Source organism: Ehrlichia japonica, from assembly GCF_000632845.1.
GTDB lineage: Bacteria > Pseudomonadota > Alphaproteobacteria > Rickettsiales > Anaplasmataceae > Ehrlichia > Ehrlichia japonica.
In genome coordinates this window covers 57672-519044 of the sequence record NZ_CP007474.1, presented here as the reverse complement: position 1 = coordinate 519044, position 461373 = coordinate 57672, and the positions used below count along the sequence as shown (strand labels likewise).

At 29.8% G+C, this 461373-nt stretch carries 365 protein-coding genes, 7 tRNA genes, 2 rRNA genes, 2 other RNA genes and 3 pseudogenes (2 of these 379 running past the window's edge); 144 read left to right on the top strand and 235 right to left on the bottom strand.

Annotation, left to right across the window (positions count from 1 at the left end; genetic code table 11):
- The 19 genes from dnaQ to EHF_RS02010 all read right to left on the bottom strand — a co-directional run.
- Positions 1-319: the 5' portion of a DNA polymerase III subunit epsilon gene (dnaQ, locus tag EHF_RS02090; protein ID WP_044194648.1), read on the bottom strand. The gene continues 410 nt to the left of window position 1, outside the view; the window shows 319 of its 729 coding nt (coding positions 1-319); its start codon is at positions 317-319; its stop codon lies beyond the left edge, outside the window.
- A 272-nt stretch (positions 320-591) separates the two neighbouring features.
- Complete coding sequence (locus tag EHF_RS02085) at positions 592-2058, bottom strand: hypothetical protein (RefSeq protein WP_052349272.1); 1467 nt, start codon at positions 2056-2058, stop codon at positions 592-594.
- A 492-nt stretch (positions 2059-2550) separates the two neighbouring features.
- Positions 2551-4560, bottom strand: a complete 2010-nt coding sequence (locus tag EHF_RS02080; RefSeq protein WP_044194643.1) for a hypothetical protein — start codon at positions 4558-4560, stop codon at positions 2551-2553.
- A gap of 857 nt (positions 4561-5417) precedes the next feature.
- Complete coding sequence (locus EHF_RS04865) at positions 5418-5660, bottom strand: hypothetical protein (RefSeq protein WP_232228973.1); 243 nt, start codon at positions 5658-5660, stop codon at positions 5418-5420.
- Positions 5647-5964, bottom strand: coding sequence for a hypothetical protein (locus tag EHF_RS04860; RefSeq protein ID WP_232228972.1), 318 nt, complete (start codon positions 5962-5964; stop codon positions 5647-5649). The genes EHF_RS04865 and EHF_RS04860 overlap by 14 nt, the downstream gene beginning before the upstream one ends.
- Positions 5965-6234: 270 nt before the next feature.
- Positions 6235-6555 (bottom strand): hypothetical protein, encoded by a 321-nt coding sequence (locus tag EHF_RS04855; protein ID WP_232228971.1) that lies wholly within the window; start codon positions 6553-6555, stop codon positions 6235-6237.
- 496 nt (positions 6556-7051) lie between these two features.
- Entirely contained in the window at positions 7052-7807 is a 756-nt protein-coding gene (locus tag EHF_RS02070; protein WP_044194640.1) for a cytochrome c1, read from the bottom strand.
- Between the two features lie 2 nt (positions 7808-7809).
- The gene (locus EHF_RS02065; RefSeq protein WP_044194637.1) at positions 7810-9036 is read right to left on the bottom strand and encodes a cytochrome b/b6; all 1227 of its coding nucleotides are present in this window, start codon (positions 9034-9036) and stop codon (positions 7810-7812) included.
- 29 nt (positions 9037-9065) lie between these two features.
- Positions 9066-9629, bottom strand: coding sequence for a ubiquinol-cytochrome c reductase iron-sulfur subunit (gene petA, locus EHF_RS02060; protein WP_044194634.1), 564 nt, complete (start codon positions 9627-9629; stop codon positions 9066-9068).
- A gap of 521 nt (positions 9630-10150) precedes the next feature.
- Entirely contained in the window at positions 10151-11029 is an 879-nt protein-coding gene (locus tag EHF_RS02055; protein WP_044194632.1) for a hypothetical protein, read from the bottom strand.
- Positions 11030-11116: 87 nt separating this feature from the next.
- Complete coding sequence (locus EHF_RS02050; RefSeq protein WP_044194628.1) at positions 11117-11920, bottom strand: metal ABC transporter permease; 804 nt, start codon at positions 11918-11920, stop codon at positions 11117-11119.
- Between the two features lie 6 nt (positions 11921-11926).
- On the bottom strand, positions 11927-12289 hold the full coding sequence (locus EHF_RS02045; RefSeq protein ID WP_044194626.1) for an Mth938-like domain-containing protein: 363 nt from the start codon (positions 12287-12289) through the stop codon (positions 11927-11929).
- Between the two features lie 328 nt (positions 12290-12617).
- Entirely contained in the window at positions 12618-13484 is an 867-nt protein-coding gene (tsf, locus tag EHF_RS02040) for a translation elongation factor Ts (protein WP_044194624.1), read from the bottom strand.
- On the bottom strand, positions 13474-14340 hold the full coding sequence (gene rpsB / locus EHF_RS02035; protein WP_044194621.1) for a 30S ribosomal protein S2: 867 nt from the start codon (positions 14338-14340) through the stop codon (positions 13474-13476). Before rpsB ends, tsf begins: the two co-directional genes overlap by 11 nt.
- A 335-nt stretch (positions 14341-14675) precedes the next feature.
- Positions 14676-15254: a Maf family nucleotide pyrophosphatase gene (locus EHF_RS02030; RefSeq protein ID WP_044194619.1), complete on the bottom strand. Its 579-nt coding sequence runs from the start codon at positions 15252-15254 to the stop codon at positions 14676-14678.
- The gene (gene infA / locus EHF_RS02025; protein WP_044194617.1) at positions 15247-15495 is read right to left on the bottom strand and encodes a translation initiation factor IF-1; all 249 of its coding nucleotides are present in this window, start codon (positions 15493-15495) and stop codon (positions 15247-15249) included. The genes EHF_RS02030 and infA overlap by 8 nt, the downstream gene beginning before the upstream one ends.
- A gap of 154 nt (positions 15496-15649) precedes the next feature.
- Entirely contained in the window at positions 15650-16723 is a 1074-nt protein-coding gene (locus tag EHF_RS02020) for an efflux RND transporter periplasmic adaptor subunit (RefSeq protein WP_044194614.1), read from the bottom strand.
- 34 nt (positions 16724-16757) lie between these two features.
- Positions 16758-18155, bottom strand: a complete 1398-nt coding sequence (gene lpdA / locus EHF_RS02015; protein WP_044194612.1) for a dihydrolipoyl dehydrogenase — start codon at positions 18153-18155, stop codon at positions 16758-16760.
- A 22-nt stretch (positions 18156-18177) separates the two neighbouring features.
- Positions 18178-19278, bottom strand: coding sequence for a PQQ-binding-like beta-propeller repeat protein (locus EHF_RS02010; RefSeq protein WP_232228970.1), 1101 nt, complete (start codon positions 19276-19278; stop codon positions 18178-18180).
- 792 nt (positions 19279-20070) lie between these two features.
- Here EHF_RS02010 and gpmI point away from each other — a divergent pair.
- A complete protein-coding gene (gene gpmI, locus EHF_RS02005) occupies positions 20071-21576 on the top strand; it encodes a 2,3-bisphosphoglycerate-independent phosphoglycerate mutase (protein WP_044194605.1) in 1506 nt (501 codons plus the stop codon).
- 72 nt (positions 21577-21648) lie between these two features.
- Here gpmI and der read toward each other — a convergent pair whose 3' ends face one another.
- Positions 21649-22977, bottom strand: coding sequence for a ribosome biogenesis GTPase Der (gene der, locus EHF_RS02000; RefSeq protein ID WP_044194602.1), 1329 nt, complete (start codon positions 22975-22977; stop codon positions 21649-21651).
- Between the two features lie 249 nt (positions 22978-23226).
- Between der and carA the strand changes: the two genes are divergently transcribed.
- From carA to EHF_RS01980, 4 genes are all read left to right on the top strand, one after another.
- Complete coding sequence (gene carA, locus EHF_RS01995) at positions 23227-24351, top strand: glutamine-hydrolyzing carbamoyl-phosphate synthase small subunit (protein ID WP_044194599.1); 1125 nt, start codon at positions 23227-23229, stop codon at positions 24349-24351.
- 408 nt (positions 24352-24759) lie between these two features.
- The gene (ispH, locus tag EHF_RS01990; RefSeq protein WP_044194596.1) at positions 24760-25719 is read left to right on the top strand and encodes a 4-hydroxy-3-methylbut-2-enyl diphosphate reductase; all 960 of its coding nucleotides are present in this window, start codon (positions 24760-24762) and stop codon (positions 25717-25719) included.
- Positions 25720-25864: 145 nt separating this feature from the next.
- The gene (gene dut, locus EHF_RS01985) at positions 25865-26332 is read left to right on the top strand and encodes a dUTP diphosphatase (RefSeq protein WP_044194594.1); all 468 of its coding nucleotides are present in this window, start codon (positions 25865-25867) and stop codon (positions 26330-26332) included.
- A gap of 518 nt (positions 26333-26850) precedes the next feature.
- Positions 26851-27450, top strand: coding sequence for a DUF2460 domain-containing protein (locus tag EHF_RS01980; RefSeq protein WP_044194591.1), 600 nt, complete (start codon positions 26851-26853; stop codon positions 27448-27450).
- A 146-nt stretch (positions 27451-27596) separates the two neighbouring features.
- On the opposite strand, the gene EHF_RS01975 is transcribed toward EHF_RS01980, so the two are convergent.
- From EHF_RS01975 to EHF_RS01945, 7 genes are all read right to left on the bottom strand, one after another.
- Complete coding sequence (locus tag EHF_RS01975; RefSeq protein ID WP_044194589.1) at positions 27597-33425, bottom strand: type IV secretion system protein; 5829 nt, start codon at positions 33423-33425, stop codon at positions 27597-27599.
- Positions 33426-33461: 36 nt separating this feature from the next.
- Positions 33462-37691: a type IV secretion system protein gene (locus tag EHF_RS01970; protein ID WP_044194587.1), complete on the bottom strand. Its 4230-nt coding sequence runs from the start codon at positions 37689-37691 to the stop codon at positions 33462-33464.
- 3 nt (positions 37692-37694) lie between these two features.
- Entirely contained in the window at positions 37695-40517 is a 2823-nt protein-coding gene (locus EHF_RS01965; protein WP_232228969.1) for a TrbL/VirB6 family protein, read from the bottom strand.
- Positions 40518-40645: 128 nt separating this feature from the next.
- Complete coding sequence (locus EHF_RS01960) at positions 40646-43057, bottom strand: TrbL/VirB6 family protein (RefSeq protein ID WP_044194585.1); 2412 nt, start codon at positions 43055-43057, stop codon at positions 40646-40648.
- Positions 43058-43095: 38 nt separating this feature from the next.
- Positions 43096-45498 carry a VirB4 family type IV secretion/conjugal transfer ATPase gene (locus EHF_RS01955; RefSeq protein WP_044194583.1) on the bottom strand — a complete coding sequence of 801 codons (2403 nt, stop codon included), beginning with the start codon at positions 45496-45498 and terminating at the stop codon, positions 43096-43098.
- Positions 45498-45791: a type IV secretion system protein VirB3 gene (locus EHF_RS01950; RefSeq protein WP_084475730.1), complete on the bottom strand. Its 294-nt coding sequence runs from the start codon at positions 45789-45791 to the stop codon at positions 45498-45500. The genes EHF_RS01955 and EHF_RS01950 overlap by 1 nt, the downstream gene beginning before the upstream one ends.
- A 485-nt stretch (positions 45792-46276) precedes the next feature.
- Positions 46277-46894: a superoxide dismutase gene (locus tag EHF_RS01945; RefSeq protein WP_044195846.1), complete on the bottom strand. Its 618-nt coding sequence runs from the start codon at positions 46892-46894 to the stop codon at positions 46277-46279.
- Between the two features lie 233 nt (positions 46895-47127).
- On the opposite strand from EHF_RS01945, the gene EHF_RS01940 reads away from it, so the two are divergent.
- The gene (locus EHF_RS01940) at positions 47128-48396 is read left to right on the top strand and encodes a PstA family ABC transporter permease (RefSeq protein WP_044194578.1); all 1269 of its coding nucleotides are present in this window, start codon (positions 47128-47130) and stop codon (positions 48394-48396) included.
- A gap of 147 nt (positions 48397-48543) precedes the next feature.
- Here the strand turns inward: EHF_RS01940 and EHF_RS01935 are convergent.
- The 5 genes from EHF_RS01935 to EHF_RS01915 all read right to left on the bottom strand — a co-directional run bounded on the left by EHF_RS01935 (position 48544) and on the right by EHF_RS01915 (position 58140).
- Positions 48544-48616 (bottom strand) — tRNA-Arg (locus EHF_RS01935).
- Positions 48617-49066: 450 nt separating this feature from the next.
- Positions 49067-49966: a lipoyl synthase gene (gene lipA, locus EHF_RS01930; RefSeq protein ID WP_044194577.1), complete on the bottom strand. Its 900-nt coding sequence runs from the start codon at positions 49964-49966 to the stop codon at positions 49067-49069.
- A 429-nt stretch (positions 49967-50395) separates the two neighbouring features.
- Positions 50396-51727, bottom strand: coding sequence for a hypothetical protein (locus EHF_RS01925; protein WP_232228968.1), 1332 nt, complete (start codon positions 51725-51727; stop codon positions 50396-50398).
- Positions 51728-51786: 59 nt separating this feature from the next.
- Positions 51787-55947 carry a hypothetical protein gene (locus EHF_RS01920; protein WP_044194571.1) on the bottom strand — a complete coding sequence of 1387 codons (4161 nt, stop codon included), beginning with the start codon at positions 55945-55947 and terminating at the stop codon, positions 51787-51789.
- 222 nt (positions 55948-56169) lie between these two features.
- Positions 56170-58140 (bottom strand): acetyl-CoA carboxylase biotin carboxylase subunit, encoded by a 1971-nt coding sequence (locus EHF_RS01915; protein WP_044194568.1) that lies wholly within the window; start codon positions 58138-58140, stop codon positions 56170-56172.
- 161 nt (positions 58141-58301) lie between these two features.
- Here EHF_RS01915 and EHF_RS01910 point away from each other — a divergent pair, with 161 nt between their 5' ends.
- Both EHF_RS01910 and lysA read left to right on the top strand, forming a co-directional pair.
- A complete protein-coding gene (locus EHF_RS01910) occupies positions 58302-59270 on the top strand; it encodes an RluA family pseudouridine synthase (protein ID WP_044194566.1) in 969 nt (322 codons plus the stop codon).
- A gap of 692 nt (positions 59271-59962) precedes the next feature.
- Positions 59963-61234 (top strand): diaminopimelate decarboxylase, encoded by a 1272-nt coding sequence (gene lysA / locus EHF_RS01905; protein WP_044194563.1) that lies wholly within the window; start codon positions 59963-59965, stop codon positions 61232-61234.
- A gap of 1182 nt (positions 61235-62416) precedes the next feature.
- Here lysA and rpmB read toward each other — a convergent pair.
- The 3 genes from rpmB to EHF_RS01890 form a co-directional block, all read right to left on the bottom strand.
- Positions 62417-62719 (bottom strand): 50S ribosomal protein L28, encoded by a 303-nt coding sequence (rpmB, locus tag EHF_RS01900; RefSeq protein ID WP_044194561.1) that lies wholly within the window; start codon positions 62717-62719, stop codon positions 62417-62419.
- Positions 62720-63035: 316 nt separating this feature from the next.
- Positions 63036-65009 carry a replication restart helicase PriA gene (gene priA, locus EHF_RS01895; RefSeq protein ID WP_044194558.1) on the bottom strand — a complete coding sequence of 658 codons (1974 nt, stop codon included), beginning with the start codon at positions 65007-65009 and terminating at the stop codon, positions 63036-63038.
- Positions 65010-65445: 436 nt separating this feature from the next.
- Complete coding sequence (locus EHF_RS01890; protein ID WP_232228967.1) at positions 65446-66408, bottom strand: gamma-glutamyl-gamma-aminobutyrate hydrolase family protein; 963 nt, start codon at positions 66406-66408, stop codon at positions 65446-65448.
- 295 nt (positions 66409-66703) lie between these two features.
- Here EHF_RS01890 and EHF_RS01885 point away from each other — a divergent pair, with 295 nt between their 5' ends.
- A complete protein-coding gene (locus tag EHF_RS01885) occupies positions 66704-67393 on the top strand; it encodes a uroporphyrinogen-III synthase (protein ID WP_044194553.1) in 690 nt (229 codons plus the stop codon).
- A gap of 347 nt (positions 67394-67740) precedes the next feature.
- Here the strand turns inward: EHF_RS01885 and EHF_RS01880 are convergent, their stop codons facing one another.
- The 17 genes from EHF_RS01880 to EHF_RS01800 all read right to left on the bottom strand — a co-directional run bounded on the left by EHF_RS01880 (position 67741) and on the right by EHF_RS01800 (position 87379).
- Entirely contained in the window at positions 67741-69462 is a 1722-nt protein-coding gene (locus tag EHF_RS01880; protein WP_044194550.1) for an aminopeptidase P family protein, read from the bottom strand.
- A gap of 814 nt (positions 69463-70276) precedes the next feature.
- Entirely contained in the window at positions 70277-70798 is a 522-nt protein-coding gene (locus EHF_RS01875) for a retropepsin-like aspartic protease family protein (RefSeq protein WP_044194548.1), read from the bottom strand.
- 83 nt (positions 70799-70881) lie between these two features.
- Positions 70882-71709, bottom strand: a complete 828-nt coding sequence (locus EHF_RS01870) for a 3'-5' exonuclease (protein ID WP_044194545.1) — start codon at positions 71707-71709, stop codon at positions 70882-70884.
- Positions 71699-72589, bottom strand: a complete 891-nt coding sequence (gene era, locus EHF_RS01865) for a GTPase Era (protein WP_044194542.1) — start codon at positions 72587-72589, stop codon at positions 71699-71701. The genes EHF_RS01870 and era overlap by 11 nt, the downstream gene beginning before the upstream one ends.
- Before the next feature lie 572 nt (positions 72590-73161).
- A complete protein-coding gene (gene ffh, locus EHF_RS01855) occupies positions 73162-74493 on the bottom strand; it encodes a signal recognition particle protein (RefSeq protein ID WP_044194536.1) in 1332 nt (443 codons plus the stop codon).
- Positions 74478-76067, bottom strand: a complete 1590-nt coding sequence (locus EHF_RS01850; RefSeq protein ID WP_044194533.1) for a proton-conducting transporter transmembrane domain-containing protein — start codon at positions 76065-76067, stop codon at positions 74478-74480. Before EHF_RS01850 ends, ffh begins: the two co-directional genes overlap by 16 nt.
- A gap of 624 nt (positions 76068-76691) precedes the next feature.
- Positions 76692-77156 (bottom strand): type II toxin-antitoxin system RatA family toxin, encoded by a 465-nt coding sequence (locus tag EHF_RS01845; protein ID WP_044194530.1) that lies wholly within the window; start codon positions 77154-77156, stop codon positions 76692-76694.
- A gap of 35 nt (positions 77157-77191) precedes the next feature.
- Positions 77192-77349, bottom strand: a non-coding RNA gene (gene ssrS, locus EHF_RS04575) — 6S RNA.
- A gap of 76 nt (positions 77350-77425) precedes the next feature.
- The gene (dnaK, locus tag EHF_RS01840) at positions 77426-79327 is read right to left on the bottom strand and encodes a molecular chaperone DnaK (protein WP_044194527.1); all 1902 of its coding nucleotides are present in this window, start codon (positions 79325-79327) and stop codon (positions 77426-77428) included.
- Positions 79328-79420: 93 nt separating this feature from the next.
- The gene (locus tag EHF_RS01835; RefSeq protein ID WP_044194524.1) at positions 79421-81265 is read right to left on the bottom strand and encodes an Rne/Rng family ribonuclease; all 1845 of its coding nucleotides are present in this window, start codon (positions 81263-81265) and stop codon (positions 79421-79423) included.
- Between the two features lie 131 nt (positions 81266-81396).
- A complete protein-coding gene (locus EHF_RS01830; protein ID WP_044194522.1) occupies positions 81397-81732 on the bottom strand; it encodes a cation:proton antiporter subunit C in 336 nt (111 codons plus the stop codon).
- A 49-nt stretch (positions 81733-81781) separates the two neighbouring features.
- The gene (locus EHF_RS01825; RefSeq protein ID WP_044194519.1) at positions 81782-82201 is read right to left on the bottom strand and encodes a Na(+)/H(+) antiporter subunit B; all 420 of its coding nucleotides are present in this window, start codon (positions 82199-82201) and stop codon (positions 81782-81784) included.
- Complete coding sequence (locus tag EHF_RS01820; RefSeq protein WP_044194516.1) at positions 82194-82739, bottom strand: DUF4040 domain-containing protein; 546 nt, start codon at positions 82737-82739, stop codon at positions 82194-82196. The genes EHF_RS01825 and EHF_RS01820 overlap by 8 nt, the downstream gene beginning before the upstream one ends.
- Positions 82729-83028: a monovalent cation/H(+) antiporter subunit G gene (locus tag EHF_RS01815; protein WP_044194513.1), complete on the bottom strand. Its 300-nt coding sequence runs from the start codon at positions 83026-83028 to the stop codon at positions 82729-82731. Before EHF_RS01815 ends, EHF_RS01820 begins: the two co-directional genes overlap by 11 nt.
- Positions 83025-83294: a monovalent cation/H+ antiporter complex subunit F gene (locus tag EHF_RS01810; RefSeq protein WP_044195843.1), complete on the bottom strand. Its 270-nt coding sequence runs from the start codon at positions 83292-83294 to the stop codon at positions 83025-83027. The genes EHF_RS01815 and EHF_RS01810 overlap by 4 nt, the downstream gene beginning before the upstream one ends.
- Before the next feature lie 562 nt (positions 83295-83856).
- Complete coding sequence (gene tkt / locus EHF_RS01805; protein ID WP_044194510.1) at positions 83857-85848, bottom strand: transketolase; 1992 nt, start codon at positions 85846-85848, stop codon at positions 83857-83859.
- A 55-nt stretch (positions 85849-85903) separates the two neighbouring features.
- A complete protein-coding gene (locus EHF_RS01800) occupies positions 85904-87379 on the bottom strand; it encodes a gluzincin family metallopeptidase (RefSeq protein WP_044194508.1) in 1476 nt (491 codons plus the stop codon).
- 772 nt (positions 87380-88151) lie between these two features.
- Between EHF_RS01800 and EHF_RS01795 the strand changes: the two genes are divergently transcribed.
- Entirely contained in the window at positions 88152-88649 is a 498-nt protein-coding gene (locus EHF_RS01795) for an OmpA family protein (protein WP_044194506.1), read from the top strand.
- Between the two features lie 382 nt (positions 88650-89031).
- On the top strand, positions 89032-90333 hold the full coding sequence (locus EHF_RS01790; RefSeq protein ID WP_044194503.1) for an adenylosuccinate synthase: 1302 nt from the start codon (positions 89032-89034) through the stop codon (positions 90331-90333).
- Between the two features lie 692 nt (positions 90334-91025).
- Here the strand turns inward: EHF_RS01790 and ruvX are convergent.
- The 3 genes from ruvX to EHF_RS01775 form a co-directional block, all read right to left on the bottom strand.
- Positions 91026-91496, bottom strand: a complete 471-nt coding sequence (gene ruvX / locus EHF_RS01785; RefSeq protein ID WP_044194500.1) for a Holliday junction resolvase RuvX — start codon at positions 91494-91496, stop codon at positions 91026-91028.
- Positions 91497-91837: 341 nt separating this feature from the next.
- On the bottom strand, positions 91838-93625 hold the full coding sequence (locus EHF_RS01780) for a ribonucleoside-diphosphate reductase subunit alpha (protein WP_044195841.1): 1788 nt from the start codon (positions 93623-93625) through the stop codon (positions 91838-91840).
- Between the two features lie 236 nt (positions 93626-93861).
- A tRNA-Glu gene (locus EHF_RS01775) sits at positions 93862-93934 on the bottom strand.
- A 259-nt stretch (positions 93935-94193) separates the two neighbouring features.
- Here EHF_RS01775 and EHF_RS01770 point away from each other — a divergent pair.
- Together EHF_RS01770 and EHF_RS01765 are read left to right on the top strand one after the other, a co-directional pair.
- Complete coding sequence (locus tag EHF_RS01770) at positions 94194-95021, top strand: polyprenyl synthetase family protein (RefSeq protein ID WP_232228966.1); 828 nt, start codon at positions 94194-94196, stop codon at positions 95019-95021.
- A 3-nt stretch (positions 95022-95024) separates the two neighbouring features.
- The gene (locus tag EHF_RS01765; protein WP_044194498.1) at positions 95025-95930 is read left to right on the top strand and encodes a hypothetical protein; all 906 of its coding nucleotides are present in this window, start codon (positions 95025-95027) and stop codon (positions 95928-95930) included.
- A 1128-nt stretch (positions 95931-97058) separates the two neighbouring features.
- Here the strand turns inward: EHF_RS01765 and EHF_RS01760 are convergent.
- The 3 genes from EHF_RS01760 to EHF_RS01750 all read right to left on the bottom strand — a co-directional run bounded on the left by EHF_RS01760 (position 97059) and on the right by EHF_RS01750 (position 101372).
- Positions 97059-98123, bottom strand: a complete 1065-nt coding sequence (locus EHF_RS01760; protein ID WP_044194495.1) for an FAD-dependent oxidoreductase — start codon at positions 98121-98123, stop codon at positions 97059-97061.
- Between the two features lie 652 nt (positions 98124-98775).
- Positions 98776-100200 (bottom strand): replicative DNA helicase, encoded by a 1425-nt coding sequence (locus tag EHF_RS01755; protein ID WP_044195835.1) that lies wholly within the window; start codon positions 100198-100200, stop codon positions 98776-98778.
- Between the two features lie 746 nt (positions 100201-100946).
- Positions 100947-101372 carry a hypothetical protein gene (locus EHF_RS01750; RefSeq protein WP_044194493.1) on the bottom strand — a complete coding sequence of 142 codons (426 nt, stop codon included), beginning with the start codon at positions 101370-101372 and terminating at the stop codon, positions 100947-100949.
- A gap of 155 nt (positions 101373-101527) precedes the next feature.
- On the opposite strand from EHF_RS01750, the gene EHF_RS01745 reads away from it, so the two are divergent.
- A complete protein-coding gene (locus EHF_RS01745; protein WP_044194490.1) occupies positions 101528-101950 on the top strand; it encodes a nucleoside deaminase in 423 nt (140 codons plus the stop codon).
- Between the two features lie 198 nt (positions 101951-102148).
- On the opposite strand, the gene EHF_RS01740 is transcribed toward EHF_RS01745, so the two are convergent.
- From EHF_RS01740 to rpmF, 3 genes are read right to left on the bottom strand one after another with little or no spacing between them, the layout of a single operon-like run.
- A complete protein-coding gene (locus tag EHF_RS01740) occupies positions 102149-103108 on the bottom strand; it encodes a beta-ketoacyl-ACP synthase III (protein WP_044194487.1) in 960 nt (319 codons plus the stop codon).
- Positions 103109-103117: 9 nt separating this feature from the next.
- On the bottom strand, positions 103118-104131 hold the full coding sequence (gene plsX / locus EHF_RS01735; RefSeq protein WP_044194484.1) for a phosphate acyltransferase PlsX: 1014 nt from the start codon (positions 104129-104131) through the stop codon (positions 103118-103120).
- Between the two features lie 29 nt (positions 104132-104160).
- Positions 104161-104346, bottom strand: coding sequence for a 50S ribosomal protein L32 (gene rpmF, locus EHF_RS01730; protein ID WP_044194481.1), 186 nt, complete (start codon positions 104344-104346; stop codon positions 104161-104163).
- A 143-nt stretch (positions 104347-104489) separates the two neighbouring features.
- On the opposite strand from rpmF, the gene tgt reads away from it, so the two are divergent.
- Complete coding sequence (gene tgt, locus EHF_RS01725; RefSeq protein ID WP_044194478.1) at positions 104490-105680, top strand: tRNA guanosine(34) transglycosylase Tgt; 1191 nt, start codon at positions 104490-104492, stop codon at positions 105678-105680.
- Between the two features lie 730 nt (positions 105681-106410).
- Here the strand turns inward: tgt and pstB are convergent.
- Genes pstB through ubiA form a run of 4 tightly spaced genes read right to left on the bottom strand, consistent with a single transcriptional unit; the run spans position 106411 to position 109387 of the window.
- Positions 106411-107172, bottom strand: coding sequence for a phosphate ABC transporter ATP-binding protein PstB (gene pstB, locus EHF_RS01720; RefSeq protein ID WP_044194476.1), 762 nt, complete (start codon positions 107170-107172; stop codon positions 106411-106413).
- 18 nt (positions 107173-107190) lie between these two features.
- Positions 107191-107994 carry a 4-hydroxy-tetrahydrodipicolinate reductase gene (gene dapB / locus EHF_RS01715; RefSeq protein ID WP_044194473.1) on the bottom strand — a complete coding sequence of 268 codons (804 nt, stop codon included), beginning with the start codon at positions 107992-107994 and terminating at the stop codon, positions 107191-107193.
- On the bottom strand, positions 107991-108485 hold the full coding sequence (locus tag EHF_RS01710; protein WP_044194470.1) for a flavin reductase family protein: 495 nt from the start codon (positions 108483-108485) through the stop codon (positions 107991-107993). The genes dapB and EHF_RS01710 overlap by 4 nt, the downstream gene beginning before the upstream one ends.
- A gap of 47 nt (positions 108486-108532) precedes the next feature.
- Positions 108533-109387, bottom strand: coding sequence for a 4-hydroxybenzoate octaprenyltransferase (gene ubiA / locus EHF_RS01705; RefSeq protein WP_232228965.1), 855 nt, complete (start codon positions 109385-109387; stop codon positions 108533-108535).
- 311 nt (positions 109388-109698) lie between these two features.
- On the opposite strand from ubiA, the gene rpmH reads away from it, so the two are divergent.
- From rpmH to EHF_RS01695, 3 genes are all read left to right on the top strand, one after another.
- Positions 109699-109833 (top strand): 50S ribosomal protein L34, encoded by a 135-nt coding sequence (gene rpmH, locus EHF_RS04570; protein ID WP_011304695.1) that lies wholly within the window; start codon positions 109699-109701, stop codon positions 109831-109833.
- Positions 109824-110183 carry a ribonuclease P protein component gene (gene rnpA, locus EHF_RS01700; RefSeq protein ID WP_044194457.1) on the top strand — a complete coding sequence of 120 codons (360 nt, stop codon included), beginning with the start codon at positions 109824-109826 and terminating at the stop codon, positions 110181-110183. Before rpmH ends, rnpA begins: the two co-directional genes overlap by 10 nt.
- Before the next feature lie 65 nt (positions 110184-110248).
- On the top strand, positions 110249-111568 hold the full coding sequence (locus EHF_RS01695) for an alanine/glycine:cation symporter family protein (protein ID WP_044194453.1): 1320 nt from the start codon (positions 110249-110251) through the stop codon (positions 111566-111568).
- 733 nt (positions 111569-112301) lie between these two features.
- Here the strand turns inward: EHF_RS01695 and EHF_RS01690 are convergent.
- The 31 genes from EHF_RS01690 to EHF_RS01540 form a co-directional block, all read right to left on the bottom strand.
- Entirely contained in the window at positions 112302-114320 is a 2019-nt protein-coding gene (locus EHF_RS01690; protein ID WP_044194450.1) for a ComEC/Rec2 family competence protein, read from the bottom strand.
- Positions 114321-114923: 603 nt separating this feature from the next.
- Positions 114924-117290: a phenylalanine--tRNA ligase subunit beta gene (gene pheT / locus EHF_RS01685; protein WP_044194448.1), complete on the bottom strand. Its 2367-nt coding sequence runs from the start codon at positions 117288-117290 to the stop codon at positions 114924-114926.
- A 49-nt stretch (positions 117291-117339) separates the two neighbouring features.
- Positions 117340-117744 (bottom strand): 50S ribosomal protein L17, encoded by a 405-nt coding sequence (gene rplQ, locus EHF_RS01680; RefSeq protein WP_044194444.1) that lies wholly within the window; start codon positions 117742-117744, stop codon positions 117340-117342.
- Positions 117745-117753: 9 nt separating this feature from the next.
- The gene (locus EHF_RS01675; RefSeq protein WP_044195833.1) at positions 117754-118824 is read right to left on the bottom strand and encodes a DNA-directed RNA polymerase subunit alpha; all 1071 of its coding nucleotides are present in this window, start codon (positions 118822-118824) and stop codon (positions 117754-117756) included.
- 77 nt (positions 118825-118901) lie between these two features.
- Positions 118902-119282: a 30S ribosomal protein S11 gene (gene rpsK, locus EHF_RS01670; RefSeq protein WP_044194441.1), complete on the bottom strand. Its 381-nt coding sequence runs from the start codon at positions 119280-119282 to the stop codon at positions 118902-118904.
- Between the two features lie 11 nt (positions 119283-119293).
- Complete coding sequence (rpsM, locus tag EHF_RS01665; protein ID WP_044195830.1) at positions 119294-119665, bottom strand: 30S ribosomal protein S13; 372 nt, start codon at positions 119663-119665, stop codon at positions 119294-119296.
- Positions 119666-119723: 58 nt separating this feature from the next.
- The gene (locus EHF_RS01660; protein WP_044194439.1) at positions 119724-120389 is read right to left on the bottom strand and encodes an adenylate kinase family protein; all 666 of its coding nucleotides are present in this window, start codon (positions 120387-120389) and stop codon (positions 119724-119726) included.
- A complete protein-coding gene (gene secY / locus EHF_RS01655; RefSeq protein WP_044195828.1) occupies positions 120374-121672 on the bottom strand; it encodes a preprotein translocase subunit SecY in 1299 nt (432 codons plus the stop codon). The genes EHF_RS01660 and secY overlap by 16 nt, the downstream gene beginning before the upstream one ends.
- A gap of 42 nt (positions 121673-121714) precedes the next feature.
- A complete protein-coding gene (rplO, locus tag EHF_RS01650; RefSeq protein WP_052349270.1) occupies positions 121715-122182 on the bottom strand; it encodes a 50S ribosomal protein L15 in 468 nt (155 codons plus the stop codon).
- Positions 122183-122185: 3 nt separating this feature from the next.
- Positions 122186-122710, bottom strand: a complete 525-nt coding sequence (gene rpsE, locus EHF_RS01645) for a 30S ribosomal protein S5 (protein ID WP_044194436.1) — start codon at positions 122708-122710, stop codon at positions 122186-122188.
- A gap of 17 nt (positions 122711-122727) precedes the next feature.
- Positions 122728-123090, bottom strand: coding sequence for a 50S ribosomal protein L18 (gene rplR / locus EHF_RS01640; RefSeq protein WP_052349269.1), 363 nt, complete (start codon positions 123088-123090; stop codon positions 122728-122730).
- Between the two features lie 21 nt (positions 123091-123111).
- Positions 123112-123648: a 50S ribosomal protein L6 gene (gene rplF / locus EHF_RS01635; RefSeq protein ID WP_044194431.1), complete on the bottom strand. Its 537-nt coding sequence runs from the start codon at positions 123646-123648 to the stop codon at positions 123112-123114.
- An 11-nt stretch (positions 123649-123659) separates the two neighbouring features.
- Positions 123660-124058, bottom strand: coding sequence for a 30S ribosomal protein S8 (rpsH, locus tag EHF_RS01630; RefSeq protein ID WP_044194424.1), 399 nt, complete (start codon positions 124056-124058; stop codon positions 123660-123662).
- 21 nt (positions 124059-124079) lie between these two features.
- On the bottom strand, positions 124080-124385 hold the full coding sequence (gene rpsN / locus EHF_RS01625; RefSeq protein WP_044194423.1) for a 30S ribosomal protein S14: 306 nt from the start codon (positions 124383-124385) through the stop codon (positions 124080-124082).
- 9 nt (positions 124386-124394) lie between these two features.
- Positions 124395-124928 carry a 50S ribosomal protein L5 gene (gene rplE, locus EHF_RS01620; protein WP_044194421.1) on the bottom strand — a complete coding sequence of 178 codons (534 nt, stop codon included), beginning with the start codon at positions 124926-124928 and terminating at the stop codon, positions 124395-124397.
- Between the two features lie 11 nt (positions 124929-124939).
- The gene (gene rplX, locus EHF_RS01615; RefSeq protein ID WP_044194419.1) at positions 124940-125269 is read right to left on the bottom strand and encodes a 50S ribosomal protein L24; all 330 of its coding nucleotides are present in this window, start codon (positions 125267-125269) and stop codon (positions 124940-124942) included.
- Between the two features lies 1 nt (position 125270).
- A complete protein-coding gene (gene rplN / locus EHF_RS01610; protein ID WP_044194416.1) occupies positions 125271-125630 on the bottom strand; it encodes a 50S ribosomal protein L14 in 360 nt (119 codons plus the stop codon).
- Between the two features lie 13 nt (positions 125631-125643).
- Positions 125644-125895, bottom strand: coding sequence for a 30S ribosomal protein S17 (gene rpsQ / locus EHF_RS01605; protein ID WP_044194414.1), 252 nt, complete (start codon positions 125893-125895; stop codon positions 125644-125646).
- Positions 125864-126067 (bottom strand): 50S ribosomal protein L29, encoded by a 204-nt coding sequence (gene rpmC, locus EHF_RS01600; RefSeq protein WP_044194411.1) that lies wholly within the window; start codon positions 126065-126067, stop codon positions 125864-125866. The genes rpsQ and rpmC overlap by 32 nt, the downstream gene beginning before the upstream one ends.
- 12 nt (positions 126068-126079) lie before the next feature.
- Positions 126080-126490: a 50S ribosomal protein L16 gene (gene rplP / locus EHF_RS01595; RefSeq protein ID WP_044194408.1), complete on the bottom strand. Its 411-nt coding sequence runs from the start codon at positions 126488-126490 to the stop codon at positions 126080-126082.
- A gap of 16 nt (positions 126491-126506) precedes the next feature.
- Entirely contained in the window at positions 126507-127142 is a 636-nt protein-coding gene (gene rpsC / locus EHF_RS01590) for a 30S ribosomal protein S3 (RefSeq protein ID WP_044194407.1), read from the bottom strand.
- Positions 127143-127145: 3 nt separating this feature from the next.
- Positions 127146-127493, bottom strand: coding sequence for a 50S ribosomal protein L22 (rplV, locus tag EHF_RS01585; protein WP_044194406.1), 348 nt, complete (start codon positions 127491-127493; stop codon positions 127146-127148).
- 14 nt (positions 127494-127507) lie between these two features.
- Entirely contained in the window at positions 127508-127789 is a 282-nt protein-coding gene (gene rpsS, locus EHF_RS01580; protein ID WP_024072228.1) for a 30S ribosomal protein S19, read from the bottom strand.
- Positions 127790-127792: 3 nt separating this feature from the next.
- Positions 127793-128623 (bottom strand): 50S ribosomal protein L2, encoded by an 831-nt coding sequence (gene rplB, locus EHF_RS01575; RefSeq protein WP_044194403.1) that lies wholly within the window; start codon positions 128621-128623, stop codon positions 127793-127795.
- Positions 128624-128630: 7 nt separating this feature from the next.
- Positions 128631-128921 carry a 50S ribosomal protein L23 gene (locus EHF_RS01570; protein WP_044194400.1) on the bottom strand — a complete coding sequence of 97 codons (291 nt, stop codon included), beginning with the start codon at positions 128919-128921 and terminating at the stop codon, positions 128631-128633.
- Complete coding sequence (gene rplD, locus EHF_RS01565) at positions 128918-129535, bottom strand: 50S ribosomal protein L4 (protein ID WP_044195822.1); 618 nt, start codon at positions 129533-129535, stop codon at positions 128918-128920. The genes EHF_RS01570 and rplD overlap by 4 nt, the downstream gene beginning before the upstream one ends.
- Before the next feature lie 7 nt (positions 129536-129542).
- Positions 129543-130238, bottom strand: a complete 696-nt coding sequence (gene rplC / locus EHF_RS01560; RefSeq protein WP_044194397.1) for a 50S ribosomal protein L3 — start codon at positions 130236-130238, stop codon at positions 129543-129545.
- The gene (gene rpsJ / locus EHF_RS01555) at positions 130231-130557 is read right to left on the bottom strand and encodes a 30S ribosomal protein S10 (protein ID WP_044194395.1); all 327 of its coding nucleotides are present in this window, start codon (positions 130555-130557) and stop codon (positions 130231-130233) included. Before rpsJ ends, rplC begins: the two co-directional genes overlap by 8 nt.
- Positions 130558-130564: 7 nt before the next feature.
- The gene (gene tuf / locus EHF_RS01550) at positions 130565-131752 is read right to left on the bottom strand and encodes an elongation factor Tu (protein ID WP_044194392.1); all 1188 of its coding nucleotides are present in this window, start codon (positions 131750-131752) and stop codon (positions 130565-130567) included.
- A gap of 42 nt (positions 131753-131794) precedes the next feature.
- Positions 131795-131865, bottom strand: a tRNA-Gly gene (locus EHF_RS01545).
- 7 nt (positions 131866-131872) lie between these two features.
- Positions 131873-131955: transfer RNA gene (locus EHF_RS01540), tRNA-Tyr, on the bottom strand.
- A gap of 156 nt (positions 131956-132111) precedes the next feature.
- On the opposite strand from EHF_RS01540, the gene rlmB reads away from it, so the two are divergent.
- From rlmB to hemH, 9 genes are all read left to right on the top strand, one after another.
- Positions 132112-132870, top strand: a complete 759-nt coding sequence (gene rlmB / locus EHF_RS01535) for a 23S rRNA (guanosine(2251)-2'-O)-methyltransferase RlmB (protein WP_044194389.1) — start codon at positions 132112-132114, stop codon at positions 132868-132870.
- Positions 132851-133495, top strand: coding sequence for a (d)CMP kinase (gene cmk, locus EHF_RS01530; protein ID WP_044194386.1), 645 nt, complete (start codon positions 132851-132853; stop codon positions 133493-133495). Before rlmB ends, cmk begins: the two co-directional genes overlap by 20 nt.
- A 65-nt stretch (positions 133496-133560) precedes the next feature.
- Positions 133561-135264: a 30S ribosomal protein S1 gene (locus EHF_RS01525; RefSeq protein ID WP_044194384.1), complete on the top strand. Its 1704-nt coding sequence runs from the start codon at positions 133561-133563 to the stop codon at positions 135262-135264.
- Positions 135265-135277: 13 nt separating this feature from the next.
- Positions 135278-136144, top strand: coding sequence for a signal peptide peptidase SppA (sppA, locus tag EHF_RS01520; protein WP_044194381.1), 867 nt, complete (start codon positions 135278-135280; stop codon positions 136142-136144).
- Between the two features lie 5 nt (positions 136145-136149).
- Positions 136150-136413 carry an HU family DNA-binding protein gene (locus EHF_RS01515; protein WP_044194379.1) on the top strand — a complete coding sequence of 88 codons (264 nt, stop codon included), beginning with the start codon at positions 136150-136152 and terminating at the stop codon, positions 136411-136413.
- A 36-nt stretch (positions 136414-136449) separates the two neighbouring features.
- The gene (locus EHF_RS01510; RefSeq protein WP_044194375.1) at positions 136450-136731 is read left to right on the top strand and encodes a DUF4164 domain-containing protein; all 282 of its coding nucleotides are present in this window, start codon (positions 136450-136452) and stop codon (positions 136729-136731) included.
- 4 nt (positions 136732-136735) lie between these two features.
- Positions 136736-137104 (top strand): cell division protein ZapA, encoded by a 369-nt coding sequence (locus EHF_RS01505; protein ID WP_044194373.1) that lies wholly within the window; start codon positions 136736-136738, stop codon positions 137102-137104.
- Between the two features lie 156 nt (positions 137105-137260).
- Entirely contained in the window at positions 137261-138229 is a 969-nt protein-coding gene (locus EHF_RS01500; RefSeq protein ID WP_044194370.1) for a hypothetical protein, read from the top strand.
- A gap of 168 nt (positions 138230-138397) precedes the next feature.
- Positions 138398-139387 (top strand): ferrochelatase, encoded by a 990-nt coding sequence (hemH, locus tag EHF_RS01495; RefSeq protein ID WP_373276880.1) that lies wholly within the window; start codon positions 138398-138400, stop codon positions 139385-139387.
- 388 nt (positions 139388-139775) lie between these two features.
- Here hemH and zapE read toward each other — a convergent pair whose 3' ends face one another.
- From zapE to EHF_RS01470, 5 genes are all read right to left on the bottom strand, one after another.
- On the bottom strand, positions 139776-140831 hold the full coding sequence (gene zapE, locus EHF_RS01490; RefSeq protein ID WP_044195819.1) for a cell division protein ZapE: 1056 nt from the start codon (positions 140829-140831) through the stop codon (positions 139776-139778).
- A 405-nt stretch (positions 140832-141236) separates the two neighbouring features.
- Positions 141237-141578 carry a hypothetical protein gene (locus tag EHF_RS01485; protein ID WP_044194365.1) on the bottom strand — a complete coding sequence of 114 codons (342 nt, stop codon included), beginning with the start codon at positions 141576-141578 and terminating at the stop codon, positions 141237-141239.
- Between the two features lie 447 nt (positions 141579-142025).
- Positions 142026-142883: an SPFH domain-containing protein gene (locus EHF_RS01480; RefSeq protein ID WP_044195818.1), complete on the bottom strand. Its 858-nt coding sequence runs from the start codon at positions 142881-142883 to the stop codon at positions 142026-142028.
- Positions 142884-143480: 597 nt separating this feature from the next.
- Positions 143481-143822, bottom strand: coding sequence for an ankyrin repeat domain-containing protein (locus tag EHF_RS01475; protein ID WP_232228963.1), 342 nt, complete (start codon positions 143820-143822; stop codon positions 143481-143483).
- Between the two features lie 110 nt (positions 143823-143932).
- Positions 143933-144433, bottom strand: a complete 501-nt coding sequence (locus EHF_RS01470) for a hypothetical protein (protein WP_156928258.1) — start codon at positions 144431-144433, stop codon at positions 143933-143935.
- Between the two features lie 104 nt (positions 144434-144537).
- Between EHF_RS01470 and EHF_RS01465 the strand changes: the two genes are divergently transcribed.
- Positions 144538-147111 (top strand): UvrD-helicase domain-containing protein, encoded by a 2574-nt coding sequence (locus tag EHF_RS01465; RefSeq protein WP_044194362.1) that lies wholly within the window; start codon positions 144538-144540, stop codon positions 147109-147111.
- 841 nt (positions 147112-147952) lie between these two features.
- Here EHF_RS01465 and EHF_RS01460 read toward each other — a convergent pair.
- Together EHF_RS01460 and EHF_RS01455 are read right to left on the bottom strand one after the other, a co-directional pair.
- Positions 147953-148927, bottom strand: a complete 975-nt coding sequence (locus EHF_RS01460; protein ID WP_044194359.1) for a quinone oxidoreductase family protein — start codon at positions 148925-148927, stop codon at positions 147953-147955.
- An 827-nt stretch (positions 148928-149754) separates the two neighbouring features.
- On the bottom strand, positions 149755-151518 hold the full coding sequence (locus tag EHF_RS01455) for a type I secretion system permease/ATPase (protein WP_044194358.1): 1764 nt from the start codon (positions 151516-151518) through the stop codon (positions 149755-149757).
- A 355-nt stretch (positions 151519-151873) separates the two neighbouring features.
- On the opposite strand from EHF_RS01455, the gene folP (EHF_RS01450) reads away from it, so the two are divergent.
- Together folP (EHF_RS01450) and folP (EHF_RS01445) are read left to right on the top strand one after the other, a co-directional pair.
- Positions 151874-152716 (top strand): dihydropteroate synthase, encoded by an 843-nt coding sequence (folP, locus tag EHF_RS01450; RefSeq protein ID WP_044194354.1) that lies wholly within the window; start codon positions 151874-151876, stop codon positions 152714-152716.
- 157 nt (positions 152717-152873) lie between these two features.
- On the top strand, positions 152874-153725 hold the full coding sequence (gene folP, locus EHF_RS01445; protein WP_044194352.1) for a dihydropteroate synthase: 852 nt from the start codon (positions 152874-152876) through the stop codon (positions 153723-153725).
- Positions 153726-154129: 404 nt separating this feature from the next.
- Here folP (EHF_RS01445) and EHF_RS01440 read toward each other — a convergent pair whose 3' ends face one another.
- Positions 154130-155191, bottom strand: a complete 1062-nt coding sequence (locus EHF_RS01440; protein ID WP_044194350.1) for a hypothetical protein — start codon at positions 155189-155191, stop codon at positions 154130-154132.
- A 649-nt stretch (positions 155192-155840) separates the two neighbouring features.
- On the opposite strand from EHF_RS01440, the gene carB reads away from it, so the two are divergent.
- Entirely contained in the window at positions 155841-159074 is a 3234-nt protein-coding gene (gene carB / locus EHF_RS01435) for a carbamoyl-phosphate synthase large subunit (protein WP_044194343.1), read from the top strand.
- A gap of 654 nt (positions 159075-159728) precedes the next feature.
- On the opposite strand, the gene eplA is transcribed toward carB, so the two are convergent.
- Both eplA and fumC read right to left on the bottom strand, forming a co-directional pair.
- Positions 159729-160109 (bottom strand): adhesin EplA, encoded by a 381-nt coding sequence (gene eplA, locus EHF_RS01430; protein WP_308416970.1) that lies wholly within the window; start codon positions 160107-160109, stop codon positions 159729-159731.
- Positions 160110-160143: 34 nt separating this feature from the next.
- On the bottom strand, positions 160144-161529 hold the full coding sequence (fumC, locus tag EHF_RS01425) for a class II fumarate hydratase (protein ID WP_044194338.1): 1386 nt from the start codon (positions 161527-161529) through the stop codon (positions 160144-160146).
- Positions 161530-161895: 366 nt separating this feature from the next.
- On the opposite strand from fumC, the gene EHF_RS01420 reads away from it, so the two are divergent.
- Positions 161896-162534, top strand: coding sequence for a phosphopantothenoylcysteine decarboxylase domain-containing protein (locus EHF_RS01420; RefSeq protein ID WP_044194336.1), 639 nt, complete (start codon positions 161896-161898; stop codon positions 162532-162534).
- 629 nt (positions 162535-163163) lie between these two features.
- The gene (locus tag EHF_RS01415) at positions 163164-164507 is read left to right on the top strand and encodes a dihydroorotase (protein WP_044194333.1); all 1344 of its coding nucleotides are present in this window, start codon (positions 163164-163166) and stop codon (positions 164505-164507) included.
- Positions 164508-164908: 401 nt separating this feature from the next.
- On the opposite strand, the gene lipB is transcribed toward EHF_RS01415, so the two are convergent.
- The 3 genes from lipB to EHF_RS01400 all read right to left on the bottom strand — a co-directional run bounded on the left by lipB (position 164909) and on the right by EHF_RS01400 (position 168130).
- Positions 164909-165553 carry a lipoyl(octanoyl) transferase LipB gene (lipB, locus tag EHF_RS01410; RefSeq protein WP_044194330.1) on the bottom strand — a complete coding sequence of 215 codons (645 nt, stop codon included), beginning with the start codon at positions 165551-165553 and terminating at the stop codon, positions 164909-164911.
- 275 nt (positions 165554-165828) lie between these two features.
- Positions 165829-166455: a phosphoribosylglycinamide formyltransferase gene (gene purN, locus EHF_RS01405; protein ID WP_044194327.1), complete on the bottom strand. Its 627-nt coding sequence runs from the start codon at positions 166453-166455 to the stop codon at positions 165829-165831.
- A 172-nt stretch (positions 166456-166627) separates the two neighbouring features.
- Positions 166628-168130, bottom strand: coding sequence for a leucyl aminopeptidase (locus EHF_RS01400; RefSeq protein ID WP_044194325.1), 1503 nt, complete (start codon positions 168128-168130; stop codon positions 166628-166630).
- A gap of 468 nt (positions 168131-168598) precedes the next feature.
- Here EHF_RS01400 and EHF_RS01395 point away from each other — a divergent pair, with 468 nt between their 5' ends.
- Complete coding sequence (locus tag EHF_RS01395) at positions 168599-169210, top strand: dioxygenase family protein (RefSeq protein WP_232228962.1); 612 nt, start codon at positions 168599-168601, stop codon at positions 169208-169210.
- Between the two features lie 442 nt (positions 169211-169652).
- Here EHF_RS01395 and clpB read toward each other — a convergent pair whose 3' ends face one another.
- Positions 169653-172241 carry an ATP-dependent chaperone ClpB gene (clpB, locus tag EHF_RS01390; protein WP_044194320.1) on the bottom strand — a complete coding sequence of 863 codons (2589 nt, stop codon included), beginning with the start codon at positions 172239-172241 and terminating at the stop codon, positions 169653-169655.
- Between the two features lie 375 nt (positions 172242-172616).
- Here clpB and EHF_RS01385 point away from each other — a divergent pair, with 375 nt between their 5' ends.
- Positions 172617-173345 (top strand): SDR family NAD(P)-dependent oxidoreductase, encoded by a 729-nt coding sequence (locus tag EHF_RS01385; RefSeq protein WP_044194317.1) that lies wholly within the window; start codon positions 172617-172619, stop codon positions 173343-173345.
- Between the two features lie 780 nt (positions 173346-174125).
- Here the strand turns inward: EHF_RS01385 and groL are convergent.
- Entirely contained in the window at positions 174126-175778 is a 1653-nt protein-coding gene (gene groL / locus EHF_RS01380; protein WP_044194315.1) for a chaperonin GroEL, read from the bottom strand.
- 102 nt (positions 175779-175880) lie between these two features.
- Positions 175881-176165: a co-chaperone GroES gene (locus EHF_RS01375; protein WP_044194312.1), complete on the bottom strand. Its 285-nt coding sequence runs from the start codon at positions 176163-176165 to the stop codon at positions 175881-175883.
- 267 nt (positions 176166-176432) lie between these two features.
- Here EHF_RS01375 and radC point away from each other — a divergent pair, with 267 nt between their 5' ends.
- The gene (radC, locus tag EHF_RS01370) at positions 176433-177125 is read left to right on the top strand and encodes a RadC family protein (RefSeq protein ID WP_044194308.1); all 693 of its coding nucleotides are present in this window, start codon (positions 176433-176435) and stop codon (positions 177123-177125) included.
- Positions 177126-177670: 545 nt separating this feature from the next.
- On the opposite strand, the gene EHF_RS01365 is transcribed toward radC, so the two are convergent.
- Complete coding sequence (locus tag EHF_RS01365; RefSeq protein ID WP_044194306.1) at positions 177671-178468, bottom strand: phosphoribosylformylglycinamidine synthase subunit PurQ; 798 nt, start codon at positions 178466-178468, stop codon at positions 177671-177673.
- A gap of 712 nt (positions 178469-179180) precedes the next feature.
- Here EHF_RS01365 and mnmG point away from each other — a divergent pair.
- Positions 179181-181058, top strand: a complete 1878-nt coding sequence (mnmG, locus tag EHF_RS01360; protein ID WP_044194304.1) for a tRNA uridine-5-carboxymethylaminomethyl(34) synthesis enzyme MnmG — start codon at positions 179181-179183, stop codon at positions 181056-181058.
- Positions 181059-181573: 515 nt separating this feature from the next.
- Here mnmG and glpX read toward each other — a convergent pair.
- A complete protein-coding gene (gene glpX / locus EHF_RS01355) occupies positions 181574-182497 on the bottom strand; it encodes a class II fructose-bisphosphatase (protein WP_044194302.1) in 924 nt (307 codons plus the stop codon).
- A 319-nt stretch (positions 182498-182816) separates the two neighbouring features.
- Here glpX and EHF_RS01350 point away from each other — a divergent pair, with 319 nt between their 5' ends.
- From EHF_RS01350 to folK, 7 genes are all read left to right on the top strand, one after another.
- Complete coding sequence (locus EHF_RS01350; protein WP_044194298.1) at positions 182817-183428, top strand: murein hydrolase activator EnvC family protein; 612 nt, start codon at positions 182817-182819, stop codon at positions 183426-183428.
- Positions 183429-183794: 366 nt separating this feature from the next.
- Positions 183795-184250 carry a PAS domain-containing protein gene (locus EHF_RS01345; RefSeq protein ID WP_044194295.1) on the top strand — a complete coding sequence of 152 codons (456 nt, stop codon included), beginning with the start codon at positions 183795-183797 and terminating at the stop codon, positions 184248-184250.
- A gap of 151 nt (positions 184251-184401) precedes the next feature.
- On the top strand, positions 184402-184623 hold the full coding sequence (locus tag EHF_RS01340; RefSeq protein ID WP_044194292.1) for a hypothetical protein: 222 nt from the start codon (positions 184402-184404) through the stop codon (positions 184621-184623).
- Positions 184620-185600, top strand: a complete 981-nt coding sequence (bioB, locus tag EHF_RS01335; RefSeq protein WP_044194289.1) for a biotin synthase BioB — start codon at positions 184620-184622, stop codon at positions 185598-185600. Before EHF_RS01340 ends, bioB begins: the two co-directional genes overlap by 4 nt.
- Positions 185601-186388: 788 nt before the next feature.
- Positions 186389-186725: RNase P RNA component class A (rnpB, locus tag EHF_RS04540), an RNA gene on the top strand.
- Between the two features lie 843 nt (positions 186726-187568).
- A complete protein-coding gene (locus EHF_RS01330) occupies positions 187569-190607 on the top strand; it encodes a phosphoribosylformylglycinamidine synthase subunit PurL (RefSeq protein ID WP_044194286.1) in 3039 nt (1012 codons plus the stop codon).
- Positions 190608-191230: 623 nt separating this feature from the next.
- Entirely contained in the window at positions 191231-191761 is a 531-nt protein-coding gene (gene folK, locus EHF_RS01325) for a 2-amino-4-hydroxy-6-hydroxymethyldihydropteridine diphosphokinase (RefSeq protein ID WP_044194284.1), read from the top strand.
- 1306 nt (positions 191762-193067) lie between these two features.
- Here the strand turns inward: folK and EHF_RS01320 are convergent.
- A complete protein-coding gene (locus tag EHF_RS01320) occupies positions 193068-193679 on the bottom strand; it encodes a hypothetical protein (protein ID WP_044195813.1) in 612 nt (203 codons plus the stop codon).
- Positions 193680-193740: 61 nt separating this feature from the next.
- Positions 193741-195048 carry a M48 family metalloprotease gene (locus EHF_RS01315; protein WP_044194281.1) on the bottom strand — a complete coding sequence of 436 codons (1308 nt, stop codon included), beginning with the start codon at positions 195046-195048 and terminating at the stop codon, positions 193741-193743.
- Positions 195049-195259: 211 nt separating this feature from the next.
- Here EHF_RS01315 and rsfS point away from each other — a divergent pair, with 211 nt between their 5' ends.
- Entirely contained in the window at positions 195260-195622 is a 363-nt protein-coding gene (rsfS, locus tag EHF_RS01310; RefSeq protein ID WP_044194279.1) for a ribosome silencing factor, read from the top strand.
- A gap of 554 nt (positions 195623-196176) precedes the next feature.
- A complete protein-coding gene (locus EHF_RS01305; protein ID WP_044194277.1) occupies positions 196177-197061 on the top strand; it encodes a diguanylate cyclase domain-containing protein in 885 nt (294 codons plus the stop codon).
- Between the two features lie 214 nt (positions 197062-197275).
- On the opposite strand, the gene EHF_RS01300 is transcribed toward EHF_RS01305, so the two are convergent.
- On the bottom strand, positions 197276-197908 hold the full coding sequence (locus EHF_RS01300; protein ID WP_044194274.1) for a histidine phosphotransferase family protein: 633 nt from the start codon (positions 197906-197908) through the stop codon (positions 197276-197278).
- Between the two features lie 156 nt (positions 197909-198064).
- Here EHF_RS01300 and purM point away from each other — a divergent pair, with 156 nt between their 5' ends.
- The gene (gene purM / locus EHF_RS01295) at positions 198065-199099 is read left to right on the top strand and encodes a phosphoribosylformylglycinamidine cyclo-ligase (RefSeq protein ID WP_044194271.1); all 1035 of its coding nucleotides are present in this window, start codon (positions 198065-198067) and stop codon (positions 199097-199099) included.
- A 355-nt stretch (positions 199100-199454) separates the two neighbouring features.
- On the opposite strand, the gene EHF_RS01290 is transcribed toward purM, so the two are convergent.
- Positions 199455-200387: a tyrosine recombinase XerC gene (locus EHF_RS01290; protein WP_044194269.1), complete on the bottom strand. Its 933-nt coding sequence runs from the start codon at positions 200385-200387 to the stop codon at positions 199455-199457.
- A 237-nt stretch (positions 200388-200624) separates the two neighbouring features.
- Here EHF_RS01290 and EHF_RS01285 point away from each other — a divergent pair, with 237 nt between their 5' ends.
- On the top strand, positions 200625-201605 hold the full coding sequence (locus EHF_RS01285) for an NAD(P)H-dependent glycerol-3-phosphate dehydrogenase (RefSeq protein WP_044194266.1): 981 nt from the start codon (positions 200625-200627) through the stop codon (positions 201603-201605).
- Between the two features lie 340 nt (positions 201606-201945).
- On the opposite strand, the gene EHF_RS01280 is transcribed toward EHF_RS01285, so the two are convergent.
- The 4 genes from EHF_RS01280 to EHF_RS01260 all read right to left on the bottom strand — a co-directional run bounded on the left by EHF_RS01280 (position 201946) and on the right by EHF_RS01260 (position 206881).
- Positions 201946-203361 carry a sigma-54-dependent transcriptional regulator gene (locus EHF_RS01280; protein WP_044194264.1) on the bottom strand — a complete coding sequence of 472 codons (1416 nt, stop codon included), beginning with the start codon at positions 203359-203361 and terminating at the stop codon, positions 201946-201948.
- 271 nt (positions 203362-203632) lie between these two features.
- Positions 203633-204460, bottom strand: a complete 828-nt coding sequence (locus EHF_RS01275) for a cell division protein FtsQ/DivIB (RefSeq protein ID WP_044195811.1) — start codon at positions 204458-204460, stop codon at positions 203633-203635.
- 552 nt (positions 204461-205012) lie between these two features.
- A complete protein-coding gene (gene gshB, locus EHF_RS01270) occupies positions 205013-205954 on the bottom strand; it encodes a glutathione synthase (RefSeq protein WP_044194260.1) in 942 nt (313 codons plus the stop codon).
- 336 nt (positions 205955-206290) lie between these two features.
- Positions 206291-206881: a BON domain-containing protein gene (locus EHF_RS01260; RefSeq protein ID WP_044194254.1), complete on the bottom strand. Its 591-nt coding sequence runs from the start codon at positions 206879-206881 to the stop codon at positions 206291-206293.
- 414 nt (positions 206882-207295) lie between these two features.
- Between EHF_RS01260 and aspS the strand changes: the two genes are divergently transcribed.
- The 8 genes from aspS to EHF_RS01220 all read left to right on the top strand — a co-directional run bounded on the left by aspS (position 207296) and on the right by EHF_RS01220 (position 218551).
- Positions 207296-209068 carry an aspartate--tRNA ligase gene (gene aspS / locus EHF_RS01255; RefSeq protein ID WP_044194252.1) on the top strand — a complete coding sequence of 591 codons (1773 nt, stop codon included), beginning with the start codon at positions 207296-207298 and terminating at the stop codon, positions 209066-209068.
- Between the two features lie 642 nt (positions 209069-209710).
- Positions 209711-210346 (top strand): HAD family hydrolase, encoded by a 636-nt coding sequence (locus tag EHF_RS01250; RefSeq protein WP_232228960.1) that lies wholly within the window; start codon positions 209711-209713, stop codon positions 210344-210346.
- On the top strand, positions 210343-210846 hold the full coding sequence (locus EHF_RS01245) for an RDD family protein (RefSeq protein ID WP_044194250.1): 504 nt from the start codon (positions 210343-210345) through the stop codon (positions 210844-210846). The genes EHF_RS01250 and EHF_RS01245 overlap by 4 nt, the downstream gene beginning before the upstream one ends.
- Positions 210847-211253: 407 nt before the next feature.
- Positions 211254-213881, top strand: coding sequence for a pyruvate, phosphate dikinase (gene ppdK, locus EHF_RS01240; protein WP_044194247.1), 2628 nt, complete (start codon positions 211254-211256; stop codon positions 213879-213881).
- Positions 213882-214509: 628 nt separating this feature from the next.
- Complete coding sequence (locus EHF_RS01235) at positions 214510-215193, top strand: hypothetical protein (RefSeq protein WP_044194244.1); 684 nt, start codon at positions 214510-214512, stop codon at positions 215191-215193.
- Between the two features lie 257 nt (positions 215194-215450).
- Positions 215451-216935 (top strand): proton-conducting transporter transmembrane domain-containing protein, encoded by a 1485-nt coding sequence (locus EHF_RS01230; protein ID WP_044194241.1) that lies wholly within the window; start codon positions 215451-215453, stop codon positions 216933-216935.
- A 303-nt stretch (positions 216936-217238) separates the two neighbouring features.
- Positions 217239-217757: a c-type cytochrome gene (locus EHF_RS01225; protein ID WP_044194237.1), complete on the top strand. Its 519-nt coding sequence runs from the start codon at positions 217239-217241 to the stop codon at positions 217755-217757.
- A gap of 14 nt (positions 217758-217771) precedes the next feature.
- Positions 217772-218551 carry an alpha/beta hydrolase gene (locus EHF_RS01220; protein ID WP_044194235.1) on the top strand — a complete coding sequence of 260 codons (780 nt, stop codon included), beginning with the start codon at positions 217772-217774 and terminating at the stop codon, positions 218549-218551.
- An 825-nt stretch (positions 218552-219376) separates the two neighbouring features.
- Here the strand turns inward: EHF_RS01220 and EHF_RS01215 are convergent.
- The 3 genes from EHF_RS01215 to gmk all read right to left on the bottom strand — a co-directional run bounded on the left by EHF_RS01215 (position 219377) and on the right by gmk (position 221447).
- Positions 219377-219449, bottom strand: a tRNA-Val gene (locus EHF_RS01215).
- A gap of 48 nt (positions 219450-219497) precedes the next feature.
- A complete protein-coding gene (gene folD / locus EHF_RS01210; RefSeq protein WP_044195805.1) occupies positions 219498-220394 on the bottom strand; it encodes a bifunctional methylenetetrahydrofolate dehydrogenase/methenyltetrahydrofolate cyclohydrolase FolD in 897 nt (298 codons plus the stop codon).
- A gap of 423 nt (positions 220395-220817) precedes the next feature.
- Positions 220818-221447, bottom strand: a complete 630-nt coding sequence (gene gmk, locus EHF_RS01205) for a guanylate kinase (protein WP_044194233.1) — start codon at positions 221445-221447, stop codon at positions 220818-220820.
- A gap of 449 nt (positions 221448-221896) precedes the next feature.
- Here gmk and ccmC point away from each other — a divergent pair, with 449 nt between their 5' ends.
- The 3 genes from ccmC to ruvB all read left to right on the top strand — a co-directional run bounded on the left by ccmC (position 221897) and on the right by ruvB (position 224769).
- The gene (gene ccmC, locus EHF_RS01200) at positions 221897-222601 is read left to right on the top strand and encodes a heme ABC transporter permease CcmC (RefSeq protein WP_044194230.1); all 705 of its coding nucleotides are present in this window, start codon (positions 221897-221899) and stop codon (positions 222599-222601) included.
- Positions 222602-222609: 8 nt separating this feature from the next.
- Complete coding sequence (gene ruvA, locus EHF_RS01195; RefSeq protein ID WP_044195801.1) at positions 222610-223182, top strand: Holliday junction branch migration protein RuvA; 573 nt, start codon at positions 222610-222612, stop codon at positions 223180-223182.
- A gap of 597 nt (positions 223183-223779) precedes the next feature.
- Positions 223780-224769 carry a Holliday junction branch migration DNA helicase RuvB gene (gene ruvB, locus EHF_RS01190; protein ID WP_044194228.1) on the top strand — a complete coding sequence of 330 codons (990 nt, stop codon included), beginning with the start codon at positions 223780-223782 and terminating at the stop codon, positions 224767-224769.
- A 366-nt stretch (positions 224770-225135) separates the two neighbouring features.
- Here the strand turns inward: ruvB and EHF_RS01185 are convergent, their stop codons facing one another.
- From EHF_RS01185 to EHF_RS01130, 12 genes are all read right to left on the bottom strand, one after another.
- Positions 225136-226347 carry a multidrug effflux MFS transporter gene (locus EHF_RS01185; RefSeq protein WP_044194226.1) on the bottom strand — a complete coding sequence of 404 codons (1212 nt, stop codon included), beginning with the start codon at positions 226345-226347 and terminating at the stop codon, positions 225136-225138.
- A 327-nt stretch (positions 226348-226674) separates the two neighbouring features.
- On the bottom strand, positions 226675-227529 hold the full coding sequence (gene thyX, locus EHF_RS01180) for an FAD-dependent thymidylate synthase (RefSeq protein ID WP_044195798.1): 855 nt from the start codon (positions 227527-227529) through the stop codon (positions 226675-226677).
- A gap of 668 nt (positions 227530-228197) precedes the next feature.
- Positions 228198-228974, bottom strand: coding sequence for a succinate dehydrogenase iron-sulfur subunit (locus EHF_RS01175; protein WP_044194223.1), 777 nt, complete (start codon positions 228972-228974; stop codon positions 228198-228200).
- Between the two features lie 36 nt (positions 228975-229010).
- Positions 229011-230807, bottom strand: coding sequence for a succinate dehydrogenase flavoprotein subunit (gene sdhA / locus EHF_RS01170; protein ID WP_044194221.1), 1797 nt, complete (start codon positions 230805-230807; stop codon positions 229011-229013).
- Positions 230808-231724: 917 nt separating this feature from the next.
- On the bottom strand, positions 231725-233467 hold the full coding sequence (locus EHF_RS01165; protein ID WP_044194219.1) for an ABC transporter ATP-binding protein: 1743 nt from the start codon (positions 233465-233467) through the stop codon (positions 231725-231727).
- A 2-nt stretch (positions 233468-233469) separates the two neighbouring features.
- Complete coding sequence (gene cyaY, locus EHF_RS01160; protein WP_044195795.1) at positions 233470-233799, bottom strand: iron donor protein CyaY; 330 nt, start codon at positions 233797-233799, stop codon at positions 233470-233472.
- Between the two features lie 186 nt (positions 233800-233985).
- Positions 233986-235251, bottom strand: coding sequence for a serine hydroxymethyltransferase (gene glyA, locus EHF_RS01155; protein ID WP_044194216.1), 1266 nt, complete (start codon positions 235249-235251; stop codon positions 233986-233988).
- A gap of 114 nt (positions 235252-235365) precedes the next feature.
- Complete coding sequence (gene rplI / locus EHF_RS01150) at positions 235366-235959, bottom strand: 50S ribosomal protein L9 (RefSeq protein ID WP_044194213.1); 594 nt, start codon at positions 235957-235959, stop codon at positions 235366-235368.
- A gap of 19 nt (positions 235960-235978) precedes the next feature.
- A complete protein-coding gene (gene rpsR, locus EHF_RS01145; protein ID WP_044194211.1) occupies positions 235979-236266 on the bottom strand; it encodes a 30S ribosomal protein S18 in 288 nt (95 codons plus the stop codon).
- 13 nt (positions 236267-236279) lie between these two features.
- The gene (rpsF, locus tag EHF_RS01140; protein ID WP_044194208.1) at positions 236280-236609 is read right to left on the bottom strand and encodes a 30S ribosomal protein S6; all 330 of its coding nucleotides are present in this window, start codon (positions 236607-236609) and stop codon (positions 236280-236282) included.
- A gap of 137 nt (positions 236610-236746) precedes the next feature.
- Positions 236747-237355, bottom strand: a complete 609-nt coding sequence (locus tag EHF_RS01135; RefSeq protein ID WP_044194205.1) for a CvpA family protein — start codon at positions 237353-237355, stop codon at positions 236747-236749.
- Entirely contained in the window at positions 237349-240009 is a 2661-nt protein-coding gene (locus EHF_RS01130) for a TRAP transporter permease (protein WP_044195794.1), read from the bottom strand. Before EHF_RS01130 ends, EHF_RS01135 begins: the two co-directional genes overlap by 7 nt.
- A gap of 468 nt (positions 240010-240477) precedes the next feature.
- On the opposite strand from EHF_RS01130, the gene radA reads away from it, so the two are divergent.
- The 5 genes from radA to ligA all read left to right on the top strand — a co-directional run bounded on the left by radA (position 240478) and on the right by ligA (position 245185).
- On the top strand, positions 240478-241830 hold the full coding sequence (radA, locus tag EHF_RS01125; protein WP_044194203.1) for a DNA repair protein RadA: 1353 nt from the start codon (positions 240478-240480) through the stop codon (positions 241828-241830).
- The gene (locus EHF_RS01120; protein WP_044194201.1) at positions 241827-242324 is read left to right on the top strand and encodes a DsbE family thiol:disulfide interchange protein; all 498 of its coding nucleotides are present in this window, start codon (positions 241827-241829) and stop codon (positions 242322-242324) included. The genes radA and EHF_RS01120 overlap by 4 nt, the downstream gene beginning before the upstream one ends.
- A gap of 243 nt (positions 242325-242567) precedes the next feature.
- Positions 242568-242789 (top strand): BolA/IbaG family iron-sulfur metabolism protein, encoded by a 222-nt coding sequence (locus tag EHF_RS01115; RefSeq protein WP_044194197.1) that lies wholly within the window; start codon positions 242568-242570, stop codon positions 242787-242789.
- Positions 242790-242795: 6 nt separating this feature from the next.
- Positions 242796-243128: a Grx4 family monothiol glutaredoxin gene (gene grxD / locus EHF_RS01110; protein ID WP_044194195.1), complete on the top strand. Its 333-nt coding sequence runs from the start codon at positions 242796-242798 to the stop codon at positions 243126-243128.
- 26 nt (positions 243129-243154) lie between these two features.
- Complete coding sequence (ligA, locus tag EHF_RS01105; RefSeq protein WP_044194192.1) at positions 243155-245185, top strand: NAD-dependent DNA ligase LigA; 2031 nt, start codon at positions 243155-243157, stop codon at positions 245183-245185.
- A 546-nt stretch (positions 245186-245731) separates the two neighbouring features.
- On the opposite strand, the gene EHF_RS01100 is transcribed toward ligA, so the two are convergent.
- The 3 genes from EHF_RS01100 to EHF_RS01090 all read right to left on the bottom strand — a co-directional run bounded on the left by EHF_RS01100 (position 245732) and on the right by EHF_RS01090 (position 249742).
- Positions 245732-246895 (bottom strand): ribonuclease D, encoded by a 1164-nt coding sequence (locus tag EHF_RS01100; RefSeq protein ID WP_044194190.1) that lies wholly within the window; start codon positions 246893-246895, stop codon positions 245732-245734.
- 244 nt (positions 246896-247139) lie between these two features.
- Complete coding sequence (locus tag EHF_RS01095; protein WP_044194188.1) at positions 247140-249281, bottom strand: sensor histidine kinase NtrY-like; 2142 nt, start codon at positions 249279-249281, stop codon at positions 247140-247142.
- Between the two features lie 197 nt (positions 249282-249478).
- Positions 249479-249742, bottom strand: coding sequence for a cold-shock protein (locus EHF_RS01090; protein WP_044194186.1), 264 nt, complete (start codon positions 249740-249742; stop codon positions 249479-249481).
- Between the two features lie 297 nt (positions 249743-250039).
- Between EHF_RS01090 and EHF_RS01085 the strand changes: the two genes are divergently transcribed.
- The 3 genes from EHF_RS01085 (at position 250040) to ccmA (ending at position 252741) form a co-directional block, all read left to right on the top strand.
- The gene (locus EHF_RS01085) at positions 250040-250855 is read left to right on the top strand and encodes an SDR family oxidoreductase (protein WP_044194185.1); all 816 of its coding nucleotides are present in this window, start codon (positions 250040-250042) and stop codon (positions 250853-250855) included.
- Between the two features lie 408 nt (positions 250856-251263).
- Complete coding sequence (gene dcd, locus EHF_RS01080) at positions 251264-251827, top strand: dCTP deaminase (protein ID WP_044195790.1); 564 nt, start codon at positions 251264-251266, stop codon at positions 251825-251827.
- Positions 251828-252087: 260 nt separating this feature from the next.
- A complete protein-coding gene (gene ccmA, locus EHF_RS01075; protein ID WP_044194183.1) occupies positions 252088-252741 on the top strand; it encodes a heme ABC exporter ATP-binding protein CcmA in 654 nt (217 codons plus the stop codon).
- A 335-nt stretch (positions 252742-253076) separates the two neighbouring features.
- On the opposite strand, the gene EHF_RS01070 is transcribed toward ccmA, so the two are convergent.
- Positions 253077-254111 carry a COX15/CtaA family protein gene (locus EHF_RS01070; RefSeq protein WP_044194181.1) on the bottom strand — a complete coding sequence of 345 codons (1035 nt, stop codon included), beginning with the start codon at positions 254109-254111 and terminating at the stop codon, positions 253077-253079.
- Positions 254112-254425: 314 nt separating this feature from the next.
- On the opposite strand from EHF_RS01070, the gene EHF_RS01065 reads away from it, so the two are divergent.
- Positions 254426-255169, top strand: a complete 744-nt coding sequence (locus tag EHF_RS01065) for a DsbA family protein (RefSeq protein WP_052349266.1) — start codon at positions 254426-254428, stop codon at positions 255167-255169.
- 43 nt (positions 255170-255212) lie between these two features.
- On the opposite strand, the gene EHF_RS01060 is transcribed toward EHF_RS01065, so the two are convergent.
- On the bottom strand, positions 255213-258542 hold the full coding sequence (locus EHF_RS01060) for a hypothetical protein (RefSeq protein ID WP_044194179.1): 3330 nt from the start codon (positions 258540-258542) through the stop codon (positions 255213-255215).
- A gap of 230 nt (positions 258543-258772) precedes the next feature.
- Positions 258773-260014: a histidine--tRNA ligase gene (gene hisS, locus EHF_RS01055; RefSeq protein ID WP_044194177.1), complete on the bottom strand. Its 1242-nt coding sequence runs from the start codon at positions 260012-260014 to the stop codon at positions 258773-258775.
- A 192-nt stretch (positions 260015-260206) separates the two neighbouring features.
- Here hisS and purC point away from each other — a divergent pair, with 192 nt between their 5' ends.
- Positions 260207-260935: a phosphoribosylaminoimidazolesuccinocarboxamide synthase gene (gene purC, locus EHF_RS01050; RefSeq protein WP_044194175.1), complete on the top strand. Its 729-nt coding sequence runs from the start codon at positions 260207-260209 to the stop codon at positions 260933-260935.
- Positions 260936-261740: 805 nt separating this feature from the next.
- Here purC and EHF_RS01045 read toward each other — a convergent pair.
- From EHF_RS01045 to EHF_RS01020, 6 genes are all read right to left on the bottom strand, one after another.
- Positions 261741-262043 (bottom strand): hypothetical protein, encoded by a 303-nt coding sequence (locus EHF_RS01045; RefSeq protein WP_156928257.1) that lies wholly within the window; start codon positions 262041-262043, stop codon positions 261741-261743.
- A 154-nt stretch (positions 262044-262197) separates the two neighbouring features.
- Positions 262198-262485, bottom strand: a complete 288-nt coding sequence (locus EHF_RS01040) for a hypothetical protein (protein WP_044194172.1) — start codon at positions 262483-262485, stop codon at positions 262198-262200.
- Between the two features lie 47 nt (positions 262486-262532).
- Positions 262533-266048 (bottom strand): hypothetical protein, encoded by a 3516-nt coding sequence (locus EHF_RS01035; RefSeq protein WP_044194170.1) that lies wholly within the window; start codon positions 266046-266048, stop codon positions 262533-262535.
- A 779-nt stretch (positions 266049-266827) separates the two neighbouring features.
- Positions 266828-267493 carry a hypothetical protein gene (locus tag EHF_RS01030; RefSeq protein WP_044194169.1) on the bottom strand — a complete coding sequence of 222 codons (666 nt, stop codon included), beginning with the start codon at positions 267491-267493 and terminating at the stop codon, positions 266828-266830.
- A gap of 573 nt (positions 267494-268066) precedes the next feature.
- On the bottom strand, positions 268067-268462 hold the full coding sequence (locus tag EHF_RS01025) for a hypothetical protein (RefSeq protein WP_044194166.1): 396 nt from the start codon (positions 268460-268462) through the stop codon (positions 268067-268069).
- A 1422-nt stretch (positions 268463-269884) separates the two neighbouring features.
- Positions 269885-270253 (bottom strand): hypothetical protein, encoded by a 369-nt coding sequence (locus tag EHF_RS01020; RefSeq protein WP_044195786.1) that lies wholly within the window; start codon positions 270251-270253, stop codon positions 269885-269887.
- A gap of 90 nt (positions 270254-270343) precedes the next feature.
- On the opposite strand from EHF_RS01020, the gene EHF_RS01015 reads away from it, so the two are divergent.
- Positions 270344-270910, top strand: coding sequence for a DNA-3-methyladenine glycosylase (locus EHF_RS01015; protein WP_044194165.1), 567 nt, complete (start codon positions 270344-270346; stop codon positions 270908-270910).
- Positions 270911-271093: 183 nt separating this feature from the next.
- Here EHF_RS01015 and EHF_RS04700 read toward each other — a convergent pair whose 3' ends face one another.
- The 11 genes from EHF_RS04700 to EHF_RS00975 form a co-directional block, all read right to left on the bottom strand.
- On the bottom strand, positions 271094-271288 hold the full coding sequence (locus tag EHF_RS04700) for a hypothetical protein (protein ID WP_156928256.1): 195 nt from the start codon (positions 271286-271288) through the stop codon (positions 271094-271096).
- Positions 271248-271784 carry a hypothetical protein gene (locus EHF_RS01010; protein ID WP_156928255.1) on the bottom strand — a complete coding sequence of 179 codons (537 nt, stop codon included), beginning with the start codon at positions 271782-271784 and terminating at the stop codon, positions 271248-271250. Before EHF_RS01010 ends, EHF_RS04700 begins: the two co-directional genes overlap by 41 nt.
- A 381-nt stretch (positions 271785-272165) precedes the next feature.
- On the bottom strand, positions 272166-272858 hold the full coding sequence (locus tag EHF_RS01005) for a hypothetical protein (protein WP_156928254.1): 693 nt from the start codon (positions 272856-272858) through the stop codon (positions 272166-272168).
- 96 nt (positions 272859-272954) lie between these two features.
- Positions 272955-273098, bottom strand: a complete 144-nt coding sequence (locus EHF_RS04695; RefSeq protein ID WP_156928253.1) for a hypothetical protein — start codon at positions 273096-273098, stop codon at positions 272955-272957.
- Positions 273058-273726, bottom strand: a complete 669-nt coding sequence (locus EHF_RS01000; protein ID WP_044194159.1) for a hypothetical protein — start codon at positions 273724-273726, stop codon at positions 273058-273060. Before EHF_RS01000 ends, EHF_RS04695 begins: the two co-directional genes overlap by 41 nt.
- Positions 273727-273784: 58 nt before the next feature.
- A complete protein-coding gene (locus EHF_RS00995; protein ID WP_044194157.1) occupies positions 273785-273973 on the bottom strand; it encodes a hypothetical protein in 189 nt (62 codons plus the stop codon).
- A gap of 53 nt (positions 273974-274026) precedes the next feature.
- Positions 274027-274182 (bottom strand): hypothetical protein, encoded by a 156-nt coding sequence (locus tag EHF_RS04690; RefSeq protein ID WP_156928252.1) that lies wholly within the window; start codon positions 274180-274182, stop codon positions 274027-274029.
- 1343 nt (positions 274183-275525) lie between these two features.
- On the bottom strand, positions 275526-276287 hold the full coding sequence (locus tag EHF_RS00990; protein ID WP_044194154.1) for a hypothetical protein: 762 nt from the start codon (positions 276285-276287) through the stop codon (positions 275526-275528).
- Between the two features lie 2024 nt (positions 276288-278311).
- Positions 278312-278917: a hypothetical protein gene (locus EHF_RS00985; RefSeq protein ID WP_156928251.1), complete on the bottom strand. Its 606-nt coding sequence runs from the start codon at positions 278915-278917 to the stop codon at positions 278312-278314.
- Positions 278918-280367: 1450 nt separating this feature from the next.
- Positions 280368-281393, bottom strand: a complete 1026-nt coding sequence (locus EHF_RS00980; RefSeq protein ID WP_044194150.1) for a hypothetical protein — start codon at positions 281391-281393, stop codon at positions 280368-280370.
- 329 nt (positions 281394-281722) lie between these two features.
- Entirely contained in the window at positions 281723-282379 is a 657-nt protein-coding gene (locus tag EHF_RS00975) for a phosphatidate cytidylyltransferase (RefSeq protein WP_044194148.1), read from the bottom strand.
- 400 nt (positions 282380-282779) lie between these two features.
- Here EHF_RS00975 and EHF_RS04685 point away from each other — a divergent pair, with 400 nt between their 5' ends.
- Entirely contained in the window at positions 282780-282929 is a 150-nt protein-coding gene (locus EHF_RS04685) for a hypothetical protein (protein ID WP_156928250.1), read from the top strand.
- A 77-nt stretch (positions 282930-283006) separates the two neighbouring features.
- On the opposite strand, the gene frr is transcribed toward EHF_RS04685, so the two are convergent.
- The 4 genes from frr to rnhA form a co-directional block, all read right to left on the bottom strand.
- Positions 283007-283564, bottom strand: coding sequence for a ribosome recycling factor (gene frr / locus EHF_RS00970; RefSeq protein WP_044194146.1), 558 nt, complete (start codon positions 283562-283564; stop codon positions 283007-283009).
- Positions 283565-283586: 22 nt separating this feature from the next.
- Positions 283587-284321 carry a UMP kinase gene (gene pyrH, locus EHF_RS00965; protein ID WP_044194144.1) on the bottom strand — a complete coding sequence of 245 codons (735 nt, stop codon included), beginning with the start codon at positions 284319-284321 and terminating at the stop codon, positions 283587-283589.
- A 634-nt stretch (positions 284322-284955) separates the two neighbouring features.
- Entirely contained in the window at positions 284956-287943 is a 2988-nt protein-coding gene (locus EHF_RS00960; protein WP_232228958.1) for a YhdP family protein, read from the bottom strand.
- Between the two features lie 97 nt (positions 287944-288040).
- Positions 288041-288487, bottom strand: a complete 447-nt coding sequence (gene rnhA, locus EHF_RS00955) for a ribonuclease HI (protein ID WP_044194142.1) — start codon at positions 288485-288487, stop codon at positions 288041-288043.
- 1716 nt (positions 288488-290203) lie between these two features.
- On the opposite strand from rnhA, the gene EHF_RS00950 reads away from it, so the two are divergent.
- From EHF_RS00950 to EHF_RS04840, 4 genes are all read left to right on the top strand, one after another.
- A complete protein-coding gene (locus EHF_RS00950) occupies positions 290204-290617 on the top strand; it encodes a hypothetical protein (RefSeq protein WP_044194140.1) in 414 nt (137 codons plus the stop codon).
- 347 nt (positions 290618-290964) lie between these two features.
- Positions 290965-291480 (top strand): helicase-related protein, encoded by a 516-nt coding sequence (locus EHF_RS04850; protein ID WP_044194138.1) that lies wholly within the window; start codon positions 290965-290967, stop codon positions 291478-291480.
- Positions 291453-291674, top strand: coding sequence for a hypothetical protein (locus EHF_RS04845; protein WP_044194136.1), 222 nt, complete (start codon positions 291453-291455; stop codon positions 291672-291674). Before EHF_RS04850 ends, EHF_RS04845 begins: the two co-directional genes overlap by 28 nt.
- Complete coding sequence (locus EHF_RS04840) at positions 291662-291862, top strand: TRCF domain-containing protein (RefSeq protein ID WP_308416971.1); 201 nt, start codon at positions 291662-291664, stop codon at positions 291860-291862. Before EHF_RS04845 ends, EHF_RS04840 begins: the two co-directional genes overlap by 13 nt.
- A gap of 181 nt (positions 291863-292043) precedes the next feature.
- On the opposite strand, the gene EHF_RS00935 is transcribed toward EHF_RS04840, so the two are convergent.
- The gene (locus EHF_RS00935) at positions 292044-292478 is read right to left on the bottom strand and encodes a hypothetical protein (RefSeq protein WP_044194135.1); all 435 of its coding nucleotides are present in this window, start codon (positions 292476-292478) and stop codon (positions 292044-292046) included.
- A gap of 1282 nt (positions 292479-293760) precedes the next feature.
- Positions 293761-294138 (bottom strand): hypothetical protein, encoded by a 378-nt coding sequence (locus tag EHF_RS00930; protein WP_044194133.1) that lies wholly within the window; start codon positions 294136-294138, stop codon positions 293761-293763.
- A gap of 236 nt (positions 294139-294374) precedes the next feature.
- On the opposite strand from EHF_RS00930, the gene EHF_RS00925 reads away from it, so the two are divergent.
- Positions 294375-294983, top strand: a complete 609-nt coding sequence (locus EHF_RS00925) for a riboflavin synthase (protein WP_044194132.1) — start codon at positions 294375-294377, stop codon at positions 294981-294983.
- 507 nt (positions 294984-295490) lie between these two features.
- On the opposite strand, the gene EHF_RS00920 is transcribed toward EHF_RS00925, so the two are convergent.
- Positions 295491-296894 (bottom strand): NAD(P)H-dependent flavin oxidoreductase, encoded by a 1404-nt coding sequence (locus EHF_RS00920; protein ID WP_044194130.1) that lies wholly within the window; start codon positions 296892-296894, stop codon positions 295491-295493.
- Between the two features lie 632 nt (positions 296895-297526).
- On the opposite strand from EHF_RS00920, the gene EHF_RS00915 reads away from it, so the two are divergent.
- Positions 297527-298792, top strand: coding sequence for a M16 family metallopeptidase (locus EHF_RS00915; RefSeq protein ID WP_044194128.1), 1266 nt, complete (start codon positions 297527-297529; stop codon positions 298790-298792).
- Between the two features lie 152 nt (positions 298793-298944).
- Here EHF_RS00915 and EHF_RS00910 read toward each other — a convergent pair whose 3' ends face one another.
- Together EHF_RS00910 and secB are read right to left on the bottom strand one after the other, a co-directional pair.
- Positions 298945-299658: a DsbA family protein gene (locus EHF_RS00910; RefSeq protein WP_044194127.1), complete on the bottom strand. Its 714-nt coding sequence runs from the start codon at positions 299656-299658 to the stop codon at positions 298945-298947.
- Between the two features lie 76 nt (positions 299659-299734).
- A complete protein-coding gene (gene secB, locus EHF_RS00905; protein WP_044195781.1) occupies positions 299735-300253 on the bottom strand; it encodes a protein-export chaperone SecB in 519 nt (172 codons plus the stop codon).
- A 120-nt stretch (positions 300254-300373) separates the two neighbouring features.
- On the opposite strand from secB, the gene EHF_RS00900 reads away from it, so the two are divergent.
- Complete coding sequence (locus tag EHF_RS00900) at positions 300374-301012, top strand: Tim44/TimA family putative adaptor protein (protein ID WP_044194126.1); 639 nt, start codon at positions 300374-300376, stop codon at positions 301010-301012.
- 500 nt (positions 301013-301512) lie between these two features.
- Here the strand turns inward: EHF_RS00900 and EHF_RS00895 are convergent, their stop codons facing one another.
- From EHF_RS00895 to EHF_RS00885, 3 genes are all read right to left on the bottom strand, one after another.
- On the bottom strand, positions 301513-302739 hold the full coding sequence (locus tag EHF_RS00895) for an MFS transporter (protein ID WP_232228957.1): 1227 nt from the start codon (positions 302737-302739) through the stop codon (positions 301513-301515).
- A gap of 79 nt (positions 302740-302818) precedes the next feature.
- Positions 302819-303427, bottom strand: coding sequence for a dTMP kinase (gene tmk, locus EHF_RS00890; protein WP_044194124.1), 609 nt, complete (start codon positions 303425-303427; stop codon positions 302819-302821).
- 260 nt (positions 303428-303687) lie between these two features.
- Positions 303688-304659 carry an ACP S-malonyltransferase gene (locus tag EHF_RS00885; protein WP_044194123.1) on the bottom strand — a complete coding sequence of 324 codons (972 nt, stop codon included), beginning with the start codon at positions 304657-304659 and terminating at the stop codon, positions 303688-303690.
- Positions 304660-304826: 167 nt separating this feature from the next.
- Here EHF_RS00885 and rpmE point away from each other — a divergent pair, with 167 nt between their 5' ends.
- From rpmE to guaB, 3 genes are all read left to right on the top strand, one after another.
- Complete coding sequence (rpmE, locus tag EHF_RS00880; RefSeq protein ID WP_044195778.1) at positions 304827-305054, top strand: 50S ribosomal protein L31; 228 nt, start codon at positions 304827-304829, stop codon at positions 305052-305054.
- Between the two features lie 45 nt (positions 305055-305099).
- Complete coding sequence (locus EHF_RS00875) at positions 305100-305891, top strand: NAD kinase (protein WP_044194122.1); 792 nt, start codon at positions 305100-305102, stop codon at positions 305889-305891.
- 79 nt (positions 305892-305970) lie between these two features.
- Entirely contained in the window at positions 305971-307428 is a 1458-nt protein-coding gene (guaB, locus tag EHF_RS00870; protein ID WP_044194121.1) for an IMP dehydrogenase, read from the top strand.
- Between the two features lie 343 nt (positions 307429-307771).
- Here the strand turns inward: guaB and rrf are convergent.
- Positions 307772-307887, bottom strand: a 5S ribosomal RNA gene (rrf, locus tag EHF_RS00865).
- 71 nt (positions 307888-307958) lie between these two features.
- A 23S ribosomal RNA gene (locus tag EHF_RS00860) occupies positions 307959-310752 on the bottom strand.
- 268 nt (positions 310753-311020) lie between these two features.
- On the opposite strand from EHF_RS00860, the gene EHF_RS00855 reads away from it, so the two are divergent.
- The 4 genes from EHF_RS00855 (at position 311021) to trxA (ending at position 314889) form a co-directional block, all read left to right on the top strand.
- On the top strand, positions 311021-311875 hold the full coding sequence (locus tag EHF_RS00855; protein ID WP_044194120.1) for an alpha/beta fold hydrolase: 855 nt from the start codon (positions 311021-311023) through the stop codon (positions 311873-311875).
- A gap of 221 nt (positions 311876-312096) precedes the next feature.
- Positions 312097-313080 (top strand): pyruvate dehydrogenase (acetyl-transferring) E1 component subunit alpha, encoded by a 984-nt coding sequence (gene pdhA / locus EHF_RS00850; RefSeq protein WP_044194119.1) that lies wholly within the window; start codon positions 312097-312099, stop codon positions 313078-313080.
- Between the two features lie 373 nt (positions 313081-313453).
- Complete coding sequence (gene virB9 / locus EHF_RS00845) at positions 313454-314233, top strand: P-type conjugative transfer protein VirB9 (RefSeq protein WP_044194118.1); 780 nt, start codon at positions 313454-313456, stop codon at positions 314231-314233.
- 332 nt (positions 314234-314565) lie between these two features.
- On the top strand, positions 314566-314889 hold the full coding sequence (trxA, locus tag EHF_RS00840) for a thioredoxin (RefSeq protein ID WP_044194117.1): 324 nt from the start codon (positions 314566-314568) through the stop codon (positions 314887-314889).
- Positions 314890-315834: 945 nt separating this feature from the next.
- On the opposite strand, the gene mtaB is transcribed toward trxA, so the two are convergent.
- Together mtaB and xseB are read right to left on the bottom strand one after the other, a co-directional pair.
- The gene (mtaB, locus tag EHF_RS00835; RefSeq protein ID WP_044194116.1) at positions 315835-317070 is read right to left on the bottom strand and encodes a tRNA (N(6)-L-threonylcarbamoyladenosine(37)-C(2))-methylthiotransferase MtaB; all 1236 of its coding nucleotides are present in this window, start codon (positions 317068-317070) and stop codon (positions 315835-315837) included.
- Between the two features lie 902 nt (positions 317071-317972).
- The gene (xseB, locus tag EHF_RS00830; RefSeq protein WP_044194115.1) at positions 317973-318161 is read right to left on the bottom strand and encodes an exodeoxyribonuclease VII small subunit; all 189 of its coding nucleotides are present in this window, start codon (positions 318159-318161) and stop codon (positions 317973-317975) included.
- A 66-nt stretch (positions 318162-318227) separates the two neighbouring features.
- Here xseB and EHF_RS00825 point away from each other — a divergent pair, with 66 nt between their 5' ends.
- Positions 318228-318521 carry an ETC complex I subunit gene (locus EHF_RS00825; RefSeq protein ID WP_044194114.1) on the top strand — a complete coding sequence of 98 codons (294 nt, stop codon included), beginning with the start codon at positions 318228-318230 and terminating at the stop codon, positions 318519-318521.
- 528 nt (positions 318522-319049) lie between these two features.
- Positions 319050-319967 (top strand): AEC family transporter, encoded by a 918-nt coding sequence (locus tag EHF_RS00820; protein ID WP_044194113.1) that lies wholly within the window; start codon positions 319050-319052, stop codon positions 319965-319967.
- Between the two features lie 278 nt (positions 319968-320245).
- Here EHF_RS00820 and rsmD read toward each other — a convergent pair whose 3' ends face one another.
- The 4 genes from rsmD to gltX all read right to left on the bottom strand — a co-directional run bounded on the left by rsmD (position 320246) and on the right by gltX (position 324451).
- Positions 320246-320797, bottom strand: coding sequence for a 16S rRNA (guanine(966)-N(2))-methyltransferase RsmD (rsmD, locus tag EHF_RS00815; RefSeq protein WP_044194111.1), 552 nt, complete (start codon positions 320795-320797; stop codon positions 320246-320248).
- A 5-nt stretch (positions 320798-320802) separates the two neighbouring features.
- A complete protein-coding gene (locus tag EHF_RS00810; protein WP_044195775.1) occupies positions 320803-321981 on the bottom strand; it encodes a SurA N-terminal domain-containing protein in 1179 nt (392 codons plus the stop codon).
- Positions 321982-322320: 339 nt separating this feature from the next.
- Positions 322321-322393, bottom strand: a tRNA-His gene (locus tag EHF_RS00805).
- A gap of 720 nt (positions 322394-323113) precedes the next feature.
- Positions 323114-324451, bottom strand: a complete 1338-nt coding sequence (gene gltX / locus EHF_RS00800) for a glutamate--tRNA ligase (protein WP_198015098.1) — start codon at positions 324449-324451, stop codon at positions 323114-323116.
- 341 nt (positions 324452-324792) lie between these two features.
- Here gltX and EHF_RS04910 point away from each other — a divergent pair, with 341 nt between their 5' ends.
- Complete coding sequence (locus EHF_RS04910) at positions 324793-325155, top strand: Erum7620/ECH_0207 family putative T1SS effector (RefSeq protein WP_084475725.1); 363 nt, start codon at positions 324793-324795, stop codon at positions 325153-325155.
- 709 nt (positions 325156-325864) lie between these two features.
- On the opposite strand, the gene EHF_RS00795 is transcribed toward EHF_RS04910, so the two are convergent.
- The gene (locus EHF_RS00795) at positions 325865-326650 is read right to left on the bottom strand and encodes a thiazole synthase (protein ID WP_044194107.1); all 786 of its coding nucleotides are present in this window, start codon (positions 326648-326650) and stop codon (positions 325865-325867) included.
- A gap of 136 nt (positions 326651-326786) precedes the next feature.
- On the bottom strand, positions 326787-327011 hold the full coding sequence (gene thiS / locus EHF_RS00790; RefSeq protein ID WP_232228956.1) for a sulfur carrier protein ThiS: 225 nt from the start codon (positions 327009-327011) through the stop codon (positions 326787-326789).
- A 258-nt stretch (positions 327012-327269) separates the two neighbouring features.
- Here thiS and EHF_RS00785 point away from each other — a divergent pair, with 258 nt between their 5' ends.
- Positions 327270-328676, top strand: a complete 1407-nt coding sequence (locus tag EHF_RS00785; RefSeq protein ID WP_044194105.1) for a hypothetical protein — start codon at positions 327270-327272, stop codon at positions 328674-328676.
- A 704-nt stretch (positions 328677-329380) separates the two neighbouring features.
- On the opposite strand, the gene EHF_RS00780 is transcribed toward EHF_RS00785, so the two are convergent.
- The gene (locus EHF_RS00780; protein WP_044195768.1) at positions 329381-329941 is read right to left on the bottom strand and encodes a NifU family protein; all 561 of its coding nucleotides are present in this window, start codon (positions 329939-329941) and stop codon (positions 329381-329383) included.
- Positions 329942-330014: 73 nt separating this feature from the next.
- Between EHF_RS00780 and EHF_RS00775 the strand changes: the two genes are divergently transcribed.
- Positions 330015-330374: a J domain-containing protein gene (locus tag EHF_RS00775; protein ID WP_232228955.1), complete on the top strand. Its 360-nt coding sequence runs from the start codon at positions 330015-330017 to the stop codon at positions 330372-330374.
- Here the strand turns inward: EHF_RS00775 and EHF_RS00770 are convergent.
- From EHF_RS00770 to rho, 3 genes are all read right to left on the bottom strand, one after another.
- Positions 330366-330602, bottom strand: a complete 237-nt coding sequence (locus EHF_RS00770; RefSeq protein ID WP_044194103.1) for a hypothetical protein — start codon at positions 330600-330602, stop codon at positions 330366-330368. The genes EHF_RS00775 and EHF_RS00770 overlap by 9 nt on opposite strands.
- Positions 330603-330725 carry a hypothetical protein gene (locus EHF_RS04870; protein WP_269493460.1) on the bottom strand — a complete coding sequence of 41 codons (123 nt, stop codon included), beginning with the start codon at positions 330723-330725 and terminating at the stop codon, positions 330603-330605.
- 331 nt (positions 330726-331056) lie between these two features.
- Entirely contained in the window at positions 331057-332445 is a 1389-nt protein-coding gene (gene rho / locus EHF_RS00765; protein ID WP_044194101.1) for a transcription termination factor Rho, read from the bottom strand.
- Between the two features lie 888 nt (positions 332446-333333).
- Here rho and hslV point away from each other — a divergent pair.
- From hslV to ubiE, 3 genes are read left to right on the top strand one after another with little or no spacing between them, the layout of a single operon-like run.
- Positions 333334-333903, top strand: coding sequence for an ATP-dependent protease subunit HslV (hslV, locus tag EHF_RS00760; RefSeq protein ID WP_044194099.1), 570 nt, complete (start codon positions 333334-333336; stop codon positions 333901-333903).
- A gap of 1 nt (position 333904) precedes the next feature.
- On the top strand, positions 333905-335383 hold the full coding sequence (gene hslU, locus EHF_RS00755) for an ATP-dependent protease ATPase subunit HslU (RefSeq protein ID WP_044194098.1): 1479 nt from the start codon (positions 333905-333907) through the stop codon (positions 335381-335383).
- A gap of 3 nt (positions 335384-335386) precedes the next feature.
- Positions 335387-336079 carry a bifunctional demethylmenaquinone methyltransferase/2-methoxy-6-polyprenyl-1,4-benzoquinol methylase UbiE gene (gene ubiE, locus EHF_RS00750; protein ID WP_044194096.1) on the top strand — a complete coding sequence of 231 codons (693 nt, stop codon included), beginning with the start codon at positions 335387-335389 and terminating at the stop codon, positions 336077-336079.
- A 790-nt stretch (positions 336080-336869) separates the two neighbouring features.
- Here the strand turns inward: ubiE and metG are convergent.
- A complete protein-coding gene (gene metG / locus EHF_RS00745) occupies positions 336870-338390 on the bottom strand; it encodes a methionine--tRNA ligase (RefSeq protein WP_044194094.1) in 1521 nt (506 codons plus the stop codon).
- 645 nt (positions 338391-339035) lie between these two features.
- Between metG and EHF_RS00740 the strand changes: the two genes are divergently transcribed.
- The 4 genes from EHF_RS00740 to cyoE all read left to right on the top strand — a co-directional run bounded on the left by EHF_RS00740 (position 339036) and on the right by cyoE (position 344099).
- Positions 339036-340289, top strand: coding sequence for an aspartate kinase (locus EHF_RS00740; RefSeq protein WP_044194092.1), 1254 nt, complete (start codon positions 339036-339038; stop codon positions 340287-340289).
- 581 nt (positions 340290-340870) lie between these two features.
- The gene (gene coxB, locus EHF_RS00735; RefSeq protein ID WP_044194090.1) at positions 340871-341644 is read left to right on the top strand and encodes a cytochrome c oxidase subunit II; all 774 of its coding nucleotides are present in this window, start codon (positions 340871-340873) and stop codon (positions 341642-341644) included.
- Positions 341645-341652: 8 nt separating this feature from the next.
- Entirely contained in the window at positions 341653-343209 is a 1557-nt protein-coding gene (ctaD, locus tag EHF_RS00730; RefSeq protein ID WP_044194088.1) for a cytochrome c oxidase subunit I, read from the top strand.
- A 2-nt stretch (positions 343210-343211) separates the two neighbouring features.
- Complete coding sequence (gene cyoE, locus EHF_RS00725) at positions 343212-344099, top strand: heme o synthase (protein ID WP_044194086.1); 888 nt, start codon at positions 343212-343214, stop codon at positions 344097-344099.
- Between the two features lie 104 nt (positions 344100-344203).
- Here the strand turns inward: cyoE and EHF_RS00720 are convergent, their stop codons facing one another.
- The gene (locus tag EHF_RS00720; RefSeq protein WP_232228954.1) at positions 344204-344908 is read right to left on the bottom strand and encodes an outer membrane protein assembly factor BamD; all 705 of its coding nucleotides are present in this window, start codon (positions 344906-344908) and stop codon (positions 344204-344206) included.
- A gap of 242 nt (positions 344909-345150) precedes the next feature.
- On the opposite strand from EHF_RS00720, the gene purD reads away from it, so the two are divergent.
- Both purD and yajC read left to right on the top strand, forming a co-directional pair.
- Positions 345151-346416 (top strand): phosphoribosylamine--glycine ligase, encoded by a 1266-nt coding sequence (purD, locus tag EHF_RS00715; protein WP_044194082.1) that lies wholly within the window; start codon positions 345151-345153, stop codon positions 346414-346416.
- Between the two features lie 717 nt (positions 346417-347133).
- The gene (gene yajC / locus EHF_RS00710; RefSeq protein ID WP_044194080.1) at positions 347134-347505 is read left to right on the top strand and encodes a preprotein translocase subunit YajC; all 372 of its coding nucleotides are present in this window, start codon (positions 347134-347136) and stop codon (positions 347503-347505) included.
- Between the two features lie 178 nt (positions 347506-347683).
- Here the strand turns inward: yajC and dnaN are convergent, their stop codons facing one another.
- The 8 genes from dnaN to rplM all read right to left on the bottom strand — a co-directional run bounded on the left by dnaN (position 347684) and on the right by rplM (position 355493).
- Complete coding sequence (gene dnaN / locus EHF_RS00705) at positions 347684-348811, bottom strand: DNA polymerase III subunit beta (RefSeq protein WP_044194078.1); 1128 nt, start codon at positions 348809-348811, stop codon at positions 347684-347686.
- A gap of 397 nt (positions 348812-349208) precedes the next feature.
- A complete protein-coding gene (locus tag EHF_RS00700; RefSeq protein ID WP_044195764.1) occupies positions 349209-349823 on the bottom strand; it encodes a ribonuclease D in 615 nt (204 codons plus the stop codon).
- An 85-nt stretch (positions 349824-349908) separates the two neighbouring features.
- Positions 349909-350709, bottom strand: a complete 801-nt coding sequence (locus EHF_RS00695) for a response regulator transcription factor (RefSeq protein WP_044194077.1) — start codon at positions 350707-350709, stop codon at positions 349909-349911.
- Positions 350710-351091: 382 nt separating this feature from the next.
- Positions 351092-351727, bottom strand: coding sequence for an ECH_1013 family putative transcriptional regulator (locus EHF_RS00690; protein ID WP_044194075.1), 636 nt, complete (start codon positions 351725-351727; stop codon positions 351092-351094).
- Positions 351728-352378: 651 nt separating this feature from the next.
- On the bottom strand, positions 352379-352897 hold the full coding sequence (gene ppa, locus EHF_RS00685; RefSeq protein WP_044194073.1) for an inorganic diphosphatase: 519 nt from the start codon (positions 352895-352897) through the stop codon (positions 352379-352381).
- 624 nt (positions 352898-353521) lie between these two features.
- Complete coding sequence (gene argC / locus EHF_RS00680; RefSeq protein WP_044194070.1) at positions 353522-354562, bottom strand: N-acetyl-gamma-glutamyl-phosphate reductase; 1041 nt, start codon at positions 354560-354562, stop codon at positions 353522-353524.
- 8 nt (positions 354563-354570) lie between these two features.
- Positions 354571-355029: a 30S ribosomal protein S9 gene (gene rpsI, locus EHF_RS00675; RefSeq protein ID WP_052349265.1), complete on the bottom strand. Its 459-nt coding sequence runs from the start codon at positions 355027-355029 to the stop codon at positions 354571-354573.
- Positions 355029-355493 carry a 50S ribosomal protein L13 gene (gene rplM, locus EHF_RS00670; RefSeq protein WP_044195758.1) on the bottom strand — a complete coding sequence of 155 codons (465 nt, stop codon included), beginning with the start codon at positions 355491-355493 and terminating at the stop codon, positions 355029-355031. The genes rpsI and rplM overlap by 1 nt, the downstream gene beginning before the upstream one ends.
- A gap of 582 nt (positions 355494-356075) precedes the next feature.
- Between rplM and EHF_RS00665 the strand changes: the two genes are divergently transcribed.
- Both EHF_RS00665 and EHF_RS00660 read left to right on the top strand, forming a co-directional pair.
- The gene (locus tag EHF_RS00665; protein WP_232228953.1) at positions 356076-357350 is read left to right on the top strand and encodes a TolC family protein; all 1275 of its coding nucleotides are present in this window, start codon (positions 356076-356078) and stop codon (positions 357348-357350) included.
- Positions 357343-358077, top strand: a complete 735-nt coding sequence (locus tag EHF_RS00660) for a DUF2497 domain-containing protein (protein WP_044194066.1) — start codon at positions 357343-357345, stop codon at positions 358075-358077. The genes EHF_RS00665 and EHF_RS00660 overlap by 8 nt, the downstream gene beginning before the upstream one ends.
- An 806-nt stretch (positions 358078-358883) precedes the next feature.
- Here EHF_RS00660 and EHF_RS00655 read toward each other — a convergent pair.
- Positions 358884-359945, bottom strand: a complete 1062-nt coding sequence (locus EHF_RS00655; protein WP_044195756.1) for an Mrp/NBP35 family ATP-binding protein — start codon at positions 359943-359945, stop codon at positions 358884-358886.
- Between the two features lie 115 nt (positions 359946-360060).
- On the opposite strand from EHF_RS00655, the gene prs reads away from it, so the two are divergent.
- On the top strand, positions 360061-361017 hold the full coding sequence (gene prs / locus EHF_RS00650; RefSeq protein ID WP_044194064.1) for a ribose-phosphate diphosphokinase: 957 nt from the start codon (positions 360061-360063) through the stop codon (positions 361015-361017).
- 14 nt (positions 361018-361031) lie between these two features.
- A complete protein-coding gene (gatC, locus tag EHF_RS00645) occupies positions 361032-361382 on the top strand; it encodes an Asp-tRNA(Asn)/Glu-tRNA(Gln) amidotransferase subunit GatC (RefSeq protein WP_044194062.1) in 351 nt (116 codons plus the stop codon).
- A 482-nt stretch (positions 361383-361864) separates the two neighbouring features.
- Here the strand turns inward: gatC and acnA are convergent, their stop codons facing one another.
- Both acnA and apaG read right to left on the bottom strand, forming a co-directional pair.
- Positions 361865-364498, bottom strand: a complete 2634-nt coding sequence (gene acnA, locus EHF_RS00640) for an aconitate hydratase AcnA (protein ID WP_044194060.1) — start codon at positions 364496-364498, stop codon at positions 361865-361867.
- A 558-nt stretch (positions 364499-365056) separates the two neighbouring features.
- A complete protein-coding gene (apaG, locus tag EHF_RS00635; protein ID WP_044194058.1) occupies positions 365057-365461 on the bottom strand; it encodes a Co2+/Mg2+ efflux protein ApaG in 405 nt (134 codons plus the stop codon).
- A gap of 293 nt (positions 365462-365754) precedes the next feature.
- On the opposite strand from apaG, the gene EHF_RS00630 reads away from it, so the two are divergent.
- Positions 365755-366837 carry a 5-(carboxyamino)imidazole ribonucleotide synthase gene (locus tag EHF_RS00630; protein WP_044194056.1) on the top strand — a complete coding sequence of 361 codons (1083 nt, stop codon included), beginning with the start codon at positions 365755-365757 and terminating at the stop codon, positions 366835-366837.
- Between the two features lie 234 nt (positions 366838-367071).
- On the opposite strand, the gene EHF_RS04680 is transcribed toward EHF_RS00630, so the two are convergent.
- From EHF_RS04680 to EHF_RS00585, 11 genes are all read right to left on the bottom strand, one after another.
- Positions 367072-367215: a hypothetical protein gene (locus tag EHF_RS04680; RefSeq protein WP_156928249.1), complete on the bottom strand. Its 144-nt coding sequence runs from the start codon at positions 367213-367215 to the stop codon at positions 367072-367074.
- 68 nt (positions 367216-367283) lie between these two features.
- Entirely contained in the window at positions 367284-367439 is a 156-nt protein-coding gene (locus EHF_RS04675) for a hypothetical protein (protein ID WP_156928248.1), read from the bottom strand.
- A gap of 68 nt (positions 367440-367507) precedes the next feature.
- Entirely contained in the window at positions 367508-369685 is a 2178-nt protein-coding gene (locus EHF_RS00625; protein WP_232228951.1) for a hypothetical protein, read from the bottom strand.
- A gap of 514 nt (positions 369686-370199) precedes the next feature.
- Complete coding sequence (locus EHF_RS00620; protein WP_232228950.1) at positions 370200-373835, bottom strand: hypothetical protein; 3636 nt, start codon at positions 373833-373835, stop codon at positions 370200-370202.
- Between the two features lie 986 nt (positions 373836-374821).
- Positions 374822-380575: an entry-triggering protein EtpE gene (etpE, locus tag EHF_RS00615; protein WP_084475723.1), complete on the bottom strand. Its 5754-nt coding sequence runs from the start codon at positions 380573-380575 to the stop codon at positions 374822-374824.
- Between the two features lie 868 nt (positions 380576-381443).
- Positions 381444-383825 (bottom strand): VirB4 family type IV secretion/conjugal transfer ATPase, encoded by a 2382-nt coding sequence (locus tag EHF_RS00610; RefSeq protein WP_044194052.1) that lies wholly within the window; start codon positions 383823-383825, stop codon positions 381444-381446.
- A gap of 927 nt (positions 383826-384752) precedes the next feature.
- Positions 384753-385100 (bottom strand): TrbC/VirB2 family protein, encoded by a 348-nt coding sequence (locus EHF_RS00605; RefSeq protein WP_044194050.1) that lies wholly within the window; start codon positions 385098-385100, stop codon positions 384753-384755.
- A gap of 60 nt (positions 385101-385160) precedes the next feature.
- Positions 385161-385508: a TrbC/VirB2 family protein gene (locus EHF_RS00600; RefSeq protein ID WP_044194048.1), complete on the bottom strand. Its 348-nt coding sequence runs from the start codon at positions 385506-385508 to the stop codon at positions 385161-385163.
- Between the two features lie 57 nt (positions 385509-385565).
- Entirely contained in the window at positions 385566-385922 is a 357-nt protein-coding gene (locus tag EHF_RS00595) for a TrbC/VirB2 family protein (protein ID WP_044195746.1), read from the bottom strand.
- 61 nt (positions 385923-385983) lie between these two features.
- Positions 385984-386340: a TrbC/VirB2 family protein gene (locus EHF_RS00590; protein WP_044194047.1), complete on the bottom strand. Its 357-nt coding sequence runs from the start codon at positions 386338-386340 to the stop codon at positions 385984-385986.
- Between the two features lie 1656 nt (positions 386341-387996).
- On the bottom strand, positions 387997-388368 hold the full coding sequence (locus EHF_RS00585) for a TrbC/VirB2 family protein (protein WP_044194045.1): 372 nt from the start codon (positions 388366-388368) through the stop codon (positions 387997-387999).
- 804 nt (positions 388369-389172) lie between these two features.
- Here EHF_RS00585 and hflK point away from each other — a divergent pair.
- From hflK to EHF_RS00540, 9 genes are all read left to right on the top strand, one after another.
- Entirely contained in the window at positions 389173-390246 is a 1074-nt protein-coding gene (gene hflK, locus EHF_RS00580) for an FtsH protease activity modulator HflK (RefSeq protein WP_044194043.1), read from the top strand.
- Between the two features lie 3 nt (positions 390247-390249).
- Positions 390250-391122 carry a protease modulator HflC gene (gene hflC, locus EHF_RS00575; RefSeq protein ID WP_044194041.1) on the top strand — a complete coding sequence of 291 codons (873 nt, stop codon included), beginning with the start codon at positions 390250-390252 and terminating at the stop codon, positions 391120-391122.
- 3 nt (positions 391123-391125) lie between these two features.
- Positions 391126-392544, top strand: a complete 1419-nt coding sequence (locus EHF_RS00570) for a Do family serine endopeptidase (RefSeq protein WP_044194039.1) — start codon at positions 391126-391128, stop codon at positions 392542-392544.
- 94 nt (positions 392545-392638) lie between these two features.
- The gene (locus EHF_RS00565) at positions 392639-393127 is read left to right on the top strand and encodes an outer membrane lipoprotein carrier protein LolA (RefSeq protein ID WP_232228949.1); all 489 of its coding nucleotides are present in this window, start codon (positions 392639-392641) and stop codon (positions 393125-393127) included.
- A 10-nt stretch (positions 393128-393137) separates the two neighbouring features.
- Positions 393138-393818 (top strand): ribonuclease III, encoded by a 681-nt coding sequence (rnc, locus tag EHF_RS00560; protein WP_044194033.1) that lies wholly within the window; start codon positions 393138-393140, stop codon positions 393816-393818.
- The gene (locus EHF_RS00555) at positions 393815-394339 is read left to right on the top strand and encodes a cytochrome c oxidase assembly protein (protein WP_044194031.1); all 525 of its coding nucleotides are present in this window, start codon (positions 393815-393817) and stop codon (positions 394337-394339) included. Before rnc ends, EHF_RS00555 begins: the two co-directional genes overlap by 4 nt.
- Positions 394340-395666: 1327 nt before the next feature.
- Entirely contained in the window at positions 395667-396986 is a 1320-nt protein-coding gene (locus EHF_RS00550) for a M16 family metallopeptidase (RefSeq protein WP_044194029.1), read from the top strand.
- 2 nt (positions 396987-396988) lie between these two features.
- On the top strand, positions 396989-398344 hold the full coding sequence (locus tag EHF_RS00545; RefSeq protein WP_044194027.1) for a M16 family metallopeptidase: 1356 nt from the start codon (positions 396989-396991) through the stop codon (positions 398342-398344).
- A gap of 512 nt (positions 398345-398856) precedes the next feature.
- Positions 398857-399513, top strand: a complete 657-nt coding sequence (locus tag EHF_RS00540) for a hypothetical protein (protein WP_044194025.1) — start codon at positions 398857-398859, stop codon at positions 399511-399513.
- Positions 399514-399628: 115 nt separating this feature from the next.
- Here the strand turns inward: EHF_RS00540 and lspA are convergent, their stop codons facing one another.
- Together lspA and EHF_RS00530 are read right to left on the bottom strand one after the other, a co-directional pair.
- The gene (gene lspA / locus EHF_RS00535) at positions 399629-400081 is read right to left on the bottom strand and encodes a signal peptidase II (RefSeq protein WP_044194024.1); all 453 of its coding nucleotides are present in this window, start codon (positions 400079-400081) and stop codon (positions 399629-399631) included.
- A gap of 139 nt (positions 400082-400220) precedes the next feature.
- Positions 400221-401144: a bifunctional riboflavin kinase/FAD synthetase gene (locus EHF_RS00530; protein ID WP_044194022.1), complete on the bottom strand. Its 924-nt coding sequence runs from the start codon at positions 401142-401144 to the stop codon at positions 400221-400223.
- A gap of 85 nt (positions 401145-401229) precedes the next feature.
- On the opposite strand from EHF_RS00530, the gene grxC reads away from it, so the two are divergent.
- Positions 401230-401481: a glutaredoxin 3 gene (gene grxC, locus EHF_RS00525; RefSeq protein ID WP_373276879.1), complete on the top strand. Its 252-nt coding sequence runs from the start codon at positions 401230-401232 to the stop codon at positions 401479-401481.
- 582 nt (positions 401482-402063) lie between these two features.
- On the opposite strand, the gene prmC is transcribed toward grxC, so the two are convergent.
- The 4 genes from prmC to EHF_RS00505 all read right to left on the bottom strand — a co-directional run bounded on the left by prmC (position 402064) and on the right by EHF_RS00505 (position 407049).
- Positions 402064-402906 carry a peptide chain release factor N(5)-glutamine methyltransferase gene (gene prmC / locus EHF_RS00520; RefSeq protein ID WP_044194017.1) on the bottom strand — a complete coding sequence of 281 codons (843 nt, stop codon included), beginning with the start codon at positions 402904-402906 and terminating at the stop codon, positions 402064-402066.
- Positions 402907-402912: 6 nt separating this feature from the next.
- Positions 402913-403713: a type I methionyl aminopeptidase gene (map, locus tag EHF_RS00515; protein WP_084475748.1), complete on the bottom strand. Its 801-nt coding sequence runs from the start codon at positions 403711-403713 to the stop codon at positions 402913-402915.
- A 303-nt stretch (positions 403714-404016) separates the two neighbouring features.
- On the bottom strand, positions 404017-405219 hold the full coding sequence (gene odhB / locus EHF_RS00510) for a 2-oxoglutarate dehydrogenase complex dihydrolipoyllysine-residue succinyltransferase (protein WP_044194013.1): 1203 nt from the start codon (positions 405217-405219) through the stop codon (positions 404017-404019).
- Between the two features lie 1314 nt (positions 405220-406533).
- Entirely contained in the window at positions 406534-407049 is a 516-nt protein-coding gene (locus EHF_RS00505; protein WP_044194011.1) for a gamma carbonic anhydrase family protein, read from the bottom strand.
- A 265-nt stretch (positions 407050-407314) separates the two neighbouring features.
- Here EHF_RS00505 and EHF_RS00500 point away from each other — a divergent pair, with 265 nt between their 5' ends.
- Positions 407315-408514, top strand: coding sequence for a D-alanyl-D-alanine carboxypeptidase family protein (locus EHF_RS00500; protein WP_232228948.1), 1200 nt, complete (start codon positions 407315-407317; stop codon positions 408512-408514).
- A 406-nt stretch (positions 408515-408920) separates the two neighbouring features.
- On the opposite strand, the gene EHF_RS00495 is transcribed toward EHF_RS00500, so the two are convergent.
- Complete coding sequence (locus tag EHF_RS00495) at positions 408921-410138, bottom strand: protein-disulfide reductase DsbD family protein (RefSeq protein ID WP_044194009.1); 1218 nt, start codon at positions 410136-410138, stop codon at positions 408921-408923.
- Between the two features lie 302 nt (positions 410139-410440).
- Complete coding sequence (locus tag EHF_RS00490; RefSeq protein ID WP_232228947.1) at positions 410441-410656, bottom strand: FAD assembly factor SdhE; 216 nt, start codon at positions 410654-410656, stop codon at positions 410441-410443.
- Positions 410657-410916: 260 nt separating this feature from the next.
- Here EHF_RS00490 and rseP point away from each other — a divergent pair, with 260 nt between their 5' ends.
- The 7 genes and pseudogenes from rseP to EHF_RS04830 all read left to right on the top strand — a co-directional run.
- Positions 410917-411984 (top strand): RIP metalloprotease RseP, encoded by a 1068-nt coding sequence (gene rseP / locus EHF_RS00485; RefSeq protein WP_232228946.1) that lies wholly within the window; start codon positions 410917-410919, stop codon positions 411982-411984.
- Positions 411985-411988: 4 nt separating this feature from the next.
- Entirely contained in the window at positions 411989-414316 is a 2328-nt protein-coding gene (bamA, locus tag EHF_RS00480) for an outer membrane protein assembly factor BamA (RefSeq protein WP_044194003.1), read from the top strand.
- Between the two features lie 15 nt (positions 414317-414331).
- Positions 414332-414880 carry an OmpH/Skp family outer membrane protein gene (locus tag EHF_RS00475; RefSeq protein ID WP_044194001.1) on the top strand — a complete coding sequence of 183 codons (549 nt, stop codon included), beginning with the start codon at positions 414332-414334 and terminating at the stop codon, positions 414878-414880.
- 21 nt (positions 414881-414901) lie between these two features.
- Positions 414902-415348: a 3-hydroxyacyl-ACP dehydratase FabZ gene (gene fabZ, locus EHF_RS00470; RefSeq protein WP_044193999.1), complete on the top strand. Its 447-nt coding sequence runs from the start codon at positions 414902-414904 to the stop codon at positions 415346-415348.
- Positions 415349-415380: 32 nt separating this feature from the next.
- Positions 415381-416895: a bifunctional phosphoribosylaminoimidazolecarboxamide formyltransferase/IMP cyclohydrolase gene (gene purH / locus EHF_RS00465; protein ID WP_044193997.1), complete on the top strand. Its 1515-nt coding sequence runs from the start codon at positions 415381-415383 to the stop codon at positions 416893-416895.
- A 23-nt stretch (positions 416896-416918) separates the two neighbouring features.
- Positions 416919-417092 (top strand): annotated as a pseudogene (locus tag EHF_RS04835) (bifunctional phosphoribosylaminoimidazolecarboxamide formyltransferase/IMP cyclohydrolase); the annotation flags it as partial.
- Between the two features lie 23 nt (positions 417093-417115).
- Positions 417116-417289, top strand: a pseudogene (locus tag EHF_RS04830) (bifunctional phosphoribosylaminoimidazolecarboxamide formyltransferase/IMP cyclohydrolase); the annotation flags it as partial.
- Positions 417290-417302: 13 nt separating this feature from the next.
- On the opposite strand, the gene EHF_RS04905 reads toward EHF_RS04830, so the two are convergent.
- Positions 417303-417452 carry a hypothetical protein gene (locus EHF_RS04905; RefSeq protein ID WP_198015095.1) on the bottom strand — a complete coding sequence of 50 codons (150 nt, stop codon included), beginning with the start codon at positions 417450-417452 and terminating at the stop codon, positions 417303-417305.
- Between the two features lie 57 nt (positions 417453-417509).
- Here EHF_RS04905 and EHF_RS04820 point away from each other — a divergent pair.
- Positions 417510-417683 (top strand): annotated as a pseudogene (locus EHF_RS04820) (bifunctional phosphoribosylaminoimidazolecarboxamide formyltransferase/IMP cyclohydrolase); the annotation flags it as partial.
- A 331-nt stretch (positions 417684-418014) separates the two neighbouring features.
- Here EHF_RS04820 and pgsA read toward each other — a convergent pair.
- On the bottom strand, positions 418015-418560 hold the full coding sequence (gene pgsA / locus EHF_RS00460) for a CDP-diacylglycerol--glycerol-3-phosphate 3-phosphatidyltransferase (protein ID WP_198015093.1): 546 nt from the start codon (positions 418558-418560) through the stop codon (positions 418015-418017).
- A gap of 283 nt (positions 418561-418843) precedes the next feature.
- Between pgsA and EHF_RS00455 the strand changes: the two genes are divergently transcribed.
- On the top strand, positions 418844-420151 hold the full coding sequence (locus EHF_RS00455) for a cbb3-type cytochrome c oxidase subunit I (protein WP_044193994.1): 1308 nt from the start codon (positions 418844-418846) through the stop codon (positions 420149-420151).
- Between the two features lie 420 nt (positions 420152-420571).
- Here EHF_RS00455 and EHF_RS00450 read toward each other — a convergent pair whose 3' ends face one another.
- A complete protein-coding gene (locus EHF_RS00450) occupies positions 420572-421204 on the bottom strand; it encodes an SURF1 family protein (protein WP_044193993.1) in 633 nt (210 codons plus the stop codon).
- A 506-nt stretch (positions 421205-421710) separates the two neighbouring features.
- Here EHF_RS00450 and EHF_RS00445 point away from each other — a divergent pair.
- Entirely contained in the window at positions 421711-423561 is a 1851-nt protein-coding gene (locus EHF_RS00445) for a pentapeptide repeat-containing protein (RefSeq protein WP_044193992.1), read from the top strand.
- Between the two features lie 486 nt (positions 423562-424047).
- Here EHF_RS00445 and EHF_RS00440 read toward each other — a convergent pair whose 3' ends face one another.
- Positions 424048-425310: an iron-containing alcohol dehydrogenase gene (locus EHF_RS00440; RefSeq protein WP_044193991.1), complete on the bottom strand. Its 1263-nt coding sequence runs from the start codon at positions 425308-425310 to the stop codon at positions 424048-424050.
- 690 nt (positions 425311-426000) lie between these two features.
- On the opposite strand from EHF_RS00440, the gene EHF_RS00435 reads away from it, so the two are divergent.
- The 4 genes from EHF_RS00435 to EHF_RS00420 all read left to right on the top strand — a co-directional run bounded on the left by EHF_RS00435 (position 426001) and on the right by EHF_RS00420 (position 428020).
- Positions 426001-426732 carry a F0F1 ATP synthase subunit A gene (locus EHF_RS00435; protein ID WP_044193990.1) on the top strand — a complete coding sequence of 244 codons (732 nt, stop codon included), beginning with the start codon at positions 426001-426003 and terminating at the stop codon, positions 426730-426732.
- 69 nt (positions 426733-426801) lie between these two features.
- Positions 426802-427023, top strand: coding sequence for a F0F1 ATP synthase subunit C (locus EHF_RS00430; RefSeq protein ID WP_006011614.1), 222 nt, complete (start codon positions 426802-426804; stop codon positions 427021-427023).
- An 8-nt stretch (positions 427024-427031) separates the two neighbouring features.
- A complete protein-coding gene (locus EHF_RS00425) occupies positions 427032-427535 on the top strand; it encodes a F0F1 ATP synthase subunit B family protein (protein WP_044193989.1) in 504 nt (167 codons plus the stop codon).
- Positions 427532-428020 carry an ATP synthase subunit B family protein gene (locus EHF_RS00420; RefSeq protein WP_044193988.1) on the top strand — a complete coding sequence of 163 codons (489 nt, stop codon included), beginning with the start codon at positions 427532-427534 and terminating at the stop codon, positions 428018-428020. The genes EHF_RS00425 and EHF_RS00420 overlap by 4 nt, the downstream gene beginning before the upstream one ends.
- Here EHF_RS00420 and ftsA read toward each other — a convergent pair.
- Together ftsA and EHF_RS00410 are read right to left on the bottom strand one after the other, a co-directional pair.
- Positions 428012-429259 carry a cell division protein FtsA gene (ftsA, locus tag EHF_RS00415; RefSeq protein ID WP_044193986.1) on the bottom strand — a complete coding sequence of 416 codons (1248 nt, stop codon included), beginning with the start codon at positions 429257-429259 and terminating at the stop codon, positions 428012-428014. The two genes, EHF_RS00420 and ftsA, sit on opposite strands and share 9 nt — an antisense overlap.
- A gap of 240 nt (positions 429260-429499) precedes the next feature.
- Positions 429500-430933 carry a TrkH family potassium uptake protein gene (locus tag EHF_RS00410; protein ID WP_232228945.1) on the bottom strand — a complete coding sequence of 478 codons (1434 nt, stop codon included), beginning with the start codon at positions 430931-430933 and terminating at the stop codon, positions 429500-429502.
- Between the two features lie 1004 nt (positions 430934-431937).
- On the opposite strand from EHF_RS00410, the gene EHF_RS00405 reads away from it, so the two are divergent.
- The 4 genes from EHF_RS00405 to EHF_RS00390 all read left to right on the top strand — a co-directional run bounded on the left by EHF_RS00405 (position 431938) and on the right by EHF_RS00390 (position 435443).
- A tRNA-Ser gene (locus EHF_RS00405) sits at positions 431938-432028 on the top strand.
- A 24-nt stretch (positions 432029-432052) separates the two neighbouring features.
- Complete coding sequence (gene tilS / locus EHF_RS00400) at positions 432053-433357, top strand: tRNA lysidine(34) synthetase TilS (RefSeq protein ID WP_052349289.1); 1305 nt, start codon at positions 432053-432055, stop codon at positions 433355-433357.
- Positions 433354-435189 carry an ATP-dependent zinc metalloprotease FtsH gene (ftsH, locus tag EHF_RS00395; RefSeq protein ID WP_044193982.1) on the top strand — a complete coding sequence of 612 codons (1836 nt, stop codon included), beginning with the start codon at positions 433354-433356 and terminating at the stop codon, positions 435187-435189. The genes tilS and ftsH overlap by 4 nt, the downstream gene beginning before the upstream one ends.
- Before the next feature lie 20 nt (positions 435190-435209).
- Positions 435210-435443: a hypothetical protein gene (locus tag EHF_RS00390; RefSeq protein WP_044193980.1), complete on the top strand. Its 234-nt coding sequence runs from the start codon at positions 435210-435212 to the stop codon at positions 435441-435443.
- 1010 nt (positions 435444-436453) lie between these two features.
- Here the strand turns inward: EHF_RS00390 and EHF_RS04650 are convergent.
- Entirely contained in the window at positions 436454-436621 is a 168-nt protein-coding gene (locus EHF_RS04650; protein WP_156928247.1) for a hypothetical protein, read from the bottom strand.
- 221 nt (positions 436622-436842) lie between these two features.
- Positions 436843-437628 (bottom strand): prolipoprotein diacylglyceryl transferase, encoded by a 786-nt coding sequence (gene lgt, locus EHF_RS00385; protein ID WP_044193978.1) that lies wholly within the window; start codon positions 437626-437628, stop codon positions 436843-436845.
- Between the two features lie 558 nt (positions 437629-438186).
- Between lgt and EHF_RS00380 the strand changes: the two genes are divergently transcribed.
- Positions 438187-439146 (top strand): hypothetical protein, encoded by a 960-nt coding sequence (locus tag EHF_RS00380; protein ID WP_044193977.1) that lies wholly within the window; start codon positions 438187-438189, stop codon positions 439144-439146.
- A 197-nt stretch (positions 439147-439343) separates the two neighbouring features.
- On the opposite strand, the gene EHF_RS00375 is transcribed toward EHF_RS00380, so the two are convergent.
- From EHF_RS00375 to bioD, 7 genes are all read right to left on the bottom strand, one after another.
- Positions 439344-440954 carry a hypothetical protein gene (locus tag EHF_RS00375; RefSeq protein ID WP_232228944.1) on the bottom strand — a complete coding sequence of 537 codons (1611 nt, stop codon included), beginning with the start codon at positions 440952-440954 and terminating at the stop codon, positions 439344-439346.
- 277 nt (positions 440955-441231) lie between these two features.
- On the bottom strand, positions 441232-441393 hold the full coding sequence (locus tag EHF_RS04550; RefSeq protein ID WP_084475722.1) for a zinc-finger domain-containing protein: 162 nt from the start codon (positions 441391-441393) through the stop codon (positions 441232-441234).
- 25 nt (positions 441394-441418) lie between these two features.
- Positions 441419-442936, bottom strand: coding sequence for a protein translocase subunit SecD (gene secD, locus EHF_RS00370; protein ID WP_044193975.1), 1518 nt, complete (start codon positions 442934-442936; stop codon positions 441419-441421).
- Between the two features lie 347 nt (positions 442937-443283).
- Entirely contained in the window at positions 443284-444066 is a 783-nt protein-coding gene (locus tag EHF_RS00365; protein ID WP_044193973.1) for a HesA/MoeB/ThiF family protein, read from the bottom strand.
- 3 nt (positions 444067-444069) lie between these two features.
- Positions 444070-444666: an orotate phosphoribosyltransferase gene (gene pyrE / locus EHF_RS00360; RefSeq protein ID WP_044193972.1), complete on the bottom strand. Its 597-nt coding sequence runs from the start codon at positions 444664-444666 to the stop codon at positions 444070-444072.
- Positions 444667-444678: 12 nt separating this feature from the next.
- Positions 444679-445752, bottom strand: a complete 1074-nt coding sequence (gene recA, locus EHF_RS00355; protein ID WP_044193970.1) for a recombinase RecA — start codon at positions 445750-445752, stop codon at positions 444679-444681.
- 502 nt (positions 445753-446254) lie between these two features.
- Positions 446255-446935 (bottom strand): dethiobiotin synthase, encoded by a 681-nt coding sequence (bioD, locus tag EHF_RS00350; protein ID WP_044193969.1) that lies wholly within the window; start codon positions 446933-446935, stop codon positions 446255-446257.
- A gap of 88 nt (positions 446936-447023) precedes the next feature.
- Here bioD and ftsY point away from each other — a divergent pair, with 88 nt between their 5' ends.
- The gene (gene ftsY, locus EHF_RS00345) at positions 447024-447983 is read left to right on the top strand and encodes a signal recognition particle-docking protein FtsY (RefSeq protein WP_044193967.1); all 960 of its coding nucleotides are present in this window, start codon (positions 447024-447026) and stop codon (positions 447981-447983) included.
- A gap of 314 nt (positions 447984-448297) precedes the next feature.
- Here the strand turns inward: ftsY and icd are convergent, their stop codons facing one another.
- Positions 448298-449746 carry an isocitrate dehydrogenase gene (icd, locus tag EHF_RS00340; RefSeq protein ID WP_044193965.1) on the bottom strand — a complete coding sequence of 483 codons (1449 nt, stop codon included), beginning with the start codon at positions 449744-449746 and terminating at the stop codon, positions 448298-448300.
- A 332-nt stretch (positions 449747-450078) separates the two neighbouring features.
- Between icd and recJ the strand changes: the two genes are divergently transcribed.
- Positions 450079-451836, top strand: a complete 1758-nt coding sequence (gene recJ / locus EHF_RS00335) for a single-stranded-DNA-specific exonuclease RecJ (protein ID WP_044193962.1) — start codon at positions 450079-450081, stop codon at positions 451834-451836.
- A 782-nt stretch (positions 451837-452618) separates the two neighbouring features.
- On the top strand, positions 452619-453812 hold the full coding sequence (locus tag EHF_RS00330; RefSeq protein WP_044193959.1) for a CCA tRNA nucleotidyltransferase: 1194 nt from the start codon (positions 452619-452621) through the stop codon (positions 453810-453812).
- 577 nt (positions 453813-454389) lie between these two features.
- Here EHF_RS00330 and ndk read toward each other — a convergent pair.
- Positions 454390-454818, bottom strand: a complete 429-nt coding sequence (ndk, locus tag EHF_RS00325) for a nucleoside-diphosphate kinase (RefSeq protein ID WP_044195735.1) — start codon at positions 454816-454818, stop codon at positions 454390-454392.
- Positions 454819-455077: 259 nt separating this feature from the next.
- Here ndk and EHF_RS00320 point away from each other — a divergent pair, with 259 nt between their 5' ends.
- From EHF_RS00320 to EHF_RS00290, 7 genes are all read left to right on the top strand, one after another.
- Positions 455078-455707, top strand: coding sequence for a helix-turn-helix domain-containing protein (locus EHF_RS00320; protein WP_044193957.1), 630 nt, complete (start codon positions 455078-455080; stop codon positions 455705-455707).
- A 291-nt stretch (positions 455708-455998) separates the two neighbouring features.
- Positions 455999-456850 carry a P44/Msp2 family outer membrane protein gene (locus EHF_RS00315; protein WP_044193955.1) on the top strand — a complete coding sequence of 284 codons (852 nt, stop codon included), beginning with the start codon at positions 455999-456001 and terminating at the stop codon, positions 456848-456850.
- A 498-nt stretch (positions 456851-457348) separates the two neighbouring features.
- Positions 457349-458173, top strand: a complete 825-nt coding sequence (locus EHF_RS00310) for a P44/Msp2 family outer membrane protein (RefSeq protein ID WP_044193954.1) — start codon at positions 457349-457351, stop codon at positions 458171-458173.
- Positions 458174-458280: 107 nt separating this feature from the next.
- Positions 458281-458781 carry a hypothetical protein gene (locus EHF_RS00305; protein WP_044193952.1) on the top strand — a complete coding sequence of 167 codons (501 nt, stop codon included), beginning with the start codon at positions 458281-458283 and terminating at the stop codon, positions 458779-458781.
- A gap of 9 nt (positions 458782-458790) precedes the next feature.
- Positions 458791-459630: a P44/Msp2 family outer membrane protein gene (locus tag EHF_RS00300; RefSeq protein WP_044193951.1), complete on the top strand. Its 840-nt coding sequence runs from the start codon at positions 458791-458793 to the stop codon at positions 459628-459630.
- A gap of 16 nt (positions 459631-459646) precedes the next feature.
- Entirely contained in the window at positions 459647-460522 is an 876-nt protein-coding gene (locus EHF_RS00295; protein WP_044193949.1) for a P44/Msp2 family outer membrane protein, read from the top strand.
- A gap of 17 nt (positions 460523-460539) precedes the next feature.
- Positions 460540-461373: the 5' portion of a P44/Msp2 family outer membrane protein gene (locus tag EHF_RS00290; RefSeq protein ID WP_044193947.1), read on the top strand. The gene runs 3 nt beyond the window's last position; the window shows 834 of its 837 coding nt (coding positions 1-834); it begins with the start codon at positions 460540-460542; its stop codon lies off the right edge, out of view.

Here is a 461373-nt window from a genome sequence, read left to right as displayed (position 1 = left end):
CCATCTTGATAAATTTAATATCAAAACCAGCATTATGAATAACTAATACACTATTATCAATAAATTCTAAAAACTCATCTGCTATTTCTGAGAATCTAGGTTTATCCTTTAACATATCAATAGTAATACCATGAATTTTTGTTGCATAATAAGGGATATCACGTTCAGGATTAATATACTTATGAAATATCTTACCAGTAAATACACGATCTACTAATTCTACACACCCTATTTCTATTATTCTATCTCCCCCATCTGAATCTAATCCTGTTGTTTCAGTATCTAATACTACTTCCCTAACCCCTTTATAATATGACATGTATTTTCTACTATCCTTGATACATTAAAAAACACTTTCGTATACACAATATACACATATAAAAAACATCAATAATATCAATTAATAACATGCATATAAATAATTAAATTAAAAATACACTCAAAGATAATACTAACTATAAACAAAATAAATTCATATTCTAATAAAAAAGACAGTAGTATGTATTTAATCAGGTAATAATTTAATGCATACTACATACAAGTAAATTATAGTAATTTTATCACACAAAAATACAATAAAATTTTAATATTTTAAAATTCATATTTAACACCCAATGATAGTACACTACCATTACCTGATTTTTTTAAAACTTTATTCTCTACATTAAAATAATGATAATTTCCAAAAACTTTATATTGTCCTTTATAATTACTATCTATAGATAAATTATAATCAACACCTAAACTATAATCATAAAAATCAGTATCAACTTTATTACTTTTAAAACAAGATGTACTTATTGAAGCTTTATTATAAATAAATTTTATACCAATGTTCCAATAATAAGTATAATAGCTATCAGAAGCAGAATAAGTAGTATTAATATAACCAGACCTTCCTAAATATCCATAAGAACCTGCAACTACAACATTACGATAAGCAATAGATGTACCAATAGCAAAAGCTGCTAACTCTTCAACAGATGGATACTTATTATATGATTTTAACTTATTAATATTACTGTACCCATGCTCTCCTACAACAGATGCTTGAACATCAATATCATTAAAAGAATGAATATAAGATAATCCAGCACTTACAATATTTTCATAACATGCTTGTAGAAAATCTGTTTTAGATGGCACAATACCTTCTATATTAACATCTTGAGTCGTTTGTTTTTTCAATGCCTTAAGAAAAACATTAATTATTTCTTCAGAAGTACTTTGTTTGTTTATGGAATCTAAATCTACACCGTGCATTATAGGTGGTAATTCTAATTGTTTAATAGTATAAGAACTCACATGCTCAAATAAATTAGTATCATAACCTATTGGAGAATAACTAATACCAAATCTTACACCTATATAATTTGGAGACTGATAAGATATCCTAAATGGTAAATTATTAATAAAATCTTTGTCTTTAACGGAAATGATATTATGACTACTTCTATTAAATATACTCTCACTATATAATCCAGGAAATAGTTGACATTGCATCTTCTCATTGAGATTTGATAACCCCGTATATTGCAACCAAGCAATACTGTTATCTCCAGCTCCTATGCTAGAAGCATCCACCTTCATTATAGATTCAACCCCTTCTTGATATCCAAATGATAGATTTCCATAACGAGATTCAACAAATAACTGTGCTCCCCTATTATAGGCTTTCACTGAAGGCATAAAATTGTCAATTTTTATAGCAGGTACTGCTAATTGAAAATTACCACCATAATAAATTCCAAGATCAGAATTACTATTTATAGATTTTATATTTAAAACACCATCTAATTTTACTCCATGATCTTGTATTTTTTCAAAATCATTTGCAAACCAAGTGTAAGATAATATTTTCCCCCCAAGATCAATTTTGTGACAATTTTCAATTGACTTATGCAAATTTTCTTGTTTCACATATTCATTACTTTTTACAAAGTTTATTGATTTTTTACGATTTCCATGATTTCCATTCACATCATCTACTGAAAAAGCATCAACATTATACAAAAGCAAAAAAGAAACAAAAGCAGTAGCAAACGAAAACTGTTTCATAAAAATTACCAAAATTAATCTAATAAATAAATATATTAACAATACTTAATCAAGTATAATATGCAATGTCAAGAAATAATCTTTAATATTATTAATAAATTTTATTAAAACATAGCGATATATAAATTTTTTCATTAAAAATTAAGATAAATTTATAAAAATAATCAAGATAACAATAAAAAGAATATAATTCTATTGAAAGTAGAAAAAAGAATACTAAAAGAATAAATCTTGAATAGAATAAAAAAGACAACAATTCATAACTTTATGAAAATAACTTAGACTTGTATTTCCGAGAATTAATGTAATATAGGGCTTAACATTCACTATATAGCACTCAACAACAGAAACAAATAGTGTATAAAAACTCAAGAGTACAAATATTATCCAGATATAACTTAGGTACATATTTAAAAAGATAAATGTTGTAAAACCCCATATTAACTGATTACTTAGCAGATTATAGATTATAAAATGTAATAATATAAGTGTTTAAAACTCTAGTTTAGCACCCACTAAAAATATATTACCTGATCCATTCTTTTTGTTTTTCGCAACACTTCGCGTAACAATACCCTTCCCAGTATTGGTTGCTGATCCTTCTGTTCCAGTAGCTTGAGGAGTTTCTGTACCATCATCATAAGTAACACTATCAATAATAGAGACTTCTGAAAACTTATAATGGTGATAATTTCCAAATAATTTACATTTCATTTTACTTCGTTCTTTTAATAAATTATATTCAAAACCTAAGCTAATATCCTGTAATATATTATCACTCCTGTTGCTTTTAAAATATGCAACACTAACATAAGAAGACTTATATTGATATCCCAAAGCCATATCCCAATAATAAGTGCTAGATCTTTCATACATTGGATAGGACGTCTCGGTGTTGCCTGCACTATTGTGTGCAATATAATGTTTTACAAAACCAGATTGCCCTAAATAACCATAAGCAGCAGCAAAATTAACATTCTTATAACTCAATATAGAGCCAATAGATACTCCTTGTAGATTATAGCTCTCCGGATAAATATTATAGTGATTTTTTGTATTAAAATATAACCTAGGACGAGCATATTCACCTACAACAGAAGTACTAAATTTAAGATTATTATTAAAATCATAATCATAAGCTATACTACCACTTAATATATGCTCATATTTTGCACCAAAAAATATCTCATCTTCTGTATTTTTAAGTCTTTGAATCACACTAGATTTATTACCCTTTATGTCCTTAGGTGTAATAGAAATTTTACCATCTTGACTAACTGATAAATTTCCAACCCCTTCTAAATCTGATAACTTAATAGTTAAATCTTTGAGCTCAATATTAGATGCAGGAATTTCCATCTCTACAACACTTCCTTCAATACCAAAGTAAAAAGTTGAATCATCAGTATCTATGAGTGCAGTACCGTCCTGTTGTAAAATAAGTTTCCCTTCACATGGTATATATCCGTCAAGACTCGATTTTCCTTCTGTATTTTTGTCTTTGTTATTAAATTTCACCTTAAGATTTGGAACTGTGTTTTTGTCTTGCTTTAAAGTTAAAGTACCTGTCAAATTAGCTGTTTTTAATTTTTCAACCAATGTACTCAAATCTACAGTACCAGGTGATGGCATTGTTACATCAAAATCAGGAATTTTATTAATCACATCAATTACATTAGTAGTATATAACTTAAGCACCCTACCAAAATGCTCAAACTTATACCCTAGAGGAGAATAACTCACCCCAAACCTTAATCCCATAAAATTAGGAGATTGATAAGACATTCTAAAAGGCAGATTATTAATAAAATCCTTATCACTATCTATAGTATGTACCATGTTATCATTATTTCTAAAGATATTTTCACTATACAATCCAGCAGAAAAAAGAAATGGATACATTGAATATCCTAAAGCATTTTTTCTTTCAAATAATGCACCCCTTATATGTTGTGTCCAACTATTACTCTCATCTCCAGCAATTATATTAGAAGAATCTAATTTCATTATAGATTCCACACCTTCCTGATAACCTGCTGAAAAATCACCGTAAGGAGTAGAAGCAAATATTCTAGACCCTCTATTTAAAGCAGCTTTTCTTTCAAAATCTTTTCCTTTAACACTAGGCATAGATACTTGAAAATCCGCACCATACTTAATACCAGAATCATTTGATTTTATTTCAGCTCCTAAACGTAATATAGCATCGTAATTCATACCCCAATCATCTATATCACCAGATATATCAGAAAGATTTCTATATTTATCAGACGAAGACCACATATAAGATATAGCCTGCCCACTTACTAGAGCACGGCCTACCTTTAATAAACGATTATACTCTTTATTCTCATCCTTTGTTTTTAAAATATCTTTTTCATTCATACTATAAATCTGTTTTTTCTCTATATTAATATCACTTAGTATATCTACTGAAAATGAAACATTTCCGTACAATACAAGAAAGGAAGCTAAAGCAGATGCTACCAAAGTAATTTTCATAATAAAACCATCCAATACCAGATTAAATTCAGATGTTAACCACCAAATAATAATAAGTCAAAATATTTTATACAACTTTGAGTAAAATTCTATTTAAAATTGAAAATAATATTATTAATAATTATAATATTTAATAAACAAACTTAATTTATATATAAAAAAAAAGCAATAATTAACAAATTTTATTTAACAATAAATATAAAATAATAGTAAACAGTTACAGACAATGTAGCATCTACCTAATATCGCCTTATGCTAACACACGAATAGTTTATAATAAGGAATATCTGTTGTGTGAAATATTGGATATAATAGAAAAGTTTAATTGGAAAATATATTATAAATGTTCATAATTTAGTACATATTACCATACAAAATGCTTAGATTTTTTTAATAAAGTAAAGCTATATCAACAACAAGCAAATACAGAACTTTATTTTATGTATTCAAGAAACATGTTATTATATTTTATCACTAATTAAAGTATAAAATTAAAAAAATTATAGCTTTCATACAATAATTATCATATTTTAAGATGAAAGTTTAAAATTCCAACTTTGTACCTACCAGCAATACACTACCTTTACTGTTTCTAATAGTATTATAATCATACTCAAATTGGTTGAAAGTATAATAATGATAATTAGCAAACAAGCTATTTCTAAACCCATTATATCTCAAGATATTATATTCAGTTCCCACACTTATATCATTTATTATTACCAATCCTATTACTCGTAAAGTAAATAAGACTCAAGCTTAAAGGCCCATCTTTATAAGCAATACCTATATCCCAATAGTAATCAATATCTTTCAATAATATACAATAGGGCCTACAGTAAATATTTACAGTACATCTAGCATAAGGAATTCCAGAACCCATTAAAATTTCCATAAGATCCTGCAAACTCTATTCTTTTATAGCTAATATTCCACCCAACAGATATTCCTTTTAATTTATGATGTTTAAAATATACATTATAGCGTTCCATAGAATCAGAAAAAACATCTTCTCTACCATATTCCCCTATAATGGAAGTACTAAATTTAAAATTTTTAAAGTCATAAGTATAAGAAATACCACTACTAACAACATGCACATACCTTGTGCCCAATAAGAATTAAAGGTAAAGCATAGTTTTCTACATATTTAATTACATTACTGGAATTTATCTGTGACATTTCAGATAATTCCCTATCATATCCAAAAGGAGAGTAACTTATCCCGAATCTTAATCCCATAAAATTTTGTGATTGGTAAGATAACCTAAATGGCAAATTATTAATAAAAGTTCCAACAATAATACCAGTTACTATGTAATCACTATTACGAAAAAAACTTTCACTATATAATTCAGAATAAAAATTTAAACAATATACAAAATAACCTGAGGCATCCTTCATATCATACAGAATATTTCTTAAATGTTTTGCCCATATATTATAATTATCACCAGCAATTATACTAAAAGCATTTAATTTTATAATGGATTCTACACCTTCCTGATATCCAACTGAAAAATCACCATAAGGAGTCTTAGCAAATATTTTTGATTCCCTATTAAATGCAGAATTATTACCAAAACTTTTTCCTGCAACATGTGGAATATGTATTTGAGAATATACTCCATATATAATTCCATATTTATCTGGTTTCGAATCAATTCCAATTATTCAACATACCATCATGTTTAGCACCAATATTATCAACATTTCCTCCTCTATATCTACATTAAAACGCTTACTCTTTATAGTTCTTCCTGAATTCTTACTACCACCACCTGAATACCAACCATAAGAAACCATATTGCCAGCAATTTTAATATGCCCACCCTTTGCTTCCACCTTATTATTAATTCCTGAGAATGAATTTTTAGCATTACTTATATTATGATTACCTACAAAAATACTATCTAATACTTCATCAGAAAAAGCATTATGAGAACACATTATTAATAGAAAGGTTAAAGCAGAAATTAGCAAAAGATTTTTCACAAATACACACATTAGTTACACACACTACACTAATTATATCATTAAAACAATAATAATATTATTATATATCATATATATTCATTGAATAGTATTATCGATAGCAAAATTATATTAATCATCCTAAAAAATAAAAAAATATATGATATATTTATGTTGAAACATAAATATGTTTTATATAATGCAATTCTAATGTGAAGGAATTTATAAATTCTATAAAACTTTAATATTAATACACTAAGAAATTAGTGTAACATGATTTATAGAATACCAGAACCTTATCTAAGGATACGCTTCAATGTCTTCTACATTAAAAATAAAATAGAATACAAATTAAAAATGAAATTTCCTGCTATATTGAGTTAAGGCACCTAGTTCAGTAACGAGATTACTACTATTTATAACATAAAACTTAACATATATTTAAAAATAAACATGCCAACCCATAATGTTAGATTCTAAAAAAAGACTGAATTATAAGAAAACGTTATAAGTACAATTACTTCTTATAAAGACTTTCCCACAATCTCTTATTTATAAATATCACAAAAACTGTAAGTATTAATAAAAAGCTAATAACTTTAATACCTAGTTTTTTACGCATTTCCATTTCAGGCTCAGCTGCCCATTGTAGAAAATTCACAACATCATACGCCATATTTTCCACTTTAGAATCTGTACCATCTGTATATTGAACTAAATTATCAGAAAGTGGCGGAGCCATGGCTATTTTCCCAGTACTAAAATAAGGATTTGTATATAATCCACCTTCATCAGACTCATGGCTTTCGTAACCAGTTAATAAAGAATATACATAATTGGCACCATTATGCCTTGCTTTAATTATTAAAGACAAATCAGGTGGAAATGCACCTCTATTAGCAGCTACAGCAGCCTCCTTATTAGGAAAAGGAGATACAAAATAATCTGATTGAATTCCTGGACGTTCAAACATCTCACCAATATCATTTGGACCATCTATAACCTGATACGATGCAGCAATAGTTTTCACCTCATCTTCAGAAAATCCTACATCACGTAAATTACGAAATGCTATTCTCTTCATAGAATGACAAGATGAACACACTTCTCTATATACCTGATAACCACGTTGTATAGATTGCTTATCAAATGAACCTAATATACCATCAAATTTCCAATTAATCTTCTTAGGAGATAGATGTTTAAACTCTTCTGCTATACATATAAATGGCACACAAATAAAACAAATTATAAGAAGAAACCGCACTAACATAATTATTTCATCTCCGGTACTGTATCACTTATTGTTTTTGGAATTACAGTCGGTTTTTCGTATTTAGACAATATAGGCAATACGATTAAAAAATATGAAAAATAATATAATGTAGATAACCTACTAAGTGTTATAAATGGCTCTCTAACTTCTTGTCCACCAAGCCAAGTTAAAAAACAAAAATTTATTATAAACACAAAATAAAAAATCCTAAAAATTGGACGGTAACTACCACTTTTAACTTTACACCTATCTAATACAGGTAATAAAAACCACACTGCTATAGAACTAATCATAGTAACTACCCCCAATAATTTATTAGGAATAGAACGTAACATAGCATAAAAAGGCAAAAAGTACCATTCAGGAACTATATGAGCAGGTGTGACCATAGGATCAGCTTCAATATAATTATCTGGATGCCCTAAATAATTCGGAATATAAAATACAAACAAAAATAAAAGTATAAAAAATATGCCAAATGTTATACAATCCTTAACAATAAAGTAAGGATAAATAGGAATAGTATCTCTATTAGATTTTACTTCTATTCCACTTGGATTACCTGATCCAAACCTGTGCAATGCTACAACATGTAATGAAGCAAGCATTACTATAATAAAAGGTAATAAATAATGCAATGCAAAAAATCTATTTAATGTAGGATTATCAACAGAAAAACCACCCCATAACCACTGTACAATATCCTGACCAACTAAAGGTATAACAGAAAACAAGTTAGTAATTACAGTTGCACCCCAAAAACTCATCTGTCCCCACGGTAATACATATCCCATAAATGCAGTTGCCATCATTGCAAAAAAGATAAAAATCCCAACAAACCACACTAACTCTCTAGGACTTTTATAAGAACCATAGTATAAACCACGTAATATGTGTATATATACAACTATAAAAAAGAACGAGGCACCTACAGCATGAGTATACCTTATTAACCAACCATAATTAACATCTCGCATTATTCTTTCCACGCTATAAAATGCATGTGCAACATGCGGTGTATAATGCATTGCTAAAAATATCCCTGTTATAATTTGTAATATTAAAGCAATACCAGCAAGTGAACCAAAATTCCATGCATAATTTAGATTTTTAGGAACCTGATATGAAGCCAACCCTTTTAAAAAAGCACCAACTGGCATCCTATATTCTATCCAAGCCAGAACACCTTTTCCTTCGGGATTTTTCATATTATCATGTCCAGACATTAACTAATACCTCTTACCTTAATATTTATTTATGCAGCATCAACCCCTTTTGCCCCTATAATAATAACGTCTTTACCAGAAAAATAGTAATCAGGCACAGGAAGATTAAGTGGAGCAGGGCCGCTAATAATCCTTCCAGATGTATCATACTTAGAACCATGACAAGGACAATACCACCCTTTTTTTCCATCATCTACTTCTACAGGAACACATCCTAAATGTGTACAAATACCCACCATTACTAACCACTCTTCCCTTCCCTGATGGGTACGCTCTTGATCAGACTGCGGATCCCGCAAGCTATCTATTTTTACAGCTTTTGCTTCTTCTATCTCTTGTATAGTGCGCCTACGTATAAAAACAGGCTTACCTTGCCATTTTACAACTTTAGTTTTTCCTTCTTTAATATCTGATAAATTTACTTCAACAGTAGCCTGTGCTACCACTTCTGCAGATGGACTTAAAAACTTTATTAAGGAATACACCGATGAAAATAACCCAATACCTACCATAGATAAAGTAGTTAAGCCTAAAAAATCCCGCCTTTTAACTTTTGCTTTAAATACAGAGTATTTATTTTCATCGTGACTCATAACTATCCTTCAATATTACAATGATGATACAAAATACATAACACCGAACTAATATTATAAAAGTAATACCCAGTTACACAAGTATATTTTGTTAATCAACCAGTTATTTTATATAGGAACGCTATACCACTCCTTAATCTTTATATATAAAAATAGATGACCCATTACCAAAATACTTACAACTATGCAAGAGATTACTTCATAACTAATTTAAACAGATATCATTCACATATCACAACAAATTTATACAATATATTATGATAAAAAGCAAAGTGTCAATAACAATTAAATCCCACCTCCCTTACTACTAATAACATTTACATAAATTTGATTTTTGATTATTACTTAATAATATAGCATATTATATTTTTAGTATATTTACTTAAACAAAATATTAAATTAAAAACCTAATTTTACAAATATTTATATATCTTAATAAAAAATTATATTATAATTTAAAATATACAGAAATTTGTTATCATAAATATTCCTACTTACATAATCAAGCTGAGTAATATAAATTAAATTCTATCTAAAATATTTAGTATTTTATCTCTACTATCTTCTAATGTACGAAGGTGATTTACATTTTGCCATTTTTTAACAGCAATCCTATTATACTTTGATATATCTTTTAACAAAATATCATATAATTTCTTTTTTGTTTTCAATTCAGCACTTAAAGTATTAATGATATTTTTATCACCTTCCTCAATAGGTTTATAATTTTCTTTAATGTAATAAACAGTTGACTGATCTACTATAAATGTGAAAAAAAATAATGATACTAAAGTATAATACATAAATAATTCAGTCGATCCAAACTTTTCATTAAGAGAACTATAAAAAGACTGATATAAAAATATCAACAATGCTATACCAAAGATAATAAATTTTGTTATTTTGCACAAAAAATCAATATCATAATATGCTTTATCGGTTGGTAGTAAGTATTCTTGTTTTATATCAATACAAATTTTAGTATCAGAACATAAATCACTAAAATACCACTCTATTTCCCTTTTCATAATATTAAGCTGTATTTCTAAATTAGTGATATCAATCCTTAAAGAGTAAATTTTCTTATTTTGTTCTCTAAATTTGGAATGACATTTACCTTTTTTTCTCAACACTAAATTAGCAATACAAAACATTACTAAAGCACTAGCTAACAACATTGCACATATTTTAATTTTAATAAATGTTAATGAATTTTCATTATTACCATATATTTTAAAAAAAGCAGTAATTCCAACGCTTAATAACAAAATTATAGATATAGAAATGCAATTGCCCTTTTTATTACAACGTTGCATTAACATATTAATACTAAATATTAATAATAGAGAACCTATTACTAAACCAGTAGTACGTATTATTAAGCTTTTGAAAGATGGCATAGTATATCCCAATTATTATATATTATATTAATTTAAGCATAATATCTTTAAAATAACTAGAATAATATTTAAAATTATATATAAATATTAATTTATAAATTTATTTACACAATACATAAATAATAGAAATACAAATGATACCATGATAATCAAAGGACCAGGAAAAATATCAAACTTTTCAGACAACAAAAGTCCTATTATACCAGAAAATATAGAAACAATTGTAGAAATTATTATCATTTGTAATGGCGTTTTTGATACTAATCTTGCTGTTGCAGCAGGAATCACTAAAAAAGCAGTAATTAATAATATCCCTACCAATTGAGCTGCAAAAGCAATAAAAACAGATAGTATTACTAAAAATTCTAATTTTATAAAACCTATATTTACACCTTCCGACGCAGATAAATCATTACTTATTGATATAATTAACCAATATTTCCACCTATATATAACGAGAATAATAATTACTAATGCTACTAAAGCCATTATTATAAGATCTTTACTAGTTAACATTAGTACATCCCCAAACAATGAATGTATAATATTATTACTTGCAGCTGGGAAAAAAGATAATAATATCATTCCCAAAGACATAATTACATTAGTAACAATGTTTAAAATCGTATCTATAGAATAAATTCTATTTATGCTATAAGACAACAGCAATGCAAAAATAATAGAAATACATAAAATTCCACTAGATGTACTAATATCTAGTAAAACAGCTAAAGCTACACCTAAAATAGATGAATGAGAAATACTATCACCTAAATATGAAAGATTTTTCCATATCATAAATGATCCTAATGACCCTGTAACCAAGCTCACAATTAGTATGGCAATTATACCATTAATAAAAAAATATTCATTAATAATTTCAAAAAACATAAGAACTTATAACGATATTAACGCTGCACAAACATTTCTACCTTCATACAATAAAATATTATATGTACGACAAACTGCTCCTGTAGACATATGTTCAAGATTAAAACCACGCTTTAAAAAATTGTCTTTTACTTCATTAGGTAAAAATATATGATCTTTACCAGTACCAATCAACACTATATCTAAAGTTTCATCTAATAATTCAATTATATTTTCTAAGTTAGAAATATTAAGATTTAAATAAGAAATAATTTTATTTGGAAAAATTATGTGAGACCCCAAATAGATATTATCATTTATAAAAAACTTACCTTTACCATAGCCAGTAATCACATTTTGATTAGCATAAATAATAGGCGTAACATCCATAATCTCTCATTTAATAATTATACTTATCTACAAATTAATATTTTTAATAAAAAACTATCATACCAACTTTAACATATACTCGCAATATACAAAAACACGTGTATAGTTCTGCTATGACATATAGATTTCAATTGTACATGAAATACACGCATAATGCTAATCTATTTAAGATAAAACAAAATATAGCTATCACAAATATTACATAAAACATTGCATAACCAATTACTATACAGTCATATAGGTATAATCTATTATACAAGCCATAAACCATTGGTACCCACATTATGCCTTAAAATTTTTTAAACAAATACTATTCTTAATAGTATCATTATTTATTAATGACAAATAGCTTATATCCTATAAGATTAATATTTGTAGCCAACTCTGACTCTTTTCTTTTTATTAATTCGGAAATTGTTAATTGATTATCCATTACAAAGATTTGTTCTAACAAAACAACATCTTGATAAAACTTAGCTATTCTACCATCTATTATTTTTTCTGCTACTGATATTGGCTTGTTTAATTGATCAACCTGCTTCTTTATAATCTCACGTTCTTTATCTAAAATATCTTTATCTAAAACATCTATAGACAATGCCTCTGGTCTTGCAGCAACAATATGCATAGCTATTTGCTTTGCAAGCACATTTAATTTTTCACTATCACCAGTAGATTCTAAAGCAACTATTGCTCCTATTTTACCAAGATTATCAATTACAGGATTATGTATATACCCACTAACAACACCACTACCCACAGATAAATACCCTATCTTATTTAAATGAATATTTTCTCCTATTACTGCAATATTACTCATTATTTCATCACGAATATTAGTACCACTAATATATTCATACTTTAAAAAATCTTCTATATTTTCAATAGCATACTGATTAGCTAAAGAAACAAGATTTAATACCAATTTCTGAAATTTTTCATTACGAGCAACAAAATCAGTCTCCGAATTTACTTCTAAAATTGCACCTTGATTTCCATTAACATGAATTGCTATTAAACCATCTGACACATCTTTATTAGATTTTTTATACGCTTTTGCAATACCCTGTTCTCTAAGGTAATCTTTTGCTTTTTCTATATCACCAGCACAAGAACTCAATGCCTCCTTGCAATCACCAACACCAGCACCTGTCAAATTACGCAATTCTTTTACTGCATTAATATCAATCTTCATTATTACTTCCTCCTATAAGATCTTCTTCTTTAAGATTTTCAATATTATCAATAGCACCACTACTTTTATTATTCTTATTATCTCGATTACTTGTTTTCAAAAGATCTTCTCTTCTCTCTACTGAAAAATCCTTAATACCATCAACACTAATACCAGACTTAGCTAAATCAGAACGTATCGCCTCTAATATAGTATCTGACACAATCTTACAAAAGAAATCAATTGAACGTACTGCATCATCATTTCCAGGAATTGGATAATCTATACCAGTAGGATCTGAATTAGTATCCAACACTGCTATAATAGGAATATTTAATTTATTAGCTTCTTTAATTGCAATATGTTCCTTATTTGTATCAATTATAAACAAGGCATGAGGCAATCCACCCATATTACAAATACCACCTATAGACCTATCAAGTTTTGCTCTTTTCTTCTCAAAAAGTAATAATTCCTTCTTTGTAAACTGATTATCAACATTTTCTATTAATTTTTCATATTCTTTCAGTTTTTTTATTGATAGAGAGATAGTTTCCCAATTTGTTAACATACCTCCTAACCATCTATTATTTATATAATATTGTCCACAACGTATTGCTTCATCAGCAATAATAGCAGAGGCTTGGACTTTAGTTCCTATAAATAATACCCTCCCCCTCTTAAGAACTATATCATATATGGCTTTTAATGCATTCCTAAGCAAAACTACAGTATTCTGCAAATTGATAATGTGAATATCATTATGTACTCCATATATATATGGAGCCATCCTAGGATTCCACCTACTTGCCTTATGACCAAAGTGAACACCAGATTCTACTAAATCTCGCATTGTAAATTGTGGCAAATTAACCATTTTTTTCTCCTAATTCCATAACAGTTACTCCTCCACGACAATAACCTGTCAAGTATATAACAGGACCATTATGTTACGTCATGTGTGAAATGCAATTTCAATAAATAATCCAATAAATATATCTATAATGCATTAACAAATACTTCTATAATAAATTATTTTTTAAAATGCTTACCATGTTAGCAACTGCCACAACTCTTAGCAAGGAATTTATTATTAATAACAGCACTATTATTGTATATAATAGAAAAATACTTAAGCAAGTACACTCCCAAACACTAACTTACTAATATGTAGCTATAGCTCTACTATATCAACAGTTATAACTAAGAAATTTATATACTAAAATATTGATTCAAAACCGAATAAGTTTCATACAATGGTAACCCTATAACAGCAGAGTATGATCCATTAATTGACAATACAAACTTACCAGCATCAGTCTGTATACTACACCCACCTGACTTTCCTTCCCATTGTCTGGACATTATATAACAATTTATTTCTTGTACAGATAAACGCTTAAACTTTACTATTGCCACCACACTTCTACAATGCAATTTATCATGGGGAGTATACAAACAAATAGTTGTATAAACTCTATGCCTACGTCCTGATATTAATCTCATACATTCAAGAGCTTGTTCTTCTGTCTCTGCTTTTGGTAATACCCTCCTACCACAACATACGACAGTATCTGCGCTCAATACAAACTTATCAGGATATAATACCTTTACTTTTGTACCTTTTTCTTTAGCTATACGTATTGAATAAGCTTTAGGTAATTCCTTCTTTAAGATCACCTCATTTATACCAGGAGACACCACCTGCCCAGGGATTACACCAATTTGTTCCAGTAAAGACAACCTTTGCTTTGAAGAAGAAGCTAACACCAAATTATCAAACTTAAGCATCTACAATCTTTAATCGTCTAATAATTCTACCTTTCCCTACTTCGCCTTTATTAATACCATAGGTACTGATTTCAACCAACACCTTATCATGCATTAATATACGTATTTTACTTTTCCTTATCTTCCCTGAAGCATGCGCTATAATTTCATAATTATCATTAAGCCTGACCATAAAAGTTGCACCACGCAACAACTTAACTACAATACCCTCAGCTTCAATTATACCTTCTTTTGTTACCACTATATTTTATAAAACAATGAACTCCCTACATTGTAGAATACACAATACCAACCTGCAACATAATTTTTATAATACTAAAAAAATCAGACTCACTTATTAAAATTACTTAAACTTCTTGATTTTATAAGACTCTAATTAAATTCAGTTCAATTTTTTATGACTTATGTTCAATATGCGTATTATCTTTCACATATTCGTGACCTAAAGTGATTAATTTAATAGTATCAGGAGAATTTGTAATCCAAATATCCCCGTTGTATTCACTATCAATAACTTCAACAGGTATAAATTTTACTTTTTCATCAACAATTACTTTAATGCCCAAATCTCCATTATCTTGCAGATCTAAAGCAGAAGGTGAAATTCTATGAGCTCGATAATTCCCCACAGGAATCTTTATAGAATAAACAGCCCCTTGCGTAAAAATCTTTAAATCATCATTATCCAATATCATTTCCACTCGATAAGTTCTTGTATTACGATTTATTATTTTACTGATAAAAACAATAGGAGCATATATTTCTTCATTTTGTGCAATTAAGATCTTACAAATATCACCCACTTTTAATCTATTTAAATACTTCTCTGGAACATAAGTAATCACTCTTATTTTATCAAAGTTAACTAATTGCACAATTGATGATCCACCAGCAAACACCAAATCACCAATTTGCACATTCATTTTATCTACAAATCCAGAAAAAGGAGCCTTTATCTCTGTATTATATAAATTAATTTGTGCTTTTTTTACATCTGCTTTAGCTGATTCTAAAGCAGTAAAAGATAATGCATCATTTATCTCAGATCTGTATCCATGTTCATTTAAAGACTGAGAAGCTTTATATTCAAGTTCTCTTTGCTTTAATAGAGCTTTAGCCTGTTCTAATTGTTCTTGTTTTTCATATTTTTCTATTTTTACTAAAATATTTCCTTCTGTTACATAATCCCCATCCTTTACCAAGACATCTGATACCTTACCAGCAACTTCTGGCATAATATTAACATAACGAAAAGCTTCGACTTCACCTATCAAGGATAAGTACACTACTCTATCTTGAGCATTAGATTCTACTACTTTAATGTTAACAGGACGATTATGAAAAACATCTTGTTCTATCTGCTGATCATATTTCTTAAAAATTCTACTATTAACCCAAATAATAGCTAACAATAGAATAAAAAACGCTACTTTATACTCTAACTTTAACCTTAATAGCCTATGTAACATAATACCTGAACCTCATGCTAAAATGATAAGCTAATCATTTTAAAAACACTGCTTCACATGCATCTTTAAATGCTTCATTAACATCTGGATGTGAATGACAAATGCGGAATATATCTTCTGATGATGCTCTATAAGCCATAGCAACAGCAGATTCATTAATCATAGTATCAGCATATGCACCAATAATATGAACACCTAAAATCGCATCATTTTCTTTAGAAGCCAATACCTTTACAAATCCTACTGCATTATCTGTAATTTTTGATCTACTATTTGCAGCAAAGTTAGACTTACCAACAGTATAACTATAATTAATATTCTTTAAACTCTCTTCTGTTTTACCAATAGATGCAACAGCAGGATGCGTATATATTACAGATGGAATAATCTCATAATCCACATGTGGAACATGCCCAGAAATTAATTCTGCAACAGCAATGCCTTCTTCTTCTGCCTTATGAGCAAGCATTACTCCACCAATAACATCACCAATAGCAAATATGCCTGGTATATTTGTCTCATACTTACTATTAACTTTAATAAATCCCCTAGCATCACACTCTATAGAATTATTATCAATCAATCCATTCGTATATGGAATGCGTCCAATAGATACAAGAACCTTATCTACTTCTATTATTTCAGAGCTACCATCTTTTATAGACTCAAGATGCACAGCTAAACTATTTCCTTTTTTATCAATTGAAGTAACTTTAGTTGATAATTTAAAATTGATCCCCTGTTTTTTTAAACTTGCAAGCAAAGCTTTACTAATATCACCATCCATACTAGGAGCAATTTTATCAAAAAATTCAACAACAGTCACCTCAGATCCAAATCTACTCCATACAGATGACATTTCTAAACCTATAGCTCCAGCCCCTATAACTACCAACTTCTTTGGTGGCTCTTTAAAAGATAAAGCTGCAGTAGACGATACTATTCTTTCTTCATCAATATCAATACCAGGAAAATTTGCAACATCAGATCCAGTAGCAATAACTACATGTTTACTCATTATTTTCTGCTCACCATTGTCACCAACTACAGCAACAACAAAATCATTAGAATTTACAGATTGTATTTTACCAATACCATACAAATAATCAATTTTATAACTAGAAAACAAATAACTAATCCCATTTCCTAACTCAGTAATATTTTTATCTTTAAAAGACATAATTTTGTCTAAGTCAAAACTTAAATTATCAAATGTTATCCCAACTTTAGCTAAATTATTTTTTAAATGATAATATTCATGAGAAAAATGCAACAAAGCTTTAGAAGGAATACATCCTATCCTTAAACATGTACCCCCTAAAATTTTATTTTTATCTATACATGCAACTTTTAATCCAAGTTGAGCTCCTCTAATTGCACATTTATAACCACCAGGTCCACCACCGATAACCACCATATCATAATTTCGCATACTCATATCCTTATACTATCACTTAACGAAAAACAATTATCTTATCTTTATTTGTTACAACATAAATTGAAGAATCTCCCAATATTGGAATATAATAAGCTGATGGCAATACATAATTTACTAATTTTAAAGCTCCAGATCTACAATCTATTAATATTACACAGCCATCATTCCCTATAACTAAAATTTCATCATTCATTATTACAGGAGAACTCCATTGATTTTTCGATTTCCCATGTTGTAATAAATCATACTGCCATAAAAAATCTCCCGTATCGATACTCATTAAGACAAGTTTATTATCAATAACAGCTGCTATATTACCTTCCTCAATTTGAGAAATACCTTGAATTTTTAAATTTTTTGACCACCTAGTGTTACCAGATTCAATATCAATATTTGATATGCTATGTAATTTATCAACGGCAATTACAGTATTATTTGCCGCTTGTAAAGAAACTCCATTATTAAAAGCAACATTAGCATGTGATATATTGCTTTCCCATATCTTTAAACCATTCAAAGAATTAAACGCAGCAATCTTTCCATTAGAAAAAGAGAATACTATTATATCACCATATGATGCTGAAGATAGTGAGCTATAGCTTTTTACCTCAGGAAGTGATTCCTGGTTACTTGATAACAATGAGCCATCAGATACATTAAAAAAGTATAAATAATTATCTATAGTAACAATCATCAGATGATTATCAATAACAACAGGAGATCCAGCAATCACACTTCTTAACTCTTTTTGCCATTTTATTTCTCCAGTTTCAAAATCAATACCGTAGACATTATCATCTACAATATAGAATATTAAATTTTCAGAATATAATATACTTGCTCTATATAGGTTAGTATGTTTTGTAACCTGTAGCTCCCAATAACATTTTTTAACATCCTTACTATTTACAGAACGCAAAACACCATCTTTACCTAAAAATATAATCCTATTATTAACAAATACAGGAGTAACATTCCTATACATTCTTAAAGAAATTGTATCTCTGTTTATCAACCCACTAGATCTATTAATATCATTCACATGATTACTATCAGAATTATTATCTGGTACCTCATAGAGATTATGTCCTTCCAATATTTCATCTGCAAATAACATCTCCGGACAAAAGAAAATAAAAAGAAAGAAGAATACAATACTGGATTTTATCATTTACATATCAAAAAATTATTACATTACTAAACTAACTATATTACTTGTAAAAAGAAATCAACTACTTTTACATCATTATAACGATTAACATTTTTTCAAATTGTCAAACCTTATATAAAGGTATCATACATTTTTTTACTAAGATTAATTTTATATTTTTAACCACAATATAGTATAATCATAGGCTACATTGTATTTTCATGTATTAAAAATTTCTAATCCAAAACAACAAATAAAATAAGTATATCAGATAATTAAAGTTAATTCTTCAATATATAATTTATTATATAAATTACAACTTCATCAAATCATTAATATAACAAATGTTAAACTGGCCATACAATAACAAAGTCATGTTTTAATATCTCAACAATGTATTCAATGCTCTATTCTTTAACACTTCAAATTCTTCAATAAGTATACATTATATACATAAATTTATACTGTAACTTTAAACCATATGTTAAATTTACAAAGTTATTGTCTTAGCATCTTTACAATACTACATTACACAGTACTTTTTACTTTTTTAAAGATACATTATAATAAAATCTATACTGTAGTATGTATTAAATTAAATATCATAGATTTTTAGATAGTAAACTAGGGTTCTTTTAAGAATTACTCTAATACTAAGGTAGATTATTAAAACTACTAGCTACTTACTATTTAAAAATATATCTACTATATGTCGACAACTATGATATAAAAGTATAATAGTAAATTTTCATTGAACATATGATCAACCATTCTGTAATTTTGTGCATATTAGACGGATGGGGTAATAGTGAAAATAACAAGTTCAATGCTATTGCTCAATCTTACAAGCCTTGCTGGGATAATATAATTTCACAATATCCAAAAAGTCACTTAATTACTCATGGATTAGATGTAGGGCTTCCAGATGGACAAATAGGCAATTCAGAAGTTGGACATGTTAACTTAGGAAGCGGCAGAATTGTGTTACAAGACCTATGTAAAATAAACAATGAAATAAAACACATAAAAAACAATCATCATCTATTAAAATTTATCAATAAAATAAAGAAAAACAATGGCATATGCCATGTAGCTGGTCTATTATCTGATGGTGGTGTACATTCCCTTCATACACACATGTTGGACATTATTAAAGCATTATCTGATTTTCAAATACAAGTCGCAATTCATATATTTTTAGATGGACGTGATACCCCTCCAATATCAGCAATTAAATACATCAACATCTTATGTAAGCATATCAAATACTTAAATAATGTAAACATTGCAACAATAAGTGGCCGCTATTATTCTATGGATCGCGATAATAAATTGGATCGTACAGCAAAAGCATATAATGCTATGGCATTTGGAAATGCTAAACGTTATGAAAATCCATTGTTAGCTGTTCAAGACAGTTATAATGCTGGTATTACAGATGAATTCATATTGCCATGTGTAATCGGTGATTATAATAAGATGAATCCACACGATGGGTTTATCATGACAAACTTTAGAAGTGATAGAGTAATACAAATCATAAAAATGATCATAGGAGATATCAAAACTGATAATCACATCACATTAGAAAACACAATAGGCATGGTAAAATATTCGGATAGTATTAATATACCATGCTTATTTCCAAGTAATAATATCACAAATACATTAGGAGAAGTTATAGCAAATCATCAATTACATCAACTAAGAATTGCAGAAACAGAAAAGTATGCACATGTTACCTTTTTTTTTAATGGTGGAAAAGAGGATATGTTTAAAAATGAAGACAGAATAATAATACCATCACCTTCTGTAGCTACATATAATTTAATGCCAGAAATGTCCGCAAAAGAAGTTACTGACACAGTTATTGAAAAAATAAAACTACAAAAATATTCCTTAATCATTTTAAATTATGCAAATGCTGACATGGTCGGACATACTGGAAATATAGAGGCAACAAAACAAGCCATAACTACTTTAGACCAATGCTTAAGTAAAATACTAAACTGTATACAAAGTACCAATTATGTACTAGTAATTACCGCTGATCACGGGAATGCAGAAGAAATGTTCGATGTAAAAAATAATATGCCATATACAGCACATACATTAAATCCTGTACCATTCATAATCTGTAATTATAGTAAACAAATTAGATTAAGAAATGGAAGATTATGTGATGTAGCACCGACAATCTTAGAAATCCTCAATATAGAGAAACCAAAAGAAATGACAGGTGTTTCATTGATTGAATATATTTAAAGATTTAATAATAAAACTTGAACTAATTAACACGTCACACTAGTTAAATATATTTAATTGAAAAAATTGCCTTTAAGTCTTAGAAAAATTATTACAATATGGATTCTTATTTTTCTTTAAATTCAACCTTATTGGAATTCCATTGATAGAAAAGTGTTTTCTTAAATTACTTATTAAATACTGCTTATACGTTAAATCAATAGCATGAGAACCATTAACAATTATAACAAAAGTTGGAGGCATTACTTTAACTTGTGTAATATATTTAAGCTTAACTACCTTTCCATTACATAATGGAGGTCTATGGTGTTCTACAGCTAATTTTAACCATTTATTCAGCATAGGAGTACTAATACGCATTGTCAGATATTTGTATAATTCTATGCTTTTATCTATTACTTTATTACAATTAATATTTTTAAGTGCAGAAACCTCGATAATTGGAACTTCAAAATTTAATTTATTATAATTACAAATATCCTTTAACAAATCAGATCTATTTTTTTCAGCAACCATATCCCACTTATTTAAAGCAACAATGATAGCTTTACCTTTTTGTATTGCAAGCTCGGCAATTGATAAATCTTGTTGTTCTATACCATAAGCAGAATCTATCATTAAAATTACAATATCCGATCTATTAATTGATTCAATAGTCTTTTGAACAGAAGTTACTTCTATACTTTCAGTTACCTTTGCTTTTTTACGCATACCAGCAGTATCAATCAATGTCAATCTTTGACCTTTATATACATACTCTATGTCTATAGAATCTCTAGTTGTTCCAGGTTCATGGCTTACAATCATTCTACTTTCACCAAGCAATCTATTAACAAAAGTTGACTTACCAGCATTTGGCTTTCCAACAATAGAAAGCCTAATATTACGTGAATTTAATTTATCTAAATCATGCACTTCAACAAATGGCAACAATGCTTCATATAAATCAATCAAACCCAAATTATGTTCTGCAGAAATATAAACCGGACCTATAAAATTAAAATATTCTAAATAATCTACTTTGTAACACCTTTTTTGACTTTCACATTTATTCGCAATCAATATCACTGGTTTCTTAGTATTCTTTTTTAAATATTTTGCAAATTCCACATTTTTATCATCATGCTCAATCCTTGCATCAACAATAAAAAATACAACATCAGATCTTTCTATAGCTAATTTTACTTGATCAAACACCAGTGCAGATAATTTTATTGTATTATCTACTCCACCTGTATCAATAATTTTAAATTTTAACCCACATAAATCAGCATTCCCCTCTCTCCTATCTCTTGTTAAGTTAGGAATATTACTAACAATTGCAGATTTTTGATTAGTTAATCTATTAAAAATAGTAGATTTTCCAACATTAGGTAACCCAACTATAGCTATTCTTAACATAAAAAATTTTACACTTTATATAATACATTATACAAATCACATACTACTCAAAACAAGTCACTGAATATATGTAACAATATTACTATTGATGGCTATGTATAACATATTATTAAATCTACAGAAACCAACATTTGTAGACAATACGTAAAAATGTATATTCAACAAATCTCATAAAAGTAAATTATATAGTTAACTTTCAAAGAATTTGCTATATAATTTTCAAGATTTGTTAGCTTTATTATGTAAACAATGTCTCAATTAAAAAGTCATTACAATTCTGTTCTTGTATTATCAGATGGAAAACATTTTTTTGGAAAATCAATAGGAAAAAAAATACCCGCTATTGGAGAAGTCTGCTTTACTACCTCAATAACAGGGTATCAGCATACCATAACTGATCCATCATTTGCAGGCCAAATAATTACATTCACTTTTCCTCACATTGGCAATGTTGGAATAAATTATAAAGATTTTGAAGACCATAAGATACTAGCCCATGGAATTGTAGTTAAAACAATATCAGAAGGCTCTCATTTAAGATCTTATGCAAATTTAGAACTTTGGATGACAGAAAATAACTTAACTGGAATATCCAAAATTGATACTAGAGCATTAACATGTCATTTGCGTAGGCATGGCTCACAAAATGGAATAATATATCACTTTGATGATATTAACTCAGTAAACTTAACAGAGTTACAAAACAAAGCTTCTCAATATAATTACACAAATCACTGCGCATCTATACCATTTGTAAATAATTACAAAACAACAGATAATATAACACCACTTTATAATATAGTAGTGATTAATTTTGGTGTAAAATTAAGTATATTAGACGCCTTATCTAAACTAGGATGTAAAATTCATTTAATTTCAGGAAATGAAGATAATTTACCTGAAAAGATACTATCCATAAAACCACAAGGTGTAGTCTTATCAAATGGTCCAGGAGATCCATCTGCAATTCCTGAAAGTACTATAAAACAAATAAAAACTATCATTGAATATAAAATACCAATACTAGGTATATGTTTAGGACATCAACTTATTTCATTAGCTTTAGGAGCAAAAATTACCAAAATGTTATTCGGACACAGAGGAAGTAACCACCCAGTTTATAATAAAATAAATGATAACATAGAAATTACAAGTCAGAATCATGGATTTACTGTTAAAGAAGATTCTTTACCTACAAACGTTAACGTAACTCACAGATCATTATTTGATAATACAATAGAAGGTATCCAAGTAGATAACTATCCTATAATTTCAGTACAATATCATCCAGAAGGAAGCCCTGGACCTAATGATGGAAGCTACATATTTAATCATTTTATTAATCTAATGAGGGAAAATAATAAAATATCTTGATAATATAGTGTTAAATTACAGGAAATTTCCTGCTGCATAAACACCTATAAAATATATATACTCAATCTAATAATAAGATTGAATTTATCAAAGTTCTACATCTTAGCCATATGGACAAGCAAAACATTACTTTAATCTTAAAATTTTCCATTTTAAATATAGTAGATATGACAACTAATAATATTATAGTTTAACAGGATTATTTTGCTATAATTAAGTAAGATTTGACTATTAACTTATCTATTTACACTGAAAACATCGATAATCTTATTTAAATTACTAAAAAGTTCTGATTTTACATATCTAACATCAGCAACTGAATTATATACATTGCTGTACTTACTATGCTTCGTGTATTGCAATATTTTGTTGTAAATATATAATTAGCAAATAAAACTAGGAATGTAAATGCATCAGGATTTAAAAAAAAATGTAGAAGTTATTCTTGCTAATCCAAGGGGGTTTTGTGCAGGAGTTTCGAGAGCAATAAAAATCGTAGAATTAGCTGTAAGATACCACAATAAAAATAGAAAAGTTTATGTATTACACGAAATTGTACACAATAAATATATAATTGATTCTTTAAAAGAAATGGGTGTAATTTTTATAGATACACTAGATCAAGCTGAAGATGGTTCAATATTAATATACAGTGCCCACGGCATTTCAAAAAAAATAGAGTATCTTGGACAACTACGTAATTTAGAGATTATTGATGCAACATGTCCACTAGTAAGTAAAGTACATAAAGAAGTACAGGTTTACGATACTGAAGGGTATCAAGTAATTTTAATAGGTCATAAAGGACATCGCGAAGTTGAAGGTACTATAGGACAAATTACTAGTCCCGTACTACTAGTACAAAATTTATCTGATATTGATAACATAGAAGTAATAAATCCAAACAAGCTTGCATACGTCACACAAACAACCTTAAGTGTAGATGATACAAGAGCAATAATTGACAAACTAAAACAAAAATTTCCCTATATTAAAGGGCCAGATTTAAAAGACATATGCTATGCTACTCAAAATAGGCAGATTGCTGTAAAACAATTATCAGAGTTAGTAGATATTGTATTCATATTAGGAAGCAAAAATAGTTCTAATTCAAATCGTCTAAAAGAGTTAGCTGAATTAAAAACCCCTTCTTTTTTAATAGATTCTTATAAGGAAATTGACTTAGACCTCTTAAAAGATGTAACAAAAATTGGGATAACTGCAGGAGCATCAGCTCCAGAAATATTAATCAAAGAAGTAATAGATTTACTTAGACAACACATGAATATCACGTTATCAGATCTAGAGGTCATACGAGAAAATATTACTTTTAACATACCAAAACAACTAAGAGGATATAAACAATAACATATTTTTACCTTAAAAGATAAAACTTATTATAATTTCAAGCAAAATAAGAAAAGTTACTCTATTTATTACATATATTCATCATAGACTTGGCAACAAATTTGTTGAATAATATAATATAATTATAATTGCAGGAAAAAAGTTCATGGAACGCTCTATTAGTACAGATATTTCAATTAAGATTATTCAGTTAACTAATAATGATCTTCCTCTTCCATCTTACTCAACAGATAATAGTTCTGGTATGGATTTGTATTCAGCAATCGTATCAGATGTCGTATTAGAACCAGGCCATAGAACTTGTATTAATACTGGTATTGCAATTTCTATCCCTAATGGATATGAGGCTCAAATTAGACCAAGATCTGGACTCGCACTTAAATTTGGGATCACCGTACTCAATACTCCAGGAACTATAGATGCTGATTACCGTGGAGAAATTAAAGTTATTTTAATTAACCTTGGAAGTGAAGCATATACAATAAAATATAGAGATAGAATAGCACAAATGATAATAGCACCAGTAACTCGTGCTTCATGGAATCTTGTTAAAAATTTCGATAATGATATAACAGAACGTGGAATTGAAGGATTTGGGTCAACCGGTATATAAGTATTATTATTTGATTACATGAATTTCAATATGTGTATATAATTTTCTATACTTTAACTGTTGTGGAAAAAATTCATAAAGCATATTATGCTATACATTTTCACTAAGCTCATCAACTGAATAACAACAATTTTTATATTACTATAAACCTAATACGTTATACTACACTTTGTATTATAAACCATTATATGAATCATAGTAATCCAGCATTGTGTCGGAAGTACTACAAATGACAACTACAACTTGTACTAAAACTCTTATTGAATATTAAAATAATAGTATAACACAGCACTAAGGATTTGGCTCGACTGGCATATAAGTATTATATTATTTATTTTATTACATAAATCCAATATCCATCTTTATACTTAATGTCCTATGATTATACAAAAAGTGTATTCCCAACATCCAAATAAACACAGGACTTAACAATTTAAATTATCTAGCATTAAAATTAGTACAAAAATACTTCACACTAACAACACTATAAAGTACATTTCATACAATTAGTAATAACAATGACATTTCACGAAATAAGATTTCCAGAAGATATTTCTTATGGATCAACTGGTGGTCCAGAATTTTCAACAAATATTATTGAAACAAATAATAGAAGTGAGTATCGCAAAATTAATATATCACACCCACGCAACAAATATAATGTAATGCATAATATTAAATCAAAAGATCAATTACTTAGACTTATTAATTTTTTCTACATTCATAAGGGCAAAGCTATTGGATTCCGTTTTAAAGATTGGTCAGATTACAAAGCAAAAAAACAACCACTTGGCATAGGAAATAATCAGCAAAAAATTTTTCAAATAATAAAAACATATAGTATTGATCAATATTCATACATACGCACGATTACAAAACCAGTTATTAATACAGTAAAAATTTATTATAATAATACTGTAAAAGCTGATGGGTTTTCTGTAAATTTTTCCAATGGTCAAATAGAATTCGGTACTCCACCTCACAATGGTATAAAAATATATGCAGATTATGAATTTGATGTACCTGTAAGATTTGATTCAGATTACTTACCATGCTCTATAGATAATTACAAAGAGTATAATTGTAATAACATTGCACTCATAGAAATAAAAGTTTAGTTTTAAATAATATTAGTATAAATCTTTATATAAAAACACTTCATACTGCCCTATAGCATTTTATAAACTTAATGAATAAATAAAAATTTTTTCAGTAGTATATTTATTACCTCAAACACTATACCAACTCTCTCATAAGATCGAAATTATCCCTGAATTAATAAGCTCTTAATAGTAGATTCTGCTTCTTTAATACTTGCTTCAATCTCTTTTATTTCACCAGGATCAGTAAGATGTCTTTTTCTATCTTTCAATGATGCTATAATTGTTTCAAGTTGCTTTATCATTAATAAAATATCTTGTTTTGATAATTTACGCTTTTGTTTACCACTTTTAGAATCTTCAAATATTTTATCAATAGATAACCAGAATTTCGCTGATAAGTCGTTTGTACATTGATTTAATATCACATTCAAAGATTTCTTTAAAGATTTTGGATTAACAACTGTTTTAGCTGATTTTGCTTTATCAGAATTATCAGCTTTACTTTTGCCAGATTCTTTTTTCTTTCTTTTAACAACACCTATATCTTTAATATCCAACTTATCTGAGATACTTTTATTTACCACAACATCTTTATCTTTCTTTAATGACACAGCATTAGGTTGTATATTAGGTTGTACATGTTGTTGTAAATCTTCAATTATAACATTCCCTTCACTAGCAGTAACTACATTAATCAATCCTTCAACATTGGATACATCATCATTACTGCTAAATTCACCATCACCACTTTCATAAACTCCTTCACTATCAGATTGATCAGATACATCATCAGTTTCTTTAATTTTAAGCTCTTCATCATTTACACCATCTGTCTCATCATCAACTTCACTTACTTCTCCTAAGTCTTTAGAATCCTCAGAAACTGTTTCTTCAGCATGATCAGCAGTCTCATCAGATTTAATATCAGCACTATCATAAATACCTTGATCTAAACTGCCTTCTTGTGTTAGAACACCATCTTTATCTACTAATTCACTATCATAAGATACATCATCACACATTTTTCCATCATCGATTTGCTCTGAAACAGAACTATCATACGGTTCAACCAATAATGCAGATGACCCTTCTATATCTGGCTGTTGCAATCTTTCTTTATCATCTTCCTCTTGTTTAAAAATACTGTTATCATCTACTTCTTCTTTCTTACCAGCTAATTCACCTTCTTCTTCACTTCCCATACTAAATTGTTGTAGAGTCTCATCAGATTTAATATCAGCACTATCCAAATCTCTTTTTAAATCACCTATATCTAGAACATTATAGTCTAAACTCAAATTACTAGCGTCTTTAGAAGTATCTTCTTCTACTCCTTGTTCAGTGGCATTATCCATCAACACTGACGAATCTGCTTCATTATGCTTTTCAATTCCTGAACTTAACTCACTTTTCTCTTCCGGATTCAAGCCTACACTTTGCTCATCATGTAAATTCTTCATAAGCATTGAATTACTTTCCTCTGAAGCAGCTTCAGACGATAAACTGTCACTATCATAAAATGAAGTACTTGTTTCAGTATCATTATACATTTGTGTCATATCACCTAATTCTGTATTACCCGTAATACCTGAAGTTTCACTCGATGCCGTTCCTAACTCTTTTAACTCTATACCTTCCTCTAACGATGCACCATGTTGTGATATATTTGAATCTGTAAACGCTTTAACTCTATCTTTGATATCATCTTCTGAACCTTGTTCTGAGATTTCTGATCTTGCGCTACTCACAGGAGATATAACATCTAAAGCATCACCTACTTCAGTATCATTATACATTTGTGTCATATCACCTAATTCTGTATTACCCGTAATACCTGAAGTTTCACTCGATGCCGTTCCTAACTCTTTTAACTCTATACCTTCTTCTAACGATGCACCATATTGTGATATATTTGAATCTGTAAACGCTTTAACTCTATCTTTGATATCATCTTCTGAACCTTGTTCTGAGATTTCTGATCTTGCGCTACTCACAGGAGATATAACATCTAAAGCATCACCTACTTCAGTATCATTATACATTTGTGTCATATCACCTAATTCTGTATTACCCGTAATACCTGAAGTTTCACTCGATGCCGTTCCTAACTCTTTTAACTCTATACCTTCTTCTAACGATGCACCATATTGTGATATATTTGAATCTGTAAACGCTTTAACTCTATCTTTGATATCATCTTCTGAACCTTGTTCTGAGATTTCTGATCTTGCGCTACTCACAGGAGATATAACATCTAAAGCATCACCTACTTCAGTATCATTATACATTTGTGTCATATCACCTAATTCTGTATTACCCGTAATACCTGAAGTTTCACTCGATGCCGTTCCTAACTCTTTTAACTCTATACCTTCTTCTAACGATGCACCATATTGTGATATATTTGAATCTGTAAACGCTTTAACTCTATCTTTGATATCATCTTCTGAACCTTGTTCTGAGATTTCTGATCTTGCGCTACCCACAGGAGATACAATATCCAAAGAAGTACTTGTTTCAGTATCATTATACATTTGTGTCATATCACCTAATTCTGTATTACCCGTAATACCTGAAGTTTCACTCGATGCCGTTCCTAACTCTTTTAACTCTATACCTTCTTCTAACGATGCACCATGTTGTGATATATTTGAATCTGTAAACGCTTTAACTCTATCTTTGATATCATCTTCTGAACCTTGTTCTGAGATTTCTGATCTTGCGCTACCCACAGGAGATACAACATCCAAAGAAGTACTTGTTTCAGTATCATTATACATTTGTATAATATCGTATAATTCTGTATTACCTGTAATACTTGAAGTTTCACTTGCTGAAGAAGTACGCAGCACAGATAAATTTTCAGGAAGTAAATCCTGAGGATGATTTATAGGATCACGAGAATTAGCATACCTTTGTGTGACATCATCAAATTTATCATCTAAATGTTGACGTAAAGCATTATCAATCTTATCAAGATCATACTTAATATTCTGTAATGCAGTATCATCTCTAGTATTACCAAGCATTGTTTTAAGTTGTTCTCTTGCTTCAAGTGCATCTTCTAAATTTTCTTTATTTACACATACATTTCCATGCTCATCTAATAATGTACTACTATATTTGCTATGTGATTCTTCCTTAGCAAAAGGATTTCTATCATCATCTTCTCCTTTCTTATTAGGTATATAAGGACTTGGTTTATATTTCTCAGGTCCTAATATATGTGCTTTTAAGCTGTCTAAAGCAGCTTTACGATCCTCAATTGCATTATGAATTAATCCACCTTCTCTATTCCCTAATGTCTTTCCAGCAATATGACCGCCTAAGTATTTCATCGCATCTAATGGAGAAAATCCTAAATGAGCACCTATAAAAGCTCGAGCATAATTTAATGTCTTAAAATTATTACTAAAATTTCTATCATACTCATTATACGAAGAGGTCAATACATTAGTAGAACTAGCAGTAAATTTAACAGCTTTACCTAAATAAGGAACACCCTGTAACGCATTCAAAGGCATACGAGCAGCTTTAGTAACATAATTACCTGCTACAAATTTAAAGCTATCTATACCTTGATCAATTTTTTCAATTACACCACCTATGACTGGAATTCCAGAAAAAATCCTTATGAAACCACCTTCATACATACTAGCAATAGTTTGAGACATCATGCTACCGCCAGCTAGAGATACTGCTACACTTTGAATAAAGGCACGCATTTGCCATATTAACAATGCAGCTAAGAATAAAGAACCAACTTCTGTCCATAATATCAAATATCCAGCTCTAATTCTTAAAATTAAATTATAATCGTATTGTTTATTTAACTCTCCTTGAGGAGTAGGATCTTGAACAGCACCTGCTATAACATCATTAACAATACTATTAATTACTTGAGATTTAAAATCCTCATCTTTATATTTATCTAACTCACTTTTGTTATTAAGCTTATCTTGATTTCTTCTATCTTGTATAATTTGTAAAACTTTACTTTTACTAACTGCACTTATAACTTTCTTTTTCTCCAAAACATCTAACTCATCCTCTATATCTTTTATCAATCTAGCAGCTACATATCCTTTTTTAGAAGTAAGTAATGCGTTAATATAATAAGATAATTGTCTAAATGGGCTATTTTCAGACACGTTAACACCAAATGGATTCCCATCAGTCTTAGTATCTGGATCAAGAAAAGGATAATCTAGATATCTAAAATCCTTATATTTACGATCAGGAGGAACATCAATATATGCACCTCCACCAGTAAATTGATACCTCGCATTACCAGAAGGCTTCCTATCCATAAAAATGTCAGTACTTAGCGGAAAACCAATAATTTTTGGGTCATAAGTTTGCCCTGGAGTCCATCCAAAAACACCACGATCAAATATACATAGAGTTTTTTTACCCAACAAACATATTTTTACCTTTAGCCACTCATTATAACACGTTGTAAACCCAAAAATGCGGTAATAATAATTCATAATAAGCGCACCAAATAAGGAAATCAGAGTGAATATCAATATTGCCTGCATTGCAAAGCTTATACATTGTGTTAACCACCCATCAAATAGGTGCTTGAACTGAGAAAAAAGAATACCTAATAATAACAATGGAAATAATCCAATTAAAAATGTAATACCAACAAATGCTGTTAGATATATAACAAACCCATACACACATAAAGCAATGTAAAGGAATACGGCAATAATGATTACACATACAGCAAATATTGAAGAAAAATCAGCAATGATTAATGCTCTAATCTTTATTTTCCAAATAACTGGAGAAAATATTTTATTTACTATCATGTCATCCAGAAAAGCCAAAGGTTCATTAGGATTATAAGAACTTGTATGACTATTAATTATTGCAATAATTTGATCTATACCATGAATAAATAGACTAAGTAAATGATTATAAAAGAACTCCCAACTACTTGGAGAAATCAATAATATTATTAATGATACTTTTAATATTCTAACAATAATATCACCAAATGGACTCTGCACCATACCAAAGATATAAGCCAAGGCCCCAAATACTAAAAACAAAGTCAATAAACTAAAAACAAAATTCCTAAATACTGGATTTCCAACTATATGCTTAAAAAGCTTCTCACCTGCTTTATCCAATTCACCTCTTACCTGTTTGCGAACCCATTCAAAAACAGAAAACTGCGTTTCTGTTTTTACACCTTCAATAAATGTTATCGCATATCCCCCAACATTATCATAATAATGTTTATCTAATATTTTTACATATATTTTCCATCCTGGCTCCAATGTTATTTTTTGACAAAGGGAATTCATAATCGGTTTATTCTTAGTAGAATAAACATCACTACCAGCTAATTCCAACGGCTTGTACCCTATGTGCATCATAGGAGAAACTGGATATTTCATATGATTTAACGTTTCATTTGGCTCAGGATCATTTGGTCTCTTAAACAATAAATATGCACCGTATCCATTCTTAAACCAACAAGGAGGTCCATACGCACCTCTTTCTAAATCATCTTTAACTCCAGAAATTAATTCACATGATACTTTACATTCAGCATGACCATCAGGAACAAAGGTTTTTTCTATCTTATTGTAAGGTCCACAAATTCTTTCAACAGGTAATATCTCATCATAACGATCTGATTCCTCATCACCCAAAGCTACATCATTATCAACATTAGTTACCCATGCAGTCCACATTCCATCAACTCTTAATGTAATTGGACGACCATCTGTCACATATCCAGTATATTTCCATCGTACTACTTGATCATTTTTTACAAGATTTCCTAATGATTTATCATCAGAAATAAAATCTTCCGAATTTGGATCAAAATATGCTGAAACAGAAGCTGTTTTAGTTTCAGAGAACACATCAGCTGGTATACATCTAGGAACTGGATGATAATTAGATTCACATGCAGTTATTACTAAGAATAACAATAATTTTATAAAATTCTTTTTAATAAAATTACACATATTTACTCTTTATCGTTACCACTTACCTTCAAAGTCTTATTCTTGCTGATCTTTTTTATTAAGCTTTCTAACAATTCCTCTTTTATACGACTCTTCTTCAACTTTAATTGCTGATTCGTGACCTGCAATTTTTTCTGCAACACTAGAATGTTCATCCATATAAAATCTTTTCCGTTGAGGACCGTCTAAAAAGTTAATATCTTTTTTTCCTCTTTTTGTATTACTAACATCATCATCATCACCGTAAGATTCAACAATAACAGAAGCTTTTCCTCCCTCTCCTTGTGTGTCAGAATCATTATTTTCAGCCGTACCATCATTACCATCAGTAGAACTATCTACATTACTTAAATTTTGATCATTAATACCATATTTACTACTACTAGCAGAAATATCATCTGCATTCTTAGGTTCATCAGTATCTTTTGAAGTTATATTCGAAATATCATCACTAACAGCACTATGTAATTCATTGGTATCTCCACCATTGTCAGTAGTACCATGCGTAGTCATACCTGAAACATCATCAGCATTATCATCATCTAATTCCTTTCTTTCATTGGTATCTCCACTATCGTCAGTAGTATCATGCGTAGTCATACCTGAAACATCATCAGCATTACCATCATCTAATTCCTTTCTTTCATTGGTATCTCCACTATCGTCAGTAGTATCATGCGTAGTCATGCCTGAAACATCATCAGCATTACCATCATCTAATTCCTTTCTTTCATTGGTATCTCCACCATTGTCAGTAGTACCATGCGTAGTCATGCCTGAAACATTATCAGCATTACCATCATCTAATTCCCTTTTCTCATCATTGACATCTCCACTATCGTCAGTAGTATCATGCGTAGTCATGCCTGAAACATCATCAGCATTATCATCATCTAATTCCCTTCCTTCATTGGTGTCTCCACCATTGTCAGTAGTATCAACAGTAGTACTTTCACTTCTAGAAACAAGTGAATTACCATCCAAGTTATTACTAGCACCGTGCACTTCATCATAACTTAAACGTACATCAAGCACTACATCATCATTTGAAGACGATATATAACTATCTAACTGTCCATCATGGCCCTGCATTCTACTATCTTCCTTCACATTACTACCTGACTGAGACTGTTGAGAAATATCAGTAGGTTTATTTGAAGCATCATTATCAGTCTGCACATCACTATGATCTTTTTCAGTTAAATCAGAACCATGATCACCACTCCTTTCCACAGATTCCCCAATATTTTCAGGATTAACATTACTTCTACTAACAATATTAATATCTGATTTACCAGTAGATCTACGATTCCGCATCGCATCTTTAATTATACTTTGAGTTTCTTGATCAAGTCCTACTATAGAAGCTAAAGATTGAGTAGCAGCATGTATACTCGCACCAAGACCAGCAACACTCCCAGATATAGAATGAGCAATCGTTTCAGACATACTTTTAAAACCTCTCATAGCATTTGCAACAATAAGCAACATCAAAGCTGATGCAATACTAAATGGTAATCCGAACAATCCACGACCTCCCTGAACATATGCTTCCCTTATTGATTCAGTAATAGATAACGCAGGTAAATATCCAATAGGTAATAATACATATATTAGACAAATATCAGGTGGAGCACCTTCTTCAACAGCACCAATAGGAAAATCAAAACCTAAGTAGCATTGATTACAAACAGTAAATCCTGCAACACTATGTAACACAGTTAACATAACTTGATTCAAAAATGCAAGTGCAGCAAATAAAATTATAGGCTGTAACGAAAAATTTACTAACATCTTGATCCATGCATCAAAAAGTGTCTTTGTAAGCTGAAAGAAAATAAAAGTTATAAAGATAGGTGCTAATGTTGCTAAAAAAGCTATAGCAACAATAGTAAATAAATATGCTATAACCGCTTCAATAATGCATATAAAAAATACAATACAAGCCCATAAAATTATAATAAACATCAGCCACCCTATAGGCCCTGTAAGTATTAATGTGGCTAATCTAATCCATACTTCTCCTGTCAATAATATTCCTATAGTAGGATCTAAAAACGCAAATGAATTATCTCCATCTAATTCACCATTAAATGCAGCTATAAGGTCACTTACTCCTTGAACAAATATTGAAAAGAAATGATCACTGAAAAATTCCCAACTACCCTGGCTTATCAAACCAACAACAATTGCAATCTTAGCAATACGTACTACTAAATCATGCTTAGTACATTTTATAACACCTATCATATACCCTAATACAGTAAAAATTATATATAAAGTACATAATGCTTGTAATGCTCTCCATAATGATCCTGCACTGGTTTGATTAGTATATATACTCTGTACTGCACCTTTTGATTTGTTTGCATGTATTATATCTATAGCTTGAGAGATACTATCAACCTTTACATCCTTAGGTAATCCATATAAAATTCTTAAAAGAGAATCTCTAATCATAACAAATGCTTTAGAGAAATTTGGATTCCATACTTTTACAAAAAAATCAGCAAAGTACTTATTTTCTGATTTTATTGCTGGTAAACTGCTATAATCAAATTGATCTTCATAACCTCTAACATCTATACCTAAATAAATCTTTCCTGATTTTTTTTCAGAACCATCTCCATTAATCATATAAATTCCTGTTCCAGATTTCTGATCTTTAGGATCAGGTACAAATAATTCAACAGTACCTTTATCACCAGGAAATATAGTTGGAGCATTATCTCCTATATACATATATAATTTTTTCCCATACATAAAATTACATATGCGTTCTACATGAATATTATATCCACCAGAATATAAATTATATTTTAGTTCTTGACCTAATATTAAAAATCTTAATATCATATGATCATCAAATTCATATGTATAATTAAAATCAGACTTCACACTATTTGATTCAATACTATTTTGAAAAGATTGAGAAAAACAATTATAACCATAAATTCCTTGTGGTAAACAATAATAGTGTTGGCTAGAGCTAGTAAAATTTTTCTTAACTCCAGGTTTTGGTGTTATATCAAAATAAGCGCTCAATCCTTGTATTATTTTTTTGGAATCAGTATTCTGAGTAATATCTTCTAATTTCACATTGTGTATCTCATCTAATGTAGCTTTTGTATCACCTTTACTATTGTTGTCAGTAATACAATTTCCATCTGCATCATAATTTGATATTGTAGCAATCTTTTTATCAGCAATAAGTTTTGATTTAGAGTTACATATAGTACCACAAACACAATTTATATCATATGTTGTAAAATTATTAATAATATCTATAATTTCTTTAATTGTATCTAATGTAATATCCTTTTTTATATTACCTTGATCTTGTTGTTTTTTATAATACTCGAGTTGAGAAGTACTTGCAGTATCGACATGACCTATGATTCCCTTTTCGTTTAATTCTTTAATAATTGCACAATGTTTCTTTAATATGTCAACATTAACCTTCTGATTTTTTATTACTCTAGCATCATAAACAAAAGGAGCTTTAATCCAATTCTTTTCTTCATCTTTACTATAAAAAATCTTATTTCCATAAGGAGTAGTCGTATTATCTACTAATGCTGAAACTTCAGTACCTTGCAAACGAGGTATTGCACCAAGTGTCCCACTAGATACTTTACACTCTTCTCCTACCTTTATATAAAATTCAGACACACCATTTTTACAAATATTTTCAGTTGAAATAGCTGTACTGCAGTTGTCATCTTGAAAAATTTCATCATCAGAATAATATATGATACCATGTTCTTTCAATGCATCAGGAGTACAGTCTGTCACTTTCATTTTTCTAGGGATTAAACTAACTCTAAACATATCTCCTTTACTCATGTAAAAAGCACTAATACTGCGTGGATTAACTGAGATATTATGGGTTACAGATTTAGAATCTGCAGGTTTAACACTTTCACAGACATTTTCCAAATTTTGATAAATCGACTCATCTGGATAATCAACATTATAAACAACTTGAGCACAAGTACTTGCTGGAACAAGTATATCTTTTGGATTCAGAGAATCCTTAGGACACATATTTAAAACTCCAGTAATCGTTAACTTCACTGGAGGCTGATCTCTACTAACTCTCAATCCGGTATCAATCCAATTAGGTTGCAATACATTCGATACCTTTTTTACTGTTGGAGTAACTTCTACAACAACTGAATTACCACTAATACCTTTACTACCTTCAATACAACCAACTCCACATCCTGTAATAAAAAATAGTAATAATATTATAAATTTTTTCATATTCTACCCATCGAAACTAGATGGAGGATTTTCCGGAATTGAAACACCACCACGTGATGGCCTGCTAGTAGAGTCATCATTCAAAGGCAACTGAAATCCAAGAGAATCACGTCGACGTTCACCATCATTATCCTGATTATTCATATTATTCATTTGTGCATATCTTGCCCTTTGCATACGACTATTTTGATCCATACCAATAATTCCCAAAGCACTCTCCTTAGCATTTTCAGCTACCATTGACAAATTAGCAAATGAACCAAAAATTGATGTACACATTTCTCCAGAAGAGCCAACAAAATGCTTTGTTGCATTAACCATTATTACAAATATTAATATATTAACAATAGGCATTGGTAATCCTATAAATATTAGTGTATCACTATTTACTGAATCTCTTAGATTATCATTAAAGGCTGATACAGGAGAAAATCCTAAAGGAAGTAAAAATTCAAGTAGACAAAAACTTATTGTCGTGATTCCTATGTCAAATTCAGGTCGAAGTACACATACATCACATAATTCAAAATTAAACATAGCATATATTATACTATCTATAACTTCAGTCAAAAGAGCAAAAGAAGCAAATATTATTACCGGTTGCATAGCTGTCTGTACTAAAGATTTAATCCATGCATCAAAAATTGCTTTAGTACGCTTAAATAAAATACAAATTATAAAAAAAGGTGCAATACTAAGCAATAATCCTATAAGGATAATAGATATCAAATAAGTAACAACTGCAGTTGCTATAGTTAAAAATAAAACTATTAATCCCCAGAAAATTAGAGCTACGCTTATCCATCCCACTGGACCAGTAAATAATAATGATAAAATCTGTAACCAAGTTTCAGATAAAGAAAATCTATATAACATTAAATCTAAAAATTCAAAATTAGTACTATTAATAGAATCTTGACCTGTCATTATGGCAATCAATTGTATTGGTGCTTCAGTGAATAATTTAAACAAATGATCATTAAAAAATTCCCAACTATTAGGACCAATCACATAAATTACTATACCAATTTTTAGTGTTATAGCTAATAACTCAAAAATAGAAGCCTTAGAAAATCCAACAAAATAAAATAATGCATTTATTAAGATGTATAATACCAATAATGAATTCACTATTTGAATAAAATGTATGTTTTCCTTAATAGTATTATAGATTACATTAACACCTCCAGAATTAGTAGATGATGTACCATATAATCCACGCTCCAATGAATTTTTTAACTGCTCTACTATATATGAAATCACATTAGGTATTTTCTTTTTCGCAGTTACTGTAATATTAAAATATCCTGTATTATTATCATATCCATCCCCATTATCTTTTACACCAAAATATAACTCACCAGCTACATCATCATCTGTTAATTGAACTGTTGTACTTTCATTATCTATAAAATTAAGCTTTTTTGTACCTCCGTCTCCTGGTTTTACTTTAGGTGGACCTTTAGATATAACATAATACAAACTATCTTTAACGTGATTACTACAATCCTTAGTCACTTCAATTTGATATTTACCAATCAATTCTAAATTATTTCCTACACGCAATTCTAAATAAAGGTCTTTATCTAAATTTTTATTAAAAGAATACCAATGATTAGTTAAAAGACCAATATCAGAAGAGTTGTTATCTTCTTGCCACTTTTTAATTGCATCATCAATAGTAATAAAATCTGTTATACCTGAATCATGTTTTAAATATACAAAAGGCAAAACAGTACTATATTGCCCCCCCACTTCGTTTAAATCACACATGCTATCTCTTGTAATAAAGCATTTACCTAACATGGTATTCTTCTCTACAACAAAACAATTTTTATCTATTTTTTCGTTTTTGTAATCAGGAATACCGCATATATTTCCGCATATCATATTAACAGTATATGCATCATATAGTTTTTGATATTTTTTTCTCGCCATTTTCTGACGTGCTGCAAAAAGTTCTTTCTGCTTCAATATCAGTTGCTCGTTCTCATCACTTTTTGCTGTTTTTATAATTTTATTCAGATATCCATCCAGCTCACCAGATGTAAAACAAAGATCGAAATAATTATCGTCATTTCCAGATGATTTAGCAGAATTTGCTTTATCTTTTAGATTCTTAGTCCTGCGCCTCAGATCTGCATATGTTGATTTATCCAAATGATATAAGATTTTAAGTGGAAAATTAATCCAGGTTTTTCCTTCGTCTATAGACTTAGGATCTTTTAAATACATAAGATTATTCATTTGTTGCAAACCGTAATTATCAATAGAAATATGATACTCTGCACCCAAATAATCTTTCATGCATCGATCAGTATTTTGAACATAAACTCTGGGGTCTTTATTTTTACATATATCCTCATTTACAGTAAATTTAAATGCTGGCGATAAACTAAAATTCAGTTTTTCCCCTGCCATTATATTAGAAATTTTAATGGGAAATTTAGTACTAGTATTTCCATCAGATCTACTGTGAACAGCATTTTTATTATCAAAAGAGACCTGCAGAGTGTCTTTTGTATTATTACAAAAATTAACATTGACTGTATCAACTTTTATAGTAAGAGACTTTCTTCCTGCTAATATTAAATCTGATTTAACCCAAGTAACATGTTCTTTTTTTCCATTCTCTAATCCAGCTTCCACAGCACTCAAATATTCATCAAATAGTACACTTTGAGGTTTAATGCAACCATGATAGCCACAACTTGAAAGAAGAAAAATACTGATTATTAAAACTCTTTGAAACATAAAATCAGTTCTTCCACCTAAAAAACAACATAAAATATCTTGATAAAATTTCCATGAACAACTAAAATTCACTCTTAATAAAAATATTTACTTAATCTCTTTACTCCATAATTAATTAACACTAAAGGACAATACTAAGTTATTCTTACAAAGAGGAGTATTTCCTTATTATATTCCCCCTACAGAATCTTATAGAAATTTCATTCTCCTTTCTTAGAACTGCCTCCAGAAACTTCATCGTTACCCCCATCACCAGATTTTTGACGACCAGACAATTTATTAGATATAGCATCTTTGGCTTTTTGTCCCACACTACCCTGAGCTTTAGACGCAAAATTCATAGCAGAATTCATCATTGATTTTGGACTAAATGATGCACCAACATGACCAGCCCTTGGATCACCTGCAAGCTCAGCTGCTATATAAGTAATAGATGATAAGAAATGATAAAACAAAAAGCCTATTAATACCATCATCAACAATTTCATCCACAACATTTCAGCTTCATGCTTAAAATCAGGAGCATAAGCATTAAATCCAAAAAACGCAGGCTTTGTTAAAAATTGCACATTTCCAAACATGCATGCTAAATTATAATCATATTTTGAATCATCACATTGTTTTGGATCTTGCAACTTGAAAGTAATTCTTTTATTACTCAAAACCTGAACTTCCGTCCTAGTAAATTTAAGATCTTCAAAATACAAATTATCAAAGACAGTAAACAACAATGATAAAAAAGCAAAAAGTATTACAGGATACAATGTATAAACAATTAATTGTCTTACCCATCCATCAAAAAATCCCTTTGTAGCTTGAAATAACACCATAGGAATCATCAATGGAGAAATTAATATTAAAATAGTAAGTGCAATTAGTGATAACAAAAATATATAAACTAACCATATTACAATAAATATAAGCATTATTACTGCAAAAATCGCAATCAGACATAACATCAATTTCATATTAAACAGTGTGCTAGCAAAGAAAAGTCCTGCAGTTAAAAATAACCCAAGAACAACTGTTGCAGATCCTCCATTTAATTGCTGCCCTAAATAAAACAATAATTTACAATCTAACCTATCCCACGGAGCTATATACTTATATTTATCCTCATAATCCTGACCAGTATAATTGCATATAGTTTGTTCTCCACCTGCTTGCAATACTATATCTGATAATCCTATGGATAGCTTGACTATTTGATCATAGTAATGTGACATAGCAGGTCCTTGAGTGAAATACACAACTAATGCAAACTTAATTATTAGCATATATAATTCAGCTGGACTTTGTATTCCACCTAATACCGCTTTAATTGCAAATAATATTAAAGCTAATACCAAAACTGCCATGACTGCCTTTTTTAACTTATCCTGAGCAACTTTTAAAAAACCAACTTTTTGGCTGTTATTTCCACCACATTGACCAGTTAATATATTGTTCAGTGATCCTTTGATGCAAGAGACTATTATTGAAGTCATTGGAAATATAGATTTTACATGAGGACCAACTTCACCTCTACATGCAGGATCTATATAACAACTATAACATTTAGAATTATCATAACTTACAATCCTCTTATTATCACTTGACATAACTGGTACAGACTTTTCACACATTGCAACTGGTGGTCCACTAGGACGCATATGACAACCAACTTCAACTTGAGGCCACAAAGGAGCACCTGCAGCTTTAGTAGCATAGACACAGATTTTGTCTGCTTTTTCTACAGCTTGAAAAGTAATTGTATGCATCACTTTTTCTTGACCAGCTTGTAAGACCGCACACTCCACTTTTCCCTGCATAGCATACTTAGCGACTTTTATGTCTTGAGTAGCATAATCACCTTCCCTTGGATAATTTCCTGCTTTTAATAATTCAGTAACATCTTGTGATGAAGCTCTTACTGCCCTTTCAATCATAGAAATAGGATCAACACCACCTATTGGATTACGATAACAAACTTCTATATAATTAGAACTAGATATTCTATTTTTAGGCCAATAATATCCGTTTGCTCTTACAAATTTTTGAGATGCACATACAGGTTCATTTTGTTTAGCTTGAGCTAAATCAATATTATTCTTACTCTTTTTATCACCAGTTACAAGACATTTAAAATATTCTGCTTCTGAACTAAAATCACCATTTGCACAACTCTGATAACTTTTGGTAGGCTCTTGACACTCTTTATAATCACCTTCAGAATTACTACCTTCCTTTGTATCACGATTATCAAAACGCATAACTGGATGACGGACAAAAGACCAATTACAGGCAAAAAATGCAGCTCCTTTAGCAGCTGCCATAGCAATAAGTCCCACACCTGTAACAAACATTCCTAATGCCACAAACCAAGTTGCTGGATTAATAAAAAACATACTACCAATAATAAGAACAAATCCAGCAGTAAATCCAGTAATTCCAATATATTTCATATGCTGATTAACTTTAGAACACAAAGGATTACTGGCTAATGTGGTTCTATATATAGCTGTCTTTTCACTTTCAATCTCTGCTGCTAACGTAGATTTAGCATATATAAAATTAACATTAATCAAAAACAACATTAATATATATATTATACTCTTACTAACTTTTAGCATAATCAACTCTTTTATAAAGAACACTTAATTATTAAATGTTACACATGCTTCACTCTTTCATAAAATATAGGCAACCAAACATTTGGGTTATCTCCTACTTCTTTTATTAAATCATGTAACATTAATACCGTCTCTGCTCTGCCAGATAAAACACTTACTATATCCTCAAGTCCACTTAAATTAATCCTCGCAACTACTGCACCTACTCCTTGTTTTACTAGAAAGAACCTTGTACTAGGGTCTGTATGCTTTATTAAAGTATATTCTCTTTCAGTTAACATAAACACATTCCTATAAGCACTAGTAGCTTTTAAATTGGGCAAAAATATTTGAGTAGCAGTTTGTTGTACTAAAGTATCACTAATTGCACTTTTACTAGCATCTTCAACACTTTGAGTAGCAAAAATCACAAATGTATTTAATTTTCTTAAAACTTTTAACCAATCTTTTATCTTTGGAGCAAACACTGGATTATCTATCAATGCCCACGCTTCATCTAACACAATAATAGATGGAGTACCATCCAAAGAAATACTAATTCTATGAAATAAATACAACAATACAGGAGCAAGAGATACTGGATCTTTCAACAAATGACCCATTTCAAACCCAAAAACTCTTGACTTATTAAAATCTAATAAATCTTCTGCATTGTCAAATATTGCTGCATGAGATCCCTTACCATGCCACATAGATATAGCCCCTGCCAAAGTGTTAGGACCATCTAATCCTAAAAATGGCACTAAATTCGATAATACTCTATGTTCTTTTTTTAATTTAAAATTACCTTCTATAGCATCATTAATACGAGTTATATCTTCAGAAGTAAACTTATCATTAAATACTGATATTAAAGATTTTATCCATTCCATTAAAAATGTCCGATTATCTGGAGTATCATCAAGATGCAAAGGATTAAACCCAGTAGGATTTCTTGGTTCTATAACCATATAAACTCCATTTAGCGCCCTAATGAAAATTTCAGCACCATAATCTTTATCAAAAAAGAAAATTCTTGGTGAAAATTTCATAGCCTGAGCACATAAGAAATTCATTAATACCGTTTTCCCACCACCAGTAGGTCCTATAATTGCAGTATGACCAACATCACGAATATGAAAATTAAAAAAGAAAGGAGTCCCAGAAGTAGTATCAAATACTGTTACTGCCTCACCCCAATGATTATTAAATTTCTTCCCAATAGGATAATTATGCTGAGATGCAAAACCAGCCATATTTAATGTACTTATTATAGCTCTACGAACTGTATATTCGAAATTACCTGGCAACTGCGCCCAAAATGCTGGTTCTAGATTAACTTTCTCTCTAACCGGATATACACCACAATTGGATAACTCAGATTCTATTAGAGATAGTGCATTATCAAGAGTTTTTATACTCTTTTCTGTACATAAAATAGTAAGATGATGTTTTCCAAAAGCAATTTTACCACTCATTGCATCATCCAAAGCCTGACTTATTTCTACTACCTGTGATACTGCTTTATCTGCAGATTGTATCATACGATTTTGCTGAATCTGCATATTAGCAATAGCACTTTGTCTGTTAGTAAATTTAAAAGATTGTGTAATAATAAATTCATAAGGCAATTGTAGAAATGCATCTAACATGCCAGCAGATGTTGTTTGGCCATACTCTTTTAAACTAATTAACCCTGCATACTTAGATCCATTATGTGTAACTATTTGTATTGTTTTGTGTCCAAAATACAACCTATGCATAGGTAGATATTTTGATATATCCCCTGCATGAAATAACACACGTTGAAAAGATCCACAATTTACTATCTGTAACAAGAATTCCATAATTTCAGAAAATACCCCTTTTGATGTTTCTTTAACACTCAAAATTCTAGGCATATAATTACGCAAACTTGTCAAAACACGATTAGTTACTTCATCTAAATCTTCAGAGATAGCTTGTAAATCTTTTATCCATGATTCTTGTGATGCAACTTTTCCAAATTTACCAAAAATACCAGATAAAAATTCTATTCCTTTCTTCCCATTTTCTCTAACTATTGTAATATATAAATCATTAGTAAAAGATTGTTTTGTTGCATGCTTTTCTCTCCATTTCACATTTACATAATTTGCAAATGAACTAGATACCTTATCACTAGCAAATCCTTCTGAAAAAGCATTTCTTCTACGTCTAATTACATGAAAATATAAACCAAAAGACGCAGAAGATATGCTTCTTAACATTTGATTACGTATGGAATTCTGTATAGATAAATCTTCATCATCTGCAGTTTCAAAAGCATAGCCAGACAATTTAATAACCTTAAGCATCGACCCATCTTTTGTCATTAAGGTAGAAGAATTCCAATGTTCACTATAGGGAATAAAATTAGATTCATGATATTCCTTTTTGATTATTTTTCTTTTTTTTGTTTGCAATTTTTGAAACTTTAACATCACATTACATCATAAGAATTAGCATTATGATAAAACTTATTTAAACATTTACTACACTTCTTCATCTTAAGCATAAATAATTCCAAAAATAACGGCTCTTTCGACGAAGCTAAAAAACCTACTCCATGTATTCCTGGACCTAAAACAAATAATGCCCTAAAATCATTAGTATACATAAATATCATGATACAAATCATAAAATTTAACATTGCAAAGATATAACTAACACCAAAAAGCATAGTAGGCCTAGTTAATCCTTTAAATAATTGATCTGCTTTAACAGTACCTGTCATAATAAAACACCACCCAAATATATCCTAAACACTGACTGCAATTTCATATAATGTAGTGTTTAATTCTACTAATTAAACTTTCCATATAAGGGACACACATTCAACTATTAAAAGTATCAACAACAATTTAACAAACCATTAACCCTTAACATTTATTTTAGATGAGATAAAATATAAACAGCATTACCTCATTATATAAACTTAAGAATGACACCCTTTAATTTAAAACTAAAAGGTATCATTAACTAATATAAAACTGAGGTAAAACGTAAACAGTATTATCTCATTATATAAACTTAAGAATGACACCCTTTAATTTGAAGCTAAAAGGTATCATTAACTAATATAAAACAAGGTAATATCTATAATTTAAATAATCAATAAAATAATATTAAATATCTTAAAATTTATGAAATAGTAACCCATAAAGAATTAAAATCTTACATGTAATTCAAATTTATTATTTATCACTAATGAGAAATAAACTAAATCTCTAAAAATTTCTGAGCTGCAAAATCCCAATTAACCAAATGCTGTAAAAAAGCTTCTATGTAATTCTGACGTACATTAAAGTAATCTAAATAATAAGCATGTTCCCATACATCCATAGTTAATAAAGGATGTGTTCCAGGATATTGTGTAATAGGGGTATCACCATTGCTAGTACATAAAATCTTAAGTTTTTGTTCATTCATATCAAAAACTAACCATACCCATCCACTACCAAAATGACTTTTTCCAGCATTAATAAAAGCATTATTAAAATCATCCATACTGCCAAAGTCTTCATTTATTTTATCTAATAATTTTCCTGTAGGAAATCCTCCACCATTTTTCTTCATAGATTCCCAATAAAAATTATGATTCCATACTTGACCAGCATTATTAAATATAGATTTAGACCCTAAATCCCCAGATGTAGTTTTAATAATTTTGGGTAAATCTTCATTAGTACACTTACTAAAATCTGTACCTGCAACAAGAGTATTTAGAGTATTAACATAACCTTGATGATGTTTGTTATAATGGTAGCCTAATATTTCAAAACTCAAATATGGCATCAAATCACTCTGTTGATATGGAAGCTCTGGTAAAGTAAACATATGTCCTCTAGTTAAAATAAACACAATTAAAAAGAATACTAACCCTACATAAAATGTATGCAAAGTTAAAATGCACACAATTATATTACACTATACTTATTTAAGTACAGTAAAATTCAATCTTATACCAAATTAATATATTTACATTTTACATAAAAATACTTTTAATAAGAAAAAATCACAGATAGAATTAAAAACTATATATAATAGTAAAGTTTAACATTTATAATAACATGAACATACGAAAAAGATTAGGTAAGCTACTAAAGTATCGTAACATTACTTCCCGTATATCCTTAAAAAACAGGAAAGATCGTATTTTATCAATCCTATCAATGACTGCACTTACCACTTCTTTAGGTATACTTTTTATAATTTTAGGAAGCATCGTCAACAATGGATATAACGCATTAACAACAACAAAAGTTTTGCTACCAATAAAAATCACTAGTGATACTATAGAGCAACAGAACAAATTAACACTCAGAAGTAATTTGATAGATCTCATCCATCAATCTTTAGAAGAATCATTTTCAGATGTTATAGATTTTTCAAATCTTGATAATAAAAAAATTATTTATAGTATAATAAATGACACAGCACATTACAATTTAGCAGATTTTATATCCAAAAATCCAAAAATCACTAAATTTAACATGTGGTTTAAATCTTCCACTACATTCAATAAAATTATCAAAGGTAAAAATATAAACCATCCAGTATATAAAAAAATTATTACAAAATTACAGGACAATAACAGAATAAAAGTATCTTTTAATGATGCATTGTTTACAAAGTATAACTCTAGATCTCCTGAAAATACTGGTATAATTGGATCACTAATAGGATCTATGTTTACAATAATTATATGTTTAACATTTGCATTACCCATAGGTATTACATCAGGTATATGCTTAAGTGAGCTCATACCAAAAAATAAAATATCTTCTATCATTGAAGTTAGTATAACAAATCTTGCATCTGTACCGTCAATCATATTTGGCATTTTAGGACTAGCAATATATATTAATATCTTTAACATACCACGTTCATCAGCACTTATAGGTGGAATGACTTTATCTTTGATGATGCTACCAAATCTAGTAATAGCTACAAAACAAGCATTCACAGCAGTACCGTCATCTGTAAAAGATGCAGCTTTCTCATTAGGAACATCAAATATGCAGGTAATCTTACATCACTCATTTCCAATAGCATTACCTGGTATCATGCAAGGTGCTATTCTAAGTATAGCAAGAATTTTAGGTGAATCTTCTCCATTAATAATGATCGGGATGGTAGCATTCATAGTTGATATTCCAAAGAATTTTCTTGATCCGACAACTGTGTTACCTGTACAAATATATATGTGGGCAAGCAACCCACATATTGAATTTATTCAATTAGCTGCTATTGCCATAGTAGCCCTACTCTTAATGTTATTAATTTTAAATCTTATAGTAACTTTTATAAGAAAAAAATTCGATCATTTCATTTTTTAAATTGGCAAACTATAAATGACAATACATCCACAATTATAAACTAGCCTTCACAAAAGTATTATTAGTAAGGGGCATTCAAAAACAAAATATAATATAACAATACTGCCTCTCACATTAATATTTAATAACAACATGAAAAAAACAAAGTGCACTCAGCAGGATTTGAACCTGCGACCTTTACCTCCGGAGGGTAACGCTCTATCCACTGAGCTATAAGTGCAACATTAAAATAACTTATAAGATGTATCAAAAAATATCACAAGAGTTCATATAAAATAACATACTAAACGTATGCAATTATAAAATGGCTCAACTTTTTAAAAATATTAATAATATCTCACCCAAACCCTATAATAAGAATATATCAGATCTATACCACAATTCTACTAACCTACCCCTCTTACTTTCTAGTGATATAATAAAAATCTATTTCAATCAGCATAATATTTCATACCCTTAACCTAATAAAAAAAGCAATTTACTCCTAATATATACTACCATTTTTTCCTTAATTATATAAACTTCATCAAATAAGCTACATCTACTGATACTAATTTAATAAAAAACCTATAATCGTACCAAGACTCACAGTATCCTCATAAAGAAATTAATAAAAAAAATCTTATTGGTACTAGCACTAATAAAAAATATAAAATTTTATTATATATACCTAATTTGACTTACTTTCAGAATTAATTAACATAGCAGCACGATTCTCTTTTAATTTTTGAAAATCCTCTTCAGCATGATATGAAGACCTAACTAAAGGCCCTGAAGCAACCATTAAAAATCCCTTAGAGTATGCAACATACTTATAATGATCAAACTCTTCAGGAGTTACATACCTATCAATCACAGCATGTTTAGGAGTAGGTTGTAAATATTGACCAATTGTTATAAAATCAACATCCGCTGATCTCAAATCATTCATCACTTGGTATATTTCTTCTTTTGTTTCACCTAACCCTACCATTATTCCAGATTTAGTAAATATTTTAGGATTTTTATATTTAACTGTTTTAAGCAAGTAAAGAGAATGAAAATAACGTGCTCTTGGCCTGATCTTTGCGTATAATCTTGGTACAGTTTCTATATTATGATTGTATACATCAGGAGCTGCTTCAGCAACTTTGTCAATTGCACCATGTTTATTCAAAAAATCTGGAGTTAATATTTCAATAGTAACATTCTGATCTTTCTTTCGTATTTCTTCTATACATTCTACAAAATGTCCAGCCCCACCATCTGCCAAATCATCTCTATCTACAGATGTAATAACAACATGCTGAAGTTTAAGTGAACTGATAGCTATAGCCAAATTTTGAGGTTCATGAGGATCTAGCTTATCTGGAATTCCAGATGCAACATTACAAAATGCACATGCTCTAGTACACGTAGAACCCAAAATCATCACTGTTACATGTTTTTTATTCCAACACTCCCCAATATTAGGACAAGCTGCTTCTTCACATACAGTGTTTAATTTACGTAACTTCATCAAATTACGCATCTGATAAAAAGCATCTCCTGTAGGCATTTTGACTTTTAACCAATCAGGTTTACTTCTCATACAATAAAATTCAGAAACTCTCGTCTTTGAGTATAACTAACAGCAATACTGATGTCAAGAAAGTGTAATATTTACAGTTTATCAAGTGTATATCTGATGTTATTTTACATGAATACTATTATTAATTATAAAATTATCACATCATAAGAAAATTACCCAAAATTGCAGACTCAACTTAACTGAATTAAAATAGAAGTATTTATCCTCTCATATCAAATAACCACTTTTAACCACTTTGTAATACGATTGCAAATATACCTAATCATTAGAAATATTACCTACTTTAAACATCGAGTTGCATGACATGCATATTTCTAGATCACCACTATCACAAATTTTAAATTATAAAAAATCTTACTAATTATCACAATTAAAATACCAACAACTAAAACACAAATCACTATCAATAAATATATTCTACAAATGCAATTAACAACTACGAGACATTACAGTACTCTGAACACTATATTGCTCTACGCTTACACTGTCTAGATAACTATTATTATAAATCCCAGAATATGAAAATTTCAACTCACAATAATAATCCATAGATGACAAACGACCAGTAATGTGTTGAGAATTAGTAACAATATCATGAGTAAAATTCATATGTCTTGTATGAGCATGGATTACAGTATTCACAGGTTGTTTAACACAGTTAGAATTATCAAAGGCTCCTCTGGAGCTGGAGTGCTCAAAAGCATTCAACTTATTAACAGCTTGTTTAACAAGATTTACTATCTTCTGTAAAACCCTATCTATTGTATGCATTATGACAGTTACAGCAAGAAAACCTCCTTCTTGGTACCCGTACCCTAGCTGAGATAACGTATCTCTGACAAAAAAATACTGATCATGAAACTTATAAGATATTTCATTTATCTTGCCATAAAAAACATCTTGTGTATAACCATATACAAAGGCATTTGTAGGATTAGCTACAACAAGCATTTGAGAATTAATAGCCCCATAAAAAGCTTTCTCATCCTTCTTTTGTAGAAATAATCCGCCTACTTCTGATGACCTAATGTTTTGCTGAGTAGTAGAAATATCTTGTTGTAATCCAATAAGAGAGTTTATAAAACTCGCAATTAAAAAAAAGCGAAAAAGTAGCTTAGAACCTATACCAAATTGAATCATTTGAGCTCTTAGTTCTGTAAGAAGCATTAACCTTTTTTGTAATAATTCTCTTAGTTCAGGATCCAACTCATTTATTAATTCCTCTTGTAACTCTAAAATCTGCGTATCTAACAATTCTTTGAGGTCAAGAGATCGACCACTACGTAAAAACTTTTTTAAGAATTCTATAATGGATTCTAATATGAACCTTTTCTTTTTCCTTTTACGCCTCAAAGGATCAAGTTCATAATTAATATCTACACAGTCCTCACTTTCCTGACATAATTCACTAAAGAAACCTAATATTTTTTGTAATAAAGATTCCTCTATCTCAAAATTCTCAATTTTACTTGTAGGTATATCATGATCATATTCATGAACTTGTACAACTTCACTATATTCTCCAGTTTGCTCTATAATAAATTTATTAAACTCTCCTTCAAGCTCTAAAATAGATTCCTGAATTTCCAAGTCTTCTAACTTAATTCTACCAAGAGCCTTAAAATCACCTTCTTCATCAATATTAAATGCTAATGCCTCCACGTTATAAAGAATGTTACTAACTACATTATTATGATCTTCATTCTCTTTGCTGCATTCATTTAAGCTATCTGATTTTGTATCATAATTCTCATCATTCATCATAAAAACATACCATTAATATTCTAAGAAAATGGACTAATGGACTACTGAAATATAAATCAACGATCAATATCTAGTTTCAACATATGGTCTATCTTACCAAGAGATAACTCACCTCTTTGATCACTACAACTCATTTCTTGTACTAGATTCAACTTTTTCATATCAGTAAAACAATGACTATCAGATTCAGATATATACTTTACATTAAACAACATTGAATTCGATATCATATTCTCACGTAATATAAAATACTGAATATTGTATATCATTTTCTTTTTGAAACAGTTAATAACTTTCTGTATTCCCTTTATAAATAACCCTTCACACAAAATTTCTACAAATCCATTGATCAGTTGTGATATCCTTTTCTGAGCAAGATTTACTCTATGAAAAGAAGATGAATATATAGAATAATTAATATCTTGACAGTGCAAGCTACCTTGAACTGCTTGTACATTATTACATAATAGTCCTATGTCAAATTCAGAACACATAAACATCACATCTTTAAATAAAATACCTTTTTGATAGAACTCAACTAACAATAACCTTCCAAAGTCAGTGCAAGTAAAATACTCATATAATCCCTCTAACATTAGCATATCTAGTACATGATCTGTTATCTGCGTAACATAATTAGCAACACTAAGCAGAGTAATTGAATTTGTTAAACGAAGTAAATAATATAATATAAAAGATATAGCAATACTCTTTGGATCTTGAAAATATTCCATAAATTCACAAACAGATTTTTTAACACGAGAAATACAAGATATTATCCCTTTATCAATTTTAATATAATTAGCTAAATCTTTAACCTGATCTGAAGGTTTTTTTAATAATAAGCTATTAGAATTGAAAAAGTTATCAGCAAATACTTTCATGCTTGTTGTCTGACCATTAAGCATTTCATTATCATCTAATGATTGCAAAATATAATATATATCTCTTATATATGGAGAAAAATTACTATCAATATCAGTATCTATAAACTCCTTAGAAATTAATTTACCAAATTGCAGCTGTTTTCTATAATTTTCTAATCTTAACACACAATCATAAAGCATTACCGTAATACTATGATCTATCCTAGTATTTAAAAATACTGATTCTGATCTATCTTTGATGTTATAAACATCATGAACATCCAACATATGTATTGCCCATTTTAACGATGCAATTTTCGCATCCAGCAATTCTACTGTTATAGGATTACCCATGGTATTTAGTTTAGCAAATATATACTTTATATCTTCTCCATTATATATTTTAATACATGAATCCTTCTGGAAATATCTGGTCTGTAAATTAACAGCAGTAATCTTGTCGTAAAGTTGTGCTCTTTTTTGAAAATTATTTAAAATATTTAATCCGCCTGTACTATTAAAGTAGCTAATTTTTTCCGTATAATTATTCAATAAATAAGAAAATTCATATTTTAACTTGATATAATTGACATTATTTACCATATCTTGAGATAGCTGAGAGGTATGACATTCAAATTCTTTTAATAAAAACTCAGGTTTTGGCTTTCCACCACATAAAATTTGATCAATTTGTGACGACAATTCCTGTGTCATACTATTAATGCGTGATAATAGATCCTCATTGACCTTAGTTCTACCATATATCTGATCTAATGCTTCAATCAGACCACTATTAATATCACATTTCTGTTCATAAAATTCTCTTTGCTGCTTATAGCTTTTAGATTCTCTCTGTGCAAAAAACCAAATCTTGCTTAATAAAATAATACATAAATCTTTAAATCCATAAACTTTCAATGATTGATAAATATTGCTACACATTTTATAAACATATTCACCTACTAAACATATTAACTTCATAATAAATCTTATACATTCTGAGAACAGACCACATAAAAGAATAAAATCAAGTACTCTAACAACAATACCTGCCATATCTAAAATTAAAATTAACACCTTATCTACGACAGTATCCAATCCTGCTACTACAAATAATGTATCAAATATTCCCCGCATTCCATCAATAAGTTTACTAATAACAATACCAGGCAGAATATTAAAATGTGTCAGCACCCTACCAATAATTACACTTAATAGCATAATAACGAAAATAATACCAAAAAGTACATAAGCTATAAATTTATTAGACAGCAATGTCGTTTTCAACTTCTCAAAATTACCTGCTATATTATTGTCTTTACGGATTCTTTTCTTTAAAAACTTAGCTTCATAATAACTCTGAATAAATCTTTCTTTAGAATTACATAATTTGAGATCTTTTATAATTTTACTTGAAAATGATGTAACAGGAATTTTCTTATTTCTTGTATATAGCTTTTCCTTAACATTATTAACTACATAACCTGGTGTAGTACGATAACGATTAGGATTAACATAATAACGCCATAAAGAAGAAAATGGTATAAAATGTGATGCCTCGTATAAAATTTGTAATACCCTTAAAGATCTGCTAATTTTAATATCATAAATAAATTTTTTATCTGTATAATTACTTGTCACAATACACTGTAAAATACTAAAGAACCTGTTATCATTTAGCTCTTTATCCCACAACTCATTAGGAACATTTAAACAGTTTATGTCTATGTCTAAATAATTCATTAATGGATGTAATTTTAACTGGTATAAAAACCATTTATTGTTCTCTCCTTCTTTTATTATCCACTTCCCATTAACATATTCTATTGAATTAAGTAACTTAGAAAAATCTATAGATGATATCAGTTGCCCATTCTTTAGTAATTGTGTACTTAATATTGGGTGATTATTTATTATAAAACCAATTACCCTTTGGGTAAGGAAATTTTTGCCAACACTTTGTACTTTTACGTTATTGTTCATATATCTTACAATTTCTTTCAATAAAAGTACCATGCTATTCGCATATTTTGCTAATTCCGAAAGTTCTTTTTTTGTGAATTTTAATATTGCATTTCTGTCAACAATTTTCTTTTGCATAAAAAAATCATAAACAGTAAGCAGTCGATTAATATCATCATGTGTATCTTTACAAGTAACTTTAAAAAAAAATTCTAAATCTTCCAGCATTAAAACATCTTTGAATTTTTTCAAAAAATTAATTTCTGATTCTATAAGTGCAGTTAACCCCCTGAAATATTGTTGAGCATGTAAAATCCCCTTATTACCATTCATCTTAATAAAAAAATCAAGATTTGCTGTAATATTCAATTTCACATTTTGTAAACTAGATATAGCGTTTTCTATTGCTAACCTATCTGCTGGTAAATTATTTCCATATAATTTACAATATATATTATGTGCTTCCTCTAACCCTTTTTTACACAAATTAATACAATATAGTTTCTTATCTTGAAGAAACTTATACGCAATATAGCTAACCATATGATATAGCTGACGCTCTCTTAATAAATTTTCAATTTCTTTGATTATTACCTGATCACTTGCTAAGACATTTAACAGACCTTGAAATACATAGAATGGTATGATTAAGACATTTCCAAATTTTAGCTGTGATAGACAATCAAGAAAACTTTCTAAACATTTTTTCTGATCTAGTATTTTTAACAGTACACTATCATTAGATAGTTTAGTACTTTCTAAGTCCAGCATTTGCAATTTTTTATTCACTACTTTAAATAAAATGCTATCTTTATAATCTTTCGTATCAGACAGAAGAACACTACAGTTACCATGAGAACGTATATATAATTTATCTTTTAATAATTCTGGATTTGGAAAACATAAAGGCATTAGATCTCTTATACAATCTTCATTCATTCTTCCAGGACATCCTTCACTTCTAAATACATAATCTACTAATTGTGGAAAAAAATTATCTCCTCCACGCTGATCGTGTTGATAAGGGCCTTTTATAGTATTATAAATATCACAACAGTGTGTTTTCCAAAGATCTGTTGCTTCAAATACTAAGTACATCATCAATCTAACATTATATTCATTATCACCAACTGCTGAACGAAATGGATTACGAAATTTTGTCTTTAAATAAATCAAATCTGATTTTCTTATTGTAAATTTACAATTTACTAGATCTTCTTTTATAATATCAGAAGGTAAAAATTTTAAAATTTTCTTCTTTTCACTATCATTTTTATACATCACATAAATGTATAAAAAGTGATTTTCCATCCTTATGTTATCTTCTTGAATTACAGAACTAAGAAACTTAATTAATGATTGACCTTTATATGTGTCATTTAATAACATATATTACCTCAACACATTAGATAATGCAGGATATTATCTTAGAACATACTTAAGTCTTTCATTTAAATTTTTATAAGGTATAAAATCCATTCTTTGAAAGAAATGTATAGTCATATTTTAGCATAGTAATAATTTTTATCTACAAATTTATTAAAATTTATATCGATCCAAGACGTAATAATGCTCCATACAACAGAATAGATTTTTTAAAATAACCTCAATTTACTCAAATTCTATAATAACATCACCAGCAGCTATGCTGCTCCCTTCTGAGAATAATACAGATTTAACAACTGATTTTACATCTGAGTATATCACATTCTCCATTTTCATGGCTTCAATAATTAATAAAGGTTGCCCTAGTTGAACTTCTTCTCCTTGTTTAACATAAACTTTAATAATCATACCAGAAATAGGAGAACACACATCATTACAATGTAACTCCTCTGCACTGATTTGAGGCATTATAGGAAGTAGATCAGATACACAAGGTCTATATACTGCACATAAAGCACTCATAGCAGAATATCTAAGCTTATACTTATTAAATCTACTATCAACTTTTACATGAAATACTTCTTCATTATTAATTTGCACTTGTAATATTTTAAAATTCACATTCCATGTACCTGAAATTAAATATTCACGCTGATCATAAATTGCTAAAATTTTACCACTTTCATATTTAGCACTAATTAAATATTTCTGATCATTAATACCAACAATCAGCTCTTTACTTTCATGTAATTCAGCTCCATGCTTACCATATTCATCTTGAAAAAATATGCACAATGAAGTTAAAATAAAAAGCTTAATACAAGCCTCCGTTAAAGAATCCCCTTGAAACCCATCAAAATAAAATTGCTCAATAAACTTTGTATTAATATCTCCAGATATAAACGTAGGATGATGAAATACAGATAATAAAAAATCTATATTATTAGCAATACCACTGATAGAGAATTCATTTAAATATCGTTGCATAAAACTCACTGCTTCATCCCTATTTTTGCCATAAGTACAAACTTTAGCAATCATAGGATCATAAAACATACTAACTTCTGCCCCTTCAAATACCCCACTATCGATACGTAAATTATCATTAGGGACAGGAGCAGAATAATAAACAATTCTCCCACTAGAAGGTAAAAAATTCTTAGTAGGATCTTCCGCATAAATTCTAGCTTCTATTGCTGAACCAGTAAACTTCACATCTCGTTGAGTAAATCTTAATTTTTCACCATTAGCAATTCGAATCATTTCTTCTACAATATCAATACCAGTAACAAGCTCTGTAACAGGATGCTCAACCTGTAACCTAGTATTCATTTCTAAAAAATAAAATTGCCTATTTTGATCAACTATAAATTCAATAGTACCAGCAGAATAATACTCAACTTTTCTTGCTAAATTGACACATTGCTGATACATTTTTTTCCTTGTTTTTTCATCAAGAAATGGACTAGGTGTCTCTTCAATAACTTTTTGGTTATGTCGTTGTATAGAACACTCCCTTTCACCTAAACAAACAATATTCCCATGTTTATCAGCTATAATTTGTATTTCAATATGCCTTGGTAACTCTATATACTTTTCTATAAAAATTCTACCATCCCTAAAATTTTTTGCTGCCTCATTTGTTGCAGAATTAAAAGCCTGTTCCATTTCTTCACTTGATTTCACAATTCTCATACCTTTACCACCACCACCAGCAGTAGCTTTTATCATTACTGGAAATCCTATAGATTCAGCTATTTTTCTTGCTTCATCAACAGAGTCAACTATTCCCATATATCCAGGAATGATATTAACTTTTGCAGATTCAGCTATTTTTTTAGAAGTAATTTTATCAGCCATCATTCTTATCGAAGCAGCACTTGGCCCAATGAAAGCAATATTGTATTGCTCCAACTTTTCAGGGAAATTAGCATTCTCAGATAAAAATCCATATCCAGGATGTATAGCATCTACACCTGCATTATGTGCTACTTCACAAATTTTCTCCATATTTAAATAACTCTGATTCACTGGAGCAGGGCCAATATTTATTGCTTCTTCAGCAGATAAAACATGTAAGGAATATATATCTGCATCTGAATACACAGCAACACAAGATATTCCCATTTTACGAGCAGTCCTCATAACCCTACATGCAATTTCACCTCTGTTTGCTATTAATATTTTTTTTATCATTATCCTAAATACTCTTAGTTAAAAGGTAATCCCTTTATTTATATATAAAGATAGTCTAAAATTCTACTTATATACAACTATACTACAAGCAATATTTCACTGTTTTGACTATAATTAGTGATTACAGTATATTACCTAGACACAAATTATAAACTATAAACATGCTAGAGAAAAAAATTTTTATTAAAAGCGGAGATGAAAATAACAGATTAGATAAATTCATAGCAAGCAAATTAAATATATCTCGTAATCAAGTACAACAACTAATAAAAAATAATAAAATTTTTCTGTTTGACAGCATAATAAAAGATAACAATCATATAACAAAAGTAAATGATATTTATATTATAAATATACCTATAAAAGAAGTCAGTGATATAATCACTCCTAACCACTGCATACCAATTTCAGTGTTATATGAAGACCATGACATAATAATAATAAACAAAACCCCTGGAATAACTGTACATCCAGGAGCAGGAACAAGCAATAATACATTAGTCAACGCACTAGTTGCACACTATGGCAACAGTTTAAGTCATGTAGGGAAAGCAACAAGACCAGGAATAATTCATAGATTAGATAAGGACACTAGTGGACTAATGGTCATTGCAAAAAACGAAAAATCATACTATTTTTTATCTGATCTACTACTCAAAAAACAAATAAAAAAAGAATATTTAGCAGTAGTATGGGGATCACCTAATCCTCAGAATAACACTATAAAAAACTATATTTGTATGAAACCTAATAATAGACAAATGATGTCTGTTACAGATCTACCACATAAAGGAAAATTAGCTATAACTGAATATCAAACTCAAAAAAGCTTCAGTAATATAGCAAGTTTAATAAAATGTAGAATATATACAGGAAGAACACATCAAATACGTGTACATATGAGCTATATAGGAAACTCTATAATAGGTGATCAAAAATACGGCAAAAACAATAGCAAAAGTATAAAATATGCCAAACAAAGCACTATTATTAACACATTAAAACGACAAGCCCTTCACGCACATAAATTAGGGTTTATCCATCCTACAAAAAATACATATATAGAATTTCATTCTGATATTCCCAATGACATACAAATGCTAATCAACGAATTGGAACAATTGAGTTAGTCGATAGTCATTTCATAATTTTATAACACGTATAAATTTTTACACATTTTTATAGATCTTCATACCACCATAAGTATCAAGCATAAAAATTCTTATATTTCCCTTCAGTAATTACATAACAATTAAATTATAATTTAATAAATTAAGAACATAAAAAAATATGCTCAATCAAATATTTATAATTTAGTTCAAAATTACAGGTATTTTTATACGTATTACATATAGTTTACAAATTTACACGTATTATAACTATAAACTCCATAGTAACAATACTCAAAAAAATCAGATTTCACCCAACAAAGATATATACACTACTCTCAACTTTAGAATACCCTTATTTAACTAGTATTAGTTAGGAGATGTTCGATAAATTTAGATGCATTTGTAATATTATTCAGGTAAATATATATACTCATGTCAGTACGAGAAATGTCTTTCATAAACACTAATTTAGCGTGTTTCAATGCCATAGTTGTATTTAAGTATTACCATTATTCTTATCTTCCTACTTACACAACTGTATTAACAGCTTATAGTCATACTAAACAATATATACTATTTCTTATATATTACATAAGATTTACTACATCACTATTGTATTATCTCGTAGTACTATTTCTTTTATTATAAGTTTATGTTATAGATACCTATAAATATTATATAAATTTAATAATAAAAATTTGGAGCATCTCATGATTTTTCTTGCACATCCATTCTTCCATTATAAAAACAACGTATTTAATATAGAAAATGTCAACGTGTTGGATATTGCAAAAAACATCGGAACTCCTGTTTATTGCTATTCTCTAAACGCAATAAAAAATAACTACAAACAACTTCAAAAAAATCTACCTAACAATTCTATAATATGCTATGCAGTTAAGTCGAACTCTAACTTATCTATTTTAAGTTTATTAGGCTCACTTGGAGCAGGAGCAGATGTAGTTTCTGAGGGAGAAATACGTCGTGCCATTGCAGCTGGAATTTCACCAAATAAAATAGTATTTTCTGGTGTAGGAAAAACTGAGCAAGAAATAAATTTCGCACTAGATAACAGAATATTACAATTTAATATAGAATCTATTGAAGAACTATCTCTTATTAATACAATTGCATGTCAAAAAAATATAATTGCACCAGTATCTATCAGAATTAATCCAAATATTAATGCAGATACACACAATAAAATTACTACAGGATTAAACGTTAATAAATTTGGAATACCAGAAGAATTAATTGATCAAATCCTAAACAAAGACCTTATTGGCATCAGAATTATAGGAATATCTGTACACATAGGTTCACAAATTTCCAATCTACATATATTCCAAAATACAATTGATAGAATAAAAAAAATCATAAAAACATTCAAGCAACGTAATATTCAAATAATAAGAGCTGATCTTGGTGGTGGACTTGGAATACCATACAAAAGTTCTGATGTTTTTCCAACAATTCAAGAATATGGCAACTTACTAACACAGAACTTTGAAAATGAAAATTACCAAATCATATGTGAGCCTGGCAGAGCACTAGTAGGAAATACTGGTATATTAGTAACCAAAGTACTATACCGTAAAAATAATCAGGAAAAAAATCACATTATATTAGATGCAGGAATGAATGATCTAATACGTCCAGCACTATACGATGCTGAGCACACAATAATACCAGCAGTTTCTTCTTCAACATCAACACAATTGCAATCATACGACATAGTAGGTCCTATATGTGAATCTGATGATACTTTTGCGTATAATTACCACATAAATAACTTACAAAGGGGAGAAATAGTAGTAATATGCACAACTGGAGCTTATGGATCTTCAATGTCAAGCAACTATAATTCCAGATTACTAGTACCTGAAGTAATGGTTAACAACAGTAGCTATGACGTTATACGCCACCGTCAAACTTATGAAGATATGCTAAAAGACGAAATTATACTAGAATTTAATAAATAATACATTAAATATGTTTTTACAACCACAGTATATTTCTACTTATTAACCCACATAATGTCAGTGAAATATTAAAACTAGAGCTTATGAGTCTTCAATGTAAAACAACTATAATTCCAGATTACCACTAGTACCTGAAGTAATGGTTAACAACAGTAGCTATGACGTTATACGCCACCGTCAAACTTATAAAGATATGTTAAAAGACAAAGTTATACTAGAATTTAATAAATAATACATTAAATATGTTTTTACAGCCACAGTATATTTCTACTTATTAACCCACAATGTCAGTGAAATATTAAAACTGGAGCTTATGAGTCTTCAATGTAAAACAACTATAATTCCAGATTACCACTAGTACCTGAAGTAATGGTTAACAACAGTAGCTATGACGTTATACGCCACCGTCAAACTTATGAAGATATGCTAAAAGACGAAATTATACTAGAATTTAATAAATAATACATTAAATATGTTTTTACAGCCACAGTATATTTCTACTTATTAACCCACAATGTCAGTGAAATATTAAAACTGGAGCTTATGAGTCTTCAATGTAAAACAACTATAATTCCAGATTACCACTAGTACCTGAAGTAATGGTTAACAACAGTAGCTATGACGTTATACGCCACCGTCAAACTTATGAAGATATGCTAAAAGACGAAATTATACTAGAATTTAATAAATAATACATTAAATATGTTTTTACAGCCACAGTATATTTCTACTTATTAACCCACAATGTCAGTGAAATATTAAAACTGGAGCTTATGAGTCTTCAATGTCAAGCAACTATAATTCCAGATTACTAGTACCTGAAGTAATGGTTAACAATAGTAGCTATGACGTTATACGCCACCGTCAAACTTATAAAGATATGTTAAAAGACAAAGTTATACTAGATTTAATAAATAATATGCTATAGCACTAAATATGTTCTTGCAGCCAGTATATTCTTAGCTGTTAACATCGCCATATAACACTAGCAAAACATTAAAAACATAGCAACATTTATAATGTATAGATCAGAACTCACTTATAACTGCAATATGCTTTGCTAAGAATAGCTAATATTATCATAATATTCTACAATCATATTGTAAAAATAACACTAATCTAGTGTTATTTTGATAACATCTTATATCAAGGAAAAAAGAATTAGACAAAATTAAAAAAAAACTACAATGTAACTTTTACGCCTTTTGCTACAGCATTTTTTATAAGCTTTTTAATCTTTTGAGCTTTATCAGTCAATTTTCTAGATGATGTATTAAGCAAATATAGATCAAAACCACCTTTATAATTTACTGTTCTTAGAGTACGATTAGATATTTTAAACTTAAACTTCCTATTTAAAACATCACTTACTAAAGTAACATTATGTAAGTTGACTAAATAAGCCCTTTTAGTTTTACGATTAGAGTGCGATACCCTGTTTCCAAAAGACTTTCCTTGACCTGTAATATCACAAACCCTACTCATTTTACAAACCTAAAACACTAACTAATAGGCATTCATTATAACAATACAGTAACATTAGTCAAACACAAATTCTTCAGATTATTGAGGTTTAAAATAACTAAGCACTATGAGAATGCAACTAATTTGACCAAACCATAATATCACTTAATATGATAAAGCAACGTTCAATGCTCATTAAAAAGTAACTAATTGCAATAAAATAGACATACCCAATCAAAAACACAAAATTAACTACAATACAATAAGTATCATATATAATTATTAATCCTATAGCTATCTTAGTAATAATCTACATATTTACACGGTAAACACAAATCTACATAAAATTTACTGGATCAACATCTACGGTAATTTTTATTTTATTTGATTTAGTATAATACTCCTTATACTTAGCAAGTAGTTTTTGTATCATAACATTACTCTGTACTTTAATTAAAATTCTATACCTATACTGCATGTTTAAGAAACTTATAGGGGCAGGAGCTGGACCTAGAACAGTCAAGGTATTTGGAAGGCTTTTTACTATTTGTTTTGATATATTTACTACATGAATTTCATTCTTCCCGCTAATTATTATGCTTATCAATCTTGTATATGGTGGCATATTAGTTAATAACCTAGATTCTAGTTCTAAATTATAAAATAGTTCACGATTATAAGATGACAATGATTTTATCAAAGGACTATTAACATCATAAGTTTGTAAAATTACTTCACCGTTATCTGCAAATCGACCAGAACGCCCTGACACTTGATGTAATAACTGATAAGTTCTCTCTGTAGCACGTAAATCACTATTATTCAATCCTAAATCGGCGTCTATTACACCAACTAATGTCAACTTAGGAAAATTATGACCCTTTGCTATTACTTGAGTACCAATAATAATATTTACCTCACTACGCATAATTAAATCAATCATAACACTGATATCCTTACTACTAATATCACTGCTAATTACTGCAATTTTAGCATTCGGTATTAGTGCAACAATGTCTTCTGCCACTTTTTCTATACCTATTCCATATGATACAAGAGATGATTCGGAACAATTAGTACATACACTCTGCATCGCACAAGAATATCCGCAATAATGACACAATAATACATTTTTTCTTTTATGTTCTACAAGCCAAGTAGCACAGTTTTTACAATGTACTTTAAAACCACAAGTTTTACACAGTCTCAATTTTGCATATCCACGACGGTTTAAGAAAAGCATAACTTGATCTTGTCTTTGTAAAGCTTCCAATATTTTATTATAAAGCTTATCCGATAACCATGCATTAACCATCTTGCTTCTACATAAATCAACAATCCCTACTGATGGCAACTTAGCATTCCCAAATCTTTGCGTCAATTTCACATGATAATACTGAGACTTTAACACATTATTGATTGCCTCCAAAGATGGAGTAGCAGAAGATAAAATCACTGGTATATTCAGGCTTTTTGCCAATACAGTAGACATATCACGTGCATTATATAGGACTCCACATTCTTGTTTAAACGATGAGTCATGTTCTTCATCTACAATGATTATCTTAAGATTTTTATACGGTAAAAACAAAGCAGATCTTGCGCCTATTACAATTAAAGATTGGCCATGTGCTATGGATAACCAATATTCTCTACGATTCCTTAATGTTAAATTTGAATGCCATTCTACTGGGCAATAATTATCAAAATAACGCTTTATACGCTTTATTAATTGTAATGTTAATACTATCTCTGGAAGCAAAATTAATGCTTGTGCTGTACTATCCCTCTTTATTAATTCACGTATAACCTCACAATAAACTTCAGTCTTTCCAGAACCAGTTTCTCCATCTAGCAGTACAACTGAATAATCTGAAATTTTATTAATAATATTATTATATGCAACCCTTTGCTCATCTGATAACATAATTTCTACATCATTATATCTATCATTTTTCTTTACAGAAGATTCTAACTTATAAAAAGACTTAGAATTTATTACATTACTGAATACCATTTTCAATACTAAACCTGCTGGAACAATATTATAGTCGCCTACCCACTTGATAAAATTAAGAAATGCAGCATTAACTTTTGGTAAAGAATTTTTAGAAATTATAACTTTTAATTGCAATTTTTCTATACTACAACTTGAAGGTATTGTATCAGTCAGTTTCAATATAATACCTACCATAGTCCTAAAACCAAAAGGGACAAGAACATATTCACCAACAAAAAACAACTGATTTTCTGGAACAGCGTAATAAAATGTTTTATTAATCGGTACTGGAAGCAAAATTTCAGCTATCATGCTAAACGTTTTAATAACAGAGCTACTTTATTATAACAAAAGAATCAAAATTTACATCTTTACTTACAAATCTATCTACCAACCACACACTCAGCAAATACACAACTTGCTGGGTCTATTTTATCCAAAATCAATAACATTAAAAGATAGTTATTAACTCTCCTATATAGGCAATAAAATTGACTATTCTTAGGCTATATGCACTAATAAAATAAATAATAGATCACTACTATTATAAAATTACTATGGTATCAATTTATACAAGAAACATAAAATCTACACTCAAATCAGAACTATCCAAGATATAACTATTATCATCACTTACATTATATAAATAAGTAAAAACAATGTAAAAAACTATAGGGAAACAGATAAATTATAGTCTTTTTTCAAACATATACTCATCAATATAACCTATTTTTTATATATAATTTCTTCAATTCCGAAAAAGAAAATCTTTAATTATTGCATCTGCAAGTATAATTGATGCATCCCTACCTGTACTATCTCCAAATTTTCTTTCAGCATTTATCAGAAGATATTCTGGATGGAATTGAAAATAAATATTACCATATTTATCTTCAATTGCTTCTATAACACCATCTTCTGATACGGCAGCAATACTATACCCTAAATTATACATTTTCATTATATTTTCTACATCATTATCGATTGCCTCTGAATGTGCATCTGGAAAATATATAATTTGATTCTTATCTAACTTCAAATTAGCTACAATACCTGACAGCTTACTATTAGGAAAAATTTTGATTTGATGCAAATTAGCATCTACACTTCTAGGATCAGGCATTGAAATAGTATGTGATTCTACAGAAACATGAGAATTAATTATATTTTCTACTCTCGTAATTCTAATTCCATTTGCATACATTATGCCTTGCAAACCACCACAGACGCCAAGAAGATGTATACAATGATTCTTATCATAAACTACCCTAACAATAGCATTAGTAACTAGTTGCCTATCTAAAGACGGAGCAATTGGCATAGAACTAATATTATAATAGTTTCCTGGTATAAATATTCTGTTGATATTATGTTCTTCTATAAACCTTGCAACAACACTTTCTATAATGTATCGGGATACTCCGTAATGTGTTTTATGAGTTTCATTAATCCTTATTACCTCATCTTTAACTAACTGCATAATTATATTATAATCCATCAGAACCACACGAACCCCATAACTTTCAAGTAATTGTGTAATTCCCACAGCCGTTTTATATTCATTAGGATAGCTAACAAATTCAGTAGATAATAATCCAACTACAATATCTTTCCGATCATATCTCACACATTCAGCTACTACTGATACATATGGAGTAATTAATATAGTAAAAAATAGAATTACTATTACAGCATGTCTTATTCGATACATGAACTTCATATAATATTCTTTTATAACATAGTATAAAATTACTACTGATAATAATGATCAATAAATTTAAGTATAATTAATATCAAATTAACACAATGTAAAATAAAAAAAGTACATAGATAAAGTAAGTACTTAATACGACAGCTAGGTAAATTTTAGCATAAAATTAGGGTACTATGTAATTCATGTTTACTTATCAAGTTGTACCCAAACATATCTCTTAAATATAAATATTAAGTTGATTGTCTATATATACTGAGATATGTTTTTTTTAAACAAGTACACAGTACATTATATGAAATCTTTACTAGTTACTCGACCAAAAAAAGATTCTATAAAAATCAAAGAACATCTCAATAAATTAGGCTTCAATGTCTATATCGAACCAATGTTTTCAATAAAATATTTAATAGCTAAAATCAATGTAAAGGATTTTGATTTCATCATATCCACAAGTCAGCACAGCATAATTGCTTTAAGTAAAATTACTAAAAACCGAGATATAAATATTATTACTGTCGGTAACAATACTATGAATATTGCACAAGAATTAGGTTTTACATCCGTAAAATCACTCAATGGAAATATTAATGACGTTATATCTTATATAAGAAATCATAACCAAGCTAATATCCTATATATAAGAGGCAAAGAAGTTACATGCAATCTTAAAAAAAATTTCCATTATTATAAAAATTTTCAAGAAATTATACTATACAATACAATAGATAGAAAATACTTTAGTAACCGCTGTTACAATGCTTTGTTTCAAAACAAAATATTAGGTATATTACTTTATTCTTCCAGAACTGCTAAAATATTGATTGAATTAATCAAAAAACATAATATTCACGATAAAATAGGAGGCATTACTATATATGCTATGAGTAATAAAATTGCAGATATTGCAAAAACAGCTTGCTGGAAAACTATAAAAGTATCTGATCAATCTACTAACAAATCACTGTTATCATTAATTCAGTGATACAGTAGAAATAACTATCATGTTATAATTATCAAAAAACATAATCTACTTTTTGTAAATATTTTTTATATAAAACTAACACACCATTATATGCTTTCCTTGAAAAAACTATATTATTCAATGGTTACATGATATAATTAAACTAATATCTGATATATTATTATCACACTTACTGAAATCTCTAATTCTTTTATAAAAAAGATAGATTCCTCACATATTAAAGTAAACCATAAAATTCAGATATTTCAGTAAGATATAGCTATTACTTTATGTTAAACATTATAATTTATAACATACTCATAAGACATTTTAATATACAAAAAGTCATTATTATTAAATAAAACTACTTACCTTTTCAAACTTCTACATGCATAATATAACCAATCTTTAACTTCTTTATTTACATATGGAGCAACAGTATTGTATACAAAACTATGATACTGATCTATGTAATTAATTTCTTCTTCACTTAACATATCTGCATTTATTAATTTTAAATCTATTGGTACACATGTTAATTGTTTAAATCCTAAAAAACCATCAACATGCTTTTCAACATACATAAGATTTTCAATCCTTATTCCATATTCACCATTTTTATAGTACCCTGGCTCATTTGATAAGATCATATTTGGTTTTAATGCAATATTATTCTTATAAGAAATAGCACAAGGACCTTCATGAACTGATAGAAAACTCCCTACTCCATGACCTGTACCATGTTGGTAATCAAGCCCTGATTTCCACAAATACTGCCTAGCTAATATATCCAACATTCCACCAGTAATTCCTAAGGGGAAAACTGCCATTGCTAAAGCAATATGACCTTTTAAAACCAATGTAAAATTGGTAATCTGCTCAGATGTAGGTTCCCCTATAGCAATAGTACGCGTAATATCTGTTGTCCCATCAAGATATTGCCCTCCAGAATCTAACAAATACAATCCATTTTTACAAATTAACTTATTTGTCTTACTATTCGCTTTATAATGTATTATAGCTCCATTTTCTCCAAAACCAGAGATTGTAGCAAAACTTTCACCTTGAAACAAATCTTGCTCTTGCCTAAAACTTAACAATTTTGATTCAACATCCAATTCTGTAACTCTCCGATTATTACTTAACTGAATATTCAACCAATATAATAAATTAACTACAGCAACTCCATCTCTAATATGAGCGTTAATTACACCTTGTATTTCAACATCATTTTTCTCAGCTTTCATTAAAAGACAAGGATCTGAATCATACACTAATACATCTTGTTGTTGTAAAGATAAAAAGATGTTCATTGGTATAGTAGATGCATCTATAGCTATTGATTTTACAGATTTCAAAACATTAAATAAATCATCTGAAGAATATATACTAAGATGTTTATATTTAACATCTACCAAATGCACATTATCAACAAATAAATCAACTTTTCCATCTTTATATAATATTGCTCTAGATAACACTGATGGATTATAAAGAAACTTCTTATTACGTATATTTAGCATCCATGAAATAACATCGATATCTGTGATTAATATAGCATCTTTACCAGATAAATATTTTACAATTTCACAAGACTTTTTATAACTATCAATACCAGAATACTTCAAAGGATGCTGTACTATGTTATGTTCTACAGTAAGATCACGAATCCATAATTTATCAATCAAAATTTGATCTATTGACTTCAAAACAACACCACAATCCTCATACTTTCTTACTTGACTTAAAGTAAACAAAGAAGATTCATAAGCTATAACAGTATTAGATAAACAATTTTCTACACACCATTGCCAAGGAGTTAAACTACAAACATTATGTATTTGATAATAATTAAGGTCCAATTCCTGCGCTGCTTGTAATATATATCTACCATCGGTAAAAAAATTCTGCTTACCCTCCTTTGATATTATCAAAGTAGCATTTGAACCAGAAAAATCACATAACCATTTTATTCTCTGCTTATTAACAGGTACATACTCACATTGATACTCATCTGTATTCTGCAACAACAATACATCAATTCTATATTCTTTCATTAAACCAACTAATTGATTTAACCTACCTTCCATAAATTCCACACTTGATAATAAAAAATATATATTACTACATAACAAATAGCATAGCAGTCTTTTTTCCTAATCACAAACTTAGTACTAAAATAACCTTATACTTTAAAATAAAATAAATATCTCATTAATATCAAGACTTCATAATCAACAATGAATAAAACATAATAGGCAATAAACTTCGATCAGCTAATATACTTTTTTATAATAATGTACAGTAATTCTTAAAATCTCTATTTATCAACAAACAACACTTATAGAATTTACCTAATATATCAAGCTCATTTAGTATTACATACATACTATGAATAATAATCTTACTAAGTTCTAACTTATAAGTAGTAAAATATGATAATAACCATTTAAAAAATTATATACTCACTTAGACAAATTAATTGCTTAATATTTTTACAAATCTCTATATAAAATTAAATATGCTTTTATAGCCATAGTATATTTCTAGTTATTAACACCAGTCCATATAATACCAGTAAAATATTAAAACTGAAGCTCATGAATCTTCAATGTTAAACAACTATATTCCAGATTACCAGTACCACCTGAAGTAATGGTCAACAATAATAGTTATGCACTTATATGTCACCGTGTCAAATTTATGAAGATATGCTAAAAGACGAAGTTATACTAAATTTAATAAATAATACATCTATCTATTAGAAATATTTATCTAAATCCGTAAAACTAAAACAGTACAACTATCAATTAAAAAATCACATACTTTCGATAAATAAGGCATTTATATAACATTTTTTCACATTATTCTATGTGAAATCATTGATCAATCATATTAAACATTTTAATAAGAATTTAATGTTAATTTATCTCCACTCATATTGAAATGAAAATATTGTAAAAAACTCATTCCTAAAAGAGAAGTGCGCATCGGAGAAACATTAACACTAGCTTTTACATTATTAACAATAAATTTTCCTACCTGCATTTCAGATATTTCTACATATAAAGCTTTTACTGTACCATTAGCAGTATGATAAGTCTTCTTTCTATTTAAGTACTTTAGATGATTTTTCAATCTCTTTGCATCTTCCACTGACAAGACTATATCAGTAGCCCCAGTGTCAACTAAAAAATTAACTGGTATACCATGCACCATAGCTTCTATATAAAAATGACCATCTTTGGCTCTACGAAACTCAACTCCTCCTCCATCAACGTAACTAACGCTTGTGTTTTGAGTAACGTTATTTGGAAAAAATTTCTCAAAGTATTTTCTATTAGCAACATCACCTTTTATCCCGTCAAACAGTGTTACTAACACTATAAAACCTAACCAAAATAATACATACTTTACATTTCGCATAATGGATTCCAAAAAATTCACTAATATAATAACGATATACTAGTAAATATATAAATTAATTAACTAAATATATGGATCTATGCTTAAAGATAAAAATTTCCGCTACAAGATTTATCCCACTCGATTCTAAATTGTTTGAAATGTTCCTTTTCATTAGCATCTAAATACGATAATAAATCACTTATGCTATCATTATAATTTAGTGATGTAATTCTATCTTGATAATGCATCATCCTTAAGTATACTAAATAAGTATTTATTACATCTGTCTCACAGTAATCACGAATCTCAGATATTTTACCGTTATCATATAATTCAGCAACCCTTGACCCATCAATACCAAATTTACCAGGAAAATTCAATACTGAACATACCTCATTCATCTTTATTCTAGCAGAAGTACCAAAATCAGAAAGATAATCTAATAGATCACAATGCCAATCAATGCTATAACGTTGAAAATAATTATTCCACTTATCCCCAATTTTATACAAACACCCCGCCTGTATACCATGTACCATAGCTCTATATTTTAATACTGGGAAATCAAAAGTACGTCCATTAAAAGATACAAACCTTGGTCTCAAAGATGAAACATATTGAAAAAATCCCTTTAGCAAATCCTTTTCTGTAGACTCTACTTTTCCACCAGAACGTATCTCTTGTAAATGAAAGGATTCATATTCCCCTATTCTTTTAATATCTGCTTTTAGAAAACTAATAGCAACCACCTTATGAAAAGGTTGTCTTAAAAATGGATTCTTACCATCAGTAACTTCCAAATGGTAATTTATTAATGCTTCTCTTTTTTCATTTAGCTCAACCGTATCATCAAAATTACTCAAAAGATTACAACAAACATCTACATCTGGAACTGTTTCTATATCAAAAACTAATAAACTATTCAACATATCCTACACATTTATCTAAATAATTTAGCCAAAATTCTCTAACTTTTACAAATAAAAAAAGATGTATCTTCAAATTAAGAATTTCCTGAAGATCAGATCTAGATTCTATACTAATCTTCTTTATCATTTCTCCCTTTTTACCTAAAATTATAGTTCTATGACTATCTTTAGTTACATATATTACCTGCTTAACAATTAAGCTTCCATCTTCTTTTTCTTCTAATGCCTCAGTAACTACAGATAAAGAATAAGGTAATTCATGATGTAGAGACAAAAATAACTTTTCCCGTGTAATTTCAGCCATAAAAAACTTTAACGGCGCATCACTAATCTGATCTTCAGGATATAACCAAGGACCACTAGGCGAAATTTCACATAGGTAATCAATTAAACGACTTAATCCAATATTATGTAATGCTGATATAGTAAAAGTTTTACTAAAATTATGTAATAAATACATATGTTCTATAGCCTTATCAATTGATGACACAGATACCCTATCAATTTTATTTACTACTAGAATAGCGTTAATATTAGATTGCTTGATTCTACTAATAATCTTTTCAACATGCTTATTCAAATAATTTTTTACATCAAGTAACAGTATTATACTTTCAATACCTTTGAGAGACATCCAAGCATGTTTTACTATAAATTTTTCCAACTTTGTCTTTGGAGAAAAAATACCTGGTGTATCTATAAATATTAACTGAACATTTTCATTATTCAATACAGCATGCATTCTAACTCTAGTAGTCTGCACTTTTGGAGTTACTGCTGCAACTTTTTGTCCCACCAGCATGTTAATTAATGTCGATTTTCCTGCATTAGTTGTTCCAACTATAGCAGTCATAGAACACTTTTTATCTGTATGATCCATATTCCTTTGCTAATACTAAGTAACCAAATAGACAGTACATTCTTGTGTTTACAAGAAGACATAAAAAAGTAACACAATGTATATTTAAAACCCTTAAAACTATCGTGTAAAACTATAGGTAATACAATACTAATTACAGTAGATATCATAAAACCGAACTCTACATTACACATCAAAAACACATACTATGCAATAAAATTTTTTAATAATTTAAAAGCACATTTCAGTTATTACAATAAACTCACATAAATATCTTCTAACAAAATAATTAATAAATTTTGAAAATTAATTCATAACTTAATTATATGCTTTTCATCGTATAGACTACTGATAAAAAACCAGAGATTCCGATAAACCATGCAAATTACATACATATAAAAACATAACCACCTACTCAGAAATGATTTCAAAACATTTAAAAATAAGACCTTTACTACTCCACTATTATGTACAGTTTTCGTATATTTTAACTTGTTATAAAAAACGTAGAATTCATGAAACACAAAAGCTACATAGAACATAAAATTTTATCAAAATATTTTATAATGAAATATATACTAAAAAATTGGAAATTATTTCTCATTAAATAGATTCATAAAATTTGTACTTTTAAGCTTACTAAATTTACCCATCAAGTTACTCATTTGGTTAAATTGCTTTATTAACATATTAATAACGTTAATATGTACTCCAGAACCTTTTGCAATTCTAGCTTTACGTGCACCATTCAATATCTTAGGATTTTTTCTTTCTTGTTTTGTCATAGAATTAATAATTGCTATATATTGTTTCGATCTACTATCATTTGCAATTACAGAAACTTGACGTTTAATATCAGGACCAAAATTAGGAATAAATTTCAAAATATTAGCAATACCACCTAACTTATTTAAAGCCTTCAAATGGTGCACTAAATCATTTAGGTCAAATTCACCTTTCTGAGCTTTTCTTTGCATTTCATCTATAGCATGCTTACCTACAGCTTCTGTAGCCTTTTCTACTAAAGATACAACGTCACCCATATTTAATATTCGTTTAGCAATCCTATCTGGATAAAAATCATCCAAATCATTCAACTTCTCACCAGTAGCAATAAATTTAATAGGCTTACCAACCGACATCTTCATAGAAAGTGCAGCACCACCCCTAGCATCCCCATCAACACGGGTTAAAATTATACCTGTAATCCCACTGCTATCAAATGACTTAGCTACATTTACAGCATCTTGACCTATCATAGAATCAACAACCAAAATCACTTCACTAGGAGAGGTAAGATCTCTAATGGCTTGTAATTCTTCCATCATCACCTGATCAATATGCAATCTTCCTGCTGTATCTAAAATTAAAACATCAAAATCATTTTGTTGAACAATATCCACTGCTCTCTTTGCTATCTCAATAGGAGTTTGATTTTCAATAATAGGCAAAGTTTGAACATCTATCTGTTCTCCCAATATTTCCAATTGTTTTTGAGCTGCAGGACGATAGACGTCCAACGATACCATTAAGACTTCTTTCCCTTTATTTTTTAATTTTAACGCTAACTTAGCCGTAGTTGTAGTTTTACCAACACCTTGAAGCCCTATCATCATAATAACAGAAAAAGGCTTATTAGAGATATTTAACTCACACTTTTCAGATCCTAATATTTCAATCAAACAATCCTGGATCTTCTTTATTATCATTTGTGTCGGTAATACACCTTTTACAGTAGTTTCCCCAACTATTTTTTCCTTAACATTACTGATAAAATTCTTAACTACAACTAAAGAAACATCTGCTTCAAGCAAAGCGACTTTCACTTCTTCCATTGTAGCATCAAAGTCCTCAGAAGAAATAACATGCTTACTCTGCATCCTTTGAATTACATTAGTTAAACTACTAGTTAAAGATTCAAACATAAGTATACAACAACCATAATAATAATAAATAACATACCTAGCATTATTGTTAATCCTAAAGGATTAACACTTGATATACTCAAAATTTCCCGACTGCTCTTAGAACATAATAATACTCCCTTATCCAACACATGGTTTAACATCGCAACAAGAATATTATAAATGCATAACAAAAACTTGTTAACAAGCAATACTACACGCATAAACAATACTCTATAGACCCAATCAATGTCCATAATAAAATTAACTCTTCCCTTAAAAAGGGAGGGGAAACAACTAAAAAACACTATACTTCCAAATATTAATTTAAATTGCAATACAATACTATCCCACTTTCCAATACCTTCCCGCGCTAACAGGAAACTGAATACTATCCCGAACAATACACAAATTAATGCTAATATTGAGATTGATAGCTTAGATCCCACACAAACCTTTTTAACAACAGGACTTTCTGTAGATTTAGATATAAATATATACGAAAAAAACTTTATTCCAACGCTCATAAATAATAACATACTACATAGCAAGAATAATTTACCTATTAACACCTCTGTAGGATTCATATTATTTATCATGTGTATAATCTTAAACTTTACAACAAAACCAGCAGTACCAGGTAAAGACCCCATATTAGATATAGCAACTAGAGAACACATTGCTTCAATTGGCATTTTTTTGAATAATCCACCAATTTCACTAAGATTAAATCTTTGAGTACTATTTATCACAGAAGTAGCAACCATAAATAACAAACTCTGATAAATTATAGACAGAATTATCTGTAAAATAATTATATCACTAACACCATCATCATTATACCCATAAGAAAATCCTATCGTGGTGATAACTAATCCCATCTGTCCAACTAAATTATAGCAAAGTAAACGCTTAATATTATTTTCTAATATCGAAAAAATTATCCCATAAATAGATGTTGCTATACCCAAAAACAATAATATTTTTTCTCCATGAAAAAATAACATCAAAAGATATGCTGAAACTTTAGTAGTAAATACAGATAAAATGATAGTATCATTATTCAATGCTGTAGAATAAGTATCTGTTACCCAAGAAGATAAAGGAAAGCAAGCACAATTGATCAATAAACCTATTAGAAAAAACACTTTATAATTATCTTCACCACTAACTGATCCCAAAAATTGACCAGACGCTCCAGTAAGCAACATCACACCAGCTAAAAAATGAATAAATGAATAATGCATAAATACTCTTCTGTTAGTTCCATTAGAGCCAGAAGCAACTATTATTAATACACTTAATGTCATAACCTCAAATAACATGGCTACAGATAATAAACTCGTTGAAGAAATAGTGGCTATGCTGCTTAAGTAATATAGAAGATATAAAATTGTCTCACGTCTTTCTATATTCCAAATATATAAAAAAACTAGAACTATAATAATAGAAAATGTAGCAAATATTAACATACTACCAACATTATATTCAATCTCTATATCATATAAAGGTATCACTAACATGATGAATGCTAAAAAGATGAATTCAGGCATAAGTGATATAATAGAGTAGCGGTTAGTGGAATGTTTAGTCATAATAACTCAAATTATATAGTATTATTATTTCTCAACTATATATTAACTAATACTAAATCGCACTAAAAATAGCTATTAAACATTGGAAATATAAATATATTTCTTATTAGAACAACTGTATTTCTCTTCACAAAAAAGTAATAAAAAAATGCTATTGGATTGTATTATCCTGCAACTCAGAAATAATTGGAAATATCAAAAAAAAAAAAAAAAAAAAAAAAAAAAAGCTCACATATACAACTTTTTTTAATTATTAAAATTTTAACTAACTATATCGAAACAACAACCGCTCAATATTGATAATTGTGATATTTTTTTAGATATAGCAGGCAGAAAGATTACATGTTGGTCAGGTCAATAATGAGAAAGTTTAAAGTTATTAAAGATTCGATTTCTTATGACGAAGTAATTTTAGTTGTTAATCCTATTAAATATAATAATTCATTTCCTGTAAACAGCAAAATCTATCATTGATTATAATATCTATATTAAACAAATATATTCTTACTTACCCTTCAGGTTTAAAATAATTAATACAAAGATAGAACCATAACCTGACTAGAGTTATCTGTTTGTTAATACAAGTAACGACTTCTTTTGCTACTTGTAAAATATAATAATATATTACTCAGGTAACAATAAACTATTTGCCCTATTTTTAAAAGCAGTCATTATTCTCTTATATGCACTATCACAAACCAAATTAAATGCAGACTGTAACATAGGTACTTTAAAAGCACAATTTATATAAAACTGTACTAATGTTTGATTTTCCCCCCTTGGAATAAATGTCCATTGATTATGCAAAAATCTAAATAATCCCTCTACTGCTTCAACCTTTATCCACCCTTCTTGATTCATAGTAGGCTCCTTAAATATAACATTTGAAGTATACTGACCACTTAACCCTTTAAAATTAGCTAACAAATCAGCTATTATTATATTTTCCCTACGTTCTTTTATATAAACTGCTTTACACCATGGAAGAAAATCAGGGTATTTCTCAACATCTAATACTATATTGAATAAATCAACAGCAGAAAAATTGATAATATCGCTATCATTTAAGTTATATTCATTTCTAGACATAACAAGATTTCATAAGAAATATAAATCCCAAATGGGGAGAAACCGTTATTGCCGTCTATGCTCTGAATATCCTGAGATTTAAAGCTAAGGTGGGCACCATTTATTAATCTCCATTGACTAACAGTGACAGTTCCCTAAAAAATCAATTGAGCTCGAGGAATTAACTTAACTTCAACGTACAATACAGAAACCCCCATTGGAATCCTAACACAATATAATATATCTATCAACTCTATATTTTTATACAACTACAATAAGAACGATAAATCCTATTTTTTGTCTTTTTTATCAATCTCCTGATAATCAGAATCAACAACTTTAGAATCTTTTTCGTTACTTGCTGTAGTACTTTCAGCAGCTGAAGGATTATTAGCAGCATTAGAATATAAAGCTTCACCTAATTTCATTGATACTTTTACCAAATGATCAATCTTTTGCTGCAAAATATCTACATTTTCCATATCACTACTACTGAGACTATCTTTCACATCTCTAATAGCATTTTCAATTTCAAGCTTATCAGAACTTGTAATCTTATCTCCATGCTCATTCAAAGACTTCTCTGTAGAGTGTATTAAATTTTCACCATTATTTTTTAGCTCAATAAATTTTTTACGCTTTTCATCTTCCCCAGCTTTTTGTTCAGCTTCTTTTATCATTCTTTGAATTTCATCATCACTTAACCCACCTGAAGATTGAATTTTAATAGCTTGCTCTTTACCAGAAGCTTTATCTTTTGCTGAAACATGTACTATACCATTAGCATCTATGTCAAATGTAACTTCAATTTGAGGCATACCACGAGGAGCTGAAGGTATACCTTCCAAGCTAAACTGACCTAATAATTTATTATCAACTGCCATCTTTCTCTCACCCTGGTATACTTTAATAGTTACTGCAGTTTGACCATCCTCTGCTGTTGAAAATACTTGAGATTTCTTTGTAGGAATTGTAGTATTCCTTTCAATTAATGGAGTAAATACACCACCTAAAGTTTCTATACCTAAAGATAATGGAGTTACATCTAACAATAATACATCTCTAACATCACCAGCAAGAATACTTCCTTGTATAGCAGCACCTATTGCTACAACTTCATCTGGATTAACACCTTTATGAGGCTCTCTACCAAAAAATTCTTTTACTTTTTGTACTACTTTAGGCATTCTAGTCATACCACCAACTAATACAACTTCATCTATTTTATCTGCAGATATTCCAGCATCCTTAAGAGCTTTTTTACATGGTTCAATAGTTCTTTGAATTAGATCATCAACTAAATTTTCAAATTTAGCTCTAGTTAATTTTAAACTTAAATGCTTAGGTCCAGTACTATCACTAGAAATAAATGGCAGGTTTATATCAGTTTCCATGCGATTAGATAACTCTATCTTTGCCTTTTCTGATGCTTCTTTGATTCTTTGCACTGCCATAGAATCACCATGTAAATCTATACCTGTAGTCTTTCTAAAATCATCCATCAAATAGTTCATAATTGCATGGTCAAAATCTTCACCACCAAGCATTGTATCCCCATTTGTTGCCTTTACTTCAAAAACACCATCAGCAATTTCTAATATTGATACATCAAAAGTACCACCACCTAAATCATATACTGCTATTACTTTCTGCTTATCACTTTTATTTAATCCATATGCTAAAGCAGCAGCTGTAGGTTCATTGATTATTCTAATAACATCTAGCCCTGCTATCTTGCCAGCATCTTTTGTTGCTTGACGTTGTGCGTCATTAAAATATGCAGGTACTGTAATCACAGCTTTTTCAACCTTATGCCCAAGATGTCTTTCTGCTGTTTCTTTCATTTTTTCCAAAACAAATGCACCAATTTGACTAGGAGAATACTCTTTACCAAGTACTTTTATCCAAGCATCCCCATTTCTAGCAGATACTACATCATAAGATGACTTTATATCTTTTACATCTTGATATCTACGTCCTATAAGCCTTTTACTAGCATATATAGTATTCTTAGCATTTGTAGTAGCTTGACGTTTTGCTGGATCACCAACCAACCTTTCTGAATCAGTAAATGCAACTATTGAAGGCGTAGTTCTAGCTCCCTCACTATTTTCAATAGCCTTTGTATCACCCCCTTCCATAACCGCAACACAAGAATTTGTCGTACCTAAATCTATACCTATAACAGCCATAAATAGCCCCCTTACATAAAAATCAAAACTATAATCACAGATATAATAACCAAATCACAAGATTACAACCCTATTTAACACAAGTTCGTAAATTTATGAATTAAATTGTGAAAATATACGGCTTAACCATTTCTTTATCCACATATTTCCAGTAGGAGTGTTTTGTATTTCTTCTTTTAATTTATTATCTTCAGAAACCTTATAGTCAACAGTAAACACATTTACAACATCTTTACTTTGATTTAACATATCATCATTTTCAACACTAACATTAAAATCCGATGTGCTACTTGTATTCTGATTAACAGTCAACTTAATTGATACACTGAATTCTTCCTCAATCTCAGCAATATGTTGACGCTTATTGTTAAAAAAATATTCTACCATCTGTCCAGCAACAGAGATATTTATCAACTTATTACGATTCTTATTAGCACAATATCTAATATTACGTAATATATCTCCAGAAGAAGATTCTAGGGATCTAACTCTACCCACACCCTTGCAATGTAAACACTGTACTGTATTTGCTTCTAATATACTTTGCTTGACTCTTTGTCTCGATATTTCCATCAATCCAAATGCACTTATATAGCCAAACTGCACTTTTGCTTTATCATATTTAAAAGCTTCTTTAATTTCAGATTCTACTGATCTACAATAGCGATATTTTAACATATCAATGAAATCTATCACTATCAATCCAGATAATCCTCTTAGATTAACTTGTCTAGCAATTTCTTTAACAGCTTCCATATTTGTTTTATAAGCTGTTTCTTCAATACTGTCCTCACCTGTCATCTTACCAGAATTAACATCTATTGATACTAATGCTTCTGTTGGAGTAATAACCATATATCCTCCAGAAGGTAAATTAACTATATTTCCGTATAGCTCAGAAATTTGCGATTCAACTTTGTAATAAGAAAAAATAGGAACACTACCTTTATAAATTCTAAGACGCACCCTATTCCTAAACATAAATTTAACACATTCTTTTGCTAACTCATACGCATAGCTACCAGATACAATAATATCTTGTGTATTTTCATCACAATAATCTCGTAATGTTCTCTTTATTATATCACCTTCAACATATAATAATGATGGCATAGTAATACTTACATAACTATTCTGTATACTTCGCCAAGTTGATTGTAAATAAGACAAATCCTGCTCTATATCTCTTTGACTTTTATTAGACCCAGCAGTTCTAATAATCATACCAGATTCTTTTGGTAGTTTTATAGCACTCAGAAAATTCTTCAAAACCTTTCTATCATCAGCATCCTCAATACGACGAGATATACCACTGTTCTTATTACCAGAATTCGGCATAAATATACAATATCTACCAACCAGAGTAATAAAAGTCGAAAAAGTTGCCCCCTTGTTTCCACGCTCCTCTTTTACAATCTGTGCCATTAACTTCTGATCAAGCTTTATTACATCTTGTACCTTATACAATTTATAAAAAGGCAATTTAGATTTACCATTCTTCAAATTATCTTTTTTTAACAATGTCAACTTTTCATTATAATGGCTAACATCTCCTTGATCTTTACTATCACATATAACAGAATCATCTACAGATTTTATATCATCATCATTTTTTATATCATCGTTATTTTTTATATCAGAATCTTCATACAATACTTGATATAATTTTTCTTTCTCCCCTTCAGATATATTATAATAATTCAATGATATTTCAGAAAAAGGTAAAAACCCGTGCTTATTTGCTCCATATTCAATAAATACTGCCTGCAAAGATGGCTCTATACGTTTTACTACAGCACAATACACATTACCTTTCAAACACTTTTTACTCTTTGACTCTTGATCAAATTCTACAACTTGCCCATCACGTAATACTGCTACTCTAATTCCATCTTGATATACTGCATCAATTAATATCCTTTTACTATGATCTGACACTAGACTTATACCCAAAACTCACTTAATTATAGCCTTTAATTATAACAGTATAGACAAGATTTTAAAGATAAAAACACCTTATTATTATCCACACCTAAAAAACATAAATAAGTAAAATAAGAACTATTTGTTTATCTACGTATTTTTTCATCATTTATTGAAGAAAATGCCATTTTTATTTTTACAACTATTGATAAACCAACAGCAAAAATTGCAACCCCAACAACAATGGCTGTTAACATTAAAACACTAGGTAAAGGATTAGTATATAATACTGCACTATCACTTAAAATTGGTACAGCACCATCACTAACATAGCCCATAGAGATATAGAATAACAATACAGAAGTTTGAAATATATTTAATCCTATCAACTTCCTTACAAGATTTTTACTAGTAGCAGTAATATACAATCCTATAACCATTAACATTATAGACACAATGTAATTAAAATAACTAAAAATCATACACCGGAGTAAAAATACTTAAAATAAAATTATTAGAAATAATATGTATTCATTCTTTATAAGAAGATACAAAGTTAAAAAAAATAGTCAACATAGAACTACATACAGTCATGCCCACACCTAATTCTACAACAAATATCCCTAATTTCTGTCCCAATACTGGATCACTCATTAAAGTAGAATAAGATAGAAATTCACTACCAAGCAACATAGATACAACACCAGTACTTCCATATATCAAGATACCAATACCACCAATTAACTTCACAATATATGGTGATATTACTTTTGAGGTAACCTTCAATCCAAATAATATACCATGCAAGATAATTGCAGATGCAACAATAACCCCAGCCTGAAAACCACCACCTGGACTATAATCACCATGAAATTGAATATATAATCCATACAAGATTATAACAGGTATCATCAAGATAGATATTGTTCGCAAAACTGGATCTTTAAACATGATTATTATCCTTAGCCAGCAATAAAGAAATCCCCAAAGAAGCAGTGAATATTACAACTGTTTCACCAAAAGTATCATATCCACGAAAACTTGCTAAAATCGCAGTCACTATATTAGGAATCCCCATGTAGGAATAAGTATTTCTTACATAATAAGATGCAACATGATTATTTGCAAAAGAGTCAGCATTCCCAAAGGCAGGTAAATCAGGTATCACATACATCAAACTTACAAATACTCCTAGTGCAATAACTATAGGAAATATTTTTATATTATCATATATTCTCTCTTTATCTGCATCAATCAATGATAAAGCAACTAACATTAGTACAGTACTTACACCTGCTCCTACAGCAGCTTCTGTAATTGCAACATCTGGAGCATCCATCACTAAATGCAACAACGCCATCAAAAAGCTAAATATACACATCATTACTACATTAACAATAAGATTTTTAGATAACACTAAAGAAAATGACATAAACACTAGGAATAGGGATAACACAACATTCATAATAAAATTAATATTACTCAACATCACCTTTACCTTTTTTGTCTTTGTAATAAGCAGAACGTGCTAATGCATAAGATGCTGTAGTACCAGTAACCCATAACAAACAAATTAACAATAAAATCTTAATTGTAAAAATCGAAAACTCAGATCGCATGGCAAGTCCAATCAAAATTAAAGATGCTCCTAAAGAATCTGTGATACCTGCAGGATATAACTTTGTATAAAAATCAGGAAACCTTATTACTCCTACTACAGAAGTAATAATTAAAAATATTCCCAATCCTAGAATTATCATGCTTAAATATTCCATCATTTTTTTAGATCTCCAAAAGAACCATGAAGAAAAAACCTCATAAACCCAACAGTAGAGATAAAATTAACACATGCATACACCAAAGACACATCTATAAGTAATGAAAATGTACCATTTATGATTCCAATAACAATAATCAAAACCATAGAATACGTCCCAAACAAATTTGCAGCAAGTATTTTATCATATATAGTCCTACCAATGGATAGATATACTAACATCATTCCCATACAAAATAATAACACACAAACTGTAAGTACTAACATTTTCATCCAACGATAACAATGATAAAATCAATATATACAAATATTACCAATACACAAACATTTAAATCATAATAACCAAACCTTAAATTACTAAACATCACATTAAATTACTAAACATCACATTATTTACTTATTTGATAATAAATTAGACCATGCTATGAAATACACATAAGATACTATCTCCGCTAGTATATGATTACTACCTAGAGATTTAAAATTATAAATAATATTTATATCTTACCTCTCTTGTAAACACATATTTTTATTATTAAAAGATTTATATATCGAAATAATTAAACATTTTATGACAATATAAAAATATAATTAAAATTCACAATTTCAAAGATTTTCAAATCTAAAACTTATGAGGGGTAAATATCAATGCATAAACTAATAAAACTCTGCAAAAGTTCAACATTATAATTCAGCTCTAAAAAACACATATTAACTAATAACCAATTACAAGAAAATCTTAAATAGTTTTAACTTGGTGAAGCTTTTTGTAATATCTAAGAATTCTAAATTCGCAAATATTCAATAAAAATGAGTTATACAGCTATATCTAATCTGTATTAATCTTCAATTTATCCAGTATCTTACTTACTAAATTTTCTGCAGTGATTCCAAAGTGCTTATATAAATCCTTACATGGAGCAGATATACCAAAATTTTCTAAACCCACAAAAATACCATTTTCCCCTATGTATTTATGCCATCCAAAAGAACTTGCAGCTTCTACAGCAGCTTTGATACTTTTATTATTCAATAAATTGAAGATATATTTTTTATCTTGTCGCCCTAATAACTCCCAACAAGGAACAGATACTACTCTCGTATCTAACCCTTTATTCTTCAAAATATCAGATGCTTTTAACGCAACTTCCACCTCAGATCCAGTTGCAAAAATGGTAACATCTAAATCTTTTTCATATTCACGTATAATATATGCACCCTTACTAGATAAATTCTCTTCAATACATATACTACGAATACAGTTAACATCTTGCCTAGATAATATAAACACAGATGGAGAATTAGTTAATTTTAATGCAATTTCCCAACATTCTAGTACCTCAATAGCATCAGCTGGCCTAAAAACATATAAATTAGGGATTGATCGTAAAGATGATAAATGTTCTACAGGCTGATGAGTCGGACCATCTTCTCCTACTCCAATAGAGTCATGTGTCATAATATAAATAACCTGCTTTTTCATCAATGCAGACAATCTAATAGCTGGTCTACAATAATCGGAAAAAACCAAAAATGTTCCACCATAAGGAATTATCCCACCATGCAAGGCCATACCATTCATACATCCTGCCATAGCATGTTCCCTAATACCATAATGTAGATAAGACCCCTTAAAATTATTTCTGTTCATAACTGATACAAGCCGCGGCTTAGTATTATTAGAATTAGTAAGATCAGCAGAACCACCTATTAATTTACTTGTATTCTTCGCTATAATTTCCAATACTCTACCAGAAGTCTTACGAGTTGCTTCATTTAAATTTAAAGTATACAGTTCCTCTTTAAATTTTTTTAAACTCAACAAAACTGAATCAGAAACACCATCCTTTATTATATCTATAAAATCACTAGAAGTTTTACCGTATTTTGTAGATCTATCAAGCCACATGTTGTATTCAGCCTCTGATCTATTAGCAACATCCTTCCATAACTGCAAAATTTCTTCTGGTATATTAAATGGTTTGTAATGCCAACCTAATTTTTCTTTCATCAAAACTACTTCTTCTTCTGAAAATGGCCAACTATGTGCAGCACAAGTATTTTCTTTTGAAGACAAATTTTTTCCAATAATTGTCTTACAACAAATCAAAGAAGGTTTGTCAGATTTTCGAGCATCTTTAATGGAAGACTCAATTTGACTAAAATCATGTCCATCTATTTCGAAAACATCCCATCCATAAGACAAGAACCTAGCTTTAACATCATCTGAAACAGACAAAGAAGTTGGACCATCTATTGAAATACTATTGTCATCAAATAATACTATCAATTTACTCAATTGCAAATGCCCTGCCAAAGATGCTGCTTCATGACTAATGCCTTCCATAAGACAGCCATCACCAACCATAACGTAAGTGGCATGATTTATAATTTCATTACCAAACCTTTCAGATAATACCTTTTCCGCTATTGCCATACCTACTGCACACGCTAAACCTTGACCTAATGGACCAGTAGTAGCATCTACCCCAGGAGTACAACCATACTCTGGATGTCCTGGAGTTAAAGAATTAATTTGTCTAAATTTTTTTATTTCTTCTATATCCAAATACCCTAAAAAATATAAGATAGAATATAACAGCATAGATCCATGCCCATTCGACAACACAAATCTATCTCTATCAAACCAATCAGGATCTCTAGGATTAAATTTCAGAAACTTTGTAAACAATACTGTAGCAACGTCTGCCATGCCAAGAGGCATACCTGGATGCCCAGAAGTAGCTTTCTGTATAGCATCTACTGATAACACTCTAATGGCATTAGCCATATTTACCATATTACCATATTCGCTGTCCATATTCTACTCTTATTAAATTCACAACACACAACTTTAGTTAAACACATACAACGACTTACACATTCAAATATTTATCCGTAAGGTAATTTTTATAAAAAGCAACATTCAATTTCTCCCCTGTAATTTTCTTTAATAAATCCATACTACTGTACTTTGTACCATAATCACATATATTCTTATTCATCCATGAGGTAAATAATGAGAGATCTCCCTTTGCTACCTGTGATAAAACTTGAGAGTCATTACTTTCCATAGTAGAAAAAATCTGGGAAGCAATAATAGCAGAAATCATACAACAAGGGAAATATCCAAAAATCCCACTTACCCAATAATCATCCTGTAAAAACCCTTCTAAATCATTCTTTGGAGTAATGTTAAAATAGTATTTCATTCCTTGAACCCAAGCATCTGGCAAATCTTGCACTTGCAGAGAATCACTTATCATTTCCTTTTCTAAAGTATATCGTAACATGATATGAGCTAATAAAGTCACCTCATCAGACTTATGCATAAATAAACTAGGCCGCACTTCATTAAAATATAACTGAATATTTTCATAATGCCCAACCTTGCCCCTAAAAGAAAACTGCTTTTTCAAAATAGGAGATATAAGTTGTATAAACTCCTTACTCATCATCAAGTGGGTTGATGTCAATAACCCTAAAACTTCAGGTAAAATGTTGTTTAGATTCCATCCTACAGGTTGTTTATACCACCTCTCAGGTAAATTTAAAACATATAAAGCATACCCTATTTTTCTGAGCAAAGTCTTCAATCCAACTCTATAATTACTTTCATCATAATCAACTAAAAAAGACAGCTCATTTCCAAATGAATATCTATTACTTACATAATCCTGATCAATAATATTTATATTATCACCAATCATACCAAAACATGATAAAGTATCATACCCTAGAAGTATCTGCTTATCCTTATTAACACTTTTTGGATAACAAATCTTGTTGTGTTTTTGTTTATCACCTATTTCATTGATAAAATGGCGAAAAAAAGCTCCTATTTCAGTAAATATAGCATCCACCTTCCTTGTGTTTAATTTACTATCCTGTAATCCTAAAATAACATCATACTTAGAAATCTTTAAACTTTCAGCTTTAATAGAAACAACATCACCTACTAATCTTACAACGTTAGACAATAAGGCAATTACATCCTGTACGGAAGCATCACCATTACGAAACAATATCCAAGAATTTTTACACTTTACTCGCGCTTTGTAAAGATCTAATACCAATTCTATAGGAATAGCAGCATTATTCTTATGTATGAATTCAATATGATTTAAATTAGCAATTTCCCAATCATTTAATTTCGCCTTGTTAGCTACAGAGTGTTGTATCATGTCACCAATCATCTCATTACTGATAATTTCGTGCCTAATTTCTTTAAGGGTGCAAACATGCTCTATTCTATCACTAAAATTACCTTTATTAGTTTCTAAAACACTAATAATAGAATTAATACTTCCAATTTTATCAAAAACTTGCTCCAAAAATTTATAATGTTTCATATGTATAATATTCCGTAGGTTAAATTCATTTAGTTAGTTAATCAAAAATTCATTAAATAATATCAACGGGTATGCAAAAACTTTTCCAAAATATACTAAAGCATACAATGCATACTATATATATGCTACACTAGGAAAAATATTAACAACAAAAATACTGATACCTAAAAATCACATAATTCCAATAAATAGTTGACAATGATAATCAATATATTAGTGCAATATAACATAAAATATCAATATTTCTCTCTCTAAAAAATTTAAATAACTTTACTAAACGTAAGATAATAAATGGATTCCTCCATTAAACAACATTTTCACAAGCACTATGATATACATTACTAACTGCACTATATCAATAGTTATAAAAAAACTATTTAAACATTATATTACATGTCTTTACTCTACATAACTTGAACTAATAATTTTTGTTCGTTGATAGATTACAGATTTATCATAATCAAGTAGTAATAGATTTTTATAATCCAAATAACCAATTATTGGTCCTCATATAAAAACCACTAAAACTAACAATAGGTAACTAAAAATGTAAACCAAGAATTAGGCTTTTTTACAATATAATTGCACATAAAAATACTTACATATTTTATATTCTAACATTTATCTTGATTGACATTTAAATTATTAACTTCTAAACTAAAGCAAATTATCATATAAATCCAGTAATATAGCTACACTTTGATTTTTCTCTTGACTTAAGATAATTTTAAGTAATGATCATGATAATCTTGTTCAAAACAATTGAGGCACTATGAAATATAAGTTGGTATTCATAAAATTCATGCTACTATGCTTAATTCTCAGTAGCTGCAAAACTACTGATCATGCTCCTTTGGTGAATGTTGATCATGTGTTCTCTAATACGAAAGTTATTGAAAAGATATATTTCAGTTTTGGGAAGGCAACAATAGAGGATTCTGATAAAGTAATACTTGAAAAAGTTATACAAAAAGCACAGGAATACCCTGATACTAGTATTACTATTGTCGGACATACTGATACCAGAGGAACAGATGAATATAATTTAGAGTTAGGTAACCAAAGGGCAAATGCTGTTAAAGATTTTATTTTAGAGCATGATAGATCCTTAGAAGATAGAATTACTGTAACATCTAAAGGAAAATCTGAACCAGCAGTTTTAGTGTACTCTAATAACCCAGAAGAAGCTGAATATGCCCACACTAAAAATCGCAGAGTTGTGATAACACTTACTGATAATTTCACAGATAAAACTAAACCTGTTAAATAATGGGGTTCATATTTTAAAAAAATAGGTAGTAGTAAAGGTAAAAAATAATTGAAATGACCCTTTATAAATATCTGTCATTTCCACCATCAAATTCACAGGAAACACACACTTTCTATAGATACTTTTTTATATGTAGAAAGTAATGTATTTCTCTCTAAAAAAAATATTAATTAAGAAGCATTATTATCACCTTCCTCTCCTTATTAACCAAAGTATACGTATTTACTTAAGTTACTAATATATGACTCCCGAATATTGAAATTTAACAAATTTCTTGAAAATCAACATAAAAAATTATATAGGCAAAATACTTTGATTACTAAATTATTTGACACAATTTCTTTATTTTGTTAGTGTGACTTGGGATTTATACAGAAAAGCCATGGTGAATATAGTAGTTATAGGGTTACAATGGGGTGATGAAGGAAAAGGAAAAGTTGTAGACTGGCTATCTACTAATGCAGATGCTGTAGTTAGGTTTCAAGGAGGCAATAACGCAGGACATACTATAGTAATAAATGATAAAGTATATAAATTAAACCTTCTTCCATCTTCTGTTTTACAAAATGATAAGTTATCGATAATAGGGAATGGAGTAGTCTTAGACCCTTATGCACTTGTTTCTGAAATCGATAATTTGAAAAGTAGTGGTATCAACATTACTGCTCAAAATCTTGTAATATCAGAATCTTGTCCATTAGTGCTAAGTGTACATAAACAAGCAGACGTGTTCTTTGAACAACTTAGACAAGACACTATAGGAACCACAAATAAAGGAATTGGTCCATGCTATGCAGATAAAATTAGCAGGAGGGTTATTAGAGTATGTGACTTACTAGACACAAAAGACTTATTATACAATAAAGTAAATCATCTTCTAAGTTACCACAATTTACTAAGAAAAAATCTTAATACTCCACCTATACAAGCAGAGGATATCGTTAACGAGCTGTTAAATATTGCCCCAAAAATTTTACCATTTGTTCAACCAGTATGGAAAATACTATATAATTTAACACAACAAAACAAGGTTATAATTTTTGAAGGAGCACAAGGGACATTCCTAGATATTGATCACGGGACATACCCTTTCGTTACATCAAGTAATACTATAGCATCACAAGCATGGGTTGGATGCGGAATCAATCCATCCAACAAATCTCATATACTAGGATTAGTAAAAGCTTATACAACAAGAGTCGGCAATGGTCCATTTTTTACTGAGCAAAATAATGATATCGGAAAAATCATGTTTGAAACAGGAAAAGAATTAGGAACTGTAAGTAATAGACAAAGAAGGTGTGGATGGTTTGATGCAGTATTAGCACGACAAGCAATCATGTTATCTGGGGTATCAGGGTTGGTTATAACCAAACTTGATGTATTGGATCAATTCAGTGAAATAAAAATATGTGTAAAATATAAGTACGGAGACAAAATATACGATTATATTCCTGCTTCACATTATATACAAAGCAATCTAGAACCAATATATGAAACACTTCCTGGATGGCAAACAAGTACATTTGGTAGTATATCACATAAGGATTTACCACAAAACGCTATATCATATATAAAAAAAATAGAAGAAATTCTAAAAGTTCCTGTTCATTTAATTTCTACAGGTCCAGAAAGAAATTCCATGATCATACTTAATAGTGACTTTTTGCAGAGCACATTATGAAAAATACCTAAGCTCAACTTTATGATTACATTAAGCATAAAAAATGCTATATTTCTGCGATCATTAATACTTAAAAAATTGTATTAATTACTGTAACACTAAAAAAAGCTTTACTTTACAATGTACCCCTAAATAAAAAATCCAAAGCATGTAGCAAAAATATAGACAACAATAAATTTATATTGATGCAAATTTGATAGTTGTTTGATGAAAAAAAGCACATGATCAAAATCCTGTATGTTTAAGTAGCAACATTATTACCACTTTTTAAGTCATTGATTCCAAAACATAGCATAGAAATCTAACATTTCACATTATAGATAACTTACATCCGTAAAAATAGATAAAGGATCAAATAATCGAAACCCTGTATGTTTAAGTAGCAACATTATTACCACTTTTTAAGTTATTGATTTCAAAACATAGCATAGAAATCTAACATTTCACATTATAGATAACTTACATCCGTAAAAATAGATAAAGGATCAAATAATCGAAACCCTGTATGTTTAAGTAGCAACATTATTACCACTTTTTAAGTTATTGATTCCAAAACATAACATAGAAATCTAACATTTCACATTTTTTCACAATACATACACAATTAAAAAATAATGATTGAGAGACCAAATATTGATTTTTTCAATACACTCATCACCATATTAATACTACTTATAGATATTTTTCTATATCTACATTTGATAAATTTTTATCATATCAAGCACTTGTTGTAAAATTAACACAGCTGAGATTTTATCATCAATTGCTTGAGATTCCTTCCTCTTAATATTAGCTAACTTTGCTACTCTTGTAGCCATGGCAGTACTATATCTTTCATCATGTAAATAAACATCAATATTATACTTTGCTATAATTCGATTTGCAAACAGAACTACTTTCTGACATAACTCATTTTCTAACCCATTTAACTCAATTGGCCAACCTATAATTATTGAACCTACCCCATTTTCTACAAAAATACTATATAAACTACCTAAATCTTTCCTAGTACTTCTTCTCATATATACACTGTAGGGCATGGCTATTAAATTTGTTCTATCACTCAAAGCTATCCCTATTTTTTTTTCTCCAAAATCTAAACCCATTATCCTTTTTGTCTTGTCTATAACTTTAATAAATTCATCAATGTTTCTATACAACATACCACTTACATTAAAAATATTCTCCCCACAATCTCATATCTTTAGTATATATTACTTAAAATCATCATACTGTACCACAGCATAATATTTATAGCTAATACTTCACACATTATTGATTATACTACTTAAAAATAAGTCATATCTAAAACTTTTAGCATACATGTGTTCCTGAGAATGAACTTTAATAACAAAATTAATTCCTTAAACTGACACTATAAATACGAAATACTAATTTTTGCACTGATAATACATACTAATGTAATAAACACCTGATTAGTTCGAGGTATAGCATTAACAAATTTTAACTACAGTCACAAAGAGAGCATAACAAGAATGTCATACTACTGACAAGATAAACACTCATTATAATCAAAATTTGTAATCTGCTTATATTGTTCTACTGATTTTTCTAATGCCCCATGAGATACTTTATCTGCACGCTGGATTGATTTTGATCTACAATAATACAAACTTTTTAATCCCTTCCTCCAAGCAAGAAAATGTATTTTATGTAAATACCTTTTATGAACATTCGCAGGCAGAAAAATATTAACAGATTGTGCCTGACATATATACTCTGACCTATCACTTGTATGTTCTATTATCCACCTCTGATCAAGTTCATATGCAGTTTTAAATATTAATTTTTCTTCTTCAGTCAAAAAATCTAAATGTTGCACAGACCCCTCATTAGTTGAAATAGAAGACCATACTTGCTCATTATCTTTACCTTTTAGTCTTAACAATTTCTGTAAAAACTTATTTCGTACAATAAAAGAACCAGTTAAAGTTTTATGTATAAAAACATTTGCTGCATATGGTTCAATACCAGGAGAAGTATTACCAGCAATAATAGAAATCGACGCAGTAGGAGCAATAGATAACTTATTTACAAATCTTTCTATAATACCAGCATCTTGTGCATCAAGACAGGAACCTTTTTCCATCGCAATATTATAAGATGCAATATCAGCATGCTTTTTTATATGAGAAAATATTTTCTTATTCCATATTGTAGCTGCCACAGACTCAAACGGTATCATTTTACTTTGCAAAAACGAGTGAAATCCCATTACTCCAACACCTATACTACGTTCACGCATTGCTGAATATTTTGCTCTTTCCATTTCACTAGGAGCTTTCTCTATAAAATCAGTTAATACATTATCAAGAAATCTCATAACATCTTCAATAAACAACGAATTATCTTTCCATTGCTCATAATATTCAAGATTCAATGATGCAAGACAACATATAGCAGTACGTGACTTATTTAAATGATCATATCCAGTAGTAAGAGTTATTTCTGTACACAAATTAGACATCTTTATGTCTAAATTCAGTTTTTTATAAATTTCAGGTTTATTGTTATCAACCTGATCAATAAATAATATATATGGCTCCCCTGTTTCAACTCTTGTTGTTAAAATTTTTATCCAGATATCACGCGCTTTTACAGTAAAAAGCACTGATTGATCTTTAGGACTTATCAAATCCCATGGTTCATCATTTTCTACACATCTCATGAATTTATCTGATAATACAACCCCATGATGTATATTCAATGCTTTTCTATTAGGATCACCTCCTGTTGGTTTCCTTAAATCCAAAAATTCCTCAATTTCTGGATGCCAAACAGGTAAATATACAGCAGAACTACCTCGGCGTAATGATCCTTGACTAATTGCTAAGGTTAAAGCATTTTGTACTACGATAAACGGTATAATACCGGAAGTTTTACCACTACCACGTACTTTTTCACCTATAGAACGTAAATTTCCCCAATAACTTCCTATACCACCACCTTTCGATGCTAACCACACATTTTCATTCCATAAATTAACAATACCTCTTAAACTATCTTCTGTTTCATTTAAAAAACACGAAACTGGCAATCCTCTATTTGTACCACCATTACTTAATATAGGAGTAGCAGGCATAAACCATAATTGGCTCATATAATCATATAACCTTTGTGCATGCTCTGGATTATCTGAATAATATTCAGAAATCCTCACAAATAATTGCTGATAATCTTCATTTTCAAGTAAATACCTATCAGATAACACAGCCTTACCAAAAGCTGTAAGATTATTATCTCTTGCATAATCAACAATTACTGTCCTCATAATCTCTACCTCTTTTACCATTCAAACCTTATGTATACTATAAGAATTATTGCCCATACATACATATTGTATATATTTACTATATAAAACACAATATATAGAAATGAAAAACATCTATTAAAAAAATTACACTGTAAACTATCTAATAATTACTATGACTTAATACAATAAATACCTTCATTAGGGAAATAAGTGTGACGTATAAGTGTGTAAAATTATAAAGAAAAAAATAAAAGTGACTCCCACGGGAGTCGAACCCGCGTTACCACCGTGAAAGGGTGGGGTCCTGGACCACTAGACGAAGGAGTCATATTAGCTGATTATAAAATTGAATGTCAGCATAGTCAAACATTATTGTTAACAATCTACTCATTTCTAAATACATACATAACACATCCATCATATAAAATATTTATTAAAAATGATACCATTCTTACATAACACAACAAAATGCACATAATATTAAACATTCTAAATCTTTCCCCAGTAACTACTATAAATTACATTGCATATTATTTTTAGACTTTTATAATCTTCGATACAAAGGGAATAATGTTTAGAGGAAACCTTGTATCACGATATATCAGATTTAATAAAACACCACAGTAGCTTACTTATAAAAAAACTAGAAAGTATTTTACCAGAAAACAATCAAGATATATTATTAACCTCTATGAGGTACTCTATGTTTGCACCTGGCAAGCATATACGCCCTTTCCTTGTTAATGCTTCTGCACAAATATTCAACGTAAACATAGATAGGATTCTACCTGTCAGTGCAGCTGTAGAAATCATACATGTCTATTCATTAATACATGACGATTTACCAAGCATAGATAATGCAAACATACGTCGAGAACAAGCAAGTTCCCATAAAAAATTCAATGAAGCAATAGCAATATTAACTGGTGATGCATTATTAACTTTAGCATTTGAAATATTATCAACAATTGACGAATCACCTTTTATACGTTGTTGCATGATAAAAGCATTAGCTAAAGCTTTAGGCTACCATGGTATGATACAAGGACAAATACTTGATACAGAAACTACAGCAAAAGACATAAATGATATACAAGCTATACACGTGTTAAAAACAGCTCAGTTTTTTGCCGTGGCATGTGAATTAGGAGGAATATTAGGAAATGCATCAAATATTGAATTAAATGCTTTGACTAATTATGGATTAAATCTTGGACATGCTTTTCAAATAAAGGATGATGTTGCTGATGCAGACCAAGACAAATCCAAAAACAACATTCTTAATGTACTAAACAATGAAGATGCTAAAAACTATGCGAGTAGTCTAATAGATAAATCAATCGAATATTTAACTATTTTTTCACACAAAGCAGCTATTCTACACAGTTTAGCCAGGGTTATAAGAAATTTATAAAACATGAAAAAGATACTTTCTAGGTTATTATATATCTGTCTTACTCTAATAACTGTAATGTTGATAGGAAAGGCATTAACAATGCTATATACAAAAACAATATTCAACCATACAGATAACCCCAGCAAACTATACAAGATTAATGTTAAACACTCCCTAACACATACAATAGGATATCAATTATTAAGACCAATTATTGAATCTCGTATTGACTATTATATAAAAATAAATGGATTGGTTGATTACTTAGAACATATCAAGCATAAAATTATAAAACCAGATCTTTTCAAAATACATGATATTGTAGAAGGAAACGGTAAAAAAGTATTATGCGGACAAAACATTTCGGCAACAATACACAAGTTTGTATATGATCCAAACAACAAAAATACCTTTTCTCAAGCATTAAAAAATATTCCACAAGAAGTAACATTTAAACTAGGAGAGAGCATTATAAAAGAACTAAATTATACAATAGAAGGTATGAAAGAAGAAGGTCAGCGTATCATTATGCTAACAGATCAAGAAGGAAATTTTAAAGAACAGTACTATGTAAATTTAATATCTATTGACTCATCATATCCAGACGAGGCCAATGATATATTAATTTTTAACAATATTATTGAAAACTATGAAGGCACCGTCAATAAAATACGTTGCGGTGATAATGTAAGCGTGAGATACAGCATACGTGAATCAAATGGAAAAGTAATATTAGCAAATCAAGAATTAAAAGTAGATATTGGAAAAAATGAAGCTCCTCTTGCAATAGAATTAGGACTTATTAATATGAGATCAGATATGACACGATCTATCATTGTATCTCCTAAGCTTTTTACCAATTTTGAGAAATCCGAAAATTTTGATGAAAACAGTATCAAAATAATTGATATTAGTATTATTGAATGACATTTCTCATAAGCTATTGAAGTATATATACAATCAATTACAGCAATAAAATAACCGGAAAAATCAAATTCCTCTTGTAACTGATATTAGAATTATGATTTGTTAAAGAGATACGACATGTTCTATCATTGTATACCCTAAACTTTTTACTAATTTTGAAAAATCTGAAAATTTTGATGAAAACAGTATCAAAAATAATTGATATTAGTATTATTGAATAACATTTCTCATAAGCTATTGAAGTATATATACAATCAATTACAGCAATAAAATAACTGGAAAAATCAAATTCCTCTTGTAACTGATATTAGAATTATGATTTGTTAAAGAGATACGACATGTTCTATCATTGTATCTCCTAAACTTTTTACAAATCTTGAGAAATCCGAAAATTTTGATGAAAACAGTATCAAAAATAATTGATATTAGTATTATTGAATAACATTTCTCATAAGATATTGAAGTATATATACAATCAATTACAGCAATAAAATAACTGGAAAAATCAAATTCCTCTTGTAACTGATATTAGAATTATGATTTGTTAAAGAGATACGACATGTTCTATCATTGTATCTCCTAAACTTTTTACAAATTTTGAGAAATCCGAAAATTTTGATGAAAACAGTATCAAAAAATAATTGATATTAGTATTATTGAATGACATTTCTCATAAGCTATTGAAGTATATATACAATCAATTACAGCAATAAAATAACTGGTAAAAATCAAATTCCTCTTGTAACTGATATTAGAATTATGATTTGTTAATATGAAATAGAGATACGACATGTTCTATCATTGTATACCCTAAACTTTTTACTAATTTTGAAAAATCTGAAAATTTTGATCAAAACAGCATTAAAATAATTGGTATAAGCATTATTAAATGACATCTCTCACAAGCTATTAAATAGTCACATAACAAAACTATTTAAAAACAGAGAAATAAAGAATTCCAGCTTAGTCAGCAACATTTTCAATTCAAAAATTCTGCATTTATCAACATACTAAATTCCTACGCACCTAACAATATAATTCTACTCCTTTAAGACTAATAATTATATTCTCCTAACCCATATACATATGTAAAAAACTAAATTCCAACACTTATTATTATCCTGTACATTAGTTAATTATTTCAAAAATTGAAGAATTATTATTTAAATTCCCATTAAGGAATAATACTAATTCTTCTATTAAAGATGGAGCCAACAAATACCCATGACGATATAAACCATTAATCCTTATAAGATTATTCTGAACATATATTTTAGGTAAATTATCAAAAAATGCTGCTCTACAATTTCTTGACATATCTATAATTCTTGCTTCAGCAAAACCCCTATGTACCGAATAAGCTGCAGATAACAACTCTAATACAGATTGCACTGAAACCTCAGACATATCTGAACTTTCTATTTCAGTAGCCCCAACAACAAATTGAGAATTTTGCCTAGGAACTATATATATACTATATCTTGGATGCACCATTCTAACTGGTCTGTTTAAACTAACTTGTGGAGCATATAATAATAACACTTCACCCCTAACTCCTCTTAGATTAGGCAAATCATTTTTTGCTCCTATACCTCGACAATCAAAGACAAAATCAAATTTATATTCTTTGCCATTTTCTAGAAACACAACTTCATTTGCAAGTTCATTGACAACAACATGTTCATACCAAATCACATTATATTGTTCTAAAGTACACATTATATTATAAAAGAATTGGGCACTATCAATTTGAGCTTCTCCTGGTATATACAATCCATAAGGAAATGAGAGATCAGGTTCAAGCAGTTTTAAAGCATTCTCATCTATTATCTGTAAATTACTAAGGTGTGACTTTTCTTTTATAAACATCATCATTCTTTCAAGATCCGGCATGTCATTTCTATGAGCTACTATTACACTTCCAAGCATTTTAAAAGAAGTATTGCCTAATATACCACTGAGAATTTCCGGCCACAGATTTAATGATTTTATACCTAACTCAAAAACAACTTGTTCCATTTTTTCTGATTCTGAATATAAAGCAAGCATACCTGCAGCAATAGCACCACAACTTTGCCTGTCATTTTTACCAAACTTATCAAACAAAGTAACCTGCCAATTATCACGTAATAACCTTAATGCTAGTAATCTACCTACTAACCCTGCTCCTATAATCCCTGCTTTTTTACTCATGATAAAATTTAGATATAAATTAATTCGTAAAAAATAAATTTTCTAAATAACATATACACCACTACTCTAATATAATTGTCTATTTTAAATTGCTCTAATATAAATATAAAATTACTTTATTACAATTACATCAAACTAATGTTTATTTATAAAATTGCTCATGCCAATTATAAACAACTGATTTCTCATATATCTATAAACAAAGATACACACCATATCCTAAGTCAAATATCCAATATAAATTTTCCTAGTCTTAAAATTATCAAAAATTCATTAGTAATTCAAATATCTGTCCTTTGAAATATCTCATCATATACAGTTTATATAATTATTTATCGTGAATAAAATTCTTCATTTCCCAAACGCCAATATTGTATTAAATATTTCTACCATAATTAAAAAAATCCTTTTCTAAGAACATCCCACTACATATACAACTAACTATAATTTTTATAGTTAGACTTTTCATTATATACCAATGATGCAGCATATTAGGCATCTAAGATCAACATTGCAATATACTACTTTAAGCTTAACATTATAAAAGCAAATTTACTTATTCTATCCAGTACTTTTTACTTAGAAAATAACGGTACTGTTTACACCATAACCACATAGATTAAATACCGATAATAATACACAAATAAGCATTCTAAAAATTAAAATCCGCAGGATCATATCTTGCTGTATAATCTTTAAATCTACCTTTTTCCGCTTCAAAGAATAACTTAATATTACCAATTGGGCCATTACGCTGCTTTGAAATCAATATATCTGCAACATTACTTATTGAATTCATCCTCTCTTGCCATTCAACATGCTTAGCTGTACCTTCAGATGGTTGTTTTCTGAGCTCATAGTACTCTTCTCTATACAAAAACATTACAACATCAGCATCTTGCTCTATACTACCAGAATCTCTTAAGTCTGACAATTGAGGTTTCTTATCATCACGTTGTTCAACTAACCTTGATAACTGAGATAAAGCTACAACTGGTATATTTAATTCTTTTGCAATAGCTTTTAGTCCTTGTGTTACTTCCGATACTTCTTGAACCCTATTCTCTCCACTGCGCTTAGTCGTACCCTTAATTAATTGTAAATAATCTATAAAAACAGCTTCTAAATTATATAGTTGATGCATTCTTCTAATTCTAGTTCTCAAGCTACTTATAGATATACTAGATGAATCATCAATAATTAATGGTAAATTACACACTTTAGTACTTGCATCAAGTACTTTCTTGAGTTCTTCACCACTAATTTTTCCAGATAATGCTTTATAAGAACTCACATTTGATTCAATAGCTATAACCCTAGAAGCTAACTGCTCTGCTGACATTTCTAATGAAAAAAAGCCAACATGTTGGCCATTATATTGACTACTATTACTTAAAATTTTACATGCATTTAACGCCATATTTATTGCTAAAGCTGTCTTCCCCATAGATGGACGTGCAGCTAAAATAAGCAAATCAGATTTCTGCAATCCATTTAGCAGCTGATCTAAATCACGAAATCCTACAGATACACCTTGTAAAACTCCTTCATTACTTTTTGCAAACTCTATCCTTTTTTGAATATTCGCAACTAAAAGTGCAAATTGATGATAGGTTTTATCAGATTTTCCTTGATTACCAAGTAAAAATAACTTTTGTGCAGCATTCTCTATTTGATAAATCGCAGAGTTATCAACATCATAATCATACGCCCCACTAATTAAATCTTGCCCAAATGAAATAAGACATCTCCTCAAATAAGCATCAACAACTATATTTGCAACATTCTTAATATCAAAAATTACACTAGCTTTTGCTGCAATTTTTGCTAAATACTCAACCCCACCAGATTCAATTAAATCTTCATCATTATCAAAAAACATCTTCAAGCTAACTTCGTTAGCAACTAACCCACGCTTATTAATTTTTACTATTTGTTCAAAAATACGTCGATGTAGAGCATCAAAAAACACATCACTTGTTATTATATCTTCAACTGCATCACAAATTCTATTATCACGCAACATTGAACCTAATAATATCTGCTCAGCTTCAATATTACAAGGAAGCTCAGACATTAATTGACCAAAATTTTTATTAGTGTTTGACTTTAATTCCAAAATACCCTCTCAATAGTAATATCCCTACAATTTAAGATAAAAAATTAACTATTCGGCTATAATCTATTTACAACACCTTACAATTGCTAACAACTTAAAAAAAATTATCAGTATATTCTCGAATAACCGTTGAACACTAAGACTTCTTTCCGCATATACTTATTTATCAATAATAAGAATACAACAAACTCGGAATTACAATGATAATTTTATCCCATTAATAAAACTTGTCTGATTGTACTATCATTCCATAGATTCATGAATAAAAATTTTTTCACAACTTATTCTTTTATAAAATATATCAGAAAATTGTTATACCTGGTTCACTTAACATTAAAAAATGAATTTTACATTTTCGTAACATAACACATGCTACTTACCTTACATATGATACAACAAATTATTACATGAATTGACAACATCAACCTTTATTCGAAAATTCAATATTCTTATTTATTAGATTTACAATAAATTTTATGATTAAACACATTACATACAGTGCACAACAATCACTGCTATGCAATATGTAATTTATATCTAAAATTATTTTCTAGGTTTTATGCATAAAAAACTAAAATTCTCTTAAATTATAAGGAATCATAAATTTTATGTTCTGTTCAACATTATGATACAATAATAATGGCTCACAAGATGTAGATTTACCTAAATTATTTTAGATTTATGCAAAATAAAGTACCACATAACTATTTAGATCTTCCTCTATGCTTTCCTTGAGATAGAGACCTCATACTTATAAACATTTGCCAAAATCCTGTTTGCTCCTTATTAAATTTCAAACCAGCAAACTTTTGCAACTTCTCCGACATTACAAGCTTAGTCCACTGACCTATTGGTTGTATAACATTAATGACTTTAATATTACTTTTATATTCTACTTGGTCTTTAGCAAGAGCACTCTCTAACATTTGATGTTTAATAAGCTCTTTCTTTTTTTTTTCTATATACCTTTTACATTTTTCTTCATCTGTTAACTGATCTTCATAATCATTATCAATAAATATCTTTAAAATATTCTCATATATACAACTTCTACAGAAAATAAATAAGGTAACACAAACACCTAAGATACCCAAAGCTATAACTAAATAAATAAGAATATTAAAATACATAAAAATATATAAAAGTCCTACGCATGTATTATATCATAATTTTATCAAAATAGTAACCAGTCCCTTTATTTGAATATAAAATATTCATCAAATTTTTTCTATTATATAATACTAATTTTGAGTAAACAATAAAAACAGTGTTCGACTATACATATATGAAATTAGCAATTTCAAAAGCACAAGAAGATCTATCAGAAGTACCAGTAGGAGCAGTTATAGTACATAACAATAAAGTAATATCTTTCGCTAATAACTCAAACATACACAACATAGATCCAACTGCTCATGCAGAAATCTTGGCTATAAGAAAGGCATGTAAAATATTATCTACTCATATATTAAATCAATGTGATATATACGTGACTTTAGAACCATGCGCAATGTGCGCACAAGCAATATCATTTTCTAAGATACGTAGATTATACTTTGGAACTTATAATAAAAAATATGGAGCAATTGAAAATGGAGCTAGAGTTCTCCAATTTTGTCATCATATACCAGAAGTATATGGTGGAATATTAGAAGAGGAAAATATAAAACTCATAACAGATTTTTTTAAAAAACTAAGAAGACAGTAATTTACATATAACTTATTCTATTCAACAAAAAATATATAGTTATCTATTATACTATAAAAACATGTCATTTTACTATAAACAACTGATATAAATAATAATCAAATTAGCTATCATGTATTTTTCTTCTTGTTAATAAAATTTCTAAAAAGCAATAATACAAAACACATATACCAACGCTTTATAAGAAGCTTTATTAAATTAAATACGTATTAAACACGCACCCCAAGTAAAACCACCACCTATTGCTGCCAACACAGCAATATCCTGCTTTTTCAATCTTCCAGAATCCTTTGCATAAGATAATGCTAAAGGAATTGATGCTGCAGAAGTATTGCCATGTTGATCAACACTAACAACCATTTTCTCATAAGGTATCTTGAGTCTGCGTGCAACCAATTCAATAATACGAACATTAGCCTGATGCAAAATAAACCAATCAACATCACCTATTTCTAAACCATTTTGATTCAGAATTTCAAGTATAGAAGAACTCAATTTTTCAATTGCATGTTCAAATACAACGGTACCACTCATACATATCGTACCAGCAACACCATTATATGCAGTACCACCACTAGTATATAATAAATTACAGAAAGCTCCATCAGAATGTAAAACAGTTGACATAATACCATCATCCCTTTCAGAATTATTGCTTAAAACTACTGCACCTGCCCCATCACCAAATAAAACACATGTTGACCTATCTTGCCAATCTAAAATCCTAGACATAATTTCAGCTCCTATAACTAAAGCTGTATTTACCTGACCAGACTTAATAAAATTATCAGCAACAGATATTGCATATATAAACCCAGAACACACCGCTTGAATATCAAAAGCAAACGCTTTTTTACATTCTAACTTATTTTGAACTATAGTAGCACAACTGGGAAAAGTTCTATCTGGAGTAGTAGTAGCAACAATAATTAACCCAATTTCATCTTTATGAACACATGCGTCATTTAAAGCTGATCTTGCTGCACTCGCTGCCATATCTGAAGTCATTTCATTATCTTCAGCAATATGCCTTTGCTTTATGCCAGTTCTCTTTACTATCCACTCATCACTAGTTTCAACAGCTAAAGCAAGCTCATCATTTGTTAATATCTTCTTAGGCAAATATGAGCCTATCCCTAACAGAACAGATCTTTTCATAGGACAACATTAATTTAATTCATGAATAATTTTAGCATCGATATCATTACGCACAGCATTTACGGCTACCTTAATAGCATTAGCAAAAGCTACTTTATCAGCATTTCCATGACTTTTTACTACAACACCATTTAACCCTACTAACATAGCTCCATTATACATTTTAGGATTAAACCTCATGAAACCTTTTTTCATACTAGATTTCAACAACAATCCTGCAAATTTCGTTATCATAGAACTAGCAACTGATTTTTCAAAAATTGACTTAAAAGTATATGCAAGAGATTCAGTTACTTTTAATACAATATTTCCAGAAAATCCATCGGCAACTACAACATCAACCTTACTTTCCAGCATATCAATAGGTTCAATATACCCACAAAAATTTATTTTATTTTCAATTTGTTTTAATAATAAAAACGCTTCTCTTATAACACCTGTACCTTTAACTTCTTCTTGTCCAACATTTAGTAATGCTACTTTAGGTTTAGGAATATTCAATACAGCCTTTGCGAAAGCACTACCCATAATAGCAAATTGAAATAAAGAGCTCGAACTACAATCAATATTAGCCCCTAAATCTAAGAATACAAATTCTTCACCTCCTCTAGAAGGAAGCGCAGTACAAATAGCTGGACGGTCTATATTAGGCAGTGTTCCTAATAAAAAACGCGAAATAGCCATTAAAGCCCCTGTATTACCAGAAGACACAACTGCAGATGTTACATTATTTTTTATACTATCAATTGCACACCACATACTAGAAGATCTACGTTTTCTGAGAGCAAAAGATGGCTTATCATTCGCCAATACTACTTCCGGAGTATTAATAAACGAACTATAATTCTTAACATTTTTATATTTATCTAATATAGGTAAAACTTGGCTTTCCTGTCCATATATATTAAAAGAAACATTTCGGTCATCTAATAAATTTGTTAAAGCAAAATCTAATCCGCTTACTACTGCTTCAGGAGCAAAATCCCCACCCATAGCATCTACTGCAATTGATATTATGCTCATTTATATACTTCCCAAAAAAACTAAATTAACTACGCATTACTACTATCTACTTCTAATATCTGTTTCTCATTATAATATCCACCCAAACATATATGATGAGACAACTTGTATTCTCCTGTTGTCTTGTCAATCCCAATATTAGGAATTTTCAATCTACAGTGTGAACGGTGCATATTACGACGTGACTTTGACTTCTTTCTTTTTGGTACAGCCATTAATATAACTCCAAAATTAAAAACGTTAGCTTACATTATCATTGAAAACGTATAAATTAGCAAATATTTTTCAATTAACACCTAGCAAAAACTTAGAAAATAATTTAAATACTATCATTAAATATTGAATCTCTTAGTTATTTATGTATAAAAATTTTAACTTTAAAATTACACACCAACACAATAATGCACGACTAGGTACCATATTTACTCCTCATGGTGTAATCGATACCCCGGCTTTTATATTCTGTGCTACAAAAGCAGCTATAAAATCCGTTGATATATCAAAAATCAAAGAATCAAATACACAAATTATATTATCCAATACTTACCACTTAATGCTACAACCTGGTGAAGACATCATTGAAAAATTAGGAGGTTTACATAAAATCACCGGTTGGAATAAACCAATGCTTACAGATTCAGGTGGATATCAAATATTTAGCTTAGGATATGGTTCAGTATCAGATGAAATCAAGAGTGCAGGAAGAAATCATGCTTCAAGAACCTTAATTTCTATTAGTGAAGAAGGAGCTGTATTTAAATCTTATATAAATGGCAGTTTATATCATTTAACTCCAGAAAAATCTATACAGATTCAACAAAAACTAGGTGCAGATTTAATTGTTGTACTAGATGAATGTACTCCATTCCATGTCAGCTATGATTACACAAAAAAATCAATGAATATGAGTCATAGATGGGCTGTCAGATGTATTGATCAATTCAAAAAAAATAATGACAATTCTCAAGCATTATACGGAATAATTCAAGGTGGAGTTTATGAAGATCTCAGAATCAATAGCTGCAGTTTTATAAATGATATGCCATTCTTCGGACATGCAATTGGTGGATCACTAGGAGCATGTAAACAACAAATGTATGACATTGTTTCATTAACAACAAGCAACCTAGATAAAAATCGTCCTATTCATTTATTAGGAATAGGTAATATTGATGACATATTTCAAGGAGTAAAAGTAGGTATTGATACTTTTGACTGTGTATATCCAACAAGAATAGCTCGACATGGTGGAGCATTAGTAAAACCAAAGCACAGAACAGAACAGGCACGCAATAAAGAATATATAAATCTGAAAAATAAAAGATTTAAAGTAGATACAAACCCTATAGAACCAGAGTGCATATGTTTTACATGTTGTCACCATTCAAGAGGATATATACACCATCTCTTAAAAGCACAAGAATTATTAGCTTACAGCTTAATCAGCATACACAATATATATTTTATGAATAACTTAATGCAATCTATTAGAAAAGCAATACTAAATAATAGATTAGAAGAAGAACAAAATAAGTGGGTTATACAGTAAAAAGTTAATCTTAAAACAATTAACAAATTTTCCTAATCAACATCATGCTAAAATACTTGTAGTAATATGAAATTTAACAAGGGTTATAACAAATATTAGTAACATTATAAATAAACTTTTTAAGTAGCACTAGGAAAGTTTTGAACTACACCACGTTCTATTAAGGACTCAATTTAAACTCTCCTATCCTGATAATTCATTATTTATTGCAATCATACAATTATAAACCACATACAAACACAACTATTAGCTACTGCAATAATAATAACAATATAATGTTGCCATTATCTCAATACGGCAGTATATAGCTTGGTTATAAATAACTCCACCACACATAATAATTTTCTCACATATCTACCACTACACTAATTATCATATCACATCATATAATATGATAATATTATATACAGAAAAATCGATTTTTTGCATTTTACCTATTGTGAATCTTAACAAAATCTGCTTAGTCAGCTTATACTTTCACTATCCACTTATAGCTAAAAACTGCTAGTTTATCAAAAATTTTCACAAACATGATAACCCTAAACTTATATAACTATACAGCATAAATACTACTATAACCTACTATGCTATATCTTTGAACTTTGCTGCAGATTCTGAAAAATCTACCTAGCCAGTTTACACTTCACTATTCTTCAACAACCACAAATTACTATCATATCACATATTTTACAAGCATAATGAATCTAAATCTATTTGATATTAAGTACTATTACAACTGATCTACTATATATCTTTGAGTCTTACTTGACTGCGGATTTTGAAAAATCTCCTGAGTAGTATTGTACTCAACTATTTTTCCAGAATCAAAAACTGCTACTCTATCAGAGATCTTTTTAGCTTGTTTCATAGAATGAGTCACTACAATAATAGTAAAATTCTTTTTTAAGTTTTGAATCAAATTTTCAATCACATTTGTAGCCACAGGATCAAGAGCAGAACATGGTTCATCCATAAGCAACATCGTTGGCCTCACTGCAATAGCACGCGCTATACACAAGCGTTGCTGTTGCCCCCCTGATAATTCAAAAGCATTGTCTTTTAATCTATCACACAACTCTTCCCACAAACCAACACTTGTTAAACTTTTTTCTACAATTTCGTCTAACTTCTTTTTATTCTTAGCTAACCCGTGTAATTTCGGCCCATAGGCTACATTATCATATATAGACTTAGGAAAAGGATTAGGCTTTTGAAAAACCATACCAACTTTTGCACGAAGAAGAACTACGTTTGTGTTAACAGAGTAAACACCTATATCATCAACATTTAAACTACCTTTAATTTTACAATTCGATATAAAATCATTCATACGATTGAAACACCTTAAGAAAGTAGATTTTCCACATCCTGAAGGACCTATAAAAGCTGTAACTTCTCTTTTATATATATCCAAATTTATATCATATAAGATTTGGTTAGCATCGTACCATAAACTTAAATTTTTAGCTGAAGCATGAATCTGCTGTGACATATTAACCCTAATTAAAAACTACTCTATAGTAGCCATCATGTCTGACATTGTATATACACCAGGAGGTTGCTTTACTAACCACAATGCAGCTTTTAAAGCTCCTTTTGCATAAAGGTTCTTATTTAATGTTCTATGATTAAAATCTATCATCTCTTCATCACTCACAAACATAACTCTGTGGTCACTCAAATCAGCACCACCCCTAGATACAGCATATCCAATAGTATTAAGATCTTTTCTAGCTTCTTGTGGAGTACCCCCTACGTATTGAGCCATTTTAAATGGAACATTTCTTCCCTTAGCTGCAGCTCTTCCTAAAATTAAAGATGTACCAGATGGAGAGTCTTTCTTATATCTATGATGCATTTCCCAGATTTCAACATCATAATCAAATAGCTTTTTTGCAGCTTCTTCAACTAATCTTGCAAGTATATTAACACCAAAGCTTACATTTGTAGTCCATAAAAATGGTATATTCTTTATATAATCTTCAAAAACCATTTCTGTAACAGCTGGGCCAGTAGTACCACTTAAGAGAGGCTTTCTCTTATTTTCAGCCATTTGGATACATTCCAACAGTGTTATAGGATTAGTAAATTCCACAACAATATCTGAAACTTCAAAAAGATGCTCTAAAGAATCAGTAATTTTAGCACAACAATCACATCCTACAACTTCCCCTAAGATTTGTCCGACATGTGGATTACCTGGACGAACAAGACCTGCACTTACTTGAGCATAAGGACTTGCCGATATTTCATTAACTAATCGTCTGCCTTGCTTGCCCAAACAACCAACTATTCCTATGTTTACTTTTGTCATAACATGCCTCCTATAATCATATATTTACCTTTATAATACACTAGTGGCTTATCATTACTATTCAGCTTTGAACAACTTATAACCTCCCCAACTATAATCTTATGGTCTCCACCATCATATACATGTTTTTTAGCACAATATATATACGATATTACCCCATCAATAATTGGAATACCATCCATAACACTATAATTAAAATCTTTCCAACTTTTTACGTCAGACTCTGCAAAATCTTGAGATATACTTTTTTGTTTATCACTCAGTATATTAACAATAAACCTTGAACATGTATGAAATATTTCAAACCTAGAAGCAGACTTCTCAATTGAAAACAATACCATAGGTGGAACTAAAGAAACAGAATTAAACGAATTAACAGTAATTCCATGCATACTACCACTACGACTAACTGTAGTCACAACTGTTATACCAGTAACAAATTCACTTAAGCAAGACTTAATATAAGCCTTAGAAAAATCACCAACCTGCATTTATCTACATCACCCACCACACAACTACAGTACTACTTAAAAATCACTCAAAGTAGCCTACCAAGCACAGTACCTAGAAACAAAATTAATCCTACATATATATTCACTTTAAACATATACACACATTTTTCGGGGTTGTCAAAATCTGATTTTTTATACTGATAATAGAAAATTACGACAATAAGCAGAATTGCCATATAGAAGACAGGATGTAACACAGAAATTATACCAGCAGAAGTCCACATCGTAACAGTAATCATATATAATCGTCCAATCCACAACCTAACATCACTACCAAATTTTACTGCAGTAGATTGCACCCCTAACTTGATATCATATTCTTTATCTTGTAAAGCATATATGGTATCATAACCTATTGTCCAAAAAATACATCCTATATAAAGCAATACACAACTCAATGTTAAATGACCAACAGTCATAGTACATCCCATTAATACTCCAACATTAAAAACTACTCCAAGCACTAACTGCGGCCAAGGGAAACATCTTTTAGCTAACGGATATAAAATAATTAATACCATTGATATCACGCTAAGTTTAACAGTATACATATTAGTAAATACAAGCAATATGCCTGCACACAATAAAAGTATCATCAATATTTTTAATGCTTGAAAAACACTTAGACTATTATTTGCTAACGGTCTATTTTTTGTCCTTTTTACTTTCGCATCTATTTCCCTATCAAAAATATCATTAATGATGCATCCAGCTGATCTCATGATAAACGCTCCTAAAGAACATAAAAGCATATAACCACAAGCCCCTAATACACTATAAGATACTAAAGCTATACTGGCCAAACTAGGAAATATCAGCAATAAAATTACTTCTACGCTATGTAATCTTAACAACAACTGATATTCTCCAAAATTAGACATAATACTTTTTATTTTACACAACATATATTCTCTTAACATCAACTGAAATATAGAAAGCAGTAACTTGTGTAATTATATACATAATCACCACTTTAACAAAAAATAAAAAAAGACCATACGTTCATCTTAAATGATCCTTTTCTAATGAACTATGAATTTATAGCGGTAATTTTAGTATTCTATAGAACGACCTTAGCTAAGAGAAATTATTCTTTTATATAATAAAAATTACCAAACATCCTTCTTGACAAATACTATAACACCATATAGCCTTTAAAATGTAGTTTTAACACTTATTAGGAAATTCTAATATGAAAGGGACTTTTCAGCCTAGTAGAATTGTACGCAAACGTAGGCACGGCTTCAGATCAAGGATGTCAACTAAAATGGGAAGAAGGATTTTAAATCGCAGACGTGCTCAGGGTCGTCGTGTTTTATGCGCTTAAAAGGTATAGTTACAGTAAGAAAAAGAAAGTGTTTTCTATTTGCAAGGGATAATGGTACTTCTATAGGAGGTAGTGGGTTGTTTTTGCAAGCTGTTAAGGAGCCTAGTGGTGCTTTAGAAGGTGGATACGTTAGAGTTGGATTTACAGTAAGTAAGAAAGTTGGTAAAGCTGTTATACGTAATAAAATCAAAAGGCGTTTTCGTGTATTGGCACAAAGTATTCTTGTTAAGTATGCCATTAGAGGGTACTATTATATATTAATTGGTAATAGATACACACCAAAAGTAAGTTTCAAAGAAATGTCATTGAGGTTGATAAGTTATCTAAATGCTCCACATTTACACTCTTAAAAAATTTTAAATAATTAGTTTGGTGTCATAAAAATTTTTCTTGTTTTAGTTTGCATGAAGTAGCTATGAATATGTTAAATTTAGTGTTATCTTTTCCAGCAGTGTTTTTGCTGTTATTTACTGGTATTTATTTATCAATAAAATCCAAATTCTTACAAATTACAAAATTCCCAAGTGCAATATCATTAATCACAATGAAAAAATATCGTGATAAATCCTTTTCTATTGCTGCATTATGTACAATAATAGGCGGAAATTTAGGTGTTGGAAATATCTCAGGTACAGCAGTTGCATTAAAATCAGGAAATCCAGGATTTGCTTTATGGATGGTCATTGTAGTAATTCTATGTTCAATCATCAAATATGTAACTTGTTATATAAGTATAGAAACACGAGTAAAAATCAATAAGCAATACATTGGAGGGCCAGCTATATATTTTAAACATGCATTTAAAACAAGAAAAGCTGTGATATTTTTTACTATACTTATGCTTATATGTTCTATTACAATAGGTAATTTTGTTCAAGTTAACTCTCTATCAATACCAATGGAATTAATTAATAAACCTCCAATAATAGCAGGATTATTCATGTGTGTAGTATTCTTTGCTGTTACAATATTAAGACTGGAAATCATTACAGCATTAATTTCAAAACTTGTACCAACAATGGCTATAGCATATATAGCATTAGCATCTTTTGTACTATACAAGTTTAATGAAAATATTATACCTTCTATAAAATTAATTTTTTCTAATTTCCTCACATTTGAAAGTTTTAAATCAGGGATGATAGGGGCATTTATATTAGAAACATTCCATATAATTCAAGTAGGAACTCTTAGAGGTATATTTGCAACAGACATAGGACTAGGACTAGAAGGTATGGTTCACTCTTCTATAAATAGCAACAGTAAAGACTTCAATATACATCAAAGTTTTATTTCTTTAATCTCCCCATTTATAGTAGTCATTATTACATTGATCACAACTCTTGTTATACTTGTCACTAATACATGGCTTGGACCTCTTGAAAGTACCAATATGTGTATAGCTGCATTTAAATCTGCATTTAATTCAGAATATATAAATTATGTTATCATAGTAATAATGTTTTGCTTTTCATTTACAACTATTTTCACATGGTTTGTCTGTGCTAAAAGCACTCTATATTATCTCACAGATGGAAAAGACACTTTATGTATAAAAATTTGGAAAATTCTATATACTATAATAATACCAATAGGAGCACTAGGAACAGTGCAGCTTCTGTGGGACATAGCTGACATTTCTATATCACTGATATTAATTAGCAATACTGTTGCTATACTAGTACTGCTACCAAAATATAAGAATATATTTAAATGTAGCCTTAGCAAAGAATAATCAAAATTAGCTAATATAGAGTCCCAAGTTAAACCACTTTTATTGGATTAGTTTTTTGAAAATAACATCCTACTAACAAGTATAAGTTGAGAATAAATATTCTTATTAATATACCTGAACAGCATATTACTTATGTATTCCTATATACTATTACCAGATATTTCACCAATTTTTATCTTATTATTTGTGCATTAAATAACATAATAATTAACTATACACATAACTCATTAATACAGCTGTATCGTTAAAAACAATAAAATAACTTATTAACGTACCCCTACTAATAAATCAAGAACAAACACCTCTCATCTCATGTAGTGCTCTGAATATTACTTATGTATTCCATATCCTGCTATCAGATGTTTCACTAATTTTTATCTTATTATTTGTGCATTAAATAACATAATAATTAACTATACACATAACTCATTAATACAGCTGTATCGTTAAAAACAATAAAATAACTTATTTAACGTACCCTACTAATAAATCAAGAACAAAAACACCTCTCATGTGTGCTCTGAATATTACTTATGTATTCCATATCCTGCTATCAGATATTTCACTAATTTTTATCTTATTATTTGTGCATTAAATAACATAATAATTAACTATACACATAACTCATTAATACAGCTGTATCGTTAAAAACAATAAAATAACTTATTTAACGTACCCTACTAATAAATCAAGAACAAGCACCTCTCCTCTCATGTAGTGCTCTGAATATTACTTATGTATTCCATATCCTGCTACCAGATATCTTATCAATTTTTATCCTGCCATTTGTCACCCAAACAACACATGACTCCCTAGTATCACTATAATCAATATGTTGCGTTATGCATTCATCTGGATACATGAATTTCTTACCTTGTACAATCAAGTCTACATTTAGACAATTTTGCATTATATAATCAGCATTATAAGCAATCAAAACATTTTTTCCTAATTTGCTATACATACACCCTTCACCCTTCTTACAAGATAAGTATTTATTACTTCCAAAATAAGGCCTCAACATTTCTTCCTGACCATTTTGTCTTGCCCATGCCAAATTTATAAAACTTGTTAAATGAGCTTTTTGATTAATTGCATATAACTTACCATTCGACTCTTTAACTACAATATTGTGTTGATTCACCATAACATCAGGAGTTATATAGTTAATACCAATAAAAACACCTAATACAATCAGTATTAATCCACAGAATCTCATGCTTCCTTTCCATAAACATAAAAATAAAAATCCTAGAGTAATAACCAATATAGATACTGAAGAAAAAGCATGCAATAACACTATTAAGCCATTTATTTTAGAAATATATTGAGTTATATATATAAGTACCCTAACCGAACTTTCTACCATCCATGAAATACAGAACTCTAAATTAACAATACCCAATACAATATATAACAACCCTAATGGCATTATAAAGAATGTTGTAATTGGAATTGCAAGTAAATTAGCAAAAACACCTGCTATAGAAAAATAGTTAAAATGATATATTACATAAGGAAGTGTAGCTAAACTTGCAACTAATGAACTTAAAATAATTGATAAAAAATACTGTAGCATATTATTCATCATCACTAACCTTAAAAAAATATTACGACTAGCAACAAGAGCAAGTACAGCAGCAAAGGACATTTGAAAACTTGGACTTAGCAATGATTCAGGGTTAATTAATAATATAACAAATGATGCAATTGCTATAGAACACAAATTATTATGATTTCGATCAATTAAAACACCAATAAAAATACAACTCACCATAATAAAAGCACGTTGAGCTGAAACAGGTATTCCAGCAATCAACAAGTAAATTAGACTCACGATAATAGCTATAATAGCAGAGATTTTCTTTATGTCGTACCTTTCCGCAAATCTTGTAGACAATACTAATAAATTTCTTGATAAAGTAAAAAACAATCCAGCAATAAAAGATAAATGTAATCCAGAAATCGCAAAAAGATGAGCTATTCCTGTATTTCTAATAGCATCCATTATATCATCTTTAATACCCTCTTTTTTCCCTATTAATAACGCACTTAATATATTAGCACTATCTTCTGTTAAGCTTCGTAGAAGCATTTCATATATACCAAATCTTATAAGTTCTATATATTCTATAATTTGTCTATTTTCATTTTTTTTAAATAAATATACATTACTAATCGCAAAACCTACCGCACTTATATTTTTAAAATATGCTATACGAGAAAAATCATAAGAAAATGGAGATACAGCAGCTGATGGAGGATAAATAATTGCAGAAAATTGTACCATATCACCTATTACAATCCTACTATCCAGTTTAGTACGAACTTCCAATCTAATACATTTTATCTTGTATTTACTATTTTTGATATTACAAACAACCAATCTCTTATACGATTGTTTAGTACTTATTTCTTTTACTCTAGCAACAATATCCCTTACATATACCTGATGTCGTAATGTATCCCTAACAAAATAATGCGCCTTTATTTGAACACTAATAAATCCTAATACGACAAAGAAAATTGATAAAAATAAGACACTATACTTTTTTAAACAAATAAAAACCAAACTTACTAATAATAAACATACAAGATATATTAACAAATCATCCTGTGGTTCCCTATTCAAAGAAAAGTATGCTATTATGCCAACTCCTTGTAATACTGGTATCCAAATTACCAGCATATTTTTATTGTCATTAAGATTCTTACGTAACAATAATATTATTTTTTTTACAATTACATTCATTAATAATATATATTTTAATAAATATTAAAATATTAATGTATTTTATTTTATAAACAACTTAATATTTGCCACATATCCCATATACTGTGATTAAAAATATATTCTACCCATGTAATCTTGAACAAGTGTTATATATTTTTCTATAAAACTATACGCTAACAGTAAATTGGCTATTGTAAACAGGATATAGAAGGACCTATGAGTTTTTATTGTTTATGAATATATCACTCCAGACATTATAATAAGAATATTTATTTTAAGCTTGTACTTATTAGTATGGTATTGTTTTCAAAAACCAGCTTTTACATTTAATAACATGCACACACTAATTATCATGGATCATACAGTTATATTGATATTGAGATGTTACTTAAGTGATAAATATTAATAATTTTTCCCTATGATACTTGTATATTATTAAATAGCACATCTAAGAAGATGTAATCAAAGACTTTTTTAGCAATGCTAACAATTAGAAAAATATTCTTATACCATACTTAAAAAATTATATAATCTACTATACTTGTGCACCCCAGTGTAACATAAACAACATTCGTAAATATCAAATAAATGAATAGCAAAAAGACACACAATTTTCACAACTTAAAAAGATCTTAATACCCCACCAAGTTCCTGAGCTACAGCATTAATTATCAAATCAGACGCATCTTTTATTTCTTGATCATTTAATGTGTGATCAACAGGCTTGAAAGTAACTGATAATGCAACAGATAATTTATTATCACCTATATTATTTCCCTCATATAAATCAAAAACTGCAACATTATCTATTAAGGTACTATTACTATTTTTGGTAACATCTATTAAACGTTGTACACTTATATCTTTATTAATTAAAAAAGCAAAATCACGTTTTACACACTGATAACATGATTCTACAAATTCTTTACGTACTAAATCTACTTGAGGAATTTTATACAAAAATACCTCAAAACAAACTATTGGACGTTTTATTTCATATAAATGCATAATATCAGGATGTAGTTCTCCAAAATACCCTAACAAAATATTGTTAAAATATACATCTGCAGACTTCACAGGATGGAGATATGATCTGTCAGATTTTTTAAATTCTACAGCACTAGACTCAATATTTAATTCCTGTAATATACTAATAACATCAGATTTGACATCAAAAATATCAACAGATCTATCAAGTTTATAAAGATTGCGTGGGAAATTATTTCCATATCTGACGCCACCTACCACATAACTGTTATTACTACATACATTATTAATACTATAAATTTGACCTATCTCAAAAATAGCTATCTCGCTATTTCCATATGCTTGATTCTCAGAAACAACCTGAAGCAAATTCAATAAAATACTAGGACGCATTAAATTTAACTTATCACTAATGGGATTATCTATTAGCAATAATTCCGAATCATAACCTAACTTCTTAGCAAACGTTATATTTGTAAATGACCAAGTGATTACTTCCATCAACCCTTCAGCCAATAGCACTGATCTTAATCTATCATAACAGTTATCAGTAATATCAACATGAGAAATAGGTATAGGTTCTTCAACTATTTGATCATATCCATATAACCGAAGAACTTCTTCTATAACATCAGAATGATGCTTAATATCAGATCTCCATGAAGGAACTGTCACTTTCCAAACACATCCATTACTATTATCTATAATAAAGCCAAGCTTAATCAAAAAATCAGAAATTTGTTCTACTAAAATATCAACATTTCCCACTTTTCTTACAGATTCTAGAGGAAAATCTAATTCAATATCATTAACTAAATAATTTTCATCAGAAACAACATCAAAAGACTCCCCACCACAATATTCCAAGATCATTTTTGTAGCTAAATCTAGCCCAGTTTGCAAAAATTTAGGATCAAGAAATCTTTCAAAACGATAACTAGCGTCAGTAGATAATTTAATTTTTCTTGAAGATAGAACAATATCTACAGGATTAAACCATGCAGATTCTAAAAAAATATCCCTTGTATCTAATAAACAACTACTTAATTGAGAACCTATTATTCCAGCAATACCATGGACATTATTATCTAAGTCAACAGCTATAATATTTTCTGCACCTAAAATGTATTTTTTATTATTAAGAGCAGCAAATTCTACTTGATTTTCAGCTTTTTTAAAAATCAGTTTCTTCGTTATTTTACTTGCATCATATACATGAAGTGGCCTATTGAAAGACAGCATAATATAATTTGTTATGTCAACAACAAATGAAACTGAACTTATCCCACATGCTAACAAATAATCCTTTAACCACTTAGGACTTTCACGATTTTTTATTCCTTTAATATATCTTCCCTTGACTATTCCATCAACTTGTACACAAACCTCAATTGGGGAAGTATTAGAATCGGTAGAATTACTAATAACTTGATGATCTACACACCTCAATTCCCCTATACCAGCAGCAGCTAAATCACGAGCTATACCATATACTCCTAAACAATCTCCACGATTTGGAGTAATGTTAACTTCTATTACTGGATCACAAGGAAAAAAAGTATCTCCTACATTATAAGTGGATGGCAATTCAATTATTCCATCACTAGAATCATTATGGCCTATAATTCCTAATTCATCCTTAGAACATAGCATGCCATAACTTTCAACACCTCGCAGTTTTACCATATTAATCACATATTGATTTTTTGGCATTACACTACCAACATGTGCTAAGACAGATTTCATACCAGTTCTTACATTAGAAGCACCACACACAACCTGGAAAATTTCCTTTCCATCAAATACTTTACACACCCTTAACTTATCAGCTGCGTGATGAGGAATTACTTCTAATACCTCAGCAATTACAAAAGTTTTTAAATGATCACAATAATCTACACTATTTACTTCTATACCAATATCACTAAGCTTCTTAATTATTAAATCCAAAGAAACATTTGTATCAAGATATTGTCTCAACCATGAAAGTGTAAACCTCATAACCAATCACTTTAGATAAAAAACATGAGAATACTATAAAAATACAAAATTAAGAACTCTTATTATTACTTTCAACAGTTGCTACCTGTCTATCAACAAACTCTATAATTGCTATAGGTGCACTATCACTTTTACGGAATCCATTTTTTATAATTCTAGTATATCCACCATTTCTATTTCTATAGCGTACTGACAATACATCAATTAATTTATCAGCTGCATCAGGATTTTTAATTTTAGAAATTAATAACCTTTTTCCATAAACTAAATTTTTTTCTTTATAGACTTTACCAATGGTAATAAGCTTTTCTACATAAGGACGTATTTCCTTTGCTTTAGGTAAAGTAGTAGATATCCTTTCATGCTTAATTAAAGATATACACAAATTCAAAAGCATAGATACTCTATGAGCACTGGTACGAGAAAACTTTCTATGAGCAACACGATGCCTCATAATACAACCTCATTCTTCACTATATTGTTTACTTAAACTCTCAATGGATTCAGGAGGCCAATTCGCAATCTTCATTCCTAAATGCAAATTCATACTTGCTAAAAGCTCATTAATCTCATTAAGCGACTTTCTACCAAAATTTGGAGTTCTCAACATATCAGATTCAGTTTTTTGAACCAAATCTCCTATATAAGTAATATTATCATTTTTCAAACAATTATAAGATCTTACTGAAAGTTCTAATTCATCAACTTTACGCAATAAATTAGAATCATAAGGTAATGTATCTTTAGTATCAACTTTCTTATGAGGCTCATCAGTTTCATCAAAATTAATAAACGGTTGAAATTGATCTTGTAAAATTCTTGCAGCTAATGCCACTGCTTCATCAGGCAAAATAGATCCATCTGTCTCCACAGACATAATTAATTTATCATAATCTGTAAATTGGCCAATACGGCTACTTTCTACTTTAAAAGATGCCTTTTTTATAGGACTATAGAGAGCATTAGTAGCAATGAAATTTACTGGTATATCACCAAGCTTACTAATTGATCTACGCTTCACAGCTGGAACATAACCTTTTCCAGCATTAACATACATCTTTATATTAAAATCTACACCCTGATCTAAAGTGCAAATTAATAAATCTTTATTCAGTATCATACAATCATCAGTATCAGCTATCATCCCAGACCTTACCTCACATGGTCCCTTTACTTTAAGAGATAAAACCTTACTATTCATACCAGAAAGTTTTACTCTCATCATGCTAATATTCAAAAGAATATCTGTTACATCTTCCCTAACTCCAGAAATCGAAGTAAATTCGTGCAAAACATTTTCTATCTCAACCCCATAAACAGCAAAGCCACGTAAAGAGGACACCATGACTCTTCTTAAAGCATTACCTAAAGTTAAAGCAAAACCACTCTCAAGAGGTTCAATAATTAAATCTGCCTTGTTCGGAGAAGTACCATTAGGAACCACCTTAATAGAAGAAGGCTTAGTCAACTTACTCCAATGATCACTCATTGATATATAACTCACTCCATTAGAGTACGCATTACCTACCGCCATATAACCCGAGTCTTGAGCAATAGAATTAGAATCCTCATCAAAAATCACAACAGAACCTCACATAGTAACAAATACACTTAAACTCTACGTCTTCCTGGAAGTTTACATCCATTATGCGGAAGCTTTGTAGTATCTTTAATAGAAGTAACATTTAAATTACAAGCCTGTACAGCTCTTATAGCTGCTTCTCTACCTGCACCAGGACCAGAAACTTTAATAGACACTGTTTTCATCCCATTTTGTTCAACAACTGTTCTAACAGCATGACTTGCTGTTTCTTGTGCTGCATAAGGAGTTGCTTTCTTAGAACCTTTAAAGCCACATGCTCCAGCAGAAGTACATATTAACGAATGTCCTTGCTGATCTGTAACTGTCACAATGATATTATTATAGGTAGCATGAATATGTACTACCCCAACTACAACATTTCTTTTTTTCTTTTTATACAATACGCTCATAATATACCTTGTTATTTTTTCTTAGCAGCAACTGGTAATCTCGACCTACCCTTACGAGTTTTAGCATTAGTATGAGTCCTTTGACCACGAACAGGCAGCCCTCTCCTATGCCTTAACCCTCTATAGCATCCTATGTCAGTTAAAAACTTAATATTCATACTAACTTCTTTTCTTAGATCGCCTTCTACTATATAATTCTCTCTAATAAAATTCCTAATTCTAATAATCTCATCATCATTTAAATTCACAACACGAATATTATGATCAATATTACAACCCTCACAGATTCTATTAGCTAAAGAAAGACCAATACCATATATATAAGTTAAAGCAATAACTATACGCTTATTTGTAGGAATATTTACTCCAGCTATACGCGCCACTAACTCTCCTCCACAAGATAACAAATGTTTTGTAATATAGCAAATATGCAGATTAACGTCAACCAATAATTAAAGGGTCTATTTTGCCTTTTATATCACAAGTAACTTCTTCTATTGACCTACCTGCATCAATGCACACAATCTTACCACAATAATAATTCTCTAATTGTTTTATCTCTTCATTATATTGATTTACTCTTTTTATGATAACTTCTACTTTATCATCATAACGATAATCTAGTTGATTGCTTTTACAAAACTTACAAAAAATCTCATTTATTGTTTTATCAAAAAAATTTAAATTAGAAACCTGTCCACAATTTTTACATAAAATACGGCCATATAACCTATTCTTTATTGTTTCTAGATCTAATTGCAATTGTATTACTATATCAATCTGACTATTATATTCTTCTAAAATTCCTGTTAAAAACCTTGCTTGCTCTAAATTTCTTGGAAATCCATCTAACAAAAACCCATTCTTTATTTTACTAATAGATTTAACAAACATTTTACAGACTACATCATCACTCACTAAATCACCAGATTCCATAGCTTGCTTAATTCTTCTACCATCATCGGTATCAAGTTTTACTTCATTCCTTAACAAATCTCCTGTTGAAATTACAGAAATAGTACTATAACTTTCTGACAAAATACGGCATTGTGTACCTTTACCAGACCCAGGAGGACCAAAAATTAGTATATTTATTTTATTTTCCATAGTTCAGATTTTTTAATTAATGTACTATATCTGCTTGAATATAAATGTGTCTGTACCTGAGAGAATGTGTCAATTATTACGTTTATTATTATCAAAAAGCTAGTACCTCCTAAAGTAAAAGAAACAGAATAGTTATACCTTATTAATTCAGGAATTATGCAAATAATTGTTAAATAAATTGATCCTAAAACAGTTAATCTTTTTATCACATAGTTAAAGTATTCACAAGTACCATTTCCAGGTCTTTTTCCTGGAATAAAACCTCCATTTTTTTTTAAGATCTGTGATGTTTCTTTCGAATCAAAAACAAAAGCCGTATAAAAAAATGCAAAAAATATTATTAATAATGCATAACATACCATATACAGCAACTTACCAGATGAAAAATGCATCAATATAAAATCAGACCATGCAGACCCTTGATGAAAATTTGCTATTGTAATCGGAGATAATAATAAAGCATTAGCAAAAATAGGTGGAATTACCCCAGAAATATTAATTTTTAATGGAATATAAGTAGAACTACTACCATATAACTTATTTTTAACTTGTCTCTTAGGATACTGTACTAATATCTTTCTATAAGATTTCTCAATAAAAATAATTAATAATAATAATGCAAAAAATATTAAAAGCATTAATAAAATCACAAATATTGGAACATTACCATTTTTACCTAATAAAAACATAGAAGAAAAAGATCCAGGCAATTCAGCTACTATACCTGTAAATATAATCATAGATACACCATTACCTATCCCGTTTTTACTAATTCTTTCTCCTAACCAAAGTAAAAACATTGTACCACCTAATAGACTACTGATACCTACTATACGAAATAATATACCAGGATCAATGACTACAATACTAGTTTCAGTATTCATTTTTTCTAATCCAAGCAAAATAACAAAACCTTGAATTAAACAGAAAAAAATAGTCATATATCGTATATAACTATTAATTTTAATTCGTCCTAATTCACCATTTTGCCTAAGATCATTTAGTTTTGGAATAGTTACTGATAATAGCTGAACAATTATAGAAGAGACTATATATGGCATAACATTTAATGCAAAAATAGTCATTCTACCTAAAGCACCACCAGAAAATACATTAAAAATTCCTAACACACCTACAGAATGTTTTGCAACTACTGCATCTATTACATCTGGATTAATACCAGGAATTGGTATATATGTACCTAAACGGTATATAATAAGACACAATAAAGTAAACCAAAGCTTACCTAATAAATTATCCTTATTCCAAGATAGTAAATCCATTTTTTGTGACATAAGACTACTTAACTATGAATTTAAATATTATTATTTACTTTCTGACACATTACTTAATAAAGTAACTTGTGACCTTGCTGACTTTGAAATAAAATCATACTCAATTGCCACTGCAGTATTTAATTTACCATTTCCAAGAATCTTAATTTTTTCTTGAACAGAAGAAATAATTCCTAGATTAAATAAAATTTTTTTCGTAATCGCAGAAACATCTTCAATTTTTTTACTATCAATTAACCTCTGAATTGTAGACAAATTGATTATTGAATACCTATCTCTAATCAGAGAATTAAATCCTCTTTTAGGCAATCTGGTAAATATAGATTGTTGACCACCTTCAAACCCGTTTATAGAAACCCCAGATCTTGCCTTCTGCCCTTTATGCCCACGACCAGAAGTCTTACCTTTTCCGCAACCTATACCTCTACCTAACACCTTAGGTTTTTTCTTTTTAGGTAATCCGCTAAATATATTATTTAATTTTATAACTGTATCCATAAATTACCTATTTTCAATAATATCACCTATCTTCCTACTCCTTTTATTAGCTACCTGCTTCGGTGATAGCATTTTTCTAAAAGCAGCAAAAACAGCATATACAACGTTATGTGAATTTGAAGATCCTATAGATTTTGCTACAACATCCTGTACCCCTAAAACTTCAAAAATTAAACGTATAGAACCACCAGCTATAATACCTGTACCCACCTTAGCTGACCTTAACATAACTTTACTTGAACAAAACTTAGCTTTTATATCATGATGCAAAGTCCTAGATTCACGTAAATGCACTCTGATCATATTTTTCTTAGCAGCATTAACAGCTTTGATTTTAGCTTCAGACACTTCAAGGTGTTTACCTATTCCACAACCAACCTTACCTTTCTCATCCCCTATAACTACTAATACTGAGAAAGAAAATCTACGGCCACCTTTTACAACTTTTGCAACTCGCCTCACAGAAACTATCAATTCAGAAAAATCATTAGAACCATGAACATTTCGTGACTTCTTTACAACATCCATATTATAAAACCTACTTATTAAAACTCAAAACCATAATTCCGCAATTCATTTGCAAACTCAGAAACTATTCCCGTATATTTATAAAGACCTCTATCGAAAACAAATTTTTTACAATTATCTAACTTATGCAATCGATCAGACATCAACTTTGCAACAACTTTTACAGAATCACTATTAACCTTTCTATTAGTTAAAGCAACAACTTCACGTTCTAAAGTAGATGCTGAAGCAAACGTTTTGCCACATTTATCATCTATTAATTGAACATAAAAATGCCTATTCGATTTGAAAATAGATAACCTTAATAAAGATGAATTCTTTTTTAATTTCAACCTAACACGCCTTTTACGTCTTTCAAATCTAGTACAATTATATACCATAATTTTAACCATTACCCCACTTTACTTTTTCTTGTTAACTTCTTTTCTATGAACATATTTACCTTTAATAGAAATACCTTTACCTTTATATGGATTATATTTCCTAATTGAACATATATCAGATGCTACCATATATACTTTTTGTTTATCAAAACCTTTAATCAATATTTGAGTAGGTTTAACACATTGAATAACAATACCCTTAGGGATTTTATATTTTACCCCATGACTAAAACCCAATGATAAAGATAAATATTCACCATTAACTTCAGCCTTATAACCAACACCATTAACTTCAAGTTCAACCACTAATCCTTGAGATAAACCTATGGCATAATTATTAATTATACTTCTGTAAGTTCCCCACATTACTCTCGACTTGATAGACTTATCACTAATACGCAACACAATCTTGCCATCAGCAATATTACAAAGAATACCATGATTTAAAATCAATTTTAATGAATTTTCACTATTCTTTAAGGTAAGCTGATTATCAATTAAATCTGCCTGAACATTACTAGGAATCACTATAGGCACAGAGCCAACTCTTGACATTAATTAATCTCCTAAAAAACACCACATAAAATTTCTCCACCAACACCAGACTTACGAGCATTATAATCTGACATAATTCCCTTAGACGTCGATACTATATATAAGCCTAACCCATTATAAAATTTAGGCATACTTTTAGCTGAACAATAGGACCTTTTACCTGGCTTTGATATTCTAGCTATCTGACTAATTACAGGTGCACCATTATAATATTTTAGTTTTACTTCAAAAAATTTTATATTAGAACTCTTTGATTTTTCAGTAAATCCATCTATATATCCTTCTGAAAGTAAAATTTGTAATATAGCATGAATAACATAAGAATAAGAAACCACTACCACCTTATTCATACTTAGCTGCCCATTACGTATACTTGTTAAAAAATTAGCAATAGGATCTGACAAAGACACTACCAACCCCTCCTTTCAATATTACCAACTAGATTTAGTCAACCCAGGTATTTGTCCAATTGAACCTAATTGACGTAAAACAATACGAGAAACTTTAAATTTTCTATAACATCCTCTAGGTCTTCCAGTAATTAAACACCTATTTCTAATTCTAATATAAGATGAATCTCTAGGAAGCTTAGATAATTTTATCTGAGCTAAAAACCTATCATTCATAGAGAGAGATTGATCTTTAATTATAGCTTTTAATTCCTCTCTCTTACTCTTCAATCTATTACAAACAGATATACGCTTTAAATTTCTTTGTATAACAGATTTTCTTGACATGAATACCCTTTAATTAATAAATGGAAAACCAAATTCCATTAACAATAACTTAGCATCATTATTGTTAACTGCATTTGTTACAATGTTAATATCTAATCCTAGTATCTTATCTATTTTATCATAGTCTATTTCTAAAAATGAAATATGCTCCTTTATACCAATTGATAAGTTACCACAACCATCAAGCTGATTAACAGATAATCCTTTGAAATCCTGTTCTCTAGGAAGAACAACATAAATAAGTCTCTCTAAAAATTCATACATTTTATTATTCCTTAAAGTAACTTTACATCCAATAGGAAACCCTTTACGTATCTTAAATCCAGCAATAGATTTTTTTGCATAAGTTGCTACAGGCTTCTGACCAGCTATTAACGCAAGATCACGCACACAAGAATTCATAACTTTACTATCAGAACCCCTTACACCTAACCCTATATTTAAACAAACTTTTACAATTTTAGGAACTTGCATCACATTGCTATATCCAAGCTTAGCTTTTAAAGACGGCACAATATGACTCTTATATAAATCTTTTAACATAAAAAAACAACCTATTCTATAATTTTACCAGAAGATTTCATAAAACGCACTTTTCTTTCACCAATAAATTTATAGCCTACTCTTGTTTGAATTCCAAGTGTAGAATCAAATAATGCAACATTTGAAAGATTTATAGGTTTTTCAACACTTATAATACCACCATCATTCTTTTGAGTAGCTTTAACACTCTTTTTACATACATTAATCCCTGAAATTATTGCAAAAGAAACATCCTTACCATAATGCTTTTTTTTCAGAATTTTTACTACTTTTCCCATTTTTCCTTTATCTTTGCCGCTGATTACTATAACATCATCACCAGCAATAATCTTTATACCCATCTTATAATACCTCTACAGCTAAAGACATAACCTTAGAAAAAAGACCAAAAGGTAATTTTTTAATCGGACCAAATACACGAGTCCCTAACGGATCACCTTGATCATTAATTAATACAACAGCATTACTTGAAAATCTCATAACACTCCCATCTAATCTACGTACTGCTTTCTTTACCCTAACAACCACTGCTTTATAAACTTTCCCTTTACTAACTTTTCCTCGCGGAGTAATTACCTTAGTAGAAACAATAATAATATCACCAACTGAAGCAGATTTTTTACCACCTAACAACCCTATACACAACACTTTACGTGCACCAGAATTATCTGCAACATCTAATAAAGTATTCTTCTGTATCATAAACTATTACCTTTTAAATTACAATCCACCTTTTAGTAGCAGATATAGGTATATGCTCCTGTATCTTCACAACATCACCACACTTATACTGATTATGTTCATCATGTACTATATAATTCTTACACTTCTTTATTATTTTTTTATATGTCTTATGTCTTATCATATGAGAAACCATTACCTTTATAGTTTTATCACACTTTGCACCAATTACAATCCCTGTTAAAACTCTCTTATTAGACATGCTTTTCCTCTTTTTTTCTTTCATTCAATATTGTTAATACCTTAGCTATATCTTTTTTTATATTTGTACAATAAAAATGGTTACTTGATTTATCAATTTTCTTACTTAGTACAGCATGAACCAATTCCTTCCTTAAACTTACTAACAACTCATACAACTCACTACTAGTTTTAGACCTTATATCAACAATATCCATAGCTCAATACCTTTACAATTCATCACTAACAAACTTACATTTCATTGGAAGCTTAGCTTGAGCTTTATTCAATGCTTCCCTTGCTAAATTTAATGGAACTCCACCTATTTCAAACAATATCTTGCCAGGTTTTACTTTACATACCCACATTTCAACACTTCCCTTTCCTTTTCCCATACGAACATCCATAGGTTTTTTACTAACAGAAGTATGACAAAATGCTCTGATCCATACTTTACCAACACGTTTTAAGGTCCTTGAAATACTTCTCCTCGCAGATTCAATCTGTTTAGAAGTTAACCTATCTGGTTCTAAAGCTTTTAATCCATAGGACCCAAAAGATAAAGTATATCCACCTTTTGCATTGCCACTAATACGCCCTTTAAAATCCTTCTTATATTTAGTTTTCTTAGGTATAAACATAATTTCTACTCACTAATTACTCATTACTCGATTTCGTGTCGCCAAGATAAACCCAAACCTTAACACCTATTATTCCATAAATTGTTTTTGCTTCAGAAAAACCATAATCTATATTAGCTCTAAAAGTATGCAACGGAACACTTCCTTCCTTATACCATTCAGTTCTAGCAATTTCAGCTCCACCTAGTCTACCAGCACAACTAACCTTTATTCCTTTTGCTCCTATTTTTAAACAGCTTTGCACACTTCTTTTCATTGCACGTCTAAAAGATATTCTTTTCTCTAATTGCTGTGCTATATTTTCTGCTATTAAAACTGCTTTCAATTCAGGCTTCTTTATTTCTATTATATTTAATTCAATATTATTATTTATCATTCTAACAATTTGCTGCTTTACTTTATCAATGTCAGCACCTTTTTTACCTATAATTACACCAGGCTTAGCAGAATACACATTAACTATAATCACATCCACTTTTCTAGCTATAACAACCTTACTAATCGAAGCATGATAAAAAGCTTTTTTTATAAACTTACGTAATAAAAAATCTTCATGTAGCTTTGTAGTATAATCTTTATTAGCATACCACAAAGAATCCCATGTATTGATTATCTTTAACCTTAATCCAATAGGATTAGACTTCTGACCCATAAATTACATCCTCTCAAATAATTTTATGATAACATTACCATAATGCTTATGCACTCTACATGCTTTACCTCGTGCACGAGCATGAATCCTACGTAAAGAAAAAGACTTTCCAACCAGAACTTCTTTTACGTAAAGATTATCAAGATCAACATTATAATTAGCTTGCGCATTGGCAATAGCAGATTTTAAAACCTTACTGATATATCCAGCAGACTTCTTTTTACAAAATTTTAAATACATTATAGCTACAGATACATCTTTTCCTCTAATCAAATCAGCAACCAAATTTAATTTGGAAGGAGTAGATCTTAGCCCAATACCTTTAGCCATTATCGATACTTCTTTACTCATAATTTAAACCAATTTTACTTCCTAGATACCTTCTTATCACTCACATGGCCAGTATAACGACGAGTTGGAGAAAATTCCCCAAATTTACGCCCAACCATATTATCATTAACTTTTACAGGAACATAGGTCTTACCATTATAAACACCGAAAGTTAAACCTATAAATTTATTTAAGATCACAGAAGATCTAGAATGAATATTGATAATAGAATTTAATTTATTTTGAGCTACAGCTTTATTTACCAATCGTAAAACATGCGGCGCACAAAAAGGAGGCTTTTTAACAGATCTAGACATATTCTACCCCTTATCAGATACACGCTTAATATACTTATTACTAGATTTATTTCTCTTCCTAGTTTTCTTCCCTTTTGTTGACACACCCCACGGAGTAACAGGATTCCTACCTCCAGAAGTTTTACCTTCACCTCCACCATGAGGATGATCTATAGGATTCATCGCAACACCACGCACAGTAGGCCTAATACCTAACCATCTATTTCTTCCAGCTTTACCTAATTTTACGTTCTGATTATCTAGATTAGATACTATACCTACAGTAGCACAACAATCAGATAATACTTTCCTTATCTCCCCTGAACTTAATCTTAATAAAACATATATACCATCTTTACTCATCAATTGAGCATAAGTACCAGCAGATCTTGCAATTATTCCACCATTGCCAGGTCTTAGCTCAACATTATGAACAAATGTACCTACAGGAATTGACTTCAACATAAGACAATTTCCAGGTAATATATCAGCCCCATCCCCAGATACAACAACATCACCTTTTTTTAATCCATTAGGCGCAATTATATAAGATTTCTCACCATCATCATAGGATAACAGCGCAATAAATGCCGTTCTATTTGGATCATACTCCAACCTTTCAACAGTCGCAGGAATACCAAATTTATTCCTTTTAAAATCAATAATCCTATATAAGCGCTTATGACCTTTACCACGATGACGTACAGTAATAACACCACGAGAGTTTCTACCACCACAAGAAATCTTATAACTAACTAAAGATTTTTCCGGCTTACCCTTCCATAACATTGATTTATCTAACAACACAGTACCACGTAAAGATGCTGTTACTGAATTTAAATTCTTAATACCCATCTTAATTCTATTTCATTCCCATATATTTAAAATTTTGATCCTTTGGTAAAGAAAAATAAACCTTTTTTCTATCTTTCCTACGACCAAATATACCTTTAAAACACTTTTTCTTACCTTTTTGATTTAAAACATTAATACGAATAACATCTAAATCAAATACCATTTTTAAAGCCTTTTTGATCTTTTGTTTGTTAGCATCAACAGATACGTATACAGCATACTTATTAAACTTCTCATTTAATAATACTGCTTTCTCTGTAATAATAGATGACTGTATAACGTTAAAATAATTAATCATAATAACCTTTCTTCTAAATATTTCACAGCTTCAACAGTTAAAATTATGCAATCATGCCTTAAAATATCTAAAACATTTGTTCCAATTTGCTTTAACAAAGTTACATTATGCAAATTTCTACAAGAGCAGACTACACTTTTATTATAATCTTTATCAATAATCAGAAAAGACTTATGCTTAAAATTTTTAATAAACTGTAACATTTGCGTAGTCTTCACAAAATTAACATCAATACTATCTAAAATCAACAATTTATCACAAGAATTCTTTAATGATAAAGCAACCTTCAACCCTAAATTACGAACTTTCTTGTTTAATGAATAAGCATGACTTCTTACTACAGGACCAAAAATAACAGCACCACCTCTAAATTGTGGACTACGTAGACTACCTTGTCTTGCCCTACCAGTATGTTTTTGCCTATGAGGCTTAGCAGTTGTACCAGAAACATCACCTATAGTTTTCGTTTTATGTGTCCCAGCACGCCTTTTAGATAATTGCCAATCAACTACCATCTTTAATATATCTGGCCTATAATTCACAGAGAATACTAAAGGATTTAAATTAATCGTCCCAATTCTATCACTATTTACATTTAGTATACTAACTTCCATATTGATCTCACACAACATTATCTAATTTTAAATCTTCAACACATATAGGAAAAGAATCCTTTGGTACCGATTTTTTTATAGCATCTTTTACAAAAACATAAGATCCCTTAGCCCCAGGAATATTATTACCTTTTACAACCAATAAAGATCTTTCCTGATCAACTAAAATAACCTTAAGATTCTGTACTGTTACTTTACTATCCCCCAAATGGCCAGCCATTTTTTTTCCTTTATATACCCTACCAGGATCTTGACATTGACCTGTTGAACCTTGAGATCTATGAGCAATAGAAACACCATGAGATGCTTTTAATCCCTTAAAATTATGTCGCTTCATAACACCCGCAAAACCTTTTCCTAAAGAATATCCAGTAACATCAACGTACTGATCTTTGACAAAATGAGTAATAAAAACTTTAGCTCCTTCTACTAAACCATCTAGATTATCAACCCTAGATTCAAAGATCTTACACTTAGCAGTAATATTGCTTTTTTCTAAAATTTTTGATTGAGGCTTCTTTAGATTAACAGAAGCTTCTACCCCTAATACTACAGCATTATAACCATGAACATCTTTAATTTTTGTAGAAACAATAAAAGAATCTCTTAAATGTAATAAAGTAACTGGTACTCTTTTACCTTCATTATCAAAAATTGCCGTATGACCCACTTTTTCTAAAAATAATCCTATTCTCTTAGCCATTGTTACCCCCAATCACCTTAACTTTAACATCTACACCAGCAGGTAATTGCAAGCTCATCAATGCTTGAATAATTGTAGAATTAGCTTTCGGTAGACTAATTAAACGCTTATGAGTCCTAATTTCAAATTGTTCTCTAGATTTCTTATCAACATGAGTAGATCGATTAACAATAAATTTCATAATCTTACGAGGAAAAAAAATCGGACCATTAACACGTGCACCACTTCTCTTAGCAGTCAAAATAATACTACGTGCAGATCTATCCAATAAACAACTATCAAATGCCTTAAGCTCAATATATATCTTTTGCGTTACCATAAAATACCTACTCCAAAATTTCAGTAATAATACCAGAGCCTACAGTTCTACCGCCTTCACGAATTGCAAACCTCAATCCCTTGTCAATAGCAACAGGCTTATCTAAACTTACTTCGATATTTATATTATCTCCAGGCATTACCATCTCAACTCCATCAGGTAATTTTATATTCCCTGTTACATCAGTCGTCCTAACATAAAATTGTGGCTGATAATTTGAGAAAAATGGAGTGTGTCTTCCACCTTCTTCTTTCTTTAATATATATACCTCTGCTTTGAATTTCTTATATGAATGTATTTGACCAGGCGCACTTAATACTTGCCCCCTTTCTACATCTTCCTTCTTTATCCCTCTTAATAATATACCAGCATTATCCCCTGCTTCACCCGCATCTAATGCCTTATGGAACATTTCAACTCCTGTACATACTGTGCTTTGCACATCACGTAACCCTACTATCTCTATTTTATCCCCTACTTTGATTACTCCTCTTTCTATCCTTCCTGTTACTACTGTACCCCTTCCAGGTATTGAAAATACATCTTCTATCGACATTAAAAATGGCTTGTCTTTTTCTCTTGTCGGTAAATTTATTTTCTCTAAGGCATTCATCAATTCCATAATCTTTTCACTCCACACACCTGAGCCTGTTTCTTCTTCTAATGCCTTAACTGCAGATCCCCTGACAACATCTATATCATCCCCTGGATATCCATATTTTGATAATAATTCCCTTATCTCCATCTCAACCAATGACAACATTTCTTCATCATCTACAACATCACATTTATTCATCCATACTACTATATCTTTTACTCCAACTTGCTTTGCTAATAGTATATGTTCTCTTGTTTGAGGCATTGCTCCATCAGTTGCAGAGACTACTAATATTGCTGCATCCATTTGCGCAGCACCTGTTATCATGTTTTTTATATAATCAGCATGTCCCGGACAATCTACATGCGCATAATGTCTATTCTCTGTTTCATATTCTACGTGTGCTGTTGAAATGGTTATACCTCTTGCTTTCTCTTCTGGTGCTTTATCTATTTCATCATATTTTACACTTTTATTACCTTCTCCACTTAATCTCTTCGCTAACACTGTTGTTAACGCTGCTGTTAATGTTGTCTTACCATGATCAACATGCCCTATTGTCCCTACATTTATATGTGGTTTCCTTTCTTCTACCATAAACAAATACCTTTAACACCTTTAAACCATTTCAAAATAAAGAGCGGATAGTGGGAATCGAACCCACGTAATCAGCTTGGAAGGCTGAGACTCTACCATTGAGTTATACCCGCATAACCGTGGAGGAGGTAGGATTTGAACCTACGATCACATTAGTGGACAGATTTACAGTCTGTTGCCTTAGACCACTCGGCCACTCCTCCTAAAAACACTAACGCTAATCTAACACCTCATTAATTAGCATAAAAAAATAAAAAACGATACCAAAAAAATTTAGATTAGAATTGATTTAACTAAATTAAAGATTACAATATGTCAATATCTAATTAAAAAAAATCAAAAATAACAACGACGTTTCTATGAGCAAAAACAAAGTATGGATTTACGGAAAACACGCATGCATTGCTGCTTTGCAAAACAAAAGTAGGAAATGTTATGAACTTTTAGTAACAGAAAATTTTATGCAAAACAATAACGAAATGTCTAAAATTTCAGAATTATGTAAACAAAAGAATATAAATTTAAAACAAGTAAGCCTTAACTATATCAATTCACTTTCACCACATAATAGCAATCATCAAGGCATTATATTAAGAGCATCAACTATTAATTCAATAACAATAGAAGAAGTATTAAATAGATCTAAAGAAAATTCAACAATAATACTCTTAGACCAAGTTACAGATATCCATAATATAGGATCCATTATCAGATCAGCTGTATGTTTTAATGTAGATGCTATTATACTACCATATCATAATTCACCTTCAGAAAATTGTGGAATGTCAAAAACTTCAAGTGGTGCCATCGAAATGATTCCAATTGTATATGTAATAAATATAGTCAATACAATAAACCTGTTAAAAAAAGCAGGTTACTGGTGCTATGGATTTGATGCAAAAGAAGGAGAATTTTTACACAAAACAATACTGGATAGCAAAAGATTAATAATTTTTGGAGCAGAAGGCAAAGGAATGCGCAAATTAACAAAAGAAAATTGTGACTTTTTATTAAAAATTGCAATATCAAAAAAAATCGATAGCTTAAATGTATCAAATGCAGCAGCTATAGCATTATATTCTATTTTTATACAAAATCATGACCAAGCATTGCAATAATTTCGTTATAACAATTGATGGTCCTTCTGCTTCAGGGAAAGGAAGTTTAGCTAAAAAATTAGCAAATTTCCTTGATTTTCAATACTTAGATACAGGAAAAATATATAGGATAATAGCTGCAATATTTGGAATATCAGCACAAAATAATTTAAAAATTGATAGTAACTTAGAAGAAAAAATACTATCATTACTTCTAGAGGACAGTAATACTATATCATACAACAATGAAGACATAGGTAAGGTTGCTTCGATTTTAGCAAGACATAAGCATATTAGACTTGCGTTATTACCTATACAGCGTAAACTTATCTATTTAGCAAAACCAGGAATAATTCTTGATGGTAGAGACACATCTTCTGTAGTCTTCCCTGATGCAGATTTTAAAATTTTTATTACAGCACAAACATCCATTAGAGCACAAAGAAGATTCAAAGAAATGCTACATCAAAAGAAGCAAATGTATAAAAAAATACATCAACAAATAATAGAACGAGATATTAGGGATACTTATAGAGAATTTTCACCTTTGCTACAAGTAAAAGATGCATTATACATTAATGCTTCATACATGACTAAGGAACAGGTATTTTTATACATTAAAGAAAAAATAAAAACCTACTTGTAAAGTATGGCAAATAATAATAATATGGTTTTTATTGCTTTTGCTAATTTTAAAATAGGCTATATTTTATGGAAAACCTTCAAACAAAACCAAATTTAGAGTCAGACAATTATTTACATAATATTAAAAGAATAAAATCTAATAAATTTATTAGCCATAATCTTGAAACAGAAGATTCCGATAATAATGGTAGCTCAGAATTTCAATATGCCTTGAAAGGATTCATTGATGATAGTGTAAAAGAAGGACAAATAATAGAAGGTACTATTATCTGCATAGACAAAGGGTATGTAACAATAGATTCAGGATTAAAATCTGAAAGTATTGTTTCACTTAAAGAATTTGAGCTAGGTGATGACTATCAAAACATTGGTATAGGATCCAAAGTAAAGCTATATTTAGAGAAGATAGAAGGTCGTAATGGTAGTGTAGTACTGAGCAGAGAAAAAGCTATCAGAGATGAGTTATGGCAAAAACTTGAAGAAGCTGCAGAAAAGAAAGAAGACGTTGAAGGAGTAATATTTAGCTCAATTAAATGTGGATATACTGTAGATATAAAAGGTGTTGTAGCATTTTTGCCAGCAAGTCATGTAGCTTTAAGACAAGTTAAAGATATCACCCCGTTGTTAGGCAAAAAGCAAAAATTTCGTATATTAAAGATGGATAAAAAGCAAGGCAATATTGTAGTATCAAGGAAAGCCATACTAGAAGAATCTCTTGCAGATGCTAAAAGTTTATATCTCAATCAATTAAACGAAGGAGATATTATTGAAGGTAAAGTTAAAAGTATAACTAAGTATGGTGTGTTTATAGAAATACATGAATCTCCTTCAGTTGGTGTAGTTGATGGACTATTACATATAACGGACATATCATGGAGCCGTGTAAGTCACCCTTCAGCTGTTTTTTCATGTGGTCAAACTGTAAAAACAAAAATTATAAAAATTGATCGTGAAAACAAGAAAATTTCTCTCGGTGTAAAACAATTAGAAGAGAGTCCTTGGTCAAATATTGAGAAAAAATATCCTGTTGATAGTGTTCATAAAGGTATTGTAACAAGTATTGAAGAATATGGTGTTTTTGTTGAATTAGAAACAGGGATAGAAGGATTAGTTCATGTATCTGAAGTAAGCTGGACAAAAAATTCTTTACCTATAAATCAGTTGTTTATGAGGGGTGAAGAAATTCAGGTTAAAGTATTAAGTATAGATACAGCTAAAAGCCGTATGAGTCTTAGCATGAAAAGATGCCAAGATAATCCATGGCAGGCATTTATATTAAAATATCCTTTAGGCTCTGTTGTGTCAACAAAGATAAAAAATATCACAAACCTTGGTATATTTGTTTCATTTCAAGATAACACACTTAGTGATGGTATTGAAGGGTTAATACGCATTACAGAATTAAGTTGGTCTTTATCACCAGAAGCAGCAATAAAAAAATACAGTGTTGGGGATTGTGTAGAAGCAAAAATATTAATGATAAATCCAAACAAGAGCAAAATAGATCTTGGAATAAAACAGCTCGAGTATGATCCTTTCCTTGATTTACTAAAGAAAACCAATTTAGGAGATAACATACCAGTTACAGTCACTAAGGTTGTTGAAGATACTGGTATATTAGTTGACGTATTTAACGGGTCAAACAGTTTTAATCTTTTGATTGAACAAGAATACTTACCTGATAATAAGAAGTTCTTTCCAGGAGACAAGTTAGAGGCTGAAGTATTGCTTATTGAAACTTATAATATGATATTATCATTGAAGCACTGAGTAGGTTTACCTCATGTCTGATCAGTTGCTAAAAATAGAAACACTAAATTCCAAAGTAAAGTTATGGAGGATCGTAGCGTTTTTTATGATATTTATATCGTTAATCTTAGGTAACTATGTTGATCTATCAAATATCAGTAACTTTTTAGATAATCAGTATATTGCTAAAATCAATATTGAAGGTAAAATTGAAACAAACGATGAAATGGATATTCTACTAAAAAGGATTGCTGAAAGTAAGCATATCACAGGATTAATATTAAATATTAATAGTCCAGGAGGCTCAGTAACAGGTAGTGAGATTTTATATCAAAGTATACGTAACGTCGCGAGAAATAAGCCAGTAGTTGCGCTATTAAATGATTTTGCTGCATCGGGTGGGTATATGGCTGCAGTTGCTGCAGATTATATAATATCTCGTCACACTACTGTTACTGGTTCTATTGGTGTGTTAATGCAGTATATTGGTATCAGTCCTTTAGCGGAAAAAATGGGTATTTCTTTAAAATCAATAAAATCTTCAGATTTAAAAGCAGAAACATCCCCTTTTGAAGAATTAACAGAGAAAAAAGAAGAATCAATACGTCGTATTATTAAAGAATATTATGAGTACTTTGTCGACATAGTAGCAGATCGCAGAAAAATGGAAAAGAGTCAAGTGCTAAAGATAGCAAATGGGAGTGTGTATACAGGATCAGAAGCATTATCTATAGGGCTAGTTGATCAGATAGGTGGAGAAGATGAAGCAATGGGTTGGTTCCGCACACAAAATATTAACACACAAAAAGTCAAAACATTATCAAAAAAATCATATAAATCTATACTTGGAAATGTAAGTTCAATTATATCTCAGGTCATTCATTATTATATTAACAAATAAATATCATGTTAAAATCACATTTAATTCAACATATATCCAAAAAAAATCCCTCCCTCAGTGAGGAGATAGTATCTAAAATATTAAATATATTCTTTTCATTAATTATAGATTACTTAAGGAACGATTGCAGAGTAGAGTTAAGAGGTTTTGGATCATTTACAGTAAGGAGTTATAATATAAAAATTGCTAATGCAAAGTTAGCAAAAAATAAATATCGAAAAGTATACTTTAGAGCTAGTAATAAATTTATCAAGCTGATAAATCAATAAGCTATAACTAAATATAAATTTCTTAGATGGTTTATTATGAATCAAATAAATAACTTTCATAATTCAGAGTTTCAGCAGAACTTAGATGAAGCACTTGATAGATTAGAATCTTTATTAACACAAAAATTAAGCCATAAAAGCAATATATCACAGTATAAAGCAACTGTAGAATTACTTACTGAAGAAAAGAATAAATTAGATCAACAACTTATAAACAAAACAAACGAATGTAACAATTGGAAGGAAACATGCCATGAAGTTATCAATCATTTAAATTCTACAATAGAAAACATCCAGGCTATTTTAAAAAAGGAGTAAGTAAGTGAATAGCTCTAACCCACAAATTATTGAAATTACCGTCAGAAATAACAAATACAGATTAGCATGTAATAAGACAGAAGAATGCCACTTGCTTAACTTAGTAGATAAGTTCAACAAACTAGTTAATTCAATATCAGGGGCAGAAAAAGGTAAAGGTTCTGATGCTTTAATATTTTTACTAGCAGGATTAACACTAGAAGATGAAAAAAACGAACTAAAAATTCAACTAAAAAAAACAAAAGATGAAATGTTAATGTATAAGAAATATTTTGATGATTATTTAAAAGTTAAAAATGAAATAAGCAATATATCATCACATACCTTATTAAGAATAGAAAAATTAATTCATAATTTAGAAAAGTCTTTTTAGCATATATGCTGCTGTTTTATTTATCATTAAAAAAAGTTAACAAGGTCATATATTATACAATACGTATTGGATTTATCATATACAATAAGTACATTGTAACTTATAATAGAAGTAGAGTATAATGTAATATTGTATATATAGATTAGGTAGCATTATATGAATGGGCCAAAATTATATTTAACAGATCTACACCTTAAACTAAAAAATTCATTATTTTGCGGCTTTAAAGGATGGTTAACTCTTAACTTAGCTGGTATTACTTTATTGAATCTATCACTTTATAATGTGTTTCATGGAAAACACATGTCAAATTATCAAAAAGCAATCCTTAAAGATAGCCAAAGAAAGACATTGCATCAGATGAAAAAGCATCTTATTCCATTTTTCGAAGTTATGATTGTCATGCCTGCAGTATTTCTTACTACACATTACTTAGGACAATACTTTGGAATACAATCCACAGAATTAAAAACATATCTTATATGTTTAGCCGCATGTATGAGTATTATGATAATAATCTGTCTTTCTCTAAGAATATTAGGCATAAGAAAAGATTGCTGCGGCGCAATAGAACATCCAATATACAGAAATACTGTTGTACACAATAATGACTACGTAAACTTTAAAGGCCCTAAATCCACTGAGGACATCGAAAAATATAGTATAGAACATGACACTACTGAATTATCTATAATGAGAGCCATACTTTCTTCTATGCTAATGAGTCCTCTAATACTACTAAAAGCAGCTATAGAATTAACTCTTTGTGCCATAGAAATACTAGAGCTTCCATTTAGTTTTATTCTTGATATGTGCACATTACTATATAATACAATCACACATTCTACAACTAGTAAAGGTTTAGTACATTCTAAAAAAAATCTTCATCAGATGACTAGTTTCTTATATGCAGGAGCTAGAGATTTAGTAGTAGCATGCAGTTTTGGAATACTAGATGCTAAAATACTAAAACAGAATGACGGAACTGTAAAATCTCCCATATCATGCTTTGATGAAATATTCACAAGGTGCACAACACTGAAAGAATCAAAATCAGTAATACCATCTTCATCATTAGAAACATTAGAAACATTAGAAAAATTAGAAGTTAGAAGAATTATATAAGCAATCACTAAGACGCATACCAGTTATAAGTACAACACTATAGTACACTTAACTTGCAGTTCTGTACAATTAATCTTTATTTGATAACTAACATTATATGTGTTAGTTTGTTAAGGTTATAAAATAAGCAAATAACGTGTGTCAAGAATAGCAGTAATATTATTTAATATGGGTGGGCCTCAATCACTATCTGAAGTAAGGCCTTTTCTATTCAATTTATTTTATGATAAAAATATTATAAATTTAGCCAATCCTTTAAGGTTTATACTAGCAACATTAATTTCACTTTTGAGAAAGAGGAAGGCAATAGCAATATATAAACACCTTAGTGGACAATCCCCTATATTAAATGAAACAAAAGTACAGGCTTCTTCCCTTGAGCGCATATTAAATGATCACAATGAAAAATCCCAATACAAGGTTTTTATATTCATGCGATACTCAAAACCCTCAGCTAAAGATACAGTAAAATCTGTATGTCAGTATCATCCAAATAAAATTATTCTAATACCGTTATACCCACATTACTCAACAACTACCACACTATCAGCTATTCAGCACTGGAATTACCATATGAACAAAAGCAAATTTCAGTACCCTACTTCAGTAATCTGTTGCTATTATAACAATGCAAAATACATAAAAGCACAATGTCAATTAATCACAGAAAAATATCAAGAAGCGCAAAATTATGGATTACCAAGAATATTATTTTCAGCACATAGCTTACCATTAAGCATAATACAACAAGGTGACCCATATCAGTATCAAATAGAACAAACTGTATCATTAATTGTTAAATCTTTAAATATACTATCATTAGATTATAAAATATGTTATCAAAGTAAGGTCGGCCCTGTAAAATGGTTAGAACCTAGTACAATATCAGAAATCAATCAAGCGAAACTAGACAATGTACCTATAGTATTAGTTCCTATATCATTTGTATCAGAAAATTCTGAAACCCTAGTAGAATTAGATATAGAATATAAAAAAATAATATCAAAAAAACACATGTTCTTTAGAGTTCCAACGTTAAGCAACAATGAATATTACATTAAGTGTTTAAAAGAAATATGTACACAAGACCAGCACAAAAGTCCATGTCCTATTCAATGTAAAACATGTTTTAAAGTTCTATATAACTCCACTCAATAAGAAAAATTTACATAATTACATTAGAAAGGTGTCTTAAAACCAAGCGCTTATCAAAAGAAAAACATGGATTTAGATTTCCCACATTAAGTGGTAACAAGTATTATACCAAGTGTTTAAAGAAATGTGCACACAAAATTAAAATGTACACTGAAGCTTTATATTACTCTTCATCAGCAAAACTTATATAACAAATAAATCGCATATTTACAATATTATAAAAATGACTCTATCTATCAATTTATAATAAGCATCATACCACAATTTTGTAATCATTTTTATTGTTACACCCTAAAATGCTCAAAACTTATATAATAATAGTCTACTCAATAATTACAGTAACAATGCTAAATATTTTCAACAATAAAATTTACTACAAATTCACAACAGGTCAAATCTTACAGTAAGATGGAGATTGCATTTCTATCAAACGCGAAATTGTACGCTGAAAATCCATAGGGACTTCTTGTAAGTAATATAATAATTGAGGCTCTGCAGCAAGAGAGCAAAAAACTTTAACTTTGTTTTCGTATAACTCATCTATTAAAATAGTAAACCTACGCATCTCATTTTGATTGTAATGATTAAATATAGGAACACCTGCAATAAATATTACTGAAAAATTGCGTACTATTTCCTGATAATCTGATACCCATAATGCTCTTCCACATAACTCATCAAAATCGAACCATGCAGTATTATCAAAAGTTTTACTTACTTTTATATCTCTTCCAAAAACATGTAACATTACAGGTTTTACTTTCCTATTATTTGCCATTTCAAGAAACAATTTAGATAATTTTGCATAAGAATCCTCTCCTATGAAATATACATCATCTACTTCTAACCCTCTAATAGTACGATAGTCTTGTTTCCCAGATAAATGCACAACATGCATTTTCTCAATTATCAATGATATTACAGGTTCAAAAAATTGCCTCTGAATACCATCTTGATAAAGTTCTACAGGAGCATAATTCGAGGTCATCATGACAATAACTTTCTGATCAAAAATAACAGAAAACAATCGACCTAATATCATAGCATCACAAATATCATATACCTGTATTTCATCTAAACACAATAAATCTACATTACGAATTATTACTTTAGCAACTTTATAAAGTGGATCCTTAATATGAGATGATTTAAACTCATGTAATAAAGTATGTACTGTCTTCATAAACTGATTAAAATGCTGTCGCTTTTTTTTTTCTATTTCGCAAGAATTATAATAGAGATCTGTAATCATTGATTTCCCTCTGCCTACTTCTCCATATATGTACATTCCAACTTTTTTCAATCTCTTTTTTATAGGCAAAAAGCGACAAAATTTTTCAACAGATAAGTATGGCGTTAATTGCCTTAGTAGATTAACTTGCTGTTCATCATAAGTAATTTCACCACTATTTATCATAAAATAATAGTCATCTAAAATTTTTTTCATTTTTTCCATTGTTCATAAAACATCAACATAATTTTTAATAAGATCTATATAAAAAATTATTATTTATTACTTTCAATATTTCTTCTGTATTCTCAGAATAAATAAAATCTCAACTTGCAGATTATTTAACAGCAAAACTAAAAGTTATACAAGTCGAGATCTTCATGCATAATACTAGACACAAAATTAGCCTGTATCTCTATATTCAGAACACTACTAACATAAGCAGTATTAATCTAGAATTTTGATAAAAACAAATACTTTTCTATCATATAAACTTATCAATAAACTTATTTAAAAAGATAAAAAAACAAATATTCATTATCATCACTAGTACTAAATCAAAAATCCCAATTGCTAGATTGTTCAATAACAAAATAAAAAATCATACAGCTGAGACTTAATTTATCTATTTCTGACTTTATCTTCATTTAAAACTTTATTATTTGAGATAATTTTCTTTGTTTTATTTTGGACATTTAAAGGATTATATCCTGCAAAATGACAAACAGTTATAAAATCTTTTGAAAAATCATTTAACCAATTAGTGGCTTTTACTTTTTCAAGTTTATTCTCCATCCTTCTATAATTAGATGTCGAATCAATTATTGCTTGAAGTATTACTGCCTTCCACATTGACTGATAAGACATATATTCTTCTAATACTCTATTATCACATACACGATCCGCACAGTCTACATCATATGTATCATAACATTCATAAAAATTTAATGAATCATAATTCATAACTAACCTATCTTGTTAAAATATTTTTATTCAAAACTTAGGAAAAATAAAAAGCAAGAGTTGGATAAATCATTCATAAGTGTTATTCATTTCTTCACGAAAATATCTCTTATACTGCTAAATGCCACTCTAATACACCGAGATTAGCGGCAAATTACAAATGTATTTCTTCCGAAAAACTAAATCTATTACTTATATGGAGAAAAATTTGATCAGTACAATTACAGTAATATATACATATTTATGTATAATTCAGTATAATAAACAATATTACTCTTGCGTTATAATTAAATAATTATACAACATATGTACTTTAAAGCTGATCATATTTTAAGTCATACTATGCAAACGGACACAGTATTTATATAAACCTACTAACAACTATAAAATAATTTAAAATATTCGATAGCATATTGAGATCTCATTTAGTAATATCAATGCAGAATATTATTCTATATTAATAGTGGGTTGAGCACCTTGTTCCGAAATTAAAGATACTAGAAGATTATTGACAAGTTTAATTCTTTGTTCATCAGAAAGATTGATTTGATATTGTAACTCAAAATGTTTTAATACCTCATCTACCATAATAATTGCATTTCTTACTATATATCCCCTAGCATTAGTAATCGCTTTTGCTTGCTGCCTTCTTAACATAATTTGAGCTATTTCAGCAGAATAAGCTAAATGTGATATTCTTGCATCCTCTACAACAATACCTACAACATCTAATCTATTTTGCAGCATATCACGTAACTTACACGAGATCTGTGTAGAATTATTACGCAAAGATTCATTATTATCTTCAGCATCGTATGGATAGATACCAGCCAGTTCTCTAACTGCAGTTTCACTTTGAATATTAATAAACTCTTGATAATCACCTACATTAAGGCAAGCCTTCGCAGGACTTACAACTCGCCAAACAACCACAGCAGCTATCTCTATTGGATTACCATTAAAATCATTTACTTTAATCTTATTGATATTAATATTCCTTACTTTTAATGAAATTGACCTCATACTAACAAACGGAATGGTCCAAAAAAAACCTGATTTAAATATGGTTCCAATATAATTTCCAAAAAACTCAACAACTTTTGCTTCATTAGGATTATTTACAAAAAAACCACTTGGAACAATAAACGTACAAATTAATGACAGCAAAGACATTGGTAAAATAATCACAAAACTCCCATAATATATACCAAACAACAACAAGCAGACAAAAACAATACACCAAAATATCATTGAAAACCCATTAATGTGTACCAATTCTTTATCATAAAATTCTTTACTATTCACAATACGCCTCCTACAAGCATTGAACATTGTTTTTAACAATTTAGCAAAATTCTTACGTAATATACACAAAAACATCAATATAGTACATTTATGTACACTTTATTAACTCAATCAGCTTAATTATTCTAAATCAATTCATACTAGATTGAATGTGAAGTTCTAAAAATTTCACAGCATTATCAATAGGTAATAATTGACATGGTTTCATATTATTAATGTTAAGTTTTTGATATACTGAGTCTTGATAAAAATTACAATGCTGTTTATTTAATGGTTTGTATAGAAAATCATAAATTATATTCTGTTATTTCATATGAAATAGCTGACAAGTGGTATTTTACTATCATCACATAGTGATTTATGAAAAATGCTTGTAAAAGATCCTGTAAAACCTTTAATAGTCTAACTTTCGTTTCTATCGGACATAAGATATTAACTGATATAAAAGCCATGTACACAGTTTCTACTGAAAAAATGATATATTTGTAAAATATTAAATAATTTACTTATTCTTTTAAATTCCTTAATTAGTTAAAACTTATATAAAACAATGCTGTAATACACAAAATACATACTGATAATGTATATAGAAAGGCTTTATTGCGCAATAAGTATAGCATGAGCTATGTCAATACTACCATTTTTTACAGATATACTCAAAGGAGTTTCATCATTATAATTAGTAAAATTTGAATCAGCACCTATTGACAATAAAAACCTTACTATATCCAATTTTTTTTGTCTTACAGCATAGATTAATAAATTATCTCCTACATCTGAAGTACGTACTTCATACATTATAGTTGATAAACTTACACCCAGTTCTTGCAACTTATTAATTAAAGACCTCAATCCAGAAAGGTTATTCTGTGTTATGCAGTAAAAAATTTGTATGTAATAATCTTCAACACTATATATTTTTGGAAGATGCTGATTCATTTCATTATACTGTGATTTTTCAATGCCCTCTATAAGATTTCTTGTAAACGGCCACTTATATGAAATATTACTTTCTTTTACTTCATTCCGCTGTATCTGAGATGCATCTTTTAATACTTCAGAAGTTTTTTTTTATCATCAGATTTATTTTGAACAACATTCTTATCTGGAACTTTCAACTGCTGATCTTTTTGACCTTTTTCATCAGCAGATTTGAGTGAGTTACTACCAGATATCTTCTTACCTTTAGTATTAATATCCTGATCATTAACATCTTGAGTAGCCTCATCATTTTCTTGTATTAACATGCTTTCATCATCACCAAATTCTTCATCATCTTCGTCGCTGTCCATCTGACCATAATAATCTTCTTCATATAGAACATCATCATCAAATTCATCACCATTATCTTCTTTACTATCATCAAAATCATCATCATCATTACGTTGAACATAAGTATCATCGTAATTAGCAGACTTTTTCTTATCAAGATACTTTATATCTTTTGTATTAACATCGTAAACACTATCACTAGAATGCAACCCATGTGTGAAAGCAACTGTTGAATTGATAAAACTTATCATCATCACAAATAGAAATAACTTACTCATTAAAGACTCTCTTAACTTAAAATCTTTTATTTAATAATAATTACTGTTATAAGTATAATTTTTTATTAACATTAAAAATAGAAATATTGTGGATTATACATTAGATGAACAATATTGCAACTAATCCTTTTTATTCTTTTATATGGATATCTGCATCAGCTGGAACAGGAAAAACAAGAATATTAGTCAACAGAGTCTTAAGATTACTAGTTACAGGTCATAAAAATATACTTTGCTTAACATTCACAAATGCAGCAGCACACGAAATGACAGAACGTATACATTCAATCCTAAGCACTTGGACAATATTAAAAAATGAAGAACTAAAAAAAGCACTACAAGATATTATTCCAACCCACATAACTCCAAAAGAATTCAAAAGAGCAAGAGAATTATTTAATAATTTACAAAATGTATCACTTTCAGTAAAAACCATACATAGCTTTTGTTATCAGTTAATATCTACTTTTCCAATAGAAACAGGAATTTCTCCCAACTGCAATATTAAAGACTTTACAGAATCCTTTTCAAAAATTTTTAATAAATTACTACATGATTCCACAATAAAACACCACTTATCAGCCATTTCACATGAGATAACGGAAGCTACAATTTATGACTTACTATATAAGCTGTTAAGTAAACAGCATTATAATCTCAATCAAGACTCAGTATATCAAAAACTTAACATCAATAATATGGAACCATGTGAATTATTCCCTATTGATAATCACACTCTTAATTATTTGATTAAAATTTTAAATAAAGGAAGTATAAGAGATAAAAAAATTAGTGATAAACTAGTTAAGTGGAGCAATTTACTAGAAAAACACAAATTACAAAAATTAAATGAATACGTAAAAATATTTATTAATTTATCATCTTTAGAAAAAAAATCTATATCATCAATAATCACAAAAAAGACATTAGCTGATTTTCCTGAAGCAGAAAAAATTATTTTAGATACACAAGAAGAAATACTAAATTTTACAAAAACTTTTTATACCAACAAAGTAGCAGAACGTACTATCCATCTTATTGAAATTGCAAAATGTTTCATAAAACTATATCAACAAGATAAACAAAAACTAAATTATTTAGATCATAATGATATTATAGATCTAGCATTAAATTTACTAACAAACCCAGCATATAAAGATTGGATATTATTCCAATTAGACAGTAAAATAGATCATCTGTTAATTGATGAATCACAAGACAACAGCATAAAACAATGGAATATTATTTTACAGTTATGTCATGATTTCTTCTCTGGTATAGGTACAACAGAAGAACCAAAAACGTTATTCATCGTAGGAGATATAAAACAATCAATATATGGCTTTCAAAATGCAAGACCTGATTATTTTGACCCTATGTGTCATTATTTTGCACAACAAAGTAGCCAATATAAACACAAAATATTACATCTAACACAATCATTCAGATCAACACCACCTATATTAAAATTAGTAGACAAAGTATTTAATAATTTTTGTCAAGAAATATCTTTTAACACAATAAAAATTAAGCATGAAATCTTTCGAAAAAACGACCCAGGATATGTAGAAATATGGCCTATAATTGACATTAAAAGCAATAAAAGGTTTTCATTGGATCTTGAAAATCAAGCTTATCAAGACTCCAGTCTATTACTTGCATCAACTATTGCAAAAAAAATTCACACATGGATAATTAATAAAAGAATTATATTAGCAAAAAATCGTCCTATAACAGCAGGTGACTTCTTAATATTAGTAAGACACAGGACTTCTTTTATAGATCATATTATAACAGCATTAAAAAAACTCGATGTTCCCACATTAGAAAGAGATAAGTTTAAAATAATGGATTATACAATAATCCAAGACCTCATCAATCTAGGGGAATTTTTATTATTACCAGAAAATGACTTAGCTTTAATAGGTTTATTAAAATCACCAATTTTTGAATTCACTGAAGAACAAATATTCCGCTTAGCATACAACAGGAATAACACATATTTGTGGAAAGAATTACAATTAAAGTTTAGTACTATATCAAAGTATCTAAAACAACTAATTGATATATCACAACTGCATAGTCCTTTAAATTTATACCACCATATTATATCAGAACATAAACATAAATTTATAAAGCGCTTAGGTCAATCAAGCATAGAAATCATAGGAGAATTCATTAACCTATTAGTACAATTCGAATCTCATAATCTAAATTCATTACAAGCATTTATACATTGGATAAAGAATACTAATCCAGAAATAAAAAGTGACATCAATCTCAAACAAGATTATGTAAAAATCATGACAATACATAACGCAAAAGGTATGCAATCTCCTATAGTATTCTTATCAGATACAACAACCATTCCAAAAAGTGACACTCAACTAGTATTTGATGAAGAACATACCCCATTCTGGATCCGTAATGACATAAATGATTTCTGTGAAAACCTGAAATCCCAGCAAAAGACTAACGAATACAATGAATACTTAAGATTGCTTTACGTAGCTATGACCAGAGCAGCAGATGAATTATATATTACTGGAATACCGCCAATACAAAACAAGTCATGGTACAATATAATCTGCAACACAAACTATACATATAAGAAAAAATTCATTGACTTACAGCCAATGACACAGGAAAAAGCAGAAGTTTTATATCTTGACGAATAGTAATTCCATACTATTTTTAAGATAAATGTGTACTAAATTATGATAATTTCATAATTACCAATATAAACTTATATTTAAAAATACACGTTAATTTTATAATGCCTTGAATGATTATATATTACACTAATGCTTATAATAAAACACTACAACTACACATATAACATTACATTTATATATAAGACATTTTGCCCTACAATTTCATTATTTATGATATCTTCAGCACTATTATTACTTCCGTATAAACCCCATACATATAAGATATGTCTATAATAAAACGCTACAACCACACATATAACATTAAATATATATAAGACACATTTTACCCTACAATCTTATTGCCTATGATATCTTCAGCACTATTATTACTTCCATACAAACCCCATACATATACTAAGATATGTTTATAATAAAACGCTATAACCACACATATAACATTAAATTTATATATAACACTTTACAGCTACCTTATAATAATTTCGTATTTTCAGTGCAATATCCTCTACAATATACCATTAGCACACAATAAAACTGCTTAAACAAGCTTTTTAAATTCGGTACTATTTCTATCATATACCATTGCAAATGCAGTATGTGCTAATTTAAACACACAAGATATCAATCTACAATATTGCATCATCAACTTATCACTGTAAGTATGAAATATCGTTTATAAGCAATATGCCACGCTATAGTACGCGTTAAAAACTAAACTTTTCACAAAAAAATTACCAATTTTTAACTGTAATTGTTTTACAACTTTTACTAAAAAGATTGTAAATTTAATAAAACAATAACTACTTCAGTTAACAAAGCAAAATATTTTTCACTCACTTAAAAACATCTATAACTCAATAATATTTGATCCGGTAAGTTTTCTATTCTCCAAATCTTTATGTGCAGCTACTATATCATCAAATTTGTAAATTTTATTTATCCCAACTTTTATATAATTTCTCCTTATTACTTCAAATATTTCCATAGCTGTCATAGCTAAATCAAAGCTAGAATGTTTATAATGAAACACCAAAGGAGAAGTAAAAAATAATGATCTAGAACTTAACATAGAGGCACTAATATTTGAAATAGCTCCTGATATCTGACCATAAGAAACATAAATACCAAAAATACACAGCGATTTAAAAGATACTTTACTAGTCGACTCACCTATAGAATCATAAACTACATTAACACCAAAACCATTAGTAATTTCCATTACTTGTTCAACAAAATCATTACTACCACAATTTACCACATATGAACACCCAGAACGTAAGGCAATATTTGCCCTATCATCAGAACTAACTACACCTATAACTTTGCATCCTTTATAATTAGCCCATTGACACAATATCTGGCCTACACCACCTGTTGCTCCATGTACTAAAGCAAAAGTATTAGGACGTATAGCATAAACTAAGTGTGTAAGATAATGTGCTGTCATACCTTTAAATAATACTGCAGCTGCTACTTGATCTGTAATATCATCAGGTATTCTAACTAAATATTTTTGCTTAATAAGTCTTTTCTCAGAATAAGCCCCTCCAGATACAGTACAATAGCCCACTCTGTCCCCAACATTGAATACCTCAACATCTTTCCCTAATCTTTCTATAACTCCTACTGCTTCAACTCCTAAAATAGTAGGAAGCTTTTTGTTTTTACGCATACCATTACGGCATTCAATATCATAGCGATTTAACCCAATAGCTGTATGTCTTATTAATACCTCATCATCTTTAGGTTCACCAATATTATGATTAACATATTTCAAAACTTCAGAACCACCAGTTTCATTAATAACAATAACTTTTACCATAACATCACATAATTAAATAAAACATAATCATACTTAAGCTACTTAGCTAGCAGCTAAATAATATCCTTTAAATCTAAGACATCAATATTAATTAAGAACAAACAGCACTATACTTTAGTACATATATTAAAAATTCAATACAACAATAAACATCTCGTAAAAATCACTACAAACTCTCCAAAAAAAGCCTCGCCATAACAAAATTTCTCATCTTATAATCAACAATTCATTTTCAAAATTCATTTTTAAGTAGAATACACAAAATCATTATTATAATCGGACTATATATGAAAAGTTACATGCATATATATTCAACAACAAGTAGTATATTTTAACTTACTAGTTATATAACTAATCAACGTTCTAATGAGTCTCATAGTATGAGAACATCAATTCTAATTAATGTAGTAATTTTATAATAATCATACTTTTAAGTGCATATTTCACTACCTTCACCATTCTATGATATCAATATGTAGTAAGTAATTTCTCATTCATAAATCCTTGAAAAGTCGTACAGCAGTGACACTATAATATACTTTTGTAAAAAAATGTTTTGCACATCAGCACTTACAACATAATAGGTTTATCATTCCTACTAAGTAAGTCACACAATTCTCACCAAATTGATTAGTAGCAACAATCAAAAGAATTCATCATATTAATCATTCTCTAAGATTAGAATCACTATACTCTCTAACCTATATTTCCTCTAACTGCCAATCATATAACAATATCTCTACTTCTTCTAATTGAAGAGCTTAACGCTTATAAAAATTATATCTTACCAATGATTAAGCAATAACATAGAAATAAATATTATTCTATTATGAATCTACTAATGGTTTATCCTGTTGTTTAGGTTGAGGGTTTGGTGGATTATAATTAGGAACAATCTTACTTAAAATTTCATCCTTAGTACCAATACCATTAACCATACCATCAGACATAATTATAACCTTATCAACAGCATTAAGTAACTGTATCTTATGAGTCATAATAAAAGTAGTAATACCATTTTTCTTTGCATAAAGTAAGGCATTTATCAAACTTGCTTCAGATTTCCCATCTAAATTAGCATTTGGTTCATCAAGTACTAGAAGCTTTACATCACCATAAAAGGCCCTCGCCAATCCTATCATTTGCTTTTGTCCTCCAGACAATATTATTCCGCCAGAACCAATAACTGTATCATACCCATTTGGCAAGCTAAGTATTAGTTCATGTACACCAGCAATTTGAGCAGCTTTTACAACTTCATTTGCATCAGGATTTGGCACCATTCTTGCAATATTAACTTTTACTGAAGCATTAAACAATTCAACATCTTGAGGAAGGTAACCAATATAATGTCCAAAATCTTCTCTATTCCATGTATAAACATCTGCGCCATCAAGTCTGACAACACCTGATATTGGTTTCCACACACCTACTAACAATTTTGCTATTGTAGACTTCCCAGAAGCACTGTGTCCTATAATACCAACAATATCTCCAACTTCTACTGAAAAAGACACACCCTTAATAGTCGGCTTATTACTACCATAAGGAGTGAAGAATACACGATCAAAAACAACCTTTCCAGTAGGAGCTGGTAAAGACATAGTTTGCTCCCTTTTTGGAGAAGCTAAAAGCAATATTTGCAATCTCTTATAAGATATCCTTGCTGATACCAACATCTTCCAAGTATTAATCAATGCTTCAAATGGAGCTAATGCCCTACCCATTAAGATTGATGAAGCAATAATACCCCCAGCAGTCTTTAGGCCAAGAACTGCAAGAAATCCTCCAATCCCTATAACTGATATTTGTAATATTGATCTAATAAACTTAGTAATTCCAGAAATTAAATTCGAACGATTTTGTGCTTTAATTTGCATTTCTCTATTTCTATCATTTTTTTTTGCCCAATCATCTACAATATAATTAACCATTCCCATAGCTTCAACTACTTCAGCGTTACGAGTTGCAACATCTATTGACATAATATTACGCACTCCTTCCTCACTAGCTTCTTGCAGTATCTTTTTTGTTGCCAACTCATTCCAAATAGCCATACCAGTTAACAATACTATTCCTACTACAGCAATATAGCCTGTTACACTGTGTATCATAAAAATAGCAATAAGATATAACACCGCCCATGGAGTATCAAACAGTGAAAATATACCAAACCCAGTAATAAAATTTTTAATAATAGCTAAATCACGAAGTACTTCTCCACTTGAAGTAGATGACTTAACCGAAGTCAAGCTAATAGATTTCACAATAAGATCAGGAGTAACAACTTTATCTATCCAGTCGCCAACTTTAGCCATAACTAGAGATCTACAAATTTCTAATATGGCAGAACAAGCAAAAGCACCAACTGTAATAACGCTTAACATGATTAAGGTAGATACACTACCACTTGAAAGTACTCTATCTAGAACTTGAGAAGTATACAATGGTAAAAACAACATAAGCAAATTGATAGCAGAACTGAACCAAAAAATAAACCAAAAAACACTTTTACACTTTTCTAAACTAGTATATAGAACACTTTTCTTTAGTTCCTTTATTGTTTGAAAGTTAAAATTTACTTCTTCCACACATTCCTCTAAATAATTAATATATTGTGTACGTACTACAACATGTACATCTAAGTAAACAATACAGATATTTAATATATTTTCATATAAATAATTTTTAATTGAAATGAAGTTATACTATTATGATATAATGTAGTGTATCTTTAGATTATATAATCATGTTTAGCAGTACAGCATCATTAATAGTAATTTTAGTTTTTGTATTATTGACTCTAATATCTTTAGTGTCTGGAGTAGTATTAATGGCTATAAGTAATGAGTTCTATATTAAACACAAGAACAAAATAATGATAATGAGAGTACTATTGCAATTTATATCACTAGTACTTATACTACTGTTTTTCAGATAAAAGCAATGGAATTTAATACAAAACTAGTTGGTATTTTAAATTATACTCCTGACTCATTTTCAGATGGAGGAAAGTTTTTCAACATAGACAAAGCATTACAACAAGTTAAATACTTGATTGATGGCGGAGCCAGTATAATAGACATAGGCGCAGAATCAACAAGACCTACATACTTGTATACACAATACAAAAACAATACAATATCTCAACCAGAAGAATGGAACAGATTAGAAAATGTATTACCTAAAACAATAGAAATAGCTCATAGTCATAATGTTCAAGTAAGCATAGATACCAGACATGCAAAAACTGCTGAAAAAGCTATCAAATTAAATGTTGATTATATAAATGATGTAAGTACATTATCAGATAATAACATGCTTCAGGTAATACAAAACAGTTCTGTCAATGTTATCATTACTCACAATTTAGGTATACCCTTAATTAAAAATGTCACTATTCCAAAAGATCGTGATCCAATTAATGAAATTATTATATGGGCAAAAAAGTGTATTGAAAAATTAACAAATGCAGGCATTGATAAAAAGAGAATTATTATTGATCCAGGTATAGGATTTAACAAAACTGCCAGTCAATCATTTTATATATTAAACAACATTGAGAGATTGAAAATTTTAAATCACAAAATATATGTTGGACACTCACGAAAATCTTTCCTAACTTCATGTACATTAAATGATCCAACACGTGACAATGCTACATTAGCAATATCAATTTTCTTGTTTCAAAAAGGTATAGAATTTATCAGAGTACATAATACTTACTTACATAGCGAAGCATTTAACTTACTAAGAAAAATGCATCAAACAAGTTTGGATAATATATAAATTAAAACATTTTTTTATAAACTTTTCACTGGTAGCTTAATAAACCCATTATAACATGATACGTGATTGTATTAACACCCAATTTAAGCAAAATATAGGAATAAAATAAATATATGGTTACTTTTCATAAAATTTTTCTTTAAGCAGGAGTATCGTCATGACATTTAATACAAAAATAATAGGCGTTTTAAATTATACACCCGATTCATTTTCAGATGGAGGAAAATTCTTTACTATTGATAAAGGAATCAAACAAGCAGAATATTTAATTGATGGAGGAGCAGACATCGTAGACGTTGGTGCAGAATCTGGAAAACCCAGGTATATATATGAAAGTGATGATACCCTAATCACACAAGAAGAAGAATGGAAAAGACTAGAAAGCATATTACCACAAGTTATAGAAATTGCACATAGTCGTAATATTCAAATAAGTGTAGATACTAGACATGCAAAGACTGCAGAAAAAGCATTAGCATTAAATGTGGATATAATAAATGATTGTACTGGATTAAAGGATCCTAACATGATATCAGTATTAAAAAACAGTACTGCCAAAATCCTAATTTCTCATAATCTAGGAGTACCATTAATTAAAGGAAACTTCATACCAAAAGACAAAAATCCAATTAATGAAATCATTTCATGGTTGAAGGATCGTACTCAAAAATTAATAGATGGAGGCATTAGCAGAGATAAGATCATTGTCGATCCAGGAATAGGTATTGGTAAAAATGGCATGCAGTCACTATATATAATGAAAAACATTAACAAATTAAAAATATTAAAATATCCAATATGCCTTGGTCATTCACGAAAGTCCTGTTTCATGCCATTCGCATCACATGATTCAACTCGGGATAATGCCACACTGGTAACATCAACAATTTTATTTTACAAGAATATAGACTTTTTTAGGGTACATAATGTTCATATACACAGTGAAGCATTTGGACTTCTAAAAAAGATGTCACAAATCAAATTAAAAGATGTATATGATTCTCTGTAAGAAACAGAGGATTGCGCTGATAAAATTACGTTGCTATGCACAATAACATATTGTGAAATAAAATTATTAAGTAACTTATTTACATTAGCTGACTTATTATCATTCACAACCTCATATAAAATCTAAACATATGAACATAAAGACGTATATGCTCTAATAGAAAATAGAAGATTGCCTTAGGAAATGCATATTTAATATCCAGCATAAAAAGTAACTAAAATATCAAATAACCTATGTATATTAGATTCTTTATCATTATTTTATTGTTATATATATATAACTAAAGATATACAGATCTATAAATTGTTTTTAAATAACAGTAAATTATTAAGTTCAGTAATCATGTATACAAGTAATAAATAACACAAGTTGGCATAACCATTTACGAAACACATAACAAAAAATTACAGATCTATACTTTTAATAATGTCAAGATTACTTACATCTATATCCGTTAATAACGTATCATCTTTTTTATGTAGTTTCTTACCAACAAAGACTAATGTAAGAGCTATAGCAGTTAAAATTATATTCATAGAACATACACCAATTGATATATCCTTAACATCAACTAAATTCACCACATTACTAACATGTAGCAATACTAATAATAGCCCAAATCCATTAAGCAGAGATTGCCCTACAAACACAGTTATTCCTAAATACATACACGAATTCGCTGGTATATTACTTTGAACGTAATCAATTGAAAGATAAGGCAACTTTTTTACTTGCATATTAACACCCTCTTCCTCAATAAACTGAGAACACTTATAAAGTATAATATGGTGCATTAATTTTATATAACTATCTCTAGTTATACTGATGGTACTAGTGTTTTGAGTTGGAAAGAATCTCATTTCAACAAGAAATTGTACCAGGCAAAGATCCAGAATTTCAAATATAAGAGGAAAACTGCATAAATCTATAACCTGCTTTAAAATACTAGGATCAAAATCTACATCAGTACAAACCTTATCAAATCCCTCCATAGTAAGGAATTTCTCCTTACTAATAAACTTTTTTATATGCTTACACTTATAAGCATTGCGTTTTAACGCTGTATTACTTATAATTTTAGGGAGTCTATCACTTTCTTTAATAGCATAAGATTTGCATTTTACTACTTGGTTCAGTAATGAGCTAACAGCTGCCTTATAATCTGCCCTTTTCTCTGAATCAATATATCGTTCTTGGTGGAGAATATCAATCTCAAACATTATACTAAGAACTTTTTTTACCAGATTTTCCACTTCATTAAATTGATCATTAGCAATTATATGTCCTCTAGCTTCCTTTCCCTTATATATTTGTAATTTTCTTCTTGCAGTTCTTATACTTGCTATACAATCATGCAATACACTTTTTACTTCTTTATTGTTTTTATATATATCAAAATACATAGAAATTATTTCCATTGTACTATCGATCAGATTCCCCATACCAAACTTTACTATCACAGTCATTTTATCCCCTTATCGGTTTATCTATTATTAAACTAATATAATATAATAATTTTTATACTATACAATTTAAAGTTGTAAAATAATATTTCCATAAACATAATAAGAAAGTAGGAATTAATTAATCTTTAACTATTTATAATAATTTCTTAACATGCTTTGATTGTATTAGTCTAATAACACAGAAGATTAAAATTCCATAAATTATGTTTTAAAAACATGTAATAATCAGTGATTTATAAAGTGATTGTAATTTATTCTTAATATAAAGTTCTTATTTTAATAAGTTACATGATATAACATATTATTATAAATTAATTCTATTTATTAGAAAATTTTTTAACATATATATGATACTAATTAATAACTTTAGTGCTCCACATCTCCAAAGAAATTCAGTGATATACTTTAATACCCCAGTACAGAATACATAAGATTTTTATTACCTAAATGCTTTAAACTTATGTTACACTGTTTCTAAAAAACAGAGATAGTAACCTTAATATATAACCTAATATGCATAGGCTAATGCTATTTAACATTAAATAAAAATGGGTAGAACTTTATAAGAAGCATTAGTTTTTACTTTTTTTATTTTGAAGATGAAGCATTAATAGTTATAGTATTAACAATTAAATTCTTTATATACATCATGCCAAAACGTACAGATATAGAATCAATACTGATTATTGGGGCGGGCCCTATAGTCATAGGACAAGCATGCGAATTTGACTATTCAGGGACTCAAGCTTGCAAAGTTTTAAAACAGGAAGGATATCGAATCATTTTGATCAATTCGAATCCCGCAACAATAATGACTGACCCAGAAATTGCTGATTCAACATATATTGAACCAATCACACTAAGTATCATTGAAAAAATAATAAAAAAAGAAAAACCTAGTGCAATACTACCAACAGTAGGTGGGCAAACTGCTTTAAATGCTGCAATTGATCTATGTGATGCAGGAATTCTAGAAAAATATAATGTAAAATTAATAGGAGCAACAAAAGAAGCAATAAAAAAAGCTGAAGATAGAAATTTATTCCGCCAAGCAATGGATAAAATAGGAGTAAAATGTCCAAAAAGTATAATTATAAGAAGTACAGATGAAATAAACTATGCATTAGAGTACATAGGGTTACCAGCAATAATTAGACCATCATTTACCCTTGGTGGTATTGGGGGCGCTATATCATACAATAAAGAAGAGTTTCAAAAAAATGTAAGTTATGGCTTAAGCATATCTCCAATATCTGAGGTACAAGTAGACGAATCCATTATCGGATGGAAAGAATTTGAAATGGAAGTCATGAGAGATAATAAAGATAATTGTATTGTTGTTTGCTCCATAGAAAATCTAGATCCAATGGGAGTACATACTGGAGATAGTATAACAGTAGCACCAGCACTAACTTTAAGAGATGCGGAATATCAAAAAATGAGAGATATATCATTTTCCATACTCAGAGAAATAGGAGTAGATACTGGCGGATCAAATGTACAGTTTGCAGTCAATCCAAAAAATGATAATGATTTACTCGTTATAGAAATGAACCCAAGAGTCTCTAGATCATCAGCATTAGCATCAAAGGCAACAGGCTATCCTATAGCTAAAGTAGCCGCAAAATTAGCTATCGGATATTCTCTAGATGAAATACAAAATGACTGCACAGGAGTCATTCCAGCATCATTTGAACCAAGCATAGATTACATAGTTACAAAGATTCCACGATTCAATTTTGATAAATTTCGAGGAACAGAAAAAGAATTATCAACTTCTATGAAGTCTGTAGGAGAAGTAATGGCAATTGGAAGATCTTTTCCAGAATCATTACAAAAAGCACTATGTTCTTTAGAAGCTGGATATTCTGGATTAAATGAATATTTTAATCAAAATATAGAAACAGATCAAATATATAATTCTCTTGTAAAACTATCTCCAGATAGGATATTCATAATTGCAGACGCCTTACGGCACAATATTAGCATAGAAGAAATCAACAAAATTACCGGATATGACCCCTGGTTTTTAATACAAATACAAAACATCATACAGTGTGAACAACAAATAAAAGATCATGGTCTACCAGAAGAAGCAGATGGGTTGTTACTACTAAAGAAAATGGGATTTTCTGATACAAGACTCGCCTATTTAAGTAAAACCACTGTAGAATATATAGAAAATCTTAGAGAGTCCTTATCAATAAAACCCGTATACAAACATATAGATACTTGCGCAGGAGAATTTAAAACCAATGCATCATATATGTATAGTTGTTACGAAGGTGATACTATTAATGCTCCTGAATGTGAATCTATTGTAACAAACAATAAAAAAGTAATAATTTTAGGAAGTGGTCCTAATCGTATTGGTCAAGGTATAGAATTTGACTACACATGTGTCCATGCAGCACATACTATTAGACAAATGGGATACGAATCTATAATGATAAATTGTAACCCAGAAACTGTCTCAACTGATTATGATATTTCAGACAAACTATACTTCTCTCCTCTAACAAGAGAAAGTGTTTTAGATATTATATGTAAAGAACAAGAAACAAATTCTTTACTAGGAGTAATAGTACAGTTTGGTGGACAAACCCCCTTAAAGCTTGCAAAAGTACTACAAGAGAAAAATATTAATATTCTTGGAACATCTTTTGATTCAATAGATCTGGCTGAAGACCGCATGAAGTTCCAACAATTGCTTACACAATTAAATTTAAAGCAGCCCTCTAACATCACTTGTAACTCAATACACGAAGTACACGAACGCATAAGAGATTTAGCATTCCCCATACTAGTGAGGCCATCATACGTACTAGGAGGACAATCAATGTCAATTATTCGTGATAATAATGCTTTATCAAATTATTTAATCACACATCAGAATATATTTGATCATGGATCATTACTGTTAGATCAATTTTTAACTCATGCAGTTGAAGTAGATGTAGATGCCATTTGTGATGGAGAAAGCGTTTATATAGCAGGAATAATGGAACATATAGAAGAAGCTGGTGTACATTCAGGTGATTCCGCATGTTCTTTACCTTCATATACTTTAACATCAGAAATAACAGATATTATAGCGGAACATACAAAGAAAATAGCACTTGCATTACAAGTTAGAGGATTTATTAACATACAATATGCAATACAAGATAGTGAAATTTACATATTAGAAGTCAACCCTAGAGCTAGTAGAACTGTACCTTTTATTGCAAAAGCTACAGGAGTTCCAATAGCAAAAATTGCAACAGAAGTATTACTAGGTAAAAAACTCCCTAACACCTCCAAAAAAACATCCACCCATGTAGCTGTAAAAGAAGCAGTATTTTCTTTTTCAAGATTTCCAAACATAGATGTTTTACTCGGACCTGAAATGAAGTCTACAGGTGAAGTAATGGGAATTGACAAATCATTTGAAATAGCATTTGCAAAAGCACAAATGGCTGCTGGTTATGAATTGCCAACAGAAGGTGCCGCTTTTATATCTGTCAAAGATTCAGATAAACCACTCATTGTTAAAACAGCCCAAATATTAAGAGATATTGGGTTTACTATACTTTCAACTAAAGGTACATCAACTTACCTAAATGAAGCAGGTATTATTACAGAACATGTTAATAAAGTAAGAGAAGGTAGACCACACATATTAGATCTGCTGCAGGATGATAAAATAAACCTAGTAATTAATACTTCAGAAGGTATAAAGTCTTTTTCAGAAAGTAGTAGTATAAGAAAAACTGCACTTATAAAAAAAATTCCATACAGTACTACAATACCTGGAGCAAAAGCTTTAGCACTAGCAATAAAAACACTAAAAAAACAAGATATTGAAGTAGAATCCATGCAGGAGTACACAAAAAAATCATGATTACTTTCTAAAAAGCTTTTAATATTTTTCACATTACCATTTAAATATCTATTATATTAACCATTAAAAAAGCAAGAAACTTGATATCTTCTTACTCAAATACAACTGATTAATTAAAATAACTTTTGTAAAGATATCGCTATATAAACAATCTTTACTACGACCAGTTTAAAATAACTATAATATAACTTAAAATTAACAGATTTTAATGAAGAGCAGCTTGTTATAGCAAGTATTAGCACATTTATAACAAGAAACCAGGAAACCTCACCTGACAATGGAATAAGAAGAATAGCTACAGATACATTTTTTCTTTTTTTTTTTTCTTTTTAATGAATAAAAACCGATATATTACTAATAACCACCTGAAACTTTTTGATTCAACCAATTTTGTAAAACTGTTTCATGAAAATACTATGCACATACAGCATTGCATAATATACATAATTAACTCAGATAACCTCAAGTAAAAAAGCTTTTTAATATAACAAGCAAGTTTTAGCAATACCACCTACTAAGGGAATATAAGATATCCAATTGGAACGAAACAAAACAACTTTGTTCTTAACTCCATACGATACAAAAAACCTATATAGAACTAACAAAAAACCATTGGCACCTAATCAAAGCATGAAATAACTATACAACAAAATTTTATACTTCTTCTTTAGGCTTTAATATCTTACGTTCCAATCTTAGAATACGCTTTTTAATTACTTTTATCTCTTCTATTAAATCTCTATACTGAGTACTGTTAACAGATTCAGAATTAGAAGACCCTATACGTTTAACCTGATCTCCATCATTAATCGCATCTACATCATTATTTTGATTGTTTGCTGCCATAACTCTTTCTTGAATTTTCACAACGGACTCAAACATTTGATCGAAGGTTTTACTATCACCTACAATCTCTTTTACCGTATCTATATACTGTTTTATTACATTTTTGTAATCTTCTTCTGCCATAAAATCACTTTTAATTAAAAAATACAATACTTTTATGTTATAATAACATGGATCAACTGTCAACATTGTTAATTATTAAACAAGTTGGATTAAGTGATGTTTAATTTGCAGGATGTATCATATTTTTTGGATTAACAATTTCCTCAAATTCTTCTTCACTTATTAAATTAAGCTTAATTGCAGCACTTTTTAATGTTATTCCCTCATCAAAAGCAGTTTTTGAAATTTTTGCCGCATTATCATAGCCTATATGCTTATTCAATGCTGTTACCAACATTAAAGATTGATCTAACAAAAAAGAAATACGATTTATATCAGCTTTTATACCATGCACACATTTCTGAGAAAAATTAATACTAACATCAGATAGTAATCTGATAGATTGTAAAACATTATAAATAATGACTGGCTTAAATACATTTAACTCAAAATGACCATTTGATCCTGCTACAGTAACAGTCATATGATTTCCCATAACTTGAGCACATACCATAGTAACAGCCTCACATTGGGTAGGATTGACTTTCCCAGGCATTATAGAAGACCCAGGTTCATTAGCAGGCAGTATAATTTCTCCTATTCCACATCTTGGCCCTGAACTAAGTAATCTAATATCATTAGCTATTTTCATTAAACTTACTGCAAGTACATTCAAAGCACCACTAAATTCAACTAATGCATCATGCGTAGCTAATGCCTCAAATTTATTGACAGAAGCCACAAAGTTGAACCCAGTTAACTTTTTTATCTCATTTGCAAAATGTACATCAAACTGTTTTCTAGAGTTAATACCAGTACCTACTGCAGTACCACCCTGAGCTAGTTCAAGCAAATGACTCAATCCTGACCTAACCCTACTCATACCCTGTAAAATCTGATATGCATATCCAGAAAATACCTGTCCTAAAGTTAACGGAGTAGCATCTTGAAGATGAGTACGTCCAACCTTAACAATATTTTGAAATGCAATAGACTTACTATTCAAAGCATCATATAAATTCTTTAAATTTGGCAATAATGAATTCTCAGTTTCAAGAACAGCCGCAATATGCATTGCTGTTGGAAAAGTATCATTAGAAGATTGAGAATAATTAACATGATCATTTGGATGTACAGGATACTTACTACCTTTCTCTCCACCTAATATTTCAATTGCACGATTTGCTATAACTTCATTAATATTCATATTAGTTTGAGTACCAGAACCAGTTTGCCAAATCACCAAGGGGAATTCATCATCAAACTTACCATCTATAACTTCATTTGCAGCATCACAAATTGCATTACCTATTACTTCACTAATATCACCATTTTTCATATTGACACGAGCTGCAGCTAACTTAACAAGTCCTAATGCTTTTATTAAAGGCTTAGGCATTTTTTCTGAACCAATTTTAAAATTATCAATAGAACGCTGTGTTTGTGCTCCCCAATAATGACATGCAGGAACATCTATTTCCCCCAAACTATCTCTTTCTTTTCTCATATTCTCCTGAATCTCCAACCAACATGCTACTATTATATAATAAAGTTTTATATGTATGTCCACTAACAACCACACAATTATGTATAACATTACACAAGAATTTCAGCGCTGTAGCCACCACTAATTACATTGCTCTACTTTATTAATGTCTTCTATACCATCAATAAACATTAAATTGGCCATAATGCTCTATCTACACTGAACGGTAATTCTAATAACAACCATGCCAATACAAAAATCAACTATTTCATCAAAAATATTCAAGAACAGTTTAACTAATAAATAGGAACATACAATTACTGAATAAACTATTGTGAATTATTGTAATTTCGTACTAAAATGAATGTTTAAATATTTCAGTATCTTATGGTTAATGTCTTAATAACAGCTGGACCAACACAAGAATCAATCGATCCAATCAGATACATTACTAATAGTGCATCTGGAAAACAAGGATATGCAATTGCAGAGTACATGAATAAAATTGGTTGGAAAGTAAATTTAGTATCTGGTCCAGTTACTATTCACAACCATAGCATACAAAATATATTTCATGTAAAAAATTGCAATGAAATGTTACAAACCTGCATAAAATTACTACCAGTAGATATTGCAATTTTTACAGCAGCAGTAACTGATTGGTGTCCTACATATTTTACTAGAAAAATAAAAAAACATGAAATTACAAATATTGGAATCACTAATAATCCAGATATTGTTCATTGTATAAGTACTCATAAAAAAAGACCAAAACTGGTAATTGGATTTTCATTAGAGTCAGAAAATGTCATAGAAAATGCAAAAATCAAACTAAAAAAAAAACAATGTGATTGGATTATCAGTAATACAACAATCATTAACAATGAACAAGTTATGGGAAATGACTATAACAAAATTACCATTATTACTAAAGATCATTATCAAGAATTTCCTATAATGTCTAAAAAAGAGATAGGTCAATTAATTACAAAGCAAATCATAAATTTTCTAGCTAATAAAGAATAAGAAAAACCATCATCAAGTAGTTCCAAAAATCTGGAACTACAGTACAATTAGATTAAACTAGAATATTAGAAAAGAAATTACTAAAATTCAGAACTTCAAAGTTCACATAATATCAGTAAAAAAATTAATACAACACTATATTATGTCTGGAGAGCAATTAATTAGTTAATTTATTAACTTTCTCATATTGACATTTTAATATATTACATGTATGATTCCGCTCTAAATTAATATTTTAATAAATGGATTTTATGACAGTTTTCTTAGAACATAATAATGGTCAAGATTATGTATGAGTTAAGTAAATCAATAGAATCCAAAATTAAAAAAACCACACAATAACACGTGAGATTTTTCATATATATAATAGGTTTTTATTTTTTCTTTGATATATAAAAATACCTGTTCTTTAGTCATATATGAAGCATTAATCTATAATACATCTTTTACTTGTAGCAAAGGTGAAAATTCTCTATAAGTATCCCTGATATCTTGTTCTATTATTAAAGAAAATACAATTTATAGTACTACATATGCTATATATAAATATTGACTATTCAACAACTTACATATATAATTATTGTATTTATATGGATTACTCATTTATTGATTTTCTAGGCACTTGAAACATGTATAAACAATCTTGGGAATTGTTAGGTAGTGGGCAGCATGCAGATTTTACTGTTGCCTATATTAATGCAAGAATTATTGATCCAGAATCTAAATTAGATATAAGAGGTTCATTACTTACCAAGGGAGATAAGGTCATTGATTTTGGTCCTGATCTGTTTGCTAATGGCATACCAAGTACTGTAGATGAAGTCATAGATTGTAATAATAATATATTGATGCCAGGTTTAATCGATATCCATGTGCATTTCCGTGAACCAGGACAAGAACATAAAGAAAATATCAACACAGGAAGCAAATCTGCCGCAGCTGGGGGCGTAACGACTGTAGTTTGTCAACCCAATACCATCCCTACTATTAGCAGCGTCATCGTTGCAAAATACATTAAAATGAGAGCTTTAGAAAGTGCTTATGTTAATATAGAATTTTATGGTTCTATAACAAAACCAGATAACTCATTATCTGACATGGCTTTACTAAAAGAAGCAGGAGCAGTTGGGTTTACTGATGATGGCATGCCAGTGATGAATTCTTTGATAATGCAACAAGCACTAACTTACTCAAGCATGTTAGATACCGTCGTAGCCCAACACGCAGAAGACTTAGATATATCCAATAATGGGTGCATTAACGAAGGAACAGTATCGTACGAACTAGGATTGAAAGGTATACCTGATATTTCAGAATCCATAATAGTAAATCGCGATATTGCTTTAATGAAAAACATTAAAAATGTACATTATCACATTTTACATGTTTCATCTAAAGATTCTCTAAACATAATAAAACAAGCAAAAAGTCAAGGATTAAAGGTTACTTGTGAAGTAACTCCCCATCACTTAACTTTAACTGAAAAAGAGATTATAACACATGGTAGTCTTGCAAAGATAAACCCTCCTTTACGAACTGAAAGTGATCGCCTTAGTATGATAGAAGGATTAAAAAATGGCATAATAGATTGTATAGCAACAGATCATGCTCCACATGATATAAATTCTAAGGAACTACCATTAGATACAGCTGCTTTTGGCACAGTTGGACTCGAAACAATGCTTCCAATTTCTTTAGAACTATATCATAATGGTACTATGCCTTTAATAGATTTACTTGCAACACTGACATATAAACCAGCCGATATCATAAAAGTACCAAGAGGACGTATAAAAAAAGGCTATGCTGCAGATTTAATCATATTAGACCTAGATCATAGATGGATAATCGATACATCAAAATTTGCAAGTAAATCAAAAAACTCCCCTTTCCATAACCGAAAGGTAAAAGGTAAAGTTTTAAGGACTATAGTATCTGGTAAAACTATTTATAGAGCAGAAATTATAACTTAAGTTACTACTTGCTTAAATATTTATTACTTCTTGCATTAAATTACTGTTATTACTAATTTACATAAAACACTTAATAATACTACTCAATTTAAAAAAATCTATCAATTTAATTCAATTTGCATTTACATAGAATTACTTTATCCAACAAAAACTAAAGGATTATCTATTTTATTACCCTTCATATAAAAACTAGTATAATTATTAATTCACACAAAATAACAAATTTCCATAGAACATTTATATAGTACCTTCAATACAAAAAAGATGCATTAAATCTAATGTATTTATACAGAAATTTTTTCCACACTTATAAATAACAATCATACTTTATCATAAGTAATTATTAAATATGAGCAATAAAGTAATTAAAGACATGTAATACGATATTTTATCATTCTCTATTAATTAAAATTAGAAAAAATTTCATAAAATTTCTTCTTTAGCACAATATCAAATTCTTCATAAGAAATATCAACTCCTAATTGCTCAAGAGAAGTAATACTATAATCTTTTATACCACATGGTACTATACCTGAATAATGAGAAAGATCTGTGTAAACATTTACAGATACTCCATGATAAGTTATCCATCTTCTTATTCTGATTCCAAATGCAGCAATTTTTTTTTCAGTACCACCATGAGTTACCCATACCCCTATCAAGTCAGGATTAAAATACGATTTTACTGAAAAATGATTTAAAGTTTCAACAATCCAATTGCCTAAAGTCTCAACATACAGTCTAACATTACACTTATTTCTAATTTTTAAATTTAGCATAATATAAGCAATCCTTTGCCCAGGACCATGATAAGTATATTTACCACCTCTATTCGTAGCATATACAGGGAATAAATGATTAACTAGTAAATCTTCAATCTTAGCCCCAGTACCAGCAGTATACAATGGAGGATGTTCTAGCAGCCATACCAATTCTTTTTGCAAGCCATTAAAAATACCCTCTACCCTCTGCTGCATAAAGCAAACTGCCTCTTGATAATCTACTTGTGAAGATTCTATCTTCCATTCTATTAAACTGCATGACATAAATTTAATACGCACCAAGAAAAACTTCTACAGTATTGTATCCTTAATAATAAAAGACAATTATAATATAATAAAAACGAAAATACAGATATAGTAAGTAGAATTAATGTCAAATTAACTGTAAAACTTAGAGTAAACAAAATGAAAATGCCATGCTACTAAAAAATCTTACATAAACTAGGCGTAATTGTATACACCATTACAAACTTACTATGAGTAAAATAAAAAAACATATACAAATATAACCAAGACCTTGCATTACCATATAAGAGAAACTAGATAGTCTCATTGTAAAACATATGTAACAATTCCATTGACGTCGCCAAATTCTCATTAAGCTGAAGTTGATTTAATGCAATCAATTCCACAGCTTTAGGGTAGCAAAGATGTTCCATTTTTAAGATTCTATCGGAAAGGTCTGTAACACTATCTGATGAAAAAACAGGAACTGCTGCCTGCATAATAATAGGCCCACCATCAACTTCTGGGTATACATAATGCACAGTACATCCTGCTATCTTAACCCCAGCCTTCAATGCTTGAGACTGCGCATTCAGCCCCTTAAAAGATGGCAAAAGAGAAGGATGTATATTAATGACTTTATGGAACCATCGATTAATAAAGCTTTCAGGCACAATACTCATGAATCCTGCAAGGCATACTAAATCTACTTGATACTCCTTAAGTATACTATCAACAACATCAAAATCCAATGGACGTCCTTGAAGTACGAAAGTTTTAACATTACTTTTTTGTGCAATCAATAATCCATTTGCATCAGGGTTATTAGAAATCACACAAGACACCTCTGCAGGAAAATCATCTCGAGCACAAGCATTAATTAATGCTTGCATATTAGAACCCCTTCCTGAAATCAAAATACCTAACTTAAGTGGTACCATATAATTAAGCTACCCATATATTAATCACGTATAAATAGTATTAAAAATAAATCAAGTTTTATCTAAACACTAAACTGATATAACACCCTATAAAACCTAATACAAGACCATAATTCAATGGCAAAATATTAACCTCCCAGACACTTTGCTATAAATGCACTACTACAATACCTTAATGAGCCTCATAGTATTTTAATATTAACCTATTTAGTAATCTTATACCAAATCCAGTTGCACCCTTAGGACATATCTCATTACCTTCATTGTCCCATGCCATACCAGCAATATCCAGATGTGCCCAAGGGGTTTTATTTACAAATCTTTGTAGAAACTGCGCAGCAGTAATACTATCTGCACCATATCCTTTTGTTGAAATATTCTGCATGTCAGCAACTGAAGAATTTATAAGGTTATCATATGCATCATCTAAAGGTAATCTCCATAATTTCTCACCAGATTCATTACCAGCAACAATTAATTGACTTGCAATAGCATCATCATTTGAAAAAACCCCACCATATTGATTATTCCCTAACGCTACAACTACTGCACCAGTTAAAGTTGCTAAATCTATCATTAATTTTGGGGCAAACATTTTTTGAGTATACCATAGAGCATCAGCTAAAACTAATCTACCTTCTGCATCAGTATTTAACACCTCAATAGTCTGTCCAGACATTGAAGTTACAATATCACTTGGCCTCTGTGCATTTCCCCCTATAGCATTTTCAACTAATCCTACCACCCCTACAGCATTAACCTTTGCCTTTCTCGCCGCAAGAGTACGCATAATACCTACAACAGAAGCAGAACCAGCCATATCATACTTCATATCCCACATACCTTTAGAAGGCTTTAAAGATATTCCACCAGTATCAAAAGTCACTCCTTTTCCAACAAATGCTATAGGTTTGTCTGTTTCTTTTCCTCCATTCCATCTCATCACTACAAGCCTAGACTTCTTAGCGCTACCTTGACCAACACCCAGAAGTGCCATCATCTGATTTGATTTCATGTAATCTTCATCAAATATTTCAACTTTAACATCTACTTTACTCAATTCTTCATATATCATCTGAGCATAGATTTCTGGGTAAAGAACATTGGGAGGCTCTGATACAAAAGAACGAGCTAAAAACACCGATTCACCCTCAGCCTTTAAAGTATCAAATAAAGAAGCTGTTTTTTGCGAATTACTCTTTGAAAAGAATTCTAACTTACGCACATAAGTTGCATGATCATCTTTTTTCTGCACAAAATATTTATCAAATTTAAAACTGCGCAGAAATGCTCCATAAGCAATATTAGCCATAATATCACTATCATTACTGTTGATAATTGAAGCTTCTGATATTTTCATTTTATTAAGTTCAGAATATATGATACCACCAATTTTTAAAGACTTGTTTTCATCAAACTCTTCAGCTTTACCTAATCCTACTACTATTACTATAGGATACCCTTCACCTAATCCAACAATTGGCAATACTTCTGCAAATTTACCATTAAAAGATTTATAACCTTCTACCACTTTCATGATTTCTTCACTATGACCAGCCAAAGCATTGTAGTCCTCTAAGTGATTACTACCTTCAAAAATACCTACAACTATTGCTGTTGTTTTTAAGAACAAAGACACTCCTGGCATCAAACTTGAAAATGATATATCTATCATATGATTATCCTAAATTGGCATTTATCAATATATGCATCACTCTAACTCTTTTCACAAATTTTTCAAGTAAAATCTTAACATGATACCAATCATTATATCTTATTAGGTACAGCATAACTTCTATATATAAAAAAGCATTATTTCCATATGAGGTATGAAATATCATGTTATACAAATTCAGCACAAAACTATAAGTTCATAACATTAAATAGAACATGTCCTATTAACTTATCGTCATAAATAATCACATAAAAGTTTTTTAAAATTACAATAATTAGCATTTATAATATTGCTGCAACAAGAAATTATTAGGATAACATGATAGCTGTAAAGTAAAATTAAGTTAAATCATGATCAAATATTAATCTTGTTTATGACTAAAAGTATTTAAATTATGGTAATAAGATGAACTATTTCGCAAAATTATTATTATGTTTATTCACAAGTATAATATGTACACATAGTGCAATGGCAACTGAGCCAATACTTATTAAATGTCAAAAAACTCCTGAAGTCTACGACCTAAGCAATAAACCAAGTAAATTTTCGTTATCAAATAATTTACGACACAAGATGAGTAGTCCATTATCAGCCAATGGAGAATTGATATATATTATTGGCAAAATCACTGACACAAATTGCATACCTATAGCAAATGTTAATGTATTTATCTGGCACACTAATGCATATGGAATATATCAAGACAGCCAAGATTATGACCACAAATCAGAGCTTATCCCAGAGAAGTTAGATATGCATGATTACCAATTTATTGGATCAGGAAAATCAGTAACTGATAACTTAGGAAACTACAGTTTTATAACAATAATCCCAGGTACTAATAACAACAATAAAGTTCCTCGTATACACTTCATGCTGCAAAATTCAGAATCTCCTGATTTTAATACAACAATGTTTTTTCCAGAATATGACAACTCAGTAGACAATCAATTTAAAAATATAGATCCTAACTTACAAGATTTATTAGTAGCACGGTATACTAAAAATACACTTGGAATAAAAACTTATTATTTTAACCTTACAATTGAGGATAAAAACCCATATAAGTCCTACAGATAACAACACTTCCTTATATTACTATTATACCAACACCCCATTTAGGGGTGTTGCTCGTATATCTTAATGGTATTAACAAACTACAAATTCAGATAATACTCCCCAATCTATTACAGTCACAGCCTATAAACTTAACACACAGTTACAAGAAATGCGGACACATTACAATTTTTTTCATAAATAGATTAATTTAAGAATTCACTTTTTAAATACTCAACCATTTATAACCATATAAATCATCTATACTTAATAAATTCTTAACTATTTGTAAAAACAGCAATACTCCATATTACATACAAAACTGTATCCTAGAAATCACTTTCTAAATACTTATTACTGATATAATTACACATAAGCTAACAACATTTTACAAATCACCTGTTATTTGTAAAAAATGAATTCAATACCACAGCAAAAAATAAAAATTCTTATAGCGAACATTTATTCATTGTTCATTATCTATAAGCTTATTAATAACTAAATCATCATTTAACAAAACTACTTCAAGTCTATCTCCTTCATTAATTTGATTCGCAAGAATTAATTTCGCTAAATTATTTTGTATCCTTTGTTGTATTAACCTCTTTAAAGGCCTAGCTCCGTATAAAGGATCATAGCCATTATCCATTAACCACAATTTTGCTTCTGAAGACAAACTAATCTTTAACTTCTTTTGAGCAATAATTTTTTGCAATAGTGAAAATTGTATATCTATAATCTTCTCTATATGCTCCTTAGCTAATCTATGAAATACAATAATTTCATCTAGTCTATTTAAAAACTCTGGACGAAAATGATGTTGTAGTACATTAGTTATAGATTTTTTTACCGATTCCTTATCCACATCCTCTTTATTATTAATTAATATTTCCTGTCCTAAGTTTGATGTTAGAACCAATATTGTATTACGAAAATCAACTAACTTTCCATGATTATCGGTTAATCGTCCTTCATCTAACACCTGCAATAAAATATTAAAAATATCTCCATGTGCTTTCTCTATTTCATCAAAAAGTATTACTTGATAAGGTCTCCTTCTGACAGCTTCAGCTAACATACCTCCTTGATCATATCCTACATACCCTGGAGGAGCACCTATTAACCGAGATACAGCATGTTTTTCCATAAATTCTGACATATCAAATCTTAAAAGGGCAGACCTATCACAAAATAAAAATTCAGCCAATGTCTTAACTAACTCCGTTTTTCCTACTCCAGTAGGTCCAAGAAACAAAAAAGATCCTAATGGTTTATTAGCATCTTGTACCCCTGCACGCGATCTTCTAACAGCATCACTTACTGCTTTAATAGCACTTTCTTGCCCAATGACCGTTTTCCCTAGTTCTTTTTCCATCTGCAGTAATTTTTCCTTCTCATTACTCATCATGTTTTCAATAGGAATGCCTGTCCATCGCGATACAATACTTGCTATATCACTTTCAGTAACTTCTCTCTTTAACATGTTACTACTAGGCTTTTCACATTTTGCTAATTCTTTTTCAAGCTCTGGGATAATTCCATACATTAATTCACCAGCTCTATCCAAATTACCAGACCTCTGAGCTTTTTCTAAATCATTTCTTGCGTTATCCAATTTTTCTGCACATTCTTGCATCCTCGATATTTTTACTTTTTCGGCTTGCCACTTACTATTTAATTCCGTTGCTTGAATACTCAACTTATCCAATTCTTTACTTAATTGCACCAAGCGCTGTTTTGAGGATTCAGTATTTTCCTTCTCTAAAACTCCAGCCTCAATTTTCAACTGAATAATTCTTCTATCTAATTCATCAATTACTTCAGGTTTGCTATCAATTTCTATTCTTACACGACTTGCTGCTTCATCAATCAAATCTATAGCCTTATCTGGCAAGAATCTATCTGTAATATAACGATTCGATAAAGTTGAAGCTGCAATAATTGCACTATCCACAATTCTAATACCGTGATGTACCTCATATTTTTCTTTCAGCCCACGTAAAATAGATATAGTGTCATTAACAGTAGATTCAGAAACGAATACAGGCTGAAACCTTCTGGCCAATGCTGCATCTTTTTCTATATGCTGCCTATACTCATCTAATGTCGTTGCTCCTATACAATGTATTTCACCCCTTGCTAAAGCTGGTTTTAACAGATTTGATGCATCCATTGCTCCATCTGTAGCACCCGCCCCAACTAATGTATGTAATTCATCAATAAACAATATAATAGTACCATTAGATGCTATTATTTCATTAATTACAGATTTTAACCTTTCCTCAAATTCTCCTCTATACTTAGTGCCAGCAACAAGCATTCCAAGATCTAACGCCATTATTTTTGTATATCTTAAACTAACAGGAACATCACCTACTACAACACGCTGTGCTAAACCTTCAATAATTGCTGTCTTACCAACCCCAGGTTCTCCAATTAACACAGGATTATTTTTTGTTCTGCGTGATAAAACTTGCATTGTACGTCTAATCTCTTCATCCCTTCCAATAACTGGATCAAGTTTTCCAGCCATAGCAGATTCAGTAATATCTTTAGCATACTTTTTTAGAGCATTGAATTTCTGCTCAGAATTAACAGTATCAGCTTTGGATCCATTACGCATATTAAATATGAGTGATTCTAATTTAACAGGCGTCATTCCATGTGCAAGTAATATCTTGTAAGCATTAGTATCTTTGACTATCGCAAGAGCTTGTAATAATCGCTCAACAGTTACATAAGTATCCTGATTCCTTTTTGCAAGACTAATAGCTTCCTCTAAAACTTGAGCCATTTCTTTTGATAAATGTATATGACCACTGCCGCTCCCACTTATAACAGGTAATCTATTTAGGGAGAGTTTTACATCATTATATATTTTATTAATATCACACCCGCATGAAGTTAGCAATAGCTCAACAAGTTCATCTTTATCATCTAACATTACTTTAAGTAAATGTTCTGGCAGTAACGACTGATGCCCTGACGCAATTGCTGCAGTTTGTGCCTGCATTATCAAATTCTTCGATATATCAGTAAATTTATTGAGATCCATAATTAGCCTGACATGAATGATCTAAGTTAACATATAAACATTGTTTACAAAAATTAAAGATATACTTAAATTAATTTTACTACTAAAAGATATCTTTATTAATAATTATATACTAATACACACAACATAAACCTTAGTAGTAAACTTACCTTTTTAATGTAAACAATCACTCAATGTATAGTTAATAACAACAACGTAGCAAATAATTTTATAACATATAATCATAAATTATACATACTACCATAATAAAAAACTAATCAGATCTCTTAGTTAAGTAGCAACCTGACACCCGATATTCATGCGTTCCATTGTTTTACTTGCCAACTCAGTCGATACTGCTTATTATCTGAATATCAAAAAACAATAGGGTATTGTATGGAGAAACAATTAGCAGGTAAAGTAGCAATAATTACAGGTGCCTCTGGAAATGTGGGATCAGTTATTGCAAAAAGATTTGCTAAGGAAGGAGCTTGCCTTATTTTAGTAGCTAAAAATATTAATAAATTAAATGCTGTATATGATTCTATAAAAGAGTCAGGAGGTGATGCAATGTTAGCATCAGTTGACCTACAGGATTGTGATACAATAAAAGATTTTGCAATGTCCATAAGCAGCAAGTTTAAAAGCATAGATATATTAATATTAAACGCAGCTGTAGTAGGTGATCTTAGTCCTACACAAGACTACGAATATGATACATGGAAAAGGGTAATGGACATAAATTTTATAGCTAATTGGCATTTAATAAAATATTTCGACCCACTACTAAAACTTTCTTCAGCTGGCAGGGTAGTTGCTGTTACTTCTGAAGTCACACAATCACCATCCAGATATCCATATTGGAGCCCATATGCATCTAGTAAATCTGCCTTAGAAACAATGTTAAAAATATATGCTACAGAAACAAAGCACAGCAAATTATGTGTCAATATGGTATATCCGTCCCTAATGTATAGTGATATATATGCTCAAGCCCTCCCAATAAAAGAAGTTGCGCAATCAGCACTCCCAGAAAATTTTACTGATAAATTCATCGAATTATCATCTAACCAATGTAATGTAACAGGACAAATTTATAAACTAGGACCAGAAGATGAGTGCTAGTATTTTTATCTTCCAAAATTACATGTAGCACACTTTATAATAATTAAGATAAATATTTATCTCGCCAAATCAAGTTTGATATATATAACATAAAATTAAAAATCTATAATTGTAATTTACTTTATAACAATCAAGACAAACCAAAACTAGTGCCTTTATATATCCAAGCTGTTTTTAGCTTACAAGTGTAAGCATAGAAAATTCACAACTAAAAATTATCCTATTTTTTAATGATATTTATTTATCAACATACAAATTGACAAAAACAATTACTACTGATTATCTACTCTACAACAATGAATTAAAAAAAATATATATACATGCTTTACAACTTTACATAACGTAAACAAGAATACAAAGACAAACTAGCATCAAAACCAGTGCTTTATATAGCCAAACTATTTTAGTACTTACAAGCATGAGTATAGAAAATACACAACTAAAAATTATCCTATTTTTTAATGATATTTATTTACCAACATATAAATTGATAAAAACAATTACTACTGATTATCTATTCCACAGCAATGAATTAAAAAATAGAAATGCATTACAATTTTATAATATAATGTAAAACAAGGACATAAACACAATTATAAGATAACAAATTTAATTAATTAAGCCAAAATAAATAGTACTCATAACTATTATATAAATCACTACATTTACTATAGCAGGTTTTTTACTACCACATAACTAGGTATATGAAGAAAATGTAAAAAGAATGAGAGGGGTAAAAGTCTAAAAAACTTTCCCCTCATTAGTATATGAAAGATTACTTTAGAATCCTCCCATACCTCCCATGCCTCCCATTCCTCCAGCACCAGCATTAGTATCCTCTTTAGATGGAACATCCACTACAATAGCATTTAGAGTCATAAATACTGCTGCAAGGGATACAGCAAAATCAAATGCTATACGAACTACCTTAAGTGGATCAATAACCCCAGAAGTAAAAGCATTTGCAAAATTCATTGTATCAACATTAAAAATAAGCTGCTTATCATTTTGTTTTAACAAATGAGCAATAACACATGGTGCATTCTCTGATCCAGAGTTTTTAATGATACGTTTAATAGGAGCCTGTAAAGCACGCTTTACAATATTAATACCTAATTGTTCATCATCGTTTCTGCTTTTCAAATTTTCAAGAACTGACAATGTATATAACAACGCAGCACCACCTCCTGGCACAACACCTTCTTCAACAGCAGCTCTAGTTGCATGCAAAGCATCTTCAACACGGTCTTTACGCTCTTTAACTTCAACCTCACTAGACCCACCAACCTTTAAGACAGCAACACCACCTGATAGCTTAGCCAAACGTTCTCTTAACTTTTCTTTGTCATAATCTGAAGTAGAAGCTTCAATTTGCATTTTAATCTGATTAATTCTACTTTGTACATTAGTAGAACTATTATCTACACTACCAATAATAGTAGTAGTATCTTTTGTAATACGTATATTTTTAGCAGTACCTAATTCAGCTAAAGTTAAATCTTCCATCTTTATTGCAAGATCATCACTTATTACATGCTTAGCTCCAGTTAAAATAGCAATATCACCCAACATATCTTTTCTTCTATCACCAAACCCTGGTGCTTTAACTGCTGCTACATGTAATCCACCACGCAATTTATTCAAAACAAGAGTACTAAGAGCTTCACCTTCTACATCTTCTGCAATAATTAAAAGAGGTCTTCCTGATCTAGCCACATTTTCTAAAATTGGTAATATAGGTTGTATTATATTAAGTTTTTTCTCTGTTAGTAAGATATAAGGATTTTCAAATTCCACTAACATCTTCTCTGAGTTAGTTACAAAATAAGGAGAAAGATAACCACGATCAAACTGCATACCATCAGTTTTTTCAACATCCAGTTCTTTGAAGCCTTTGCTTTCTTCAACTGTAATAACTCCATCTTTACCAACTTCTTGAACACATTGGGCAATTTTACTACCTATGTTCTTATCTCCATTAGCTGAAATAGTAGCAACTTGAGCAATTTCCTCTTCAGATAATATTTCACGCTTCATAGACATTAATGCTTCTAGCACAGCTTCTTTAGCTTTCAATACACCTTCTTTAATACATACAATATCTGCCCCAGCAGCTTTAGCTTTAGATACTTCTTCTATAACTTTTGCAGTTAAAATAGAACATGTAGTTGTTCCATCACCAACTTTATCATTACATTGAGAAGCACTTTGAGTAATTATATTAGCAATAGCAAGAGCCAATGGATCCTCTGGCTTTATACTTTTAATAACTTTATATCCATCTTTTGTAATCTCTGGAGCCCCATAAGATTTACTAATAGCTACAGTAAGTCCTTTAGGTCCAGCCGTACATCCTACAGCATCTTCTAAAATACGAACAACTTCTCTAATCGATTTATCGAGTTGTTCACCAGTTACAACTACATTTGCCATGTCATTTAATCTCCGTTTAATAAAAAATTAACTAAAACTACTTATACTTAGGCTATTACAAAAAAATACATGTATAGCATGATTAAAAAATCGACGTAATAACTATGCTTCCTTTGCAATTATATCGCTTTCTTTCATAACTATATATTTTTTATCATAGAATTCAATTTCATTGCCAGCCCACTGGCGGTAAAGAATTACATCACCTACTTTAATAGCCATAGGAATAATGTTACCATTATTATTGTATAGACCTGGGCCAACAGCTACAACTTTCCCTTTAGTAGGTTTTTTCTTTGCTGAATCAGGAAGCTGTATAGGAGAACTACTATTACTATCCTCCAAAGCCTCAATCAACACATTGTCATGTAACATACTTAGATTCATACACTACCCTCTGTAAAAAATAAATTATCAGTAGCATTAGATACTACTAGCTAAGATCATATATAATATCAAGAAATCTAATTTCAAGTATCAACTAATAATTTTATAAAACATATTACACAAATTTTCACAAGCTTAGAACTTTATACAATCATAGCAAAGTTTATTATATCAATTTTGCAACATTTTGTATAATACATAAAAAATTAATTGACTTGATACTTAAAACACCACGATATTTAAATAGTTAATTCTTTAAACAAGTTCATGAACATTAAGGATGAACATAAAAAACAACAAGCTGGACATAGAAAAAGATTAAGACAAAAATTGCTATCTGGAGGAAAAAAAGGGCTATTGGATTACGAAATTCTAGAATTAATATTATGCTCTGCACACCCAAGAAAAGATGTAAAACCTATCGCCAAAAGACTAATTAAACATTTTGGTACTTTCGCAAAAGTCTTTTTCGCTGACTTTAACCAATTAAAAGAAGTATCTGGTATAGGAGAAGTTTCAGTATCAGCAATTTTTTGTATTAGAGAAACACTAGATAGAATTTTGCGTGGGAATATTGATAATGGAACAATTATAAACCAATGGCAAAAATTAATAGAATATCTCAGAATAAAGATAGGTAATGGCAGTATAGAAAATTTTCACATATTATATCTAAATACAAAATACAAACTTCTTGCAGATGAAACTCAGGATGTAGGCACTGTCAACCAAACTCCTCTCTATATAAGAGAAGTAATAAAGAAATCTTTATTTCTAGGAGCTACATCTATTGTCATTGCTCACAATCATCCAAGTGGAGATGCTAAGCCTTCTAAAGAAGACATTGAAATTACCAACCAACTTGTTAGAGCATGTAATGACGTAGGAATAACACTAATAGACCATATAATTGTTACATCTAATGCTCACTATAGCTTTAAAACTCATAACCTACTATAATAATTTACATATTTAAAATACAGAAATTCACCATCAGTGAATTTTCTTAACAATCTTTTAACTCAAGAATACAATACACCTTGAGCCAAGTTATCACACTTCTCAATGCCGTTCTCACAAATATTGAATTATCTAGATAAAAACACTTCTAAAAAGATAATTAATTAAAATCAACAAATGTATGAATATTTATGATATACCTACTCACAGCTTATGATGCATTTATCACAACTCATATAACTAATTATTATAGTATACAACATAGAGAACAATAACTTAAAACAATACAAATCATAAACTCAATGCAACTTAATAATATTAAAACTTATAAAATTCTCCTTACATTATTTTACAATTCGCAAGAATATTTCACAACATTCAAAAAATTTCTCACATCTCTAGTTAAAGAAAACGCATCCATTAATCCCATGAAAGTTTACCAGACTCATATTGTGCAGCACCTAAACATAGAGAAAATATCTTACAAATTGTAAATCTAATAAAACTCAATAATATTAAAATTTACAAATTTTTTTCACATTATTTTACAATTCACAAAAATATCTCACAGCATTGCAAAAAATTTTCATGCCATCCCCATAAGTAGGATAAGCAATATTAGATCTCAAACATTGTTCTTTCACCTGCGTCCAATTATCCTGCTGTGTAAAAAATATCACTCTTTCTGGATGTGGCATCATAGCTAACACTCTCCCACTATTATCAGAAAGTGCAGCAATATCAGCAACTGAACCATTGGGGTTATAAGGAAATTCTTGATTGGCATAATTACCCGTACTTGTAACATACCTCAATGCAATATTCTTCTCAATAGAGGAAATTACAGAATCACTTTCTACAAAAAACCTCCCCTCTCCATGTGCAACTGGAATATATAGTTCACTTAATCCTTCTAACCATAGCGAATTACTTGACGGATTTACTTTCACTTTTACCCATCTACACTGATATTGTTGAATAGAATTACTTAAAAGGGTAATAGGTGAGAAATCTGATATCAATCTCATCAGTATTTGACACCCATTACATATACCCATTACTAACTTATCACCAGTTAGAAATTCTGATATTTCCTCTCTCAAATTATTAAAAATTCTTAATGCAAATGCATTTCCAGCACCAGTATCATCACCATAGGAAAAACCTCCAGGAATCACAAGTATATTATAATTTTTTAATAATTTAGGATATGATATTACTTCATTAATATGTACTATTTTCCCTTGCACATCACATGACAATAATTCCCCAGCCTTAGCAAAAGCAAATAGGGTTTCTTCCTCACAATTTAACCCATATCCAGATAATACAATTACTTTCATCTCTTTATAAAAATATACAAACCACTAACTTAACATAAAAAGTAAATACTTAAACCTGATTTATTATAAATGATATCAACAATCCTATAAACATCAGATATAACAATAATATCCATCAATCACATTGATATTAAGCTTATTTACATTGATCTACTCTTATATAATCAACCCATATTAATCTACTAAAACAATATGTATATAATAAACCTTATACAAACAAATATATCTATACATACTTTAAATGAATCAATATATCTGAGCACAACTTAACAAAACACAAAACAATGCTCCAAGCATAAATGACATCACACTATTACATCAGTAAAAAACTTATTTACATTGATCTACTCTTATATAATCAACCCATATTAATCTACTAAAACAATATGTATATAATAAACCTTATACAAACAAATATATCTATACATACTTTAGATGAATCAATATACCTGAGCACAACTTAACAAAACACAAAACAATGCTCCAAGCATAAATGACATCACACTATTACATCAGTAAAAAACTTATTTACTCAGTATACATTAAGAATATAAGACAAGAAAAATATAAGCCAATAATACTACACTATGTATTAAAGAGATACCTCTTACTATCTTTACTAATTTATAACTAATAGTGTAACTTTGTTGACAATTTTAACAAAATCACTACCATTAACCTTAGTTGTTCAACATATTATTACACTGCTTGTATGAATCATTATGATGTAGTAGTTATAGGAGGAGGTCATGCAGGGTGTGAAGCAGCTGCAGCTGCAGCTCGCATTGGTGCAAAGACCTTGTTAATTACACATTCCATATCAACAATTGGAGAAATGTCATGTAACCCAGCTATTGGAGGAATTGCAAAAGGCACTGTAGTTAGAGAAGTCGATGCCTTGGATGGTTTGATGGGAAAAGTAATAGATAAGGCTAGTATCAATTCCAATATATTAAATAGGAGCAAAGGACCAGCAGTATGGGGACCAAGAGCACAAGCAGACAGAAAAATATACAAAGACACTATGCAGGATATCATACTAAACTATCCAAATTTAACAGTGTTAGAAGCATCAGTAGAAGATTTTTTGGTAACAGAAGAGAATGGACAATCCAGTATCGAAGCTGTCATTACATCTGATCAACAAGCTATATATACAAAAAAACTAATATTAACTACTGGTACATTTTTACAAGGAACTATCCACATAGGAAGTTATGCTACTCCAGCAGGTAGATTCGGAGAACAACCTTCTATTGGCTTAGCAAAAACATTGGAAAAATACCATTTTAAATTAGGTCGTTTACGCACTGGCACACCACCAAGACTTGATATAAATAGTATAAATTTTTCAGGATTACTAGAGCAAAAGGGGGATATTAACCCATCACCTTTTTCTTATATGTCACAATCAATAGATCTACCACAAATTTCATGCTATTTAACTGCAACTAATACTAAAACCCATGAAGTAATAAAAAATAACTTACATAGAGCAGCAGCAAGTAATTTATTAAAAGACATAAAAGCTCCTAGATACTGTCCTTCAATAGAAGAAAAAGTAAGAAGATTTTCAGAACGCAATAGCCATCAAGTATTCTTAGAACCAGAAGGCCTAAATTCTGAGATTATCTATCCTAACGGGATCACTACTTCATCTCCACTTGATGTACAATATGAAATGCTAAAGACTATACCAGGATTAGAAAACGTCAACATAATTAGAAGTGGTTATAGTGTCGAGTATAATTTCATTGACCCTAGAGAATTATATCATACTCTTGAGACAAAAAAAATAAGTGGGTTATACTTTGCAGGACAAATAAATGGTACTACTGGATATGAGGAAGCAGCTGGACAAGGAATCATAGCTGGGATTAATGCAGCATTATCTCTCAATTCAAAGTATGAGCCTTTTATATTAAAAAGAAGTGATGCATATATTGGTGTGATGATAGACGACTTAGTTACATTAGGAACATCTGAACCATATAGACTTTTCACATCCAGAGCAGAATATAGATTAAGGTTACGCTCTGACAATGCGGATTTACGTTTAACAGAATTGGGTTACAAAATATCAGTAGTATCATCTAAAAGACACTCTGTTTTAAAGAATAAAAAACAGGAAATAGAGACCTTAACAAATATTTTAAAAAATATTGTAACAACCCCTGCACAGCTTGCTAGACATAATATATCAATATCTCAAGATGGAGTAAGAAGGAGCATTTTCGATCTTCTAAGTCATCCAAACATAAATATAGGAATTATCTCAAAAATGTGCAATGCAATAAAAGAATTTAATAAAGATATTGCAGAACAAGTAGAAATAGAAGCAAAATACTCACCTTATTTCAGAAGACAAGATGCAGATATAAAAGCCTTTATAGAAGAAGAAAACACACATATTCCAAACAATATAGATTTTTCACAGATTTATGGATTATCAAAAGAAATTCAAGAAAAATTAGAGTATGTAAAGCCACCTTCTATTGGCTCTGCAAGACGTATACCTGGAGTAACTCCAGCAGCAATTACTAATATTCTTATTTATTTACGCTGTTATAAAAGTAAAAGGATTTCATAAATGATTTACTTAAACATTAAATAAAACTACACATAACAACATGTTAAGTACGTGTAATGTTTCCATTATTAACTATCATTAATATAATTAAACACTATGTATGTATCACAATATAAAAGATCACCTAGAAAAACTTTACATATTACCAACAAGAAAACACTCATGATTCAATGACATTTTATTTTTACTAAAAAAAGATGTGACACATCAAGTAACAGACATTTTGATACATAATTAAAAACAATCTAATTTTCCAGTAGTACCATTAATATACATAATACTAGCTGGTCTAATGATTATAGACTCCATAATAAAAGATCTATATGAACACCTAATACCTTGAACCAAAGTACTATCAGTAATACCAGTAGCTACAAAAATTGCCTCAGACTCATTTCTTCTATAGAATAAATTTTATTTATATCTGGATAAAATAATTACACATGTTCTTTCCATAGAAAAAACTTTATAAATTTACACAAAGTTCTATGCTACTTATAAAAATAATCTAACTCTTATACTTCAGGTATAGTATTATTAATATACATAATACTAGCTGGCCTAATGATTATAGACTCCATAACAAAAGATCTATGTGAACACCTAATACCTTGAACCAAAGTACTATCAGTAATCCCAGTAGCTACAAAAATTGCCTCAGACTTTATCATTTCTTCTATAGAATAAATTTTATTTATATCTTTAATTCCAAATTTTTCTGCTCTTGCCTTCAAATACTCTGTATCAAAGATCAGTTTACCTTCCATGTATCCACCCATTGATAATAAAGCAGATGCTGCAAGTACACCTTCTGGAGCTCCTCCAATTCCAACATATAAATCATGAACACCTTTCACCAGTGATACTACAGCTGAAATATCTCCATCATCTATAAGTTTTATATGAGCCCCACACTCTCTAATGCTCTTAATTAATTCCAAATGCCTTTCTCTATATAAAACAGTTACAACTAATTCATCTACTTTACATTTTTTCACTTCAGCTAAATTATATAAATTTGTTTTTATATCATATTTTAGAGATACTGCATCTCTAGGTACATTAGGACCTACAGCAATCTTTTCCATGTAAACATCAGGAGCATTCAAGAACCCACCTCTCTTTGCTATTGCAAGAACAGACATAGCCCCATTTTTATAATGAGCACACATAGTAGTACCTTCAAGTGGATCAAGGGCAATATCAACATCAATTCCACCAGAACCTACTTTTTCTCCAATATATAGCATAGGAGCATTGTCTCTCTCTCCTTCTCCAATAACAACAGTCCCATTAATTTTCAATGAATTCAATGACTTTCGCATAGCATCAACAGCAACACGATCTGCCTCTTTTTCATTTCCTGCACCAAGATACTTATAAGATGCTAAAGCTGCAGCCTCAGTAACTGACAATAACTTAAATCCTAAATCTTGCATTATTAAAATCCATATAGCTATAATAAAAACACATCATAATACTATAAACATACTTATAGCAAACTATCATACTATTTTTCTATACTATAATTAATATCAACACATAACTAGATAAACTGACAACAAATCAATAAGTAAACAAGTATTAAAGCAATTAATTTAATAAAAAACACTTTAAAAATACACAAAAGTTTTTACAACAATTACTTTCAAGAAGCAATTACCAATTAAAATAAATTTTGCATTGCCAAATTCATACAACAGAATAATATATTAGATTTAATAGTATTAATAAACACTCAGTATACCATAGGTACATGTGACAATAAGAAAAACACTATTGATTGCCCTATTATGCTTCGGTTGTACACAAAAACCAGCTCCTTATTTCTTAAGAGGAGAAGAATTTCATGGTAAAAAAGAATTAGATGATACCAATGAATATCAATTCATAAAGTATGATGCTAAAAAAGGCGAAAATATAGAATCACATCCAATCCAAGACGCTTATAAAGTAAATCAAGAAATGAAAGCTATTGATAAAAGCTGCAATTTTACTATGCCTATAGAAGGTATAATAACGTCAAAATTTTCCATAAATAATCAAGATAAGAATTGTCAAGAGGGAATTAATATAAAATCTAATGGAGATCAACAAGTTAAAGCATCATCTGCTGGAAAAATACTATACGTAGGTAAAGGACCAAAGTGGTATGGCAATATGATAATAATAGAGCACAACAAAAACACAACAACTACATATTCTTATCTAGATAGTATAGATGTAAAAATAGGTGATAAAGTAACACAAGGTCAAATTATAGGACATATCAAAAGTACTAACCCTCAAAAAAACAAATCATATCTATGTTTTGCTATGCGCAAACGTGGAAAGGCAGTAAACCCATTATTATATATCAATTGCAAGTAATTTAAGAAAAGTTCACAGTAGTCAACAATTTTTTCACTAAAACCTGTTACCATATAAATCAGCTAGTAATATATTGTAGTCACATAAAGTATCTACTAGCTGCAACTCAACAATTGGAAAATCAATTTAGAAACACACAAAAAAAGAGATATTTCATGTATATTAAAACAATTGACTAAATAATTTTTCACTATCAACTCATCAAAGTGTTAAGTTATTGCTTCTTTTAAAACATTATACAAAAATACATTATTACATTAGAGCTAATATACATAGATTGCAATTAAATAAAAATTAGAACAAGTAAGAAAAAATAAAGACATTTACTGTAAATTTTTCATGTTCATCATAAGATCAAGGTTATAGATGTCAGAATATGTATCAGAAAGAAGAGCAATAAAAATACTACTTGCATATTGGAATCAGTTATGCAACAACAGAGCATTTCCTCAGCTAGAGGAAATTGAACAAGAAGAAATCAGAGAAATTTGGCCTAACTGTTTTATTATTGAAGTAAGAAATGATACAGAGCATCAAAAGTACAGCTGCATTTATATTGGAGAAAGAGCTATGGAGCTGTATCAGTCAAATATTAAGGTTTATGCTGAATCACAAAATATTAAGCTTTTTTTCCCACAAGTTATAGAAAATTTATTTGATTATTTAGAATCAATCGTAGAAAATCAAGAACCGATCATAGATGAATCAGAAACTGAAAGTGCTGATGGAAATTACATAAAAATAAGACAGTGTCTACTACCTATTGGTAAAAATAATGAAGTAACCCACATAATAGGAGTAATAGGAGGAAAAATATACTGAAATGATCGTTACATAAAAACTCATAATCAGTACCGTAGATTATCAAAATATTTAAAAAATTAGTTGACCGTTTTACTAAAATTGAATAGCATAACCTAACCTAATGAGAATAAAACGTTTATAGATTTCTTTAGTTATAGGCAGGTGTTTTATGAGATTTTTTCTACATGATATCTCAAGAATAAGCGTGTCACTCTTTGGGGTAGCCATAGGTACACTTGGTGTTGCTAATAAGGCAGTTAAAAAGTGTTTATCTGCGTACTTAAGAAACAATGGTTTTGTCAGTCAAGATGAATTTAACGCTTTAAATAATTCTGTCAAAGAAATAGCATCAAAACAAAATAAAATTGAAGAACAGTTATCACAAAAATGAGTACATGCACTTCAGTAAGAAACAATTGGCAATTAGATGAAATATTAGAACTTTTTAATACTCCATTTAATGATTTGATATTACAGTCTCATTTAATACATAGGCAATTTTTTAACAATAACGAGGTACAAGTTGCTGCGCTATTAAGTATTAAAACCGGTGGTTGTCCAGAAAATTGCAGGTATTGCTCGCAAAGTGCACATTATAAGACAGGGTTACAAAAAGAATCTTTACTTGATATTGAATCCATAAAAAAAGCTATACAAACAGCTAAAAATAACGGAGCAGATAGGTTTTGCTTTGCAGCAGCATGGCGTCAATTAAGAAACAGAGATATAGAGTACATTTGCAATATTATCGAGCTAATAAAAAGTGAAAAACTAGAGAGCTGTGCTTCCCTAGGTATGGTAACTTTAGACCAAGCAAAGAAATTAAAAGATGCAGGTCTAGATTTTTATAATCATAACATTGATACATCACGTGATTTTTATCATAATGTAACTACTACACGTAATTACGATGATAGGTTAACTAGCTTGAATAATATACATGAAGCAGGAATCAACATATGCTCTGGAGGCATTTTAGGTCTTGGTGAAAGTGTTGAAGATAGAGCCAAGATGCTATTAACTTTAGCAAATTTAAAGCAACATCCACGTTCTGTACCTATTAATAGATTAGTTCCAATAAAAGGAACACCTTTTGAAAGTAACAGCAAAATAGACAACATAGATTTTATAAGAGTTATAGCTGTAGCACGCATTTTAATGCCAAAATCATATATACGTCTTGCTGCAGGACGAGGAGATATGTCAGAAGAAATGCAAGTATTATGTTTATTTGCAGGAGCAAATTCTATATTTTGTGGAGAGAAGTTATTAACAACTCCTAACTCTGATTGTAACAATGATAAAAATCTTTTATCCAAGCTTGGAGTAAAGACAAAAGCACCTGTACTTTTCAAGTCACAAAATTAATCATTCACTTAATACAACTACATATGTGAAACTACAGAAAGACCTATACTTTATCAAATTATTTACAACTTCCAACACTCAACTGCAACAACGATACAAAACCATTGGCACAGCTTCAAATCTACATTCTTTTAAATTTACAAAATTAATCATTTACTTAATATAACTAAATATGTGAAACTACAGAAAGACCTATACTTTAGTCAAATTACTTACAACTCTTAAATATTCAAGCGCAACAACAATACAAAACTATTGCCACAACTCCAAATCTACATTCTTTTAAATCTACAAAATTAACCATTTACTTAATATAACTAAATATGTAGAACTACAGAAAGACCTATACTTTAGTCAAATTACTTACAACTTCCAACACTCAACTGCAACAATGATACAAAACCATTGGCACAGCTTCAAATCTACATTCTTTTAAATTTACAAAATTAATCATTTACTTAATATAACTAAATATGTGAAACTACAGAAAGACCTATACTTTAGTCAAATTACTTACAACTCTTAAATATTCAAGCGCAACAACAATACAAAACTATTGCCACAACTCCAAATCTACATTCTTTTAAATCTACAAAATTAACCATTTACTTAATATAACTAAATATGTAGAACTACAGAAAGACCTATACTTTAGTCAAATTACTTACAACTTCCAACACTCAACTGCAACAATGATACAAAACTATTGGCACAGCTTCAAATCTACATTCTTTTAAATTTACAAAATTAATCATTTACTTAATACAATTAGAAATTATAATAGCTTGTCAGGTAAAAGAGTAGTTGCTGTATTATAGAATACAGAGGAAAGTCCGGACTCCAAGGGAAAATGGTGACAGGTAATCCCTGTCGGAGGTGACTCCAGGTAAGGGCTACAGAAAATAACCGCCTTGTTTCAAGGTAAGGGTGAAAAGGTGTGGTAAGAGCACACCGTACTTATGGTAACATATAGTAGCTAGGCAACCACCACCAGGAGCAAGACTAAGAGGAGGTATTGTGCTTTTCCCTCACAATTACCCAGGTGAGTCGCGTGAGGTAGATAGTGATGTCTATCCCAGATGAATAACTACATAAACAGAATCCGGCTTATTTTTACCTGGCAAACTGTAAAAATGCTATTCACTATAAACTACACCTAACTTAACAAAATCAAATAATTAAAACTATGTTTTTTTATTTATGACAAAATAATTGAAATTACTACATATCTATTTTATATTCAATACCCATACACTATAAGATTAATATTCATTTCAGATGAATAATTACAAACAAACTTCAACTCAGTTTTACCTAGTAAATATAAAAAACACTCTCTACCACATTGCTATACAAAGTTAAATACATTAAAATTATGTCCTTTTCTGTATTAAACATTTACACACTGTAAAATCATAGATAGCACAAACTTGATAATGTGATTACAATACAAAACCTACTATAACCCCAAATATACAATAATAAAGACCTATCTTATATAAAAGCTAATTCAAGATCTAGCTCTTTATTAGGATAAAAGATTAAGAAATATGAAATAATTTCCACACATATATTAATAGTTCCATACTATAAAAAGTACTAAAATTACGCAAAGACACTTATCCTGCAACTATACATGTTCCCTCACGATATTGATAGATGACTTAAACATTATAATTCCTTTACTTTAACTCTTCATAATAAGATCACTTATTGCCTCTTATTATTCATAATATACTTCAATTATTTCTAATTTTACAAAATCATTACTTTAATAATACTGATAGATTATCAACTAAAATATTAATAATCCTTTACTTAAACTCTAAACACAGGGATAAATCTCACAATAGTATCATTTTATTACTTACTGTAATTATGAATAATTACTAGAAGCATTAATAATATATTTGAAATTACCCCTAATTATTATACAGTGTAAACATATTACTTAATCAACAATTAGTCATGATTATACGTATTGGCATAGCAGATAAAGTACTACCAGAAAACTACACGAGCAATGATGTTACGGTTTACACAATAAATGTTCAACATAATTTAGACTCAGCAATTATTAATAAAATAGGCTCTGTGCTAACCAATCCAATAACACAACAATTCTTTGCTTTCATATATGATAATATAGAGCTGAATTATAAAGAAGTAACCACTAATACTAATTATAATCTACTTAATACTTTCAAAGCGGACTGGTCATTAGAGAGATGTTTCTTACCTAGAGTCACTGATAATGTTGGTAATACTACCAAATGCATAATAAATGAAATGCTAGAATATAAAACAGCAGTAGATGTATTCACTTCCAAAGTTACATTTGGACAAGGACCCATACCACAAGAAGAAGACATACTTAAACTATTTAATCCGTTAATAGAGTACTATAAATTATCTTTTGCAAAAGGAGGAGCATTTAAAGTAAGATTCTTTGGAAATAAACAGATATCGAATCTAAATAATATATATACTGACTCTTCTACACATAACAGTATATTTCTAATCCCATATATTAAGTATGAAGACCTTTTTCCACAAGATAAAAAACAAGACACATATGTGACTTCTATAGATCTAAATATTCAAGATCATGAATTAATACAAATCAGTAGACATGGAATTAATGGTCGAGGAGCCTTAAATCTATCATTAGAAGCAATGCAGGCTATTCAGGTATACTTTAAAAAAATTCAACGTAATCCTAATGATATTGAACTTGAAACATTAGCACAAACTTGGTCAGAACATTGTAAACATAATATCTTTTCCTCTCCTATAGATGAAATTACAGATGGGCTTTACAAGCACTACATAAAACGTGCAACATATGAAATAAACTCAGAAATATGTATATCCACATTTTCTGATAATGCAGGAGCAATAGTATTTGATGATGATTTTATTATTGCAGATAAAGTAGAAACACATAACAGTCCATCAGCACTTGATCCATTTGGAGGAGCAATTACTGGAATATTAGGAGTAAATAGAGATATAATTGGATTTGGTAAAGGAGCAAAACCAATACTAAATGCCTACTATTTTTGCTTTTCCGAATCAGATGAAGAATTATATAGGGATAAATCCTGCACAGTAAAAACATTGTCATCTAATACAATAATGGACGGAGTAATAAAAGGTGTAAATTCTGGTGGAAATTGCTCTGGGATACCAACAAGCTTAGGATCTGTGTACTTTGATGACAGATTTTGTAGTAAACCATTAGTTTTTGTAGGATGCACTGGTATTATGCCACGTATAATTAACAACTCACTATCACATTTAAAAAGTCCTCACAATGGAGACTATATAGTTATAGCAGGAGGTAGAACAGGAAAAGATGGAATACATGGTGCTACCTTCTCATCTAACGCGTTAACTGAACATAACAGCAATAGTACAGCAGTACAAATAGGAGACCCTATTACTCAAAAAAAGCTATCTGATGCAATAATTAAAGAAGCACGAGATCTAGGTTTATACAATGCAATAACTGATAATGGGGCTGGCGGACTATCTTCTTCTGTAGGAGAAATGGGTCACAATGGGTTTACAGTAGAACTGGATAAAGTGTTACTTAAACATGACAATATGTTACCCTGGGAGATTTGGGTTTCAGAATCTCAAGAAAGGATAACTTTTGCTGTTTCTCCTAGCAAATTTCCAACATTTGAAAAAGTAATGAAAAAACATGATGTTGAAATTAGTATCATTGGAGAATTCAACAACAGTAATAAGGCTGTAGTACTATATAATGGATCCATTATTATGGATATAGACGTAGATTTTTTGCACAATGGTGTTCCGAAAACCCACTTACAAACTAGCCCATGGCTAAAAACCACAGAATCAATACCAATACCTCACCAAAAGTGCGATAAACCATTAGAAATTGAGTTAAATGAGATTGTACAAAGAATGAACATATGTAGTAAAGAATTCATATCCCTACAATATGATCACGAAGTACAAGGCACATCTGTAATCAAACCTATTCAAGGTATAGGAAGAGTAAACGGAGATGCAATAGTTATTAGACCAATATTATCATCAAAAAGAGGAATAGTAAAATCGCATGGATTAGGGTCAAGTTATGGAGAAATAAGCACATATCACATGGCAGCTTGTGCAATAGATACTGCTATACGCAATTATGTTACAATAGGAGGAAATTTTAACCACTTAGCATTATTAGATAACTTCTGTTGGTGTGATTCAACAAACCCACAACGATTATGGCAGTTAAAAAATGCAGCACGAGCATGTTATGACTATGCCACAGCATTTAGAACACCTTTTATTTCTGGTAAAGATAGCATGTTTAATGATTTTAAAGGATATAATAGTAAAGGAGAACAAATTAACATTTCGGCTCCACCTTCACTTTTAATTTCTACTCTTGGAATCATAGAAAATATAGAGAATGCTGTAACACTTGATGTGAAAAGTCCAGGAGATTTAATATACATACTAGGTACAACTTATGATGAGCTTGGAGGTTCTGAATATCAAAAATATAGCGGCATAGAAAATAATAATGTACCACAAGTACATGCTGAACATGCTAAAAAATTATATACATCTTATAATAAGGCTATCAATGCAAATCTTATAGCATCAGCAATTGCAGTCAACTTAGGCGGAATGATAATAAGCTTAGTAAAATCACTTATTGGAGGACAACTTGGAGCCGAAATTAGTTTATCATCAATACCAACATGCAATATTAAGAATAACGATTTAAAAGAAAAAGTTATTTTATTTTCAGAATCACAAAGCAGGATTTTAGTAACAATAGGGAAACATAACAAGCAAGAATTTGAAGCAATATTCAAAGAAATTCCACATGCAAATATAGGTAAGATAACCTCTACAAATATCCTTATGATAGAAGATATGTATTCCATTGATTTAAACACACTTGAACAGAGTTATAAGAAATTCAGTAATATGAAAATACAATCATATAAAAATGTGGCAAACACCTAATATATTACACAGCATAAAATATCTTTATAAAAAAACATAATAATGTAAGTATTTTATGAAATAGCCATATATCAAATTTAACCTTACTATTTGTATATAAACTGTAAGTGCAAAACAAAATAAAGAGTCATACAGTCAACAAAGAAAAAACTTCCTTTATGTAACTATAACAAATCAATGTTAGCCAGTAATAAAGTCATATTACATATGAGTAAAATACATTAATAAAAAAATGATACTTATTCGTATTAAGCCCATTGATCATTGTATATCTTTAATTTACATACAGCACTTTGATATACTAATTAACATATCAAACACTATCCATAGTGAAACACATACATAAATAACATAATTAAAAATCAATCATATTACCACAATATCCCATAGTCTTAAATCTACACAACACTTCGATACACTAATTAACATATAAAAAAACTATCACAATACGAAACATATGCTAAATGGCACAAATCAAACAAAAAAATAAACAAAATCCATAAGAATATTATCATAATATTTTACATATTTTTTAGTTTACATAACACTCTAATACACCACACAAAAGCATTGAAATAATCTTCAAAACAAGATACCTTATAGCTTTAAGTTACCAAAACAGAATGTATAACCTGCCTAGTAACGATGTTGTGATTTTAGCATTAGGAAGTAACTGTAGTAACATGTTAGCATACATTAAATCTGCAATTAACATGTTGCCTTTGCATAATAAACATTATTCTTGCCTCTATAAAACTTCAGCTCTATTACCAAAAAATGCAGTCGATCATTGGAATACCCCTTATTTAAATATGGTAATATCAGGATATACACATTTATCTCCACACTCCATGTTAGAAAGGATTAAATCCATAGAAAGAAAGCTTGGTAGAACTAATCATGAACATTGGGCACCCAGAACTATAGATATTGATATCATATTGTGGGGAAATAAAATGTTGGATTCTAGAATTTTATCTATACCTCATAAACAAATGCATTGTAGAGATTTTGTTCTCGTACCACTATGTGATATTTATGCACGATTCCCTCATCCAATATTCAAAGTGTCAATATATGAAATACTTACAAAGCTAAATAGTATTAATTTAATCAAACAAAACCCATATATATTTAAAGGTTCTCTTATATAAGACAAATAAAATAAGATGATTCCTAAGTATATTAATAGTATAGCATTAAAAATAGAGATTTTTTTTCCTCAAATAGTATCAATCTTAAAAACAGAATTCATGTATGTCTAACAGCATATCACTAATTCTAGTTGAATAGTTAATACTAAAAAATTTACAAGCTTTTTTATATAATACAAATAACAATAAGATATCCCTAATTATATTAATAGTATAGCATTAAAAATAGAAGTTCTTTTCCTCAAATAGTATCAATCTTAAAAACAGAGTTCACATATGTTTAGCAGCATATCACCAATTCTAGTTGAATAGTTAATACTAAAAAATTTACAAGCTTTTTTATATAATACAAATAACAATAAGATATTCCTAAGTATATTAATAGTATAGCATTAAAAATAGAGGTTCTTTTCCTCAAATAGTATCAATCTTAAAAACAGAGTTCACATATGTTTAGCAGCATATCACCAATTCTAGTTGAATAGTTAATACTAAAAAATTTACAAGCTTTTTTATATAATACAAATAACAATAAGATATTCCTAAGTATATTAATAGTATAGCATTAAAAATAGAGGTTCTTTTCCTCAAATAGTATCAATCTTAAAAACAGAGTTCACATATGTTTAGCAGCATATCACCAATTCTAGTTGAATAGTTAATACTAAAAAATTTACAAGCTTTTTTATATAATACAAATAACAATAAGATATTCCTAAGTATATTAATAGTATAGCATTAAAAATAGAGGTTCTTTTCCTCAAATAGTATCAATCTTAAAAACAGAGTTCACATATGTTTAGCAGCATATCACCAATTCTAGTTGAATAGTTAATACTAAAAAATTTACAAGCTTTTTTATATAATACAAATAACAATAAGATATCCCTAAGTATATTGATAATATAGAATTAAAAAACTATAGGTAATCCTAACTCTAAATAGTATCAATCTTAAAAACAGAATTCATGTATGTCTAGCAGCATACCATTAATTTTAAGGGTTTTTATATAACATTAAGTATACTAGCATAATTTAAATTAACACCTACAGTAACAATAGTACATTATAAAAGAAGTAGACTCCTTCATTAATAAAAACTTATTACATTTAGACAATCAAAAAACATTTTATCACTGACACAGAATAATCATTAACATCATACTCAATTAATGTGATATCCACTTTTTAAACTAATCCAGATTTATTTAATTATGCAAATATTATCACTTATAAACTCATTAACTGCAGCACTTTTGCTCCTATATAATAAAAGTAAAATAATATATAAAATTATAATGCTTATTTATTTTTTATCACAAAATGCTACACACTGTTTATAGGTGATTATTTTTCCGCCACAGCTAGAAAAACATAAATCATAATCACTTTTACATAATCTATCACACTTATCACTCTGACATAAACTGACAGTATGTTGTTTTTCTATTGTAGGACTTTTATTTCCTTCATACATATTTGAAACAAAGTTATCATACTCATTATAACGATCAAAACTTTGCTCAGTATTACACATGTCCATATAGATATCACATTGAGTATTACATGTAATACTATTAGAGCAAGATTCTTTGCATTTTAAGTTTTTACTTTTACATGAGTTATTATCACTCTGCTTCGGTTTACTATTTCCATTATTTCCACTTTCATTATTATTTACTATATTAATGAGTGGTTGAGAACGTTCTTGAGCACTTATCATTTTTTCAGTTAACTTACAATTAGTAACATTAACTTGACATTGTCTATAGCAATCATTTCTCACATAAGCACATTTTACTATACAAGCCTTCCCAGATTCACCTTCTGGACTTTTATATTCTATTTTAGTACCATAAATAGGACTGCAAGAGACTTGTAGTATTAATAAAAACAACATAGCACCATGTATTCTCATAAATGAAACCATTATTACACCTTCATCAAAATATACACAACATTGTTAATAATTTAATTAATTACGCATTACTTAATAAATTCATTCTTAAATCATGCATGCGTTCTAAATGAACACTATCCTTTGGTAAATATTTTTTTGCCAAACCAAAGTATTTATCAAAATCTCTTTTATTATTCTCAAAAAAAGACTTACTTGCCAACGAAAAATATGACATTCCTAAATCCCCTATCTTACCATAAGCTATAGCCAATTGCTTCCAAGCAAAAATATTATCCGGTTCCTGATATGTAACCTGTTCCAAATAATTTACTGCTTCTTCTTGATCATATAATAACAAAGCCTGTGATGTTTCAAGTTTTATTAAAACATCATCAAAAGAAAACTTAAGTGCTAATTTATAATTTTCCACAGATTTTTCAATGTCACCTGCCTTATATAAAATTTGTGCTTTTAACTCATAAAGATAAGGGTCTTCTGGAGATTGTACTATTAAACTGTCAAGTTTTTCTAAAGCCTTTAAAACATCAGATTGCTTATAAAAAATAATAGATTGTATATATGGAGATAACTGATTTATATCATTTTTCTCATTGACTAAACGTTCTATTGGATTAAAAAATGCATTAATTTTTTCTACCACTCGCTTAAATTTATGTATATCTTCATCAGAAAAACCATTAACTTTATTACGATTTCGATAATTTTGCATCTGTAATAATCTGTCATAACTAAGAGGATGCGATAATAAATATTGATCAATACTTCCTCTATATTGTGCTTCTAATGAATAAAAATGCTTAAACATTTTAATTAATCCATCATTGCTATACCCAGCTTCATCTAGATATCGCAACGCACATTGATCTGCAGATGCTTCTTGTAGACGACTATAAAGAAAAAACATTCTTTTACTAATATCACTAGTAGCAAGAGCTATTGCTTGGCCCATATCAGGATTTACTGTAATTGCAGTAATAATACCTAAAACATACCCTATTCCAGATAAAATCATAGAATTTTGTATTTTACTTTTACGAAATAACACATGTTTCTGAGATATATGCCCAACTTCATGAGCTAAAACCCCAATTAGCACACTAGGATCCTCTGAAAACTGAAATAACCCATAATTTAAAAATACATCATTATTATTCCCATCAACATAAGCATTTACTACTTTATCATTAACAATAAAAACTCTAACAGTCTCAGGATTAATTTTAGCTGCAGTAAATATTGGAAACGCTATTTTCTTTATTACAGACTCAACCTCACTATCTCTAAATACCATATAACTATCCTGACAAAATGACATATTGCTATAAAGAAAAATAATTAGAAATAATATTAAGCTTCTAATATTCATAAGTTAACCAACTTCCATAGTTTTATTAAAATATATTATACATATTGTAGATAACCTTCTAAGAAAATTCATGATTCACTATATATACCTGCAACTGTTAATAATATATACAGTTTTACCATAAACACATCTCTTTTAATGCTTTTTAACTGTTTATATTACGTACAATATGTAATACAATAAAACCTAGTATCTAAAAAAACGAGGTAAAATGAGTCTCAGTAAAACTGACAAACCATTTAGTTCTCCAGAAGAGCTGAAAAACCTTATAATATTCATTCTTGATAAACATAAAGCTAGCAATATTGTTACAATTAATGTCAGCAATAAAAGTAACTTAGCAGAATATTTAATAATTGCTTCAGGCGAATCAAGTTATCATGTAAAATCTTTAGCTGAAAGAATTAGGAAAGAAATCAAACCATATAAAAAGCTATCTATTGAAGGGCTAAAAGATGGTAACTGGGTAGTATTAAGCTGTTACAACATATTAGTGCATATTTTCAGGCCAGAAGTAAGAGAATATTATCAACTCGAAAACCTATGGAATTCTCAATTAGATGAAGAAAATTAAAAAATTTTTTAAGCAATATGTACAATATTCTTATTACAATTAAATATGACATAAGTTTAATGGATTAATACATAAGATGATTTATTACATCTTTTAGCCATCATTACTAGATTGACTTACCTGAAGGAGTCAGCCACAGTCTAGTTCCCCACTCAGTTTATATAAAAAATTCTAAAATTTATTACACAGAACCTAACATGGGGAAGTTCATTATACATCTTGGCATTTCAAATTGATTGAGTATAAACAACTAACTACAGTTAAATTCCAATATTGTTCTTACATAAATATTTAAAAATTATTACATAATTAAAAACATATAACTAGTTTAATACAAGCTAGAACATAACTAGTATATTCTCAAAAATCTGGTATATTTTAACACAAAATGTTTATTGTGTAGAAAAGACACTAAAATTCATTTGTAACTAAAATATCATATGAAGAATTCATTAACTACAAATCATGAATAAAAACAATAAAGAAAAATTTTTATACAAATAGTACAGCAAACAGATTTTAATTCAGTGTTTAATTGATAAAATGAGAAAAACATGAATCACTTTGTGGTTGCAAGAAGATCTGATGATTCTGTAATATCAGTCCAACAGAACAACACTTTGCAAAATTTAACAATTTCTAATTTGAATAAAGCAGCAGAAACACTTTTAGATTATACAGCAGAAGAACTTTCTAATAAGCCATTATCAACTATATTACATAAAAACATTGTAGAAAATATCAATAGCTATTTAGAATACACAAGTGATGGAATTGATTTATTTGACATTTTATCCAAAACACGTAACTGTTCTCTTGTTGGAAAAAACAATAAAATAATACCAGTAATACAAAAAGTTTTTCGAACTACAGCTTCTAACCAAGATATAATAAACTATGAAATTTTAGTACGGAATGCTAGTATATCACAAAAGCTTGATATATTTAGACAATCCATACTTTCCAATAAAAAGTATAACATGCATTCAGTTTTTAATATAATAGATGAAGTGTCCACAAAGACAGAAATAAAGATCGTATTAGACTTCCTTCATAAACACAATACATATGCTATCCTGAGTATGATACAACTAAACCCTCCATATAATAAGTCTAGTATAGACACTTTAACACAACACATTATCAACTTGTTATATAAAAACGTTAGAGAAAGTGACATAATTGGGTACATAGGAGATTACAAAATTATTTGTATCTTATTAGGATGTAAATCTGAACATGCATATTCAGCAATATCTAGAATACACAAAAACATTAATAACAACCTTCAAAATTTCCATGCAAATGTTTCAATAGGTTATGCTCAAATGTATAACGAAATTGACACAGAACAAATTTTAACAAACGTAAGTAACACATTATTCATTGCCCAACAAGAAGCAGCTGGAGGTACAATCAAAAGTACTAACATTCCATAAAAAACACCTACTAAATTTTCATTTAATACTTCTTCACAGTAGTTTTTTATACTTTAGCAGTGCTTAATTAATTATCAAGCACACATTATTCCTTAATAACAAGGTATAACTTTCAGAATATTATTTATATTTAACAAACTACTATAATCTATGTAGTACATATACATAGTACTGTATAAAAATAAATTAATTTATCAATAGTAAATTTTTCACACTACATACATATAGAAAACTTAAAAACAGTGTTCTGTATTTCATATGTCATTTTTGCATTATAGCTATCTAAAAGCATCATTAGAAAATTTACTTGAATATTCTTTGTATTCAATTCTTGGTTATATATGTCTCTATCAAGAATACTCTTAATACTTTCGTGCATTTCTATTTTTTGAGCAGAAGCTACTGTTTCTATAAATAAACTATTACTATTTGACTTAGATAGTATAACTTTTACTTTAGTTCCATTTATCATGAAGAACATTAATATCATAGTTACGTTAGCAAGTAACTTATTGATCTTTTCAACCAACTCAACATCAAAAATCTGTATATCAACATCCCATTCAAGAATAATTTTTTTTCTCTTCAGATAATTTTTGATATTATGTTGAGTAGCATTAAAATCCCCATTATCATCAGAAATACTATAGGCTTGCTTCAATAATTTAAATTTATTCATTACATCATCAGCTGCATCAGAAAGTAAAGGTATCATACCTTCAGATAAACTTTCATCATCACTTAAACACTCTATATAATTTACTATTGCTCCTACAGATCCAGCCAGATCATGCAACAACCTTGCAGACACTAATTCTACGTTTGATAAAATCTTACTATTGTGCATAAAAATCCTATATTCAACATTATGTTTTTTAACTTTAACATATCAAAAAAAACAACCTCACTAACTAGTAAACAACTTTTTATATGAAGTTCAAATATTTAATGCTATTCTGATTAATTAATTGTAAAAATGAGTTTCACATAAATTAAGGTGTCTATGAAAACATACTCAAGCGCTGGAGTTGATATTGAATCCGGCAATAGTCTAGTAGAAAAAATCAAACCAATCGCATCATCAACATCTAGACCAGAAGTAATTGGCAATGTAGGGTCCTTTGGAGCACTGTTTGATATGTCAAAAATAAAGGAATATAGCAAACCTGTTTTAGTATCCTCAACTGATGGAGTTGGTACCAAATTATGCATTGCACAAGAAGTAAACAATCATAAGACTATCGGTATAGATCTTGTAGCAATGTGCGTTAACGATGTTTTAGCACAGGGAGCTGAACCATTGTTTTTCTTAGATTATTTCGCAACAGGTAAAATAGATCATGATACTACCTTAGAAATTATCAATAGTATAGCAGTAGGATGTAAGAAAGCAAATGTCGCATTAATAGGCGGAGAAACTGCTGAAATGCCTGGAATGTATAGCGATAATAAATATGACATAGCTGGTTTTACAGTAGGTATTATTGAAGCAGATAATATTTTACCAAAAAATCATAGCATAAAAGCTGGAGATATAATACTTGGATTAGCTTCAACTGGATTACACTCTAATGGTTTCTCATTAATAAGGAAAATCATCAGTGATAATAAAATCAGCTACCATGATGTATGTCCTTGGTCTGATCAAACATGGGCAAATTATTTACTCACACCTACACGTATCTATGTAAATTCCTTACTACCTATAGTTTCATTAGTGAATGGCTTAGCCCACATTACTGGAGGAGGATTCATATATAATATACCACGTATCATTCCTAACCATCTATCAGCTACCATTGACTTGAATTCTTGGAAGATGCCACAAATATTTCATTGGCTAAATACTGAAATACAAATACCACAAATGGAAATGTTCAAAACATTTAACTGCGGCATTGGTATGATATTAATTGTACCACAAGAAAATGAAGAACAAACATTATCTCTCCTCAAAGTTACAGATGAGGTTGTATACAAAATTGGTAAAATTACAGAAAGGGACACTGAAGACCAGGTAGTATTCAACCAAATGTAGCTAAACCAGTCTTAAAAATAACCGAATAAACACTAAAGTAAACTATGCATATTGTTTAATTTTTCAACTCATAAAAATGCAATTGTATACAAAATTACAGAAAGTGAAAATGGTATAGCGTCCTAACAAATATATTTGAGCAAGCTCTTAAATTACCAAATAAATATCAGTAGGCACTATACATTATTTAATCTTCTAACTCGAAATAATAGATCTATATTGAACAATAGTAAGAATACATAAGTTCAAACAATGGATGTATTTCATTACTATCATTACGTAGAGAAAGTTTCATCTAAATAATCAAATTTTATAAAAATTACTCATTCTCACTTTTCAGGTGTGTATTAAGTAACTATTCTTTCTTTATAGCTTGAGGGTGAAAATTCTTATAGTGCTCAATTACACTTTTATGATCTAAATGAGTATAAATTTGTGTAGTCGATAAATTAACATGACCTAATAATTCCTGTATTGATCTAATATCTGCACCACCTAGAAATAAGTGTGTAGCAAAACTATGACGAAATGCATGAGGAGTTGTAATATCAGGTAAATCTATTTCTTTACAAATTTTTTGTATTCTATTTGCGAAATAAGTCCTCCTAAGCTTTTTACCCTTAACTCCTACAAAAACGTATTCATTTCCAACCGAACTCAATTCTACATGATATGGACAACATCTTATATATCCATCTAAGCTCTCACGCACTATAGGTAAAACAGGCAAGATTCTCTCTTTATTCCCCTTACCAATAATTAAAAGTTCATCTCCTCTAATATCTTGAAACCTTAAATTTACTGCTTCACTAATTCTTAAACCACACCCGTAAAGGAGCATAATTAGTGCGAAATCACGTTTAACTATCCAATCATTGTGTAATAAACTATAGTAATCAAGTATCCTTTGAATGTGAGATCGGGCTAATGTTCTAGGTAAAGTGCTCTTAAGCCTTGGTCTAGATAAACAAAAAATTGCTTGATTATCTACATTATAAGTGCGTGACAAATACTGAAAAAAATTTTTTAATGCTGACAAAGATCTTGCATTTGTTACAGCTTCTATATTAGCCTGATATCTAAATGCAAACCATTTCCTTAAATCTGTAACTTTTATATTAATAATATCCTCTAAAGTAACAGAACGCAAAGTACACATATATAGAAATTCGACAAACTTATTAACATCTCTAAGATAAGAATCAACTGTATTAATCGAATATCTTTTCTCCTTCTCTATCCAAGATATCCATTCATTGATAATAACACACAAATCTTGACTTTTCATACGCTAAAAATACAAAAACTTTAATTTACCGCATTATGCAGTTTACAAAAATATCAAAATGCAGAACATTTACATAGAAATCTCCTCCATAATAAATTATCTTTATCAACATTTTAAACATTTATTACTAATACTATTATTAATAATACTATAATTAATACTAATTCAATTCTTAACACTACATAATATATAATATATAATCGCCTCCAGCTAAGTCCTTTATTAAGTAGATAAAAAATGAAAACCACTATTTTAGGTGCAGGATCATTTGGCACAGCAATAGCAATTGCATTGTCTCCAAATAGCATATCAGTTAACCTATGGGGACGAAACCACATAGATATGCAATCCATAGCAACCCATCGCACAAATCTTAAATACTTGCCAACACGCAAATTACCAGAGAACATAATTGTAAGTAGTAACATAGATGAAGTATTATCGGACCATAATATTTGCATTATTCTCGCAGTACCCACACAACAGTTGCGTACGCTATGCTATTCCATACAAAAGAAACAACATATATTTGAAAAAACACCTTTATTAATTTGTAGCAAAGGGATTGAAAACATATCTCTTAAGTTTCCAAGTGAAATAGTAAAGGAAATTTTGCCAAATAATCCAACTTTTATACTATCCGGGCCAAGCTTTGCAAAAGAAATAGCAGAAGACCTACCATGCACTATAGTGCTTGCAGGAGAAAATGAAGATTTAGGTACATTAATAACAAAAAAGATAAGCAATAAGACTTTCAAAATAGTTTACAGCCAAGATATATTAGGAGTACAAATTGGAGCCGCATTAAAAAACATAATCGCAATTGCCTGTGGAATAATAACAGGGAAAAACCTAGGAAGCAACGCTATAGCTACTGTTATAACTAAAGGAATGAAAGAAATAAAGGATTTATACACTGCAAAAAACAGGACTATCAATCTTTCAACTTTAATTGGTCCATCATGTCTTGGAGATTTAATATTAACTTGTACTACAGCACATTCACGAAACATGTCTTTCGGAATAGAAATAGGGCAAGGTGCAGACATAAGCAAAATGCTTAGCAATAAATCAAGAATCATAGAAGGCGTTAGTACCGTAAAACCATTAGTATTACTAGCAAAAGAACTTAATATAGAATTACCCATTTGCACATCTATATACAATTTACTTTATAAAAACACACCATTAGACAAAATAATATCAGACATAATTTAAACTCTTAAATTAGTGCAAAAATACCCTGCTAGAATATACACACTGTACTCAAGAAATACATTATAAATAAAGCTAGTTATATATTTTATACATAACTTACTTTATAAAAATATGTTATTAGACAGGACAATGCTAAACACATGAATCTAAACCGCAATAAACTAATATAAAAATACCAAACTAGATCTACATCCGATTTTACAAAACACAAATTACATGCAAAACCTAACATTTTATAGCTATACACCTAATTCATCATAACAACATTTTCAATCAAATCAGAATATACCCAACCTAAAGAAAACTAACTTAGATTACAAAATAACAATCCCTACATAAGTTACTCAGACATATTACATAATCCCAAAACTTTCAGTTTGCGATGAAGTGCAGAACGCTCCATACCAACAAATTCAGCAGTTTTTGATACATTACCTCCAAAACGTGATAATTGAGTTTTTAAATATTGTTTCTCAAATTCCTCACGTGCTTGACGAAGTGGAATAGATATTACTTTAGCACTTAGAACATCATTAATAGGTGAATTTGATACTATATCTACCGGCAAATCTTTTGCAGTAATAATCTCCTTAGGAGATTTCATGATTAATATCCACTCTATAACATTACGTAATTGACGTAAATTACCTGGCCATTCATAAGACTGCATAGCTATTAAAGCTTCATCACTTAATATATGTGTACATAATCCTATTTTCTTACATATGCTATTCATAAAATATCTACACAATTCCGGAATATCAGTACAATACTCCACTAGAGATGGTACTCTGATTGGAAGAACATTTAGTCTATAATATAAATCTTCACAAAACTTCCCAGCTTTTACTTCATTTTCTATATCCTTTGAAGATGAAACAATAATTCGCACATCTACACTTACAGGAATTTTACTATTTTCTCTATATATTTTTCCTTCTTGTAATAACCTAAGTAATCGTAACTGTGTATCATATCTTAAATCTGTAACTTCATCTATAAACAGTGTTCCGTGATTTGCCTGCTCTATTATGCCAATATGAGGTGGTACTCTATGAGATAAGATATTACTGCTTTCTTCACTACCAAATATATTAACTAAGTAATTATTTGCAGGTAACATAGATGAATACATTGATATAAATGGTGTATCATATCCTTTTGATTTTTTATGTATTAACCTAGCAACTACTTCTTTTCCCACACCAGGCGATCCAGTAATTAAAATACGACTAGATGTAGTAGCAGCTTTATTAATCATACTCCTCAGATTTTTTATCACAGAAGAGTTGCCAACTATTTCATAATCCTCAAATGTTGACTTTAATTCATCATTTTCTCTACGTAATCTACCAGACTCTATTGCTCTTTTTACTACTAATTTTAACCTACCTTCTGTAAAGGGTTTTTCTATATAATCATAAGCTCCCATATGCAAAGATTTTACAGCAGTAGCAATATTACCATGTCCACTAATCATAATTACAGGTAGATATGGATACCTTTCCTTAAGTTTTTCTAAAACACTTAATCCATCAATATCTGATCCTTTTAACCATATATCCAGTAACACAACGTCTGGCTCTTTTTCATAAGCCATCTTAATAGCAGATAATCCATCAACTGCTAATTTAGTTACATAATTATCATCACTTAATATATCCTTTATTAAATTTCTGATATCAACTTCATCATCAACAACCAATACTTCAGAAATATACAATCTTTCTTTGGACATTTCAAAACTCTGTGCCATAATTACCTATAATACTGATGAAACACCACAAACACAGTGCACTCCATAGAAGCACACCTAATAATACTACTATACACATTAATGATCAACAACCAATATATAAAATTCATTATTTTTAATCTATAAATTTTAACCATATAATAAAAATTCGTTATAATTATCATTAATTTATCAAATATAGCATTCCTATACATCCTAATGACTAAATAAACATAGCAATATATAATTTATTATCAATTTTATAAGTTCATCATAACTAATTGTTAATAAATCATTCTATTATATTAATCTGAGCAGGAATACGCATATCCACAGTTTTCCAAATTAAAAATTCATTAGAAGCTTCATATATATTAAGCAAGTTATTCCAAGCATTATAAGGATTTTCCTTAGGTAACTTAATGTTCACCCCACTAGATAAGATAATATCCCAGCGACCATCATCAACATAATACATAGAAGAAATCATATTACTGAGAACACTGTTCTCATTAATTAGCTCTTTCACAAAATGTAAACCTTTTAATGCTTCATTACCATATATTGATATCAAATCATCTTGTTCTTCATTACTATTGACAATAATATGTCCTGTATCATCAATGATTGAACTGCCATAATCATGATACCAATTTGCAAAAGGTAAGTACTCTAGAATTTTGATTTCTAGAATATTAGGCAATAATCGTTTCACTGAAACATCTTTAATCCATTGACTACTATCCTTTATTTTTCTCCGTAATTCACTTAAAGACATAAATAAAATAGATCTATCACTATCAATAAATTTTTGTATACAGTCTGAAGTAGCAAATTTATTTCCATCAATAACTATTTCATCAATAGAAAAGCCCCACCTAACTAATTGGTCTGACATATAATTCGATACAATCAAAGCACAATTTTGTACCTTATTAAGTACTTGACCTTTAAAAAAATACGTAAAGGCTAAACTAAGAACAAATATCATAAAAAAAATTAAGTGCTTACGAACAAAAAAACACCTGACGAATTTAAGAATATTCACACCACTTTCACTATTAGCATTATTTAAGGACTGATAGTTACCTACATCTTTAAGATCATCAACTTCTCTCATAATAATACCATAACTCTTATAACTTAAAAATTTAACTCCTAAAAACATTAATAGAATATTTCATGTGATTAAAACATTTATATCAGTTTTTCAAAGTAATAAATACCATGTATGTCTAACCTTAGTATAAACCACCATAGCTTGCAAATTATATCAAATCTAAATCATGACAACATCAAAATATAATGCACTATAAGGTAACAATAAATTACAACACAAACTATACTCATCTTAAATTAATAACTTGTAGTTTTAATAGAAAAACAACTTATTATATATCTCTGATACTAAAATCCATAATAAATTAATAAAAAAAATTAAGATCATTTTTAATAACATATTTAATAATTAGGCTGCAGAAAATCCTTCAAATCAATTTTTCAACTTTTTATACATAAAAAACCCATCATAAAAACAAACGTGCAAACGTAAAAACATACTGTACTTATTATTTAATAATGAGAAAATTTCATCAATGAACTATATTTTATAAGATAATAGGATCTATATTAAATATAAAAACTTATTAATTCCCATAAACGGCACAATTTATTAACTACCGCGTTTTTCATAAAATTTTTCTTCAAAACAATCCCAACATTTTTTTTCTAAATACACTCCATATAATTCATTAATTTGCAAAATACCACATGGAGAAGTAATATTTACTTCTATCAAATATCCATCTAATACATCAATTCCAATAAATATAATTCCCTTCCCTAATAATTCTCGCTCTATAGCTAAACATATATCCATATCATGGTCTGACAATGTTGCAACTTCTGGAACCGATCCAACTCTTAGATTAGTCCTTATCTCTTCAACTTCATTAGATGATATTCTACGCTTAAAAACTCCTATAGGCTTGCCATCTAGAATAATAATTCTCTTATCATTGCTGATGTTTGGTATAAATTTCTGGGCAACTATAGGACATTTATATTTTTCTATCATTAACTCTGTTACAACTGTAATATCAACATTGCTATGCATCCTAGTAACATCATTTCCAGCATAACTATATAAAGGCTTTAATATTATATCCTTATGTTCTTGATAAAAATCCTGTAATATAAGATGATCTTCAGTAATGACAGTATCCGGTATAAACTCAGGGAACGAAAGCGGTAATAATTTTTCTGCATGATCTCTAAGACTTTTAGGATGATTTAGCACAAGTGGCCTTTTCAATTTCTCTAAAATATAGGTACTTGTAATATAACGCATGTCAAACGGTGGATTCTGACGTATAAAAATTATATCAACATCTTCAAGTAACAATTCTTGTACATCAGCACATTGTAGTCTTTTGTCCTCTACAGTTACCAAGCAAGCTTTAGCAATTGGAACATTACCCTTCATTGCTAATTGATTAGGAGAATAAAAGAACACAGTATGTCCCCTATTTTGCGCCTCTTGTATAAATTTAACTGATAGATCTTTATCAACAACAACATCTTTATCCATCTGAAAAGCAACAACTAGTGCCATACATCTCCTTATATTCTAAATCTACTAAGTTAACGGCTTCTTTACAAAAAAAAGACCTTTACTTATAAAACTAGAATAACAAGATTCATAAGATATCGAAACATAAAAAGATTATCAGTAGATAACAATTTAACCTTATAAGCATTACTCATATAAAATGAATAATCCATCACAATATTAACACATATAATATTAACAAACAAAACTACATTTGAAACATACACATCTACATATTTTATGTTAAATATGCATCTTAAATTACCCACTAATAAAATATCATACATACAAAATCATTTGTATACACAACAACAATCTACTAAAATTGACAGTGAACAATTAATTACGCAATTTGCTATCTTTTAATCTTACATAACTAATTACCTGCTTTACTTTTTTTACTTTTTGTGCTATCGACACAACTTTATCTAACTCCTCTTGATCCTGAGCTATGCCCATTAAATAAACAGTCCCATCTATTGTGTTTACACTATAATTCATAGACCTAACCTTACTCTGAGAAAGAATTCGTGCTTTGACTTGAGCACTAATCATAGCATCAATAGCTGTTTCTTTTAGATTAATTGCGCTTTTATCTACAGTTATTTCATTAACAACTTCCCTAACATCCTTTTGCTGCCATGCAACCTTTTCAGCTTTTATTTGATCATCCAACGATTTTACATGCCCTATCAACAATATACGTCCCTCACTCACTTTAACAGTCACTTGAGGAAATAACCCTACCTTAAATAGCTCTTTATTAATTCTAATCAATATTGCTGTATCGTCTATAGTATCACCAACTGATCTATCTTGCAACGTAATAATTGCACCTGTAGTAACAGCAAGGCCAGCCATTATTCCTGAACAACCAGTTTGGTTTATAGTTAACAAAGTTAGTAACAAAAAATTTACTAAAAAACGCATATGGAACAGTAAAAGCATAATAGCGATAGGTTTTATCCTATACAACTTTTCACAGTGTGTAAATAGTAAAATATTTTATACCTTTTTAAGATATAAGACACTTTAATACTTTGGTAATTATAACGTTTCACTGAAAATCTAGTAAAACTACCTATTAAGTAAGCATAAGAACAGGTGTTATTCAAGCTTACCTGTAAATTTTAAAATACTTAATTACGTAATGACTATATTTATTTACTAATATAAATACAAAATTTACATTTTTTGATCAATCATAATGCTATATACATATATTTATAAAGAAGAAAATTAAAACATGAATTTTAAAAATTATTCAATAATAATATTTCAAAAATGCTTTTAATGTATTCATTATCGTATAAAATAAATTGGCATTAAAAAGTACAGATTTTTATGAATATATATAGAACACACCTATGCAATGAGTTAAGGGAAGAACATATAAGTCAGGAAGTCACTCTTTCTGGTTGGATATACAGAAAGCGTGATCATGGGAAAATTATTTTTGTCGACTTACGTGATCATTATGGAATAACACAATTAGTGTTTAACGAATCTGACAATCAAAACTTCCAATTAATTACTCATCTAAGGTTGGAAAGTGTAATCACAATAAAAGGGTTAGTAGTAGCTAGAGATAGTTCTACTATAAATACTGCAGTTAGTACCGGACTTATTGAAGTAGTAGTAAAGCATGTTACTGTTGAAACAGAAGCAGATCTCTTACCAATGAGCATTGCATCAACACAAGATTATCCTGAAGATACAAGGCTTAAATATAGGTTTTTAGATTTAAGACGTGACAAAGTGAAGAACAACATTATCTTAAGATCCAAAGTCATTGCAGAATTACGAAAAAGCATGGAAAGTATGGGTTTTATTGAAATACAAACCCCTATTTTAACATCATCATCTCCAGAGGGAGCGAGGGACTATTTAGTACCAAGTCGCATTCATCATGGCAAGTTTTATGCTTTACCTCAAGCTCCACAGCTATTTAAGCAAATACTAATGGTTAGTGGTTTTGATAAATACTTTCAGATAGCACCTTGTTTTAGAGATGAAGATGCAAGGTCAGATCGTTCACCTGGAGAATTTTACCAACTAGATATCGAAATGTCCTTTGCCACCCAAGAAGACGTATTCAATGTTATTGAACCAGTATTACTAAATGTATTTAGTAAATTTTCAACTAAAACTATTCACAAAGAATTCCCAAGAATATCATATTATGATGCAATGTTACATTACGGATCAGACAAACCAGATTTGCGGAATCCGTTAATAATCCAAGATGTTACAGAAATATTCAGAGATTCGCAATTTAACATATTTAACTCAAATATAAAACAGGGAATGGTAGTGCGAGCAATACCAGCACCTAATACAGCAGCTAACCCACGAAGCTTTTTTGATAATAAAATTGAATTTGCAAAAACGCTAGGAGCACAAGGGTTAGGATATATTACTTTTAATGATGATTATTCTGCAAAAGGACCTATAGCTAAATTTCTAGATAAAGAAAGATTAAATAAAATCAAATCTATCTGCAATTTACAACTTGGAGATAGCGTATTTTTTGTATCAGAAACAGAAGAAAAAGCTGCAGAATTTGCAGGAGAGGTAAGAACTATACTAGGAAAAGAGCTTAATTTAATCGAAAAAGATACCTTTAGGTTTTGTTGGATCATTGATTTCCCATACTTCAAGTATGATAAGAAGGAAAAGTCCATTAACTTTTTTCACAATCCTTTTTCAATGCCACAAGGAGGATTAGAGGCTTTAAACAATCAAGATCCTTTAAGTATACTTGCATATCAATATGATATAGTTTGTAATGGTATAGAAATTTCTAGCGGTGCTATTCGTAACCATAAACTTGACATTATGTACAAAGCATTTTCTATAGCTGGGTACACTAGAGAAATGGTGGATCAAAAATTCAATTCTTTAACTCGGGCTTTTAAATTTGGGGCACCACCACATGGAGGAATTGCTCCAGGAATAGACCGTATGGTAATGTTACTAGCAGACGCAACAAATATTAGAGAAGTAATTTGTTTTCCACTTAATCAATCTGGTGAAGATTTACTCATGGGATCTCCATCAGAAATAGATAAGGAACACCTAAAATTGTTATCATTAAGCATCACAAAAAAATCTTAAGCTATAGATCTTAATATGCCCTTAAATATTAGTAACTGTAGATAAGCAACCCGTCTCCTACTCACCAACCTGGAAAAATTTATTATAAGGCTGTCATTAGAGATAAATAGGAAACACCTAAAATGCTACTTTCAACATCACCAAAATCTTAAATTACAACATTCTTTAATCATTAAATGCTCAGCATTAGCAATGCAGTAACTCCTGCTATTTTGACAAATTAATGTCTTTATTTGATTTTTGTAGAGATTTAAATAAGTTGATGTATTAATACATTTGTGCAATTATGATATGAACAACAGTAATGTAGACAAGTAGTTTGTTCCCACTTAACCAATTGGAAAATTTATTATAAGACTGTAATTAGAGATAAATAGGAAGGATCTAAAATTGCTATTCTAAATATCATAAAAACCTTGAACTATATCGACATTCTTTGTCTAATTAAATATTAGTGATACTACAATAGTAAAAATATTATACATTAAATCAACTAAGTATGTTATTTTCCACGTCAGTAATACAGTTATATGTAGTTATAATTCTTGAAGCCAAAGGTCAATTAAACATTGAAAATAATCCTGACTTTAATAGAATCTTAATAAATGTTTCACAAAAATGGTAATTTAGAAATTTAAATAAATGATAAAGAAACCAACCACAGTAATATTTGACTGGTATCATACGTTAATTAATACTAGTATCAACATTGACCGTATAACTTTCAATCAAGTATTAGATGAGATGGGATATAAAAATATAGATCTGGACTTTATTCCAAATTCTACAATACCAAAATACCTAACTACATTATTAGGAAAAAGGTGGAAAGAGGCAATTACTTTATATGAAAATAGTTTAGAAAAATCACAAAAATTAGACAGCTTTACACTAAACGATGGAGCAATTGAATTGTTAGACACCTTGAAAGAAAATAATATAACTATGGCAATAGTAAGCAATAAAAATGGCAAAAATTTACGGTCTGAGGTACATCATAAAAATCTAACACACTATTTTGATTCTATAATCGGTGCTGGAGATACAAGAAATATCAAACCATCTCCTGAACCAGTATTAGCAGCACTAACAAATATAAACGTCCAACCAAGCAAAGAAGTATTTTTCATAGGAGATAGTGCATCAGATATACAAAGTGCCGTTGAAGCAGGATGCCTACCTATAAAATATGGGAGCGCTGCCACTGTAAATAATATTCTTTCTTTTAAAAATTTCGATGATATTCGTCATTTTATCTGTCAATTAATAAATATATGAGTACAAAAAGAGTTAAAATTGCAACCATACTAAAGAGAGTACTAGCAAGTATTATTGACCATGTAATTCTATCATTACTTAACTACCCCATCGTATTGTTAACAAACAATATAACAATCATACCATTTATTTTTAACATATTAAGCAGCTGTTACTATTATACATATTTCTTATCTTCTAAAGCACAAGCATCTATTGGACAGAAAATATTTAATATATACACTATACGTTGTGATCATAAAAAAATTGATACTTGGTTCGCATTCGATAGATCATTATCAGAATTTCTTTGTCCTACTATCCTGATGATAAGCATACAAGCCGTAAATATGAACATTAATAATAGTTTCATAACAAGTATTATATCTTTGATTACTATGCTAACATTAATAGCATCAGCATGTTGGTATTTAATTGCTTTGTTTTCACAAAAGCATCAAACCTTCCATGATATTATATTTAATACTATAGTAGTAGAAAATAAACAATTTCGAGATTGATTTATTACTATCAATAGTAACCACATAAGTCATACCGTACAATAGACATAATACACTACAGACACACTTTAGCCATATCACATATGTTATTATAACATATCACTATTAGTTAAATCATATATGTTCATTATATAATAAATACAGTGTTTACATACATATTACTTAATATTTTAACATTACTTATACTACTGATGTGTCACATCCAGTAAAAATTAAATAAGTCACGCCATTTTAATGTATGTGTCTATTTATACATATGAAACACCACTACTTATTTTATATTATTCCTACTAATTAATTATTTTACAACAGTTGCACTATAGAGAATTAGGTTTTATAGTATATTCAGCGAAGTAGTGTATATGACTACTATAGCATAAAAACAAAACTTTTTCGGTTCTCTTTATATGAGTGAAAAATTAGTATATTATTTTAGTAAAACAAAATGTGATGGAAGTTTAGCATTGAGTCATATCTTAGGTGGCAAAGGTGCAAATCTAGCAGAAATGTGCAATATTGGTGTAGATGTACCACCTGGATTTACACTTTCAACAACCATATGTAACTATTATTATCAGAACAATAAGCTACCCTCTGAAACATTTAGTTTAGTAGAAAATGCCATTGAATTCTTAAATAATGAGGTAAGTTTAAAATTTGGTGATAATGATAATCCACTCCTACTTTCAGTAAGATCAGGCAGCGTCAGTTCTATGCCAGGGATGTTAGATACAATACTAAATGTAGGATTAAACGATAAAACAGTAATAGGATTAGCAAAAAAAAGTAGTGAATTTTTTGCTTATGATAGTTATCGCAGACTCATACAAATGTATGCACACACAGTGTTACAAATAGAAAGCAATTTATTTGAAGAAGTAATACATAAAAAAAAAAGAGAAGCTAATATTCCAGTAAGTAATCAGATATCAGATCCTAATATATTAAAAGAAATAATAATTGAATTTAAAAAGATAGTTAATGTACATACTAATCAAGATTTTCCTCAAGACGTTCATGAACAGTTATATAATTCAATAGATGCAGTTTTTAGATCATGGATGAATAAACGAGCAGTTGCATATAGAAAAATACACAATATATCAAATAATCTGGGAACAGCGGTCAATATACAATCCATGGTGTTTGGCAATATGAGTCAGAACTCTGCTACAGGCGTTGTGTTTACCCGTAATCCATCAACTGGAGAAAAAGAAATTTTTGGAGAATTTTTAGTAAATGCACAAGGAGAAGATGTAGTATCTGGAACCCATAGTCCATTACCACTAGATAAAATGAAGGAATTAATGCCACAACCTTACAGTGATTTAGAAAAGGTATGTAGAAAGCTAGAACTACATTACCGTGATATGCAAGATATAGAATTTACAGTAGAAAATGGCAAGTTGTGGATTTTACAAGCGAGACCAGGGAAGCGTAGCATTCAATCCGCTGTAGAAATAGCAGTAGATATGGTAGAAGAAAAATTAATCTCAAGAGAAGAAGCTATATTAAGGATTGAACATAAATCATTCAGTAAATTATTTCACCCAATACTTGAGAACAATACAAATATTGATATTATCGCACGAGGACTACCAGCATCTCCAGGTGCAGCAACTGGATATGTAGCATTCACACCTAACGATGCAGAACAATTTAGAAAAGATGGAAGAAATGCCATATTAATACGACAAGAAACCAATCCAGAAGATATAAATGGAATGAATAGCTCTGCAGGCATCATCACTTTAAGAGGTGGCATGACTTCCCATGCAGCAGTAGTAGCCAGAGGCATGGGTAAACCTTGCATCTGTAGTGCAAATGGGATCTTTATCGACAAGAGCGAACAATTTTTCTATACAAATACAGGTCTGAAAGTATATAAAGGCGATAGTATTACAATAAATGGTTGTAATGGAGAAGTGATCCTAGGAACTATAAAAACAGTTACCCCTAAATTAAACAAGAGTTTCTATAAGTTAATGGAATGGGTAGATGAAATAAGAACACTAAAAGTAATGGCTAATGCTGACACTCCCGAAGATGTAGATATAGCTATGAATTTCCAAGCTGATGGAATAGGATTATGTCGCACAGAACACATGTTTTTCTCTGATAAAAGAATAAGTATAGTACAAGAAATGATTGTATCTGACACCAAAGAAGAAAGAATAGCAGCATTAGAAAAACTTGAAATCATGCAAAAAGAAGATTTTAAAAAAATCTTCAAATCTACACTTAATAAGCAAGTTACTATTAGATTACTTGATCCTCCATTACATGAGTTCCTACCAGACAATGACAATGCGATAAACGAAATTTCAGCAAAAACTGGTAAATCCTTAGAAAAGCTAAGGAATAAGGTTCTTTATTTATCTGAAAAGAACCCAATGCTAGGACATCGCGGATGCAGACTTGCTATATCATATCCTGAAATATATGAAATGCAAGTAAAGGCAATTTTCCTTGCAGTAAAGGAGTTACAGGAAGAAACAAATATAACAGGTATAGTACCTGAAATAATGATACCTTTAGTTATGGCTGAAAAAGAGATCATTATTATTAAAGAATTAATTAGCAATGTAGCACAGCAATTTGATAATCCCAAGTATTCGATAGGAACAATGATAGAGCTACCAAAGGCAGCCCTAATTGCAGATAAACTTGCTAAACATGTTCAATTTTTTAGCTTTGGAACAAATGATCTTACTCAAACCACTTTAGGAATATCTAGGGATGACTCTGCAAATTTTATTGAGACATATAAAGATTTAGAAATAGTAAAACAAGACCCTTTTGAAACTTTAGACATTGAAGGAGTAGGTCAATTAATATCAACTGCAGTATACTTAGGTAGAAAATCTTCTCCAAGTATTAAAATTGGTATATGCGGAGAGCATGGTGGAAATTTCGACTCTATACAATTTTTTGCAAAATTGAATTTAAATTATATTTCTTGTTCCCCATATAGAATTCCAATAGCAAGATTAATAGCTGCCCAATCTGTTATCATGAATCAGAAAAAGTCATAAAAAACTTAAAAGTAGCTTACAGTATTCTACAGTTACCAATTAAGAATAGATACTAGATGTTATTTTAATCAAACACTTTTTCCCTAATTCATAGGAAATACAATTAATAGTAATAATAGAGCTATATATAAAACTATAAAAAATCAAAAAGTAACTTAGTATTTCATAGCCACCAATTAGGAAAGATACTTACTATTATTCTAAATCTAGCACTTTTTTATAATTCAAAAGAAATACAATTAATAGTAATAGTGGAACTACACATAAAACCATAAAAAATCAAAAAGTAACTCAGTACTTCATAGCCACCAATTAGGAAAGATACTTACTATTATTCTAATCTAGCACTTTTTTTATAATTCAAAAGAAATACAATTAATAGTAATAGTAAAACCACTATTGATTATAGAATAAAATTAAGCATGTATTCAATGTTGTACAACTATACACCCAATTTAAAATACTAAGATGTATAAAAAGAATATTTCATTTTCATTAAAATAATTTTTATTATACTATAGTTACTTTAATTTCACTATAAACAAAATTTATTTCTTAATCTAAATATTTTTTAAAATTATTTACTATAGTAATGTTATCATATATTTATTACTCAAGGTAGGCAAGGATGTCGATATTTGTTGCAGATAAAATTATCCCTCCATATATTCCAGCAGTTGGAACAGATACAGGATATACTACAGAAGGCATTGCAATCCCCAAAAACTCACAAGACATTTTAAGAAGTAAAATTACTCCGGGCACAAAACCTTTAGTAATATTTATTGGAGGAGCATCAGATGATAGAACAAAGTTTGTATTACGTTTATATGCCAGATACTATACACAAAACCATAATCACCAAGATATAGCATACGCAACCTGGGGATCATCAGCGATAATTCCCATAATAAAAGCCTGGTATGAAGCACAACAAAAAATTTGTCTTGTAGGACATAGTTGGGGAGGAGATACTGGATACAGAACAATAAAAACACTTATAACAACTACAATAGATTTACTGTGCACTATTGACCCTGTATCACGTGCAGGAGTTGGAGGAAAATTACCAAAACCTCAAAATTTAAAAAAGTGGTACAATGTCGCAGTAGATTATAAAAAAGTAAAATCTTCTATTAACAACATAATTGCACAATTAGGAGGTCCATGGTCTTATTGTATGTATGCAGATAAAAACTCCATAGTAGACACAGTAAAGATTAATGGACATTTAGTTTCAGCAGATCATGTGATGGCACAAGAATTATTTTATACATATTTTAATGAATATGTAGAAAATTTTGCCACGTAAAACATAATACAGGTAACACTTAATAATAAATGCAGATTTATATAACAAGCTTCTAAAGACTATAAAAGTTATTAAATTTACTTATAAATTCCTATTTTTAACTAATTTTCATACACATAAACGATTTACTATCACAAATCACTTTTCCTTGATATTCTGCAAATGAACTAAAAGAAAATACCATATAAGATTACTTTACTTAAAAAAGCTTTATTGTTATTTATAGTAGTCTAAGTTAAGTATGGTAAATAGAATTTATGCACTTTCTTAAGGATTCTACATTAGGTTTTTCTTTAGTATATGTAGTTTTCTTCCCATTTATATCTGCTGTTTTGATATTAATGTTAAAGAAAATAAAATATTCACAAGAATTTATAAGTATAGCTTCCTCATGTACTTTATTCTACCTAGTGCTTGAAGCATGTAAGTTTTATATAAAATCCAGCAACAATAATCCAGTGTTACATATCAAATTATACGAATTCATCAATCCTCAAATACAAATCGCGTTCAAAACTGAACCTTTAAGCATAATGTTTAGCTTATTACCTTCATTTCTATGGGTAATCACTACCATTTATAGTATCAGCTACATGAAACACAATAATCAAAATAATAATAAACAACCTATATTTTATGCATGTTTTGCAATGAGTATTGGATGTACAATGGGTATAGCGTTTTCAGCAAATTTGTTAACATTATTTATATTTTATGAATTACTAACCATAAGTACGTACCCTCTAGTTACATATTACACCAATACTCAGTCACAAATCTCTGGCAGATATTACATAGGAACATTATTAGGAACATCAATGCTATTATTTTTGCCAGCAATCTTAATAATATACAATATAAGTGGTACATTAGATTTTACTCCAAATGGTATATTACCAGAAAACATCTCTAACAGCTTACTTATGAGTCTATTATTATTATTGATTTATGGAATTGGAAAAGCTGCATTAATGCCTGTGCATTTATGGTTACCACAGGCTATGGTAGCTCCTACTCCAGTCAGCGCACTACTACACGCTGTAGCAGTTGTAAAATCCGGAGTGTTTACCATAATAAAAATCTTATTATATATCATAGGACTAGAAAAATTAAATATACTTGTTCAAGAACATAGCAATATACTCATGTACATTTCAGGAGCTACAATTATACTCGCATCTTTAATAGCAATCAAACAAACTAACTTAAAAAAATTGCTTGCATATTCAACAATATCACAACTTGCATATATAGTAATGACAGCATCATTATATACAAAATACGCAATTCAAGTTGCTATATTTCAAATGATATCTCATGCTTTTGCAAAAATTACATTATTTTTTGCTGCAGGAGCGATATATACAAAAACAGGAAAAAAATACTTACATGAACTTCATGGAATAGGTATGTCTATGCCTATTACTATGATCGCATTCTCTATTGGTGCTGCTGCAATGATAGGTATACCTCCTGCTCCTACATTTTGGGGAAAATCCTTTATCATGTCAGAAGCAGTACATCAAAATAGTATCATAGTAATATCAGTATTAATATTAAGTACTATATTAAATACAATATATTTTCTCCCTATTATATACAATGCATTTTTTAAACCTTGTAGGTTTAAATACACAGAAGCTCCTCTGCCAATGCTCATGGTTATGATTGCAACTACAGTATGTACACTATTTATATTCTTTTCTCCATATACAATTTTTACAATATTCTTCCTTGAATAAAACTGTATACATGTAACTTCTAAGCTACAATAGCTATAATACCTGTTACCTATTTTATAAAGTCATACCTACTTCAAATCAGTGATCAAGCTTATCTTAGTACAATCCTCTTATGTAAATAATATGTCAAGCTACAATTACAATAGAACTAGAAGTACCACATATTTCAATATATATTGTTTTACAAATTAATTACCATCCATATTAATTAAGCAAAAAATGTTATTTATTGACTATAATTAATGATTATATTACCCTTGAAGGCATATAGTATATTACTTATGATCTAGGAATGCAATAGCTATGGACGGATTCCATTTAAATAAAATATTCACAGCCATTTTATTTGCATCATTTATAGTACTATTTGTTAGCAATGTGGTAGATTTACTATATGATCCCAATCCACATACTGAACAAACAAAAGGTTATCAAATAAATGTAGAGGAGCATACCCCTACAGAAGTTGGAAGTACCGAGGAACAAATTGATATTGAAGCTCTTATAGTACAAGCTAATGTTACAAAAGGAAAAGAAATCACAAAAAAGTGCATATCTTGTCATACTTTTGAAAAAGGCGGAGCAAATAGAGTCGGACCAAATTTATGGCACATTATAGGTAGTAAAAAAGCACACTTGGGAGATAGCTTTAACTATTCAAAAGCAATGCTTAGTAAAGGCGGTACATGGGAACATCAAGATCTATTTCAATTTTTAACAAAGCCTCAAGCTTACATTAAAGGTACACGCATGGCATTTGCTGGAATTTCAAAACCTCAAGATATAGCAGATTTAATAGCATACTTGCAATCTTTAGAATAACCTCAGGTGGAAATATGTCTAATTATTCTAAATTAGCATTATCTTATGCACAAGGGTTACACATTGCATATAGGCAATTACCAGGAAATACAGCATCTATTGTATTTTTCGGTGGCTTTAATTCTAACATGCAAGGTAGTAAAGCAACTGCTTTATATGATTACTGTAAATCACACAACTTAGGGCTAATTTTATTTGATTATTTAGGGCATGGAGAATCAGATGGTCAATTTACTGACTATAATATCAGTGATTGGTACAAAAACTGCACAGAGGTGATAAACCAATTAACTCCTACTAATAAACCACAAGTTATTATAGGATCTAGCATGGGAGCATGGCTCATGTTACTAGTAGCAATATCCTGTCAAAATAAAGTACTTCACCTAATTAGTCTAGCTGGAGCCCCAGATTTTACTGAATCTTTGATATTTCAAAAATTAAATATGAGGCAAAAAGATGAACTGCATAAACATGGTAAAATTATTCTATGTCAAAATAATAACACATACTCTTATGTGATAACTCGTAACTTAATCGAAGATGGACGCAAGCATTTACTCTTAAATCAAGAATCCATCAATATTACCTATCCTATAACACTTATTCATGGAATGAATGATGATACAGTACCATATCAGACTTCTATTGCTTTAGCAGAGAAGATAAAATCAAACAATGTCAATCTACATTTAATAAAATCAGCCAACCATAGCTTATCAGATGATGCTTCATTAAAGATTATCTTCAAATATATCGAGGAAGCAGTAGATCAAAGTTTACAGGTAAAATAACAATAATTTTTTCCATACATAAATAAGAGAATTAGTCATGGATAATGATTCTATGTTTTCATAGTGAAATAAAATATATACCAATATGTGACAAACATTTTCTACATTAACGAGCAATTGTAGTGATAATGTTCCTTTCATCCAAAAAGTAGGAATACTAGATATTAATTAAGCAGAAATGAATAACCATAAATGTGCTATGTTTTCAATAGTAATAAAATATATACTAATAGTGTGATAACTATTTTTTACATTAACGAGTAATTGTAGTGATAATATGTCTTTGATCCAAAAAGTAGGAACACAGATATTAATTAAGCAGAAACAAATAACCATAAATGTGCTATGTTTTCAATAGTAAATAAAATATATACTAATAGTGTGATAACTATTTTTTACATTAACGAGTAATTGTAGTGATAATATGTCTTTGATCCAAAAAGTAGGAATACTAGATATTAATTAAGCAGAAATAAAAATCATAAATGCACTATAAAGTAGAAAGATGTCACTCTCTCCATAGAGGTATAAGAATATTAGTATAGACTAAAAAAACAACACACAAATGCACTATTTTCCTTCGATAATTTATTAAAATCCTTAAACGGTATTAAATTTATCACAAAGCAAGTAAAGCCCAATTATAGCTTTTAACATCACTATAAGTCATTTTCATATACAACAATATACAAATCATATGAAATAACATGATATTAACTTCTTGATATAAATTCTCAATATGCGCGCTACATTATAATAAGATGGATTCTTATACAGTTTAGCGTAAGACAGTAAAAATCCTTAATAAACAGAGTAAAAAAATAGTGGGCGATAACAGACTCGAACTGCTGACCCTCTCGGTGTAAACGAGACGCTCTACCAACTGAGCTAACCGCCCCTTGTTATCTAGTTATAAACTATAAATGCATTCACTGCAATTAAAGTATTACAAATCTAAATATTTTTCAACAAAATTTTCAATACCAATTTGATTACACGCTGCCATTACAGTATTAACCATTAAAAATGCTATAGTCATAGGCCCTACACCACCAGGAACCGGAGTAATAGCTGAAGCTATACTTCTAGCTCCAGAAAAATCAACATCCCCTACAAACTTCTTAACCCCATTTTCCTCTATAGAATTAATACCAACATCTATAACAATTGCGCCAGGCTTAATCCAAGCAGACTTAACAAAGTGAGATATACCAACTGCAGCTACAATAATATCAGCTTTAGAACAGTAATCAGGTAAATTACGCGTAGCTGAGTGAACTGTAGTAACAGTACAATTTTCTCCCAACAACAAACAAGCCATAGGTTTACCTACTATATTTGACCTTCCTATAACTACAGCATCACTTCCAGATAAATTACGAGTTACAGTTTTAATCAAATAAAGACACCCCCTAGGAGTACAAGGCATTAGACAACCCTTCTGTCCAGTAAATAGCTTCCCTACATTTTCATTGTGAAACCCATCAACATCCTTCCTTGGATCAATAGTATTAATTATTAAATTCTTATCAATATGCTTTGGTACAGGAAGCTGCACCAAAATCCCATGAACACTATCATCATTATTCAATTCACGTATTTTATCAATCAAACTGCTTTCAGATATCGTGCTTGGTAATAACGTAGTTTCAGATTTTAGTCCCAACATTTCCGCTTTTCGCTGCTTATTACGCACATACAAATGGCTTGCAGGATCGTCCCCAACAAGTATAACTATCAAACATGGCGTTAGATTATGCTGTGATTTTAAATCACTAATACACGTAGTAAGTGCATTAGTAATACCCTCAGCAATCGCTTTTCCATCTATAATACCTTCCATCAGAATCCAAAAACTGTTATCACTCACTTACAGACTAGTACACTTTACAAAAAACTTCAACAAACATTAATAACAAATTTCGTATAACCATAGATAGACACTCTACATAATCTGTGTAGCCATCCTTGTTATATTTTTTTCAACTTTATGTAGGTTTTTTACCTTTGTAAAATGTCATTTTATATATTATTATTACTTACTTATTATCATACAAATGTTCTTAATTTTACTACAACAAATCACAAAATTAAGTTCTCTTTTTTTCCTAAGAAAGTGATTATAAAACGAATTCTTAAAAATTACACATTTACTAATAAAATGTAGTAACATAGAAAACTTTTTTATTCCCTACTGCACTTTAAATAAAGTCAATAATAATCATAAATTTAATAATTTTGATGAGTTATAAAAAACATATTCCCCCTATCTTATACAATTATCAACAAATTGCTTCAGAGATATCTTTCGTTGGGTTCTTAATCTTTCCGATGTAAAAATGGATTTAATTTGATGAACACTTTCTTCAACATCATGATTAATAATAATGTAATCATAATGATAACAATGATTGATTTCAAAGGCAGCCTCTTCTAATCGTTTATTTATTATATCACTTTCCCCACTACGATTATATAGACGTCTTTTCAATTCTTCCATAGATGGAGGTAATATGAAAACACTAACTACATGTTCTCGCATAGTGTCAATCAATTTAAATGCTCCTTGCCAATCAATACTGAACAACACACTAACACCATTAGTAATATTATCGACCACAAACTTACGAGGTATACCATAATAATTTCCAAAAACTTTTGCATATTCTAACATCTGATCCGTATTACACAAATCAATGAATTCAGATTCAGTTACAAAAAAATAATCTTTACCATCAATTTCACCATCCCTAGGCTCACGAGTAGTAATAGAAATCGATCTAACAAGATCATCTTGCAATTCATCAACCAATAAATGAGATATTGTAGTTTTACCACCTCCAGAAGGAGAAGATATAACTAACATTATCCCTCTACTTTTTAAATTATAATTCACCTTACATTTCCTAAAACAACACAATAATCTTCATCTAAGGTTTGAGTATAAGCTTTTAATTTAACACAAAATCTCATTATTCAAATGTTAAAGATGTCACTTTTCATACATCATGCAGCAATAACTTAATAAAAAGAATATCATACTTAATACTTGAAGTGCATTCTATAAAATCTGATCACTAAATTTTTTTAACACACACACAACAACATATTATTGATAAGCACTACATGTTGGATATAAGAACAAAAGATACATTCAGTATACCATAAATTTTTTATAAAAATATATTAAAACTTACTTACTAACATCTGCATAACTAAAAAATTATACAAAAATATAATAATTTGATTGTCAAAATATATTCTAATAAACTACTCTCACCATATTATATTGCCTAATATTGTAATTTATGATACGTTAAGTAATCATGTAATTACTTATACACCATGAGTAAGTTCATCCGTTATACAAGATCACTTTTACCGTATACAGTATTTTTGTTTTTTATTCTGTTGCTATGTAGTTTATACATGGTATTTATCTCATCTCCAACAGATTATAAGCAAGGAGAATTTGTTCGTATTATGTATCTACATGTACCATCTGCATGGATATCACTTGGATCATACACATTAATAGCAGTCTTCAGCTTTATAGCACTAGTGTGGCGAAATGTAATTCTAGCAATCATATCACATGCCATTGCTCCTCTTGGTTTAACATTTACATCTATATGTTTAATTACTGGTAGTATATGGGGTAAATGTACTTGGGGAACGTGGTGGGTATGGGATGCACGTTTAACATCAATGTTAGTGTTATTTTTTCTTTATTTAGGATACATATCCCTATGGAACTTTTTTGACAATGAAGCTAGATCTATGAAAGCTGCTTCAATATTTGCTATATTCAGTGCAGTTAATATTCCAGTAATTAAGTTTTCTGTCAATATATGGACAACATTACATCAACCTGCAAGCATATTACGCAAAAGTGGAATTGCTATTGATATTTCAATGCTAATGCCTCTTTTTGCAATGTTTGCTACACTTGGTCTACTATTCTGTATATTGTTAATACTTAGGTCACATACACTAATTAACTTACGCAAAATCAATTCTAAACTTATCTTGTTAAATAATATTCTCTGAGGAAAGTGTTGATAGGTAATCTTACAGGCATTATAGAAGAAGTACACAACAACCATATTATATTAAATGTGGGCAATGTCGGGTACATAATTCAAGTTTCACATAAAGTCTTACAAACTTGTAAAATCGGAAACAATATTAAACTTTATATAGAAACTTACGTAAATAGAGATAATCTAACTCAATTATATGGATTTTTAGATAAACAAGAACAAGACTACATGAGAATGTTAGTTACAATAAATGGAATTAATTATAAAACAGCAATGTCAATATTAAGTAAATTATCACCAGAACAAATCTTTTCTGCAGTAGCAAACAATAATAAAAATGCATTTAGAGGAAATGGCATAGGAGAAAAACTTGCAGGACGTATTGTAACTGAGCTTCAATATCAAATTAGTAAAGTACAACTAGAAAAACCTTTTACAATAAAAGAAGACGATTCTTTGGCTGCTCTTATAAGTTTAGGTTATGACAAATTAAAAGCTTTTAATGTAGTACAAGAAATAAAATCTAATTTTCCTAACGACACCATACAAGAAGTTATAAGAAAAGCATTACAAAAACTTTCCCAATAAATAAGACTGTAAGTCACAAAGTTACACAAAACATGTAAATTTTCTTGTACATAAACTTAGATTATAAAAAATGTTAGAATATATTAAAAAACCATACAGATTTTCACCTTAAAACTATAACTAATAATTTATATAGCAGTAAATACTGTAATTATCTGAGGATCAAATAGTAAGTAATTCTAACATAACATCCCTAATACTCATGAATTCATTATTTTAAAGTATACTATAACAGTATTCTTTTATTTAATAATAAGTAGAAACCCCATATCATTATCTACCATTTAGTTATTAATATCTTATTTCAAATGAAATAATAGTTACATTAACTTCACAAATTTTGATATTTTGACTACATACAAAAAGTATAAAGATATTTAAAATTATTTACAAAAACTACATCCTATATATAAGATGTATTAAAATAGCCATAGATCATGTATACAGCTGCACCTTTTTTGCATACTGACTTCCTTATCTTGCAATATGAAAAACATAATAGTCATTATTCTTTTAATTATAAAGAAAGTACAAATTTATCTATAATAGAGTATCATACTATTATACTTCAGAAGAAAACATAATAAAGAACACTTTATGAAAAATATATTGCAAAGCACTGAATGCTTAGAAGATCAACAAAATGTCTCAATGAGACCCAATCTATTAGACGATTTTATAGGACAAAGTAGCATAGTTAATAATCTCAAAATTTTCATAAATGCAGCTTATACACGTAAAGAATCAATGGATCACGTACTATTATATGGCCCACCAGGACTTGGGAAAACAACATTAGCACATATAATAGCAAAAGAACTAAAAGTAAATTTTCGATCAACAGCTGGACCACTACTAAGTAAAGCGGGAGATTTAGCTGCAATACTCACTAACCTTCAGGCAAAAGATATACTATTTATAGATGAAATACATCGCTTAAATCGCAACATAGAAGAAATATTATACTCTGCAATGGAAGATTTTTGTCTAGATATAATAGTGGGAGAAGGATGTGGAGCACGTACCTTAAGAGTAGACTTACCACCATTTACACTAATTGGAGCCACAACACGAATTGGTTTACTATCAAATCCATTACGTGATCGTTTTGGTATACCAATACATTTAGAATTCTATTCAACTGAAGAACTTATGAAAGTAATACAACGTGCTGCAAAAGTTATTAAGATAAATATTTCTGATAGTGGGGCACAAGAAATTTCTCTTAGGTCTCGTGGGACACCTAGAATTGCACTTAGATTACTACGTAGAATACGAGATTTTATAGAAGTAATAGAACATAACAAAATTATTACAGATGCATTTGCTGATAAAGCACTACTACGTTTAGGCATTGATAAGCTAGGATTAGATAGGCAAGATATTCAATATTTAAAATTCATATATGACTCTAATAATCCAACTGGAATAGACACTATATCTTCCGGATTATCAGAAGATACAGGAAATATAGAGGAAACTATAGAACCATATCTTATAAAAATAAATTTTATACAACGCACACCACGTGGTAGAGTAATTACAGAAAAAGCAATATCTCATCTTAGGGAACAAGCGTATATTTAAGCGTAAATAAAATCATTTATTATACAAACTAATAAAACGCTATAAAACTATAGAAAACTTTTAACTACATTAGTACCACAATCCAATTTCTATCTCTAAAAAAAGAATAAACATATATTAAGAGCAAATAAATCATTTATTGTACAAACTAATAAAACGCTATAAAAGCTATAGAAAACTTTTAACTACATTAGTACCACAATCCAATTTCTATCTCTAAAAAAAGAACAAACATATATTAAGAGCAAATAAATTATTGATTATACGAACTAATAAAACACCATAAATAGCTATAGAAAATCTTTATTAGATGTAAAAAAATTAAATACCTAGTATTAACCTTCTATTTCTAAAACAAAACATCAGTTATACACTGATAAATTCAGATTTATTATCTTTACCACTCATTCTTAAAAGAACATATATAACAATACAAATGACAGAACAAATTATTGGAAACAGTATCACTGGAATTAGAGTGCCATCATAAAAACACCCTAAAATATAAATACCAAGTGCACCAAAAATTGTTTGTAAGAACAGAATAAACGCAGAACCTATACCCGGCTCTCTAATTTCAGAAAAAGCAGCAGTCATATTATTTCCAAGAATAAAAGCAATACCCATACCAGATGGAATCCACATAATTTCCGCTAACAAAGGAGTAATTTCAAGCATCTGATAGAGTATAAGGACACTCATATCTGATAAAGTAGTTAAAATCAATCCTAAAAGTAACATATTATTTATTCCAAATCTCTCAACAAATCTTTGATTTAAAACTGCACCAACAATATAAGCAGCCACATTAATAGCAACAAAATAACCATAATAACTAACAGGTACTCCCATATCTTTTACAAAAATAAATGGCAAATTAGCTATACATGACCAAATCCACATAATAGTAAAACTTTGAATTAAAGCAAAACCACAAAACCTAATATTTAAAATCAGTTCTTTATACTTTCGCATAACTGATAAGAAAGAGATATTACTATCAATTTTTCCAAGAATAATAGTTTCTTTCAAGAACACAAATAAACATCCTAAAACTAGTATTGCCATTATGGATATTATTATAAACAACACATTCCAATGATAACCATGTGCTATAATAGCACTACCTAAAATTGGACCCAGTACTGGAGATAATGCTACTGCCATATTTACTATGGAAATATTTTTAGCACACTCACTTCCAGAATACATATCCTTGATAATAGCATATCCAACAACTCCAGCTACACCCGCACCAAAACCCTGGACAAAACGCATAATGATTAATACAATAATATCATTAGCAAAACAACATGCTATGCTTGCCAACATAAATATTCCCACACCCAACAACATAATAGGCCTACGTCCATAATAATCAGATAATGGACCATACAACAATCCTGAAATAGAGATTCCAACTAAGTTCAAGCTAATTGTCAATTGTGCAATAGTGTAATCTACGGCAAAAAAATCACTAATCTTCGGTAAGCTAGGTAGATATATATCTGAAGATATATCAGACAGAATAATAACTGTAATAATAAGAATTAAAATATTTCTCTTTAAAATTTTCATACACTAAAACAAAACCCTTAATTAATAAACATATTACTAATATAACATTCCATATAAAATTATTGTAGATAATTAATAATACTAGCTTTTTAAAACTGATATTAAAAAAAACCAATTTTACTTTACTATGACTTTCTAGAAAATTTTTTAATCTATAACAACACAAATATATAAAAAATTTAATGAGGATAAAGACATTAACCATAGCATTTATCTTATAAAATTCCAATCGCAAGCTTTATAGATTCAAAGTCCAAAGTACTTAAATTACTATTAAGTACTATTATGTTAACACAATAACGCAGGTATATGAACTATCTAAAAAATTTATTCAGGCTTTAAAATAGCCATTAATTCTCTCCATTCCCTTTTTCCAATACTAGTATCTTCTCGAACAATTTTTTCCCCAGCAATTAATTTTCTAACAACATCCAATGCACTCTTTGAAAAATTTTGGGATTCTAAACAATACTCAACAAAAGCTGTATAAGTTAATGGAACCCATTTTTTTACAATATCCAACATAGTTTTTGCATACAGTCTAATTTCATATTGAGCATTCGCCTCAGACCTTAACTTCAAGAAGTGTAATAAATTATGTAAATCTATTTTCCAATACCACTCAGTATAATAATTTAAAGTAAGATTAACACGTGCTATTTCCCTAGAAACACTTTTCTCTAAAAACTTATTATAAGTTTCATATACCATATTAGAATCATGTACTAAAAGATCAGCAACATATTTAGCATCTTCATCAGATAAATTACTTCCTCTACCTTGAGCATTATCTTCAGATTGTTTTGCTATTTGATCATATTCTGGAATGTAGAATTCATGATCTAATACAGAATACCTTGCAGAATATTCATTTACATTTGCAGTACGGTGACGTACCCATTGCCTTGCAACAAATATAGGTAACTTAATATGAAATTTTATTTCACACATTTCAAATGGAGTAGTGTGTGAATGACGCATCAAATAACTAATCAATGCAGCATCTTGACTTACACTCTTAGTACCCCTGCCATAAGATATTCTAGCAGCTTGTACTACAGATTCATCAGATCCCATATAATCAACCAGCCTAACAAATCCTTTATCTAAAACTTTATGCTCCTTATAAAGAATTTTTTCTAACTCAGGAACAACTATACGTCTTGTAACCGCTGATTCCATTGATTCCATAATTCCCCTACACCTTAATTATCCACACTTAATACTAACAATTGCTCATACCAGATCAAGCTTTTAAAATTATAATCAGCTATTTATATATATGATAAAAAGCATATTACAGAATTTCAAACTATTTGACGCTATAACAAAAAAATTAAAAGTTTTTTCTTTACTATAAATTACATCTAATAAGAACACTAAAAATCATCCAAATTTTTACAAAATCCACAACCATATAGTAAAAAATTTTATAAAAATTACAACTACACAATCAAGTACCTAGAATTGCCTTCTCTATTTCTACTTTTACCCTCTATAAGATATAATACTTTGAGGACATACTATATAAATCAACTAAAATCATGTTTTATCATAACTTAAAAATCATTCTAGTTTCTACAAAATCTACAGTCATGTAATAAAAAATTTTATAAAAATTACAGCTAGACAATCAAGTACCTAGAATTGCCTTCTCTATTTCTACTTTTACCCTGTATAAGCTATAATACTTTGAGAATACATTTTTTCTCTATACTTTTCCTCACTATAAGATTACAGCATTTAAAAAAACAACTATACAAAATACAACACACTAAGATGTGTAACTTTATTTTATAATCAATCAAGATTAATTATTAAAAAACTTAACTTTAATAATACTCTTTGTATTACCTTGTTACCATCATTTGTTTTATATGAGCAATTGCTTTTGCTGGATTCAACCCTTTAGGACAAGTCTTAGTACAGTTCATAATAGTATGACAACGATATAACTTGAATGCATCATCAAGCATATCCAATCTACTATCTGATGCTTCATCTCTGCTATCAATAAGCCATCTATAAGCTTGCAACAACGCTGCTGGTCCTAAATATTTATCTGAGTTCCACCAATAACTAGGACAACCAGTACTACAACATGCACATAATATACAATCGTATATTCCATCCAATTTACTTCTATCTTCTATTGTTTGTAACCTTTCTTTGTTATGACTAGGTTCTTTAGCTTGTATCCATGGAGTAACTGATTCATATTGTTTATAAAAATTACTTAAATCAGGGACTAAATCCTTTATAACATGCATATGTGGTAAAGGATAAATATTTACATCTGATTTAATATCTGAAATTGCTTTTGTACAGGCTAAAGTATTAGTACCATCAATATTCATCGCACATGAACCACATATGCCTTCTCTACATGATCTCCTAAATGTTAATGTAGCATCAACTTCATTCTTAATCTTTATCAAAGCATCAAGTACCATTTGCCCACATTCATCAAGATCTATAAAGAATGTATCAATTCTTGGATTTTCGTCATCATCTGGAGACCATCTATATATTTTAAAACACTTCACATTCTTTGCTCCTTCATGGGCAGAATGGACTTTACCATTTTTATTAATTTTAGAATTCCTAGGTAAAAAAAACTGAACCATAGTAAAACCTTTTAAATAACCACCATAGAGATAGTATTAATATACCCTTTTTTGTGGAGGAAAATACTGAACGTCATCTGTTAAAGTTGTCTTAGCAACATCCTTATATTTTATCCTCACAGAACAATTTGTAGAATTATACCATGCCAAGCTATGCTTCATCCAATTTTTATCATCACGATCAGGAAAATCTTCACGTGCATGAGCACCTCTACTTTCCTGACGATTCGCAGCACATTCCATTGTTACAACTGCTTGTGGCATCATATTAGTTAGCTCTAAGGCTTCAACTAAATCACTATTCCATATCATACTCCTATCCTCAACCGCAATTTCAGACAGAGATTTAGCAACACTTTTAATCTTTTCCTTGCCTTCTTCAAGTACTTCTTCTGTACGGAAAACAGCTGCATGATTTTGCATCACATTTTGCATATTACTACGTATCTCTGATACACGTAAACTTCCTTTTGAAAATCTCAACGCATCAAATCTATCAATTATCCACTCTTCCGATGACTTCTTAACTGGAGCATGTAACATACCAGGTTTCACTAATTCTTTAGCTCTAATTGCTGCCGCTCTTCCAAAAACCACTAAATCAAGCAATGAATTAGATCCTAAACGATTAGCTCCATGTACAGAAACACAAGCTGCTTCTCCTATAGCAAATAGTCCTGGTACTACTTGTTCCTTACCATTAGTTAAAGTTACAACTTCACCATGATAATTTGTAGGGATACCTCCCATATTATAATGAACAGTTGGCAAAACTGGGATTGGCTCTTTTATAACATCCACCCCAGCAAAAGTACGAGCAGTTTCACTAATACCTGGCAATCTTTCACTAATAACTTTTTCACCCAAATGAGATATAGATAAATATACATGATCTTTTTTTGGACCAACACCACGACCTTCTCTGATTTCTAAAGTCATAGCTCTACTCACAACATCACGAGATGCTAAATCTTTAGCTTTTGGAGCATAACGCTCCATAAATCTTTCTCCTTCAGAATTAAGTAAATATCCACCTTCCCCTCTGCAACCTTCCGTTATCAAGCATCCAGCACCATATATTCCAGTTGGGTGAAATTGTACAAATTCCATATCTTCCAGTGGTAAATTAATACGGGACACCATACCTCCCCCATCACCAGTACAAGTATGTGCGCTAGTAGCAGAAAAATATATCCTACCGTAACCACCTGTAGCAAGAACAACGATGTGAGCACGGAACCGGTGTAATGTACCATCACATAAGGACCATGCTAATACACCCTTACACTGGCCTTCTTCATCCATTATTAAATCAATAGCAAGATATTCTACAAAAAATTTAGCATTATATTTTAAAGACTGTTGATACAATGTATGAAGTATTGCATGACCTGTCTTATCAGATGCAGCACATGTACGCACTGCTGGCTTACCCTTACCAAATTCTGTAGTCATTCCACCAAAAGGACGTTGATATATTTTACCATCATTAGTACGGGAAAAAGGAACTCCATAACGCTCAAGCTCAATTACAGCTTCTGCCGCATTTTTACACATGTATTCAATAGCATCTTGATCCCCAAGCCAATCTGAACCTTTGACTGTATCAAACATATGCCATCTCCAGTCATCTTCAGAAATATTACCTAATGCAGCACTGATACCACCTTGAGCTGCTACTGTATGACTTCGTGTAGGAAAGACTTTAGATATACACGCAACTGATAATCCAACATTAGTCATACCAAAAGTTGCTCTTAATCCTGCTCCTCCAGCTCCTACTATTACAACATCATATTCATGATCTATAATATCATATGCAGAACTAGACATTACAAAAAATAATATTTAAATAATAAACATAATTAGGCTATCACAATAACACAGCGAGTCAATATAATTCCTATGTTAAACAAGTTCATATATATAGCTTACAATTTTTCAAAAAACTAATAATAAATAGCACTAATACTTATTAACAAAAAACAAGCAAAATCTTTAAAAATCTAGAAATTAATCCTAAATTGTTAGCAATTCAACTACTGTTACTATATGTCATGATCACTGAACAGCACAACTAAGATTTCTAAATCACTTCATTTATTAAGATACATAACCCTTAATAAGTATCTTTTCATTTTTATAAATAAACTCACGTATATTAATCACAAAAATACCTACTTGATAAATATACACCTCACTTACCATACTTATTCTATATGCTCACAATACTATTTTACTTTCAGAGCTAATAAACCAACGAAATAAAGTTGACACCATCACTGTAATACATCTTACTACATATTATCTATTTAACATCACCCATAATATATTGATTCTAAAATAGATTTATATAGACTTATCAATGAATTTCTGTATACAGTCTGAAATAGTGAACTTATTCCCATCAGTAATTATTTTCCCAACAGAAAAACCACAACTGGTTTGATATATCATTCGATACACCTAGAACACAATATAGTAGATATACAACTTTTTTTCTATATTTCCACTAATATAACATTTTAAGAATACATTATATCAACTAACTACATTGTAAATTCCGTAACAAAACAAAAAATCTTTAGCTAATTCAATGGAAACAAGCTTTGCAAACCTATAACATAGCGAATTAAGTAGTAGAATATATCTTATTTACTTCTATACTTTTTCTGATTACATAAATTGCAACAATTTTTCTACTAAAAATTTAACAAAATTACTTACACAATAGGAATCATTTTACTAGATCAAATACTTTCTGAAAAATGATCACTTGATAATTGCAACTTTGCTAATTTTGTATACAAACCATTCTGCTTACACATCAATGACTTATGAGTACCTATGTCATCAATACATCCATTATTAAAAACAATTATCTTATCTGCCTTAACAATAGTTGATAACCGATGAGCTATTACAAGCATTGTTTTATTACTTTTCAAATTATCTAAGGCATCATGTATTAGTTGCTCATTTTTTGAATCTAAAGATGATGTTGCCTCATCTAATATCAGCATACCTGAACCCTTCAAAACAGCTCTTGCTATCGCAATCCTTTGTTTTTGCCCTTCAGATAAACATAATCCCCTTTCTCCAACTAAAGAATCAAATTTATTTGGTAAATTTTCTATAAAATCAAGAATACAAGCTATTTTTGCTGCATTTCTTACATCTTCATACACAGCATTAGTTACCCCATAAGTTATATTATCCCATATTGTTCCAGAAAACATTATAGGGCTTTGAGGAATAATACTAAAAAGAGAACGCAGATTTTTTAAGGATAATTCTTTTATATCAATACCATCAATAGTTACATTTCCTGCATTCACATCATAGAAACGTAATAGTATATTTATTATTGTACTTTTACCACTACCAGAAGGGCCAACCAAAGCAACCACTTGGCCTTTATCAATAGTAAATGATACCCTCTTTAATGCAGGATCATCTAGCTTACTAGGATAACAAAAAGTCACATCATTGATTGAAATTTTATCTTTTATTTCCTGAATCTCATATGGATCTTTTACTTCAGTAATATCTTCTGGCATTAACAATATTTTAGAAATATCTTCCGCAATTCTTATAGCTCTCTGTATATCATTAAAATTATCCCCCATATTATTAACTGAACCAGCAGCTATTGCTGCATAAAATATAAAAGAAAACAGAGAACCAACAGTTATATTATTACTTAATACTTCCTTGATCCCAAGTGATAAAACAAATCCTATAGATAGCATTACAGAAGTTATAATTAATGTCACCAATAATGCACGTAAAACAATATACCTACTTGTCACATTCAGTGCACTAGTAAGTAAATTTGAAAATTTTTGTTTTGTTATCTCTTCTTTTGAAAAAGATTGGATAACATATATACCACGATATGTCTCCTCAACAAAAGAAGTTATATTATCTAGATTTACACGTACTTTACGCAATAACAATTTTACTTTTTTACCAAGAACAGTTAAGATTATTAGAATAACAGGAATCACTACTATAGTATACATAGTTAATTTAAAATTAGTATGTACTAACATTACAATACTACCAAGCAAAGTAGTTGCATTTCTAAGTACTGTTGACATACCAGCACTTAAAATTACTTGAAGTGTTGACGTATCTGCCATTAATCGTGTAATCAAGCTTGATATACTATTATTCTCAAAAAATCTTGGAGAAAAATGTATGATTTTATTATACAACTTCAATCTAATATCAAGAACAACTTTTTCACTCCCATAGCCAGTAAGCCATAATCGCAAAAAGGCTGTCAACGCTACTATTAAAACCACAACAAACAAAAATAATAAGGAGTTATTTATAGATACAACATCAGAAGTTGCAACCCATAAATCTACTAAATTATGCAATCCATAACCAAACGCTAAAATTGTTACAGAAGAAATAGCTACAACTAAATATGCAAATATGAAATACAATAAATGAGGTTTTACAAATTGAAATAATACTTTCATTTTTATATCACAATATCAAATAATATCCTTATTTCAGATCTTAAAAAATCAAATAGTTCATCATTTTTATCACTTATCCATGTATTCGAGGATTCATCATAACTAAATCGTACTGACCCACTAATAGGGGAAGCAATCCAAATTTGCATAGAAGGCTCATGTTTGTTAATAACATATACATTACCTTGGCTATCTGATATCTTAACTACCCCATCGTAATTTTCACATTCCAATACCCCATCAATGTCTACTTTATCTATCATCTCAGTTAAAGTATTTAAGAGATTATAAGATAAACTTTGAAAATCAGAAATACATAAAGAGTTCGACACTTCTTCCTCCTTTATCATTTAGTTTACAGTGACGTATATTTATATAATATGAACCTTCATCAGCAAATGTAAAAATAAAATCAACTATACGTTTACCACACTTAAGAAAGTATGTAACATCAATTAATAAGAATTAAATTTTTTTTCACATTTTTAAGATCTTATATGATATTACTTGATATTTACTTAAGAAGTGAAATCAGAAGTTAATTCCTTAACTTTCTTTATTACATCTTGTTCAATAGATAACCTAACACTATCACTAGCTTTTAAATTATCAACAACATCACAAACTATATTACCAATCTTTTTAAATTCTGATTCTTGTAATCCTCTGGACGTCTCAGCAGCACTACCAAACCGCAAGCCAGAAGTTATAAAAGGTTTTTCTGGATCAAAAGGAATAGCATTTTTATTACAAATAACTCCTAATCTCTCTAAAGCAAGAACTGCATCTTTACCTGTAACACTCTTAGAACGTAAATCAAGAACAACCATATGAGAATCTGTACCACCTGTAACAACATCAAATCCTCTTTCTTTAAAAACTTCAACTAAAGTTCTAGAATTTTTTATTATTTGTTGTGCATAATCTTTAAAATTAGGTTTCAATGCTTCTCCGAATGCTACAGCTTTAGCAGCAATAACATGCATTAATGGTCCTCCTTGCATACCGGGAAAGATAGAAGACTGAATCTTCTTATAAATATCCTCATGATTAGTCATTATCACTGCTCCCCTAGGACCACGCAATGTCTTATGGGTAGTAGAGGTAATAACATGCGCATATTCAACAGGTGAAGGAAATTCTCCAGCAGCAATCAATCCAGCATAATGTGCTATATCAGCTAGAAGATACGCTCCAACTTTATCAGCTATTTCTCTAAATCTTTTAAAATCTATCACACGAGGATAAGAAGATGAACCAGCAATAATTAACGATGGATTATGTTCAATAGCTAATTTTTCTATCTCATCCATATCTATTAAGCCAGTGTCACGATTAACTTGATACTGAACAGCATTAAACCACTTTCCAGAAATACTAGGAGCAGAACCATGAGTCAAATGACCACCACAATCAAGTGACATACCAATTACAGTATCACCTGGTTTTAATAATGCAGCAAACACCCCCTGATTAGCTTGCGAGCCAGAATGTGGCTGAACATTCGCAAACTTACACCCAAATAATCTACACAAACGCTCAATTGCTAAATTTTCAACAATATCTGCAAAATGACACCCACAATAGTACCTTTTACCTGGATAACCTTCAGCATACTTATTTGTGAATATAGAACCTTGAGCTTGTAATACCGCCTTACTAACAAAGTTCTCTGATGCTATTAATTGCAGTTCAGAATTTTGTCGATTTAATTCTCCAGAAATACAATCGAAAACCTCAGCATCAATCTCTTGTAAATCGTTATCTAAGATATACCTAACCATAGAAAGAACCCCGTAACAAACTATAAAAAAACCTTAACAGCGTTATTACAATATTAGATATAACTCTCTTATCTATTATTTTAGGTAGGAATGTTACTTTCTTCTTAATTTTTATTACTTGTCTACATTACCACTATCTATATCATCACCAACGCTATCAAGCTTTAAACCCTCATTTCCTACATCACTTCCTTCTTCAGCTTTTTCTTTCTCTAACTTTTTCTTCTTTTCTGCATGCAATTTTTGCGCTTGCGTAGCACCTAACTCATTTCTCACTACATAAAGCGTGATAGGAAGCACTAATTCAGGATGTAATTCTAAATTCACTACATATTCCCCAATGTACTTAATTACAGAATAAAAAAATATACTACGGTAATGTATATCATATCCCTTATCAGACAATAACTTAGAAATGCACTTTGGTGTCACAGAACCAAACAGTTTTCCGTCGTCAGCTGCCTGTTTAGTTATAATTAATAATTCACCTTCCAAAGATGATTTTAAAACTTTAGCTGCCTCTAATTTTTTTAAATTCTCTCTTTCGATAAGTGAATATTGATCTTTTAAGTTTTTTAAATTCTCCTTAGTAGCCCTAACTGCCTTTTTTTGTGTTAACAAATACCTAGCATATCCTGGCTTTACTTGAACAACCAACCCTGCTTTACCAAGATTTCTAACACCTTCTTTTAGAATAATTGATAACATATTAACCTACAAATAAATATCAACAATAAGGCAATAAGGCTAAATAACGAGCTCTTTTCACAGCAGTAGATAATAATCTCTGCTTCCTAGAAGAAACAGAAGTAATCCTACTAGGTAATATACGCCCATACTCCGAGGTAAATTTAGATAACAGAGCTTTATTCTTATAATCTATATCTTCATTTGGACATTGTTCTAACGGACAAGCTTTAGACCTCTTAAAATACGGCCTTTTGAGATAAGCTAATGGAGAATAAGCAGTCGCTCCTGAATTATTAGAACTTGCTCTTTTATTTTTTTTAAACATAATAAATATCCAACTATACTTGACTTGCTTGTATCATCAAAGAATCACCTTTCGGTAACTTATCTTTCTTAAGGCACAGAAACCGTAAGATATCTTCATTCAATCTCACCTTACGCTTAAATTCATCCATGCTACTAGGAGTTGCTTTTATATATATCATGCAATAATGCCCTTTATTCATCTTATCTATGGTATAAGCAAAATCTAAAAGCCCCCAATATTCATACTTAAGAAGGTCAGCACCATTTTTTGTTAACAAGGACGATAACCCCTTAACCAAACCTTCTAACTCATACTGAGTTAAACCTTGCTGTGCTATAAAAGTAAACTCATATAAAGGCACATCTTCTCCTTAACAAAAACTAACTACGCCATTATATAAAATATTACACTATAATCAAGTTAATTATTTTTCTAATGAAATGTTTTTATCATTTGACATACACTAGATAATATACACTAGTTAACAATCTTAAATCTTTAAGTTTTAGCTTCCTCTCTACTCTTGGACTTTTTCTTTTTTAAGTTACTAGCAGTATATTTTTTTTCAAGAATATCCTGCACTGCAGATTCCACCTCTTGAATCTTGTCATGAGTAGATTCTGGCATTATTCCATCTACATAAGTATTAAAGAGATAAAATATATTGTAATAATATGAATTTACAAACCAATCAGGCAATACCTCTTTATCTTCTTTTGTTGTAGGCAATAACGCATAACAAGAGGTTTCTATAATGAAAAACAGAAAGTAAGCAAAAACTATCCCTCTCATAAATCCTATCAACAATCCACCAAATCTATCAATCACACTACACCTTGCTGAAGACAAAAGATTCATAATCCATCCATTAACAACAATCATAACAATAATGATCAAGATAAAAACAGTAATCGTAGATAAAACCTCCGATATAATCTCAGAAACAACATATTTACTATATAAGCTAGAAAAATAATCCCGATATCGCATAGTTAATAATATTGATACACAGATACCAAACAATCCAAATATTTCTTTAATGAATCCCCTAAAAAGGCCAATCATAACTGATAGTAATATAATCCCAATTACTGTTACATCTAACATAAACCTATTTCCCGCTTCACAAAATCACTCTCTCTAGTTTGTAAAAAGACTACTATAGCTAACAGAATCACAGCTATCAAATAAACATAAATAACATGATAATATTTCTTTGATGATAATGTCAATTCTACAATAGAATAACTATCATCCATGTCAGATGGTTCTATATAGCTCCAACTCGCTATATCTTTAATTTCTAGACGGCTATTAGATATGTTATCTATATCAACAGTAATACCAACCTTTTGACTCAAAAGATCAAGTAACGTACCTTGATATTCAAAATCTTGTATCTTATCCTTTAATGGAATAATTATTTCTTTGATTACTTGATCAGATTGATTCTTACTTTCTACAGTAAGCTTCACAGAACTATCTTTCAAAATTACCAATGTATCATTTAATTTAGAGAATGGCACAGGATCATAAGGAGATACAAATAATTTAGCAATATAATTAGGCATAATTAGTACTACACCTACCATTAAAAGCATAATAGATTCGTATAACTTACTCTTCCTAATAAAATATCCCTGCATTGCTGCAGAAACACTCAATATACCAACTAAAGAGACAAAAATTATAAAAACATTATCCCAGATATTTGTAATATCATATAAAATAAGTTCACTATTGTATATAAATAAAAAAGGAACAATCATAGTCCTTATATTATATAAGAAAGACTGTATTCCTGTTTTAAATGCATTACCTTTTGCAATAGCAGCTGCAGCATAAGAAGCTATCCCAACAGGAGGAGTTACATCTGCCATAATTCCAAAATAAAATACAAACAAATGAATAGCTATCTGAGGAACATACAAACCATTCTTATGTATAACAGAAGTTAAAATCGGAGCCATGAGTGTAGATACTATGATATAACACCCTGTTGCGGGCATACCCATCCCCAACACTATACATATTACTGCTGTAACTAATAATGAAAAAAACAAATTACCATGAGCTATAGAATCAAGCAACCCACTAATTGACAAACCAAACCCAGTCAATGATACTGCTCCTACTATTATTCCTGCTGCACCAGTTGCTACTGCAATAGCAATCATATTTTTAGAAGCCACAACCATAGCTTCATATACTTGCTTAACACCTCTACAAAATACAGAACACAAACTCAATATTTGTCTATCAAACAACGCATATATCACATCTTTAGTAAGCAACATAAAGATCAAAAATAAGTTTGTCCAAAAACAAGATAATGCAGAAGATAATTTCTCAACGATTAAACACCATACTAAAATAAAAATTGGAATAAAATAATGAATACCATATTTAAAAGTTTCTGATAGCTTTGGATACTTATCTTCCTCTTCAACACCTTCTACATTACTCTTACGTACGCCTTTAAATTGATAAAATAATATGCCAACATACACAGAAATTAAAATTAATGCTATGCAATATATACTTTTATCCAGGAATATAGCCTTAACACCAGGTATATAGAACCCATATATACTAACTCCCTCTATCAGAACATAGATGACACATGAAACAACAACCAAACAAGCAACAGATATAAGAAATCTTAAAAGACTTAAATAAACAGATCTCGCCTTAGTGAGATCAAGCACAGGACGCATATCTAATTTACATGCTTCTAGATGTACAATATAAAGTAAAGTGACATATACCATAATCGCAGGTACAAAAGCATACTTCACAATAGTAGCATAAGGAATAGACAAGAATTCAGACATTAAAAACGCTGCTGCACCCATTACTGGAGGCATAATTTGCCCATTAACACCAGCTGATACTTCTATAGCAGCTGCTTTTTCAGCACTAAGACCCATTTTTTTCATTAAAGGAATTGTGAAAGACCCTATAGTAATAGTATTAGCAACAGAAGAGCCAGACATCATGCCCATAAACCCGGAAGCAATAACTGCAGCCTTAGCTGGACCACCAACAAATCTACCAAGCAAAGCAAACGAAAGTTTAATAAAAAAATTTCCAGCTCCTGCTTTATCTAGAAAAGCACCAAACAAAACATACAAAAATACAAAGTTACACGATACAGCAAGTGCTATACCAAATACTCCTTCAGAAGATAACCACTCATGAGACGCTATAGCAGAAAAATTATGCCCTTTATGAGCAATAATATCTGGAGCATATCTCCCTAAATAAGCATACACTAAAAACATTAAAGCAATAATAGATATAGGAGCTCCAATAGCCCTCCTTGCCCCTTCCAGTAAGAAAAAAAGCCCAAAAAATGCTATGATTAAATCAACATCATTAGGCATCGCAATTCTGAAAAATAAATCTTCATAAAACACAACAATATACAATACCGATATGCACGACAATATTGAAGAAATCCAATCTAATGCTTTAAGATTTCGACTAAAATTCTTAGATATAGGTAAAAATAAAAATAACAATGAAAATGCAAATGCTAAATGAATAGCTCGAGACTTAATATCAGGAAGCATTGCCCATTCTAATCCATGATCAACTAACCAAAAAGGTAATGGAGATGCTATAAACAACTGAAAACAAGCCCATAAAAACGCTATAAAACTTACTGTATAACCAGTAATTCCACTACCTTCTTCAATTCTAGAGGAAGCTAACTCTCTATCTATTAAATCCTGTATATGCCCTGCTTCCTTTTTCATTATATTAATTAATCCCTTTTCCAACACTTCACCAGTTAATAACACTACATACTTTTTACGTCAATAAAATATGACCCCTAAATAATATCCGTACTTTCCTAAAACATACTTAAACATAAAACAATATATGGATATTTCAATTAACCTAAATAAAAAATATTGAATAACTATGTTCAATTTAACTTAAAATTCTTATTTATTCTGTATGTTGATACTTACTAATTTAAGTCTGTTAATTTAATGTACTATCAGGGACCGTATATAAAAATGTACTTTTATTAATATACAAATAAAAACCATTTTTAGATTCTGACATAACTAGATAATTTCCTTTATAATGAAATGCTTGTTTTTCCCGTACATCCTAACTAAAAACATAATTAATTATACAAAAAAACTTACAGTAGCAAATATACCTTTTATTTGTTAGAATCAACTTAAGAAATAGCACAACTTATAACTATAGATATGTCTACAAAAATCCTCTATGTCTGCCAAGTTTGTGGCAATCAAACACATAGGTGGGTTGGTAAATGTAATGCATGCGGTAGTTGGGATAGTATTATTGGTGAAACAGCTACAGAACATTTAATAAATACACAATATAATCCTGAAGTAAAGTTAAGTTCATTATCTGATAAAAATATTGTAACTCCATCACGCTTTATTACTAAAATAAATGAATTAGATAGAGTATTTGGAGGTGGAATAGTATTAGGAAGTAGCACCCTTATAGGAGGAGAACCTGGTGTAGGAAAATCAACACTTTTACTGCAATTAACAGCAATTTTAGATAAGTGTCTTCCCATATGTCTTTATGTCTCAGGTGAAGAATCTATAGATCAAATCAGAATCAGAGCAGACCGACTACAAATTAATCAATCTAATATTCAATTATTATCCACTTCATCATTATCAGATATTATCTCTTCTCTTAAAAAAAATAAAGATTTTAAGTGCGTTGTTATTGATTCAATACAAACTATATATGATAGTAGAATATCATCATCACCTGGAACAGTAGTACAAATACGGATGTGTACCCACGAGTTGATTACTTTTTCAAAACAACACAATATCATACTATTCATATTAGGACAAATAACAAAAGATGGGCAAATAGCTGGACCAAAAACTTTAGAGCATATGGTAGACACAGTATTATATTTTGAAGGAGAAAGTAATAGTCAATTACGCATTTTACGCACAGTAAAGAATAGATTCGGACCTACTAATGAAATAGGTGTATTTGAGATGTCTGATAAAGGACTAATACCTGTAAAAAATCCATCATCTCTCTTTCTAGCTAAATCACAAAATAATAATATAGTTGGTAGCGCAGTTTTTGCTGGTATTGAAGGATCAAGACCTATATTAATGGAAATACAATCATTAATTGCAAACACTCATATGGTTACTCCAAGAAGAGCAGTAGTTGGTTGGGATGTTAATAGGTTAGCAATGATCATCGCTGTACTAACTGCAAAATGTAATATATTTCTAGGAGACAAAGAAGTATATCTTAATATCGCTGGCGGACTAAAAATATGTGAACCAGCTGCAGATTTAGCTATTGCAGCATCTTTAATATCGAGCTTCATTAATATAGCTATACCATCTTCAACAATAATATTAGGAGAAATTGCTTTGTCAGGAGAAGTAAGAAACATATCAAATATTGATGCACGTTTAAAGGAAGCTTATAAACTAGGCTTTACAAAAGCTATCATTCCATTTAATAATAAGCATATCTTTTCTGAGATTAATATCGTAGAAATAGGTCATATAAATACACTAAAAAAATATCTTATTGAACTATGAGAATAATCGGCACAGCTTTACTAATATGTTTTCTAATCTTTGTTGTGATATTTACAAAAATTTTATTAAATCAAAATGTTACAACTGATGTCACAAACAGAATAGTACTACCTATACTTTTTACAGAAGACCAAGTATTTGATACAAATGATTTAATTGGGCACCCATATATACTCAATGTATTTGCCTCTTGGTGTACAACATGTCAAGAAGAACACAGTTTATGGGTAGAAATTGCTAAGAAAAACATAATAAAAATATACGGAATAGATTATCTCGATACAGAATATAAGGTACAAGAATGGCTTAAAAATCATGGAAATCCATACACTAAAATAGCAAAAGATTACTCTGGGAAAGTAGGTAATGTGTTAGGAGTAACTGGAGTCCCTGAAACTTTTGTACTTGACCAAAATGGTAAAATATTATTACACATACATGGCAGTATATCTAAAGATATATGGGAAGAGCAAATACTAAAACTTATACAGTAGAAATGCTAAGGTTAATATTTTGATAATACTATCCATGACAATCCTTTAACATTCAATCACCAGATACTTATAAATACATCCTCAAAAATTCATACAAAATACATTTAAAGATAGTAGAAATAATTTTCAACAACTCATGTCTTACAGATCTAACTATATACTTCAATATCTTTAACTATTTACCTGTATATTAAAATATGTTATAGTAGGATGGTTTTATATCAATTTATGATTTATTAAGTAATGGCTGTTACACAATCTCAGTTAGAACTTCTAATAAGGGATGCTTTTCCAGAAGCTGAAATAACCGTTACTAGTCTTGTAGATGATAATAACCACTATTCAGTTAAGGTAATCTCAAATCGGTTTCAAGGAAAATCAAAACTAGAACAGCATAGAATGATATATAAAATACTAGATGGATTAAATATACATGCAATACAAATACAAACGGGATGTAAATAATATACTATGACAAGTAATATAACAGACAAAATAAAACACGATATAGAAAATAATGATGTAGTCCTATACATGAAAGGCGATGCTGACTTCCCACAATGTGGATTCTCTAGTGTAGTAGTTAGCATCTTAAAAAAAATGAATGTTAAATTCAAGAGTATTAACGTATTAGAAGATTTAGAATTACGTGAAGCTATTAAAGAATTTACAAACTGGCCTACTATTCCACAATTATATATCAAGGGTGAGTTTATTGGTGGCTGTGATATAGTTAAGGAAATGTATCACAGTGGAGAACTCCAAGAATTGCTAAGCAAAAACAATTTAATTGTAGCTCAATAGTGCAAATATGTTTATTTTAGTTAATCATGGTCAAGCAAGAAGAAGCTAAGCTAGAGTTAGAGAAATTAAATAAACAAATACAGCGTCATGATATTCTTTATCATGTACAAGATAATCCAGAAATAAGTGATGCTGAGTATGATGAGTTATGTCGTAAAAGAAATCTAATCCTTAAAGCTTTTCCAAGACTTGTATCAAGTAACGGTTACCAAGATAATGTAGGTAGTTCTCCGGATATAAGGTTTGCCAAAGTTAAACATGAAGAGAAGATGCTCTCCTTAGATAATGCCTTTAATCAGCAAGATGTAGAGAAATTTATAACAAGAACTAAAAAGCTCTTAAATATGAATGATGATCAATCAATATCCATGTCTTGTGAATTAAAAATCGATGGACTATCATTCTCCGTTATATATAGAAAAGGAGAAATTTCTCAAGCATCTACGAGAGGCGATGGATATTTTGGCGAGAATATTACGAACAATGTTAAAATTATAAAAAATCTACCACACATTATTCACAACGCACCAGATCTCCTAGAAGTAAGAGGGGAAATATACATAAATCGCAGTGATTTTATACAACTTAATAATGATGGAAATAACTTTGCAAATCCACGTAATGCTGCAGCTGGGTCCGTAAGACAATTAGACTATAATATTACTGCTCAACGCAAATTAAAATATTTTATGTACACAATAGTCAACACTACATGTGTAACACAAGAAGAACTACTAGACCAATTAAAAACTTGGGGTTTTTGTGTAAATGAACATACTATTACTACAAGCAATATTGAAAAAGCTTTTAACTTTTACAATCAAGTTTATAACAATAGAAGCAACATCAATTATGATATTGATGGTATAATATACAAAATCAATGATATAAAATCACAACATATTCTCGGAAACACAAGTAAATCACCAAGATGGGCTATAGCTTATAAATTCCCTGCTGCAGAAGCAAAAACTCAACTAAAAAAAATTTCTATACAAATTGGGAGAACTGGTGTACTAACACCCATTGCAGAACTTTCTCCCATAAATATTGGTGGGGTTGTAGTTACAAGAGCAAGTTTACATAATAAAAATGAAATAGAGCGTAAAGATATACGTGAAGGTGACTACGTCATTGTCAAAAGAGCAGGAGATGTAATACCTCAAGTAGTTGATGTAGACAAAAACCTAAGAACTCAAGAATTAACAAAATTTGCTTTTCCAACAACATGTCCATCATGTGGTAGCAGTTTATACCAGGCAAAACAAGAAGCATCAATATATTGTACCGGAGAATTATTTTGTAAAGACCAAGTCTTAGAAAAAATAAAGCATTTTGTTTCAAAAGATGCTTTCAACATTATAGGATTTGGGAAAAAACAATTATTATTTTTTTATGAGCAAGGATTCATAACAAGCATTGTTGATATATTTAGATTAGAAGAAAAAATAAGTAATAGCGATTTTAAATTAGAGTCATTACATGGATGGGGTGAGAGATCCATAAGTAATTTATTCTCTGCAATAAACAACAGCAAAGTAATTAGTTTAGAAAACTTTATTTTCGCATTAGGAATCAGGTTTGTAGGAAAATATATAGCAAAAATACTCGCCAAATATTTCTCATCATATGAAAAATGGTATAATGAAATGCTTAAACTCGCGCAGGATGAAAATTATTTACTCAATATACAACAAATAGGATCCAAAACTATAAGTTCGCTAAAAATGTTTTTTACTGAACAACATAACTTAAATATGATTAATGATTTGGTAAAATACCTAACAATAACAGATACAAATTCTACTTCTTATTTATCACTTATCCATGGAAAAACCATAGTTTTTACTGGCGAACTATCAAGCATGTCAAGATCTGAAGCAAAAGTAAGGTCAGAAGCTGCAGGAGCAAAAGTGTCTTCATCATTATCAAAAAATACAGATTTCTTGATTATAGGTAACAACCCAGGGTCAAAATATAAAAAAGCACAATCCCTCAATATACAGATCTTAACTGAAGATTTATGGCTACAATACACTGAACAGAATGAGAGTTAAACTTTCATATCAAAAACAATTTTCAGTTATAAGTAATCTTGAAAGCTCTCATCTTAACAAATACCACTTTTATATTCAACGCTACTATATGACATCTGTTAGTATTATAATATATAATTGTCCTTTTTGTCATTATGTTAAACTTTATATCATAATACTACAGCCTTTTATAAATTACGACACAACAACTTTAAAATCATTTTGTAAATGGAGAATACATATTCAAATTTTTTCTATCCAACACACATTTTGTAATCAACTACACTAACCTACACTTTCATGAAAGTACATCATAATACCTGTATGGCGATTACCAAACACTTGATATAAAATCTACTTTAAAATTAATAAGACTAACCTACACTTCTATCAAAATCCTTATATATCTATTAGCTATTATTCAATATTTAATACAGAAAATTCTTTCTGCAATCAAAAGCATTAAATTAAAACCCTTATTTTTAATAAGATAACTACAAGATTCACATAGTTATTATTCAATACTTGACAGAATAACTTCTATACCATTACTTAATAATGCTAAGTCTACATTTCTGTCAAAGTAGTCACAATGTCCATATAATTATTATCTAACACTTGCGCTGAAACTATAATTTTAGATTTACCTTGCATAAATTTTTCAACTTCGCATCCAAAAAATTCATACCTCCAACCTTTCATGATATGACTAAATTTACCATTAAGAAATCTAACTAGACTGCCTTTAGAAGCAACCAACTTTTGTGAGATATTGCTTTTATAGCATATATTATACAATAATATGAGCAGTATATTTAAAACAGATTGATTATAATTATTAACATTTACACCACATAAACTATTAACATCAACAGAATGATTACTATCAATAACTTTAAAAAGATCAGATACTGTATCATATGATAAATATTCCTTCTTTATGTATTTACTTAAAGTGGTAATATCACTTTTTTTTATAAAATCTCTAACTAAATACAGCACCATTTTGTTCTTTAATATAAATTCACGGTTTAAATTAAAAAACTGAGCTAATTTTTCTCGCCATTCAATAACAGATTTAACAACAATAACTTCCTCTTTTGTAATATCAGAAGTAAAATCCGGAATATCACAAATATTACTATAATTAGCCTCCTGCGACACTATATTATCCATTTCTTCCAAAAACCACAATAGCCTCCCAGCATCTACTAAATTGTTATACAACATTTTATAAAGTTCATATAAATATATAACATCGTTCAGTGCATATTGAATTTTATCAGCAGATAGTGGACGAAGCTCCCAGTTAGATCTTTTAAAACTCAGTTTATCTAATGAAATACCTAAAAATTGCTCTACCAACTTAGAATATCCAACTGAATTATCATAACAATAACAAAACATAGCAGCAATTTGAGTATCAAATATAGGGCTAGGAATTTTTGGAAATTTTGTTAACAATGCATCCACATCTTGTCTACAATCATGAAAAACTTTTATTATATTTTTATTATAAAAAATATCTCCTAAAGCCGATAAATCCATGCCATTTGCTAAAACATCAATAACAAAATGTTCTTTAGCATATGCAATTTGTACTGAACACAATCTAGGATAATATTCACTACTACTTCTTATAAATTCAGTATCAACTGCAATAAATTCAGGCTGTAACACAAGTAACCGATTACATATACGTTCTAATTCTTTAACATCATCAATTAACATATACTTTCATTTTTCTCCACAATCTAAAAAACTCCAATATAGGAATACCTCATATCAAGTCATCACACAGGATGAATCTGCTTTAATATCTATTAAAATTACCAATAGCATATCAACATTTCACATATATTATCAATTTATATTAGATTATTATTTATCCTGAAAACCATCTAAAACCGAAATAGCAGATTAATATTAATTTTATTATTAACAATAAACAAAATTGTCAAAACTTATATAACTTTTAATTATCTTGATAATCTTGACATTTCATAAATGTCAACTTAACCATACCACCATCTTTTATATTATAAAAACCTATTGTTGCATTATGCTCATCTAGTATTTTTTTCACTATGGACAAACCCAGTCCTGTGCCTTGAACACGAGTTGTAACATAAGGTTCTGTAAGTTTCTCTATAAGTTCCTCTGGAAATCCTATTCCATTATCTTGAATTTGCACACTAACATGATCTTTATTATCAACTACACTAATTGTTATTAGACCTTGCATATTAGATTTCATGTCAATTGATTCACATGCATTTTTGAATAAATTAATAAAAACATGATTAATCTGACTTTTATCTAATACAACAAAAATTGGCTGACTTGGTATGTTCAACTCATAATGCACAACACCACGACTAAACTGTCCAGAAAACGCCAACTCTTTTATTACGCTACAAATGTCATGTCTGACTAACACAGGATCTGACATTTTTGCAAATTTAGCAAACTCATCAACAATACATCTAATACTTGTAACATGGCGAATTATTGTATCAATATATCTTCCAAAACTCTCCTTATCAGAAACAATTTCATGTTGATACTTACTACTTAACCTTTCAGCAGCAAGATATATTGGAGTAATAGGATTCTTTATTTCATGAGCTATTCTTCTTGCAACATCAGACCATGCAGCTGACCTCTGCGCATCAACTAAACTTGAAATATCATCAAATGTAATAATATATCCTTTATTAATACTACCAAGTACTTTTATTCTCACAGATAAAGTAAAAGACTTCCTATTCCTTAAAACAGTAATCTCATCTTGCATTTTCGCACTTTTAATCAACTCAGACATTTCAGGAAACACATCACTAAGCTCTGCATGAAGAATATCATTAGGAGCTGATAACTCCTTTGCTTTATCATTCATCAAAGTAATCATACCCCCACAATTAACCGCTATTATTCCAGAAGAAACACCTGATAAAACAGCTTCTATAAATTCCCTTCTCTCATTCATATCCTGATAAAGCTTTATTAACTGTGAACGCTGACTATTAAGCTGTGAGGTCATTTGATTGAATGCACGCGCAATTGTAGACATTTCTTCTCCAATTCGCCCTTCCTCTATTCTGAAAGATAGATCACCTTTTTGAATCTTACGTGTAGCATAGAATAAATCTAATAATGGACGAACTATATCACCAGAAAAATTAATTCCATACCAAATAGCAGTAAATAACAGTAATAACGATATTAAAATAAATATCATAGAAAACTGTATTTGTAACGATGATATTTGTGATTGTAGATTCCTATAAGATTTAACTGCCCCCTTTGTTGCTAACAAATGGGAAGTGACTTTTCTATCTATAAAACGACCTACCATAATATAAGTAGATGAGAATCTATCAAGCAAAAGGAAAGCACGGATCATATCTTCTTTTATAACAATAACAATCCTATCATTATCTGTGCCATTTAAACCATACCATTCAATCATATCAAAACCTAGCACAGAACTAAACCTACTATTTGCCAATATTCTACCTGGTTCAAAAATCAACACCTCAGCTAACCCCAGTAAATCCGCTTTAGATCTTATAATATTTTTTAATGCTACTTTATCATAATTTAATATTATCTTATGATCAGATATATAATCTGAAATAGCTAAAATATCAGAACGAATATTTCTTTTATGTTCTCTTAAATAAGCTTCTGCTACTTGTATAGACTCATGCATCACAGCTTCAACTCTTTTATCAAACCAAGCTTGAATGCTATAATTAAAAAATAAAGTAGAAAAACCTGAAATCACAATTGTTGGGATAACAGCCACTACAGAAAACATTAGAACAATCTTTGTTTGTAAATGAAACCCTAAACGTCCCCTTTTTTTTTGTATCCACATATTGATTAATTTATGAGATACACTAGTAATCAATAGCAAAAATAATATCAGATCAAAAAATACCAACTTAACAGCCTTGCTGTGATCAGGCCCAAGTGGATCATCGTGATGAAAAACAACACAATAGGTTATAATTGAAAATAAAAAAATAGATATTGCTAAAAATGAAGCAATAATTTTAAAGAATTTAAACCTACTTATATTGTTGTATACCTTTATAAACCAGTTTTTCATTAGGATATTACATGCGGAAGAAACTACTTATAACAAATGTAAACAAATCGGCTTCTTAGGTTGACATAGCAGACAATAATAACTTAAAGAAACTTAACACTTAGAATATCAAAAAAAAAAAAAAAAAAAAAAGAACGCTATAAATTCCCAATATATAAAAACATTAAAATATTTATAGCGTATTATATTATATGATCTTAGCCTTCTAACACCTCAAGGTTAACTGCTGAAAACTTTCCATTATTTTTATCAAGCTGATACTTAACTTTTTGGCCTTCTCTTAAACCATCAATTTTACTTCTTTGCAGTGCAGTAATATGGACAAAAATATCCTTAATATCTTGACCAATATTCCTTACTTTATTACCCTGATCCTTACAAATAAAACCATAACCCTTTTCTGAACTAAACCACTTCACATATCCAGTGTAAGTTGAATCATCCACTAACCGTTGAGACATTAAAAATCCTTAAAAATTAAAATAAACGCATAGACTATACTGCTAAGAACATACTAATTAATAATAACATGTACTAAAACATACAATACCATGTTAGTTCAAGGGTAAAGGTTAATATAATTTTTTGCAAGAAAAATATTAATTTTTACACTAGATCAGAAACACACTATACAGCTTTTATCATTAGCTACATTAAATTACACACTAATATTATTTAATATTAGATTATATTAATAATTCATTGATTTCAATCAAAATTAAGTATATACAGGTATATATTTATACTTACTTCAGACTATGCATCTATTTTGTTTTGGGTATGGATATACAGCTAGGTTCCTTACACAAAAACTCCTACCTTTGAAATGGAAAATCAGTGGAACATCATTCCATAAAGTAACACATACACATAACAAGAATGTGCATTTATTAGATTATAATTTTCCATTGCCAGAATATATTTTCTCTGATGTAACACATGTACTAATATCAATTCCACCAGAGGGAGATGACGTTTTGCAAAAATACTACAATTCTTTAAAAAAAATTAAATGGCTAGGATATTTATCAGCAACAAATGTATATGGTGACCACAACGGAGATTGGATTGATGAAACATCTTCAACAAATCCCTCAACTCCTAGCGGTATTAGAAGGTTAAAGCAAGAAAAAATATGGTATAACTCTAATCTCCCTATACACATCTTTAGACTTGCAGGTATATATGGACCAACTCGCAATGTACTACGTAGTTTAATACAAGGTAATGTTAAATACGTTATTAGTAACACTATATTCTCTCGCATACATGTAGACGATATAGCAAATATTTTATTCACATCAATACACAATCCTAACCCTGGTAGTGTATATAACTGTTCAGATGATTTCCCATCATCCTATTCAAACGTAGTTAAATATGGAGCTCAATTATTAAACACTACAATACCGAAACCAATGCACTTTGAAGATTTATCAGATAATATGAAACAATTTTATTCTGAAAGGAAATTGGTAAGCAATTTGAAGATAAAAAACGAATTAAATATATCATTACAATACCCTAGTTATAGACAAGGATTACAAAACCTTATCAAAATCGAACTACCCTAATTAACAGCAATATCTTCAAATACTTAGTAACCGACACAAAGGTTATTAAAAATCAAATAACCATGTTCATAAAAATTACACAAATAACTTATAGATCTTGATATCATAATTCTCATAAAGCATTACAATTAATATACACATTTGATCATCAAACTAATAATAACCAAAAGTAAATACATGTGAATGCTTATCTTGTGATAATTTTACAACATTAAAACTTAATGAATTATGACCTTATAGTCATTGACTAATATGGATTATCATATAATATTCAATAATCATGATTAAACTTTACTTGTTGAATATTACATAAACTATAACTACAGATAATTTTAAACTTGCATTAACCAGTGATTAATTGTAAATGTCTTTTCACTATCTAACAAGATGTTATGCGAGGAACTAAATATGCCAGTTATGCCAGATCATTGGATAAAAGATAAGGCTATAAAAGAGAAAATGATTGACCCATTTATCGATTATAAGGAGAGTCACGGAATCTTATCATATGGGTTATCATCATACGGATACGATGCAAGAATAGATAATAAGTTTAAGATATTTACAAATGTTCATTCAGTAACAGTCGACCCTAAGAATTTTCCTTTAGGAAGCTTCATAGACAAAGAAGAAGACGTATGTATTATTCCACCAAACAGCTTTGTGCTAGCAAAAACTGTTGAATATTTCAAAATACCAAAGGATATACTTGTAATGTGCGTTGGTAAATCAACTTACGCAAGGTGTGGGATCATTGTAAATGTAACACCTCTGGAACCTGGATGGGAAGGATATGTAACCTTAGAGTTCTCAAACACTACACCTCTTCCAGCAAAGATCTACGCTTTTGAAGGTGCATGCCAATTTATCTTCTTAAAAGGAGATAGCAAATGCAATCTATCTTATAATGAAATGCAGGGAAAATACATGAATCAATTAGATGTTACTCTACCAATAGTAAATAATAGATAAGAATTATGTTCAACAGAAAAGCTACACTAACACATTAATAGTAATCTATATTTTTTGCAGATGTTCTAATTTTGATTATTATATCTAGCATCTTATCATGAGTGATAACAGCACCTTTAAGATGATAGTCTAATTAAATTAATAGCACTTACATAAATAACTATATGTATACTAATGTCACTTGTATAATTAATCTACTTGCAAAAATCTACTATTGGAAGTATAAGTGTAACCTTTAAGTTACATTTACGTAAAAAAATATGCTAGAATGTACTGATCTTGCCTGTATTAGGAACAACAGATGTTTATTTTCTCAGCTAAATTTCAGTACACAACAAAACTTACTAACATTAGTTATAGGAAATAACGGCAGCGGCAAAACAAGTTTACTGAGATTATTTGCAGGACTAATTCCTATAACGCATGGAAGTGTAAAATACGATGGAGAAAATATCCACGACTCCAACACATATTTTACATCTCTCACTTACATAGGACACAAAAATTTTTGTAGTGAAAATCTTACTGTACTAGAAAATATACAACTATGGGCCAATTTAAAAAATAATCATGAGTTAATAGCAGCTACAATATGTTTCTTTAAATTACAATTAGTATTAGATATAAAATATAAGGACTTATCATCTGGTTGGAAAAGGAGAGTTGCATTATCAAGGTTATTAATATACAACACCAACATATGGGTTATAGATGAGCCTTTTGTTCATCTTGATATCCATACAAAAGAATTAGTACTAGAGCTAATTTCCACAAGATTAAAACAAAAAAATAGTATTGTAATTATATCTGACCATAGTAAAGCAGAAATGTATGGAGAATGCCAAGTTATCAATCTTGAAATTTTTAAAAATCAGCACCCCAATTGCTTGCAATATGATACCTATCTATACTAATTTATCTCAAAACATTAATTAACAAACCGTTTATAGCATTATGCCATATCCTAAATACATAATCACCACTTGATTATATGTCTATAACTCTCAATAAACATTTAGACATATCTAAATGGAATGCATATTCATATATCTTATGCTGACTTTTTCAATACAAAGAACCCTAACATTATTCATTCCAAAAATCCTAAATTTATTATAGTATAATAAATTGAAGAAGTATAAATAACATTCACACTGTACATACAACAGCTTGCCTACATACATGAGATATACACATACCAAAAACTACAAAATATCCCCATACATCATTTATTAAGATAATAAACCCTTTATCGAATACATTGTAACTTGGACAATTTCATACAATGCAATAAGTAAGTATTAATAGCAAATAAAATGAAAGCTGTAACTTGATGTAAAGAAGCAATAACTATAGGAACATTATATATAAATGTTAGTATTCCCAATGTTAACTGAATAAACAAACATATCAGCAATAAATATGCTGATACAAAATTCAATTTCAATTTTAACAAAGTTGTAACAATAATAACTAAAATAAGGGTTGCCATGACTTCATGCATAAATTGTACTGTAACAGGATTATCAATTATATTATACCATAGTGGCTTCATTAGTAATAAATCGTCTAACATTAACTTTCCTCCCAAAAAAGGAATAGTTTTATACAATAATCCAGCATTTAATCCAGCAACTAATGATCCAAATGTTATTTGAATCACAATCAACATACTAATCACAGAAAAAATTAATGTCCCATCGGCTTTAATCCTGCAAGTTACTTTAGAAGTAACAGACAATAAAAATTGTCGCCATAGAAGGTAGAAAATCAATAATGCTAATAATAAATGCATTGTTAATTTATAATGACTTACATGAGGACGATCAATCAATCCACTCTTTACCATAAGCCATCCCATAACTCCTTGAAACAGTATTAACAAACAAATAATTATAAAATTTATTATCAGATTTTTGTTAAGTTTTTTCTTATATGTAAAATATAAAAACGGGATTAAAAATATTAATCCAACAATCCTTCCAAGTAATCGATGAAAGTATTCTATTAAATATAATTTTTTAAATTCTTGAAGTGTAATATTAGAATTAAGATATTCAAATTCTGGAGTAGCCATATATTTCATTTTCTCTCTGATCCATGCTTTTTCGCTACCTGGTGGAAATATTCCAATAATAGGATTCCATTCGGTAATCGATAGACCAGAATGAGTAAGACGTGTTACCCCTCCAACTAATACCATCAGCAATATGCCTATACAACATACACATAACCAAATTTTTACACTAATACATACTTGTTTAGTATCATTAGTAACTTTCATTATAAACCTATGAATATATTTTCAACATTATAAACAACAATCAGGATTTCTCCTTACAGAGTTATATAAATCTATATAAAAATTACATATATTCATTATGTAATTTTAGTATAAGACTGACATTATAAGTCACTTTAATACATACACTTCCAGTTTCATATATGCAGTTTTTCACATTACAATTTACACGTATAACCACTAAAAACACAAACATTAAAATATATCATATACTTAGGATATATTATCAGTTATTTCTCTTATTGACTTCACTAGAAACTTATAGTAGATTTAACATTCTATATTTTTTAGGATTAATGATGCTAAGGATTGTATTTTTATTAAGTTTAGTAGTGCTAGTAGCAAGCTTTCCATTAATAAACAATTGGTTGTCTAGTAAACCTGGCAAAGTTAATCTAGAAAAAGATACAATTGTCTCAATCATTGAAGAATACATCACCAATTATCCTCAAAAAGTGATTGATCTACTTACTAGAGGACAAGCACGAATAGAAAATGAAGAAATGAGTGAAAATATAAAAAAATACAAATCTGAACTTGAGGATGCTTCATATCCTTCGGCTGGAAATAAAGACAGTAACGTTGTATTTATAGAATTCTTTGACTATTCTTGTGGCTATTGTAAGATGATGTCTGAAGATATGAAACAAATAGTACAGGATGGTAAAGTACGTGTGATATTTAGGGATTTCCCTATACTCGGTGAGGCATCGTTAAAAGCTGTCCAGGCAGCATTAGCTATACATTTGATAGATCCAAGTAAGTATCTAGAGTTCTATTATGCAGCGTTGAGCCATAAGCAACAATTTAGTGATGAATCTATACTAAATATAGTTAAATCAATAGGCATTGCTGAAGAAGATTTCAAAATTTCACTAGCTAAGAATTCTAATACTATAGAAAAAATGATACAATCCACCAGGAAGTTAGCTGAGAATATGAACATAAGAGGCACTCCTGCCATTATAATAGGAGATACATTTATCGGTGGAGCAGCTGATATATCTACTTTAAGAAGTAAGATAGACGAGCAAAGGTAAAATTAGAGAGGAAAAAGTGGAATAGATTTGTGAGGAGGATTTCTTATTTGGATACTGCTTCTCTTCTATGCTCTGTAGTTTTACATGAGTCTACTATAGAATCTAGTTCCTGTATTTCAGTTATACTGTTGTTTAATACAGGTTGTATATTGGTCTCCTCATGATTTCTTTCTGCTAACTCATGAGTATCTATGGCTGCAGTCAAACAAAACATTATTGATAAACTTAAACAAATCATAGCTAAAGCTATACATCCTATAAGTAACTTCCCACTCATTTGACATGTAAAAGCTACGCATATTAATACAGTAAAAGTAGATGCCATAATTGTTACCGCCGCATTTATACAATGCCTTCTTTTTTTGTGCAATTGCAATGTAGAGAGTTGTCTAGCCTGACTTTTTTTCTCCTTATCTAAAGTTTGATCACAAAATTCAGAATCAAACTGTGATTTTCTATCATGCACTTTAGACTCTTCAACTTCATTAATATTTGACTGTAACCTAGTATGTGGTAAACCAATGTTTTCGGATTTCTGACCAACACCTGCTTCACTGTCTATAATTAAATTTTCCGCTCCTACCTCAATATCATCATCTTCTGTAGGGCAATCACGTTCTGCTTCATCACACATATTATTATTACCATCATGCTTCATATCTAGATCAGTCTGAACAAGCAGAGACTGAGAACATGAACTATCCTCAGAAGTATTTGTTAATTCAGTATTATCTTCTGAAAGCAAGACTTTAGATAACAATTCATAATCTATACTATATTGACCTGGATCCGCAGAAAAACGTCTGGCTAATTTAAGATATAGGTCTACATTATTCTGTCCTAACCCTCTTAATTTTATGATCCTCAAACATGCATTTTTAAAAAGTCCTTCATCAAGATTACTATTACCATTTTCTGTAATTAATGCCATAATAATCTGTTCTGTAACATAACTACTCTCTTCAGCACCCATATTACTTACAGCTTCACAACTAGCTGGCTTACACAATTCTTCTTTACTGCAAAGCAACTTAAGAATTTCAGAAACTTTTTCTTCTACTGGATAGTTTTTTATTGATGTATACTCACGACATAAACTAACAAAATAACTCACTAATGGAGGATAGGTAAGAATGCTACCCAACAAGAAACTTGGTAAATGTACGTTCCCAGATAATAAATCACTTGCAACCCTATCTGGATTATATAAACAAACATAAGATGATAATAACTGCATTGATAACAAGCATTGTGTTCGATCGAAACTACTACAAGGATTAACTTGTCTGTCTGGACTAGATTGTCCTTCTGATAATATTGGAATGCCACACAACATTTCAGACAAACTTAAATCATATGGGATATTACGTGCCTGTTCAAGATCACTTGAAGATATGCCTAATTCATCTGCACAACAGTCAACCATATGCAGCAGTTGATAATATACTGCAGAATCACTAGAGTCTAAATTCCACACCTCTTCCATAGAAAAAGAAAAAGGTAGCCTATTCTCTAGATTTTTCAACAAATTTAAGACAACACCACAATAATTTATAAAATCTTCTACAAGCTGCTTCTTTTGATGGATACCACATTCTTTAGATTTTCTACAAGCTATATGAAAAACATCCAACAATCTTAATACGATGTTTCTTTCCAAAAAATTACCAAAAAGCACTATCATTAACAGTCCAGCTACACCTCTCACCGAACAATCATCTATAACACCTTTAGATTTTTTGAATGCCTGACATAGCATCATTGCTGCCTGTTGAGCTTTTACTTCATCCACCGGCTTGCATTCAATAAAGACACTATATGTTAAATTTGATTTTTCAACCTGTTCTCCATTAACTTTATCTAACAATAAATGTTGGACTAATGTAAACAATTGCCTTTTATTATACTTAATATCTGAGAAATTACCCTGCTTATACCCATATAAGCTACCCAGCTCTTGCTTACATGCTTCATATGAGGAAAATGCCTCGATGTACTTACACCTAGAAGATTGTGACACAGAAGCACCAATTGTACATAATTTATCATAACATTTATCAAAAAATATCTTAACATTATCAATGAAATCTCCTTTTATAAAAGCAGCATGGTAACACGTAAATAATAACTCAAGTACAAGTTCAACCCCAACCTTAGTTTTACCTTCTTCATCATCATAGCAAAACCTGAAAATACCTAAGGGCGTCAAAAATAAATGGAATAGGACATCTTCTGATTTCTCTGCTAGCAATGTCTTATACATCAGCATCACATGTTCAAACAGTACTGTTGACTCCAGATTACTATCTTTTAATACTTCACTAACTGCTAACATAGTGTCATAAAAAACAAAATTAGTCATATAACTATAGTACGGGTTATATCCCTCACCAGGATTAACAACAACAGTTAATGACCTTCCTACTGCTGTACATATATCATTGACAGTAGCTGCAATTAGATAATTTTCAGATTCATAATAGTCATATACGTCACCATAATGTAATACAGAAAATAAATCTCTATAAAAAATAAGAAGTACTGAATCCTCATCTATACCAAGATGATTTCTGCAAGATATAGGCAATTTATTTGTATCATCACACATAAACTTAGTGAGCATAGGAAAAATCTGAACTTTACATTTATCACTTAATACTCCAGAATTAATGGATACAAACTGATTAATAGCAGCTTTATATATAACAAGAACAACTACCCTAATAAGTACATGTTGGCTGCATGTTTCTTCTAGATCTTGTATAGTTAGTGAATATTGACTTCTAACATACCTTACAAGACTAGCTAGCATATCAGGTAATGTTAGATGATCTTCTCCTAGAACTACATAACTAAATCTCCGAAAATCTTCTAATGATTTATTTTCTAATAATTCATTACTGTCCTGACATTCCGCGTCGTGACCCATAACACAATCAGAAACTTGCCTAACATTATCTAGCAATTTTTCTACTATTTCTTCATCAGTACAAGATTTTCCAGAAAGTATATATTGGGCAGCACAAGCACAAACACGAAGTAGTGCATACATCTGAGTAGTCCATAGCTGCCCTTCACTTGCTAAGTTAAGTATATCACCCCTACCCAATTTCTCTGATATACCTAAGTAAGGTAGATAATTCCGACGATCAATAGCATTAAGATTAAATTCTATATGCTTATTACTATAAACTTTACAGTCTTTCCCTTTAGAAAATATAAGATGAGAAGCAGCATTTTGATGGAAAGATTTTTGAACACATAGAAATACTAATACCTCTACATCACTGAACCCCAGATTTTTTAAAAAAGATGCTATGTGACTTTTTTCATAATTAATAAAAGCATCCCATTTAAATTTACCAGTTAACATGACCTATCTACCCTTCTAAATGCAACAAATATTCTATCTTAAAAATATAAAAATGATCTCCTGTTTCTAATCTTAATCATAAATAATACACTATTAAACTTCTATCTAAAGAATAACCTTGTTTTAACTATTACTAACACGCTTGAATTTCTTGAATTTCTTAAAAGCAAATTTATTAATCTTAAGTTATTCAATAATAACACTTTATATAATAAAGTTAATAACTATTATTAAATTTTTTTATATAATAGATCTAGTAAATCACATTTAATTATTTCCTGCTGTTCACCAGTCTTCATGTCTTTTACTTTTATGGTATCATTTTCAAGCTCTTCATCCCCAAAAATTAAGACTATACTATTATCATCAATTTTTCTTAATGAATTCTTTAAACTAGTATTTTTATAGCTCCAATTTACAGAAATACCCTTACAACGCAACTCATAAGCAAGTCTCAAGGCATGAGACATTGCATCCTTCCCTATAGGTATCAATACTACACTTCTTGGTTCCTGATGTTCATAATCTATCAATGCACTAACTCTCTCAATTCCCATAGCAAAACCGATAGCAGGTGTATCATTTCCTCCCATAAATTTTACTAATCCATCGTATCTACCACCAGCAACAACCGCATTTTGCGATCCTAATTTAGACGTTGTAAATTCAAACACCGTATTACAATAATAATCTAAACCTCTGACTATATTATGATTTATCTTATAAGGGATACAAAGTTCATTTAATCCGCTTAGAACCTCCATGAAAAAATCATTAGAATATTTATTATAGAAATGAGAAATACTAGGAGCATTCAATAAAATTTCTCGATCTTCCGGTGCTTTTGAATCTAATATTCTTAGAGGATTTATAACAAGCCTATGTTGACTGTCTTCTGATAAATCCTTTTTATACTTATTTAAATACTCTATAAGACTAAGCCTATATGAGTTCATAGTTTCTTTATCTCCTAAAAAATTAATTTCTAACGTGATATTATCCAATAAATTCAATTCGCTTAAAATATTATAGCCTAATGCTATCATCTCAACATCTGCAAGAGGCAGATCACTTCCAAAGAACTCAAAATTCACTTGGTGAAACTGCCTTTGACGACATTTCTGAGGTCGCTCATAACGAAATACTGGACCACTAGAAAACAACTTTATAGGAACAACTAAATTTTTATTAATTAATACCCTTACAATAGCCGATGTAAATTCTGGTCTTAATGTAATATTCTCACCACTCTTATCCTGAAAGTTATACATTTCCTTTGTCACAATATCTGAATCATCACCTAAAGTCTTAGTAAACACTTCAGTAAATTCAATAATTGGAGTATCAACAGCTATAAACCCATACCTACTTGCTATTAATTGAGACAAACGATGTATATATTGAAATTTATAAAGTTCAACACCTAATAAATCTTTAGTCCCTCTTACTTCTCTTAATTTATTACGTTGCATAAAATCTTACCTTCTATCAATCCATTCATACCACAACTTGAACTATAGTTATCTACATTAATCAACTTATATATTAAATATTCTAAAATAATAACGATAATACCGTACATTTATTTTAAATTTAAAAAGCTAATTGCTAAACTAATTATAGATATATAAAATTAAAATTTAACGGACTTTATAAAGCATACAATGAGAAATCAAGAAAAAATTTACGAAGGAAAAGCGAAAATAATCTTTGCAACATCCAATCCTTTAGAAGTAATACAACATTTCAAAGATGAAATTACTGCTTTCAATAACAAGAAAGCAGATGTTATACATGAAAAAGGAATACTAAATAATTACATAAGTAGTTTCTTAATGAAAAACCTTACAAATAAGGGTATAAAAACACACTTTATATCTTTGTTAAATCAAAGAGAACAGTTAGTAAAAAAAATAACAATAATCCCAATTGAAGTTGTAGTACGAAATTCATCAGCTGGCAATTTTAGTAAAAAATTTCAAATAGCAGAAGGTACATCTTTTAGATCGCCTATCATTGAATTTTATTATAAAAACGATGAGTTATCCGACCCTATGGTAAGTGAGGGACACATTTTAAGTTTCCAGTGGATTACAAACCAAGAATTAGAAAGAATAAAAACATTATCTCTTCGAATTAACGACATTCTTAGTGAGCTTTTTTTTAATGTTGGCATCAAGTTAATAGATTTTAAACTAGAATTCGGCAGATTATACGATAATAAACAATCAGACTTATTTTTAGCAGATGAAATAAGCCCTGATACATGTAGACTTTGGGATATATCTACCAACAAAAAACTTGATAAAGATCGCTATCGTTTGAACTTAGGAAATGTAATAGAAGCATACAGGGAAGTAGCACAAAAGTTAAACGCTTTACCAAACCATTGACAATCAATAATATTCTAATTTTTTCAGCTTCCTTTTCCTCAACATTAATAAATGTAGCATTTTTTAATGCATTTAGATCTTACCAGTCGATGACCAACATAAGATGGAATCTCTAAAAATAAACCAAGTCTTAACTCACCAATTTCATTTATACAATAATTTCTATTTATATGTAAAAATTCCCTACAATAAACTTACTATTTCTTTAATACATACCAAATGAGAATCAATCTCGACAAAATTTCTAACAAAAATTATAATTTACCAATATATACCCCTTCTTATATATGTATTAAAATTTTTCACACGAAATTGATAATAACATGTAAAATATCAAAGGCTCAGACTGTACAAATGCACATCCATCTTTTTCTTGGAAGAACATAAAAATTAGTGTGCTGAACTCTATGATGAGTAAAACACCCTCTATAATTAATTCTCACCTATTGAACAACAAGAACACCCTGTTTATTGTAAGCATTACTACATAGAACAAAACTCATTACTTATATTACATGTATCAACATATCTCCATTTATACTTTCATGTATACATCAGTTCAACACCTGATATATCCATTACTACTTTAAAAACTCCAAATCAAATACATTAAACACAATAAATACCATCTATACTAGACACTTTAAAACTATAAAACACTGTACCATGAATTTTAAGAGGTATTTTATTACTACTAAATTTTACCTAAAAACCCAAAAGAACTAAAACCATCTAGTGGTTTCGCGTTACAGCCATTAATAGACCATAACTAACAGTAGGAACTTTTTGAGAAACACTACCATCTTTATCTTATAAATGGTAAGGAAAAATGTTTTGTATAAAAAGTATTATAATCAGCATTCTCCTCATGAACTGATGTTTCATCACTGATTAAAGACTGTAAAGACACAGCATCAAAAAACTCATCACTACCAGGCTCACTATGAGAATCTTCTTTTTGTTCTTGCACTGCTGTAGGTTTATTAACCACAGATATGCTTTCCTCAAGTAGAAGTTTTTCTATAAAAAACACCATTAAGGTTACTAGTACTAACATTGCTACCATAAATAATACAGCTAATACTACAAATTGTTGATAATCACTCATAACTTCACTTTTAAATATAAAAAAAACAAGATACTGTGTTAATATTAACACAAATAATCGCAAAATCTAGATAAAAATATTAACTTTATCTATAAATATATAAGTATTGTCTCTTAAAGATTTAATGTTTCTATAATACCTAATCATAAAGCTATTAACCAAAGCTCGGTTGCTGCTTATTAATCTTATCAATATTCATACGTAACATATCACTTGCCCATTCAGTAGCAGTACTAGGAGTAGTCGTCTTAATTATTGCATCTACACAGCAATGTTTAACATTATCATGAACAATATCAACTTTACACGTTTTTAAATATTTTCTTATTACTTCCTTAGATTTCAAGTGTAGATGCTTTTCAAAAAACACATTTAACCCTTCCATATGAGTTAATACTTTAGCTTGTAATTTATCTTTATAGAATAAAGAACAACTTTTCATTGTCTCTTAAAGATTTAATGTTTCTATAATACCTAATCATAAAGCTATTAACCAAAGCTCAGTTGCTGCTTATTAATCTTATCAATATTCATGCGTAACATATCACTTGCCCATTCAGTAGCAGTACTAGGAGTAATCGTCTTAATTATTGCATCTACACAGCAATGTTTAACATTATCATGAACAATATCAATTTTACACGTTTTTAAACATTTTCTTATTACTTCCTTAGATTTTAAGTGTAGATGCTTCTCAAAAAAAACATTTAACCCTTCTATATGAGTTAATACTTTAGCTTGTAATTTATCTTTATAGAATAAAGAACAACTTTTCACTGCTTTATCTTCTAAATCTTCTTTTGAACATTTTCTTATTCCTCTAACAATTAATTCATGTGTAACAGATACTTTATCAAATATCATATACGCTATGTTATTAAAAACTTTATCACATGCATTGTTTAAGAACGCATCTCTTACTAAACAAGCAATTTGAAGTTTTACATTATCTGCTACAGCATTGCGTATATCTTGAAGTTTTAACTGGGAATCAACAGAAGCTTTACCTCGATCTACATAAATCCCTTGAAAAACTTTTTCTAAATCTCTCATAGACGAAACAACTATTCTTTTTCCATGTTTATTCCACAGTATAGCTCTCTGCACTAATACCCATTCACTAACAACATTCCGTACAGTACTATCTGTATGATGAATGCGTGAATTAGCAATATAATTCACTTCTCTACATCGAGTAGCAGCACTAGAACTCTTGTTGTACTGCGACAATGACTTATGCATTATGCAAAACCGTTTATTTAACACATCACATAATGATCCAATATCACAAATTAACACTCGACCTATAGTGACTTCTGGTGAGATAATAAGACCGTTTTCTAACCAGCACTTGTCCCACATCTTACATTCAATATCTGCAGCATTACTTTTATTTCTCCTAACACCTACATAACTCTTAGTAGCCGCAGGTCTCTCACCAATAGATGCACGATCCACCATACTAACAACACATTCTGAATCAGGTTTAGAACTTTGCTCGTAAATAGCAGATGCACTTCTCCTTAACGCTCTATTATTATGTACACCCTTATAACAAGCACCATCATACTTACGTCTAACACCTGTAATACTAGAAGTATTTTCCATAGAGCGTTTTGTTATACCTATATCACTATCACTTGAGTCCTTACATTCCCCCAGAACACTAGACTTATTATGTACACCCTTATAACAAGCACCATCATACTTACGTCTAACACCTGTAATACTAGAAGTATTTTCCATAGAGCGTTTTGTTATACCTATATCACTATCACTTGAGTCCTTACATTCCCCCAGAACACTAGACTTTTTAGGTATACACGGACTTTTTCCTATACTTTGCTGATTACTTTTAGAAGCAGAAATCTTTGCCGTCGCTCCTACTGTTAGATTAACATCTTTAAATCTACAAGATTCAACTAACCTGTCCTTCCTATTTTTAAGCTCTTTGTATGTAATTAAACTAGCACGGTCAGATGTAGAAGACTTAACTGGCATACAACTACTACTACTCTTAGACCCTTTGTGTGCAGCTAAACTAGTACGTTCAGATGTAGGAAACTTAACTGGCATACAACTACTACTCTTAGACCCTTTGTGTGCAGCTAAACTAGTACGTTCAGATGTAGGAAACTTAACTGGCATACAACTACTACTACTCTTAGACCCTTTGTGTGTAGCTAAACTAGTACGTTCAGATATAGGAAACTTAACTGGCATACAACTAATACCACTCTTAGACCCTTTGTGTGTAATTAAACTAGTAAGTTCAGATATAGGAAGAAACTTAACTGGCATACAACTACTACTCTTAGACCCTTTGTGTGTAGCTAAACTAGTACATTCAGAACAAAAAGTATTTTTTATTGACCTTTTTTTTACAACTATTCCGCTTGATTCACCAACTTTAACTGGAATTCTAGATTTTTTAGAAATAGAATCACTAGTACTAGGCTCATGAGTTTTTGTTTGGGTAGTTATTGTACTTCTCGATATAGGAGTTTTCTTACTTTGAAAATACTCATCCTTCCCTACCAATAATTGACTACCATTCTTCTCTTCTTGGCATAAACTATTAGCAACTATACCAGTATTGTGAGAAATTCTACCAGATTTTACTGTGTGTGTTACTGCTGGAACTATTGCAGACGATGCATCACTTTTTCTCATAATACTCTGTACTTCTTCACTATCAGTCATTTCTTCTAAACAAAGATCAGACAAACACTTTGTAATACCTTTAACAACTTGAACACCACCTCCACAGGTAGTATCCATATCTTGCTTAGCAGTCACTACGCTAGATCCAGAATGAGTTATACCTGACCTTTGAACGGCACCCTGCAAACTCTTCTGACCATATTCAATCTCCATAGTTGATGCAATTTCCCGAGCATTAGAAACTCCAGGTTTAATATCACTATGTGAAACACTAGGAATCTGATTTTTCATATCTATTAAATCTCCTTGATTAATAACAAAAACTGTATTCTCTTCTAACTCTTCACAAGTTTGTAAATCCAAAACGATACTTTGTAATATCAAACCGTTAGTATCAATATATCCCTTTACATTGCAAAATCCAGGAGTATACAACCTCCCCATTTCACGTAAAATACTGCCTGAATAACTAGAACAGAAAGGAGTATAACTCCTAAATTCTGTATATATAGAAGGATTTACTACAAACTTTGAAAAGCTAAAATCAGAATTATTTAACACAAGTTTACTACTGGAACGTAACAGGGAACCAAATGTGTAAGACACAAGATTATTGTCTTCTGTTCCTAATGAATCTAAACTAATACACCTACTCTGGACTGTATTACTGCCACTTATTGGATTTAAACTGCAATTATAAGTTTGCCCTTTTACAACTCTACTATAAGGATTACTCCTTCCATTCTGATAATCAAAATCAGACAACCTACTGCTTTTAGTAGGGATACCCTCATCTGAATCATTAGAACATGAAGAACTTTCATCAGAAATCTCTTGACTAGAATATCTCCTGATATCTCGAGTATCTCTTGTTACAACTGCAGAACTATAAGTTCTAGGTATAGCACCCAAACTATAGTAATCCATCACATAACCATCTTCTTGTAACTCATTGTCATCTATATCAAAACTATAAGTTTTAGGTATAGCACCCAAACTATAGTAATCCATCAAATAACTATCTTCTTGTAACTCACCGTCATCTATATCAAAGTGATCATAGCCACTTAACCCTCCTAACGCATTACTCATTTTCTGTCTTTCTTCTACATCTTCACTTTCAGAAGACACCCTATCGCTTTCTTGATCAGAAGGTATGCTACAATGTTCTTGAAAGCTACATGAATTAGCAAGACTTACCTCCTGTCGGTCGTCATTTTCTACTGAAGGAATATTTCTATTGTCATTGTAACTCTTTACAATGTACAACAATGCACAAAGAAGTAGTAACAGTAGTAGTAATAGTAGTAGTAGTATAATCATCAACACATTTGATTCCATAACGTATAAACCTTTTATGCTATAATTAGCATATACATTATCTTTATTACGAATGCAATATAAAATTATATTATATATAGCATATTTTTATTAGAATTTTAAATTTACCTTTTAATTAAGAAGAAAATCTGTGCTTACAGTAAGACATATACACAGGGAATCATTCCAAACATAACAAGGATTTTTGAGTATTTGGGATTAAAGCAGTTAGATAATAATTTATATTCTTAGCAACTACTGTCAACGCAGAAGAAATTACATACTCATTTGAATAGAAATACAAATGTCCATAAAAACCTACTAGCAATACAAAGAACCTAAAAGTAATAATTGTGCGCTAGTTACACCTTACAAACTTGAACATATTAGTAAAAAATAACAATAATATACACACTTCAATATTAGTTTATTAATCATCAGGAGACCACATACTTACTAATTCTAACTTATAACAAAATATATAATCTATGTACTAAACATTGACTTATAAACATCATAAATAGATATAGAACCCCTTTCATAACAAGGCACAATAACAATACTAGATGTTTCATTACACAAATTTTATGTTATTTTAATACAAAAATAAATATTTTTACTAAATAACAGTTCTCAACAATACAGTATATTTGCTCACTCAACATATTATAACTAACAAACCAAGAATATACTAAATCTAACTTAAACAGTAGGTCACTTATAATACAGTACAGCTTTAGCTTACTTCATATGAATTTTAATACATTGAAAAACCATAGACTCTTAAGTAAACAACTAACTTACCTCTGCATGCTAGGATTTGATACGCCCGTACTATTAAAGATAAACGATTTACGAGTACATTCAGTTCTAACAGCTTCGATAGCTAAATTATAAGCCATAATTGTTTGAAGATCATACGTCGGAGAAAATACTTCTTGAAGAAGTTCTTTTAGATGCTGTCCTAAACCATATATCACATTATAATTATCAACCATAGCACTATAAATCTCTTTAGGGACTACCGTAGATTCTTCTGCTATTTCTATTGTTGCTACTAGACTATTCTTTATCTCCTCAGCAAACTGACAAAGTTTCATATCCAAATTCGTTATTCTCTCTGGTGGTGAACTTTCTGAAGGATCAATACATTCATCAGAAGCATCTACAAGGTGCCTTACTATATTCTGATAACAATATACAGAAGATAATTGAAATCTAAGATCTCTAGCAACAGAAATAGCATTAGTTGCAGTTCTACGGTCAAAATTTATTATAACAGCTGCCTGAAGATGAGCATTCGGTTGAGTCTTTTTACCTGAATCTACAACCGAGTCTTTTAGGACATCATCTGATTTTAGATGCAACTTAGGTTTTAATAAAGATCTTATTAGATAATACAAAACAACAAGGAAAACAAATACAAGTATTCCCACAACTAAACCAATTATCCCTGAAGTATCCATAATATTACCTTAATGTTAACTAAATACTGACAATTAACGCAACCATCCAAATAAATAGTTTTATTATACATATAGCTTTTTTACACCTATAAAGCGTATATAAAAGGACATAACTTAACTATTAAATGACCATATGTTTTATAATTTCCTAAGTCTTCTACTTCCAGAATTTCTTGACCTTATCACAAGAGTTCAGCAACATCGCATCACAATTTCAATAATTCTCTACCACCAATAAATTTGAATTTTTCATAAAATAACAGGAAACCCGTAATAAGTAACTGTACTAAAGCTAATTTTAGGAACAAAATGTCAAAATCTCTATTAACTATTTAATAGTTAATTTCTAGTAACATTGAAAACATTATTAATACCTACCAGATTACTGCCATGTAACCCAATTATGCATAATTTAATATTATGTATAATATTAAATTATGCTTCCTGGAAATTTGACAATAAATAAGTTAATACAATTAGACAGAATACCTACATAATGTCAAACTATAACCTACTGTAAATACCCTAACAAAAATCTATCTTTAAAGCATTGTATAAAAATAACCAATAGCATTACCTTGTTTGAGACTGACTTGTGCCCGCATCAACAACAACATTACTTACAGCACCCGGTACTTTTTCCTGATCTTCAAAAAACAGAAGATCATAACTATTTTTTTCACCATCTCTGCCAACAGCACCCCTGCCCTGTACAGTTTCTTCATTATTTTGAGGAACTACATCAGCAGTCGCTGGGCTCAAGTCAACTTCTTTATTCTCTTTATCTACCAGACCTATCCTATCAGCCAAACGACTTACCTTACCTGTAAGATTATCTGTTTTTTCATCTATAACGTTAATCCGTTCGTTATCGTAACACAATATAGGCAGCACTACAGCACATAATATTATTAAGATGAATACAAAAAGCCCCAGTAAAGTATAAAGCAATATCTGTTCCTGACTCATAACACACTCCTTCTAAAATCCACTATTTATATTACAAATAATTATATTAGTTATCTTAATAAACAAGAATACATGAGCTGCTCTATTCACAATAAACAGCTATATATACACTCTTATTATACAATAATATGCTAACGTATTTCAACTTTTTTTGTAGCGTACTAATTAGTAGCATATGTACGATTCACCATTTTTAAATACACCATAGATAAAATAGTACAATATATAAGTAATAAATTTATTAATCCATTTATCACAGATATTCCACTAAAAAGACATATGCCACAATATATTTAGAGTTCATAGACATAGCAACACAATTTGAAATTTTTTATATTACCCCCCTATCCAGAATTACTATGATACAAGTTTCATTGCTTTATCTCAGCCTCTTTCAAATTACACTTTAGAAACACAATAGATTGCTATAAATTATTATCGACTACTATATTTAGTTATTGATACAATCATCCCCAGTTTTAGAAGGAACACTATTCTTCCAATATAATAATTAAGGAATTACAATTTCTAGTTTTTAAAAATTCAGCATTTATTCAAAAAAGTAACACCTTGCCAATAAAATAATTTGTATTGATTGACAAAAATGTATTCTTAAATCATATTGCTGAAGCTAGTAATAACATAGTTAATAAATCTCATAAATTAAAAAGATCTTAGCAATTTTTATTATTAAATACGTTGTAATTTATTCCTATATATACACTGTGAACTTATAAGATTCTTTCTTGTTATTTCATAACTTTTCTCATTAATGATATTTAGTTGAAATATCAGCAAATTAGAACTTACTCTGCCTGATTTAAAAAACAATACCTTATATTGAGATTTAATTTTTAAATAAATTGTTATTTATTTTACTAAAATATGCTAATTAATTATAGTATATGTTTTTTGTAACCACCATATCAATTGTTATTATACGGGTTCCTTTTTGAGTAAGAACTTACTTTTTAATAAATTTCTATATTAAATATATTTATAACAAACTATAAAAACCTTTTATTTTCCTACACCATACTTAAAAAGGAGATGTGATATTACTATCTACTATTTAGAAGTAAATCAATTAATCAAAAACATAATAAGAAAAAGATAAATCTTTTTAATTATAGCTTCACTATAAAATAGCAATTTGTATATCTAACAAAATTACATATTGTTCAACACATGGTGTACCAAAAACACATTGAACAACATTACCAAAATTAACTTTCATACATAACATTTACTTCTTACATATTTTACATAATCACTTTACTGTCAGTTAACACTTATACTACAATAATTATAAAAATATATGCTGGCAAAAACTACACTCATAATTAAAAACAATACTCATCATGTTACTTGATCACAATAAATCTCACCCTTCCATTTTATAAGTACTTCAATTATAAGATTTCATAAATTAACCATATTATCCCAATTAATAATCAACAGTATAGTATTAACTAATAAAAAAATCATATGCCAATACAGTAGCTGTTTATTTCTACGTAACCAAAAATTAAATAATCTCTCCAACAGAGCATTATTAATATTCTTCAATTCATTTACTTTCTCAATGATTTTTACTTCTTGTATATTGGTTAGTTTCAAATAATCCGTAGTATTATCAATAATATAAGAAAAACTAACTTTATACTCCTTTAACTGTATACTTAAACTATCTCCTACAATGAATTGTGCAACTTTAGATACTATATTATAAGCTTTTTTAAATTTATCTATTTTCTTATCATTGGTATCTGCTTTTTTCTTCCCATCCATTCTGAAGCCTCACTATTGACAAAATAAAGTATGCTATTAGTATATCATAAACAAATTATTTTCTAGTAGAAATATACAGTGTTATATTATATGCTCAAAAAGTCTTTTTATGAACAATCATCACTCAATGTTGCAAGCAAGTTACTTGGGAAAAGGCTACTATTCAATCAACACCAAGGAATAATAATAGAAACAGAAGCATACATAGGTCAGGATGACCCAGCCGCACACTCTGCACATGGATATACAAAGCGTACTTCTGTAATGTTTGGCAGCCCAGGGTTTTCTTACATTTATTTTATTTATGGAATGTACCACTGTCTTAACGTTGTAACTGAACCAAAAGGGTTCCCTGCTGCAGTACTTATTAGAGGAATAGTACTACTATCTGATCATCAACCTAACACTGTAATTAGCGGTCCAGGAAAATTATGTAAAATTCTTAAAATAACAAAAGAACATAATAATATAGATATTACACAAAATAACAATTTCTGCATTTGTAATACAGATATTGATATAGATAACTACATATGCACTCCCAGAATAGGAATAAGCAAAGGGAAGGAAAAATTCTGGCGGTTTGTAATCCCAGATGTAACCTTCCTACTATCTACTGAATATCAAGATAAAAAGATGAATAATAGTTTAACATAAACCAAAAATCAATAACCTAGCGTTTTGTAAATCTGTTATACAGCAGGTCCTCCAGAAGGTGAATATAAACTGAGATAAGGTTGGTTGCAGTGAAGAAAACCTCATTATTCAGCACCTTTCCCCCATGAAGGAACTGTTTGGGCTAACTGTCTCTCTTGATGCTTCTGTTTGTCTATTAATAGCCTACATACCGCTCTCAAAAAGTTCAAAGGTTGCATACATCTTATAAAACCTCAATACATCTCCAACCTCAAGACCTACAAATCCAATCCCCCAAGCAAGAGAAGATCTTACTAATTCAGATATAGAATTCTTCTCAACATCTTTAGAACATTTATCAAGTCCTGGTTCTTGGGAGTAGTGAATCTTGAACTTCATTATTCATTCCCTCCAATAAAGGAGCTGTTGGGCTAACTGTTTCTTTTGATGCTTCTGTTTGTCTATTAATAGCCTGCATACCGCTCTTAAAAAGTTCAATGGTTGCACACATAACACAAAACTTCCTTATACCAAACTCAAGATCCATGAATCCAATCCCATGAGCAAGAGAAGATTTTACTAATCCAGATATCATATTCTTTATCTCATCTTCAGAACATTCATCAACTCCTAATTCTTTTAATTTATTCCTTTCAAGTTCAGTTAATTCGTTGTTACCTTGATATATCTTTATTGAACGCAATAAAAGAATCGCCATAGATATATAATCTACTCCCTTCTTAGCATTAGGGCTACCAGGTTCTATACTTTTCCAAGACTGAAATTGACTTAACAGAGAATCCATTGCATAAGTAATTTTGAATAAATCCTCACCACATGACGGATTAGATTCTTTAAATTTCTTGCTAAAATCATTAAATACTCTTTCTCGCATAGATCCATAAATTTTTTTTATCCGGATACAACTACGTACTATAGAAATAATCAATAGCATCACTATAAATAGACAAATAGTTAATCTAGTATCCATATATATATTTTATTTTACTTCTTTCCATTATAATATCCGTTATTAATTAGTAAATATTTATTAATTACTAAATATTAAATTTATTAATTTCCTTTAATTAAAATATCTATTTTATGTAATACAACAAGCCTCAGAGCAGCCGCTACCTTCTCAACTTGTACATCTTTTGGTTCTTCTATTATAAAACCTTAATATATCTTCAGACTCAGGAATCCAATCCCCCAAGCAAGAGAAGATCTTACTAATTCAGATATAGAATTCTTCTCAACATCTTTAGAACATTTATCAAGTCCTGGTTCTTAGGAATAGTAAAGCTTGAACTGCAGCATTATTCATTACCTCCAATGAAGGAACTGTTGGGCTAACTGTCTCTCTTGATGCTTCTGTTTGTCTATTAATAGCCTGCATACCTCTATTAAAAAAGTCAAGGTTTGCATACAGAACAACAAGACTCTTCATATTTCCAAGCCCATAACATACGCATCTAATCCCACAAGAAAAAGAAGTTTGTACTAATTCAGATATTTTATCCTTTATCTCATCTTCAGAACTTTCATAAAATCCTAATTTTTTTAATCTATTCACTTCAGGTTCAGTTACTTTGTTGCCATTTTGATATATATTTATTACACGTAATAAAAGAATCGCATCAGACATAGCCCTTGCTCCACACTCAACATCACGGTTACCAGATTCTATGCTTCTCAAAGACTGAAAATGATCGAACAGAGCACGCGTTGCAGAAGTAATTTTTTGTAAATCATCCATATATGATGGATCATATGCTTCAAAATCACCCTCTCTAAGATCATAAACTACTTTTTCTTGAGTACGTACACAAATTTTTTCTGCAACGGCACAATCACTTAGTGCATAAAAACCCCATGCCATAGAAGCAATCAATGAAATCATCACTATCATTGCTACACTTAGAATAATAGCTAATCCAATAACCATATTTATTTTATTTTTTACCATTATAATTTCCTTTAATTAAAATATCTATTTTATGTAATACAACAAGCCTCAGAGCAGCCGCTACCTTCTCAACTTGTACATCTTTTGGTTCTTCTATTATAAAAACCTTAATATATCTTCAGACTCAGGAATCCAATCCCCCAGAGAAGATCTTACTAATTCAGATATAGAATTCTTCTCAACATCTTTAGAACATTTATCAAGTCCTGGTTCTTGGGAATAGTGAATCTTGAACTTCATTATTCATTACCTCCAATGAAGGATCTGTTGGGCTAACTATCTCTTTTAGTACTGTTTGTCTATCAATAGCCTCCATACCGCTCTTAAAAAGGTCAAAGGTTGCATACATACTAAAAAACTTCAATATACCTCCAAACCCAAGACCCATGACTTCAATCCCATGAACAAGAGAAGATCTTACTAATTCAAATGCTATCTTCTTTATCTCATCTTTAGAATATTTATTAAATGCTGCTTCATCAAATCCTGCTTCTTTCAATGCATCCCTTTGAAGTTCAGTTAATTCTTTGTTACTTTGATATATCTTTATTGACTGCAATAAAAGAATCGCAATAGATATATTATCTACTCCCTGATCAGCCTTATCGCTATCAGGTCTTATACTTTCCCAAGACTGAAATTGACTTAACAGAAAACACACTGCATAAGTAACTTTGTATAAATCCTCACCATATGATGGATTGACTTCTTTAAGTTTCTTTCTAAAACCATTACGTATTTCTTCTCTAGTAGATCCATAAGCTTTTTTTATAGAGATATAAGTACATATTACACCAACAATCCATAGCATCACTATAATTAGACCAATACTTAATCCAATAACCATACGTATTTTATTTTTTTCCATTATAATTTCCTTTAATTAAAATATCTATTTTATGTAATACAACAAGCCTCAAAGCAGCCTATACCTTCTCAACTTGTACATCTTTTGACTCTTCAGTGTTTGTCAAAGTAGTAAGTGCTTTTTTCCCTTCTTGCCTAATAGCTTCCATACTATTTTTAAACATTTCAAAAGCTGACCTTATACGACACAGAACTCTCTTTCCCCCTTTAGAACTTAACAACAAATAATTGTCCAAATGGTAGTCCATTTTATATTCAACACATCTAATAGCACGTTATACTAAGCATTCTGTATCATATCTCATACTATATTCATCATTTCTACTACTTGGCTCTGTCCATACTCGCAATCTTTTAACTCACTAACCTCATCTTCACTTAACTCTTTACCATTTTGGTATAGACCTATCATATACGCTTTCATTTTTGCGCGAGCAATAAAACGTATCTCATACACATAAGTTACCAGGTTCTAAATTTCTCAAATACATCAACTGATTAAAATTATTAAAAAATTAACTTATACTTGATAATTATATAAGATTTTAATAGTAAATCAACTAAGTATTTTGATATCTTATGTAAGAAAATAAAATTTTTATTAAAAATTCTATTAACTCATTAATATTCTCAATATAAAATATGACAAGTTTTGTAATTAATACCTTTATTTAGAATTCAGTACACACAAATATTGACCCTCCATATTAAAACCCATGTCAGCAACATCTTCTTTACAATTAGGTAGTTGATCTATGTACTACTCAGATTACTCTAACTCATTAAAATATTCATCTAATAGATTTATTATTAAATTCTATACGATATTCATATAACAAAATCTTTAAGCTTTTTCTTTAACTTCTTAAGAATAAGAAAGACAAGAAACATATTTGAAAAAGCCATAAGGTCATAACATTTGATATAAATTTAAATTATTAATGATTTAAAGAAACTATGCACACTCCTATACATAGTAATGAATACGAAAATATAAGACAAGCCACACTTTCATATATAATATAGATTAACGTCAACAATTATATATGTACTTTTAGCACAAAGTTAGTCTATGAAAACTCTAAAAGCTATGCACTTGAAATACAGCTTTTTTATAAACCTTGCCATAACACAATAAATGTTAATCAACTATAAAATCCAAAAATTAACGCACTACAAAAATCCAGAATTTCATTTTATAAGACAAAAATCTTAGAATATTTATTATACCATGGCTCATGTAAAATGTTGTAAACCTACTTACATCTTAGTAATAAACTTTTAGAATCTGGTTTTCATTCTATTTTCCACTCTTACTACTTACACATGTTATGTTAATAAAGTTCAAAATACTTTCTATACTTACATAAAACTAAAATTTACCTATTGTATATAGAAAAGAACTTTTCTTTATCATGTCTTATGAATACCATAAAACACCTTTCTGTTGCTTGATTGTACTACTCCTAGATCCACACATCCTAAACCTCAACTCCGTTTCTTAATATAATCAACACCCTTATCCATAAACTTGTTACTGTCTCACAATGTAGATCATGGTTGATAATAAAAACCACAAGAGTCACCATATAAAACTACAAACAACAATCTATTACATAAGTAATTCTTAATTAACTATAATAATTTGATTCAACATATCCTACTTAGCTTCTTCTAAATTATATACATATATACCCATATTAATATCTTCTACAAAAATAATGCGTAATAATATAAATCCTTACATTAAATATGATTATCAAAACCCACCAAAGTCATATCAATAGCTCTTAAAACAAGTTAATATTCCAAAAAATCTACATTTTCATACGAACATCTTTCAATATCACTTAAAGATATAGTAGAAAAAGTAGTATAATCTTCATCATAAAAAAATCCATCATAATATAGCTCAGTATCACTATAAAACCCATTTAGTACTTTAATATCCTTCATAACAAAGCTAAGCCCTTTAGTAATAAAAGCCAAACCATGGTCTAATTTTACATGATACACCTTCATTAAATCAATTTGATCTATTTCTATATCCTTTACTAAATTAAAAACATTCTCTAATAAAACACGTATGTATGGTATATTTTGTAATTCACATTTTACTAAAGCGTGTTGGTATTTACTGACCATAAATATTGATTCTTTAGATTGAGAAATAATATTATCTAACAGTAATATTTTCTTATGAATATCATCATTATTCAGATCTCTGTTTATTAAATTAGACATTCGATGTTGTACATAATCAAAACCAATCTTAACCATTAAAACACCATATTGAGCAGATTCAGCCTCTATAGACTCAACCCCATTTTTATCACAAAAATCTTTTAACTGCTGTTTTAATTTCCCCTTAAAATTACAAATAATAGAATTATGCAAATCGCGATTAGAAATACCAACCATACACTTAGATAACGTATTAACTCTATCTAGTTCCCCTTTAAAATTTCTATACGTACTCAATATATTATGCAATACTAAAGCAAAAATAATAGATGTTAAAATACTAGCTATAGCTATAGCTAAATAAATTCTATATTTCATGATACAAACTCATAAGTTAATAGCATGAAACTTACACACTACAATTATTAATAACTATACTAAATGAAAATATAGTTAATATATTAACCAACGACATTAAATAAAAATTAACAAAAAATACCTTGTTACAGAGATTATTACACAACAAGCTATTATAAAGCCATATTACCCTAAAATACTAACCATATATACCATTGATCTGTTATTAAGCACTACAATTTGTAACTAATAACAGTTATATATCGTAAATAAATATGGTCCACTGATGTATTTTATACCCTATATTTACAATATTAGTACTACATCCTACTAGATTACTTTCATACAATAATTCACTTTTTTTCTTAGTTCAGTACTAGATATATACCACAACAACAACCATTAGTAATAAAAAGACCTAATTAAAAATATTTTAAAAACCACAAAAACTATACCACACAAGTGATAGAATACAGTAACTATAATCCTTAATTTTAAAACATTAACTACTGATGTCCTTACCCACAATAATCACAAAACATGAGCAAGTTATATAACTATATTCATATTTTTATAAATCTCTTTCCCCAAAGTTTTACTTTTTCATAGAAATTGCACATGTTTAAGATAAATATACACACTTAAATTTGTGGATCCATTTATAGAATAACTACGTAATTTCTGGACCTGAAACATATGCACTAAATTTTTTCATATTAGCCAGTACACATCAAATTTTGAAAGGTAATAAAAACCATATCACACAGAGTAATTCCCACACTAGAGTATAAAGTCATAAGCCCCCCCTATAGAAGTTAGATAATTAATTTAAAAATCTTTTCCAGTAACTTCTCCGGGCCACAAAATTACCTTCAATCATGAGAAATCGAATCCACCTAATTATAGAATTCTTCTACTTCAAATTTCATGGAAGAAGAACTATCTTTATACAATCTTTCCAAAAACACCCTGCACTTTTCAATTTCATCAATAAAACTAATAATCGAATCATACCAATAATAGATAATCACAACTTTCAAATATCTTATCAACTACAGGATTAAGCCTACAATACACTTCAAATTACAATTATACCAAACATCATCATATATTCTTTCAATATTACCTAATGTATTCACAATAAGTCCGCTGTATAAGGAAATCTTAGGCTTACATCACCAGTACATCTTAATCCATATTTATTACATTATTTAATTCATTTTGACTAATATTCATCTTGCTGTTTCAATACATAGTCTTTTAAATTTACGTAAAATAGAAAAACTGATTCATTTTTTTGTATAAGAAAAAGTACAACCAAAATCAACAATACAAAACATTGTTTTTCCTATTTATCTCCATCCAGTAAAATACATAAAAAATTAATAATATCAATATTAGTCATCTTCATGTCATATTTTAATAGAAACTTTAATAAGATATTTCTTTTATCTACCCTTCTACTAAAACAGCACTGACACTATAGTTACATTACACAACTTACAGCTCAATCTCTTCAGAAAAATTCACATTATCTTCAACACTTAGTAATAACATCAATTAACTTAACCCAAATATTATCTAACCATTCTTTAAAATGAATATTCTATCTACTCCAGAAAAGGCTACCCTTATAAATCTAGATTACCTAAACGATAAGTATAACGTCACACATATCATTATTATTAATCAACATATAAGACACAAATAGATAGTAAATTGCTAGTTAGTTTTGTTTATTAAATACTAAAAATTACAAATCACTTATATTAATTACAACCTCTTACAATAATATCTACATTTCTTTTATTAACTTTTTGTAACTAGAAAATTGCTAATCATTGATTAAATTAACAATTTTTTCTCAAATAAAAGATGCTAACTCAATTTTCAATAGTAAGACAGAAGTATTAACTACAAATCAAACACTTATAAAGTATCACCTATAGAAAGATACGAACTATAAATATATAAATATCAAAAATAATAAGGTATTATAACTCACTAATATACTAGTAATACAACAAATTAATATCTTTTTTACATTAACAACAATGTATTAAACCCCTATTAGTAGATATATTGTCGATACTTAATAAAGAATCCATAGATACATTAGAAGATATCATAAGTACAGAGATACACTCTGTGATTTTACAAGTAATACGGTCATTCACTATTCTAGAAAATAACCTTACCATATCAACAGCAGATACCATCAATAAGAAATCCCTTAAAGAACAATCACTATTCTCCATCAATAACCTACAATTAATCTTAATTGTACATAAAGATAATGTAGTGCTTAACAATAACTTTCTAAATAAATTCAGAGCCAAACGATTATTAGTAGTACTATTACCTACAAACTCATCAACGGCACTAACCCACTCAGATACAATAGAGTATGATAAAGATTTTATTTGTTCTATTATTTCAGTATTTAGACCTACCCGACCTATTAAATTTGGATTATTCAAAATATTATGTGCACTATCAATAAGCCACATTAATGATTTTGTCAGAACATCTAAATCACACTGGACGGAATTATTAATAATCATAGCAACTAAACTATTATATAATTTCTTACTCCTTAACCTAATCACTGGCTTCAGGCAATAGCTTGTAAATTTATTAAAATTGTTCATATTAGCAATCATACTAAAATATATTGTAAAATTTAAGAACTTCATTTATTTTTTAATAAACTCTATATTATAAGAATTTTATTTAAAATTGCACGACAAAATTAGAAAAATACTATACAACAACAATTAAGTTATATTTTAATTAAGAGCTTTAAAAGCCAATGTTTATATACTCTTCTACTTTTTTTTAACTTGAAAAAATTTTTTAATATAAAAAATCATCATAAGTTGATTTATGCATATAGCACAAAAAGTAGTGATTTTTCTTTTTCAAGAAAATCTTCAATAAACTAGTATTTCTCTCAAATTATCAATGAATGTTAGCCTTTTACGTTATCAAGAACTAACTATGGACCAAAAAAATACTCTATATTCTTCTACTAATCAGATTCTCATATGAATAACCATACCCTGCTTTCACTCCATTAAAATGAGTCTACTAACAATAGAGATATATTATTCTTTACCTGGTTATCACAAACTCAACATAAACACCTAAATCATAATTTCCTACATTGACGGGAACACATAATAATTCTCTGGATTGGTAATATTTTGTTTATCACGATTTTTTAATTGGATAATATAAATTTATACATCTCTCTATCTGCTTGATATAAAACCTTATATTATTCAGCAGTATCCAAACCATAAATCTTGGACTTATGAGAACCTTATCAAATCATTACAAATATTATTCATACATTTCATCCATTCATAAACAATTCAACACCAAGATATTCAGCACAACTTTCAAGATGATTCAGTTTTACCAAATTATTAATAATAAATGATACAGTACAGATAGTTTTACTTACAACGTTGTAATTAAGATTAGTAAAATCTTGAACATATTTACTACTTGAGATAACACAAGCAGAATAAAAAATGTATCATTGTTTCATAACTATCATTAATTTGACAATTAAATACTATATACATTACTAGCTTGCAATAATGATAATCACATAATTCTCTAGAACCACTTTATCTAACTATCCATATACCAATAATTACAGCAGATTAGTTATAGTTTGCATGCTAAAGATTCCTATAAGCATACAGTATAAATCAAGTAATTTTCAATAAAGCAACTAATAAATTCAAGGAATATAAGCTTGTAAAAAAGTTTTCACCAATATAAAAAATACTACATTATATTCTACATATTAATAACTTTACCAAAATAGCATTAACAACATATAATTATATTTATTAAATATGTTAAAACAATTCTACAAAAATTAATAATATTATTTATCAATACACAGTAATTTAGTAACAATTCATAAAAAAAGACATACTTTTCCAGTAACATAGGATTATAAAATACTTATAGGTTTGAAGACATATAAAAATAAAAGACTAAAATTTCATACATAATTTTTAGCAATTGAATAAATTACTAACCACACTGTATAGAGATATTTACAGTTATCTCATCAATATATCACTTTCCTTTACTTACAACGGCCCTTACAGGAGTTATTAATTCTTCATCATCACTACTAGATAAAATAGTTATCTTATCTTGGGCTTCTCGGTCATCTAAAACCATATTAGAAGAAATCCTGTAAATAGGAAGACCACCTACAGCCAAATAGTCGATTGATCGATTATACAAGATAGAGTCATTTGTAAAATCATTAATAAAAGATATTTTTCCAGAACTTAATATAACCAATCTTGATCCTTTAGAAAAAGATTGTCCATAATCTTGAATAGATATCATCACAGACTGGAATAAAAGTGACATATCATATTCATATCTACGTCCCAACTCAGCAATGGAACTTTCATGTAGCGGAACTAAGTCAGATACAACTTTATTTTTCAAATCACACAAGTAACGATTCTTATCAGAATCCATGCCCTCTAATATACGGCAACTTGATATTTTTGACTCTTTTGTAACAGGAATATTCATTGTATTAGTTGACCTACACGATGCTAATAGTGCAGAATTTATGTCGTTAGCACATTCCTGTATATTATAAGAAAAAAAATCAAGATTATGAACAGCAAGACATACATATATAAAATCATCTCTCATTATTACATTGCTATACCTTATTAACTTCTGACACAAATATCTTACCGTACTTGAAGTCTCTTTGATCCTATATAATAATAATTCTGTAGCAAACACTAAGCTGTTATTTCGGTCAGGATGAATACGCATATCAATCATATTATTATACACCTTAATTAAAAAATCTACCATACTAGCCACTTTAGATTTTATAGCTTCTACAATATCCCCATCCAAATTTACACGTTCCATTACATCCGGTTCACTTAAACCATCACAAGCATAACTAGCAAGTCTTATCAATGCCCCTTCACTCAAAGTAAATGGTTTATACAGCTGTGGATTTTCTTCTAACTTTTTACAATGCGCACTGTATAGCTTTCCAGATATCTCCCCCAATTTCGAATAATAATAGAAATATAAAAGATTAGATATATCACGCATTAGAACCTCCTAAATAAATTTATATTATTAAAAATTAAATAATTATTATTAATTAAATAACACATATTAATGATAAATACTAGAAATCTATTTAAGAAATTAACTACATATAAGAAAAATTTATAGAATTCTTCTTATATTTTCGACGATTACTAATTAAATGAAATTAAACTTGTTATGTAAAACACTGCAATATTAACAGTGCACAGGAAAAACAGATAATAAGTTACTACATTTTGATATATCAGACGTAATATTAACCATTTTGATTAGAAAAATTATGCTTAAAAATCTAAAATAAATAGATTAAAACAACTTTCTACTATCTGTTATGTCAGAAAAAATTTAGAGAACTTTTGAACATAATAAGCAACTAATGGTGCAGTGAAAATAAAACTATCCATGCGATCAAGAACCCCCCCATGTCCAGGAATGAGAGCTCCACTATCCTTCACTTTACATAAGCGTTTTATACAAGATTCTGTAATATCACCAACTTGAGCAATAACCGCTACAAGAATACCTGCAATAAATGCATGAAACACAAAAAATATCCCAAAAATTATTGATACAATAACACTAATAAATGCCCCAGCAACTACACCTCCAAACAATCCTGCCCATGTTTTATTAGGGCTAATCATCGGGATTATTTTTTTCTCACCAATATTCTTACCAACAAAGTATGCAGCTATATCTGTTCCCCAAACAACAGCAATTAACCATATCAGGATTATTTCCCCATTCAATAAATTATAAATATATACTAAAGATGCATAAGGTATTATTACAATAAAAAACGCAGGAACATAATATAAATATAACCTTCTACACTGCATAATATTCAACAATTCAACAGAAGAAACCACAGTAAGAAAGAAACACAAAATATAAAAGGTAATTTCTCCAAAATATAAAGATAAGGATACAACAGCACAGATGAATACAGAAGACAATGACCTTACAAATAAATTATCACTTACCATTGTTCTAACCAAATATTGTTAAACTTACCAAGATACTTTTTAATATAAAGTAACTAATTATACTATAAATATAACTCAGTACAATGTTAACTAAAATTATAAAAAACCCAAACACATTTTATTTACCTTTGTCATGCAAATCAATTTGATAAAGATTAGGATATTGCATTTGTATGCAAAAACCATCAAATACATCATTTTTATATAACATTAGATAAACCTACATTATTAACATATCAATTTTAAAAGCATATACCTTACTCACTATATAAACAAAGTTATACTAATAAACCTACAACATTATACAGTTCAATTTATGTAAAAAATTAAATATAAATTATAAATAAAGAGCTCATCAGCAACATAAATCATACTCTATCTCCTCAAATAGAAAGGCGTTATGAAAGAACTTGAATATAGTAAGAACTACATATATAAATTACATCAGGATTTATTAAAGTGTAAAACATGGATTTTTGCATCTAAAGTTACGTACGTATCAGGTGCATTATTGCAAAAATTAAGCAATAAGAATAGAGCTCAACAGTAAACAGAAGCTGTTATTATGAACTACATATAGAACAAATTATTAGAAATAAAAGGTACTTTTCAAGATTACAATTAGAGTTAAACATGTAATAATTCTTTCTCTTTTGAGGTAAAAGCATCATTTATTTTTTTCATAGCATCATCTGTAATCTTTTGTATTTCCACTCCAGCTACACGTAAATTATCTTCAGAAATCTCTTTATTATCCTGCATTACCTTTAACTTATCCATAATATCTCTACGTATATTCCGAATAGAAACTCTACAGTCTTCAGAAATCTTACCTAATAACTTAACTAAGTTTTTTCTCATATCTTGTGTCATATCTGGAACAGTTAAACGAATTGTTGTTGCTTCACAAGAAAAACCAAATCCAAGATTTGAATTCACAATTGCAGTTTTTATAGCCCCTATATTATTAGAATCCCATACCTTAACCATCAATGTTTTATTATCAGATACAGATATACTTGATATGGTATTTAACTTTACACGCCCTCCATAAGTTTCAACAACAATTCCATCCAAAACCGAAGTTCTTGCTCTCCCCGTTCTAATACCATCAATATCACTTAAATATACAGATAAAGTCTTTTCCATCCTATTCTTAGCATCTTGCTTTACTTCACTTATCATTTACTCATCCCAACATTTTTATTCAATTACATATTGTTGTATACAAACCGTTTCCACAAATTATATCCGCAAAACTACCATGCTTACCTAGATTAAACACAATGATAGGTATTGAATGTTCTCGAGCCAAAGACACAGCAGCAACATCCATAATTTTCAGGTCCAACGATAATAAATCACGATAAGAAATTTTGTCATACCTTACTGCATCAGTAATTTTTTTAGGATCATCTGAATACACTCCATCAACCTGTGTACCTTTAAATATAGCATCACAACCCATTTCTATACCACGTAATGCAGCTGCAGTATCTGTAGTAAAGAATGGGCTACCCACTCCAGCAGCACATATAACTACTCTTCCTTTCTCTAAATGACGTATAGCACGCCTTCTAATATATGTTTCACATACAGCAGTAATAGGGATTGCCGATAAAACCCTAGACTGAACATTTACTTTCTCTAAAGCATTTTGTAAAGATAAAGCATTCATCATAGTAGCTAACATCCCTATATAGTCATTACTAGCTCTTTCAAATCCAAAAGATGCTGAAGCTGATGCACCACGGAATATATTACCACCACCTACAACCAGACATAGCTGCACTCCAAAGCTATGCACTTCTCTGAGATCATGAGACAACTTATCCAGAACTTCCATATCACACCCAAAGCCTTTTTCTCCCATTAACGCTTCACCAGATACTTTTAGTAAAACTCTAGAATACTTAACTTTAGCAGCAGAGCCCTCACTCATTAAATTTCCTTTTTATTAGCTAGTAACTAAAATACAGTAACCACAGGCATAATAAATTATATATTAGGCACAAAAAGATGCAATATACAAATTCCTAATATCATAAATTAAATACGATCAATAGTAGTCATACAATAGTCAATCTTATTTTTCACTTATATTTAATTTATTTTTATAAATCTATTACCAAATATCCTAAAAATTATACTTAATTATATATAAAAACAGATGTATCAATTTTACAAATCCCTTGCATTCATAAAATTATCATGATCAATACTTTTACAACATCAATTGCTTAATTATCATAAAATCTAACAATATGTCTTTTTAAGATTACGTAACATATTAAAATTCTGCAACAGTAGTTTTAGTATATAATCAACTAAATATACCTATAGAAAGATTAACAGTGATTATAAGCTGAATCAAGATAGATAACATTTTAAGATCGACTCTAATCTGGATCTGGCTTTATTGTATAATACGTTACCTGTTGTTGACTACCAATTAGAACAAATGAAATTGCATTCAGGAGTCTCTAACCTATTTACAGGGACCACTAAATTAACATTTTTTCACCCCAAACAAAATCTACTATCAACCTTGTATGGATTTTAACAAATATAACTCTTCATGATACCATACTTACTTGATTTTCATCTACTTCTACTTTATTAGATTTTTTCTTCACATGCTCTTTCTTTATTAACTTACTATCAAATACTTTCAACACTCTTTTTAATAAATTAGGGGTTAAAATAGACATTAAATTAACTGATAAATCATGATCTTTATCCGTGCCTTTTACTTTATAATCTATAGCAATAACACCTCGACTTTGTCCTCCGGTTAATAATTTACCGATAATTGGAGTTTGCCATATGATTTTATTAATTACATATGCAGGAATTATCTGTCCTTTTATATTAAACATTTTCATATTGACATCAATTTCTCCACCTAAACTAATACCTAACTCAGAACCTTCTGCCCAAGACTCATTTATATTTACTAAATCATCTTGATAAATGAATGGTACATTCAATGTATTAAAGTATATTCCTTTACCATTTAACGTATTAACAACCCCCTTTAGTGAAGACAATGTTAATATTTGAGCCAAAATAGAAGCATTGACAATATGAAAATTTGTTAATGAAAACATACCAGAAGTCACTTCACTAGTTTTTACTGGATACATATAGAAAGATAATTTTCCTTTATTTATAACTTTCAAAATATCCATTGCACGAAGAAGCTCTCCTGCATTATTAGTACTGATCTCTAGCCCAATAGGGCCATACTCTACATTAAAATTACTATTGTCTAAAAAATTTCCTGTTAACTTAACATTAGGACAAACATCATCATAATAATCTAACTTAAAATCTACATTACTAGTTACAACATTATTTTTCATTATAACGCGATCTACATTAACATCAACCTTAGTTTGCTTAATCTGAGATTGCCTTTTCATTATCTCAAAAAAATCAATAGTGCTTAAATCCAAAGATTTACCAAATATTTTTATTGTAATAGAATCACTATCTCGTTTTAATTCAGCTTTAATATCTGTATTTTTTAACCTTATCTTATTTAACATTAATTCTATATTATTGCCTGCTTTACCATTTAATTCTATGTCTATACCTTCACCAATTATAGATGCATTATCTATCTTGACCTCATCTTTGTCCTTAAACGAAGCAGAAAATTTCACTACACCATCAAAACTATCCCTTGGCAATCCATTAACGTGAATTTTCAACCGAGAAATGTCAATATCCCCAGCAATAATTGTATTATCGTCATTAATATCCCATTGCAGATTCGATTTCATTACCCCTGAACAATTTTCACATCTAAAAACTTTTAATTCCTTCATATTTTCAGCTGAAATATACCCTGCAAATTCATAGTGAAACTTATAATTATCCTGTAAATTTCTATCCACTTTTAAAAACATAGGATAACCATTCATATAACCCTGAGTATCTATTTTCACATCGTTATCATGTAACGTAATGTCAACATTTGCATCATAAACATCAAAAATATCTAAAATACCATCGGCTTTAAAAGATTCAACCTGCGTATGTATATAAGATTCATAATCTACAACACTATCATTCAGCAAATTAAATATCTTAAAATCAAAGCTAGTATGACAATCACCAAAAATTTTGTTATCATCTAATGGTATAAATTGTTCCTTATTCACGGCTCCATATAACTGTTTTACATTACCCACAGAACTACCACTAATACTCATTACTGCATTTACATCTTTCAAATTTTCTATTTTTAATACCCCACCTTGAACAATCATGCCTTTAAAATCTGAGTTATCAGAAGTAATAAAAAATTGATTATCACGTAAATATAATCTACCATGCACTATACGTACTGGATCAAAATTATCATTAAATTTTATTGAAACATTTTCTATATCTGCACTAACATTATAACTTGATAGATCATCATGAACGAAAATTTCATTACGTTTCCCTTTGATTTGAAGTCTAATATCACTCATTTTTCCTTCTGTAACATTAGTACAATACCAATGATTTAAATCAGGATACAAATTAACAAACCAGTAGTTACACAGTGTTTTTGGTGATACAACATCAATGTTAAAGTTTAAGTTTACATTTTCATTATCAACTACTCCTGTTGCAATTATTTTACTTTGATCTAGCAACAAGGAAAAATTTTTCACCGACAGAACATCATTTTGATATACCAATCTCATTCTAAAATCATGGATGTAGCATTTATGAGAAGAAACACAAGGGATATGCCCTTTAATATTTTGAACATTTACACCACCATATGTAACCTCACCATCTTCATTAATTCTTAGAACAACATCACCACTAAGATTCAAATTCTCATATAGTGGAAGTTGCGCATTTAAATTACCTAAATATCCCAATATCTTAGTACTAAAATTACCATATGATATCTCAAAGGACATTATACCTTTATAATGTTCATGCACTCTCATACTGATAAAAGAATTATCATTCTGTACATTGAAATCAATAGTATTTTTATCATATCCCTTATTCACTTTTACATTAAGTTGTTTTATCACCAAATCTTCTTTATCACTTTTAGCAATAACAGCGTTCCTAATAAACACCGCTATATCCAACTTTATTGCTTTCAGCATCATATCCCTGAGAATCTGTACAGAATTGTTTACAGGGCTTATTTCAAATTTTTTTTGAATATCATAGAACTCAACACGGACTTTAGGAATATCAATATAAGAAAAATCACAATTTCCCCATAAAAACAATATCCCAACTCTAGAATATAATAAGAATTTAGGTATTGTGATAGTTGCCCCAAGTTTGGTATTTTTAATGGTAAGATCCTGTGACGACAAGACAAAATTTTCACTCTTATTCTGCCAGGCTAATGTAGTACTACCTATATCTATCTCTGAATCAGGAAAAACCGTAGTAAGTTTATGCTTTATATAAAAATTTAAAAATTTTGCATTAATCTCTATAACATCTTTATCATGAATATACAGGTAAGATATACCACACATTATAGAGATCATCAGTGTGAAGAATAATTTTATAATTTTTTTTTTTAGCATAATGAACACTAAATTAATATACAGCAGTATTATCTACAATACTATTTACAAGATACATTTACCTACTAAATTGCAAATATAAGAACACAATAAAAACTCACCCAACAATCTGACTACGTGCAAGCATATCTGCTTTTTGATTATACAAATTTCCTGCATGAGCTTTAACCCAATACCACGTAACTTTATGAAAATTCGCAAGATTATCTAATTCCAACCATAATTCCAAATTTTTCACCGGCATCTTACTAGCAGTTTTCCACCCATTAATCTTCCATTTTTTGATCCACAACGTAATACCATCCTTAACATACACACTATCAGTATATAAATCAACATCATATACTACTCTTAACAATTTTAAAGCTTCAATAACTGCCGTAAGCTCCATCCTATTATTGGTAGTATTAGAATTATTTCCACAGATTATTTTTTCATTTTTACCAAACAATAAAACTGCTGCCCATCCTCCAGGACCAGGGTTACCAGAACATGCCCCATCAGTATAAATGACAACTTTATTCAATTCACTTCCCTGTAACATATACAAAAAACTCAATCAAGAATAGCACCTAATATTCACTACATCAACACCGAAAGCAAGTATAATCAAAAAACCATGCTCTCTCCTTTCAAAAACTTTATCAGTAAATTTATTTTAATTAGGTACCATCAGCACACCTGACTTAACCATTCTTTAAATTACATAAAAAATATTTTAACAATATAACTATTTTATGTACTCAATCAAAATATGTCAGACTACTAATACTTACAATTACAGATGAGCATGATATTCAGTCCTGCTTTTTATACGCAGAAACATTAAATTCCATTATAAACAATAAAAAATTTACGTTCTATGACTTGATATAATAAATGATTTATCTTCCAATATATGACATGATAATTACAACACTTATCACAACCAATATAAAACATCTCACTGATCTGATAAATGTAAGTTAAGCCTTTTTCAAAGAAATATTTTTTACACCATAAAACCATTAAAACCCAGCAATAGATGTATATTTATAATCAAATTACAGACAGACTAAACATTACCAATGCACAATAAATTGAGATAAACCCTAGTATTTACTTATCAATAACCATATTTATGTATCTCAGTTTCATAATATCAATAACATTAATTTATCTCCTCATCTATATAGAGTATCAACAACTTCAGCTTGATTATAAGCTGCATCATGTATATTTATAATCAAATTACAGACAGGCTAAACATTACCAATGCACAATAAATTGAGATAAACCCTAGTATTTACTTATCAATAACCATATTTATGTATCTCAGTTTCATAATATTAATAACATTGATTTATCTCCTCATCTATATAGAATATCAACAACTTCGGCTTGATTATAAGCTGCATCATAGATATGCAATGATTCAAGCCAATACTCAAAGGGCTACAATAAATAATATTAAAAACCTATGCTCAACAACATACCAACTCTATGTTAGAGTATCAAAACATGTTGAAAACTCATATTATTTATTTAATGTTGCAAAAAACACAATTAATACACTCGAGCACCACAAGATCCTCTATTATATGACATGCTAAATACATACAAACCAACTTAAGTATGCTTAATACTACAACAAGTACTTCAATGATTGAAATAGGACAACAGGAAAATATATACCTTAGTACTAAATTATTGATATTAATAACATTATTAGTCTATAAATACTATTACAAAATAGCATATCCACAAATAAATAGAGAATCAATAATCCTAAATCCTACGTAAGAATCTTGTGTTCTAGCTACAATAGAAACAACAGCTAGCAATAAATAAGACATACTTCATCAGTGAGCTATAATATAATTTATATCCATAGTAATTTATAAAGTCATGAACATAAAGTTCATTGCTAAAATTAGTCTAGTCTTCATAAATGAATAATAATATACTACCAACAATGACATTTTATAAAAAGCAAGCAATACCAAGCAGTAAATCAATTTATACAAAAACAAAAAAAGTTTTACTGTGAAAAAATACTCATTTCTAATTAATAGAAGATGTAAAATTAATCTAAGTAAGTATACTTATTACAAATAGCAATAATGTTGAGTAGCATTTGTTATGTTTCATTTGCCTTGCTAAGAATAAGGTTAATATGTGTATTACAACAAGTGCTACCTTCTATACATACACAGTAAGCCTCCACTACTTGGTATATGGTATTATAAAGTATTAAGTATATAAAATTATCTGGTTTATAGTGCGTATATTAGCTATAATGTCTTTAAATTTATATAGTAAGAAAATGCCAACATTACCCAATATTACTAACTCCACTAATACACTAATACCTACACAAAATCAGGTTCTACCTATAGAGGGAATGTTATTTCTATTCACTATAGCAATAATATTAATACTAGTAATACTATGCTGTGCAGTACATAATAAAACATGCTGTGCAGTACATAATAAAAAATGTAAGAAAGACCAGAGGACACGCTACCCTGATCTGGAACAAGAATTCTTTTACCTTGATGCTGAAAGCAGAATACCAGTATCTATACGATGTGAGCAATATAGAGACATTAGAGCAGGTCGTATTCCACGTGTTATAGAAGAAAGTAATGAAATGATTCAAGAACCTATTATACATCCTTATACATCCAGGTAAGCATAATACGGTGATTACATATTTAATACCGTATATCAAATCTTAAGAGAAATATTAAATTAAGAAACACAAAAATTAATGTCTCTAATCGTATGCTATGGTGATGTCGGGTGCACATACTTACTTGTAACTTTTTCCAGAATTGTGCTTACAAAGTAAGATAGATGACCTGTAGAAGATTTAATAAAAACTATCATCTATGTAGTATAATTAAATATTTTACACTTATATGTTGAATTTAACTCGTTAATTCGTATAACTACAGATTAAACATAAGGTTAAGTTTTATACATAAGTCTCAAGGTACACAAAATGAACAATTATATAAACATCACCACTACAACAGAGTGCCAGTAACAACTGGCACAACATACTACAATGAAACTATAATAAAAGGCTTAATACGAAAACATAATAGAGGAGGCAGAGTATTTTATGTTTGCCCACAAATTAGTACTATAAAAAGCATTAATGATAACCTAAAGAAATTAGTGCTAGAAATTAAAACTAATACTGCCCATGGGCAACCACCTTCTAGTCAACTAGATACAATAATGAATGATTTCTTTGATGGTAAATTTACAATATTACTTACTGCATCAATCATAGAATGCGAGTTAGATATTTCTTTTGCCAATACAATTATAATACACAATGCTGACATATTTGGATTAGCACAACTCTATCAACTAAAAGGAAGAGTAGGACGTAGCAGCATAAAAGGTTTTGCATATTTTATATTATCAGAAAAAGCAACCAATACATCTGCTACAGAATTAGAAATAATACAATCAATAGATTCTATAAATTCAGGTTTACTCTATCCCTATATGATATGGATATCAGAGGGTTTGGCAATTTAGTCGGAAAAGAACAATCAGGTAATATCAAAGATATAGGCATTGAACTATTCCAACAAATGTTAGAAGAAGAACTTAATATTCATACCGAAAGTCCTAAAGATCTTGACCATATAAATATTAATATAAGGATCCCTAAGCATTACATTAAAGACATAGAGTTAAGAATGCGGATATATAAAAAATTGGCAATCTAAAAACAAAAGAAGATATAGATAACTACTATATAGAGTTAACTAACAAGCTTGGTAAACTGCCAAGCGAAGTAGAAAATTTATTAACGCTATATATAAAGCAACTGTGTGCAAGTATTGGTATTTGTGAAGTTGAGCAAGTAAAAAATGCCATCATTTTAAAAATAGATAGCAACACAACTATCAGATAAGAAATTCTTAATCATTTCATCAATAATCCTCTGACCCTTAAGATATAAAATAATAGTATACTCATGTTAATTAACAACAATTCTAATTGTATTATAAGTTTTATAACATACCACATTAGCAAAATAAATTCATTAAATAAAGAAGTACTAAGTTGAATATCACATATAACTTCATTACAAATCATCCGGGAAATACATCATGTAATCTAAATACAGATTGCACTTGATTACTACTATTACCACCATTCTCTTGAGAACTACGACTATGCACAACATATTTATTGTCAATACATTGATTCTGATTTTCAGTACTTTGAGCATTATGTATCACATCCAGTTCTATTACAACATTCGGAACATCGGGCCCAGGACCATACTCACGTAAATGTCGTATCTGATTTCTGCGATGTGCACGACGTATTCTACATCTGCCAATACAAACTATACAACATAACATCACTAATAAGAATACAGTTACACCTAGTAGTATACTAAAGTGGGCTATAGAACTCCGAGCATTTGTAGTACTAGATAATGGGTCACTACTACTTGCAGTATTGGTTCTAGCACCATTAACAACATTGTTGAGGATATTAGTACCCGCATTACCTAACATTATTCCCCTCCCTTATCTGTACTTATAGTATCATTCAATAAAAAGGATACACTATTACTAACATCAGAAGTAATAGAAGCTATGATACTACTCAAGCAGCTAAGAAAAAACAACTAACACACTATAGTTAATTATAATATCAATTTTTAAAAAATTGAAACTTTATTTTCCATATGAACTGTGTAACAAATATAATTTTATAATATCTGAAATATTTAAAATGCTCTTCTAGCAAAATAACAACCCTTCACACGTATTACAAAGACTCATATATTCACAATAAATCTTATCAAGTCTTGTAAGCACATATTCAAACTCCATCCATAAACATATATAAATTATAAATACATAAGCCACAAAGCCAAGTAAATTTAAAATTTTAATAAGAAAATTACAATTTAAAAATATATTTCTCTCAACACATATTACAGACATTACCTCATATTAACATTACATAAGTCCCATTTTTTAGAACTATTTAGCTATCCAATATTTAAATTCATAGTAGCGCATTACATGGCTTTTCATCAATACTAAATTGAAAAGACTGTTAGTTTGATAGCTGTGATTCACTGAAATTTCGAATCGGAGTTTAACATTTTCCACGTTAATTCCAATACTCAGACAGATATTAGTTTCATAGTCGCTTACATATTTTAGAACCCCATGCCTTTAGTAAACAATCTCTACCAACTATATATACATGATTGCTATTTACTATTAAAACACCACTACCTTAATTCATAAATTGAACTTAACACTAGCTATAAAACACATGTTATTATACATTAAACAAATACCCTATAGCGTCACTTATTTTTATGCTACTTAAAAACAGCTAAGGGTTTTATTGTAATCCTTCTATTGCAAACTCTTATGTGGTCTACTTGAATAATAATTTCAATATCTTTACGCTTAAACACCTTATACTATAAATTATAGATGCAGCATTCTAGCATAACAGATGAAAAAATGCACAAAAGTAGAGCACACATAAGGTTGTATATCAATATATGCTTAAAAAGTTAAGTTATTTTTTTAAAAAATTAGCATGTATATATAATAATTTATAATTCTTCAAACACATATAACCACTATTATTATATCTCTTACAGAAAAATGAATAAAAAACCAAGTTACAACAATAATCTCATATTAAGTCTTAAGATAAATTACCTACAGCAATATATCAGATTTAAACAATATAAAAATAATATACTACACACATTTCTTGCTTTAATTAAATCAACTTCAGAACATCTACCCCTTCGTCTATTAGTTGTTACTGCTTAATATTATCTGAAATAATTGGTAAAAAAACTTCTTGTTCTATACTACTACAAGCATTCTCTGCTCTTTCTAACATACTAGGAATCCTACAACAAACATGCTTTGTATCACCATTTCGACGCATAATATCACGATTTTGAATCCAAAATACAAACCCTGCTACCACAACCACAGTAAGAACATAAAATGCAACTATAGCAACAACAAGGAAATCATCCTTACCTGTACTATTATGAAAATTTCGATGGAAAGATTCATTATTATCAATAGAATCACCAGGATAGTCAAAAGTTATATCCATTATACCAGTATTATAATTACTAAGATTACGTTCAACGTACGATATCAAACCATTAGAATTATTTAACATATAAACAAACCCTTTTTCGTAAAAAAATATCACATAAAAATTAATATATACTAATAATAGCAACACATATTATTAACAAATAATTATATACTAATTTTTTTAAAAAAATAAATTAATCTTTTAGATATCTATTGGCATACGCCCTTATGTGTATACTAACCTTTGTACATTTTTTTCTTATTGACATTTTTTCACCCATTATACTAGAATGCCACATCCATGATTTATGGTACAAGATGTTTAAAGGCATAATAGAAAATGTCGGTACTGTTACTCAAATAGATAATATAAAAGGTTGCGATAAAAGAATTACAATAGAACCTACTAATCATAATTTTTTAAGTGAGACAACAATAGGTGATTCTATAGGGTGTTCTGGTATCTGCCTAAGTGTAGTAGAATTAAATAACAGATGTTTTTTTGTTGATGTTTCGAATGCGACTCTATCTATCACTAGTGCTGCATATTGGAAAGAAGGAACAAAGATTAATTTAGAGCCAGCCTTAAGAATAACTGACCGGATAGATGGACATTTTGTACAAGGACATGTTGATGGAATAGGAAAGATCATATCAATTACTAACGTAAATAGCTCCTATAACATGGAGTTCTATATACCAGATTCGTTATTAAAATATATGATAATAAAAGGATCAATAGCCATAGATGGAGTATCATTGACTATTAATTCTATATCTAACGAAATATTATCCGTAAATATTATTCCACATACCTGGAAAAATACAACATTTCAATATAACAAAGTAAATGATACCATTAATATAGAAGTAGACATGCTTGCAAAGCACTTAGAACGTTTATATAAATATAATATTAAAATATAGTTACAGTAACCCCCATTGTATCACCCATTCCAATGTATACACAAATCTTATATCGTATTCTTAGCAATCACTAAAATAAAAAATATATGCTGATAAACATCTACATCACACTTAATATAAAACTACCCTAGCAATGTGGAATATTACCCATCAATATTATTCACATACCTGAGAAAAGATGGATCCTTTATATACAATAAACAATATTAATTAGAAATAGATATGTTTGTAAGATACTCACAACATTTGATAGAACAATGTTAAGTACACTACACATTGTGTAGTGTACTATATGTGTATATACCACTATATATAAAAATTTTATAATTAATTTCTGCCAATAATAAAACTATTGCATTCCCAGTAAACATCTAAATAAAAATATATGTTGATAAATTACACTGAGCATAAAACTGTTCAAACAGTAAAGATTAAAAAAACTACAAAGTATCAAGAGAGGATTTTTATGTGTCGAATAATAAAAAACTATAAACAAAATACTAATTATCAATATCCAGTTAAGATCCTATCAACAAGTTCTTTGACTGTAGGAATATATCCATCTTTATAAAATTCATCTTGTACAAACTTATACGCATTATGACCAGAAAACATAAGCTCATGTTCATGATCAGCCCCAGCAATAATATTTTGTAACGTTTTTTGAATACAAAAACTACGAACATCTGGCTTAATACCAGTATTATAATCTCCGTAATCTTTCCAATTACTAAATTTACAATGGCTTAAACATCCCATACAGTTTATTTGATCTTCTCTAATGCTTCTTGATTTGCTCTGAGTAACAAATATTAAAGTATTATCTGGTGTCTTCAAAGCATCTGTATAACCCATAGCCATCCAAGACTCAGACAACTTCTTATCTTCAGGATGCACATATACCTTTCTACCTCTACCACCAATAAAAAGCTCCGCACTGCATTCTTCAGTCATTTCATTTTCAAATGCAATCTGACGTGCATTACGTTCCTGCAATTCCTTTATAAACTCATTTTCAACTGCAGAAGAATAAAAGCCTGTTGGGCTAAATCTATTCAAAAAAACATCACCAGGTTTTAAAGATACTAATTTTTTCTTCCATCCAGAAGAAATTGGACTCTCTTGAGTTAATAAAGGTCTCGTCCCAAATTGAAATGCTATTGGACCAATTAGATCATTATCTAACCATAATTCCCAATCCTTTAAATGCCAAACACCACCTGCCATGATTAATACAACATCAGATAATCCAACTTCATTCATGTACGCGCGAATCGCTGCAATCCTTTCAAAAGGATCTTGTGGATTATCAGGAGATTCACTATTACTCAGTCCATTATGACCACCAGCTAACCAAGGATCTTCATATACAACTCCACCCAGGAGTTTTTTAGAAAATTTTTTATAAGAACGTTGCCATAAAATTTTAAATGCTCTCATCGAAGAAACAATGGGATAGTAATAAACTTGATATTGGGAAGCTATCTCAGCTAACTTATATGGCATACCAGCACCACAAGTAATACCATGAATTAATCCACGCGCTTTATCAAGCACACCATGAAGTACCCGCTGAACACCTCCCATTTCCCACAGTACATTCATATGTATTCTTCCTAACCCTTTTGATATCTCATGAGCTATCTTAGCTTGACTCACTGCTGCATCAATACTATAGTTTATTAGTTCATTATGACGCTCCAATCTAGTCTTTCCACGATATACTAAAGGAACATGTTCTCCATTATCATCAACTAATCTAGCACATGCCCCAGAAAAAGTACCAACAGCAGAAGCAGCAGCAAAAGCACCTGCAGTTCTACCGTCACTTGCACCTATACCCTTCCCACCTTCTATTATTGGCCACACACTTTTACCGGAAATTAATACTTTCTTAATTTTTTTACGCAAACTAAAACCTTAATCTATTGACAATGTTATACACTTTCTACTATCGCTGAGAAATCTAGCTTATTACTTTTATCATTTTTTTTACAATTTAACAAGCAATATCAATACTATAATAAACTACACAAGTTTTCACTTTTTATGATAAAAATCACAAACAGTTACACAAAATTACTAGATTTCAAATTTTTATTGCAATAATTAAACTAACACAGCATTAATGCAGAACAATACCAGTAAATTTACTATAACCCTATTTGTAATCATTAATACCTTTGTCAACTATTATTATATAAAATTAGTATTTAATAAAAGTAGTATCATATATCTTTGTAATGATTGTTCCCATCTTTTAAAGTTTTTATAAAACAAACAATATAATTGAAAACTACTATTTTTAATCAAATGTTTTCATCATAAATACATTGTTAAAAATTCTAAAAATATTTAGATAATACTTTATGCATCAGCACAGACAATATTCTTAATTACAATTGGGTGATAAAACATTATTATGAAAATTCTTCAGAATCCAGATAAGTCTTAATTCTTAAATATTGATGTTATATCATATATTTGTTGCTGTTATATTATTAACTGTATAAACTTAAGACACTAATTTCTTATTCAAAGTCATGTCACCAAAGATTACACAACTTAACAATAATTTTACTATAATAACTGACACAATGCCTCATGTAGAATCTGTATCTATTAACATTTGGATAAATGTTGGAAGTAGATATGAGAATGAAGCTATCACAGGCATCTCTCATTTTCTAGAACACATGGCTTTCAAAGGCACTAAAACTCGTACTGCTCTCGATATAGCACAGATCTTTGATAATATAGGCGGAAATTTCAATGCACATACAGATAGAGAACACACTGTTTATCATGTAAAAACACTAAAAAGAGACATCAAAATAGCTATAGAAGTTCTTGCAGATATAATACTAAACTCTCAATTTCCTGAGGAAGAAATAGATAAAGAAAAAGGAGTGGTATTACAGGAAATATATCAAACAAACGATTCTCCTACTAGCATAATTTTCGATAAGTATATAGAAGCTGCTTATCCTAACCAAATATTCGGAAAATGCATTTTAGGTACTCCAGAATCAGTAACTAACTTGTCTAAAGCAGACTTACACACTTACATGAGTGAATATTATCATGCCGGAAACATGTTACTATCAGTAGCTGGGAATATTTCACATGAAGAAGTAATTGATTTAGTATCTCAGTACTTCTCTCACATGAAAAAATCAGAACGAAAAACAGCAGATCAATCAATTTACTTGAGTGGAGAATACAGGGAAATAAGGAATTTAGAACAAGTACATCTAGTTATAGGATTCCCTAGTGTTTCATATAAAGATGATCAATTCTATACTATACAAATTCTAGATTCAATATTAGGAAATGGTATGTCATCACGTCTTTTTCAAAAAATTCGCGAACAACTAGGACTAGTCTATACCATATCATCTTTTAACTCGAGCTATAACGATAATGGTATTTTCTCTATATATGCAGCAACTGATAAAGGCAATCTAAGTCAATTACTTGCTACTATAGCTTCTGAAGTAAAAAACATTACCACCAACCTGCAAGAAAATGAGGTAACAAGAGCAAAAGATAAAATAACATCTGAGATACTCATGTCAAGGGAAAGTACTACTGCACGGGCTGAATCCTTGGGATATTATTATTCTCACTATAATCGATACATTTCAAAAGAAGAGTTAATAAAACAAATCTCTACAATTACAGTCACAGACATCCAAAACTGTATTAATAATTTACTAGGAAGTAATAATAAAATAACCTTGGCAGCCATAGGTCAAATTGAAAACCTACCTTCTTATAACGATATAGCTCAAATGTTTTATATATAACAGCATGTGTGCATATTGAAATAAAAAATCTTATATAAAAAATGCCTAATCCTAACACAACAACAAATGTGTTAAACCTTTCAGTTAAAGTAACGATATACAGATCTGTAGAACATCATGTAGGTTAAGAAGTTTTTCAAATTTAAGATTTATCACCTTACCAACGAATAATTTGGATGTAGTATAATCAATTCATCAATCGTCTCAGAAAAGCTTTCAATATCATGAGGTTTATCATACTTCTTCCCATTAATAAAAAACACAGGTGTAGCATTTACCTGTAGTTTCCTATTTGCAACAAATTTCTCTTGAATAATATAATTCATTATATCTTCATCATTAATACATTTATCAAATCTTTCATCACTAACGTTACTAATCTTTGCAATATTAGATAATACCCCTAAATCCTTATAATGAGTCACCAATGCTTCTATGGAACTAAATACCGCTTTGGTATAAGTAAAAAAGCTACTAGCAGTATTATAACATGTTCCTAACATTGCAGCTTTTAATGATATATAATCTAAAGGAAAATTTCTAAAAATGTATAGCACTTTACCTGTTCTAATGTATTTACGCTCCAATTCTGGAAATACATTTAGTGTAAAATGTGCACAATGCATACATGAAAAAGAAGCATATTCTATTATCACAACTGGAGCTTTTGTATTACCTATAAAACGATCACTAGGCAATAAATTTAACAACTCTTGAGCAGTGATATCATCACTTAATTTGACAAGGGTATCAGAATAAAATTTCTGAGAAAGTTCCTGATTATGATTATCAGAACAAAATGCAAAATTAAATAAGAAAGCCACTACAAATAAAAAGAATAGTCCACCTGTTACTAAAACTTTCATAATACAAAAAACCTGTATTAATTTAACTAATTAAAAACTAATTACTACAAGCTGTCTTAACTCACAAATTAAAAATCTACTTTACAAATTCTTGACTGTTATCATTTTGCCTTATTTGAGATTCATACATAGCTTCAAAATCTACAATATTAAGCAACAAAGGAGGAAATCCACCTCTAGAAGTGATATTAAAAATCAACTCCCTAGCAAATGGAAATAGAATAGTTGGAGCAGAAACTAACAACATCTTTTTCATTTCTTCCTGACTTAACTCCTGTATATTACTTACATCATAACCTTCAATACAAAATACACCACAATACTTAACTTCACAAATAAACGCTACTGTAGTACCAACTCGAGCTTCTGCATTAACCTGAAGAATAACTTCATATAACGGCTCCACTTTATTATCCAAAGATTGTTCATTCTCCTGATCTTGTGTTTTTACTGGAAGACTTACAGAACTGACATTAACAGAAATACTAATTTCAGGTGGGGTTTTACTAATCATCAAAAAAATCTGCGGAGAATTCGGATTTTCAAATGAAAGATCCTTAATATATTGACCCTTAACCTTTAACTTACACGACATACCCACAAACTCCCAAGTAATAATAAAAATAATGTAATTAATTATTGATTAACATACACTAAGCTATAATATAATTGAGTACACACAGTATACATTTTTGTCAATAAAAATTAGGATTATATGGTTGAATTAGCAATATATGCATTTTTAGCAGCATTCATCTTTTTCCGTTTGTACAACTCTCTTGGAAAGATGTCAGGATTACAAACAAGTAACACTTCACAAACCATAAGTATAGTCATGGAAGATATACAAGAATATGATGATACTGATATTGATATAGAGTCTGTAATGGAAGCTTGTAGCGAAAATGATAAATCAACAATAAATCACATCAAAAAGAAAGATAAAGAATTTTCGCTAAAACACTTCATGGATGGATCAGTGAAGGCATTTGAAATTATAATAAAGGCTTTTAATGAAGGAAATGTACATATACTGTCTATGTTATTAGATACTAATTTATATAATTCATTCGTGGAAGAGATAGAAAACCGAAAAGCACTGGGGCAACTATATAAGGACATCATTGTATCAATAACATCTCACAAAATAACAAAACTAGATCTTTCAGGAAATACAGCATACATCACAGTAAAATTCATCTCTGAACAAATAAACTTTGTAAAAGACAGTAATGATAACGTTTTACAGGGCAGTACATCCAAAATTAATAAGATTGAGGATACATGGACTTTTAGGAAAGATACAACACTTTCTAATAAAAAGTGGTACCTTAGTGCTATTCAATCTGTGTAATTTCAGTATAGTATACAGTTTATTGAGATTTACAAAAAGTTTCATTAGGATGCATCTATAAAAAATATACCAAAGATTGCTATAATCTTAACAATACATTAGGCTATTATGAATTATATAATAATATGTACAGGACATAAAACAAACAGACAAGTAAAACTAGCTTTATCAATTATGAACTTGAACCTTCACTCATATTTTAAAAATCAAAGCATATTAAGGTTATACATAACTTCTATAGTATATTTAACACTAACATATCAGATTTGCTACAAAGTACAAAGCTAGAACAAACTATCAAAATAGAACCCTGTACTATAAGCGTATACAATTAAGAATCAAATTTTCTTAACTTATAACGCTTTAAATAATAAAAATCTACAACATATTAATAAAATTAACACAGATAAGTTCTATAGATCAAAGCATACAGTCATACATAATTTATATCTATATAGACATATAATTATATATAACTGTAAATCGTATCTGCAGCAATGCTACTTGCTCTCTTCCTTAGAAAAATACTTAAGAGACATAAACCCTATTGCACCTATAAGCAACCCACCAGGAATAAATAACATAGATTTTAACATTAATGCTTTAGTATATACTGGCTCTGAATCTATAACTTTTCCATCCCATAACAAACTTATCACACAAGATACAGCAGTATGGAAAAAATAACCAAAAGCCATAACTATCATGTTATTTACAGCAGTAGCTAATGCAACTACACTATCATTAACATAGCTCAATACTTTACACGTTGCTATGATTTGATACGCTGAAAAGAACCCTATCAAAAAGAACGATATTGTCACAAGCACAACACTTGAACTACTAATGTATAATGTGAAAAAAGGAATCATCATACCAAAAGCAGATATTATAAGTATATTCCAAGCATCAAATGACTTACCCTCTAATATATACGGTAAAGTAAATGCCCCAATGCACACACCAATAAATATTATAGAAGGTAACAAACTAGATGTTTCTTTATCCATATTACCAACTGCTCTTAAAAATGAAGTAACCCATCCATCAGCAAAACCTTCTAAAGGACCTACCATAAAACCTGCAAGTAAGCTAATTATAATAATGTATTTATTAAATACAACCAACTTAACTTTATCACAGAGACTCTCATTACTGTCAAGATTAGCAACCTTATCACAAGGCAACATACATATATATAACAACAACGCCATAACAGCTCCTACAGCAATAAATACTATGAAGAAAGTTTCCCAGCCAAATTCATTCAATAAAGATAAAACTGGTAATCCTCCATACATTGCACCCAATAGTCCTATTATAATAGAAATCCCAGACATCCTGACAAATCGATTACTATAATACATACTAGCAACTTTAAAGAGACCAAGTGCAGATCCAGCTGAACCTATACCTGTTATTATTCTTCCAATCTGGCTAAATAACCACACATCTGATACCAATAACGGTATCAAACCAACACTGGTTAATATTACACAAATTGGTAATACTATTTTAGGTCCATATTTATCCAAAAAGATACCTATCGGTATATGTGCCAACGTATATCCAATATAGTATAAACCAGAAAACTGACCGAATGCCATAGCACTAATTTTAAATTTCTCCATAGACATAGAGCCAATAATATTAGGCATGACTCTCAATATATACTGATACGCATAAAACATTGAGACTAAGAACCATGCTAAAAATTTTCTATTCAAAACATCCCTCATAATTAATTAAAAACCTATTAAATTCTACAAAAATTATAAAAAATAAGGTGTGGATTTTTACACAAATTCATACCATTTGCAATACCTCTATTATTTTCAAGTGTATAAAGTGAATGTTATCAATATTATAAGTGTTACTTTTATCAGTAATCATATGACAACGATGTGGATTCTTCTTGACGATATCATAAAAACTATTCTTGACTCTATAATAAAACTCCAAATCAGCAAATTCATATCCATTTTTACAAGATCTAGACAATGACTCATTAACATCAACATCGATAATGAATGTAATATCAGGATAAACATCAACAACAAGATCATTTAACTGGCTTATCAACCCACAATCAATTCCTTGTCCGTAACCTTGATATGCAATCGTTGAATCAATAAATCTATCACAAATTACTATTTTTTTTTGTATTAAAGAAGGTTTTATTACTTTAGCAAAATGCTCTCTACGCATAGCAATAAAAAACAATAATTCTGACAGGTTATCTAAACCTTGAGCTTGAAATAATAAGTCACGTACTGACTCATTAAATAAAGTACCTCCAGGTTCTCTAGTCAATATAACATTGTTAATACCATATATTTCAGATAAATACTCTGCTAACAAACGAGATTGCGTAGTTTTACCAGAACCATCTATCCCCTCAAAAGTAATAAACATAATAACTAATTACCTTACATTAGACACAAACAACTTTATTATTTTTTACTGAGTAATATAGCAAGAAGAATATCTAAGTACTTACATTCTGATAAAGCAAGTAAATAAACTCGCTTTCCATAAGATTTATGCTGACTATTATCAATAACTATACAACTTCAGTAATATAAAAACTCTCTAGCTAGAATCACTAGCATAGAAAATACAATTAAAAACTATAGAGGAAAAATCACAAAAATAGTCACCAGCATATAATACACTTACGCATCGACAAGACCTGTATTTACCGTAAAATATTGCATTACAGAATCTATGCAACTTGCCGTGTTCACACTGACTGCAGAAACATCTGAGCTAATTCTCTTCACCAAACCTGACAATGTATTACCAGCACCTACTTCAATAAAGTGAGTACCCCCTTGTTTGATAATGTACAAAATACTCTCACGCCAACAAACTCTACTTACCAGTTGTTTAGCTATTAAACTCCTAATTGTGAGACAATCAGTATATTCTCTTGCAGATACATTAGATACAACCTTGACCAACGGCATTTTTATATCTCTAATGCCCTCAACAAACTCCTGTAGCTTCTCACACGCAGAATTCATCAATGATGAATGGAACGGCCCACTAACCTGTAACTTTACAACTTTTTTTATACCAGTATCTTTAATTAGATCTGGCAATTTTTCAAGAGCTGCTTTAACACCACTAACAACAACTTGACCATCACAATTATCATTAGCAATCTCACAAACCCCATACTCTTGAGCCATTTTCACAACATTTTCTACATCATTTAAGTTACCACCTATTAAAGCAGACATTCCTCCATAACCTATAGGCACTGCATCATACATAGCCTGACTCCTTACAAGTAAAAGCTGTGTAACTTCATACAAAGTCAATGCTCCAGATGCACATAACGCTATACATTCACCTACCGAATGTCCTGTCATATACTTCACATTCTCAAATAAATGTATTGGCTTGCCTAGAATATACTCTATAGCACGCAATGTTGCGATAGAAGCAACCATCAATGCTAACTGTGCATTATCTGTTGAAGTTAAATTTTCGATAGGACCTTCAAACATTATTTTAGATAATTTTTTATTCAATATATCATCCACTTCATGAAAAACATATCGAGCAACAGCAAAGTTATCGTATATATTTTTCCCCATAGATACAAACTGAGACCCTTGACCAGGGAACATAAAAATCATCGCACATGCCCTCAATTGCCCACTAGCGTTTATGATATACTGTTACAACAAATTAGTCAAAAGAATTTACATAGATCACTAAAAGCCCTTAATATAATTGACAAATGACATATATAAATGCTACAAGAGTAAACTTATATATTGCAAAATTTGAAAAGGTTCACAGAATGAAAAAAGGGATACATCCAGAGACCTATGATATATTAACCATATTTAGTAATGGAGAAGAAAGAAAAATGAAGTCCACTCTGGGAAAAAAAAATGAATTAATAAAAATTCACTTAGAAAGTGATTGCTTTAATCATCCAGCATGGAATCCAAATCTAAGAACTGTTAGCAAAAAAAACAGTAGGGCTGCAAAATTTATGAGCAAATTTGGTGACTTAGATTTATAAGTTTTTATGTACTATGTTATATAATATTCTTTATTCGAGTTGCACATGAGTAAATATCAGAACATTGGGTACGTTTTTACTGATGCTTTTGATAAGAGCGTAGCTATTACATTAGAAAAGCAGTATGGCCTTATAGATATTAAAAAGAATAAAGATGCGGTTATTGATTTGCTTGTAGTAATAGGTGGTGACGGACTTATACTCCATAGTTTACACAATTACATCATTAATAAAGATAATAATGTGCCTGTTTACGGAATAAACTACGGTACCGTTGGGTTTTTATTAAATCAATATTCAGAGTATAACCTTATAGATCGTATCAACCAAGCAGTTCCAACTCAACTAACAGTATTAAACATGGTTGCTACCGATACTGATAAAAAACAGCATAATGCAATTGCTATAAATGAGGTATCTATATTTCGCAGTACTCACCAAGCTACAAATTTACAGATAAAAATTAATAGTAAATTAGTAATGGAAAAGCTAGTATCCGATGGTGTTTTAGTTGCAACACCAGCTGGTAGTACAGCTTACAATTTTTCTGCAGGTGGATCCATATTACCCTTAAACTCTAATGTTTTATCATTAACTGCAATCAACTCATTCAGACCTAGAAGATGGCGAGGAGCAATACTAACAAACTCTACTATAATAGAAATAGACGTCATTAATCCTAAAATACGCTCTGTAGCAGCAGTTGCTGATTATACAGAGTTCCGAAATATTGCAAACATAAAAATAAAGAAAGATAGTGACGTTACTGTTACGTTATTATTTGATAAAGAACATAATTTGGAAGAACGAATTACTAATGAGCAATTCTCCGCTTAAAGAGATTATATTTAGCAATACTATTGCATGAATACCCAAAAATTCATATACTTTATAAGCAGTCTTTTATGGAAAAAAAGTGGAACTTTCTTATGCTTTCGATGACATACTAATCATTCCATCAGCATCCGATGTATTACCTTCAGAAACAGATGTTACAACTTATATTACAGACAAAATAAAGTTAAGAATTCCCATTATCTCTGCAGCAATGGATACAGTCACAGAGGCAAAATTAGCTATAGCATTGGCACAACATGGTGGTATTGGTTGCATACATAAAAATTTACCTATAGATATACAGTTACTTGAAGTCAGAAAAGTCAAAAAGTATGAAAGTTGGATAGTATATAATCCCATTGCAGTATCCCCTGATGATAGCCTAGCAGTAGCACTCTCGATAATGCAAGAATATAGTTACTCAGGAATACCTGTAGTAACAGATACAGAACATGGAAAACTTTTAGTAGGAATACTAACAAATCGTGATGTAAGATTTGTCGAAAATAAAGACTGTAAAGTATCTGATATAATGACTAAAGATCATTTGATCACAGTTCCAGAAGGAATAGAGCGATCAGAGGCAATAAAATTATTACATCAGTATAGAAAAGAGAGACTCATAGTAGTAGACAATAATTATTGTTGTGTTGGTCTTATTACAGTCAAAGATATAGAAAAATTTAATCAATTTCCAAATTCCTGCAAAGACAGCGGCGCAAGACTACGAGTTGCAGCTGCAGTAGGCACAGGAATAAAAGATGGAATAGAAAGAGCTGAAGCACTAATCGCAGAAGATGCCGACATAATAATTGTAGATACCGCCCATGGGCATTCTGAAAAGGTCTTAACAACAGTTAAAGAAATCAAAGCTTTATTTCCTCATTCTCAAGTAATTGGAGGAAATATTGCAACAGCAGAAGGAGCTCAAGCATTAATTGAAGCAGGAGTTGATGCTGTTAAAGTAGGTATAGGACCAGGGTCAATTTGTACAACAAGGATTGTAACTGGGGTAGGCGTACCACAATTTTCAGCTATTTTAAATGTTGTAAATGCATGTAAAAACAAAAAAATCAAAGTTATTGCAGATGGAGGGATAAAATACTCTGGAGATATAGCAAAATCCATAGCAGCAGGAGCAGATGTTGTAATGATAGGTTCCATTTTTGCTGGCACAGATGAAAGCCCAGGAGAAATTATAATATACAATGGACGAGCATACAAATCATATAGAGGCATGGGATCAGTCGGAGCAATGAAGCGTGGATCTGCTAGTCGCTATTTCCAGGAAAATAATCATAAATTTATTCCAGAGGGAATTGAAGGAAGAGTTCCTCTGAAAGGACCAGTTGCAGGAGTGATACACCAATTAGTAGGTGGACTAAGGTCTGCAATGGGGTACACAGGCAATAGGAATATAAGTGAAATGAAAAAAAACTGTAAGTTTACTAATATCACATCAGCAGGATTACGTGAAAGTCATGTTCATGATGTAATAATTACTAGAGAAGCATCAAATTATGACCCTATTTCTTAAAATAATAATACTTTTACTTATTACTATTGTCCTCTAAATTATATAAACAAAAACACTAATAAAAGATGTATCCTCCTGCAATACAGATGAAATTCCCAACTGTATTGAAAAAATTCCTCAAAAAAAGTTCTGATTGGATATTTCTAGCAATAACACTATTTACAAATAAGATTGATAACTTATAGTATTAACCTATTTTTCCATATTTTAATACAAGGTATCATTAACTAATTAAGCAAAGCTAATACTTTTAATAGAAAAACAGACCATATAACGTTGCAATAAAAAGCTATAAGAAGATTCTTTAAGCTGAATGACATTTAGGGAATTTATAGCTTAATAAGGGTGGCAGTGACTTACTCTCCCGTGTCTTAAGACAAAGTACCATCAGCGCTAGAAGGCTTAACTTCCAGGTTCGAAATGTAGGCTGGGTGTACCACTTCCGCTATTACCACCAACCCAATTAAACTATAAATCCCAAGTAAGCAAAAAGATGAGCTTGCAGTTTTAACACTGCATATATTTACAAAATAAGTAAATCAATCGGGCTATTAGTACTGGTTAGCTACATATGTTACCATACTTACACACCCAGCCTATCAACGTGATAGTCTCTCACGGCCCTAATGGGGAAATCTAATCTTAAGGAAGGTTTCTTACTTAGATGCTTTCAGTAATTATCCTATCCATACTTAGCTACCCAGCGATGCTGTTGGCACAACAACTGGTACACCAGAGGTATGTCCAACTCGGTCCTCTCGTACTAGAGTCAGATCCTCTCAAATTTCCAAACGCCCACGGAAGATAGAAACCGAACTGTCTCACGACGTTCTAAACCCAACTCACGTATCACTTTAATCGGCGAACAGCCGAACCCTTGGGACCTACTTCAGCCCCAGGATGTGATGAGTCGACATCGAGGTGCCAAACGGTGTCGTCGATATGAACTCTTAGACACCATAAGCCTGTTATCCCCGGCGTACCTTTTATCCGTTGAGCGATGACCCTTCCATACGGAATCACCGGATCACTATGACCGACTTTCGTCTCTGCTCGGTCTGTCGACCTCACAGTCAGGCAAGCTTATGCCATTGTACTATAAAAGCTGATTTCTGACCAGCTCTAGCTTACCATCGCACGCCTCCGTTACTCTTTAGGAGGCGACCGCCCCAGTCAAACTACCCACCATACAATGTCCTAACCCCAGATTTTATGGGGCATAGTTAGATATCAAAAATGTAAAGAGTGGTATCTCAAAGTCAACTCCACTAAAGCTGGCGCCTTAGCTTCAAAGTTTCCCACTTATTCTGCACATTAAATTCCTAACATCAATGTAAAGCTATAGTAAAGGTGCACGGGGTCTCTTCGTCTACCCGCGGGTACCCCGCATCAGCACGGGGAATTCAATTTCGCTGAGTCGATGTTGGAGACAGTGGGGAAATCGTTACGCCATTCGTGCGGGTCGGAACTTACCCGACAAGGAATTTCGCTACCTTAGGACCGTCAGTTTTACGGCCGCCGTTTACTGGGGCTTCGAATTGGAGCTTGCACCCCTCATGTTAACCTTCCAGCACCGGGCAGGCGTCAGACCCTATACTTCCACTTACGTGTTTGCAGAGTCCTGTGTTTTTAGTAAACAGTCGCTACCCCCTATTCTGTGCCACCTACATATGGTTGCCCACATATAGGCCACCCTTCTCCCTAAGTTACAGGTGTAATTTGCCGAGTTCCTTCAACATCGTTCTCTCAATCGCCTTAGTATACTCTACCTACCTACCAGTGTCGGTTTACGGTACGGACTTATAAATTTAAGCGCTATTTCCTGGGATCTCTTTAAAGCATAAGCCAATCCAATAAGGCTTACACTAACACAAAATCCGTCACGCTTAAAAGGTTCAGGAATATTAACCTGATTTCCATCGACTACTCCTTTACGGCCTCGCCTTAGGATCCGACTAACCCTGCGCAGATTGACTTAACACAGGAAACCTTAGGTTTTCGGCGAGAGTGGCTTTCACACTCTTTTACGCTACTCATGTCAGCATTCTCACTTTTGATACCTCCAGCAATCCTCACGGATCACCTTCACAGGCTTACAAAACGCTCCGCTACCAGACTTAATTTACATTAAGAATTCGCGTCTTCGGTATATGGCTTGAGCCCCGTTACATCTTCGGCGCAAGAAAACTTATTTAGACAAGTGAGCTGTTACGCTTTCTTTAAAGGATGGCTGCTTCTAAGCCAACCTACTAGCTGTATTGGTTTTCTCACTTCCTTCCACACTTAGCCACAATTTCGGGACCTTAGACGGCGATCTGGGCTGTTTCCCTTTCCACCACGGACTTAGCACCCATAGTGTGTCTGCTGTATAACTACTTATTGGTATTCGGAGTTTAATTGGATTTGGTAAGAGGATGAGTCTCCCTAGTCCATTCAGTGCTCTACCCCCAAAAGTATATAGTACAACGCTCTACCTCAATAGATTTCGCGGAGAACCAGCTATTTCCAAGTTTGATTGGCCTTTCACCCCTAACCACAACTCATCCAATACTATTGCAACAGTAACAGGTTCGGTCCTCCAATGTATTTTACTACACCTTCAACCTGGCCATGGTTAGATCACTTGGTTTCGGGTCTAATCCATTAAACTAAACGCCCTATTCAGACTCGCTTTCGCTGTGCCTACACCTAACGGCTTAAGCTTGCTTAATAGATTAACTCGCTGACCCATTATGCAAAAGGTACGCTGTCACCCTAATAAATACATATTAAAATTGCTTCCAAAATGTAAATATAAGGCTCCAACTGGTTGTAAGCATTCGATTTCAGGATCTATTTCACTCCCCTCCCGGGGTTCTTTTCACCTTTCCCTCACGGTACTTGTTCACTATCGGTCGTTAAGGAGTACTTAGGCTTGGAGGATGGTCCCCCCATATTCAAACAGGATTTCACGTGTCCCGCCCTACTCAAGGATTTATAACCTTTTTACTTATACTGGGCTATCACCATCTATGGCTACTCTTTCCAAAGTATTCTAATTTTTAACTATAAATCACTGGCCTGGTCCGCGTTCGCTCGTCACTACTAACGGAGTCTCTTTTGATTTCCTTTCCTCTAGCTACTGAGATATTTCAGTTCACCAGGTTTGCCTTGCATACCTATGTATTCAGTATGCAATAACCAATAAATTGGTTGGGTTTCCCCATTCAGAAATCTGCGGATCAAAATTCGTTTGACAATTCCCCGCAGCTTATCGCAGCCTACCACGTCTTTCATCGCCTCTCAACACCAAGGCATCCATCAAATGCTCTTTATCATTTACTCATTTGCTATATATGCAGTATTAAAACTGCACTTATTAATTTATACTCTTAGCTAATTGAATTGATTGATGATTAATATCACCAATCTTACCATTTAATTAATTCTTTTTGCTTACTTGTCAAACAACAAAGATACATTACGTATCTCATGAGATATAATTTTTAACGATATATGAATTCTATGTCAATACTTATTTTTTATTATTTGAATCTTATTTTAATAATGAATATTATCACTCAATATAAATCCATAATCTATATGCTATATCATGCTGCCCTATACACTAAACATAAGCAATCTTCAAGAAAAATTTACAATGTATTATCACTATTTCAATAGTGTTAGTAATAATTATCTAATTTGTGTTCATGGTATAACAAGAAATTCTCGGGATTTTGATTACTTAGCAAATAACTTATCATCTGATTATAAAATAATATGTCCAGATATTGTAGGAAGAGGAAAAAGTTCATGGTTAGAAGATCATAAATTGTATAATTATTCAACCTACTGCAAGAGCATAATATACTTACTAAGACATTTAAAAATTGATAAAGTAGACTTTTTAGGCACTTCAATGGGTGGAATAATAGGTATGTATTTAGCTGCATATTTTCCTGATTTAATTAATAAACTCATTATTAATGATATTGGACCAGCTATCACAGTATCAGCTTTAAACAAAATTTCTAAACACATAAATATTAACCCCATATTTAACACAATTACTGAAGCAGAAGTATATATAAAAAAGCTATTATGCAATTTCGGAATAGAGCAAGAAGATCACTGGCAACATATTATTAAGCATAGTATTATACAAAATTCAAACAACACTTACTCACTAACAGCAGATCCTAAAATAGGCATAGCCTTTGATGAAGAAATTAACAATATAAAAGACACTGATACATGGACTATATGGGATGTATGGGAAAAAATACAGAGCAGGATATTAGTAATACGTGGAGGTTTATCAAATATTTTAATGCAAACTACACTAAATAAAATGATGCTTTCAAAACAATATATTGATTCTATAGAATATCCTAACATAGGTCATGCCCCAGCACTCATGGATAATTACCAGATACAAGACATAAAAAATTGGTTGTTAAGCTAACTTATAAATAACAACTAAATTGTTACCCACTAAACAAACCAATGATTAATACCTACCATTAACTATTATAACTTATGATATTGATGAGTATAAACGGTTTAATACATAATTAGTTGTTGCGATATACCAATAAATAAGTTAGCAATATTTTGATATAAAACAACTAATGTTACTGATTAAATATATCACGTACTAAGCTCATTATATTTTTAGGTTAATATATGACAACAAAACATTCACATAACTTGACAAATAAACAGCTAGTAAATTGTTATTATAGTATGCTATTAATGCGTAGATTTGAAGAGAAGTCTGGACAACTTTACGGTATGGGTTTGATAGGAGGTTTTTGTCATTTATACATAGGACAAGAAGCTATAGCAGTAGGAATACAAAATGCCATTATAGAAGGAGATTCTATTATCACTAGCTACCGAGATCATGGGTTTATGCTCTCAGTCGGAACAGATCCGAAATATGTAATGGCAGAATTAATGGGTAAAAGCACAGGCTGCTCCAAAGGTAAGGGCGGATCAATGCATATGTTTAACATAGATAAGCACTTTTTTGGAGGCCACGGTATTGTTGGAGCACAAGTACCTATAGGGACAGGTATTGCTCTTGCCAACAAATATAAAAAAAATAACAATGTTGTATTCGTATGCTTTGGAGACGGAGCAGTTAACCAAGGTCAAGTATATGAATCCTTCAATTTTGCTGCATTGTGGAAATTACCAGTAGTATATGTTATTGAAAATAACGAATATGCAATGGGTACATCTGTATCCAAATCATCTTACATAACAGATCTATACAAGAAAGGAGAAAGTTTCGGCATCTCAGGATATCAAGTAGATGGCATGGATTTATTTTCCGTAACACAAGCTGCAACAGATGCAGCAAATTATTGTAGGTCACATAATGGGCCAATATTATTGGAAATGAAAACTTATCGTTATAGAGGACACTCTATGTCAGATCCAGCAAAATATCGGTCAAAACAAGAAGTAGAAGAAATAAAAGAAAATAAAGATCCTATTATCAATCTAAAAAACTATCTGATGTCTAACAATATTATATCTGATGATGAATGTAATAAATATGACAAAGAAATACGTAGCATAGTAAAAGAATCTGTAGATTTTTCACAAAATAGCAGTGAACCCGATGCTGATATGTTGTATACCGACATCTATAAAGATTGACGTGCAAGTATATTAGCAACTTCTCTGAACTAATTTTTACATACTGGAGTATTGTAATCAAAATTAATAATTTGTAAATTTACAAGCACCTAAAATTCGATATATGCTAACTTATATAGGGTAGAGGCATCCACCCCATCAATCACTCATAGTAAATCTATTAATGAAACTTACTACGTGCCAATATCTACATAATAAAATGAAAATATCAAGACACATCATCAGATAAAAACACAAACAATCTTTCACAAAAATTTAATAAACTTTTAACATAAGTATTCTATGATCTTGCATACTAAATTTGCATAGATTTGTTGCAAGTCCCAGTATTAATGTTAAAATGAAACGTTATACACTTTACTATAAAATATAGATGAAAAACGTAGCAGTAGTTTTTGTTTTGATTTTACTCAGCAGTATAGCCTGTTTCGCTAAGCAAGAAGTACGTTCCATAGCACAAGATAATCATATTAAAGCTATTACCTATAATCCTCATGCTGTACATAAATATGTAGGTTTTTATGGTTACCAATCCAGTATATTGTTTGAAGAAGGAGAAATTATAGATACCATATCTATGGGTGACTCAACTGGATGGCAGTTACTGCCCAAAGGCAATAGATTATTTATTAAACCTGTGGCTGATAAAGCAGATACAAATGCAACTATAATTACAAATAAACGTGTATACTATTTTGAATTTTTTGCAGAGGAAGCCAAAGGACTTGATGATCCAAGATTGGCTTATGAAGTAAGGTTCATGTATTCTTCTACTGAAAGTTTTGCTACAGACAATGGTTCTGACATGGTATTCCCAGTTAGTCAACCTGCTATACCAGACCTAACTGATAGTGACGTTGCAAAAAAAGGATTAAATTTTGATTATTTAGTATCACATAACAGGGGAAGTCAGCGAATTGTACCACTCAAAATTTTTGATGATAACCAATTTACTTATATGCAATTCTCACATATCAATGCAGATTTACCATCAATATTTACCGTAGACTCTGAAGGATATGAATCATTAATCAACTTTAGAATATCTGGGGACTACGTTATTATTGAACGAGTTAGCAGCGCATTTACTTTACGCTATGGGTCAGACACAGTGTGTGTGTTTAACAACAAGTATAAAAAAATAAAAAAATAACAATTATAGTTTTTTTTATTGTGAAAAAATTTTATATATCTAGCATGTGTGACAGCTTTGTTTTTAGTTATGAAAAACATTTATTATTGTAAGCTATAAAAAAGCTAACCTATGGCTATGTCAAGTATAATATATTCAATATAAAGTTCAGCACAATAGAGATATTTATAATATTTTATATTAATACATGGATATTATAGTTTATATAACTAGTAGCACCCCAAATATATATCTAGCAAATAATAACCTCCTTACAATTATATTTTTTACCCTTGCGATAATTTATAACTGTTTTACAATGTATAAGTAGCTTTATAAAAATGGTATAAGTAATGATTGAGCAAATTGGAGATAGTGAATTTGAAAACAAGGTTATATCTTCCAATGAAGATATATTAATCTTAGTAGATTTTTGGGCTCCGTGGTGTGGACCTTGTAGAACTTTAGAACCACAACTTGAGAAACTAGCACAACAATACGTCGATAAAGTAAAGATATATAAATTAAATATTGAAGATAATCAAGATGCTGCTATTCAATATGGAGTCAGTGCAGTACCAACCATCCTAATGTTTAAAAATGGAAAAAAATTATCACAAGTTGTCGGAGCTGATGTTTCAAAGATAATAAGCGAATTAAATAACCATATAAACTAGAGCTTCATATAGATAACTGTACATTATATTAAAGAGTGTATTTGTATATTTTACTAGATCTTCCTGGCTTAGTATTTCCGTAAGATACAAATGAAATCTTTGATTAGCTTTGCTTCCTATGTGCTTTTCTTATTTTTTGTTTCTTCTGCAACTATATGTTTTATTAACTCACATAGTATACAGGTTATTATCAAAAATACACCATTAATAAATTACATCACCTACTAAAGTTTTTAGTGTCAGTATTTTTTATACACAATAATTTAGGTTGTTCTTTGTTAAAGCTAGTGTACACGTATTTTACTTGATGTTTACTATACATATTTCTTCTTATCTCATATCCTCTCTTTATTATATGTTTTATTGATATAATGCAAAATCATCATCAAATGACGCATTATAAATTAATGTTCCACAATAAAGATTCTTTACAATTTAAATAATTTTCTGAAAAACATAATAGAAATTGAGCTTTGCCAAGCTAGTATATATTATTATTTAATCTGGTACTGATATTTCTTATACTTTCTATTAATGATATGTTTTTCTAGATCATAAAGTATATAAATTATAATCGAAATACATACTGTTAACAGATTCAAATATCACCTACTAAAAATTTTAAATATTCTGTCAAAGTTCAGCATTAATAAATGCTTTCAAGTAAATACAGGTACATGCTTACATTATAACTTCCTAAGCTCAGAATAATATTAGAGAAACATAAACCAAAAATATCACACTACCACACGGATAAATTTTCAATATTTCCTTATTCTAAAAATATAACAATAACTTCGAATGCTATACATTTAGTTGCTATTCAAGCTTTCACTCTACTATAAACTTTCATTAGAGCGCTATTAAATTATAGAAATATAGAAAAAGCTTCTGAGCAGTACATACTAGAAACTTTAATATTAAATTTAAAGTTAGAGAATATTTCTATAACACTTGACCTACTAAATAATTTTCCTCTACCCTTTTTATTTCTACTTCAACAATACTCTGTAATTGCACTTCATGATTAGAAAATTTTACTAAAGCAAAATTTTCTGCCCTACCAGTACCTGATTTTTCAACCACAACCCTTTGCTTTGTATGTAAAAGAGTTTTATAGAAATTATTTAATCTTTTCTTAGCAAATTCTAATAAGTACTTTACACGTCTTTTTTTTACTTCTTGTATAACCTGTGGCATCCTAGCAGCTGATGTACCCTCTCTTCTTGAATATGGAAAAACATGTAAATAAGAAATATTTGCTTCCTCTATCAACTTAACTGTATCATCAAACATTTCTTCAGTTTCCGTAGGAAAACCAACTATAATATCAGCCCCAAACGCTACCTCTTTTCTTTTACTACTTATCCTATTACAAAATTCTATTACTTGTTCTCTATTATGCCTACGCTTCATCCTTTTTAGGATTAAATTATTTCCTGATTGTAAGCTTAGATGCAAGTGTGGCATAAACCTAGGTTCATTCACAATAATATCAAGCAGATCACTCTCTATTTCTGCTACATCTATAGATGATAACCTTAATCTATGCAATTGCGGAACTGCTTTCAATACTCTCTTTATCATTGTTCCAAGCACACGTTTACCATAAATATCTAATCCAAAATCGCTGATATCTACTCCAGTAAACACAACTTCATTATATCCATTATAAACACAATCTTTAACTCTACCTATAATATCTTCTATGTGTAGAGAACGGTTATTCCCCCTTGCTTTTGTAATAACACAAAAAGTACATTCATGATTACATCCATTTTGAATTTCAATCAATGCCCTAGATTTACCAGAAAATTCTTTAATTGAATCATGTGCAACTTCTCTTGAATTCTCTATTTTACTTACAATAACTTTGTCTTCAGCAAGATAATTTTCATATTTTAGTTTATCCTGATTACCTAGTACCTTAATTACTCCTGGCATATTAGTATACAATTCAGGATTTAATTGAGCAGCACATCCTACTACAATGATCTTAACATTAGCATTATTATTATAAAGTTTACGTATTTTAGATCTTACTTGACGTTCAGCTTCATTAGTTACAGCACAACTGTGAACAACAACAACATCATCCAACTGAGCTTTTTTTAAGTTATTTTTTATAACTTCACTTTCATAAAAATTTAATCTACATCCAAAGGTAATTACGTCACTCATCACGAATCTCTAATTCATATCAATCAGCATACCCTACAACAACTATGATCTCTTTTAATAAAACATCAAGACAATAAAATATGCATTAAGTGCTATCCTTTTCCAACTATCCTTAGCGTAAATTATCACTCACATTATAGAAACATAACTGAAAAAGCAGCAATACTACAAATTTTGTATCAAGCAATAATTAACTCAACAAAAGTTAAAAGTTAGCAGCTTTTTTACAAATGTCATTACTTATGATAGCAGGAAGTCTAATCAAAGTAAAATCTATCATCAAATCCTCCATTCTAAGTAACAGAATTGTATAGACCTATAAAACATTCAACACACTAGCACTTTCATCAGTCAAACTGATCTAATCTACGCCACATATAAATGATAAATTTTTTTCGTATAAAATACACTCTAATAACCCTAATATAAATTTTCTACAATTAAGTTTCTATCAATTTTGAATCATACCAAAAATTACATTCATCACACAAACACCACGATTATTATCAACAAACTTACAAATGTATAACTTATTCCATGATTTCTATTCTATATCCTTAATATAGAAACACCATTTTCACTAACTGATAGCATTATAAATTTTATATCAAGCAATGATTTTATACCAATCTATCAAGACCATAGAATTCACAATACTTATACCCAAATCCTGACCAGGTTCTAACCCTTTCATTCTCCAAATACACTGCTAATACAAATTTTTATGATCAAGTTTTCATTAATTTTGAACTACCCCAGAAAATCATATTAACTAACCAAGCGCGATAATAATTATCATTAAAGAAATTTTTCATTTGAATAACAACACTCTATAAATACTTAAAAAGATAATAGGAACTCATATTACACTCATATCAAAATAATTTATGAATATATAAATCCTATTCCTTGATTTCTATTTTTAGCTCTATATCCTCAATAACTTTATTACAATATTCATATAGCTCCTTTCCAAGACTATAGAGCTCAACACTTCTACTCAATGTGACTTGATTGGATTCCAATTCCTTTACTATAAGTTCTAACTGTTCTATAGCACTTTCAAAAGTATACTCATCATTAATAGACATAAGCTATTATTCACTGTATATATTTAACATAGTAATAGTTTTTTTATGTAGAAACAAGTATTAAATATGCGTGCAAGAATATATAAACCAGCAAAAAGCACCATGCAATCTGGGTGTAACAAGTCAAAAACTTGGAAGCTTGAGTTTGAGCCTTCATGTACTCAATATGTTGAGCCATTAATGAAATGGACTGGGTCACATGATACGAGACAACAGATTCATTTATCATTTAAAACCAAAGAACTAGCAATTGCATATGCAATCACACATAAAATTGACTATATTGTTTTACAAGATAACTCACGCACTATAACCCCAAAATCTTATGCTAACAACTTTATAAAACTTAGAGATACATAAGAATAAATCAGTTTTCATTCCTATGCCTATAGAGATCAAAATTATAAAATGCACAAACACATAAATCAAAGCTCCAACTATAATAAATAAACACAAAATCTTTAAATCAGGAATACAGTAATCAGTTCATAGCACTGAATTAATAAACCATTACTACCTAAGTTACACATGACAAATTACTCATTGTATATCGTATTAGATACAAAAAACTATCTTGATAGAAATACACAAATAGATAAAGATATCTATAAAACAAATCAATTTTCCATAATAAAATTACCACACATATATTCCCCTAAAGTTCCTATACAACTCACAATAATATAATTGAAAATATTCCCTGCAGAACTGTTGTTATTACTTCACTACATATTACTCTTACATGACACCATACTACTTAAAAAATAAATAAGCTTCCCTTAACAATTAAAATCTTACTTATAAATACATTTTTCACGATTCTATAGTTGTAAAGTAATTCACACTTATGTTACAGTATTTTAAGCATCAGTAGTACGTTAAAAAATTATGTTTTCTATATTACTATTCAAAATTTTGCCCTTATATATAACAATATTCTTAGGCTTTATCGCTGGTAAATTTCTAAAAATAGATAGTCCTAGCATAGCCAGGTTACTTTTTTATATAATGGGTCCAACTGTTATATTCTCTGGAATTTCACAAACACACATCAATTCAGAGGTCTTATCTCTTCCTTTTTTAACATGGCTTGTATGCTGCATAATGTCAGCCGTAGTATATTACACTTCTTCTTTTATATTCAGGGATAGTACAAGAAATATATTAGCATTTAGCTCAGGCAGTTCAAGCATGGGGTTTTTCGGACTACCAGTAGCATTAGCAATGTTTGATAATCATACAGTATCCATATATCTTTTCTGTTATGTAGGGATGTTAATGTTTGAAAATAGTTTTGGTTTTTATATCGCCACTCAAGGAATATATACTCCTAGAAAATGCATAATGAAACTAATAACATTACCTGCAGTACATGCAGCGATAACGGCATTAGTTGTCAACTATTTTCAATTACCTATTCCCTTATTTATACATGATGTTGCAAGCAATATTAGAGGAGCTTATGTCTCATTAGGGATGATGTTACTAGGAATAGCAGTCGCAAATATTAAAATTTTTACCATTGACTGGAAATTCATTTCTATTACTCTAATAATAAAGTATGTACTTTGGCCAGTATTAGTACTTGGATGCATCATATTAGATAAATTAACCATACAATTGTATAATAATGATATATATAGAGCGCTAATATTACTTGCAATAATACCAATGTCATGTACAGGCATAATATTAGCTACAATGCTAAACAATAATTCTGATAAAACAGCAATTATGCTATTGATCAATACGATCATAGGGTCACTTTATGTACCAATAATGATATCAATATTACTATACGAATAGAAAACATATATACCCAATTTATTCAAAATTACAAAATAGACATTTATATGAAGTTAAAGTATATGCTGTTCTTTGTATTCAATTAGTTCTTAAATAACTCTGCTTATGTCCAAGTATCTTATAAGCTCACGTTGTAATATTATTATTATATAAAAATAGAAGGCATATATATCCACATTTATTCAAAATTACAAAATAGACATTTATATGAAGTTAAAATATATGCTGTTCTTTGTGTTCAATTAATTCTTAAATAACTCTGCTTATGTCCAAGTATCTTATAGTTCACGTTGTAATATTATCACTTTAGAAATACCATAAACACGTTCAACCATTACTCTATACCCCACAGGACATACAAAAGCCACCTTTTTTCTAATTCTAACTACAATCACACTATTACTTTTAGTCCAATCTAACTTTATTAACACATTAAGAGTAATATCAACTAAAGCAGGATTAGTATATGGAGGATCAACAAAAATAATATCATACTGATCAGTTGCAACAGGTAATCTTTCGATATCACAACACATGAGGGTTATATTATTTACTACCCCTAAATATTCAGATGTTCGTTTTACTAAACTCAAATTATAGCGATTTATATCAACTAATAAAGCACTCTCTGCACCCCTAGATAATGCTTCAAATGATAATGATCCACTACCACAAAATAAATCAAGAACTTTACACCCTTGAATACTCATGCGAGATAATATTATATTAAAAATAGACTCCCTAATTATAGACATAGCAGGACGTGCACTAAGTAATTTATCAGAAAATATTTTCCTGCCACGATATTTCCCTGATGTTATACGTAACATAGTAATTAATTATATTTTTCTATTAAAGCATTATTTCTTAAGTTGGATAACAAATATTCACTTTGCATAGATAACTTTTCCATATATAGCCTCTGCTTGATAAAATCAGTATTACCTATATCATCATCAGCTTTACCTTTTGTAATACCACACAACATAATAATATCAATCATTTGATTATCATCAACTTCAACTACTTTACCAACATCACAAGATTGCAAAACATTTTGTATTTTTACAGACAAATCTTTCACTTTTACAACAAAACCTAATGGTTCTGGTAATTCAAGGTCCTTTACAACATCACTAAAATTCTCACATGTAGCTTTAGTCTTTAATATCCCAATTTGGTCTAAATACCTCTTACCTTGCTCAGCATTTAAATGAACTTGCCTCAAATCAACATTACTATTTGCAAACCCCCTGCTTATACTAGACCTATGTAGTAGTTTTATAATCAAGCTCCCATATTCGCTTTTTATAGGACCTACTACGTCTCCAATACTCGCTTGAATTAGCTTATTTGCCAAGTCTGAATTAATGTTTTCAACATTAATACTAGCTTCTTCAAATAACACATCTTTGTTATTTGCTTTTATAACTCCAATACTTACTCCATTTTGTAAATCACTAATAACATTATTGATTATATTATCATTCATACTAGCTGGTAGCATTACTTCCTGAATATGTACAGATACATCTACTCCATTAGTTATATAATCTCTATTATCCTGTACTTCCTTATCACTAATAATAATATAAGGTGCTACTTTAAGCATTAATATTTTATTCCAAAGCAGCTTAGACTTCATGTGTTGTACAAATAACTTGTAATCCAACCCTTGTGCCTCAATATAAGATTTTAAATCAATATTTCCTAAATTTTTTATCACTAAAAACTGTTTAACAGCTTCTAAAAAATCTCTTTCAGTAACTGTGATTTTAAGCTTTTCAGCTTCTTGCCTCCATATAGATTCATCAATCAAAGCATTTAAGGCTATTTCTTCTGCCACATTACTCTCAACCTTATAAAAAAATTTGTTTATAGCAACACGCTTCTCTAAATCCAAATTAGAAATTAGTTCATCATTTACTACAGCTACTATCTTTATATCAGCGAAAACATTACTACTATATAAAATGACAAATAAGATTAATAACCTTACTGTATGATTAAGCATATGAATTATCATTTAACAAGTTCTCCCATAAACTTTATATAAAAATACAGTAATGTCAAAGACTCTTTAACAGAGTAACATTTTCAAAAAAAAAAAAAAAAAAAAATTAATAATAATTAATTTCAAAACAAACACACTTGCTAAATTACTGAAATAAAAACTCCAAGCAAACTTTGATGACTTTTAGAAATTGATTATATACAACAGCAGATATACCACGTTCTAAGAATATCATTGATCCAAAACAGTTATGCAATAACAACATGTATATTTTTTATACAAAAGTATCTTAAAACAGCAGCACAAGTTACAACAAGAACTCATTGCAAGAATTCACGGGGCGAGTGACCAGGATTGAACTGGCGACCTTCAGTGCCACAAACTGACGCTCTACCAACTGAGCTACACCCGCCATTAATAATGGGATATCTTTTACTTTTATCATAATAAATGATCGAATACAACATAGAAATACTTTATTAAATATATAAATTACACTCTAGTAACCAAAAATAAGATAAAAATCATCCTATTTACACAGTCGTGTTTGCTGATAATATATTTAATAGTTTCACAAATCTATAATGAGCTAAAATTACATAATTTCCAAACAAAATAACATTCATACAAACATCACGTAGAAGTATCCTCAATAATTTAATGATGTTCTATCGGTAACAAGCTACTGATTCCTATCAATTTAAAATATAGGGAAGATATCCATAACCATACAACTTACAATACTTAAACATTGTAATAATACAAATTAATATTTGATGTATATATAACAAAATATATGACTTATCGCCTATCAAATAATTATTCTATTCATATATTACATATGAAAAAAATTTTTCTTAAAAATTCTCTATAAGTACAACAACAGCATTTACTACACTACATAATACTAAAACATACATATGTTCCTTTTCACCAATTAAGTGCAACAATTTAGTATTCAGACCTATAGATGATTTAATTCATGCTAGCTGCTATACTATTGTAGTATGTTTAATACATAAATCAGACACTTATCACTTTTTAATTCATTAATGACTATTTAATTTATCTTTTAATAATAGTGCATAAAAAAACCTCTTGAACAATCTGACGATCAGTACAATAATAAAATTTATTGCGTTACAGAATAACTAAGCCTACGTACAATCTCCGTTCTACCAATTAAAGGTAATAATCTAGCAAGTTCTGGACCTGTAGATAATCCAGTCAACGCTAATCGCAAAGGAACAAATAAATTTTTAGCTCTACGATCAGTATGCTGCTTTATATTAGAAATCCATGTGTTCCAAGTATTACCATAAACTTCCCCTTGAGGTAGCATATTTAGTGCTAACATTATAAAATCTCTATCATCTTCTCTAACAACAGGGACCATGTCTTTACTACAAACTTTTACCCATTGCTCAACATCAGAGAACTTCTCTATATTTCCACAAACAAAATGCCAAAAGTCTGAAGAAGTTATATTTAACAGTCGTAACCTATTTTCAACATCGTCAAAAGACATACTATGTAATACTTTAGGATTTAACTTCAATATATCATCCATATTAAATTTAGTCGGAGCCTGATTAAAAGTAGTAATATCAAAAGAATCTACCAGTTCAAGCATTCTTGTATGTACACTTACTGGATTAGAAGTCCCTATTTTAGCAAAATAACTATTAATAGCCATGGGTTCTAATCCATAAGATTGCATATCTTTTACACTAGAACCACCAATCCTTTTAGATATTTTATTATCGTCAGAGTATAGTAAAGATAAATGTGAAAACATAGGGATACTAGCCCCTAAAGCATGTAACATGTGTATTTGAACTGCTGTATTACTTATATGATCTTCTCCTCGAATTATATGAGTAACATTAAAATCCATATCATCTATTATAGATGGCAACATGTAAGTATATGTTCCATCAGCTCTCCTAATAATTGGATCACTAATATTTTCTGAGTCGAATGATACTTTCCCACGTATTTCATCATTCCAACTTATTAATCGGTCTTGGTCTATTTTAAACCTAAAGTACGGCGCTCTTCCAAAATATTTATTCTTCTCTGCTTGAGTTAAATTTAATGCATTCCTATCATAGATAGGTGGTAATCCTGACTTTAACTTCATTTTTCTTTTAAACTCTAACTCTTCCTTAGTTTCATAACAAGGATATATAAAGCCTTCCTTTAATAGATAACTAAAGACATCTTCATAACGACCGAACCTAGAAGATTGCCTAAAACTAGAATCCCAATCTATATTTAACCATAGCAAATCATTATTTATTTCTTTTATATACTCGTCTTTTGATCTTTGAACATCAGTATCATCAAACCTCAATAAAAATCTACCATTTCGTTTACGAGCATATAACCAACAGATTAAAGCTGTTCTAACATTCCCAACATGAAGATAACCTGTCGGACTTGGAGCAAAACGTGTAATCATAATCAAGATCTCCTAGTTTTCAATATTACACAATATTAATACCATGCATAAGAATTATGCTTTACTGACTCAATCAAGTAACTAATACTATTCAGATAATGCTATATATTAAACTAATATTCAATGCTCAAAAAATTTATATAGTAGGAAATTAACGCTTAAAACTAAATATCACCTTGATAATCAAATTTTAGATAACATTTGTCATATAGTTTTTCATATGGTCGTACATAAAAACCTTATCACTAGAACTACTAACTTTAAAAAGCACTTGCACTACTTTTAAGTTTACTAACTGCCATTTTAATCATAATATTAAATGTATAATAGTAAATTACATATTCTATATGCAATCTTTCATTATATATAAACACCAAAAAAAAATTAATACTTCAGATAGCATAGTGTTTGTACAAGATAGATTTTCATTCATGGCATTTATATTCTCAGTTTTTTTTACACTCTATAATAAACTGTGGCTTTTATCATTCATCTCAATTTCCGTATTTACTGGAATCTACATAATGTATCACATGCTAAATTTTATTAGTTTCCCCACTTATTTATCAATTAATCTGTTATACATATTCTATATGGCGTTATCCTACCCTGATTGGTATCAAGCAAAATTGAAAAACATGGGATACAGGATACATGATATAATATTTGCAGAAAGCCTACTCTCTGCAAAACTAAAATTTAAGAGATAAGCCCCACACACACATGAGTTCATGTTAATCATAAAACATTATACAACATGATATAATATTTGCAGAAAGCCTGTTCTTTCAAAACTAAGATTTAAGAGATAAGCCCTACACACACATGAGTTCATGTTAATCATAAAACATTATACAACATGATATAATATTTGCAGAAAGCCTGTTCTTGCAAAACTAAGATTTAAGAGATAAGCCCTACACACACATGAGTTCATGTTAATCATAAAACATTATACAACATGATATAATATTTGCAGAAAGCCTGTTCTTGCAAAACTAAAATTTAAGAGATAAGCCCTACACACACATGAGTTCATATTAATCATAAAACATTATACAAAACGTATTCAATCAATAATACCAAGTTCATTAATTTTCTATGGGTCCAAAATCAATTCAGCAATACATTTTTTAAAACTATAACATTATACAATAAAACATCCGTGAAATTTTTTAGACATGTATTAACTTGGAGGATATGGCAAAAATATATAATTAAAAAAGTGGTTACACTAATTACAGCAAATCTTTCTAGAAGATCAGCATTATAATAACGTTATATGTCTGTCTTTCTCATACATATATTTTAGAAATTTCAGTAAGAAATATTTGAGAATATCTATTCACCACTCAACAAAGCACTTTTTTCCTTATGAATATAATAGATATGCAACCAAAAAATTTCAATCAACAGCATTTAACTAGAAGTATTATACCAAAAAGGTGTATCAATCAGTGGTGTACTAGATACAGCAAAATCTTTCTTATGTATAATACCAGCATTATAAGCTATATGGCCAGCTTCTACAGCATATTTGAAAGCACGAGACATATCTTGAGGAATAACAGACCTTGCAATAGCAGTATTAAGAAGTACAGCATCAAAGCCAATTTCCATTATCATGGCTGCATCAGATGGCCTACCTATACCGGCATCAGCTATAATTGTTATGTCCGGAAACCTATTCCTTAATAATTTTAAATTATACATATTAAGTACACCACATCCAGAACCTATTGGAGCCACTCCTGGCATTAATACACGACATCCATAATTTATTAATCTCTTACAAACAACTAAATCATCTGTACAATAAGGAAACACCTCAAATCCCTGACTAATTAATTCTTTTGTTGCTTCACATAATAAGACTAAATCTGGATATAGAGTATACTCATCCCCTATCAGCTCTAACTTAACCCAATTAGTACCAAAAATCTCTCTTGCCATCTGAGACATCAATACCGCATCATTCACTGTACAACATCCAGCAGTATTAGGTAAAATATGACATCCACTTTTTTTAATTATATTCCAAAAATCACTACCACCATTTTCAGAGGGCATTTGTCTAGACAAGGATACTGTTACCACCTCAGTACCAGAAAGCTGAATTGATTCATATAAAATAGCAGGAGATGGATACATAGCAGAGCCTAATAGTAACCTGCTTTTCAACAATATATCATACAAATTCAACATACATTCTAAATTCTTATTTAATACCAATAAATTTTTAACTCAGTGACGTATATACTAAAATCACCCCACCATGTTTTATCAAACAAAGTATACAGATACTCTATCGTATCAAATCCCAACAATACCAAGTTTTAATTTATCCACCTTGCATAGGATACACTATATCAACAATATCTCCATTATTTAAGTAAGTACTGTTATATTTATCTCTTACCACCAAACTTTTATTTACTGCCACAGCAAATGGTAAGTCAGTATTATAGCCGCATTCATTTAAAATCTCACTGAGCGTCAGCCTTGACTCAAATAACATTTTTTTTTGATTAATAACAATAGTAATCAATACGCTACCTATATTCAAATTTTCAAAATCGCAAAAATCTATTTCACAATATACTTTATCACTAAATTATATTAAAAAAATATCATTTCAAAAATTTATAGCAGTATTTTTTAATTGCTATTTATTCAATATTTAAATGGCATCACGATTTGATAATATAAATAAATTTTTTACTATGTATAACAAGTTAATATATTTATGCCATTAAAAATATAATTTTAAAAATAAATTAATTTATGGTATTAGATAATTCATATGTATTTATGATGACAAACAATGTACCAAAAGAAACAAAGTTCTGAGAAATACAGCACATATTTAGAATCAAGGGATAAAATATTAGAAATATTATCAACCAACCCTTTAAATCTACTACTAGTCATAGTGCCACAAATTTGTGATGTTCCTACAATCAACAATGAGAACTATCGCTACTACAGTATTATACAATCTTATACCAATCAAGCTCATACAAATATACAAGACAAAAAAGCCAGCCTATTACTAAAACTATGGCTCAAGGAACTAATATATAAAATCTCAGATAGAATAATAATATCTCCTGAAGATCAAAAAATTATCGATATAATATTAAATAAATTATTTAACAAATTAAAAAACATACACCCTAATCAACAAATCAAAAATACACTTTTCAATAAATTTAGGAAAATAATTCTCAAGTCAGATGTAAACCCAGAATTAAAGAAGTTGTTTCAATCACAAGCAGTTAATACTTTAAATCTAATCAGATATACAAGGGAAATAACAAGCGAAATAACCTCGGCTATGAATAATCCAGATGCAACTTTATTAGTAGCATGCCACGGAATAACTAAAATGCATAGTAAAGATTCCCCTAATGCCCCAATATCTCAAAAAATCAGATATTTATACCAACACATAATGAAAATACCACCTATAAATTTAAAAACAGCACTTAACCTTTTTCCTAGGCAACACATTGTTTTTTCAATACAGAGCAAATTTCTTCATACAAGAATAAAATTAAAAGATTACCAAAATAGAATAGAAAAATTTTTAAGATACCGATATCCATGGTATTCCATAATTAATAAGATTAATCAAATTATCCATACTTACATTATAAAACCAAGAATTATGAAAAAAATTGAGATCCTAAAACAAATAGAATATGCATTTACAGAAAGTGTAGCTTATGGTGATACTGTGTTTTTCTTTAAACAATTAAAAGTAACACGCCAAGACACCAACATATCTTGGAATCCATCCTATAAAGATATCAAGATATTAATAAGATCACTAAATGACATGGAACCATGTACACAAAACATAATGACTACTAAAGAGTTTGTTAAAAATATAAAGCTTTATACAAAATATGAACATGCTACACACCACATCAGAAACACAAAAAGACAACATCTACCAGATAACTCATACATAGAAAGAGAACAGAGAACAGAGAACAATAAACCACATAAAAGTAATATTATAAAAAAAACAAAAAAAGTTTTAGGATACACCAAGCACATTGCAAAAAAAGCCCCAAAATCACTCAAGAACACGATAAGAAAGGTAATACACAATAAAAAAAAACACACACTTGAAACTCTTTCAATTCCCTCAACAAGTTCTACGTCTATTGATTCAACATCTGCTATAAAATCTACACATACTCATTTCAGCCCTAGTATCTAGCAAAAAATGTAGTTATTAAATTGATTGTATAACCATACTATAAAGGTACATGTAAATGTTATATAATACCTGTAGATAACATTACTTATAATGCCTCAAAGGCCATATTTTCAACATTACCAGCAATAACTATAAATCTATGACAACATATCTTACTATAAAACTCGATATAATATTCTCTCACCAAGAATACATTCAAGTCAGTATAGTAGATACAACACAAAAAATTTTTAATATTGCTTCCACCTCAATACAACATACTTTTTACACTGCACTCAAAATATTTGACACAGTATTTTTATAGTAATAAAATCAACCAATTATTGACAAGTTACTATAATAAAGTGCTATACATATAGGATTTACCTACATACTTCACAAAAATATTTAATGAAGTATTTTTTTCTACAAGAATAAACATAGATAAATCACTGGATAAAGTAAGCTATGATCAACAAATCAAATGTTTCCATATATAAACCTTACTTACATATCAAACACAAAACACTTAAGAAGTATTCTCTCAATATATAAACAAGCACTAATCTCTTCAAGCTATTGTAAATAGAACAAAAGTTTCTACGCATGAACTCTAGCACATGCTAAAGTAAAACACTTAAGATTTATGATAACAATAAAAAATAGCTAACGTCTGATCAAGTTCTTGTTAACAGAACCAAACATTTCTTATATATAAACTTTACCTATTGAATACTTTCTACACCTTGTATATCCGGAATATAATAACTCAACATGTTATATATGCCTTCTTTCAAAGTAATTGAAGCACTTGGACATCCTGAACATGCTCCCCTTAATTTTACAAAAACAATACCATTACTATATCCTTTAAATTTTATATCTCCACCATCTTGCATAACAGCTGGTTTCACATAATTATTTATTAATTCTTTAATCCTCTCAACCATCTCAACATCTTTTTCATCGAAAAATTCTTCCATCTCTTCTTCATCAAAATCTGATGTGGCATTATCTGAATTAAGTGTTAGAAAATCCATAATCACAGTTAGAACTTCTGGTTTCAAAACATCCCACTCAATATCACTAGATTTAGTCACTGATACAAAATCACCTCCAAAAAATACACCTCTTACATATTCAACTTTGAACAATGCTGTTGCAAGAGGAGAACTTTCAGCTGTAACACTATCAACAAATTCACTAACCTTACCATTATTAACAGGAACACCTGGCATAAATTTTAAAGTATCAGGATTTGGAGTTTCCTCGATTTGTATAAACATAATAAACCATTTGCAAAAAAATACTTTTAACTTGTATAATATGGACATACCTTACTTAAATCAAGTCATTTATATGTGGTTTATCTTTTCAGTAATATTCTCTATAATAGGCATTATATTTGTATTGCCAATTATTGGATTGCTTATATTTCTACTATTAAAAAGGAATAGCATAATCAGCATGAGTGAAATAATGGCTTCCACTTTGAATAAAGTAATGAATGAAGTAAACACGTATAATCATTCAAAAAGTACAAGCAGTAGCCTATCTAAGGAAGAAGCACTAGAAATACTAGGGTTAGAAAAAAATGCAACTCAAGAACAGATCAACGCAGCTTATCATAAATTAATGAAATCTATACATCCAGATAAGGGAGGATCACCTTACTTAGCACAAAAACTAAACGCAGCACGTGATACATTATTAGACTAATAAAACCAGCCTGAACACCAGAACTTTTGTAATAATATAAACCCAACTATTACATACCATAGCTTTTACAGCCAACATCCAACACCAATAAAGAAAGATCTTCTTACTTAACACAAAAACTAAACGAAGCACGTGATACATTATTAGACTAATAAAACCAGCCTGAACACCAACACTTTTTGTAATAATATAACAACTATTATATACCATAGCTTTTACAGCCAACATCTAACACCAATAAAGAAAGATCTTTTTACTTAACACAAAAACTAAACGAAGCACGTAATACATTATTAGACTAATAAAACCAGCCTGAACACCAGCACTTTTTGTAATAATATAAACAACCATCACATACCATAGCTTTTACAACCGACATCTAACACCAATAAAGAAAGATCTTTTTACTTAACACAAAAACTAAATGAAACCGTAATACAGTATTAAACTAACAAGACATGTAGTAACATTACAAAATTCTTATCAATGTAAATAACTTTTTTTATAGTATCAATTTTATTCGACAACTGTCTTACTTATTTTACCTATTACTACAGTATTAAAAACGCATAATTAAATCAACATTTGAAATAGCAGAATTATATACAAGGCTTACTTTTTAGCTACATTGTTGTAACATAGTCTTACTTACATTCCACTTAACATACCGACATATTACAGATCAACTATTCATCATATCAAAGAACTCATTATTATCCTTAGTTATGGATAATTTATCTCTCAAGAACTCCATTGCTTCAACAGAACCCATTGATGATAGCAATCTTCTTAATAACCATACTTTCTTCAAACATACATTATCTATTAACATATCTTCTTTTCTTGTACCAGATTTTGAAATGTCTATTGCTGGATATACTCTTTTATCAGATATTTTTCTGTCTAATATTATTTCACAATTTCCTGTTCCTTTGAACTCTTCAAATATCACTTCATCCATTTTTGACCCAGTTTCAACCAGTGCTGTCGCTATTATTGTTAATGATCCTCCATTCTCTATATTTCTTGCTGCTCCAAAGAATCTTTTTGGTCTCTGTAAAGCATTAGAATCCACTCCACCAGTTAATACTTTTCCTGAGGATGGTATCACTGAGTTATATGCTCTTGCTAATCTTGTAATTGAATCAAGCAATATCACAACATTCTTTTTATGTTCTACCATCCTTTTTGCTTTTTCAATTACAATTTCTGCAAGCTGTACATGTCTATATCCAGGTTCATCAAATGTAGAGCTTACTACTTCGCCTTTTACCGATCTACACATATCTGTAACTTCTTCTGGTCTTTCACCTATGAGTAAAACTATTAATTCTATATCTGGATGATTCACAGATATTGAATGTGCTATTTGTTGTAATATTATTGTTTTTCCAGCTCTTGGTGGCGCAACTATCAGGGCTCTCTGTCCTTTCCCTAAAGGAGCAACTATATCTATCACCCTCATGCTTATATCTTTTTTACTTAAGCTAATAGGATCATTACATTCTAATAATATTCTTTCTTCTGGATATAGAGGAATTAAATCATCAAAGTGCACATATCTTTGTAATTTTGCCATATCCGTAAAGTTTATGCTGTGTGCTTTTACTAATGTAAAATATCTTTCTTTCTCGCTTGGAGCTCTTATTTCTCCACTTACTATATCACCTGTTCTTAAATTAAACTTCTTTATCTGTCCTGCAGAAATATATACATCATCACCACTTGCAGCATAATTTGCTTCAGGAGATCTTAAGAATCCAAAACCATCAGATAATATTTCTACTACCCCTCCTCCTATTGCTGCACCTCCATCACTTACTACTTTTTTCATCAAGTGAAAGATTATCTCTTGTTTCAGCATTCTACCATTACTTACTACTCCAAGATCTTCTGCTATTTTTAACAGATCTTCTATAGTTTTCTTTTTTAATTCACTTAAATCCAATACCTTTACTTCTTGTACTGATACCTGATCATCTGTTCTCTCCTCTATTATTTCTTCTTGTACCCCCACTTCTACTACTTTATCCTCTTCTTTATCTAATACAATATCTTCTGATTCCGACATAAAAACTCTCTCTATACTAAAATCAAGTTAGGTTACTAATTGTTCAAGCATTTTATATAACCCTTACGTATAAATAGACAAACCTTTAACATTATAATATAGTACTTGAAACAAACTGATCAGTAACGGCAAACTTCCTATTCCAAGTATTTACATAGTAAATCTTGTACATATGGTGGCACGTTTGCTAAATTAGCATACTTTTTTATTTTGACAACACATAAATTATTTAATCGCAATAACCTTCAACTCTACTACATATCATTTACTATGACCTAACTAATGGTATGTTATACATAACGCATCATAAGCAAAACCTATACCATAGACATCCATTAACTAGCATCACACAAACCTACAACATATCATGAGAAGCATTAAAAAAATATACGAACCACTAACTAATGCCATACATATTACGTTATTGTAATACAGAGTCAATACCTAACTTTTCATTATATATAACATTTAAAAATATACAAATAAAAAAACTACTACTAATTTTTACAATATTCTAAACTATTTATGTGCTTTAACATAGGAAAAAACATTAATTGAAATTACTATTTGTCAGAAAATTATTATTTTGGTAAACTACATGACCTAATTAGTAGATTTAATAGTTTTATAATTTATTAATTACTGTTTAGACATATTGATTAGTGGTAGACTTTCATTTATATGTAAGGGGGTGCTTGTATTCTATTAGTAATATCGTAACTCAACATGATTAACATTTATTTGGTGTTAAATATTCTATTATCAGAGTGACATAAAACCATGATCAAGGTATTTAATAATTTACATTTATTTCTCAAGTGGTATAGATAAAGCCATGTATTGTTAAAAAAATCACCACTCATTAAGTTATAAGTAGGAGTTAAAATAATGGAACACAAAGATAATAGTATAATGTATGGAACCACTATTTTATGTATTCGCAGAGACAATAAAGTGATAATTGCAGGAGATGGACAGGTATCTTTAGGACATACTGTAGTAAAAAATTCAGCAAAAAAAATAAAACGTTTAGCTAATGACACAGTAATCACAGGATTTGCAGGTGCAACAGCAGATGCTTTTACCTTGTTTGAAAGATTAGAAAGTAAACTAGAGAAACACCCTGGACAACTGCTTCGCGCATGTGTAGAATTAGCAAAAGATTGGAGAATGGACAGATATCTGCGCAGGTTAGAGGCAATGATGATTGTCGCAGATAAGTCAATATCTCTAATAATATCAGGCAACGGAGATGTTTTAGAACCAGAAAATGGGATTGCAGCTATTGGATCAGGAGGCAATTACGCATTGGCAGCAGCAAAAGCTTTATGCGAATCTAATGATCAATTTTCTCAAAATATGACTTTAGAATACATAATTGCTACTGCAATGAAAATAGCTTCTGAAATATGTATTTATACAAATAACAATATTATTATGGAAAAAATAGAGGATTAAAATGTTTGTCACACCAAATAATAAACTCAAACTAAATGATGATACAGCAAATACAACAGATGCCCTAAATAATGGACAAGCTGGTTACGCACTACTAAAAAGCGAAAATACTACTAATACAGCAGCCTGTGAAGATGGAACAAATTTAGATGTAGATGACTCATATAGCTCTCAAGAACTAACTCCTCAACAAATTACACAAGAACTAGACAGGTTTATTATAGGACAATCAGACGCAAAACGTGCTGTGGCTATTGCCTTAAGAAATCGCTGGCGCCGTAATAGAGTACCTGAACCATTAAGAGAAGAGATTATTCCTAAAAACATTTTAATGATAGGACATACAGGTATTGGCAAAACAGAAATAGCTCGTAGACTAGCAAAACTTGCAAAAGCCCCTTTTATAAAAGTTGAGGCTACCAAATTTACTGAAATAGGATATGTAGGTAGAGATGTAGATTCTATTATACGTGACTTAGTTGATGTAGCTATTAACCTAGTAAAAGAAAAGTTTCGTAAAATTGTAGAGAAAAAAGCAAAAACTTTATCAGAAAATATAATTCTTGATGCATTGATTGGAGCTGATGCAAGTCAAGAAACAAAAACCATCTTCCAAAACAAGCTAAGAAATGGTGAATTTGAAAATTCTGAGATTTCAATATCTATCAAAGAAAGTAAAAATGTAATCCCCTCCATTGATCTTCCTAATATTCCAGGAAGTCAAGTTGGCATTATGAACATCAACGAGATTGTACATAAAATGTTAGGAAATAATAAACAACTCAAAACCATAAAAGTTACTGTAAAAGAGGCAAGAGAACTGCTGATTAATGAAGAAAGTGAAAAATTAATGGATGAGGATAAGATAATAAAGGAAGCTTTGCAACTAGCAAGTAATGATGGTATTGTGTTCCTAGATGAAATAGATAAAATTGCAGCTCGTACAGAAATCAGAGGAGAAGTTAACAGAGAAGGTGTACAAAGAGACCTTCTACCGTTGCTTGAAGGAACAAGTGTAACAACAAAATATGGCACTATTACAACCGATCATATTTTATTCATAGCATCTGGAGCATTTCACCTGGCTAAGCCTTCTGATTTATTACCTGAATTGCAGGGACGTCTTCCTATAAGAGTAGAGCTTAAACCACTTAGTAAAGATGATTTAGTGCGGATTCTAACTGAACCAGAATCAAGTTTATTAAAGCAATACTGTGCATTAATGAGAACTGAAAATATTACCATTGACTTCACTGATGAAGGAGTATCTACTATAGCTGAAATAGCATCCACAGTTAACAGAGAAGTTGAAAACATTGGAGCTCGTAGATTACACACCATTTTAGAAAAACTAATGGAAGATATCAGCTATACTGCAACAGAAAATAGTGGTAAAACATACGTCATCGATAGCGAATATGTAAAGAAGAAACTGGAAGATATTTCAAAGCAATTAGATTTATCGAAATTTATACTATAAGTCATGCATGAAAGATCAAAGTTTGTTAATCAAGTTTTTACTTCAGTAGCTCCTCGTTACGATTTAATGAACGATATAATGAGCTTTGGTCTGCACAGGCTATGGAAAAATAAAGTAATTCAGAACATCATTAGTGGAAGTTTACTTGATGTTGCATCCGGTACTGGAGATATAGCTATAAAAGTAGCAAAAAACAAACAAAATGTAGATATAACAGTGTGTGATATTAATCCTAAAATGTTAAATCATGGAAGAGACAATGCTATCAATGCAAACGTATTAAATCTCAAATGGGTATGTGGTAATGCAGAACAACTACCATTTCCAGACAATAGTTTCGAATATTATACAATTTCCTTTGGCATACGTAATGTTTCTTACAGACATCTTGCATTAAACGAAGCATATAGAGTCCTTAAGCAAGGAGGAAAATTCATATGTCTAGAGTTTTCTCCCTTAAAAGAAAGTCATCCTCTTTACAAATTATATGACTTTTATTCATTCAATATTATCCCTAACATAGGGCAAGTAGTAGCAAAAGATAAGGCTTCATATCAATACTTAGTAGATAGTATAAGCAAATTTCCATATCAAGAAGATTTTGCACAAGAAATTGAAAACTCTAATTTTACCCAAATAAAATATACTAATTTATGTTTTGGTATAGTTACATTATATACTGCTTGGAAAACATAACTAATCCTAACTAAAGTTTTTTTTATAGATAATAGTTATCAAAAAATATTGTATAAGGAACTTTAATTTCGTTAAGATAAAATATCATAATCTATGTTTCTACATACATTGCTTGGAAAATATATTGATCTTAATGTTAAAATTTTCTTCTATAGAGCTTTTAGACATAATATACTGCTTGGAAAACATAACTAATTCTAACTAAAGTTTTCTTTTATAGATAATAGTTATCAAAAAAATATTGTATAAGGAACTTTAATTTCGTTAAGGTAAAATATCATAATCTATGTTTCTACATACATTGCTTGGAAAATATATTGATCTTAATGTTAAAATTTTCTTCTATAGAACTTTTAGACATAAAAATAATGTCAGTTTAACAACCACCAGAAAATAATATATTCATTACCAATGTCAATCCACGCAAACCTTAGACAACATACACTTGATACGTTTAAACAATAATTATAGTATCTAGTAGTATATCAACTTATATAGTATTTTCACAAAAGAGAAGTTTAATTTCATATAGGTACTTACTATCTGACGCTTCCACAATCTGTCGAATTTATTCAAAACTGCAATATTATAAGACAGAGGCATACTGAACCCAATTAAAATATTTACTAATAAAAATTTATAACTTACAACCAATACTTATTCAAGTTTGACAATTTTATATACAAAAAACTTCCTTATACAGAGGAAACCACACACTTCAACACAACTGCCATAGTTGTGACTATACATAATGCTACATATTCTATATGCTACCAAGTATATATGCAGCTTACACAATCTTTGCAAAAATAGGTTCTGGTTTTGGTAAAGTTGTATTCATACTCACAGGTATAGAAAATTTACTAAAGTCACGATTACATTCTGGTAATCCAATTTGATCCAATATCTTGGATGATAACTTAGGCATTATAGGTTGTAACAGTAATCCTATACATTTAATATATTCAAGCAATTTATATAATACTGCTTTCATAACTCTAGAATCACTTTTAGATAATTTCCATGGTGCTCTCACTGTAATATATTCATTGGCTGTAGAAGATAACTGTTCTATAATATGTATCATCCCATTTAAATTATAATGCATAACACAATCCCTAACTCTTTCAAGAATATCTTGATAATTTGGTAGAACTTCCTCATCACGTAACAAATCATTACTTATTGTTGGTATAACTCCTCCACACTCTTTGTACAACAGAGAGATAGTCCTCTGTACAAGATTCCCTATATTATTTGCTAAATCATAATTTATACAATTAATAAGACTGCTTCTTTTAAAATCTCCATCGTTCCCTATTGGCATTTCTTTAATTAAAAAATATCTCAATTGATCAACTCCAAACTCTTCTACCAAATCAAAAGGTCTTATAACATTACCTAAAGATTTAGAGATTTTTTGTCCTTCATTAGTCCACCAACCATGAGTTAAGATTTTTTTAGGTAAAGGTAAGTCAGCTGCCATTAGAATAGCAGGCCAGTACACAGCATGAAATCTCAATATATCTTTTCCGACAACTTGTAAAACAAAACTATTATCACCTGCCCAATAAGCTTGATAATCTTTATGGTTAATATCAGGGAATCCTAACCCTGTCAGATAATTTGTTAAAGCATCAACCCAGACATAAATAACATGTTTGTCATCATTTGGTACTTTTATTCCCCATGAAACATTCTGCCTTGATATAGAAAGATCTTTCAACCCTGATTTAACAAATGATATGACCTCATTATATCGACATTTAGGAGTAACAAAATCAGGATTCTCTGCATAAAAACTTAATAATCTTTCTTGAAAATCTGATAATCGAAAGAAATAACTCGGTTCTTCTATCCATTCTACCTCAGCCCCTGTAGGAGCTTTACCATCAACTAATTCTTTTTCTTGATAAAATGTTTCATCTCTTACTGCATACCAACCAGAATAACTACCTAAATATATTGCTCCATTATCACATAAACGCTGCCACAAAGCTACAACAGCTCTTTGATGTCTCACCTCTGTTGTACGAATAAAGTCATCATAACTATAGTTCATAACATCAGCTAATTGTTTAAATACAGCACTCGTATTATCAGTGAAGTGTACCAATGACATATTACGTTCTTGAGCTGCTTTTTCTATTTTTTGTCCATGTTCATCTGTTCCAGTTATAAATTTCACATTACACCCACCAAGACGCATAAATCGCGCTATAATATCACATATCAAACTTGTATAAACATGACCTACATGTGGAACATCATTAACATAATAAATAGGAGTAGTAATATATATATTATTCATAAATTAGCATTGTTGTTACCTTATACCACTAGCAATTTATCACATAATTTTAGTTATATTAATTTAATATTTGCAAATATCACAAAAACATTACTTATAAAACCACATATGGAACTATAACTTCTAACTAAATAATTCTTATGAGCAACTTATACACAAAACCTACTTATGTAAATTAAATACAATTACCACAAGATTATACTAATATAACACTATTTAAGGAATGACAGACATCATCCTATAAAAATTCATCATATAATAGATATTTATTTCATATAAATATCTTAAATATCTTCTATTCATTAGTAATTTACAAAAATATTAGGACATCATAACTATATTTATAAACATTAGCTATGGATAAACCTTTATTATCTTATACTATAAAATCAATATAATATTTTATAAAAAATTGATATCAGGATTGATTATACTCTTCAAAGCAGTAACATAATCATACAAAATCATAGCTTATGACATTTCAGCTGGACAAAATCGAGTTTTTTATATAAAACTTTTTTATAGCTGTTGTTTTATAATACTAATTATGTAACAAAGAATTTAACTGCATTAATACAAACTTTGCAAAATATAAAAAATCACTTATCATTTAAGATGATAGTCATATATTCTTAGCACACAATAATGAAGAAGATTTTAGTAAAAAAATTCGGAGGAACTTCTTTACAAGACATAAAGTGTATTAATAGAGTTGCAGAAATAATAAAACAAGATGTTAACAATAATTACAAAGTAGTTGTAATAGTATCAGCTATGGGAAAATTTACTGATAACATCATTTCACAAATTAAACAAATCTCTGATGTGAAATCCCAACCTGAGCGCTCCGAATATGACCTAATTATTTCTTCAGGAGAACAAATATCATGCGGACTACTATCATTGGCTCTCCAAAAAATAGGAATCAATGCGCAATCATGGCTAGGATGGCAATTACCAATAGTAACGACGGAAGACCACACTAAAGCAAGAATTATAGATATTAATACATGCTCATTACAGGATTCCCTATCTAACAATGACGTTGCTATTGTTGCTGGATTTCAAGGAATGCACAAAAACAACAGAGTAACAACTTTAGGTAGAGGAGGATCTGATACCTCAGCTGTAGCAATTGCAGCAGCATTAGGTATAGATCTATGCTATATCTATACAGATGTAAATGGAATATATACAGCAGATCCCAATATAGTACCAAAAGCACGTAAATTAGATTACATTACATACGATGAAATGATAGAAATGTCTTCTCTTGGAGCTAAAGTATTACAAGTACGCTCAGTAGAAATAGCAATGAAATATAATATAAAATTGTGCATATTATCTACTTTCAATCCTGGAAATGGGACAATGTTATGTAAAAAAGGAGAATCAAATATGGAAAGCCAATTGATTACTGGGATCACATGTAACAATAAGACAGCAAGTGTTACATTAAAAGAGGTAAAAACACTATCTGGAATTACCACTGTATTCAACGCAATAGCAGAAAAAAACATTAACGTTGACATGATCATCCAAAATATGAATGACAATAATGCAAATGACATTACTTTTACAATTTCAGAAGAGGACTTGCAAACAACAACAACATTCTTAACAGAGATTCAAACTGAGCTTATGTACCAGAATTTAATAATCAATTCTGAAGTTGCAAAGATTTCTATTATTGGAGTAGGTATGATTTCTCACTCTGGAGTAGCTTATAAGATGTTTCATACGTTAACATCTAATAACATAAAAATACTGGCAGTTACTACTTCAGAAATAAAAATCAGCGTTCTAATATGGAGAAAAGACAGTCAACTTGCTACAGTAGCTCTACATTCCAATTTTGGACTTGATAGCACAAAATCGGATTTACATACAATAAGTTAACCTAAGATAGTCAACTATTTCCATTGCCTTAACGTAATACATTAAGTTAAAGTAATATAATTTTCAAAACACGATTATTTATAGAATTAAGTAACTACAAACACAACGTGGCATTTGTAATTTTTCAAATTCTTTTAAATCTTGATATAATAAGCTCAGTTTGAATAAGAACCTTATATACAGAACCTTCATATAATGACAATAAACATTAATCTTAAAACATATTTTTAGACCATGATGACAATTTTTTATTTGAGATTTTAGTCAATCATTTTACTTTTCTTAACACTTACCTCAACAATAAACTAATCTTCTACTATAACGAAAAAATAATTCTTGAGATTATCTTATATTACAACACTTTTTAATAAATACAACATATACACTAAAAATCGCTGAATCTAATACTTTGTAGAGAAATCTGAAAAATACCGATCAATACAATGACAGATAGATTTGCAAGTACTGTAGCTTTTAGTTATAATTAACTTTATTAAGGTTATACTTCTTAAAAAGTAGTATAAAATTGTTGCATTTTGAACATTAAAATGATAAGCATTAATTATTAATAGTGTAGCATTATGTTAAGATTTCTGGTTTTTTTTTTCTGTATATTTAGTCCTTTTAGTACATTTGCAGCACCTGTGCAGTGGCAGATGGGATTTCAGGCTCCGGCAACAGAAATAATGGAATCGATTATAAGATCCCATAACTTTGTTATGCTTGTTATGTCAGTAATAGCAATTATTGTTTTTTCTGTAATGGCATATGCCCTGATAAAATTTAGAAAAAGATCAGGAGAAAAAATTGTCTTTAACACTAAGAATTCTCATAATGCAGTTTTAGAAATATTGTGGACATTAATTCCTTTAGTAATCGTAGGATTTTTAACTATAAGTAATGTCAAGCTAATTAGGCATGAGCAGAAAATTCCTAATGTAGAAATGACATTAAAAGCAATTGGGTATCAATGGTATTGGGGATACGTATATCCAGATTATAAAAATTTTACTTTCGATAGTTATATGAAAGCAACAGATAATTTGGAAAGCCAAGATTTACGTTTACTTGAAGTAGATAACAGAATAGTAGTACCCACAAATACAAATATTCTGTTACAGGTTACAAGTGCAGACGTAATACATAGTTGGGCAGTACCAGCCTTAGGAATAAAAATTGATGCAGTACCAGGCAGACTAAATGAAGCATGGTTTAATATTAAAATTCCAGGAACATATTATGGGCAGTGTTCAGAGCTTTGCGGCAGGTTACATGGATTTATGCCAATAGTGATAGTTGCCGTTGAAAAAGAACAATTTAATGAATGGATACAGGAAAAGACACTTGAATTATAGAGGTATGCATGAGTAGTGAACATACACCACAAGGAATAAAACGTTGGTTATTCTCAACAAATCACAAAGACATAGGCACACTATATATCATTTTTTCCATTATTGGAGGACTTGTAGGAGGTATACTATCTCTCGTACTGAGATTACAACTCGCACATATTAACGTGCTAAACGATAATTATCAGTTATACAACGTTATTGTCACAGGTCATGCATTAATTATGGTATTTTTCATGATCATGCCAGCTTTAACTGGAGGATTTGGTAATTGGTTTGTACCATTGCTTATAGGGGCTCCAGATATGGCATTTCCACGTCTTAATAATGTAAGCTTTTGGCTATTAGTTGCCTCATTAATTTTATTATGTACATCTGTATTGATAGGAGAAGGTGCAGGGACAGGCTGGACACTATACCCACCATTATCATATATAGGATCTCATCCAAGTGCTTCTGTGGACGTAGCAATATTTGCTCTACATGTTGCTGGAGCTTCATCAATTGTAGGGGCTATAAATTTTATTGTCACAATATTTAACATGCGAGCTCATGGTATGACATTATTAAAGATGCCACTATTTGTTTGGACTATATTATTAACATCTTTTATGTTAATAGTTACACTTCCAATTTTAGGGGGAGCAATAACAATGTTATTAACAGACAGAAACTTTGGTACAAGCTTTTTTGACCCTGCTGGTGGAGGTGATCCTTTACTATTTCAACATTTATTTTGGTTCTTCGGACATCCTGAAGTATATGTTATCATATTTCCTGCATTTGGAATAATAAGTCAAATCGTATCTACTTTCTCTCATAAAGCAGTTTTTGGATATTTAGGCATGGTATTAGCACTAGTTGGTATTGCAGCAGTAGGTGGAGTAGTATGGGCACATCACATGTTTACTGTTGGTTTAAGTGCAGAAATCATGACATATTTCAGTGTTACTACTATGCTGATAGGTGTGCTAACAGGAGTCAAGGTATTTAGTTGGATTGCAACTATGTGGGGAGGACAGATAGAATTTAAAACTCCCATGTTATTTTCAATCGGATTTATTTTCGTATTTGTAGTAGGTGGAATTACTGGTATTGTAATCTCACATGGTGGTATTGATAAAGCATTACACGATACATATTATGTAGTTGCACATTTCCATTATGTAATGTCAATTGCTGCATTGTTTGCAGCCTTTGCTGGCTTCTACTATTGGATAGGCAAAATGTCTGGCAAGCAATATAATGAATGCCTTGGTAAGGCACATTTCTGGTTAACTTTCATTGGAACCAACGTCACATTTTTACCTCAACACTTTTTAGGCATAGCAGGAATGCCAAGACGTATACCAGACTATCCAGACGCTTTTATTCCATGGAATTACATATCATCAGCAGGAGCATTTTTATCGTTTATATCAGCTTTATTCTTCGTTTACATAGTCATTGCAACCTTAAGAAGTGAAAAAAAATGTCCTAGCAATCCATGGGGAGGGGATACATTGGAATGGACAGTACCATCACCAGCGCCTTTCCATACCTTTGAAGAGATACCAAAGGTTGATTAAATATGAACTCTGACTGTGGAAATGCTAAACTGCAGCTTATAAGCGAAATGTCGGGTTATTGGGACCTACTGAAGCCAAAAATTATGTATTTAGTAGTTCTCACAGGAATTACAGGAATGTTCATTGCTCCAGGGAACATTCATCCTTTCATTGCTGTTATTAGTGCATTATGTATAGCACTGGGGTCCGGTGCTGCAGGAGCAATAAACATGTGGTATGACAGTGATATAGATGCATTAATGCAGCGAACTAAAAGCCGTCCTATACCTTCTGGAAGAATTGCGAAGTCTAGTGCAATTGAGTTAGGGTTAGTATTATCTATTATCTCTGTAACAGTAATGATGATCGCTGTTAATTATATATCAGGAATATTATTAGCCATCAGTATAGCATTTTATACATTAGTATATACAATGTACCTTAAAAGAAGGACATCACAAAATATAGTCATAGGAGGGATTGCAGGAGCACTTCCTCCAATCATTGGATGGACTTCTGTAACTAGCTCTATTTCTATAGAAAGTTTAATACTATTCCTAATTATATTCATGTGGACTCCTCCACACTTTTGGGCATTATCCTTACTAAATTATCAGGAATATGAAAAAGCTAAAATACCAATGCTACCTGTAACACATGGAATATTCGTTACTAAAGTTCATATACTCGTATACAGTATTATATTATTTACTATAACACTATTACCTGGAATATTTTTAAAGGACTATTTATTATATGAAACTTGTGCAATACCACTTGGCATTACATTTGTATTTCACGCTTTTAAAGTATTCACTTCAATCAATCATTATAAGTATAAAGCAATGTTTATTTACTCTATTGCTTATCTGTTTATTTTATTTATATGTATTATCCTTTCAAGTTTTTAGCATTTCTAAATTTCAATATAGGCAGAAATAAAAGCATACACTACATCAAATCTTTAGCTATACATAGCAACTGATACACTGGTCTTGCTTATATTTATTTTCTGTCAATCTACTTTAACTTGTAAAGGTTCTTTATACCAACCAGTATCCATACAACACTCTTTAAGCAAGGACATATATCTTGCATATGCAGCAACATCTCCTAAGGCTAAATATGCTTCAGCAATTCTATACAAGCTCTCTGAATAATATTTTGTATCCTTATATTTATTCAATATTGTACTGAACCTTCTAATGGCAGCAACATATTCACCACGTTGCAAATAAAATTTACCTACTGAAAATTCTTTACCAGCAACATGTTGATGAACAAGGTCTAATCTTCTCATAACCTCTTCTAAATACACAGAACTAGGAAAGAGATGTATAAACTCATCTAACAGCTCTAAAACTTTATGTACACTACTCTGATCACGATCTATATCACTAATCTGCATATAATTCGCCATTATTCTCAAATAATAAGCAAAATCTATATCTTTGCTATCAGGATAAAGTTGAATATAATCATCAGCATAAATCTCAGCTCGAGAATAATCACCAAGTTCATAATTCAAAAATGACATCATAAGGCGAGCCTTAATTGCAACAGGAGAAAACGGATAAAGATTATCGATTTCTTCAAGATCTTTTATTGCACTTTTATACTCCTTAGCACTAGATTTTCTTAAGGCACTCTCATATATTTCATCTGCTGTTCGATCTCCCACAAATTTTTCTCCCTTTTTTATAAAAGAGCAATTTACCATCAAAAAACAACAGCATAACAAACAAATAGTATTCCTAATAACTTTAGAGTTATGCATATTTTATCACCTGTAAATATAAACTTGTAAATCATGAAATACTTTATTGAAACATAAAGATGTATCCCAGACAAGCAATTTTTACGAATGCACTCATACATTTAAGTAGCAAAGCATATAATTTATTGACAACTACCATATTGATACTAGAATGCATAAGTAATAAACTCAAATAAAGCACGCTAATGAATGTATTGGTAATTGGTTCTGGTGGACGTGAACATTCAATGTTGTATCACATTCGCAAATCTACATTGCTAAACAAGTTATTTATTGCCCCAGGGCGTGAAGGGATGGCTGGGCTAGCAGACATAATAGATATAGATATCAATAATACAATAGAAGTTATTCAAATATGTAAAAAAGAAAAAATCGAACTGGTAGTTATTGGGCCAGAAGCTCCATTAATAAATGGGTTATCAGATGCGTTAACAGAAGAAGGTATATTAGTTTTCGGACCTTCTAAAGCAGCAGCTCGGCTTGAGTCTTCAAAAGGATTCACAAAAGAATTGTGTATGAGGTATGGTATTCCTACTGCAAAATATGGGTACTTTGTTGATGCAAATTCAGCTTATAAGTTCATTGATAAGCACAAGTTACCCCTAGTAGTAAAAGCTGATGGGTTAGCACAGGGAAAAGGAACAATAATATGTCACACATATGAAGAGGCGTATAACGCTGTAGACGCTATGCTAGTCCACCACAAGTTTGGAGAAGCTGGTCATGCAATAGTTGTTGAAGAATTTCTTGAGGGCAAGGAAATTAGCTTCTTTACACTGGTTGATGGATCCAATCCAGTCATCCTTGGAGTAGCACAAGATTATAAAACTATAGGGGATAACAATAAAGGACCTAATACTGGTGGTATGGGATCATATTCCAAACCGAATATTATTACACAAGAAATGGAGCACATAATCATTCAGAAGATAATATATCCAACTATCAAAGCAATGTTCAATATGAACATACAATTTAGAGGATTATTATTTGCTGGTATTATAATTAAAAAGAATGAACCAAAACTCCTTGAATACAATGTGCGTTTTGGTGATCCTGAAACACAATCAATATTACCAAGATTAAATTCTGATTTCCTAAAATTATTATCACTTACAGCTAAGGGTAAGCTAGGGAATGAGTCAGTAGAGTTAAGTAGAAAAGCTGCTTTATGCGTTGTAGTAGCCAGTCGTGGATACCCAGGTGAGTATAAGAAAAATTCTATAATTAATGGAATAGAAGACATCGAAAAGCTACCCAGCATTCAACTCTTACATGCAGGTACAAGAAGAGAAGGAAATAACTGGGTATCAGATTCTGGAAGGGTAATCAATGTTGTAGCACAAGGTGAAAATCTAGCTACTGCAAAACACCAAGCTTACGCTGCACTAGACCTATTAGATTGGCCAGATGGAATTTACAGATACGATATAGGCTCATGCGCACTTTAATGTTTCCATTGACTAATCAATTCCAATAGTGAATAAGTCTTTGTTGTATTGTATATTTCAAGTCACTAAAAGTGTTAGTAGTTGATCTTTAAAGCACAAGTAGGTAAATAAGGTTTTTACTAAGATGTAATATCTTGGTAATTTTTGTTTATTACAAATCAAAATTCTTTGTATTCCATATTTTATGGTTACAAACATCAGAGATACCCCCTCTCACTTAAACATAGGTAGATATAAATAAAACTTTTTACTAATATACATTATATACACTTAAACACTGTCATCCGACTTTATATGACTTCCACAGTAAAATAAAAAGTCTATATTGATATCATCTAAATACTAAGATCTTAGTAAATAATTCTTAATACAGCATAATAAAAAAAAGTGCATTTTATATATTACAAGACATGCACACTTTATTACACTTAATACAAAATCAAGACCTATGCTTACGCTCACATGTTTCAGAACACAATTGTCAACATGCAATTTTTAAAATATGAGTGCTTCTATATACAATACTCTACTTTTTGAGTAATTTAACATAACACTTCACCTAATTACCAGATATTTTTCATATCAGATTCTAAGAGAATAAAATTTAAACTTTTCAATAAATTGAGCTACAATATCATAAATTTCAAGTCAAATTGATATTGACAATCAACACCATTCTTGATAGATTAACTTATTCATCCACTGCTTGGTATTAAAATGTTGTTTATCTCTGAAGTCTTTGCAGCAACAACAGCACCTGCTCCGGGAATAGGTAGTTCACTCGCAGGCTTAATCCCTTTGGTATTAATTTTCTGTGTTTTCTACTTTTTTATAATTAGACCTCAACAAAAAAAGATAAAAGAGCATAACAAGCTACTAGATAATATAAAAAAAGGTGATAAAGTTGTTATTTCTAGTGGTATATTGGGGTCAGTCACAAAAATTGATTCCACAAATGGGTATTTTTTTGTAGAAGTATCAGAAGGAGTTGAAATAAAAGTACTAAAGTCTTCAATATCTGAAGTACTAAATAAAAATAATAAATCTACTGCAAGTGCAGGAGTATCATCTTCAGTGTCCAGCAGTTAATATATATCTTCCACTGACATATGATTTCATAAGACTTAAGGTATTTTATCTGATAGGGGTCTCATTTTAGGAGAGCATAGGTACACTTATATACTAGTCTGCCTTGGTCAATATAAAGTATTTAATCTGAGTAATACACAGTAAAGATAATCCCTAAGTTTCTAGAGTTATAAGAACATCATATTCGCATAGGCATAATAATATAAGTAAAGTCATCTATATTCTCTTCTTCCTGTATTAAAACAGATGTACTAGCATCATAAAATGATAAAAGACATTTTCCCTTAATACAATACAAAGCTTCCATTAAATATCTTGCATTTAACCCAATAGTCATATCTTCTCCAGAGTAATCAACCTCTAATTCCTCTCTAGCATCACCTTGATCTGAAGAAGCAGCACTAAGTATGAGCTTATTATCAACAAATCGTAGTTTTATGACCTTCACCTTATCAAAAACCACTACAGATACCCTATCTATTGCATTAGACAATATCTCAGACTCAATCAATACACTTTTATCATAAGATCTAGGAATAATAGAATTATAATCCGGAAAAGTGCCATCTATCACTTTAGATATTAAAATATATTCTTTATACTCGAAACAAATCTTTCTATCTGACAAACTAATTGATATTAAATCATTACCACTACCATGACTTACTATCTTTAAAATCTCATTAACTGTTTTCTTTGGAACTATAATACCAAAACTCGATAATACACTATTAGATTTACTTAATTTAGCCAATGATAATCTATGACCATCTGTAGCAGCACAACATAAGATATTATCAGATGTATGAACATATAATCCATTCAAATTAAATCTACTTTCCTCCATAGAAATTGCAAACTTAGTTTTTCCAAATAAGTTCACTAATTCAGAAACCTGTAAAACAAACTTATTTTGTAACTCATTGTTTTCAATAACAGGAAACTTTTCTATATCAACTACAGGAAGGAAAAACTCTGTACGACCACACTCTATAACCAGTCTCCCATCTTCACCAATAACAAACTTAATTTCAATATCATTAGGTAATTTTTTTACAATATCATAAAGAAGTTGTGCAGAAACCACTACAACCCCATTCACATTTATATGGGCAGAAATGGAAGCAATTATTGAAATATCAAGATCTGTAGACATTAATTTAATTTCTTGATCCTTGACTTCTATTCTTACACAAGATAGAACAACAATACTATGACGTTTTTCTACAATACTATTAATGTAAGATAAAGCCTGCAGAAGTTTATCTTTGCTAACAAAAAAGTTTAACTTAATACCATTAACCATACATTTCTATCAATCTAACCCATTGTGATGTTATACAAATTAAATGTAAACAAGTCAAGGTATGGATCATGTTACTAACTAACTTCAATATTTACTCGATTCTAATAGACCAAATCTACCCTTTTATTTGAAAGAACTCCAAAATAAGACTTCTTAATTCTTACTTAATTATCACACTACCTCTACAATGGAGAACAAGTAACGTTCAGTCCTATAATAATTTTTTATATTATTACACATAACTAAGATAAATACTACGCCAATACAATAAATCAAGCCTTTACTAAAAGAAGCTCAAAGACTACCAACATCTGATTAGCTGCACACAAGAGCAATTTTAATATAAGATAAAATCCCAAAAATATCCAGTACTTCAATTAGCTCAGATTACCCTATACTATGATGCATGGCTAAATATATCAACATTATCCCAACCCAACAAATCAAGCTGAGCTCTTGTCGGAAGAAACTGAAAACAGGAAGCTGCTAACTCCTGTTTATTTTCACGCTGTAACATAGCATCCAGCTTACTCTTTAATGCATGCAAATAGATAACATCTGATGCTGCATAATTCAATTGTTCAGATGTCAAAGTATCTCTTCCCCAGTCGGATGATTGTTGCATTTTATTAAGCTTTACATTCAATAATTCATAACACAGCTCTTTCAATCCATGATGATCTGTATATGTTCTGACTAACTTTGAGGCTATCTTAGTACAATAACACGGTGTAGCCCATATACCAAGGTAATAACGTATTACTGCAATATCAAAACGAGCAAAATGAAAAATTTTAGTTATGCTTGAATCTGAAAGAATACTTGCCAAATTAGGTGCTTGATAATTACCTGAAAACTTAACTAAGTGAACATCACCATCACTATCACATAACTGAACTACACATAACTTATCTCGCCTACATACTAAACCCATAGTTTCAGTATCAACAGCAATAGTACCCTCAAATTTTAACCCATTAGGTAAATCACAATCATGTACAAATACAGGCACGTAAACTTCCTCCACCTATAATTAAAGATATACAACTATAACACCTTGATCATTGTACCATGTAGAAAAATACCTCTCAACTATATTATGCTTCTTCAACATACTTTTTATCTTCTTCTTGACCATAAACTGAATCAACATTGGAACTACCACCATGATCCCATCTATATCCTACTCTATCATCACTCTCATCTTCATCAACACATTCTTTTAATACGTAACCACGTCCCCAAACAGTTTCTATGTAATTTTTCCCATTGTTAGCAACCTTAAGCTTCTTGCGAAGTTTACACATGAACACATCTATAATTTTATCATCAGAAGGTTCATCGAGCTCTCTATATAAATGAGACAAAAACATTTCCTTTGTAAGAACAGTACCTAGCCTAGATGATAATAACTCTATCATCCCATATTCTTTCTTAGTTAAATGTACTATTTCACCATTACATTCAACACATTTATGATCAAGATTTATTGCAATATTTCCAACACGTACTATTGATTCAGGGTGCCCTCTAGTACGGCGTACAATAGCTTTTATTCTAGCAAGTAACTCACTTTTATGAAAAGGTTTAGTTATATAATCATCTGCACCATAATATAACCCTTTTACTTTATGTGATACTGACGAAATACATGATAATATAAGTACTGGAACTTTTATACCAGACTCTCTCAGTTTTACTAAAATATCATATCCATCTATTTTTCCAGGAAAATGTATATCCAATATAACTACATCATAATCATCATTCTTTGGAATGATACTACCATAACAATCCTGTGCAGAAGTCATAGTTTCACAAAAATGCCCTTCTGAAGATAAAGAAGCTTCTACTGCTTTTGCACATGCAATATCATCTTCTATTAATAATATACGCATAAATACCTCTAAAAACTCAATAATTAATAAACTTAACACATAAAGCACTCAGCACTAATCTAAAGACATAATTAACCTACAACAACTAAACATTTCATCAAAAGTTAATACATAGTGTTACTATGCTATTCAAGTATAATAGTAAATTACATGTAATATACTTTCCCTGTGTTGCATATATAGCACAACATTACCCCAAAGACTACTAGGGACATTATAGTCAATACACCTAGTTTTCTTCAATTAGTAAAATACTTCACTGATTATATATAAGCACAAATTAATACTTTATTAATAATACCAATAGTTAACACACGTACCATTATACATTAATAAAAGCATATACACTAACATAAAAATTTTAAAATTTGATGTTTATTTTTCACAAGGATCTTGCATACCAAATTACCCTCCCTAATATTTCCATATCCTCTAAATGACACTCATAAGAAGAATATTTTTTATTATCAGAAACTACATGTAGCTTTATCTTCTGATTATCTTTTAAATATTCTAATCTCCTAATTGATACACCTACTGAATCAACTATAACAAATAATCCAGCAGGATGAGGTATTTTATCCCCTATATCTACTAAAACAACATCTTGATTCATTAATGTCGGGATCATACTATCCCCCTTTACGTAATATACACGTAAATTCTTCATATTAGAAGTTAAATTAATGTTTGAAGATAGATATAGAATAACATCACTTGAAGATGAAACTTTCCCATTTTCTAGTTCTAAATTATATACAGGTAGTATATTAATATTACTTTGTCCATAAGTATAATTATCATCACTAATTAAATACGATAATGAAACGTTTAACACTTTCGCTATTGCCATTAATTTCTTAGATGTAGGATTTGTTGACTTGCCACTCAGTATATCATATACAAAAGACTTCCCAACATCAGCTTTATGAGCTAGTTCACGTGCATTTATTCCCATCTTGTCCATTTGATACTTCATTCTAGTAACTATCATACTATTATCACTACTTGTTTTCATAAATTCACCTTACAGTTAATATTTATTACATTTTTGTACAATTTAAAGTACATAAACTCAAGCAATAATTGAATTATTCACTAACAGTGAATACTAAATCATAAAACTACTAGCGAGTAATTCTAAGATTTACATAAAATCAGTAGTGGCATATAAAAAAGTAATTTTTAACATAAAGTGCTATACAACTGAACTTGCATACTATTAGATCTTATATACCAATTTGGTAACCAACCGAACAATGATAGTAATATACAATTTTTAACATCTAAGAAAAAAACAGTTATTAGTATACCCACTACTAATAATTTCCAAGAAATAATGATTATTAATTAATCTAACTATTGCCATGTAACATAAAAACAGTAATCCATTAACAATACTAGACCCCCAATCAACTAAGCTTTCAAACATTCTCAAGAAGACTTATATTTTTGCATTATTAGCAACTTATATTTATGGGATCATAACCAATATATAAATAATCCCATACTTATATTAAATCGAATTAACTACCCCAATAAAAAAATCTTGTAATTATTCAATAACTACACCTAATAAAAACTGCTTTTAATGCAACAATAAATCTAAACACTGTTTCTAATAACCAGGTATACTATATAGATACTGCAACTTAAAATATCACTATATCTATTCAACTAAAGCACTTAATATCAATTTCTCTGCAACTGTAATATTTTTCCAACCTTCTACAGATACAAATTTATCTTCTTCTAGTTTCTTATAAAAAGTGAAAAAATGAGATATTGAATTTAAAAAAGATACAGGAAAATCAGAATAATCCTTTATATTATTATAGTATTGATCCAGCTTATTTACAGGTACAGCCAATATTTTTACATCTTCCCCACCTTCATCATGCATAACCAATACACCAACTGGCCTTGCACAAATCACTACCCCAGACATTACAGGAAATCTAGTTGCGACTAAAACATCAACAGGATCACCATCCCCAGCACAAGTATGTGGAATAAATCCATAATTACATGGATAATACATAGAAGTTGGTAAAAACCTATCTACACAAAATAAGTTCTTCTTTTTATCAAACTCATATTTTACCGGACATGAATTCTGGCTAATCTCAATAATAACATTGATTTCTTTAGGTACATTATCACCACTAGTCACATTATCTAAATTCATAATTAATCTCTAATACAACAAAACAAGTAAACAACTAAAACCTTTGAGTCTACTAGATCAACAAATGATTATTAACTTAATATACTAATACCCTTTATATTCTAGTCAACGCTTTTCTAAAACAGGAAATACTAACAAGTACATAAGCATATAAGATCTTCAAATAATACACAAAAACATATCCATACATAAAGAAACAAATGTGATATTTAATACAGTAATAATTTTTCTAATAAAATCTACTACTAATTTGAAAAAATACAATTTTTAACATTTTATGAAGCAGTCCTTTTATTGTAGGATACAAAACACTTAAACTTATACTGCTATCAACTCGATAGATTATCGACATCAACATATCATAAACCTAGACACATGTCTCAAAGCAGACAAAAAAATTTCAATAACACAATTTCTGAAATATAATATATTAAACCTGGCTGATAGGACAAATTATCTGTAAAAACATATCGCAAATTACATACCTTAAGCAGGAAAGAAATATTTAATAAAGCAATCTCTTCATAACAACATCACAATATTAAAAGTTTTATATTGATCGATTAACACTACATTGTCTAAAGACAACAAGATCACAAATTTACACGTTTTTAAAGCAAATATTTAAAAATAAGGAATATTTGATAAAGCAATCTCTTCATTATAAGACATCATAACATTAAAATTTTGCACTGCTTGACCAGCAGCACCTTTTAATAAATTATCTATAACGGATATTATAATAACCGTATTAGGTATCCTTCCAGGAAAAACTCCTAAATAACAACAATTCGTACCTACAACAGACCTAGTTGTCACAGCCTTTTCTTCATCAATAAAGATAAAAGATGAATCTTTATAAAAAAGTAGCAATGCTTCCCGAACATCAGTGAGAGATATACCTTCTTCTAATTCAAGGTATATGTTAGATATCATACCTCTTTTTACCGGAATTAAATTAGGTACAAATTGTAAATTAATATCTTCTCTACATGCAGCAAAACAAAGTTCTTGTTCTATTTCAGGGATATGCCTATGACTTGAGATTTTATATGATTTAATAACATCATAAACTTCACAAAACATCTTGTCTTGTTTAACAGATCTACCAGCACCACTTACACCAGACTTAGCATCAACTATTATATTATGACTTTTCACTAAACGAAGTCTCAACAATGGAAATAGTGGTATTAATACAGAAGTAGGATAACACCCTGGACAAGCTATAAAACGTGATTTTTGAATATCTTCCCGATATATCTCTGTTAATCCGTATACAAAATCTTTTACAAGATCTGGACAACAATGCGGTCCATACCATTGCTTATATATTTCCGTATCCTTAATTCTAAAGTCAGCTGATAAATCTATAATTTTTACTACATCATGAATTTTTCTTACAACGTTATTTGATGCACCATGAGGTAAACATAGAAAAACCACATCTACATTAGATAATTCAATATCATCAAAACACGAGATACTAACAGACATATCACCCTGCGAGATGTGCAAATGGCTAGAAGAAAGTAATTTTCCGCTAGATTGAGATGCACACAGATACTTTATTTTGACCATAGGATGAGATAGTAATAAGCGTACTAGCTCCACACCTACATAACCTGTAGCCCCAACTATGGCAACTGATACTTGATAACTCATGGAAGAGGTTATCTTTTTGAAAATTGACAACTTTTTCTAGCTTTATGTTGACCATATTTCTTACGCTCAACAACACGCGAATCCCTTGTTAAGAATCCACCTGCTCTCAGAATAGAATGAAGACTGGGATTAATATCTTTTAGCGCTTTACTAATTCCATGAGCAACAGCCCCAGCCTGACCTGAAATTCCACCACCACTTACAGTGGCAACAACATTATAACATCCAGAAGTTGATGTCACAATAAATGGATTATAAACCTTCTTGCACAAGGTATTTTTCTTAAAATAGCTAAAAATATCCAAGCCATTAACAGTAACATTCCCTTTACCCACTGTTAACCATACTCGTGCAACAGCTTCTTTCCTTTTACCTGTGCCATAAGCACGGCCACGAGCATCTACTTTTACAGCTTTAACATTACCATCTTGTTGATGATCAGATAACATATCAGGATTACTCTCCATTATCTCCTCTTATTATTTTTCGCATTTATTGATAAAAAATCTAATTTTACAGGTTGTTGTGCATCATGCTTATGTTCTGAACCTGAGTATATATATAAATTTTTTAAACGACGACGTGCCATTGGACCAGTACTTAGCATGCGACGAACTGCCATATTAATTATACGTTCCGAATGTTTATTCAAGAATAAATCAGCTGGCGTACAGCTTTTTAGTCCACCAGGATATCCAGTGTGTCTATAATAGACCTTATTTTTCAATTTATTACCAGTAAATTGAACCTTCTCTGCATTAATTATAATAACATTATCCCCACAATCCATATGAGGCGTATACTCAGGTTTATCCTTACCGCGCAACACATTAGCAACAAAAGCAGCAAGTCTACCGACTACCACCCCAGTTGCATCTATCACAACCCAACGCTTCTTTACCTGACTTGCCTTTAAAGAAAAAGTCTCCATTTGCATCTATCGTTAATAAATTTTCATGGTAATCACAGAATTAATTTTTGTCAATAAAAACTAACTTTATATTTATTTACTCCTTCCACAAGCTCCATACATGAAAGACACTGCAACCTTACATTGCCTACTGTAACACAAATAACATTATTTATATCTTCAAAAGATTACCAATTATTATCCTTAAATAACACTGAGAAAAAACTTGGACTTATTATATGTAGAGCTGAATAATAATTGCTATACTAATGACCTACCTAATATAAAATAGAACTTTTTTTATAATATCTCCTACCTAAACTTAACATACGCATGTATCGTAAATGCATACTTAGTAGTAATTTAATGTAGCTTAATTTAACTTAGTTAAATTTTTTCAATACCTCCACTATATGCTTTCTTTGTGTTTGCTCTAATAAGATCCATGAAATTTATAACTTACAAGTTAAGTAACAATATAGAACTGAATTAACTAAACTTCACACTTAATTCTTGCTAATCAAAATTAATTACAGTTTAATCATTGCTAGTATTGTTTTTTGACATAATGTTGGTAGCATTTTAATGATAATCAAATTTAATATGCATAAGATTTGCTGTACATTGATATTGATGTATATCATATCAATCATACCTAACAACAGCTATTGTACCAATTTAGATGAAGCTTTACATGCAGCATTATCAAATAATGCCAACATAAAAGCAAAGTTTTACCATTCATTAGAAAACAAACAAAAAATAAAATTGAATAGCCTATCAAAATTTTTACCATCAGTTGTATATTCTTTGCAGGCATATCAACCAGAACTCTCTTTAAATAGTAATGACAATAGAACCATGAGCCTCACAGTAACTCAACAGATATTCAATGGAGGAGCTGATGTTGCTGCTTTTCAACAGTCAAAATACCTAGCAAATATAGAAGATATCAACTTTTCACTAGAGAAACAAAACATTATACTTAAGACAATTAAAGCTTACATGAAGGTTTTAACAACAGCTGAAGTATATAAATTAACACAACATACTAAAAAAGTATTAACAGAACACCTAATAGCTACACAAAAACGTTTTTCTCTAGGAGAGGTTACTAAAACAGATGTTTCATTAGCTACTGCTAGATTATCATCAGCTACATCAGAATTAATCAAGGCTCATGGAGAAATGAAAATTGCAGAAGCTAACTATATTCATATAACTGGAGAAATACCAACAGATTTACAAAATCCTACTATACCAACAATACCATCATCTGTAGAAGAAGCTCTAGAAATAGCTCAAAAAAATAACCTCTCTCTACAGGCATCCCACAATGGATACAAAGCAACAAAACAAGGTGCTTTAATAGCAATTGCACACTTACTCCCATCCGTAAGCATATCATCAATAAATTCCTATACTTATACTAATAAATCTCACATGATCCCTAAAAAAGTCGATAACTTTTTTGAAATAAAAATGTCATTACCTATATTTCAACAAGGTCTAAACATTGCTGCCATTACACAATCACAACTTGCAATAAAACAAAAAATGTATTCACATTATGAAGTGTTAAATACTATAAAAGAATCTGTAATTTTAAATTGGGAAAATATTTCCACAGCTAATTCTATGCTACAAGCAGCTCAAGACTCTGTGAAATATTCAGAAGTAACATTACTTGGAATAAAACAGGAAGCAGAGTTAAATTTAAGAACAGTCCTAGATGTGTTAGATGCCGAACAAGAACTTTTAAAAGCAAAAGTCAATCTTGTTAATGTACAAAGTAATGTTGTAATAAGTATATATAATTTACTTGCATTAATAGGACAGCTGAACATTAATTTATTTAATATAAAAACTTATGAGTAATACTAATAACTTTCAACCCCTTAAAGAAGTAATTGCAAATATTAGGAAAGTCATATCTGGCAATGATAGTGCAGATCACGTTATTGCAGAGCATGATGCTAGTAGTGATCCTGATAATGAAGTACTAAATTTAGAAAATCCAGAAAATTCCATAGAACTACATAACATACAACATGTACACAACACATTAAATGAAATAAATAAAACATTCCAATCAATAACAGATTTACCAACAACAACATATCAGTCATATCAAAACACAACACAACCAGACATACAAGTATCTGTTACAAAAGAAAAAATTTATCCTGATCAATTATCCAATATAAATCAATTCATATCAATAGAGCAATCAACCCAACGGCTATCATCTCAAGAAACAAGATTAACGACAACACACACTCTTTCAGAAGAAATATCTAAAATTGACAATACATCAGAAATAAAAGGTATTCATCAACAAAATAGCCTTATAACAGAAAATCTAGTATCACCTGAAAATATAGTTGCAAATAGTGAAGAAATAAAAAAGCTAATAACGCAAATACATAATTATACAAAACCACCTAATATTTCAAATGATAAAAGTCCTACAGTAGAAGAACTAGTAATAAAGATGCTTAAACCAGAGTTGTCAACATGGCTTAACAACAATCTACAGAAGTTAGTAAAAGAAATAGTAGAAAAAGAAATAAAACATATTATAAAGAAATCGAATCAAAGCTAACTCTACAGTTATATCAGTTTAAGCTTAGAATAACATATCAAAATTTTAGAATTTAATATCAGTTGCCTACCAGTTTCATCCATTACATTTTTGTAAGATACATTGCCTTTCTCAAGTACAAATACCCTGATAATAAACACTACCTAATTTACCCGGAAATTCCGTAAAGACTAATGAAATCACAGGCAAAGGAATGACATTTTACTAAACACTTATAAACTATTCTGATAATTTCAATTTCTTCAGAATAACGTAACGATATCCAAAATATGACAATAATACTCATAGATAATAGTTACACACTTCTAAGCAAGAAAACTTTAGTCATTGCAATATAGTTTTGAAAAAAAAATGCTATAGAATATTATGTACCCATGATGAAAACACTATAAAGAATTAACAATCACCATTCTATAGTCACTCAATACCCATATTTTGATACAATACAATCTCATACATACCTCTAAACACCACTTGATATACCACAATTACATATACTCTTGAGCAAAGGAACTTTAGTCATTGCAATATATAGTTTGAAAAAAATGCTATAGAATCTTATATAACCATGATAAAAACACTATAAAGAATTAACAATCACCATTCTACAGTCACTCAATACCCATATTTTGACACAATACAATCTCATACATACCTCCAAGCACTAACTTGATAGACCACAATTACATATACACTTTTTTAGTTAGGTAAACTTCACAATATAGATAACCTTTGATTATTAAGAAATAACGGTATAAATTCTTACATGATGAGAATAAAATGACAAAAACACAACAATCATAATATTAATTTATACATTTATTTTTCATACTATGTAATACATTATCAGTAATATTATCATAAATCTTACATATCTCATGATCCAATGCCAATGGATCTCCCAATTCCGCCACACTACATATTTGAGGATACAATGCTACCTCCCCAAGAAAATCTACATTCAATTCACTTGCTATTCTATGTACGCCTTGTTTACCAAAAATGTAAGTCTTATCACCAGAATCAGAATTGATGAAATAACTCATATTCTCTACTAGCCCAATAATATGAACATTCATTTTCTTCATCATATCACATATCTTTACTGCATCAATAATAGCTAAATCTTGAGGCGTAGAAACCACAACAACACCAGTAACTTTAAATTTCTCAACAAGACTAATGTGTACATCACCTGTACCAGGAGGTGTATCTATTACTAAATAATCTACTTCCCCCCACACTGTATTTATCATGAGACTATATATTGCCTTTGTCACCATAGGACCACGCCAAATAGCAGCATTATTTTTATCAATCAAATATCCTATTGACATACTTTTAAGACCATATCTCGTAATTGGAATCATGTAATTATTATGATCTATTTCAGGATTAGTAGTCTTTTTAAGACCCAACATATGAGGTATGGATGGTCCATAAATATCAAGATCAACTAATGCTGATTTATATCCTTTTCGTAATAAAGACAGTGCTATATTCACAGCAATTGTAGACTTACCTACACCACCTTTACCTGAAGATATAAGTATTATATTTTTTATCCCCGGAATCGATATCTTGTTTACAGGCATTTTTTTATTTATTCCATTAACAGCATTATGTGTAGTAATAAACACAATTTTCAACTCTTTAAGATTTGGTACAGCATTAATTGCATCCCTACATTTTTTTTCAATCATATTTTTTTGTTCTATTGGATGCTCATCTGATAAATTCAATATACAATGCACAATATTATCATTTACTAATACGGACCTTATTAATCCCAATTCAATAACATTTTTATTGCTATTACGATCAATAACTGTCAACAATGCATCTAATACATCTTGCTTACTTACCACTATCATCCTAAAAAGATTACTGTATGATAACACATATTATTAAAAAATACCTATTTACTTTTAGTAAACCATTACGTATCATCAGAGCATCCATTTTACATATAGATTCTTTTCGATGTTAATATCTTCTGGTACATCTAGTATCAACTTAGCAAAGTGCATATCAAAAATCACAGGTATAAAGTTGGTTAACTCGTGTATCTCTCATTTTTCTGATCAAGAAATAAATGTAGAAATTCAAGAAAACCAAGATGACAAAAATAAGCACGTCATAATCATAAATTCTCTTTGCTTTCCAGCACATGATAATTTACTAGAGTTGCTCTTATTGACAGATGCAATCAACAGAACATTATATCCTAGAAAAACAACTATGATAATACCATACCTCTGTTACACTAGGCAAGATAGGGTAATGTATAGAAATTTAGATGATAACAACTTAATGATCTCTGCATTAAGCGCAAAAGTCATTATTAACGTGTTAAGGACAGCAAATGTAAATAACATTATCTTCATTGATTTACATTCAAATCAATTAGCTGGTTTCTTTGATATAGCAATTACCAATTTAAGTCCTCATACTGTTTTCATAAAAGATATTACAAAAAAGTACAATAGGGATAATTTAGTAGTTGTATCTCCTGACTACGGCGCATTAAATAGAACCAGAATTTTTACAAATGCACTATCAAAACAGTGGAAATTACACAATGATATTCAAGTAGTAGTTATAGATAAATATAGAGCAAAACCTGGTGTATCTGAAGTGATGAACATAACTGGTAATGTAGAAAATAAAGATTGTATTATAGTCGATGACATTGTAGATTCAGCTGGCACATTGTGCAATGCAGCATTAGCTTTAAAAGATAGAGGAGCTCTACAAGTTAGTGCATATGTTACACATGGAGTATTATCTGGCAGTGCAATAGAAAAAATAACCAATTCAAAGCTGGACAGTTTAACAATCACTGACACAATAAATCATAATTCTTTTAACACATCAAAAATTCAAACTTTATCCATTGATAAATTTCTAAGTAACTATATACTATATAGTTTAGCATAAGCTTAAGGAAAAAATTGACAGAAAAAAGACTTGAAAATCATACTTCTAATGCACGCTCATGCCCAAGTAAGTCACTAACCAAAAATGATTTACTACAAGCTGCAAAGTTGACTAGGATAAGGCTCAATGATCAAGAAATCGATTATCATCTCAGAGAATTAGAGGAAGTATTAAATTGGATACAAACAATATCACAAATTGATACTAAAAATGTTACTCCTATAAGTAATGGCGGCATACATTACGATTGTAGACTTCCTTTACGTAAAGATATTGTTAATGATGGCAACATAAAAGATATAGTATTATCTGAATCTCCTGAACAAGAACATGACTTTTTTGTTGTACCAAAAGTAATAGAATAAGGAAAAAGATCTGTTCGAGTAGTGTCAGCATTTGTATACACATCCTTTTTATTTCATCTTACTATGCATTTTATAATATAAAATTCCATGTGTAGGGCGGCAGTTTTCAAGAATAGATAATTAAGAAACGCACATATTCAGTATGTGCTAGCACTGTATATATTTCATCTTTATTTTTTAGTATAATCTCGCAGGTCTAAGTATGTATAAATTCGTAGTACTTATCTATCAACTCACTTACAACAGTTTAATAAATATATTACAAACATAGTACTTGCACATTCCACAAATATCTCAATAGTGCAACCATATACTTTTTATTGACCAAGAGTTAAGCAATAAAAAGGCCTATGTCTAGCAGTGCTAGTAGAATTAGTACTTATATCTTTATTCCAGCACATCACATGCATTAGCATTGCAAAGTCTATGTATTTATTATAATAACGTGATATACATATAATATCATTTAGAAAAAAAGAGGATTAGCTGTACATCATCTTCATTAGTACATATTGCAAAACACCACCACTGTTAAAATAATCAACTTCAGTTGCGGTATTGAGGTTGCAAATTAATTTTATACTTCGACGAATATTACCCTCTCTTCTAAAAATAATGCACTCTACCTCTTGACCTACACCAATTTTACCAACAATGCTAATTTCTTCATCACCTACTAAATTCAAAGTTTTCCTTGTATAACCCTCCTTGAAAGTTAATGGTAGTACACCCATACCAATAAGGTTAGATCTATGGATGCGTTCAAAACTTTCAGCTATAATAGCCCTGATATTTAAGAAGAAAGTACCTTTAGCCGCCCAATCTCTACTAGAACCAGTACCATATTCTTTCCCGGCAATAACAACTAATGGTATGTTATTTTGTTGATAAAGTTGCGATGCATCAAATATTGGCATTTCTTTACCAGTAGGAACATACTTAGTAAAACCACCTTCACAATTTACCATCTCGTTACGTATACGAATATTAGCAAAAGTACCACGCGTCATTATGTGATGATTTCCTCTCCGTGATCCGTATGAATTAAAGTCTTGTACCATAATATTATTCTTCATTAAAAACATACCTGCTGGACTATTTTTAGCAATATTACCAGCTGGAGAAATATGATCAGTAGTAACACTATCACCTAGCAAAGCCAAAATTCTTGCATTATTAATATCAATACTATTATTCACATCTATATTAGGAGATAAATTCTTAAAATATGTTGGACTTTGTATGTAAGTACTATCTGGATCCCATGAATATATATCACTATCAATATATTTTAAATCTTTCCAATATTTTCCTCCATTAAAAATATGCTTATATCTATCAACAAACATCTGTTTATCAATAGTTTTACGGATAACTTCATTGATCTCATCATTAGAAGGCCATATATCACGTAAATAAACATCTCTTCCATTGTCATCTACAGCTATTGGATCTTCGTGAATATTAATATTCACAGTACCAGCCAAAGCATAAGCTACAACAAGAGGTGGGGAAGCCAAAAAATTAGCTTTTACAGAAGGATGTATCCTTCCTTCAAAGTTACGATTACCAGACAAAACAGATGCAACAACTAAATTATTGACTTTGATATCTTCTTCAATATCAGGATTTAAGGGACCAGAATTCCCTATACAAGTAGTACATCCATATCCAACCAAATGGAACCCTAGCGCATTCAAATCTTTTTGTAACCCCGACTTCACTAGGTATTCTGTAACAACTTGTGAACCTGGAGCTAATGAAGTTTTTACCCATGTCTTAGATTTCAAATTCAACATATTTGCTTTGCGAGCAATAAGTCCAGCAGCAATCATAACGTTAGGATTTGATGTATTCGTACAACTGGTTATTGCAGCAATAACTACATCTCCATCTTGTAAAGATTTGTCCCTTGCACCAACTGTTGATCTTGAAGTTGGTAATAAATTCTGTAATGCTGCTTTTACTTCAGAAAGAAAAATTTTATCTTGAGGCCTTTTTGGGCCAGCAAGCACAGGTTGCACCGTCTCTAGATTAAATTCTATTTTATCATCATAATGCGGCTCTTCCTTGGTATACCATAAACACTGCTCTTTAGCATAGGATTCTACTAAATCTATTAGAGACGAATCACGTCCTGTTATCTCTAAATACTCTAAAGTTTTATGATCTATCGGGAAAAATCCACATGTAGCACCATATTCAGGAGACATATTAGCAATAGTAGCTCTATCTGGAATCGACAAACCACTTAACCCATCTCCATAGAACTCAACAAATTTTCCTACAACTCCTTTGTTTCTCAAAATATTAGTGATAGTCAACACCATATCTGTTGCAGTAACACCTTCAGATAATTTCCCTATCAACTTAAATCCTACAACTTTAGGAATAAGCATAGTAATAGGCTGACCTAACATTACTGCTTCAGCTTCTATACCACCTACTCCCCACCCTAAAACAGATAAACCGTTAATCATAGTTGTGTGGCTATCAGTACCTACTAAAGTGTCTGGATATACTAAATCCCCTTCATTCCATACAACTTTAGCAATATGCTCTAAATTAACCTGATGACATATACCGGCTCCAGGAGGTACAACACGAAAATTTCTAAAAGCATGTTGCCCCCATTTTAAAAACTTATATCTTTCTAAATTCCTTTGTATCTCTACAGATATATTTTTATTAAATGCATCTTCTTTCCCATAAAAATCAACTTGTATTGAGTGATCAATAACCAAATCAACTGGTATTTTAGGATTAATTATGCTTGGATCTCCACCACTTTCTTTTACGTAATCACGCATTGCAGCTAAATCAACTACTGCTGGTACACCAGTAAAATCTTGCATTAACACCCGAGCCGGAGAAAAATTAATTTCATAGTTTACATGTTCATTAACACATTGAGCTAATTTTTTTATATCCTCAACCTTAACACCATAACCATCTTCATTACGCAATAAATTCTCAAACAATATTTTTAACGAATATGGTAACCTAGTAATATCAATCTCCAACTTACTGCTTGCAGCTTTCAAGCTAAAGTATTCATAAGAACTTTTTCCTACAGCTAACTTTTTTCTTGAATTAAGAGAATCTAAAAATCCCACACCATATACTCCTTACAATTTACCTTTTTATCCAGATAACTTAATATATCATATAGAAAGCTTAGTATATAACTCAAATCTTTAAGTTAAAGTATCACATAGGTGATTTCTTATTTAAGTTTAACTACACATTACTCTATTAAAGTATACCTTTCTACAATGCAACTCAGCTAAACGAGTAACTAAATAGCATACTCATGCTTACTATAACTTGAAATGAAAACGCCAAAAAATATCTTTTCTAACAGGTAATTCTAAACAATTATTTATACTCATTTCAGCTAAGGTAAATATATAACAAATTTTTATTAAAAAATCAAGAAGAGTATTTATTGTAAAATATATAACATATCCTTAATAGCCTTTTCCCAAACAACAGATTACCCAACATAAAAATAGTAATAACCATGCTAAAGTTCACATTCACATCTTATGACTAAAATTCAAATAATTACTAACTTAACTACAGATGTACTTCAATAGAAGCAAAAATATATAAAAAACTATATTTCAATATACCACATAATTTGGAGCTAACAACTAAAATAACCAGAAACATTAATGTGGTTTTGTATTAACATAAGGACTATCTAATGAGAACATTGGTATACTAACATAAAAAATCTGCGCAGCATCTTCATCCATAAATTGATATTCTCCATGCATCATACCGGACGGAGTACTCAGATATGCACCACTGGTATATTCAAAAAATTCTCCAGGTTTTAATACAGGCTGCTTTCCTATTACCCCCAAACCTGTTACCTCATTAATAATACCTGCTGAATCAATGATTTTCCAACTCCTCCTTAAAAGTTGAACTGTAGAATTACTTCTATTCTTAACTCTGATGCTATATAACCATATATAACAATTTTCATGTGGAGCAGATTGCTCTTCTAAGTAACTTGGAACAACCTTAACCTCAATAAGCTTGGTCATGCTATAATATTGCAGCGTCATAAATAACCCTCAGTTACATAATAAATGGTACACTAATCTGACTAATATATCAACATACAATACTTGAAATTTATGATCTGAAATAATCAAAAACAATCTTTAAAATTAGTACAATATTAATTATGCACATCACATTAAATTTTTTATAACAAAAGCTATTGCACAAACACTATGTCACAAATATAGGATGCTATAATCTAGTATCAAAAAAATCACACTTTATTATTTAATTGACTTGTTTTTTTTAGGCAGATTATTATTAACTTTGAAAACATAACAATAAACTGATTATCATGCCATACAATTCATACGTCAGCCCTGGATCTACTATTGGAATCATAGGTGGAGGCCAATTAGGAAAAATGATATCCATTGCTGCAGCAGAATTAGGATATAAAACACATTTATTAACTGACAATCCAGATGACCCATCAGTATACACCACTAAGCACGTAACTATATTAGACAATTACCACAATACAGAATTATTGCTTAAATTTGCAGCTAACGTCGACATTGCAACCTTAGAATTTGAAAATATTCCTAGTAGCTCTATAGACATATTATCACAAAAAACTACAGTTTATCCAAAAAAAGAAGCTCTATATATTTCTCAAAATAGAATAAGAGAAAAACAGCATATAAGAAACTTAGGAATTAAAACCACAGATTTTAGAGTAATTGATAATTACAACAATTTAGTAAAAAATGTCTTAGAATTAGGGTATCCTACTATACTTAAAACCACAGAACTAGGTTACGATGGGAAAGGTCAATATTTAATAAAGCAACAGGACGATTTAAATAATCTGTTAGATCTCAATTGGGAACAGCCATATATTTTAGAAAAGTTTGTAAAAATTCATAAAGAGATATCTGTTATAATATCAAAAAGCATCAACGGATCTATAGAATTCTTTCCAATCGCAGAAAATTATCACACTAATGGCATCTTAGCAACATCATCAGTACCAGCATTAATCTTTCAAGACATAAATGTACAAGCACAAAAAATTGCCCTACAAATTGCAGAATCCATAAATCTAGTAGGCTTATTAACAGTTGAATTTTTCATAACAAATACACAAGAACTAATAGTTAATGAAATAGCTCCACGTCCTCATAACTCTGGACATTGGAGTTTAGATGCCTGTAATATTAGTCAATTTGAACAATTAATAAGAGCAATATGTGGATTACCTTTAAAGCCTGTAAAATTACTTTTTCCATGTATTATGAATAACATATTAGGAGACAATATATACAATTATTATAAATATGAAACTAAGGCCAACGAGAACATATATATATATGGGAAGACAAAGGCTAGTAAGAACAGAAAAATGGGTCATATCAATACACTAAAGCTAAATTAACAACCATACATACAACTCCACTAAAAGCATCATAACACAAATATTCACACCACTTATTAATAATACACACAATATAACATTATAAAATTTAATGTATATTAGTGAGCCAACAAAAATAAGTTATTAAGCTAATAATACTTTGAATTTATATAATTACCCATTATCAACACATAGCCTACATAATTACCATAAATTTATAATACAAAGCTATATAAACTATAGCCTAACTTTGATTCAGATTTTGACAGGTAATTTTTCCATACCAACTGCTCCTTCGTCAGTAGAGTCAGTGCTAACATCTGCATAGCCACAAGCTCCAAAATGTTCACTATTATTTTCAACAACAAACTTTTTGAATACGCATTCACCTCTCTCCACAATAAAACTTCTGTCATAACGTCTCTAATATAGGATAAGCTTCACTTTCTAACTACACAAGCTAGCATCTATCTATTATACCAAGTTTCACAAGTAATTCTTACCATACCAACTGCTCCTTCCTCAATAGAGTCAGTGCTAACATCTACACAGCCACCAGCTCCAAAATGTTCACTATTATTTTCAACAACAAACTTTCTGAATACGCATTCACCTCTCTCCACAATAAAACTTCTGTCATAACGTCTCTAATATAGGATAAGCTTCACTTTCTAACTACACAAGCTAGCATCTATCTATTATACCAAGTTTCACAAGTAATTCTTACCATACCAACTGCTCCTTCCTCAGTAGAGTCAGTGTTAACATCTGCACAACCACCAGCTCCAAAATACGCGCTATTATTCTCAGCTAAAAGCTTTCCTGATTTACAGTCATTTTGCCCTATCTCTTCCCATAAAACTTCTGTCATAAAGTCCTGATATGGAATAAATCTTATTCTCTTACCACTTGGCACGTTTCCTGATCTACGATCTAAATGATTATCAACCACTCTATAATATAACATTTCCTTATTACGTACTAAATTATTAACTTTTACCATCTCCTTTATATTATTTTGTAACTTTCCACCTCCTCCACCCGCTATTAACTTCACTTCACACATTACTTTACCATACCTACCTGTTTTACAAAACTCAACTATAGTATCTGTTCCTATACCATCATCGTTATTATCAATCGGACGATGAATCCCTTGAAAATCTACTTTTATAGAATGTCTTCGAGATTCTTTTAAATAAAACATACCCATTACATATCCACCAGGTTGCCCTTCTTTATTTGTCCAATTTTTAACATCAATTTTACCAGATTGCCCTCCACCCCAAACTTCTACTTTTACAAAATTACATTTACCAGGCACATTATATGTATGTTGCAACTTAGAAGGATATAACAATTTATACGTATGTTTTTTACCTTTCAATGCTTTATTAGACTTCAACAACATAGCATTTGAAATACTATCATTCGCGAAACCTTTTGTTGCTGTATATATTACACCTTCAAAATCATCAATACACATCCCCATAGAATGATAATCTAAGGGCTGTAATTTACTTTTCCATGATCTATTTAAAGTCAATATTTCTTGAAAATCGACATTAAAGTATTGTGACATACTAACATCAGATCTACTAGGTTCGACAAATTTAGGGGGAATTCCAGAAAATAACTTTGGAGACTTAGTAGTATACTTTAGAGTTCTTTTATAGAAATAACATGAATCTTTGATATTATTGCAAGGGTGATTACCTTGATAAACACTAATCTTTTCACTGCTATTCTGCTCATCAGAGTTAATACAGCAATTACCTTCATCTATCAAAATATTATCTAAAAAATCTTGCTTCTTACTTGCTATATCATACCCATAACCAGGACATTGTTCATACTCTTCTCCTACACGCACATAAGGTAGCATCTTGTAAGGTAAAGGTTTAAACCAAAAACATCTATTTCCCTGATCTGTAGAAAGTGTTAATACATATCCAAAGACTTTATTTATATCTACACATTTTACCATAACTGCATCATCATGCTTATATTTTACGTGACTTATTCCACCTTTACAATATTCATTCAGTGCTACGAGCTCTCCATCTTGACATCGTTCAGCTAAATAGAATTTATGGGTCCACAAATTAATTTTAGGCCTTATGATATTAATATTAAACTTACGCATAATATCATCATCAACAGGGTTGCCATGTTCTAAAAGAGTATTATTAAACTGTATTCCTACTTTATTAACTAGATGTTTACGTAATACTGTGGTAGATAACGCAGGAATAGGAATACACTTAGTTAAAAACGCTCCCTTATTATCATAATAGTCAACACATATTTTACTGTCTCCAAATCTATATACTGAAAACTTATACAACTTTCCAGCAAATGTAGCTTTATATTTCTTCTTCTCAGAATTATAACTAGACAAGAAAAAGTCTTCCTTATATAAATTTCCACCATCTAGTACTATAAGCCTAATACCTGGTTTAAAGTACGTTTGACGTGAAAATTCTACTGGCACAAATCTAATGATATTTTTGTCTTCAAATATTATAGGACAAAATGGTATATGAGATAGCCTTGGGGATATGTTTTCACATGCTGGTCTAGCATCACATTTTGACGCCCATCCTAATTGTTTTTCTGGCAACCCTTCACAAGAGGATACCAAACATAGACATAAACTCGGATGTAAAGAATCACTCTTATCGACATAAACAATATAGTGCTTTGCATATGCTTCTACAAATTTACACTCTCCTACATTAATAGTCACGATACCAGAAATATAAGTGGTTAATTCTACTTTATAATCAAGAAACAACATGGAACCATAACGTACACTAGGTTTCCCATTAGAAATTTCCTTATATCCAAACGCACACGCGGCATTCATACAAAATATGAATATAAATATACACATGACTCTTTTTATAAGACTAAAAACACATCTAGACATAAGCATCTATACTTAGTAGAAAAGAAAATTTAATATATTAACATAAACATTTCTCTATATTAATTATATTTTATGATAAATATAATATATTAGTTAATATATTGTTATGATTTTTAAGAAAATTCTAAAAAACTTAGCAAAATCGATTCGATTAATTAACTTAAGCAATAAATTTACTATATAATTGTCAATTCATCCCCAAATAGCCAGTACCTGGATAGCACAACTATTATCTTATCTACGTTGAGCATATAACACTGGTTAAATATTAACCATAGATTAAATAATTTATTATCACTAAACACTTATTACGAATATAAAATGTATGATTAGAACTTTTTACACACTACAACATTAAAATTACATATCTAGACTTTCTCATTTAGATTATATCCTGAAAAATACAAACATATAACCATACTTAGTTCACACATCTAACTAGCTTTTGCATCTACTTTTTTACTTGAACCTTTTTCCTTGATTGCTCCATATGCCCCACCATAACTTCGTCATGCTGCTTATTCACTTGTTTTATAGCTTCTTCTGACAACTTATAATAACCAAGTATTTGCCATATAGCTCGGTTTCCTTTCCAACACACATAATTACTCTGATTACTCTGATTACTCTGATTAAGATTATGGTGTTTTATATTACTATAACAACATATATAAGAGCCTTCCTGATTCTCTTTATAACATGATAAGGCAAGATCTTTATCAGGTATACACTTTTTTATTTTATCATTACTATAACAACAATGATCATCATTTGAACATAATATCTTCACACCAGTACCCATGTTATTATCACTCTTTATCGCATCTACAGATAAACACGCATTGGTATTATTAACACCCTCTTTTATCAACTTATAACTATCTGAATTATTAAAAGATCCATCTTGAGAGTAAATACACAAAGAAGTTAAACATCCTTTATTTTGTACCTTATCTGTAGTGTCAAAACAAAACGTTTTTTCTTGAGGATAATAAGCATATTCTGAATTCATTAGACTTTCTTCTTCCATTGTTACTGTAAAATTCACACTATTAGACTGTTTTTTAACTGGTTTTTCAGGTTGTGATTTTTTTGGAAGATTTCCTAATTTTGCTAATGTTAAAAAACTATCAGTAAGCCTAATATTAGCATCTTTCCAATCAAAAACATGTTGCTTGTCTCTTGAATTTGAATCCCTATAATCCTTTAATGTGTTATAATAACATTTATATTTTGAATTTGTACCTATTTCATAACCACCTACCCTTATTTCACCATTAAATGGACAGCTAATCTCCTTTCGGGCTAACATATTAACAAATACACTATCATTATTCTGCAACAAATAAGCATCAATAGTTTTCAGATATTGAGTGTTATCTTGAGTATACAAGTATGATAACTGTTTTTTTATATCATAATTATATTTTACAGGATTAATAACCTTTGTTGTCTGACTCTGCTGCACTTTAGTTTGTGCACTAGACGTTGACTTCTTCTTAGAAGCCATAGAAAGATTAGTAAGCAATTCTTTACCTCCATCATCAAAATTCTGCCTCAATTCTGGAGGTAAATTGCTGTCATGAAATCTATTTAATATATCAGCACCTTTTTCTCTCCAACAAATATCTCTTGTATGATTTGGATCATCCATATTGTGATAACAACACACATATTTATCTTCTGACATCTTTAACTGACTTATTTTACTTCTATAACATGATAAACCCATCTTATCCGAACTTCTCCTACACTTTATACGATTAATACGAATTTTACCACTATAAGCTACCTGATCAACAGTAGATGCATAACCTCTAGTTGGCGCATTACCTTCATGATTTTGATAACAATACTTATCACGACCAACATGTCTCACAGTCATTCTATTACCTGCAAAAAAGATATTTGCAAGAAGATTGATCTGTCGCTTAACAAGAGGCTTACATTCCTCGCCAAACATAGTAATAGGAGACCTAAATTTCATATATCTATTGTTTGTAGAATATATACAAACCGACCTCAAACATTCACCACCCCCGTCTGTACTACACAATAATTTCTTATCTTTATCATAAGAGTAGTTACCATTTTGCTTATTCTGTACTCGAGTAGTATTACCACTCCATACTTCACATGTTAACCTTACTAACCCATCTGCACCTTGTTGAATGGATTTACTGAGATTTGCACATCCTCCAGAACCAGGATATTGATTTGGATTTTTCTCAAATGCATTTGCTGGTCCTGCACAATCATCAGGATTTAATCTAATAGAACTATCAGGAAAATGAGGATTTCCCCATGGAATAAACCTATAATATTGTAACCATATAGGCCTTTGCTGACTAAAATCTGCTCCAGTAGCAGATCTATAATGCGCCACAATATCATCATTAATAGAAGAGTTATTTTTCTCACATCCATTATGAGTACATCCACGAGCTACAAATGAAATCTGACAGGTACTATCAAAAGTGTCAGAATCACACAGAGCTACTACTGTATCTTCTCCATATTCTTCTGGATATCTTCCTCCTTCTCCAACATATATTACTAGTTTCTTTCCCTTTAACCGTTCATTATTAGTTTTTAATATACCAAGAGTATAATGAGCAGGAGCTCCAGAATAAGCTTTACCATCCTTTATATACCCAGCTTGACCTCCTCCCCAAGCCTCAACTTTTATAAAATCACATTTACGATAACTATCTATTTCGTATACATACCGTTTTGTTCTAGCACCATATATATGCTTTTTAACCTTATATTCATATTTAGGAAACTGATCTACACACATTTCCTCAAAATACAAATTCCTTTCTACTAATCCATCTGGAACTCCATTATTTTGTAGAATAAAATCCATATTCTCCAATTCACTTTTATTTCTACTTGGACCAAAAGTTTGAAAATCATCACTTGTATAACTATATAAACAACTCTTAGTATGTTTTTCTTCATCAGAAGAATACTTTAACTCTCCAAAGACACATTCTTTTTCATCCTCAATTTCTCTAAGATAAGTTGGAACATAAAAATATAATTGACTATTTCTACACAAATTTCGCTCTGTATTTCCTTTATACGGATTAATACTGGGTCCAAGTCTAGGAATAGTATAATGATTACCAAGAACTTTAATAGAAGTTACAAAAGACCTCATGTTTATATTATCAAGATCATAACTCATGCTATCATCACATGGATAATATGTTTCACCATCATATCTATGACGCACTAATTTTTTTTTATTTAATCTTAACCAGAAATATCTATGCCCTCCTATAGTCTTATCATATTTTTTTATATAATACCCCTTTCTTACATAATTTAACCCTTGTAAACATTTTATACTATCATGCTGTATTTTGTTAGTTGCAACTTCCTCTATAGTTTCAGTGCATCTACCTTCAATACAGGATTTTCCAGTTTCAAACTCATGAGTTTCTATGTTCATCTTAGGTTGTATTAGCTTAATAGACTCACCCAATACAGAACTTAGGGCTGGTATAGACATTTCCTTTACTTCATCCCTATAGTCACGTCCAGTAGCCCTATTTAGATTGCTTTCAATTACACTCCTCATTTTAATTTCAGCAACAAGTCCGTGCTCTTTACTATTTTTTAGTACAGGTCGCCTTAATGCAGGTATTGGTAAACACTGTTTTACACATTGGCCACTACTATTGTAGTAGACACATAAATTATCTCCACTTCTATACATTCCATAATATACAATACCATAATCTGCTAGATTATTACTGTCCTTAGCACGTTTTGCATAACTAGACATCATAGATTTGAAATCAACATGTAACGATTCATTTCTCTCCGGTACAAGCTTCAAACCTTTAGAAGGATGCATAAAAAATAACTTGGGATCAAAAAATGAATGCATATAAAATGGTACGATACGAAAGTCTAGAACTGGCACTTGCTTGAATATAAAATCACAGAAAGGGTGACTATGCTTGTCTAATTCATCCAAAGTATAAAACGTACTACTATCACTACATTCACATAAACTAGAGTAGGGAAAGATAATATACAAATAAAATATTACAAGAGCTATTTTTTTTAACACACACTTTACCATTTAACAGAAGGTATACACTCATCTAAATATAGATCTAAAATTGTATATTATACCATTCAATTATCTACATGGTTGTAGATTTGTGCATTATAAAACACACACCAGAACCAACCTTATAGTTAAGATGCTATTAGTGAATAACAAGTCATATCATTAAAAGATCAAATTATACTTTAGAATATATACAGCTGATTAGCAAATTGAAATACCAGTAATAAACAGGTGATTATCCTCAATAAACCACATCAAATTCACCTATAAAAACATCAACAGAACTTCAATCTATAATCCTACTAATATTATAAAATCTTCTTTCTCCTCACTATTCAACTAAATTGTTATGCATAACATTAAACATACTATTTACAGTAGAAATTCTTATACATATGCAAAAAATTAATCAATAGCCTTTACAAGACACAATTCACATTTACAAATTATGTTAACCATTAATTAATACATAAAAAGTGTTGACTACTTGAACTAAAACATCGCTATAGCTTTTATAACGCAGCAAATAATTATTCTATAGTCCAATAAAAAACTTACAGTACAATTATTTCTACAAATCAGAAAATTTCATAAAACAGTCAGTTATACTAAAATGCATATTTTGTACTATATTAATCACCCAATTAATCTATAAAAAATGACTATTCTCTAAAACAAAGCACTGCTGCAGTTATGTAATGTAAATAACAATTACTCTTATAGCTCATTTTACAAAAACACTGATAAATTTACAGTGCCATTATTTTTACAAATCAGTGAATTCTATAAAAAATAGTGCCTTCATACATCAAATTCATATATATTTCATACAGATAACATTCTTAAATGCACCTATAATTCTGCTTTTTAACTTTCTTGATATTTACAAATTTTAGGAACCCATATATCTTTTCAAAAACTTTTGCTTTTGTTTTTATCTATAAACTTCCATTCATTGTCCTAACAAGTAATTTTGTAAGACTTTACTCTCCTTCCATAATCAATCTCACAAAATACGGTAACAAGTCAATAGAGCTAAAAAAACGTACCATACTAAACCATAATGCAACCATATTTGCCTTATAATCACCATTAGCACCTTGCCGTAATCTTGTAATATCATCCTTAGGAAACATAGGCCAGGATGATAATATACTACTTATTTTCTTACGTTCATTAACATCAAACTGATCCAGCAGATAATGAATAACTACCACATCAGTATTTAGCTTGTGGGTTCTACGAGAAAAGGGACGAAACATCAGATAATTATAGTTATTCTCATAAACTTGACGCTGTAGATGGGATATATTGGCACGTAGGGAAGAACCATTAACACAACTTTCTGTATCCACATCATTCAATATACATTGAACTATATACTTTCGCAATAGTATGCTATATGAGCTTAATAGTCGTACCACAGATGATCGTCCACAACTCTTTTCCATTATTTTTTGTTTTATAAGCATTTGTACCTGGGAAGAGAATTTTTCACTATATTGATTTATAGATTCAAGAAATGCTATTTCGTCTTTATCACAGTTTCCCCATCCTTCATATAATTCCCGATATACTGGAAAAAGCATTTCGGTGAAAGCGTTAGGGTTCTTTTCAAAATCTATTATGGATAAAAAAGCATGTGATATATAAGACCATAATGTAAACACATCAACTCTATGACTAACAACACTATTATCAATTAGTCGTAATTTGTTAATACTATAGAAGTTAGACTTCCACCAAGCAGGCATTTTCCCTGGAGGAAGAGACAAGAATCTAAACTTCATCAGCTGAAAAATATCAGCACTATATTCAACCTTTTTCTCAATTTTTATTTCTGATACCAATAAATTAAAGATGACTGCATCAACGATCAAAGATATTTCTTCTGCACTATCTGTAATACCCATATCAGTAAAAATTTTATATATATCTGGATTGTTCAAAAGATCTACAACGCTAAAAAACGATTTCCTTATATTTGATAGAAAACCTTGAAGCATATGATACACCTTCATTTGACTTTTAAGAGATTCTTCATCTAATATTATATTATTATATACATGAGGCGCAGAACCTAACTTCAATACATTATCCGAACGCAATATATCTCTTAATGCATTTACATACATTATTAATGAAGTTTCCAGTTCTGGAAACTGCGATATCTTTTTACAGAAACTCTTTTCATTTATTTTATCCAAGAAACGTTGAAGTTTTAAAGGCAACTTATCTTTGTTATAAGTATTCAATTTCTTAAATAAATCAACGACATCATTGCCACATGTTTGTAGTGCTTCAAAATCCACATCCATTCCTAATAGTAACTTAATAAAAGATTTACATTTTTGAATACTCCATCTAGATTCGGAAGAAATATATGATATATAAGACCACAACACTATTATATCAGTGTTATGAGCGTAGTCATCTCCATACTTATTAGTAATGTTTCTCTGAAAAGCCACAATACCCATACCAGGAAACTCATCCCGATTATCTACACTCATAACAGAAGTAACACGATTATTATCATTAAACAATAACAACAACGTGTTCATTTTATCCCTGTGAACCTGTGTCTCCGACACCAATAAATTAAAGATGATCGCATCAATGATTAAAGATATTTCTTCTTTACTGCTTGTAATACCAGTATCAGTGAAAATTTTATAGATATCTGGGTTATCCAAAAGGTTTGCAATGCTAGAAGATAACTTTCCAACATCTGACCAAAGATCCACAAGATAAGAATATATCTCTTTTACATTTGATAATTGTTTCCTATCAACATTGTCTATATGGTATAGAGATCCAAAGTTGAATAAACGACCTGCACGCAATGCATCACTCAAGACATTCGTATATCCTATCAATGCAGTCTTTAATTCTGGGAATCTCAACACTTGTCTACAGAAACCTCGGTTAAGTATTTTATCCAAGAAATCTCGTAAGGTCTTAGGTAACCTATCTCTGTAAAGGTCCCATCTCCTGAATAAATCAAGCACATCACTAGTACACCTTCTAATTTTTATAGATTGCATATCTAACTCCAGCAGTAGGCTTACAAAAGATTTAAAATTTTCAACATCCCACTCATAGATACTGTACGTTGCATAAGACCATAATGTAATTATATTCACCCTATGATCACCATACTTCACATTATTAACATCTTGCCGTAACTCTAAAATAGTGTCATAAGGTAATTCACTAAAAATATGTGGTGACCTAGACTTTAGTAACGATAATGTTTTAGTTATATCAGAATTACCAACATTTAACTTAGACATTACATAATTAAATATTGCTGCATCAAGCAATAAAAACACCTCTTTTTTATTACTTGTAACACCCACATCAGTAAAAACTTGATAGTCACGATACACTGCTTTCTCTAACTTATAAGCTGCAGACCCTAGACTAGTAGACCATTGACCTTCTAAACATCCCTCTTCGTCATTCCCTAATGCACAACTATATACATAATCAGACAATTCTGTAATGTATGAATTCAACAATGCTACTTCAGAAAATGTGTTACAAAAATCCCCAGTAGCTATTTTCCCTATAAAATCTTGTACTTTTGAAGGCAATTTTTCACCATACTTACTTATAGACTTAAACAATTTTATGTGTTCATCACTACAGTTTCCCCATTTCATAAATTTGTTTAGATCCATTCCCAACATCAATTTAACAAAAGGAGCTGCATAAAGTTCGAAAAGTTGTTTATCAGATTTAAAGAAAGCATACATCCAAGAAACTACAATATCATTCCTTTTATGTCCTTCTCCCTTTATGGCAACATTCTTATGTATTACATCAATAAAATTTTTATATTGCCTTATAAATTCCTGATCCTTTAACTCCAAACTAAACGACTGTTCTGGCTTTTCACTGGTTATATTAAACATTATTGCTTCGTCATCAGGTATTTTACTATGACTCGTATTATTTTCTGAAAAATTGTAATCAAATACCCCTTCAGAAACATAATAATTCAACAAGCCTGACGACACACTTGATACATTGACACCAAAATTAAAATCAAGTGCATCAATATACAAAAGCACCGTTGCAGGAGAATCATGAACTCCCAACTTTGCCAACATTGCTTTAACTTCTGCTCTACTCAATTCAGTTAATAACTCTTTACGAAGACCTGCTAAATTATCTCCTGATACATTACCACTAACGAATATTTCATCAACTGTAGAAAAATACTTATACATACTTGACATCAAATTCGGAAAACCTTTTGAATATATACAAAAGTCAACCTGACTTATTTTGTTCAAAAATTCTTTCACTTCATTTGGTATAGCAGATGTTGATTTATTAATTTTCTCTATCAATGTAACCAAAAGATCATCACATGAATTTTCATCTATTAATTTTATTTTACCCACAGGTCCTGACCATTTTTCACAAGTCAATTTCACCATACCATCAGCACCTTCTTGAGCGCAGTTATAAACACTAGAACATCCTCCAGCTCCCCAATATTTATTAGAATTTTTCTCTAAAAGATTACTACTACACAAACATTCCTTATCCCCTTTTTTTACTTTACCATAAGGCATATCTGCACTTTGATAAGGTACTAATATTTCATTTTCTCCTGAATTCTGTAATCCGGGAGCAAATCTGTAATGAACTAGATTATTAACTCCTTCGGAATTATCCCGCAAATAATTACCACCTTCATCACCACCATTAGCTACTAATTTTACTAAGCAATTCTTATTATCATCACACAACTTTACAGTGGTATCTCCACCAGAATTACTCAAAGAATTTACGCCTTTACCCCCAGTTCCAATCTCAATTATTAACTTCTTATCAATTATATTCTTATCAAATTTTAATAACCCCATAACATAGTTACCAGCTTTACCAGATTTACCAGATCTTGATATTCCAGATGCCCCTCCACCCCATGCTTCTATTTTTAGAAAGTCACATTCCGTACTTTGTTTATCAATACTTAATTTATAAGAAGTTGGTAATATTGTTCTTGTTAAAGTTCTTCTTTTATACTCATAAGAAGGGAAATTACTTACACACATACCCTGTAAGATTGGATTCAGAGGTACAATGTCCTTTAATTCGCCATCCGCATGAAAGAAATCTGTAAAATCATCATCACTCACATAAAGTGAGTTACATACTTTAATCTTCCTTGTGCCATAATCCAACTCAACAACATCTTTACAAGATATTTGGTCACCTTCTTCATATAATCTGTAATTCTCATACTTATAAAGCATACTGCCTCGACATACAGCACTTTTAGCATTATAGTGACCTGCAATATTAAAAAATGTATCCTGTTTTACACTACTAATTTTATCTAGTTGATCTTGTGTCATGCTTTTAATATCTATTGCAAACTTATGATCACAGTTTACATATCTCTCAAACTCTTTCCCATCATCAACAACTCCATAACCCGAAAGCATTTTCTCATGTATATTCAACCATAAGTCTCTATTATTCTTTTTTATAGAATACTTCATAGGAACAAAAGGCATATTAATAACACATGTAACATTACCATTATTGTCATTTACGTATCCAAGTCTCATACTTACGCCATTTGCACATTGATTTACATCCTCAACAATTTTCCCATCTTTACATTTATACTGACTGAGCAAAGTATAATTATTCAAATTAATCTTAGGTTTTATCACAGAAAAACCCATATCTTTATTTTGTGTACCTGATGACATATCAACATTACAATCAGATAATCCTTGACAATCTTGATATTGTATATGAACACCACTAGCACTAGGAGTCACCTTAGGACGCATTAACTCTGGCGAAGGAAAACAAACGTCTTTCTCCTTCACTCCACTATTAATATATTCCACACATACTTTACCATAACTACCCTTATAGACTTGAAATTCATAAGGAACTCCAGCATATGAAATATTATAAGAAGTCCTATCACCTACCTTATAAGATTTTGCATATAACTCCTTTGCATAAAGTTTTTCAGATCCTGAATAAATATGTATTTTAACTCCAGAGCTGAAAAAAGTTTGCTTAGAAAACGCCAAAGGAGTAATAGAAACTATATTAGACGTATCCAACATACTACAGAAAGGTGGAGGATCAGATGCCGTGATCACCTTTTTACAACGTATACTGGTTTGATTACATTCACCTCTTATAGGTTTAACATTACAGTCCCCTACAAGACATATACAGACTTCCGAGCTAATACTCGTATTTTCCAGAAATGCTATGGCAGCAACAGAACCATAAATCGCAGTACCAGCATATAGAGGTTTACAACCACCTATAGGTATGTTATGGATTGTTACCTTCCCCCAGTAAGAAGATAATTGCATAAATATTACATCATGTTGAGCAAATGTACGATCTTGTCTATTAAAAGGCACACCTAACTCAACAGCATACATGTTCTCTAGGTCTTGATACAATCCCAACATATACTCCAAGAAAGATCTAGCCCTGTAATCATTATGTGAAGCAAACTTTATCATAACACTATCAACACTATTTTCTATACTATTTAAGGGCTTATAATAATCAGAAAAATGAAGACCATAGTAAGTGTTATAATTCTGCCAAGCATATGCTACCACATCATCACTTACAAAAGACATCACAGCATGCAAAGGTGCACATGTATAAACGAAGGATAACAAAATAACTAAGTATAAATTTATACCTTTACAACGCCACATTTTCATAAACAACACTTAACTATTGTAAAAAAAATCAGAGCAATAATCATTGATGTCCTTAAGAGATATCTTCAAAAAACCTATACCAAATCTTCTTATGCATAAGATAAATCATTTGCATAAAACAAAAATTCTCCTTTAAAAGGTAAATTATAGAATTAACTACCCTAATTACTGTAGGGAACGTATAAAAATCCGGCAATATCATATTCTTTATCCGCACACTATTACATAAAATACAATAAATCTATCGATGAAACATAACAAGTATGATCTATCAGTAACTATTGAATAAAAACTTAACAATATTTTATGAAACTTCTTGCTTCATAGACGATAAAGCAGAACTATGGCATAGCTATATTATAACTATATCTAAAATATTTTATCAGCATACGTAACAGAAAATCAGAGTTTATAACCCATGAGACACAAAATATCATTAATTAATAATTGCAATCCATATAAAAAATTTTACATATTTTTTATATGAAACTTACAGAACCCATTGAATAATGTCGTACGGTATAATATATAACTCTTTAAATTCTTAATAGCAAGTAAAGTTTATTAACTATTTTAAATTTATTAAAGTAATAATTATAATCTTACTTAACATGTTCAAGTATCAGAAAAACTTCTATAAGTAAATTTATCAATTCTTTTAATTAAATTATTGTAAAATATTAACACTACTACACAAGGTATAATCAGTAATCTTATAATATTGATTCTTTTTAACACATATAGATAAATTTCTTATCAACAAACATTTAACAAATTTTACCTGTGTACTAACACTTATCACATTACTATCTATAATCTTACTAACTTATCTATATCCAATAAATCTTTATGGTCTTAAAAGCACTCTTTAAACACTACACTTCTTATAAAATGCAGGTAACCATTCTTTTACATCATCTCCATGACTATTAATAGATTCATACATATACCGAATCGTATTTTTATTAGCAGAAAGAACATTACTTTCTGGTATATTTGGTAAATTAAAAGACAACACTACTGAATCATTATCTTGCTTCACAAAAAAATATCCTTCCTGAGATGGCATTTGAAATATAGTCTTACATTCTGACCTTGATAAATTAAATGCTTTCATATACATTTTACTAGTCGATACTGAATTCGGCATGAAAATCTGGGTTTCAGCATGTTTATTAAACTCATAAATAACGTTACTGGAAATGATAGCTGGAATATTTTCACCAGCAAACACAACAACAACATTTAATTTATTCATCATTTCAATCCACTTATCAAATTCTTGATTATCTGTAAAAACGTAATCTAAAATCCATGCTTCATCTATTACTAAAATTGTAGGAGACCCATCAAGATGATTAATTAAAGTATTTAAAAAGTAATAAATAAAGACAGAAGCACACTGAGGCTTAGAACATAACATCCCAACATTTAAGCCTAAAACCTCTGCTTTCCAATCAATATTAGCATCCTCCCTCAATAAATGTGCAAATTCTCCATTATCTACCCATTGACTAGCGTCTTTACCCAGTGCACTTATATGATCAGCAATACTACTTATAGTTCTAGATTCAATAGGCAAGGTAAAAAGGTAGTCAACTACTTTATCTATTGCACTACTCATTTCTTCAGTTATGTTTTTAACATTTAACATTCTTTGTAGAACACCAACAACCATCTTACGATTAGGCACATTATCTTCAAGTTGAAAAAAATTAAATGACATTTCCTGATAGTCACGTCTATGATCTGCTCTATAATACTGACCACCCATAGCTTTCACAAAAATAATAGACTTACCTGTATAATCCAATAAGACAATTCGCGTATTTAACCTCCTAGATTCTGACAATAGAAAGTTCAGCAACGCAGTAACCGAAGATTGAAGACTACCAACCATTAAAGTATGTCCTGCCCCTAAAACATGAAAACTAAAGAAATAAGGTCTACTCCTATTTGAAAGAAACATGGTAACTGCCTGCCCCCATTTATTCCCTTGAAGCGCTCCTGAAGGGAAATAGTGCAATAATGAAAATGCACAAGCATATTTTACTAAAGTATATCTAAAATTTAAAACATAAGAAAAATTCCCAGGTAAATGTGCCCAGAAATCATCTTCCATAGTCAAATCACACCTTACACAAATAATACCAAGTGATGCTAATGAAGTAATAGCCTTATCGATATTACTATGAAGCTGTGGTAAAGTATTTGACATTATTACAAAACTTATTTTGCGTTCACAAAAACTCAACCAAGAATCTGTATCAACTGACACAAAATCATCTATATTAGATATTTCCCTTAACCAAACATCATTGCTAAATTCTAAAAATACAGATTGTTTTTGAAAAAGCTTTAACGCATTTTTACTTTTTGCAAACCTTATAATCTCAACTATTATAAATTCATAATCCTGTTGCAGACATTGATCTAATGCATCTAACGGAGAATCTTGATAATCTTTTATTGCCAATATTGTACCAAATCTTTGATAATTATTACATGAAACTTTAAATGCATTAAATCCCATTTCAATATTACAGTTACTACATATACCAGAAATGTCTGCCATATCAAGAAAACATTCCTTATGATGCATCATAGTTAAATAGTATAAAAACTCTACTAATTCTGACCTTACCTTTTCTTTATCAACTACTATCAATCCTAATTTTCTTGCTTCAAACTCTCTCAAATTTTCCAAAATACTCTCAGTAACCTTATTCAATCTAATTATTTTATTTTTCAGAAAATCTTTATGCTTATTTTTTATATGAGAAAATGATAGGGCACCCAACACACCCTTCACAGTCTCAGGTAAACAATTAGTAACTACGGCTATATACAACTCATTAATATACGTAACACGTTGGCCTACATTATTGAGATGTACATCACTTAAAACATCAGAAACATCATTTGTATTTTTTCGCAAAAAATCAAATTTATGCGGTTTCCTTACGGTATATATCCAAAAAGAAACCTCAGGAATCTTAATACTATTAATTATACTATTACGTACTGCTGCTCTTAAATCTTTATCATTAACATAGTGAGTAACTATATAATCTTCTATCTTTATTATCTGTACAAGTGAACCATCTTTATTCAATATTGTATTCTCATCATAATGACAAGCTGCAGGTATAAAATCCCCTTTATTATAGCTATTATCTCGTCTCTTTATAGAGACATTATTTGGATCTAGATCAGAAGAACGGCCAATTATTTCTTGAAAAAAAGACATATAGGAAACCTTTATTTACCCTATAATATTTATACAAACACCCACCAATAAGATTAATATTCATATACGATAGTATCTGCTTAATTATCATTATCTAAATATAAAATTAACATTTTCTTTATGCTAGAATTGAATTAACAACTAATAAGTAACCTAATTATGAAATTTATAGTGCAAAAAATCAACAATCTCACACCTAATGACATAGCAACCACAAACCCTAACCGAATTATTATTTAAAAAAACTAACATTATATTCATAAAACCAGGATAGTATCACAGTTGAATTAAACAGAATAAATTCTATTTTAGCAATATAAACCAGAAACAACATTGATTAATAAGTAAACACATGCTCTGGATCCAGAGCAAAAAATACTTACAAAGCTCATAATGAAAATAACACTAAGAAAACTTTCAACAACCCAACCAAGATCGCTATAGTTATGATGGTAGTTATTTTTTTAGCTCAGTGCTTACTTTTTTCCTTAATTTTTCTTACTGAATCATCATCATCCAGCATTAGCAGTACTACAATCTTTACAGTAGTCATAGTATTACTAAAATTCCATGAACAAATTTACTTGATACAAAAAACATTACTGTCAACATACGACTCACATCATTATTACTAACCATAGCAACTTTTCAAATTGTCCATAACAATAATACTTTACTAAACATTATATTTCTATGATTGGTAATTTCAACTTTTATACAAACTCTATAACATTACATATAACATTAATATCACCTAGATTATATTATTTTGGCCATTAGTAGTAATAACGGAACTACTAATATCTAATACTAAAAGTGTATTACATTTACAACGCAATTATAAAAACACTAGAATACCTCTTAACATAAGGTTCATATTTTTATAAATTATAATTTTATTAATAATACATCATAAATTTTATTCACTTAGGTGCTTGAAGTACAATCTGTTCCACTAGTCATACTATTATTAATCCCATTCACAAATTTACTAACTAATTTACCTGCACCAAAAAATATTGCTGTAAACACAACCAACATTACTATTGCTGGCCATGGTAATCTTCCAAATATTGCCATAATGCTTGAACCAAGTATTACCCCTGTCATGATTGGTAATCCTAATTTCTGTACAAACTTTATAACATTACATATAACTTTACTTACATCATCTTGATCAGTACCGGAACTTCCTGCTGCAACGCCAGAAAAACCTAATGGCATAACACCAACAAATCCCACAATTACAAAAAATACTAAAATAGATTTTAACATAAGATTCATACCTTTGATAATTCATTAGCAATATTATAAAATTTATCCAATCACTCGTTACTATGATCCAGTAGTACTACAATCTGTTCCATTAGTCATATTACTATTAACCCCACTCACAAATTTACTAACTAATTTACCTGCACCAAAAAATATTGCTGTAAACACAACCAACATTACTATTGCTGGCCATGGTAACCTTCCAAATATTGCCATAATACTCGAACCAAGTATTACTCCTGTCATGATTGGTAATCCTAATTTCTGTACAAACTTTATAACATTACATATAACTTTACTTACATCATCTTGATCAGTAGAGGCTTGTGCTGCAGAACTAGAAAAACCTAATGGCATAACACCAACAAATCCCATAATTACAAGAAATATTAGAATAGATTTTAACATAAGATTCATACCTTTGATAACTCATTAACAATATTATAAAATTTATCCAATCACTCGTTACTGTGATCCAGTAGTACTACAATCTGTTCCACCAGTAATATTATTATTAACCCCACTCACAAATTTACTAACTAATTTACCTGCACCAAAAAATATTGCTGTGAACACAACCAACATTACTATTGCTGGCCATGGTAACCTTCCAAATATTGCCATAATACTCGAACCAAGTATTACCCCTGTCATGATTGGTAATCCCAATTTTTGTACAAACACTATAACATTACATATAACCTTACTTACGTCATCATTTTGAGTACTACTGGCACCTTGTGCCACAGCAACAGAAAAATTTAACGGCATAACACCAATAAATCCCATAATTATAAGAAATATTAGAATAGATTTTAACATAAGACCCACACCTTTTGCAAATTTCATTAGCAACATATTATAAAAATTTATCACTTACTCGTTAGCTTGAAGTTGTAGTAGAACAATCTTTTACATTTTGTGTCATATTGTTATTGATTCCATTCACAAATTTACTAACTAATTTACCTGCACCAAAAAATATTGCTGTAAACACAACCAACATCACTATTGCTGGCCATGGTAACCTTCCAAATATTGCCATAATACTTGAACCAAGTATTACCCCTGTCATGATTGGTAATCCTAATTTCTGTACAAACACTATAACATTACATATAACCTTACTTACATCATCATTGTCAGCAGTAGTAGCTTGTGCTGTAGCACTAGAAAAACTTAACGGAATTACACCAGTAAATCCTATAATCATAAAAAACACAAAAATAGCCTTCAACATACAACTCAATACCTAAATGAATTTTTGAAATACTTGAATAACTTACTACATATGGCACACACTTTAATCAGTAATACATTGTTTTCAGTAAGCTTAATCCGAACTGACCTGTTTAAAAAAACATTACTGTAATGTTATCACACTAACTTACTAACACTGGTCACTCTTAAATTATGTCTAAAATACTTTTTTACACATTACTAACAACCATCAGAAAACTAACCGCAATATTATATCATATGTAATTATCACTATTGATTATCAGATACAGAGAATCTCTGCTTTTTTAACAAATTTCACAATATTGTTATTAATCCACATATTTTCGTAGTTCTTTACTGTTCATTATCCATAATAACAAACCAAGAATTATATGATACTATTGTAATAGGCCTGTGAATTACTATATGTAACACAACATATTAAATAATTACACTACAAAAGCACAAACAAACCTGTAGTAGAAACGTGGCTTCCCTGATCCTTATTACAACAAATACATCATCTACCTTACATACTATTAATAACACACCTATAATTTTGTAATATACAAAAAGCATTAAAAATCATAGTGATTATAAAAAATTTCTTTCATATATATTTTATAAACATCATAACCCCATCAACAAATACCCATGCTACCAAAATAACAACAATGTTGATATATTAAGAATTCACACACTCTAATCTCAACTTACTGTTGTATAAGTTAACATAAGTACAACACAAAACAATTAACATAATGTAAACTGATGATGTATTTAATATACATTAGATAGGACAACTTTTATTAGAAAAACAATTTTTCAAAATATAAGGGATATAAAACACTAACAGACTAAAGTTGGAATTCATTAACATGCAACCCCGTAACAGAACACATAAAAATATCACAACAATTTATTACTACTTTTGTAAAATACACAACACTGACAAAGCATTCACATTTTCTTAAATATTACTTAAAACTAACACATACTTAGCATAATATTCAATTTTTGTGATTATTGTAAAAATTCTTCTTACAATTTATTCATCTTATATTCCTCTAATATAATTTTGGCACTACTGTGAATTTTTGTAAGAAAACACATATGTTTATTAAAGAAATGCTATTTTAAGAACATATAATTAATTTTTTTATCCATTAAACTTGAAGTTTGTACTCTCATAATATAAAGAAATTGCAAAAAGCTGTAACGGACGTCTGCCGTTCAAGTGTTTTTTATATACATTGATTACATTGACAACTATTATAATTTCTGATGCAACAAAAAATGATAAAGTAGGTAACAACTACACCTAGAAAACTAAAAATAAATGCTACACAAATGCATGTAATTACTATCTAAATTCAGCACACACATGAATAATTTGGAGTATCAGTCATGAAATGAATACATATATCTTATATAATCTAGTAGGTATACAATATATTACTTCATTTACATATACAAAATGCAGAAGCCAGTTATAATTAAATTAAGATAATTTGTCAAAAAATTAACATTATCAACAACTTAGTATAACTGACTCACTAATTTTTTGTTCGCATCCATCTGCCAACTGAATATGATAGGAATGTTCAGAAATAAAGTTATTTTATATCAGAAAAACAACTATTCTTCACAAAGCATATAATACCATCACTTAACTTTATGGTCCTGATCCTGATATCGAAGTACAATCAAACTTATCAGCAGAAAGGTCTGCTATTCCACCAGCAAACTTAGATATCAGTTTACCTGCTCCAAAGAATATTGCTGTAAATACAACTAACATTACTATTGCTGGCCATGGTAACCTTCCAAATATCGCCATAATACTTGAACCAAGTATTACTCCAGTCATAATAGGAAGACCTAACTTTTGGACAAACACAACAACATTACATATAACCTTAGTAACTGTATCATTCTTAGCATCATTAGTATTAGCATTACTTATATTTGGTGCTATAGAAAACATTATGAGCAACAAAAATAGAAGCGCTCTACCTATAAAACATCTACCTATACTATATAGCATTATCAATCCCTCACAAATTTATGAATAACAATATCAACAAAACACTCTATAATGTTTATTAAATAAAAATAAAAGACTTTTCCTAAAAATTAGTTTATATAGTAATCCATTGTTTGTTTTTTTGGACACAAAAATGTAAACACATTGACAACACAACACCAATATATCAAAACTGCTGCAACCTAACTTCATGAAAAATCTTATAACTGAGAATGTTATGCAACACCTTTCTATTATTCCTTTATATGTAAATATTTAAAAAGTCAATTATTATTAATTTGTAGGAATAAAACAAATAAATCTTAACTTCATAAACACATTATTTAGTATTTAACATATTCACAATCAACATTATCTTATTTAATTAGCAAATAAATTAATTCTTTACAGCACTAATTTTCTTTAGCAAAAATATTTCAAATTAGCTAATTATCAGGACATATGAACTTACTAATTGACTCAAGCATATTTTAACATAATAAACTCTATGTAAAAAAACTTAATCAATATAATACATAATTATAAAAATTGAAAATCTATCAGATAGATACCAAATTATTAATATTAATTTTTTCCATATTTAACACTAAAAAATAAACTTTGACATACATAAGCATTTTCAATAGATTATTAACCTATTGTTATACACAATCAGGATCTTCTTGATTTCTGAAGAGTTGATATTAGTAATTTCGGTTCTTTTAATGTAATGTAACAATAGTTATATTTTATTATACGCTAAAATGTGTATAATGTGCTTAATAACAGGTAAAACATTTTAGTTGAGGTAGGTTGGAATAGCTTATGTTTGATGATCAGGATCCTTGGAACAATAACAATAAAGAAGATCATAAATCCAAAGAATATAAAAGCTCCAATGATATTAATAAAATTATTTTCCGTTTCAATAATATGTTTAGTTCGTTTCTAAAAAACAAGAAAAGTACACAACTCAGCAATCATGGAAAAGCACAATTTATAATAGTACTTCTAGTTGTAGTGCTTTTATATATGGGTTCTGGTTTTTACATCGTTGAACCAGAAGAAGAAGCTGTACAACTATTATTTGGTAAATATCATAATACTGTAGGTCCCGGATTACGCTATTATCTCCCATCACCTATTGGGCATGTAATTAAGTTAAAAGTTAAAACAGTCAATAGAGAAGAAATAGGTTCTAGATTTTATTCAGATAGTACTTCAGATCATGGAGAAGGTGTAATGTTAACTGGAGATGAAAACATAGTTAGCATAAACTTTGATGTTCACTGGCGTATTAATGACGCATATAATTACTTGTTCAAAGTTAGAGATAATCAAGTAGGCGACACAGTAAAAAATGCAGCAGAAAGTGCAATGCGCGAAGTCATTGGAAAAAGCTCTATATCCTTTGCAATTGAAGGAAAAGGAAGAGCTGTAATCTCACAAGAAACTAAAATGTTATTACAAAATATCCTAGATCAGTATAATATGGGAGTTGAAGTTTTATCGATTCAGCTAAAAAAAGTTGATCCTCCAGAAAAAGTCATTAATTCTTTTAGAGATGTACAAAGTGCAAGAGCTGATAAGGAAAAATTGATTAATGAGGCATATGCATATCGTAATCAGGTGTTACCAAGAGCTAAAGGTGAAGCTATAAAAATTAAATTAGATGCAGAAGCATATGAGAGTGAAGTAGTTAATGCAGCTGAAGGTAATACAAAAAGGTTTACTTCACTTTATAAAGAATATGTAAATCAACCTGACGCAGTAAGGAATCGTTTATATTTAGAAACAATGGAAGAAATACTAAGCAAAAACGATAAGGTTGTGGTCAGTGATGACCTTAAAGGTATGCTTTCTTACTTTCCATTAGCAGATCCTAGAAATAGTAGGTAAGTCATGAATAATAAAACATTCAAGTTCATATTAGGATTTTTTACTATTGCAACAGTAGTTGTACTACTAAACTCCATGTTTATTGTAGATGAAGCACATCAGTCAATAGTATTACAGTTTGGACGCGTAGTTAAGCAAATACATGATAGTGGCTTATATTTTAAAGTACCTTTAATACAAAAGGTTGTCTACATTGACAAAAGGATCATCGACATTAGCTCTGATTCAAGAGAAGTCATTGCAGCTGACCAAAAAAGATTTATTGTTGACTCTTATGCAAAATACAGAGTTGTAGACCCTGTTAAATTTTATCAAACAGTTAGGAATGAGACAGGATTAAAAAATAGATTAAGTTCTATTATTGAATCAAATATTCGTGAAAAAATAGGGAACGTATCACTTATTAACTTCTTAAATGAGGCAAGATCAGAAGTTATGGCAGTAATACAAGAAGGAGTTAGCAAAGATTCTAAAAAATTTGGAATAGAAATGGTAGATGTTAGAATCAAACGTGCAGATCTACCAGAAGAAAATAGCATGGCCATATTTAGACGTATGCAAACAGATAGAGAAAAAGAGGCAAAAGAAATTAGAGCAGAAGGGGAAGCAGCCTCACAGCGCATAAAAGCTGACGCAGATCTCCAAACACGTATTATCATTGCAAATGCGATTAAAGAAGCACAAATAATTCGAGGAAATGGAGACGCCACAGCATCAAAGATTTACAATGACGCTTTAAAAGCCGATCCAAATTTCTTTAGCTTCTACAGAACAATGCAAGCCTACAAGCATGCTTTTGATGGAAAAAATACAAGGATTATTTTATCACCTAATAATGATTTTATTAATTTGTTTAATAAAGAAAGAGGTAAGTAATTAATGAAAAGATTCCTATTGCTGATACTGATACTAACATTTGTAAATATTCCTATAGCTAATTTAGCCGCTGATAAAGAGGAGCAATATGATCCAAGGTCAGGCTTTTCTAAGTTAATCAAAGAATCCATACCAGCAGTGGTTAATGTTAGTATAGTACATGATCTAACACAGGAACAATTTCCTCTAGTAACTATCGAGGATCTTTTAAGGAATATATTAGAAGGCAAACCACTTAAAAAAGATGCCCCGCAAGAAGTATTAAGTGCAGGATCAGGGTTTGTAGTAGACGAATCAGGTATTATTGTCACTAACTACCATGTTGTACATAATGCGAAAGAAGTTTATGTAACATTCAGCGATAACAAATCAATTTCTGCAAAGATTTTAGGAGTAGATCCACAAACAGACTTAGCAGTGTTGAAAGTTGAGGTCAACGAAAAACTTCCTCATTTAGATTTTGGAGATTCTGATACAACTATGGTCGGGGATTGGGTAGTTGCTATAGGCAATCCATTTGGTCTTGGTGGATCTGCAAGTATTGGTATTATATCTGCACGTGCAAGAGACCTTAATATTGGCACAGCAACAGAATTCTTACAGACTGATGCTGCAATCAATAAAGGTAATTCCGGAGGACCACTATTCAATATAGATGGTAAAGTAATTGGTATCAACACAGCAATATTATCTACACAAAAAGGAGGTGGTAATATAGGAGTTGGATTTGCTATTCCATCAAACAGTGCTATCCCTATAATAAAAGTTCTATCCCAAGGAAAGAAAGTAGAACATGGTTGGCTTGGTGTAGTTATGCAACCAGTAACTGAAGAGTTAATGGAACCATTAAAACTAAAAGAAGTTAGTGGAGCTTTAATTACTAATGTCATTAAAGGTAGTCCAGCAAATAAAGCAACTTTACTTCCAGGAGATATTATACTTGAGTTTAATGGAATCAAAATTAATTCAATATCACAATTACATCAATTAGTACTAAGATCAGAAGCAGATAATGAAGTAAAATTACTTGTATCTCGCAATGGTAGTATTATGAATATACTAGTCAAAATAGGAAAATTCGAAAATCCAGATACTTCAGATAATGAGAATTCCAAGGATATTATACAATCACCTGAGTTGGGGTTGACCGTAAGCAACATAAAACATAATAAAATCACATCTAATAACACTGAAGAGGAACAAGTCAAAGGAGTGATGATACTAGACATAGACACCAAAAGTAATGCTTCAACCAAAAACATAAGAAAAGGAGACATAATATTACAAATCAATCAGGTACCAGTAAATAATCTTGAAGACTTTAAGCGTGTTATGAAGAAAGTACGTAAAGATAAATCTGTAGCGCTATTAATCAGTAGGGATAATATATCAGCTTTTGTTAGTGTTAAGCTAAGACAGTAGCATGAACCCTAGGATAGTGTGTGTGTTTTTCTTTGTGGTGTACTTTTTTAGCATACATTCGTATTCAAGCGAAGCAATCAAAGTACAATCACTTATGTATTTTAATGCTATACATTCTTTTAAAGCAGAATTTATACAAACAAATTCTATTAACAATGCCACCCAATATGGAATGGTTATCATGAAAAAACCTGGATTGCTAAAATGGGACTATTACCCTCCTACCCCAGCTTCTATTATAATACAAGGCACAAATGTTTCTTACTATGATAAGGAACTAGAAGAATATTCTTATTCAATAATTAACAATCCTATTATTAACTTATTAAGTTCTAATATTCAAAATACAAAAGATATAATCTTTTTAAATATAAGTACAGTTGATAACAAAAAAATAATTACTATACAAGATCAAAAAAATCAACTACAAGCAGATGTAATTTTCAATATACATCCCACAGAAATTGTCGGATTAAATATAGCAAATCCAGACTCTATAACTTACATCAAGTTCTACAATATTCAAAATAATATTACCATAGCAGAAACAGAATTTAAGCATAACACTTCTTATTACAATTAAAAATAAAAACATGACAAAAAATATATCGGAAATCATAAAATATAATTTTAAAAATTTACAATTATTAAATGAGGCATTGACTCATCCCAGTATAATATCAAAGGACACAATGAAATTTAACTATGAAAGATTAGAATTTCTGGGAGATGCAGTATTAAATATAGTAATATCTGAAATGCTGTTTAATATTTTCCCTAAAGATACAGAAGGCAATCTTGCTAAAAAGAAAACAGCTTTAGTTTGTGGAAACAAGTTAGTGGAAGTTGCACAATCTATAAATTTAGGACAATTTATTATGATGTCAGATGGAGAAAGAGCTTGTGGTGGTGTAAATAACCTTCGTAATTTAGAAAACGCACTAGAAGCCTTAATAGGCGCAATATATCTTGATGGAGGATTAACAGCAGCACAAGATTTTATACATTTATTCTGGAAACATTCTGCAACAGATATGAATACCCCTCCACAAGATGCAAAAACTATACTACAAGAATTAGTACAAGGAAAAAAGTTATCAGCTCCCACATATCACATTGTAAACAAATCTGGGCCAGACCATAATCCTACGTTCACAGTAGAAGTAAGAATTCCACCTTATACAGCAATACAAGCAACTGGTCATAATAAGAAATTAGCTGAACAAAAAGCAGCAAGCTTAATGTTACATCAGATTAATGATAAGACAAAATGAAGCCAAGAATAAAACATACTATCTATGCTTTAATAGTAATAATACTATCTATGATATGCTTAGCATATGCTTCAGTCCCATTATATAGCATATTTTGTAAGGTAACAGGTTACGGAGGAACAGTAAAAACAGGTACTTTATCAAATTCTAAAATAGGAAATACTATCATTAAAGTTAGGTTCAATGCAGATATCAATAAACAATTGTCATGGAAATTTTATCCAGAACTACCTTATGTATTCGTAAAACCAGGAGAACAAAAATTAATTTTTTATCGAGCAGAAAATTTATCTGATAAAGACATCTCCGGAATAGCTGTATACAATGTTACTCCTCATAAAGCAGGAAAATACTTCAACAAAGTTGCTTGTTTTTGTTTCAGCAAACAAACCCTGGCTCCCCATCAAAAGACTATAATGCCTGTATTATTTTTTATAGATCCTGCTATAGAAACTGATCCTGACACCGCCGATGTAAAATTAATCACTCTTTCATATGTATTTTTCAAATACAAAGAATAAAGAAATGAATTCTATGATCAATGTGTATACAAACCTATCTAAAATACATATTCAAATTATAAAGATCATGGTTACTGATGATATTAAGAAGTGTAAATCATAGACCTTTATTTACTAAAATACCTTAGTCATTAATAATAACAGCATTACGAATTAACAATTACAAATCAACATAACAAAAAACTTAAACTGATGTCATATAAATTCATAAAGATCATGGTTACCGATAATATTAAGAAGTGTAAATCACAGACCTTTATTTACTAAAATACCTTAGTCATTAATAATAACAGCATTACGAATTAACAATTACAAATCAACATAACAAAAAACTTAAACTGATGTCATATAAATTCATAAAGATCATGGTTACCGATAATATTAAGAAGTGTAAATCACAGACCTTTATTTACTGAAACACCTTAGTCATTAATAATAACAGCATTACGAATTAACAATTACAAATCAACATAACAAAAGACTTAAACTAATGTCATATAAATTCATAAAGATCATGGTTACCGATAATATTAAGAAGTGTAAATCACAGACCTTTATTTACTGAAACACCTTAGTCATTAATAATAACAGCATTACGAATTAACAATTACAAATCAACATAACAAAAGACTTAAACTAATGTCATATAAGTTCATAAAGATCATGGTTACCGATGATATTAAGAAGTGTAAATCACAGACCTTTATTTACCGAAACACTTTAGTCATTAATAATAACAGCATTACGAATTAACAATTACAAATCAACATAACAAAAACTTAAACTGATGTCATATAAGTTCATCATGTTTATCTCTTTTGAGTTATGTATAAAAAACACACATATTCAATTGCTAATCATTCATTCAAACACCCACTTCTTATAAACTAGAAACCTTATACGATAAAGAACTGATATAATAACATTAATACATATTTTGATTAACAATATACACTATTATAAATCTTAACAAATTTATCTTACTTATATTTTATATAATGAAGATATTCCCTTACAAAACATAATTTTTAAGAATTCATTAGAACTAATATATTAAAATTTATGTACACGTAAGTGGATTTTACTGTGACTTTAAATAAAATATCTATCAATTATTTTTTAATAAGAAAGATATATAAAACCAGATTTCCACATTCTTCAATTATCCAGCTACGCTATAAAAGTACTATCGGATTTCATAACAACTAAAAAACTGTCATTACCATCTCAAATTTATAACTACATCAACAGTTCGATAATAATTTTTTATTTGATATCCTTAAATTATCATATAAACTACTGGACAAATAATCGTAAGGTCACAGTAATGATGAAGTATTTTACTTGTCTTTTTACAATTCTTTTTACCATAGCTAATCATGCCCTATCTTTTGACATTAAAGTTACACATGAAAAGTTAGATAATGGCATGGAAGTATACGTTATTCCTAATAATCGTGCACCAGCAGTTATGCATATGGTACTATATAAAGTTGGTGGTACTGATGATCCAGTAGGTTATTCTGGACTAGCACATTTTTTTGAACATTTAATGTTCAGTGGTACAGAAAAATTCCCTAATCTTACTACTATTCTTAGTGACATAGGTGGAAACTTCAACGCAAGTACATCCGAATTTTGTACTATATATTACGAACTAATACCAAAACAGTATTTATCTCTTGCTATGGATATTGAATCAGACAGGATGCAAAACCTTAAGATTACTGATAAAGCATTAATAAGAGAACAAAAGGTAGTATTAGAAGAAAGAAAAATGAGAGTTGAAAGTCAGGCAAAAAATATACTGCAAGAAGAAATGGAAAATACATTCTATTACAATGGATACGGCAGACCAGTAGTAGGATGGGAACATGAAATCAGCAACTACAATAGAGAAGTTGCAGAAACTTTTTATAAGCTCCACTACAGTCCTAATAATGCTATATTAGTCGTAACTGGAGATGCAGATCCACAGGAAGTAATCAACCTTGCAAAACAATACTATGGAAAGATAGAATCTAACAATAAAGAATCTACACGTATTTTTAGGGCGGAACCTCCACACAAAACAAATATAACATTAACATTAGAAGACAACTCGGTAGAAATTCCAACACTATTCTTAATGTATCAAATACCAAATGGCATCATAAATAAAAATTATATACTTAATATGACGCTAGCAGAAATACTTGGGAATGGTAAATTCAGTACTTTTTACAACGATCTAGTGATTAAAAATCCAATAGTTACATCGATAAGAACTGACTATAACTATTTAACTAATAGCGATAATTACCTGTTCATAGAGGCTATACCTAAAGATGGAGTTTCTACAGAAACTGTAGAACAAGAAATTTATAAATGCATAAATAGTTATATTAAAAATGGTATCTCACCAGAATATTTAGAAAATGCAAAGCACAAGGTAAAGGCACATTTAACTTATTCTTTTGATGGACTAAGTTTCATATCATATTTCTACGGTATGAATCTAATTTTAGGAGTACCACTATCAGAAATCAATAATATTTATGACATAATAGATAAAGTAACCATTGAAGATATTAATTTCACTATGGAAAATATTTTCTTAAAAAATATAAGATTGGCCGGACATTTATTACCTAAACTGGGGGAATAGTTATGAGAAATGTATTGTGTTATATAGTAACATTGGTCTTTTTTACATGCAATGTATACGCAGACGATATTAATATCAACATAAAGGAAGCCACTACTAAAAATAAGATACATTACCTATATGTTGCACATCACAACTTACCAATAATTTCCTTAAAACTTGCATTCAAAAAAGCAGGATATGCATATGACGCTTCTGATAAGCAAGGACTTGCATATTTTACATCACGAATATTACAAGAAGGATCAGAAAACAATAATGCTTTAGATTTTGCAAAACAACTCGAAGGTAAAGGCATTGACTTAAAATTTCATGTAGACATAGATAATTTTTATATATCCATAAAAACTCTCTCAGAAAACTTTGAAGAAGCTTTAGCTTTATTAAGTGATTGTTTATTCAGTCCAGTAACTGATCCAGAAATATTTCATAGAGTAATAGCAGAACAAAGTGCACATGTTAAATCTTTATATGCATCTCCTAAATTCATAGCAAACACTGAAATAAACCATGCTATATTTAAAGGCCATCCATATTCAAACAAAATTCATGGAACGTTAAACACTATTAACAACATTAATCCAGAAGATGTTTCACTATATATAAAAAACAGTTTTGATAAAACTCAAATAGCTATTGGCGTAGCAGGGGATATAGATCCAACGAAACTATCAGATTTACTAGATAAATATATTCTATCAAAGCTACCATCTGGTAACAATAAAAACACTATACCAGACACTATTGTTAATAGAGAGCATAGTTTATTATATGTATGGAAGAATGTACCACAAAGTGTAATAATGTTTGCTACAGATACAGTACCATACAATGATAAAGATTATCACACATCAAACTTGTTTAACAATATGTTAGGCAGATTGAGCCTTAATTCAATACTAATGACAGAATTACGCGATAAATTAGGATTAACTTATCACGCTAGCAGCATATTAGACAATATGGACCACAGCAATGTGTTACTTGGTACAATTACTACTGACAATACTACAGTAACAAAATGTATATCTGTCTTAACAGATATTATAGAGAGTATTAAAACCCATGGAGTTAGTAAGGATACTTTTTTAAGCGCAAAGTCTAGCATAACTAACTCTTTTATTTTATCAATGTTAGATAACGATAATGTTGCTAACACATTGTTAGGTTTACAATTACGTGGATTAGATCCAAGTTATATTAACAAACATAACTCTCAGTACGAAGCTATCACAATAGAAGAAGTAAACAAAATTGCTAAAAAAATCTTATCTAATGATTTAGTAATAATTGAAGTAGGAAAAAATAACAATATAAATGGGAAACAGATAACAGCTAAACAAAATATACTTGGTTAATAATAGATTGACCATAAGCATCCAATTTTTAATTATCAACAGGCCATCAATTATATGAATAATACAAGCAGGCCTTATTATTAGATATAGGGATATACATTAATAAATATTTATAATTTACACAAGAGTAACACACAGATAAAAAACCATCATACTCTTATTCAAGATTACAAATCTTGCACAGTATAACCAAGTAATTGAGAAAAATGCTCAAACATCATAAATATCACTAATTTACACTTAATGTATTTAGTAAATACAGATATATTAAATTTAACATATCTAAAAAAATCAATATATTAAATTACTATATCTTATAGTAATTTAGACTACTTACTTTAGTGATTAAAGAAGAATATACTTTACTTTTTAAGTACATAACTATAGTATACGCAGTGTATTTGCTGTGCTTTAAATCATAAAATTATTCACAGCATTATTGTCATATCTGTTGACAACATAATACTAATAGGTTTAAAATTTTTAAATGGCTATTTATAATGGTATTTGTTATGAAAGAAAATAAGGTCCCAAGTTCGGGTAGATCAGCTGCAGAAACGGCAGAAAGGCTATTTCTACTTCTTGGATTATTAAGTTTTTCTCTTTTAGTTTTCTCTATTTCTAGTATTGCTGCAAGTCGTATCACATTTAATATAAAAAACGTATATTCTATAATATTAATGTGCTGTGCTGGAGTATTTGCACTTTCTTGCATAGGAGTGGTAGTAGCTTGTTGTCTTCAGAAAGATAAGAAAGTAACCTCTACCTCTGTTGCAATAGATTTTGGAGTTCAACAAAGCACTTCAAGTTTAACGTTACTTGCAATGTCTGCAGTCTCTCTTACGTCTTTTGCAGCATTATTTGGAGTATTACATTCCGCCAAGGGCATATCAGCACTTGTTGACTTCAACAATCCAGTATGTATTGCAATGTATGTAAGCTTGGCTATCCTTACGTTATCACTCTTATCATACACTTTAAAGAGCATAGTTGCACCAGATAGACAAAATCACCTTATCATAATAGGAGATAGCGCCACAGTAAATAGTGTAAAAAACTCTGAGATGCCCACTATTGTATCGGCTATGCTTAGCATTGACTTTTCATCTTTAGCATCCATTCAAGCTGTGAACGCTACGCAGCAGCAGATAGATAAGGAGCGTATTTAATTTGGTGTGTGTATATTTTTCACTAACCATAGTAGTTTTATATGCTATGGTCAATTTTATCATTATTCTTTTGTTTTATCTATTATTTCACCAGGTTTATATGGTATTTTAGTTTCTAATGTGATTGAGGTAGCAGGGGGTTTGTTGTCATACTAATTATAACTATACCTAAGAATATAAAAGAATCTGCTAAATTAAATGTAGGCCAGTGCCAGTGATTAATATAGAAATCTATGAAATCATATACAGCACTGTGCCTAACTCTATCTATTATATTTCCTATTGATCCTCCAATAATGATTGCAAGAGGGAACCTATCAGATGAGCGTATTATTAACAAATAAAATAAAACAAATGTAATCAAAATAGAAATGTTACAAAAAATAAGATTGCTATACATAAAATCATGCAATATACCGAAACTAATTCCAGTATTCCATACTGTAGAAAATCGTAAAAAACTAAATACTTCTATTACCCCAACATCTCCTATTAAACTCATTATATACCACTTGCTAAGTTGATCTACAAAAATTAACACACATATTATTAATATATATCTACTCATAAATCCTTTATCTAGATAATGACTGTTAATTGCTGCCTTAATTTGATATAAGAAATCAAATTATTTCTATTAATCTTGTATACTTTCTATAGCTAATCTACTATATACCATTTACTCAGTTAATCTGCAACCACATACATCACAAACTTTTTTTTACTTGTACAATATCCTCACTAATCTGCTGTTTTAATTGATCAATAGTATGAAATTTACGTTCAGAGCGTATAAAATTTAATAACTGAATGGCTACATATTGATCATATATATCACCATTAAAATCAAAAATATGCATCTCTAATATAGGAAAACTTAAATCATTAAATGTAGGCCTGAATCCAATATTGACTATTCCATTTAACCATGTATTACTATCATTAATCTTTATACATGCAGAATACACTCCAACTTTAGGTATCAATATATGCTCAATACCAACATTAACCGTAGGAAATCCAATAACACGTCCTCTAGCTAACCCTTTAATTACTTTACCATTAATTTGATACGACCTACCTAAAATTCTATTTGCTAATTCTACTTTTCCTTCAGATAAATATTTTCTAACTAATGAAGAAGAACATAATATATTATTATCTATAAAAATAGGGTCTATCCTTATCACCTCATAATTATAAACACTTGAATAAGAATATAATAAATCTATATCACCTAAACACTTATATCCAAAAAAACAATTATGTCCTATTACAACATATCTTACATTGCAACTATCTACTAATACATCCTTTACAAAGATATCTGGAGAAAGCTGCGAAAAATTTTTATTAAAATCAATAATATACAGATAATCTATTCCATAGCTTTGCAACAGTTTAATCTTTTGATCAAGATCTAATAACAGGAAATTTTTTCTATTATGTAAATATTCAGCAGGGTGTGGAACAAATGTAATAATGGCAGAAGCTATCTTTTCTCTCACTGAAATATTTTTTATTGTATCAATCATATATTGATGACCTAAATGTAACCCATCAAAATTCCCAAAAGCAAGAACACTATTTATATTACTTTTCTGATTAGGATAACCATATACTATCTTCATAATAAAATTTTATAAAATTCCTATCTTTACTTTTCTTGATTACTATGATATCCAGGAAAAACACTTTCAATTAATCGTAGGATATATTATAGTGGTAAAAGTGAAAATATATACTAAAGATCTCTGCCCCTATTGTACTAAAGCAAAGGCTTTATTCAACAAAAAAAACATTTCTTTTGAAGAAATTGATGTTACAAACAATAGTTCCTTGTTAGAAAAAATGATACAAGAATCCAATGGTATGAGAACTTTGCCCCAAATATTTATTGATGATCAACACATAGGCGGATGTGATGATCTGTATAGGTTGTATGAGTCAGGTAAATTAGAGTTATAATCCCCAACTACAATCAGGTCTGCCCTTTAGCTAGCATTTTCTATAGCAGTCAATTAATGACTATAATAATCTTTTATACAAAATTTTTTTATATTGAGAATTTTATTGTTTATTAATGATTAATATATAGGCAACAGTATGGCTTATGCTCATATACATTGTATGAATCAAGTGAATTAGAGTTATAATCCCAAAAACCACAATCAGGTCTGCCCTTTAGCTAGCATATTCTATAGCGGTCAATTAATGACTATAATAATCTTTTATACAAAATTTTTTTTATATTGAGAATTTTATTGTTTATTAATGATTAATACATAGGCAACAGTATGGCTTATGCTCATATACATTGTATGAATCAAGTAAATTAAAAATAATGATAATGATCATTAACACTGCTTTTAGCGTAATCTTCTGTACAACTCAATAACTGCTATACTAAGTGTTTATGCAATATGCCTCCAACATAAAGCTGTGCATATTAGCTTTCTCATAAAACGTAATTTCCATATTTTATTTGATACAAATCTAAACTTATGATGAAATAAATTCATATTGGCTTTTACATGAGTCTAACTAATCTCACGCTTGCTTAACTACTATACAACGTAGTCTTCCAGATAAGTCACTATGATAAGTACAGAATTTTAATCCATATTTGTGTAGTACTCTATGAATTTGATGTTGGTCCTCCCCTATTTCTAAAACAGCAACACCACTCTGCTTTAAACATCTTTTTATTACTACAAAAACTTGTGAATAAATTTCTGATCCTATTGGGCCACCATCTAAAGCCATGATTGGTTCATATAATCTAACTTCCGGCTGTAATTTAGCAATTTTACTTCTCCTAATATATGGCGGATTACTAACTACCAAATCAAACATATCATAACAAGTATTCCAAGAAGATAATCTCATCTTTACTCTGTTATATAATCTATGCTTTTTAAAATTCTGGTACGCAACTCTATAAGCTTTTGCACTTTTCTCAATAGCTACACCAACAGCATTTCTATACCTTAGTAATAAAGTTGTTAATAAACATCCACTCCCTGTACCAAAATCTCCTATAACTAGCCTGTGATTTTTGCACGGATACATTGCAAACACGGAAGAAATTATTGTTTCACTATCTGGTCTAGGATCTAAAACACTAGAATTTACAATAAAATCTGTACTCCAGAATTCTCTTTTACCTATAATATGTGATATAGGTACATTAGCAGAACGCTGCCTTATCATTTTCCAAAATACTTCCACATCACATTTACTAACAGGCATATATGGATCAAGTATAGTAACTAAGTCCTCAGTATTAATAAGATGTTTTATTATTATTTCTATATCACGCTTTGGGTTATCTATATTACAAGAAGATAAAAAATCAACAGCACTATTAAATAAAGAAATTACAGTATCCATAATAAACTAGCAAACATAAGGAGGACAATGCATATTTTTTGGAGATAATGTAAATATTTCTACTCCATTTTCAGTAACACCTAAAGAATGCTCGAACTGTGCTGATAAAGACAAATCCCTGGTTGTAACAGTCCACCCATCTTTCTTATTAAGTACAGTATCACATCTTCCAGCATTTATCATTGGCTCTATTGTAAAAAACATTCCTTCCCTAATAACTATAGGATCATCTGGATCATAATAATGCACCACATTTGGGAGAGCATGAAACACCTTACCTAATCCGTGACCACAATAATCACGAACAATAGAATAACCATATTTCTTCATCTCTCTCTCAATAGCCAAACCAATCTGATTAAGCTTTTGTCCAGGCATTACTTGTTCAATTGCTACAATTAGTGCTCTATATGCAGCCTCACATAAACGCTTCGCTTTAATAGATGGTTCACCAACCCAGTACATTCTACTTGTATCCCCATGCCACCCATCTACTATAACAGTGACATCTATATTTACAACATCACCATTTTTTAAAGGCAAATCATCAGGAATACCATGACAAACAACAAAATTTTTCGAAGTACAAATAGATTTAGGGTATCCTCTATACCCAAGCGGAGCAGGGATTGCCCCAGCATTAATAATAAAATCATGACATAAATTATTAAGTTCATTAGTAGAAACTCCTGGTTTTACATATGGAGTAACAAAATCTAAGACTTCCGCCGCAAGCTTACCAGCATTATGCATATATTTAAAGTCTTCTTTACTATGAATAGTGATACTTCTTCCTAAATTATTCATATCTTCCAATAACATTAAATTTCATAATAAGCCACATCATCACTGTATTATAAAAGTACTTTTATAATATCAGAACCCTTATTTCTTAAACAAATATACTACCCTAATGCCTGAAGCAAAATAAATATACTGCTATATTAAAAATAAGCAATAAAGAATTGTTAGGGATTCCTATCTACCATTGTATACCCTTAATCATGCTAAACTAACAACAATATCTTTATTAATTGCTAGTAAAGCCTTAGCTCAATGCTATCCTAAATACAAACATGAACCTCATTAACAGTATACTCATAGTCAAACCTATATTTCTAAAAACATTCTGCTAGGATCTTCAATATATTGTTTTACTCTAACTAAAAACGTTACAGCACCTTGCCCATCAACAATCCTATGATCATAAGATAAAGCAATATACATCATAGGTCTAATCTCTATAGTGTTATCATCAATCGCAACAGGGCGTTTTTGTATCGAGTGCATGCCTAAAATCCCAGATTGAGGAGGATTGATTATAGGAGTAGACAACAAAGATCCATACACACCACCATTAGTAATAGTAAACGTTGCACCTGTCATATCAGAAACCTCTAACTTCCCTTCTCTAGCTTTTTTTCCTAAAGAAGCCAATGTCAACTCAAGATCAGCAAAAGACATTTTATCAGCATCACGTATTACTGGAACAACTAATCCTTTATCTGTTCCTACTGCGATACCTATATCATAATAATGCTTATACACAATTTCACTACCTGATATCTCAGCATTTATTATTGGTAACTCTTTCAACGCCAATACCACTGCCTTTATGAAAGGAGACATAAGACCAAGCTTAATACCATATTTTTTCTCAAAACCTTCCCTATATTTAGCTCGAAGATCCATAACATTCTTCATATCAACTTCATTAAAAGTCGTCAATATAGCAGCAGTATTTTGAGACTCTTTTAATCTAGCAGCAATTACCTGCCTAATTTTACTCATTTTTACACGTTCTTCCCTCTTTTCTTCAGAAACAACAGATAATCGATTATTACATTCTCTATTTTCTTTAGAAGTAGATTTTATATAATTCAAGACATCAGATTTTGTAACGCGACCTCCAATACCAGAACCCTCTACTTGATTTCTATCAATTGAATTTTCTTCCATAATCTTTGTTGCAGATGGAGCATCTTTTTTCTGTATAAATTGCTGCATACTATCAGTTGCCTCAGTCGCACTGTGTATAGGACCACTACCAGATGACTGAACAGCACTTAATTTTGTAGTATTTATTGTACACAAAATCTGTTCCCTTTTTATCATTTCTTCATCAGCAACAAATATTTCACTAACAACGCCATCTTCAGGAGATACAATTTCAAGCGAAGTTTTGTCAGTTTCTATGATAAATAACATATCACCTTGCTTTACATTATCACCAACATTAACCGATACCCTGATTGGAGCTTCTAATATTGATTCACCACCAAGATTTTCAGCTTTTACTTGTATTTCACTCATAAAATGTACCTTAAAAAATTCTCTATACAGACCTAATTATATATAAAGTAGTCATAATATAATATGACTACTAATTATGATTCAAATCATCACAACTTCAATATTTAAATTGCACTTTTTACACTTAAATAGAAAATCTGATTTACAATCATATATTCTAATGCTACATAACACTATAATTTTTATTTATTGATATTACTGAATTATTTTCAATAAAAGATTTAATGATTAGTATACGTTCAGAGACTTTTTTCGATTCAACACATCATTATCAATATCACATAACAACAAGCAGACATTTTTATAACCTATAATTTAACTATCTATTTAACATGTAATTAGATATTCATCTATTATTTCATAAATACATTTTTCAATTTCAACATTATATCACGCACCACAACTCAAGTTGTTACTGTGCGTTAGAAGTTTTCTTATATCAAAGCATTTTCAACTTTAATTATCAACAACACAATAACCATTTAAGAATAATAATTCGAAATTTTCTAACAAAAGAAGAGTTTTCTATTTTTAAGAAAATCAACCTATGCATATACTAAAACAAAGAATATCTACACTATTATCATATGATATATATATCATGCTTTTGCCAGCCTTATAGTCTAAGTTAGTGGTATTTATGATGTTTAATAAATCTCCCAATTATTCGGTTATACTGTACAAGATTTGTAATCTTGAATTAAGATTATGCTGTTTTCTTATCTACGTGCTACTCTTGTGTAAGTTATAAATCTTTAATTATAAAGCAATCTAACATCTACTGAATTAGACCATTTTCACAAACTTAACCTCTATGAGAACAAAATTTTCTGTTCTTCAAAACACAAAAAAATTCCTGTATATATCAAAACAAGCAATTCCAATAAGTCACTATATAATATACCCTTCTGTACATAAGTATAATACATCCCTAAAAACAACAATCTAATACCCATCACTATACTATTTTTATCTAACTTAACTTGATGATAATAAGGATAACTTTTATATACACTATAATAGTCAATATCTATACATAGCTGTTATATATCATACATCATGTTATAGTATAATTATGTAGATTCTTAAAAGTGATATAATATACTATAATTAGTAAAATCTTCACTGATTATATATAAGCATAAGTTAATAACTTGTACTTATCTTTATTTTATTACACTATTTCTACAAGCTCAATTCCCAGGAAAACAAAGCTTCTTATTCGTAAAAACACCAGAAATTCTCACACACATAAAACAAGTAATCTTAATGCAATAACTATCTACAATGTATATCTGCTAGACGTATAATTACCTAATAACCTAAATATTCCCGAGATAATTGTATGTAATTATTAGCAGATTCCTTGATGTGATTTATCTCTTCTTCAGAAAGCATCCTAAAAAATTTTGCTGGCCTACCACCCCATAATTCTCCAGATTTGATTACTTTCCCTTTTGTGATTAAAGATCCTGACGCCAACATTGTATTCTTTTCCATAATCACCTTATCCATAATAATAGAACCCATACCAATAAATGCATAATCATGTATTTGACAAGCATGTAGTATACACCCATGTCCAACTGTAACCATTTTTCCAATTTCTGTATCACCATAATTTCTATCAACATGCACTACAGTATTGTCTTGAATATTAGTGCCTTCACCTATACTGATTATTCCTACATCTCCCCGTAATACTGAGTTGTACCATACACTAGCATCTTTACCAATGTAAACATTCCCTATAACAGAAGCAGTAGGTGCAATAAAGACAGTATCTTCTATATTAGGAACAAAATTTTTGTAATTGCTTATATTCTCCATAAAATAATTTACCCATATTTTCCTGTTTTTATTTTATATATCCTACACAATGCTATAAAGCTATGATAGAATTGTACTAAACACTTACACGATAAGTATTTGATATAGTTGTATAATATACTTTTATATAACAAGAGCAATTTTTCTAGCACATCCAACATATAGCAGAAGATTTATTCACCATAAGCTGTTAAACAACATACAAAGTACTTTTACTAGAGGTTATAACACAAAATATACCAACCAATTATATTATTGATCTCACATGAAGATTGATATATATATAGAAGCTCGTAAGTTTTTAAGTATATATTTGACAATGTCACGTTATATAATCCTTTTATTATTATATTGTTCTATTGGTATTCAAACATATGTAAGTAATGCTATAGCTTTACCTATACAACTAACAGCACCTAAAGTAGCAGTATTTGACTTATTTTCTAACACAATGTTACTAGAGCACAATATCGACGAGCAAATTGTACCTTCATCTATGAGCAATTTGATGACTCTATATGTTACATTCTCCTATATAAAAGCTGGATTTATAAGAATGGAAGATAAATTCAAAACTAGCAAGGAAGCTTGGCAGAAAGGTGGCAATTCCATGTTTCTAAGAGCAGGACAGCTAGTAGCAGTAAGAGATTTAATCAATGGGATTATTACAACATCTGCTAATGATGCTTGTATTACTCTAGCAGAAGGGGTAGCAGGTTCACAGGAAAATTTTGTTAATGAGATGAATCGCATAGCACAAAAACTTAATTTAACAAAATCTCATTTCACTAATGTAATAGGGGCACAAGACAAAAATCAAGTAATGTCAACACGTGACTTAATAACTCTCATAGTAAAACTTTTTGAAGATTTTCCCGAATATTATCATCTATTTTCTAAAAAAGATCTTAAGTACAATAATATATATCAAGAAAGTAGCAACTTATTATTATCAGATAATAGAATAGATGGTATGATTAGTGGGCACACAGATATAACAGGATATGGATCCATAATCTCTGCTAAACATGAAGGCAGACGTATATTCATATTAATCAATGGTCTTAAAACCGAGAAAGAACGTTTATCTGAAATAAAACAACTGTTAGATTACTCTTTCAATAATTTTAGTAGTAAAACTATTTTTCATAAAGATAATAAAGTAAAAAAAATAGCAGTCAGAAACGGTGATGCAAAATACGTAGAAGCTGTTTTTAATAATGATATTACCGTTTTATATCCTAAAGGCTCATATAACACAGTTAAAACCTTTTTTTCACATGACAACGTAATATCTGCTCCAATAAAAAAAGGACAAGAAATTGGTAAACTTTATATACAAATACCAGAATTTACAGAGCGTGTGATACCTATATACGCGGCAAATGATGTAAATAGCCTCCATTTCTTTCAAAGGATATGGTATATATTTTTTCCTAAGCCAGATAAATCTGTTTCTCAATAACAACTAGAGCATAACTAAAAATTTCGATGGGATGTATTGCTACAGTTAACGTGAGGCTAATTAGTTTGCATCAGCAAAAAGATTAATTCCTAAATCTACGTATATTATGAAACTTTTCTAATTTTTACTATACTCTATTGATATACATAAACTTACTATTGCACTATAACCTGAAACACGTATATACTGTTCACTCTTATCTTACTCATGATAATCCCAGTTGAAAATTTTTAATTATGTTAACATTATAAACCTTGTATACATCTAAATAGGAACATACACTACAGAAATTATTAAAACCATTTCTCAAATTTGCAATATACCCCTTGCAATAACGAATTAACTGTACTAACAGCCATCTACAATTAATAGAATTCAATACAGCATTATTACAATAAAAATTCTCTTATTTTACATATTGATTTATAATATCAACTACTATCTTTTCACTGAGAACTTGCGGCAAAACTTTAACCTTAACCCCATTAACATACAATACATAAAGTGGTATGCTATTTTTATCTAGTTGGTTAATATAATCTGTAAGCTCAGGATTCTTAGAAGTTAAATCACCTTTCATATAGTAAATACTTTTCTTCATAAATAAAGTTTTTATAGTGTCTAATTGAAAAACTCTCTCATTAACCTTACATGTCAAACACCAATCTGCACCTACAGACAGTAACACCGTCTTTTTTGCTTTAAGAAGTTGCTCTAACTTTGTTTGAGAAAACTCCACTACTACAATATGCTTCTCTTCTTTATGTTTCATTACAAATTCTTTTACTGACTCAAAATACAAAGGAGAAATTGCTATAAACAACAAACATAAGCAAATTATAAATTTACTCATAGGCTTCCAAGATCTTATAAATTTCATAATCCATATCCCCATAACAATCAATATAGCACAAGACAACACAGCAAATAATATTTCTGGTCCCTCTTGCTTTATTAAGATGCAGAGCAACCATGCGGCAGAAAAATAAAGTGGAAAAGCTAAAAACCTTTGTAAAATTTCCATCCATCTACCTGGCTTAGGAGTGAGCTTCAATAACCCTGGAAAAAATGACAATAATAAATAAGGTAATGCTATTCCAAAACCAAGCACTTGAAAAATCAACAATGAATAGAGATTTGGTTGATTTAAAGCAACAGTGACAGCAGATACCATAAAAGGAGCAGTGCACGGAGTAGCAATAAATGTTGATAATATCCCTACAATAAAACTACCTATTAATCCTTCTTTAGATTTAACTTTATTAAAACTAGGAACAATAAATGGCAAATCGTAAAAACCAGAAAAAGATAATCCCATCAAAAACATTACATACATCAATAAAGTAATTAATATTGGAGATTGCATCTGATATCCCCAACTTATCAGATAGCCAAAATGACGTAACACTAAAAGCACCGAAGACAATAGAAACATACTAACCATAACTCCAAGAGTATATGATATTCCATCAGCTTTTAGTGACACTTTGCCATTCTGAGCATTTTTAATCATTGACATTATTTTTAATGATAAGACAGGAAACACACATGGCATACAATTTAAAATAATACCACCAAGCAAAGCACATATTAAAATATATATTGAATCAGCATTAAAAAACATATTTATAACATTTTAAACAGACATAATATTAATTATAAATTTATTAAGAAGACACACATAGCAACTATAAGTTTGTATACTTAAAAAAGTATTAACACTAAAAATACAATTTTATTTTTAAATTAACATAAAAAAATAAAATTATTTATTCTTCACTAGATAATTGATAATCAGCTTCATATTCTAATTTATTTATATAATAAATTCAATAATTAACAAACATGTTAAAGATTACCAATAACTGATACAAAATACTAATAAATATTTCTCAACAAGATCAAACATATTACACATTACTTATGCTAATCTAAAAACTTCGACCTTACTAACGATTCATTAAAGTTTATAATACTTTTCATAATGTTATTATCTAAATACTGTGGAATTGGCTCCTGTCCTATAATATATTTATAAAGCTGATGATCATTAGTACTCACAATTGTCTCATATTTACCAATGTCTTCAGAAGATAAGAGATGAATGTAATGCGAAGCAAAATTACCAAGTATTATATCCATTTCTTTGCACCCTCTATGTAAACTCCTGTACAATAATTCCTTACGTTTCACTAGCAATTCATTCATAAAATTTGTGTCTAATATCTCTCAAATCTTCCAATTAAAATTATTACATATTATGTTGTCAACCATATAAATATACTATATCATCCAACTTAGTTTTAATGACATGTAGTATTCTACCTATGACAAGTATTATTGATAATCTGTATCATGTACTCAATAACGGTTCATTCTATTTGCTATCGTTTCTTATTATAATGTCTGTTATAGTTTTTGTTCATGAATATGGTCATTATATTGTTGCAAAACTATGCAATGTGAAGGTCGAAGTTTTTTCTATAGGGTTTGGACCAGAGTTATTTGGGATTAACGACAAATCCGGAACAAGGTGGAAATTTAGTGTAATACCAATAGGTGGATATGTAAAAATGTTAGGAGATGACGACCCATCTGGGGCTAGAGCAAGTTCTCAGCATTTATCCGAAGAAGACAAGTTGTTTGCATTTTGTGAAAAGCCTTTATATCAAAAATTCTTTATTGTCTTTGCTGGACCATTAGCAAACCTGCTTTTTGCTATAGTAATACTTATGATGTTCTTTACTACTAAAGGCATGATGAAGCATAATTCTGTTATTGGAGGTATAGTACAAGATAGCGTAGCAGAACATGTTGGATTAGCACCAGGAGATATAATACTCAAAATCAATGACCATCAGATTAAATGGTTTGAGGAAATCAAGCAGCATATAGAAAAATACACAAAAGATAACCAAGAGTTAACTATAGAATATTCGCGTGATGGACATATTCATAATATCAAAGTTAAGCCAACTATCAAGGAAGAAAAAGGACTGTTCGGCAGCGTAAAAAAAAGGCCATTTTTAGGGGTAACAATAAGTAATACATTCAGTAATTATGAATTTCAAAAACTAAGTATTAGTAATGCTTTTGTTCAATCTATTAATTACACTTATCTGTTATCAAAATCAATCTTTCAGATTTTGGGACAAATGTTAACAGGAAAACGTAGTATTTCTGAATTAGGTGGTCCTATACGCATTGCCCAATATTCTGGAGAATCAGTAAAACATAATGAAGTATTGTTGTGCATGGCCATGATTTCTATTAATCTGGGCATAATGAATCTACTACCAGTTCCTATGTTAGATGGGGGACATATTTTTCAATATTTTGTTCAAGCTATATTACGACGTAAACAACTCAATCCTAGATACCAGCAATGTATATCTACCATCGGGTTAATGCTTCTGTTATCTTTAATGATTCTTGCCACATTTAATGATATAAAAAGTATGTTTAAGTAGTTTTATGAGATACGTTATTATTATTATTTTAGTATTATTTACTTCTTCTTTTGCAAATGCAGAGGTTTTAAACACTAAAGTTAAACAAGTTCAAGTCAATGGCAATCATAGGCTAGATTATAAAACTATATATTTTTACTCAAAAGTTAATTTACAAGATAATGTAACACAGGACACTATTGATCAAATTATTAAGAACCTATACTTAACACAATTATTTTCACATGTTGAAGTACATGTTAATAAGGACAATTATTTAGTAATTAATGTAAAGGAAAATCCTGTTATCAATAACATAGTTTTTTATGGGAACAAAGAATTTAACAAAAAGGATTTGCTAAATGACATTCTAAAATTAAAAAAGTTAGCAGTTTTCACAAAATCAAAGCTACAACAAGATATATCAAACTTGTTACTATTATACCAAAGTAAAGGTAAGTTAAGTGCAAAAATTGATTATGAAATAAAAGAGCTCGAAAACAATAAAATAGACATAATTATCAAAATAAATGAAGGACCAACATCAAAAATAAAAACTATCCGGTTTATTGGGAATAAATTTTTTCCAGATAGCATACTCAAAAAAGTCATACAATCAACTGAATATTATCCTTATAAAATATTCAATAGTAATACAAAATTCACTTCTGAAAGGTTAATGCTTGACCAAGCAGGTTTATATAACTTTTACACATCTAAAGGTTTTATAGATTTTAAGATCAAATCCATAGTACCAGAAATGAGAGATGATAATAACATTAATCTTATTTTTTCTCTTGAAGAAGGAATAAGGTATAAATTTGGTAATAGCAATATAATTATAGATAAACAAGTCAACAATCATCAACAATTAAAGGAAGAAATCCAGAATCTTATATTATCAAAAAATGGAGATATATTTAATCGAGAATCCATTAATAATTCTATCGAAAAAATCACTCAACATTTAAATAATAATGGTAACTTTTTTTCAGATATAAAACATGAATACCGTATAAAAGATGATGTAGTTGATATAGATTACATAATATATACAGGAAATAAAGTTTATATTAATAAGATAAGCATTACTAATAATAAGACCACTTTGGATCAAGTAATTAGGCGGAAGCTGAATATTTCTGAAGGTGACATATATAATGCTAGTGTCATCAGCAGATCTTATAAAAATATATTAGGATTAGGTTTTTTCGAATCTGTAAATGTAGAAAATCATAAAATAAACGACAGTTTAGTTGATTTGACTTTTCAAGTCAAAGAAAGAGGTACTGGTACATTTGCTGTATCAGCAGGATTTTCTAGCGTTACTGGGCTTGTAGGCAAAGTAAACATACAAGAGAGAAATTTACTTGGCACTGGAAAAATACTATCTTTACAAGCAGAAAAATCTACTTCTTCCTTGTCTAGTAGTATTGATTTCATAGTACCAAATTTTTCGGACACTGATTCAGCAATAGGATTTGGTTTATTTTATGCACATCAAAACAAACCAGGAGGTAAAGATTCTCCAAATCTTATGAATCCAAGTACTAAATTTACAGGTAATACAGAAGCTGCTTTTAGTAGTAGTAATGCTGGCTTTATGTTACACACATCACATGATATAACTGATGATCTCAATCTTTCATTGAATTATTCTTATAGGCATGTAAACGTATATAATGTTAATGACACTGCATCTGAGTTAATCAAAGAACAAGCTGGTAGAAATATTGATTCATCTGTTGGATATTCCTTGCAGTTTCGCAAATTTGATAACTTGTCTAAAATTAAAGATGGATACCTTATTAAGCTTCACCAAAGTTTTTCCGGTTTAGGTGGAACATTACATTACATTAAAACTGAAGGTTCGATTAATTATAGCAGAGAGATTTTCCCAAAAGTTAACAATGATATTCTTCTAAGTGTAAAAACTTCTATGGGATACGTTTTTTCATATAAAAGCAATGAACAAGTAAAGATAAATCAACGTTTCATAATAGGAAGCAATGAAATTAGAGGGTTTCATGCATCAGGTATAGGACCAAGAGATAAAAATACATTAGATGCATTAGGTGGAAAATTCTACTTTAATATGATTAACCAAGTTGATTTTCCTATAGGGCTACCAGATGATTTGGGAATAAAAGGCTCTCTCTTCATTGATGCAGCAACTTTATTTGGCCTTGACTACACAGATAAAGAATACCATGAGAATAAATCATTAAGACTTTCTGTTGGCTTTGGTTTTTCATGGCGTTCCCCATTTGGGCCAATGAGATTAGATTTTGGGTTCCCTATATTAAAAGAAGGTTACGATATTACAGATATGATAAGATTTTCAATGCAATAAAAAAAAGAGGTATTTATGCGATTAAGATTATTTTCAACTGTTTTTATACTACTATTTGGTTTAACCTGTCAGGTTCTGGCAAAAGATAATCAGAGCATCCCTATAGCTTTTATTGACCGTGATGTAATTATATCTGAAGCATTATCAGTAAAAAGCATTAGAACACAACTAGACGATAAAAGAGCAGAATTACAGAAAAGTTTTGCAGCAAGAGAAGAAGAATTACATAAAATCGAAGAAGATTTAAGCAAGCAAAAAGCTATTTTAAGTGCTGAGGCTTTTGAAAAGAAGGTTGCAGATTTTAAAACAAAGGTATCAAATCTACAACAAGACATTTCTATAAAAGGCTCAGAATTAGAAAACATGTACATGAATGCTATGGAGATGGTTTACAACAAGATTAAAAACATCTCAGCTAAGATAGCAAAGGAACAAAATGTTAGTTTAGTCTTGTTTTTAATGAAGAAGAATCAAGTATTTTACGCTGCTGATGGTATAGATTTTTCTAACGAAGTATTAGAAAGATTGAATAAAGAATTACCAAACATAGAAATAAAGAAATGATACATTAATTAAGGAATTTGTATGCAGTTCAATATTCAAGAAATCATAAAGATGATACCACATTCATATCCTTTTTTGTTAATTGATAAAGTAACTGCATGCACACCTAATGAATCTGTAATAGCAATAAAAAACGTTACTTTTAATGAACCTTTCTTTATTGGCCATTTCCCTGGTAATCCAATCATGCCTGGTGTACTTATTGTAGAAGCTATGGCACAAGCATGTATAATATGTGTAATATCTGACACTCAAAAACACAACATGCAGAACTATTCAGTATATTTCATGTCAATAGAGCTAGCAAAATTTCGCAAACCTGTGATTCCAGGTGATACGTTAATTTTTAAAGTAAGTGTCATACATAGGAGAAAAAATACATGCAGGTTTCAGTGTTATGCACATGTAGAGGATACACTTGTAGCGGAAGCACAAATTCTAGCAATGATTAAGCAAAATGCAGTGTGATTTTTTTAATGTGTATATTAATGTAGAAAAATATGAAAATAAAAAGAGCAATTATATCTGTATATAATAAAATAAATATCATAGAACTTGCAAAATTTCTAATTGAACAAAAGGTAGAGATTATTGCAACAACTAGCACCTATAAAACTTTATTGGATGCAGGATTACAAGCAACAGAGATATCTGATTATACAAATTTTCCAGAAATAATGGGTGGTAGAGTAAAGAGTCTACATCCAAAAATTCATGGGGGGATACTAAGTAACCGCAATACACACGCTGCAGAAGCTCTAAACTTAGGGATACATGATATAGATTTAGTTGTTGTAAATTTATATCCCTTCTCTCAAATTGCAAATATTAAAACTTCAACCGAAAACGAGATAATAGAACAAATAGATATAGGAGGAGTCACTTTACTAAGATCTGGTGCAAAGAACTTTCATAATGTCACAGTAATATCAGATATCAATGACTATGATACATTAAAAACAGAAATGATTAATAATCAAAATTCCACAACTTTAACATATAGGAAACACCTAGCCACTAAGGCCTTTGCTATCACTTCAGCTTATGACAGTAATATATATAATTGGATAAGCAAAGATAGTAATGATATTTTACCTGAAACATTTATTATACATGGAACAAAGGTACAAACTCTCAGGTGTGGAGAAAATCCACATCAAAAAGGTGCATTTTACAGTAGCTCGGAAAATAAATATCCTCTGGAACAACTACACGGAAAAGAGTTAAGTTATAATAATATAGTAGACATAGAGTCTGCTGTAAATATAGTAGCAGAATTTACACAACCAGCAGCAGTAATTATAAAGCATAGTAATCCTTGTGGTGCAGCCATTGCCGACGACATCACAACTGCATATAACAAGGCTTTTTCTTGTGACCCGAAAAGTAGCTTTGGCGGTATTGTTGCACTAAACAGAGAAATTAACGAAGACATAGCACAAGAAATAAACAAAATCTTCATTGAAGTAGTAATTGGTCCATCAATTACAGACAAAGCAATGGAAATCATACAAAAGAAGAAAAATGTACGTGTTATACTATCTACAGAATATAACTCACCAAAATATATAATTAAAAATGTCAGTAATGGATTCTTGCTACAAGAAAGTAATACAAATCAGATATCAAAGGAAGACTTAATACAAGTTACAAACTTTCCAGTATCAGATGAGACCATTTCTAATCTACTATTTGCATGGAAAGTATGTAAATATGTAAAATCTAATGCAATTGTCATCGCAAAAGATCATCGTGCAGTTGGAGTTGGAGCTGGTCAAATGAGTCGTGTTGATAGCCTTGAAATTGCAATAAAGAAAGCCCTGGATTGCACAGGAGCAGTTTTAGCATCCGATGCATTCTTCCCTTTCACAGACAGTATATTACTAAGTGCATCTGTGAACATAAGTGCAATAATCCAACCTGGAGGATCACTACGAGACCAAGAAGTAATAGAAGAAGCAAATAATAAAAAGATTGCCATGTTTTTTACTAACATTAGAAATTTTTATCACTGATACTGACTTTTTATTAAATTAATTTAGCATCCGATGCATTCTTCCCTTTCACAGACAGTATATTACTAAGTGCATCTGTGAACATAAGTGCAATAATCCAACCTGGAGGATCACTACGAGACCAAGAAGTAATAGAAGAAGCAACCAATAAAAAGATTGTCATGTTTTTTACTAACATTAGAAATTTTTATCACTGATACTGACTTTTTATTAAATTAATTTAGCATCCGATGCATTCTTCCCTTTTACAGACAGTATATTACTAAGTGCATCTGTGAACATAAGTGTAATAATCCAACCTGGAGGATCACTACGAGACCAAGAAGTAATAGAAGAAGCAACCAATAAAAAGATTGTCATGTTTTTTACTAACATTAGAAATTTTTATCACTGATACTGACTTTTTATTAAATTAATTTAGCATCCGATGCATTCTTCCCTTTTACAGACGGCATATTACTAAGTGCATCTGTGAACATAAGTGTAATAATCCAACCTGGAGGATCACTACGAGACCAAGAAGTAATAGAAGAAGCAACCAATAAAAAGATTGTCATGTTTTTTACTAACATTAGAAATTTTTATCACTGATACTGACTTTTTATTAAATTAATTTAGCATCCGATGCATTCTTCCCTTTTACAGACGGCATATTACTAAGTGCATCTGTGAACATAAGTGTAATAATCCAACCTGGAGGATCACTACGAGACCAAGAAGTAATAGAAGAAACAAACAATAAAAAGATTGCCATTTTTTTCACTAACATTAGAAATTTTTACCACTGACAGCTGAATCTTTATTAAATTATTTCTAATAACAACCTTATAAGTAAATATGGTAGTTATTCCAAGATTTGTAATAGGTATTAATTAATTTGGTAGTATCTAACAATATTTTACATTAGAAATTTTTATCATCACAATAGATGATTTTTACTAAACTAATGCCAATGTCAAACCATACATAAATATAGAGGCTATAGCATTATAAAATTTTGTAATAGATACAATTAGTTTTTAGCAGTAGCATTAATATGGATATATATATATATCCGGCCAACACTCTAAGAGAGTCTCTTTAGTAAGATATAAAATAGCAGAACAATTACTCTTATGATTATATATGTTTTAGAGCTACACAAATATAAAGATATGCAGAATACATAGTTAACACAGCTGCCAAATATAGTATCATTTCACCAATGTATAATATTACACTATCATTTAACATTAACATAGCAATAGCAGACATCTGTATAAATGTTTTGACCTTTCCTACCTTAATAACAGGAAGTTCAACACTCATAGAAATCAAAAATTCTCTTAAGCCAGAAATCAAAATCTCTCTACAAATTATCACAACTACAGGAATAATAGTTAGCCCTGTAATTTTACCAATATAAATCAACATAATCACAGCTGCAGCTACAATAAGTTTATCAGCAATTGGATCGAATAGCTTGCCAAATTTAGATTGTGTCTGCCATATACGTGCTAAATAACCATCAAAAAAATCTGTAATACATGCAAAAATAAAAATAATAAATGCAATGTAATTTGAGTTATTATCACCAATATAAAAGCTACATACTATTGCAGGAATCGCAAATATTCTAAATATAGTTAACAAATTAGGCAAAGCCCTTCTAAAATAACCAACCATAATGCATATTATCTCATACTCCACCCTATAATAATAATAATCTCAATAACTTCAATATTTATATTAAAGCTTATGTACTGTTCAAACATGTCACATAATAACAATTCTAAAACATTCTCAATTATGAATACCTCCACACTTCCTGTAGATCATTTTTATACATGTAATTTATATAAAGTATGGATCATAAAAACCATTTTACTAAATTCAACATCATACAAATATTCTTGTCTATTTTAATAGTAGATTTATAATTTACTCTTTAAGAATATTGTGCATATTCATGTCTTACATAAATAACTATAATATAAAATTATGTCGTAAGTGGTTATTATTAGGTATATCTGCTTTAGCAATATCTGGACTCTTATCTATATTTGTTATTTTGCTTAGACTTCCTATATCAAAATTTTTCATTACAGACGTAGATAAAGTTTTTGACACATCATTAGTAATACATGTAAATTTATCAGTACTAGTATGGGCATCCTCAATTATTTCTATAATATCAAGTTTAATAATTTCCACCAATAAGTACGCAAAATGTTTCAAATATCTATGTTACTTTGCATTTATTGGTACATTCCTAATGGTGCTATCTGTCCTTTTTCCTAATGCAGACCCGATAAAAAACAATTATATTCCAGTGATAAACAACCTATGTTTTTTATTAGGATTATCAACATTCATTATAAGCATACTCTTCTACTCAATATTATCAACCAAATGTCACAACTTACATATCCCTCAAGGCATATCATTGGGAGTACACGGTATTTCAATAATACTCATATGTGCTATCTTATGTTTCACTATGTCTTACTATACAATACATACAACCAATGATTTACACATCATGTCTTTTTATGAAAATATATTTTGGGGAGGAGGACATATACTGCAAATAGCTTTCAGCCAAGCATTACTAATAGTATATTTCATTATGTTAGGAACAAGTAACAAGTTACTGAACACAAATGTAATCAATATTATATTTATAATAAATACTTCATCAGCTATTATAGGACCTATTATATACATATATCACCCCGCTGATTCTCAATTTACGATGGATTTTTTTACATGGCACATGCGTATTCTGGGAGGAATAATACCCGCATTTTTATTCATCTTGACACTATTCAATTTCAAAACATTATTAAAATACAATTACCATAGTTTACTATGTACAACTTTACTATTTAGCTATGGTGGTATACTAGGAATACTAAGTATTCATGGGAATGTAACAATACCTGCACATTATCATGGATCTATTGTTGGAATGACTCTGGTATTCATGGGGTTCATTTACTGGCTTTTACCAAAATTGAATTTCGGGAGTACAAATAGCTTTTATGTTAATCTTCAAATTTACATATACAGCTTAGGTCAACTTTTACATATAACTGGATTAGAATGGTTAGGTGGATACGGAGCTCTAAGAAAAGTAACATACTTACCTGACACAGCATCAAAAATTGCAAAGTACTGTTTTACAATTGGTGGACTTATGGCCATCATTGGTGGATGTTTGTTCGTAATAATAGTGCTATTACAAACTCGTAAGAAACTTAATTCGACATCATAAATTATTAAGCATAAATCTTTACTACAAAGACCGCATTTACAAAACTTCTATATAGAACACACCCCATGTATATAAGTCTTAATATAGAAAAGGCACTCAAACAAGAAACACTTATACTACAAAATTAATATCTTCTTTGCTTAACCCATGTTCGACACAATTATAATTTTGTTATAAAATCGGAAAAAAGGAATACAATATTATACTTCCCTAGTCTAAATATAGGAATAGTACTTTATAAAAAACCTATATCAGCACATATTATACACATAAATTTCAATACAAAAATAAAGATCATCTAATAAAAAGTTACAACACCTTTTTAGTATTACAAAAAATTAATGTTTTGTTATGTAAAATCATTAACTAAAAACTTATCCTTAACGTTACTCCTTCACTGTTAAGTACTTTACCTTAAGTTCATTTATAACAACATAAACATATATAACCTATTAGCCATATCAATGCTAATAAATACCAAGTAACAATATATTCAAGATGATCATTTCTAATTTTTAGTGGAACATTAGCCGTTATACCATCAAAAGCCACTGTATTATCAGCCCATATTATACAACTCTCCAAAGGAATTTTAATTTGCTTCATCATATTTTTTATATCGAACCAGAACCAAACATTAGCATCAATATCATTTTTAACAAACCACCCGATTTTTTTATAACTATCACAATACAGAATTCCCTGAATATCAAGCTGAGTAGCATTAAGAACTTCAAATTTGCTCATCTTATCTAACACTGTACCTTTGTTCACTAATATATACTTACCATCACTCAAATGAAACGGTTGCAATACATAATAACCTAACCTTCCAGCAAAAACAAAAAACAGATGATCATTATCAAAAGCTCCATTTACTTTTATACTTTTATAACTCTGTTTTACTAAATCATAAGATAATAATTTAGTGGGTGGAGCTTGCATAGTGGTAATAATATCGATTTTTTCCTTCAGCCTAAATATTTGCCACGTACCAAGAAAAACCATTGTAGAAAAGGGAATAATAAAAACAACAATTAGCCTTAACCACATACTATTACTACCTTTTATTTATCTTGTTGTAAGTAAGCTAATATATTTAGATTATAATACTCATGCTGTATGAAAACATAAATCTTCATCCATAAGCATTACAAAAAATGTTGCTTCCACCGCTACCATGCTTACCTACAGATATCATATAATTAACAATAAGAATATTAAAAATAATAAATAAACAGCACTTTAATTTATAATTCTACTATCTAAAAATCCTATACAAACTTATATCGTAACTTTTTTCATTCTCACTATATCTACCAATAAATACCTATCTATACATAAAACAACATTCCAAAAATAGTAGATAAACATCACATTAATCTCATAAATTTTGAAATTACAAAACTATATTATGCAAGAAAACCCAAAATGGAATAAAATAATCTATTTTTTATATCTAATAAAAAATATACAATAGCAAAATTAACATTAACAATTTTATGAGATTTATTACCTATAATGAGCTGTATTATATTATCAACCTATACAAGTATATTATGAAACATTACATAAAACATATCTTTACAATTTTAATAATATATGCTCTATTTTTGAATACTAATGTATGTTTTGCTAATACTACCAATCAAGATCAAAATGAACCCATAAACCAAGAAAACTTCTTTACTGTAAAGCGTACCCCATATACTAAAGAAGATTTTGTAAGCTTTATAATAAAATGTCATGCTAAAGGAATACCTTTAGACTTTAAAAAAGAATTTGGTAATAATCTATCTGGAGCAGACTTTAGTGATCTAGATCTTCGAGGATCAGTATTTAATAATGTAAACCTACTACACGCAAATTTCACTAGAGCTAATCTATCCAACTCTACTTTTATAGATGCTAATATGCAAGGAGCATCCTTTATCAATGCAAACTTCAGTAAATCTAATATAAAAAACTCAAACTTAAATTTTGCTAACTTTACATCTGCAGATCTGCAAAAAACCACAATTACACAATCAAAGATTAATAATACAAATTTCAGTAATTCAGATATGCGTTATTCCACCTTAACAGAAATAAATGGATTACTCACAAATTTTTCTGAAACAGAATTAACACTAGTCTCAATATTCAACTCTAGAATAGAAAAAGCAAATTTTCACGATATTGAAGGTGAAAATATAGTAATTCAAAATTGTAACTTATCAAATTCAAATTTCTTTGGAGCAAATTTACATAACTCAAAAATTCAATTTTCAAATTTAACAAATACTATCTTATATGGCGTAAACTTAGATTCATCAGACATGACAGGAAGCAATTTAAGTAACAGTAATATGGAAGTATCAAACATTTCTTCTGCAAATTTTCACAATGCTAACTTAAGTAATACAAACATGCACCTCGTAGATGCCCATTATACTAACCTTAACAACACAAATTTACACAAAGTACGTATGAGTAATGCAACACTAGTTGGAGTGAATTTAAATAATGCTATACTATCCAATGCAGATTTAAGCAACGCAGATTTAAGTAACGTCAGCATAGAAGAATCAGACATGCAAGAAGTTCTTCTTAACTCCACTAATATCACAAAATCAAATATGAAGTATGCTATTTTAAATAATGCAACCATCAACAATACAATTTTTTCAAATTCTGACCTCACAATGGTATTAATAAAAAATTCAAAATGGAATAACTCTACCATCTATTCAAGTAAATTGACTTCTGCAGTTATAGATAATAACACCATTAAAAATGGCACATATGATAAAGTAAATGCAACAAATACACTATGGTCTAACTCAACAATAGAAGATAGCAATATAAGTAACAGCAACCTTGAGTTCGCAATATTTAATAATAATAAAATATACAAAGTCAGCTTTTTCACTAATAATTTAGAGTCTGCAAAGATAAACAATTCAAATATAGTTGGATCTAGCATTCATAGAAATATTCTCACTAATTTTCTAATTAATGATTGTGATATTGAAAATACAATTATTATCAATAATAAGAACTTCCTTTTAAAAAACCTTGCTAACCAAGCAATAACATCTATTAAAGATTTACAGAATGCTATAACAAACAATAAAGAATTTAATGTCAATTTTTCCAATTTTGACTTCAGAAAAATAAACTTAAATAATGCAAATTTCTCAAATTCTATATTAAAGAATGCAAACTTTTCAGGTTTACACCTAGAAAATGTCAATTTCTCTAATACGAATTTACAATCTTCCCATTTTGAAAATTCACAGCTTAAAAATGTAGATTTTTCCAATGCCAATTTAGAGAATGCAGATTTATCTTACAGTAAATTAAATGAAATTAATACATACAAAACAAATTTACGGCATGTAAAAACTGGCTATACTAATCAGAAATAAATAAGAATTTATTTTAAACTCATTCACTTTAACAAATTGAATACCTATAACTTTAAAAAAGTTACATTCCATAGGTTTATAAGTACAAAATTATACAAATCATCAGAATACTATTTTCTATATAAAAATTAAAATGATCTGATAAAATGCAAATCATTAAAATAATTATAAAGATATTCTAAGATCCGCACACATTCTTTAAAATATACTTAAAAGTAATGTGTTACAACTTATATATTTACTCAACACATTTGAAATATAAATACCAAAGTAATGGTAAAAACACTTACCCAAAACCTTTAATAAGTAATATATAATTAAACAATCCATATTAGCACATTATTTTGTTTTATAATTAAACACTATGCTTTATAACCTATCACATATCCACCATGATATTACACAAACTCAGGATATATTTTTGATCATCACTTACAAATCACTTCAAAAATAGTATTAATTCACTTTAAAATACATGATTCTAATTCATATATTTTCGATTATTGGCAACCTAGCATGATGTGCAATATCAAGAAACGTAAATCTTGGTCTAGTAACAAACGCAAATTCTACTGCCTTACTATATTTACTAGCATTCCATCCAATGTGTTCTGGTTTATTTGGGCAATCTATATTAATCAGCATTTCTTTCACTAACACATTAGATAATGTCTTTTCTGTAATCTCCTCAACAATAAAAGACCATCTATCTCTAACCAAGCTATTTAAGTAATCTGCTTTTTGTTGATTAATAAATTTCTGAGCCAGTATATCACAGAATTCCTTAGCATATTGTGCATTAAAATACTGTTTTACATTTCCATCATTCATCAAGGTAGGATAAAACCTTGGTGCTGATTTCAACATTCTATGTTGTAAACATGTCATAGTCGCCATACTTACACCAATCAATTCACCATGAAAGAAGGGCATATCATTTTTTTGTAAAAGTTCTATAGTATTAGCAATCATATGCTCACCTTGACTAGCAGATTGACTTCCTCCTACAATAAACATACCTAATCCTGACAAAAGCAATGCCTGCATTAAAACCATAATACTATACTCATCACGTTTTATTAATCCTAAATAGTCATTGATTAATGCATTTTCACTTTCTTTACTAATTAAAAATGGTAACTCAGTATAGTCACTTCCTAACAATAAATGTGACAATAACCAATCTGCTTGTACTGTAGATCTACAAATGAAATCAGCAAATCCGCTTATTATTAATCTCATCGGAGCATTGACGATAATATCAATATCTATATATATAGCTTTAGGTAAATGAGATTGTAATGATTTCTTAGACCCATTATTCAGCATTATAGATGCATTAGACGAAGTATAACCATTCATAGAAGGAGCTGTTGGAAATGATATATAGCTTTTATCTGTAATGTAACTCACATATTTACAAATATCATTAATTGTACCACTACCAAAAGATACTAAAACATCTGAATCCTGAGATTTTTCTTTAATTAACTCCACTAATTTTTGAGAAGCACAAGACCAACGCGGAATAATAAAATGTTTAAAATTATCAAGCACAACCCTACTTAATAGGGAAACAATATCAACATCTGTAACTATAAAACCATTATTACCATATTGTTTAACTATATCACATATATTGTCACATATCTTTCTACCAACATGCATACTCTTTATTGCACTGACTACTGATTCCAATGCACAAAAATTCTGATCAACTAGAACTTGCTTTAGAAAGCTATCATACATAACAAAGAGACAAGCAATGTGTTAACTTATTATACATCTAATAAATTTTAACACAAAAAACATTTTATTTATTAAAGAAAGTATACTATTAATTTATGAGTCTACACCTTTTTCATATCACTAATTTCTATACACTACTTTACTTCTATATTGTAGGAACTGATTTACCACCTACTAGTACTAATGACTATTATCTTCACAATATAATCTTTAATAATGATCATACATAAGTCATAACATTTAGGTATAAAATTACTAATCATAAAAATTTAGTTATTTACTTATTCAAAATAATATAATTTACCTATAATTAATGATACTTCACCACCAACTAAACACACACAGCACTATATAAAAAGATTCTCTGTATTTCTCACAATTCTTAGTTATTTATAAAATCATTGATTTTTATCAAAACATAAGGTGTTGTTATAATGCAACTACATAATAAAAAGTACAATAAGAAATAATTCACATCCCTATCTTCAATCAATAATTGATATGAACAATAATCTTACAATACTTACAATTTTCTTTGTATCATAAATATCATATACATTCACTCAAAAATTTACATTAAGAAATCATATAATTTTTAATAGCAACATAACTCCAATTGACTAACTCTCTGCAATTGATATGATTAAAGTATGATACTTATAATAATTATTGTGTTTGTATGGAGCATGAATGTCAGCAAACCCTTTAGATCAGTTTAAAATTTTAACTATATTTAAGTTACCTAGCATTGGTGGGTACAATATAGATTTTACCAATGCATCATTATTTATGGTATTATCTACACTTATAATTTCTCTTTTTTGTTATGTTGGATTAAGAAAAGAAAGTATCTTACCAAATGGAATACAATTAATCATTGAAATGATTTATAACTTTATTGTTTCCACAATAGAAAGTAATGTTGGCAAAGAAGGGTTACAATATATCCCTTTAGTTTTTACAATGTTTATATTCATCGCAACATGTAATTTATTAGGTATTTTACCATTAGGGTTTACTGTAACTAGCCACATTGCAGTAACATTTGCAATGTCTATGGTTGTATTTATTAGTGTAACAGTAATAGGGTTCAAACATCAGGGAACACACTTTCTACGTATATTATTACCAAAGGGTACACCAGGCTGGTTGGCTCCAATGATGGTCTTTATTGAACTGTTTGCATATTGTGCACGTCCTATAAGTTTATCAATACGTCTTGCTGCCAATATGATAGCAGGACATACTATAATCAAAGTAATAGCAGGGTTTGTAATAAAAATGAATATATTTCTTACCCCTCTACCTATGATTTTCATTGTTATTTTAATTGGATTTGAAATATTTGTTGCAATATTACAGGCATATATATTCACAGTATTAACTTGCGTGTACTTATCAGATGCAATCAATGAACACTAAATTTTATCAATTGACTTCGTATATCTATGTACTTATAATAAACTTAGCTTTTTATAAAGGTAGGAGTATATGGAATCTTTGAAGTTTATTGCTGTAGGGTTGAGTGTTTTTGGTATGGTTGCTTCTGCTTTAGGAGTGGCAAATATATTTTCTACTATGCTTAATGGTTTAGCACGTAATCCCGAAACAGAAGATAAATTAAAAAAATATGTTTATACAGGCGCTGCTTTAGTTGAAGCTATGGGTTTATTCTCTTTTCTTTTAGCCCTATTATTAATTTTTGTAGCTTAGCGTAGACTATGGATATAATACCTCAATTAGATGTAACATCTTATCCTTCTCAGTTATTTTGGTTTTTCTTGTCTTTCGGTGTTTTATATTTAGTACTTAGTAGAAACATTTTACCAAAGATTGAAAACGTTATAAAAAAAAGGTATACCATTACAACAGGTGCTATAAATTATGTTCAAAATAACTTAAACCTTGCGCAAGACGAATTAAGTAAGCAGTTATTTAGTCTAGATGAAGCAAAAGCTGAAGCAAACAGGATTATAAGTTCTGCTCTTCAAGAGGTAAAGAATACTAATGCGGATCTAATGACCATGTTGGATGAAGAAATACAGAAAATGTCTAGTATGGCAGACGAACATATGTACAACTTAAAGTGTCAAACAGAACAAGAATTAATAGATCTTACATGCGAAATAGCTCTGACGTATTATAACAAAATATTAGGCAGTGAATATGCTGACAAAAATAAGTTACGTGATATAACTACTAGATTATATAGGGAGAAAACATGATATCTACATATTTCGTTACCAATCTTGCGTTTTGCATTGGAGCCTTATCAGCCTTTTGGCCATTGTATAAAAAGATCAAACAATCTCTGTCTTCTATGTCAAACAAACTAAAACAAGAAGTTATGTTGCCTTGTGACATTCAAAAACAATCTCAAAATTTGTTAGATAGTGCAATAGCTCAAAATTATGAAACTGAAAAAACCATCACTGAAATTCTAAAGAAAGCACAAGAAGAATACAACCTTATCATTTCATCTAACAAAAAAGATATTGAGCATATTATAGAGAAGCATCTTGATACAGCTGTACAAAAGATATCTGACCAGGTATCATCGATGGTTCAATCATTAAAATTAAATAGTGTTGATATAGCAACAAGTGCTATTCAAGAATTAATCAAAGAATACAATAACGATCACCAAAAACAAGATAACAGTGGTGTTCTTTCTACACTAGATCGTGATCTAAGGAAAAAATTACACTAGTTTATCAATTTTTACCGCAATCAATCTTAAAAATTTCTTTAGCATGTTGCCCTTTTTAGGTGTATTTTTTCTCTTAGTATGTATTCTATTCGAAATTAATAAAACTGTACCTATTGCTGCAGAAAATGATGGATTGTATTTATAATCATGAGTAATCCCCTTTAATTCTATAGGTAATCCTATTCTCACTTGCTTTTTAAATACGTGGCTTGCCACTTCTTTAATGTTAGTCAACTGACTTGAACCACCTGTAATTATTATCCTATTAATCAAATTCTTTTGCTTTGCTATCCTACTTTTTACTACATTAAAGATTTCTTCTACCCTAGGCCTAATTATTTTTCCTAAATCAGAACGCACAACTGAAATAACTTCATCTTCACCAATATCAGCTTCTATTATACCATCTTTATCTGGAGATATTAGCATAGCATCCCCATATAACACCTTTATACGTTCAGCATCTTTAACACTTATACACAATCCATATGCAATATCATTGGTAATATGAATACCACCTAAAGGTACACTATCTACATATATTAATCTTCCTTTATTAAAAATACCAATAGATGTATACCTACCACCAATATCCATAACCATCGCTCCAAGTTCTTTTTCATCATCAGTAAGACATGATAACCCTGAAGCATAAGGTTCTGCTATACATCCAACTACATTTAGATTACTACAACTAGTAATACAGTTTTCTATATTTAACAATGCAGACTTTGAAGCAGTAATTACATGCATACTAGCTTTTAGTCTACTTCCATATAACCCTCTCAACTCTGTAATATTATTTAAATCATCAAGGCAGTACACTATTGGAATATTATGAAGTACAACCTGTCCGTTATGACATTTATCATAAGTTTGCAACATAATATTTCTAATATCAGCATCTGAAATTTCATGCATTGTTACACTAATTTCATTAATAATACTTGCAGAATCAATATCACACCCAGAAATATTCACAAAAACCTGACTTATTATTGGTTCTTGTGCCATTCCCTTTGCTGATTCTATGCAAGACAATATAGAACACTTTGCAGATTCCATATCAGTAATAGTACCACCACTAATTCCTTCGGAAGCTTTATACCCTATGCCAATAATTTCAAGATCATTGTTATGAGAGATTCTAAATAGAAAACAAACTATTTTTGTAGAACCAAGATCTACAATAGCAAAAACACCCCTTCTTGGATCTGTAATAACAGCAGAATGTAACATATAATATACATGGTAAATGATTAAAATTTATAGTATTACTAACTCTAAGTACTCAATGTTATATCCTTACAAAAGAATATCAAGTTTTTTTCAAATTTAAAATATAAGTAAAAACTAGTTTTAATATCTTCAGGAAATATATTTTTTATGTGAAAATTAATGAATATATTTCAATTAATATAATACTTCAGTGATACGTAAAACCAATGAATAAGTGTAGACTCTAAACACAAGAAAGACCTATGCTGACCTACTCTTACATAGACTATTTGTGACTAAACATACACAAGCAAAAAATGGAATAACTTCCAACCTTCCCATCAACATAAAACAAGACAATAGTACTTTCATTAAAGGTAATATGTGATAATAATTACCATTTGGACCTATTATATCTCCCATACCAGGTCCTGTATTACTAAAAGCAGCAGCTACCGCACTAAAAGCAGTAATGAAATCAATTCCAGTGCTAGACAAAAGTATACATCCTATAAATAACACAGTAATATATAAAAAAAAGAATAATCCTGTGTTATGAATAAAATCTTTATTGACATATCTCCTATTATATCTAACAGTAGTTGTCTTAGAAGAATGTATAAGATCATTTACGTAAGCACTTGAAGCTTTTAACAATAATACAACTCGATAAACCTTAATACCACCACTAGTAGAACCGCTACACCCACCTATTAGCATTATAAAAATGCCAAACACAGAAAAAAAATGCCAATTACTATAATCACAATTCACAAGACCTGTAGAAGTACTTAAGGAAACAACTGAAAATACAGAATATCTTAATATGTTAACCAAGGAGTAATTTTCCGTTATTTCATCAAAATGGCAACTTACTATAGATATAATTACAAAAAGAAAAAGAATTACAGCAAAAAATATTACTTGTTCATCATAAAAGTATTGCTTTGTAATAGCTTTTAAATACAAGATTAAAGGACAAGCACTTAATAACATAAATACTACTGCTATAATCTCAATACATGTGCTGTTAAAATGTTGTAGAGAATCATCATAATTAGAGAAACCACCAGTAGACACAGTCGACATTGCATGACATATAGCATCAAACCATGACATCCCAGCAATCCAATATAATATTGAACATAAAGTCATTAATACACAATATATAACAAAAACATACATTGATGACTTAACAATACCATATTTAAATCTTCTAGACTGGTCGGAAGATTCAGAGTGATATAACTCATGTAAATTAATAATTTTCAAGCAAGGCAGTAGAAAAATACCACTTACAATAATTCCTAACCCTCCTATTGCATTCAATAAAGATCTCCAAATTAGAATTCCCGGAGACTTGCTCTGTAAATCAGTTAATATCGTTGCTCCAGTAGTAGTTAAGCCAGATACAGCTTCAAAAAAAGCATCTACATAAGCAATTTTACCTTCAAAAACAAACGGCACCGCTGCTATCACAGATAGAATAATCCAGACAATAGCTGTTAAAATAAAAACTTCCGTCTTTTTTAAATTAGATAACTTTCCAAAAAAAAGACACATTAAGCTAAAAAAAAAAGTAAAAAGGTATGCACAAAAGAAGTCTTGCCAGACATATCCAGTATAGTAATTCACTGCTATTGGAACAAGCATAAGTAGAGTAAAAACTAAAGAGAATACCCCAACAACAAACACTATACTCCGCAAGCTCTTATACATGATATACATTCTTTCTCTGAACGTACCTTTGTAATATAGAATCATTAATATGTAATGAACAACATTCGGAACTTTAGTAAATTTGCAACAAGGAAACAGTCTGACCTCAAGACCTCACCTTAACCCTCATTTATAAATATGTAAATTTTGCCAGATAATTACATGTCTTTCTGACCACATACCTGTAACATAGAACCATTATAATTCAAATTTATGAACCTCCATAATCCATAGTACAAATCACTAACTTAAATTGTATTCATATATATACATCCTTTGAACACATGTTTGTACATAGAATCATTAACATGTAATGAATAACTTTAGATTCCAATATCTTACAATAAAACAACCATCTCTAGAATTTAAATTAACACTATCTACATAAACATTCTTTTTGAATACATATTGTATCGTCAATATACAATTAGTGACGATTAACCTTCAAAATTTAATCATATTTATTGACATCGCTAGCAATAATACAATTAACTTTCACACGCACCCAACAAATTCATGAATAACGTAAAATAATGTATTAAGTGACAAACCCTAGTATATAAATTCAATACAAATTAAAAAATTGTAATTCACATATTTAAAAAAATCTCCAAGGCTATAGATATATTTCCTAGCAGTTACAAATAATTAATCATAAAACTTACATGGATTAGCAATTACATAACACATTATATTTCAAAATTCTAACTAATATATGTCCATGTTGAAATTTCTAAATCAAAAGTCATGCTATTTGAACAGTTGCAGGATTCCACCTATATAACATACAGGATAAGCATTACAACATAAAGGGAAGTATATAAACACAATTAAATTCAACTGCAGATATATTTTTGATCTGCACAAATATATAAAATAAACATAGATTTTCAATCAAAGCTCTTACATACTCCAAAATTAATAATATTTTTACTACTAGACTGTACAAAAACTCATAACTATAATAGTGTATAAGCCTTGGAAAGGTGGCTGAGTGGTCTAAAGCGCACGCCTGGAAAGTGTGTATGCAGTAATCCTGTATCGAGGGTTCAAATCCCTCTCTTTCCGCCATTTATTTTTATTACTTGGGAATTAATGATAGACTTAGGACTGTTATTTCGAAAAAAAATTCAAAACTTGCATGATAGTTTTGCAGTTGCAGTTTCTGGAGGCATAGACAGTATGGTACTGTTACACTTATCAGCTCAATACTGCAATCAGCACGTTCCTATAGTATTAACAGTAAACCACAAATTACGCCCTGAAGCAGAGCAAGAAGCATTATTTGTATTTCAACATTCACAAAATTTAAACTTAAAATGCCATATACTGAATTGGCATGGCAAGTTACCAGTAAGTAATATACAATCTTTTGCTAGACAAATACGATACAGATTATTATTGCAATGGTGTCACGAAAACAGAATAAACTACTTAATGATAGCACATCAGAAAAATGATCAAGCAGAAACTATGATGATCAGGTTAGAAAGAGGAAGCGGTCTAGATGGATTAGCTGGCATGCAAGAATACACATATTTAAATGATATATGTATACTTAGGCCACTTTTAGATGTTAGTAGGATAGAATTACTACAATATGCAAATAAAAACAATATCACCTGGATAAATGATACAAGTAATAACAATACAAAGTACAAAAGAACCTTATACCGCAACATGTTAGAAATGACAGACAATTCTGAAATATTGATTAATAGACTTTATACAGCATCAACACATATAAGACGATCTCTAAGTTGCATATTACATTACGTAAGACTAGCTATCGATGAATGTCTAGAGTTTAGTACCATAGGACATATTGATATAAAACTAACCGTATTTTTAACCCTTCCAGAAGAAATATCATTAAGGCTCTTAACATATTCCATTATGTCTATTGGCAAACAAAAATATAAGCCAAGGTATGCTAAACTTAATAATATATTTTATAAAATACAAAACAATGAATCCAAAATATCTCAAACCTTATGTGGTTGCAAGATTACAAAAAATCAGAATGATATAATCTCTATTACTAGAGAAGCATCAGCTATACAAGAACTTACTATTAACTCTTTTACAAATATAGTAATAGAATGGGATAATAGGTTTAAAATCAGTATTGTCAACTCTAGTCCTGACAATGTGACTGTATCTAGCTTAAATAATAATTATATTCCAAAAAATTTTAAAAAACTAAACAGAGAAGCAGTACGTTGTTTACCCACACTAAAATATAAAAACAAAATTGTTGCTTACCCTCTACAAAATAATAGTAATAATGACTATATTGGTGAAGTTAGGTCATCTATCACAATAAAAGAGGTGTTAGTCAAACAAAATTTTATTAATTTAACTTACAGTGAATTTATCAGCAAGGAGCCTTTGCTATGAGAAAAATAATTGAAGGGTTAGCAATTTGGATTATAGTAATTGTTCTGGTTGCTGCAGCATATGTTCAATTCAATGACAAAATTATTAACGGCAATACCATCAAATTACCATTCTCAGAATTTTTAAACAAGATTGATAATAATGAAGTAGAGAGCATTAATATAAGCGAGCATAATATTACTGGAAAATTGAGAGACAGTTCTAAATTCCAAACAACTGGCGTAGTATACGACAGTTTAATAAAGACATTACATAATAAACAAGTCACCTTTACTTTCTTACCTGAAGATACATTTCTTGGGATATTAAGCAGTATATTGATATCCTGGTTCCCCATGTTACTACTTGTCATAATATGGTTTATATTTCTCAAACGAATGCAGATAGGAGGTAACCGCACTATAAACTTCAGTAAGTCACGTGCCAAATTAATGACTGAAAATCGTAATAAAGTGACCTTTAATGATGTAGCAGGTATTGATGAAGCTAAAGAAGAGTTAATTGAAATAGTAGATTTTTTAAAACACAGACAAAGATTTCAAAAATTAGGAGGCAGAATACCAAAAGGATGCCTATTAATAGGCTCACCAGGTACAGGAAAAACCTTACTAGCACGAGCAATTGCAGGTGAAGCAAATGTCCCATTTTTTAGTATATCTGGATCAGATTTTGTAGAAATGTTTGTGGGTGTAGGTGCAAGCCGTGTGCGCGATATGTTTGAACAAGGTAAAAAAAATGCTCCATGTATTATATTTATTGATGAGATAGACGCTGTAGGAAGGCATCGAGGAATTGGCTTAGGTGGAGGAAATGACGAACGTGAACAAACACTAAACCAATTACTTGTTGAAATGGACGGATTTGAATCTAATGAAGGAGTAATTATCATTGCTGCAACTAACCGTCCAGATGTACTAGATTCAGCACTTCTTAGACCAGGAAGATTTGATAGGCAAGTTACTATTGGCATACCTGATATTAACGGACGAGAAAAAATAATCAACGTGCATATTAAAAAAATACCCACAGCACCAGATGTAGATATTAGAACTATTGCACGTGGTACTCCAGGATTTTCTGGTGCCGACCTGGCAAATCTAATAAATGAAGCAGCATTAATAGCAGCAAGACTCAATAAAAAAATTGTCACAATGAGCGACTTTGAGTATGCAAGAGATAAAGTGATGATGGGAGCTGAAAGAAAATCATTAATGATGACAGAAGAAGAAAAAAGACTAACAGCCTACCATGAAGCAGGACATGCTATTATTGCATTTTTTACAGAAGCATCTGACCCTATACATAAAGCAACAATTATCCCCAGAGGAAGAAGTTTAGGATTAGTAATGAGGTTACCAGAGTCAGATCGTGTATCTCATACAAGAGAAAAAATGATTGCAGATTTAACAGTAGCAATGGGCGGAAGAGCTGCTGAAGAACTAATTTTTGGATATCATAAAGTAACAAGCGGAGCATCATCAGATATAAAACAAGCAACAGATCTTGCAAAAGCTATGGTTATGAAGTGGGGAATGAGCGATAAAGTTGGCCCACTATATCATAGTGATGATAAAAATGAAACTATTTCTAATAATTTAGCAAATTTGATAGATGAAGAAGTCAAATCCATAGTCACATCTGCCCTTGAAAGAGCAAAAAGCCTATTGAATGAGCATTTGGAGTCATTACATATAGTTGCTAAAAATTTATTAGAATTTGAGACTCTCACTGGAGAAGATATCAAAAACATAGTAGATGGGAAAGAATTAGCTAAAAATAATGTTGATGAATCTAAGATTTTAAAAAGATCATTTGCTTCAAAAGAACAGTAATGCATTTTTATTTACAGTAGTTGTTTACCTTTCCAGTTCACCGTAAACATGTAAAATTACGACATTACTATATAGTCAAAAATCTATTAGAATTTGATACTCTCACTGGAGAAGATATTAAAAACATAGCAAATGGAAAAGAATCAACTAAAAATAATGTTGATGAATCTAAGATTTTAAAAAGACCATTTGCTTCAAAAGAACAGTATGCATTTTTATTTACAGTAGTTGTTTACCTTTCCAGTTCACCTTAAACATGTAAAATTACGACATTACTATATAGTTAAAAATCTATTAGAATTTGATACTCTCACTGGAGAGATATTAAACACAATAAATGCAAAGGAATTTAGCAAAATGTTGATAATCCCAATTTTTAAAATGCCCAAAAGAATAATAACCTGTTTTTTTACTTGTTAGAGAGATCTGCTCACTTACCTATACAACTGCTAGTGAACATCTAAAGATCACTATATTAGACAGTTTATTAAAATTCCCAATTCTAATGGAAAAGGCATTCAAAACACAATAAATTCAAAAGGACAGCCTAAAGTAATGTTTATTGAATACCAAATTAAAATGCATCAAAGAACAGTAATCCTCTTTCCCTTTTTATTAAGAAATCATGTTATAATGCACTACACTTGATATGAGAAGACACAAGTAGAAATTTACAAACACATTATTCAGCAAACCTATATGAAAATCGAATATACAATTTTCTACACTAGAAATCTGACATAACAAAGTGAAGATCATTTGACAATGAATAAGAAAGTACAAAACGTTAAAAAAAGTGTAAAATAAGTCTACAGGACAATCCAAACAAAATTTATATGTAAATTAAATACATATTTCTTACTTAAAAATCTGATACACAAAGCTAAAAATTATTTAAGAACATATCAAAAGGTACAATATATTATAAAATTGTATAATATTAAAAAAAATTTAGATAACAACTTATTGCTAGATTTATTTATCATCGTACAACTAAAAACTTCAAATAGAATTCTAAATCGACCTTCTTTATGAAGCATTTAATACAATGAATTTAGCACATAATTTAAACAACTTTTTCAATCCATTAGAATTAGTTATACTGGACTCAATACATACTGATTTTAAGAATTCATAATACTACTGCCTATATTTCAAATCTACAGAGAACATATTAAATTTTATTGGTTCAATAATAAATCCATAGCAAATCGATACTCTTTACAATACATAAATATAAACCTTTTATATTTATTACAACATGTTACTTCACTGCTACCAAATTGGATTTCTTTGTGTCTATAGTTACATCTATAACATAAGTAGAAGGATAAAGAGAACTACTCTTTTCTCTTATACTTAAATATAGACTTTGCAAAAACGCAGATCTTTGGTTGGGGGAAAGAAATGAAGGGAACAACTTTGTTTTCATTATACAGTATAAATATGTTAATTTTAGTATATTCGCAAACTATATTATCTTTTCTATAAAAAAGCAACATTGTCTTACAGACTAATTTTAAACCAAAGTAGAATTAACTAATTCATGTTTTATCAAACATCAAATTATTCATTAACGATACTGATATTTCAGATTGCAATCCATAAAAATTCAACTTTTCCAAAATTCCTTTAAGATAAAAAAGCAAAATTCTACATTGAAGATTTAGCTTTCATTTTAGCTAATCCCATAAAACAAAAACCCATAACTATCATGAAGAGAGACAATAACTGTCCCATAGTTAACTGATTAAAAAAAATGTAGCCAACTTGAACATCTGGCTCTCTAAGAAATTCAATAAAAAATCTTACCACTCCGTACCATACACAATAAACAGCACTTAGCATTCCACTAGATGCTCTAATATTTGTAAAAAAGAAAAGAGAATTCATTACTATAAATAATAGAATTCCTTCAAAAAAAGCTTCATACAACTGACTTGGATGTCTATAAAGAGAGTCACCACTTCCAGGAAAAACCATCCCAAATTTAATATCTGTTACCTTTCCGTACAACTCACCATTAATAAAATTTGCAATACGTCCAAAAAATATGCCAACAGGTACAGCACATGTACCCAAGTCAAGGGCAGAAAGAACATTGATTTTATTTCTTTTACAAAAAATATACATGCCACTAATTATACCTACAAAACCACCATGAAACGACATACCACCATTCCATAATTTAAACATTTCAATAGGAAAGTGCATATAGAAATCTAGGTTATAAAGTAATATGTACCCTATTCTACCACCAAGAATCATAGAAATGACCCACCATGACATTATTGAATCATAACTTTCTTTATCAAAAACCTTATACTTATCTATTTTTCTTATATACCAATAAGCAAAGACTATACCAAATATATAGGATAGTGAATACCATTTTATTTCTAGTAATCCTAACCTAAAAGCCACTGGATCTATAATCATAAAATATATAAAACATTATGTTCTAAACAGTATGAAACAATTGTTATACTTTATCAACTTTTACTATGTTGTATATAAAAAATCGAGACATTTATTAATCCTGTACTGCCCAAAATAAAATGCTATGTACAACAAATTTTTCACCTAAAATTAGAAAATGTATACTATAACTCTGCTACATAACATTTTAACAATACACAAACATTAATCAATTCATACTTTTACAGCATTACTATTAGCAGTAGTCAGATCTTTTTTAGAAGAAACACTTGTACTAAGTTACGTAAATTTATACCATTTTTTCATTGCTATATAATAACCATAAATAAGTTATCTAGAAAACCACCTAAATAATATTACAATTGTTATAGTATCTTCACATACTTCTGTTAATAATATACAGTATATCCCTGTACATTACATAAGAATCCGTATGTTAATCATGTACATTTAATCGTACTTTTTTCAAAGAAATTTATAATAATATTATGATATATTCGTAATACAATTTATAAAAATATTCAAAAATAACCTGCTATTTTATTTATTTATTAATAAATGTTGAGGATAATTATCAATACTCAACTTAAAAGAGAAAAAGTCGTGACACTAGACATCATTATTAATAATAGCAGCAGTATAACAATATTTTTCACGGAAAAGAATGAAATAGAAAATTTCACTAAAATATTTACTGTACTAGACAAAAACAAAGCTGCTAAAGCCCTATTTAGTCATGAAGTTAACATAGAATATCAACATAACTGTGTAACATTGATATCGTCTACAAATTTTGAATTCAGTGATCTTAATAAGATAATAACACACATGTTACAACATAACCTCACAATTAGTGCAAATATCATAGCTCAATCTCTAGAACAAGGATGCAATATCTTGAAAACCGATAACTTAGTTATTTGTAGATTTAATAATAAGCCACTATACGGTATTAATATTAGTATTCGAAACAATGCAATTATGTTACATCCAATATCTATAAGATATTTAAATCTATCTTCAGAACACAATCAAAGGTTAATACATTTACTTAAAACACATACCAATACCAGCGACACTACTATAGATGATAAACAAAACACTATTTTAGTATCGATTAACACTGCAATATATGATATAATAGAGTCACTTGTCAGCATATTAATAAAAGCACAAATCATAGAAGAAAGTCATAAGGAAGATACATTACAACAATTAACTAAACTTGCTTTCCATGATTTCACGTCTAATGAGCTACAAATTGTAAAAAATATAGCTCAATACCCTACTGATCATCCTTTGAGTAAATATAAAAATATTGCTAAAAACGTAGAAAATATTTTTTCACACTTAGCAAGCAATGAACTGCTTGATTCATATTCTGCTAAATTACTTCAAGACGCAATTAATAATACAGGTGAGTTCTCTACAGCGCCACACATTATTATGCGCAGCTTTAGCAAATTAAACAAAAATTTTCACAACCAAGTAAAAAGTATAATTAACCAAACAGAGTAATCTTATACACTACATACATATTTTCTTCATATCTCTTATAAATAATTTATTTAGAAAATAAAGATTTTACATTTCATTGGATTTTAAGGATTCAAATTTTGAAAGTCATTCTCCTCGTATAAATAATTCACTTATTAGAAAACATTAACACAGATGAATCTCGACAGTTATTATTTTACAAAAATTTTATATTTTACTTAGTTTAAGGAGTTTAAACTTTGAGAACTATTCTGATCACTTTGTGAGCTTACGATACTAGTATGTAGTATATTAGATACCTTTCCGTTATTATCAGGTAACTCTTCACTTTCATTTCGCTCACAACTGTCTTGAGGCTCATTTTGTTGTATCCTATTAAATAACCCTGCTTTGTATGCATTAAAAAGGGCTAATTTAAAATCATCAACAATTTGATAATCATATCCTTCTTCAAGTTCAACAGATTTTACTTGGTCAATATCACAAATCTGCCTTTTCATAGATAAATAAGCTGTAGTACTAATACCCCCCAACTTTGATACCAAATCTCTATCTCGTTTGTAGTACCGATTACACACTAAAGCAATACCTAATATAACCCCAGTAATAACAATCATTACACCAGATATCATAGGTTCATATTGAAATTCAACATTTCCTTGGTACAATAAAAATGCGTTTACCATCAACATGAACCCTGCAAATATCAGGCAAGTAATAGCACAAACTTTTGATATTGTAGTTTTAAAAGAAATTAAGTATAGTCCCTGCACAAATATCACAAAGTATGATAACATAGAAAGATATAAAGCTATTTTACTAGCATTCATAAGATAACAGGTCAACGCTATCGTTTTACAAAAACATACAAATGCTAATACTGAAAATGTTATAATCCTTAGCAATAACTGCTTTTTCGACAGTTCTTTATTACTGGCTATTAGAAGTAAATTATGTTTTTCACTTACCTTCTTTCCTAAATCAGTAAGTTGCTCACCCCCTTCCTCACACTCTACAATAAATCCTCTTCTTTGCGCTTCTTTCATGATGTTCAACCACATCATCTTTTGTCTTTTCTCATCAGTACTATTAATCATAACATCATAAACACTCTGTGACGCATTTGCATAAACACGATATTGCCACGGCAATAAATTCATACTATATGCTCGTTCCCTGATATCTAAATTTCCAAGGTAAGACAATAAGATGATTGGAGGAATCAAAGGAATACTAAGAGAAAATACACTAAAAATACATCTCATCACTTTCTCTTGAGTTGTAAGTAAAGACCATCGCTCAGCATACAATAAGGCATCATATATTTTTTGCTTTAATGGTTTACTGTTTAGGTCATACGTAACTGTCCTAATTTCATCTTCACACTCATTATCAAAACTACTACGAAAACTTTTTTGGCTTTCTAAAATAATGCTACGTATATCACATGGTTGACGTATATCACTAGAAGAAATAATTAAAACACTATTATTAGCATATATTTTATTCTCATCATAAATACAGAGATTATCACGAATCGATAACTCATAATCTGCATATACTACTGGAACAAATCCCAATGAACCTATAAAATTTGAAACTTTTTTTATATCATTTTCATCACGAGAATGATGTACAAATATCCTACTGAGAAACTGTGTCCGTACACTATCACCTTCAAAATCAATTATATAAGTTGCTGGAACTACATTACGTACTAATTCCCCTACACGTAAAATACCAAGACCCGGAATATAAAAGACAACATGTTTTAGATCACGAACAAGTTTATTATATACATCATAACTTTCATTATCTTGCATCAGCATTTAGAAAAAACTACCTACTATAAGGATATTATATAATTCCTGCAAATACATTAATTATTTAAGCATAAAAGTAAAAAGCTTATCTATACTAAAAGTAGATACATTTTTTATTAAATATGTGAATACCTATTGGAAACTTTCTTGTAAATTTACCTAAGAACTTTTCGTAACTTGTCTTCAACGGAACATTGTATACACATTTCACAACAATTTTAAAAAACAATATTTCATATCCACCTTGAAAGAATTATATATACTAGGATTATAAACAAAAGTACTAGTCATGAGAGATAAAAGTAAATATTCTACTACAATAAGGACAAGTAATCTCTTGACCCACACCAACTGTCAAATATATTTTTGGATGCTCAACATAATTAGAAGCATCTCCTTCACCACTACAACAAACTACTTTTACCTTCTGTTCTTTATCATGCATAATATACTTCTTACAATTTCACAAATTATATACTTAATGTCTTCAAATCAAATAATCTAATATATAAATCTATTAGCATCTTTGTTAAAGTAATAGCAGAAAACATAGAACATAAAATACCTATTGATAATGTAATAGCAAAGCCACTAATTGGACCACTACCTATTGCAAACATAATTGCAGCAACAATTAACGTAGTAACATTAGAATCAAATATTGTTGACATAGCATTTTTAAATCCGGATTCTACAGCCCATCTTAACTTATTTGTCGACTTTAACTCTTCTCTAATACGTTCAAAAATTAACACATTAGCATCAACAGACATTCCCACTGTCAAAGTAATTCCTGCAAGCCCAGACAATGTAAGTGTAGCTTGAAGCAACGTAAGTATAGCAACAATAAAAATAATATTAAAGACTAATCCAATTACAGCCAAAACACCAAATATACGATAAGAAAATATAATAAAAATAGAAACTGCTACAATTGATATTACCATTGCCAATCTACCCTGCTTAATATACTCAGCACCTAGACTAGAACCTATCGTTTTTTCTTCTATTACATTTAAAGGTACTGGTAAAGCTCCAGATTTTAACAATATAGATAACTCTTTTGCAGTCTCGATAGTAAAATTACCACTGATTTCACCACTTCCACTTAAAATAGGTTCACGTATTATAGGAGCAGTAAGTACCACTCCATCCAATACTATAGCAAATGGTTTGTTAAAATTTTCTTTTGTAATTTTTGCAAACTTTTTGGCTGCTGTATTATTTAACTTAAAATGTACAACTACATTACCAAGATTATTTATACCAGATGACACATCTACTAAAGAATCACCACTAATCTCAACCTTTTTTAATACAGGATACGTATTCCCCCGATGATCCTTCAGTAAAACAGTAGTAGCAGAATTAATAGATGACAACTGGCTAACATTTGCTAGCAAGTGAAATGTAAGCTTTGCTGTCTTTCCTAATAACGTTTTAATTTGACTAGTATCATGCACTCCAGGAATTTGCAAAGATATTCTATCCTTACCATGACTATTTATAACAATTTCCTTCGTTCCAGATTTATCTAACCTACGCCTTATATTACTGATAGAATCAGATATAACATTTCTCAGTAAACTTGCTTTATAACTATCATAAAAGGATATCATAACACGACCCTTTTGTTCAGAGATTCTAATGTTTTTATTATCAAACAATTTCACTTTATCAAAGTCTTGACCATCTTTTAACGTTAATACCAGCCTGTCCTGTTCTACATCTAGCTTATTATATTCTATTTTCTTACTCGATAAAAACTCACTTATTTCATCATGTAAGCTATACATCCTTTCTTTTAAATACTCTTTAAAATCTGCTTCTAATAACAAGTAAACACCACCTTGTAAATCCAATCCTAGATTCACCTTTTGTTTTGATAGCAAAAATTTACTGTTGAAAAAATTTGGTAGTACCAAATATATAGCAAGAATACATAATAACGTCACAAGTATAGGCTTAATTTGTAACTTAGAAAACATATCATCTACCAAACATATCGTGGCTATTATATTATATTATCATAACAAACAAAATATTTTATATTTCTAACATAAATTACTAGCCTAATACAGTATAACATTAAGACTACACTACCTTTATCACACCTGATACTCTCATTTTAAAAAAAATTTGTCTTTATACGCTACTTAATAGATATACTGTATTTCAATACTAACAATAACTAATAGGAATAAAACACGTACTTATACTATATTAACAATAACGATTAACAACACAGAAAACATGAATATTATTAGCCTTTAATCTAGTATAACCATTCAGTTCCAGATATATAACTAATATAGACTAAACTATTCTAAAATAGTTAAAAACATAATTTGCTTTCATAATAATTGTAATCATAGGGATCGACTTTTACATTGTCACTACATGCTATACATGTATCATTCTTTTGAAATGCATATTTAGTAAACTCATTAGATCTTAAGTCTATTCTCTGTAATTTCCCTACCAAATTATCTGGAATCCCTAACAAATATTTCATAGCTTCTGCAGCTGCAATACTTCCTACTACTCCCACCGTAGCTCCAAGTACTCCAGCATTAGCACAATTTAAATGCGTACTCATATATTGACATTCAAAAAAGCATCTTAGACAAGGCTTACCATAAGGGAATATTGTTAACACCTGTCCAATAAAACCAATTGCCGCACTATGCACTAAAGGTTTACCTGAAAAAACAGCTGCATCACTAAGAAACAGTTTCGTAGCTAGGCGATCTGTACAATCTAGAATAATATCTATATCTTTGAAAATCTCTTCAAAATTTTTAGGAGTAACAAAATTACTCAATATCTGAACATTAACATCAGAATTTAGTGATCTCACAAATTCTTGTGCTTTTACTACTTTACTTTGACCAATATCACTTTCCTTATATATTACTTGCCTATTAAGATTGGACATTTGGATTTTATCATCATCACACAATATCATACAACCAATACCACAAGCAGCAAGCAAAGGAATAATTACACTTCCTAAACCACCACATCCTACCACTAAAACATTACTTTGACTTAATCTATCTTGACCTGATTTTCCTATCTCTGAAATAAGAATTTGTTTCTTATAACGATCAAACACTAACTATCCTTGTAAATGCCTACTCCCTGGAACTGACACAGGTATCTGCCGCAAATATTCCGGAACATCTTCATCTACATAACTTTTAATATTTAACTCAATCAAGCTAATTATAGGAAAAGGAAATTTAACATCTCTACTACGCTTAACTAAAGCTGCTCCTGCAACAACAGTACCACCATTATTCTTGACACAATTTACTACTTCCATAGAAGTTCTTCCAGTTGTAATTACATCTTCCATAACTAACACTTTACTTCCTTTCTTGATTTCAAAACCTCGACGTAAGGTAAAAAGTCCATTAACACGTTCACAGAACACACTATTAACACCTAATTGCCTAGCAATTTCATAACCAACTGTAATAGCCCCAATCGCTGGAGAAACTATAAGATCTATATTCGGCAACACCTTACCAATTTTCTTTGCAAGTAGAGAACAAAATTTTACTGCAATAACTGGATTTTCAAACAACTTAGCACATTGGATATATGTATCACTATGTAAGCCAGAAGATAGCACAAAATGACCACTGATTATCACCCCAATTTTAGTAAATTCATCGCATATAGAATCACTATTTAATAAACCCGCTTCCATATCCAAAACACCTTAAAAAACTGTTTCCTCTACTTCATGAAGATTATCACTAACCTCTGCATTAAAACAACTAACACCATTATTACTTGCTAATATACTTCTTATTTTTTGTTCTATTTCATTTGCAGTATCACAATTAGCTTTGAGATAAGATTTCGCATTTTCTTTGCCCTGACCAAGGCGTATACTATTATATGAGTAATATGACCCAGCTTTTTCAATAATATTAAGCTTCACCCCCATATCTATAATTTCTCCTATTTTTGAAATCCCTTCATTATACATGATATCAAAATCTACCTGTTTAAAAGGAGGAGCTACCTTGTTTTTTACAACCTTAACCTTAGTTTGATTGCCAATAATTACGTCTTTATCCTTAATTGCACTCACTTTACGTATATCTAACCTTACAGAACTATAAAACTTTAAAGCATTTCCACCAGTAGTAGTTTCAGGATTTCCATAAACTACCCCTATTTTCATACGCATTTGATTAATAAAAATAAGTACACAATTAGCTTTTGATACAATAGAAGTCAATTTCCTTAAGGCATGACTTAATAATCTAGCCTGTAAACCCATATGCTGATCACCCATATCACCTTCTATCTCTGCTCTAGGAGTCAATGCAGCTACGGAATCTACTACTATTACATCAATAGCACCAGAACAAACTAAATATTCAACTATATGTAATGCTTGCTCACCTGTATCTGGTTGGGAAACAATCAAGTCACCAGTATTTACCCCTAATTTGCGCGCATACATTATATCCAAAGCATGTTCAGCATCAATAAATGCGCAATTCCCACCTTTCTTTTGTGATTCAGCAATTACATGCAAAGCAAGTGTTGTTTTTCCAGAACTTTCAGGCCCAAAAATCTCAATAATTCTACCTTTAGGAAAACCACCAATGCCTAAAGCTGTATCAAGCGCAATTGACCCAGTAGAAATACTATCTATCTTTTCAATAGCACCTTGTTTCAACTTCATTATTGCACCACGACCAAAAGCCTTTTCTATTTGACTAATTGCATTATCTAATGCTTTTTGCCGCTCCTGGTTTAAATTTTTGCTATCAGACATAATTAAAATGATAAATATTTATAATTTTAAGGCAAGCTAGCATTTAATCACTCTTAATATTAATTGTCAAGCTATAAATTATTACACTATTTAATTTTAAGTATATCAAATTTAAGCATTTGGAAATAGTTCTTCTACTTTAAAAATTATTAAAATAGTCGTCAATTTATCAATAACATATACCCACTGTTATAAGGTCAAATCACAACTATCTATAGGATTATTGGCTACTTTTTATTTAATTGTTAACAGATTAATAGATAAAAGTGTTACTCGCTACTAAGAATATATATGACTATAACTAATTAATATCAATAACTTAACTAAAACCTTATAGCTATTTTAGCAGCTTTACTTGTAGTAAGGCATATAACATTAAGATTTATTCAAAATGAAAACATTAAATTCCAGTAAGATTAAAGACACTATGAAAACAATAATTCCATAACTTACACCTGACAATATACTTTCAACCTTGTAATCAAGAATTCAAACTTATAATTTAATTATCCAAATTTATGAAATTCACTATATCACCTGAAGTTTTTTTCCATAGATCAAAATTACCTGTAACATAAGGCTGAATATATATTGATTTACCTGTATATTCATAAACAAACTTCACTATATCATCAACATTTGCAGCATTGTTATCCTTAAGAGTAAGTACAATCTTTACATCCATACTAGACAATACTTGGAGTGCTGTTAATGTATGGCTTATACTGCCTAGATAAGAACCTATAACCAGAATTATCTTAACTTTTAAATCCTTCATTATATCCAAGCAAGTTTCGTTATCTGTAATAGGTGACATAACCCCACCTATCCCTTCTATTAACAAATAATCATAAGACTGATTAATGCATTGACAACAAAATGCCATAATTTCATCATAATCTAATTTAGTATTTTCTAACTTAGCAGCTATGTTAGGAGCATGCGGATAATATAATCTCCAAGGAGAAATTTTTGCTATATTATGATCATGACAATCCATATTTAAACTACGTAATATTTTACCTGTATCACTATCTAAAACATTTACATTATTCCACCCACTAATCACAGGTTTTATTGCGTGCACTACCTTGCAGTTTTTACTTAAATGCCAACATAGCGTTGTCGTAATAAAAGTTTTTCCTATATCAGTACCGCAAGATGTAATAAAATAAGCTGACATTTGAATATCAAACAATATAATTTAATAATGTATATTAACCATATATAAATTCAATTCACAACGTTTTAGAAATAAGGACAATTCGATTATGACAGGTGCAAATAATAAAGGATTCTTCAGCAATATCAAAAAAGGCTTATTTAAAACTTCATCAAAATTAAGTGATGGTATAAAAAAAATTTTTTCTAGTGGAAAAAAAATTGACCAGGAAACTTTAGAAGAATTAAAAGAGCTACTCATCACAGCAGATGTTGGATATGAGAACGCTTCACTACTTACACAAAAACTTGCAAGTATGAAATACAATGAAATGGATGATAGTACAGTAAAGCAAAAATTAGCAGAATCAATAGAAAACATTCTATCACAAGTTGAAAAACCTTTATCTATATCTATACATCATAAACCACATGTAATTATGGTATGTGGTACAAATGGGAATGGTAAAACCACAACCATAGGAAAATTAGCATATAAGTTTAAAAATGAAGGAAAAAAAGTATTAGTTGCAGCATGTGATACATTCCGTGCAGCAGCCACTGAACAACTAATAGTGTGGTCACAAAAAGTAAATTTTCCAGTAGTAACAGGTAACCAAGGTGCAGATGCAGCAAGTATAGCATATCAAGCAATGCAACAGGCTTTAAATGATCAACTCGACGTTTTATTAATTGATACAGCTGGAAGACTACATAATCATAAAAATTTAATGGAAGAATTAGCAAAAATTAAAAGAATTATCAGTAAGCACGATAACAATGCACCTCACGATGTTATATTAGTATTAGACGCAACAACTGGGCAAAATGCTGTCAATCAAGTTGATGCTTTCTCACAATTCGTAAATATTAGTGGATTAATCATAACTAAGTTAGATGGCACAGCAAAAGGTGGAGTAATTATAAGAATAGCACAGAAATACAAGCTGAACATTCATGCAATAGGAATCGGTGAACATGTAACACAACTTCAAGATTTTTCTGCTAAAGAATTTGCTGCCGGATTACTTAATATAGAAAACACACAATTACAAATATTTACTGAATGAAACACCTTAGCATAATAATAACAGGTTTATAACTTAATAATTATCACTGTAAACCCTCAGATTAATCATCTATAAACACTACTATTGTCTCTTTTGATCTGCGTAGAAACCTATGCATAACTACAAGCATTCTCTATTTAAACACCTAGAATTTACCACTGCTTATTAAGCTTACATAGCAGAAAGCCGAACTGACTTGCTCATAAGCCCCCCATACTTAGTATTTATGTCAAGAAGTCAATATATTCTATCACAATATCCTTTACTAACACACCTTAATGTAACAATCACAGTATCACAACTGTTAATCACTATCACATAGTGAAAAATCCAGCTTGACTATCATATAAATATAATTTTTCCATTTTCACTACGTCTATCTTCTTCTGGTCGATGTCAAACAGTAACTGATTAACATGTTCATTCATGATCCTATCACCTTGATTCTTCACATAGAACCTACAACATATTTGGTCTATATAAGAAAGATTTGTATTCGCAGACTCATCAGGCCAAATTTCCAATCCTTTACTATGAATTAGTACAAGCTCTAGTCTATCATGTGTAATATCTTGAAGAGTGTGAATTAATTGCTTAGAATCTAGGTCTACATCATCACAACCAATAGTTATATCCACTCCAACAAGGATTTTAGCAACGTAAGACGGCTCATATGTATAAGATATACCTGCTCTACTTGCATTATCCTGAAACACTGATTTTGGTAACTGGGATGGAAATTGCCCAAAATTTTCAATAATAGCCTTAGCAAAATCCATTGTAGAAACTTTTTCCCTACTAACTTGACTTTGGTAAATATCTGCCGTATGAATACCATCTTCTAAAGTCTTGAGAAACGCATTATAAATTAACTCTGCTTTATCGAACTTTTTCAAATATATCAACATCTGTATAGCTGCATTTAATAATCCAGAAGGATTTGCTATATTCTTTCCAGCTATATCTGGAGCTGACCCATGAACAGCTTCAAACATTGCATAATTATCTCCTATATTAGCACTACCTGCAAGACCTATAGACCCTGACAATTCAGCAACTATATCAGATACAATATCACCATAAAGATTAGTAGTCACTATAACATCAAAATGTTCAGGATCAATAGCTACCTTAGCCATGCCAATATCAACAATATAATGCTCTGAATCAATATCAGGATAATTTTTTGCAATTTTTGAAAAAGACTTATGAAAAATTCCATCTGTCATTTTCATAATATTATCCTTTATCAAACAAGTAACCCTTTTTCTATTATTAACGGTAGCATAGTGAAACGCATAATTACATATCCTCTCTGAACCTGACCTTGTGATAATCTTTGAGCATTGATACGTGTCACTAGTCAATCTATGCTCTATACCAGTATATGTATCCTCTTCATTCTCTCGAACTATTACTACATTAAGATTAGGATATTTTGTTTTTATCAGAGGATGATAGGAAATACATGGCCTAACATTTGCATATAATCCTAACTTTTTTCTCAATGTTACGTTGAGACTTTTATGACCTTGACCTTGCGGGGTCATAGTAGGAGATTTAAGCAATATTTTTGTTCTATAAATAGAATCCCATGATGAAGGCGCAATACCAGAAGACCATTCTTTTTTATACAAATTATGCCCTACTTCTATAGTCTCTATAACTAAACCTGATCCTGCTTCACTCAAAATTAACAGTACAGCTTCCATGATTTCTGGACCAATACCGTCTCCGTAAGCAACCGTTATTGGAACTGACATTATATTTCTTCCATATTTAACAACAATATAGTTATTTTCTAGACCGAAAAACCTAATTATATAGATAATGTAACACTAAAAACAACAAAAATATATCAAATATGCTTACAATGAATATCAAAGTTAAGCAATCTTCCAATATTATTATCAGTTGAACTTAAGATTTCAATCAAGGTAATAACTCACACCAATATACACTAAGTTAATGAATATTTATAAGACTATATCATTTATTTTACAGTACTAAAAATCCGTCTAATTTATAGCTACTTCAATATTATAAATACAAGTGTAAAAAGCAGTGTTATAATATATATTTTTAGTTACGCAGTATGCTAGATTACAATTTAGAAAACCCAGAATATATTGGTGTAACAGGTGCACTATGGAAACCATACAATGTAAATCTCCGTGACGTTTTAACAATAAAACAAAAATTTCATCTATCTGAAATTGTCGCAAGAATATTATCAACAAGAAAAGTAAGTATTGAAGAAATTGATGACTTCTTATACCCTACATTAAGATCATCATTACCTGATCCTTTCCATCTTTTAGACATGGACAAAGCAATACAAAGAATTTGCAAAGCAATATACAATAAAGAAAAAATTGTTATTTTTGGAGATTATGATGTTGATGGAGCAACATCATCTGCATTAATAAAGCAATACCTGACACAAATAGGTGTATCTACAACAATATATATTCCAGATCGTATATGTGAAGGATATGGACCAAATACTCAAGCTTTACTTAAATTGCAAAAAATTGGCAATAGTTTATGCATAACTGTAGATTGTGGCACTATAGCACATGAACCAATATTGGCAGCAAAATTAGCAAATCTTGATGTGATAGTTATTGACCACCATATGGGTCTGAACACTCTACCAGATGCAATTGCAGTTATTAATCCTAATCGCTTAGATGAAAATTCTCCATATACATACTTAGCAGGAGTTGGTGTATCATTTTTACTGCTTGTAGCACTAAATAAAACTTTAAAAGAAAGAGGATTCTTCACACATAATCATGAGCCAAACCTAATGAAATATCTAGATTTAGTAGCATTGGGAACCGTATGTGATGTTATGCCTATCGTAGGATTAAACAGAGCTTTTGTAAAACAAGGCTTAAAAATTATGGCAACAAGACAAAATATAGGTCTCAAAATTTTATCCGATATTATTGGATTAGAAGAAAAGCCAAATATTTATCAACTAGGATTTAACATAGGGCCACATATTAATGCTGGAGGAAGAGTTGGAAATGCAAGTCTCGGTGCAAGATTATTATCAACCAACAGTGAAGAAGAAGCCCTAGAAATTTCAGAAAAATTACAAAATTTCAATCTAGAAAGGAAAGAACTAGAACATAAAAGTTTTAAGGAAGCAGTTGAACAAGTAGAAGCTCTGATATCAGCAAATACAAATTTAATTATGGTTGCAGGAAATTGGCACCCAGGAATAATAGGTATAGTAGCAGGACAACTTAAAGACAAATTTTTTCTACCAAGCATAGTAATTTCACTAGACAATGGCATTGGTAAAGCAAGTGCTAGATCGATACCAGATGTAGACTTAGGTGCAGCCATTTTATCAGCAAAATTAGAAGGAATAATAACTGAAGGAGGAGGGCATGCTATGGCTGCTGGGTTCTCAGTACAGGAAGATAAAATTAAAACGTTATATGAATTTCTTTCACAAAAATTTCACAATATTAATAAACAAAAAGTATTTAAAGTAGATGGCATTATTACTGTAACAGCAATTAATCTAATTTTATGGAAGGAACTACAGTCTTTAGAACCATTTGGTATAGGTAATCCTGAACCAAGATTCATTCTGACAAACATTAAAATAAAAAATCCAGAAATTATAGGAGATAGTCACATAAGATGTTTAATCTATGACAATAAAACCTTTATAAAGGGAATTTGTTTTAGATGTGTAGATACAGAATTAGGCTTAGCTTTATTAGAACGCACTGCAATTATGTTACTAGGAAAAATTAGTGTTAACTATTGGAGAGGTAATGAGAACATACAGTTTATAATAGAAGACGCAATTATAAAAAGTCATGTATGAATGATCATAAATTAATTTATCTAATAACCCAAAATACAAAATTAGTTCAACATACAAAGTATTAAACATAAATATTGTTGAACTAAATTTAATAAAACACACACTATATTAAAAAATTTAATGATTTATAAGATATAAACAGCATAAAGGCCATAAACAATCATATCTTGCTAGATCATATACTGCGGTAGCACATTTCGAACACAATATACATCAGTAGAACAGTTACACACATAATTTCTAAAAACCAATCATGCTACAATTTATAATCTATAGATATAAACAAGTATAAGGACACCGAGTGAACTGTTTTCTACCCACAAGTAGACCCCAAATCTAGTATATACTTTAGTATATTATTAAACACAAATATATCTTACTGGAATACATCTCGCATCACAAAATCTTTATACCAATTATACAACAAACTCTCAGAATCAATTTAAACAATACAAAAGTACCAAATAAGCAGTTTCATAACTAATAAGTATATCTAATATATCCTACAGAACTACATATAGCTGTTATTGTAAAAAATATTACTATTTTAATTCCCAATAAATGAAAATAAAATATTCACACATATTTATGTTTTTATGTACATCATAACCATATACTAAATAGCAATAACATTAAAATTTATATAACAAGACCCTACACATTACTATGTATACGCTAATCGTAACATAAACGGTCAAAAAAATTAATAAGATCTAAAAAAACAATGCAATACTACCAGTATTTGTTTAACATTTTATTATTTCAATAATCTAACGTTACAAATGTACGATAATTTTATAAATAACGATGATATTTTATTAATTATAAACGCAATAAAAAAATTTCAAGGAGATATTAGGCTAGTAGGTGGATGTGTAAGGGATAATCTCCTAAAAAGACAAACTATAGATATTGATTTCGCAACTACTTTATTGCCTACCCAAATAATAAATTCTTTAGTTGCAGCCAATATTAAAGCTATACCAACAGGTATTAAACATGGCACAATAACAGCCATAGTAAATAATACAGCGTATGAAATCACTACATTAAGATCTGATATTAGTTGTGATGGAAGACATGCTGAAGTAAAATTTACAAATAATTGGCAACAAGATGCCTCAAGAAGAGATTTCACCTTTAATGCGCTATATTGTGATGAAAAAGGAATAATATATGACTATTTTTCTGGTCTTCAAGATCTAGAGGAAAAACAGCTAAAATTCATTGGAGATCCAGAAATTAGAATACAAGAAGACTATCTACGTATACTTCGGGCATTCAGATTCTATGCTTCTATATGTAGTCAAAATAAATTGAGTGATGAAATAGTTTATTCTTGTACACAATACTCATCTTGTCTTAATAAACTATCTAGAGAACGCATACGTGACGAATTTTTTAAACTTTTATCATGCCCAAACTTATCTAACACATTAAAAATTATGCAAAAATGTCATGTATTAGAAAAAATCATTCCTTTTGAAGTCATACCAGATATAATGTCATCTGATATACTATCAGACGCAGACCCACTAATAAAATTAGCGGCCTTACTAAGAACAAATAACAATTGTTCCTTAGACAAAATCAAAATATCCTTATGCTTATCAAATCATAATCACAAAATACTTGTATCACTATTAAATAATAACTTAGAATTTCCACTCTCAATTATTGAACAACAGAAGTATATAAATAAGCTTGGGAAAAAAATGTATTGTGATTTAATTAGAATAAGGCACGCAGAACTAAACCTAAATTATCATGACCTAGTGCAATATATTGAATATGCAGATCAGTTAACTATTCCTGAATTTCCAATCTCTGGCAAAGATTTATTCAACATAGGATATCAAGCAGGAAAAAACCTCGGTACTACTTTAAAGACAATCAAAGATTTTTGGGAAAATAGTTCATATCAGTTAACAAAATCTCAATTATTAGATTATGCAAAAGAATTACTAAAGAAGTAAAGAACTAGATCACAAATCTATCTTATTATTTCCAAAGAATAAAGCCCTTTGGAAAAGTAGTGACTCATTATATGCATAAAACTTAGTAACACTTTAAGGTATGGCATCATGAAATAATATGCTTATATAAATACAGAACTATTTATAACCTAGTAGCTATAACAAAATATAATATTTATACAGTTACCTAAAACATAAACAAAGTAATACTCACCCCATTCTTCTCTTTTTACCACGAATTTCTAATTTCTAGAAATACTATTCAAAAAGATACAAAATATTTTATTCATAGACACAACAAAATAACTTCACTACTTATTTCTTTAAGCAGTAATTTACAATTCCTTAAGAGGATCATTTTAAAAATATTAAACTTAAGTTCACATTCCCTTTATACCGAAACCCAACCATCACTTAAGTAAATCATATTATAACAACACTATAAACTAAACCCGACAAGCAAATAACACAAAGGCTCGGAACAAGTACTTGAAGTATACAGCTAAATTTCCTAACTTAAATAACAACGTATATATAAGTTCAGACTTTAAATACGAAGATACTTTAATATAAACAATTAATTATTTAATGCTAAGAGCTCATAATCACTAAAGAAAAATCTTACCTCTCGCATAGCATTTTCTAAACTATCTGACCCATGTACACAATTTGCATCTATATTCTCAGCAAAATCTGCTCTAATAGTTCCAGGATTTGCTTTTTTAGGATCCGTAGCACCCATAATTTCTCTATATAGGCTTATAGCATTCTCTCCTTGCAATACTTGAACTATTATTGGACCAGAAACCATAAAATCAATTAATGGTACAAAAAAATGCTGAGATTTATGTATTGCATAAAATTCTTCAGCTTGATAACGTGTTAGTGAGCACATCTTTTGCACAATTATTTTAAGTCCTGAATTTTCTATATAAGAATTAACCTGCCCAGTAATATTACGCTTTACTACATCTGGTTTTAATATAGATAAAGTTCTTTCTAACAAAACACATCCTCCTAACCTGGATAAATTAAGTTTAATATAAATTATTAATCCAATCAAGTTAAAAAGCAAACAAATTATATCTTATATTTCATAAATATGACATATTATTCCTGCATGTTATATAGCTAGTATATTATTTCAGTAGATTAGATAACATATATCCATTAAATAACTATTGCATTCACTTTATGCATGATTTATCTTACATACGTTGCTTTATTATAGGATAAAATAATATGTCTAGACATGCAAAAACAAAATGAATAAAACAGAATATACCGATGAAATAAAAGCACATGATCCTTTAATTTGTGATTTAATCAATAAAAATATACAGGAAACCAAATCTATAAGTAAAGGGATAAGACTTGATATAAACGATGATTATACTTCTAAAAGCTTCAAAAAAGAAGAAATAGAATGCACAAAAGAGTCAAAAAATAGTACAACAAAAGTTAGACCTCATCCTGTTGATGAGTGCGTTGGAAAAGAAATAAAAAGACAACGTATCATGAGAGGTATGAGTCAAAATCAGCTTGCAAACAAATTAGGAATTACTTTCCAACAAGTACAAAAATACGAGAAAGGGACAAATCGTATAGTTATTAGCAGGCTATACCAACTTGCAACTGTGCTTAATGTTGAAGTAAGGGATATAATGTTAAAATTACAAGAAGATCTAAAAAGTATTTCATGTGATCATACTGTTGCATGCACACCTATACTTAAAGAAAATGAAGAAAAATTCATACCAGAACTTCACGATAACAATATAGATAGCAAAGAAGTTTTGATGATGGTAAGAGCATATACTTGTATAAAAAATGAAAAAGTACGTAACATAATTTATAATTTGGTTAAGGCATTATCCTTAGATAGTAAACAATAAGTTATTATACAATCACCTTAATAATATAAAGTATGCTAAGAAATTGAATAAATAACAATAAAAACCCTTTATATTATGGTCATTGCAATGCGTTTTATATATATTATCTAATGCATAGCTTGAAATGCATTAGCAAATGTTTTTTATAATGGTAACACACAAGGTAAATAAACCATGCACTATTGTATAATACATTAATAAAGATTTATTTGTATATTGTCGGAGTATTGTTTTTGACTTGGAACGTGATTTTGATTAGTATGAAATTATTATATCATTTGGATAATATTTATGATTAAATTCTCAGTTGCAGGGATTATATTTCCCCTCATGACATTATTTGCATGTAATGGATCTGCATCACCAGTTCCCATTGATTTCTCTAACGAGAGCGAGATATCTGGTTTTTATACAAGCGGACATTACAATATAGACTTTCCTAAGTTTAGCCCGATATCTATAAAATACAGCATAGATGAAAATACAGAAAAAGAATTAACCTTATTTACACTAAAAGAAGATCTTAATGAAGCACCAGACCTTGCAAAGAAAGATAAATTCAATACTACAAAAGGCTATATCCCTGTATACAACAGAAATTATACAGGATTTTCAGGAGCTGTTGGATATTCAGGAGGAGGCCTTAGAGTTGAGTTAGAAGGAGCATTTACAAGATTTGATGTTGATAAACAAAAATATAAGTATCAGGACAACCACAGATATTTCGCATTATGTAAAGGAGATACTATGGAAAATGATACCAACGGAAATTATGTAGTAATAAAAAATGAAGGATTTAGGGTTATTTCTTTAATACTTAATGCTTGTTATGATATGATAATCAGCAATTCTTCTCTAGTACCAAGTGCTTGTATTGGCATAGGACAAGGAATAACCAGTTTCTTAGGAGGAACAAATATTCACACAATATTTAAAGCTAAGTTAGGCTTAGGGTTTTTAATCTCTCCAAAAACTATTGTATTTGCTAATGGGTACTATGTAAAAATGAAAGACAATTCTTTTAGTAATTTATCAGTTCAGTATCCTATTGAACTGAAAGATGCACCAAAACATATAGAACCTATAGCTTATTTTAATGCAGACAACTACGGCGCTGAGATTGGCCTTAGATTTATCCTATAGCCATAATTGCTTATCTAGTATATTAAAGTAAGTTTTTACATAGTGGAATATAAATTCTTATATTCATTGTATGATAAAGTTTTATTACGATTAACAGGATGACAAACAATTATTACTCTTACTACAACATAAAAATTTCAGGTTTACTTAGCATAGGCAGATTTGTAACAACAACTTCAAGAAAAAGATCCGTAGAAAAAAAACAATAAGCTCCATTATCAAAGGAAAAGTTTTCTACATCAGCTATCTAAATACACATTTTATGAACACCATCTTAAGTTAGTTCATTTGATATTTTAAAATTTAGTTTTTATTTGACTAAATACTTTTTATAGAATAAAACAGTTACTGTGTATTACCATATTTTCACATTTATAACAAATATTTAGTTATGCTGTAAACACAACAATTAGTTTGGCTTAATACTTTTTTACTATATTTATTTGTTTTAATTGTAAATATGTAGCTCTTTAAGAATAATTATTAGGGTTTAGGTATATGGGTGATAGGAAGTTTTTTTTGTGGGTTGTGCTAACGCTGTTTATACCACATATTTCTTTAGCATTGGTTCTTGGTGATCATAATCCTACATATGTAGGTATTCAATATAAGCCAGCTAGGCAACACATATCAAAACTTCTTATGCAAGACAACAGTCCAGTTGATATTGTAGGGATTTTTGCTTTAAAAAAGGATTTATCAAGTGATATATTGACTAATATAAAAACCAACAGCAATTTTACTATGAAATATAATCCACACTATGAAAACAACCTCTTGGGCTTTTCAGGTGTATTTGGACGCTACTATAACAAGAACCTTAGAATAGAATCTGAGATTTCTAGTGAGGTTTTTCATTTAAAAAATGATGATTACAAAATAGCTGATCTTGAAAAGTATTTTGCTATAGCATATCATATAGACGAGAGTAATCCTTACCCTAAGGCAAATGAGTATGCTGTTTTAATAAATAGTGGTGTTGAAGCTACTTCAGCTTTAATTAACGTTTGTTATGATGTAGATGCTCTTAAATACAATATAACAGCATACTCATGTTTAGGGTTCGGAGTAGATATAATAGATTTTTTGAGTGCGTATACCACAAAATTTTCATATCAAGGAAAATTAGGAGCCAGCTATCCTATCTCTTCTAAGATCTCAATTTTCGCAGAGGGTTATTATCACGGTTTATTTGGTAAAAAATTCGAAAATATTCCAGAATATCATACATGTGATCAGCATCAAGATCATACGACATTGGCAACAGCTATGTTAAGTATTCGATATTATGGTGGAAGTCTTGGAGTAAAGTTCGTATTATAAAAAATATTTTTTGACAAATTTGTATTTGTCTTTATATGTATATAAGTATAAGATAAAGTTTTAGTGTGTTTGTTACTTATTAAGTCAGTGTGTTAAAGGGTTATGCTATGGATAATAAAAAGTTAAAAGGCTACGTTTTATTGTTTGTAGTGTTATTTCTTTTTATTACAGGATATAGCAATAGCCTTGTAAGAAGACTGTCTAAGTTAAAGGCAAAGGGCTTTATCAATTCTTTATTAAAATATTTTTATTACAAAAGTAATCTTCCGGCAGCAAACTCAGGAAAATTTATTATAAATGATAATCTTTCAGTGTTTTTAAATAATTGTAATCGTAGTAAGATATCAAGTCACTTTCATGTAAACAGAAATTTTTTCAAAATCTTTGATGTTATTAGATTAATTAATTCTAAGGTTCCTTATTTTAGTTTTTTTGCTAATACTAGAGTTGCTATAAGTATATACAATAAAATAACAGAAAACAGATTAAGAAATTTTCCTGCTAATTATCATGTTCTAGGTAAACACATTATTAGTCTTATAACAATCAGTATTAGTGATGTTTTTATAGGGAAGATACGCTTCCATTTTTTAAGTTATAATTATTAAGGTTTTATTATGAGTTGTGCAAAGGTTTTTATATTAATATGTTTAATATTTCTTTTACCTTCATTATCCTTTGCAACTATAGGTAATGATTCCTTTAAAAACAATTCAGGTTATTTTTATATAGGTGGAGAATATAAACCAGGAACTCCACATTTTAACAGATTTTCAGTAACTAACAGTGACATAAAGGAATTGGTGTCTTTAAAACAAGAATATAGAAGTACTATACCTTATATGACACAAGATACTACATTATTTAATCTTTTAAAGAATAATAGTAATTTTACCTTGCCTTATGACCCTACATACACAAAAAATTTATTGGGAGTAGGTGGCATTGTAGGATATTCTCTAGACAATTTCAGGATAGAGCTTGAAGCTTTTTATGAGAAATTCAATATAAAAGTTCCTTCTGGATATTTTTATGACAATTTTTATGAGTATTTTGCATTAACACCTACAGCAGCAAAGCATACTACAAATAAGCATTATTGTATGAAAAATACAGGTATTACTTTATCTCCTTTTTTAGTCAATGCATGTTATGATTTTATTCTAAAGAAAACAAGCAATATAGCTCCTTATTTATGCATTGGAGTTGGTGGTAATTTTATTGATTTTCTAGATCAAACAAATTTTAAATTTGCTTATCAAGCTAAAGTTGGTATTAGTTATTTTATATCTTCAAATTTATCATTCTTTATCGATGGGTCTTTTCATGGGCATTTCGATAATCAATTTTCTGATTTATTAGTGGATTACCCTACTGATTTAAAATTTACTACTATATCAGCAAAATTTAACATTAATTTTCTTACCAGTAGTGTCGGTATCAGGTTTATTTCTTAAATAGTAGGTTGCATTTATGTGGAAGTTATACTTAAATTTTATAATATCATTATCTATATTGTTATTGCCAGGATTTGCTTTTTCAGTATATCAAAACAACAATATAGATGGGTCTTATATAACAATAAAATATCAACCAACTGTTTCACATTTTAAGAATTTTCATATTAAGGAAACTGATTTTGATTCAGCAGAACCAGTTGGATTAAATAAGTATGTAACAAATACTGAACTTAGTAATTTAAGTAATAATTTTAGTTTTATAATGAGTCGTCAAACTGATTCTTATAAATCTTATAAAAATGATTTATTAGGATTAGGTTTGTCTATTGGATTATTAGTGAGAAATTTCAGGGTAGAATTTGAAGGCTCTTATAAAAGTTTTGATATAAAGCGTCTTGCATATTATCAATCTAAAGAAGGGCATAGATACTTTGCTATACCACGTCATTTGTTACACGGTTTTATGCCTTTAAAAGAGACTATAACATCAGGTTACAATCAGGGTTACATTATAGCAAAAAACAATGGTATATCTATTATATCTAATATAATAAATTTATGCCGTGAAACAAAATATAAAAGTTTTACACCCTATATATGTCTAGGTGTTGGTGGAGATTTTATAGAAGTTTTTGATGTTATGAGAATAAAATTTGCCTATCAAGGAAAAATTGGCATTAATTATCCCATTACTTCAAAGCTAGTCTTGTCTATTAATGGACAATATCACAAAGTTATAGGAGATAAATTTAAGCTTTTACCAGTCCTTCTTCCTGTATCATTAAAAAGTAGTGGTAATAATAATCACGAACAGTTAGATCCTACTGCATTATTAACTCTCAATTTAGAACATTTTAGCAGTGAAATTGGGTTAAGTTTTGTATTTTAAAAAATTAAGGGAAAAATATGTATAATAAAATAAACTATATAGTAATGCATACAATAATATTAGTTATTTTATTACTACCTGTAAAATCTTCTTCAGCATTAATAGATAATATGGAAAAAGATGCAAAAGCTTCTAATATATATGTCAGTAGCCAATATAAGCCTAGTATTCCTCATTTTAGGAATTTCTCAATACACGAAGCTAATTCCAAAATAAAAAATTCAGTAGAATCTGAAAAAAATATCATAATCAATCTAAGCAGTATCCTAAAGTCAAATACTCATAACACCATTCCCTATAATTTACAATTTCAAGATAACACTACTAGTTTCAGCGGAACTATCGGTTATTCTTCTAGAGGGTTAAGACTTGAAGCAGAAGGTTCTTACGAGGAATTTTATATAAAAAATTTTAATGAGTCATTAATAATAAGTTCAAGTAAATATTACTCTGAGACATACAATATAAATCCTCAAAGCGTTGCTTTCGCAAGAGATAACAAATTATCCATTACATCTATTATGGTTAATACTTGCTATGATATTTCAATTAGTCATACATCAGCAGTTCCATATTTATGCACAGGTATTGGTGGAGATTTTATAGGGCTCTTTAATGCAACATATTTTAAACTTGCATATCAAGGAAAGATTGGGGTGAGTTATCTAATAAACAATAATATCCTATTATTTTCTGATATATATTATCATAAAGTCATGGGTAATGAATTTAAAAACTTGTACATACAACATGTAGCCAATTCTAATATTTCTGCAGAAGTTATACCTGTATTAGCTAACCTTGATATTGGTTATTTTGGCAGTGAAATTGGAGTAAGGTTTATATTTAAT

What these genes read in the sequence shown, in the direction of transcription:
- EHF_RS01090 (WP_044194186.1), bottom strand. Translation starts at nt 249,742, where the DNA reads ATGTCTCAACGGTTAGTGGATGATTCAACTTACACTGGATATGTGAAG.
- EHF_RS01420 (WP_044194336.1), top strand. Translation starts at nt 161,896, where the DNA reads ATGGTTAATGTCTTAATAACAGCTGGACCAACACAAGAATCAATCGAT.
- EHF_RS00540 (WP_044194025.1), top strand. Translation starts at nt 398,857, where the DNA reads ATGAAAGAAAATAAGGTCCCAAGTTCGGGTAGATCAGCTGCAGAAACG.
- hflK (WP_044194043.1), top strand. Translation starts at nt 389,173, where the DNA reads ATGTTTGATGATCAGGATCCTTGGAACAATAACAATAAAGAAGATCAT.
- EHF_RS00875 (WP_044194122.1), top strand. Translation starts at nt 305,100, where the DNA reads ATGAGTAAATATCAGAACATTGGGTACGTTTTTACTGATGCTTTTGAT.
- EHF_RS00380 (WP_044193977.1), top strand. Translation starts at nt 438,187, where the DNA reads ATGTTGAGGATAATTATCAATACTCAACTTAAAAGAGAAAAAGTCGTG.
- EHF_RS01095 (WP_044194188.1), bottom strand. Translation starts at nt 249,281, where the DNA reads ATGAAAAACTGGTTTATAAAGGTATACAACAATATAAGTAGGTTTAAA.
- EHF_RS01890 (WP_232228967.1), bottom strand. Translation starts at nt 66,408, where the DNA reads ATGTATCGAATAAGACATGCTGTAATAGTAATTCTATTTTTTACTATA.
- EHF_RS00530 (WP_044194022.1), bottom strand. Translation starts at nt 401,144, where the DNA reads ATGAAGATAGTATATGGTTATCCTAATCAGAAAAGTAATATAAATAGT.
- EHF_RS00455 (WP_044193994.1), top strand. Translation starts at nt 418,844, where the DNA reads ATGTCTTACATAAATAACTATAATATAAAATTATGTCGTAAGTGGTTA.
- EHF_RS02085 (WP_052349272.1), bottom strand. Translation starts at nt 2,058, where the DNA reads ATGAAACAGTTTTCGTTTGCTACTGCTTTTGTTTCTTTTTTGCTTTTG.
- EHF_RS01710 (WP_044194470.1), bottom strand. Translation starts at nt 108,485, where the DNA reads ATGCAGGTTGGTGATTTTTCTAAGGCTTATATTAAGTCTTGCTTAAGT.
- sppA (WP_044194381.1), top strand. Translation starts at nt 135,278, where the DNA reads ATGTCTGATCAGTTGCTAAAAATAGAAACACTAAATTCCAAAGTAAAG.
- EHF_RS04870 (WP_269493460.1), bottom strand. Translation starts at nt 330,725, where the DNA reads ATGGTTGTTTATATTATTACAAAAAGTGCTGGTGTTCAGGCTGGTTTT.
- EHF_RS01510 (WP_044194375.1), top strand. Translation starts at nt 136,450, where the DNA reads ATGAATCAAATAAATAACTTTCATAATTCAGAGTTTCAGCAGAACTTA.
- EHF_RS01030 (WP_044194169.1), bottom strand. Translation starts at nt 267,493, where the DNA reads ATGGATACTTCAGGGATAATTGGTTTAGTTGTGGGAATACTTGTATTT.
- hisS (WP_044194177.1), bottom strand. Translation starts at nt 260,014, where the DNA reads ATGCAACGTAATAAATTAAGAGAAGTAAGAGGGACTAAAGATTTATTA.
- ligA (WP_044194192.1), top strand. Translation starts at nt 243,155, where the DNA reads ATGGTCAAGCAAGAAGAAGCTAAGCTAGAGTTAGAGAAATTAAATAAA.
- secD (WP_044193975.1), bottom strand. Translation starts at nt 442,936, where the DNA reads ATGTTTTCTAAGTTACAAATTAAGCCTATACTTGTGACGTTATTATGT.
- rpsB (WP_044194621.1), bottom strand. Translation starts at nt 14,340, where the DNA reads ATGGTTAATTTGCCACAATTTACAATGCGAGATTTAGTAGAATCTGGT.
- EHF_RS01970 (WP_044194587.1), bottom strand. Translation starts at nt 37,691, where the DNA reads ATGAAAAAATTTATAATATTATTACTATTTTTTATTACAGGATGTGGA.
- EHF_RS01035 (WP_044194170.1), bottom strand. Translation starts at nt 266,048, where the DNA reads ATGGAATCAAATGTGTTGATGATTATACTACTACTACTATTACTACTA.
- EHF_RS01415 (WP_044194333.1), top strand. Translation starts at nt 163,164, where the DNA reads ATGTATAAACAATCTTGGGAATTGTTAGGTAGTGGGCAGCATGCAGAT.
- secY (WP_044195828.1), bottom strand. Translation starts at nt 121,672, where the DNA reads ATGGATTTACTATCTTGGAATAAGGATAATTTATTAGGTAAGCTTTGG.
- EHF_RS01375 (WP_044194312.1), bottom strand. Translation starts at nt 176,165, where the DNA reads ATGAATCTAAGTATGTTACATGACAATGTGTTGATTGAGGCTTTGGAG.
- pdhA (WP_044194119.1), top strand. Translation starts at nt 312,097, where the DNA reads ATGACAACAAAACATTCACATAACTTGACAAATAAACAGCTAGTAAAT.
- ruvB (WP_044194228.1), top strand. Translation starts at nt 223,780, where the DNA reads ATGAAAAATATATTGCAAAGCACTGAATGCTTAGAAGATCAACAAAAT.
- EHF_RS01165 (WP_044194219.1), bottom strand. Translation starts at nt 233,467, where the DNA reads ATGAAAGTATTATTTCAATTTGTAAAACCTCATTTATTGTATTTCATA.
- EHF_RS01950 (WP_084475730.1), bottom strand. Translation starts at nt 45,791, where the DNA reads ATGACAGGTACTGTTAAAGCAGATCAATTATTTAAAGGATTAACTAGG.
- EHF_RS01790 (WP_044194503.1), top strand. Translation starts at nt 89,032, where the DNA reads ATGGTGAATATAGTAGTTATAGGGTTACAATGGGGTGATGAAGGAAAA.
- rlmB (WP_044194389.1), top strand. Translation starts at nt 132,112, where the DNA reads ATGAGCAAAAACAAAGTATGGATTTACGGAAAACACGCATGCATTGCT.
- EHF_RS01660 (WP_044194439.1), bottom strand. Translation starts at nt 120,389, where the DNA reads ATGGAAAATAAAATAAATATACTAATTTTTGGTCCTCCTGGGTCTGGT.
- EHF_RS04845 (WP_044194136.1), top strand. Translation starts at nt 291,453, where the DNA reads ATGGATATCAGAGGGTTTGGCAATTTAGTCGGAAAAGAACAATCAGGT.
- EHF_RS00855 (WP_044194120.1), top strand. Translation starts at nt 311,021, where the DNA reads ATGCTGCCCTATACACTAAACATAAGCAATCTTCAAGAAAAATTTACA.
- EHF_RS01395 (WP_232228962.1), top strand. Translation starts at nt 168,599, where the DNA reads ATGGCAACTGAGCCAATACTTATTAAATGTCAAAAAACTCCTGAAGTC.
- EHF_RS00475 (WP_044194001.1), top strand. Translation starts at nt 414,332, where the DNA reads ATGCGATTAAGATTATTTTCAACTGTTTTTATACTACTATTTGGTTTA.
- secB (WP_044195781.1), bottom strand. Translation starts at nt 300,253, where the DNA reads ATGTCGTGTAAGTTAAAGGTTAAGGGTCAATATATTAAGGATCTTTCA.
- EHF_RS01315 (WP_044194281.1), bottom strand. Translation starts at nt 195,048, where the DNA reads ATGAATATTAGAAGCTTAATATTATTTCTAATTATTTTTCTTTATAGC.
- EHF_RS00925 (WP_044194132.1), top strand. Translation starts at nt 294,375, where the DNA reads ATGTTTAAAGGCATAATAGAAAATGTCGGTACTGTTACTCAAATAGAT.
- rplR (WP_052349269.1), bottom strand. Translation starts at nt 123,090, where the DNA reads ATGGTATATAATTGTACTAGATTTGAAAGACGTAAAAGGCGTGTTAGG.
- cmk (WP_044194386.1), top strand. Translation starts at nt 132,851, where the DNA reads ATGACCAAGCATTGCAATAATTTCGTTATAACAATTGATGGTCCTTCT.
- EHF_RS04550 (WP_084475722.1), bottom strand. Translation starts at nt 441,393, where the DNA reads ATGCATGATAAAGAACAGAAGGTAAAAGTAGTTTGTTGTAGTGGTGAA.
- rplP (WP_044194408.1), bottom strand. Translation starts at nt 126,490, where the DNA reads ATGTTTATACCTAAGAAAACTAAATATAAGAAGGATTTTAAAGGGCGT.
- EHF_RS01780 (WP_044195841.1), bottom strand. Translation starts at nt 93,625, where the DNA reads ATGAGGACAGTAATTGTTGATTATGCAAGAGATAATAATCTTACAGCT.
- EHF_RS01750 (WP_044194493.1), bottom strand. Translation starts at nt 101,372, where the DNA reads ATGTATTTTAATATTCTTATTTATTTAGTTATAGCTTTGGGTATCTTA.
- EHF_RS00435 (WP_044193990.1), top strand. Translation starts at nt 426,001, where the DNA reads ATGTCAGCAAACCCTTTAGATCAGTTTAAAATTTTAACTATATTTAAG.
- folK (WP_044194284.1), top strand. Translation starts at nt 191,231, where the DNA reads ATGTATAACCTGCCTAGTAACGATGTTGTGATTTTAGCATTAGGAAGT.
- dnaN (WP_044194078.1), bottom strand. Translation starts at nt 348,811, where the DNA reads ATGGTTAATGGTATTAAGTTAAACTTTTTTGTTAGCAAAGATAAACTT.
- rnc (WP_044194033.1), top strand. Translation starts at nt 393,138, where the DNA reads ATGACAAAAAATATATCGGAAATCATAAAATATAATTTTAAAAATTTA.
- hslV (WP_044194099.1), top strand. Translation starts at nt 333,334, where the DNA reads ATGGAACACAAAGATAATAGTATAATGTATGGAACCACTATTTTATGT.
- EHF_RS01045 (WP_156928257.1), bottom strand. Translation starts at nt 262,043, where the DNA reads ATGAGTGATTATCAACAATTTGTAGTATTAGCTGTATTATTTATGGTA.
- map (WP_084475748.1), bottom strand. Translation starts at nt 403,713, where the DNA reads ATGAATAATTTAGGAAGAAGTATCACTATTCATAGTAAAGAAGACTTT.
- ctaD (WP_044194088.1), top strand. Translation starts at nt 341,653, where the DNA reads ATGAGTAGTGAACATACACCACAAGGAATAAAACGTTGGTTATTCTCA.
- EHF_RS01280 (WP_044194264.1), bottom strand. Translation starts at nt 203,361, where the DNA reads ATGGCACAGAGTTTTGAAATGTCCAAAGAAAGATTGTATATTTCTGAA.
- EHF_RS01185 (WP_044194226.1), bottom strand. Translation starts at nt 226,347, where the DNA reads ATGAAAATTTTAAAGAGAAATATTTTAATTCTTATTATTACAGTTATT.
- fabZ (WP_044193999.1), top strand. Translation starts at nt 414,902, where the DNA reads ATGCAGTTCAATATTCAAGAAATCATAAAGATGATACCACATTCATAT.
- argC (WP_044194070.1), bottom strand. Translation starts at nt 354,562, where the DNA reads ATGAGTTATCAAGTATCAGTTGCCATAGTTGGGGCTACAGGTTATGTA.
- EHF_RS01175 (WP_044194223.1), bottom strand. Translation starts at nt 228,974, where the DNA reads ATGGTTCAGTTTTTTTTACCTAGGAATTCTAAAATTAATAAAAATGGT.
- mnmG (WP_044194304.1), top strand. Translation starts at nt 179,181, where the DNA reads ATGAATCATTATGATGTAGTAGTTATAGGAGGAGGTCATGCAGGGTGT.
- EHF_RS04910 (WP_084475725.1), top strand. Translation starts at nt 324,793, where the DNA reads ATGCAATCTTTCATTATATATAAACACCAAAAAAAAATTAATACTTCA.
- ubiE (WP_044194096.1), top strand. Translation starts at nt 335,387, where the DNA reads ATGCATGAAAGATCAAAGTTTGTTAATCAAGTTTTTACTTCAGTAGCT.
- rpsS (WP_024072228.1), bottom strand. Translation starts at nt 127,789, where the DNA reads ATGTCTAGATCTGTTAAAAAGCCTCCTTTTTGTGCGCCGCATGTTTTA.
- EHF_RS00915 (WP_044194128.1), top strand. Translation starts at nt 297,527, where the DNA reads ATGTCACCAAAGATTACACAACTTAACAATAATTTTACTATAATAACT.
- EHF_RS01515 (WP_044194379.1), top strand. Translation starts at nt 136,150, where the DNA reads ATGTTAAAATCACATTTAATTCAACATATATCCAAAAAAAATCCCTCC.
- EHF_RS01940 (WP_044194578.1), top strand. Translation starts at nt 47,128, where the DNA reads ATGAACATACGAAAAAGATTAGGTAAGCTACTAAAGTATCGTAACATT.
- ccmC (WP_044194230.1), top strand. Translation starts at nt 221,897, where the DNA reads ATGAGTAAGTTCATCCGTTATACAAGATCACTTTTACCGTATACAGTA.
- bioD (WP_044193969.1), bottom strand. Translation starts at nt 446,935, where the DNA reads ATGTCAGCTTATTTTATTACATCTTGCGGTACTGATATAGGAAAAACT.
- rpsQ (WP_044194414.1), bottom strand. Translation starts at nt 125,895, where the DNA reads ATGAAAGAAAAAAAGAGGAAAAGCATGTCTAATAAGAGAGTTTTAACA.
- etpE (WP_084475723.1), bottom strand. Translation starts at nt 380,575, where the DNA reads ATGAAAATGTGGCGTTGTAAAGGTATAAATTTATACTTAGTTATTTTG.
- EHF_RS01825 (WP_044194519.1), bottom strand. Translation starts at nt 82,201, where the DNA reads ATGTTTAAAGATCCAGTTTTGCGAACAATATCTATCTTGATGATACCT.
- carB (WP_044194343.1), top strand. Translation starts at nt 155,841, where the DNA reads ATGCCAAAACGTACAGATATAGAATCAATACTGATTATTGGGGCGGGC.
- coxB (WP_044194090.1), top strand. Translation starts at nt 340,871, where the DNA reads ATGTTAAGATTTCTGGTTTTTTTTTTCTGTATATTTAGTCCTTTTAGT.
- EHF_RS00810 (WP_044195775.1), bottom strand. Translation starts at nt 321,981, where the DNA reads ATGCTTAATCATACAGTAAGGTTATTAATCTTATTTGTCATTTTATAT.
- EHF_RS00375 (WP_232228944.1), bottom strand. Translation starts at nt 440,954, where the DNA reads ATGCTGATGCAAGATAATGAAAGTTATGATGTATATAATAAACTTGTT.
- purH (WP_044193997.1), top strand. Translation starts at nt 415,381, where the DNA reads ATGAAAATAAAAAGAGCAATTATATCTGTATATAATAAAATAAATATC.
- EHF_RS00605 (WP_044194050.1), bottom strand. Translation starts at nt 385,100, where the DNA reads ATGTTAAAATCTATTTTAGTATTTTTTGTAATTGTGGGATTTGTTGGT.
- EHF_RS01570 (WP_044194400.1), bottom strand. Translation starts at nt 128,921, where the DNA reads ATGATTAATTATTTTAACGTTATACAGTCATCTATTATTACAGAGAAA.
- EHF_RS01400 (WP_044194325.1), bottom strand. Translation starts at nt 168,130, where the DNA reads ATGATAGATATATCATTTTCAAGTTTGATGCCAGGAGTGTCTTTGTTC.
- EHF_RS00420 (WP_044193988.1), top strand. Translation starts at nt 427,532, where the DNA reads ATGATATCTACATATTTCGTTACCAATCTTGCGTTTTGCATTGGAGCC.
- EHF_RS01085 (WP_044194185.1), top strand. Translation starts at nt 250,040, where the DNA reads ATGCATCTATTTTGTTTTGGGTATGGATATACAGCTAGGTTCCTTACA.
- EHF_RS00315 (WP_044193955.1), top strand. Translation starts at nt 455,999, where the DNA reads ATGATTAAATTCTCAGTTGCAGGGATTATATTTCCCCTCATGACATTA.
- ftsY (WP_044193967.1), top strand. Translation starts at nt 447,024, where the DNA reads ATGACAGGTGCAAATAATAAAGGATTCTTCAGCAATATCAAAAAAGGC.
- EHF_RS04650 (WP_156928247.1), bottom strand. Translation starts at nt 436,621, where the DNA reads ATGAAAACAAAGTTGTTCCCTTCATTTCTTTCCCCCAACCAAAGATCT.
- EHF_RS00330 (WP_044193959.1), top strand. Translation starts at nt 452,619, where the DNA reads ATGTACGATAATTTTATAAATAACGATGATATTTTATTAATTATAAAC.
- carA (WP_044194599.1), top strand. Translation starts at nt 23,227, where the DNA reads ATGTCTCAATTAAAAAGTCATTACAATTCTGTTCTTGTATTATCAGAT.
- EHF_RS01485 (WP_044194365.1), bottom strand. Translation starts at nt 141,578, where the DNA reads ATGAATTATGATTCATTAAATTTTTATGAATGTTATGATACATATGAT.
- rpsJ (WP_044194395.1), bottom strand. Translation starts at nt 130,557, where the DNA reads ATGGTAACGCAAAAGATATATATTGAGCTTAAGGCATTTGATAGTTGT.
- rplO (WP_052349270.1), bottom strand. Translation starts at nt 122,182, where the DNA reads ATGGATACAGTTATAAAATTAAATAATATATTTAGCGGATTACCTAAA.
- lpdA (WP_044194612.1), bottom strand. Translation starts at nt 18,155, where the DNA reads ATGCGAAATTATGATATGGTGGTTATCGGTGGTGGACCTGGTGGTTAT.
- gshB (WP_044194260.1), bottom strand. Translation starts at nt 205,954, where the DNA reads ATGGCACTAGTTGTTGCTTTTCAGATGGATAAAGATGTTGTTGTTGAT.
- EHF_RS00625 (WP_232228951.1), bottom strand. Translation starts at nt 369,685, where the DNA reads ATGAATGCCGCGTGTGCGTTTGGATATAAGGAAATTTCTAATGGGAAA.
- rpsN (WP_044194423.1), bottom strand. Translation starts at nt 124,385, where the DNA reads ATGTCAAGAAAATCTGTTATACAAAGAAATTTAAAGCGTATATCTGTT.
- EHF_RS01870 (WP_044194545.1), bottom strand. Translation starts at nt 71,709, where the DNA reads ATGTTGAATAGTTTATTAGTTTTTGATATAGAAACAGTTCCAGATGTA.
- EHF_RS02045 (WP_044194626.1), bottom strand. Translation starts at nt 12,289, where the DNA reads ATGGATGTTACGCCTATTATTTATGCTAATCAAAATGTGATTACTGGC.
- rplX (WP_044194419.1), bottom strand. Translation starts at nt 125,269, where the DNA reads ATGGGTATAAAGATTATTGCTGGTGATGATGTTATAGTAATCAGCGGC.
- EHF_RS00695 (WP_044194077.1), bottom strand. Translation starts at nt 350,709, where the DNA reads ATGCGTATATTATTAATAGAAGATGATATTGCATGTGCAAAAGCAGTA.
- EHF_RS01915 (WP_044194568.1), bottom strand. Translation starts at nt 58,140, where the DNA reads ATGATAAAAAAAATATTAATAGCAAACAGAGGTGAAATTGCATGTAGG.
- EHF_RS01960 (WP_044194585.1), bottom strand. Translation starts at nt 43,057, where the DNA reads ATGCTAAAAGTTAGTAAGAGTATAATATATATATTAATGTTGTTTTTG.
- EHF_RS00450 (WP_044193993.1), bottom strand. Translation starts at nt 421,204, where the DNA reads ATGTGGTTAAGGCTAATTGTTGTTTTTATTATTCCCTTTTCTACAATG.
- rpsE (WP_044194436.1), bottom strand. Translation starts at nt 122,710, where the DNA reads ATGGATGTTGTAAAGAAGTCACGAAATGTTCATGGTTCTAATGATTTT.
- ftsH (WP_044193982.1), top strand. Translation starts at nt 433,354, where the DNA reads ATGAGAAAAATAATTGAAGGGTTAGCAATTTGGATTATAGTAATTGTT.
- yajC (WP_044194080.1), top strand. Translation starts at nt 347,134, where the DNA reads ATGTTGTTTATCTCTGAAGTCTTTGCAGCAACAACAGCACCTGCTCCG.
- EHF_RS00780 (WP_044195768.1), bottom strand. Translation starts at nt 329,941, where the DNA reads ATGTTTATACAAATCGAGGAAACTCCAAATCCTGATACTTTAAAATTT.
- EHF_RS01070 (WP_044194181.1), bottom strand. Translation starts at nt 254,111, where the DNA reads ATGAAAGTTACTAATGATACTAAACAAGTATGTATTAGTGTAAAAATT.
- rseP (WP_232228946.1), top strand. Translation starts at nt 410,917, where the DNA reads ATGTCTGTTATAGTTTTTGTTCATGAATATGGTCATTATATTGTTGCA.
- EHF_RS00565 (WP_232228949.1), top strand. Translation starts at nt 392,639, where the DNA reads ATGTATTTTAATGCTATACATTCTTTTAAAGCAGAATTTATACAAACA.
- EHF_RS00910 (WP_044194127.1), bottom strand. Translation starts at nt 299,658, where the DNA reads ATGAAAGTTTTAGTAACAGGTGGACTATTCTTTTTATTTGTAGTGGCT.
- rpsC (WP_044194407.1), bottom strand. Translation starts at nt 127,142, where the DNA reads ATGGGTCAGAAGTCTAATCCTATTGGATTAAGGTTAAAGATAATCAAT.
- hemH (WP_373276880.1), top strand. Translation starts at nt 138,398, where the DNA reads ATGGGTGGGCCTCAATCACTATCTGAAGTAAGGCCTTTTCTATTCAAT.
- dnaK (WP_044194527.1), bottom strand. Translation starts at nt 79,327, where the DNA reads ATGGCTGTTATAGGTATAGATTTAGGTACGACAAATTCTTGTGTTGCG.
- EHF_RS01385 (WP_044194317.1), top strand. Translation starts at nt 172,617, where the DNA reads ATGGAGAAACAATTAGCAGGTAAAGTAGCAATAATTACAGGTGCCTCT.
- EHF_RS01065 (WP_052349266.1), top strand. Translation starts at nt 254,426, where the DNA reads ATGATGCTAAGGATTGTATTTTTATTAAGTTTAGTAGTGCTAGTAGCA.
- EHF_RS00980 (WP_044194150.1), bottom strand. Translation starts at nt 281,393, where the DNA reads ATGCGTGATATATCTAATCTTTTATATTTCTATTATTATTCGAAATTG.
- EHF_RS00690 (WP_044194075.1), bottom strand. Translation starts at nt 351,727, where the DNA reads ATGAAAACAAGTAGTGATAATAGTATGATAGTTACTAGAATGAAGTAT.
- EHF_RS00960 (WP_232228958.1), bottom strand. Translation starts at nt 287,943, where the DNA reads ATGCTAAAAAAAAAAATTATAAAATTATTCTTCACACTGATGATCTCT.
- zapE (WP_044195819.1), bottom strand. Translation starts at nt 140,831, where the DNA reads ATGAAAAAAATTTTAGATGACTATTATTTTATGATAAATAGTGGTGAA.
- EHF_RS01275 (WP_044195811.1), bottom strand. Translation starts at nt 204,460, where the DNA reads ATGAGAGAAGTTGATGATCTTAAAGATGTAGGTAACTATCAGTCCTTA.
- EHF_RS00545 (WP_044194027.1), top strand. Translation starts at nt 396,989, where the DNA reads ATGAGAAATGTATTGTGTTATATAGTAACATTGGTCTTTTTTACATGC.
- purD (WP_044194082.1), top strand. Translation starts at nt 345,151, where the DNA reads ATGAATGTATTGGTAATTGGTTCTGGTGGACGTGAACATTCAATGTTG.
- rplF (WP_044194431.1), bottom strand. Translation starts at nt 123,648, where the DNA reads ATGTCAAGAGTTGGCTCTGTGCCTATAGTGATTCCTAGTAATGTTCAG.
- frr (WP_044194146.1), bottom strand. Translation starts at nt 283,564, where the DNA reads ATGATAAGTGAAGTAAAGCAAGATGCTAAGAATAGGATGGAAAAGACT.
- EHF_RS01345 (WP_044194295.1), top strand. Translation starts at nt 183,795, where the DNA reads ATGTCAGAATATGTATCAGAAAGAAGAGCAATAAAAATACTACTTGCA.
- pheT (WP_044194448.1), bottom strand. Translation starts at nt 117,290, where the DNA reads ATGAGGTTTACACTTTCATGGTTGAGACAATATCTTGATACAAATGTT.
- virB9 (WP_044194118.1), top strand. Translation starts at nt 313,454, where the DNA reads ATGAAAAACGTAGCAGTAGTTTTTGTTTTGATTTTACTCAGCAGTATA.
- EHF_RS01850 (WP_044194533.1), bottom strand. Translation starts at nt 76,067, where the DNA reads ATGACTAAACATTCCACTAACCGCTACTCTATTATATCACTTATGCCT.
- EHF_RS00935 (WP_044194135.1), bottom strand. Translation starts at nt 292,478, where the DNA reads ATGTTAGGTAATGCGGGTACTAATATCCTCAACAATGTTGTTAATGGT.
- dapB (WP_044194473.1), bottom strand. Translation starts at nt 107,994, where the DNA reads ATGACAAAAGTAAACATAGGAATAGTTGGTTGTTTGGGCAAGCAAGGC.
- EHF_RS01955 (WP_044194583.1), bottom strand. Translation starts at nt 45,498, where the DNA reads ATGTTAAAGTTTCAAAAATTGCAAACAAAAAAAAGAAAAATAATCAAA.
- EHF_RS00770 (WP_044194103.1), bottom strand. Translation starts at nt 330,602, where the DNA reads ATGTTGGCTGTAAAAGCTATGGTATATAATAGTTGTTATATTATTACA.
- petA (WP_044194634.1), bottom strand. Translation starts at nt 9,629, where the DNA reads ATGAGTCACGATGAAAATAAATACTCTGTATTTAAAGCAAAAGTTAAA.
- clpB (WP_044194320.1), bottom strand. Translation starts at nt 172,241, where the DNA reads ATGGATCTCAATAAATTTACTGATATATCGAAGAATTTGATAATGCAG.
- EHF_RS02055 (WP_044194632.1), bottom strand. Translation starts at nt 11,029, where the DNA reads ATGCCATCTTTCAAAAGCTTAATAATACGTACTACTGGTTTAGTAATA.
- EHF_RS04700 (WP_156928256.1), bottom strand. Translation starts at nt 271,288, where the DNA reads ATGAAGTTCAAGATTCACTACTCCCAAGAACCAGGACTTGATAAATGT.
- folP (WP_044194354.1), top strand. Translation starts at nt 151,874, where the DNA reads ATGGAATTTAATACAAAACTAGTTGGTATTTTAAATTATACTCCTGAC.
- bioB (WP_044194289.1), top strand. Translation starts at nt 184,620, where the DNA reads ATGAGTACATGCACTTCAGTAAGAAACAATTGGCAATTAGATGAAATA.
- ispH (WP_044194596.1), top strand. Translation starts at nt 24,760, where the DNA reads ATGCATCAGGATTTAAAAAAAAATGTAGAAGTTATTCTTGCTAATCCA.
- rsmD (WP_044194111.1), bottom strand. Translation starts at nt 320,797, where the DNA reads ATGTTACGTATAACATCAGGGAAATATCGTGGCAGGAAAATATTTTCT.
- lgt (WP_044193978.1), bottom strand. Translation starts at nt 437,628, where the DNA reads ATGATTATAGATCCAGTGGCTTTTAGGTTAGGATTACTAGAAATAAAA.
- EHF_RS00610 (WP_044194052.1), bottom strand. Translation starts at nt 383,825, where the DNA reads ATGTCTTTTTTTCAAGAAATAATTGGCCGTTCTTCTGATCTAGATCCA.
- tkt (WP_044194510.1), bottom strand. Translation starts at nt 85,848, where the DNA reads ATGGACAGCGAATATGGTAATATGGTAAATATGGCTAATGCCATTAGA.
- EHF_RS01440 (WP_044194350.1), bottom strand. Translation starts at nt 155,191, where the DNA reads ATGACTGTGATAGTAAAGTTTGGTATGGGGAATCTGATCGATAGTACA.
- rplC (WP_044194397.1), bottom strand. Translation starts at nt 130,238, where the DNA reads ATGGCTAAGAGAATAGGATTATTTTTAGAAAAAGTGGGTCATACGGCA.
- apaG (WP_044194058.1), bottom strand. Translation starts at nt 365,461, where the DNA reads ATGACGCTGCAATATTATAGCATGACCAAGCTTATTGAGGTTAAGGTT.
- purC (WP_044194175.1), top strand. Translation starts at nt 260,207, where the DNA reads ATGAGAAATCAAGAAAAAATTTACGAAGGAAAAGCGAAAATAATCTTT.
- pyrE (WP_044193972.1), bottom strand. Translation starts at nt 444,666, where the DNA reads ATGGAAGCGGGTTTATTAAATAGTGATTCTATATGCGATGAATTTACT.
- EHF_RS01910 (WP_044194566.1), top strand. Translation starts at nt 58,302, where the DNA reads ATGCTAGAGAAAAAAATTTTTATTAAAAGCGGAGATGAAAATAACAGA.
- EHF_RS02050 (WP_044194628.1), bottom strand. Translation starts at nt 11,920, where the DNA reads ATGTTTTTTGAAATTATTAATGAATATTTTTTTATTAATGGTATAATT.
- EHF_RS00430 (WP_006011614.1), top strand. Translation starts at nt 426,802, where the DNA reads ATGGAATCTTTGAAGTTTATTGCTGTAGGGTTGAGTGTTTTTGGTATG.
- tsf (WP_044194624.1), bottom strand. Translation starts at nt 13,484, where the DNA reads ATGAAGATTGATATTAATGCAGTAAAAGAATTGCGTAATTTGACAGGT.
- EHF_RS00585 (WP_044194045.1), bottom strand. Translation starts at nt 388,368, where the DNA reads ATGCTATATAGTATAGGTAGATGTTTTATAGGTAGAGCGCTTCTATTT.
- lipB (WP_044194330.1), bottom strand. Translation starts at nt 165,553, where the DNA reads ATGTCATGCAGTTTAATAGAATGGAAGATAGAATCTTCACAAGTAGAT.
- EHF_RS00310 (WP_044193954.1), top strand. Translation starts at nt 457,349, where the DNA reads ATGGGTGATAGGAAGTTTTTTTTGTGGGTTGTGCTAACGCTGTTTATA.
- EHF_RS01010 (WP_156928255.1), bottom strand. Translation starts at nt 271,784, where the DNA reads ATGCGAGAAAGAGTATTTAATGATTTTAGCAAGAAATTTAAAGAATCT.
- rplQ (WP_044194444.1), bottom strand. Translation starts at nt 117,744, where the DNA reads ATGAGGCATCGTGTTGCTCATAGAAAGTTTTCTCGTACCAGTGCTCAT.
- rpmF (WP_044194481.1), bottom strand. Translation starts at nt 104,346, where the DNA reads ATGGCTGTACCAAAAAGAAAGAAGTCAAAGTCACGTCGTAATATGCAC.
- EHF_RS00445 (WP_044193992.1), top strand. Translation starts at nt 421,711, where the DNA reads ATGAAACATTACATAAAACATATCTTTACAATTTTAATAATATATGCT.
- EHF_RS01880 (WP_044194550.1), bottom strand. Translation starts at nt 69,462, where the DNA reads ATGGAAGGTAGGTTAAATCAATTAGTTGGTTTAATGAAAGAATATAGA.
- EHF_RS01675 (WP_044195833.1), bottom strand. Translation starts at nt 118,824, where the DNA reads ATGGCGGTAGGTAATGCGTACTCTAATGGAGTGAGTTATATATCAATG.
- EHF_RS01250 (WP_232228960.1), top strand. Translation starts at nt 209,711, where the DNA reads ATGATAAAGAAACCAACCACAGTAATATTTGACTGGTATCATACGTTA.
- rplI (WP_044194213.1), bottom strand. Translation starts at nt 235,959, where the DNA reads ATGTTATCAATTATTCTAAAAGAAGGTGTTAGAAATCTTGGTAAAGCA.
- folP (WP_044194352.1), top strand. Translation starts at nt 152,874, where the DNA reads ATGACATTTAATACAAAAATAATAGGCGTTTTAAATTATACACCCGAT.
- rnhA (WP_044194142.1), bottom strand. Translation starts at nt 288,487, where the DNA reads ATGTTACAGGGAAGTGAATTGAATAAAGTTGTCATTTATACTGATGGG.
- EHF_RS01525 (WP_044194384.1), top strand. Translation starts at nt 133,561, where the DNA reads ATGGAAAACCTTCAAACAAAACCAAATTTAGAGTCAGACAATTATTTA.
- rho (WP_044194101.1), bottom strand. Translation starts at nt 332,445, where the DNA reads ATGTCGGAATCAGAAGATATTGTATTAGATAAAGAAGAGGATAAAGTA.
- EHF_RS00775 (WP_232228955.1), top strand. Translation starts at nt 330,015, where the DNA reads ATGTGGTTTATCTTTTCAGTAATATTCTCTATAATAGGCATTATATTT.
- tilS (WP_052349289.1), top strand. Translation starts at nt 432,053, where the DNA reads ATGATAGACTTAGGACTGTTATTTCGAAAAAAAATTCAAAACTTGCAT.
- EHF_RS01260 (WP_044194254.1), bottom strand. Translation starts at nt 206,881, where the DNA reads ATGCGTTTTTTAGTAAATTTTTTGTTACTAACTTTGTTAACTATAAAC.
- odhB (WP_044194013.1), bottom strand. Translation starts at nt 405,219, where the DNA reads ATGAGTGAAATACAAGTAAAAGCTGAAAATCTTGGTGGTGAATCAATA.
- rpsI (WP_052349265.1), bottom strand. Translation starts at nt 355,029, where the DNA reads ATGGAGAGTAATCCTGATATGTTATCTGATCATCAACAAGATGGTAAT.
- ppa (WP_044194073.1), bottom strand. Translation starts at nt 352,897, where the DNA reads ATGAATTTAGATAATGTGACTAGTGGTGATAATGTACCTAAAGAAATC.
- EHF_RS00900 (WP_044194126.1), top strand. Translation starts at nt 300,374, where the DNA reads ATGGTTGAATTAGCAATATATGCATTTTTAGCAGCATTCATCTTTTTC.
- EHF_RS01235 (WP_044194244.1), top strand. Translation starts at nt 214,510, where the DNA reads ATGTCGATATTTGTTGCAGATAAAATTATCCCTCCATATATTCCAGCA.
- eplA (WP_308416970.1), bottom strand. Translation starts at nt 160,109, where the DNA reads ATGTTGACAGTTGATCCATGTTATTATAACATAAAAGTATTGTATTTT.
- glpX (WP_044194302.1), bottom strand. Translation starts at nt 182,497, where the DNA reads ATGCAAGATTTAGGATTTAAGTTATTGTCAGTTACTGAGGCTGCAGCT.
- groL (WP_044194315.1), bottom strand. Translation starts at nt 175,778, where the DNA reads ATGGCAAATGTAGTTGTAACTGGTGAACAACTCGATAAATCGATTAGA.
- EHF_RS01120 (WP_044194201.1), top strand. Translation starts at nt 241,827, where the DNA reads ATGAGAATAATCGGCACAGCTTTACTAATATGTTTTCTAATCTTTGTT.
- rplV (WP_044194406.1), bottom strand. Translation starts at nt 127,493, where the DNA reads ATGAGTAAAGAAGTATCGATAATGGCTAAAGGTATTGGGCTAAGATCT.
- radA (WP_044194203.1), top strand. Translation starts at nt 240,478, where the DNA reads ATGTCTACAAAAATCCTCTATGTCTGCCAAGTTTGTGGCAATCAAACA.
- EHF_RS00825 (WP_044194114.1), top strand. Translation starts at nt 318,228, where the DNA reads ATGCGTGCAAGAATATATAAACCAGCAAAAAGCACCATGCAATCTGGG.
- EHF_RS01975 (WP_044194589.1), bottom strand. Translation starts at nt 33,425, where the DNA reads ATGTGTAATTTTATTAAAAAGAATTTTATAAAATTATTGTTATTCTTA.
- rplE (WP_044194421.1), bottom strand. Translation starts at nt 124,928, where the DNA reads ATGTTAAAAGATTTATATAAGAGTCATATTGTGCCGTCTTTAAAAGCT.
- EHF_RS01795 (WP_044194506.1), top strand. Translation starts at nt 88,152, where the DNA reads ATGAAATATAAGTTGGTATTCATAAAATTCATGCTACTATGCTTAATT.
- ffh (WP_044194536.1), bottom strand. Translation starts at nt 74,493, where the DNA reads ATGTTTGAATCTTTAACTAGTAGTTTAACTAATGTAATTCAAAGGATG.
- EHF_RS00300 (WP_044193951.1), top strand. Translation starts at nt 458,791, where the DNA reads ATGAGTTGTGCAAAGGTTTTTATATTAATATGTTTAATATTTCTTTTA.
- EHF_RS01695 (WP_044194453.1), top strand. Translation starts at nt 110,249, where the DNA reads ATGAATATGTTAAATTTAGTGTTATCTTTTCCAGCAGTGTTTTTGCTG.
- EHF_RS01135 (WP_044194205.1), bottom strand. Translation starts at nt 237,355, where the DNA reads ATGTTAGATGTAACAGTAATTGGGATTATATTACTATCAGTTATGATT.
- EHF_RS00990 (WP_044194154.1), bottom strand. Translation starts at nt 276,287, where the DNA reads ATGAAATATAGAATTTATTTAGCTATAGCTATAGCTAGTATTTTAACA.
- metG (WP_044194094.1), bottom strand. Translation starts at nt 338,390, where the DNA reads ATGAATAATATATATATTACTACTCCTATTTATTATGTTAATGATGTT.
- EHF_RS04685 (WP_156928250.1), top strand. Translation starts at nt 282,780, where the DNA reads ATGAAAGAACTTGAATATAGTAAGAACTACATATATAAATTACATCAG.
- EHF_RS01760 (WP_044194495.1), bottom strand. Translation starts at nt 98,123, where the DNA reads ATGAGTAAAAAAGCAGGGATTATAGGAGCAGGGTTAGTAGGTAGATTA.
- EHF_RS00795 (WP_044194107.1), bottom strand. Translation starts at nt 326,650, where the DNA reads ATGTTGAATTTGTATGATATATTGTTGAAAAGCAGGTTACTATTAGGC.
- EHF_RS01115 (WP_044194197.1), top strand. Translation starts at nt 242,568, where the DNA reads ATGGCTGTTACACAATCTCAGTTAGAACTTCTAATAAGGGATGCTTTT.
- prmC (WP_044194017.1), bottom strand. Translation starts at nt 402,906, where the DNA reads ATGGATACTGTAATTTCTTTATTTAATAGTGCTGTTGATTTTTTATCT.
- aspS (WP_044194252.1), top strand. Translation starts at nt 207,296, where the DNA reads ATGAATATATATAGAACACACCTATGCAATGAGTTAAGGGAAGAACAT.
- prs (WP_044194064.1), top strand. Translation starts at nt 360,061, where the DNA reads ATGTTAATATCTTCTGGTACATCTAGTATCAACTTAGCAAAGTGCATA.
- rpmC (WP_044194411.1), bottom strand. Translation starts at nt 126,067, where the DNA reads ATGGATATTGTTGATATAAGGTCTAAAACTAGTAGTGAGTTGTATGAG.
- der (WP_044194602.1), bottom strand. Translation starts at nt 22,977, where the DNA reads ATGTTAAGAATAGCTATAGTTGGGTTACCTAATGTTGGAAAATCTACT.
- rpmB (WP_044194561.1), bottom strand. Translation starts at nt 62,719, where the DNA reads ATGAGTAGGGTTTGTGATATTACAGGTCAAGGAAAGTCTTTTGGAAAC.
- EHF_RS00490 (WP_232228947.1), bottom strand. Translation starts at nt 410,656, where the DNA reads ATGGATATAATACTTGGTAATTTTGCTTCGCATTACATTCATCTCTTA.
- EHF_RS01810 (WP_044195843.1), bottom strand. Translation starts at nt 83,294, where the DNA reads ATGTTAGTACTTACAGTTTGTGTGTTATTATTTTGTATGGGAATGATG.
- radC (WP_044194308.1), top strand. Translation starts at nt 176,433, where the DNA reads ATGAACATTAAGGATGAACATAAAAAACAACAAGCTGGACATAGAAAA.
- EHF_RS02080 (WP_044194643.1), bottom strand. Translation starts at nt 4,560, where the DNA reads ATGAAAATTACTTTGGTAGCATCTGCTTTAGCTTCCTTTCTTGTATTG.
- lipA (WP_044194577.1), bottom strand. Translation starts at nt 49,966, where the DNA reads ATGAGAAGTAAACCTGATTGGTTAAAAGTCAAAATGCCTACAGGAGAT.
- EHF_RS01340 (WP_044194292.1), top strand. Translation starts at nt 184,402, where the DNA reads ATGAGATTTTTTCTACATGATATCTCAAGAATAAGCGTGTCACTCTTT.
- plsX (WP_044194484.1), bottom strand. Translation starts at nt 104,131, where the DNA reads ATGAGCATAATATCAATTGCAGTAGATGCTATGGGTGGGGATTTTGCT.
- EHF_RS01230 (WP_044194241.1), top strand. Translation starts at nt 215,451, where the DNA reads ATGCACTTTCTTAAGGATTCTACATTAGGTTTTTCTTTAGTATATGTA.
- EHF_RS00600 (WP_044194048.1), bottom strand. Translation starts at nt 385,508, where the DNA reads ATGTTAAAATCTATTCTAATATTTCTTGTAATTATGGGATTTGTTGGT.
- EHF_RS01690 (WP_044194450.1), bottom strand. Translation starts at nt 114,320, where the DNA reads ATGAATGTAATTGTAAAAAAAATAATATTATTGTTACGTAAGAATCTT.
- trxA (WP_044194117.1), top strand. Translation starts at nt 314,566, where the DNA reads ATGATTGAGCAAATTGGAGATAGTGAATTTGAAAACAAGGTTATATCT.
- EHF_RS01025 (WP_044194166.1), bottom strand. Translation starts at nt 268,462, where the DNA reads ATGAGTCAGGAACAGATATTGCTTTATACTTTACTGGGGCTTTTTGTA.
- ppdK (WP_044194247.1), top strand. Translation starts at nt 211,254, where the DNA reads ATGAGTGAAAAATTAGTATATTATTTTAGTAAAACAAAATGTGATGGA.
- EHF_RS01020 (WP_044195786.1), bottom strand. Translation starts at nt 270,253, where the DNA reads ATGGATGGGAAGAAAAAAGCAGATACCAATGATAAGAAAATAGATAAA.
- EHF_RS01015 (WP_044194165.1), top strand. Translation starts at nt 270,344, where the DNA reads ATGCTCAAAAAGTCTTTTTATGAACAATCATCACTCAATGTTGCAAGC.
- EHF_RS01300 (WP_044194274.1), bottom strand. Translation starts at nt 197,908, where the DNA reads ATGCACAATAGTAAGATTTTATCAAACGTAGAATTAGTGTCTGCAAGG.
- EHF_RS01470 (WP_156928258.1), bottom strand. Translation starts at nt 144,433, where the DNA reads ATGAGTAAGTTATTTCTATTTGTGATGATGATAAGTTTTATCAATTCA.
- recA (WP_044193970.1), bottom strand. Translation starts at nt 445,752, where the DNA reads ATGTCTGATAGCAAAAATTTAAACCAGGAGCGGCAAAAAGCATTAGAT.
- EHF_RS01060 (WP_044194179.1), bottom strand. Translation starts at nt 258,542, where the DNA reads ATGTTAACTGGTAAATTTAAATGGGATGCTTTTATTAATTATGAAAAA.
- ubiA (WP_232228965.1), bottom strand. Translation starts at nt 109,387, where the DNA reads ATGTCTAATTTTGGAGAATATCAGTTGTTGTTAAGATTACATAGCGTA.
- EHF_RS01465 (WP_044194362.1), top strand. Translation starts at nt 144,538, where the DNA reads ATGAACAATATTGCAACTAATCCTTTTTATTCTTTTATATGGATATCT.
- EHF_RS00495 (WP_044194009.1), bottom strand. Translation starts at nt 410,138, where the DNA reads ATGTTTTTTAATGCTGATTCAATATATATTTTAATATGTGCTTTGCTT.
- EHF_RS00320 (WP_044193957.1), top strand. Translation starts at nt 455,078, where the DNA reads ATGAATAAAACAGAATATACCGATGAAATAAAAGCACATGATCCTTTA.
- EHF_RS00885 (WP_044194123.1), bottom strand. Translation starts at nt 304,659, where the DNA reads ATGATTTTTATGTTCCCTGGTCAAGGGTCTCAGTTTGTATCTATGGGG.
- rnpA (WP_044194457.1), top strand. Translation starts at nt 109,824, where the DNA reads ATGCGCTTAAAAGGTATAGTTACAGTAAGAAAAAGAAAGTGTTTTCTA.
- EHF_RS01755 (WP_044195835.1), bottom strand. Translation starts at nt 100,200, where the DNA reads ATGTCTGAGCTTCCTTGTAATATTGAAGCTGAGCAGATATTATTAGGT.
- EHF_RS01925 (WP_232228968.1), bottom strand. Translation starts at nt 51,727, where the DNA reads ATGAATGATGAGAATTATGATACAAAATCAGATAGCTTAAATGAATGC.
- EHF_RS00500 (WP_232228948.1), top strand. Translation starts at nt 407,315, where the DNA reads ATGAAGATTGATATATATATAGAAGCTCGTAAGTTTTTAAGTATATAT.
- rplM (WP_044195758.1), bottom strand. Translation starts at nt 355,493, where the DNA reads ATGGAGACTTTTTCTTTAAAGGCAAGTCAGGTAAAGAAGCGTTGGGTT.
- EHF_RS02065 (WP_044194637.1), bottom strand. Translation starts at nt 9,036, where the DNA reads ATGTCTGGACATGATAATATGAAAAATCCCGAAGGAAAAGGTGTTCTG.
- purN (WP_044194327.1), bottom strand. Translation starts at nt 166,455, where the DNA reads ATGGTACCACTTAAGTTAGGTATTTTGATTTCAGGAAGGGGTTCTAAT.
- bamA (WP_044194003.1), top strand. Translation starts at nt 411,989, where the DNA reads ATGAGATACGTTATTATTATTATTTTAGTATTATTTACTTCTTCTTTT.
- dcd (WP_044195790.1), top strand. Translation starts at nt 251,264, where the DNA reads ATGCCAGTTATGCCAGATCATTGGATAAAAGATAAGGCTATAAAAGAG.
- cyoE (WP_044194086.1), top strand. Translation starts at nt 343,212, where the DNA reads ATGAACTCTGACTGTGGAAATGCTAAACTGCAGCTTATAAGCGAAATG.
- icd (WP_044193965.1), bottom strand. Translation starts at nt 449,746, where the DNA reads ATGTCAGTTCCAATAACGGTTGCTTACGGAGACGGTATTGGTCCAGAA.
- EHF_RS01285 (WP_044194266.1), top strand. Translation starts at nt 200,625, where the DNA reads ATGAAAACCACTATTTTAGGTGCAGGATCATTTGGCACAGCAATAGCA.
- lspA (WP_044194024.1), bottom strand. Translation starts at nt 400,081, where the DNA reads ATGAGTAGATATATATTAATAATATGTGTGTTAATTTTTGTAGATCAA.
- recJ (WP_044193962.1), top strand. Translation starts at nt 450,079, where the DNA reads ATGCTAGATTACAATTTAGAAAACCCAGAATATATTGGTGTAACAGGT.
- mtaB (WP_044194116.1), bottom strand. Translation starts at nt 317,070, where the DNA reads ATGAGTGACGTAATTACCTTTGGATGTAGATTAAATTTTTATGAAAGT.
- EHF_RS00820 (WP_044194113.1), top strand. Translation starts at nt 319,050, where the DNA reads ATGTTTTCTATATTACTATTCAAAATTTTGCCCTTATATATAACAATA.
- EHF_RS01040 (WP_044194172.1), bottom strand. Translation starts at nt 262,485, where the DNA reads ATGAAAAGTTGTTCTTTATTCTATAAAGATAAATTACAAGCTAAAGTA.
- hslU (WP_044194098.1), top strand. Translation starts at nt 333,905, where the DNA reads ATGTTTGTCACACCAAATAATAAACTCAAACTAAATGATGATACAGCA.
- EHF_RS01830 (WP_044194522.1), bottom strand. Translation starts at nt 81,732, where the DNA reads ATGATTTTTAGTTATTTTAATTACATTGTGTCTATAATGTTAATGGTT.
- tgt (WP_044194478.1), top strand. Translation starts at nt 104,490, where the DNA reads ATGTATAAAAATTTTAACTTTAAAATTACACACCAACACAATAATGCA.
- hflC (WP_044194041.1), top strand. Translation starts at nt 390,250, where the DNA reads ATGAATAATAAAACATTCAAGTTCATATTAGGATTTTTTACTATTGCA.
- EHF_RS02070 (WP_044194640.1), bottom strand. Translation starts at nt 7,807, where the DNA reads ATGTTAGTGCGGTTTCTTCTTATAATTTGTTTTATTTGTGTGCCATTT.
- tuf (WP_044194392.1), bottom strand. Translation starts at nt 131,752, where the DNA reads ATGGTAGAAGAAAGGAAACCACATATAAATGTAGGGACAATAGGGCAT.
- EHF_RS01305 (WP_044194277.1), top strand. Translation starts at nt 196,177, where the DNA reads ATGAATCACTTTGTGGTTGCAAGAAGATCTGATGATTCTGTAATATCA.
- EHF_RS01130 (WP_044195794.1), bottom strand. Translation starts at nt 240,009, where the DNA reads ATGAAAAAGGAAGCAGGGCATATACAGGATTTAATAGATAGAGAGTTA.
- EHF_RS01290 (WP_044194269.1), bottom strand. Translation starts at nt 200,387, where the DNA reads ATGAAAAGTCAAGATTTGTGTGTTATTATCAATGAATGGATATCTTGG.
- EHF_RS00555 (WP_044194031.1), top strand. Translation starts at nt 393,815, where the DNA reads ATGAAGCCAAGAATAAAACATACTATCTATGCTTTAATAGTAATAATA.
- EHF_RS00660 (WP_044194066.1), top strand. Translation starts at nt 357,343, where the DNA reads ATGAGTAATACTAATAACTTTCAACCCCTTAAAGAAGTAATTGCAAAT.
- EHF_RS00550 (WP_044194029.1), top strand. Translation starts at nt 395,667, where the DNA reads ATGATGAAGTATTTTACTTGTCTTTTTACAATTCTTTTTACCATAGCT.
- EHF_RS02030 (WP_044194619.1), bottom strand. Translation starts at nt 15,254, where the DNA reads ATGCTTAAGTTTGATAATTTGGTGTTAGCTTCTTCTTCAAAGCAAAGG.
- rpmH (WP_011304695.1), top strand. Translation starts at nt 109,699, where the DNA reads ATGAAAGGGACTTTTCAGCCTAGTAGAATTGTACGCAAACGTAGGCAC.
- EHF_RS00665 (WP_232228953.1), top strand. Translation starts at nt 356,076, where the DNA reads ATGCATAAGATTTGCTGTACATTGATATTGATGTATATCATATCAATC.
- EHF_RS02020 (WP_044194614.1), bottom strand. Translation starts at nt 16,723, where the DNA reads ATGTTACATAGGCTATTAAGGTTAAAGTTAGAGTATAAAGTAGCGTTT.
- sdhA (WP_044194221.1), bottom strand. Translation starts at nt 230,807, where the DNA reads ATGTCTAGTTCTGCATATGATATTATAGATCATGAATATGATGTTGTA.
- EHF_RS01460 (WP_044194359.1), bottom strand. Translation starts at nt 148,927, where the DNA reads ATGGTAAAAGTTATTGTTATTAATGAAACTGGTGGTTCTGAAGTTTTG.
- EHF_RS00570 (WP_044194039.1), top strand. Translation starts at nt 391,126, where the DNA reads ATGAAAAGATTCCTATTGCTGATACTGATACTAACATTTGTAAATATT.
- EHF_RS00930 (WP_044194133.1), bottom strand. Translation starts at nt 294,138, where the DNA reads ATGTTAAATAATTCTAATGGTTTGATATCGTACGTTGAACGTAATCTT.
- EHF_RS00505 (WP_044194011.1), bottom strand. Translation starts at nt 407,049, where the DNA reads ATGGAGAATATAAGCAATTACAAAAATTTTGTTCCTAATATAGAAGAT.
- EHF_RS01745 (WP_044194490.1), top strand. Translation starts at nt 101,528, where the DNA reads ATGAAATTAGCAATTTCAAAAGCACAAGAAGATCTATCAGAAGTACCA.
- rplN (WP_044194416.1), bottom strand. Translation starts at nt 125,630, where the DNA reads ATGATACAGAAGAATACTTTATTAGATGTTGCAGATAATTCTGGTGCA.
- EHF_RS00440 (WP_044193991.1), bottom strand. Translation starts at nt 425,310, where the DNA reads ATGTATGATAGCTTTCTAAAGCAAGTTCTAGTTGATCAGAATTTTTGT.
- EHF_RS00595 (WP_044195746.1), bottom strand. Translation starts at nt 385,922, where the DNA reads ATGTTAAAATCTATTCTAATATTTCTTATAATTATGGGATTTATTGGT.
- EHF_RS01875 (WP_044194548.1), bottom strand. Translation starts at nt 70,798, where the DNA reads ATGCGAAATGTAAAGTATGTATTATTTTGGTTAGGTTTTATAGTGTTA.
- EHF_RS00985 (WP_156928251.1), bottom strand. Translation starts at nt 278,917, where the DNA reads ATGAACAATTTTAATAAATTTACAAGCTATTGCCTGAAGCCAGTGATT.
- tmk (WP_044194124.1), bottom strand. Translation starts at nt 303,427, where the DNA reads ATGTTTATTACTTTTGAGGGGATAGATGGTTCTGGTAAAACTACGCAA.
- EHF_RS01225 (WP_044194237.1), top strand. Translation starts at nt 217,239, where the DNA reads ATGGACGGATTCCATTTAAATAAAATATTCACAGCCATTTTATTTGCA.
- EHF_RS01820 (WP_044194516.1), bottom strand. Translation starts at nt 82,739, where the DNA reads ATGTTGAGTAATATTAATTTTATTATGAATGTTGTGTTATCCCTATTC.
- dut (WP_044194594.1), top strand. Translation starts at nt 25,865, where the DNA reads ATGGAACGCTCTATTAGTACAGATATTTCAATTAAGATTATTCAGTTA.
- pgsA (WP_198015093.1), bottom strand. Translation starts at nt 418,560, where the DNA reads ATGGTTGGTTATTTTAGAAGGGCTTTGCCTAATTTGTTAACTATATTT.
- thyX (WP_044195798.1), bottom strand. Translation starts at nt 227,529, where the DNA reads ATGGAATCAGCGGTTACAAGACGTATAGTTGTTCCTGAGTTAGAAAAA.
- EHF_RS00785 (WP_044194105.1), top strand. Translation starts at nt 327,270, where the DNA reads ATGTACCAAAAGAAACAAAGTTCTGAGAAATACAGCACATATTTAGAA.
- rpsR (WP_044194211.1), bottom strand. Translation starts at nt 236,266, where the DNA reads ATGTTTAAAAAAAATAAAAGAGCAAGTTCTAATAATTCAGGAGCGACT.
- era (WP_044194542.1), bottom strand. Translation starts at nt 72,589, where the DNA reads ATGGATCATACAGATAAAAAGTGTTCTATGACTGCTATAGTTGGAACA.
- ftsA (WP_044193986.1), bottom strand. Translation starts at nt 429,259, where the DNA reads ATGTTACATTCTGCTGTTATTACAGATCCAAGAAGGGGTGTTTTTGCT.
- grxD (WP_044194195.1), top strand. Translation starts at nt 242,796, where the DNA reads ATGACAAGTAATATAACAGACAAAATAAAACACGATATAGAAAATAAT.
- glyA (WP_044194216.1), bottom strand. Translation starts at nt 235,251, where the DNA reads ATGGTTAGGTATATCTTAGATAACGATTTACAAGAGATTGATGCTGAG.
- EHF_RS01500 (WP_044194370.1), top strand. Translation starts at nt 137,261, where the DNA reads ATGAATGGGCCAAAATTATATTTAACAGATCTACACCTTAAACTAAAA.
- folD (WP_044195805.1), bottom strand. Translation starts at nt 220,394, where the DNA reads ATGGAAGGTATTATAGATGGAAAAGCGATTGCTGAGGGTATTACTAAT.
- rpmE (WP_044195778.1), top strand. Translation starts at nt 304,827, where the DNA reads ATGAAAAAAGGGATACATCCAGAGACCTATGATATATTAACCATATTT.
- lysA (WP_044194563.1), top strand. Translation starts at nt 59,963, where the DNA reads ATGATTTTTCTTGCACATCCATTCTTCCATTATAAAAACAACGTATTT.
- EHF_RS01740 (WP_044194487.1), bottom strand. Translation starts at nt 103,108, where the DNA reads ATGAAAAGATCTGTTCTGTTAGGGATAGGCTCATATTTGCCTAAGAAG.
- EHF_RS04860 (WP_232228972.1), bottom strand. Translation starts at nt 5,964, where the DNA reads ATGAAGGATGCCTCAGGTTATTTTGTATATTGTTTAAATTTTTATTCT.
- pyrH (WP_044194144.1), bottom strand. Translation starts at nt 284,321, where the DNA reads ATGAGTGAGGGCTCTGCTGCTAAAGTTAAGTATTCTAGAGTTTTACTA.
- EHF_RS00740 (WP_044194092.1), top strand. Translation starts at nt 339,036, where the DNA reads ATGAAGAAGATTTTAGTAAAAAAATTCGGAGGAACTTCTTTACAAGAC.
- EHF_RS00995 (WP_044194157.1), bottom strand. Translation starts at nt 273,973, where the DNA reads ATGGACTACCATTTGGACAATTATTTGTTGTTAAGTTCTAAAGGGGGA.
- gpmI (WP_044194605.1), top strand. Translation starts at nt 20,071, where the DNA reads ATGATCAACCATTCTGTAATTTTGTGCATATTAGACGGATGGGGTAAT.
- EHF_RS01885 (WP_044194553.1), top strand. Translation starts at nt 66,704, where the DNA reads ATGAAATCTTTACTAGTTACTCGACCAAAAAAAGATTCTATAAAAATC.
- EHF_RS00295 (WP_044193949.1), top strand. Translation starts at nt 459,647, where the DNA reads ATGTGGAAGTTATACTTAAATTTTATAATATCATTATCTATATTGTTA.
- EHF_RS04695 (WP_156928253.1), bottom strand. Translation starts at nt 273,098, where the DNA reads ATGAAGTTCAAGATTCACTATTCCCAAGAACCAGGACTTGATAAATGT.
- rsfS (WP_044194279.1), top strand. Translation starts at nt 195,260, where the DNA reads ATGAGTCTCAGTAAAACTGACAAACCATTTAGTTCTCCAGAAGAGCTG.
- EHF_RS01005 (WP_156928254.1), bottom strand. Translation starts at nt 272,858, where the DNA reads ATGGTAAAAAATAAAATAAATATGGTTATTGGATTAGCTATTATTCTA.
- pstB (WP_044194476.1), bottom strand. Translation starts at nt 107,172, where the DNA reads ATGTCACAGCAGATTCATGCTTCAGCTAAAAATTTAAGTTTATGGTAC.
- EHF_RS01330 (WP_044194286.1), top strand. Translation starts at nt 187,569, where the DNA reads ATGATTATACGTATTGGCATAGCAGATAAAGTACTACCAGAAAACTAC.
- rplB (WP_044194403.1), bottom strand. Translation starts at nt 128,623, where the DNA reads ATGGGTATTAAGAATTTAAATTCAGTAACAGCATCTTTACGTGGTACT.
- fumC (WP_044194338.1), bottom strand. Translation starts at nt 161,529, where the DNA reads ATGAGAAAAGAAAGAGATAGTTTGGGGGAAATAGATGTTCCTGCATGT.
- EHF_RS01475 (WP_232228963.1), bottom strand. Translation starts at nt 143,822, where the DNA reads ATGAATCAGCATCTTCCAAAAATATATAGTGTTGAAGATTATTACATA.
- priA (WP_044194558.1), bottom strand. Translation starts at nt 65,009, where the DNA reads ATGATAGCTGAAATTTTGCTTCCAGTACCGATTAATAAAACATTTTAT.
- EHF_RS00720 (WP_232228954.1), bottom strand. Translation starts at nt 344,908, where the DNA reads ATGGTAAATTGCTCTTTTATAAAAAAGGGAGAAAAATTTGTGGGAGAT.
- xseB (WP_044194115.1), bottom strand. Translation starts at nt 318,161, where the DNA reads ATGTCTATTAATGATGAGTATACTTTTGAAAGTGCTATAGAACAGTTA.
- EHF_RS01845 (WP_044194530.1), bottom strand. Translation starts at nt 77,156, where the DNA reads ATGTCTAGAAATGAATATAACTTAAATGATAGCGATATTATCAATTTT.
- EHF_RS00425 (WP_044193989.1), top strand. Translation starts at nt 427,032, where the DNA reads ATGGATATAATACCTCAATTAGATGTAACATCTTATCCTTCTCAGTTA.
- EHF_RS00590 (WP_044194047.1), bottom strand. Translation starts at nt 386,340, where the DNA reads ATGTTGAAGGCTATTTTTGTGTTTTTTATGATTATAGGATTTACTGGT.
- rplD (WP_044195822.1), bottom strand. Translation starts at nt 129,535, where the DNA reads ATGGAAGTTAGTATACTAAATGTAAATAGTGATAGAATTGGGACGATT.
- ccmA (WP_044194183.1), top strand. Translation starts at nt 252,088, where the DNA reads ATGCTAGAATGTACTGATCTTGCCTGTATTAGGAACAACAGATGTTTA.
- rpsK (WP_044194441.1), bottom strand. Translation starts at nt 119,282, where the DNA reads ATGAGCGTATTGTATAAAAAGAAAAAAAGAAATGTTGTAGTTGGGGTA.
- EHF_RS01765 (WP_044194498.1), top strand. Translation starts at nt 95,025, where the DNA reads ATGAAAAAGATACTTTCTAGGTTATTATATATCTGTCTTACTCTAATA.
- EHF_RS01100 (WP_044194190.1), bottom strand. Translation starts at nt 246,895, where the DNA reads ATGTTAATTGATGATGTTAAAGAATTAGAACGTATATGTAATCGGTTA.
- EHF_RS01320 (WP_044195813.1), bottom strand. Translation starts at nt 193,679, where the DNA reads ATGAGAATACATGGTGCTATGTTGTTTTTATTAATACTACAAGTCTCT.
- EHF_RS01980 (WP_044194591.1), top strand. Translation starts at nt 26,851, where the DNA reads ATGACATTTCACGAAATAAGATTTCCAGAAGATATTTCTTATGGATCA.
- EHF_RS01245 (WP_044194250.1), top strand. Translation starts at nt 210,343, where the DNA reads ATGAGTACAAAAAGAGTTAAAATTGCAACCATACTAAAGAGAGTACTA.
- EHF_RS01800 (WP_044194508.1), bottom strand. Translation starts at nt 87,379, where the DNA reads ATGAAACATTATAAATTTTTGGAGCAAGTTTTTGATAAAATTGGAAGT.
- EHF_RS01920 (WP_044194571.1), bottom strand. Translation starts at nt 55,947, where the DNA reads ATGTTATTAAATGACACATATAAAGGTCAATCATTAATTAAGTTTCTT.
- EHF_RS01815 (WP_044194513.1), bottom strand. Translation starts at nt 83,028, where the DNA reads ATGATGGAATATTTAAGCATGATAATTCTAGGATTGGGAATATTTTTA.
- EHF_RS02010 (WP_232228970.1), bottom strand. Translation starts at nt 19,278, where the DNA reads ATGTTATTTGCAGATGAAATATTGGAAGGACATAATCTCTATGAGGTA.
- EHF_RS00975 (WP_044194148.1), bottom strand. Translation starts at nt 282,379, where the DNA reads ATGGTAAGTGATAATTTATTTGTAAGGTCATTGTCTTCTGTATTCATC.
- ruvX (WP_044194500.1), bottom strand. Translation starts at nt 91,496, where the DNA reads ATGTTGTATAGAAACATTGATGAATTTATTAAAGTTATAGACAAGACA.
- EHF_RS00630 (WP_044194056.1), top strand. Translation starts at nt 365,755, where the DNA reads ATGCCATACAATTCATACGTCAGCCCTGGATCTACTATTGGAATCATA.
- EHF_RS00305 (WP_044193952.1), top strand. Translation starts at nt 458,281, where the DNA reads ATGGATAATAAAAAGTTAAAAGGCTACGTTTTATTGTTTGTAGTGTTA.
- EHF_RS01365 (WP_044194306.1), bottom strand. Translation starts at nt 178,468, where the DNA reads ATGAAAGTAATTGTATTATCTGGATATGGGTTAAATTGTGAGGAAGAA.
- EHF_RS01220 (WP_044194235.1), top strand. Translation starts at nt 217,772, where the DNA reads ATGTCTAATTATTCTAAATTAGCATTATCTTATGCACAAGGGTTACAC.
- purM (WP_044194271.1), top strand. Translation starts at nt 198,065, where the DNA reads ATGAAAACATACTCAAGCGCTGGAGTTGATATTGAATCCGGCAATAGT.
- EHF_RS04905 (WP_198015095.1), bottom strand. Translation starts at nt 417,452, where the DNA reads ATGACAATCTTTTTATTGGTTGCTTCTTCTATTACTTCTTGGTCTCGT.
- EHF_RS01000 (WP_044194159.1), bottom strand. Translation starts at nt 273,726, where the DNA reads ATGGAAAAAAATAAAATACGTATGGTTATTGGATTAAGTATTGGTCTA.
- EHF_RS01945 (WP_044195846.1), bottom strand. Translation starts at nt 46,894, where the DNA reads ATGTTTACTTTACCAGAGCTTCCATATCAACAGAGTGATTTGATGCCA.